Raw genomic sequence first — 461,373 nt, 5'->3', positions numbered from 1 at the left:
ATAATAAAAACCGTCGATGATTGTGGGTCTTCGGCGTCAGAGAATCGACCTATGTTGTCTACGTGTTCCAAATTGCTGTCTAATAACGGAACGATTTTGAGCCCAGACTCAGTGATATATCCATCGCTTTTGTTCGCGATAGCAGGCACTGAAATCAAACCACCAATAATAGCAATGACTCCGTAGCTTAAGCCTCTCATAAATAATCCTTTATCACACAATAATTTTTTATATTTTTGCACTTTTCCTCAGTGCAATATTGAGGTTCATTTTCAAGCATTAATTTCTAGCTCTGAAAATTAAACGGTTTGATAAACAGTTGCAACAAAGAGCGGCTACAAAAGTTTATTAATTACCTAAAGTCTCAAGCATAAGAATTACGTGTAAGTTGCAAGCGCAATTAGATCAACATCACTAAACTTATTTAGCTAGCGTTGAACAACAGCAAAGCGTTAATGCCACCAAAAAATAAATTTCTTAAATCGATCAGACACTACAACTTTAGTTTATTTATAAGTAACACTAAATAAACCTATGATTTGAATCTTTGTGAAAACAATATATCTATAGCTAGCGTCAAGAACGCTTTATTTGGCGTAAATGATGGATACATCAAGGGTGATAATTTGTCTATTCAAGTAACTTCAAGATGCAGTATTCATCCCCCTATAACGTCAACCTTGGCTGGATAAAGTCAATAAAAGCCGATATACGGCGAGCAACATTGGACGTACGGTAGTAAACCGCATTAATTTGCTCTCTACCAGTATTGGTGAGTTTTATTGCTTCCATCAATGACACCAAGCGCCCTGCCTCTATGTCTTCTTTGACCATAAACCCAGAGAGCACCGCAATTCCATTGCCTGTTAATACTAATTGACGCACCGTCTCACCGTTACTTGCACGAATATTCGGTTCGATTGTCGGTAAATCTGGCAGCGGCCATTGGTTGAGTATTTTAGGCGCCGTAAAGCCAATCAACTTATGATGAGAGAGATCTGAGACAAGGTGCGGCACACCATTTGATGATAAGTACTTAGGTGATGCGACGATATAGAGTTGACTCATTCCTAAAGCGCGAGCATGTAATGATGAATCCTCAAGTCTGCCGATTCTTATCGCGACATCAGTACGTTTTTCAATGAGATCCACAAACCCTTCATTGGAAGTCAGTTCAAGTTGAATGTCTGGATACGTCGCATGAAACTCCGCCATTAAAGGGATCAATTGATGAAAGATAAATGGGCTGGCGGCATCGACGCGCAAGTTTCCCTTCGGAGACTCGCCTTGAGCTTGAATATCCATCTCTGCTTTTTCGATAGAGTGCAGCGCTTCACGAATAGACTCAACAAACTTAATCCCTTCATTTGTGAGTTCAATTCTCCTTGTTGTTCTATTAAGAATCGTCACACCAAGGCTCTGTTCTACTCTGTTTACCGCACGAGAGACCTTGGCAACCTGAATACCAAGCGCCTCTGCTGCGGATGAAAACCCACCATTATCAACAACTGCAATCAATAGATTTAAATCTTCAGAACGAGTTTTCATTGCGCCACCTCTGCACCAGCTCAGATTAGTGAATCTGAACAATTAAATACATTTTCTACAAAAGTATTTTGCCATTAACACTATTTTTAGCAATTAATTTGATCGCAATAATAGCGCGGTCTATTCATTCTAAGAGGTAAACTTATGCCTATTGCGTTACTCGCACTCACACTCAGCGCCTTTGCTATCGGTACAACTGAGTTTGTTATCGTGGGGTTAATTCCAACTATGGCGCTAGATCTAGGGGTCTCTATACCATCTGCAGGCCTATTGGTGAGTCTTTATGCCTTAGGGGTCGCGGTAGGGGCACCAGTATTGACCGCTCTAACAGGCAACTGGCCAAGAAAGAAAGTCCTGCTCTCCATTATGTCACTCTTTGTTGTTGGGAACCTACTTGCTTGGCAAGCACCAGGCTACAACACGTTGGTTCTCGCTCGTGTACTAACTGGGTTGGCTCATGGCGTGTTCTTCTCTATCGGATCAACCATTGCAACCGGTCTGGTCAGTAAAGAGAAAGCCGCCAGTGCCATTGCGATTATGTTTACCGGACTTACCGTCGCGTTAGTCACCGGGGTACCAATTGGTACTTACATTGGTCAGCAATATGGCTGGGAAAGCACTTTCTTAACCGTATCCGTTCTAGGCATTCTAGCGTTAATTGGCAGTGCAATTTTGATACCCAGCGACTTAGCACAGCCACCGGCAACAAAGCTAACAACGCAACTAAAAGTATTGAAGCAACCTCGCCTACTGCTGGTTTTTGCTATCACTGCCCTTGGTTATGGAGGCACTTTTACCGCTTTTACCTTCCTAGCCCCAATTCTCCAAGATGTAAGCGGTTTTAGTGCCAATGCGGTGAGCATTATCATGCTAGTTTACGGTGTATCGGTTGCTGTTGGTAACGTTTGGGGAGGTAAGCTCGCAGATAAGATGGGGCCAGTCAACGCCCTTACGGTTATCTTTATTGGCTTAGCGTTGGTGTTATTTGTGTTTGGCTTTACGGCGCACAACCCATACGCCGCAATATTGACGATTCTTGTTTGGGGGGCTTTTGCTTTCGGTAACGTTCCTGGTTTGCAAGTCTATGTCGTCAACCTAGCGGAAAAGTACACACCACAAGCGGTCGATGTGGCCTCAGGGTTAAACATTGCGGCATTTAACGTTGGTATCGCGCTCGGTTCGTGGGGAGGTGGTATGATCGTTGAAAGCTCAGGTGTAACCAGTACACCATGGTATGGAGCAGTGATTGTGTTATTTGCGCTAATTTTGACTCGTCTTAGTGGTGCAATTGAACAAAACTCAGCAAACCGCAACCTGCAACTCAACTAATTTCACGCGAGTTGATTGAATCAGATTTGGGTGTCGTGCTTTTAGCCGGCATCCCATCTATTAACTTAAAATTCCACTGGTTTTTACCATTAGCTTTTGCTTGATACATCAAGTTGTCTGCATGACTCAAAGAGATCTCTTGGTTAGAGCGCAAGTAGTAAGCACAGCCCAAACTGATGGTCACTTTACTGCCATCATCAAATATCACCAACCGACGAATACTATCGCACAGTGTATCTGCTAACCTTTTGGCTTGTTCGACCGTGAAATCAGAACAAACAACGGCAAATTCTTCACCGCCAATTCGTCCGGTAAGATGGTGTTTTTCAACAATGTGTTTAATCTTTGCTCCTACTGCTTGGATAACAGCGTCCCCCACCTGATGGCCATACGTATCATTGATTTGCTTGAAGTCATCAATATCCAACAGCATAACGCAGACGGTATCGGCGCGAGTAACTCGTTGGGTAAATTGGCTATAGAAGTGGTAGCGATTGCCAAGCCCAGTAAGTTGATCGGTTTCCGAAAGATGTTTGAGCTCTCTGTTGGCCAACTCCAGCTCACGAGTCTTAGCGCGCACGGTCATCCGCAGTAATACAAGGTAGCTAAATATGGCAATGATCGCTAACGCAGACAGAGTCGGCACTAAGTAGTTCGGATAGACGGTTTCGATATACATCCAGCGGCTGAAAATTCTGTGTTTCGCCTCAGTGTTAATCTTAGCGATTCCACGCGCCAATTGAAGTAGAAGCGCGTTGTTTCCTTCTGCTACTGCCGGACGTAATACACCCGAATATAGGTGCTGAACACCGGAAAATTGATGAGTACCTTGTGTGGTGCTGAAATAGAAGTTGGCGACTTGCAAATCAGCAACAAACGCATCAATGTCACCGTCAAAGGCAGCACTAATCATCTCTGCATTATTAGAATAAGCCACCGTATTAATTTGTGGATAGTTTCGCTTAACGAACGAGTGCTCGAAACCGCCCTGTACGACACCGAGCAGAAATGGGTGCTTACCAGATAACAACTCGACCATGTCGACATTCAATAAGTCACGACTAACGAACAACTGAGTATCGATCGTCATAATAGGTTGGCTGTAATCCAAGAACTCATCTCGAGAAAGTGACCAAAGCAAGCCTGAGTGAACATCGGCGCGACCATCATTCACTGCTTGTAATGACTCTTCCCAATCTAACAATAGAAATCGAACAGGGGTGCCCGTTACTCGCGAATACTCTCGCCAATAATCGACTAAGATACCATCAGGTTCACCTTTCTGATTTATAAATGAAAAAGGTTTCCATGCTTTGGAGTTTGCAATGACAAGAGTCTCTCGTTTCGACTCGCTCGCTGCAAAGGTTACTGGGAGCCAAACCACAAGCGCCAGTAGAAGGAAACGATACACAACCACCCTCTAAAGTACGGCAAAGTACAACTATGTCTTTCAGTCGAAACAAGTCCGACCATATAAAGTCTGTATAGTTGATATCTGAGTCATTACGGATTGAATGGTCGAAATTTTCGACTGAGATCACAGTAGATCTAGAAAAATGCTTTTTTTATGAGGCGATTGCCAACAAGCAAGAAGAGCATGTGCCTTTTCCTTGGAGTGAAAAGGCACATTAAGGTTTAGATGGTAACTGAATCGATGTATTGGCTCAGCTCTTGATTAGAAACAATCGTCACCAACTCGTCGTCTAAGTAGAAGGAAACGGCATCTGCACCTTTTTCACCGCGCAACACTTTCTGTTCACCATTGGTGTAGGTAATTTCCATTTGCATTGTGTTCTCATCCACTTGAGTCATAATCGCTTTGTCAATATCCGCGTTATTAGTCAGAGGAACTGTCGTTAGCGATGGATCTAACTGATCATTCACTTTGATGTAGTTTTTAGTTGGTGTATCCACTACTGCTGGAGATTTGCCCGATATCGGGTTGGTACCTGTCCAAAACTCAATCGAGTTAAAGATAAACAGATCGACTGCACCAGCTAGACCATAAACCGGAGAAAGCAGTAAGAACATACCCTCACGACCGTAGCGGTTATCAACGATCTCGAGGTTAAACTTAGAAACCAGCCCAGTGGTTGCCATTTGTCCCATACATCCCGTTAACGTCGATGCACCTAAAGCGGCAACTACCGCGATTTTTACTGTTTTAATGTTCATTTTTACCACCTCAGAAAATTTGCGGCATGCTACCTTGTGTGCATTATTAAGGGAATCACCTACAGCCTGTATTGACATAAAACTCACCACTTTCTGACCAAAAAATTTGACTCGCTCAATTTTTAAGCAGAAAAGCAATCAAAAGTCGTTGTTTTGTGTACTGAAATCCGCCTAGAAGGCGTCAAAAATTATCTGGTTGATTTCCTCGCTTTGAGCAAACGTTTAGCAACTGTCGTTTTTTACAAAATCATTTTAAAAAAGAGATTCCAATCACAGTTTATTTGGTTATAATTCGCGCCCATTGCGCTTTATGTCGATAAACGCAAACATATTTTGAATATATCGTGTGTTAAACCATCCTCTAAACTGAGGAAAACTGAGAAATAAAATGAGCAAGATTGATAAAGCTATGCGCATCCTGCTAGCGGGATTCTGTATCAACCTTTGTCTTGGCATCCTGTATGCTTGGAGTGTATTTAACAAAGCTTTGGTGACCGAGGCTGGTTGGAGTGCAGCGGAAGCGTCTGCACCTTACGCGACTGCAACAATCACTTTCTCTATCTGTCTTTTAGTTGCAGGTATCCTTCAAGACCGTATGGGTCCTCGTATGATCCTTATCCTAGGAACAATCCTTACGGGCCTAGGCATGATCGCGTCTGGTTTTGTTAACTCGCCAATGATGCTAAACATCACTTTCGGTGTTATCACAGGCGCTGGTATCGGTTTCGGTTACGCATGTTTAGCACCTTCTGCAATGAAGTGGTTCCACTCATCGAAGAAAGGCATGGTTAACGGTATTATTGCGGCAGGCTTTGGTCTAGCGGCTATCTACCTTGCTCCGGTTACCTCTGCGCTTATTGAAAGCATGGGCATCCAAACTAGCTTTATGGTTCTAGGTGTCGGTATTCTGGCTATCGCAGTGCCACTGGCTGCAACAATCAATAACCCACCTGCAGGCTACACTCCAGTTGAGCCAGTAGTAAAAGCAGGCGCAGCGCCTAAAGCAGCCAGCAAGTCTGAAGACTTGAGCTGGAAAGCTATGCTTAAAACGCCTCAGTTCTACTCATTGTGGATCATGTACGCATTTGCCGCTTCTGTTGGTCTAATGATCATCGGTAACATCACTACAATCGCTAGCGTGCAAGCTAACTTGCCGAACGCGGTTTACCTAGCATCGATTCTAGCTGTATTTAACTCTGGCGGTCGTGTTGCAGCAGGTATGCTTGCTGATAAGATCGGTGGCGTTCGCACACTACTTATCGCATTCGTGCTGCAAGGCATCAACATGGTTCTATTTGCGACGTTTAAGTCAGAAGTAACCTTGATCATCGGTACAGCGATTGCTGCTATTGGTTACGGTACACTGCTCGCAGTATTCCCAACACTTACTGCTGAGTTCTACGGCTTGAAAAACTACGGCACAAACTACGGTGTGCTTTACACTGCATGGGGCATCGGTGGTGCTATCGGCGCTGCAGTCGTTGGTTTCTCGATGACAAATGGCGAAGGTTACAGCCTTGCTTACACAATCTCTGCAGTAATGATGGCAGTATGTATTGTGCTGGCGTTTATCACCAAGCCTCTTTCAGAAGCGAAAGTCGCAGAGTTAAAAAACGCTTAATCGTTTGAATTAGTTGTTAAAAGGCTTACCCTATAGGTAAGCCTTTTTTTATGAACGTAATATGAAACCAGAAATCCAACTTGCAGAGGATTACTATCTCGATAACTTCAGTCGCTTGATGGAACACGCCTTAAAATGGTATCAAGACTTTCTCGCGCAGGTTGAGCTCGATTGGATTGCCCGATTTCGTCAATTAGACAAGCAGAGCCAATGCTTGTTAGTCCGCTTATATAGTCGAAAAGGTCACTATTTTCGCAGCGACAAGTTGAGCTATGCTGAAATTCCATCGATTCCAGCCGCGTTATCGCAATTAGCGGCCAATGACTTTATTACTCTCAACTCCCCGATTACCGAGCAGCAACTTGCACAATCTCTGCTAACCAAAACGGAACTATCTACCCTGTTTCCTGAGATAGCAAAATCTCTCAATAAGCCACAAATGGTCGCATTGCTGAAAGATGTTCCATTTGTTCACTTTGACCAACTGCAGTTTGACGTAATCGATTTGTGCTATGCCGATATCATCGATTTTCTCTTGACGTTGTTCTTTGCCAATACCCATCAAGATTTGACACAATTTGTCCTAAGTGATCTTGGCTTAAATACGTTTGAAGATTATCAACTAAGTAAAGAAAGACGCTTTTTCTCCCATCGCAGTCAAGTTGAGCAGTTAATCGCACTAGGCAAACTTAGCGAGCAATATTGGACTTGTGATAGAAAGCAACTTGAATCGCTTAAGGATCTCTCGGCCGCCCTTCCACAACCAATAGACCATGACTATGTTGAGAGAAAGCGGCAACATCTTATCAACGATATCGCCCGTGATTTCGAACGCCTAGAAGATTACCAAACAGCTCTTAGTTTATACGCGCAAACTTCTTTGCCACCATCTCGGGAACGGCAAGCTCGTATCTTTGACAAGTTAAACGATGATAAACGCTTTAGTGACAGCGTCACATTAATTCTAACCCAACCTTACAACCTCTCTGAGTTAGAAATTGGTCAAAAACTTCAGCAACGTCTACAACGCAAACAAGGTCAAAAGGTTAGTCGATCAACCAAGCCACCGCACAATCAACACCATCTCACACTAGACTTAACTCAGCAGCGGGTAGAATTAGCGGTCAAAGATCATTATGAGACATTAGGATGGCAGGTTTACTTTAGCGAGAATACACTACTCAACGGCCTATTAGGTTTGGCCCTATGGGAAGCGGTATTTGCCCCGGTCGAGGGGGCATTTATTAATGCATATCAATTTAAACCGCTCGACTTGTACCACGCAGAATTCTACGCCAAACGGCACAAACTGATAGAGCTACGACTCAAGGATATCGCTAACGGAAACTGTCAATTTATCATCGATAATCATAAGGTTAAGTTTGGTATTAGTAATCCGTTTGTGAATTGGACGCACTTACCCGAACCACTACTTAAACAGGCGTTAAAATCAATTCCTTCCTGTATGTTGGAAGCCCTACTCCGAGTTCAACTGAGTGATTTGAAGCTTTATCGCAATGGTTTACCTGACCTGATCGCTTTTAAGGATGGAGAGTTTCAGTGGATCGAAGTCAAAGGCCCTGGCGATAAACTGCAAGATAACCAGCTGCGCTGGATCAAGCAGTTTAATCGCCTAGGCGTTCCTTTTTCTGTTTGCTACGTCGAAAGTCTCATCAACCCATCTGATACTTAACGTACACGTTTAGCCCGCATGCTGTGATTGACGGTTTAGCTGCTCAATCACATAGGCAGGTGCAATGGTTTCTAGTTCAGCTAAACACTGTTGGCTCTTGTCGTGGTTATGACGCACATAGATATCACACAAAGCATAGAGCTGTTCAGGGGCACCTGAAATCAAATACGCCTTTTCAAATGAACGAGTCGCATGTGCAACATCCATTGGCTCTTGGAGCACACCGTTTAAATACCAGTAATAGCTGTTGTCTTGCGCAAGTTCTGCTGCCTGTTTCATCTCATCTGCTGCTTGCTCGGATTGTTCCAAGCGAACTAAAGTTAATGCTTTGGAGTAATGCAGCGCAGCATTTTTCTGATGACGCTCAATGGCTCCATTAAGTGTCTCAAGCGCGGCTTTATCATGACCTTGGGCACGGTAGTTATCCGCCAAGCTTAACCACACTTGAACATTATCTGGATGATTCGCCAACAATGCTTGGTAGATAACATCCGCTTGTTGCCATTTGCCAAACCATCGATAGACATCCGCTAACAGCAACCTTGACTGGGTATCCTTCTTATCGTCTAAGTAGTCAATCAACTCTGTTACGCTGGTTGTTAATCTCTTCTGTTGGTCAGTATCAAGCGTTGAATAATCACGCACAAGATTTGCTGCGACGGCCATTCTCACTGACTTTATTTGATCATCAATTAGCGGCGACAATAGACGCCAACGATACTCAATGCTATACGGCTGAGCAGCAATCGCAGCAGCTTCTCTAACTAAATCATCATCGTCTTTTGTAGCCCGCGCCACTGCCACCAATGCATTCTGACTTGGATAACGAGCGAGTTGTTGCAGCGCCTGTACTCTAACTTCACTCTCAAGACTCGTATCCTGAGCTTGGTAAGACAGTTGAGCAATACGTTGCTCCGCAGAATGAACCTCTTGTTCACTGCTCTGAGGCTTCTGCTGGATAAGCGCACTTTGACTGGCAAAACTTGGCTGAGCGCAAATCATAGCCAGAGCCACTAACGACGATTTCAATACGGTAAACTTCATCAAAATTGGCCTCCTAGAATCGCATCTCAAACTTTGCGGACTTTACACTCTTTTGCTGTTGGGCTTGTTGCAGAGCGCTATCACTGTAGCGCCCAAATGCAACAGGATTTCCAGTAGCACGCAGAATATAGGCGATTGAGCGATCAGCATGGGCAAAGAACTTGTGCCAGCCAGCACAGAGGTAGTTCAAACCCGGCTCACCAGCTTGCGTGCGAATAAATCGATTCTTAGGACATTCACCATAGCAGGCAAATTGATAATCACATCCGCGACACTGCTCGGTTAAGTTGCGCGTTTTGCCATAACCGAACGCTTGTTGCGCTGGACTGTATGCCATGCTTTCCAATTGTTGCTGGTGAATATTGCCTGTTTTGTATTCTGGGTATACATAATGGTCACAAGTGTAGACATCACCATTTGGCTCCATTGCCATCCCTTTGCCGCAGATTTCATTCAACGTACAAAGTGGATTTTTCCGCCCCATCCAACGCTCAACACACGCTTCGAAGTACTGTACAAATACCTTACCTATGTCATTGGCAAGCCATTCATCAAAAATAGTAATTAGGAAGTTACCCCACGCTTGGTCAGATACACACCAAGGCTCAACAATTGACTCTTTATTGCCAGGAATCAGACGTTTATCACCTTGTTTAAGTTGCTCTTGAGGCAACCAAGTTTGCGGTGCAGTGGTACGGAAACTTTTTTGCTCAACAATAGGAATAAACTGCATTTGCGGTGACCGAACCTCATCCCTTAAGAAACGGTAGACCTCCAACGCATTGCAACTGGTCAGGTTATTAACGCAAGTCAACGTCGCAAAGTTCACCTGATGTTTATGCAACAATTCAACCGCTTTCATCACTTGTTTAAAAGTGCCTCGCCCTGCCTTATTGGTTCGATAGGCATTGTGCAACATCTCGGGACCATCAATACTCAAACCCACCAAGAAGTTATGTTGTTTTAAAAACTGGCACCATTCATCATTGAGCAACGTCCCATTAGTTTGTAGGTCATTGGCGATCGTCACCCCTTTCGGTTGGTATTTTTTTTGTAGCTCTACTACGCGGCGAAAGTAATCGACACCTAACATGGTTGGCTCTCCACCTTGCCATGAAAAAACAATTTCAGCCGTATTTTGCCCTGCAATATATTGTCGAATATAGGTCTCAAGTGTTTCATCACTCATGACTGGCGAGCAGCCTTTCTTATACTCAAGTAGATCTTGCTTACTGAGGTAATAGCAATAGGTACAGTCGATATTGCATGCCGCACCAATCGGCTTGGCCATAACATGTAATCTTTTAGACGCTTTACCGTTAAACTGTGGACCTTGAGTAATATGCATAAATCACCTAAGAGTTGTGCTGAGCCAAGCGTGAGTTTTTCAATCACGCCTCGATATCAACATCTTAAATCTCCTAGGGTTAAAGCGCTTGTTATACTGCTTATAACCTTTTTTCATGCCGTTTATTGCTAGTCTTAACTCTCCAACAAATGGGGAGCAACGACAGATGAATGCCAAACCACTTAAGCCTCGATCTCTTATTTTGTTATTGCCACTAGGGTTGGCACTGGCCGGGTGCAGCGCGCAAGCCCCACACCCTACCGCAGAGAAAATCAATCACGATATGGTACTGATCGAAGGCGGAAGCTTTACGATGGGTTCAAATCTCACCACTGCTAACAAAGCAGAAAAGCCTACTCGTGAGGTTTCCGTTACAAGTTTCTATCTATCAAAATTTGAGGTGACACAAGCGCTGTTTGATTCGGTAATGGGTTCATCAATGAGCTATTTCCCGGGAGAACACATCCCTGTTAATAATCTCAGTTGGCAACAAGCAAACTACTTTATAGAAAGACTTAACCTGTTGACTGGCGAAAACTATCGTCTTCCTACTGAGGCTGAGTGGGAGTTTGCAGCTCAAGGAGGCAATCAGAGCCTTGGGTACAAATACGCTGGTTCAAACGATATTGCCGAGGTCGCGTGGTATGCAGATAACGCCAACAACCGAGCACATCCTGTTGGCATGAAAAAGCCAAATGAACTCGGGCTATACGATATGACAGGCAATGTGGGTGAGTTCGTGATTGATGCCTATGACGATACTTTCTATCGCTGGGGACCGACAGAAAATCCAAATAATCAACAAGATAGCGATTCTGGATTGGCACACAAGTCAGTGCGAGGCGGAAGTTTTGCTTATGACGCAGAGCAGTCACAAAATTATCGTCGCGACTTTGCCAGTCAATCTATAATTATGTCTGACATGGGATTACGTTTAGCCAAAGATCTTTGATTTTGGCGCCCGAATCCCATGACAACGTCATTCACTCGTCATTGGTATGGGTAAACTTATCCCGCGCAGTACATGATCAAATGTGTTCCAACAATACATTTCTATTGGGTAACAATTATTATGAAAAAAAACATCTGTACTCTAGCAATTCTATCAACACTTTCTTTCGCAACATTCGCTGCTGACTGCGATCCCAACTTACTGCCTTCTTGGAAAGATGGCGCGAGTAAAAACGCTTTGGTTACGTTTGTCGAGCGATCAGTAGACAGCCAAAGTAGCCATTACGTACCAACTCAAGACCGCATTGCTGTGTTTGATAATGACGGTACACTCTGGTCAGAGAAGCCCTACTATTTTCAGCTCGTCTATGCGTTTGACCAAGTAAAAAAAATGGCTGTCGATCACCCAGAGTGGCAAACCCAAGCCCCATTTAAGTTCGTGTTAGATAATGATATAGAGAGCGTCCTCGCGGGTGGTGAAGAAGCATTACTTGAGATTGTCACTGCGACACACAGTGGGATGACAGTGGAAGAGTATCAGCAAAGCGTTGCAAGCTGGCTTGAGACGGCTAAGGATCCACGTTTCCAAAAAGCTTATACCGACCTCACCTACCTGCCCATGAAAGAAATGCTTAACTACCTGCAGCAACACGGTTTCAAAACCTATATTGTTTCTGGTGGTGGTGTCGACTTTATGCGAACTTGGGCTCCAGAGATATACAATATCCCTCAAGAACAAATTATCGGTAGCGCACTTAAATACCAATACAATTACAACGGCGGCGAGCCACAGGTTGTTAAGCTGGGTGAGATTCTTACCATCGACGACAAAGCAGGCAAGGTTGAAAACATCCAACATATCATCGGGAAAAAACCAGTCCTTGCCGTTGGCAACTCTGATGGTGACCACGCGATGATGCAATGGGCAACAAGCCAGCCAAATTCAATGGCGATGATAGTCCATCACACCGATGCAGAGCGAGAGTGGCAGTACGACAGAAAATCGAGTGTTGGTCACCTAGACAAAGCCATGGATGAAGCTAATCAACGTGACAACTGGCACCTAATCGACATGAAAAATGAGTGGTGCACCGTCTACTAATGTAAATTAATAATTACAAGAGGAACTCCCTGATTTATCGGGGAGTTTTATTGTTTTGCAGTGCGACTTCACATTTCTGATGTACAATGAAGTTCAATGAATTTCATTGCTTTAAGTGGATACAAAAAATGAAAAAAACAATCCTAGCCCTTTTAGTCGCTTGCTCATTCGTAAACGCCCCTGCTTTTGCAGCATTCAACGGTCCAGAGACCAACTCTATCAATACGGTCGCATCAGCAAATGAAGCGGCAAATGATAGTTTTGTGATCCTAACTGGTAATATTGTTGAATCTTTGGGTAATGAAACCTATCTATTCAAAGATGACACAGGCTCAATTCAAATTGAAATCGATGATGAAGATTGGATGGGTGTTGATGTGACGCCAACTGACCGCGTCGTTATTCGTGGTGAAGTAGACAGCGAATGGACGACACCATCAATTGATGTCGATTCAGTAAAGAAAATTTAAGCGTGTAACCTTAGTTTTTGCGCAGTTAAGCCACCTGAACACAGGTGGCTTTTTTATTTTTCCATGATACTTGCGGCTAGTTTTAACTGTTTTCTCAACCAAATATGTGCACTTTCATTGCTTCTGCTTGGGTGCCAAATCGAACACAAATCATAGACTTTGTCCTTGAATGGCAATGAAACACCTTTGATTTGGTAAGAGTCTGAAAATGCTCTAATTGTTGATTCAGGCAACATGCCTATTAATTCACTGTCGCGTATTACTGGCAACATCTCTAGAGCGCCTGGCGCCCGATAAACTATCTCGCGACGATTTAAGTCCGCAATGTCCTCTTCGTCCAACAAACTTTGACGACTTTGCCAGCGTGACACTACAACATGCTGTTCTGCTAGGAACTGCTCAACAGTGATGGAGTTCTTAATTCGTGGGTGGTCAACACTGCAAACAACCATCAGTCGCTCGGAGAAAATCGTTTCATGCCTAAGCATTGTACGTCCTCTCGGAGCCATATCGACGATAAGATCATAGCGCTGTAATCTCAGATCACTTTCATGGTCCTCGGTAAACAAAGGGTGAATTTCTAAGCTGATATGAGGCGCTATCTGACGAATTTGCTTAAATAATTGCGGTATCAACTGATAACTGGCAACAGTAACACAAGCAATAGAAAAGGTTTTATTCGCGATGCTAGGGTCAAAGTCTCTCGATGCAGACAGCGTGGAAGTAAAGTTTTTCAGTGCCGCGACCATTGCAGGGTAGATGTCGCTGGCGAAAGCCGTTGGTTCAACCCCATTGGGCGAACGATGAAACAATGGCTCATCGTAAATATCTCTCAGGCGAGCAAGTGCTTTACTCACCGCTGGCTGACTTATATCCAAACGTAGCGCAGCTTTGGAAAGGTTTTGCTCCTCAAAAATAGCCACAAAGATCGGCACTAGGTTGAGATCAGTGTTTTTCATAACGCTCCAATGTTCACCAAAGTTCTAGAGATACCAAAGTGACTTCAAAACGCAAGATTTAGAGTGTTAACGTAGATTTGATCTAGCAACTTATGTGTCCCCCAGCAAAGGGGAACTCGCATTGCTTATAAAACCGATTAGCCTAACTAAACCAAGCACCTTGAGGTAACTTGGACATAGTATAGAAACTTCTTGTACAGGTGAGTTAGTAACGCGTTAAATTTTCAGTAAATTTTGCTAGCTAAACTCGCAATTATCAGCGCTTATTTCTTTGGTGAGAGCGACGAGATTGCTCCAGTTTGTCGAGTTGCGGTAATGCTCTAGGCAACGTTAAGATCCGCTTTTGCCTAGCACGGATACGACGCCACATTGTGCGCATCACTTGACTGTCTTGTTCTCCCGACAGAAAACGTTGGCTGCACTCTTGCCAATTGTCGCTACTCTCAAAGCGACTCACTTCTAATCGGCCTGAAACGCTACGCAGTGACCGATAGACTAATGTACGTACCTTGCCCCACTCTCGCAGTTTTATTAATTGGTGCAATTGCCACCACTCAGGTTTCGGGCGCTGACGGAAGTAGCGAACGATGGCAAACATTGACAGTGCCACCAGCAAAAGCAGTGCGCCAAAAAGGAGCAGTGGTGTCGCATAAGCACGAACGAAAGATTGCAGTGTATGAGATACCTCATATTGTCTGCCAGCAATCACCACGGTTTCTAAGCGGTTTTTCTCGGCGTTCCACCACTGAAACGACAATTGGGGAAAATCGACCTTGCCTCCGTTTTGCAAGACATACACCGCCTTCTCAGTACGACGAGATTGATAATCACCACGTACTTGACTGTCATCGAGTTGGTTGGGCATCGGATACGATTGATACTTTGATTTATCCTCATCCGCGCGAGATTGTGTTTGCAATAAGTCTGGTAGCAATATCGATAAACTATCACGCGCCTCAATCGTCACCACGCGAGTGATTGCATCTCCAGCATGCAGTTGGTCACTGGACGTTTGCCACTCTTGGCTAACATTCACATCGGTTGCCACAAACCAGTTTCCCTCTTGGCTGATAAGCCCTGACGGCAATTGTGCCGAAAAAACGACAGGGTCGGTATAAAGCGTTCCCATTACATTTTCACCGCTCGGGGCAGAGACTTGCACACGCACCGCTACTGGCGGTACGACAAACTCGCCCGAAGTTTGCGGATAAAGCGTGATTTCCCAACGCTGTCTTGACCAAGTTTGGCCAGCTTTACGCTCAGTGTAGTTGGTCGCCAATTGATTACGCTGTTTTACAATGACGTTGGGGATTTCGATGCTGCCAATCCGTGTACCTCCCGTAAACCAGCGCGGTGTTGCGACTTCAATGTTCAAGATAACTTGCTGATTAACACTAAATGGAGTCACGCCTTGGTTATTCGACGGATTACCAACCCACGCCGAAATCTGCACATCATTGTTTGCTTGAAGATCGTAGATCGTTGGACTTTGCATTTCTTGCGCAAGCACAGAGCAACTTTGCAACATCAAGCTGATGAGTACAAACCACCCCAAAACTGCTTTCTGCTTGATTCTCATGGTTGCTCCTCAATGGTCTCATCAACTAAAGGTTGACGGTTTGATGCTTCGCGTAACTGAATTTGAAATTTCGCCCGCAGGAAATACTTGGGATCCGCTTCAACGCGTTTTAGCCACTTGTTGGCTAACTCATCACTGCCAAGAATTTCATCTGCATTCAGCGTCTCTTTGAGCATTAACTCTGCAACGGTTTCTTCGTCGGCACCATCAGCCGTGCGCGGTGTGTCTTGGTCTAATTCAAAAGACTCCTCTGGTCCATCTGTCGTGCCAGCTTGGCTTTCACTCGTGCGGTTGATTTCCTCGACAATGCCACCAATTACAGACAAATTGTGCTCCACATCCACTCTCAACGCAGAGCTAAGCCGTTCATCATTAGCCAGAGCCTGTAGGAGATCTCTCGCGGCTAAATACTCCCGCTGTCGAGCTAACGCGCTTGCGGCATTGTAGAGCGCATAGTCCTTAGTTGTGCTATTTGCGTTTTGGCTCACTTCAAGAAATGCACTATGTGCCAGTTTATACTCTCCAGCGTAATAGTAAGCCTTGCCTTTACGCAGAGGATCGACATAGTGTTTGGCGGCTTTTAAATACGCTTGCTGATTAAACCAACGCTGACCTTGCTGGTCAGGAGTCAGCCACAAATCCCACCACCACTGACTAAGCTTGTCCCAACTAGAGCGAGTTTCAATGACTTCAACCTGTTGCGCTTTGGTTTCCACCACTGTTGCCATCACGGGTGGGGAGAATAGCAATTGTGTCACTAGCAAAGAGCCAATACACCATTGCACCAACCAGCCTTTTCTAAACCAAACGAGCATGAACAAAGCCATAGGAAGCAGTAAGTAATAACCCATATCTTTCCACGGCATAGAAGACTCACCATTGAGTTGCATGTTACGCTCAATCAGCCGATTTAGCCGTACAATGTCGGCATCATCGATGCTGGTTTCAACAACGGTGCCATTGGTCGCAGAAGCTAAGTTCTCAAGTGAGCGCATATCAAGTGGATTATTACTCACGACATCGCGATTTCCCGCCGCCAGAATAAGCAACTGATGGTCACTTTGCGAAAAATAGCGCTGGTAGGCATCAATCGTTGTTGGGTTAACGCCATCAGTAACCAAAAGCACGCTCGCGCCCGCGATATTGTTGAGTTGCTGTTCAACAAGCGGCAGAGCGCTTTGTGCTTGCTTACCCTCGACAGGCATAATTTGGGGCTCGATCGCAGCAAGAAATGGCGCAAAGACTTTGCTATCTTGAGTAACAGGCATTGCTATATGAGCGGAGCCAGCATAAACAATCAGTCCTGTTCGCCCTCCGTTTCTTTCCTGCATCAAATCGCTAATTTTATGCTTCGCACGCTCTAAACGACTCGGAGCAAGATCGGTGCTTAACATTGAGTCGCTGTTGTCTAGCACCACTAAGAGTGTCGCTTGGTCCTCGCCAAAGGGCGAAGCTTCACGCTGCCAACTGGGGCCAGCACAGATAACGATGGCCACCGATACAATCGCCATCAATAATTTAAGCGGCAGCTGTTTGCGCCAACCTCGTTCACCTATCGTCAGTGCATCACGCAAGTGAGCGGGCAACACATCTTGCCAGCTAGGTTTACTTTCTTCGCGCCATCTTAGCCATATCAATAACCCCATCGGCACAAATGCCAGCAACCATAAAGGACGAATAAAGTGAAACTGGCTAAGCCATGAAGTCCAATTAAGAGAATCAAACATCGTTTTCTCCTCGTTGTAACTTGGTTGTGTAAGCTGCCGAGCGGCGTCTTATGGTTGCCAAACTAAACGCCCCCAAATAGATCACAACAACAAAAACGATCAAAACGTGATGAAGACTCTGCTTGGGCCGATAGGTCGTACTCTCATACAATTGAGGTTCAAGCTCCCCAATCGCCTGATAAGCCGCAGCTAGCTCATCTTGGTTGAGCGCCTGAAAAGACTCACCGCCAGATTCTTGTGCAATACGCTCGATAGTTTCGGTGTCTAACGCGACCTCACCAACAGTTTGCGGATCGCCCATTGCAATCACATGGATACGCACATCTTTGGCTTTTGCCACTTTTGCCGCATCAATCGGTTCAACAAAGCTGCCGGTATCATTGCCATCTGTTAAAACAATCGCGACCTGTTGTTTTTTGCCATCGCTCTCATCATAACTTTGCTCAAACACTTTGATCGCTAAACCAATCGCGTCACCAAGATGCGTACTCTGACCGGCCATAGCTACATCGGTTTGCTGGAGTAGTTCTAGCCACACTTTCTGATCGGCGGTGAAAGGTGTTTGCACAAACGCAGCATCTCCAAATAAGATCAGCCCTAGTCGATCCCCTTGACGTGCGGCAACGAAGTCCGATAACACCTCTTTAGCGGCATCTAGGCGTGATACTTTGTGCCCCATTTTCGAGGTGAAATCCTGCTCCGCCATTGAACCAGACAAATCAACGACGACCATTACATCTCGCCCCATGCTTTCTCTAACTTGTGGCTCTCCTAACACCATTGGTTTCGCTAAGGCACTGACCACTAACAACCACGAACTGACTAGTGCAGCTCGTTGCCACCAGCTTGCTTTCAATTGACTCGCACCTTGGGTTGGTGTCTCACCTAGGGCCTCAAGGACCAGGCGGAAAAAAGGCACTTTTATCGCTGTCTGCTTAGTGCGATAAGCGGGTACAGCAAAATAGACGAGAAGCGGCAACGGTAGGATTAGAAACCACATTGGGTGCGCAAATTCAAAACTGCTCCAACTAGACAAAGATGGCAATAAGTTATTCATATCCACCTCGGCTAACTGAAGGTTTATTTTGGTGTCGCTTTAGCCATAGTGTGGCGCAGTTCATCAAAACGGCACGCTCTTCTTGGCAAAGCTCAACTGTTGGATTTATTAAGCTTTCTAACCAATCCTTCGGCATAGATTTAACCACTTTATCGGTACTTGAAGTGTAGTGTTCAAGTGCTCGCAAAAACGCCGCACCATGAAGGGAACGGTGATGAGGATCAAGATGAACTAAAACGATTTTTAACACTGAAAACACCTGATAAGGCATTTGTGGATCGTCAATATCTAATTGAGATAAGCTAATTAGCGCTTCTTGGCGATATCGATTTATCCACCACCGCCGTACCAGTTTTGCTAACAGTACTAACAAGATAACCACGAGTATTACCGCGAGCAATTTCCAGCCTATCGTTTGCGGTAGCCAACTGACACTTTCCGGCACAGTCACGTCATGAAGTTCGCGTAAAATATAGGTACTTGGAGGGGTATGGTTGACTGACATTACCGCCCTCCAATCATAGCTTTAAACTGACTAATGTGCTGGCCAGACGTATTCAGCTCTATATGAGGTAAATTCTTGATCGCCATTAACTTAGCAATAGACTCCTTTTGCTGATAGCTATGCTGCTGCAATTCCTCGCTAGCCAACGCCACCTTACTTTGAGTATCCAGATTAAGTTGATGTTCCCCGTCGCCTACCACCCAATTCGCCTGAGCAAGCTTGTCGGGTAATGCGTGTTCAAAAGCATCATTCACCATAATGGCTAACACATCATTGTGCTGTTGCAACAACTTAAGTTGGTCGAGTTCCTCAGAGCGACAATCGCGCCAGTCACTGATGAAAATCAATGTCGAACGCTTAGGTCTAGAACGCTTTATTCTCTCAACCCAAGAACTAAAACTCACACCAGCTTTATCTCGAGAAGCCACATTAAGTGATTGATTCACGTGAGCAAGCAGCTTAAGTTGAGCCAATAAATGATGTTGAGAACGTTGTGGTTTACTCAAAACCACACGCTCAGGTGTAGCAGTGACAATCCCGACTCGGTCGCCATCTTTAAGTGCGCGCCAAGCCGATAGTGCAGCAATTTCTGCAGCGACGACGGATTTCATCACACTCTCTGATGCAAAAAACATCGCACTGCGTTGATCAACGCAAACGACCACATTACGGTCTTTCTCTTCGGTATAGCTTCTGACATGTGGCTTACCGGTGCGCAACGTGACCTTCCAGTCTAAGTTACGAATATCATCACCAAGTTGGTAATGCCTCAACTCTTCAAAGTTTAAGCCTCGCCCTCGAAACAAAGAGCTATGTCGTCCAGATAACGCACTACCGGCAGAAAGATGCGGCAAGAGACTAAACGACTCTGCTTGGGATTGTAGACGGACTAAACGGGCATAATCACAATAAAGTCTTGCATCAAGTTGTTGTGACTTCGGTGCTAATGTTGGCTTTGCCATAGCGCCTCCAATTAGCCGATTTCGACATGATCAAGTAATTCATTCACGACGCCGTGATGATCTATGCCGTCCGCCAACGCGTCATAAGATAATGAAAAGCGATGCCCTAACACAAATGGCACCATCGCGCGTACATCGTCCGGCGTAACATGGTCACGCCCTTGCAACCACGCATACGCTCGTGCGCATTTATCGAGCGCAATCGATGCTCTAGGACTGGCACCAACCTCTATCCAAGCGCTTAAACTGCTTTCTGGATATCGCTGAGGTTTACGGGTCGCCATAACCAACGCAACGATATAGTTTTCGACCAGTTCGGACACAATGATCTTAGGCAGCTGCTGGCGAGCCTCAATCACTAACTCAGGCTCTAGGTTGAACATTTTAATGGTATCGTTCGCTTTGTTTTCACCCATCTCTTCACTACGAACAAGGCGAATGATGTCTCGCTCTGCATCGTCTTCCGGATACTCAACCGTCACTTTCATAATAAAGCGGTCCATTTGCGCTTCCGGCAATGGGTACGTACCTTCCTGTTCCACTGGGTTCTGTGTCGCAAGCACCATAAATAACTCAGGAAGTTGATGGGTCTTGTCGCCAACGGTAATCGTCCCTTCCGCCATTGCTTCAAGTAACGCGGCTTGAACTTTTGCTGGCGCTCGGTTGACCTCATCAGCAAGAACGATGCTATTAAATATCGGGCCAGGTTGAAAATTCAGTTGCGGTTTGCCACCGACCTCTTGATAGACCTCAGTACCAGTCACATCCGAAGGTAATAAGTCAGGGGTAAACTGAATACGCCCAAAACTGGCGTTGAGTAAGTTGGCTAACGACTTTACCGAGCGGGTCTTCGCCGTACCTGGTAACCCTTCAAGCAGAATATGTCCATTAGTGAGCAGCCCTATCACCAGTGCTTGCACAACGTGGCTTTGTCCAATTACATTCTGCTCTGTTTGCGCAATAAGTTGATTAATGGCTTGTTGTGCAGTGTTCATATTCTGCCCTCAGTCGATTGATTTACATGGAAGTCCCTTGAGTATACTCACCCACCCAATAACTATTGGTTATATACTCTATTCTCAAGTAGTTTGGCGTAGGAGCTGGGTCAATGACTGGCTCCTTGAGGTTACTTTAGCATGTGCCTTTACTTTATTTGGCTTTTTAGCTGCTCAATCACTTGTGCTGGTGCGATACGAGCCAACTCGGCAATGCAGTCTTGAAACTCTGCATCAATGCTATTTGAGTGATAATTTCTTGCCAATACCTCACATTGGGCATAGAGGTGCTGGGGATTTCCCCCAACTTGATAGGCACGATTAAGTGCTTCATTTGCCGCCAGTAAGTTTGTTTTTTCTAGTGCTAAACCATAGACATACCAATACTGTGGGTCATTTCCAGCGGTTTTTGCTGCTTGATGTAAATAGCTCAAAGCCGCTTGAGGTTGGTTAGCGCGCAACAACGCTAACCCTAGACTATAGGGCAAAGCACTTGATCTCGGTTGTGCTTGAATGCCTTGTTTTAATATTGCCAGAGCCGCGTCTTCCTTACCTTGTATGCGATACAAATCAGCAAGGTTGGCATAGCTGTTTTCAAAGTGAGGCTCAATTTCAATTGCTTTAATGTAGAGCAGCTCCGCTTGTCCTAACTCGCCAATATCGCGTTGAACGTTGGCTAAGTTAACCAAACCAAAACCCCGATCAGAGTTATAGTGTTGGATCTCTAAGTAGTCGCTTAACGGCTCATTAAGCAGCTCTTTTTGCCCGTCATCCATCGCATGATAGTGAGCGACCAAAGCGCCAGCCGCTTCAGCACGGACAGATAATACAGGGTCGCTAAGTAGTGGCTCTAGAATCTGCCATCGATCTCCAAATGCGTACCCTGCACTGCCTGCAACTGCCCCGAGACGAATAAGCTCAGATTGATGCTTAACTGCCCTTGCGAGCGCAACGGTGGTGTTTCTACCCGAATTGCCCGCCATTCTCTCTAACGCAGAACCACGAATAATGTCACTGAGGGAAGCATCTTGCGCTAAGTAGGCCAATGCGTCCTCTGCACCACTATGCCCGATAGCTTCGGCGTAAAATGCCACAGCAAAGTGTTGTTGATTGCGATATTTTGACTGCGGGAACCATCGGGCTATTTGCTGATCGGCCCATTGTGGAGTTTCGCCCTCATGGCAAGAAGTACAAACGTTTGGCGTATTAATGTGTTGACTAATATCCGCCCGAGGTACATGCCAACTGTGATCTCGCCTTGGATCAACCTGCATATAAGTGGTTTCCGGCATATGGCACGTCGTGCATTTCGAGGCTTCACTATCGGCTGGGTGAAAGGTGTGCTTTTCCGGTGTGTATTCCGACGCTAAGTGGCACTGATTACACACCACCTGTTCTGGCATTTTCAACTTAGCACTGTGTGGATCATGACAGTTGGTACAAGTCACGCCTTTTTCCGCCATGCTCGATTGCAAAAATGAGCCGTAAACATAGTCCTCATCGTAGATTTGACCGTCATGATGATAGAGTTCTGGCGTAATCAGACTCAAACGATACCTATCAAGAAAGGAACCTTGAACATGATCGTGCGTTTCATTCAATTGCGTTCGACGGCTATGGCATTGTGCGCAAGTCTGAAGTTGGTCTGTAGACGCGATATCTTTGGGCTGCAAGGTGTGGTTATCTGGTTGATAGACCCATTCGCTCACGGCTTGCGAAAGATCCCGAGTCAAACCAAACTGAGAGTGCTTATCTAACGTAAACTCACCACTGCGTGCAAGTTCAACGTGACGGCTTGCTGGGCCATGACATGCTTCACAGCCGACATTTATCTCTGACCACTGTGTGTTGTAGGTATCCGTTGCACTATCATAGTTTTTCTTCAGGTTTGTCGAATGGCAGTCGGCGCACATAAAGTTCCAATTTTGTCCACTGTTTGTCCAGTAAAACTCATCGGTCGGAGTCGTATCTGGGTAGAGATGAAACCAGCGCTGCCCGCCTTGTAGCGCAGGTCTAGAATCCCATGCAAACGGAATCAACTGCACGCGTCCATCCTCAAACTGCACCATGTATTGTTGCAATGGCTGCCAACCAAAAGTATATAGGATTTGATAATCATTGAACTTACCGTCCGGCCCTTGGATATTGACCCAGTACTGGTCGCCACGTTTAAAAAAACGATTAATCTGCTGATTAAACTCAAACTGTACGTTAGAAAAATCACCGAGCACCGACTCCTGATCAGCGTGTTTCATCGCCATATCGTGATGCGAACCCTCCCACGCTTGCGTTTGTTGCAGGTGACAATCGCGACAAACTTGTGAGCCTACGTAACGATCAGGTTCAAGTTGTTGCCCCAGAGATACTGAGGTAAAGCCAAGCAGAAGAAGACAAAGTATTGTCTGAAGAGGCGCCATCCATTGCATAACATTCCTTGTTATTCTTGTATTGATGCGATTGAGTGACGGTCTATTAAACGTGCATTGTTACCTAAAACATCCAGTCCATGGCAATGATTTTAGGCAGCACGAGCGTCAACCCACAATGCAAAAGATAGATACTTTTTTCTGTTTATACAAATAATTAACCTAAAAGGGCTCCGCAGAGCCCTGATTTAGATTGCCCTTATTTATTGGGGCTTTCTTGCAGTTTTTCCATCACTTGTTCAAGCGAGAAACTGGCTGGTTTCTGCCGTGGTGGATACTCTTGGAATGTCTCTAAGAACTTACCGACATACGCCTGCGCTGGCACCAGCATGTAGGCGCGGTCAATCATCCAATCATAATAGGTATTGGAGGTCACATCGGCGACTTCATACGGATCCATACGCAAGTTAAAGATCTTAGGTAAGCGCAGTTCTGTAAAGGGTTCAGCCCAAATACGCAGCGTTCCTTGCGCCCTTTGCTCCATAAAAACGATCTTCCAGTTGTTGTAACGCAGAGCGGTAAGGTCACCATCATCTGAGAAGTAGAAGATTTCTTCACGAGGTGCAGCGTCGTTCTCACCAGTCAAATAAGGCAAGAAGTTGTAGCCATCTAGGTGTAACTTGTATTCCGTGTCTCCTACTTGGAAACCATCAAGTAACTTCTCTTTGACCTCTGCGTCTCCCGCTGCTGCGAGGAAGGTTGGCATCCAATCCATATGATGCATAATTTCATTGGATACAGTGCCCGCCTCAATTTTACCCGGCCAGCGAACCATTGCAGGCACACGATACGCACCTTCCCAGTTGGTATTCTTCTCACCGCGGAAAGGCGTCAAACCAGCATCAGGCCATGTATTCATATGGGGGCCGTTGTCGGTCGAATAGAACACAATCGTGTTGTCTTTAATACCAAGATCATCGACCTTCTTCAGCAACTGACCCACATGATTATCGTGCTCTACCATTGCATCTGCGTAGAAACTGACTCCCGTTTTGCCCAAGTTTTCCTCTTTGACGTGAGTGCGAAAATGCATTCGCGTCGAGTTCCACCAAACAAAGAAGGGTTTATCTGCTTTAACGGCTCTATCCATAAAGTCCAGTGCTGCATCCAAGGTTTCAGCATCGACCGTTTCCATGCGTTTACGAGTAAGCGGTCCTGTATCTTCAATCTTGCCGTCCGCATACGATTTGATCACACCGCGCGGACCAAACTTCTTGCGAAACTCAGGGTCACTCGGATAGTCAACATTTTCCGGTTCTTCCTCAGCATTCAAATGATAAAGGTTGCCAAAAAATTCGTCGAAGCCGTGATTAGTCGGTAAATGTTCGTCTTTGTCACCAAGGTGGTTTTTACCAAACTGCCCAGTCATATAACCTAGCGGTTTGAGTAGTTCAGCAATGGTGACATCTTCCTCTTTTAAGCCTAAGTCTGCACCTGGTAAGCCCACCTTACTCAATCCTGTCCGAAGAACGGTTTGACCAGTAATAAATGTTGAACGACCTGCGGTGCACGATTGCTCGCCGTAATAGTCGGTAAACATCATCCCTTCTTTGGCAATTGAATCAATGTTAGGGGTTTTGTACCCCATTAACCCAAACGTGTAGGCACTGACGTTAGATTGTCCTATGTCATCTCCCCAGATCACTAGGATATTTGGTTTTTCTGCAGCGATACTGCTACCTGCTACACCCATTAAGGCTGTTGCAAGAATCGCTAATCGGCGCTTGACGCCATAATTCGCTTTCATAGAAACCTCTTGTTGTGAGAACTTTTGCATCCTGCAGTCAAACGTTAGTCGACAAATTGCCTATTCGCGAACTGTTAGAAGCAAAATATTTAAGTTGAACCATTCACTATTGCTGAATGCTCAATCGCTTACGTTTTACACAATGTGATACGCATCACCAATCAATCCAGAGCAAAGCTAAACAAAACTGGCTAACTAACCTATTAAATCAACAAGTTAAAACCACTGTATAACCAAGGGTTATAACCACTATAAAGCGACACATTCTCTCTGCTTAGTTAACGTAATAACCAACAAATATGTCCGTTGAACCAAACTGTTAACTGAACTTTGGAGCTTTTATGGCAACACAACTCTCTAAACTTGCAGTTGGTGTTGGTGTCCTTGCGACAACCACTGCCGCTGCCGCCGCAGACAAGCCGAATATTCTCGCCATCTTTGGTGATGATGTCGGTTATTGGAACATCAGTGCTTACAACCAAGGCATGATGGGCTACGAAACCCCAAATATTGACCGCATCGCCAATGAAGGGGCGATTTTTACTGATCACTATGGTCAGCAATCATGTACCGCAGGTCGCGCGTCATTTATTACAGGTCAAGAGCCTTTCCGCACAGGTCTGTTAACCATCGGTATGCCAGGATCAACACATGGTATTCCTGACTGGGCTCCAACAGTTGCGGACCTGCTTAAAGAGCAAGGTTATGTTACCGCTCAGTTTGGCAAAAACCATTTGGGTGACCAAGACCAGCACCTGCCAACCAACCATGGTTTTGATGAGTTTTTTGGCAACCTGTATCACTTAAATGCAGAAGAAGAGCCTGAAACTTACTACTACCCGAAAGATCCAGAGTTTCGTCAGAAATATGGCCCGCGCGGTGTGATCAAGTCTTATGCCGACGGAAAAATCGAAGATACTGGCCCAATGACGCGTAAAAGAATGGAGACTGCGGATGAAGAATTCTTAGAGTCTTCACTCGCGTTTATGGAAAAAGCCGTCAAAGCTGACAAGCCATTCTTCATTTGGCACAACACCACGCGTATGCACGTTTGGACTCGTTTGCAAGAGAAGTATCAAGGTCAATCGGGCATCAGCATTTATGCTGATGGCATGCTAGAGCACGACGACCATATCGGTATTTTGCTCGATAAGCTGGATGATCTGGGCGTAGCTGACAACACCATTGTTATTTACTCAACTGATAACGGCGCTGAGACAGTCTCATGGCCAGATGGCGGTGCCACACCTTTCCACGGTGAGAAAGGCACAACATGGGAAGGCGGTATGCGCGTACCTCAGCTAGTTCGCTGGCCGGGCGTGATTGAACCGGGCACAAAAGTGAATGAAATGATGGCGCATCAAGACTGGCTGCCGACCTTAATGGCAGCGGCAGGCGTGCCTGATGTCAAAGAGAAACTCGCCCAAGGCTATCAAGCCAACGGTAAAGAGTGGCGTGTACATATTGATGGTTACAACTTCAAACCATACTTCGAAGGCAAAGAAGATAAAGGTCCACGCGAGTCACTGCTTTACTTTACCGCGAACGGCGAGTTAAACGCAGTTCGTTGGAACGATTGGAAGTTAAACTTTGCGACACTGGAAGGTAACATTACCGATGCGGTACGTTTTGCACCTAACTGGCCTCAAATCATCCACTTACGTGCTGACCCATTTGAGCGCGCTCCACATGAGTCAGGTATGTATATGCGCTGGATGGCGGATAACATGTGGTTGTTTGTACCAATCCAAGACGTGTTAGGTGATTTCTTCCAGACTCTACCTGAGTACCCAAGTCAACAAGGGCAAACCATGAACCCAGCGTCGATTAACTATCAGTCACTGGGACTACAAGGCAAAATGCAGCAATTAGACAAATTGCAGCAGCAAGTTAAACAGATGCAGTAAACCTGCTCAACTTAACGAAAACCGAGTAAGTTAATACAAAGCCACCTATAATCTAGGTGGCTTTGTCACAAAAATTATCCTTGAATCAGATTGTTACCATTAAGCACTCAGCAAATTTGAAACCATCCATAAATTTATTGATAATGATAACCCTTATCAATAAAACCATGGATGAATTATGTTTGACGCTGGAGAAAACAACCACAGTACTGGTTTAACTGACCTTGCGAGTGGCAACTACCAACGCAGTGCGTCAATTTTGCTCGTCGAAGATGATGACACCTTGAATCATCAACTTACGATACTGCTTGAAAATCAACACTACCACGTCACAAGCCTAGCCTGTGGGGCACAAGCGCTTGAAGCACTAAAAGCATCGACTTTTGATTTGATTGTATTAGACATTAATCTACCCAATGTCGACGGCTTTGGTCTGCTTAACTACATTCGCTCTTATTCCAATACTCCTACGATAATGCTAACCGCCTACGGTGCCGAAGAACATCGAATAAAAGGACTTCGCTACGGTGCCGATGATTACATTAGTAAGCCATGTAACTTCGAAGAAGTAAGCCTGCGAATCGATGCGGTACTACGACGCTCGCAACTACAACCCGCGCCACCCACTACCCGTTATTTTAACTATCAAGAGCTCACACTTGATAAGCAGTTGCACCAAGTTTTGATTAAATCTCGAGAGCAAGAGCAACTTGTTACCTTGACACCTATCCAATTCAAACTGCTTTGGGTACTGACGCAAAACAGCGGCAACGTATTGACGAAACCCTATCTCTATCAAGTGGTTCTTGAGCGAGAGTTCAGTCTTTATGACCGTTCACTGGATATGCACCTTAGCCGAGTACGCAAAGTGCTCATACAGCATGGCATGGATAATCAACGGATTAGAACCGTTCACGGTAAGGGGTACCTAATCAAATGAAAAAAGTACTGTTTTGGCGGTTATTTATCGTCTTAGCCCTCGGTGGAGTGATCTTTTTCTCCTTGCTACATAGTGCCGCAATCCTCTCTAATGAAAAAATGAGTTACCTAAAAAAAGAGCACCAGCAACAAATCCTAGACTGGGGTTCATACGCACAATTTTTATTGAACAACGGTGACACCGATGCGTTGAACTCGTGGTTAAATCAACTCGCCATTGACGAAGAAACGTGGGTAACCGTGGTTAAGTCAAACATTGATGTTGTGGCAGGCAATGAACTCAACCAGCGTTTTTGGTCTGGCTACGGCATTGGTAGAAATGTGGAGTGGAAAATTCACCTCGACTTTCCTGACAACCCCATCATGGAGGTAGCGTTAACACCCAGTCACTACCATTTCCTGATCAAACTGCCTGCGAGAATGCGCCCTGGTACTTATATGTCCCATGCTTTTTGGACTTTTCGTGTGGTGATCCCATTTATCGCGCTTCTCACACTGACCATTTTTATCTATCGCTACGTAATGACACCGATGCGTGTTTTTTCACGCGCTGCAAAGGAGTTTAGTCAAGGTAACTATCAGGCTCGGATTGGCGACCACTTAACCTTGGGCAATGATGAACTGAGCCAAGTGGCTAAAACGTTTGATAATATGGCAGAGAGAACGGCAAGTGTTATTGAACACAACCGTAACCTGATTGCGGAAATGTCTCATGAAATCAGAACTCCGCTCGCTCGCGTCGAAATGGCGATCGATTGTGCCTCGAGTAATCTCGACCCTCAATCTATGCTGGATAGAATCCGTATTGAGGTGCGTAATATGCGTCAAATGGCGGAAGACACGCTAACTCTAGCTTGGTTGGAGAACGAACGCCCAAATTTGCGTCAGGAGTCATTTGACCTCAGTGAGCTACTTGAAGCCATTATAGAAGACGCTAAATTTGAGTTTGCCGATCGTGATATCGTCACTGACATCCCGCATAGCCTCCCCCTCACCCACTCTAATCAACGTGCCCTATCACAAGCACTAGAGAACATTATACGCAACGGATTAAGGTACACACCCAGTGGAGAAACGCTCCTCCTCCAAGTTGCCGCGCAGCACGATAATTGGATTCTGACCGTTTCTGACTCCGGCCCGGGACTTGAACCAAGTTTAACTAAAGCGATATTTCGCCCTTTTTTCAAAGCAGACAACCAAAGCCACTCAAGAAAAGGATTCGGTGTAGGGCTTGCACTAGCCAAAAGACACATTGAAGCGGTCAACGGTTCAGTAACGGCAAGGAACCATCAGCGCAAAGGTTTAGAAATGATTATTTGTCTCCCTCGATAGAGGTAATCAACGTTAATTCAGAAGTTTATCTCTACATTCGTGTCAGCCAAACATGAAATGTAACAGTTGTAAAAAACGTTTACTCAAACTTGGTAGTCTCAGAGAATTCTTTCGATAATAATTCTCATTACCAAAGGAGTTGCGGTAAATGGACACCGTATTTAAGTTAAGCCCAGTCGCACTAGCAGTGATCGCCTTCTCTGCATCTGCTCAAGAAATTGAAACCGTTGAAATAACAGGCCACCAGCTACAGGGGGTCGATGCGGTTGTTACCGCTGATGATCTCGCCAAACGTCAGGCCATTGATCTTGACGATGTATTTCGCAATAACCCTGAAGTTAGCGTTGGTGGTTCAGCCGGTGTTTCGCAAAAGATTTATGTGCGAGGTCTAGAAGATACCATGCTAAATGTCTCGATTGATGGTGCCACGCAGACCAGTAATTTGTTCCATCATCAGGGGCGTTTATCTATTGAACCCGAACTGATCAAGCAAGTTGACGTGAGCGCTGGCGCAGGTCGAGCGACAAACGGTCCCGGCGCGCTAGGAGGCGCAATTCAGTTTAAAACCAAAGACGCTCATGACCTATTGCAAGCCAATGAGAAGTTTGGCGCGCAAGTTAAAGGTGGTTACTACACCAATAACAGTGGCAAAAAATATTCGGCCAGCGCCTACGGAGAATTAACGCAAGGTTTAGGGATCTTAGCGACCTACGGCTACATCGACAATGACAATATCGAAGATGCTGAAGGCGTAGAACAACCTTATACCGCCGCTAAGCAACGAGTTGGTTTAATCAAACTATCCGGTGACATAAGCCCCGCTCACTATGTATCTCTTGCTTATGACTACCGAGAGGACAACGAAACTCGCCTGATTAAGCCGCACTTTCAGCCGTTTTCGAAGAACACACCGTTAAAACAAGAAACCGACCGAAACACAATTACCGCCAACTACGTATTTTCTCATAGCGACTACATTAAGCTTGATGTCTCTGCCTATAACACGCGCAACAGAATTGCTCACTTAGACAACCCAAGGTGGGGAACAAGTGATGGCAATATCGATACGTTTGGCGGCAAGATTTTTAACACCGCTCTAATGGACAATCATACTTTGATCGTTGGCACCGAGTACCGCAATGACGAGTCATCATTTGACACGGATTGGGATGGAAAAAGCCACAGCGAAGAAGGGACCGTCTATGGTCTGTTTATTCAAGATGATTGGCAAGTCACCGAGTCGGTTCTACTATCCGCGGGAGCTCGTTATGATTGGTACGAACTCAACGACAACCTAAATCAAGACTTCGAGTCATCAGGATTTAGTCCAAACGTATCCGTACACTATGAGGTCGCACCCGGCGTTACCTTGTTTACTGGCTATGCTGAAGCTTTCCGAGGACAAGTTGCAAAAGAGCTATTCATTATCGATTACGCCGAAAACGTCGCGGACCGAGGACCAGAACGAGCGAAAAACTTTGAATTTGGGGTGAAAGTAGAACAAGACCGCTTTGATGCAGGTATCACCGTATTTGATACCAAAATTAAAAATGTGGTTGGTAAGAACGAAAATCGTCAGTTTGATAACATCGGCGATCTTACCACTCAAGGCGTCACTGCGCACGTGGGTCAATCATTCGGCAGCTTGTCTACGCGTCTTAGCTACAACAAATCTACTCCGGAACTCAACGGTGAACCACTAAGTGATGGGGATATGACGCTTGGGACCTCAATTGGCGACACATGGGTGCTCAACATCGATTACGCAGCCTCACAAGCGCTTGAATTTGGCTGGACATCAACTTTCGTAGAGCGACTGGACGACGTTGCCGAAGGATACCAACAAAAAGCAGGCTATGGCGTTCATGACCTGTATGCGCAGTGGTTACCCATCAGCAACGAAGCCCTAGTACTAACACTATCGGTGAAAAATGTCTTAAACAAACAGTATGTGGCTCACGGCACTTACCACGGAGAAGTTGGGGACGATATCCTTGGTTATGCCGCGGCTGGTCGCGACTTCCGCTTCAACGTGAGCTACGCATTCTAATTGGGAGCCACAATGAGATTGAATCTAAAAATGTGGCTAGCGACCGTCAGTTTGGCGGTCTCTTTTATCGCCAATAGCCAAACCATTACTGTTAAACACCCGCTTGGCGCTACAACGTTAGAAACTCAGCCAGAGCGCGTTGTTGTTTTAGGAATGGACACGCTGGATGTGCTCGACTATCTGAACATCAAGCCTGTCGGGGTCGTTAAGTCACCAATACCGAATTACTTAACCCAATATCAAGATCCACAATACACCGACGTTGGCACATTACATGAGCCTAACTTTGAGGCGATCTTTTCCTTAAAACCCGATTTGATTGTGGTGAGCAATCGCAGCTCACCGTCGTATCAAGAGCTGCGCAAAATTGCCCCCACGGTGGTTTTTATGCCTGACTCACAACGCTTTTGGCAAACCACCGCTGAAGGATGGAGGATGTTTGGCCAAATTTTCGAGGCTCAAACGAAAGTCGAGCAAATTATTGCTCAAACTAACCAGCAAATTGACACGGTGAAAACCAAAGCGCTAGCTAAGCAGGCAACCGCGCTGATGGTCATGACCAATGGCGGTAATGTCACCACTTTTGGCGCAGGGTCACGTTACCACGCGATATTCTCAGAATTCGGGTTTAAGCAACTGGTCTATAACGACAAAAACCTCGCCCATGGTGAATTGATCAGTTATGAGTTTATTGCTCAAGCTAACCCAGAATATTTGCTCGTCATGGACAGAGATAAAGCCATTGGGCGTGACTCAGGTGATGCGATGCGGGGGTTCAATAATGCGTTAATTGAACAAACTCGCGCAGCAATTAACCATCGGATTACCGTGCTCAATCCCCAAGCGTGGTACATTTCAGCTGGCGGAATGACTGCCACACAAATTATGGTAAGCGATATGAACCGCGCCCTCGATTAGCCCCAATGCCCCGTCCAGCCTACGATTGGCTGGACACTCAGCCCCACGAGTCACGAAATCCAATGGCACCTCGAGGTTACTTGAGTATAGCGATCGAGTATACTTATGCTCAAACTCATAAAAATAAGTAAGCAATGTATTTACGCAGATTCTTTATTGTCGCGTTAGTGACCATTTTCGCTGGTTGTGCTACCTATGCGGGGCTGAACTACGACCAACTATTTGGCGAGCAGCATGTTAGAGACCGTCGCGCAGCATTAGAAAGCACCGATAGTGTCCATTTTCTTGAAGATGTTAAACCCATCATTGATAACCGTTGCGTGGTTTGTCACGCCTGCTATGACGCCCCTTGCCAATTGAAGATGAGTTCAGTTGAAGGTATTGATCGTGGTGCAAGTAAAGAACTGGTTTACCAAGGTACGCGCTTAACTGCCGCCACTCCGACTCGTCTATTCGAAGATGCACAAACAACGCAAGAATGGCGCGCACTAGGCTTTCACCCTGTTCTAAACGAACGTGATCAAACTCCTACCGCCAACATGGAAGCTGGACTCGTCGCTCGATTACTCATGCAAAAAGAGCAACATCCGTTGCCTGATGACGTGCAACTTGAAGGGTTTGATTTTTCCATCGACCGAGAGCAAGTTTGCCCGACCATTGAAGAGCTGGATCAATACCAACAAGATTACCCAACATGGGGAATGCCTTATGGTATGCCTAATCTAAACAATCAGGAATACAACACGCTACTGAGCTGGCTGGAAGATGGGGCGGTCATGAATAAGACCATCCCTCTTACCCTTGAGCAACAAGCTCTGGTCAATCAATATGAAGCGCTATTCAATGGTGATAGCAAACGCCACCAATTGGTCGCGCGTTATGTTTACGAGCACCTGTTCCTTTCTCATCTGTACTTTTCAGACTTGGAAACGCCACGCTTTTTTACCTTGGTGCGCTCTGAGACACCGCCTGGTCAACCCGTAAAACGCATCGCGACACGACGTCCCTATGATGATCCTATGGTCGATCGCGTCTACTACCGCTTAATTCCTGAGCAAGGCACTATTGTCGACAAAACGCATATGCCGTTTGCACTTAACAAGCAACGCATCGATAACTGGAATCAGTGGTTCTTTAAACCAGAGTATTCGGTAACCAAGCTGCCAAGCTATGCGCCTGAAGTAGCTGCAAACCCGATGACGGCATTTATTGATCTACCAGTGAAATCGCGCTTCAAGTTTATGCTTGATAACGCTCAAAACACTATTTCAGCCTTTATCAAAGGCCCCGTATGCCGCGGTCAACTCGCGTTAAACGTCATCAATGACCGCTTCTGGGTCTTTTTCCTTGACCCGGATAAAAGTGACATTCCAGAAGTTAATGAGTTCTATCGCAGTCAAGCAGACAATCTGAAACTGCCCGGAGAACTTGAAAGCAATACACTGCCAGTTACCAACTGGGTGCTCTACTCTCGTCAACAAGCCCGTTACTTGGAGGCTAAGTCGGCCTTTATTAATGAGTGGTTTAAAGATGGTAGACACTTAGATACCAATGTCATTTGGACAGGCAATGGCACAAACCCGAATGCAGCTTTAACCATCTTCCGTCATTTTGATAGTGCATCAGTGGTTCAAGGTATGGTCGGTGAACCGCCAAAAACCGCTTGGATTCTTGATTATGCTTTGCTGGAGCGCATCCACTACTTGCTGGTGGCAGGTTTTGACGTCTATGGTAACTTTGGTCATCAGTTGATTACCCGTATGTTTATGGACTTTCTTCGCTTAGAGGGTGAAAGTAATTTTGTCGCCTTGCTGCCAAGAGATGTTCGTCACGTCGAACAATCAAGTTGGTATCAAGAACAAAGCACCCAACTGAGTGATTTCTTGCAACGCAATGTAAAACCTTTTGATCAACCGACTCAAGTGCAATACCACACAGACAACCCTAAGGCTGAACTGTACGCTAAATTGCAACACAAACTCTCACCGGTGCTCAACGATCGTTATGACATCGTGGATACTGGCTTTAGTGACGACAATGAAGCCTTATTGCGCCAAATCGCACAAATTAAAGGCGAAGGTTTGCGTTCAATCCCGCAAATTATGATGCTGATGATTGATGGCAATAATGGTCAATCACAGCTCTTTACGTTGTTGCATAACAATGCACACACCAATATTTCTAGTTTGTTCGATGAAGAAAGCAATCGTGATTATCAACATGATGACCTCACATTAGTGCGCGGAGTGATCGGCAGTTATCCTGCTGCGTATTTATCCCTCGATGAGAATCAAATTCCCGCACTGGTCAATATGTTGAAAAACATGCGTAACGAGCAGGATTACGTCAAGCTATTGGATGCATTTGCAATTCGTCGCAGCAATCCTGAGTTCTGGTCGTTTAGTGACAAAGTGCACCAATGGTATCGACAAGATCAACCTATCGAATTTGGTTTGCTTGACTACAATAGATTTGAGAATAGGTAGAATTCGTTAATCCTTCTTTCCTATTTCAGGAGGTGTGTATGAACAGCAAAGAGACGATCCGAAACCTTGAGCAACAACTCTACGTGGCTTGTTCTGAAGGCGATTACGACACGGTCAATATGCTAGAGCATCAGTTAGAGATGTTACGCAGTAAAGCAGAACATCCATTTGACGATGACCCTTACGCGCCAGAGGGAAAACTCTTCCCTGATGATGAGTGGTAACTCGTCATAAACGCGAACTACGAAAAAGCCCCGCAAGGGGCTTTTGTTTATTGATTAGCTAACGGGATTTAAAGTCTTCTTTTTCTAATCCGTGTTTTTTCATTCGTAAATACAGTTTTTTGCGTGGAACTTGGAGATAACTGGCGGCTTCACTCACTTTTCCGGCGTGTAAATAGAGCGCATCTTCAATCAGTTGCTTCTCAAAATCTTCAACCGTTTCATCCAATGGTGAACTCATTGCCTCATGACTGTACATTCGCTCTTTGCCCGTCAACTTGACGATGCCAATCGCATAGAGCTCCGCCACGTTGCGTAACTCGCGAATGTTACCTGGCCACGTATGGGCACGAAGTATCGCCAAGTAACTCGAATCCACTTTCGGTAAGTTTTTCCCCAACTTTCGACAACTACGCTTGAGAAAATAGTGAAACAGGAGCGCAATATCGTCGGGGCGCTGCCGCAATGCCGGCACTTTAATACAACCCTGATTGATTAAGTAGTAAAGCTCCGGAATGATCTGCTGGCGCGCAACGTAGGCTTCTGGGTCACTATCAAATAGCGAAATAACAGACACCGCCCGACTTTGCTCTCTCTCTGCCAGTAACAACTGTTGTACCAACTGACGCTGAGCCGAGTCGGAACCATGTTCCAACCCTGAGATAACGAGCGTACCGTTAAAGCCTTGCTCTAAACGCACAACCGCCTGTTCCAGTTCCTCACCCAACTCGACTTGCAGCTCAAACAGCTCAGGTGCAGGGCTTTTCATATCATGAATTAATTGCGCCGCACTGTGTCTACCACTGCCCTGCTCACCCCAAACCACAACATGAGAGTTAAGCATCGCAAACTGAGCAATATGCTGTCGAATCTGTTCTATTTGAGCAGAGTTACCAATCAAGCAATTATTGATTTGCTGGTTAATATTTTGCTTTTGTTCAATGTAGGCACGACGTAAATCTAGATACTGCTTAACTTGAGTTAACAGTGCTGGTGGACTAATTGGCTTTTCAACAAACTCGCACGCCCCCTGCTTAACTGCATCCACTGCCATGGGAATATCTCCATGTCCGGTAATCACAATCACCGGAATACCCGCATCAATTTGTTTGATTTTGCTTAGCAGCTCTAATCCATGCATCTGAGGCATGTACATATCCAGCAACACTACGCCTGCCCAGTCAGTACGCAAATGCGCTAACGCCAACGTCGGATCCTCGATACATTTTGAGGACAAGCCTGAAATCGACATTAAATGTGCGTACGCATCCAGCACATCTCGATCATCATCAACAATCAGTACAGAAAAATTAGACTTGTTCACTCGGTAACTCCATCACGACCATTGCACCTTGATTTAATCCTGAGGCGATATAAATATGCCCACCATTGCCTTCAATTAATGAGCGACAAATGTTCAACCCTAACCCCAGTCCCACTTCTTTGGTGGTTGTAAACGGTTGGAACAGTTTGTCGATGATTGATTGACTAAAACCACTACCTGTATCTGTGATTGCGAAGCGCTGATAGCAACCCACTTGCTCAAGGTAGATCACCTCCACTTGCTTTTGCTCTGTGCCGTTTTCTACCACTGCATCACAACTATTCACCATCAAGTTGACTAACACCTGCTCCAAACTGACATCATTGGTCCACACTGTCACATCGTCCGGAATAGTATTGCTGATTGCGATTTGCTGCCGCTTACACTTAGTCGAAACCAGAATGTTCGCTTGCTCTACCAGTTCATGTAATGAGTACTGGCGCAACTCGCCACCATCACTTTTACGGGCAAAGTGACGTAGGTTTTTGATGATTTTACCCATTCGACCGACCAAACCATCAATATGGGAAATGGACTGTTTGACCGAATCGTACTCTCCGCGGTCAGCAAAAACCTCTGCACTGTAAACGTAGGTCGACATCGCACTTAGCGGTTGATTAAGTTCATGTGCCAAACTGGTCATGGTTTGCCCAACTACCGCCATTTTTGCCGCTTGAATCAACTCACTTTGCGTGTTTTTCAGATTAACTTGTGCTATCTCCCGCTCCGCTATCTCATCGAGCAACTGCTGATTTTTGACCGTGAGATCTCGCGTTTTATCGGCGACAAGCTGCTCTAGTTGTAGCGCATTGTTGGTTTGTTGAGTAACGTCGGTGATGGTCACAATGACTTTGCCAAGGTTCGCATGGGTAAACAAACGAATATCAAAATGGAGGTAGCGTCGCTGTTCTTGGCTGCCTATCGCCAGTGTTAGTGCTTCGTTTTCACTGTGTACCAGTCGGTCACGCATCGCGAACATTTGCCGCAACTTCACTTGATTGACAGAGTCAAAGCTCGCCCATAACTTCTGGCTTTGTGAAATCGTTTCTAAACCTAATAGTCGGCGGGCATTCAAGTTGGCTGACTCTATGTCACCGTTGGTATCACACGTCACCAAACTGGCTGTAGTATTGTTGATTAAGCTAATTGCATTGGTACGCTGTATCTCACGAACTTTATCGCCATACTCAATCAATTTGGCACTTAAGCGCCCAATTTCATCCTTACCATCAACTTGAATCGGATGAGTCAGATCGTCATTAATTATCGCGTCAATACTTGTACTTAAGTTGGTCAATCGCGCCACAATTCGTCGATTGATAAAGTAGTAAGTCAAAAATAGGCTAATCAAAATCGACAAACTAAAAAATACAATCAATACATGGTTGCCGTAAGTCACCATTTGGGTGGTTTCTTGCTTAACCGTTAAAAAATCTTTGTCTGTTTCAATAATTAAGCGCGCCACTCGCTGGTGGATAAACTCGAGTTGTCGGTTAATTTCATAGTTTGTCTGCTGCAGTTGGGTTTGCAACGCAACTTTCTCAAGCAATAGTTGGTGAAAGTCACCCTCCGGCTTTAGCACTTGAGTCAGTTCCGAAATCAGTTGCTGATAAGCAATTGCCGCAGGGTGATCAAAAATTGCTGTACTGACGCTATTTAACTCTTCCAAACGGAAATTGACCATCTTTAAACTGTTGTTAACCAGTTCTTTCTGCGACTCTGACAACAACTCATCAACCATCGCATAAAGCGTACTCTCCATATCCAAAATTTGTTGGATGGCGTTTAAAGTTGTCAGCAGTTGACGGGTACTCTCTACTGAGCTGTTACGCTCAATTTGCCAGTGATATTCCTGCCGCAAAGGGATCAACTCGGTGTCGATATCTTGATGAAGCCAACTCAATTGCTCTTTGTACAAATCAATCGAGCGTTGCTGATCGATTTTTTCAGACACCTGATGAGCCAATCTATCTGCATAAGATTCTAGCTTGTCGTAAACCTGATCAAACTCTTGCAGCTCCGATTGCAGATGAAGATTGTTGCTAAGGGCACTTTTTACTTTGCCTATTTCTTCAATCACCGCTTGTGACTGTATTTCGAGTTCAACTTTGTTGGGAGCACTGGCTAGCAAATCCACACGACGACGAATTTCGCTACTGCGACTTTCAAGAAGATAGCTTAAGTTGTACTTAGGCACGCTAGTGGTTAGCAAACTGTTTACTTGGCTATCCAATTGGTTCCAGGTTGCCCATGCAACGACACAAACAATCGTTAACATTAATGTGCTGCAGGCAAAAGCCGTCACCAGCTTTGCTCCGATGGTGTGGCGTTGTTTCAACCTCATAGGTTCGCCTCAAGTTTCAGCTGTCTCAATTTATCCTCGACTTCGACTAAACTCGCCGCCAGTTCCAACGCTAAGTAGTGATCAAACTCGGCCAACAAGACTTCCATCTGGTTTTTCTCAAGTTCCGATTGGGTGTTCAACATAGTTAGCTTATTGGCTAGGCTCTCAATCTCTTGCTCACTAAAAGGGACACTAAACAATTGCGCTTTAAGTGTCTCCAGTTCTGCCAACTGTTCAGCGTTAGTAAGCTGTTTCTCGACGGTATGAAGTGCCAACCAACTGTCTTTTAACATAGGTAAACGCTTAGTCACCGCCATATCAAAAATTTTATTGGTCAACTGTTCTCGCCCCAACACATCCGCAAACACTAGGTTAGGAATTTGGTCGGTATAAAGTGATTTATCTGCCAATGAATGTTTGGAAAAACTGCTCTGATCTAAGGTGTTTTGCACTTGTTGTGACAACAGTAACTGGATGAACTTAGCCGCGTACTGGTCATATCCTTGCCCAGCGATCTCCGCTATATAGGTCGGCATTAAGGTAAAATCTTGATCATAACTAAAATGCAGATGTTCGAACTCTTGCTGTAATATCAAAGCATAGCTGTCAATGGTTGGTCCTACACCAAACTGCCCTTTAGCCACATAATCACTCACACCAAAGCTGCGTGCCGATATCGTGCCTAAGTTCGCGCCAATGTTAAGAATCATTCGCCAACCATCACGCCAACCGTATTGATGCAATATACTCTCGATCATCATTTGAGTGGTGCCAGAACGTGAAGGCGTACTCATCGTTATATGCTCAAAATAAATCGGGTCGGTCAGTGAAGCGAATGATTTGGGCACAGGCAACGTATTAGCATCTAAGTAATCTTGGCTCCACACAATACCGGCACCAGAGTATCCCAACACTGCAACTTGCTCTTTAGGAGGCAAAATAAACGGTTCAATCCAACTTGGTCGCTCAGCTCGCCACGAGATAGGCTTTAGCCGCGAATGACTCGCCAATTTTTGCATCAAAAATGGTGAGGAACTCAACACTAAGTCTACATCTTGCATATAGCGTCGATTCAATAGTTGTATAGCAGACTGAGTACGGCGATGAATCAAGCGTACCTCAACATCTGGATAAAGCTGATTAAAATGCGCTATTAATGCATTGAGCGGCTCACGCGAAAACGTGGTCAAAATGACCAGTTCACGGCTATCTGTTTGGCTGTAAGCGGGGGAAACCACTGATGCAATCAGCATTATCGCGCTTACCAAGCCTGTCACTACCCTGTTTCTCACGTCACAAAAACCTTGTGTTATGTGCGCCATTTCAAATCTCTGATAATCAAAGGAAAAAAGACAATCCTCTTGATTGAGTCATTAATGACGCACTGTTTCTCTGTTCGCTGGCAATTTTATCAGCAACACGGATTTCGAGCATATCCTCTTTCCCACTTTTGACTCACCAAAAATAGCCGTTTGAGTCAAAAATGCCCCAAAAGCCAGCTTTTGAGCATTTTCGCTTTTCTGCAGAAGATATCGGCGTGGAAACACCTTTGTGAATTTCGTCTCGAACATGGAGAGCAAAAATGTTTAATTTCTTTAAAACCCGTCCGGACTTACCACTGTCCGACAACAACAAACAGGCGATGCAAGCGCGCTATAAGCGCTATCAATGGCAAGTCTTTTTGGGTCTAGTATTTGGTTATGCCGTTTTCTACGTAGTACGTATGAGCTTAGGTGTCGTGAAAAAGCCAATGCTTGATGCTGGTATCGTTACAATTGAAGAACTGGGCTTAATGGGTTCGGCGTTCTTCTTTACTTATGCAATAGGTAAATTCTCCAACGGCTTCCTTTCTGACTATGCCAATATCGGCCGCTTTATGTCGTTCTCGCTAATGCTATCGGGCGTAACAGCCATAGCAATGGGTCTAAACACAGCAGGATTATTCTTTGTCCTATTGTGGGGTCTTAACGGTTGGTTCCAATCTGTAGGTTCTGCACCGTCATGTGTTTCACTGTTCCAATGGTTCTCACCAAAACAACGTGGTACCCGTTACTCTATTTGGGGTGGCTCACGTAACATCGGTGAAGGTATTACATGGATCCTAACCGCGACACTAGTAAGCTACTTAGGTTGGCGCGCAGGCTTTATTGGCGCTGGTATTGCCGCTATCGCAGCCGCTCTGTGTATGTTCTTCGTACTGAAAGATCGCCCACAAACATACGGTCTACCTGATGCAGCAACCGCATTCGACGAAGAGCCAGAAATTAAGAAGTCTAACGACCCTAAAGAAACTCGTCGCGCACAGATGTTCGTTCTTAAGCAACCTGTTGTTTGGCTAATTGCAGCAGCATGTGCGGCAATGTATGTATCACGCTATGCGATGTCATCTTGGGCTGTTCTTTACCTGCAAGAGCAAAAAGGCTACTCACTGATTGATGCTGGTTTTGCAATGTCAACGTACCCAATTGCGGGTCTTGCAGGGGCAATGCTTTCAGGCGTGATTTCAGACAAGCTATTTAATGCAAACCGTCACATCCCTACTCTGCTTTATGGTATCGCAAACATTGCAGGTATGTGTTTGATGTTCTTTGGTCCAGATAACCGTGTAGTTGACGCTGTCGCTCTTGGCCTAATCGGTTTCGCAATTGGTGGTCTAGTTGTATTCCTAGCCGGTCTAACTGCTTGTGACTTGATGCCGAAAAACGCAGTTGGCGCAGTAAAAGGATTTATCGGTCTGTTCTCTTACATTGCAGCATCTGCTCAAGAAGTTGTGTCTGCGTCTCTGATCACGATCACCGAAGTTGACGGTATCAAACACTACGACTTTGGTAACGCACAGTACTTCTGGTTGGCTGCAAGTGTTGTGTCGCTACTCCTAGCCCTAACGGTATGGAATGCGAAGAAAGTGGTAGACATCGAGCCTGAGCAAAATGACACGCTAGAAGTAAAACCTAGCCATTAATCCACAGCGGCTTATAAGGGTGTTAACCCTTATAAGCCCTACTCTAAATAACGATTCACTCTTTCCTTCCTTTTTGTCGTTATAGGTACAACTATGTGTAAAACTAAAATTGTCGCCACACTTGGTCCAGCTTCGTCTTCACCTGAAATGCTCACTGAAATGATTCGAGCTGGTGTCAATGTCGTTCGCTTAAACTTCTCTCATGGCACTGCCAACGAACACGCGGAACGCGCCGCATTGGTACGCTCGATTGCTCGCGACTTGAACAAGAACGTGGCTATTTTAGCTGACCTACAAGGCCCAAAAATCCGTATTGCTTGCTTCAAACATGGCCCTATTCATCTCACAAAAGGTGATGTGTTCTATCTTGATGGTTTGCTGGGCGATCACGATGGTTACCTACAAAGAGTAGGACTTGATTACCCTGAGCTTATCGATGATCTCAAAGTAGACGATGTACTACTACTCGATGACGGTCGCGTGCAATTACGCGTAATTGAGGTAGCAAGAGAGCAACGTTGGGTAAAAACTAAAGCGCTCAACAATGGCAAACTATCTGACCGCAAAGGAATCAACCTTCTAGGCGGCGGTTTATCAGCGCCAGCGCTAACCGAAAAAGACAAAGCGGATATCTTAACTGCTGCAAAAATCCAAGCGGACTTTGTTGCAGTCTCGTTCCCTCGCAATAGCCGCGATATTGCTTATGCAAGACAATTGGTTCAGCAAGCAGGCAGCGACGCACACATCATCGCCAAAGTCGAACGAGCGGAAGTGGTGGCAAGCGAACTAGCCATGGACGAGGTGATTCAAGCCTCTGATGCGATCATGGTGGCGCGAGGCGACTTAGGCGTTGAAATCGGTGATGCTCGCTTGGCATTCGCACAGAAGAAACTGATCGAACGTGCACAATTCCATGGAAAACCCGTGATTACTGCGACCCAAATGATGGAGTCGATGATTGATAACCCTCTACCCACTCGCGCTGAAGTATTAGATGTTGCCAACGCAATCATTGACGGTACCGATGCCGTAATGCTGTCTGCGGAGTCGGCAGCAGGAGCCTACCCACTTGAATCCGTTCAAGCGATGGTGCGTATTGCTCAGGGCGCGGAAGCGGACTTAGAGTGTAAGCATAACTGCTGGGATGAACTGCAACACTTATGTTCTGAGCCGGGCAAAAGCTTTGCGCTCTCTTCTATGATTTCTGCATCCAAAGTACACAAAGACCTTGGCGTGGCCATTTTAACCCAACACGGCGAAACACCAAGACTGATGTCTCGTTGTCAAAGCAAAGCGCAGATTTGGGCGCTAAGCGACCAGCCTCGCTTGCTGGCAAAACTGGCGCTACTGCGAGGTGTTACGCCCGTTTACTTTAGCTCAAGCCAAGTAAACTCGAACGAGCTACCAAATTCGGTTGCCCAATGTTTACAAAACCATACTCATTTGGCGAAAGTCAGCTCGCTGCTGATCACCCAACTTGAGTCGTTAGAAGGCAGTGGTGACGTTAACGTTTGTCGTTTGTTGAAGCTACAAGACAACCAAACACATTTGAAAACTGAGCGAGAAATTGCCGCTTAGTTGCTCATGTTGTTGTTATTCCATTTATACCCAAACAACTTGGAGATGCAGGTAGGCGCCAAAGGAACAAAACCTCAGAGCAGAGATGTACTTTGTGATGAGGTTTGAGAGTGCCAGTCAACACCGCCACAGCTTCTATTGGAACGGGTATTGTTATCGTTTATCCCACAACAAAAAAACTCCCCCTTTTTGTGCTCCACAGGGATTTGGCCTGCCTTCGGGCAGGTCCTTTTTAATTCCACTCCAAAGGCGTTTTTGACTTGTATAAAATGCCATTCGCGAGCATAGTAACCTTCCCTTTTGGACAATGTGCTACAAACTAATCCTTTACAAAGCACTTTTTGACGCTATTATTCTTGCGCAAACGTTTGCTTGTCCATTTTTTTTGCATAATTGAGGGTTTTATGCTGTCGGATATTGATATTTGCCGTACTACATCATTGTCATCAATTCATGACATCGCACTTCGTGCAGGCTTATTGCCTGAAGAGTTTCACAGTCAAGGAAAACACAAAGCTAAGGTTTCACTCAATTGCCTAAAACGTCTAAGTAAAAAAGCGAGTGGAAAATTAGTTGTGGTCACAGCGATTACACCCACGCCACTTGGCGAAGGAAAAACAGTCACCACCGTCGGGCTTGCTCAGGGAATCGCGCAACTTAGCCATTCTGTCATGGCTTGTATCCGCCAACCGTCTATGGGTCCAGTATTCGGCGTAAAAGGTGGAGCCGCTGGTGGAGGCTACTCACAAGTCGCACCAATGGAAGAGCTAAACTTACACCTCACTGGTGATATTCATGCCGTCACCGCAGCACACAATTTGGCAGCAGCAGCAATCGACGCACGCATTTACCACGAGCAACGCAATGGCTACGAAGACTTTACCGCACGCAGCGGCTTAAAAGCACTCAAAATTGATCCAAAGCGCGTAGTGTGGAAACGCGTCATGGACCATAACGACCGAGCATTACGTATGGTTACCGTTGGTCAGAACGACTTAGGCAAAACAATTAACGGTTTTGAACGTCAAGATGGTTTCGACATTTCCGCGGCTTCTGAATTAATGGCGATACTCGCGCTATCATCAGACCTTAAAGACCTGCGCCAACGTATCGGCCGAGTGGTCGTCGCCTACTCAATGGAAGGTGAACCAATCACAGCCGAAGATCTTCAAGTCGCAGGCGCAATGGCGGTTAGCATGCGTGATGCCATCGAACCAACCCTAATGCAAACCCTCGAAGGGGTTCCTACCCTGATCCACGCAGGTCCATTTGCCAATATCGCCCACGGTAACTCTTCAATCATTGCCGATAACATCGCCACTCATCTTGCTGACTACACCGTAACCGAAGGTGGGTTTGGCTCAGATATGGGCTTTGAAAAAGCCTGTAATATCAAAGCGCAAGTGTCTGGAAAAGCGCCAGATTGTGCGGTGATTGTTGCGACACTACGCGGCCTAAAAGCCAATTCAGGCTTGTATGATCTTAAACCGGGCCAAGCGATCCCTGATTCACTTTTCGAAGATGATGAAAAAGCGCTTGAAGCCGGTTTTGCCAACTTAAAATGGCACATAGAAAATGTCGCAAAGTATGGCGTGCCTGCCGTTGTTGCGATTAATCGCTTCCCACAAGATAGTGAAAAAGAGTTAGCCCAACTAAAGGCGATGGTAGAAGCGTTGCCAAATAACGTCGAAGTGGCGCTAAGCGAGGGCTTTTCTAAAGGTGGAGAAGGCACACTAGAACTCGCAAGTAAGGTAATTAAACAGTGTGAGCACGAGAGTCAGTTCACACCGCTTTACACCTTCTCTCAGACCACCGAAGAAAAACTGATGGCGGTTGCAGAAGTAGGCTACGGCGCTTCAAGCGTCACGCTGAGCTATCAAGCAAGAAATCAACTTGAAGAGTACCAAAAACAAGGCTTCGATAACCTTGCCGTTTGCCTCGCGAAAACCCCGCTTTCGATTTCAACCGAGGGAAGCCTCAAAGGTGCACCAAGTCAGTTTAACGTTCCGATTCGTGAGCTTAAGCTGTGTGCTGGTGCCGGCTTTATTTACGCCTTATGCGGCAATGTGATGACCATGCCTGGTTTACCCGAAAAACCAGCGTTTATGAACTTAGATTTAGACGATGATGGAAATATCATCGGTTTAAGTTAACGCCACTTATCTGGGTTTAAGCCAAGTGCATCGCTTGGCTTAGACCTTTCACTCGCTGATTTTCTGGCATTTAATAAAGATAAAGTTTGGATTCTTGGTTAGATGCTCAAAACGCTCTGGATCTATTTGCTCTACCTCTGCTGAAACCTTACCTTCTGAAAGCTCCGTGATAACCATACCATTCTGGGAAATTGCAGCCGTAATTTCACTCAACGAACGGCGATAGAATGTCACTTCTACTGGTTCACCGATCGTATTCCACTCCTCTTGTATTCGTTCTCGCGCAAAATAGTCACCGGACATCGAACATTCAAAGTCCGCAAAAGGATGATGAGTAGAGAATACAAAGTATCCCCCCGGTTTCAGTACTCGCTCTACATCTCTAAATAGCGGGTTGAGGTCTTCTAGATAATGGATCATCAGTGGAGATATCACCAAATCAAAGCAGCTATCTGACTCGGATGGAAGCCCACTGTTAAGATCTTGAACATAAGCATTTACTTGTACTTTGGTTTCCCACTGCTCCAGCTTCGACTGGACTATATTAACCATGTCCAAAGAGTAATCGATACAAGTTGCTTGATTAATCCCTTGCTTAAGCAAGTACTGTAAATAGACGCCAGAGCCGCACCCCAAATCGAGCACATTCAGCCCATCGAGTTTTGGTAGCAACGCTTGTAAACTTGGACGTTCTAGGTAGGCATTATATATGTTGCTTTGAATAACCTTATCGTACTGATTAGCAAAATTTGAATATAATGGCGACTTCATATCGGTGTTAGCTCTATCTAATTTGGGCAAGGTGGGATTATCACTCAGCCTCTTTGTTTATCAAAGTTGAATCTAGCTTGCAGCTTATCGAGACTGGATCTGCCTCAGCCTTTTACTTGATTACTCTCTTCTGTATTCAAACTCGTATCTAAGATTAAATTTGAAACAGTGGGAATTTTTCCTGCCGCCTGCCGTTCTATTTGTAATAGATAGAATGACATGACAGAGGTTAGTATGAAACTGAAACTATCGTTGATACTCCCCCTACTCGCTCTAGTGCTGATCGCAGCTTCATTTTTAGGGCGTGCTGACAGCAAAATGAACAACTCAAAAACCGGCGGTAAAACCGAATTCGCGACGCTGGCTGGAGGGTGTTTTTGGTGTACCGAATCTGATTTAGAGAAACTGCCCGGTGTGATTGACGTGGTTTCAGGCTATTCAGGTGGCACGCTTGAAAACCCGCAATACAAACAAGTTGCCTCAGGAAAAACTCAGCATATTGAAGTTATCCAAGTCACGTTTGACCCAGAACAAGTGAGCTACGAGCAAGTGCTGGACCAGTTCTTCCGCCACATTGACCCAACCGATGATCAGGGTTCTTTTGTGGATCGCGGTCCTCAGTATCGCCCTGCTATCTTCTACCATTCTGACCAACAGCAAGAGATTGCGCAGAATTTTATGCAAGAAATTGATGCACTCGGTGTATTTAAAAAACCGTTAAAAACGGAGCTGCGCCCATTTAAAGAGTTTTGGATTGCCGAGGATTATCATCAAGACTACTACAAACGAAATTCAGTGCGATACAAGTACTACCGTTATTCTTCTGGACGCGACGCCTACCTTGATGAAATTTTTGGCGAGCAACGCAATACAAACCCAGTCACACTGCGCCAAATGATCGATGAGAGTAAAGGAGTCACTCAGAGTAGATCCTACTCTAAACCAAGTGATGCAGAGATTCGTGACCGTTTAACTGAGCTTCAATACTACGTGACGCAAGAGGATGGTACGGAACGCGCATTTAACAATGAGTATTGGGATAACAAAGCAGAAGGCATTTATGTTGATATTGTGTCTGGAGAGCCGCTATTCTCATCGACCGACAAGTACCGTTCAGGCACAGGCTGGCCCAGCTTTACCAAACCAATCAACGATGCGTTTATTGTCACCCAAACAGACTATAAACTACTCTACCCGCGCACGGAAGTTCGTAGCCGATTTGCTGACTCTCACTTAGGGCACGTGTTTAAAGATGGCCCAAAACCAACTGGGTTGCGCTACTGCATGAACTCAGCGGCAATGCGCTTTATCGCTAAGGAAGATCTAAAAAAAGAAGGCTATGAGGAATATCTAGCGCTATTTAATTAACCAAGGGAAGTGCTGTAGAAGCCGTTTTACGCTTCTACAGCGTAGCCATTATTCGCCCTGCTTAGCGTCAACCAATTTCTGCAAGTTGCCGTTAATTTTGAAAATGACGATCATTAACTCACACCAAATTCGTGCGCCGATAGCACCACCGACGAGTTGCAACAAACCAAGGAATATTGCACCTGAACCATAACCAGTAAACATGGTGGCTAAACCACTAACGATCGCAACTAAAAGAAGTAACCAATAAATGAAGGTGACGATCTTAGGGGTTAGCATTGAGTCAAAAAATAAGAGGCTTTTCATTATCTATCCTTAATAGGGTTAAACAGTAGAGCTATTTGATTAATAGACAAAAATCTAATAATCGACGCATGCTAACATACACTCTACTTATGGTTCGGATAGATACAGCGCCTTCTCGGATATACGTCACGAAAATGTTTAGCTTGTACAACCCGCAATTGGTGATTAATTGATTAAGTTACGATAATCCCCAACGGTTCAAGCAGTTGAGTTTGCTGCCAAGCCGCAATTTTTACCCCAGTCAGGTCGACAAGTTTTGGGTTAAGACCTTGCAAATCACAGTCCGTTAAATCACAGTGACGTACAATAAAATCTCCCCATAAATCACTGGAAAACTCACCGTTGCTGAGGTCAGAACCTTGCAACGAAGCTCCCTGCAAGTTGGTTTCAATCCAACGGTTTTCAAACAGCTCACATTTTTCCAAAATCGCTCGTTCAAAGTTGGCGTAGGAGAGATTACACCCGGTGATATACGCTGAACAAAAGTAAACATTGTGGCTAATTTGATTGGCAAAACGAGCCTGAGAGAAGTCGGTACCTTTGAGATCACATTGACGAAACTCGATACCGTAGCAATCTGCGCCGTTAAACTGGCTCATAGCAAGCTGGCAATTTTTAAAACTTGCCTCTCTTAGATTGGCATAGCGAAATGTGCACCCTTCTACCTCTCCTTGCTCGATAAACACACATTGGTCAAAAGAGGTTTCTACCATCTCTGCGCGACTAAAATCGCAATCGTAGAACTTACACTTTGAGAACTTGTGGTAGCTTAAGTCTTGCCCAGCAAAACTGTGGTTATCGAATACTTGTTCTTGATGATTCATCATTGAATCCGTAAAGCTATTAAATACTGGAGATACTCATCTTATTAGTGCGAAAAATCAAACATCTATTGCTAAATCTTTATCATAGTACTCAAACTAACCAAACAGCTTACGCCAAATACTTGGGTTTCTTTTGTCGTGATACTCTTCGCGTAGTGCATCTATCGTTCTAAGTTCTTGCTTTGCCGCCTCTAAGTCACCTTGTTGCAAGTCATGATTGATTGCCTCAATTGATAGCGAAAGCTTTTCAAACCCTTCGAAGTAGAGTGCCTGTTTTTCTTGCGGATAATCGCCCTGCTGCGCTTGATGCACTAACTGAGCAAACTTGTTTACTGCAGTTTGCATCTCCTCAACGCTGGTAGCTTCAGCGGCATGATTAAAGTCGAGCTTCATCTGCTTCATCATTGACTTAAGATCATCACTCGCAAACACGGTTGCAGAACACAGCAGTCCCATCAGCAAAACTGTCTTTTTCATTTTTCACTCCATTGATCGTACAACCGACAGTCTACGCTAGACGAGCCGCATATCGAAGCCACTAGCCTACGATTAATTGTTTCAGAATTGGTCTAGAGATCGGCAAATCCACCTATACTTTAGCCAAGCAGACGTGCGAGGGTTAGATTGCAGGCAAACGTTTAACAGGTTGGAGCTGTTTTAAGACATTGATTATATGGGTGTATTTTTGTTTACACATAATTCATACAAAAAAATCAGCTAGATATTGAGCAATTGAGCAGTAGCTAGTTGATGTAAATCAATTTGTCGTAGACAATACAGCGCCGTATTGAGCTTAATCTCAATGCGATTCGATTTTACCTATCAATCATATAGGTATCATCGATTATCAATTTTGAGGTGTCGTTGATAGGGTTGCTTTCCTAGAAATTTGAATAAGAAAGCCATCTTAGGCACGCAGTTACTACCTCGTTTTAAGGGAAAGATGATGGTAATTCCAGAAAACAGTAGCATCGTAATTTTTGGTGCTTCGGGCGACTTGACATATCGCAAGTTGATCCCAGCCTTATACCACCTCTATGCGAACAAACAGCTTCCTGATAACTTCGCTATTTTGGGCGTGAGCCGCACCGAATACAGCGATGAATCATACCGCGAGAAACTCAAGCACTCGCTGCAGGAAATGGAAAAAACCGAACCTGCTACACTCGATGCATTTATCAATCACCTGCACTATCAAGCGATCAATACCTCAGACTCTGCTGATTACAGCAAACTGAGTACACGACTTGACGAACTTGCTGACCAATATGCGTTCGAGCAACGTAATACGTTATTCTACTTAGCAACGCCACCAAGCCTTTACAGCGTAATTCCAGCTAGCCTTGCAGCACATGGTCTGAACAACGAAGAAGATGGCTGGAAACGCATTATCATTGAAAAGCCATTTGGTTATGATCTTGAATCAGCGCGTCAGTTGGATAAAGACATCCATGAGCACTTCCAAGAACATCAAATCTATCGTATTGACCACTATTTAGGCAAAGAAACTGTACAGAACCTGTTGGTTTTCCGTTTCTCTAATGCGATGTTCGAACCATTATGGAACCGCAATTTTATTGATTACGTTGAAATCACTGGCGCTGAGTTCCTTGGCGTGGAAGAGCGTGGCGGTTACTACGATGGTTCAGGCGCCATGCGCGATATGTTCCAAAACCACCTACTGCAAGTACTTGCTATGGTTGGGATGGAGCCACCAGCACAGATCAACGCAGACTCAATGCGTGACGAAGTCGTTAAAGTATTGCAGTGTCTTAAACCACTCGATGAACACGACCTACGTAATAACTTGGTACTGGGTCAATATACTGCCTCTGATGTTCGTGGTCAGTCACTACTTGGTTACCGTGAAGAACCCGGTGTTGCAGAAGACTCCCGCACCGAGACATATGTTGGCCTAAAAGCGTATATTAATAACTGGCGCTGGAATGGCGTACCATTTTACGTACGCACAGGTAAGCGCTTGCCAACGCGTGTGACTGAAGTGGTTATCCACTTTAAGAGCACTCCGCATCCTGTTTTTGGTCAAGACGCTCCTGAAAACAAACTGATTATCCGTATTCAACCAGATGAGGGTATTCAGATGAGCTTTGGTCTGAAACAGCCAGGCGCAGGTTTCAAAGCCAAAGAAGTAAAAATGAACTTCCACTATGCTGATTTGCAAGAGACACAAATGTTGACCGCTTATGAGCGCTTGTTGTTGGATGCATTAAATGGCGACGCTACACTGTTTGCCCGTAGTGATGCAGTGGAAGCTTGTTGGCAATACGTTCAACCGATTCTTGATTTCAAACAAGATCCTCAATCACTGTTTGGCTACGCATGTGGCACATGGGGACCAAAAGAATCGGACGATTTACTACAAAGAGATGGTCGCGCTTGGCGCTACCCTTGTAAAAACCTTACAGACACGGATTACTGTGAATTATGATCAACCATAAGATCTTTGACACCGCAGAACAGGTTGTTGAAAGCCTAGCAAACGATATGAAAGCTTACAGTGAGCTTAACCGCCCTGTTCATATTTCTCTATCAGGTGGCAGCACGCCTAAAATGCTATTTAAACTATTGGCTAGCCAACCATTCGCAGACTCTATTCAGTGGCAAAACCTACACTTCTGGTGGGGTGATGAACGTTGCGTAGCGCCAGATGACGCTGAAAGCAACTACGGCGAAGCAAACGCCCTGCTGTTTAGCCAAGTCGCAATCCCTGCGGAAAACATTCACCGTATTCGCGGTGAAGAGCAACCTGAAGCGGAAGCTGTACGTTTTGCTCAAGAAATGGCTGACGTGATCCCATGCGAAAATGGCACGCCAGTATTTGATTGGATCTTACTTGGTGTTGGCGCAGATGGTCATACCGCGTCACTGTTCCCGGGTGTCACTAACTACCAAGATGAGAATCTATCAGTGTTAGCTTCTCACCCAGAATCTGGTCAAATTCGCGTCTCAAAAACAGCAAAGGTTTTAGAAGCCGCCAAACGTATCAGCTACCTTGTGCTTGGCGCAGGCAAAGTTGATATCGTAAACGAAATTCATACTACTCCGGCGAGTGAACTGCCTTATCCAGCAGCAAAAATCCAGTCTAAAACTGGCGAAACCGAGTGGTACTTAGATTCAGACGCAGCAGCAAAAATCGCGTAACGCGAGCGTCGTACGACACAATTGGAGAAATACAATGAAAGGTGATATCGGTGTAATTGGCCTAGCAGTAATGGGTCAAAACCTTATCCTAAACATGAATGACCATGGCTTCAAAGTGGTTGCTCATAACCGTACAGCTGCGAAAGTAGACGACTTTTTAGAAGGCCCAGCAAAAGACACAAACATTGTTGGCGCATACTCGCTAGAAGAGCTCGTTGAGAAGCTAGAAACGCCACGTAAAGTGATGTTGATGGTTAGAGCTGGTGACGTGGTTGATACGTTTATCGACGCGCTAACACCACTGCTAGACAAAGGCGACATTATCATCGACGGTGGTAACACTAACTACCCTGATACTAACCGCCGTGTAGCTGCGCTACGTGAGAAAGGCATCCACTTTATCGGTACTGGCGTATCTGGTGGTGAAGAAGGCGCTCGCTTTGGTCCATCTATCATGCCTGGTGGTGCTCCTGAAGCATGGGAAGCGGTAAAACCTATCTTCCAAGCGATCTCTGCAAAAACTGACGCTGGCGAGCCTTGCTGTGACTGGGTTGGTAACGACGGTGCTGGTCACTTCGTTAAAATGGTACACAATGGTATCGAATACGGCGACATGCAGCTAATCACAGAAGCTTACCAGTTCATGAAAGATGGCCTAGGTATGTCGGCGGATGAAATGCAAGCCGTGTTTGCTGATTGGAACCAAACTGAGCTAAACAGCTACCTAGTAGAAATTACCGCTGACATCCTTGGCTACAAAGACGAAGATGGTGAAGCGCTAGTTGAAAAGATCCTTGATACTGCGGGCCAAAAAGGTACCGGTAAATGGACAGGCATCAACGCTCTAGACCTTGGTATTCCGCTAACGCTTATCTCTGAGTCAGTATTTGCTCGTTGCCTATCGGCACTTAAAGATCAACGTGTTGAAGCTGAGCAACTATTCGGCAAAACTATTGCGCCAGTTGAAGGTGATAAGCAAGAGTGGGTTGATGCACTTCGCCAAGCACTACTTGCTTCAAAAATCATCTCTTACGCACAAGGCTTTATGCTAATGCGTGAAGCATCAAACGAAAACGGCTGGGATCTGAACTACGGCAACGTTGCTCTTATGTGGCGTGGTGGCTGTATCATTCGCTCTGCATTCCTAGGTAACATTCGTGATGCTTATGATGCAAACCCAGATCTTGCATTCCTAGGCTCTGATGCTTACTTCAAAGGCATCCTACAAAATAGCCTAAGTGCTTGGCGTAAGGTTGCAGCGAAGTCTCTAGAAGCAGGTATCCCAATGCCATGTACGACTTCTGCGCTAACTTTCCTAGATGGTTACACAACCGCGCGTCTACCAGCTAACTTACTGCAAGCTCAGCGTGACTACTTCGGTGCTCACACTTATGAGCGTACTGACCGTGCACGTGGTGAGTTCTTCCATACAAACTGGACAGGTACAGGCGGCAACACAGCGTCAACGACTTACGATGTGTAATCGCTAACTCAATTGAGCTTAAAAGGTCGATAGTTAATATCGGCCTTTTTTATCTGCGCCTTGTCTGTCATCCCCTCTCCTCCTACCTTCTACGCCGCAAAAAAGTTTCTAACGGATGATGACTTTATCAACAACATTCCGTATTCTCGCCGACTCGATAACTTTGCATACATACGAAACAAGCATACATTGAGGTTGTTTATGAACGTTAACAAGTACTTTGTATTTGTTCCTCAAGCGATTGAGGAAGATTTTGAAACGGACATTCAATTAATCTCAGAAACGGAAGCTGAACGTCAAGCTCTGGTCAAATTAGCCCAACAGCAATTTGACGCTGACTAATCAATAAAACAAAGCCCAACCTAGCGTTGGGCTTTGTCGCATCGATCATTCATTCCGGTGAGTTAACCACGAAAACCCCACACAGCATCAATTAGCTTAACCATGAGTTCTTTTGATACGCCCGTCGAGTCTAACTCTGGTAAATATTCGACAAAATCAGCACCAACAAACTTGGGGCTGGAGGTAATGGTATGAACCAAATGAATAGCTTCACGTGCTGATATTCCACCAACACTTGGCGTAGCACACGAGCGAAAAATGCTGCCATCAAGAACATCATAATCAAACGATAAATATACTCGGTCAAAACGTCTGTCAACTTCATCAAGCAGTTCTGTCAAAACACTCTGCATACCCACGGTATCAAGATGAGACATATCGTAATTGGTGACCCCACCCCTTTGAATAAACTCATATTCGCTTGGCATATAGTCTCGAACACCAATATAAAATATTTGCTCCGATGACAGAGCTAACTCTTCAGGCACCGACCAACCATTGTGGCAATATTCATTGGTCAACATAGCTAAGGGCTTGCCATGCAGATTGCTTTCTAAGCTGCTATTGCAATCAGCATGAGCGTCTACCCAAACAATAGCGACTCTTTCATTACGCTGATTTTGATAAAAATCTAACGTTGCAAGTAACGTTCCGACCGAAATCGAATGGTCACCACCGATAGTGATTGGAAAACGCCCGGATTGGTAAGAGTGCAAAACTTTGGACTTTAATTGATTTGAATACTCAGCTAACGCCTCTTCATTTCGCTTCTGTGCAATGAAATCAATAACCTTGTTGTTTGGTATTACATCCCCAACATCTCTAATTTCACTTCTCCAGCGGCTATTACGCACATGAATCCAGTCAGAAAGTCCCACCCAAGTCCGCTCATCCATTCGTCGCAAACCCTCCACGGTATTTTCTGTGGTATTGAAAAAACCAAGTTGATTGAATGGAGCTCCGATAATGTCGTAACGTCTTGCCATAGCAACTTCCCTAATTTGCTTTTCACATAACCAATAAACCAATTCCCCCCTCTTGAGGAGCGACTAAAATAATACTCAGACTATCCGATACCTATGTTATCTATCAGCCGGGTGATTGACACCATCCATGATTTCAATAGCACCTAAATCATATGGGTTTACGCCCTCTAGACAGCCAATATTATAACCATATTCACTCGGGTCTGAACGTCTCTGATGATGGGTATAGATACCGCAGTTTGAGCAAAAATAATGTTTAGCCGTACCGGTATTAAACTGGTAGAGCTTTAGCACGGATCGACCCTTTAAGATTTTAATGTGAGCCAGAGGAACAGAACCAACTATCGCGCCTTTTCTTCGGCAGATTGAGCAGTCGCAACGCCTTGGCTTTTCGATGCCATTAGGCAAATACAGCTCCAACACAACAGAACCACAATGGCACGAAGCAAGATGCTTTTCTTTAATTTCCGTCTGTCCAACTTGTTTGATCATAATCGACGCATCCTCCTGCTTCTTAACAAATGATATTGGATTCCTTAGCCATCAATTATCTCGCAAAACACTCGCTATGTAGGTAGCTAAGTAGCTCTCTTTATTTGGCTCGTAAACTCATAACCCACCACAATTATTAGTGACATTAACAACCAAACTAACCACTTAAATCCATTCTGAACAACGACGACATGCAAGGGGTTTCCAATTACATAATCCATTAATGGCTGGCGAATAAAGGCTCCATGAATTGCCATTAATAGTATGGAAAAAATGACGACTGCTTTTGTTCGCCCTGCTTTTATCAGCCTATCTCTTGCTAGGGCGTAGATAAAAGTTGCCCCAAGACCGTACTCTATTGATGTTATTAATGCCACATATCGAACACTCCATGATGGCTGAACTGATATGCCCTGTATTTGAGATGCAACCCAGCTTGGTCACCACTCTGCAGATATTACATGTACAATAAAACTGCTTGTTGAGGCAATAATTGCTACCACGAGAAAATAGATAAACCGCATATACTTCCTTGTAAATAATAACTTACTAACGTGTGTAAACACGTAGTATCGCACCGAATATAAACATTATTTTTGGTGACAAATCTAACAATGGATTGATTGTGGCGGCTATAACAGACCACAGGCAAAAGAGAGACCGAAATAGGAGTTATTGATATACGTTATATTGAGACTACGCGACTATCCAACTTTCCACACTTATCGCACACAACCCTACCTTTTTTAATGCTACTTAAGCAATTTTGGCATGCTCGTTCTGGCAACCCAGGATCATAGTATTTCTCAAAACTTTGTATGTCATTGTTCCCCTGCGCTGATTGGCTGTCTGTTTTGCTTTTTGACGCAGCAAAAACGATCAATAAAATCAGGCCAAAACCGGCTAAGAACAAAAAAACCAAGATCGCTAATGGCAAGATTCCCGACATAGCAAGAAACTCTATAATTCCCTGATATTTATCCATATTCCCTCTATTGACTAGAGTTTGATATCCACAAGATATCTCCCTCCTCCACAGAAACTGCCACGCTTAAGTGGTATGCACTTTCACCAAAGCCCGCATATCTGATTGACAACTACCCCCAAGCAAAAAACACTGACAATGCCAAAAGTTAGCTGTCATCCCAAGCAATTGTTAGCTATATACTGATAGCTTGAACGCTAGGCTCTGTTTAATCGAGGGCCATTCAATATTGATGATGGAGAATACTACCGTATCTCGATAGCCACCATTGGGCATTTTCTGGTGATTTCTAAGCACTCCATCTTGCTTTGCCCCTAAACGTGCAATCGCAGATCTTGAAGCATGGTTATGCCAACTGGTTCGAAACTCCACTGCAATGGCATCGAGGCTTTCAAATGCGTGAGTTAAAAGCAGCAACTTACACTCTGTATTACATGATGTGCTTTGATAACTTTTACTATACCAAGTGTAACCAATTTCAACTCTTTGATTTATAAGGTCAGCATTACAAAAACGAGTAGAGCCGATAACCTTTCCGCTTGATTTTTCGATAACAACAAAAGGTAAAGCGACGCCTTTCGCTTTCTGCTCCAATGCTGTCGAGATATAGCTAGAAACATTTTCAGGATTGGGGACAGATGTGAACCATAATTCCCAAAGTTTGCCGTCTGTTGCCGCCTCTGCCAATGCTTGCTTGTGCTCCATTGTTAAAGCCACAAGTTTTACATTTTCAGACTCTAACTCTACGTCTTTAAACCACATTTTACTCTCCATGTAGGTTATTTCTGCGGGATTGCTTAGCTCACAACCACTTTAGTATTGACACTCTTGACCAGCAAGACCAAGTGCTACTTCATAAATTCATCACTCTAACCTGCTGACTAGACTAGCAAATATACCACCTATGCGAATAGGTCTCTAAGCGTGTGGTGGTGCGCATTATTGGGTGTAATTCGAACATCCGCTCCTTGAGTGTTCAGTTTTTACTCTCTGTGTAGCCACACGCGACAACGAGATCAAACTATGCGTTTGTCGTTCGCAATATATGATGAGCAAAATAACAACACAAAATCGGGGACTTCGATATTTAAAGGCGCTGGCTGCGGGCGCAGCCAACAGAACGATATTGCCTATTAACAGGCAGAAGGTTTAAGTGTTTTTACGCCGTTGATTTTTTGACATAAACATCTGAACGCTCGACAATTTTACCTAAGCGAACTAACCTAGACGCAATAGAGCCTTTTGTTCTTTTATGGCATTTTGACAGTTCATCAATACTTAAACCTGAGTCAAACCCTTTAGATAGCATTTCATCTTCGTCTGACTTCCATGGTTTACCAGCATTCTCAGGTAACTCGGATTTGCGCTTATCAGCAGCAATTGATGCTTCAAGATTTTGCTTTGCCACACACAAAGCTCGAATTACTTGTGGTTGGTTGAAACAACTTTCATTCGATAAATCTTCACCAGTTTCAGGATTAACTCCGTCTGATAACGCTGAGATAATGTCTAAAGCTTTCATCATTTCCATAATTTTTCCTTTAGTACGAATGCTATGTAACAACTAACGAATAACATTGATTTAGCTAAAAACACTTCTTTAGTCACCCGCTCTAAGCTACTGACTACAATAACAAATATGCCACCTATGCGAATAGGTCTCGAAGCGTGTGATGGTGCGCATTATTGGGCAAGAACATTACATTAGATCGAATTAACTCGATAAGGCAGATCACATAAGTTATGTCCAAACCCTCTTGCTTTGATTAGCCGCTTCATTGGTGCGTATCCATAACAACGAACAGCAAAGTTGCTTACACCTTGGCTGAGCCTGAAGATAACTGGAAAATAACTCTTTAACCTTTTTTGAATCGCGCCTGTTGATGTTACCAACAAACTCTAAAGGGACGCCTAATCTGATCCTATGACAGCTTGCACAGCTTATTTAACACTGAATACATACTCAGGATACTCATTGTTAAGCGTTTCCACTACTTCCAACCAAGCACTTTTTTCGAGTAATCGAGGGGCAATAGCTTCTGGCATTAAAGACCAACTCTTTAAGTTAAAACCCCAAGACACCCCGCCAACTGGATAGAACACCCCTCCTATTTCAGCTAGTCCAAACAATTTTCCATTCCAAGTTAAAGTGATGTGGGGAGCCGAAGTCCAACCTGGATTATCTCGAAAGACCTCACCCAAACTATAAATTGGATTACTGCTATCACGCTTCTCTTGGCTTCCAACATCTACAAAGACCCAGTGCGGACCAAAGTTACCTAAGGACGCATGTTTGCCAGATAACTGTACATCTCCCGATGTTTCTACAATGTGTAGCCAATGTGTGACTTTTGAAGACGATACCTCTATTGATGGAAATTTTGGCGCAAAACAATGAGCATTACCTGATTCAACAAACCGAATATTAAAAACGTCCTCTTGATTCCACAAGTCAATACTGTATTTCATTACTTTGGAATCATTGAGACACGCACTATAGCTACCATTTTCAATGTTTGTTGAGAAAAAAGAGTTCCTATAAACACCAAACGATAAGTAGGCACTAAAAACAACTATGAGCAAAAACAACGAACCAAAAATATATTTTTTCATACCTTTTAAGTTTGCCTCCTTTGAAAGCACAGAAGGTACAACCTGGATTACCCTTCCTGGGAAACATCGTTATCGCTACGCTTTCCGGATTGGTTGACATGCAAATAGCAAGAAAGACACACCAAATGCTAGCGCTGCTGCACTTAACTCATTAAATTCACATCGATTTACTAAAAACGACATCACTATCGGTGCAGCAAAAAAGGTGCCGTAGTAGCAGATCTTAAACGGTTTCAACTTATTATCGCACTGTGCACAAGTTATTGGTTTATCAGGGAAGAAATTGAGTTTGTCTCTCACGGTCAAGGACGTTCCGCAATGTGGGCACTTAAACATATTTGCTCTCCGCTGACTATGTAAACATGACAAGCTAACCGCAACAGTCTTCCTAGACAAAACTGCAAAGATATAATTCGACAGAGATCATACCGTTACTAAGCTATACGAATGACATAGATTCCTCCTCCCGAGGAACTACCCCTTTCAAGTGGTCCACATTAACTCCGGGGGCACCATGTCTGATTGTTTATATTTCTGCGGGATTGATTTAGCTAAAAAACATTTCATCAGCCACTCAATCTAAACTGCTGACTACAATAACAAATATGCCACCTATGCGAATAGGTGTTGAAGCGTGTGATGGTGTGCATTATTGGACAAGAACATTACGTCAATTCACACATAAACAGCAAATTTCTGACACCTCAGCGGAGCCTAAAGATAACTGGAAAACAACTGTTTAACCTTGTTTGAATAGCGCCTGCTGAGGTTAACCGATATGTGTTAGGGGGGCGCCTAGTCTGACCCTATGACAAATCATAGGCAGCGGCGAGACCGCAATAAGAGATCCTCAATATGTGTTTGTCGTAAGCAATGCTTGATGACCGAAATGACAAAGCGAAGTAGATAACTTTGTTGTTCGAAGAGCATTGGCTGCTCGCGCAGCCAACAGAATGTTATTGCCTATTGACAGGCAGAAGGCTCATATGTGTTAGCAAACTTTATTGAGACAAAATACTTTCAATCTTGTTGCCAAAAACATTAATCAGTCGCATTTTTTGAATCGGTGACTCACTTAGATCGGAAAGAGCTTCTTTTAATGCAGAGCCTTTTTCATCACTCAAAAATTCTACAATTTCGTCTTGTATTCTACGAAATACTTCTATAGGGTTGTTGGATTTTATATATTGCATCCAATCATCTTTACTATATACACTTAAGTCATCTTCAACAAAAGCAAATCTAGAATGCAATGCTTGAAATAAGCACCCTGAAATAAGACTACAAGTTTCATCTAAAGCTATATCATTAGCTTCTACAGGTTCATCTTTTTCTAGTGAATTATGATAATTAATAACAATATCACGCACTTCACCATCATTCAGTATATTAATTAAGTCATTGATGAAAAAATCACTTTTTTTATCTTCGCCTATCCAACTTTCTACAGCGGATTTAGGTATATTCTCACCTAACTTAACAAGCAATACTGACAATAAATGTTAATTGACTTTCATTCAGCGAACTTCCAAGGATAAACTCATGAGATAGTGAAATAATTTTATCCGAGTTATCTTCAAATGTGCTTTCAAAAAGCTTCATGATTTCTTCAAACTTTTCATTATTATCATTAGTGATTTGAAAATTTATAATAGAACTGATTTTTTGTTGGAAGAAGTCATCGTTAAAAATCTGCGAGTCTAGGTATGAATTAATTAAACCATTAAGCAAAAAATGTTTATCATATCTTCTATATTCATCCAGTCGATTATCATCAAAATCCTCACTGGAGTAATACTTAGAAGATAAACATAAACAACTTACCTTTAATCTCTGCAAGTTTTCATTTGTTAACCCCTCTGCCTTATCAACAAAAACATTCATAACATGGCTAGCTTTTATAATAACTCGTAAATTAACCACTTTTAACTGACTAAAAACAGTTGTCGCAAGGTTCTTTATCCTCTTGAAAAATTTTATCAATTATATTATCTAGAGTATCTTTAATTCTTACTTCCCTGTCGGTTATCTTTTCTTTCAATTCCCATATTTTTTTATCTTTAAGTTGCTTATCATTTAGAGCTATAACCATCTTAAATGGCGATGTGTTTTTCAATCGGTCTACATATCCAAAAAACATTTGTAGGTCTAAAGTCATTCTCTCAATATCATCAAAGAAAATAACAAATTTTGTAAATGAATTTTCCATTGAAATTTCATCTAATGAAGGTAACTCTTTCGGTATAAACTTTGATATGAAAGGTACTGATGCAACCGTTTTCCCGAATTTGCTAATAGATGGTGATATATAATTATTAATTAGACTTTCAGATACAGCTCTACTTAAGTCCTCAATATTGTCAAGACCAAATAGGGAGACCTTGATGTATTTATATTTTTCTTTATTTTCTTCTAAACATTGTTCAATATGAAATGTTTTACCAACCCCCATTGCCCTTTCACCAACAGAACGTTTTCAGTTGGTTCATCAAGAAAACCTAGAAAAGAACTTTTAAATTTATCAGTATTCAAACGACACTCCTAATTTGATAAATCTTTGTTTGCTAACGAATGACATGGATTCCCCCTCCCGAGGAACTGCCACACTTAAGTGGTATACATTTGCACTGGAGGCACCATGTCTGATTATTCTTATTTTTGCTGGATTGATTTAGCTAAAAACCACTTCAGCATTCATGCTGTTGACCAGCACGGCAAAGTTTTACTTCATAAATCAGTCACTCGCTCTAAACTACTGACTACAATAGCAAATATGCCACCTATGCGAATAGGTGTCGAAGCGTGTGGTGGTGCACATTATTGGGCGAGAACATTACGAAAACTCGGTCACGATGCTCGTATTATGGCGGTCAAGTACGTCACACCTTATCGAACCAAAGGAAAAAATGACCTCAATGATGCGGTCGCTATATGCGAAGCCGTACAAAGGCCCACTGCTCGCTTTGTTCCTGTCAAATCCCCTGAGCAACAAGCTATCTTATTGGTTCATTGAATGAGAGAGCATTGGGTGCGTGAACGTACCGCATTGATGAATCGTATCCGTGCACTACTTTCTGAATTTGGACTAATCATCCCCGTTGGTCGCGCTTCGTCAATGAGGCTAGTACCTGACATGCTTGAAAACCCTGAGAACGAGCTTCCTAACTTAGCACGTGCAACGCTAGCTGATGCATTCGAGCACCTTAAGTCTCTCAGCCAGAATATCGATAACACAGAAATCACTTTCGATGCGTTCGCTAAAGTCAGCACAAACGTCCAAAGAATAATGAAAGTAAGAGGCATCGGTCCTCAAACCGCCACTGCTATCCTCGCCTCCATCTGCAATGGGGCTCAATTTGATAAAAAGTCATCAGGGTCACGATGTATGCGAATCATCGATAAGCAGACCGAATGTAGAGCGGCAGTCCAAAACCCATCACTTGAAGTTTAGCGGATGTTTGACAACCGGGGAATCCATGTAGCCTTGCTAAGGTGCAGCTAACTGCCACGAACCCAAGCAAAGCCACCGTAGTCACTAAACCCAACCGAACCAAAAATGCCAAATGTTAGCTGTCATTTTTGAGCGTTCTGTTATACAACGACTATTTTGAGAACTCTATTAGAGCGCTACCAGACAGTCGATAGTTAACCCATTCATCTTGAGGTTTTGCACCAATAGACTTATAAAAGTTAATTGCTGGCTCATTCCAATCGAGAACGCACCATTCAAAACGACCACAACCATTTTCAACTGCTAGCTTCGCCAAATATTTGAGAATTACCTTCCCTGCTCCCAAACCACGATATTCCGGGGAAACATACAGATCTTCCAGATACAAACCGTTTTTGCCCAACCATGTAGAATAGTTATAGAAGTAAACTGCAAAACCGACAGGCTCGCCTTTAACCTCACAGATAATTGCATGAGCCGTAGACTGAGGAGAGAATAAGCTGGACTCAATATCTAGGAGAGTAGCTTTTACCTCATGTTCCGCCTTTTCATAGGTAGCTAAATCTGTGATAAATCGAAGTATCGTTTCAGCGTCACTCTTGTCTGCTTTCCTAATTTTAATTTGTTCCATATCCCCTCCTTGGATGTATTAGTTGTATAACGAATGACATGGATTCCCCCTCCCGAGGATCTGCCACACTCTTGTGGTCACTATTAACACCGGAGGCACCATGTCTGATTACTCTTATTTCTGCGGGATTGATTTAGCTAAAAACGACTTCAGTATTCATGCTGTTGACCAGCACGGCAAAGTTTTACTTCATAAATCAGTCACTCGCTCTAAACTACTGGCTACAATAGCAAATATGCCACCTATGCGAATAGGTATTGAAGCGTGTGATGGTGTGCATTATTGGACAAGAACATTACGTAAATTCACACATAAACAGCAAATTTCTGACACCTCAGCGGAGCCTAAAGATAACTGGAAAACGACTGTTTAACCATTTTTTTGAATAGTGCCTGCTGGGGTTAACCGATAGATGTCTAGTGACCCTATGACAAATCATAGGCAGCGGCAAGACCGCAATAAGAGATCCTCAATATGTGTTTGTCGTAAGCAATGCTTAATGACCGAAATGACAAAGCGAAGTAGATAACTTTGTTGTTCGAAGAGCATTGGCTGCTCGCGCAGCCAACAGGATGTTATTGCCTATTGACAGGCAGAAGGCTCATATGTGTTAGACCTACAGCTCATCAATTTGTGTCTGAATTCGATCAATATCGGCTTGAAAAGATTTCTCCAACTCTTCTAAAGATTGATCTATCTTCTTTCTGTTTGTTTGCAATATCCATAACTCTGCTGACTTTATTGCTGAATCAACAGATAATTGAGTTCTATATTTAGGTTGAAAAAAAGGAACACGACCACGAAGTGAAAGTTGCAACTCTTTTAAGTCCTCTCTGTTTTGCGATTGGTAAAATCTCACAAAATCTAACCTAATCACCTCATAAGCACTTTTTCTTTCATTTAATTCATTGGTCAATAGTGTACGCTTTGCATCTATTTTAGCTTTCTTCAGTTCATTAGAATGCGATGACTGTAAAAGGAGATATTGAGAAACTCCTGTAATTACCGCCCCAATAAGAGCCCCAAAGATAAGTTGCTTCCAATTAGCTTCATTTCCCATGTAATATTCGCCCTTTCCTAAGCTCATAGATCAATGTAACTATAGCTTAAGAAATTCAATATACACGAAGGTCTAACGCCTTGCTAACGGGCGATAACGCCATACCACCCAACTCAAGATTTGTGCCCTAAACACTGAGGCTGATTTGAATGAAAGTGGCTAAGCGTTAGGAGTCCCTGTTAAGCAATTTGATACTCATTGAGCCTTCTCCTCCAACTTAGCCTCTCGACTAAGCTGGAAGGCGACGAAACCCAAAATGGAGAAGACTCGATGAGATTCTATAACAACCAGCATAACTATTACTGTGGCATTGATCTGCATGCTCGCTTACTTTACGTCTGTATTCTCGATTCACTTGGCAATAAAGTCCTGCACAAGAAGATTGATGTCGATCCCGATGCTCTACTTGAGTTAATTACGCCTTACCAAGATAACATCGTTATCGGTGTCGAATGTATGCATTGTTGGTATTGGGTTAGCGATCTTTGCCTTGATTATGCGTTTGACTTTGTACTCGGCCATGCGCTGTATATGAAAGCGATCCACGGTGGTAAAACGAAAAACGATCGTATCGATTCTTTCAAAATCGCCTCACTGCTTCGCGGCGGTAATTTCCCTATCGCCTATGTTTACCCTAAAGCGATGCGAGCAACACGAGATTTGCTGCGACGAAGAACCAAAATCATGCGCCATGGCGCTGACCTCAAAGCTCATGTTGCCAACACCTTTAGCCAATACAACCAGCAAAGCCACAATGTTCAACTGCGCTACCCATGTGCTCGTGAACAAGTACGCAATCAGTTCGATGAGCCCTCAATCAATCGAAGTATCAATATGGATTTAAATGTCATCGCCTTTTACACCAAGGAATTGGCGAGCGTCGAACACTTTATTGAAAAGACAGCCAAGCAGCACAGTGCTCAAGATTACAACCTTATCCAGACTGTACCTGGTATTGGCCGTATTCTCGCCCTCACCATCTTGTATGAAATCGGCAATATTGAACGCTTCCCGTCGGTGCAAAACTTCGCTTCTTACTCACGGCTAGTCAAATGCAAAGCCGAATCAGCAGGCAAACAAAAAGGAACCAATGGCAACAAGATTGGTAACGCCTATTTAAAATGGGCGTTCTCGGAAGCGGTAGTTCTCTATTTACGCGGCAATGAACCCGCCAAGAAATACATTCAACGCTTGCAGAAACGCATGAGCAAAGCCAAAGCACTATCAGCGTTGGCTCATAAACTAGGGCGATGTGTCTACTTCATGTTGAGGGACAAAACGGTGTTTGATGAGAAACGATTTTTACCCCAATAAGTCGCACAGTGAAGTGAGCTGAACGTCTAACTGGTGCTGAGTGAGAACACGTCACTGACTCAAATTTACTGGGATTAAAGCCCGAAAAGGTCGGTTGTGTCAGGTAGTCCAAGCCCTCTTGCTTTGATTAGCCGCTTCACTGGTGCGCACCCATAACAACGAACAGCAAAGTTGCTTACACCTTGGCTGAGCCTGAAGATAACTGGAAAACAACTGTTTAACCATTTTTTTGAATAGTGCCTACTGAGGTTAACCGATTGATGTCTAGTGACCCTGTGACAAATCATAGGCAGCGGCGAGACCGCAATAAGAGATCCTCAATATGTGTTTGTCGTAAGCAATGCTTAATGACCGAAATGACAAAGCGAAGTAGATAACTTTGTTGTTCGAAGAGCATTGGCTGCTCACGCAGCCAACAGGATATTATTGCCTATTGACAGGCAGAAGGCTTATATGTGTTATATTTTTATTTCGCTAATACTTCTTTCTTGTGATGATAAATCGGTATAACCTTTTCATATAGAGCATGGATTTTTTCTTCAATACAATCTAAATAAGCCGTTAATTCGCTTTGCTTAGTATTCAAGTACGCTTCAACCATTAAGTTTAACTGTCCCTTAGCTATCAACTCATCCTTGCCGGAAGCTAACGACATATGATTAGCATCTAAAATAAGTGTGAGATTATCTAGTGCCTCTTCACTATAGCGGTCATGATGGATTACTTTATTTCGAATATGTTTGTACTCACCACACACTTTATTCACTGCTTTTATAAGTGAAACAAGACCATATCTCTCGACATGATCATTTGTCGTGATTGAAAGGTGAGAAATGCCTTCATTGTGAATACCGAGATCTAATACTTTGTTCACAAAGATTAAAACGCGATCATAAACTGATTGAACACGGATGATTGAGTTTTCTACCCAAAGCTTGATTAGCTCACTTTTCTCAAGGTCATCTTTAGCAATAGCATTTAGCGTATCTGACTCCAAGAGAGATAGTGAAAGTCTTGCTTTGTTCAAGGCATTATCTAAGTTGGTCAGAGCCTTAGCTGACGAAAACATGTAAAAATCTTGATATTTAGGCAGATCAAACTCGATTCTGCCCTCTTCAGTTGAAAACTTCTTTGTTTGTAAAGGGTTTTCTGGATCGAGTACGATCTCGTTCATTATTTGATGCATAGTTTCTCTCAAAAATATAACAGTGTATTAGACGGAACTCTCACTAAGTTCCTTTCGTCTTTACGCTTTTTTGCGTTACTTTACTAAGAACATGTCATTCTAATCAACTAGTTGCATTATTTAATACTGTCTCTTGTCTCTCTTTCTCTAGAGACAAAGCGAGAACTCGCATTTAGTGAGCCTCTATAAAGAGTCGACTATGTGTGATAAATCACGCTTTATCATAAGCTTATGAACAATGATTGGGGTCAAAAAGAGAAGGCTAGTCTCGTATATGTCCTTTAAATTTGGCAGTTTTTACTTCTGTTGATTATAACTGTACATAAATACAGTTATATGAAATGGAGATTAAAATGGCAAAGTCAGTGTTTATGGAACAAGTTCGAACCGAGATTCGTACTAGACAGTACAGTATACGTACCGAAAAGACCTACATGTACTGGATAAGGTATTTTATTCGCTACAAGGCTGTTTGAGAACGGTACTGATATACGCACAGTTCAAGAACTACTCGGGCATGCCGATCTAAAAACCACGCAAATCTATACTCATGTGATTGGACAACGCAGAGCCGGAACCAAAAGCCCTGTCGACTTTATCGTTTAGTTAGAGGAAATTTGCGCTCCGTCCGTAATTAAAAAGTGATAAACTTGCAGGAATAAATGATCGAGCTTAAAACTGCGGGATTTACCGACAGCTTTTGAGTCGAAATAGGTGTGAACCTCTTGTAGAGGGTTATTGGGTCTATCCCATCCACACTTAAAATATCGAATTGAAGGTAATAAATACAAATGGTTAATAACTCTATCCAATGGTTTCCGGGCCATATGCACAAAGCGCAAAAGGAAATTGCAGAAGCGATTCCTCAAATCGATGTCATTATCGAGGTGCTTGACGCTCGTATTCCATTCAGTAGTGAAAACCCAATGATTTCTGAGCTACGTGGCGAGAAGCCAGTAGTAAAAGTGCTTAACAAGCGCGATCTTGCTGATCCTGAAATGACGCAACTGTGGATTGAGCACTTAGAAAAAGAGAAAAACGTAAAAGCAATGGCGATTACCACTTCTCAACCGCAAGAAGTACAAAAAATCCTTGAGCTTTGTCGTAAGCTTGCTCCTCATCGCGAAGAGATTGGTAAAAACATTCGTACCATGATTATGGGTATTCCGAATGTGGGTAAATCAACCATTATCAACACACTTGCAGGCCGAACTATTGCGGTTACAGGTAACCAACCTGCGGTCACTCGTCGTCAGCAACGTATTAACTTGCAAAACGGAATCGTGCTGTCAGATACCCCAGGGATTTTGTGGCCTAAAGTGGAAAACCCGCACAGTGGTTTTCGTTTAGCCGCCACTGGTGCGGTTAAAGACACGGCGATGGAATATGATGAAGTGGCGTTTTACACCGTAGAGTACTTAGCACAGGCTTACCCTGCGCTTCTCGAAGAACGTTACCAGATTGAAGAACTTCCCGAGTCAGATATCGAAATTATGGAAGAAATTGGCCGTCGCCGTGGTGCACTTCGCGCTGGTGGTCGAGTTGATTTACACAAGGTATCTGAAATTCTGCTGCACGAGTTGCGCGGCGGTACTTTAGGGCAAGTAACTCTTGAACGCCCTGAGATGATCACCGAAGAACTCGTTCAAGTCGAAATTGAAGCAGCGCGTCGCGCAGAAGAAAAAGCGAAGAAAAAAGAAGAACGCCGCAAGCGTTACTTAAAGAACAAGCGCTAAATCAAACACGAACTAAAAACAAAGGGGACCTTGTGTCCCCTTTACTTTTATGACTTAATCCCAGCCAGTTTGAGTAAGATCTCTTCAAGCTGATCCCACGGCATCAATTGCGAGTCAATCACTTCAAGTCGTGATTCAAAGCCCGACAAACTCATTTGGTTAACTGACACCACACCGTTGGCAACGTTAAAGGCATAACAACCTTGGTCTGTGTTAACCACCGCTTTTACGCGTTCAGCAGTTAACGCTGACAACATCGAGAACAGTTGGTCGAAGTTAAACTCATACTCTGCACCAAACAACCAACCGCAACTGAAGTAGCCCTGTCCTTTGTTCTCACGGCGGATAAAAGCTTCGCCTGGTGGCAGCTCAAACTGCGGTTCCATACTCGCATGATGATGGTGATGATGTTCAATATGGCTTGAAGCACTGCCAAACACGCGCTCAATATCCAGCACTTCCAGTGGTAGTTCCCCATTCTTGACCAGTTTATGGAAAACTTTCGGTGGCTCTTGCACCGTGACCCAACTACCAAACACATCGATGTCTGAAGATTGGCAAAGGTCTACCTTGTTACCAATCACTACATCTGCACTATCAAGCTGATCGTTAAAGTTCTGGTTTGTCGTGTACTTGGGATTGGAAAGATTGCGTGGGTCAACCAGCGCAATCGTCGCTTTAAGATCCACATACTTCTCGTACTGTTCCGAAGTTAGGGTGGCAATCACCTGTTTTGGATGGCCTAAGCCCGTCGGTTCGATGATTAGCCGATCTGGCTTTTGACGCAGCAAGGCATTAATGCCTACTGACATCGGCACGCCGGCAGTACAGCACATGCATCCCCCAGGTACTTCTTTGATCATTGCACCTTGGTCCGTCATCATCGCACCATCAATACCAATTTCACCAAACTCATTGACCAGTACAGCCCAGTTTTCATTCTGCGGTTTGTTTTTGAGTAGGTTTAAAATCGTGGTGGTTTTACCCACACCCAAAAAGCCTGTAATAATGTTGGTAGGGACTCTCGCTGTCATGGTACTTCTCCAAACTCTGTGTACCCAAGTGACTTGGGTGAATAGCGGAAGTATATCGTTGAAGGCTAAGTGGCGTCGAGATGCTAAACGACAAAAGGCGCACTATTAAAGCGCGCCTTCTTCCCTCGTGACTCAATCGTGAGTTTGCGAATCAGAATGTCTCTAGATGCATTCCGATATAATACGAGGATTTCGAAATGACTTTTTGTTGAATCCATCCAAATTGTAGGTAAGGCTGCCATTCCTCCATGCGAGTTGATTCAGATTGCCTTACACTTTAAATATGGTCCAAAACAGCAAAAGCGCAAGTAATTTATCTCGGTAAGCAGTGAATAAAACTCGATATTAAGCAACTCGTCACACTTTTATCTTTTGGCATATTTGCAAGATTTGTAGTGAATAAAACCAATTTTGGAATTCAATATTTCATTCTTATCGCTATAGTTATAGCTATAGAGGCGTATAATTTTATTTCCTTTCAAACTACTGGCTAAACAGCCATATCCGCAGAGGTATTTTTCCGAATGACCAAAAGAGAGAAAATTAGACAATCATTACTCGCCAAAGTACCCAAAGACGCGATTAATCAGTTTCTCTCTAAAGACAAAACCCCAGTATCAGTACTCTTAATGTCACTGTTGGTTGGGGTGTTAGCGGGCATAGTCGGAACCTACTTCGAACACGCAGTTCAATTTGTATCGGAAACTCGTACCGAATGGCTCAAGTCCGAAATTGGCAGTGCCGTACCGCTTTGGTTAGCGGCTTTTGTGATTAGTGCTGGCTTAGCATTTATTGGTTACTATCTCGTTCATCGTTTTGCTCCTGAAGCCGCAGGTTCTGGTATCCCAGAGATCGAAGGGGCAATGGATGGGATTCGTCCTGTTCGTTGGTGGCGCGTACTGCCAGTGAAGTTTTTCGGTGGTATGGGCGCACTAGGTTCAGGTATGGTGCTCGGCCGTGAAGGCCCAACTGTGCAAATGGGCGGGGCAATTGGTCGCATGGTGACAGATATTTTCCGCGTTACAAACAGCGACACCAAACATTCCCTACTCGCATCTGGCGCTGCAGGGGGATTAGCCGCTGCATTTAACGCACCACTAGCGGGTATTATGTTTGTGGTTGAGGAGATGCGTCCTCAGTTTCGCTATTCGCTTATCTCAATAAAAGCGGTCATCATCTCTGCGGTTGCAGCAAATATTGTTTTCCGACTTATTAATGGTCAAGCCGCGGTTATTACGATGCCGCAGTATCAAGCACCTGAATTGTCGGCATTGTGGCTATTTTTAGTATTAGGCGCACTATTTGGCATGTTTGGCGTGGTATTCAACCGCTTGGTCACTATCGCTCAAGATTTGTTTGTTCGCCTGCATCGAAACACTCGCAAACGTTATTTAATCACTGGTTCTATGATTGGCGGCTGTTTCGGTATCATGCTGCTTTATATTCCTGAATTAACTGGCGGCGGTATCTGGCTAATTCCTAATATCACAACCGGTGATTACGGCGCAGCCTTTTTGCTGATGCTGTTTGTTGGGCGTATTTTTACCACCCTACTCTGTTTTGCCTCTGGCGCACCTGGCGGTATCTTCGCTCCTATGCTTGCGCTAGGTACTCTGTTTGGTTACGCGTTTGGTCTGATAGCTCAGCAGTTATTTCCTGAACTGCCTATTACTCCGGGCATGTTCGCCATAGCTGGCATGGGAGCGTTATTTGCAGGCACCGTTCGTGCACCGATCACCGGTATCTTGTTGGTGATTGAAATGACCAACAACTACTATCTGATTTTACCGCTGATCATCACCAGTTTGGGCGCCGTTATTTTTGCTCAGTTGCTTGGCGGTCAGCCAATTTATAGCCAGTTGTTACACCGAACCTTAAAGAATGAGAAATTAAGGCAAGAAGACCTGCCCAATGATACCAATTGACAATTGCCAGCACTGAGTAGGAGTTGATACTATTTGCGCCACCGAAAGAGGCACGGAATGCCTCATGTCACTCAACTCTATTTTGGTTAGGAGCTCAGCTTGAACTGGAGAAGGCTGATACAATTTCAAGGCGTACCACCATCACAGGCCGCATTAGCGCTGGGGGTCATTGGTCTTGGTCATGCATGGGCACTGTATGTCCCCGCTATTGGTGAAGTCATTCGCCCCTATATGGCTGGCCTTGGCGCGCTTTTGCTCGCGCCAGTTTTGATAAAATACCTGACCAACATTAACGTTTTTATTGCCGATTTACGTCATCCGCTTAGTGGTAGCTTAATGGCGCCAATGAGTATGGCGTTATTGATCTTGTGCGATTATCTTGCGGTTATTTCCCCAATCATCGCCTATCCAATTTGGTTTGCGGCAGTGTGTTTGCATATCACCATGATGGTACTGTTTTTTACCTTCCAACTGACTAACTTTAAGATGTCGAACATTGTGCCAAGTTGGTTTCTCTATCCGGTTGGATTAATCAGTAGCTCATTGGCAGGCACACAATTTGGTCACACGGTATTTTCCGAAACCTTGGTCAATACCTGTATTACCATCTACTTCTTTATGTTGCCATTGGTGTTATATCGCTTGGTGTTTGAGGGCATGCTGCCAAGGCGAGCGCGTCCAACCTTGGCCATTATGGCGGCACCAATCAACCTAACGTTGGCCACCTACTTAGTTAACTTTAAACACCCAGACCCAATCTTAACGGGTGCTCTTGCGGGAATCGCTATCACGATGACGGTGATGATCTACTTATGTTACTTCCGCCTATTGCGACTAAAGTTTCAACCATCAATTGCTGCGGTTACCTTCCCGTCAGTGATCAGTGCCGTAGCCATGCATCGCTTAACCACGTTTTTTGAGCAGTACCATCCACGCTGGCACTGGCTGCATGACTTCGGTTTCCTTGACCTTATGATTGCTACCATTTTGGTGGTTTGGGTGTCGTTTGGTTACGTAAAGATGTATTTCCCAGAAAGCTTTAATCGCTCAGCAAGCCAAAACCAAAGTTAGCAAAGAAAACTTAAAGCCACTGGACAACTTTCCTCATCAAGTCCTCACTGTTAGCGGGTTTGATGAGGTAATCATTAATCCCTGCACGATAAATCAAATCCGCCATTTCTAGCGAAGAGTCACCGGTATAGCCAATGATTGGCAGTGAAATAAACGCAGAGTCCTCTTCGCGCATCATTTTTGCGGCGGTCAAACCATCCATCGTCGGCATCTCAATATCCATCACCACCAAATCTATTGGTGACTGATTCAATATATCCAGCACCTCTTGACCATTTTGCGCCTCTACCACCGAGAAGCCGTATTTTTTCATCAGAATTGCCGTATAGGCGCGAATAGAGTGATTATCATCAGCGATAAGTAACGTTTTGCCTTGATAATACCCATGCCCCACTTCTAACTTGCGACAACTTGCTGGCGACTCAAAGCACAGCATATCAATCACATCAGAGCACTGGCTGATAAATCTCACCTTATCAATCGGAAAAAACTCTACGCTGCGCTCTAGGTCGTAGCTGTAAATTGACTCTTTATCATATAGATAGACAATACGACCTTGAGTGAAACTGAGCTTTTGTTCGAGCCTGTCGAACAGTGACTGATTAGCAATGCGGTGATCCAAATCAACGATGATCAAGTCGCACTCAAATTCAAACTCCTCTCTTTTTAACGCTTGGTTAAGGCTGATATGCGTTAGGTTAAAGCCGAGGTAAAATTCGCTATCATCAAGCGCTCTAAAGCGAGAATTTAACTCACCAATATAGAGCACCGTTTTGTTTTTCAGCATATCGAGTTTGATTTTGTTGACCGCTGAAGATTGGTACGTAGGAAACGTCAACGTAAACTCAGTAAACTGATTCAACTCTGAACGACAACGGATCTCACCGCCCATCGCTTGCATAACTCTCATGCAAAATGGCAAACCTAAGCCGTGACCACTCGCTTTACCCTGAGTATAGAAGTCGTCAAATATCTGTTTGCTCACCTCAGAGCTCATGCCCACGCCATTATCACGCACAATAAGTTGGTTAAAGCCGTTGTAACTTACTAACTCGATGGAAATAGCAAAGTTGTCTCGCTTACCATGGAAATAGGCATTTTTCAGTAGGTTATATAAGGTGTACTTAACCAAGGTATCACTACCAAAAAAGAAGAAGTCTTGCTCTAGATTCGCGTGCACAAACGCGTTGTCGCCCCGACTTGGATAGGAAAAGCTTGTGAGTGCCTCTTCGACTACTTGCTGCATAGAATGCTTACGGTAGCGAGCATTAGTGATACGGTTTTGATCGATTGAGGTTAGCAGAAGATCAATTGTTTCCGTGCCACTGCGAATCGCTTCATTGGCCTGAAGGATGACTTCGTTTGCCATATCGAGCGCTTGGGAATCAATAGCATGCAGCTCATTCTGATTTGCTGAGTTAGTTTTGTTCGGTAATAACGATTCAAGCACATCGAGTGATGCTTTAAGTGCGCTCAAAGGGTTACGCATTTCATGGGCAATTGCGGCACCAAATGACTTCGCCAGCGAAACTCGAACCTCATGCTCACTTTGGCTACGCAGATAAAACAAGTTACCAAACAGATAAGTAAAAATAAAAATCGCCACATAGGGCCATATAACGTGTTGATTGATAACCTCAAAATTAGGGCCGTAGACAATCAATAGTGAAGCAGACACCGCGACAAACGTCTGCAACAGGAGTAACCCCGTTCGATAGACAACCAACACATGAATAAGTATCGACGCCAGAAAAGACATCACCCATACTTCTGACCAGCCATTTTTAAACATCATATAAGAAAAGAAAAACGGCAGACCGATAGGAATGCAAAAAGCAAAATAGAGCGGTAAGAAACGCTGAAAATGCGCAGGGATAAATTGTCTAAGTGCAATAACCCCAAAAATCAACGCGCAAAATATGCGTAAAGGTAGTGATTCATAAGGCTGCGGAAAGAGATGATTCCAGATGTAATAATAGCCCGGGTAACCAAGAAACCCCATCCAACCTATCACGGTCAAATTTGGCTCAGCGTACTGATATACCTTACGAACCGATTCCATTTAGTGTCTCAATTATAATTAAGTGTGCGAGTGCAACATCTAGCCATGAACCTAGTTTAATTGATAAACATCACAAAATGAAATGCAAGCAAAGCAAAATAAGATTTAAATCACTCACTCAAAGTCTCACCTGAGAGCGAGTGATCATTTCAACGCAATGACGTCTAAATCGAACAGCCTTGCAGTTGAATGTGACTACCGGTGCGATCCGCATGAACGTCAATACGAAGCGGCATTTGCTCTTTGAGTTCACTCACGTGGGAGATCAAACCTATGGTTCGTCCTCCTTGTTGTAAGTCAATCAAGGTCTGAATCGCTAAATCTAATGATTCAGGATCCAAACTGCCAAAACCTTCATCAATAAACAGCGTGTCCAAACGAATGCCACCACTGTAGGACTGAACTACATCTGACAAACCTAATGCTAACGCCAGTGCTGCCATAAATGACTCACCACCAGACAACGTCGCCACATCGCGCAGCTTGCCTGAATAGCCATCTTCCACCATTAAGTCCAAACCTGAGCCAGCGATACCTTTTGCGCGCTCCTCTTTACGGCGCAGTTCGTAACGCCCCTTACTCATAACGCGCAAACGCTGTGATGCTTGAATCAAGACATCATCAAGCAATACGCCAAGCACAAATCGGTGGAGACTGACTCTCGCTCCAGTGCGCCCATTGGCGATATCACTAAGCGTGCCAATCACTTGGTACTCAGCTTCAAGCGCTTGGTTTTGCTGATACAGTTGCTTCAAAATGGTCGCAACTTTATTGAGATTGTCCAATTGTGACTGCAGTTTGGTTACAGCATCTAACTGAACTTGGTGAGCGGTTTGCGCATCATCAAGAGACTGTTGCAACACGCCGATATCTGGCAACGCTTGTTCTGCTAACTCTTGCTCTAGTGTTTCAAGCGCACCATTTAGTGTTGATGTACGCTCTGCAAACTGTGCCAATTGCTGTTCAATCTCTTCAATTTGCTTCGGCTCTAAGCGCGCGTCTAAATACGCTTGCTGGTGATCAAACTGACTCTCTTGAAGTTGTTGCTGCCATTGTGTTTCAGACGACTCCAGAATACTTAACGCCTCATTAAGCTGCTTTTCATTTTCTTGCTGCTGCGTTTTCACCGCGACCATCTGAGTATGCAAAGCATCGCTCTTTAGCTTGGTTTGCAGCTCTGCTTGTTGCAGTTTTTTTATTTGGTCATCAAGCTGGGCAATCATCTGTTGAACATGTGCACCGTCTTGCTCTTGTTGCGAAAGGTCTTGTAGCAAGTTGGCTAAGCTTCCTTCTAGCTTAGCCACCAACTGTTTGGCATCAAGCCACTGTTGATTGGCTGTTTCATCTTGCAACTTTAGGTTATGCAATGATTGCTCTGTAGCTTGCAACTGCTGAGACACCTGCTCAACAGCATTAAGATTCAGCTCGGCAATCTCTTTTTCTAGCTGGATGACTTGTTGCTGCACCCAATCCTGAGGCTGCGGATTTTCACCCAACTGTGCCAGCCAACCTTTAACGGCTTGCTCGACTCTATCGACATCTCTTTGCGCGGTTTGAAGTGCCAATGACGCTGATTCTTGCTGATTAAAGCATTGCTGCTGCTTGGCACGCGCATCATCGACTTGCGCTTTGCTGACCTCTTGCTCAGTAAACTGAGCGGGCTGAGGATGCTCATGACTTCCGCACACTGGACACGGCTGCCCCTGCTGAAGCGTTTTTGCCAACTGGGCGGCTTGCGAAGTGTGCCAATAGAATTCTTGTTGATCAGCAAAGCGTTTTGCTTGCTCAAACTGCGCTTTAACTTGCTCAAAGTCTGTCAGTTTAGCTTGATAAATAGTATGAAACTGCTGCGCTGCCGATTGGGTATTAGCGAGCTCTTGGTAGTTTTTCAACTGCCCTTGTAATTGCTTAAGCTCCGCTTGCTTGGCAGGTAATGTTGCTAAGCTGTCTTTTGCCGCTTGCAGTTGCAGCTGCTGGTTTTTGTACGCCTCTTCAAGCAAAGCCAACTGTTTGGCGTTTTGCTGACGAACTTGCTCAAACTGCTGCTGAGTGCTGAGCGCTTGGGTTAATTTAGCTTGCTCTTGATCGCGCTGGCTTAGGCGCTTCGCAATCTCATTGAAATTGAACAGCTGTTGAGTCAACGCAGGCACAGCTTGAGCATCTAAACCGGCTTGATCCGCAGCGGCTTTCGCTTGATTAAACTCTGCCGACACTTGGTCCAACTGACGCACGCCCTGCTCAAAAGCGGCACTTGCGCTCACTTGCTTTTGCTTAGCTTGTGTCCATTGATTGAAAGGCAAATGCAACGCTTGTGCCTGCTGCGCAAGTTTTCGTTTTGCCGCCAACGCGTCCATTGCTGGTCGCTGCGCGAGATGGTCATTGCGACTTGCCACCAGCTGGTCGCGCTTAGTGATTTTAGCTTGTAGATCGTTAGCCGCTTTATATTGCGCTTGTGCCGTCTCCAATGCATTGCGAACGATAGACAGCTGCTGATTTGCCGCAGCGATTTGAGGGTGCACCTCTTCGATCTGCTGATTGAGCTCATCTTCCGTCGAGACTCCTGCAACATCCAATGCGCCTTTGATCTGATTGTCAAACTCATCTTTTGCGCGGCGTATATGAGCAGCTTTATCCAACAACGCTTTTTCAATGGCGACATAGACATGTGTTTGAAACAACTGACCAAAAATCTGTTCACGCTCTTTTGAGTTAGCGATGAGTAGCTCACGGAACTTGCCTTGTGGCAGTACCATCACTTGACGGAACTGCTTTACATCTAAGCCAATTAATTCACTGATGGCTTTGGCGACGGGGCTTGGCTTGTTTGCCAGCAATGCCTCTTGCTCGTCAATGCGATATAACACCGCCGTATGCTCTTTTTTGGTTAAACCATCACCACGTTTTTTGGGTAACATTTGCGTTGGCGAGCGTTCAATACGGTATTGCTTGCTGCCCAGCGAAAACTCGAACACTACCTCTGTTGGCATATCAAGCGGGGCATGATCACAGCGCATTTGCTCGCCCGTGCGCTCGCTGCCTGTAGTCTCTCCATAGAGAGCAAAGCAAATTGCATCAAGAATCGAACTTTTTCCTGACCCCGTCGGGCCATTAATTAGAAACAGTGGGGATTGACCTAGCTCGGTAAAATCGATCACCTGTCGACCAGCAAACGGCCCAAAAGCTTGAATAGTGAGTTTTAACGGCGTCATCGACTAGACCTCTTGCTGGCGAGTTAATTGTGAAATAATGTCACTGACTGCCGACTCTTGATCAGCAGTGAGAGGTTCCTGTTTGGCTTCAAGAAAGAAGTCTCTAAACATATCTAACTCGCCACGCGCCAAACGCGCTTTGCCCATCTGTTGATCCACACCAATCAGCATGCCTGGCTTTTCAAGATGTAAAATGTTGGGGTATACCTTTCTGAGCTTTTCCATCGGGTCAAGAATCGCGTGCTTATCCGTTAAACGAGCCAAGATATAATCATGGTTATTCGCATCGGTTTTACCTTGTTCGATTAACTCTTCTAACTGCCCTTCGATAATACGCATTTGATGCGGCGCTGTTAGAGGAACATGAGTGGCGGATTTAAAGCCGTGTTCGTCCAACTCGACCAGTGTCATACCTTTGGCTTGGTGCTGTTCAGAAAAACTGTACTTCATCAATGACCCGCTGTAGCGGATATACTCCTCGCCTTTTTTCTGTGGTTGATGAAGGTGCCCTAAAGCCACATAGTCAAATGGTCGAAAATGCTCATGACTCACACGGTCAGAGCCGCCAATCGAAAGTGGGCGTTCTGAGTCAGACTCAATCGCGCCATCAACAAAACAATGACTTAGCAATACATTTTTCTGCTCTGGTTTGAACTGTTCAACGATAAGCTGTGACAACAGTTGATGCGCTTGATCGTGGTCTTTAGCGGGCTGTTTGGTATGGTGGCGAACCAACTCAGGGTCGTTATAAGGCATCCCATAAAACGCAACCTCACCAATAGAACTATCGATAACCACTGGCTTAAGCATATCGTCAAAATTAGCAATAATATGCAGCCCTGAAGCTTTCATTTGGCTTGATGCAAAACCAAGCCGCTGCGCACCATCATGGTTGCCCGGAATCATAATCACCGGTAAAGAAAGCTCTCCACACACGGTTTCGATAAATTGGCTCATCACCTCAATAGCAGCGGTAGGCGGCACACTGCGGTCATAAATGTCCCCAGCAATGACCAGCGCATCCACAGGATGGGCTTGGATATAGGTAATAATCTGTGCCAGTACGGCTTGCTGATCTTCTAATAGAGATATGTTGTGAAACTGTCGGCCTAAATGCCAATCTGAGGTGTGAAGGAACTTCATTTGCGCCCTAGCTTTGCTGACTGAGTAATGGTCTTCTAATCACGCAATTTTACCACTCCTCGCAAAGAGTCACTATAGCTATACTCGCGCTCGCTTCAAACTTAGTCACAGAGATGCGGATATATCGACAACTCCATGACCAAGTATTATGCGCTTAAGTTAAACGGGTTTGTTTTTACACTGTTCAATCGCGTAAGACAGCAGTTCAAGCGCACTGCTGTGACACTCGCTTAACTGCGCGTCACTATGATTAATCGGTGTAACACGCTCACCCCACTTAATGTGGCCAGCCCCCCAAGTTAAGCCTGCGCCAAACGCTGCCAAAAGTAAGTTGTCACCGGGTTGAACTTTGCCCTGCTCAAGTGCTTCGCACAACGCGATCGGAACGGTCGCTGCGGATGTATTGCCGTAATTTTGAATATTAACAAACGCTTTCTCTTGGCTAATTCCTGCCATGTCACACAAGGTTTGAATAATACGGATATTGGCTTGATGAGGGATGACAACATCCACTTGCTCTGTCGACAAACCACTGCGAGCCAACACCTTGTGAGCCGCCGCGCCCATGCCTTTCACTGCGCGTTTGAAAATTTCTTTACCAACAAAGTTAAATTCCCAGTAACCATTGTCAGCGGCAAATCGCTCCATTGAAGTACCAAATTTAGGCACGGCAAGGATATCACGTCCTTGAGAGTCGCAGCCCAACTGCGCGTGTTGCAAGCCAACAACCTGTTCGGTTTTGCTCAGCACCACTGCACCAGCACCATCACCAAACAACACGGCAGTGTCTCGCTGCGTCCAATCGATATAAAACGAAAGACGCTCTGCACCAATCACCAACGCGTGATTGTAGTTACCCGCTTGGATAAGACGCGTTGCAGTCTCAAGCCCGTAAACGAAACCCGTACATGCTGCGTTTAAGTCAAATGCCGCAGCACCTTTGATACCTAGGTTTTGCGATACTTTTGACGCAATATTTGGAATTAGTGAGTCAGGTGAACACGTCGCGACAATGATTACATCAATTTCTTGGGCGGTAATCCCCGCACACGCTAAAGCGTGCTGCGCGGCAACGGTTGCCATTTCAGAGGTGTCAGCATGGCTAATACGACGTTTTTCAATACCCGTTCGAGTTCGAATCCATTCATCAGAAGTTTCGAGGAAGGTACTTAAGTCGTCATTTGAAAGTTGGGCCGGAGGTAGGCACTTACCCCAACCGCTTATTTCTGCGTAATAGTTGGTCATTATCTGCCTTTATGTTTTTATTTTAACCTAGTTAGTATACCCAAGTCGCTTCAAGAAGCGAGTTCCAACCTATGTCATTCACCATATACTTGTGTGAAAAACAAAACCGCCACACCCAGTTCAAACGTCTTCATCTTACTGTGATTTAGGTATATAACTATACTCAAGCACCTTGAGGTTATTTGAGGATGTTCACTCAAGTCACCCAATGTGATTCGGCAAGTTAAAACAAAATCAAAAGAGAAAGCGTCATGTCTACATTCAACACTCGTTGCCCTTCTTGTCAGGGCGTTAATCGCGTTCCAAGTGAACGTATCGGTGAAAGCCCAAAATGCGGTAAGTGCCAACAGCCACTACTTGATGGTAAACCTGTGGAAGGAACTGAACTCAATTTCACCGCGCTGCTTAACAGTGACCAACCCGTTGTCGTTGATTTTTGGGCGCCATGGTGCAATCCATGTGTTGGCTTTGCCCCTGTGTTTGAGCAAGTCGCGCAGGAGTTAGCCGGTCAAGTTCGCTTCGTAAAAATCGATACCGAAGCCCAGCAAAACCTTGCGGCTCAGTACCAGATTAGAAGTATTCCAACCGTTATGGTGTTCAAAAACGGTCAGCGAGTTGATGTTATCAACGGAGCCCTACCAAAAAGCCAGTTTTCACAATGGTTAAGTGCAGCGGTACTTAAATAAGCCCTTGCCACAGTCAATATTGAACAAAAAGCATAAATTTATCTAATCCGAACCACTTAACAACATTAACGACTCAGCTCAGCGAAATTCGTTGAGCTGATTTTTGTCTACTACGCTTATCTCGATAGAAAGCGAACTCTAAAATCGCGATCGTGTGGAATGGAAAATCTGTCAAGTCACCTAAAGAGTTCCCACGGCTAATTCGGTAAATCAATCAGCTAAACGTCACTCACCAAACAAGATAAAACACCTACTAGCCCCTTCACTGGCAAGATAACCACTATTTCCTAGGATTAATTTTACGAAAAAACCTCGAACTCCTTTTATCACAAAGGATAAATCTATCTATCGACAATTCATTTTATGCAATAAAAGAAGAAAATTTGCATGTATTTTCGGCTTTTTGCATATAATTATCTACCTAGGATAACGATAGATTTATTTTGTCGTAAAGGACAAAACATTTCATTTTACGCCTGTTCAAAAAATCCCCATAGTCCCGCCCATAAACCACCGATTTTCCACCCAAATTTTTAGAGGACACTACATTGGAAAACACTCTTGCCACTGCTCCTAAAGCTCGCATTTCAGTCCCTGTGATTGCGCTGGCTCTGTATGCGGTTGCGTCTGGCTATTTAATGAGCCTAATTCCGCTAATGCTTCCACACTATGGTTTGGATAGCTCGTTAGCGAGTTGGTTAGCCAGTGTGTTTTATGCCGGTCTTCTTGTTGGTGCGATGGTGTTTGAGCCAATCGTGAATAAGGTTGGTCACCGAAAAGCATTTATCGGCTGTTTGATCGCGTTTATCGCTACCATTATTGTATTGCCTACTGCGATCTACACCTCTGCATGGCTTACCTCTCGTTTTGTTGCAGGCGTCGCCGTAGCTGGTGTGTTCGTGATTGTTGAGTCTTGGCTGCTTCACGGCGACGAAAGTGCGCGTGCAAAACGCCTTGGTCTATACATGGGTTCGCTATATGGCGGTAGCTCATTAGGTCAACTGGGTATCGGCTTCTTGGGTATTACTGGAAGCATTCCCTTTATCGCGATCCTAGCGTTGTTGACTCTGGCTATTTTGGTCTTGATGTTTGGTCGTAGCGATCAACCAGAAGAAGGCCAAAGCAGTGCACTATCGCTTAAGCAAATTAGTAAATTAAACCATGCTGCGATCATCGGGTGTATTGTTTCAGGTCTAACATTAGGCGCTATTTATGGCCTAATGCCAGTTGAACTACATAACCGTGGTATCGCCAACGAAAACCTTGGTGGCCTAATGGCGCTTGTTATCCTTGGCGGTATGGCGGTGCAACCTCTTGTTCCTTGGTTCTCAAAGTTCTTGGGTCGTACTTTGCTAATGGCGATGTTCTGCTTGTTGGGCGTGGCATCTATCAGCATGGTTGCGATGAACGAGACTATTCACGTACTTGGCGTGAGCTTGTTTATCCTTGGTATGGCGGTATTTGCGCTTTACCCTGTGGCAATCAATTTGGGCTGTGACAAACTTGACCCTGCATACATTGTGTCGGTCACTCAAGTGATGCTATTTAGCTACAGTGTCGGCTCAGTTGCAGGTCCTGTACTGGCTGATAGCTTTATGATGGGTGAACAAGGTCTATTGGGTTACCTATTTGCAGCGCTGCTAGCAACGTGCATCTACATGCTACTTGCGAGTATCAAAACTAAGCGCCAAGCAATGGCAGGCGAATAAACGCCACAAAACATGAATCTTTTGATAAGGGAGCAACACGCTCCCTTATTTTTTGCCTCGCTGATGACGGTTTGATTGATTTGCAGCAGGCTTCGTCGTGGGTACTGGTCGCCGTTCATGCAGCAGATGACGAATCGCTAAAATGGGATGAGGCAGCAGCATTCTCGGCCCAGAAAAACGCATAACCGCTTTCATATCTGCTTTTGGCTCTGGTTTGTAACAATGAATTGGGCAACGATTGCAGGTTGGTTTGTTTTGACCGTAGGGGCATCGGTCTAGGCGCACTTCTGCGTAATCAAGCAGTTGCTGGCAGTCCGTACACAACTCCTCCCCCTGCTCGCGCTGATGATGGCTCTGACAATAGATCCTCATCATGTACGCCACCGTTTGATACTCTTTGAGTAACTCACCGATTAGGATGTCTGATTGGGGCTTGGCCATTGTTCTTTACGCTTACTATCAATCTCTTCTTTTATCTATTTTATCACTAAGCTGACGGCGAGTGTCAGTTTTGTCCTCCCCCTAGGCGCAATGACCACTGCTACATTGCACTATACTGTTCGTATACAAGGAGAATGAATACCAGTAGTGATGTAGGAACTTTATATGATCCGCCTAATCATTTTTCTCGCGTCTATCGTCTCTGCAACTGCCTTTGCCTATCCGTACTATGGGCAACATTGGCCTCATCGCAGCGTCATTTATTTTGCTCCCTCGCAAGATGAGCATGTTGCGCAGTTTGAACTTGAGACACTGCTCAATGACTGCGCCTTATCCAGCCGTGACATTGTCACTCTTGTTATTACGCAAGATGGTTATACGCAACCAGAATGGGTAGAGCAGCAGTTTGATTTAGGCGCACTATTTAACCTTTATCGAGTTAACCCCGATGAGCATACCGCGATTTTAATCGGCAAAGATGGCACTGAAAAACTACGTTGGGGAAAATCCACCGATTGGCCGATGGTAAAACAAACGGTCGACGCCATGCCAATGAGACAGCAAGAGATGCAAAACAAACAAGACCCATGTTCAATTTAACGGAAGTGACGCGATAGCCAATAGCAAAGAAGAGCCATTTGGGCTCTTCTTTTATTACTGGTAGACATGTTAAATCTGCTTGCTCACGTCAGAAACCGTCAAACTTAGCGCTTGGCTTAGCGCCGTCACTAACGCGGCATAGCCATCCTGATCTAAAGCCACCGTGTGGTTAAACCCTTCACCTTTGATAATCTCGCCTGACTGGCTCAGTAATAGCCATTCGCCAGAAACTTCGGCATTTCCCGCGACACTACCGTTAAACTTATCAAGCTTAATTAAAAGCTTAGGCTGATCGGCTAGCTTTAATGAAGGATTAGGGTCAACCGGCCAATATTGGCTTTGCATCGTTCGTAGCATCGCGATCACTTGGCGCTGAACCATATCACCGGCATCCATCGCCCATGTGTTTTGCTTCGCTTCGACAACTTCGGTGCTCGATGTTCGATAAACGATGCCATTCACATCTAAGTAGGGCGCAAGTTCGACCTCCACCACGAGCAACGGTGCGCTGCTCGTGACCAGATTGGTCTGGTTTACATCAGGCAATAAATAGCTTTGATGGCTCATTGCCGATTGACCAGCACACCCTGCCAGCAAAAACACACACCCTAATAATACTCTTTTCATTTTGTGCTTCCTTTTTGTGGCAGAGGATCTGCATTGTTATCTTCACCAAAGATCAACACGTCCGGTTTTTGATCAATTTTTTTCAATACTGGCTGCAGAGCCTTCATGGTTTTTTCTAGCTCGATTAGGCTATCATCAAGGTTTTGATAAACGCTCGAATTTGAGTTGAAGCTATCGAGTGTGCGCTGCAACTCTTGTAAACTCTGCTTCACTTCTTGTGGTAAAGATTGCGTCTCATCGCTCTCAACCATAGTCCGAATGCTATTCATGGTTTTCTCAGCAGCGATTAAGGTTTTTTCCAGCTCAGACAAGGAGCGGTTTAACGAAGACACACTCTCACCCAATGGCAGCTCGCTCAAGTTATTGAGGATTTCCATCATCTTGGTTTGCACCTCGGCCAGTTCACTTTGCATCGAAGGGAACACGGTATAACCATCGATTTCTTGAGTGACAAAATTGGCTTCAGGCTCAACGTAATCCAAATCAACATAGAGCGCGCCAGTTAACAAGCTTCCGGTATGCAATTTCGCTCTTAGCCCATTGGCAAACTCTTGTTTAAACAACGCTAACAGTTGAGCTTTCTCCAACGAGTTATCGTGCTCAAAAATCCGTCTCGGTTCGATTTTGATTTTGACGCCAATCTTACTGACATCCAAACCTTCATCTAATTGAGCTCGCTTCCAAGGCACTTTGGTCACTGTACCGATTTTCAAACCTCGAAACTCAACTGGTGCGCCGACTTTTAAACCGCGCAGCGAATCAGAGAACATCACAACAAACGACAGTGACTGGCGGTAAATGCCTTCTTCAGCATCCCCCTTATCATCATACAAAGGATATTCTTGGTAATCTTTTTCAACCACAACACCTGGGTTGTCTTTTTCAAGTGTTCCGAAACTCACCCCACCACCAAGCAGAGATTCAATCGAATCAATTCGCACCTTGAAACCTTCCGCGTTCAGTTGCAGATCGACCCCTGAATTTAGCCAAAACTGACTCGCCGTGCGCACAAGCGCATCAAACGGTTCAAAGATAAACAGTTGATAGTTCGCAATGCGTTTCTCGGCATCTATGGTCACTTTCTCTACTCGTCCGGCGGTAAAACCTTGATAGATGACTGGGTCACCAACGTTAAGTTGCCCTGCTAACTCATGGTTAAGAATAACGCGGATACCTTGTGCATTCGGTGGTGCAACGGGCGGAACATCCAACACCTCGAAACGTGTTTTGCGTTGCTGTGACTTACCCGGTTGCAGCTGGATATAAGCACCAGACAACAAGGTTTCCAATCCAGAGATGCCTTCTTTGCCTACTCTTGGCTCAACAATCCAGAACTGGCTATCTTCACGCAGCATGCGTTCTGCGTCTTTATCCATCTGCGCTTTCACTACGATGTTTTCATAGTTCGCCCCCAACTTAACATCGGTGACAACCCCTACTTTAACGTTGAGTGACTTGATTTGCGTCTTACCTACTTCAATACCCGACGCATCTGACATGATCAGAGTGACTTCGGGTCCAGTACTGTTGACGTATTCAAATAGCATCCAAATACCGATACCCAGCGCGACCAAAGGCACGAGCCACACAGCAGAAAGATTGGTTCTCGAACTGACATTCGCTTGAACATCATTTTGATCACTCATTGGTTTGACACTCCTTAACAGTGCTGGTGTTGATCCAAAGGCTTCTTGAATCAAACGAAATAGCAGAAAGCATGGTTAATATGACAACCGCTGCAAACGAGAGCGAGGCAGGTCCAGGGGTGATTGCCATTAAGTTATGAAGTTGAACTAAGGCGACAAGAATCGCCACAACAAATATGTCTATCATCGACCAGCGACCGATAAACTCAGTAATTCGATAAAGTTTTTGCCGTTTAATCGCGCGAGCGTAAAGGAAAGCCTTTGGCCGTTTCGCATTCCAATAGATCCATGCCAAGGCGATCATTTTTGCCATTGGTATAAACACGCTGGCGATAAAGATCACCATCGCGATAGGATAAGAGCCGAGTTGCCACAATAAGACTACGCCCCCCATGATAGTAGATGGCGTCTCACTACCTAAACTTGTGGTGTACATAATTGGGTAAAGGTTAGCGGGAACATAGAAAATAATCGCCGCAACTAAATAGGCCCAAGACTTTTGCAAACTGCCACTAAGATCATATCGATGAAGTTTGCTTCCGCAACGTACACATTGGCTCAAATGGCTTGGATTGATTTGATGACATTGGTGGCAATCCAAATGTTTCCCACTTAAATGGTCTTGCCCTGCAGTGACGCCCTCCACCGCAACCGTCGGCTGTAACTTATTCCACAACCAAAACCTGTCAACTAATGAGATGGCTTTAACAACCAGCACGGTATAAGCGCAAAACGCCCAAAAAGAGTACCCCATACCAATATCTGCCATCGCAGCAATTTTAATCAGGCTCACCAAAACGCCAATAAGAAATACATCTGCCATCAGCCAAGGTTCAAAACGGAAAATCCATTTACACATCAAAATCGTTTTGGCACTGATCTTGATCGATTTACCTTGTGACTCTTGTTGCCAGATACGTAAGTAGAGATAAGTCACCGTGACTAGATACACCGCAGGCAGCGCAATCACAGTGAGTAAAAGAAGCAGTGCGAGCGCACTCTGTTCAAATGCATCCAGCATTGCGACGGTATTGATCAAGAAAATTTCTTGCGTAATCCCTTTAACACTAAATGACATAAACGGGAACGACAGGCTGATCAACAGCATGACTAAACTTGCTGAAGCGTAAGCAATCAATGTTTGGCAAGGTTGGAGGCTAATACTGGATAGCGTGTGCATGCATCGGGGACATTTTGCAACCTGCCCTTCCCTAAGTTGAGGCAATTGGGAGACCAATCCACACTCTTCACATGCGATAAGTTGCTGCTGTTGTCTGATTTTAAGCACTCTGTGCATTCTCACTCGTTAGCGTCCATCGAAGGTAATTTTAGTTCGATAGTCCGCTTTTAACCTGCAAAACGTCATTGGTTATGACTTTATACTCAAGTAACGGAAAAATAACGTCATAATTTAGCAAAGATTGCAGACGATTTTACTGTAACCAGATAAAGGAATTGATACAGGAAATACAGAGCGAAGAGAATGTAAAAAAGAATGGAGGCGCCTCCCGGAGTCGAACCGAGGTCCACGGATTTGCAATCCGCTGCATAGCCACTCTGCCAAGGCGCCTTAAATTGTGTTTGATGCTTAAAGAAAATGATTTAACTTATGCATCTGAGTTTGATGATGGTGCCCCGGGCCGGAATTGATGGTCCGACATTTCGGCCGGCCGACACGAAGGAGAAATTTTAATCTCACACATCTTCAATTTTATGATGGTGCCCCGGGCCGGACTTGAACCGGCACAGCGCGAACGCCGAGGGATTTTAAATCCCTTGTGTCTACCAATTCCACCACCAGGGCAACGCAGTTAAGCGATGGAGACACCATCTATTCTGACGACCTTTGCCGTGAGAACGAGGCGTACTTTACCGGAATAATTTTGCGCGTCAACACTATTTTCTTAAATATCAATCGCATGGTCACTTTACGCCCATAACGATCGCGTTTTGACCTTTACCGCCTATTTCCTCAGCAACACGACGCCCAATTATTTACTCACAATGAGCCTTAGCTAGGTGAAAAATAAAGGCTCCCCGATATCTACTACCTAAAGTCTAATTAAATTAGCTCGAAAATATTAGAATAAAAAACCGATTGTTCATAATACGTTCATCATATTGATTTACATCATATACTTGTTTTCTAAACCTTTCTTATGATTGCGTGTGAAAAACTACAAGAACAGATAAAACCGCTTGTTGTCCAACTTATGGAATGAATATGAAAAAGAACAACGCCAATGATGCGCCGCAAGATGCGCATTTAAATAAGGAATACAGTCACACCGTCAACCTGATTTCAACCACTGATCCCTCGAGCTACGTGACCTACGCGAACCACGATTTCTGTGAAATTGCGGGATACAGCGAAGCTGAGTTGCTCGGTAAACCCCATAATGTCGTTCGTCACCAAGATATGCCTAAAGCAGCCTTCAAACAGATGTGGAGCTACTTAAAGTCAGGCAAAAGTTGGATGGGACTGGTAAAAAACCAATGTACTGACGAACAACATTATTGGGTTTCAGCATTTGTTACGCCAATTAAAGATGCTGAGGGCAATATTATTGAGTTTCAATCGGTTCGCTCTAAGCCGGATAGTAGTCAAATAAGTCGCGCTGCCGCGCTTTACAAAAAACTACGCGAAGGGAAAAAAACCAACTTAGTTCGCTTTAATTATCACAAATTATCGCTTGGACTCGCTGCCCTTTTGCTCCTCAGCGCTTTCGCTTTGTCGGTGCTCACACAACACTGGGCTGCATTCGGCGGGCTTGGAATCGCTTTACTATTGCTAATCATTCAGGGGATCCAATACAAGCGTTTTACTTCACTTGAAACGATCGCAAAGCAAGCCTACGACAATCCTTTGATGGAAAAAGTCTACACCAACAAGTTTGATAGCTACTCTCAAGTTGAACTGGCGCTAATGATGCGCAAAGCAGAGCTGAGAGCCATTACAGGACGTGCGACAGAAACGTCTGGTCATATCCTTATCTCTGCTGAAGATGAGTTTGGGACGATTCAATCAATGGGTCAAAGCCTCAACCAACAATGCGCTGAAACCGAACAAGTCGCGACCGCTGTTGAAGAGCTAACTCAATCAATTGCCGAGGTGTCCAACGCTGCCTCAGCCGCTTCAATGATGGCAGAAGAAGCGAATGAACATTCGAGCAATGGCTTAGCTTCCATCGACTCAACGATCTCAGAAGTGAACATGCTGGTGGAAGAGTTAACGAACTCACAGAGCATTATCAATCAGTTAGCGCAAGATACTCAGAAAATCGATGGTATCTTAGAGGTGATCAGCGCTATCTCGGAGCAAACTAACCTCCTAGCATTAAACGCAGCAATTGAAGCGGCTCGCGCAGGTGAAGCTGGCCGTGGCTTCGCCGTAGTTGCAGATGAAGTACGTAACCTTGCCTCGAAAACTGGTTCGTCAGCAAACGAAATTCACACTATGATTCGTCAGCTCCAAGAAACGGCCTCAACTGCGGTCAGTGCCATGGACAAAGGACTAGAGCTTTCTGAGCGCTGTAAAGTTCGCGCCGACGAAACGGGTGGCATGCTGCGAAACATTTCAAACCAACTTGATAATGTGAACGACAGTAGCCATCAAATTGCTGCCGCGGTCGAAGAGCAAGCCTCTGTCACGCAAGAAATTAACCGTAACATCGTCAACATTAAGCAACTGGCAGACGAAACCTCAATGACTTCCCACAGCTCTATTGAGCGCACTCGTCAGCTTGTGGACAGTATCGAAGCATTACAGCGACTGATGGAACAATTCCAAGTCAAAGAGGCTGCCCACTAAATTTCCTTAACTAGGTAGGTTCGCAGAGAACCTACCTCCTCTTCTTTTTTTTGCAACTTTCCTCCATAAAGACACTTTACATACAAAATAAAAAGTTATAAGTTAACTTCATTAACGAGATATTTACGCAGGAGGTAGTTCAAATGACAGAAAATAAAACTAGTCTATTGACGCTTGTTGCCGCTCGTGTAAACCAAATTATTGTAGCTGTCATTATGGTGATTATTCGCTAGGCTGACGGCTATTCTCCGTCAGCCGAAGCTGGCGGAGAGGCATCCTCTATTTTCTTCTCTTGCAAGCTTCACTGACGGTCTTTTAAGCAACACAACAAAAGACAGGAAAAGACAGTGAAAAAATACGACTTATTAGCCACAGGGATGATGACCTTCGCGCTCTTTTTGGGTGCAGGTAATATCATTTTCCCACCCTTGTTGGGACTTCAAGCTGGAACCGCTCTACCTTTTGCAATGCTTGGTTTTCTATTAACAGCGGTTGGCTTACCTGCGCTCACCCTAATCGTGCTGGGTCGACTCAACAGCAGTGCTGCACTGACCAGCAAACTACCACTTTGGATTGGGACAGCATTTTGGGTTCTGCTACTCACAGCAGTAGGCCCAGCATTTGGGATGCCACGTGCCGTTACCGTGGCTTATGAGATGGGGATAGCCCCTTTCTTTACAACCGATATGCTATTGCCATTTACCGTCGTATTCTGCATCCTAACCTATCTTCTCGCCTACAAGCCCGGCAAACTCGTCGATTATATTGGCAAGATCATTACCCCAGTTTTAATCCTTATGCTGGCCGCCCTCGCCCTTTCAGCCATCATCAACCCACTTGATGCAATCCAACTCCCGAGTGGCGATTATCAAAGCAAACCATTGGTGAGTGGTCTTATCCAAGGCTATATGACGATGGATGCCATCGCCGCAGTCGGCTTTGGTTGGGTCGTGATCCAAACGATTTCCAGTCGTGGTGCCTCCACACCAAAACAAATCGCTCACGCAGCAACGCGCGTTGCAATCATCTATGCGGTATTAATGTCTGTTTGCTATATCGCGATGGGGTATATGGGCGCAACCTCTACCTCTGTTGCAGCCAATGCGACTCACGGTGGTGTTATTCTTGCCAACTATGTTGCTGTTACATTCGGAGCTTATGGTCAATGGCTACTGGCTGGCATCATTATACTCGCGTGTCTGACCACAACTGTCGGTCTTACCAACGCGTGCGCCGAGTATTGCCAACAAACATTTAAAGCACCAGTGCCATTCACCGCTGCAATTGTTGTCACTTTAACGGGTGTCATTGCTAACTTTGGTTTGGAGCAAATCATCGCAGCAAGTTTGCCTGCTATTTTAGTGCTTTGCCCGGTAGCCTTGTCATTAGTCATTGCATCACAGCAAAAAAGTGGCCAAACAACTTTAATGGTGATGTTAACCACTCTGATTTTTGGCATCGTCGATGCGCTCAATATCCTAGGTAAGATGCCAGAGGGCTGGAATACTGTTTTTCAAGATAGCTTGCCGCTGTATAACGCACATGCCAGCTGGCTACTACCTTGTGCATTGGTAATGGTAACGGCAGTAGCGAAACGTCGCTTGACCCCTGCCGCAGCGTACTAACTGCTAATATTCATGGGCAAAACATGAATAAAATTACCAATACGTTTTGCCCATGAAACTTTCTGATCAGAAATCAGGGAAAAATCACGATTACGTCTAGACGCTCATGCTGCTCTGTCGTAAGGTATTGAAACTCATCATTTCAAGAACATAGGAAGTTCAATGAAGCTGCAAATTCCAGCGGATTATCAACCGCTCCTTGATCTACGCGATACTGAAGTCGCAATCAAAAAACTTAAAGACTATTTCGAAACTGCGCTCGCTTATGAGCTCTACCTTACGCGGGTTTCCGCCCCACTATTTGTCAAACCAGAAACTGGGCTTAACGACAACTTAAACGGTACAGAACGTCCGGTGAGCTTTGATCTGCTCGATGACAATGGCGCCAATGTTGAAGTCGTCCATTCATTAGCAAAATGGAAACGCATGGCGTTAGGTCGATATGGTTTTCTCGAAGATGAAGGGCTCTACACCGATATGAACGCGATTCGTCGCGACGAAGAACTCGATAATATTCATTCGATTTATGTTGACCAATGGGACTGGGAGAAGGTCCTTAATAAATCAATGCGTAACGAGGAGTATCTGCAAGCCACTGTTGAAAAAATCTATAACGCGTTTCTAAAGACCGAGAACTACATCTATCAGGAGTACCCTGTTCTTAAGAAGCGTTTGCCGGCAAAAGTGACTTTTGTGACATCGCAAGAGCTACTCGACAAATATCCAGATTTAGACGCAAAAGGGCGAGAAAACGCGATATGTAAAGAGTATGGTGCAGTGTTTATCCAAAACATTGGACACGCGCTTTCAAATGGCGAAAAACATGATGGTCGCGCACCAGATTACGATGATTGGCAATTGAATGGCGACCTGCTGTTTTGGAACCCTGTTCTCGACAGTGCATTAGAACTCTCTTCGATGGGGATTCGTGTCAGTGAAGAGAGCTTGAAGCAGCAGTTAGCACTGGCTGGCTGTGAAGATAGAGCAACACTGCCATTCCACAGTATGGTTCTTGACGGCTCACTACCCTACACCATTGGCGGTGGTATCGGTCAATCTCGTATTTGTATGTTCTTTTTGCAAAAAGCGCACATTGGGGAAGTTCAATCTTCAATCTGGCCTGATACGATGATAGAAGAGTGTGAAGCGAACAAAATTACGCTGCTTTAGTCGCTAAATAAGTACTAAGATCGTGGTTTAAGCTCTGGCCTATGGCTGGGGCTTTTTTATATCAGAACGTCGAAATGCTGTAATGAAGGGATAAGTAAATGGAGGCGCCTCCCGGAGTCGAACCGAGGTCCACGGATTTGCAATCCGCTGCATAGCCACTCTGCCAAGGCGCCTTAAATTGTGCTTGATGCTTAGAGAAAATGATTTCACTTAGGCATCTAAGTTTGATGATGGTGCCCCGGGCCGGAATTGATGGTCCGACATTTCGGCCGGCCGACACGAAGGAGAGATTTAAATCTCACACATCTTAATATTCTAGATGGTGCCCCGGGCCGGACTTGAACCGGCACAGCGCGAACGCCGAGGGATTTTAAATCCCTTGTGTCTACCAATTCCACCACCAGGGCACACAAATCTAAACTTGTGAGGCCTTTACTGAAGTAAGTAAAACACCATCTGATTATCGATTTTAATAAATCGCTAATTTTAATTTGGAGTGACTCGGCTGGATTCAGTCACGAGGTTCCTCGTGCAAGCCAATCATTCCAATAAAATCTGGAGCGACACACGAGGTTCGAACTCGTGACCTCAACCTTGGCAAGGTTGCGCTCTACCAACTGAGCTAGTGTCGCAAAATGGAGGCGCCTCCCGGAGTCGAACCGAGGTCCACGGATTTGCAATCCGCTGCATAGCCACTCTGCCAAGGCGCCATTTTGAAACGCTTAAGTTACCCACCGCTGCGTTCGCTGCACACTTTACGGATTCTCCCACTGGAGTCAAACAAATTTATCGAAACTGAGTTTGTTTGCTGATATTTAGCGCAGATGGGCGAGTCTTTGATCTAATTGCTCAATTTTTCTCAATCCGCCACTACTCAAAACCCAATGCCACACGTTCGAGTTTTTTTAATCCCTTCACTACTAAAGCATACGACTGAGTGCAAAGGTCCTCGATAAGAGTGTCTTCCACATCACCTGGATAGTAAACCGTGATCCAATGTCGCTTGTTAGTGTGATAACCAGGGGTAATATCAGTAAACTGAGATGTTAGCACTTCACCGTCTTCGGGTTTTACTTTGAGAGTGACATAGTCTCTACCCTCACGACGCGCCAATATGGCGAACATTTTGCCTCTCACTTTATACACTAAGGCATCAGGTCCGAACGGATAATCAGCTTGCGCTTCGCGAAACTTATCAAGATATGCGGTCAGTTCTTTGTTAGTCATCTCTACCCCTTATTCAAATTGCCCCATCCACTCAGCGAGCATCTGTTCAACGTTTTTCCTCATCTTTGGCTCTATATTGGCGATCAAGGATTCTTGCAGCTCGCTATGCTGCGGAAGAATATCATTGATAAGACGCTTTCCCTGCGGCGTCAACTTAACCTTAACACTTCTTCGATCTGTCTCGTTATGCGTTCGTTGTATTAAGTGCTTAGCTTCTAGTTTATCAAGTCGGTTGGTCATCGCTCCGGACGTCAATATCATTGCATTGATAAGTTCACTGGGAGTGAGACCTTGGGGGGCATCACTGCGATAGAGAGAAACTAGCACATCAAACTCGCCAGGTTTCAAACCAAAAGATTTATGCAAGCTCGCCATCTCATTCTCAAGATGCTTAGCGATGCGCAACACTCTGCCAATAATCGCCAGAGGTTGTGTATTGAGTGAGGGTTGAACATTTTGCCATTGTCCAAGTGCTCGATCGATAGTGTCCATAGCTTGGGCATCCAATATATCTTTATATAAAGATACTTTACATAAAGCTAATCAGCTTGTAAATTTGTGACGAGTTATCTTTACGTGAAGATATTTTTATGTCGATTTTCTATGCCATGATCCCCGCCTTTTTCTGGGGAACCACTTATGCTGTGACTCAGTTTACCCTCGAAGGCTGGCCCGCACTCCTTCTTGGCGCGTTGAGAGCCCTTCCTGCAGGATTACTGCTACTTCTGCTCAGACCAATGTGGCCAAAAGGGAAGCAGTGGCGACAACTGGCAGTTCTCGGTTTAATCAATATCGGTATCTTCTTCTCACTTATCTTTGTGGTTGCGCTCAGTTTGCCGTCAGCGATATCGGGCGTTGGAATGATCTCAGTCCCGGTCTTTGCGATGATATATCATGGTGTTGTGTATCGCCGTATGCCAAGCAAAGTCCAGATGTTAAGTGGCGCGATGTTGATTGTTTTGGCGTGGATGCTGTTTGACCCGAATCAACTTGTCTTAAGCCCAATTGGCTTAGGGGCACTGTTGACGGCAATCTTTTGTATCATTATCGGTAGTGATATTACCAAACGACTGGGCGTCACTATGCATTGGTGGCAAGTGCTGACATGGCAGCTAATTTTAGGTGGTGTGTTCCTAGCGATTATCTCTTGTATTCACGCCTTAGTTGACCCTAGTAAGTACCTTTACGCGATTGAACATGTCAGTGCGTTCAATGTTGCTGGTATCGCATGGCTATCACTGCTTAACACCGCACTAGGCTACGGCTTATATGTTTTCCTACTTCAGCGTATGAGCGTAGTAGAGTTCACTTTCGGAGGCATTGCAAATCCAATTGCAGGTATTGTATTTGGTGTGGTGCTGGTTGGAGAGAGTTATACCTTGGGGCAATATGGGTTAATGGCCGGTATGATTTTGATGTCTCTGATGCCTCAACTTACCCAATCAATCAAGTCTGCCCGAAGCCATCAGGCCGACTAATAGACTCAAGTCACCTCAAGATGCAGAATTCAGACTCGCTGAGCCAAGCACCTTGAGGTTGCCTGAGTAGCATGTGAAAAGCGGCTTACCATTTACGCATCAAACGTCCAACGAGGTTCGGATGGTAAGCCCAACTGTGGTCAAACATTCCTAACAAGTCTGGATTACCATACTTAGAAAGCGAGAGTGCATGAAAACGGTTGGAGCATTTTTTGAGATCGCGTACTTTCTGTTGGATCTCTTCAACAGGTAACGGTGCGATAAAGTCCGAAATCACGACCGTATCGGCATTTTTATATCGCTCACCCATCATGATCTCAACGGTTTGTGCCAACACTGGGCCAAGATCAGTCCCCCCATGAAAGCTATAGCTTAGAAAGTCACTTGCCTCTCGAAGCCCATCTTGCTTTGTCAGTTCATAGGTGATGACCTGAGTAGAAAACAGCATCACATAGCAATCTCTATCTTCTGCTAGTGCCATCTGCATTAATGCATAAGCCATTGCTTTGGCACACTGTTCAGGAAAGCCGTTCATCGACCCTGAAGCATCAATACAGACAACAAATGGGCCTTTTTCGACTTCTGCTTTGCTGTGGTCAGCCTTTTGCGCCCTGACTTTTCGAAGTGTGCGAGATTTACCCTGAGTTTTATAGTTCATCAAACGCTTATCAACTAAGTGCTTGTAAAACACAACTTCAAGTTCAGGGTACGCCAAAAACATCGTTTCATTAGGCAGCAGTTTATTTAAATCATCGCCTTCATGAACACCGACAATATCGTCGGTAGCCTCATCAGAGGTTTCTTCAACCACTTGAAGCTCTTCATTAGGCGTGCGATTTAAATCGGGATCGTCCACCTCGTTAGCCATACGTCCCAGTTGCTCAGCAATATCCTGTAAGGTTTTGTTCTTTTTAAGGAACTCCGCATGACGCTTCATCACAGAGAGATCGGTCTTGGTTAACTTAGCGGAGGCCATATCCCATAAGCGACCTACACTATTTTCATCCCCTTCCTGCGTCACTTTTTCCATGTTTTTCATGGTTTCCATACGCTGGTAAAGATCTTTCAATACTTTTTCTTTGTTCGCTTTAAGCTCGGTTAACTGCGCTTGGCGAATTGCATCCGATAGACTCTTATACCATTGGTCACAAAAATAGTGCGGGAACATTGGGTTATGCACCCCTTTGTTCTTTTCAATCAGACGGCGTGCTTCAATGTAGAATGCGCTATGCCATTCGAGCTGTTTTACCACCGCAGGAATTTTTTCAACAAACTCAGTTTCATCCCAATGAATCACTTCTTGATATAACGCGAGTTCTTGTTGAAAACGTTCAGTTTCACATACTTTGGTAATGCGCTTTTTTACGCTACCACGCCACTTAAGCAGGTGATTTTTTACCGAGGTTTTCATGCCTCGGTTCTCCGCCATCACCATTACTTGAGTACGAGCCATCAAATCATTGACCGCGCTGTCAATCATTCCCGAATCTGCAATCATAAGTGCAAGGTTAAGACCATCTGCTCCTAACATTGTCACCTCCTATGAAAAGAATTGATCAAGGTTTTTGAAGCGAAAGACGGTCCGTTCACACTCGCTTTTGGTCGTTTCTAGTTGTTGTTGTAGTGACTGCAAACTCGATTCCATCACTCGAGGGATTTCTGGATTAATAAACCCATGAGGCAGTGCACCATGAAAGTTTGATTTCACTTTACGTAAATGGTGTTCAGCTTCTTCAAGTTGACGTAGTGCATTCTCAGCTTTCTCTAACCATTGTTGATACACATCGCTATCAAGCCCTTGTGTCGTGACGACTGAAACCAGCACAGCTCGATTAGCAATGTCTTTTATTACAAGATTATTTGCAGCGTCCATCTCAAAGCGTAAGCGACACAAATTCGTGTTTTGGTTAACATAACCATACACATCGCCGCAGCCTTCTTTGATTACCCGTTCCAACTCATTCTTTGGCACGTATACCCAACGGCTATCCCCTTTTTCTGACTCTGAGACCGACATGTTACTTTGCAGTAGCACCAGTTTGACCAAGTCGCTCGCCGCCCCGACTCGGTAGGATTTGATGCCCGAGAGGTTGTAGTGGTGAACACTCTTCTTGATCAGTCCGGTGGTCGATTCCATCGAAAGCGACATAGCAAACTTCGTTTCGAGTTCATCTTGCACGTCGGCTAATTCTTCACGGCAAAACGTGATTTGTTGTTCAACGTCTTGCTGATCAAAGGCGTACTTCAGCGCAAACTCTTTGATCACTTGCCATACAATTTCTCGAGATTCAGCACTGTTCCATAAACAGTCTTGCAAAAGGATTAAATCGAGAGGGTTGATTGAATCTCGTCCATTGAAATAGGCACTTGCTTTGAGCAGTTTTACTGATTTTTTCCAACGTCGGTCAGAGACATACATATCCGATTGGGCAAACTCTACGCCTGCTTGCTCGGCTTTTTGCTCTAGGAGTGATTTTAGTTGGTAGAGCTTTTCGAACACATCATCGGTGAGAGGGAGTTTATCGAGCTCTTGTTGCCACAGGTGGTACTCTTGATCGGTAATGGCCAGTCCAGCAGGAATTTTCGCTTCTTGTTCTGTGCCTACCGTCAGCATGGATTTAAAATTCTGTTTGTCTTGAATTCTATTGACGAAAACACGCACAAGCATACGGTCATACAGTGCATCTAAGCCGCTATCTTCATCAGGTAATTCGTTCGAAGCCGAAACAAGAAGACGCATTGGCACTTTCTCAATGTCACTGCCATTTTTAAACGTTTTTTCGTTCACAACGGTGAGCAAGGTGTTCAAAATTGCTGGGCCGGCTTTCCATATTTCGTCTAAAAACACAACTTGAGCTGTAGGTAGATAACCTTCGGTCAAACGGACATAACGGCCGTTGTCCTTGAGCTCTTGGATACTTAAGGGACCAAACACCTCTTCAGGTGTTGAAAATCGCGTCATTAAATATTCAAAGTAAGATGAGTTGTCGAAAGCTTGGATAAGGCGTTTAGCGATGAGGCTTTTTGCAATGCCGGGAGGGCCTAATAAAAATACGCTTTCGCCTGCGAGAGCAGCAAGAAGGCACATTCTTATTGTATCCTCCCGTTCATAGACGCCGTCTGACAGTGCTTTAGCTAGTTTATTGATACGCTCTGATAACAAAGCTTTATTTGAATAATTCACTTGGGAAAGTAACGTCAACGGTTTGCTCCTCTGGAAAATTCATAATTTTACACATGAGTTAATACATTGTTACTATTTTGTTATATGCGAAATTATACGTTAGAGCAACCCTTTATAGCAGATAGAAATTTTCAGACGCACTTAAAAACTATGTTTTCATATTTGTGATATGCATCAATGTTCAATAAATCATTTTATGTGCACTTGGTTTTATAGTGCTTTTATTTCAACCCATAAGTGGTTAAGGTAGCTAGCATTTCCCGCCCCTAAGCATGGTAGTTAACTTTTGTGATAGAGAAAAAAGTGATACATCAGTGGAAGCGTATTTCACTGGTAGAAGAGCGCGTTGAGTTACCCAATGGTAAGCAAATTACCCACACCACAATTGCGCACCCTGGCGCCGCTGTGATCTTACCCATCGACGACAATGGCAATATTGTTTTCGTCAATCAGTACCGCCCTTCTTTGCGTAAATGGCTACTTGAGCTACCCGCAGGGACGTTGGAAAGTGACGAGCCAATTGAAGTTTGTGCCGCAAGAGAGCTCGAAGAAGAGACTGGCTACAGTGCAAACGAAATAATTCCACTCGGTCAAGTCACACCTCTGGCTGGATTTTGCGACGAGATTCAGTACCTGTTTGTCGCAAAAGGCTTAAGCAAAACATCACGCTATACTTGTGATGATGACGAAGTGATAGAAGTGCTACACATATCTCTTGCCGAAATTGAGCAAATGATCATTAATGGCAGCATAAGCGATGCCAAGAGCATGGCTTGTCTAAGCAAAGCTAAGTTGTGTGGTTATATCTGACTTGCTCAATATAATCTCGGCGATGGACTACAGTAGGATTAATGATGGATTTTCGTTCTGATACGGTTACAAAACCGACCGATGCCATGCGTAAGGCGATGGCAGAAGCAGTAGTGGGTGACGATGTTTACGGGGATGACCCAACAGTCAACGATTTGGAACAATGGGCTGCGGAGCGACACGGTTTCGAGGCTGCAATGTTCACCACTTCAGGTACTCAAGCCAACTTACTCGGATTAATGGCACACTGCGAACGCGGTGACGAATATCTGTGTGGTCAGCAAGCTCATAACTACCGTTATGAAGCAGGCGGTGCCGCTGTATTAGGTTCAATTCAACCTCAACCGATTGAAAATAATCCTGACGGAACGCTCCCATTTGATAAGCTTCAGGCAGCGATTAAACCTAATGATATCCACTTCGCTCGTACTCGTTTATTGAGCTTAGAAAACACCATCAACGGTAAAGTGCTGCCACTAGAATATCTGGCTCAAGCGCGTGAGTTCGTCAACCAAAATGGACTTGCTATGCACCTTGATGGCGCTCGCGTATACAACGCGGCGGTTGCATTGGACATCGACGTAAAAGAGATTGCTCAATATTTTGACTCAATGACAGTGTGTCTATCTAAGGGGCTTGGTGCGCCAGTAGGCTCACTCCTACTTGGCTCTAAAGAGTACATCGCCAAAGCGCGCCGCCTAAGAAAAATGGTCGGCGGTGGCATGCGACAAGCTGGTATTCTTGCGGCGGCGGGTAAACTCGCCCTCACAGAGCAAGTCGTTCAACTTAAGCAAGATCATATTAACGCTAAGCGACTAGCCGAAGGTCTAAGTCAGATCCCTGGTTTTTCCGTCAACCCTGAGTTTATTCATACCAATATCGTGTTCACTAAGATCGATGAATCGATTGATGTCTCGGGTCTGGTCGGCAAATTAGCGCAAGATGGCATCATCGCGACCGCGGGAAATCCGATGAGATTTGTTACGCACAAAGACATCTCGGCACAAGACATCGAGACGGTCTTGCAAAAAATCGCTGATTACGTCTAAAAATACAGCGATTGACTCCTTGCACTATTGAGCTTCCCCTTGCGGGAAGCTTTATTATTCCCGCCTTATTAAATTCAAATATATCTGTTATTTTTATGCGTAAATTGCTCATTCTTGGTCTGTTGTCTTTAGCACCTTTGGTTCAAGCTAAACCTTTTGGCGATGCCGAGCTTGGTAAGGTAAAATCGCCAAGTTGTGTATTTTGTCATGGTCAAACTGGCAAAGCGACCAACCCTCGTTACCCAAGCCTCAATGGACAAAATGCCGCGTATCTCTATCAAGCGATGCTAGATTACCAGCAAGGCAAACGTACCTCACCTATGGCACAAATGATGGCGGCTCAACTGCGCCAACTTAACGATCAGGATTTAAAAGACATCGCAGCGTTTTACGCAATGCAAGATTAGGTTTGTATTGCTTAGTCAAAGGAGGCTCAACTCGCGCAGCCTCCCAACCATCTCTGAAGACTAAAATCAGCTCTTGATCTAGTTTTCATGTCTTCATTAATCAGTCGTCTTTATCATTTTTGCAGACAAAGATGCAATTTTTGTATAAATCTTTGACAGACCCTCGCAAAAATTCATTAGTAATCAATAACATTAATTTTAGTGTGAATTAGATCAATATTTTAGTTTGTGATAGTAACAACTTCGATATAGACTGCGCGCCCTTTTAAACGAATTGTAAACAAATGAAACCTATCGCTCCGGTCTTTAAATGGCAATATCTCCTCCCGAACTATTGGGGGACACTGCTCCTTATTGCGCTGATGTATTCGCTGAGCTTGCTGCCGTTAAAACTTCAAATTGGACTTGGAAAGCGTATTGGTCGCTTGGTGTTAGGGCGAATGAAAAAACGCTCAAACACAATTCGACGTAATCTTGAGCTCTGTTTCCCTGAAATGGAAGCCTCACAGATGTCGTTGCTGACTGAGCAAAATATTGAAAATACAGGTATCGCTCTTTTTGAAACCGCTATGGCATGGTTTTGGCCAGACAAACGGGTAAACAAACACGTCACCATCATTGGTATGGAACGCTTAGAAGCCTTCGAAAAACAAGGTAAGGGCGTGCTAATGCTTGCCGTTCACTCGATGAACTTGGAGCTTGGCGCGCGCGCATTTGGTATTAAGAAATCGGGAATGGGCGTTTATCGTCCCAACTCCAACCCTTGCTTTGATTACTTTCAGTATCATGGTCGCTCTCGTTCAAACCGTACTCTAATCGATCGCCGTGACGTGAAAGGCATGATCCACGCACTGAAAACGGGCAAACGAGTTTGGTACGCGCCGGATCATGACTATGGTCGTCGTCGCTCTACTTTTGCGCCACTGTTCGCAGTTGAAAACGCCTGCACAACCACAGGTACGAGCCTGCTGGTCAACGCGACAGATTGTGTCATCGTGCCCTTTACTATGGTTCGAGGCAGGGATAATCACTACACCCTAACGATTCTTCCTAGCTTGGATGAATACCCGCGAGAGTGTGAAACACTTGCTGCCGCCTATACCAACAAGGCGATTGAAACATCAATCATGGCAGAACCGAGTCAGTACATGTGGTTACACCGCCGCTTTAAAACTCGCCCTGACGGTGAAGCCTGCTTATACGCAGTTTAGAATCACGCGGTGTTCAGATGCAAAAAAGGTCAAGCAAATGCTTGACCTTTTTCATATCAATCAGATATTTATCTTATATACGATGCAAGGCTTCAACTCCAAATTGAAAAGCCGATTGCAACAGTTACCTATAACTTCCTTATATTACAAATCAAACTTATAGTCGTGTTGACAAGTAAATTTATCTTGCGTGTCGTTTCAATTATGGCTTTAATCCGCCCCCAATTTTTTGACTATAAATACTGAGAATAACAATGAAAAAATTCGCTTTAGCTGCTGCTATCACTCTTGCAGCTACTTCTTCTTTTGCTGCAGATACAAATACAAATACAAATACAAAAGAGTGGTATGAGGGCCTAGGCTTAACGCTTGGCTATGCTGCTGTTGACGTTGATGGTTTTGATAGTCCAGATACTGAAAGCAACTTTACATTGGGCGCTAACTACACTTTCGAAAACGGCTTGTTGGTCGGTTTCGACTACGCGCCAGGTCTTTTTGAAGATAGTGCAAGTGCTTTCGCGCCAGGAGCTTCCGCTAGTATTTCTCTAGAAGCTGATGCGCTCACTACATATGTAGGTTATCAAGCAGTTAACGGTGTTAGAGGCGGCTTAGGTTTAACGTTCGTGACTGTTGAAGCGAATGCTAGTTTAACAAATGCTTTTGGTTCTGCTAGTGCTTCTGATGAGACTGACGGAACACTTATCACTCCGTTTGTTGGATACAAGTTTGCTAACAATATGACTGTAGACGGCAAGATTGCTTTCGGTGATGTAGACGGGACAGATATGGTCATAACTTCTATCGCTGTAGGTTACGTGTTCTAATCATTCATAAGAGGGCAAAACGCTCTAATACCGTTCACTTTTTACTTATGTATTAGGTGATAATGACCAAGTACTAGCGGTTTACACCAAGCAAGGCTTCGAGATTATTGGTATAGCAAAGGAGCAAGCCATAAAGAACTATAGATACATTAATGGAATACTAATTGAAAATATATTGTAGAAAATAGTCTACTTTCCTGTAGTGGATCATAGTTGAAAGCAAAAAAGGTCAAGCAAATGCTTGACCTTTTTCATATCAATCAGATATTTATCTTATGTGCGGTACAAAACTTTAACCACATGCCAACCAAATTTAGTCTTCACCAGGTGAGGAACGAGTGTCTCGCCAGAAAAACACACTTTGTCAAACTGCGGTACCATTTGACCACGACGAAACTCGCCTAGATCTCCGCCACGTTTACCTGAAGGACAGTTAGAATATTTCTTTGCCAAGGTTTGAAACTTCGCACCTTTTTTCAGTTGCTTGATAATGTCTTCAGCTTGTTCTTTGTGTTTTACCAAAATGTGTAAAGCTGCTGCTGTATTTGCCATAGTTACTCTAATTGACCCCGTCTTTAACTGCGCATGATTGTACCTAAGATTAATGAGATCTTCATCAAACCTTTTTACTACTAATCATCTAGATTAATAATGTTTATCTAATCTCTGATCTGTTTCAACGAAATATCGTTTATTTCTAATAACATAGTTTAGTGTTTAGCCCATAATGACCTCAGACTTTAGTCATAAAATCGAGGTTGGGTTTAGTTCTTTTAAAACAGTAGGTATAAAAATGGCGGTACAGAGTAAAGCAAACCAATCACAAGGCATGTTGATGTTTAGCTTAACGGCAACCCAGCAATTGTTTGCAATCGGCACTTTAAAAGTGCGTGAAATCGTACCTTACTTGCCAACGACACAGATCCCCTACTCACACCATCATGTTATTGGCACCGTGACCATACGTGACCTTAACGTGCCAGTGATCGATATGCCTGCAGCGATTGGCTTTCGCCCTATTCAGCCGGAAGAGTACTCCTCGTGTTTTCTGATCGTCACCGACTGTTTGCGCACTGTGGTGGCTTTTATGGTGCGAGGCATCGAAAAAATCATTGACTGTGATTGGCGTAACATTGAGCCATCACCACCAACCGCAGGAAGCAATGTCTTTGTCACCGGTATCACGCGTTACGAAAATGAAATCGTGCAAATGCTGGATGTGGAGCTATTGCTATCCAAGATTTACCCGCTATCAGAAGCAGCCAGAATTCCGATTCTGACCGACGTGCAGCGTGAGAAACTTAAAGCACTGAACATTCTGTTGGTGGATGACTCAACCATTGCAAGGCGTCAGCTTGCCACGGCACTAGACAGTATTAATATTCCTTACAACATTTGCACCAATGGCGTGGAAGCACTGTCGTTCATGCAAGATGCGGTGGCACAAGGACGCGCAGTTGATTTGCTAGTGAGCGATATTGAAATGCCGGGGCTAGATGGATACGAGCTAGCCTTTGAAACACAGAGTTCACCTGAGTTGCGCCATGCCTACATTATTCTCCACACCTCGCTTTCAAGCGAGATTTGTGTTGACCGCGCGAATCAAGTTGGTGCACACGAAGCATTAGAAAAGTTTAATGCCGGAGATTTGATTAAAGCTATGTTGCGCGGGGCGGATCAGGTGACCAAAGATAAACAACAGTTAATGACTAACTCTTAGCGATAAGTTAATGTAATAGAAAATTATTTCACAGTTTACGCTTTGAAGAACAAGTGAAACTGTACCAAGGATGTTGGATTGGTTATCGCTTAGCCAGTCCAGCATCGAATTAAAAACAAGCGTGCTAGCAAAGCACCCTTAAATTGTCTGATGCAACGATTTCGTAAGCTGCACCTTATTTGATTGACATAGTAAAATGACAGAAGACGTTTTTAAAAAGTCGACCGCAAACTTAAAAAAAGCGGTTCCCTTGATGATGAAGAATCATGTCGCGGCAACCCCAGCGAACTACGCGCTGTGGTACACCTACGTAGACAACTCGATGCCCAAGCTTAACCTTGAGCTAGAAAGCGTGATTGAAAACTATGGTATTTGCCCACCAGGGGCTGGAGAGCGGCTTTACAATAAGCACGTTGCCACTCAATCCGAGACTAAGCTGAGCGATTTACGCGCCAACATCGAGATATTAGTCAATGAAGTGGCTAGCTCGATGAACGATACCCTCAATGATACCTCGCAATTCTCAGCGATGATTGACAAAAGCTTCAAAAATTTGGAGCGCGTGGAAGATGAGAGTATGTCGCTAGATGACGTGATGGCAGTTGTTCGCCAACTCGTCGATGAATCTCGAGATATTCGCCACTCGACTAGCTTCCTGTCTAACCAACTCAACACCGCAAGCAAAGAAATCAGCCGTTTAAAAAACCAACTGGCTGAAGTACAACGCGATGCATTATTCGATAGCTTGTCCGGGTTGTACAACCGCCGCTCATTTGACAATGACGTACACACTCTTTGTCAAAGCGGGCAGAATTTCTGCCTGATCTTAGCCGACATTGATCACTTCAAACACTATAACGACAGCTACGGTCATCTGTTTGGTGACTCAGTCATCCGTGGACTGGCAAGACGATTGCAATCCAGTTGTCGCGATGGGATCACCGCCTATCGTTTTGGTGGGGAAGAGTTCGCAATTATCGTTCCCAATCGCAGCCTTCGTGTCGCAAGACAATTTGCAGAAAGCCTGCGTCGTGCTGTGGAGAAGCTCTCGATCAAAGACCGTCGAAGCGGGAAACAAGTGGGTAATATCACTGCATCATTTGGGGTCACTGAGCGTCATGAAGATGAATGTGCAGAGCCATTAATCGAGCGCACCGACCAACTTCTCTATGAGGCAAAACAACTCGGTCGAAATAGAGTCATGCCGGTGTAGGCAAGTTGCCAAAAACTCGTCTATTCTTTAGCCGTATACCTTGGCTGGAGATAAATAATGGAAAAGAAACGAGTTTTAAAGACATTTTCACTTTTTATAACCGCAGCTTCTTTAGGAGCTATCGTCGGATGTGCGGGGGACAACTCGCCTTATAAAAAGACTGAATACCAAACGGTCTCAAATCCAGCCGCCGTATATTGTGTTCAACGCGGCGGTGAGCTTGAGACCGTTTCAGAAAACTCGCAAAGAGTCACTTATTGCCTACTGAGTGACGGAAGTCGCATAGAGCAATGGGAGTACTACCGACAAAATCACCAATAAACCGAACAAAGCAACTAAACGTGTTGTGACTCTGGATCAACTTGGCGGTTTAGCCATCGCAAAATTTGATTAAGCTCCTCCAGCAGCGGCACAACATCCCTCACGGGTGTCGTTGCTGGCGTCAACTCGATAATCGTCCGTATTCTTTTCAGTTCATGCTGATACTGCACCCCAATATCCAATACCATTAAATCCTGCAAAGCTTGAATTGCTCGCTGATATGGTTCTCGTCTCACTTCAGCAAGTGGGCGCTCAAACACCTGCCCTTTCACTCCCTCAAGGTAGACACGATAAGTGGTTAATTGGTCGATAAGCAAAAAAGCCTTTCCTCGTTCACATAGATGCGGATACGTCGCGGCGATATGCTGCTCGGGCTCTAACGACATGTCGATAGCCAACCCAACCTTGCTGGCGCGGCGTTTAAACTGCCCAATTAGCCCTTGCTCTGGCATTAACGCTTCTATCTCAAGAATGCGTTCAATGTGGTAGTCGCAAGAAGCCAATCGAACCCTAACACGTTCACCTTTTTGACATAGTTGGCTCACGATCAGCTTATCCGCAGCGTTAAGCAAATTCTCCACACTGGTTGTCGACTGGTCTTCTATTAGTAACTGCTCTGTTTTTGCCCACCTTAATGAATCTGGATAGTGACTGTCCAAATACTGAAACATCGCCGCAGCTTCTGAGATATGTTGCTCCGCCAACTTCCCACCACAAAACATAATCGCCATCTTGTTGTGTTGCAACTTTGGCAACTGAGCAGCGAGTTCATCAAGGCGCGATACCCCTTCTGCTGTTAACTGACTACTGACAAGCCGTTTACCCAACACGATAACGACGTCGGTCACACTACCTAATGTTAAATCGCTCAATATTGCGCTTGCCACTGCTTTCTATTCCCTTACTGACTATAGTTATAACAGAGTGAACTCCGCTCTGAGTGCATTTGTCCTAACAGACACTGAGATAGCGAAACAACCAAGCAATGAGGTTTATGAGTGTTACTCAACACCTCTGCCACTGCAAGCGACAAAGCAGCCTGTGTCGCATACACGAGGATACCGTTATGTTGTCGATATTCGATATTTTCAAAATAGGCGTCGGCCCATCAAGTTCGCATACCAATGGTCCAATGTTGGCTGGTTTTGATTTTTCAAAACAGCTACATGAAAACCGTCTAATAGACAAAACTGAACGAATTGAAGTCAACCTTTATGGTTCACTCTCGTTAACAGGTATTGGTCATCATACCGACCGCGCAACGATCCTCGGGCTACTTGGCAATAAGCCTGATACCATCAAAATTACGGGTGTAAAACAGACCCTGCAGAACACAATAGAAAATCAGCAATTGCTCCTATCTGCCAGCCGTACCATCCCTTTCGACTACTCGGCTGATATCGTTTTTCACCAAACGAGTTTACCACTTCATGAAAATGGCATGTCTATCATCGCTTTTGACTCCGAGGCAAAGCCCATTTTGCAACAAACTTACTATTCTATCGGTGGTGGTTTTATCGCGACTGAAAAAGAGATGCGCGAAGGGAAAGCTGAGCAGGCAGTAGAAGTGCCATTCCCTTTTACGAGTGCAGAACAACTACTGAAAGACGCAGAGGCACATGGCTTAAGTCTTTCAGCATTGGTATTGCGTAATGAGGTCTGCTTTCAATCAATGGCGAAGATAGAACAACGAGCGGATCAAATTTGGCACGTAATGCAATCTTGTATGCAGCGCGGATTTGACACTGAGGGGATCTTAGAAGGCGGCTTAAATGTTACCCGACGCGCTCCTAACCTGCAGAAAAAGCTTCAGTCTAATCATGAACTTGAAACGGATCCTATGGCGGTAATGGATTGGGTCAACCTGTTTGCTTTCGCCGTCAGTGAAGAGAATGCCGCCGGTGGACAAGTCGTGACCTCACCCACTAACGGGGCGGCTGGGGTGATTCCAGCGGTTCTGATGTATTACCACAAGTTTATTCGTCCGCTCGACACCAAACAACTGTTGGATTTCATTGCTGTCGCCGGCGCAATTGGGATGTTATACAAAATGAATGCGTCGATATCCGGCGCAGAGGTGGGCTGCCAAGGAGAAATTGGCGTCTCATCTTCCATGGCCGCGGCTGGGCTTACATCATTACGAGGTGGCAGCAATGAGCAGATTTGCATTGCCGCAGAAATCGCGATGGAGCACTCTCTGGGCATGACATGCGATCCGATTGGCGGCTTAGTGCAAGTCCCCTGTATCGAACGCAACGCGATGGGTGCAATTAAAGCGATTAATGCGTCAAGAATGGCACTAAAGCGAACCAGCAAAACGCTTATATCGCTCGACAAAGTGATCGAAACCATGTACCTCACAGGAAAGGATATGAATAGGAAATACCGCGAAACCTCACTTGGGGGATTAGCACTAATAAACTTGTGCCAATAAGTGCGTCTTGAGGTTACCCCATCTTACGAATACATTGCTAAAGTAGCCAAGTGGATACTAGCACGGTGGTGAGCACGGGTATTCTAACCAAAAAGAACACGATCTAACCGCCAAACAAAGCAAACCTCATCAAATTCTCCTGCTCGATGATGAGGTTTGTTCTAACCAAACACCCTATCAATATCCCCCTCGCATCCCGACTTTATAGACACGTAAAATTGCCAAAAACGGTTGTTACACGCGTCCTATGTATCTGACGGTTTCATTGGATTCTCGACACGTTGTCTCCCTCTCTACACCCAGCAGATAAACCGAGCACCACTTCTAGTGCGACGCACGTGTGTTGAGGTTCAGTAAGAATGCGAGTCGTTATTAATTTCTAAACAGTATCATTAACATTTACGACCAATCAGCAAACGTTTGCCAGTCAATTCAGTATAAAAAACCACCAAAAAGCAGGGAAAATTAGTGCATTTAATCGTTTTTCTGACATAATCGTCCGCCTTTTATATATTTAAACGAGTTCACAAGAGAAATTTATGTGGAATAGGCTTAATAAGTCGATGATGTTCTGCCAAATGATGTTTGGCTTGTCATTCTACGGTGTCATGGTAATCCTGAGCCGCTTCTTCCTCGAAGATCTAGGTTACAGTGAAGCCGACACTATGATGGTTGTAGGTGCATTCTCTTCAATCGGCCCACTTTTCGCAATTGCTGGTGGTTTTATTGCGGATAAGTTCTTAGGTGCGTATCGCTCACTCACCATTTCATACTTCACCTTTGCAACAGGTTATTTGCTACTGATCATTGGCTCTTCAGCCACTAACGTACCGATGAGCTTGGTTGGTATCGCCCTTGCTAGTTACGGCCGCGGCTTGATGTCACCTTCCTACCCAAGCTTGTACAAACGTACATTTGCGACCCAAGAAGACTTTGAAAATGGTTACCCAGTTAACTATTCAGTGAACAATATTGGCGCACTACTTGGCCAATATCTTTTCCCAATGATTGTACTGGTGATCGGTTTCCACGGTAGCTTTATGTTGACTGCTGTGCTTGCCTTGCTCGCCCTTGTGACACTCGTGATTTTCAGAAAACCACTGGTTAGCGTTGCAGCAGAAATCGATAAAAAACCTGTTGGTGCGGCAAACTGGATTGCGTTTATCGCTCTTTCAGCTGCAATGATTGGCTTAGTATTCTTTATGTTCTCTAACATGGATGTCGGTCAAAACATTGTTTATGCCATCAGTGGTGCGGCTATCTTGTACTTTATCTCATTGATGTTTAAGTCAAGTAAAGCCGTAGCGCTAAAGATGGGTACGATCTTGATTATGACCGTGCTGACCACTTGCTTCTTTGTCTACTACGGTCAGATGATGACCTCTATGACCATGGTAACCATTAATACCATGCGTGGTGATTTGTTTGGCTTCATTCCAATCGCACCAGAAGCTTCAATGGCGATGAACTCTTTGTGGTGTATCCTTGCCGGACCAGTGATCTCACTGACATTTTCTCGTCTTGAAAAATTTGGGCTTACCCTCTCTACCGCGAGCAAAATTGGTATTGCATTTATCTTTACCGCGGTGGCGTTTGGTATCTTGACCATGGCAGTGAAGAGCGTTGGTGCTGATGTTATTATTCGCCCAGAGACATTCTTAATTATTCACATGTTCCAAGCCTTTGCGGAAGTGATTGTGGGTAGCTTAGTGGTTGCCTTTATCCTGTCAGTTGCACCTAAGCACATTGAAAACTTCTCAGTTTCTCTGTTTTATATTGCCATGGCACTCAGTGGCATTATTGGTGCCGTATTCTCTACCTCAATCGCACTTGAGAAAGGACAACAACTAACACAAGAAGTGGTACAAACCGTCTATGGTGACTACTTCTACATGCTGACTATTCTGGCTTTAGTTATGGTGGTGATTGCATTTATTTCGTCGTTCATCGTACGTAAAATGCTTGAAAGTGCTGAGCGCCAAGAGCAAGAGCAGCAACAAGAGTTTGTTGAAGCGGATACCCCAGCTTAACGCCTCAAAACACCCAACAGAAAGCCCCAGCCATCGCTGGGGCTTTTTTCAAGGCGCTGTAACATCACAGCGAAGATCCTTGTTTGCAACGTTAAATCTATTCGGTGCTAGCGAAAACAGATTTAATCGCGGTCTCTCGCACGGTATTCATAGCTTACGCTAATTACTGGTTGATAAGCGATTGCCCCCTCACTGGTCACAATCTCTTCAATTTGCACTTGAGAGTTCAACAGCTCAAATGAATTTAAATCTACTTGGTCGTTAGTACTCCAGAACACATTACGGCTGAGTTCTAGAGAGTCCATGCGGTTAACATCAACTATCATCATTCGACCAGACTCTAACGCAGCGGCCTTCGAGTCGTATGCGTTACCTGCCATGGTGCTGCTTTTGATTAATTTTGAGTATGGACCACTACCACCCGCCATCGCGACAGAAGTGAACAAAACCACGCTTACTAAACCGGCTAACTTAATCATAATTATCTCCTTTACTTACCAAAGCTCGGACTCCTTCTTAGCTGCCCGAGTACCTAAATAGTACGTTAGAGATGACCCATCGGGTTTTAAATAAATTGCACGTGTTGCTCAATTTTTTTGACCTAGTAACCAACTCACCTATTGACGAAATCGAGCGAGTAATCTGGTCTAGATCCTGCTTTTAGACCGAAACTAATGATTTTTAACTGTTAGTTTTATTCGCGAAGCAAACCATGTCTTGTTGTTGAAGGAGGGGCTTTAGAGCTAATGGTTATAATGGAGTGATAAAGTCTTCTAAAACGAAGAGCCTTGATGACCGAATAACCCACCTCTTGAAGTTCATGCAATTCGCAAATTTTCCTGCTATGATTCGCGCCCAGCAACAATAAGGGTGCTCGCATGAACCGTAAAAAGCGTATTAATCAAATTTTGAAAGCTAAGCAAAAGAAAGCGAATGCTAAGCTACATAACAGCAACAAGCCCCGCTATATTTCGAAAGCGGAACGAGCCAAGATGGAAGCTGAGCAGCAAAATCAAACTGAGCTTGAAAACCAAGCGACAGAACAGTTTGAGTCTAGCAGCACTCAAGACGCGTAGAATAGCAGCCTCATACTCCTAGCATGAGGCTAATTCTCGATAACTTAACGCTGAATCAGTAGTTCATCGTCAATCGCGACGTAGCGGTCACAAACGTCAATCAAGTTTTGTGCAGTTAAATCCGCTACCGAGTAAACATCAACCTTAGTATTAAAACGTTGTTGTACTCGCTCCACCAGCATTTCAAAATCACCGTCGCCGGAAAGCAAAATCACACGATCAACACCACTTGCGGCCTCATAAACGTCCAAAGCAATCCCAACGTCCCAATCACCTTTTGCACTGCCATCCATACGTTGAATCAACGGCTTGAGGCAAACCTTAAAACCGATACCGCGCAATATATGATGAAATTGACGTTGCTTAGGGTCTTGAGTAGCGATGGCATATGCATGAGCGGAAGCAATATCAAACTGATAATTCACTTTGGCCCAAAACTTGTTGTAATCGAAGTTCGCTTGAAAACGTTGTTTGGTGGTGTAGTAGATGTTTTGCACATCAACAAATATCGCCACTTTTTCCATAAGTACTGCTCTGTAGAAAATTTACTGGCTATCTTACCAGCCTGAAGATATCCGTGCACTGCAACAATATCGAGTAGAGCAAAAACAAAGGCAGCCAAATGGCTGCCTCAAGAGTCGTTGAGTTGGTTTACTCTTCATAACCCCAGTGCTCTGGCTCCGGATACTTATGGATCACTTGCTTGAGATACTCTTGCTTATAACGCAGAGCATCAACACATAGTGCATCGAGCTTCCCTTGCTGCACCATCTTTTCAAGTTCTAACAAAGCTTCGGTTACGGAGCAGGCTTGTTTATATGTCTTATGCGTTGTCATCGAGTCAAAGATGTTCGCAACTGTCACAATACGTGCGGCGAGAGGCACCTCTTCTTGACGGAAACCGTATGGATACCCACTGCCATCAAGGTATTCATATTGAAAACGCATAATCTGGTTGAGTAAGGTGATGCTAGGATGACTCGGATTCCCGACTGAGGAGACGATCTCATCCATAATCTTAATGCCATTATCAATATGAGAACGTGCGGACATCAGCTCTTGCGAACCAAAAGGCTTAGTGTCGTACATTAAACTCTCTGGCAACTGAGTTTTGCCAATATCATGAATTTGGGCAAAAGCGGCGATGGCTTCGACTTGCTCATCATCTAGGTTGCGATGTTCAGCAACATATTCTGCTATCACCTTGGTATAGGCTCGCATTCGTCGACCATGGTAATAGGAATCACGGCAATAAACCGTGCTACCGGTGCGTAAACGGTCAGCAAACTCAACTATCGTTTTCACCACCTGACTATGGGATTCCACCGCAAACTGCAGCATTTCAATATAGGGGGCGAGAGAAAGTAGAGACTTGCTATCAAACACATTGGGTTCGTAAGCGTTCAAAAAGACAAAACCGCTAAAGCGATGATTTTGGAAGCAAGGAATTGCCGCCGAAGAACGGTAACCTTTATGGCGCAGAAACGCTAAGCGGTCGCAATGCGTTAAGTACGCCAGATCATCAATAATACGCGGGACACCCATCGCCGCGGAGCGTTTTAGCTGATCAAGCTTGCTCAATCGCTTCTCATGATGGAGCTCACTCCATAGCTGGAACTCGCTATCTGCATAGGTAACCAGTGTGTCTCTATCGCGATTGTACTTTGCGTACGATACACGAGCGATCTTTGGCGCATGTGCGTGCATTCTGTGCATCAACTGCTGCAGTTGCTGGTTGAGCGGTTTCGCTGTTTGAAAATAGTGATTGTTCATCTTATCCTCCAGCACCTCATCCAAGAGGTACAGTGGGCAAAGAAATCACACTCGCACAGCGCTACCTTAATTTAAGGTTCTCATTTGCCTGACGAATGTGAGTCAACTTCTCTATCAAACATACAAAACAACTGCTGGTTTCAGCCAGTACAAACGGTGAAAATTCATTCATCTCGTGATCATAATCAAATAGCGCACCTTACGGTTAATGATTGATATTGAACCACTCTAACTTTTCATGCAGTGATGTCACACTACCGACAACGATCAATGCAGGACTTTGTGCTTGTTGTGCCATTGATGGCAACTGAGCAAGGCTACCACGTAACACACGCTGTTCACGGCGCGTTCCATTTTCAATAATCGCGCAAGGCATATCGTCGGACAAACCATGGGTAATGAGCTTATCGGCAATATAGCCACTCTGCTTTAAGCCCATGTAAAAGACCAGTGTTGAATTGGACTGTGCCGCCGCGTGCCAATCAATCTCTTTGCCATCTTTTTGAACGTGACCAGTAATAAACTGTACCGCTTGGGCATGGTCACGATGAGTCAGTGGAATACCAGCATAAGCAGTGGCGCCTGCCGCCGCAGTAATACCAGGAACAACTTCAAAGCGAACCCCTTCTTCCGCTAGCTTCTCAAGCTCTTCACCGCCACGACCAAAAATAAACGAGTCCCCCCCTTTAAGGCGCACAACACGCTTACCTTCACGGGCTTTATCCACCAAAATTTGGTTTATCTGCTCTTGTGGTACGCAATGGTAGTCCAGCTTTTTACCTACATAGATCATTTGCGCCTTTTCATTGGCAATGGCTAAGATTTCTGGCGCGACTAAGCGGTCATAAACCACGACTTCAGCCTGTTGAATAGCTCGATACCCCTTGACGGTTAACAGATCGGGGTCACCCGGGCCAGCCCCGACCAAAGAAACAAAACCTTGGTCTAAACCTGAGTTGAAAGAGGTCAATGTCGTCATCATTATGCCTATCAAAAATTTGGATATAAAAAGTGATTCTGAAGGCAAAATCACTTGTTATTGCCAAACTACCCCGCCGTAGCAGCGGGGTAATGCTAACAAAGGTTTATTTGCTTAGAGCAGGTTGCCCATGCATTTCTGCATCAGTATCGGTCGTTAGACCTTTCGCTGTTTTGGCATGCGTTAGGTATAGCGGAACACAGGTAAACAGCAGACCACCGACAATGTTGCCCAAAATGGTTGGAATCAAGTTGTAGTTCAACCACGTAGCGATACCAAAATCTGCACCAAGCATCATTCCAAGTGGGAACAAAAACATGTTAACGACAGCATGCTCAAAGACCAAAGCAAAGAAGATGAAAATCGGCAACCACATTGCAGCAATCTTACCGGCGACAGAGCGTGCGGTCATATTGCCAATTACACCCAAGCATACCATTAGGTTACAAAGAATACCGCGTACAAAACAGGTAATCCAACCGTCGAAACCAAGATTCTCAAACCCTACTGTGCGCGCCGTCGAAACCTTAATAAAAGTTTGACCGACAGCATTCGGCTCAACGCTGAAGTTCATCGTTAAAGAAAGAGCAATCAGGAACGCCACTAACAGTGAGCCAATTAAGTTGCCTAGCCCAACCAAACCCCAGCAACGCATAACACGTGCCCATGTAATTCCAGGGCGATTGTCAAACTGAGCTAAAGGAGCCAGTCCAAAGACGCCAGTGACTAAGTCGTAACCCATTAAACTTAAAATACAGAAACCGACTGGGAACACTAGCGCACCAACAATACCAATTCCGGTCTGCGTTATCGTGGTAATCGCCACCACGACAGCAAGCGATAGAATGATCCCCGCCATAACACCGCGTAAAATCAAATCTCGCGTAGAAGTGCGGACTTTTGCTTCGCCGGTCGCGATCATGGTTTGGACAAATTCGGCTGGTTTTAAATAAGACATCATGTCTCTCCAAAAAGTGAAATTAAAAATCAAATAGTGAAAGGCTCCCTACCCCGCTTTATGCCCCCGCAGAGGGGCAGGAAGCCTTTAATCTATTTAATCTCTCTACTAAGCGGCGATCTCCACATCGCCATTAGTCACGCGAGTTTGATAAGCACGAACGTTAAATCGCTCATCTTCCATGCATTGACCTGTCGTTAGGTTAAAGCGCTGTTTCTTGAGCGGGCTTGCAACCCAAAGTTCACCTTGGTGTTCACAAATTAAACCGCGTGAAAGTACGTTGGATTGAAAGAACGGGTCGGTATTGCTGATGGCGAAAACTTGTTCGCCATCGGTTGGACGAAATACCGCAACTTGCTGACCATTCACCAATGCACAAACACCCGTGCCCGGCACGATATCGTTGATGTGACAGATTTTTTCAAATGACATAATCGACCTACCTTAATCCGCAATCGCTACATGAAGAATGTCGCCTTTTGCTTCCGGGTGCTTTTCCGTAAAGGTCGCTGGGCGATGTTGCTCACGCTCTGGAACAAACACGACATTTTCGTCACGCTTGTCTGAGTTAATAAAGTGAGAGAAACGAGTCAATTGGGACTCATCGTTAATGGTCGCGGTCCATTCACACTGATATTCGTCAACCAGTTTGGCAACATCCGCTTCTAGTTGCGCATTAATACCAAGCTTGTCATTCAGGATCACTTCACGCAGGTAATCAACGCCACCTTCCATGTTTTCCATCCAAACCGATGTGCGCTGAAGCGGCGCTGCTGTGCGGATATAAAACATCATAAAGCGGTCGATATACTTCAGTAGAGTTTCTGTATCTAAATCACTCGCCAATAGATCTGCATGGCGTGGCTTCATGCCACCATTACCACAGACATACATGTTCCAACCTGCATCTGTGGCGATAATACCTAGGTCTTTACCTTGCGCTTCGGCACACTCACGGGTACAACCCGAAACACCAAACTTCATTTTGTGCGGGGTACGAATGCCTTTGTAACGGTTTTCAATCAATGAACCTAAGCCGACAGAATCTTGCACCCCGTAACGACACCATGTCGAACCAACACACGTTTTCGCCATACGCAGTGCTTTGGCATAAGCTTGCCCTGTTTCAAAGCCCGCTTCGATCAGCTTGCGCCAAATCTCTGGTAAGTCGTCTTTTTGCGCACCGAACAATCCAATACGTTGCGCACCAGTCACCTTAGTGTAAAGGCGATATTCTTCAGCGACTTTTGCCAACACGCCTAGCGCTTGCGGTGTCACTTCACCACCCGCCATACGTGGGATTACTGAATAGGTTCCGTCTTTTTGGATGTTGCCTAAGAAGTTGTCGTTGGTATCATGCAGCTTCACCAATTGCGGCTTAAGAATGTGTTCACCCCAGCAAGAAGCAAGGATAGAGCCCACAAGTGGCTTACATACCTCACAGCCATAACCTTTGCCATACTTCTCAAGTAACTCTTCGAAAGTCTTAATTTCTTCGATACGAATAAGATGGAAAAGTTCTTGGCGCGAATAAGCGAAGTGCTCACACACATCGTTCTTCACTTCAATGCCTGATTTCGCCAGCTCTGCATTCAGCACGGAAGTCACTAGCGGAATACAACCGCCACACCCCGTTCCTGCGCCGGTCACCGCTTTGATGTCTGCTAGTGTGTGGTGACCATCCGTGACGGCTTGAGCAATTTTGCCTTTGGTCACATCAAAGCATGAGCAAATCACGGCACTCTCTGGCAATGCATCGGCACCTAATGCTGGTTTTTCAGCGCCCGCGTGGGCTGGCAGAATAAGCGCGTCAGGATGCTCTGGCAGATCAATCTCATTTAGCATCAGTTGCAAAAGATCGCCATAATCAGCGGTATCGCCAACCATCACCGCGCCGAGCAGTTTCTTGTTGTCTTCAGAGACAATCAGACGTTTATAAACTTCTTGCTCTTCGTTTTGATAAACATAGCTTTTGCAACCCGGAGTACGGCCATTGGCATCACCAATAGAACCCACTTTGACGCCCAGTAGTTTTAACTTAGCCGACATGTCGGCCCCTTCAAACTTACTCTCGACCTTACCTAGCAAGTGATCAACGGCAACCGTCGCCATCTTGTAACCCGGCGCGACCAAACCATAGAACATGCCATTCCAAGAAGCACATTCACCAATCGCGTAGATATCTTGATCCGAGGTTTGGCAGTGGTCATTAATGGCAACACCGCCACGGGTAGCAATATCGAGATCCATTTGTCGAGCGAGCTTGTCTTGTGGACGAATCCCAGCAGAGAAGACGATAAAGTCTGTCTCTAACTCCGTGCCGTCAGCAAAACGCATCACATTGCGCGCATCTTTGCCTTCAGCCGCAATCTCAAGGGTATTCTTTCCGGTATGGACGTTAACCCCCATTCGTTCGATTTTCTGACGAAGTTGGTGACCACCCGCAAGATCAAGTTGCTCTGCCATCAGTTTCGGCGCAAACTCGACCACATGAGTTTCCATACCCAATGCTTTTAGTGCACCAGCCGCTTCAAGACCAAGTAGGCCGCCACCAATGACGACGCCTGATTTGCTCTTTTTCGCCGTCGCTTCAATCGCTTTTAGATCTTCAATAGTACGGTAAACAAAACAGTCTTTGCTTTCATTGCCTTTAATCGGCGGCACAAAAGGGTACGAGCCAGTGGCGAGGATCAGTTTGTCGTACTGAATCTCACGACCTGAAGAAGAGTAAACAATGTGGTTTTGGCGATTGATGTTAATTGCACGCTCGCCGAGTAGAACTTGAATACCGTGTTTCTCATAGAACCCTTCTTTGACTAAAGAAAGCTCTTGAGCGGTGTGATGAGAAAAGTAAGAAGAAAGGTGAACTCGGTCATAGGCGACGCGCGGTTCCTCACAGAAAACCGTCACTTCAAAATTCGATATATCGGTTTTCTCAACGAGATCTTCGATATAGCGATGTCCCACCATCCCATTACCGATGATCACTAGCTTGAGCTTGCTCATAATCAATTCCAGTGTTTATTTCGTATCTGGGTGGGATTTTTATTTATGAAGAAAAATTAATACATGATGTAAATCAATTACCAATTTAAACTACCCTAAAGGGGTAGACTGACTACTTTAGGGTTAGATATTGCCAATACCTCGTCTATTTTGGTTATTTTATTTCACAAATAGTCGCAAAATTACGAATATCAGTGTGATAATGTTAAAAAAATAGGCGCATGTTGCGCCCATTTCTACCCTTATTATTTCATCGCTATGCTGTTGCGAGCAAAATTGCTTTTAGCTCAGATAAGCATTTAACGGTATAACTTGGCGTAATGTCCTGACAATGAGGTTGTTCTGCCGCATTTAGCCAACAGGTATCGATGCCGAAGTTTACCCCACCAAGCACATCAGAATGCAGATTGTCCCCAACCATTAGCACTTTGCTCTTGTCTGGCAATCCCATTTTTTCCATTGCATGGCTAAAAATACCCACATCCGGTTTCGCCACACCAACTTCTTCAGAGATGATAACGTGCTCAAACATATCGCTCAGCCCCATTTTGGCTAACCGTACATCTTGTAACTCGGTAAAACCGTTAGTGATAATCCCTAACTTCGCTTTGCCTTGTAACGCCTCCAACAGCTCGCGTGCTTGAGGGATCATGCTACAAATATCTGCCATGGCATCTAAGAAAGCACTGTTAAGCTCGGCGGTAGTAGTATTGAACTGTTGAGCGTAACCTTTAAAGCGCGTGTGTTTGATGTCTTCCGCGCTAATAGTGCCGTTTTGGTAGTCGACCCATAATGGCTTATTGACCTTTTGATACTGCTCAAAGTCTTCACGCGTGTATTCAACACCCATGCGTTGAAACATTAACTGCATACCTTTAAAGGCATCAAACTTAAACAGCGTTTCATCCGCGTCAAACAGAATCCAGTCGTACTTCATGGCTCTACCTACAGAAAAGAGAAGAAAAACAGCCTTTTGGCTTCAACGGGGACGCATTATAGCGCCAAAGACCAACAAAAAGCAAAAAAGGGGCATTACAATTTACATTGTAAACCCCTTTATATTCATCAGGTTAACCACTGTTATTTATAGAAGATCTTTCCTGTTTGAACATTTAGGTAGATCTTGTTCGCTTGCTTTATGCCACCACAGTAAACAAAGTACACGTCTTGGCTATATTTTATCGACTTTACCCAGCCTTTGAGCTCTTCAAAATCTGGGGGGAGGCAAATGCCCTCTTTGAGTAAGTCATCCGTCGTTTTGATAAGGATATCGAAATGTTGTTTAAAGTCATCAGACCCTTCGATATAGCTACTGATGGTTTTTATCCGTTCCGCTTGCGTAATGGTTGGTGGAACTTCAAGTAATGCACTCATCGGCACCCACTCTGCGACCTCCGGCTCCCCTTCTTGATAGACATAGTAAGGAGAGATACGCCCCCAACCATCTCGCTTTTCAAGCACATGAACCTTGTCACCACGATACAGAACAGAATCAATAAACGCGCTTTTATCAGGGTGCTCTCGCACGCCTAACTTCTCTGGGCTGACATAGTAATCGGTTTTCTCTACCACAGGTATTGGCACTGGCTTCGGTGTTTCTTCTTTAACGACTGGCTCAGGTTTGTCCACTTCTTGCTGCGCAAGCTTGGCAGCGGCATCTTGCTCGGGCTTGAGATAGAACATGTAATAGCCCCCACCCGCAAGCGCAATGCCAACCAGCAGTAAAACAACCATCAGTATTTTTTTCATGCGCTATTCCAAGATCATGCGTTGAGCCTTAATCCATTTTATCGGCAATAACGCGATTTCTTTAGCAAAAAATACGCACTTCCCAATCACCTAATTTAAGGTTCGATTAAGTCACATTTTGCTGCGCAGATAAAATCGTTCTTATGTAACCCCTTAATCGAGTGGCTCCACCAAGTCACCGTCACTTTTCCCCACTCAAGCAAAATAGCGGGATGATGAAACTCTTCTTCAGCAAGTTCCGCTACTTTATTCGCAAATGCCCAAGCAGATAAAAAGTTGTTAAACTTAAACTGCTTTTCCAACTGTGGAATGCCATCTCGCTCAATCACCTGCCAGTCTTGAACGCTCTCCAACATGGCTTGTTGTTCATCGTAGCTCATTGGGGTCGCATCTGGGGTACATGCTTCGCATCTTAACTCATTCAACATGGTTTGCTTCCTTTGCTGCAAATAGAGGTGGAAAGAGCCCAAGCTCTGTAGCTTGGTCTATATGTGAAATTAGATCGAGTTGGCTTAATTGGTAAAGTTGCGCAATCTCATCAAGAATAAAATAGATGGGCTGCATAATATCGATCCGATAAGGCGTTCGAAGCACTCGAGCGATATCGAACTGCGCTCGCAGTGCCTGCGGAGAGTCCAAAGCATATAATGTCTCCCCCGGAGAAGAGAGGATGCCACCACCGTAGATCTTCAACTGATCGTTTTCCTTCACCAAACCAAACTCAACACTAAACCAATAAAGGCGAGCTAGGTAACTGCGGCGTTGTGGGGATGCGGCGTAGCCTAACTGTCCATAGACGTGAGTGAAATGGGCAAACTCAGGGTTGGTCAGCATCGCGCAATGACCAAAGATCTCGTGAAAGAAATCTGGCTCTTGTAGGTAGTCAAACTCCTCCCGTGTTCTTAGGAAGGTCGCAACCGGAAAACATTTGTTGGCTAATAATTCAAAGAAGCGGTCAAAACTTATCAAAGCTGGAACGGGAACGACCTGCCAACCAGTCTCGCGCATCAGGATTTGGTTAATATCTAGCAGTTGGGGAACGCGATCTTGGGGTAAGTTGAGCAATTCTAATCCGCGTAGATACTCTTTACATGCCCGAGATTGAACAAGCTTTAGCTGTCGCTCGACAAGATCGTGCCATATTGCGTTCTCTTCATCACTCCACGCTACGAGACCATCCTTATCAACAGGGTTTGATACGTACTGCGTCATCACGCCCTCCTTACATGTTTTACTCAGCGATGTTTATCATTTAAGCGTATTGAACTCTGAGTAAACAGACAAAGAAAGCACGACGATTTGCGCTGATAGTTATGTAACAATTAATTTACATAATGGCAAATGGAGCCCGTAAATCCATGCCAAATCTCGCGCTCGATTACAAAGCAAAAAGGGAGCTAACGCTCCCTCGAATTAATGGATTACAGGCCTAATCACTATTTAACGGCAACCGCCATCATGACTTTAAACACACCTTGCTTGGTGGTAATTTCAAATGGTACCGTCGTCTCTACTTGCTTAAAACCGATCCCCAGTAGAACACGCTCTACGTAATCTGGGTCCATGGCCATCTCTTCTTCGGGTTCCACTGCTAGCCAATCCCAGTGAATAAAATGACCACCCTCTTCAAGCAGTGAATAAACGATATCGCAGGTATCAACGTAGTTAGTTAGAAAACCACAGACAGAAGAAGCAACAACCAAATCAAACTGGTTGCGAAATGCTGGATGAATTGCAACTAAGCCACGAGTCAAAGTATCAACCACAGCCTCAACGTTAGGCAGTGCTTTATTGTCGAGTTGCTCAATCATTGCTTCAGAATAATCTAATGCAACAATGTCTTTGGCTTCAGGTGACATCTTTTGGCTCAACAACCCGGTGCCACAACCAAAGTCGAGCACGTGCTTGCCTTTGATGTTAAAAGTTTTAATTAGCGAAGAATATGCTTCCTCTGCAAAGATAGATGTCGCTTCATCTGTATCCCAGTGTTCAGCATGTTCATCCCAATTGATAGCCATTGTGCTCTCCCTAAAACTGCTTAAAAAAGCATAAAATCTGAAATCTATACCGAAGTAGCCTCAAGGCGTACGCCTAACCGTTAAGCAAAAAGTTACTTGGGTATAGCCCTGCCATTATATGTCACCCATAGCTATGTGAAAACAGACATTTAAGATAAATTACATTAGTATATTACTGGCTAACATTAAACACGTGCCGTGTAACGGATAAACACTACTTCGGTGCTAACCACAGAAAAACCTTATGAACTTGTCGCAAATTGAAGCATTCTGCACTATCGCTGACACTGGCTCGGTTTCCGAGGCAGCTCGCCAACTTGATTGCAACCGTACCAAACTTAGCATGTCGATTAAAGCGCTCGAAAAAGAACTGTCGGTTGAACTTTTTAATCGTTCTGGAAACCAACTCACGCTATCTGAAGCGGGAAAAGCGATTTATCGGGATAGTCAAAACCTGCTTTTTACCGAAGCTCGCATTCGACAAACGTGTGCCCAGGTCTCGGGAGAATTTAGTGCTGAAGTATGGATAGCGCGCGATGACTCCTTGCCCGATGACTTGTGGCAAGATCTCTCACATCGTCTAAACAGCGACTTTCCCGCCACCTCATTTAATATTGTGCTCGCCTCATCCGGCGACCTTGCCAACCTGGTTGTCACAGGCCAAGTCGACTTTGCTTTTGGCGTCGATTATGAACGAACGGATGACCCACACGTCACCTATCAGCCATTAGGCAAAATCCGCATGATGTCGGTATGTGGAGCAGACAATCCATTAAGTAAAATGCGACGAGTCGCAGATAGTGATCTGCGCAATGCAATGCAAGCCGCGATGGTTTATCTCAACGAGAAAGACAACCCTGAGTTAAAGCCCCTTTCTCTGCGACATATTGGGTTTTCAAGTTTTGACTATATGCTGAATTCGATTCTGACTGAAAACGCGTGGGGAGTGCTTCCCGAGCCCTTAATTCGTCATCACTTACGCCAACAAGAGCTAGCGGTTATCAAACACACTTATGGTTTAACCCAAGAAGATTACTGCATGTTTACCCCTGCGGGCATGCAAGAGCACCCCGCGATGACATGGCTAGCGGAACAACTCAACGAGTATTTATTCGACTTTTAACAATTAGAGAGTACAACAATCAGTCAGCGTCATTTATATTGACAGCACTAAATATCTCTAACCAATTGTTTTTGGTGCATTATTTCTATTTTCACATTTTCCACTCAGGCACAAGCAAAGATCTCATTTGAAAAAACCGTTAGAACTCATAAAAATAGAGGCAGTTCTAAGGAGATTTTTAATCATGTGTGCCCAAACTAGTTTAAACGAAAAACGGATTCTTTCCTTCTCAGCCCTTTTAGCATCTGGGTTTGCTGTAGGTGGGCTCGTCGTTGGTGTTTGGATGGGCTCACTGGTTATTGTGTTTGACGGCGTCTACTCTCTTGTCAGCTTGCTGTTAACTTTATTGTCACTTGCAGCTTCACGTTACATCAGCCGCCCATCAAACGGTCAATTTCAATTTGGTAAAGCGGTGATTGAGCCTGTCGTTATCGCGATTAAAGGCAGTGTCATTTTAAGCATCGTACTTTACTCTTTGTACTCGGCAATCACTTCAATGTTTACTGGTGGCCGAGAAGTGGATACCTCAATCGCATCGCTGTTTGGGCTGGTGAATGTCATCGGCTGTGGTTATGGTTGGTGGTACATCCATGCCAAGTCAAAACGCTTTAGCTCAGGTCTTATTCAAGCAGAGAGCAAGCAGTGGCAAATGGATACCCTGCTTAGTGTCGCGGTCACTTTAGGTTTTGTTGCGGCATACGGTTTGACGTTAACACCCTACGCCCACTACAGCATTTATGCAGACCCAATGATGATGATTTTAATGTCGTTTTACTTTATTAAAGTACCCGCTGGCATGATTATTCAAGCCGCTCGCGAGTTACTAATGATGAAACCTGACCGACGAATCCATGACCGAGTTGATCACGAGGTCGCTCAGGTCAGTCAACAATTCGCACAGGATATCGAACTCAACGGTGTCGCAAAGGTAGGACAAGAACTTTGGGTCAATATCGATATTCACAGTGACTCGCAGCAACTCGATCTTGCTGAAGTTGAGAAAGCGCGACATTTGCTTAAGACAAAACTCGCGTCTCTCAAGCTCGATCTGCAGCTCACCATGAACGTTGCTATCTAGTTTGATAATGCTATAGAGTGAGGCCCGCAACTGCGGGCCTCAACTTTATGGTACTGATCGAAATGGCTTATATGAACGTAGTGGACTAATATGTAATATAACTGTCTCAAATTGCTACGCTTATATTGTCGAGGGCTCACTTGCGAAAAATCAACACGAGTTTCCTAACATCACTAAAAGTACTTATTGTCGATGACTCAAGTACTGCTCTGCTATTGATTAAGCAGCAGCTCGTTAGCTTAGGAGTGTTACATGAACATGTGGTTAGCGTTGAACGTTATCAAGATGCCATTAAAGCAATGGAAACACACCAGTTTGATGTGTTGATTTTAGACTACCATCTTGAACAGCATCTAACAGGGTTTGAACTAGCGATGCTTTTACATCGCAACCGACTCATTGGAGATTCGACAGGCGTACTGATTATTTCGGGCGATGCGCGCCAAGAAACGGTACTCACTGCCCTGTCTGGAAAAGTGCGTCACTTTATTACCAAACCCCTCAGCAATACGTCGTTGCTTGATAAACTGCATACCATTCATCGCGAAACACAGAAATTGGCGCAAATAACAGAAGCGCTCCAACGTCAGCAACCGCTTTCTGCGGCAACCATGTTTGAGCTTATTAATCGGTCTGGTTTTAGTATTAGTCTTGAAGCCTACCTACTCGAACATTTGATGACAGGCAACCAATGGTCGTTTCTTGATGCCTACATCACCATCTCGTCAACACCTTGCCATGCCTCTAAAGTTTGCGCGATTGCAAGAATACTTCATCGCGAAAACAATTCTCGTCAAGCGCTTGAAGAACTGCATAGCTTTATGAGTGAGAACCCTCTCTCTATCCGTGTCATGGATACCATTGCCGATATTTACGCCGACTGTGGGTTCATGGAAAAGGCCGCGGTGTGGGCAACAAAAGCGTTTGAACTGACACCAAGCATTGGTGAGAGAGCAACAAAAGCCAGTACTCTCAATACGCAAGCAAATAAAAAGGGCCAACTATTAAAAGTTGGTGCTACGTATGCCCAACACATGTCCCTTGCTGATACGAACTGGCTGAAAACAGTGATCGCGCACTTCCATTGTTTATACTCTATCTACACCCTTGCTGAGAGTACAAAAGCAAAGACCGAGCTTATGCGCCATGCGAATAAGTTTGTGCGGTTTGCCAGTCGCAAACTAACACCCAAACGGCTGCAACAACTACAAGCGGTGCTGTTACTTGCGCAGTGCCAAGTACTCATTTATGAAAATAATGACAAACTGGCTCACCAAAAGCTTCTGCAGTCTCTATCATACTTCTACGATGAGCTACATGAGACGCCACTTGTTCTTTTATCGGAGTTTCTGCCCGCACTGGAACTCTTTGGCGAGCATCAAATACATACCGCGATTACCGGCTTAATTGAAGATCGAGCAGGGGTGAAGCCTTCCAAAGCCGTGTCGATGTCGTTTCATCCAATTGATCAAGCGAGTGCAATTCCAGCGTCGCTTGCAACCGCTCGGCAGTTTGTTGAACGCTACCCTTGTTCTTCAGAAGCCAAGATTTACTTTTTGTATCACGCAGCCCAGCAGCCAAAGGAGACTTTAACAGCAGATATGGGCAAGTTGGTGGCAGAACTGTCTGTACTAACGTTACCACCAAACTGGCATAACTGGATTGTAACTGGTCGACAGCATGGTTTTTCAGTTGCACCACCAGTGGCATTTTCATTCATAACATCAAGGAAAAACAGTGTGTAGTGTTCGAACATTAACGTTAGTTATTGAAGGATGGTGAAAAACGCCATAGAAACAGACAACGATTTCTTTGCAATCGACTTCGGGGGAGGCGACCATGAGAAACCAACAGTTAGACGTAATTTACCAAATGATAGACTCGCTTTCGAATGAAGATAAGCAACAAGTGATTGGCTATCTCGGCGAGAGTGTTCAGCGAGAAGGCTTGCGAGAAGTGATCACTCAAGAAGAGCTTGATTTAATCTATTCAACACTTAAGCAAGACTATTCAACGTTTACGCAAGACCGAGCAAAGTAGTCTAAACGCCTGTATCGCCAGAGAAACCGCTAGCTCTGGCGGTACTGTTGTCATCGGCTATACCTGTTGAGCATGCATCGCTTTTGTGCTCATAATCCAGTTACGCATTGCTTTTGGTGACATCGTTTTCGGATTACCCAATTCTTTATCGGACGCGCTAGCCAGCTCAGGTGGTAGCTTATTAATCAGTAGTTCTAAGTCTTTGTGCGATTTAATTTCAGTGGAAAACACGTCCGCCATTTCCTCACTGTACGTCACTTCTCTCGCTTTGGCGGCCTTCACTAAGCCATCAAGTAAAACGTACCATGTTGTCATGGGCCCTTGTACAATTGAGGCCGACTCTGCTGCCGAGTCAATAAACGCAAATGGCGTTGTGGCAATCGGTTGGTTCAACTCCATCGCGGCAAAGATCCAGTCGGTATCGAATGAAAAGTCATAAACGGTCGGTTTCAATAAGATTTGCTCTAGTACTGCCCGTCCATACAACTTAAATGCCGCTTGCGTATCTTTAATCCCTCGTTCGAAAATCTGCGCACCAATCATACGCTGCATATGGCGTAAGGTTTTGATCCCCACACCCCAGCGCTCCTCTTGCTTAACCAAAATAGAGTCAGGATGCTTTCTATTGCCTAGTACGACTTGCTTGTTTTGCGTGACAAATGGCTCGAGCAAAAGACCAATCTGACCAAGATGCACAGAATTATCGGCATCGGTATAAATAACTGCATCTGCATTCGCCGCAAGCGCCCGTTCACAACCAAGTATGATTGCACCACCTTTACGCGAGTCATCAACATGGTCAAGGTATCTCAATGCCCCAACACTGGTTGGAATGGCTGTAGACAGCTGCAACACATGTACTTTATCGTTGATGTAACGAGGTTGCTGATGAGCAATACGTTTGGCGATATGCGCACTTTCGTGAGGGCAGCCATCGTCGACACAATAAAGTTGCCAACTCACATTGGAATCCGCAGTAATCCATTCCAGCTGCGCTATTTTGGTTCGCAACGAATCTTCCCCATTAGGATTCGATGAAGATTTCTCTTGTAAACGATTGTGTTCACCCCACATCGCAAATACAACGCCTACCTTGACGGGTTGCGCAATCGCAATCACTTTTCGGCGCGATTCAACGAGCTTTAACGCAAGCCTAAACTCCAATGGCGCGTCCTGTTGAATAGCCATCTGTTTAAGCTGCTCATCTGATATCGTGTCCAATGCCAAAATCTGCTCTGCGAGACGTAATAAACGAGACTGGTGTGCTTGATTGGTCAAATCGAAGCTGGTGCTAGAATGATTCAGCAAGTATGCCAGGCGCGAGGTCGGTGATTGCATGTTGATACCCTAGATTGACGTTGTTTTCTTCTCTTTTCTTTATCTAAGCGTAGTATGCAATTTGTTTTATACAAACAGCCTTTATTGAAAGATCATCCGTCGATTAATTTTCTCTTTGGAGTTCAGAGACATCGTGATTCTGGAGTAAATGAAAAATTTCTATATCGAGCACTGTAACGATTAGGGTTATCGATGTTAAAGCGCCCCGCCCAGTTTGCCACGCCATGATCCACCGCCCAAACATTTGCCATAACACGAAGTTTAGAGTGTTCCGCATTAGGTATTGGATCAAAACGATTATTGCGAACCTTCAAAACCGATTTGCCATCGACAAACCACTCTAGGAAATCTTTACCCCAATAAATACCGTAGCGGTGAAACTGCTGCGAAGCATCAAAATCCAAGAAAATCAGCGTTTCATGGGTATTGGCGTACTCATCGTCATCGGTCCAAAAGTTCAGTTGAACCATATTGGTATTTGAGCCTAAGAATTCAATATCGATTTCATTATGCTTGCCACTACCTCCAACGGGTTTGTCGTAAGGACCCGCAAACAAGAAAAACGACGTCACTACGCCAGGTGCTTTGATTGGTTTCATTTCAACTTCATAACAGCCGTAGGAGTAATAGTCGTGACTACGCAACTCTCCTGAGAAATACGTTCGTTGCCCTGCCTCATTTAACTTGCCATCGGGGGCTAACTCAATGGTCATGCCTTTAGAACCAAAACTGATGGCGTCAGACTCCCAACGGCTATAAAACGGATAGCCATTTTGCCAACCATCAGCCACCTGCCAACGGGCAGGGTCAAGATTGACCAACTGGTCTTTGAACGCCGTAGCATTCGAATCTAACGAGACAAACATAAACGTAATACAAGCCGTACAAACCGCGCGCAGCGGCGTATTGTTGAGCATAGGTCTATCGGTATTTTCGAGTGATACTTTAAGCCTAACGTAAAATCCTTACTTTGCACGTTTAGAACCATCGTCTCACAAGAAACGTCGAATACCCCATGCGTTTCGCTTTAACTTCAAGAGCAAAGCAATTATTTATGGAGTCGGCTCGTGGCTATGCCAGTTTTGTCTATCGCAATTTGTGTTTTATCTGGACAGAGATTGGCAACCGTGGCGAAGAGACAATCGACTAAAGCGATCTTAACCAACCTTGCCGTGCCATTTTTCCCCAAAATCGGTTCTGGTGATGCTGGCGCAAAAATAGCGCAATCAGCTAGAGAAGTAAGTTTGGAATTGTAGTTGTTGGTGATGGCTACAACCGCTGCCCCAGATTTTTTAGCTTCATTTACCGCATCAATAAGATCGATAGTTTGCCCCGAGTGCGAAATAACCAAGATCACATCATCCGATGACATCAGGCTAGCAGTCATGATCATCATATGATAATCCTTAGGTACATAAGTATGTATACCTATTCGTAGCAATTTGTGGTGAAAGTCTTCAGCGATTACGGATGTCCCCCCCACGGCAAACAGAGACATTTTTCTCGCATTGATCACCATACGAGCAGCCTTTTCTATTTTAGGCACATTTGAAAAAGACAAAACTTCTTGCAATGAATTCAATGAGTTATTCAACACCTTTTGAACAATCTGCGCGCAGTCATCATCCCTATTTAGTTTTTGATCTGGCAAATATTGCTTTTCATTTTCAACCATTAGCAGTTCAGCTTTGAGCTCTTTAAATCCGTCATAACCGAGCTTTTTAGCAAGCTTAACGATCAGAGATGTCGATACACCAAGTCGATCTGCAACGGCATTGATGGTGACTTCCTTACGCATTGTCCTTGGCGTCAGGAAAAATTCCGCAATGCGCTTTTCCGTGTTGGTCAGAGAAGGCATTGTCATTCTGATGCGAGGATAAACTTGATTGGTACTAAAATTCATGAGGTTCTCGATAACAATGGCCCCTTACGGAGCCATAAGTCTAACTGCGATTTAGTGCCTGCAATGCTGCGCCCGTTGCCCCGTTAAAAGAAGATGATGTCGCTTTCATCAGGGTGAGTTCTTCGCTAGGAAGCGGTTTACGTACATGCTCAAAGATGAGTTGTCTTAATTTGCCAAATGGAAAACCTTCCATATCCATCACTCCGCCACCAAGTAACACAATATCTGGGTCAAAAAGGTTTACCGAAGTCGCAATAGCCTTCGCAGTATGTTCGACAAATAAACCTGTGAAAGTAGCGTTACACTGTTGGCTAAAAAAGTCTTTAATTTCGTAGTCTGCATTTTGACTATCGTACTCTGCTTTTAGCACTACGCCAGAAACTAAACTTTCAAGACATCCACTGTTGCCACAACCACATCTCACGCCGTTACGACCATAAGGAATGTGCCCCAGTTCACCCGCAACACCATGCGCCCCAGTGTATACATCACCGTGAAACCAAATTGAAAACCCGAAGCCGGAGCCCAAGTAACAACCAAGAACAATTTTATCTTCGACGTGCAAATGATGGGTATCGTAGGCAATTTGCAAATTAACATCCCTTTCAAGCTCGACTTTACAATCAAACTCATGTTTTAGGGTTGGCACCAGACGATTAAAATCCGACTGTTCGACACAAAGGTTCGGAGTAGAAAGTACGCTCGTGCGGTCTTTGGAAATCGTTGCTGGTAATCCGATCAGCAGCCTCGCAACCTTCAGATTGTGTTCCTCAAGTTCATGCTTTACTACACTAATCAATCCATTAACCACATCATCAGCAACAATAGCGTCTGTCTTATATTTTTTGAGAACCTTTATATTCTTCTCTTTGTCAATTGCACAAAGACGAGTATGTGTCGCACCCATATCGATACCGATAAAAACTGAGGTTTGATTCATTATGCCACCTCTAGCGCTGCTACTTTGATGTCATCCATCATCATGCCCCACGCAACTGAAAGCTCAGGGTGGTTATTGAACAGACCAGACGTACCCACAATAAGTACATCTGCACCTGCTGCGAGCAAAGTAGAAAATGTTTTCTTATTACACGAACCATCGATTTCGATTTGAAACTCAAGTTGATGTTGCTCGCGGAACTCTCGAAATTGACGAATTTTATCAACAACCTCAGGAACAAAAGATTGACCAGCAAACCCCGGGTCAACGGTCATTAGCGTTACTTTATCTATATGCTTCAAGTAAATTTCAACGTCCTGTAATCGCGTTTCTGGATTGAGTACCACTCCCACTTGCATGCCTTTTTTACGGACATCTTCTATTAAACGAAATGCTTTTCCGTTGACGGTTTCCGCATGGAAACTAAACATAGCAGCTCCTGCTTCTGCAAGCATATCAACGTACTGTTCTGGATTAGTGACCATTAAATGGCAATCCATCGGTGCGGTACTAATTTTCTTTAACTGACTAACAAAGAAAGGCGAGAGCGTTAAGTTTGGTACGAAATGACCATCCATAATATCTACGTGGTAATACCCCACTTTGTCGTCAAAAAACTCAATTTGCTCAGCTAACTTAGTTAAGTCCATGCACATTAGCGAAGGGGCGATCAAAGGCATCTTATTCATTATTTTTTATCCTTACGAGCGAAGAATTGATCGAGTGCTACCGCGGTGATAATAAGACCGCCCATAACAACGAGTTGATAGTAAGTTTGAACTTGTAGGATGTTCAGACCATTATTGATGGTACCGATGATCAACCCACCTATAACGACACTGGTGATACGACCTTTCCCTCCAAAGAACGAGGTTCCACCAATAATTGCAGCGGCAATTGCGAAGGTTTCAAAGCCAGTACCTGCTAGTGGTTCAGCTGAACCAATACGAGCCGTTGTAACAATACCCGCGATACCGGCACAAATACCCGAAATGATGAACACAATCATGGTGTGCTTTTTCACATCAATACCTGAATAGTGTGCAGAATCAGCATTACCACCCAGCGCGTAGATGTTTCTTCCAAGGCGTGTTTTAGTTGTCAAAAACCACAAGATAGCCGCTACAGTAAGAGCGATAATGACTGGTGTCGGGATGCCGAATAATGTACCTGCGAAGATTTCGACAAAATCATAAGAGAAGCCATACACGGAATTAGCATCAGAGATGATGAGCGTCGCACCACGGAAAATCGTGTTAGTACCTAAAGTAATAATAAATGGGTGTAAACCTGTGTAATTGACCAATGCCCCGTTGATGGCCCCCAATGCTCCGCCGACGAACACACCACCAATAATTGCCGCGAGTACTGGGTCTAGCCCAGCTATCATTAGTTTGGCTGTCACCATCCCAGAAAACGCGAGAATCGAACCCACCGACAGGTCAATACCTGCAATCAAAATGGCAAAGAACACCCCCATACCAATCAATACGTTTACAGAAGATTGGGTAAAAATCTGTGTAATGTTGTTACCCGTTAAAAAGTACTCCGGAGAACTCAGACCGAAAATAATGATCATTAAAACTAAAATCGCAAACGTGCCATAGTTTTCCCACAACTTACCAAAGTTGACTTCTTTCTTCGGAAGATTTTGTTTCTCTAGTTTGGTAGCGCCCATTGCATTATTTCCTCTTCAGTAAGATTGTTATTATTGAGAACTTTTGAAATACGTCCCTCTTTTACTACTGCCACTGAATCAGACACAGATAATATTTCTGGGAGTTCGGATGAAACCATAATGACCACTTTGCCTTCGTCACATAATTTGCGCATAATCTTGTAGATCTCTGACTTCGCTCCAACATCAATTCCACGTGTGGGTTCATCAAAGATGATGATCTCAGGCTGAGATGCCATCCATTTGGAAATAATGACCTTCTGCTGATTACCTCCAGACAATTCAGTGATCTTTTGATGAATGGAATCGCATTTAATCGAAAGCAATAACTTAAAATCTTCAGCCATTAGGTTTTCAGCATCAACATCAATGACACCGGCCATTCCGCAATACCCACCATCTTTTAGCGAACGCGCAATAGCGATGTTTTGGCCGATGCTAAAATTATCGAAGAAGCCATTTTGTCTACGAGCCTCTGTGACATAAGCCATACCATTGTTAATTGCTTCTAATGGTGATTTGGGCGTAATGTCTTTGCCATTAAATATAATTTGACCTGACGCTGTAGCATCAACACCAAACAAGCAGTTCATAATTTCTGTTCGTCCCGCGCCAACCAAACCCGCGAAGCCCATAATCTGTCCTTTACGCACATCGAATGAAACGTCTTTTACCGTTTTTCTATCCCGAGAAGTCAGACTTTTTACTGAAAAGACAATATCGTTATTTTCCGTCGAAACGCTCTCGTCTCGGCTGCGACTATCGATTTCTCTTCCAACCATGAGACGGATAATTTCATCATTTGTCGTACCTTGTACTTTTCCGCTGCCCATAGAGCTACCGTCACGTATAACAGTGTAGCGGTCACAAATTTGATGAATCTCTTTAAGTTTGTGAGAGATATAGACCACTGCTGTGTTTTTCTCTCTTAACCGATTAACAACAGAAAACAGTTTTTCTACTTCTATCTCTGTCAATGATGACGTCGGTTCATCCATAATTAGGACACGAGCTTTTGTTGACAGCGCTTTCGCGATTTCGACCATTTGCTTATATGAAATGGAGAGGTCTTCAACTTTCGAATCTAGGTCGATTTTCATCCCGAGTTCACCCATTATCATTTCAGCTTCATCACGCATCGCCTGCCAATCAACTACCTCAATACCGAGTAGTTTTTTGGTTTTTAAGCGACCAATAAAGATATTTTCTAGAACAGATAACTCTTCAATCAAGCTCAGTTCTTGGTAAATGATACTGATACCCAAGGTGGCAGATTCTTGATGTGTGAAGTGGTGATAATCTTGGCCATCGATGGAAATCACACCTTTCGTAGGCTGATGAATACCTGAAAGCACTTTCATTAGTGTGGATTTTCCTGCACCGTTTTCTCCTAAAAGAGCGTGCACTTCCCCCTCATAAATACTCAGGTCTACATTATTCAACGCTTTGACTTTACCAAAGTGTTTGGCAATGCTTCGCATCTCAACAATTGGTTTTTCCATAGTAAATCCCTTGAAGGTTTAGCGGCAGCTTTGCTACCGCCACTTAGTCAGTATTCAGTCAATCAATACAGCGGGTACCATCGCGGTTTTAGGAGGAGTATCAATAGTAATTAAATCACCACCATCTACCGATTGAATTAATATTTTCATACCTTCAACGCCAATTTGAGCCGGGTCTTGGGCAACGGTCGCAGACATTTGGCCATCTTGAACCATTTTGCGTGCTTCCGGCGCACCGTCAGTACCAACCACTAAAATTGAGTCTGTCTTGCCTGCATTTCTAACAGCCTGAGCAACACCCATTGCCATGGTATCGTTAGCACAATAGAAAGCTTTTAGATCGGGGTTGCGTTGTAGAATGTTGGTTGCTACATCAAGTGCTTTCATACGATCCCAATCAGCAGGTTGTGAAGCAACTAGCTTGATATTCTTGGTCGCATCAAACGTTTTTTGGGCGCCAGAGCGACGAGCCTCACCGGAAGCGTTTCCTGCTTTACCTTCAACGATAGCAACTTTGCCACCCTCGGCACCAAGTTGCTCGATGATATAGGTCGCACCGGTTGCCCCCACAGCAACGTTGTCAGTGGTGACAAAACCTGCTACTTGAGCTCCTGATTTGTTCATCCCTTCAATGTCGACACGTTCATCTAAGTTAACTAGATGAATACCTTTTTTGTATGCCTTTACGGCGGGGAAAACGAGGTTGTTTGCACTAAGTGGAGCAAATGCAATACCTTTGTAATCACGATTTGTAACGTCTTCAAACAAACGCATCTGGCTCTGCATATCGCCTTCTGATGCAGCAGCATAAATATCAACGTCGATATTATTTTCTTGAGCGTACTTCTCGATCCCCTCTTTCATTTCCACCCAAAATGGATTATTTAGCGTTTTTAGTATCACTGCATAATCAGTTGCCAAAGCTGAGTTAGCAAATATACCCAACGCCAAAGCCAGAGAGCTGCTTTTAAGTATTTTTTTCATTTTTTCACTCCAAGATAAAGTTCACTTCCCATTAGTATTTCACTTTGTTTCACGAACTAATCCTAGATCTTAAGATTAACTAAAAACGATACAAATATCACAAATAAACACAGTCAAGTAAAATCAAGATCAACCAAAACTACATTAACTCTATATATTTCAATTAATTATGGCTATTTTTCATTTTAATAAATTGTTCAATAAGCGATCATAGTTCACAGTTAATGCGTTTTTTGTAAACATTAGACCTGTAAGATGGTATAACAGAAATTAGAGAAATATTTTTTCGCAGGAAGTTTTATGATTAGAGGGAATAAATCAAATAGCAGCGCAACATTGAAGCTAATAGCGCAAACCTATATTTAAAAACGATGTTTATATTGGCTAATGAAAATGACAAAAAACATGAGGCATTTATTTACAAAAAGGGTAAAGCCACATGATTTGAAATTCTATGGACGGTAAGTCAATTGAAATGGTGTAATTATTCAGGTGTAAAAGTTCGCCGTTGGGTTGCACTGACTCCTTGAGTACTACCGGCGTCTAAATTGGCGCGAAATTGACTGCTCTCCTCAACCTCTTCGGATGACGGTGAGCTTGCTTGCTGAGCGTCTCCTGTCTGCTCTCCAGCGTGGTCCTGCTCAACAATCGCTCTTGGCGGACTAAGCGGCGAAGTAATGACGACGGGTGACGACTCGATAACTACTGGCTGTGATGAGATATTTGCTGGGTTAGGAGAGACCGAGCGAGCACGAGGCAATTCCGTAGAGGCTTTAGGTTCAAAAGTCTGTCTATTGGTAAACCCAGAATCTAAGTTGAGTTGATTATTTGGCACGTACTGACGTAACTGCGCTCCCCTTTCTGGCAAAGGTTGGCTCTCTTGACCAGTCAACGCCTGCTGCGACTGCGTAACTTGAGTGGCTAAATCGGCTGATGGTTGGCGATAGTAAAAATAGTCTAAACGCTCTTGCCATACCTCAACTATGGAGAACAGCTCTAACCATGCATTATCAACGGCAACACCGCTATCACCAGGTGACATGCTGACCTGCAAACGACTATTCGATTGCTCATACTCCTGATGAAGCTGGGTTTGCAACGCTTGCCAACTGCTCCCTGACATCAAAAAGTAACGCACGCTATTAGCCCAGTACTCATAAGCCATTGGGTCTTGGTTTTTCTCTGCTGCTATCGCTGCTAACCCTTCGGCTAAACCAGCTACCTGCCACATCAACTTGGTGCCAAGTTTCCTTTCTAGCGTCAAAACTTGGGTGCTTTGAGCATGAAAGCTATCCGCTGCTTGAGCGTATCGCCCTTGACCGAGAATTAGCGTAGGCGCGACTAAGGCATCAATAGCTGGCTTTGGCAACACCGTTTGTGCGGCGCACGCTGCGACATAACCGATTAATCCCAGAATGATCAGTAGCACTCTTCTCATCGGAAAGTCTCCACTAAGCAGTGACCAGGGTGGCTAAAACGCGAGTTAAACTGTACGTCACGGTACTCTTTACTGTCGCCATTTTTGTATAGCTTACCCTGCTGTTTGTATAACAGCGCTTCCAGCACCCCAGCATTTGTCTTTAAGCTTAAGCTTTTTTCATAAGCACTGGTCATCTCGTAACGCCCTTCGTACCAACCTCGTTGCGGATCATAGAGCTCTTTGACCAATATCATCAAACGGTCGGTATAGTCCGTTTTCCATAGCGCCCACATTTGAAATGCAACACGAGTTGAAACTAACGCTAGATGGTCATGCGACGAACCATCTTCTGCCAGCGTTATCCATGGGGTACCCAGCCCATAAATCGCATCGTAAACAAAATAAGGCTCGCCAGAGACAACATGCTCACCACGAGCGGTGTAAATACGCTCGTTTTCCCAGCGCAGTTCCTGAACTTGATATATCGCATCAGCCATCGCAGACAAGGTATCATTGCTATGGCTGGCGTCACTTGAGCCTGTGTCACCAATATCATCCCAGTTAAACTCGAGCCCTAACCAGAGATAAGGCGTGGTATAAACCGGTCTTAGCACATTGAAAATACGCGGGTCTCGCCCATCAAAAATAAGATCAACCCCATAAATAGTCGCGACATCATAAGGTTCGATATTAAAGGCTTTTTCCGGCACGATATGCCAGTCGAGATAGCCGTAAGATGTATATTCTTCAATGCCAAGGCGCCCTTCTTTGTAACGATGCACTTGCCCATCATGTACCACCGCGCCATATAGTTCACCATCTTCACTAACCAACTCACAAAAGTTCCAACGCAACACCGCTTTATCAATGTATTCCGTAAACTCAGGTGAGTGACGCTTAACGATAGCCAAGACAATCAAAAGCCGTCCCATATCTAGAGAAGACCAACCAATGTCTTGAGGTTGATTGCCATAGTTAACCATCTGGCCATGTTGAGTACTGTATACCTTATTTGGAACTTGGCCCTGACTCAGCGGCATCTTGTTCAGAAAGCTCAACACTAAAGAGAGTCGCTCGTCATACTCTTTATTGGTTATAAACTCGAACTCTTTCGCTGCCAGTAACGCAACCAGATAATCGGCAATACCAGACATATTGGTGGTCGGATAGTTATCTAAGCTATTGACTAAGCCTGTAGATAGTTGAGTGTTGTTGCTAACGTATTTCCATGCCGTCGCAGCCCAAGCTAGCTCTTGCTCGGTCAACTCACCATGCCGCCCTTGACGTAACATTTGCGATTGGTTTATCGCCTCAATGCCATGATTTACGCCTTGATATACCACCCCACAGGCGGTCAACAGGTAGATGCTTGCTAAAACAACCCAATTCTTTAGCATTGGCAATCTCACTATTCTACGGGTTCGATTTTTTTACGTGGTAAGCACTGCCCTTCATAACCAAATGGCGATTCAAGCGCCTTTTCCCATACACTTGGAGCGGGGTTATCTTGATATGTCAGTAATTTACCTTGTTTTTTGTACAGAAGAATCTCCAGTGTGATGCCGTTATTATTGGAGGTAAAAGTATTGATTAGACCCGTTCCGTTCTCAAAAATGCCTTCATAGAACCCTTTGTCTCTATCGTAGGCGGTAGAGACATGGTCAAACAGCAAATCGGTATATTCAGTGTCCCACAAAACCCACATCCCCATAGCACCTTTGATCGCTACTGCCGAATATTGAGGTAAGAAGTCCCCTACTTCAGAGATGGTGTTCCACGCAAATCCGTCGGTATAAATCGTGTCGTAAACAAAGTAAGGGGCACCAGCGAGTTGGTGCTCAGTACGTGCGGTAATAATGCCTGTCTGTTTGTATCTTTCTTCTTGAACACGATAGATCTGCAAGGCGAACTCAGCCATCCAGTCATGGGAATAGTGATCGTCATGAGCAGAACGGTCTGACACCACATCCCACCCAAGTTCAATCCCATCGAGTACATAACTTTCCGTTACAACGTAACTATGCGCTTTTAATTTGCGTGGGTCGCGGGTGTCATATGGCACATCATAACCGAACAGGTTAATGGTTGAATAAGGCTCAGGCATAATCGCTTGGGTGACGTTAAAACCCCACAGCTCAAACCCCTTCGCTGCGTACTCTTCATAACCTAGCCGACCTTCCTGCAAATACTGAACTTCTTTGCCCGGCTCAAGCAATGCGCCAAACATGGTGCCGTTCTCATCAATCAGATTACAGAAATTCCAGCGCAATACCGCAGAATCAATGCTCGGTCCAAACTCAGGGAAGCGGTTTTTGACTATGTGTAGCCAAATCATCAAACGCCCTAAGTCAAGAGCTGAGTAGCCAATCTCACCAGGTTGGTTACCATAGTCCACCTTCGCCGCCGTTTGGGTATTGTAGGCTTTATTGGGTAACTCACCACGGAATAGATCGAGCTTGTTTAACGTGGCAAGAAAACGGGTTAGACGTGAGTCCAGTTCCTCTTTTTCGATAATGCCAAGCTCATACGCACTCACCATACCCGCTAGGTAAGAAGCGGCATCCCACCACGTCACTGATGGATAATTGTTTACCGCGTTCACCAACCCAGTCGATTCTTGGTAGTTATTCTCAAAATACTTCCACGCAATTCGAGCCATATCCATTTCTTGCTCAGTCAGTTCCCCTGAGCGAGGTTTGGGTGTGTTCCAATGAGATTTTCTATCAACAATATCGTCTGAAAACTGATTGTACTTGTTACCACAACCAAACAGAGCAAGCGTAATTAAACCTAAACAAATGCCGCGCATACAACTATCCTTAGTTATTATTATTTCTCACCGATTGTCAGTAATGGACCATTTTCAATATAAGCTAATGACTCCAGCACAATGCCATTGGTATTGGCCGTGATGGCTTTATTCGTTCGACCATCGAGTTCGTAGCGTCCCGAATACCAGCCTTTCTTATTTGAGTACAGCTCACCTGCCTCTTGAATTAACAAGTCGGTATACTCCTCTTCGTACAATGCGTACCAGCCAAATGCAGCCTTGGTCGAAAGGGTTTTCAAATGAGCTTGATCTTTACCGTCATCTGAAATCGCGTTCCACGTTTTACCGTTGGAAAACACCGTGTTGTAGACAAAGTAAGGTGACTCATCAACGTTATCTTCACTCACCGCAGTCAAAATGCCAGTTTCGTTATAACGACGCTGTTGAGCTTGATAAACGCGGTGGGCGAAAATTTTCGATACACTATCGGCACCAAATTCAATACCATCCAGAATATAGGACTCACTCACCACGTAGTTGTGGGCATGAAACTCCGCAGGATCCCGTTTATCGGTAGGGATTTGTATTCCATAAACATCAACCATTTCTAGGAAATCAATGTATTTCATTGAGTTAAATACATCTCGCCCCATCAGAGCCAATGACTTAGAGGCATACTCTTCATAACCAATACGCCCTTCTTGAACCAGTTCCATCTGATTATTATTAGCACTTGGTCTGGCACCAAACATATAGCCATCAATCAGCATTTCACTGACTCGCCAATGCACAAGTACGTTGTTTACTTGCTGATTAAATTGCGGATACTGCCAAATCAATACGTTCATTGGCACCAAGATACGACCAATATCGATCGCCGACCAACCGATACCATTTTCTTTGGGGTTGTTCTCATAATCCACCATTTGCAGCGTTTGGGTATTGTAAGCTTTGTTTGGCAACTTACCGTTGACCAAAGGTAGACGTGCCAAGGTCGTTAGCGCCTTTTCCATGCGCATATTGAATACGTCACTTGATATCACATTCAGTTTTTCAGCAGCAATCAAGCCCATTAGATAGGAAGCGGTATCCCACATAGTGGTTGAAGGATATCCATCAACCGAGTTCACCAAGCCAGTGTTTTCTTGGTAGTTGTTTTCAAAGTATTGCCACGCAATGTTCGCCCACTCATACTCTTGCGCCGTCAGAACGCGACTTTGCTTGAAAGGGATTTCTTCTGGGGCTTCAAAGCTGATATTGCCAAGCACTTGTCCACTTTCACGGGTTTCAATAGCGAAGGCAATCACCAGCGCGGTCGCTAAGCCTAAAATAAACACGATGTGGTGACGCGCATTAACTAATGCTTGCTTAAACTCCATATTTTAACTCCTCTGCATCCGTTGCCGCTTGTGCATCTTCATCGGTCGAAGGTGGCGTCCAGAAAGCCGCAGCCATCATGCCCCACATCGCCATCATGTTATTGATAATCCAAAATGTGTTAAGAACCAGTCCGCCAAATGAATAGTTACCCCAAGAACCAAAACTGTACCCTACCCATGCGAAAATAAGCGCAAATAGGCTAATAAAAAAGACCATTGCCTGCGGGATAACCAGTTTGAAAAAGTTACCGGTTTGACGTTCTTTTGGGGTAGTTGGGAAGCTGATCTTGCGCCCGCGCAACACCGTCCATAATGCTCGTAAGTTGACCGGGAAAAATGACAAGAAATTCGTTTTGCCCTTATAACCCGCAACGCCCCAAGTTCCTATCATCATCGCCAGCTCGGCGGTGAGCACATAAGGTAAAAAGTGCATGTAAAAAGTGACGTCATAAGCACTGACCGGCGCGATAGAGGTGAGAAAGTAGACAATCGGACAAGCAAGGAAAATGATGTTCCAGATCGCCGATAAGTTAGACCAAAAACTCGCGCCATACATCAGCTTCTGCTTTAAATTAAGCCCTTTACGAAAGATGGGATTGTCGTTCATAAAGATATCTATCGACCCACCGGAATACTTAAAGCGCTGTACGGTCCATGTTTGCAGATCTTGTGGAGAAAGCATTTTACTCTCAACTCGAGGATGCAACACCGAACGCCAGCCTCGCTCTTGGTCAGCATGCAGCACAATCGATGTATAAAGGTCTTCAGAAACGTGAAACTTATAAGGCGTGAACTCGGTATCAAACAAGATTTCATTGCGTAAGTTGTCTGAGACATCTTTATCAACTTGCTTTTCTTTGGTTAAACGACGGATTTGTCGCTCAACTTCATCTTGTTCTTTGGTAATTTGCTCAGCATAAGCACGCAACGCGGCCTCCATCACCGCTTCTCGGCGGTGAATTGAACCCGCTCCGCAACAAAACGACGCATTAGCCCAGTTGCGGCGACGTTGAATCACGTCATAAAACATCTGCGGGTCATTTACAAAAGGGTCTTGCCCTAGTGTGACTGGGCCGTAAAACTTTTCAAATCCTGCTCCAAGCGATGCAGCCCAAGCACCAACTTTACGTTGTAAAAAGGCTGGTAAACGCTCCCCTTCAGGCAAATCGAAAAACCACTGTGGCGTCTGCACCCAAGCTACTTTTGGATCTCGGAAATAACCTAACGTGTTCTCTAGGATAGTAGGAAATGGGCGGGTATCGGCGTCACAAATAACCACGAAATCACCCGATGTTCTTTCCATCGCATTGCGCAAGTTTCCAGCTTTGAAGCCAATATTGCCGTCTCTAGTAATATAACCAACGTTCATTTCTTCGGCCATCACCTTCATTTCAGGGCGATTGCCATCATCAAGAATGTAGATTTTTATCTCAATATCATGTGGGTAACGAATTCGTTGTGCATCGAGTATGCTGAGTTTCACTAACTCAGGCTCTTCGTCATAGCTTGGGAAAAACACATCGACACTGATTGGTCTGTCTTCATCTGTGTCGCTCACGCACTCAGCAATTTTAAATGGTGCTTCACGCCGCGGTTCATCCTTCACTTTCCATAGGTTGTAGGTAAACAGCATTGAACCAATAAAAGCACATGACTCCGCAAACGCGAGCGGAAGAGAGAACCACAATGCGTCGTAGTTAAGTGCATAAGACCAACGCCACCATAAATACCAAATGCCAAGCGTCAAATTACAGGTAGCAAGATACTGATACAGTAACTCTCGCGGAATACTATGTGGTACTGGCTCTGGCGGAACACGATGCTCGAAAGCCTTAAAATAGTGATCCATCCTTGTTCTCCCTATTCTTATTGTCTTTATCTAGCCAATCTGTTTCATGCTTGAACTAATCGATTTCCGAAAGCTCTTTCTTCATTACAAAGGTGTTTTTGTCACCTTCCGTTTTGAGTTCCACTGAGTCCATCAAGCTCGACACAATGATGAAGCCACGTCCGGATGTCGTCCAAGTTGTGTCGTCATCAGGATCTGGCTCGATAAACTGATTGTTCAACTTACTGTCTAGCTCTTGCTGCGACATCGCTGAGCCGCAGTCAGACACTGACAGAGTTAAATAAGGCGTTGAATCGGTAAACAACTCGCATACTAGCTCTATTGGTAAGCCTTCTTGTTGTTGGTATGCGTGCAAGAAGGCATTATTCATCATCTCAACAATACAAAGTTCAACTTGCGCAGAAACCGCCTCTTCTATTCCGGTAAGTTGCCAAAACTTGTTGAGCTCAGCACATGCATCACGCGATGCATCTAATGAGCTAGGATAAGTACTGCCAAAACGCCGAGTTGGGCTATTGGTCATCCTTATTTCCTTTTTATATCGACTTGAGGGCGTCAGACACTCGCTCTTTGGGACTGGAACGCAAATGTTGCCAACGCTGATCCTCGCAAGGTTTGCCATCGTGCCCAATACAGTAGTTGCCAAATATTGTCTGCTGCTCAACCACGGCATCAGACTCAACGTGAATATTGTCGAAAATAAGCGACTCTTGCACACGACAGTTGGCATCTAGCTCGCAATTCGCGCCAATCAACGCGGGACCAATCACGGATGCCGTATCGTCAATTTTGCAACCACTCCCAATCACGACTGGAGGTTGGATATTGCACTTATCCAAATCAACCACGGTATTAATGCCTAACCAAATTCCCGCTCTGATTTGCGTACCGGGAATACGATAACCTGGTACCTTGCCATCTAGAATATCTCGCGTCACACCCCAAATATCATGGATATTACCCACATCTAGCCATTGAAACTTCAAATCAACCGCGTAGAAAGGAAGACGTTTTTCTACCAATAGAGGAAAAAGCTCACTACCGATGTCGAACTCTTGATCTTTGGGAATGTAGTCAAATATCGCAGGCTCAAAAATGTAAATCCCGGTGTTGATTTTGGTCGACAACGCTTCTTCTTTGCTCGGTTTTTCTTGGAAACTGGTGACCTGACCACGGGAATCAGTCACAACTACACCATATTTTTCTACGTCATCAGGCAATACGTCTTTGGTGATAATCGTGGCAATCCCACCGAGCTTTTTATGGCGACGAATCGCTTCCGTTAGATCCAGGTCGATCCACGCGTCACCACAAACTACGACGAAAGTTTCGTCAAAAAATCCCGAAAACTCTTGGATTTTTTTCATCCCACCAGCCGAGCCTAAAGCCTTGCTGACGTATTCGCCATCAACCAACTCGCCTTCGTAGGAATACGACAACTGGACATCAAAATGATGACCATCACCAAAATACCCTTCGATCACCTCTGCAAGATGACTGGTGTTGACCATAATTTTACGAACATTGTGTTGCGCAAACAGCTCAATCATCGACTCCATGACCGGTTTTCCCAAAATAGGAATCATTGGCTTGGGAATAGACTGAGTTATCGGTCTAACGCGAGTTCCTTTGCCAGCAGCGAGAATCATTCCTTTCATTGCTAGCTCCTCACACTTGTGCCGTTGTCGCCGATTCAACACTGTCGTATGTTTTAATCAAACGATCCATTCGCGTCAGTTTAAACAAATCTTGCACTGGCTTTTGTGGGCAAGCCACACTGATTTTTTTATCACGCAGCAGCTTATAAACACCCATAACGGCGCCCAGACCACTGCTATCCATAAACTTCACCGCACCAATATCCAGCACCAAATGAGGAGAAAGCTCACTCATTACGCTTTCGATCTGCGCACGAAACTCCGGAGCTAGTTTTGCATCAAAACGTTCTTCGTCTATTCGAAAAACGGTGCAGTCGCCGTCTTGGTTAACTTCATATCGCATACGTTTTCTCCCTTATTTGAACCTTTCCATTCCGCGACCAAAATACTAACATCATCGTCGAAGCTATCAGTTTGTCGCCAATCTTGAACCGACTTGACCAACACTGATGTCTGCTGTTGCGTCGGGTATTGATTGAGGTTTGAAATTAAATCTCTCAGACCATCTTCTGAGAACTGCCCTGTACCGTTATCAGCCTCTGTAATGCCATCGGAATAGAACCAAATTCTATCCCCTGCTTGCAACTGAATAGACTCAGACTGATACTCAATATCTTCAAAAGCGCCCACTACAAAATTATCATGGCCAATAAGCTCTGCTGTCGTGTCACTGTCGCGATACCACACTAGTGGAGGATGACCAGCACAGCAGTAAGAAAGCACCCCAGTTTGGGTATTGAGGACTGCGTAAATCATGGTGAAATAGAGCATATTGCTCGATGCACTGGCATATATTTGATTAAGTTTTTCGACCACTTTTTCCGGTGGCACAATTTGCTTACCCTGTTCCGTTTCACGGAGCAAAATTGACGCATCTGTACTGACATTGGATAAGCTTTGCTGTACTGAAAACGACATCAAGGCCGAGGAAACGCCGTGTCCCGCAACATCAATTAAATAAAAAGCGACATTTGACTCATCTAGCTGCATATAACCCAGCATATCCCCACCAATTTGTGCACTTGGAATGGAGATATAACTTAACTCAAGGGCTGGGAAATGCTTCTGCTTGGGTAGGATTTGCTTTATGAGGTCACCAGCCGAATCCAAGTCACGCTTAATGGTCTCATAAGCCGTATCTAACTCCTGATTCTTTAGTACCACTTCATTGTGTAGTGCTAAAGTTCTAAATCCAGCTCGTACACGAGCTTCGAGTTCTTCAACTGAGGTTTTCTTGTCGATAAAGTCATCGGCGCCAGCATCAATACCTGTCACAATCGATTCTTGGTCGTTTTTGGAAGAGAGGAGAACAAAGAAGATATAGCGTCCAAACTCGCGATTTTTCAGGGTTTGACAGAGTTCAATACCACTCATGCCTGGCATCAACCAATCAGATAGGACAAACTGAATAGAGTCCTGCTCAGCAAGCACCCTTAAGGCCTCCTCACCACTTGTTGCGGTAAAGACCTTAAATCCTTTCGACTTCAAGACCGAACCCATATAAATCAGGATGGTTCGGCTATCATCCACCAGCAGAATTTCCTTCATCCCTAGCCTTTTGATTACTTTTAGTTTTTATTCTTCGCTCAATGTTTTTCAGTTAAGAAAGTTTAACTGGATCACTGATCGACGCTTTATTTAGCAAGCTCTATAACTTTAGGTTAGACTCAATCAGTGGCAATGCAAATAATTTGGTATATTTTTCTTTGCCTTAGGTCTTATTCTTGACCTTGCTAACACACCTTCACAATCAACGTTATGGAAGATGTAAAATTGGTGAAATGGCTAGCACGTTTGGTACTGATTTCTCCCTTGGCCTATCCAGGGATATTCGCTTACGCGGATACCTACCACGCCAATACAAGTCCCCATGCAGTCAAACCTTCACCACATGTACTGACTCAAACAACGCCCTCCATACAACCAGAGGTAGAAGACACCACGTTTGATGATATTTGGAAAGGCGTCAGCAGTTCATTCGATTTTCCTTATCAAGAGTGGGAGAATCGCACTTTTCTCGATGGTTTAAGTGGCAACATCGGCTATCACCACCCGCTTGCAGAGACAGAATCCGCCAATCTTCCACCGGGAGCGACTAGCGGGCCAAGCAACAACAATACGACGTCCACCCTGTCGCTTAAGTACTCAATCGCTGGGGCTTGGTTTATTTCAGGCACGGCTTACTACTATTGGGATAGCGATCAACAGCAAGCGTGGAACCCAGACTTTACCTATGTATTTGGTTACAGTGACTGGCGACCTTATACATTGAGTTTGGTCTATTCAAATTATGGTGGGAATCGGTTCAATCCTTCAGAGGGCGAAAAAGTCACCAACTTCAAACAAGGGACTTGGTCTCTTGGCTGGAAGTTTCCGATTACTAACCCGGTCAAAGACTGGTTAACCTTTACCCCGGATGGCGCAATTGGTTGCCAAGTCGATTACAACTACACACCGGAGTTTTTTGACCTCGACTCGACCTCATATCAAACAGGCTTGCAAACCATCAGTCTTGGTTGCAAGTATTCGATTTTTGGTAACTGGTATATCAACGGCACCGCGTTTTATTATTTTGACAAATCACAACAGCAACCATGGAACCCCGATTTTACCTACGGTTTTGGCTATTTTGATTGGCGACCAGGTACCATCACTTTGCAATATAATAATTATTCTGGGAATCGCTGGCGCTCCTCCGAACGCGGTGAAGACACTGGACGGTTCAAAGACGGCACGATTACCCTCGCCTATAGCTTCGCATTTTAGCCTCTTTGTCATTGTTTTCTCTGCATAAGTAAACTTTCGTAGCAAATTCCTCACCAAAGTCTAATCTTAAAAAATAACCATAAATTATGAATCTGGTATCACACTTGCTTTAGTCAGATTCTACACTCAGGCTAGGAGAAGACTCATGGAAGGAACAAAACACGACGATCTGATTGTTGGTACAGAACAAGATGACGCAGTAAACAGCCAATCTGGTAATGATGAGATTTCCACGCTTGGCGGAGATGATTTTGTCACGGCTGGCGAAGGCAGTGATAACATCAAGTCTGGCGATGGCGCTGATACTGTTCTGGGTGACGTTGAATACGGTACCAACGAGGAAGAATCCCAACCGACAAGCAGTGATGATTCATGGGGAACTGCCGCCACAGTCTACGAGTACTCTCCTGAGCAAGGCGAGCAAATTAGTCACTCTCTTAGAGTCGACAAGTATATCGTCAATCAAGCTGTGCAAACTTCTACTTCGGCGTCGGGCTTTGAGCAAGGCGAAGAGATAACCATCGAAATTAGTGATGAGAAAGGCGCGGTAATTGCGACGCAAGCTGCAACCGTGGACGAGAACGGTGAAATAAAGGTAGACATTGATATCCCACAAGCCAAGCTCCCCGACGACGGTAGCGTGGTGATTACGTTTATCGATGAGGAGAATCAGCCTATCTCGCAGCTCGACGACATGAGCGTACAGGTTCGTAATATCTATAACGATACCATCGACGGTGGTGCGGGTGACGATATTCTAAAAGGACAACAAGGCGATGACACCATTTACGGTGGGGAAGGAAACGATTTTCTCGATGGCGACATCAACGATGACACACTGTATGGCGGCACTGGCGATGATGTCCTAGTCGGAGGTTCGGGCGATGACACCCTGTATGGTGGCGCCGACAACGATACCCTTCTCGGCTCAGATGGTGATGACTCCCTTTATGGTGGAGACGGTGACGACCTTTTGATGGGTGAGTTAGGCGATGACTACCTTGAAGGTGGCGACGGCAATGACACATTAATCGGTGATGACGGTCAAGACACACTGCTTGGCGGCGAAGGTGACGACAAACTATTTGGTGGTAAAGGCGCTGACCAACTTGAAGGCAATGCGGGGGCAGATGAAATTCATGGTGAGGAAGGCGACGATACTATAGCTGCTGGTGCAGGCAATGACTTTGTACTCGGCGGTCAAGGGCAAGACACGATTTCCGGTGGAACTGGCGCAGATTTACTTCTTGGTGGCGACGGTGATGACATCGTTAGTGGTGACGAAGGCCATGACACATTAGTCGGCGAGTTAGGCGACGACCAACTCATTGGTGGTGAAGGCAACGATACCCTTTACGGTGACGCAGGAGACGACACCCTACTCGGTGGTCAAGGTGATGACCAACTATTCGGTGGCGAGGGTAATGACACCATTGATGGCGGTGATGGTGACGATATTGTGCATGCCAATGAAGGCATTGATAACATCACCACCGGTTTAGGTGATGACCAAGTCTATGCAGGCAGCGGCGACGATATCATCGACACTGGTGCGGGCAACGATACCGTATTTGGCGAGACGGGTAACAACACCATCGATTCCGGCAGTGGTGACGACACCATTTACACGGATTCTGGGCACGACGCGATCACCACTGGTGAAGGTCACGACACCATCTACGCGGGCGATGGTGACAACACACTCGTGACAGGCTCAGGTGATGACTTAATGTACGCAGGCAGCGGTGCTGACACCATTACCACCGACTCTGGTCACGATACGATTTTTGCTGGCGACGGTGACAATATCGTAGATTCAGGCACCGAGCATGACACCGTCTACACGGGTAGCGGGAGCGATACTATCACGCTTGGCAGCGGTCACGACAAAGCATTTGCTGGTGAGGGAGCCGACACAATTTACTCCGGAGAAGGCAACGACCAAGTCTTTGCTGGCGGTGGCGATGACCAACTATTCGGTCAACAAGGCAACAACCAATTGTTTGGCGAAGCCGGAGACGACCAACTCACTGCTGGGCTTAATGCCAGTGAACTCTATGGAGGCTCAGGACAAGATACTCTAATCGGCTCAGAGGAAAGTGACAAACTGTATGGCGGTGCCGATGATGACACCATCACAGCAAATGGTGGCGATGACATTATCGAAGGTAACGACGGTGATGATTCGATTTCTGCAGGTGATGGACATGATACGGTATTTGGCGGTCAAGGCGCCGACCATATTTTGGGTGAGAAAGGTAACGACACCCTAATCGGCGATGGTGGTGACGACACCCTGCTTGGTGGTGAAGGTGACGATATTCTCGTCGGTGGTCAAGGCGCTGATATGCTTGATGGCGGCTCAGGTCGCAGTGAAATTTACGGTGAAGATGGTGATGACACACTGATCAGTGCCGACCAAGCAGACTTGCTTTCTGGCGGTGCGGGTAATGACACCATCACCTCTGGTCTTGGTGATGACACCGTGTTTGCGGGTAGCGGCGATGACCAAGTGGATACTGGAGCAGGCAACGATACTGTTTATGGTGAGTCCGGCAGCAATACGATCCAAACAGGACTGGGTGATGACACTGTCTATGGTGGTACCGATGCCGATACTATCAACAGTGGTGAAGGTAGTGACCAAGTGTTCGCTGGAGATGGCGCTGACACCATTGACGCAGGTGAAGGCGACGACCATATCGACGCAGGCGATGGCAATGACCTTGTGATGGGCGGTAAAGGCAATGACGCTCTATTTGGCGGGGCTGGCGACGATGAAATTATTGGTGGCGAAGGTTTCGACTTTATTGCTGGCGGAGCGGGCAACGATACCATTCGTGATGACGGCCAAGACACCATACTAGGTGAACAAGGGAACGACACGCTCTACGCAGCACAGACAGGCAGCCACAATATCTTTGGTGGCGAAGGCGACGACACGTTAATCGGTAGTGATGTGGCTGACACGCTTTATGGCGGAGCTGACGATGACACCATTACTGGTGGTGATGGCGATGATGTGCTGTTTGCTGGAGAAGGCACCGATACTATCGATGCGGGTTTAGGCGATGACGAGGTATACGGTGAAGCTGGACGTAACACAGTGAGCCTTGGCGAGGGACAAGACACTCTCTATGGCGGTGCTGGTAGCGATATTGCTCGTGGCGGATTAGGCAATGATACATTGTATGGAGCCGCTGGAAACGACAACCTAAGTGGCGAGCAAGGAGAGGATTTGATCGATGCGGGAGAAGGTAATGATACCGTCTCTGGTGGTGAAGAGAACGACCTCATCTTTGGCGGTGCTGGTAACGATACTTTGTCCGGTGATTCGGGTGACGATGAACTCTACTCAGGCACAGGTAATGATCAACTGTTTGGTGGTGAAGGTCAGGACAAGCTGGTTGCTGAAGGAGGAACCAACACCCTGTCAGGCGGTGCAGACGATGACACATTGCTTGGTGGTAGTGGCGCAGACACTCTTCTTGGCGGTGAGGGGGATGATTACATCGAAGATGAGTCAGATAACAATATCGTTGATGGCGGTGACGGCAAAGATACTATCAAGCTATCGGGCGCAAACAATACTGTATCCGGTGGATTAGGCGACGATACCATCGAATCAAGCGGAGCGGGTTCTAGCACCATTGACGGTGGTGACGGCGCGGATCTTATCAAAGTCTCTGGCGATAACAACCAACTGTCTGGTGGAGAAGGCAACGACACCATTCAAGTTTCAGGCAGTGGTTTCAACCAAGTTGATGGTGGCGCTGGTAACGATTTGATTACCGCACAAGGCGGCGCCAATCTTATCTCTGCTGGCACAGGTGATGATGTGGTGACCGTATCAGGCGGAACCAACACAATCGAAGGTGGCGAAGGTCGTGACCAAATCACTACAGGCAGCGGCGTTGATGTTCTTCGCGGCGATGCAGGTCAAGATACCTTGAGCGCAGGTGACGGAGCCGACACTCTCTACGGTGGTGACGACAATGACAAATTGTATGGTGGTTCCGGTGACGACACGCTCAGCGGTGATGATGGTGATGACTCTATTTGGGGGCAAAACGATCACGACACATTGGCTGGCGGTCTTGGCAACGATTACCTCTCTGGTGGCTCTGGCAACGATACACTTAGCGGTAACCAAGGCAACGACACGCTACGTGGTGATTCTGGCGATGATGAGCTTTGGGGCGGCGAAGGAAATGACAATCTAGGCGGCGGTGGCGGCGCTGACAAACTTTACGGCGAGGAAGGCGATGATACCCTTTCCGGTAATGGAGGCAATGATATGCTGTACGGAGCACAAGGCGATGACAAACTTTCTGGTGGCTCAGGAGAGGACTACGTTTCTGGTGGCGAAGGTAACGACACCTTAAGCGGCAATGACAACGCCGACACGCTTGATGGCGGTCTGGGTAATGATACGCTTTCTGGCGATGCTGGTGACGATACGCTCTTTGGTCAAACGGGTGATGATCTTCTTGATGGTGGTAGTGGCGTCGACCAACTATTCGGTGGCGCAGGTAATGACACATTAGTGTTTGATGCCGACGAGATTTCCGCAGGCGAAGGTAATATGGTTCATTTCAGTGGCGGAGCGGATTTCGATGTTCTGCTGGTTGAGAATGACAACCAAAGCAACATGATTGATATGAGCCACAACGCTTTTCAAGAACTGGAAGGGGTTAACATCAATTCAACTGATACCGAACTGGCACTCGCATTAGACAAGATTGCCGCGAACAATACCGCTGGCGAAACCGCGGGTCAGTTTGTTTGTACCGGCGCAAGCAGCATTGAGTTGAGCGGTTGGGGTTGGCAGTTAACCGAAAGCAATATTGAAATGAGTGACTCACTGCAAAGCATCTATCAAGCGAGCAATATCGACACTGGTTCTCTGTATGGTTACCGTTTCGAAAACGAATCCGGGCAAGAGGTGGTTCTTTGGAGCGACCTCGATAGCAATGAAATCAACTTCCCAGAAACTAACGATGTGTAGATAATCAAAGCTGTTGATAGCCAAAGCTAAAGCGGCGCTATGCGCCGCTTTACTGTTTCCCCCAACCCTGATAGCCGCTTCTCTTATCCAACCAGAACTATGCTTACCTCACCGTTACTGCAAAAGTGGTCGCCACCACTCTTTGACTATTGTTACACCAACTGCTTATAACATTTTTGCTCACAGTTCGGGCAATAGTATGCGTGCCGATCAACCTTAGCGGCACAGTGAGGACAGTAGCCGTGCCGTCTATCTCGGCTACACAGCATTAAAACCAGACCTATCGGGCCCAGCACATAACCGAGTAGAACGCCTGCAACGGTATTCTTTTTGTGGTAGCCGACCAACGCGGATAGCAGCATAAAAAAGCCGTAAAAGCACAACCAAAACAGCATTTCATCCGTCATTACACTTCCCTCATGGCTTTAGCTGCGCCAACGATAATTGGGCTAACCAAGTAGTCCCACAACGTGCGCTCTTCACCTAAGATCAACACCTCGGTAAGCATTCCAGGATAAAGCTCCACTCCGTGATGCTGTGTTAAGTTCTCGATGGCTTGAGCATCAAAACGAATTTTAACTAAGTAACCTTGGGTTGCTTGTTCATCGCCCCCTTGTACTACCCTATCGGCAGAAACATGCAACACATGCCCTTCCACAGGCGGTGTATTGCGAGCACTGTACGCAGTTAACCTTACTCTGGCGGCGAGCCCCGTGCGCACCACATCAATATCTTTCGGTGACACCACTGCTTCTACGATTAACTCGTCACTATCAGGTACGATTTCCATCAGCACTTGTCCGGGTTTTATCACCCCACCAATACTCGCGATATTCATACCCACAACTTTTCCGGCAAACTCGCTGCGGATCACTATCCGCTCACGAACATCGAGTGCTGTTTTAATCAATTGCTGTACGTCTCTTAACTCATCATTCACCGCTTTAAGTTGGCTTGAGTACTCACGCTTTAACTCAAGTTTTTGTCTTTGATGGCTCTGATGTAACGATTCTAACTCCCTTTGAGAGACATCAATTGTCAAACCAATTTCTGCCAGTTCAGCGTCGATGCGCGCCTTATGTCGAAGCAGTTCAAGCATACGCGTCTTAGAAACATAACCCTTATCAACCAGCCCTTTAGTCATCGCTATTTCTTGTTGAACTAAGTCTCTTTGGGTACTGATCGCACGCTTTTGAAACTGATTACCTTTGATCTTTTCTTCAAACAACAATTGCTGCTGCTGATATTGGGAATCAAGCAGTTGCTGACGTAGCTTCGCTTGTTCAAACTGAACCCCTTCACTACGTAACAAGGCTTCTATCACCAACGCTTCCTCACCTTGTAACAACAAGGCCGGCCAATCAATCGTGTCACGTTCATCATCTAAAGCAATTAGGCGAGATTGCTGGGCGAGCAATGAGTAGCTGCGGTAAAGAAAGCGGCGGTAGTCGGCGTCTGCCTTAGTATCTGATAACTCGATCAACGGTTGGCCTATCGCAACTTGCTGTCCTTCCGTGACAAAAACTTGCTTTACCCAACCGCCTTGCAAGTGTTGAATTTGCTTACGTTTACTTTCTACCACTAGGCTACCTTGGGCCACAGATGCTGAGCTTAGAGTCATCGACATCGACCATACGAGAAAACCTCCCACTGTCATCAGGGTCATCAGAGTTCCAATAACGATAAGACGTTTGGTGCTAAACATTTCCATATTAACGCCTCCCTAAGCTGTCTTCGCGGTAGATTTGGTATTCGACTCACTTTCAACCTGCAAGCCAAGGAACTGCTCACAAGTGCCCGCTTTCTCGACTTTGCCGTCGTTGAGTTTGATCACCCAATCCATTTGACGTAAAAACCCTGGACGATGGCTGATCATAATCACGGTAATTTGGTTTTCTTTGCAGTACTGCAACACGATAGCCAGTGCCGTTTCCCCTTCTGGGTCAAGGTTTGAGTTAGGTTCATCGAGAACAAGGACCTTAGGGTTGGAATAAATAGCACGAGCCAAACCAATGCGCTGCTTCTGCCCACCCGACAACAAGACGCCCCCTTCCCCTATGTAAGTTTCATATCCCTCTGGCAGCGCCATAATTAACTCATGAATGCATGCCAGCTTGGCCGCTCTGACCACGGCATCGTCATCCCCAGCGGTAAAGCGACAAATATTCTGCTTTACCGTTCCGGCAAGCAGCCCAACATGCTGAGGAAGGTAACCGATATACTGACCAAATTGATTTAAGTCCCACTTTTCAATGCTGGCACCATCAATCATAATCTCACCCATCGTCGGCTGATATACTCCCATCAATAATCCTGCCAGCGTTGACTTGCCCGATCCGGAATTACCCATAACCGCCAGCGCATTCCCCGCCCCTAGTTTAAAATTGATTCCCTGTACGGTAGGTTTGCGTGCGTTAGGAAACTTAAGGCTAACGTTGGTAAACTGAATTTCGCCCTTCGGCTCCGGCAAAAGTGTTTTATTAACTTGAGGAGCTTGTAGCACCGCATTGTTTAGGTTCTGCCAAGCTTTTAGTGCGCTATACCAGGTTTTCCACCCGCTAACGGCACTTTCAAACGGATTGAGTACACGCCCAATCAGTATCGAGCTAGCAATAACCGCTCCGATACCAATCTGTTGACCTAACGCCAGATAAACACCACAAGTCAATACAGCGACTTGGAGCAAGGTGCGAAAATAGCGACTGATCGCCAATAGTAAGCTTGCACGTGAGTTAACCAACCATTGCAAATTGAGCACTTTCGCATTGGTCGCTTGCCAAGATTTACCCACATTTTCACTCATCCCCATCGCTTTCAGTGTGGGCGCATTACGCAAGTAATCATTCAACTCCATGCTCACTTTGGCAGTCGTCTCTTGCGCTTCAGCGCTCAACTTTCTGCCCCCCAGCATCATCAGCACCGCCAATAAGGCAAAAATTGCCACGCCCACTAACGCAACCATTCCAATATAAGGGTGAAACACAAACAGCAGCAGTAGGAAAAATGGCGTAAATGGCAAGTCAAGCAGAGAGCTGGTTGAAGGGGAGACAAAAAAGTTACGTAAGGTGGTTAAGTTTTGCAGCGCGAGTTTTTCAATCCGATTTGCTTTAGAGGAAGCCGCGATGCTTTTCGCCAATAGATCGCCACTTAGTGTCGCATCGAGCTTTAACGCCGAACGTTGCATCAGCATGGTGCGTATATGTTCAAGTAGAGCCTGCGAGGTAACGAGAAACAGCGTAATCAGCAGTAATGCAACCAATGTCTCAATGCTGGCGCTGCTCATCACCCGATCAAACAGTTGTAAACTGTAAATCGGCACGGCAAGTACCAGCACGTTGATAGCCAAACTAAAACTCAAAGCGGCCCACACTTCCTTTCGCACCGCATCGAAAGGGTTCTTATTCCCTAGATCCATTCTCTAACCAACTTAATTGCATATAATTATACAGTTAAGTATAGACGGTGAGCACTTGCTTGCTAGTTAAGCCAATTGATATTTTTGACTGACTTGCACGCCACTAAATAGTTCCCGATGGCTTTCTTTAATTACCCAATTAATCGGGTTTCGCACCCAAGGCTGCGGGTCATCAAATGGAAAATGATTCACGCCTCTCAGGGCGACGACATCCAAACCTAGTGATTGGCAGGTCTCGATACATCGTTTGGCATGCCACGCCTGCGCAACAACCACAACACGTTGCCCTAACCCCAGCAATTTCGCTTTTTGCGCGACATCAAAGGTTGTTTGGTAATCTTGGCAACTGATTTCAGTTGCATTAGATAGATTGGTATGTTTTGCCACTTCTTGCTGCAAACACACATCTAATTTTGGATTGCTGTGACAAACCAAATCAACCACATTGGCGAGTTTTTGGTTGGTTGAGTCACTATCACCAAACGAGAATGCCAACACAAAGTCTCCCTGATCTATGTGACCAAAATCATCGAGATAGAGGGTGTGGTGTGTCATATAGTCACGTAGTCGCCCCTTAGACTCCTCATCAAGCGCATAGGTTTTGGTTACATGATGAAAGTCTGGCAACAGCGCTGAGCTGAAGTGCAAACTTGGAGGAAGCGTAAACCCGATTGAGTGTACAAAATCACGGAAATGTCGCATACGTCGTTACCTAACTAAATATAAGTCCATTTAGCCAGTACTGTCCGTCGTTGTTAAAAAGATTAATTATCGTGTTGAAACGTGGTTAGCATAGCAATTAAAACGGTCGTTTTTCAAACAATTCTCACTAATTTTCTCCCTCGTTGCAGACCTTTTCTGCAAGACGCGCTAGTTTTGTCACTTACATCGCTTATTGCTGTTAAACGCAACATTCATAAGCAGATATTAAAACTTGTATTATCATTATCTTAGGACACAACAGATATGGAACAACGCCAATAGTGCCGCGTACTCTTTTATTTTCTCTGATTTTGAGCGCTTCCTTACTCTTGCCATTCGCCGCAAGCGCAAGTGACCAGACGCCCGCCGAAGCCGTGAGTTTTTACGGTCAGCGCAGTGTCGCCGCACCAATCACGGAATCAGCAACTCCCCCCGAGTTCTACCGCCGTGTTATTGCTCCCCCGATTGTTCAAACAAATGACCTTGAAGTAGAGGCAAGTAAGAATGAGCAACCCACTGAAACACCTCGCGTGCCATTAACGCGTAATGAGCTGCTATTAGCGAAAAAAGCACAGCATTACATCAAAACCAATCTTCGCAAAAACACCGGTCTTTGGGACTCGGTACAAGGCTATTCCCACACAACTATGTGGGATGTTGGCAGTGGAATTGCCGCCACACTAGCGCTTGAAGCATTGAACTTAAAGAGTGATGAAGAGGTTAAGTTGGAGTTAAGTAAGACACTGCATACGCTCAAAACCTTACCCTTATATAATGGGATTCTTCCTAATCGAGAGTACAACACGAAAACAGGTCTTCCATCAGGAAGACTTAGCAACACACCGACTAACGGCAACGGATGGTCGGCACTCGATATCGGACGGCTATTGATCTGGCTGAAAATTTTGACCCAGCAACATCCAGAGTTCGCCGATCCCGTAGAAGACTTGCTGAATCAATGGCAACTCGATCGAGCAATCCACAAAGGGACGCTTTACGGAACCAAACTCTATCGCGGCAAGGAGTATTACCGCCAAGAAGGACGGCATGGTTACCTACAGTACGCCGCCTCTGGCTTCAAGATGTTTGGTTACCCTCTGCCACTCCCCGATTTAGACACCTATCTCACTGATGTTGAGATTGATAACGAAACACTGAAAATTGATGCTCGCAATGTGCCTTTTTTTACCAGTGACCCGTATGTCCTAGCGAGTTTGGAGTTCAGCTCTGGTGCAGACTGGAATCAAATTGATACCCTTTATGCACTCCACAAAAACAAATCCGCTAAGCAAGGTAAGCTTTACAGTTACGCCGAGGATGCTATGAGCAAAAACCCTTGGTTCGCATACAACAATCTCTATTACTACGGAAAACCTTGGACGAGCGTCAGTCCTGCTGGAAAAGTAATTGAGAATCCACAAATTCTAAGCCACAAAGTCGCTTTTGGTTTTAGTGTGCTCTATGACGATGAGTACGGCGAAAAGCTCTTCCAAGCCGTGCTTAACAACAGTTTACACGCGCGAAGCATTCCCACTGGCGAATATGAAAACGGCGGACTCAATACCGCATTTAATATCAATACCAACTCTCTGATTTTGGTCGCGCTCTGGTACAAACAAAATGGTCGCCAACCCATATATGTTGCGCCACTGGCGCAATAACATACTTTCGCTTTTGTAAGTGATGTAAGGGTGCGCTCACAAATTCCATCTATCCCGTAACGAGCAAGAGAAAATCGTCTAGGCTTTAGATATCAATAACTAAAAAGTACTACGTCATGGCAACCATTAAGCAATCTATTCGGCTCCAAATGCTGTTGGCGAGCGCGCTAATCGTCGGATTAGTCGCTACATTTGCAGCCTTTAATCACTATTACAAACAGCTTGAAGCTGAACTGCGAGAGCTGCAAGTCTCCCTTTCCCAATCAGAATCTTTGATGTTAGAGGTTCGACGCAGAGAAAAAGACTTCCTTAGCCGAGTGGATGAAAAATATATCCAAGAGACATTGCAGCAGGCTAATGCTCTCAAAGAAAGCATCAGCCAAATAGAGAGCGGTTTTGCCAAACATCAGTTTGATGCCCAGTTTTCCACCCAAGCATTACTCAGATCCATTGACAACTATACCGAAACCTTTAATCGCTTAGCCCAACAAAAGCTCGCCATTGAAGGGAATGACAACACAGGGCTGATTGGAGAGCTAAAAGATGCGTGGTTTAAACTAGAGATGACCATGCTCAGCAGCAATGATGAGCGCTATCACCAAACCATCATCGATTTACAAGAGAGCACCTATTACTTCTTTCGCACATTTAATCCAGAGCAGTTACTCAACGCGCAAAACCTACTGTTCAAGCTCTCTTTTCTTTCCTCGCAAGATAACCAGACCGTGCGCGATGCGATACTCAGCTATCAACAAAAATTTAGCCAGTTGCAACAAGCCTACCAGACGCTTGGCTATAATCATGAGTCTGGTTTACATGGCGCATTGCGTCAGGAAATCCACAACGTAGAGTCACAACTGGAAGTGATGCATCAGCAAATTCCAAAGCAAATCCAGCAAAGACTAGAGGGTATCGATCAAAACACTCACTTGGTAATGTTGATACTCACATTGTGCCTTCTGGCGATTCTTACATATGCAACCTGGTCAATTGCTAGACTGGAACATCGCTTAGTGGCATCTGAAGCCAACGCCAAAACATCAAACAAGGCAAAGAGCACCTTTTTGGCCAACATGTCTCATGAGATTCGTACCCCGCTTAATGGCATTATCGGCATGTCACAAATTATTGCCGATACCACACTAACACCCAATCAACGCGATTATTTGCATGCCATTGATACTTCATCCCAAACCTTATTAATGCTAATCAACGATATACTGGATCTTTCTAAAATTGAGTCCGGTCATATCGAGATCACGGCCTATCCATCCGATGTACGTGACGCGATTTATGACACCGCAGCAATGATTGCCATCAAAGCAACGGAGAAAGACGTCGCGATTGAACTCAATATTGACCGTGAAACGCCATACAGTGTTAAGGTCGATGAGCATCGGCTACGTCAAATACTGATGAATCTAGTCTCCAATGCCGTCAAGTTCACCCAACAAGGCTCGGTGACTATCGGTGTTGAAGCCACGATGGTCAGCGGTACTTGCCAAATGACCTTCTCAGTTAGTGATACTGGCATTGGTATCGATGCGGCTAAACTTGATGATATTTTCTCCCCATTTAAGCAAGAAGACAGCTCTATCACTCGCAACTTTGGTGGAACTGGGCTAGGACTGAGTATTAGTAGCCAATTGGCAAAACTGATGGGTGGAGAACTAAAGGTGGACTCCATCAAAGGAGAAGGTAGCCGTTTCTATTTCACTATTCCAGTCGAAGTGCTGGAGCGAACGCCTCACAAAACAACCAGTGTCGCTGAACATGCATGTATTCTGTGTGAAGAAGATAAAGTTGCACTCGATCTTGAGCATTCTCTCCAGTTCTACGGCATTAAAAAAGTCACGCGAATAAGCAATGTTTCCCATAGCGTCGATTCGGATATTTTCTTTTTGTACCATGGAGAGAGCCAGAAGGTACTGGACAACATTGAAGCCTTGCAGACCCTTTCCCCCACTACCCCTATCATCATGGTACAAACCATGCATTCTGAAGAAGTCGATTATGAAGATAGAGTCGATGGAATTATCAAGTATCCTATTTTAGGATCACGCTTAATCAGTACGATTGCTCAGTCTAAAGAAGCGCTACGAGAGCGCATGTTGCATCACAGTGCCAAAATACAGCAGCCCACCCCAACACCCCAAAACTGCACTAGGGTGCTGATTGTTGAAGATAATCGAGTTAACCAGCAAGTGGTGTCGCTATTTTTGAAAAAAGCACAATATGACTATGACATCGCCAACAATGGACTGGAAGCACTCAACAAAATCAAACAAGGCGAGCGATACCAAATTTTATTGATGGACTGCATGATGCCTGAAATGGATGGTTTCACGGCGACTCAAGAAATTCGCAGCCATGAGAAGCTAAACAACCTACCTTCAACGCCAATTGTCGCTCTCACTGCCAGCGTACTAGACCAAGATATTAAGCGTTGTTTGGATGTGGGAATGGATGATTATTTATCTAAACCATTGAAAAAAGATAAATTGTATTCCGTTCTGGACAAATACACGCAGTAACAAAAACCAGCACAAAGCTCTATCTTTACCGAAGCTACTACCAAAGTAGTAGCTTCTTTCTCTATTTTAAACTCAAGTACCAGCATATCAACAATGTAACTCGATACATTGTAATTTACGATTTTGTGCGAGTCACATTGCTAATTGTTTTTTTCCACCAGCAAAATAAAACGAAATTGGTTAAGAGGTTTTACACCGCCAAAGAAGAGTAGTATTTTTAAATGAAACCAATAACTAATACCTTCGCTTGCCGACTGGAATTCCGAGTAATTTTGCTGAAGCTCGGAGTAAAAAAAGAGCCGCTTTTAGCGGCTCTTTCTATCTCAAAGCTATCGACACTAAACTGTCGCTTTCTGTGATTTTTTCGACTTTGGTCTTGGCTCGTCCATCAAACCTTTGATTAACGAGACTGTGGCTACCAATAGCACGATAGTAAATGGTAGACCTGTAGTGACAGCCATCGCTTGCGCTGCGGCTAAGCCACCACCTAGCAATAGTGCAATCGCAACTAAGCCTTCAAACGTACACCAAAATACACGTTGAGGTGTTGGCGCATCCACTTTACCACCAGCGGCAATAGTATCGATAACCAATGAGCCTGAGTCTGCAGAAGTGATAAAGAACACCACGACAAGCACGATGCCGACAATAGACGTAATTTCTTTCAATGGCATAACGTCTAGCATCGCAAACAGTTTCAGCGGCAATTCAGCATTAAATACCGCTTGGTAACCATCATTCACGTATTGACTGATCGCCGTACCACCGAATGCCGTCATCCAAAGTACACAAACAGTCGAAGGGATAAGGATCACACAAACGATAAACTCACGAACTGAACGACCACGAGAAACACGAGCGATAAACATGCCCACAAATGGTGACCATGAAATCCACCATGCCCAGTAGAATGCCGTCCAGCCTTGTGAGTAGTTAACGTCTTCACGGCCAAATGGCATTGAGAGCGCAGGGATGTTCGCAAGGTATGCGCCGATGTTTTCGAAGAAACCAGTGAAAATTGCCAGCGTAGGACCAACAACAATCACAAACAACAATAGTAACGCCGCCAAACCCATGTTGATCTCAGACAAGCGCTTAACACCGCTATCTAAGCCAGCCACAACAGAAACAAGCGCGAGCGCTGTGATTATTACGATCAATACGATTTGCGTCGTATCCGTCATTGGCACGCCGAACAGGAAGTTTAGACCTGTTGCCGCTTGCGATGCGCCGTATCCAAGTGAGGTCGCCAAACCAAATACCGTCGCAACTACCGCCAAGATATCAATCACGTGACCAACCCAACCCCATACTCGCTCACCGAACAGTGGGTAGAAGATTGAACGCATGGTTAAAGGTAGCCCTTTGTTAAACGAGAAGATCGCTAAACCAAGTGCCAACAATGCGTAAATAGACCATGGGTGTAATGCCCAGTGATAGATTGTCGCCGCCATACCTAGCGCTGAAGCCGCTTCGGTATCACCGATAGCCCCACCAAGAGGTGACCAGTCAGTACGCACACCGTTCTCCATGGTGACGCCATTTAGCGCCGCGCTAAAGTGCGACATAGGCTCTGAAACACCAAAGAAAACCAGACCGATACCCATACCTGCGGCAAACAGCATTGCCAACCAACCAGCATAAGTGTAGTCCGGTGTTGCTTCTGTACCACCGATTCTAACGCGACCAAGTGGTGTAACAATTAGAATCAAACAGACTAGTACGAAAATGTTACCCGCAGAAAGGAAGAACCAATCTAGGTTTGAAGTTAGCCAACCGCGTAAACCAGCGAAAAACGGTTCAACATGTTGTCTAAATGCTAACGTAAGTACCACGAAAAGTACGATTGCCATCCCAGAGATAGCAAAAACGCGGTTGTGAATGTCTAGACCAAATGGGCCTACTTTTAAAGCAACGTTATCTTGACCAATTTGATAATCAGTATCGATAGCGTTTACTTTACCGTCGGGACGTTGAATCCCGCCATTATTGTCAGTGCTCACGAATTATCTCCTTAAAAACGTGACCATGGAGCAGTTCTATTATTCTTGTTATTAAAGTAAGTGGCTCTTTTCTGACCCAATCACTCAGAATGAATGAAACTATTTGTATATATGTCAATTATAAGACGCCAAGATAATAAGCGGATGCGCCTAACATTGCACTCTATTTTTCCCTACATACGACGTAACTTACTGCAAAATAGCCGATAATTTTGCATTTTCATCCAAATGATACTGAATCTGTGCCTGAAGCAATTCCGCGGTCGCTAAGGCATCGGTTAACGCGTGATGAGGTTGGTAGGCAGGTAGCCCATATCGCTCTCGAGACTGACCCAATCGAACTGACGCTGGTTTTTTGCGTTTGACCCAGTTGAGCCAGCCTTTGCACAACTCACGTTGAATTGCCCACTCAATGTCGAGCGTATCCACCACTGGAAACTCAATGCCTTCACCAATACAGTTCAGCAACGCTTGATTAAAGAATTGACGTTCGATGTTTTTGTAGTGCACAACCACGACCTTACCTGCCAATGCATTCAGCACCGGCTGTAAGATCTCTTCGAGTTGCGGAGCATTTCTAACATCAGAATCGGTTATACCATGTATCACCACCGACTCTTCGTTCAATTCTCGATTCGGGTTAACGACCCAATGTGCCGAGCCATTGCAATAGATCCGATTGAGGGTAAACGGCACCAAACCAATCGTGAGAATCGCGTCTTCTTCCGAGTTTAACCCGGTGGTCTCAAAATCTAAGGCAACGAATGGTACGTCAGTGAGCGGCGTATCAGCACTGACCGCTCCCTGCTGATAGTATGCTTTTAACCGCTCATCTTTTGCCTGCTTGGCTAAGTGCTCAAAACGTGTTGTCCAATTAGGTGTTTTGGTTGTATCAATATGCATGTCAGTTCCTTGCTGAAGAGACTAAGCGAACCACTACTTGGTGCTACGTTGATAACGGAACTTAATAAAGCTCTGCGCATTGCTCAAAATTTGGAAGGCCGCCTTTAAGTTGCGACGTTCAAAATCCGACATATGCTCAGGCTCAATGTTGTTATCGGGCTCATCACCATTCTCAATATCTAATGCCTGATGGCGAATACGAACCATATAAATCAGCTCCATCGCATCACGCAAGTCCATCCCCCGCCCTTTCGGCAAGATACCCGCATCGTTAATATCATCTAAGCGTTCAAACGAGTTTTGTGCTCGAGAACCTATCGCCAAAGCATGAACACGAATCAAATCTGCCATAGGGGCAGTACCGCGACGCTTCAAATTGATCGAGTTACGATGGCGACCATCTTTCTCCATTACAAAATCTTTAAAGAAGCCCAGTGGCGGCGTTCGACGAATCGCGTTATATGCCATCGCCGCTAGGAAACGATTGTTGCGCTTCGCTCGGCGAACAATAAAGCTACTCAACTGCTCCGCCCATTTAACACGGCCATAAACCCCCAACAAATCGAAGAATATTGAGCTGTTGAGCAGGCGCTCTGGGTTCGGGTTATCAATCCAGTTGGCAAAACACTCTTCCCATTCTGAGCGTGTTTTACGCCACTGCGGGTTAGTCGCCATAATGTCGCCAGTACAGTAGGTGTAGCCACATGCCGCCAAGCCATCACACACAAACTTGGCAAACTGAGCAAAGTACTCACCATGGATTTTTTCATCATAGCTATTGTCGAGGATCAGCGCGTTATCTTGGTCTGTCACAATCAGTTGCTCATCTCGCGCCATCGAGCCCATCGCAACCAAACAATAAGGAATAGGCGCTGGACCAAACTCTAGCTCCGCAAGCTCAGCCAAACGCTGCTTAAAGCTACTGCCGATAACAGACATCGCACGTCCCACCATGTGGGCATTAGCATCTTCACTCACCATGCGCACAAAGCAGTCTTTCACTTGCTTCGCCACAAGCGCCAAATCATCGACCGTGGTTTGCTGGAAAATAGAACTCACCAACAGCAGGCTGTTTTGTGATTCATAACGAACAATGTCCGTCATACCTATCACGCCCACTGGCTTTTTGTCTTTCAAGATTGGCAAATGATGGATGTTGTAACGCAGCATCGTAAGCATCGCCTCAAACACGTAGGCGTTGTAATCCAGCGAAACAACGTCGGTACTCATCACCTCACCGACGGTAATATTGGTCTCAATGCCTTGAGCAATCACACGAATACAGAGGTCGCGGTCAGTCAAGATACCCAATAATTGGTCGTCATCTTCTTCAGTGATATCTTCTGCCGGGCGAACGATAAGAAGCGCTGTGACATTCTCATCAGCCATTAAATTGGCGGCTTCTTGGATCGTGGCGCTCGCTTCAAGTGTCACGGGTTCACGGCTCAGAATTTTGCGTGCTTTCGCGGTGGTAAAATCATTCTCATCATTCGAGTTGGAAACAGCCGTGCGCAAACGAGCGCTATCTTCGAGTTCCATATAGTCGGCGAAATGTTCCGACTCTTCGCACAACTCGTTAAATAACCTTTCAGGTATACAGTAGACCAAGGTATCAGCGATGGCTTTAACAGGCATACGAACGCGGTTGTTCATCAACAATCCCATTTGCCCAAATAGCCCACCGGCGTCAATTCGGTTGTATAGCTCCCCTTTCCGGCGAAAAACTTCCACAACCCCGCTGCGCACCATATACAAATCTCGGATGTCATCGCCAAACTTGAGTACGTCAGTACCTTCTCGGTAGTACGCGACTTCAACGTTGACTGCGATGTCTCTCAAACGCTCTTCTGGTAGCTCATCAAACGGTGGGTGTTGGCTGATGAAATTGAGTACTTCTAATTGCTCAGCTTCCATTCTCTAAAGTCCATAAATTGCCGATATTGCAGAGATAAATAGCATCATGTTTCTGGCTAGGCAACCATATTTTCACCCAGTTTGCTTGATATCCGCAGTCTTTGATCAACATTTACACAACCAGCTTTTGATATGCAGCATTGCACTTAGTCAACAAAACATCTACGTTTTAATACAGCAATAAAAAAAGTGAGTGGATTCAGCGATGTTAGATTTTAATACTATCAAAGCGATGGTGGATAACGACCAAGATGTCATCATGGTTTTACTGGCAACCTATTTGGAAGATTATGGTGATTGTGTAGACAAAATCAGCACCTTGGTTGAGTCTCACGATTGGCATGAACTGTTTCTGTTTAGTCACAGCCTAAAAGGTACATTGAAAATAATTGGCGAAGATAGCGTGACTCAGCGACTGGAAAATATAGAACATGCCGCGCGTCAAAACCAAGCCCCTTTAAATGAAGATCTGGATCATGCAAAGAGTGAACTGGCAGCGATTCAATCACAGATCCAACACTACTTAGCCAATGAAAACGCCTATGAATAAGGGAGCGAGCGGATAAATTGATTATTAGACTGGATGGAAATGCTTACCCAAGCGTGCATGATTTCGACCATTCGATTTCACCGCATATAAGGCATCATCTGCACGTTTCATCGCCTGCATAATGCTATCTTTCGGCTCAGAAACCAAGGCAATACCAATGCTCACTGTCACCTTTGGCTGCTGTGAAATAGTGGTGATTTCATGGCATATACGATTCGCGATTCGCAAGCTGACGGTTTCATTTGCTCCAGGGAGCAGCAAGGCAAACTCCTCTCCTCCAATTCGGCCTAACAAATCACTTTTACGCAGTTTGTCTTTGGTCACCGATGCAAATTTTTGCAGTATTTCGTCGCCTTTACTGTGACCATACTGGTCATTGATCTGCTTAAATTTATCTAAGTCCACCACCAAAAGGCAAAAGGGTTGGTTGTTGACTCTTAAATTGAGCATATGCTGCTCCGCCAAATGCAAAAAGTAGTGCCGCGCATAAACCCCGGTAAGCCCATCGTAATACGCTAGACTCTCCAATTCACTCTCACGGTGTTTGTGCATCGAGATATCGGCGATACTCCAAATAATCGTATCATTCGATGCCTCTTCACTATTCACTTTGGTCGCAGAAAGCTCGCACCACCCCTCGAGGTTTTGGTTTTTAAAACGGCAATCGAGTGATATCTGCTTACCCGACTTGATGTAACGAGAGAAAGTTTCCATATGCAGTTTTGAGACTTCATCAAAAAGCACGCCTAACGAAACTCCGGTCAAACTTCTCACTCGTAAGATGCGATGTGCCGCGGCGTTAGCATCTTGAATGATTAACTGATGGTTAGTAATGACAATGCCAGTTGGGCAAAGGTCAAACACCTCTTTAAAACCTGAACTTTCCATAGCTATCACCCATTAGATCACTTCAGGTAATGAATCGCGTTTGGGGAGCACTCCAGCAACACTCTGAGTAGATGTTTGATTAACCAGTGCAACGGCTTCTTTTCGACAACGAACACCCATCTTTTTATACAGCTTGTAGATATGAGCTTTGATCGTACTCTCGGCAACAAAAAGCTCATCGGCAATTTGCTGATTTGAGTAGCCTTCTACAATCCGTTTGAAGATTTGCTGCTCTCGCCGAGTCAGCATTGAATAAACCTCATGATACGCTGATACACTAATAAGATGGTGTTGCAACATACTTGACATAAATTGCCGAGGCAGCCACATCTCTCCTCGGCACACATGCTCAATACACTTAATCAAATGGTCGGGCGGAGAATGGCAAAACAGCATGCCTCTGATGTTGATGACATTGATGAGTCGGTCTGCGTGGGTCTCGTCAGGTATATTAAACACAACAATCCCAACATTTGGTGAAATATTAATAACTTGCGGTAGATATTTAAACTCAACAATCAACAATTCATTATTTGACAGTCGACGCACACAACCCTTATTAATATTATTAGCATTTTCCAGTTTAATATCGAGACATTTAATCTCTCTAAGCAGTTCTATTATCATTCGATTCTGCATGCTTAAACTAGCAAGTAACTTAGCGTTCCTTTTTTTCATAAAAACCACACCAATCATCCACTGACTAAATAATAGTAGGGTCAGTTACTACATATTCAATAATGCACTTACAAAAAACAATGAAACTCATCACGGAAAACTTTTTAAGTTCCGTAATAACAATATGTTACATTAACACAATACTCATAAGCAAGAATGCGCATAATAAAAAATCACGCCGATTAGCCTAAGTTATTAATTTTATTATTAATGAGACAAAAATACACTCAACCCCTATTGAGTTAACTAATCATACCTACAAAAAAGGCATTATATGGCATCTGATAGCCAGTCAATTTCAGTTACTACTTTAGAATTAGTTACTCATCTTTATAAAACACTTATTTAGAACTTTTCAGCGTTATTTCTTCTTTATTATTTCGAAGTCTTTCTTTTGTAAAGGCATCTTCGATTCAGAAAGGGACATAATTATGAAGAAAGTAGCAATCACAATCGCGATCCTTGCGGCAACTGGCAGTGTGGCAGCAAATGCAAACGTAACGGGAGCATCAACAACACTGACCAAGAATATCACTCAAGAATGTAATATCGGCCTATGGGCGGTAGGTGATGACGGTTCAGTAGGAACGCCAGTGTCTGAAGTTGGCAACGAGTACTTCCACAGTGAACTGAACGACTTTGAACAAAACGGTCAGCAAATCACAGGACGTGCGAAGTGCAACTCTTCCGGCGGTTACGAAGTTCATGTTACCGCAACCAATGGAAGTTTAAACAACAACGATTCCAGTATCGCTCGTGAAGTCGAATACACACTTCAGAAAATTAATACATCGCCAAACTTTAGCGCTCATGCCGACTTCAACAGCCCTGTTGATATGCCTCAAGGCACCGCGAAGTTATTAGGCTCAGGAACTGACACCGAACTGGCTGAATTTAAACTAAAAATGAAGTTGGCTCCGGGCGCGAAGTTCACGTATGCCGGACAGTACACAGAAACTCTCACTTTTGATCTCACTCCTCTGTAAACACACTCATTAGGGGGAGAAAATCTCTCCCCCTAATTTTTCATAGAGCGAGATTCAAGGAGGATATCATGCGCCTAGTTATTATTTTGCTAACCAGTTGGTTTTCATGCCTAGCCTATGCCAACTTTAATATATCTCCACTATCGCAAGGTATCGAGTCGACACAAAAATCCGCGAGCTACACCTTAGAGAACATGACGACGAAAAAAGCCGCTTATGAGATAGAAGTGTTTAGTCGTTCAGTTGAACGTAATGGCAAAGAAGTACGGGCGACAACAAAAGAGTTGCGCGTGTTCCCTTCCAAAATCATTCTCGAGCCCAAGCAGAAAAAACGCATCAAAGTCATTTATCTTGGTAAAAAAAATATTACCCAAGAAAAGGCCTATCGCGTCGTCTTTAAGCAATCTGATCGCAATGTTTCAGAAAGCGACCAAGGTGCGCTGAATGCGAAGTTTAATTTCCATACCGCGTTTTATGTGACGCCTAAAGGGGCGGAAGCCGACGTGATCACTGTGCTCTCCAGCAGCACAAATGGCAAGCAGTTGTCACTTTCCAATCAGGGCAATAAACACATTATCTTGCAAGACTGGCAGCTCAAACTGCACCGAGACAATCAAGAAACCATTTATGGGCACCCATTGCCAGATATCAACTTGTTGGCTAACAGCGAAATTGTCATCCCGCTATCAAACCAAGCCAATGCGTACCAAACCGCTGAAATTCTGACTAAATAAAGTGCCGTTATGTCTCGCTTCAATGCTTGCGCTTGCTTCGTATTCTATGGGCTAGCATTTCCGCTTCATGCGGCGGAGATGCAGATCCCTATTGATGTCAGCATTGTCGGACAACAAGTTGAAATCACGGGATACTTAGATGATGAAAAAGAGCAATATTGGGCATTGGACGGTAATGAACTGATCCCGATTCTCAGTCAAGCCGTTGCCGCAACGCGCTTAGAGGAGCTCAGAGCAGCCCTGCAGAATAAAAAAGTGTCTCACCTCGACTTTAAAGCTCTAGGCTGGGAAAGCCATTACAGCCCCGATCAGTTATTGGTTGAACTTGGTGTTCCGGTAAAAGAGCGTAAGTTAGTTGATATCGCTCTTGAGCCAAGTAGCTTCGGCAAAGCACCGACCTCCCTACCTCACGTTAAACCTGCGCTGTTTAGCGGGGCATTAAACACCTATTGGGCACACACTCATAACTTGAACGACACCGAATTTTCAGTATCTCAAGTCGCCTTGAGAGCAACCGCCGCAATAGGAGCTATCACCGTTGAAGATGGCCACACTTACTCCTATAACCACTTTACGCATCAAGGACATTGGTTAAGAGATCGTACGCGACTGATGGCGAACTTACCGAACAATGGCGGCTTTTTGCAATTTGGTGACTATGAGATCGACGCCCAAATAACGCCCTTACCCAGTGGTGACTTATTTGGGCTGTCTTACTCTTATCATCCTGACTACATCAAGAGAAGCGATAAACCCAACTTGGTTCCTCTCAGTTTAGAGACCTCTGCCTTGGTCTCGATACGCATCAATGGAGAGGACTATCGCACGCTGCGTTTAGCATCAGGACAATATAACTTGCGCGACTTACCTCTAGAACAAGGCGTCAACGAAGTTGAAGTGAGTTATGTTGATCAAAGTGGTATTGAGCAAAAACGATTCTTTAATCTCGTCGATCATCCTCAATTACTGCTCAAAGGCGATATAGAAACGCAACTGGTATATGGTGCTGAACAAATTTACCAAGACGATGGCGATAAAGAAATCAACCGCGATAACCTTAAAGGACAAGGCGTCGTCTCTTACGGACTCACGGATTGGTGGACAGCATCAGCAGCAATGGAGTTGGCTGACACCGCACAGCAATATTCACTTGAGCAGAACTTTGCCATCGGCGATTTCTTTTTCAGCCTCGATGGCAGGCTAAACGAATACTCTGACTCACGGAGCTACAACCTGAGTAGTCAACTCTATGCCAGCGAACTGCTTGACGCACGGCTCTCTAACTTTTCGCTACGATACGGTGTTAACCGAAGTTCAGAAAAAGACCCGTTGGTGCATACTGTGGGGATAAGCTCAGGGATAAAAACCCCTTTGGACATCGGCTACCTAACTGTCAGTTTAGAGCAGCAATTTGATGCGCAACAAACACTGCGGCAAACGGCTTCAATCAATACCAGCTATCGAATCAACCAATACGTTACAACCACTCTAAATATGCGCTGGCAAAAATACAACGACACCATCGATCGAAGCCTTTATTTCACCCTCTCTTTCCCACTACGTTGGAACAATGTCAGTGTCGCGACTCGTACCTCATACGACAGCAATAAGAACCAGTATGAGAGCCAAGTTTCCGCTTCGCAGTATGCCAATGATTACTATTGGCGAGCATCAACTAAATTTGTCGATCAACGTTATGACGGGTTTGACGGCTATGGGAAAATCTACGGGCAACGCGTGACATGGAATGGTCGCTACTCTTCGAGAAACCTTTCGCAAAACCTTTCGCAGTCCACCAGCAATCGCACCTTAACTCTAGGGGCCGATACGGGCTTTGCATGGGCAGGAAATCGCCTACTTTGGAGTGCGCCAATCACAGGGAGTTTCAATATTGTCTCTCTGCCAGACGCGTTTGATGATGCCTACGCATTGCAATATGATCAGTATCGACGTATTGCTGTGGTACCTAAAGAGCAAGGGGGACAACAGAGCCTACTGGTCCCCGTCAAAAATGATGGTTATCGCGTAGTCAAAGTCTCAGGGGATAATCTCGCCTTCAACCAAGAGCTCAAACAGAGTGAGTTTGTGGCTTTTGGGGGGCTCTATAGTGGTTCTTATCATCAACTGGAAATTGCTCAAGGCTTCTTTGTCAGTGGTTTTTTCTACAACCAGAATCAGCAGCCATTGGCCGATGTGGTCGGAGAGTTCCGCCATCTTCAATCAAAGCAGAGCTATCCTTTCTTTACCGATCAACTCGGTAATTTTGAACTGGACGTGTTACCCGCCGGAAACTATCAAGTGTATTTCTACGATAATGTCGCTCATTCGATTGAAGTCCAAGTAAGTCAAAAGCAAGTGGTCGATGATGTCTTTATTGACTTGGGCACGATATCAGTAACCAAGATCTGAGCCACTCACCCGTCGTGAGGATTTGTATTTTTGAGTAATCCATCAATGAAATGCAAGGTAAAACTGTTTAGGCTCAAGGTACTCATATAACCACTGCATTTTATAGATTTGCTTGCGATAAAATTGACGTGTCGACGTTCAACCGCGCTCCTCCAATTAGTGCATAACGAAACTCAAGGGAAATAATAATAACAATGCCTCACTCCTCGGTAAGTACGTTGTCTGCCGAAGACACTAAACAGAAATGGGATTTCTTCCAAAAACATCATTGGGTTTCTCCTGAGTTTTCCCTTACACCAGTTCTGCAATCATGGGAGCGCTGTATCAAGCAATGCAGCCCTTATCAATGGTCCAAACCACATATCGCTTCTGGGCACACCCTATCATCGTTGATGAAACGTAATCAAAACGTCGTCGGTTGCGCCACCACAGTGATTGAAGATACGTATGACCTGTTGCAAGGTGACCAGCTTGCATTATTTGTCACCGACGATAACGGCTGTATGTTGCATAGCGTGGGTTGCGAAACCATTCTCGAAGAAATGCGTGAGCTTGGTTTTAAAAACGGTTGTTTCTTTTCAGAAGGTAAATTTGGTACGAATGCCATCAGCTTGTGCCTTGCAACACATGAACCGAGCGAAGTGTTTGCAGCGCAACATTTCAATCGCCACCTTCACCCGTATGCGGCCGCCGCTGCACCAATTTTTGACCCGTTCGGCAAGTTGCGCGCGACGGTCTGTTTATTGAAGAAGTCTCAGCACTACAGCAAAGAAAGTCTGGTTATCATTGCCTCTTGTGCCAAAGAGATCAGTTTACAGATCCAACTTCAATACGAACAAGATTCCATGAATCGCCTGCACAGTGAGCACAGTGCGACCTTAGAGTGTATGGACGATGGCATATTGGCGTGGAATAGCGAAGATTTAATTACCATGACTAATCATCAAGCCGAGCAGTTACTTAACATTGATGGTAGTCAGGTCATTGATAAAAACATCTTATCTGTGATTCGCTTTGCACCCAATATCATGGCAAGTGTCGACTCGCGTGATGTGATTCGACGCAAGCAGACAACCGTTGAGGTCAATGGCGAGTTTATTGATGCTATCATCACCTTACGCCCTCTTGTTGACGGTTCAACATTATTGTTTGTTCATCCTATCGATAAGATTCGCGAACTCGCCCAACAACAACTTGGTGGCAGCGCTCGTTACACATTTGACACGTTGCCAGCCGAATCTCGCAAGATGAAACACGTGATTTCTGTCGCCAAACGCGCAACGAAATCAAAGTCGCCGATTTTAATTACTGGTGAAGAAGGTGTCGGCAAAACAGACTTAGCCATGGCGATTCATAATGAAAGCGAGAATAAATCTGGCCCATTTATCATTTTAAATTGCCGAGCGATTAATACCGAGCAACTGATCCAGCAAACTCTGGGCTACGATGAAGGACGAGGGCTCCCTTCCAAGTTTGAGTTGGCACATAACGGCACGCTCTATCTCGAAAAAATTGAGTACCTTTGCCCTGAACTGCAAGCCGTACTGCTTAAAGTGCTCAAAACCGGTCTGATCAATCGTAGCGACAGCCAGCGATTAATTCCGGTCAAGTTTCAGCTCATTACCAGCACATCAGCGGATATGAATGAGTACGTAACACAGCAAGTTTTTGGAAGACAACTCTTCTATGAAATCTCAGCCAACGAGCTTCATATCCCACCACTAAGGCGACGACCTGAAGATGTAGAGTTGATGATTAAAGCGCTGCTGGTAAGCTATGAAAAGCGCCACAATATTTCTCTCACACTAGAGAAAAAAGCACTGGAAACCTTGGTCAACTTTGCTTGGCTAGGCAACAATTCGGAGCTACGCAACAAAATTGAAAAGCTATTGCTAAACCGCAACGGCAACCTCATTCGCCTCGACGATATCCCTAGCGATATTATCAACGGACAAAACCGTCTTTCTGCCGATCAACAAGGCCAGTTGTTAAATCTCGAAGAAGTGGAGAAACGAGCAATTCTGCAAGCATGGGAAGTTTATGATGGCAAAATGCAAGATATGGCCAAAGCCCTCAACATTGGTCGCACCACCTTATGGCGCAAAATCCAGAAATTTGGTTTAGACCAACCAGAGTAAACATCTGAACATGCTTGCTGCCCCCTGATTGGTATTCGTAAAGCAACGTCGTTTAGCCGAAAAAAACAAAGCCCCTAACCGAGCGGTTAAGGGCTTTTTACATCTCGATGGTTATTTCCGCTTACGCTTCAATAGCTAAGTTCAGCTTACGTACTTGCTCCTTAAGCGCAGGCAGTAAGCTCGCACTGGCGCTAAACTTTCTCAGCCCCAACTTAAGCAGCAGCTCGGTAGCCTTGATATCGCCTGCCATTTCGCCACACATACTAACTGGGATCCCAGCTTTGTTAGCTGCAATGCAGGTCAGTTCGATGGCGTTAATAACCGCAGGCTCAAAGTAGTTAACCAACTCGGCAACCGCAGTATTCCCCCGATCCGCAGCCATCACATACTGGGTCAAATCATTGGTGCCGATTGAGAAGAAATCCACTTCCTGAGCCAATGCATCGGCATTTAACACTGCAGCAGGCACCTCAATCATAATGCCGACAGGCAAAGTTAAAGCGTCAATGCCTAGCGCTTTCGCTTCACGAGCAATCAGCGCTTTGACTTTACGCACTTCTTCAACCGTCGCGATCATTGGAATCATAAGCAAAATATTGCTTTGCTCTTGATGAGCCCTAAGCACTGCACGGATCTGAGTGGTAAATAATGCCTCATGCGTCAAGCATAAGCGCACGCCTCGCAAGCCAAGAAACGGGTTTTCTTCAGATGGCATCGGATAAGCCGCTAGCGGTTTATCCCCACCGACATCTAAACTACGAATCGTAAGTGGCTTGTCACCAAATGACTGGGCGATGTCACGGTAGACTTCAAACTGTTCATCTTCTGTTGGTAGTTGATCACTGGTTTGGAACAAGAACTCGGTTCGAAATAGCCCCACACCTTCAGCGCCATTTTCTAAAGCGTAAGCCACATCTTCCGTTCCACCAATATTTGCGATCACTTGCACCTCAGTGCCATCGATCGTTACCGCTTTTTCTTGGGCACTATGTAAAGCAGCTTGCTGTTCTGCCAACCAATCATCACGCCTTTGGCTCAGCTCTGCCTGCATCTCTTCAGAGGGTTCCAACCACAAAATACCGCTAAAGCCGTCAACCGTAATAGCTTGCCCCGCTTTGACGCTATCAAGGCAACCTTGCGCTTTAACGACCGCCGGAATCCCCATTGCTCGCGCTAAGATTGCGCTATGCGATGTTTTGCCACCTTCACTTAAGCAGATCGCCAGTACTTTTGCTTTATCCAAACCCGCAACATCTGAAGGCATAAGATCACGAGCAAGCAAAATACTTGGCTGCTCAAGCACCATTGCGCTTGGTTTAACACCTGTCGCGGCGCTCATGACTTGGCGGGCAATGTCGTAAACATCCGCTTCTCGCTCACGCATGTACTCACTTTCAGCAGCTCGATAAGCAGACGCGAGATCTTCTATCGCCGTCATCCAAGCTTGCTCGCCAATTTGATTATCATTGATATGCTCTAACACGGATTGCCAAAGCTCTGGGTCAGACAGCATCATCAAATGAGCGCCAAATATCTCGCCATGCGGTTGCTTGGCTTGCAAAGCCAGTTGCTGCTTAACCACTTCAATAGCTGATTGGATATGCCCAACTTCAAAATCAATCGCCACAAACTCGCGCGAAGGAATAGCGGGGATTTCGTGGCTAAATAAAACCGCAGGTGCCGTCACTATGCCGCCATTTACACTTAACCCCACAATCGCGCCATCGATCTGTTGTTGAGTGCTTGCTGCCACTTGTGGCTCTTGGTCGATTACACCATTCTTAACAATTTCTGCTTCACCAAAGTGCTGATTTGCCAACTCGGCAAAAGCATCAACGGCAACTTGTGCATCTTCACCGTGAGCAAGGAAGGTGATCTCATCCCCTAAGCGAACCCCAAGTTTGGCGATGCTATTTAAGCTCTTCGCGCTGACGCGTTGGTTATCTTTTTCTAACCAGACATCACAAGTAAATTCAGCCAGTTTACCCACAATCGCGGCGGCGGGACGAGCATGAATACCATGTGGATTTTGCACCAACCAACGGAAGGCTAGTGCGGAATCATTCACATCATCAGCCTGGTCCTCACTTATGGATGGTGTGATTTCTTCCCCCAAATGTTCACGCTTAACGTCCAAAGCACTACTCGCTTCGGCCACAACCGTTTGAATATCCAAACCCGCTGCTGCGGCAACCGAAGCTGCCATCGTCCCTTCAACAATTGGGGCGGCAACCAGACGGACTTTTTCACGAATTTCATCATCAAGCAGCTCAAGGGCCATTTCTGTACTCAATAACGCACTTCCTAAGTCCATGAGAACGATAACACCCTGAGCGTCACAGACTTGCTCAATCGCGCCCATCACCGCAATTGCGTCAGTGCCAATCGGGTTTTCTGGATCATCGACACCAGCCGCAATCGCAAGGTTTACCTTACCTTGCGTCATCTGGGTGGCAAGCTCTGCCACCCCTTCAGCAAGGCGTCGGCTATGAGAAACAACTACAATACCGACCATGTACTTAGTTTCCTGCTATGGCTTGACGCAGCGCTTTGATCATCAACAGAGATGATGTTGCACCAGGGTCTTGATGACCGACACTACGCTCACCTAGATAACTTGCGCGGCCTTTCTTCGCTTGCATTTCAATTGTCGATACTGCGCCTTTCTCCGCTAAATCCACCATTTCATCCAGCAAATGATCCGCGCTTGTGCCGCTTTCTAATAATGACTTAACCGACGTAAGCATTGGCAACCAAACGTCACACATGGTTTTATCACCCTGCTCTGCTTTTCCGCGAGAAACCACCCCATCAACGCCACTTTTCAACGAGTCAATCAACTCTTCGAAGCTAAGTTGCTCGCGCGTGCCAACCGCAGCGGCAGTGCGAATAAACAGCGTGCCATAGAGGGGACCACTGGCACCACCAACACTGGATAGCAACGTCATGCCAGTATTTTTAAAGATGGTCGAGATGTTTTGTTTTTCAACCGTAGGCAAGGTTTCTGCTACCTTTTTGAACCCGCGATTCATGTTTAGACCGTGGTCTGCATCACCAATATCTCGGTCAAGATCAGTGAGAAAATCTTGGTTCTCTTCGTAAGTCTTCGCGCAAAGTTCAAGCCAGTTGATGATCTGTTGTTTTTCGATTTGCATGTGAATTCTCCTCGCCTTACCACTTAATTGCTGCTGTATCGACTGGAGCATCGAATAGATCGATCATCTCTTGGTCGGCTTTTAGTAACGTAATTGAGACCCCTTCCATATTAAGGGAAGTACAGTAGTTACCCACCATGTTACGCACTAGACGGAAACCCGCTTGCTGACAATTTTGTGCAAGGCGGCGATACACACCATAAAGTTCAGATTCAGGTGTCGCTCCCAAACCGTTAACGATAGCGATATAGTCTTGGTTTGCTTCGAATGCTTCGATCGCCGTTTCTACTTCATCCCAATCACTATCTTCACGGTTCCAAATACGTAAAGTGCGTGAGTAAGCGATGTTCTCTTTCACCTCAAGGAACATCTTGTCGACAAGCTCATCTGCTGTTGTATATTTAATTCGTTCAATACCCGGCTCGCCATGGATACCAACACCAAATTCCACTTCATCGTCAGCAAGAACAAAAGAAGGCTTACCCGCCGCAGGAACTACACATGCGTTCAGTGCGACACCAAAAGAGCGGCAGTTATTATTGACGCGACGCGCTAACTCTTCACATTGCTCTAGTGAATAACCTTTATCAGCTGCCGCACCTACAATTTTCTCGACCAACACGGTTCCCGCCACACCACGGCGACCTGCAGTGTAAAGGCTATCTTTTACTGCGACGTCATCGTCAATTAGCACCGAGCCCACTTTTACGCCATCAGCATGAAGCAGCTCAACCGCCGTTTCAAAGTTTAATACGTCACCCGTGTAGTTTTTGATAAAGAACAGTACGCCCTCACCACTATTTACCTTGTTGCCGCACTCATACATTTGATCTGGAGTTGGCGATGTAAACACTTCACCCGGGCAGGCACCTGTCAACATACCTTTGCCAATAAAACCCGCATGCAGAGGTTCATGACCGCAACCACCACCAGAAACCAATGCCACTTGCCCTTTTGACTCTTCGTGCCACATATAACGAGGCTCGTAGTTCACTTTTAGTTCTGCGCGAGATAAGGCCAAACCTTCCATCTGCTGTTTCACAACATCTTCAACACTGTTAATTAGCTTTTTCATCATCCGTTTCTCTTGTAATTCGAAATTTTTCGTAGGGGTTAATCGCATATTAAGTGGGCAAGCGTTGTTCTCAATGAAAAAATATTCGTTTCAAGTTGAAACGTTTCAAGCAATAAAAACGTTCCAAATTGGAACGCAAAAGCTGCAAAGATTAACTAACAGTGACCGCGCCCAAAGTTTGTTCCACAATGGGATTTTGAAAATCGAACCTTTGTCACCGCCTTCATAGTTCTGCTCATAAAGCGAGCATTTTACTTCATCAACCTGACGTAAAATCCTAGGATGATTGCAACGTTGAAACACTTCAGTCTCTACTTATAAAAGGTCTAACAATCATGGATAAAATCATTATCAGCCCAAGTAAATACGTACAAGGTGAGAACGTTCTGGGCTCTATTGCTGCTTATGTAAAAACGCTTGGCACTAACCCACTTGCTATCGCTGACGAGTTTGTTACGGGTCTAGTTGGTGACACTGTAAAAGAGAGTTTTGCAAAAGAAGAACTGCCGCTTGCAATGGACATCTTCAACGGCGAATGCTCTCGCGTTGAGATTGAGCGCCTAACCGATATTTGTGCGACACAGAAAAGTGATGTGATCATCGGCATTGGTGGTGGTAAAACACTTGATACAGCTAAATCTGTTGCCTTCTATACTAAGATTCCTGTCGTGGTTGTACCGACTATCGCATCGACTGACGCTCCTACATCAGCACTCGCCGTGATTTACACGCCTGAAGGCGAGTTTGCTGAGTACCTATTGTTCCCGAAAAACCCTGATATGGTGATCATGGATACGGCGGTTATCGCCAAAGCACCAGTGCGTCTGCTGGTTGCGGGTATGGGTGATGCGCTGTCTACTTACTTTGAAGCGCGTGCAAACATGACTTCAGGTAAAGCGACAATGGCTGGCGGCGCCCCTACGCGTTCAGCACAAGCGCTTGCAAAACTTTGTTATGAAACACTGCTAGAAGATGGCCTTAAAGCAAAAATAGCGGTTGAAAATGGCGTCAGCTCAAAAGCGGTAGAAAATATTATTGAAGCCAACACCTACTTAAGTGGCATTGGTTTTGAAAGTAGTGGTCTAGCGGGTGCACATGCCATTCACAATGGTCTAACCAAATTAGAAGAGTGTCATCACCTTTACCATGGTGAGAAAGTCGCATTCGGCACATTGGTTCAACTCGTGCTTGAGAACGCTTCAATGGAAGAGATCAATACGGTAATGGGCTTCTGCCGTTCTGTTGGCTTGCCAACAAACTTGTTTGAAATGGGCGTGAAAGAGTTAAATCATGCCAAATTGTTTGAAGTAGCTGAAGGCGCAACCGCTGAAGGCGAAACGATTCACAACATGCCATTCCCAGTAACTGCAGACAATGTTTACGCAGCAATTTTAACCGCTCACCAGCTTGGGTTAAAATAATCTAACCACCTCCTCTTAAGTTTAAGCAGCCACCATTGGCTGCTTTTCTACTTAACAGCGGATTACCATTTTACAATACCGAGTGTCACTTTAACGCCCCCCACAAGAGTCGAGCCGCCATAGTCTTTCGCTAAGCGAAGCAAAGTGTCATGAAAGCCAAGGTTAGGGAAAGCTTGCTCGACTTGCTGAATATGCTCTTTGCTCATTCCCTTGCGCACCGCACCTTTTGTTGCATCAATCCAATCGGCTTTTCGACAGGCTTCTATCACTTTCGCATGTGGGCCTTTGTATGGCGAGATTTTATGGTGCCAATGAATGGCGCCGCGCAACGCATCAGGGTCTAAGCCCCATTGATGCTGAGCATTATCTGATAGTGCGAGTATCTCGGAAGGCTCTAAGTAGGCCAGTTCGCGATCTGTCCATAAGCCAATGTCATGATAAACAAACGCCGTTTCGACTAGCTGTTCATATTGCTCGTCGTTATCAAGAAAATGCATTGCATAGGTGATGGTGCGATAAACATGGTTGCGATAACCAAGATAGTCATCACCAATCACCTCTTGATACTTAGCAAACAATAACTCTACACGAGGTCTTTCTAGTTTTATCTCTATCTGCGACATTCCGTTTTCCTTATTGTCACTTCGATATGTACGACAACTCAATTTTACTTGCAGTCTTAGATAAAGATAGCAGCACATCTGGCGATTTTTGAATCATTGAAGATTACCGCCAAAGCGCCTGATTACTCACTCAACATATAGATATATGCTTCAACAACACCACCTTCATCTAAATGAACTGTCGTAGCAACGCGTTCGTATTCGCTGCCCTCAAACTCATCCAGCTTATGCCAGTTTTTCGCTAGGTTTTCTGAGGTAAAAACAAAACCTCTCACCTGCTCACCAGCGTCATTTAGCTCAATACCTGGGTAACCCATCTCAGAGCCCCAGCCTTGGTTTTTCAAAAAACCAAGCACATAACCTTCACGCCACTCGCCGCCTATTGCGGTCATCACATGCTCATTTGGGCGTCCCGGACCAAGAGTGCCATAGACAAATAACTTATCTAACATCGTACTTCCTTTCGGTTCCATTAATGTTTAAGACAGCATAATATAAAAAATAGCCGCAAAATGCGGCTATTTTCCTCGAACTAAACTAAGTTTTGGATTGGTTATGCAACGGCGTTTTCCAGAATTTGGCGCGCTTCAACTGGCGTGACCGTTTGGTTTTCCGTCAATGCGATCATGCCGTGCCCTTCTAAGCGCTCTATCACTAGGTCAATCGCTTGCTGCTTACTGACGTTATGCTCCGTAAGTTTGGTTGCGACACCCAGTTGGTTATAAAAACCTTCAATCGCATCAATAGTGCGCTCGGCAAGATCACTGCTTTCTTGTAGAGCAAAAACATTGCGCCCCATCTGCTCAAGTTTCGCACGCTTATGTTCAATCTGATTGCGCAATAGTGCAGGTTGGACTATCGCCAGAGAACGCGCATGATCCACATGCCACAGCGCAGTTAGCTCATGACCAATCATATGAGTCGCCCAATCTTGTTCAACACCAGCAGCGATAAGACCATTGAGTGCTTGGTTGGCTGTCCACATTAAGTTAGCTCGCCATAAGTCATTGTCACGCTGGGCATAGGTGTCGCCCAAGGTTTTTAGAGCGCGCAACAACGCCTCTGAGTAGCCGTCTTGAACGAGAGCGCCGGATGCTTTAGTTATATACTGCTCACAGACATGCACCCAAGCATCCACAATCCCATTCACCAGTTGCTTCTCTGGTAGGGTTTTCATTACATCCGGATCCATCACGGCAAACAGAGGTTGTACACATGCCGCTGCAAAAGGCAGCTTCTGTTGAGTTTCCGCTTTAGTAATCACGGAGTTGATGTTGGACTCCGAGCCTGTCGCCGGAATCGTCAAGATCACGCCAATCGGTGTCGCCACTTCAGGCTTGTAATTCCCAGTTAAAATGTCCCATCCATCACCATCATAGTGGGCGGCTGCAGCGGCATACTTAGCGCCATCAATAACCGAGCCACCTCCAACTGCAAGTATAAAATCAACGGATTGCTGCTTAATAATCGCAACAGCCTTATCCATGGTTTCCTTGGTCGGATTCGCCTCGACACCAGAGAATTCAAGCCAGTTATGATTTTCTAACGCCTTCTCCACTTGCTGGTACACGCCATTCTTTTTCACTGAGCCACCACCATAGATGACCAGAACTTTCTTCGACGTATCGATGGCTTGAGTGATGCTACTGATTTGACCTTGGCCAAATAGGATTTGTGTTGAATTTTGATAAGAGAATTTCATGTTGCCCTCTGTGCTGATTCTTTTTAAAAGTGTATTTCGCCCGGGATGTATGCATAATAGTATTGGAAATTACGATTATGAAGGTCAATTAATCCAAATAACATGACTATTCCTACAAAACACTCAGAGGTAAACATGTCACTTAAATCTCTCATGCAGCGCTTTGTTGATCTAAACAACCTGCATAATTTCGAAGGAAACATGGCAACTAAGCTCGACAATGTGCATTTTTACCGTAGTCAGAATGGTCATCCTCGCCAGTCAATGATGTATCAATCAGGTATTGTAGTATTGGGACAGGGACATAAAGCTCTCTATGCCGGAGGGCAAAGGCACACTTATGGCGAAGGAGATTGCTTAGTTATGGGGGTTCCAATGCCACTCGAATGTGAGGCTTTCCCTAATCACAATTCGCCATTACTTGGGCTAGGTATTGAAATATCGATGCCTTTACTGCAAAAGCTCGTTGGAAAAATTAAGCTTCATCACCCAGAGCTCACTCACCCTACTTCACACTCTGAGATGAGTATTCGACACGAGCCTATTGATGCCAACTTGCTCACCGCCTGTGAGCGTTTAATGCAAGCACTGTGTGACGATTTACAAGCCGATGTTCTAGGCCAAGCCTTGGTTGAAGAGGTCCTCTTCTTTGTGCTGTTGAGCAAAAGTGGGGATACTTTGTTCAACCTTGCAGACCAAGAAGGCCGCTATGGTCGAATTGCTGCGGTGCTACAAGAAATCCACACAAATTACTCCAGTACATTGAATGTTGCTGATCTGGCTAATGCGGCAAACATGAGCGTATCATCTTTTCATACCGCATTTCGCAATGTTACCTTGGAATCCCCAATCCAATACATTAAGAAAGTGAGACTCAATAAAGGACGTGAGCTTATCTGCTTCCAAGGAAAGCGCGTCAATGAGGCCGCAGATATGGTGGGTTACTCTAGTGCCGCTCAGTTTAGCCGTGAGTTCAAACGCCAGTTTAATCTCGCCCCTAAAGATGCCGCACACCAAGCAGCCTAGCACCACAGCTCTGTGCAGTGCGGATATTTCTGCACAGAGTTACGGTGAGCGGTAGTGAGGCTTTAGCGCTTTAGTAACCCCTTATCATGCAAATAACCGAGAATATGTGGGCGCGACTCTCCAGCCAATTTAGTCGTCACTTCGGTCGACCATGCGCTCTGTTTTTGATTACTTGAACGGCTAGCATAGTACTCTTGCATCACTTGATCGTATTGGGCAATTTTATCGAGATCCAGCGGCTGATATTGGTTTTGATGTACCACGACATCAATGGGCAAACGTGGCTTCACTTCTGGATTTTGGTCAGGGTGACCTAAGCACAAACCAAATAGAACGGCGCAGTGGGCAGGTAAACCCAGTAGCTCATCAACTTGTTTGGCATTGTTGCGCAAACCACCGATATAAACCCCACCCAGCCCCAAAGATTCTGCAGCAAGAAAACAGTTTTGCGCCATAATACCTGCATCAATCGCACCAATTAAGGCTAACTCCGCAAAGTCACTTTGCACCTTAGGGTTGATAGTCTTATGACGTTGATAATCGATACAAAAGACCAGAAACTCAGCAGCATTACTCACATGAGCTTGATTGCCCGCCATTTTTGCCAACTCATCTCTTTTATCCTGCTCTGTCACTCGAACAACCGACACTACTTGCAATAAGCTCGAAGATGATGCGGCTAGCCCCGAGCGTAAAATAAAGTCCAGTGCTTCAGCATCAATCGGCTGATTGGTAAATTGGCGAATTGAGCGATGGGCTAAGATAGTATCGATAGTGGAGTTCATTGGTCACCTTCCTTGCTTATTGAGTCTTTCTATCTGAGCATATTTTGCTAGGAAAGATAAGCGCTATTGCGCTTATTTGTAGCAAGCAACTCATAGACAAAAGAGCCGCATCATGCGGCTCTTTCTTGCTTCTAGCAAATTATGTACTAATCGATAGCTCTAGCGATTAAATGCAAGTTTTTTGTTTGCCTGCTTAGGCTTTAACAAATATCCAATAAACAAGACACTCAAACCACATAAAGCAAACAGTACTCTGCCCCACAAGGGATTTGGAATTAGACACATTAAAAACAATGCGCCTCCCATCATAAGAGTAATATTGCCCAGCTTAGTGCTTTGCAACTTATCAAACTCTTTCTGCTTGTCATCGCTAACGAACTCCGTTTCTAAGTCAACAAAGAATTTTTCCACTTGCTGTTTCTCTTGTGCAGAGAATGACTCTGGACGATAGAAAAACTTTGTTGCATAGAAAAAACCACAAGTGAGCAATAAATGAGCAGCAATGGTAATAATGGTTCTTAACTCACTCATTTCACGCTTTGTAAACGCGATGTCTAGCAGTTCACCTAACGCTTGTGGTGTGAAGTAACTAATACACATCCAAGAGACAAACATACCAAATACGACTGTAGCCCACGCAGCCCATTTCGGTGTGTTTTTGACAATCACCCCCATAAATAGAGGTACCAGCAGTGGTACTTGTGCCAAAGTTGAGACCGTCATCATTAGTTCAAACAAACTCATCTCTTTTAAACTGCTAAATAGCAGCGCAATCAAAATAACCAATAAACCGTTCACGATACAAACGAGTTGACCAACACGAAGACGTGATTGCTCAGAAGTCTCACGACCTTTGCAAATAATAGGTGTCCAAAAGCTATTAACAAAAATACCCGAGTTACGGTTTAAAGCTGAGTCCATTGTCGACATCGTCGCTGCAAAAAGCCCTGCGAGCAATAAGCCTATCGTTCCAGCAGGCATCGCTCGCTCAGCAAAGACTAGATAAACCGCATCCGACGCTTTGCTACCTAGATTCGAAAACTGCTGAGCAGCATCTGGATAAAGGATCGCTGATGCCCATGGTGGAATAAACCAAATAAGTGTACCCACAGCCATCAAACACATTGCCATTAGCGCTGCTTGCTTAGCATTTTTCGAATCTTTCGCGTTAAGGAATCGATAGGAGTCCTGCATGTTATTGATTGTTTGGATCTGCTTGGCAATAAAGAACACTATAGAACCAAGGATTATCACACCATAGTTCATATCCGGCCCCATAATAAAGCCCGACGGGAACTCGGTGATAATTCGTCCAGGGCCCCCAACTTCAACCAAAGCGACAACGGCACATGCTACTGAGATGACGGCGACGATCAAGGTCTGGACAAAATCTGATGCTACTACCCCCCACGCCCCACTTAGCAATGAAATAACCAATACAATCAGTCCTGTAGTCCAGATTGTAATCGTCATATCCAAGTTAAATACCGCACTGACAAATATCGACAGCGCATTGATCATGACGCCCGCATTTAAAATGCTCAGCGGAATAATTGCCCAAGTGAAAAACTGTTCGTTCTGGTTGCCAAAACGATTTCGAATCGCTTCTGTCGGCGTATCAACGCGAGTTTGTCTAAAACGTTCCGCAAACCACCAATATGCAACCCCGTAGCCAATAGTGTTAGCGATAAAAACAGCTGCGACCATAAACCCATCGTTAAATGCTTTACCAGCGGCTCCGGTAAAGGTCCATGCACTAAACTGAGTCATAAACGCCGTTGCGCCAACCATCCACCAAACCATGCGACCACCGCCACGAAAGTAATCACTGGTTGATGAACTGGCCATTTTTTTAAACGCAAAACTTATGACGATCATCAGGATAAAATATCCTGCGATCACGAGAATATCGATGTTCATTATGTCATTCCTTTTGTTCTTAGATCAGTAAACTCCTGACTGGCAAGGGATATTAGAAGAATATTCACCAGTCAGGATAACGAGTTACCAGTTCCAGAGCGTGCCATCTTCTAGGCGGCTAACAGGGAGGTAAGAGCGCTTGTATTCGTACTTCTTCATCGCTTCTTCGTCTATGTCGACGCCCAGTCCCGGAGCTTCACTTGGTAAAAGCATGCCGTTTTTAATATTCAATTCGTATTTGAACACTTCATTGATTTCATCGGTGCCAAATCCAACGAACTCTTGAATACCGAAGTTTGGCGCCCATGTATTGATATGGAGATGTGCCATGGTTGCGATTGGAGAGAGATCCGGAGCGCCGTGTGGAGCCATACGTACGTGATGCATTGCAGCGAAATCACTCAACTTACGCATTGGCGTAATACCACCACCGTGAGATACCGCTGTTCGGATATAATCAATAGACTGAGTTTCAATCAGCTCTTTGGCATCCCACACAGTGTTGAAGATTTCGCCGACTGCTAAAGGCGTAGTGGTATGTTGACGAATCTGTGCATACCCTTGCTGGTTGTCAGCTGTCACACTGTCTTCAAGGAACATCAGGTCATATGGTTCAAGCATCTTGCCAAGCTTTGCCGCTTCGATCGGTGTTAGACGACTATGCACATCGTGCAGAAGTTCAATGTCGTAACCAAATTGCTCACGTGCTTGTTTAAATAGCTCTGGGATAAAGTTCATGTACTTACGCGTACACCATTCATTCTCTGGTGGTAGCGGACGGTTACCTTGCAGTTCGTAGTAGTTTTTCTTTCCTTCAAGCGTGCCGTATGTGCCTTTTTGGTTTGGAATCGTACATTGCAAACGCACCGCCTTGTAACCTTGGTCAATAAACTGACCTAAGTTAGTCAACACTTCCTCGATTGACTCGCCATTTGCATGAGCGTAAACCGTAACGCCATGACGACTCTTGCCTCCAAGCAATTGGTAAACTGGCATATTGGTGACTTTGCCAAAAATATCCCAAAGCGCCATATCAACAGCGCCAATCGCTGTCATGGTTACAGGGCCTTTACGCCAATACGCACCTTTAAAAAGGTACTGCCAGACATCTTCAATTTGCAGCGGATCTTTGCCAATCAAACACGGAGCAATATGCTCTTCTAAGTACGCAGCTACTGCCATTTCGCGACCATTAAGCGTGGCATCACCAATACCGTAGACACCTTCATCAGTTTCGATCTTTACGGTGACAAAGTTACGTCCAGGACGACAAACCAAAACTTTAACGTTAGTAATTTTCATTATGGGATCTCTGTATAAGTAAATCGGTTTTGTAAAACGATTTAGTAAATCGGTTTACTAGAACGGTTTACTTGCGAATATAACTCCAACAGGTAAAATGTCAACGATCGAAAATCGATGAAGTTAACAAAAATAAAGGTCTCTATGGGCAAGGTAAGGATTATTGATGTTGCCAACCACGCTGGTGTATCAAAAAGTACCATCTCGCAGTACTTAAACGGGCGTTACAAACACATGGCAGAATCGACTCGGGAAAGGATCAAACTCGCAATCAGTGAGCTAGATTACGTCCCTAACCCAATTGCACGAAGTTTAAAAACGGACAAAACCAAAACGATTGGCGTCGTGGTTAGAGATGTGGCGGGATTTCACTCAAGCCAAGTCATTCGCGGAGTAGACGACTACTGTAAAAAACATGGCTACAATGTGGTTATCTACAATACAGACTTTGCCCCTGAATCAGAGGCTCAATCACTCAAGTCACTCAAAGAGATGTGTGTTGATGGCATTATTATCGCGTCATCGGGCAAAAATCCGGATCTTCTAGATCAATACCGACAACAAGGCTTCCCGCTGGTTGAGTTCCAAATCGAATATCAACCTAGCGACAAGTACGTCGTTGTCTCTGACTACGAAAAAGCAGCGTTTGATGCTACTGAGTATTTGATCGAGCTTGGACATAAAAACATATGCCTCATTACTCAAACGTTTGAAGGCATTCAATCGCGTCAAGAGCGTATCCAAGGGTTTCAGCGTGCACTAGATAAACACGCAATCAAGCATGATCAATCAAACATTCTTTTCTGGTCAAGAAAAGATGGATTTGAATCATCACCGTCCGCTTTGCTTCGCAGTGCGCAAGCTCCGAGTGCCTTTTTCACTCAACACCTTGCCATTACGACTGAACTGCTTAAGGATCTTGAAAGCAACAAGGTGACCGTCCCAAATGATGTCTCTCTACTCGGGTTTGATGAACTGCCAATGGCTGAGTTTCTTAAGGTCCCCGTCACCGTTATCAAGCAAGACCCTCACCGCATCGGTGTCGAGTCAGCAAAAACATTGATGGCACTGATTAACAACAAAAAGCCACGCACCAAAAAGATTATCGTGCCCTGTAAACTGATTGCTCGTCAGTCTTGCCAAACCAGATAAAGCGCATTTTCATACTCGCGTTATATGAAGCAAAAAAATCACCCATTATGGGTGATTTTTCAGTTTAAAGCGGCCTAACCGTTGTTGGTGTCAGCTAACACCTTGGGGCGTGTATTGCCTTTGGCAGCATTGACCAACAGCACACCGACAGATAGGACGATAGAGCCACACAAGATAAACAGCAGTCGACCAGTTGGTTCATTCGGAATCAGTGCCATTGCCAAGATACCAAAGCCGGCAACACTGATCAGTTTACCCAACATACCACGTTGTTTTGTATCTAGGTTTTGCTGTTCTTCACTGTCTGCAACCAAAGGTGTGTTCCAGTTTTCAAACAACTGATCCACTTCCTTTTCACGCTCTGGCGTCAAGCCTTTGTAGAAACGCGTTGTTAGTAAGAAGAAACCACCGGTGAAAATCACATGCGCAGCTAAGCTCAAGCCTACTTTCAAATCAGCCCATTCACGTGCAGTAAATGCCTGCTCAAGACCAAATAGACGCTCGACATCCTCCGCTTGCAACGAAATACCGAAAATATAAGAGACAAAGCCACCGACGATTAGCGTAGCCCACCCTGCCCAATCAGGTGTGCGGCGAATCCACATACCCAGTAGAACAGGAATCAACATTGGGAAGCCAATAAGTGCACCAACGTTAAGAACAATGTCGAACAAGCTTAGGTGACGTAGTGAGTTAATAAACAAACCGATACCAATGATGATGAAACCCATCATAATCGTGGTTAACTTACTCACCACTACCAACTCTTTTTGTGACGCTTGCGGGCGCACAATAGGGCTGTAGAAGTTCATCACAAAAATACCAGCGTTACGGTTTAGGCCTGAATCCATTGATGACATCGTGGCAGCAAACATCGCCGACATAAGCAGACCAACCATACCTGCTGGCATCACATTCTGTACAAAGGCTAGGTACGCAGCGTCTCCCCCTACCGAACCATACTGGTCGATAAAATCAGGCATAAAGGCTGCAACATACCAAGGTGGCAAGAACCAGATAATCGGACCGACAATCATAAGCACACATGCTAAGCCGGCTGCTTTACGAGCATTTTCACTGTCTTTTGCACATAGATAGCGGTAAGCATTGATGCTGTTGTTCATAACGCCAAACTGTTTGACAAAGATAAACACCACCCACAACACAAAGATGCTGACGTAGTTGAGGTTGTTACCCAACATAAAGTCACCTTTGAAGTTCGCGACAATGTTACCAATACCACCACCTTGGAAATAAGCGGCAACCGCACAGGTAATCGTAACAGCCATGATAACCAGCATCTGCATAAAATCTGAAGCAACAACTGCCCATGAGCCACCTGTTACTGCCATTAACATCAGTACCAAACCAGTGACAACAATGGTCGCTTCCATCGGGATGTTGAATACCGCCGCAACAAAAATAGCGAGACCGTTGAGCCAAATGCCTGCAGAAATCAAGCTGTCTGGCATACCTGCCCAAGTAAAGAACTGCTCAGAAGTTTTGCCAAAGCGCTGGCGAATCGCTTCAATCGCCGTCACTACTCGTAGTTGACGGAACTTTGGCGCAAAATAGAGATAGTTTAAGAAGTAGCCAAATGCATTGGCTAAGAAGAGGATGACAACAACGAATCCATCGCTGAATGCGCGTCCTGCGGCACCTGTAAACGTCCATGCTGAAAACTGTGTCATAAACGCGGTGGCACCCACCATCCACCACAACATCTTACCACCTCCACGGAAATAATCGCTGGTAGAGGTGGTGAACTTACGGAACATCCAACCAATCGCAATTAAGAACAGGAAGTAGGCGAGAACAACAAGAGTATCAATAGTCATTTTTTCAGCCTTTTAAGTTTGATCATTTTATGGGTCTTAGCTTACTCCGGTTATCTTTTTATTTGTACTACAATAATCTTTTATTGTGATCTCAAACATAAGTTATCGTCAAACTCAAAGACCAGTCAAATCCTTACTGTACATAAACTGAGACAATGGATGCCAATAATATCCACATCTAAAACTAGGATATATTGTAATACAAATACACAAATACTCTTTATTCAATTATGGTGTATGTTAAGACTATCTGCCCATATGCGGCTATAAAAAAAGCGAGCCAAAGCTCGCTTGATAGTAACCAAATATAATTTGTTTTTACTGTCAGTCAGTTACGCGACGTGATTAACAGCATCACGCACGAGTTGACCCAGCTCGTCCCACTTTCCTTGATCAATCAGATCTGTAGGCACCATCCATGTCCCACCACAAGCCAATACTGAAGGCACCGATAGATATTGGTCAACATTTGATAGACTGACACCGCCTGTTGGCATAAATTTCACTGGATAAACTGCCGTCAATGCTTTAAGCATTGCGACACCACCTGATGGCTCAGCTGGGAAAAATTTAAGCGTGCGCAGCCCCATTTCCATCGCCTGTTCCACTAGACTTGGGTTGTTGACTCCCGGAACAATCGCCACGTTTTTATCTAAGCAGTACTGTACCGTACGAGGGTTAAAGCCCGGACTGACAATAAAGTCCACGCCCGCGTCAATCGCTTGGTCGACTTGCTCGTTGGTGAGAACAGTACCAGCACCGATCAGCATTTCTGGAAACTCCGATCGCATTGCACGAATCGCTTCAACGGCACATTCAGTGCGGAAAGTAATCTCAGCGCAAGGCATACCATTTTCAACCAATGCACGTCCCAAAGGAATTGCATCTTCAACCTTATTGATAGCAATAACAGGGATCACTTTTAACTGTTCGAGTTGTTGGTTTAAAGTCGTCATAATTTTCTCACAAAAAAGAAAGTCCGTTCCCACAAAGGTGAGTTCGGACTCATTAGAATCAAAGTTGAATGTTAGGCATTACGTCTAAAGGAATGATGGCGCCCTTATGCTGGATAACAGAGCCTGCCATACAGTGTCCTGTATATGCAGACTCACTCGCATGACCACCGAGCAGTCTTTTGGCTAAGAAACCGGCACTGAATGAATCACCTGCAGCAGTTGTATCGATAACATTATCAACACGATTAGGGGCAACATATTGCTGCTCATCAGCGGTCACTACTAAGCACGCTTCGCTACCACGCTTGATGACCACTTCATTCACACCCAATGAGCGCGTTCTCTCGACACATTGCTCGATATGCTCATCGCCAAACAGCAGTTGGTCATCTTCAAAAGTGAGCAACGCGATATCAGTGAGTTTGAGGATCTTTAAGTACCAAGATTGTGCTTCTTCGCGATGCTTCCAGAGTTTAGGGCGGTAATTATTATCAAAGATTACCTGACCACCCTGTGCTTTGTAGCGCTCTAAGAAACCGAAAAGCTGTGTTTTCCCTTCGTCAGTCAAGATCGCTAGAGTGATACCACTCAAGTAGACCGCCTGATAATCATAGAGCTTATCTACCAGTTCCGGAGATTCATTCTGCTCAAATAAAAACTTAGCCGCAGAATCACTACGCCAGTAATGGAAGTAACGTTCGCCTGATCCATCGGTTTCGATGTAGTAAATACCCGGTTGCTTCTGATCAACCGTTAACACTAAGTCAGTATCAATACCTTCTGCCTGCCATGCTTCAAGCATTTCTTTACTAAAAGGGTCATTACCCACTGCGGTAACATAGCTTGTTTTAACCTTGTGTGCCTTTGTGAGACGAGACAAGTAAACCGCAGTATTTAATGTGTCACCACCAAACGTTTGACGGAGCTGACCATCCTTTTTCTGTAGCTCAACCATACATTCGCCAATGATTGCAATATTGATATTTTTCATATAGTCACCTTAGCAATATGGGTTGACGAGCAAGTTACTTAAGGAAGTCTTCACGAGCTGGATTAAAAATATCGAGTAACACACTGTCTTGTTCTAAAGCGACAGCTCCGTGAAGTAGGTGCTTACGTGCAATAAACGCATCCCCTTTTTTAAGGATTTGCTTTTGACCATCAACTTCAGCGGCAAAGCTACCATTCACAACGTAACCAATTTGATCGTGAATCTCATGAGTATGTGCGGTGCCGATTGCACCTTTGTCAAAGCATACGTGAACGGCCATTAAGTCGTCAGTATAAGCAACAATTTTTCGCTTAATACCATCTCCTAGCTCTTCCCATGGTTGTTCATCTGCAATAAAGAATGGATTCATTGTCTTACTCCTAAACTTGATAGTGGCATTGCCCTCTTTGCTCAACTTTTCCAAGGTGCAATGTTTGGCACTCTGCTAATTGAATGAGCAAATCATATAGGAACTCTTTTATTTGTAATACAATATATCTATAAATGTGTGACATAACGCAAAAACCCGTAGTGATACAACCGACGAACAAATGCTATGAAACATTCTTTTACACCCACCACAGCATTAAAATACAACAACTTACAACAACCAGTGTGACATTCATCTCCCTTTGGCTGGATAAACCTTAAAATAAAGCTCTTATTGTATTACTTTATATCGAGATAAGAACATAATCCGACTCATTGAGGGTGGTAATTTTAATGACAACACAACCGATTTTGTTGAACACCGCAGAAATAGCGTTATTACGAAAGGAAATCGGCAAGCCGAGTTTGATGGGTAAGTCTATTGAAGCAAACCGCAAAGAACTAGAAACGTTTATGCGCTTGCCTCTGGATGTACCTGGTCACGGCGAAGCTGGCGGCTACGAGCACAATCGCCACAAGCAAAACTATACCTATATGAACTTAGCGGGTCGCTTGTTCTTGATTACTCAAGAAGAAAAATACGCGCAGTTTGTGAAAGATCTCCTCGCCATATACGCAGAGAAATATCTGACGTTTGATTTCCACGTTCAGAAAAATACCAACCCTACCGGTCGCCTTTTCCACCAAATCTTAAATGAGCATTGTTGGTTAATGTTCACTAGCCTTGCGTACTCTTGCGTGGCTTCAACAATGACTGAGGAAGAGCGCACAGCTGTTGTTGAACGCATCTTCGAACCAATGCTAGACATGTTCACAGTGAAATACGCGCACGATTTCGACCGCATTCACAACCATGGTATTTGGGCAGTTGCAGCAGTTGGTATCTGTGGCCTTGCAATCGGTAAACCTGAATATCTTGAGATGTCGGTTTACGGTCAAGATCGTAACGACACAGGCGGCTTCCTTGCGCAAATTTCTCAGCTATTTGCACCTTCTGGTTACTACATGGAAGGCCCTTACTATCATCGTTATGCTATCCGACCACTATGTGTATTTGCTGAAGTTGTCCATCGTCACATGCCTGAAGTGGATATCTACAACTACAAAGACAAGGTGATTGGCAACACGGTACAAGCAATGCTGGCAACGGCTTACCCGAATGGTCAGTTCCCTGCTCTAAATGATGCGTCTCGCACGATGAGCATCACCGACATGGGCGTACAAGTTGCAGTAAGCGTATACAGTAAACACTATGGCTTAGACGACAACATTTTGGGTATGGCGAAAATCCAAGATGCAGTTTGGATGCACCCATGTGGTCTAGAGCTATCTCAAGCGTTTGATAAAGCGACAGCAGAACGCGAAATCGGCATGCCTTTCTGGCCAAGCGTTGAGCTTAACGAAGGTCCTGACGGCAACAGCGGTGCACAAGGTTTTATCCGTATGCAGGATAAAACTGGCGACGTTTCTCAGCTAGTGATGAACTACGGTCAACACGGTATGGGTCACGGCAACTTCGACACACTAGGTATTACCTTCTTCAACCGCGGTCAAGAAGTTCTGCGCGAATACGGTTTCTGTCGTTGGGTAAACGTAGAACCTAAGTTCGGCGGTCGTTACCTAGACGAAAACAAATCTTACGCACGTCAAACTATTGCGCATAACGCGGTAACGATTGATGAACAGTGTCAGAACGGTTTCGATGTTGAGCGCGCAGATTCAGTGCACGGCCTGCCACACTTCTTTAAAGTCGAAGGTACTGAAATCAACGGTATGAGTGCGTTTGCAAACGACCACTACCCTAATACTGACATGCAGCGCAGCGTATTTATGCTAAGCCTTGATGAGTTAGAAGCGCCGCTACTGCTTGACCTATACCGCATCGAAGGTGAAGGTGAGCACCAGTACGACTACTCACATCAATACGCAGGGCAGATAGTACGCACCAACTTCGATTACCAAAGCGAAAAAGAACTGAATACACTTGGCGACAACTTCGGTTACCAACACATCTGGAAAGTAGCAAGCGGTAAAGTTGAAGATACAGCGTTAGTGAGCTGGCTTCAGAACAACACTTACTACACTTGGCTCGGTACAAGCAACAGCGCGAAGCAAAACGGTGACAACGAAGTTATCTTCACTCGCACTGGCGCTAACGATCCAAGTTTTAACCTACGCAGCGAGCCAGCGTTTATCCTACGCAGCAAAGGCGAATCTACCCTATTTGCTTCTGTACTTGAGACTCACGGTTACTTTAACGAAGAGTTCGAGCAATCAGTTAACGCTCGCGGTAAAGTAAAAGACATCCGTGTTATTGGTTACAACGCAACTGGCAGCGTAGTAGAAATCACAACTGAGAAGTCTCGCATTACTGTAATGATCAGCAACGTATTTGATGCTGACGACCAAACCGCACACAACGTCGAAATTAATGGCAAAACATACAGCTGGAATGGCTTCTACTCACTAGAGATTACTGAAGCGTTCGAGCAGGAGAAATAATAATGAGCTATCAACCACTTTTACTGAACTTTGAAGAAGCGGCAGAATTAAGCAAAGCACTTGGCACGGATAGCCTATTAGGAAAAGCATTAGCACGAGACATCAAACAAACTGACGCGTACATGGCGCAAGTTGGTATTGAAGTCCCAGGCCACGGCGAAGGTGGTGGTTACGAACATAACCGCCACAAACAGAACTACATTCACATCGATCTAGCGGGTCGCCTGTTCCTTATTACTGGTGAACAAAAATACCGCGATTACATTGTGGATATGCTAACAGCCTACGCGAAGGTTTACCCAACGCTAGAAAGCAACACTAGTCGCGACTCTAACCCTCCAGGTAAGATCTTCCACCAAACTCTTAACGAGAACATGTGGATGCTATACGCTTCTTGTGCCTACAGCTGCATCTACCACACGCTGGAAGAAGAGCAAAAAACACTGATCGAAAACGACCTGTTCAAACAGATGATTGAACTGTTCGTAGTCACTTACGGCCACGACTTCGATATCGTTCATAACCATGGTTTGTGGGCAGTCGCGGCAGTGGGTATCTGTGGTTACGCAATCAACGATCAAGAAGCGGTAGACAAAGCACTGTACGGTCTGAAACTAGATAAAGTCAGTGGCGGTTTCCTAGCTCAGCTAGACCAACTGTTCTCGCCAGATGGCTACTACATGGAAGGTCCTTACTACCACCGTTTCTCGCTACGTCCAATCTACCTGTTCGCAGAAGCGATTGAACGTCGCCAACCAGAACTTAAGATCTACGAGTTCAACGACTCAGTCATCAAAACCACATCTTACGCTGTATTTAAGACTGCATTCCCAGACGGTACACTGCCTGCGCTAAACGATTCGTCTAAGACGATTTCAATCAACGATGAAGGCGTAATCATGGCAACATCGGTATGTTTCCACCGTTACGAGCAATCTGAAACACTGCTAGGCATGGCTAACCACCAGCAAGATGTGTGGGTTCATGTTTCAGGTAAAACACTATCTGACGCAGTAAGCGCAGCAGACAATATCAAACCGTTCAACTGGGGTAGTCTGTTCGTAACTGATGGCCCTAAAGGTGAAAAAGGCGGCGTAAGCATCTTACGTCACCGTGACGAGCAAAACGACGACACTATGGCACTGATTTGGTTTGGTCAACACGGCTCAGATCACCAGTACCACTCAGCACTGGATCACGGTCACTACGACGGTCTACACCTAAGCGTGTTCAACCGCGGCCACGAAGTGCTACACGACTACGGTTTCGGTCGCTGGGTAAACGTTGAGCCTAAATTTGGCGGTCGTTACATCCCAGAGAACAAGTCTTACTGTAAGCAGACTGTTGCGCACAACACAGTAACAGTTGATCAAAAGACACAAAATAACTTCGACACTGCTCTAGCAGAAACCAAGTTTGGTTCTAAGCACTTCTTCAAAGCTGATGACGAAAAACTGCAAGGCATGAGTGGTCGTATTTCTGGTTACTACGATGGCGTAGATATGCAGCGCAGCATCATTCTAGCTGAGCTACCAGAATTCGAAAAACCGCTTGTGATTGATGTTTACCGCATCGAAGCAGACCAAGAGCACCAATATGACTTGCCAGTCCACTACTCTGGTCAAATCATTCGTACTGACTTCGACTACAAAGTTGAAAGCACGCTCCGTCCTCTTGGCGCAGACAACGGTTACCAACACCTATGGAATGTAGGTTCAGGCAAAGTTGAAGGCAGTTCTCTAGTGAGTTGGCTACACGACAGCAGCTACTACTCACTAGTGACGAGCGCAACCAAAGACAGCGAAGTTTACTTTGCTCGCACTGGCGCAAACGATCCAGACTTCAACCTCAAGAGTGAGCCTGCGCTGATCTTGCGTCAGTCTGGTCAGAACCATGTATTTGCATCTGTTCTTGAAACACACGGCTACTTCAACGAGTCAATCGAGGCATCTGTTGGTGCTCGCGGTCTAGTTGAGTCTGTATCGGTAGTGGGTAATAACGAAGTAGGTACAGTCGTACGTCTACAAACGACGACAGGCAACACTTACCACTTTGCTATCTGTAACCTAGACGAAGATAAGCAAAACGCGACTCACAGCGTAGAGTTCGACGGTGTGACTTTCACTTGGGAAGGCGCATTCGCACAAATTTAATTGCTGAGTATCATACGCAGCTTTTAATGCACATGGGAAGTAAGTCAAAGCCGGGCGCAAGCTCGGCTTTTTTTGTGCCATTTCGCCCGTTCTTCCATCACACCTTCCCCGCCCGCTACACCCACGAATAATGGATACCAACAACTCACATAGGAATAATATAATAATACATAGATTACATTTATCAGCATTATGAATTATCAAATTTTAAAATAACTGAAACATGATCAACCGCACTAATACAAATCACTACAAGTGATCTACCTTACATTTCGTCAATTGATTAATACCCAGACAATAAATCATACAATATTATTCTTTATACGAATTCAAACTCTTCAAGGACAGCGTATGAGAAGCCATATTGAAATCGCTCAGGATGCCATAGATTTGGTGATGCCCGCCATTAGCAAACTATTTGAACGCACCAATCGTCAAGAGTTGCATATCGTGATCATGGACCCAAGAGTCAAGCCATGGGAGGCTTCTTTCGAAGAGGCTATTTTGTATCAAGCTTCACTCGGTAACCCTAATCAGTGGACAACACCATTTGACGACTTTGCCAGAAACAAAGCACGTCAGGCATGGCGAAGCTCTACCTCCAACATCGTTGCTCAAACCTTGCACACCTCGTCCCTATCTGATGATGACCTGCTCTTCTACGGCTCATTCACTTACGGTGACGTTGTTGTGGCATGCAGCGGTGTACAACAATGGTATGACATGCTCATCAGTGGCTGGATCGCCCTAGCATTTGAGCAAATTTGCATGAATGAGTACCAAACCAGCAAATCTTCAAACCCTACAAAAACATTAAGAACAACCCGTTAAGAAAGGTATCGAACATGAATAAACTTCTAAAGTCCCTACTTATCGCAGCAGGTATCTTAGTATCTGCCACCGCTATCGCTGCTGATTACCCAAGCAAAAACATTCGATTGGTCGTTCCTTTCGGAGCTGGTGGTGGCACAGACGCCGTTGGCCGTGCGCTCGCAAACTCAGCAAAGGATGTACTTGGCCAAAACATTGCCATCATGAACCGTACAGGCGGCGCTGGCGCTGTGGGTATGAGCTTTGGTGCCCAGCAACGTCCTGACGGCTATACATTGACTGTCGTCACTCGTGAAATTGCTTCTCTTCCTCAGATGGGGCTGATGCGAAACGATGCTGATGATTTTCGTATGATCCGCATGGTCAACCTCGACCCCGCCGTCGTTCTGGTCCACAAAGATAGCCCGTTTAACACCATTAATGACCTCATTGCTGAAGCGAAAGATGGTGACGGGAAACTGAAGTTTGCCTCAACAGCGGCACCTAACTTCTACCTAATGGCGCTGGAGAAGAGCCAAGACATCAAACTGAATGCTATCCCGTACAACGGTGCGTCAGAAGCAATTCCTGCGGTATTAGGTCACCATACTGACGTGACAATGGTAACGCCAGGTGAAGCGATTGCACAACTTCGCTCCGGTCAGTTAAAAGCACTGGGTGTGATGTCTGAAGAGCGCATTGCCTTTATCCCTGAAGTACCGACATTGAAAGAACAAGGAATTGATGTGGTAACAGGTACATGGCGAGGAATTGCAGCACCGAAAGACACGCCAGATGCCGTTATCGAAACGCTAGGTAAAGCATTCGACGAAGCGATGGCAAACCCTGAGTTTGTTCAGTTCATGGAAAAAGGTGCGATGACTATTCACAACCTTAATGCTCAAGAGTTCACTCAGTTTGTTCAAGAAGATACCAAAGCACTTGGCTCTCTAATCCAGTAATATCAGCACCAAGTCCTAGGGTGCAGAGCTCTGCACTCTAGGATCAACAGGGAGATAACTATGCTAAACAGACACCTTGTTTTTCCTAGTTTAATGATCGTTATTAGTACCTGTGTACTCTATATCATTCAACATTTCGACCAACCCCACTTCCAAGATGCCAGTGTCAATGCACAATTCTTTCCAACCGTTATTGCGATTGCTCAAATTGCTATTTGTATTGCTCTGATTGCTCAACACAAGCTGAAGAAAACCAATACCTCTCTCGTCACGCCACTGTTCACAAAAATGTCGCTCTTTGGCATTGCGTTTTTAGTGGTCTATGCCGTGGCAATTAATATCTTCGGTTACTTACTCGCCAGCTTAGTGGCATTCATTGCCTACTTGGCGATCTTCAAAGTAAAAAAGCCTCTCTACTATGTCGTTGCCTGTACGTTTGTCGTCAGCGTTTTCTACCTATTTAGTGAAGTATTTTATATCGCATTGCCTCAAGGCATTTTTTATTGAGGAATAAGCTATGTTGGAACATCTAATTAACGGACTGGCCACCGCATTCAGCCCAGATATTTTGCCAATCTTAATCTTCGGCGTTGTTGGCGGTACCGTACTCGGTGCATTACCCGGCCTAACGGCGACGATGGGTGTCGCGATATTATTACCATTCACTTTCGGCATGAACTCAACAGCTGCACTCGTGATGTTAATTGGCGTCTATATCGGCGGCATCTATGGTGGCTCGATTGCCGCTATTCTATTAAAAACACCCGGAACACCAGCGTCAGCCGCAACAGTGCTAGACGGTCATACGCTTGCCGCCAAAGGGCAAGCTGCTCGAGCACTAAGCATCTCGGCGGTCGCTTCTTTTGTTGGTGGTCTACTCAGTACTATTGTTTTAATCGCTATTTCGCCATTACTGGCTAACTTTGCTCTGCGATTTAATGCTCCAGAATATTTCGCCCTCGCACTGTTTGGTCTCACTATTATTGCCAGCGTATCGTCACAAAATATTCTCAAAGGGTTGCTCGCTGGTACCATTGGATTGCTCGTCTCAACCATTGGCCTTGATCCCATTAGCAGCGTCCCTAGATTTACCTTTGGCATCTTAGACTTGTACAGCGGAATCAACGTTATTCCGGTTTTGATCGGTCTATTTGCGTTGTCTGAAGCAATCAACCAAATTGAAAAAGTTCTCAAAGAAAAACAAGCCACTGTTGCCAAGTTTGACCATAAGCTGTTGAGCAAACAGGATCTTAAAACCATTTTACCTACCTCGGTAAAAAGTGGCTTAATTGGTACGGCTATCGGCTCCGTTCCCGGCGCAGGTGCCGATATATCAGCGTTCGTTTGCTATAACGAGGCAAAACGCTCAGCAAAAGATCCCGAAGAGTTTGGTAAAGGCTCACTGCATGGTTTGGCAGCAGCCGAATCTGGGAACAACGGCGTAACGGGTGGCTCTCTTGTCCCACTATTAACCCTAGGCGTACCTGGTGATGCGGTCGCCGCAGTGTTGTTAGGTGCACTCATTGTTCAAGGGCTCACTCCTGGTCCCCTGCTGTTCACTCAGAGCCCGGAAGTCGTTTACGGCGTGTTTAGCTCAATGTTAGTTGCCAATGTCGTCATGCTGTTGGTTGGCTTACTTGGCATTCGTTTTTTCTGTCGGATTATCGAAGTACCAAAGATCCTTATGATTCCAATCATCATCTTTTTGTCTGTGGTAGGAGCTTATGCTATCAACAACTCGATGTTTGATGTCGGTATTGCTATTGGATTTGGTTTCTTAGGATTCGTACTCGGTAAACTTGAGATACCGTCATCACCGATCCTCCTTGCAATCATCTTAGGCCCAATGGCAGAAACTAACTTACGCAAAGCCTTGCTTATGTATGACAACTCATGGTCATTCCTATATGAACGGCCAATTGCGTTAGGCTTTGTATTGCTTGCGATTTTCTCAGTGTACTCAACGCTAAAAATGAAGAAGAAAGCCAAACTGAGCGAAGCACAAAGCGCCACTGATACCCCATAGCTCTACCTAAAAAATGCCACCGTGTTTTGCAAGGTGGCATTTTTGCATCACATTAATTAACGACGAACCTCAACAACTAGTCATACATCAATGTTTCCGCTTTTTTCATATCAAACTCTTTTAGTGATTTTCTTGCGATGTACCTAAATGGCAAGGTTTTTACTAGTTCTTCAATCGGCATTGCAGCAAATGCCCAAAAAATCGGGCCATCAAAGTAAAATATAATCACAGCACAAAGGGGAATAGCCACCAACCATTGGCCTGTAAAGTTCACCTTAAACACCTCTGTGGTTTTTCCTATCGCACGTAAGATATGCCCGTGAACCGTGTTGTAACCACGCACAATAGGTAACGCAATGTAAAGAGGCGCAATTGCAGACAGGGCGAGATACGTTGACGCATCGAGATCTGGGTAAAATGACGGCAACATTAAGCTCAGGACTAAAAAGAACAACGCGGAAACAAAAGAGATCGCAACGGAGACATCAATACTCACATCAACATTCTTACGCAAATCACTTAGGCTTCTTGCGCCAATCGCTTGGCTAATGGTAATCGCGGAGGATAACGCCCAAGCCGTGATAAATTGTGTCCCCGCACGAATCCACGGCATAACAATAGTAATGGCAACATAGGCGTTAATTGAGAGCTGTGAGTACATCAACATATATACTGTCGCCCCTGCTTGTAGCATAGTCATATTGACCGCTACTGGGAATATCTCTTTGAAATGGTTAATGATGTTGCGCTTAAGCGATGAGTCCAAAGTACGTAACGACAAGTTTAGCGCTTGATCATAGTGCATACACAATAGCAGATAGATCATTCTAACAACGATGGCAATTAAGCTGCCTACAGCCGCCCCTTGTACCCCTAGCCCTGAGAACTCTGCTATCCCGTGAATTAAGATATACGAAGCGATTGCATTGACCGGCAGTTCAATCAAGTACCCCTTAAATGGCACTCTGGTTTTCGCTCGGGCATTAAATAGAGCAATCGCTACTTGTGTAATCGCATTAAATACAATGATGTACTTGGCAATCGAGAGATATTTTTGTGTCTCTGCTGACAATACAGAATCACTGGTAAGCCAGGCAATTATTGACTCGCCGAACACGCTCAATAAACACCAAAATAACACTGCAACGGCACCATTGATAAACAGCCCAGCCCAAAAGCCGCGATTAACAGAGGTTGAGTTTCCCGACCCCACTGCACGACTGAGTACCAATTGGGAACCATTGGCAAAAGCCATTTGAATACCGAGTACAAACGAGACGATCGTTGAAGCAATCCCCATCGCAGCAAGAGATACTTCACCTAACGGGGAAACAAGATACACATCTATCATCAGCATCGATTGCATCAAAAGTGCATTGAGCGCCAAAGGCCATGCCAATGAAAAGTTCTTACGAATATAAGGTCGGATAGACATCAGAAGGTTGCCTAATCAAGAATTATGATGGCAGTTTTACCGACACGAAACTCAGCAAAACTACCTAAAAAACCAATCAACCGTTTACAACTTGAGCAAGTCTCTGGTTTTCATCATTCAACAACAGATGAGAGGCTGAGCGAGCTTTTTCACTGTTGCCCGCCATGATGGCATCATAGATTGCTTGGTGTTCCGCTAAGCAGAAACGACCACCTTCAGCGGAATGATCAATAAAAAGTTTGAAAATAGTTGAGAGAATATTGCTAAACGGAATATAAAATTGGTTGCCCGTTGCTAAGAAAATGATTTGATGAAACAGATGGTCATTCTTACTCCATTCGTCATAATCAAACCGATGTGCCGCCCACGTCATTTTTTGGAAAATGACCGACAACTGTTTGCGCTGTTCCACGCTTGCGTTAACTGCCGCTAATGCACATGCTTCAGGCTCTATCGCCTTTCTCATCCCTAAAAACTGTGCCAAAAACGGTTCGGTATCTTCGAGGTCTTGAATCCACTCTAACAGTTGTGGGTCAAGAAAGTGCCAATGATTACGTGGGCGAATTGAGGTCCCTACTTTCGGCTTAGATTCAATCAATCCTTTAGCTGAAAGCAGTTTCGTCGACTCTCTTAGCGCCGTTCGACTTACCCCAAATGCTTCACACAAAGCCATCTCACTGGGTAGCTTCTCTGTTGGTTGTATCTCTCCGGATAGAATTTTACGGGCGATTTGCCTGGCAACCTGAACATGAAGCTTACGATGAGACTCCTCTACGAGTGAAAACTCTGCCATTTGACGTTCCTTTATAGTTATAAAACTAAGTCGCACTGTACTTAGCCAACCTCATATTCGACTCTCGCAGTCCCTTGTCGCGAGTAAACAGAGGCTTAAAGACCAAAAAAGCCAGACGAAGCTGGCTTTTTTGCTGCAGTGTATTCGTCTTAAACGAAACGACTTGCTCTATGGCGCCATTTGACCGCCGTTCACATCTAGCACTTGACCAGTGATGTAACCTGAACATGCATGTGAAGCAAAGAAAGCAAATGTTGGTGCCACTTCTTCGATACGACCAAAACGACCCATTGGGATGCTATTCGCGATTGCCGCTTTTAGCTCGTCTGTTTTGCCATCATGGAACGCAGTATCAATTGTACCCGGAGAAACAATGTTGAAACGGATGTTGTCTTTAGTGAACTCTTTCACCCAGTTGCGATGAATATCGTGCAACCATGCTTTAGATGCCGCGTAGATACCTGCGCCAACACCACCGCCTTCGCGAGCAGCAATTGAACCTGTGCTGATCACACAAGCCGTTTCGCCAGATGCCGCCGCTGAAGCGCGTAGGTGAGGAATAGAGAACTTGGTTGTCATTAGTGCAGAACGAGCATTCAGATCCATAACACGGTTATAAAACTCGTCGTCGATGTTCTCTAAGTTTTCACGACCACCAAGACCACCGGCGTTATTGATTAGTACGTCCATGCCACCGAAGTGTTGTGTAAACTCGTTGACTAGCTTCTCACACTCAGCCGTTTCCATTAGGTTGGCTTGAAAGAACTTCACCTCACCACCAAGTGCTGTAAGCTCAGTGACTGCAGCATCAGCCTCTGGACCAGAGATGTGGCTGTTAATACCAATTTTTGCGCCATATTTAGCAAATACACGCGCGGCTGCAAGACCCATACCTGCTGTAGAGCCAGTAATTAGAACGCGTTTACCTTTAAGATCGTTAAACATTACGGTTTACCTATCGTTAGTCGTTTGTGTAATTTCAATTAATAATACAATAAGATTTTTAATTAACAAGTCAAGACAGCCTAAAATGCACAGAACTCGGCTTTTGGCGTCTCTATTTGTGATTCTGGTCAAACAAACTAGACAGACCTCATTCATTTGTATGAATAATTAACGAGCAATTCAGATGGTCATTGTTATGAAATAGGCGCAAATGTTGCTATTTTGGAGCTAACACAAGGCAAAGAGGGTTGTCTATTATTACGTTAACATCTGCTTGGTGAGAAACCGAGGGAGTGTTATAGTAAGGCTAAAATAATACATATTTAACCAATAAGTGAGTTTATGTCTGGCGAATTTCTTTCAATCTCTGGCTCAAAACGCAGCCTGCATGTTCAGGTAGCCCGAGAAATAGCGCGAGGTATCCTGTCAGGTAAGTTACCGCAAGGCTCGATCCTCCCGGGTGAGATGTCTTTATGTGAGCAGTTTGGTATTAGCCGAACAGCGCTTCGTGAAGCCGTTAAGCTGCTAACCTCTAAAGGTTTGCTCGAATCACGCCCTAAAGTTGGTACACGAGTGATTAACCGTGCTTACTGGAACTTCTTAGATCCGCAATTAATCGAATGGATGGACGGACTGGCTGATACTGACCAATTCTGTCATCAGTTCTTAGGTCTTCGTCGCGCGATTGAGCCTGAGGCTTGTGCACTAGCTGCACAGCATGCAACGGCCGAGCAACGCATTGAATTATCTGAAACCTTCCAACAAATGGTTGAGATATCAGAAGCCGATGAGTTTGATCAAGAAAAATGGATGAAAGTCGACACACGTTTCCATAGTTTAATTTTCAACGCAACAGGCAACGACTTTTATCTCCCTTTTGGCAATATTTTGACGACAATGTTCGTTAACTTTATCGCTCACTCTTCTGAAGAAGGCAGTACGTGTATTAAAGAGCACCGTCAAATCTATGATGCAATCATGGCGGGTAACGCTGATAAAGCGCGCCAAGCATCAGCGAATCACTTATTAGATTCTAAGCACCGCCTCGCATAGTGGTGATTTTTATACCCTACCAAGAAGCACGCTCTCAAGCGTGCTTTTCTTTTTCTTGACCAGTCATACCCGTAAATTTGCAAAGATTGTAGAATACATAACGAAAATTTGGATATATAATAATACAAATATTTCACTACTGTAATTTGCAATGACTGACTCTCTTCTGCCAAACATCCTGCAATTTCTCGGTTCTGTCGATCCTTTTGATAAGATTCCCAAAGTTGCCTTGCGTGAAATCGCCGCTCATGTGCAAATCAGCTACTTGGGTAAAGGGCAAAGCATCGACTTATGCAACCCAAGTAAAGAGAAGTCGCTTTATGTCATTCGTACTGGCTCAATAGAGCAACGCAAGTCTGATGGCGTGCTTAGAGCCAAACTCGGCCCTGAAGATTTATTTGGCTTCACAATGCTGGGAGCAACTGTCGATAGTAACCAAGGCTACCATGCTATCGCGATTGAGAACTCCTTACTCTATGTCATTCCTCAACGAGTGCTCACATCCTTGTTTACCACCTACCCTGAGTGTGCCGAACATTTCGCATCTCAGGCTCAGTTGCGCCTTAAGTCAGGCTTAGACGTGGTGTGGTCAAACAAAGAAAAAGGCTTGTTCATTCGTCGGGTCGATGAGGTCGCGAGTGGTCACGTAGCAGTCGTGACAACCGAGCAGTCTATTCAGGTTGTAGCCAATGAAATGTTGAGTAAGTGCTCACCCTGCGCGGTGATTTACCAGCAAAACCAGATTGTCGGCTTAATCACTGACCGAGATATGACAAAGCGTGTCATTGCGCAAGGTATCAGCACAGAGCGGCCTATCTCTGACGTCATGACACCTAATCCAATTACCGTAAAACCGGATGATCTGGTGTTGCATGCCGCCTCTTTGATGATGCAACACAATATTCGTAACCTGCCTCTGGTCAAAGACAACAAAGTTGTCGGTGTCTTAACCACCTCTCACTTAGTTCAGAACCACCGCATGCAAGCCATCTTTTTGATCGAGAAAATCAAATATGCAGGCAGCGTTAAGTCACTTTCAAGCTTTACGCCGGAACGTCAAGCCATCTTCGAAGCACTAGTTGAAGGACGAGTCTCCCCTGAAATCATTGGTAAAGTGATGACAATGATCATGGACTCATACACGCGTCGTTTGATTCAAATCGCGGTTGACAAACTGGGGCCACCACCTTGTGATTTCTCGTGGATAGTGGCGGGTTCTCATGCGCGAAGCGAAGTGCATATGCTTTCAGATCAAGACAGCGCGATCGTTTTGAGTGACCAAGCAACAGAAAATGATCGCATTTACTTCAAGCATTTAGCCATGATTGTGACCAATGGCTTGGCAAGTTGTGACTACCCTCTGTGCAGTGGGAAGTATATGGCAGCGACACCAAAGTGGTGCCAGCCATTAAAGGTTTGGAAACAGTACTATAAAAAATGGGTCGCCAACCCCGAGTACGAACGCCTGCTCAATATCAGCGTATTTTTAGAGATTCGAACGATCTATGGCAATAGAGCGTTTGAGAACGAACTGCGCGATGAACTCCACAGTAATATTCGCAGCAACCGAGAATTCTTGGCATCACTGGTTAATGATGCTGTGAACACCAACCCTCCACTGGGGATTTTTAATAGCTTGGTGTTAGAGAAATCAGGAGAGAACAAGAAAACGCTTGATGTGAAGAAGTATGCGATCAACCTTATTATTGACTTAGCTCGAATCTACGGATTGGCGGTGGAATGCGATCTAAGCGCCACAGACGAACGATTCAAAGCGGCCAACGAGCAGGGAGTATTGAGTGAGGATGCTTATAAAAATATCCTCAATGCGTATCAGTTTATCCTCTCATTCCGCTTCGCCCATCAACTTGAAGCATTAAAACAAGGAGAAGAACCCAATAACCATATCGACCCTAATACGTTTGGTAGTTTTGAGCGCCAGCACTTAAAGGATGCATTCCGTATTATCGCAGACTTGCAAGAAGCGGCAAAAGTACGCTTTGGGAGTCGCTAGTGAAACGTTTGTTGAATTACTTTCACCCTTGCACCCAAATTCGCCGTGCTCAGGAGCGCTACTTAAACCAAGACACCATCCCCAATGAGATTCGAGATCTCGTGTCTTCAACGCCAGTTGCTGCAACGCAACTCGCCTGCGAAAGTGACTTCATTGTATTGGATCTCGAGACTACTGGTTTAGACTGCGAAGAAGATCTGATCCTTTCTATGGGATGGGTACTGGTGCGTAAAGGAACAATCGACCTTGCCACTAGCCAACATATGTACATCAACAGCGATTCCCAAGTAAAACCTGAGACCGCAGTGATAAATCACATTACCCCGCAGATGTTATCTGAAGGAGTATCGATTCATCACGCCATGCAATCGCTGTTCTCAGCAGCACAGGGAAACGTGTTTGTCGCTCATGGCTGTATGGTTGAAGCTCAATTCATCAACAAATATCTCGAGCGAGTAATGAAAGTATTGCCACCTCCCCTGCTCTGGATTGACACTCTAAAGATTGAGAAGAAGCTGCAAAAGGCTGTGAATGGTCAGCCCGATAGCGACGTAAGACTTTCTACCACTCGAGAGCGCTATCGCCTTCCAGAGTACAATAACCATAATGCTCTGGTAGATGCAGTTTCAACCGCAGAGCTACTGCTCGCACAACAACACCGAATTACCCCCGAAGGCAACACGACTATCGGCACACTTTATCGCCTCAGCGTCTAACCAAAAGATTTACTCTATGACCCAATCAAATGTCACGAAGGCCATCCTACTATTGGTGGTTGCCAATCTCGTCGCGTCTTTATCTGACGTCTGTCTAAAGATGCTCAATGGAGAAGTACCAACTTTTCAATATGTACTTATTCGCCAGATTATCAGTCTATTTTTCCTTCTACCACTTTGGCTAAGGCTCAATAAACCCGTCAGAAGAATGGGATGTGATTGGATAACATTTTGGCGTGCGCAGCTAATTTTAATTGGCAGTGCTTGCGCCATGGTCGCAATCACCCATCTTCCGTTGGCAACGGCCAACGCGATCTTTTATGTTGGGCCATTATTAGTGCTTCCGCTCTCAGTATTGTTTCTAAAAGAAAAACCGACACGAGGAAAAATCATCGCGACCATGATTGGCTTCAGCGGTGTGCTGGTTGTATTGAGACCAGAGCATTTTCATTGGGCTGCGATCATCGCACTTGGTAGTGCGTTAGCGATTGGAGTAGGCAATGTGCTAATTCGTCGTATGCCCCAAGAACAGCCGCTTATTTGCACACTATTTTGGACCACACTTATGACCATTCCGGGAGCGTTATTGTTTGCCTTCCCACAATGGCAGCCAATAAGCTGGACACACGTGATGTGGATTGTGGCGATCAATATTTTCGTTTTAGCCTATCATGCACTGGTTGTTAAGGCGTTTCGTCTCGCTCCAGCTAACCAGATAGCCTTGGCCGAATACTCTGGGCTTGCTTTCGTCACCCTCTTTGGCGTGATGTGGTTTAATGAAGTCCCAGATCTCCTTACTGTGTTAGGCATTGCACTGATCGTGTTACCGATGATGCCCGTTCAATGGCGCAAACTACTGCGAGGTAAAGGCGGTCATAACGCTGACATACTCAATAAAGAGCGCGCAGAGCAAGCTTAGCCTTGCGTGTTGCTCTCCATCTAACCTAGGCAAGCTCGGCAACTTCATCGCTTAGCTTGCTTGTCCCCTTGCAACACATTGACTAAATTAATACTACAATTAATCATATACCAGCGTTATCCAATTATGAACATCAACATAAGCTCTAATCGAACAATTAAAACCATAAAATATAAAACAATGATTAATAAGAAAAAATAAACTTACCATTGATAATCTGCAAGATTAAAGTGTGCTCTGACGCAAAATTTACCAAATCACCCATTCCATTTTATTTGTATTACAATATACTTAATACAAGTCATAAGTAACGTTGTTACTTTCGTTTTCTGACGTAAGCGTGTTTACGTCAACCATTCACTCTTTGATTCACCGTTATGGTGAGTTAAAGAACATACGTCGGTAATCAGCTCAAGAACACTTGGCTTATCGAACGTTGGATTACATTGAGGAACATATTGATGCAAGATTTTGCGTGGAACTTCCAAACCAAGCTGGTTTACGGCCCTGGTAAGTTGGCAGAAGTCGGCCAAGTTGCAAAAGGACTAGGTAAAAAAGCGATGCTTGCTACTTACGAAGCTAACGCTACATTTGCACCGGTTATCGATAAAGTGATCAGCTCTCTTGCCGCAGCCGGTGTTGAAGTCGTGACATTTACTGAAATCGAACCAAACCCTCGTGCCCACACTATCGATAAAGCGATTGAAATCTTCAACGCTGAGAACTGTGATCTTGTGATTGCTCTTGGTGGCGGCTCAGTGATTGACGGCTCTAAATACATTGCAGCGACCTCATACAGTGGTGGTTCATGCTGGGATTACGTTGTATTAGGTGACCGTACACCACGTGAGTATACAGGTGCATTCCCAATTATTTCGATTCCAACTGTTGCCGCATCAGGTTCTGAGTGTAATGCAGGTGGCGTTCTGACTAACTGGGAAACGAAAGAGAAAAGCTTTAGCCGCAGCGAGTACCGTATCCCTAAAGTTGCGATTTTGGATCCGGAGTTGCATACGTCATTGCCAGACTTTATCACTAACGAAAGCTGCATTGATATCTTCTCACACCTAATCGAACATTACCTTTCAAGCGATGCTGACTCAGGTTTCGCAGACCGCTTAACTGAAGGCATGATCTTAAACTTAATGGATAATTTTGAGAAAGTTCAAAAAGATCCAACTAACCTAGACGTTCGTGGACAATTAGCGCTTTGCTCTATCTTCGGCTGGTCAGGTATTCAAGCACTTGGCCGTTTGGGATCCATTCCAATGCACTCTATCGAGATGCCATTGTCAGCTCATTTTGATGTACGCCATGCTCGCGGAATGGCGATGGTTGTACCACCATATCTAGAGTTCTTTGCCGATGTACGTCCGGATCGTTGGGCACAACTTGCTCGTCGTTGTTTCGGTGTGGTTGAACAAGACGATCAAGTCGCAGCAAGAATGCTATCAGTGAAAGTGAAAGAGTGGTTTGAGCGCACCGGTATGTTAATTACGCTATCGGATGACAACATTCCTGAAGACAAATACGAAAAAATGGCTGACGACGTAATCCGTATGTTTGCGATGCCAGGAACCAACACGATAGCAGGCGTGAAGCCAATTACCAAAGAAGAGATCATTGAAGTCTATAAGCTAGCGAAGTGATCTCGTTACACCTAACAATAGGTGAAATCAAATAGCGATATATAACGACATATAGCGGGTTCAATTGTCTTGTCGATTAACTGACAAACGGATGACGACGACACTTTATTTGGCGTGGTTAGAGCCAAATAAAGACCTCGCATCCGTCTCCATGTTGGCGGCTCTACATCTTTTGAACTGCACAGGTAAGTACTGCTCACCCATCAAGTATCTACCTTTTCACCCGAGAGTTACAGGCACTCTCGGGTGTTTTTTTATCTAAGACCTGCCACAAATAAACAAACCACTCCGTTTAGCATAACGCCACACTATTTTAATATACTGCTGACTAGTGGCTGTCGATGCCACATCTTCTCGTCTTCGCTCTGTTGTTGCCACATTCTGCATCGCTTACACACCACTCGGCTGTCGTTTCTGCTCACTCCTCGCAGGTCAATTTGTATGATTTATCATGAAAGCAGGGTAATTATTAACCACTCCAATCCTATTTTGACCTTCAGAAACCCGATAACCGGCAGTTCTTAAGCTCCCTACTCCACCATCACATTCAAGCCATAGTTTTCCAGTTAGTGATAATAATTAATAAGTCTCATCAATTTCGCTGCACATTATTACAAACACACCCCCATTTAGTGATGAATTTCGCCATAAAGATGCAAATAAACCGTGAAAAACAACAAATGAAAAATCATACAAATAAGCAAAATGTATAACAAATATTTCGATTGGTCTCGATAAAATATATTTCTCACCAAAAGTTCAATCTCCACAAATTCAACATAAGTTATTGTTTAAGTTAGTCTTTATGTCTACACTTATATCAATATACTTTTAATCCACTGCTAATGCGTTAAAAGATGGATTTTCAGTATTTATCACCCCATCACACATTTGAGTTATTGTACTACAAATAAAAAATTGAACGGATAATATAAGCCTCAGAAATTAATGACTAAGAGAAGGTCTAAAAATGGAACTCAACACGGTTATTGTCGGCGTCTATTTCCTATTCCTTATTGCGATAGGTTGGATGTTCCGTACATTTACAAGCACAACTAGTGATTACTTCCGCGGGGGCGGTAACATGTTGTGGTGGATGGTAGGTGCAACTGCGTTTATGACTCAGTTTAGTGCTTGGACGTTTACTGGTGCGGCTGGCAAAGCGTACACTGATGGTTTTGCTGTTGCGACAATTTTCCTAGCTAACGCGTTCGGCTACCTGATGAACTACCTCTACTTCGCACCTAAGTTCCGTCAGTTGCGTGTTATTACACCTATTGATGCGATTCGTATGCGTTTTGGTAAGTTTAATGAGCAAGTGTTTACTTGGTCTGGTATGCCAAGTAGCGTTATTTCAGCAGGTATTTGGCTAAACGGCCTTGCGATTATCGCCTCTGGTATCTTTGGCTTCGAAATGAGCACGACTATCTGGATCACCGGCTTGGTTGTGTTGCTAATGTCAGTAACAGGTGGCTCATGGGCAGTTATCGCTTCTGACTTTATGCAAATGGTCATCATCATGGCGGTAACTGTTACGTGTGCGGTGGTTGCGATTGTTAAAGGCGGCGGTATCACTGAGATCGTGACGAACTTCCCTGTACAAGAAAATGGCTCATTCGTTGCGGGCAATAACCTGAACTACTTAAGCATCTTCGGTATTTGGGCTGTATTTATCTTCTTGAAGCAGTTCTCTATCAACAACAATATGCTTAACTGTCACCGTTACCTTGCAGCGAAAGACTCAAAGAACGCGAAAAAAGCTGCACTACTAGCGTGCGTGCTAATGACCATGGGCGTGTTTATCTGGTTTACGCCGTCATGGTTTATTGCAGGTCAAGGTGTCGATCTTGCGGCTCAATACCCTGAAGCGGGTTCTAAAGCTGGTGACTTCGCTTACTTATACTTTGTAGAACAATACATGCCAGCAGGTATGGTAGGCTTACTGATCTCTGCAATGTTCGCTGCAACCATGTCTTCAATGGACTCAGGTTTGAACCGTAACTCAGGCATCTTTGTAATGAACTTCTACCTACCCGTTCTGCGCCCAAATGCGACGGAAAAAGAGCTGATGTTCGTTTCAAAAATTACCTCAACCGTATTTGGCCTTGCCATCATTCTTATCGCACTATTTATTAACTCGCTAAAAGGTCTAAGCCTATTTGACACCATGATGTATGTGGGTGCGCTAATTGGCTTCCCAATGACTATCCCAGCGTTCTGCGGCTTCTTCATCAAGAAAACGCCAGACTGGGCAGGTTGGGGAACACTTGTTGTGGGTGGTTTTGTTTCTTACTACGTCGGTTTCATTGTCACTCCAGACATGATCCAAAGCTGGTTTGATCTACAACCTCTAACCGCACGTGAGTGGTCAGATCTTAAGGTTGCAGTGGGTCTTGTTGGTCACCTAGTGTTTACCGCTGGCTTCTTTGCACTATCGACTCTATTTTACAAACCGCTCGAAGAGAGCCGTCAGAAAGACGTTGACCGCTTCTTTGATAACCTAGCAACTCCACTAGTGTCAGATTCAACTGAACAGAAGAAGCTAGATAACAAACAGCGTCATATGTTGGGTTCTCTAATCGCCGTATCTGGCGTGGGTGTTGCATTGATGGCTCTGTTACCAAATGAGTTCTGGGGAAGAATGATCTTCGTATTCTGTGGTGTAATCGTACTTGGCGTTGGTGTGCTGCTAATGAAAGCGGTGGACGCAAAAGTCGACAAAGGCCCAGTCAACGTCCCAGCGACTGACAATGCTTAACAAATATAAACGACGAGGCGGTTGATGATTCAACCGCTTTTTTTTACCCCATTTTCCTCTATTAAAGTAAGGACAACTTGTGGTTTAATTGTATGACAAATTAATATCACTACCCCAACGGAATGATTCATGGATGTCGTTTTAAACCAACTGCAGTTTTCCCTCTCTATCACAGGTCCAATTTGCTTAATGCTGATTTTGGGCGTGATATTCAAACGAATTGGCTTAATCAACGACAACTTTATTGAGATCGGGTCGAAGTTGGTATTTCAAGTGACACTGCCAGCAATGCTGTTTCTCAGCATCGTTACCGCAGAACATGATTTCTCAGCCGCCAGTCACTTTATTAATTACGGCATACTGTCTGGCATTGCCTTCTTTATCCTCACCTTTATCTCCGTCAAACTGCTGTTTCGTGATTCACCAGATCAAGGGGTGATTATTCAAGGTGGGTTTCGTGCGAATACTGGTATTATTGGTATCGCTTATGTGGCAAATGCTTACGGCGCTTCGGGAGTAGCACTGGGTGCATTGTATGTCGCTGCCACTACTTTCCTCTACAATGTTCAGGCCGTTATTTGCTTATCGCCAAAGGGCTCAGTGTCGGGAACTCAGGCACTCAAAGTGATGGCGAGAACGTTAACCAAAAACCCGTTGATTATCTCAATTGCGCTTGGCATGGTGGTCTATGTACTTTCTATCCCTGTTCCGGAAGTCATTGTCGATGCCGGTAACTATCTATCGAAAATGACTCTGCCTTTGGCTTTGCTTTGTACCGGAGGATCACTTGATTTAGGGACGCTAAGAAAGGAGAAAAGCGCATCTTGGTTTGCTAGTAGTTATAAACTCGTGATGGCCCCTTTGCTGGTGACGATTGGCGCCTATCTTTTGGGTTTTCGCGGTTTAGAGCTCGGTATATTGTTCTTTATGAATGCCTCACCCGTCGCGGCAGCCAGTTATGTGATGGCGCGCTCTATGGGGGGCAACGCGACACTCGCTGCCAATATCATTGCTTTTACCACTGTACTATCGACCGTCACTTGTACTATTGGTGTGATTGTTCTGTTGAGCTTGGGTTTGATGTGAGGTTTGGTAAACCTCTGACTATTGACAAAAAATAACCCCCAATAGCGACCGAACACTCGGCGAAAGCTTATTGGGGGCAGTCATCACTAAAACAGCTTAATAAGACGTTAAACCTTACAGGCTAAGCTTCTTAGAACTGGTAGTTCATACCAACAGACATGATGATTTCGTTTTTGTCGTAGAAATCAATGTTTGAGTCTGTGCTACCAAAACCAGCAAATGAGATGAATGACCAATCTTGCCAATCCATAAAGTTTGCGTACTCGTAAGCAGCAAATAGGCTCATTTCGTCATCTTCACGCGTTTTGTCAAACGCCACGTTAACTGCGTCGTAGTCACGAGTATTGAAACCAGCGGTTAGCGCAAACTGATGACGGTTTAAGAACTTGAAGTAGCTCAACTCAACGCCGTAGCCTTTGAATGAGTTTGCGTCGCCATCGGCATCTGAGCTAATGAAAGTCAGACGAGGTTTAAGCATCGTGGTTTGGTCTACCATGTATTTGTAGTCAGTTCTGAAGTAGAACGCATCTGCATCACGACGTAGACTAGGTTCAATAGCGCCTAGTTGGTCATTCTCAACATCTTTCGTTGCGTATGCCATATCTACAGAGAACTTAGAACCAGCGATGTTTTCCAGTTTAAGACGGTAAGCGTTGCCATCTTCATCCGTTGTTTGACGATCAATCGCTTGATATGGGTTAGCCCACACTTCGCCAGACATAATAGTTGGCAGAATAGATGCGTCGATGATCATGCCTGAAGCAAGTTGGTATTTGTAACCCATTTCGAACGCAAGCGTACCTGTCGCGATATCTTCACGCGAGGTACCCATGTAGAACTGTTGATTCAGACTTTCACCGAACGTGTAAGCTAGGTTACCTAGAGGTAGTAGCAAACCACCAGTAACAGCGTCGTTCGTTTGGTTTGGATTGTTTGGATCTTTTAGGTTTTTGTTGTCATCGTGAGTATTAAGGTTTGACTCGATAGAGTAAAAACCAGTGCTCAATGACACTTCACCAGAAAAACCTGCTGTTTCAGCAAGCTGAGCGCAAGCAGAACCACTCATTAGCGCTAGAGCAACTAGCGAAAGTTTAGTCTTCATAATTTCTCTTTTAATAGATAACCACTGGATAGACGCGGATACTATTTGCGTGCTATCGGCGCTAATTTTATTTAATTTTGCGCTAAAGTAAACTTTTAAGTTTACCCTTGAATAAAGGTTTCTATTATCAACAAATTTGCATTATCCACAGCACAAATTGTTTCATTTAACTGTAAATGCATACGCCGTTACCTGATTGAAAAATCGAGTAAATTGCAAAAAGTTGGGCGATATATTACTGATTCGCAGTGTTCGATCTGCTCCGAACTTACCCAACCACACTGTAACTACTGAACCCAAGTTCGTTTGCACAGACTGCTTTCCCATCTTCGTCCACTAAACTCTGTGCTCATGTGACGCTGCTCACTTGCGTTTCTGATCCAAAATCTAATACACTCTATGCATCATCTTTCAAGGAGATTACGCCAATATGAATAACTAAGCCTGTCATCCATTTCACTCTTATTTTGGATCCACAGGGTTAGTAGGCGTAGCTCACTTTCCGATTTTCCTTCGCAGTAATAACCGCTTGTCTTTTCACGACAATTAGAGTTACGCGATCGACATGTAAAAATGCTACGGCTGTTGTCCCTGTTAAACAGGAGGCAAATTATGCCAATATTAAACGCTTTCAATATCAGCCATCAATTCGATAACGGTGAGTTACTGTTCGAACACCTCTCTATTACGATGAACACTACACGCGTAGGATTGGTCGGAAAAAACGGAGTGGGCAAGTCAATTCTCGCTTCAATGCTCACAGGTAAGATCACCCCGTCTAGCGGCTTGGTCAATCGACCTAACTCCTTTGCCACTTATCATCAGCAACCATCTGAGCTGCTCTCGAATGATCTGAACATAGCTCAGTTTATTGGTAAAGATCGTATCCTAGAAGCGCTTCGTCAAATTGAAGCTGGTAACTGCGACAGTAGATGGTTCGATTTGATCAACGATGAATGGGAGTTAGAAGCTCAGTTAAGCAAAGAACTTTCCAGTATCGGGCTCCCACAAGATCCATACTTCCCTTGTGCGAAACTAAGTGGCGGGCAAATGGCACGCTTGCAGTTATGGCAACTGTTTAATAAACGAGTTGATCTCCTTATTTTGGATGAGCCATCTAACCATCTTGATAGAGAAGCAAAGCAATGGTTAATCGAGTCAATGAACCAGTTTGATGGCTCAATTTTACTCATTAGTCATGATCGTCAACTACTACAAGAAATGGATGAAATATGGGAGCTTAGCCGCCTTGGCTTACAGGTATTCGGCGGTAACTATGACTTCTATGCAACGCAAAAGCAGACTGAAAGACAAGCCGTTGAAAGACAACTCGCCAGTGTGAACAAACAGCAAAAACGTTTGGAGGAACAATACCAGCGAAACCAAGAAAAGGCAGCGCAAAGAGCATCTCAAGGAAACACATTACGAAAAAATGGCAGTCAGTCAAAAATACTCCTCGATGGTAAAAAAGAGAGTGCGGAAGGACGCGCCTCTAACCGAAACAAAAGTGCTCAGTTGCGCCAAGCTCACCTAGAGCGAAAAGAGCTTGCGTTGAAGTCGAGGCAAGAACAGCTATCGCCCCAAAAACTCTATTTGCTTGATACCCATAACCGTTCGCGTAAAGTGGTTTCAATTTATGATGGCATCCTTTCATTTGGCCGCAAACAACCGATCACATTGCAAATCTTCGCCAATGATAAGATGCATCTCTTAGGTAGAAATGGGAGTGGCAAGTCGACACTGCTCAAAACCCTACTAGGCAACTCAACCCTCTCTCAAGGAGAGTTGCAAGTAAGTACGCCACTGTATTATCTCGACCAACACTTTGGAATCATAAAGCACGAGCTATCTTTGTTGGACAACTTACTCGCACTTTGCCATGGAATCAAAATAAGTGATGCTCGTACTTTATTGGCCGGTATTGGCTTTCGGCGTGACAGTGTGCACCGCCTTGGTCAAACACTGAGTGGCGGGGAGAAAATGAAACTGGCGATGCTGATAGCCAGCCATCAAGCAACTCACCCCTTACTGCTGCTTGATGAGCCAGACAACCATCTAGATCTAGACTCGAAAATCATGCTCGCAGAGGCTTTGAACGCGTATCAAGGTGGATATGTTCTTATCAGCCACGACCAAAGCTTTGCCGAAGAGTCAGGAGTTAATCGTCACTTTGATTTAGATTAGAGGCTTGGTAGGGTATCGAGTACAACTGTTAAAAATTGATATGTAGGCATTGTATTATCGTATCTTGGTCGCCTTTTTATGCGAAATATAAATTATATGAATTAAGTAAAGACGGAGTGACATATCGTCACTCCGCTTTGTCTCAAAAAAACAAAAATTCATGAGCAAAACGATTAAATATAGAGGACGCTATAGGAGAGTCATCTAGCACCGTTGCCTGTTTCACCTGAACGGCGCCGAATCTCTCAATTCTCATCATCAATAACGCGTTGAAGAACACCCCACTAAATTCCGGATGGGCCTGTACTGTTAAAACTTGGTTTTTATACCGTGTAATATAGATTGGGCAAAACTCACTGCCTGCTAGTACTTCAAAACCTTTACCGGGTTTGACGACTTGATCTTGGTGAATGGCAATTAAGTTCATTCTCTGACCAGCCTTCAACTCACCAATATCTTGTTTCAATTCCACATCATAGGAGCCAAGCCCCCAGCCTTTCTCTGCTTTTTTCACCTCACCGCCCAACGCATGATTAATCACTTGATGTCCAAAACAGATGCCAAATAGTTTCCGCTTGGCATAAAAGGCCATACGAATATACAGAGTAAGGTGATGCACCCACTCCAAGTCATCATTAACTCCAGAGGGACTTCCACCGATAACATAAGCATCGCACTCATAAACATCTTCGGGTAACTCATGCTCTTGATAAACATTCCAGACCTTAACTTCGCCATACCTGTCTAAGTTCAACTGAGCTTTCAAGCAATCAGCGTAGTTTCCAAACTTTTCTATTAGCTCAGGGGCGACATCGCCACACAGTAATATTCCTATTTTCATTTTTTTGGCTCCCTAAACAACAATGGCCGAAAAGAGAAAACCTCCAGGCCATAAGGTCAAAGTTAAATTACATATTGGAATAACACACCAGCAATGACAGCAGTGATCATAACGATGCTAACAAAAGCAACGACCGCTTTAGGTTTAAGAACGGAAGAAACCAGCGCAATTTCAGGTAAACTGGCGCCTGTACCACCAACAATAAGTGCCATGGCAGGACCTAAGCCCATGCCTTTAGTGATCAGTACGGTAAGGAGGGGAATCGCCATTTCAATACGAAGATATAGGGGTACACCAATGACTGCCGCAATAAAAATCGACAACATATTGTCGCCTCCCACGTACTTCTCAACAAGCTCAGATGGTAAGTAAGCAGCAGACAAACCGCTGATTAATGCACCAAGCAATACGTATGGAATGATCTTCTTAAACAGAGCCAAAGCGAAGCGAAATGCATTTTGTGTTTTGCTTGGTTCAATATCTTCCATTGTCAATGTACCCGTTGAATCACACTCAACATTTACGCTTGAGACCTCTAATTGAGACTCTGCACTGCATGATGCAGTCATTGGTTGAGAAGCGCAGTTAATTGTGACAGGAGCACTACCACATGCAGAAACTTGTGGTGCTGCAGAACTAGTTGGCGCTTTCTTCTCTTCGAGTTCTTCACCACGTTTTATTTCATTTCGCCATGGTGTTTTAGTGATAAGCCATCCACCGATAACTGCAGAGCTAAAAGTCAGTGCTAGATAAGTCACGGCCACTTTAAAACCGAACGTTACGTATACCATCGCGAGCACCACAAAGTTACACAATGGAGCAGAAATCAAGAAGCTTAAGACCGTACCGAGTGATACACCCATGGTAGCCATACCCATGGATACTGGCACGACAGAAGCACTACAGAACGGCGTTAGCATACCAAACAGAGCCCCAAACAGTGACCCCCACCTTTCATGCTTAGTCAGTTTCCTCTGCAATTTGTCTTGAGGAATGTATTCACGCATAAAGCCCGTCAGTATCGAGACAACCGTAATTACAATGATCAACGCACCGCCCACGTGAATAAACTCGTCTAATGCGATTGATAGTTTGTCCATGTTCACAACATCACCTTCTAGTTTATTAGCAAGTACTAAAATTAAGTTAGCTGATGAACGATACGATCAAATGCATAAATGCGCAAGTGTGTATTTATTTGTTTTTTTGTGTATAATCTGGCCATCAAACATAAATTCGAGAACGTGAAAAATGAAAGCCACAATAAATAACTTAGCCAAGTGGTGTGCATACAGCCATATGTTCAAGGTCTTCAGCGCCTTAATAAATGGTGAAGATATCTCAGACCAAACCCGCGCCGGACGTAACATTGCGTTACTCGGATTATTTTGCCCCTTCTTCTGGTATGCATTGTTTACTGGTGCGAGTAAGGCGGAGTTAGCCTTCCATGCAACACACTCCGGCGTAGTATTTTTGATTGGTATGGTGATAATGTTCGTGAGCATGAGAAAAAAGAAAGGATGATAAATGGACGCACAATATCTTGATGCATTAAAGGCGTTGGCTGAGCCTCATCGGCTAAAATTGTTTTGGCTGCTGATCCATGTTGATCAAAAAATCACTGTCGCGGAAGCAATGGACGTGACGGGTGAAACGCAATACAACGTTTCTCGTAATCTTAAGATGTTGTTTAAGGCAGGATTGTTACTTCAAGAAAAGCGCGGGAAGTGGGTTTACTATACGCTCAAAACACACAACGACATGTATTGGATATCACTCGTGAATTCCGTGCGTCACTTGCCGGCAATTGAATTCCGAGATGTTACCCAGCGTTGTAAACTAAGGTTAAAGATGCGCGTTGATGGCGAGTGCGTGGTAGGACCAAGCAGTGAAGAGTGGGCGCGGTTAACCCACAACAATTTTGATTAAGATTAAAAACCATCATGATGTCGTTAGACTATCTAGACAGTTAACAACTTCAAACATGTGAGTTGATATAAGGCCCTTGGACTCTTGTCCAAAGGCCTTAAAAGGGAGAGCGTTTAATTAGGCTTTTGCCTTTTTAGTTCAGCTCAGTCAACAGCTCCTCAATCGCAACCCTTAACTGAGTATCTTTGTTTAAGGCTGCATCTTCAGGTGAGTTGTAAACCAAGACATCGGGTTTCACCTCATTGTTCTCAAACCATTCACCCTGCTCATTTTTAAAACCGAGTTGAGGCACGCCAAAGTCTAACAATGGTTCTTGCTGATTTTCCCAAAGCACGTAGGTTCCAGTTCCAGGAACACGTTCACCCACCAGCTTTCCAATTCCCTCTTTCTGATAGAAATAAGGTACCACTGAACCATCTGAGTAACTCGAGGCATTCGCTAACATAATACTTGGTTTTGCCCAACGACGAAGTGGAAATAAGCCTGCTGAATAGCCGTCTCTCGATACCGCGGAGCTATGTCTTACTCCAGATAATACGTTCATTATTTGATCATGTAAGTTTCCGCCGACATTGTATCGAACGTCAATGACAACCGCTTCTTTGTCTCGGTATCGACCAAACAAATTATTGACAAGCTGACGATATGAATCATTACCCATTTCTGGGATATGAATATAACCTATGCGCCCATTTGATAACTTATTGGTCAGCTCTTCACGCTCCGTTATCCAACGTTTATACGAGAGTTTCGCTTCCTCAGACAACGAGATTGGCTTCACAGTGACGGCTATCGCTTTCTTGTTTCCTGGCGTAAGGACAGATAATCGAGTGACCTTACCTTCAAGGTTATTAAGCAATGGATAAATATCCTGACCGGGTAGAATATCTACCCCGTTGACGGAGTATATAATGCTACCAGCTTTAATCGGATTGCTCGTTAAATCGGCTGGCCCATCGAGTAATACACTGCGGACTCTTACGCCTTTGCCTTGATATTTATCATCATAAATAATGCCAAGGGATGCTGGTGATGCCCAGTTACTAGGATGTCCGCTATACGTAGAGCCTGTATGAGATGCATTGAGTTCTCCGGCAAACTCACTCAACAGTTGTGCAAAGTCGGTATAGTTATGTATGCTGCTCAAGTGTTTGGCATAGGCATCTCTGTACCAATCCCAGTCCACACCATGTAAGTTCTTGTCGTAGAATTTCGTCTTGGTCAATCGCCATACATGGTCAAACATGTACTGCGTTTCTTTCGCAAAATCATATTCAGCATCTAGGCTAAAATGAACGCCATCACTCGCGCCATTTGCCAGATCGATTTTCTCTAGTTGTCCATGACCAACAAGCATTAAGAACGATCTATCAGGTGTGACCATCATGGCTTGAATATCATCTGCAGAGCGCGTGAACATCACTTCGTGCTCACCCGTTAAGAGGTTTAAATGCACAAATTCGATATCATCACCTCGTTGATTGGCTACAACCATTTCAGTGTTATCAGGAGAAAGGTAGCTCTCCAAGACAGACATAGAATATGGCGTTAAACGATGAATTCTGTCTTGAATATCGGCGACATCGACCAAAGTTTTTGAGTCTGGTTTAGAAGCTTGCTTTTCTTGCTCTGCTAACCAAGCTTGGTCTTGAGATAGGCTCAGATTCTCTTCCGTTTGTTTATTTAAAACAACCGCGTATACGTCACCATTAACGATACTGCCATCCAACTCTGTCAATCCGTCTTTGTCTGAAGTCCAATAAACCACCTGACCATCGTCGGAGAACTTTGGTTCAAACTGAATAAATCCGCTGTTGCTCAATATAATCGGCTTTTTCTCGCCATTACTATCAAGCAAAACAATATTATTGGCACTCAACGTACTACCATCACGAGATACAATATACTGCCCATCTGGTGACCACTGATAACGCCAATCAGAATCGTCATATGAGTACATAGATTGACTATTCAGGAGTGTCGTCGTAGCACCATCTTCAAGAGTCATCACTTTCAACGTATTTCTCGACTCTCTAAATGCGATACGTTTGTCGTCACGGGACAACACAGGTTGGCTCTCATCGACAGGTGTATCCGTGAGTTGCTGCTCTGTTAGCTGGCTTGCCGTCAGAAAGCTCTTATCTTGATCACCGATATGACTTGCAAATAAATCCCAGTTCCCCGCACGCTCAGAGCCATAAACCAATGTCATTCCATCACTAGAGAACGAAATGTTCCTTTCTGCTTGCGGGGTATTGGTCAATCGACGTGACTCGCCAGTCAACGTGGAAATTACAAAAATCTCCCCTCGTGCCACTACTGCGACTTCAGGAGCTGTTGGTGATACCGCAAGTTCAGTAATTTGATAGGCAAAATTAACGTTGCTCGTACTTGTATCACTTCGTGCTTTACGAATTTTGATGTCAACTTCGTGCGCGTCCTTATCGCCCTTCTTCTTCAGCCAAATCCCACCGTCAAAACCATAAGCTAAATCACCTTGTTTACTAATCGATAAAAACCTCACGGGCAACTTTTGATGATGAGTCACAGCAACCGCATCATCTTCAAGCCCTGTCAAAGATTGCTTCCAGATGTTGAAACTACCTGAACGTTCAGATAGGAAATATAATGACTGATCATCCTCAGACCAGACAGCGTCGCGATCTTCCCCTCTAAACGTAGTTAGTCGCGTATGTTTATGAGTTTTGACGTTATATTTCCAGATATCCCTTGCTGCATCGGATTGAGCGCCTTTGCGCCATTGTTGTTCAGTATAAGAAGGTAAATCGGTATACAAAGCCTGACGACCATCATGAGAAATCGAATAACTGCTCACGGAGTTCTCTAACACGACTTGCTCTCTTCCGCCTGCTGCTGGAACTTTGTAGAGTCGATATGAACGACCAAAAAAGCCGTTATTTAGTTCGCTATCACCGTTACCAATCCGACGAGATTGGAACAATACTTGGCTTCCATCCGTGCTAAAGGAATATGGGGTGTCCTTACTAGCATGGAAAGTTAAGCGCTGAGATCTTTGAGTGTTCATATTCAAAACAAACACATCACCCGGACCGTACTGATTAGACTCGTATGCCAACGATTGTCCATCAGGAGACCACACTGGATTCGAGCTATATACCGCCTCACTTGTTAGTGGAATCGCATCACCACCTTTTGAACTAGCGGCCCAGATTTGACCACCGTAGGTAAATGCAATTTGGTCACCGTTAGGAGAAATCGCGATATCTCTATACCACGACGAACCATCATAGGGTTGGGCAATAAGCAAAGAAGAGTAACTTGCAGTTAAAAGGACAAGACCCGTTCGGGCTAAGTGTGAAAATTTCATGGATTTCCTTTAATGATACGTTTTTCCATAGTCGCGCGGTTTAAAAGCAGCAAAATTTATCTGGTAATTAAGAAAGATTCATTATTAGTATTAAAATACAGGAGCTGCTTGGTGCCGTTTAAAAATAAGCAGAAAGACATCTTACTAAGCAATATCAATAACTTAATTAGGGTAAGCTTTAGCTAGTTTTGGTATCCAAATTTTCTATGATACACACTAAGTCTCAACCACATAATTCATAAAAACCAAAAATAATATTTCACTGGCATAAACAATGAAAGTGTATCATCTATATATGACGCAACAGACTAAGCCGAAGTAACTTAATTAGAAACCTATAATCCATACACTACACGCCAAAGCCTATTACCATTGAAATATCAGGACATGTACCTTTTGACAAATAGCCCGCCTTGTATACTACGCGTTGTGAGCCACTGTCGTTCTTGTCTTGTCACGATTCACCTTATTCGTCATGGCACTCAGTATGCAAAACTGACGGTGTAGTTGCGTTTTTCTCAAAGTGCTCAATTAAAAAGTCTAAAAACAAACGAAGTCGCTTAGGTTGATATTTGCGGCTAAGGTAAATTGCATTCAAATCAGCGCCTGCTGAAGAAGTCGATGCGTTGAAATTCTTCATGTAGCCATCCAACACCGTCACTAGGCGACGCTGTTTGATGTCTTCTTGCACATCTAGAATTGATTTCAACGCGATACCCGCCCCATCCAACGCCCATTGACGAATCACTTCACCATCATCAGAAAAACGCTTTGGCACGACCGTAATAACATTGTGTTGCTCGTCATCCTGAAAATGCCATGTTTTTAGTTCTTCATTGCTGCGAACCATGGCTAGGCAATCGTGCTGAGCTAAATCCTGTGGCGTGATCGGCGTACCATTCTTCATCAGGTATTGAGGAGACGCACAAAGTACTCGACGACTGGACGCCAGTTTACGAGAAATAAGGTTGCTGTCCGCTAGTTCCCCATATCGGATAACGATATCCAAACCAGATTCTGCCAAGTTTGATAAGTTATCGTTTAAATACAGATAGGGAATTACATCAGGATAAAGCTGGCTAAACTCCGACACAATCGGAGAAATGTATTGCTTACCAATGTCACGAGGAGCGGAAATTTTTAGCGTCCCGCGTACTTCTTTATTTCCAGTTTGGAGCAAGTTTTCCATCTCTTTGACGCTGTCGATAATTTCCAGACACGCTTGATGGTACATGGCGCCAGAATCGGTTAACGAAAGATGCCTTGTACTACGATTGAGCAGTTTCACTCCATAACGCTCTTCCAGTGACTGCAATCTCGCCGTTACCGTTGCGGGTGATAAACCTAGCTCTCTGCCTGCCGCTGCCAACCCTTGATTCTTAACAATACTGGCAAACAGCGTCATATCTGAAAATTTGTCCATGCGATTCCCTCACGCAACATCATTCGGTATATCTAAATAATCAATTCAAATTTTACCCAATTATCAAATTTCTTCTAGTGAATATACTGGCGACCTTGAAACGAAATTTAAGGAACCGATCATGAGCAAACTTTTTGAACCTGCACGCTTAAAAAAACTGGCTCTACAAAACCGCGTTGTAATGGCCCCAATGACCCGAGCTCGCACTAGCCAACCGGGGAATATTCCAAACCAAATGATGGCGACCTACTACAAGCAACGTGCAACTGCGGGCTTGATCATCTCTGAAGCAACACAAATTTCTGATGATTCTCAAGGCTACTCTTTCACGCCAGGTGTATACACTGATGAGCAAGTAGCTGGCTGGAAAGCCGTCACTCAAGCGGCAAAAGAACAAGGTGCAGCCATGTTTTGTCAGTTGTGGCATGTAGGTCGAGTATCGCACCCAACTTTCCAAAAAGGACAACAACCTATCGCACCATCGGCACTAAAACCGGTAGAAACTCAAGTGTGGATTGCCGACGATCAAGGTAACGGCAGCATGGTCGATTGCGTAGAGCCAAGAGCCATGACACAAGCCGATATTGACCGTGTTGTGAGTGATTTTGCCCATGCCGCTAAACGGGCGATTGAAGCTGGCTTCAACGGCGTCGAAATCCATGGCGGTAATGGTTACCTGATTGATCAGTTCTTACGCACCAACTCAAATCACAGAACCGATAACTACGGTGGTAGCCGCGAAAACCGTATCCGTTTTTTATTGGAAGTCGTCAATGCGGTAAGCGATGCTATTGGTGCCGACAAAGTGGGAGTGCGACTTGCGCCTTTCATCACTTTTAAAGACATGAACTGTCCAGATATTGTGCCGACCATCCTCGAAGCATCGAAACAACTTCAAGCTCGTGACATAGCCTACCTGCACCTGTCCGAAGCCGATTGGGACGACGCTCCGATTATTCCAGAGAGCTTCCGAGTCGAACTCCGTAAGCTCTTCACAAATACGATTATTGTCGCAGGCAGTTACACCCAAGCACGTGCCGATGAAGTACTTGAAAAAGGCTATGCAGACTTAGTGGCGTTTGGGCGCCCGTTTGTTTCTAACCCAGATTTGGTTGAGCGCTTAAAGCATCAACAACCGCTGGCCGAACTAGATGGCTCAACGCTGTTTGGTGGCAATGAACACGGTTATACGGACTATCCGGCGCTCGGTTAACACACTTGGGATTTGTGATAATCAATTCTCTACAAACATCGCTTCACAGCAAACGGGTTATAGCTTAATTAATGATATTTCTATTGATTATCACAATGAAAGACAAATAAATGGCTTATATTTCAGCCCTTTAACAATGCAACGTAACGTCGCCGCTAATTTATACTAAATAAGATACTGTTATGAGATTATTTTACGCAATGCTCGCACCTCTCCTTTGGGGTACGTGTTACGCGACTATTTCAGCTTACTTTCGAGATTGGTCACCGTTTGTACTCGCGACTTGGCGAGCCTTACCTGCTGGTATTTTACTGCTGTTGATAAAACCAACATTGCCAAAGATTCATGAGCTACCTGCGATTGCGTTAGTTGCATTCATTAACATTGCGCTCTTCTTTACTCTACTGTTCAAAAGCGCCTTAAAACTGCCAAGTTCACTCGTTGGTGTTGCAATGCTGGCTTTGCCAGTTGTTGGCTTATTTTTTATGCTGACGGTATACAAAGTAAAACCTTCTAGAGTACAACTTGGCTCATCGGCAATCCTTATTACCAGCTGTGCCTACCTATTCCAAAGCAGCGCATCCCCTATCTCAGTCGATTCCGTTATCTACCTTATTTCAGCCATGGTCGTATTGATATTTGGCAGCATAATTTCTAACCGAGTGATGAAGAAAATCAACTGGTGGAAATTGGTGACGTGGCAACTAATTTTAGGTGGGTTATTCCTACTGCCTTTAGCATATTTTAATTTTCAATTGTCAGGAAAAGGATACGCAAATCCATTTGTCTTCGACAGTATTGGGCAGATGCTCGCTCTAGGCTGGCTAATCATCGGGGTGACCTCTATCAGCTATGCTGTGTACTTCTACTCAATTCCTCTCGTCACAACAAGTGAACTGAGCTTTTGCGGAACATTAAACCCTATGTTGGCAATGTTTCTGGGTGTCACGCTAATGGGTGATAACCTAAACTCGCTGCAGTTATTGATTATGCTCATTATGGTGATATCAAACATATCCACCCAGTACTACCAATATCGAAAAGCCAAGACAAACCAAGCAACAGCGTTAGTAACCGCCGAAAGCACGTCTAACCTTTAGTTAATCGCTGCATTATTTGAGCCATATTTCTGGGCTGGTGAAAATATGGAAAAAAGCGATTTAGGATAGACACACTAACACGCCTTTATATAACAAAAATTAGTCACACAACTTGGAGTTGAGGGCGTATGTTCTACTTGAGTGTTTCAAGGATAGCTCTCGATCAGCGGTACATTCGACGTAACTTGATGTTTTTATTCCTTGCCTTAAAGCTGCATCCATATAGTGACCTATTAATGCAAAAAATAACGATCCTAATAGCATTAACCTTAAAGTTAACCTTGGAAGCTGAGCACCAGTAATTACATTAATCAATGCCATTGGTATAGAGGGTAAAAAGAAACCAAACAAGACAAATGAGGACGTATTGTTAAAATATCCTGATATTTTTATAACAGGCTCAGTTCCCACACCTTCTACAACATTGTTAAAATCATATATTCCTAAGGCACACCATAGCACAACAATAACTAGGAATATCAAAGCCGCGATTTTTCTAATAAATTCCAGCATATTAATCAATTAAAGACTCAACTTTTTCTTTCATTGGTTTAGTGAACTCATACTTATCATCTAAGTCAGAGATATATCCTCCGATCTTGAATGCGGAATAAGCAAATAAACCTAGCCCAATAGCTGCGGGTAAAGAAAACCCAAACAACACCCCTACAGCAGCACGAGACGCCAAAAGAACTCCTTGAGCTGCTACACCAGCTACAGCCCCTTTTACAAAATCCGCCGAGAGTTGCCCTAAAACTTCACCCAACGTCTTCTCATCATGCAATATATAGTCAACCGTATTAACCGCACCACTAAACACAATTTCTACATAAATATTTCCACGTAAGAAGCTAATGTTACCTTGGACAGTATTCAATGCATACCCAATCTTAAGCATCTTGGGAGTTGCTTCTTTCCAACGAACACCTAAATCTAGATACCGAGGTTTGTACTTCTCGATTACAATATTCATCGTACCATTTATGTCTACTGCTTTAGCTGTTGCCCCCCATCCACCAAGCTCCTTAGAAACTTCATAAGCTCCTTTAAGCCCCATTCCAACGCCTGTGTAGTCCTTACCTCTAGAAAGCTCTCCGTGTGTGTCTTTGATGAGTAAATCGAGATACTCGTTCGCCTCTGCAACGGTCAGTACTGCAATGCTAACGTTCTCTTGCTGAGACGTATCCCACTGATATTCTCTAGCTTGATTTTGTAAATCATCACTCCATTCTTTTTCTGTTAAATCATAGGCCTGTTGAGATAAACTGCGCTTAATCTGTTCCCATTCTTTATCTCGCTCCTGATATCTTTCTTTTCTTTGCCTCTCTATTTTTTCTTTTGGCGTTTCTTTTCGTACTTCTTCTTTATAGACAGCTCGCTTCGCTGGTATTAAAGAGCCAGTTGGAGCAAAGTTTTTTGCGATTGCACGTTTTAACGCTGCATCTGATTCGGCAAAGCGCCGAGCTTCATGACAACTTGAACATGGACATGTTTCGGGATTTTGATGGCCTATGGGACATTCATGAAGTTTATTTTTGTTAAAGACGTCGTAGAGCATTGATTTTAAGATAATAAAAACTGAATACATAACAGCATATCAGAGAAATCGTCGGGGCAAAAACTTGCTCGGTGCTCCCCATTTCTTGCAAACTCATTTCTAGGCAGAAACAACTTGCGACACAACTTGTTTTATAGTTGTGTCGGGTCCCCCTGCAAATAGGCCATTGAAGTTTGCTCAACTGCCTATTGGATTATTTAGGGCAGCAGACTATTTCCTTAATGTGCAGCAAGCTCTAGCGTGATTGCTAAGATAATTTCAGTCTATCACCTGACCTCAAAGAAAATGTGCTTAAAAACACTTTGTGCAATGTAAAGGTTAACAAAGTACCAATACTAAAAAGTCTATAGTTCCCGCTTCGACTGGATATACGACTAATAATCCGAACATTCAGATACAACCGCTTTCTTAATATCTCCGACATGATAAATTCCCCTCGCATAATAATTTTGTAAACAAGGTGCACAAATCAGATCATTAATATAACCCGCCCTACCTTTGTGACAGAGGATACAAAGCCCATCAGGAGAGCATATTGTTATTCGAGATTCACGAGTTGATTTCGCCGTCTTTCTTGCTTGATTGGAGACTTGACGAATGACGAGGGGCTCTCAGGTGGAGGAAGTTCGTTTGACGCCTCGACTAGCTCTTTTAATTTAGCTTTCAGTTCTTTTTTACGAGATGCGTATCGAATATGTGTCAGCCAATTTCGAGAACCAACCTTGAATACATAGTCCATAACCAGTTCTTTAAATGACTCATGGCTTTTCTGAGTAAAGTTCGCATAAAGCGCTCTAAGCGGCTCAAGATCAATATCGATTAACGATAATTGTTCGTCCTCTTTAGGAATGTAACAAGGGCGACCGTTATAGCTAAAGTGGATACCAACGGGATAACCACCAATATAACAAAGCACATCCAGATCGTTATATGGCGCTGAAGGTTCCACTTCAAATTGTTCGATCAGCAGTGTATGCGACTTGGTCGCATATCCGGTTACTGTTTGCGTTCGACCAAACTGATCATTTTTATGTAGTTCGATTTTCCATTCGGGAAATAGCATCTCAAATGAGGATAACTCTCGAATGCATTGCTTAATGACCAGCCTTGCAACTACACAAAATGAGTAGTCGCATTTTATTTTTTCCTCTTGGTCTTCTTTGGCTTTCTTATCATGAGCAAAGTGGTGAATCTTTTTCTCAGGATCCCCTTTCCTTGCAACAAGCGTTTGTTTGCAACTCGGGCAAATACACCCGCAAGCTCGACCACGCTCCACTTCGCTCACGTCATAGAACTTGCCTTGCTTTAAACCAAAAGGAATCAACATATTCACACCCTGAAGTCAGTTATGTAATACAAAAGGATTGATACAGCGAAATGCGAGCACAAAGCAAGCTGCTCACGATTAATATGAGAAACCATGCATAAAATACTGGTTGAAAAAGCCTAATATATTCAGGCAAAAAAAGAGCCGCTAAAAGCGACTCTCAATTATTCAGTTTTTATGTTGAAACAACCATAAATTGATATTTTTGTGAATCATCCATTTCAACTAAACTTCATCAGTAAGAAAGTTACTTTCAGCAATGAACTACAAAAAACAAACTGGCTTCAATCAAATTAGTTAGCCATACAAAGCCATCAAACTAACAGCCATCATTTGATCATATCTAATCGTTCAGATGTTCGGTCGATGTAGTCCTCAATATCAACTTTATCAATCTGCTCTTCCTTCATGTATTGATGGGCAAAACGCTTATAAATTCCAGAAGTAAGGAAGAGTTCAAACAACTCTTTGTCTAGATGCTGATCTTTTACCATGAAGTGCATGATTTTGAGTGATTCAGATAACGACTTGGCTTTTTTATAAGGGCGATCTGCACTTGTCAGAGCTTCAAACACATCAGCTATCGCCATTACCCTTGCAGTTAGAGGCATCTCATCCCCTCTCAATCCCATCGGATAACCTGTTCCATCAATTTTTTCGTGATGTCCTCCAGCTATTTTCGCTACATTCTGCATATGTTTGGGAAACGGTAAAGACTCTAAAATAACAATAGTTTGTATGATGTGGTCATTAATAATAAAACGTTCTTCGTCTGTTAGAGTTCCTCGACGAATGGACAGATTATAGTACTCACCCATATTGGCTTTATGCTGAGTTGGTTTGAGTGAAAAGCGCGCTTCGTTAGTGGGAGGGAAATCCCATTCAACGATATGTTCGGGCAAATCACTCAGTAACTTCTCTTGTTGCGGTAATTGCTCAGCACCAGTAAAACGCTGCTGCTCGACCCACGAAATACCTATCCGCTTACTAAGCGTGCGAGTCCAAGGTATATCACCAATTTGTTTTAAGCGTTCAAGATCAGAATCACTCACAAACTCGCCACCAATATTAAGTTGAGCAACAAACGCAAAGTCATTGTCCAAAGTCTCTTGTTGTTGTCGTAAAGAAACTTGTGATGTCTCGGGCAATTCACCATAGAGCTGTTTAAACACCGCTATTTCTCGATCTCTTTTGAGTACTTCAAAGCGCATACGTACTTCGTGAATGCGGTCGTAAATCGCCTCTAGCTTGGTCGACTTATCGACGACATACTCTGGTGTTGTGATTTTTCCACAATCATGTAACCAACTCGCCATTTTTAACTCTTGCCACTGTTGCTCTGTCAAACTGAAATCATCGAAAGGCGCGTGTGTTGAGTCCTGCGCAGCTTGAGTCAGCCATTGCGTCAATATCGGAACTCGCTGGCAGTGATTCCCTGTATACGGCGATTTTTTATCCAAAGAGCCCGCAAACACTTGAATAAATGAATCAAGTAATGCTCTTTGCGCCTCCATCATTTCATGGGTCTCTATGGCAACGGACACATAACCAAGGAGGATTTCAAGGTAATCTTTATGCTCTGTATGCACCTCTTCGCCAACGGTGTCTTCATATAACAAGGCGAATGACCCGATAACCTGACCCTCCCTATTTTTCAATGGGATACATATGACTTCACTATCAAGGTTGAGCGACTCTGGCACAATCAACTTTGGCATATCGGCTAACTTGAATATTTGCGCTTGTTTATTGATAAAAACCTGTTGAATGAAATAGGTCGCTTTACTCACTGGGATTGAACTCGCGTTTATTTCACTACCTGAACGCTGCCATACAAAGCGCGGGACAAGCGCTTTCTCCTCAGCGTCCAATAAGTAAAGAAATACGCCATCTGCACTCACTGACTCAGCCGTATTTCGACACACCAATTCAAGCATTTTATCGAGATCTTGCTTTCTGGCGATGCTATCGGTCAGGGAAATGAACCGGCTAATTGTTGCCTGTGTCGACATTTGCGCATGGTTGAGCTCTTGGATCTCTTTAATGTAACTATGAGGTAAAGAAGCATCATCAAAACGAAAGTTCTCTATCTCTTTTGCTTTGTTGGTGGCTCGAATAATTGGCTTAGAGATCAAATTAGAAACGAGATAGATGCAAGGAAGTAGAGTAATCAGGAACAACAAAGAGGCATAAATTGTTTGCTTCTTGATGAGTAGCCCATCATCAAATAGGTCATTCGCTTTAGTCGCAATAAGCAGATGAATATGTTCGCTGTTTAAAGGTTTCAGCGTCACAATATGACCAAACCACCGTTCACTGCCAAATTCGAAAAGACCCAATGTCCCTTGCTGGTCATGATGTTCGATAGCATGAGACACTACCGCCTGATTTAACTCTTCTAAACGATACACTGCTGATTGGCTAGAAGCTTGGGTATCTATTCCCTGGTTAGTTGTACCGTCGCTAAACGCAAATATTGAACCATCATCATTGTACAGAACCCGAATTGATGACGTATTTTCTAGTGTCTCATTCAAAGATAGCCTTAGGTCATCTAAACGCACGTCAGCAAATACCAGTAAACCTTGTTCACTTTCACGATAAATATGGATTCCCAACGCATTTGAATTAGGCAAGGTCGTCGGTTTGGAGATAATATTTTGACCTTTTTCTCCCCCAGCAAACTTCTGATACGCTTCAAACGACAACGCACTTTGATTTTCTAGATTGTCCTCTATCAACTCTAACTTCTCACTCAGAGTAAAGACACGATTTGAACCGTTGTGATGATGCGTTACCAAAAACTGAGCTCGAGGATCTTTGATAGCCACATTGCTTGATAACTCGTTATCCATACGCTTGACAATAATGGCATCACCGTCGGGGAAAACGAACGAATACGCGAGAATATGAGGAAACTCACTGAGTAGATGTACAACCTCCGGAAGAACTCGAATCCGCTCACTTGCTGCGGTGGCATTCAAATTATGACTTTGCGTAAAGCTCCCCAGAGCAGTGAACGCCGTACTGTAGTGGCTATTTAGCTGATGTTTGGTCTCCGTTGCAATGCGTTCAAACAACCTGCTATTAGCTTTGGTGATGACTTCCGACAACGAGTTGTTAGTTAGCCAAATTTGAATACCAGAAGCTAACAAAACTACAATGATGATAATCGTGGTTATGTGGATATGTATCGGGAATGACCTAGCCGTGAATTGCATTTTAGTCCCTTGTTATTTTTGACTCTAATACAAATATAGGCATATCTACTCTTTAAAGATAAATTTACACCGTTTTCAATATGCTCTTCCCTGTTAACTGCAGTTAACTTTAACTCTCTCCTTGTTGTCGACTTCCCACTCACTTCAACAAGATCTAACATCTCAAAAGCTAATAATTTTAATCAGTTACTTAGCAAAGTAATGAATTTTGTACTTAACTGAGAGTAGGTTTATTTGATCTAAATAGGGAACGTCAATGGCTACTAGTGACAAAAAAGAACAACACTCTGTTACGCAGACTAAAAGCAATTTAGCCCAAACAAAAAACAAAGCATCTAAAACAAAGATAAGACTGTTTTCCCAAGTCAATATTAACGTTCCCTTGCCTCGAGAGATCGCGATAATCCTGCCTTCGTTCGCAAAACAACTCGAATCGGATCCCACTATCTTAAAACAAGAAAGTGATACATCTAGTTTACAAGCCGACAATCAAAATGGTGAATCGTTATCAAGCGAGCATAAAACATTTTCGCCTGTCAGTAAGATTGCAAACCAAGAAACCCAGCTCAAAGACGAAAAAGGTGAGATAAGTGACAGTATCGAAACGTCAGTCAGCCTTACACCTCATTCATCTCACCACTTATCAACGCACTATCTATCAACCAAACTGCATCCGATTGTTCATACTATTTCTACTCATTCATCACTCTCTGCGGTTACTTCGACTCCGTCAATACAACCAAACGTTTCTCATACCACACCTAACACAACGGCAGGTCCATCATCACACACGCCTCCCACCTTTGTTGATGAAACGATACAAGGCAAATATGGCACATTGCATGTAGGAGCGAACGGTCAATATACCTTTACCTTAGATCCCAAGTCTCCTGCTTATGTCCTATTACAAAAACAAGAGCTGGGAACGGATACATTTACTCTGCATCTTTCCGACGGAACAAAAGTCGTCGTACAAATTCCCGTTCACGGTACGCAAGACAATCCAACAATATCCGGAGACTTAACCGGCAGTGTGACTGAGGATCACAACGTCGACTCACAAGGATTTATAACCACCGGTGGAAAAATCGATGTTGTCGACCCCGATCATGATGAAAGCTCAGTACATGCAGAAACGCTCAACGGCAAATTTGGCTCTTTGACTATTGATGCAAATGGGCACTGGCAATATCGCGTTAATAACTCACTCACCAACATCCAAGCTTTGACAAGCCAAAAAGCGCTCCATGAATCGTTTACTATTCACACCAAAGATGGGACAGCCCAAGTCCTCAACATGACGATTGGCGGCTCCGATGATCAAGCATCTATCTCTGGTGGTTCAGGGGCAGTCATTGAAGATCAAAAAACCACGCTCAGCGGCGCGCTCTCTATCCATGATCCAGATGCAGGTCAAGACAGTTTCATTGCACATCAATACCAAGGGCAATTCGGACATTTAGACTTTAATAAAGATGGCACATGGCACTACGCTCTCGATAACAACAAATTAGAGGTTCAGCAGCTCGGTGGATCGGAAAGACATCATGACGTCTTTACCATCCAATCCGTCGACGGAACAACTCACTCGATTAACATCGAAGTAAGCGGCACTAACGATACGCCCACGATACACGGCCAATCTCATTCACTAAGTGAAGATGGTGCCATGCTTTCCGGACAGATGCATGGCAACGATATTGACAACCACGCCACTCTCAAATACTCCATACAAAAATCGGTGGCAGGACTTACATTTAACTCCGATGGCAGTTATACCTTTGATCCCTCGCACTCTGCCTACCAACACTTAGCTCAAGGTCAGTCTGAGACAGTGACGATTCCTGTCACTGTGACTGATGAGCATGGTGCCAGCGCTACCCAAAACTTAGAGATAGTGCTCACGGGTACTAATGATTTAGCGAAAATCTCTGGCGTCGACTCCGGTGACGTTCACGAAAATCAGGCGGGGCAAGACATGTCGCCTGACCATGCTCAACCGGGTATGGCAGTGCTGGGACAAAATACACTGACCACCAGCGGTAAATTGAGCATTAACGATCTCGATAACGGTGAGTCCGTATTTGATACGAATGGAGGAACATACTCCTACAGTGGTCAATATGGACATTTGCAACTTCATCGTGATGGCTCGTGGAACTACAGTGTCGCGGCGGGCACACATGATTGGCACCAAGGAAGTACGCCAACCACTGTTGGTTCGACGATCGACAAGCTCGGGGTTGGTGAAACTCTCACCGACACAATCACTGTTAGAACCAAAGATGGCACAACTCACGATATCGTTGTCACTATTCATGGTGATAATGATACACCTTACGTATCAAGTGAAGTGCAACTCAATTCTGGCAAAGAAGACACCATCCAAACCCTTACCGCAGCGGATTTACTTGCCAATGCGATTGATGTCGATCATAACGACCAAGGTCAACTTTCCATCGCAAACCTTATTGCCGATCATGGCTCTATTCGAGACAACCAAGACGGAACATACACCTATACCCCAGAGAGCAATTATCACGGCAAAGTACACTTTAGTTATGACATCAATGACGCCCACGGCGGCTCAACGCCAACAGGTGCCTCACTCGATCTCGCATCGGTAAATGATGCGAGTGTTCTAGCGGCAGGACAAGATTCAGGCTCGGTGACAGAGGACCATTTACGAGCTGGCACCACTGACCAACTCTGGTCTGGCTGGAGCAACTTGGATGTCACCGATGTAGACGGCACTTCCGAAGCAGAGATAGCCTTTATTGAAGTCAATGGTGTTAAGCACGCAGTACCGACAGATTTTGCGATGAATCTAACCGCTAATCATGGCTATTTCTCCACCACACACAGTACCGATGGTCACAACAAATGGAGTTATACCGCCGACAATGCCAATCCTGATATTCAGGGACTTAAGAGTGGACAACAGCTTCAAGACTCGATGGTGCTTATTACAAAAGACGGCACTCGAATACCTGTAACTGCCACCATTCAAGGTCAAGATGATCATGTCATCATTGACACACCAAATGCCCTAACAGCAGCAATCGGAACGGTGGTCGAGGATATCAAGACCACGGTTGCTGGCATGCTTCAAGCGCACGATCTCGATAAAGGTGATCATGTCACTTTTGAATTGGCAGGCTCAAGCTCCTCTCAAGCGGGTAGCTACGGTACCTTCTATGTTGATCGCGACGGACATTGGCATTATGACTTGGATGCTGCAAAAGTTGACTCGCTACTAAGTGGAGATGGCAAAGCTGAAACGTTTAACATTGTCGCGATCTCTAGTGATGGTTCACGCGCGACGCAGAAAGTAGAAGTGCTTGTTAAAGGTACCAATGATGCGGCAACCATTACCGGCGTGGACACCGGAGATGTCTATGAATCGACCTACGCTGATCGTTCTCCTGACTATCAGCGAGGTAATATTTCTCATCTTTGGAATGATCATATCCATACGTCCGGAAAACTCGATGTTGTCGACAGTGATGCTGGAGAAGCGCACTTCGATAACAATGCGCCAGCGTATCAATACTTTGGGCAGTATGGACGTTTGATACTTCAACCAGATGGAAATTGGAGCTATTACGCAGAGGTGGGGGATAGCGCAGTTGGACGTAAGATAGATGCACTCAATAATGGAGAAAATCTAACTGACACCATTACTATCCGCAGTGCCGATGGTACAACCCATGATGTCGTCATCACTATCCATGGCGACAACGACGCCCCTTTCGCATCCGGTGAAGTGCAACTGCAACCCGGCAAAGAAGACCAAACACAAATCTTAACCCAAGCCCAACTATTGTCGAATAGCATGGATGTTGATAGTAGTGATGCAGGCAAATTACACATAGACAATCTTCATGCTGACCACGGTTCGATTAGAGATAACCAAGATGGCACCTATACTTTCACGCCAGAAAAAGACTACAACGGTCAGGTCCATTTTACTTATGATGTCAAAGATGCTCATGGGGGCACGACAACCACCGGGGCGAACTTAGCTCTCGCGGCGACTCCTGATAATGCTCAAATTAGCTACGCCAACAGCGATCAGCATCAACTCGGCGTGACCGAAGATCGCAATTACATAGATACCCATGACAACCTACATTTTGATGGTAAATTGGACATCGTTGATCCTGACCAAGGGGAAGCGAAATTTGATATCAACCTCGGATCGCAAACCTATCAGGGTATTGGTTATGACACCAAACTCGGTGGTCATATCCTACTTATGCGAGATGGACGTTACACCTACACCATTCGGGACCATCAACCATTAGTACAAAATCTGAAGCAAGGTGAAACCATCACTGATGAGTGTGTGGTTAAATCAGAAGATGGCACTCTATTCACCATAAAAGTCAACATACACGGCACGAACGACGCCCCCACTCTAACCGCACAGCACCAATCAGTCACCGAAGACGGCGCAGTACTTTCGGGACAGATGATTGGGCAAGATGTCGACCATGATGCCACTCTTACCTATACGATTAACCACCCTATCGATGGGCTAACGTTTAATAGTGATGGCAGCTACACATTTGATCCGAGCCATTCGAGCTACCAACAGCTTAAAAATGGGCAGACTCAAACAATCACAGTCCCTGTAACGGTAACCGATGAACACGGGGCTAGCACAACACAAAATCTAGAGGTCAAGATAACTGGCACCGAGGATACCGCGCAAATCAGCGGGACCGATACCGGAACCCTTACCGAAGATAGGCATGTTCAAGGCGATGCTCAACACACCATCTTTACCACAGGTGTTCTAAACATAGTGGACGCCGATGCAGGAGAAGACCATTTTAGAGCAACACACAATGCCCATGCTCTCCATGATCCTTACGGTGGGACACTTACGATAGGCAAAGCTGGCGATTGGGCTTACAGTGTACCAAATGGAAACGTTCAGCATTTAGGGCAAGGGGAAACTCAGCAAGTTCAATATGAAGTGCAAAGTTTAGGTGGCGATAAACACATCATTACGCTAACCATCCATGGTACCAATGATGCTCCGGTGGTTTCCGCTGACGTGCAGCTCAGTGCAGGAAAAGAAGATACCACCCAAGTCATCACCTCTTCGGATCTACTGAGCAATGCCACGGATATTGATAACAACGACATCGGTCATCTCTCCGTGACCAATCTCGCCGTCGATCATGGCTCAATACTGGATAACGGTGACGGTACATTCACTCTAATTCCTGAAAAAGACTACAACGGACCGCTACATTTTCAATATCAAGTCAATGATGGACATGGTGGCACTGCACCTGCCTCAGCCTCGATGTCAGTTGCAGCAGTCAATGATCGCCCAATAGTCCAGCCAATTACGCAACAATTAAAAGAAGATTCAACCAATCATCATGTTATCGATCTACTAACAGGGGCTACCGATAAGGAAGGTGACACACTGTCGATTGCTCAAATCAGTTACTCCGTGGATGGTGCAACCAAAACAGGAAGTTTACCGGATGGGTTTACCCTTGGAGCGGATGGACATTCATTAGTCATCGATGCAACTCACTCTACTTTCCAGCACTTGGCAGTCGGTCAAACGCAGCAAGTCGTAGTAAACTATCTTATTGATGACGGGCACGGGGGACAAACTCCTCAAACCGCGACCTTTACCATTGAAGGCACTGATGACAAAGCAGTTCTAACATCCAACGTCATTCAAATGTCGGAATCAGAAGCATTAAGTAGTAAAACATCCATTTATCATGGCAACTTACAACTGACCGACCCAGATACTGGCGATCACACGCAATTTGCATTCAGTGGTCGATACATGGGGCAAGGCTACGCCCCGGGATCTTTGACCATCTGGCCTGATGGCTCCTATCAGTTCCGATTAGAATCGGCTTTCAACCGCCATGCTGACGACTTGGTTGACAGTTTACTCAAAGGCGAGTCGCTAGAGTTTCCCTATCAGGTACGAACAAGTGATGGGCAAAGGCTCAACATCATCGTTAAAGTTGTCGGTGAAGACGACCAAGCTCGAATTGAAGTGGGACAATATTCTACTTTAGACAATCATGCCTATGAGGATAACTTGTCACCAGGAGGCACTCCGAACCAAGTATGGAGTGGTGGTAACTTACATGTCGTAGATCCAGACCATGGGCAAGCAGGTTTCGTCACTCAAAACTTTGATACGCCAGAGGGTGGGCATTTCTCTATTAATGTTCGTGGTGGATGGCAATACACGATAGACAATGCAAAACTCCAACATCTTGGTGCAGGGCAAAGTTATCAAAAAACGTTCAGCGTCGAATCCATCGATGGCAGCGCACACCAAACGATAACCGTCACAGTGCATGGCACCAATGATGCGCCAGTAGTTACCTCATCAGTCGTTCTCACCCAAGGTCGAGAAGACACCCCTGTGATATTAAATGCATCAGAGCTATTAGCGCATGCTAGTGATGTTGATGATAATGCTCAACTGACCGTCAGCCACTTAAGTGTCGATCACGGTCAGGTTACCGATAACCATGACGGCACATACACCTATACCCCTGAGAAAAACTACAATGGTGCGGTACAGTTTAACTATGAGGTCACTGACGAACATGGTGCATCTGTACCAACATCAGCAACCTTAACGCTCGCCGCAGTCAATGACGCCGCAACCTTCACTGGCGACTCAGGTAACATCACTGAAGATAGCAATGTTCGCCATAATTTGCATATCACGGGCTCCCCGATCATACAAGATGCTCTTATGTGTCATGGGCATTTAGTCATCACCGATGTTGATGGGCAAGGTGAAGCGTCACTCGATTTACATGGGCAGCGCAGCTTAGCCCAAGATGGCACTTACGGACACTTTATCGTTACAGCGAGTGGTTCATGGGTTTATGCTGTTGATAACAACAATAGTCACGTTCAAGACTTAGACCGAGGACAAACTCTCACTGACAGCATCGAAGTCACCTCAAAAGATGGCACCAAACATTCAATCACAGTGACGATTAATGGCACAACCGATGCCCCTACCTTGCATAGCCTAAGTGATTCTAGCGTTCAGCATAGTGGAGCAATTGAAGGAAACCTCATTTCTGGTTTAGGCACGCACGAAGGAGTAAGTGGAGCTGCAACAGACACAGATTCCAATGCGCACCTGGTACTACAAGACATTCAAATAAAAGACCCTATTTCGGGCTATGTCACTGTTACCCCTGGTCATCCACATACGATGAACGGCATTGGTACCCTTGCCATAGAGGCGAATGGCCATTACACCTTTACACCCGATCCTGGCTTTACGGGGAGCGTACCAAGTATGATCTACCGTGTTGGTGATGTTGGCGGTCACTCAGTGAGTGATTCAGCTCAAAATCGGCTAACGATTGAAATCACACCACCAGCACAACATACGCCAACCGTCACCCCACAAGCTATTAGTAGCGATGAAGACCAAACTCATACATTTACCGCTGCTGAGTTTGGCTACCAGGATGCTGACCATGATGCGCTAGATCATATAACGATCACCCAATTACCAGCACATGGCGTCTTAGCCCTCAATGGCGCTGCTGTCACGACCAATCAACAAGTGTCCAAAGCTGACCTAGATGCAGGACACTTAACCTTTACACCACTCCAGAATCAAAATGGCGTGCATTATGCCGATTTTGAATTTACTGCAAATGACGGGCATCAAGACTCAGCTAGCGCATCCATGATCATTGACGTTAACGCCGTCAATGACGCGCCAAAAGTTGGCTCTAGCTTTACCAGTTTACTTGAAGACAATCAGCATAGTTTTAGCCAAGCCGACTTTAAATACACAGATGTTGATGGCGATTCACTGCACCATATCACCATTACCAATATCACGCATGGCACATTATCGCTCAATGGACGAGCAATCAATGTTGGTGATGACGTCGCCGCTGCCGATCTCTCCTCTTTGGTTTATACCCCGGCACTCAACTATCACAGTGTTGGAGCCAGTGGGTTAGGCGGCATTCAATATACCGCTAACGATGGACACACTGACTCTAAAGAAGGAATGTATATCATCAACATTGTCGCAGCACCTGATCCAGCGGTCTTTACTGGTGATTCAACAGGTCAAGCACAAGAAGACCTTCACACTCAAGTCACTGGCACTCTAAACGTAGCCGACCCGGATGGCACACAAGGCTTTATCGCCGTTCAGGGTGGCGTAGGCATTGTCGGTAGTAAAGGCTATGGACACGCGCATATTGATGGTTCTGGTCACTGGGTCTATAACCTTTACAACAACCATCCAATCGTCCAACAACTCAAGCAAGGAGAAACTGTCACTGAAACCATTACTGTGCAGGCAAAAGATGGCACAAGCCATGACATCGCCATCACCGTAACCGGCACCAATGACATTCCAACGGCTGCCGAAAAGAGACCCGCTAGCCACACAGTGACAGAAGACAGTCATCAAGTCTCTACTGGGCAGCTAATCACCCAAGATACGGACGGTGACACGCTCAGTTTAAGTGTCGACCCCAATCACGGTGCGAGTTTTGGCTCGATACAATTAGATAGCCACACCAACACTTGGACTTATCAACTCGATAACGCAAATCCTCAGGTAGACGCGCTTAATGACGGCGATGTTCTGCATGATACCTTTACGCTGCTCATTGATGACGGGCATGGAGGACAAACAAGCCAACAAATCACGATGACAATAAATGGGCATACAGATCCTGTTCCTTATACGCCACCAACCATCAGTGTATCGGTTGATACGCGCCATGCCCATCATGTTACGCCAACCATAACGGCACAAACTGTGAGGGATTTTGCCCAAAGTATCGGACAGACCGCGCACACGATGAGGGGTAACCATGAGATTAGTGGACATGATCATGCTGACATTATTATTGTTCAAGGTAGGTTAACCGAAGAAGCTGAGCTCAAAGATGGTAATGATATTCTCTTCATTGGTGGTCGACTTTCAGATGAAGAAATTGAAGGAGGACATGGTTCTGACACATTAATTTTAGGCGCCTATACCAAGCAAAATGCGCCACGTTTGCATGATCATGGTGAGAAACTTGGCAACATGGAGCTCGAAAGCATCGAGAACATCATTTTAGGTGATGGAACTGTGCTTAAAGGGCATCTACCTGCCAATTTCCCCGTAGCTAACCAAGATCATTACGAGTACTCTGTCGCCATTCACTCTCAACTTTCGTCATCAGACGAGACCGTTGCAGAAATTCGACTCACACATCTAGAAAACGGACTGAGCTTAAGCGACAACGGACAAGAAATCCACGCGAATCCAGATGGCAGCTATACGGTCCCCTCTGATGGACACTTTACTTTGGTATCAAACCAGCCTTTAACTGGAGCACATCCACATTTTGCAACTGAAGTGACGACTCACAATTCAGTCACTGGCGTAACAGCGGTAACCAGTGAAGATCTCCAAGGTCAGCTACATAGCCATATAACGCCACCGCCTCCTCCTCCGCCACCAGCATTCAGCCAGTCTGATGAAATACAAGATCCTGATGGTATTCAAGATGATATTGCGCTACTGGCAGATGACACCAATCCAGAGCAACATTTACCAGCGGAGCACCTCTCTGCCGAACAAAACCCAGCAACGCAAGATGACTCACAACACGGCGTGGCGGCTTACCTATCCGCACTAGGTCTTGAATCCTCTCAAGCAAATAATGATCAATTCGCTCGTAGCGAACTACCGGATGATATTGATATCGTTCTATCTGATGAGGCAACGACGTTTGATCCTTTACAGCCAGATGCTGATGGTCACGCAGACGTCGCCATGGACAGTGATAGTCTTGATGAAAAACATGATGACTTGATTGCCCCTGACGAGCATCATGATCATGGAGACCCGAATAACTTAAGCGACCCGTATTAGTCGAGCATGCTAATCGCATATAGAAAAAGCGGGCAGCCTATTCGCTGCCCGCTCTCTTTTAAACCAATTAGGGAATTGAGCTACCGTTCCCCAAAAGCAACACTGATATTTGAGTAAATTGGCTTCCATAAATATTGGAACACTGACTTTTCACCAGTTGTGATGTCAGCCTCGCCAGTCATACCGGGTAAGATTGCAAACCTCTCTGGGTCGTCATGGAAATAGGGTTTATCCACTGAAATCACCACCTCATAGAAGATTTCGCCTCGATCATTTTTACTCGTCGATGGCGAGATCTTGATGACTTCGCCCTGCAAAGCACCAAAGCGGCTATAGTCAAACGCATCCACTTTGACCCTTGCAGGCTGCCCTTCACTAACAAAACCAATATCTCGAGGTGAAAGCCTTGCTTTGAAATCCGCATTGCCAGCCAAAGGAACAATTTCGACCACAGTACCACCAGGCTGAATCACCCCACCAACTGGTGTGCTTGGCACGCTTTGTACTAACCCTTTGAGTGGAGAAGTCACAATAGTATTCGATACTTTTGCTTCACTCGATCTCACTCGAGCATTCAGAGCCGCCAAGTCTGAAACGGCTTTCGAGCGTTCATCACTGACTTTTACGCGTGCTTCTGCCAGCAACTGCTCGATTTTTTGCTCATTTGCCGCCCCTTGCTTCTCAAGCACTGACCGTTTACCGGCAGCTTCGGCAATTTGCTGCTCTATACTTGCCAGCTTTTGCCTCATTTCTAACACTCGCAAACGAGATATGTTGCCAGCCTTAAAACCTTTCTCGAGAATATTCAGCTCTTGTTTAGTGGCGAGTAACTGCTTCTCATAAGATGGCAGTGCTTTTTTAACCGCACTTAATTGCTCAGCAATCTGCTCACTCTCTTTTTCCAGAACAACTCGTTGTTGATAGAACAAGGCTTTCTGCGCACTAAGCTGCGCCTTCTGCTCACTGACTAACTCTGGATACTCCACAACATAGAGAGAAAAATCAGGCTCTCTTTGCTCAAGCAGTGCATTCATTCTCTCCACACTGAGTGTCAATGTCACCTGCTGTGATTTAAGTTCGTCTAGTGTGGTTTTCTGGAACGTTGCGTCAAACTCAACCAGTGCTTGCCCCGCTTCAACAACATCGCCTTCATTCACTAAAACACGTTTGAGCTTCCCGCCGATTTCACTTTGTAAGACCTGTCTTTCACCTTCAGGAATTACAGAACCCTTCGCTTTGGCAATCTCATCAACTTGGGTAACCAAAGACCAAACGACAAAAGCGAGTACACAAACAGATACAGCCCAAGTCGCGATGGAGAGTGACTTAGCTACGGCTTTCGACTCTACTAATTCGCCATATTCATAATTAGCCATTGGACACCTCTTTTATTGTATTTTCATCATCCTTTTCCCCGCTCTCTAGCGGTCCTGAATAAGCAATCGCGCCTTCATTTAATATCACGACCTTATCCGCTAACTTAATTAAATCTGGATCGTGAGAAGTAAACACGATGGTCGACTGGCCGCGCTTTTCCTCCACAAATTGGCTAAACACCCGTTTGGCTAGTGGGTTGTAATCAGGTACCGGGTTATCCATCAACATCAATTTGTAGTCGTATACAACCGCTTTAGCATCAATCAGCACTTGAGCGACGGTTCCCGACAAAATGTCAAAGAGACTGTCAGGGATCAGTGAACTAATCACGGTATCTAATCCATTGGGTAGTGAGTCAAACCAAGCTTTCCCTCCTACTAAATTCAGCGCATCAATCATCTGCTGCTCCGTGACTGGATTGCCATCGGCTAACCACTCCCGTACAGAAAGCGATAGCAAATCAGGGTAGGCAGCACGAATAAAGCACCAATGACGGAACAATTGCGAGTCGTACTGTGACAAGTTGACCCCATCAAGCTCAATTGCCCCGTTTTGTGCTAGTTGTAAGCCAGCCAGCATTTCAAGCAACGTCGATTTACCGCTACCTGAAGGACCGGCAATAGCGATAATCTCACCAGGCTCAACAGTAAAACTAACAGCAGAGAGCGCAGGTTTAACCTGCTTTGGGTACCTAAACGTAAGTTGATCAACCTTGATAGAAGGTGCTTGCTTTGGCAAGGGATGGTGCTGATAACTAAAATCGCGTTCTGATGGTTGGCTAAGAAGGCGATTAATCTGAGTTTTAGATTGATTAAAACTAGCAAACCTTGTCGCACTATTTGCTAGCATTTGAGCTGGTCCTGTAATGCGAGAGATCAGCATCATCGAAGCGATCAAGCCACCTGGAGTCAGTACATCTTCGAATATCAGACCAATGCCTAACCCCATAACAGCAATCGTTGAGCATAATGAGATAGCATAATAAATCGACGTATATTTATGCTGTTTTGTTGCCTGCTCAAAGCCAATTTTAGACGCAAGGAAGTTCGCTTTCTCAAAGCGTTTCAACCAATAAACCGCAAAGCCAGAGCTTCGCAGAAAAATCAGTTTATCTGACAGTTCGTTAACTAGGTTTTGTCGGTTGGTTCCTGCAATCGTTGACTGCATCGAACTTTTTCGCGAAGCTTCTATTGCTCGTTGGGCAACAATGGCAAAGATAATAAGAGCAACAACAGGAACAAGTACTAGCCAGCCCGCTAATATACCAATCGCGAGAATGAAAATAAGCACAAACGGGATATCAAACAGCGCGCTTCCCAATGGGCCGGACAATACACCCGATATCCTTTCTGAGAGTAAGACTTGATTTTGTTGGTTTGAAACGGTTGATTGCTGATTTTGCGCATAAGAGTTACTCAGCAACTTTTTGATTAATGCCTGAGAAATCTCGCGACTCACCCTATTCGCTAAACTGACTAAAACCCGACTTCGAAGTGTTTTGAGCAAGCCCATCATAAAGAAAAGCAAACCCGCGCCAATGGCAATCCCCATTAACTCATGAGCAGCATCTCCCCCAATCACGTGATCATAAATCGCCATAGTGATAAACGGAATACTCAGCGCAAACAGATTAATAAACAGGCTAACAAGCATAAGCTTAGGCAGCATCGCCTTAAAGATACTAAGGCGTTCCCCGACCCAATCTGTTGCGTACTTTTCTAAGGGGACACCCAAAACCACAACATAAAAAGCGGGATGAGTACTGGAGTCGTCTAATGGCGAATGACCAAGCACTTCGATCGTCTCATCACTAAAAAATGCCAAAGCATGCTGTGATTCATGCTCGGTAAGCCGCTTAGGCACAACCTCATAAGGGAGATGGATGCGGTCAAGTAAAGAGAGCAACTCATCTGTATTATGGATGCCGTTTTCCTCAATCCACTGCTTGGCAAACAACTGAATATTGGTGCTCACTTCCATGTTTTTTAGCAGCGTGACACTCGCCAACTCGTAACTGTTCATCATAGTGAAGCTCCTTGCCCAGTTTTGCTCACCAACACCGTATTGCTGGCGAGAGCCACCAGCGTTGGGTTATGTGATACAAGCAAAATAATACGACCTTGGTCTTTCTCTTCTTGCAATACTTGAGCAAGTGCAGCTAAACCATCTAGATCTAACGAGGCATCAGGTCTATCCAAAACTACTACGCTTGCAGGAGACGCTAGCTGAGCGGCAATATTCAAAAGCTTGGTATTACCCATGCTCAATGCATTAACAGCGGTGTGACCCACTTTCGTTTCCAAACCATCATTCAATTGAGATAGCTTCCGCCACAGACCTAGTTTCTTAGCATAACCCGTCGCCCTCTCTATACGTCCTGCATCAAAACCACATAAGTTATCGAGCAGTGAGCCACTGACCAATTGCGCTTTAACGCCTACATAAGATGTGTAGAACTGGAATGATTCCAGCGGGATCTCTTGCTGATTAATGAAGACCGTGCCACTTTGACTCTCGTCCACACCCGCTATAACTGCAGCAAAAAAGCTATCAATATGGCGCTCATCACTCGATATAAGTACGGTGCTGCTTTGTTTAACATCAAAAGAGGCATGGTAATCAACTCCAAAGCGCCGAGCTGTCAGCTTATCGACAGAAAGACTACTGATACTTTCCGAACTGACTGACTCTGAGTGCTGTTTTGGCAAAGTCTGTATGTTTTGAATCGCACGATTGGCTGAGTGAATGGTATTCAATTTTACACGCATACCAATAAGAGCACTGAGAGGGGCAACAGCGCGACCAGACAAAATTGAACACGCAGCCAAGCCACCAGTTGTGAGTGCTCCATCTAAAACCCATAGACTCCCGGTGACCACAATCACGACTGATGTCATCAACGACGCTAGCTGAATAAACTCTAATGCAAACGCATTCTGTTGCTCTTCACTCGATTTAGACAAATACCGAGCATCATTTGCACGTTTAAACTGGCTATAAAGCCGTGACTCTACCGCTTGGCGTTTTATGCCTTGTATAGTTTGTCCAAGTAGCAGCATAAAGCCTTTTCGTTCTTGGTCTTTCTCAAGAGCAATATCACTGAGTCGTTTAGATTTAGTCGACACAATAAAAACCACTGCACAAGCCGTCACCCAAACAGCGATAGGCACGAGAACAAGGCTACCACCGATGTAATAAACCAGACCGAGAAACAGCAAAGCAAAAGGCAGATCGATAAAGCCAGAGATTATTCCACCGGAATACCACTCTCTCACTTTAACGATATTTGAAAGCCCATTATCAACCCCTGCTGCGCCAAGATTACGCAGGGCATTGGGTTTCGATTGGGTGATGGCAGTGACAAGCTCAGCAAAAGTTGTATTTTCAGTATTACTCGCAGCAGCCGAAAGCAGCCAACTTCTCACATACCGAATAAGCGCCTCCAGTATGACCGCAGTGCTTGCACCACCAATCAGCATTGTTGCCGTGCCGTAACTTTGATTAGGAAGAATTCGATCGTAAATCTGTAAAACCGTTAATGGCACGGCGAGAGACAAGAGATTGATCAGAATTGAAGGAAGCATCACCTTCCCGATAACATCCTTATTAACCGCTCGTGTTATTTGCATACCTAGCCCCTATTTATCCTTATAGATTAAGGTTGGTACACAGTTTGTAGTTATTCAAGTTAAGGTGCTGAATATTCGGTTAAATTTTCTAATACTGCGATAATCAGTCAGCAGCGTCTCACTCAGGAAAATTAGCTCAAGCTTTTAATGTTTTATTCGACAATGAGAAATACAGACGATTAAGCAGTGCAATATCAATAAGCCTACCTCACTACACTCGTTACTTATTGCTGCCCTAAGCTAAGCACCTATTTTCTTTTTCGAAAACATAATCTATCAATTTGCAGAAATCCTGTTCTATAGCTCTATCATTCAAAGCAGAATCATTAACCAATGAGAGTTCCAAACTATCGACTACAAAACGTTTTATCCAAATCTTGTGCGTATAGAGAAATAGCTCGCTGATACTCTTTAATAGCACTACTATTTGTAGTTGATACCAAAAGTTCAAGCAGCAATGATGTCGCTTCTTTATGGCGTCCCAAATTGTAAAGACACATAGCGTAGAAAGGCTGAACTTCGATGCAATTAGGATACTCATTTAAAGTTTGCTCGAAATAACCTAACGCTTCTGAATACATGCCAAGGCTTCTATAGGTGCTCGCCAACCCAAACAAAGCATCAAACCTTTCTGCCAACGAAAGTAAGCCTGAAAGAGATGATAAATAGTGATTAACTGCTTCTTGCTCCTTTCCCTCATTGTCATACGACCAAGCAATTTGTAAATGAGCTTTAGCATAATAACTCTCATTATCTAAAAGTGCGGTAAGCAAAGCCCTCGACTCTTGATACTTAGCCTCTTTTCGCAACGCTATTGCTTGTTTTATGATAGTTTCCATAGTTTCCCTCGGAGCTGACAAGACCCAGTTAAGTTGTACAGCATGGCTTTACAATTACAACTTTATACTAACTTAACGACTCATTCTTACATATAGTAAATATACCGCACGTGGCCAATCACTCTTTGAAGATTTAATACTGATCATATGCGTCCTACTACAAGAATCGCCGCAGCCACACAGCCATATCATCGGTTACTCCAACCACATGTTCACCAGAGACATAACCCCCATATTGTTCGTTTCTGTGCCATACAAGTTATCTGCTCGAGTTACGGTGAAATGGTTGCGCCAGAGAGGGCAATAATAATAGTTTTGGATAAGCCAATCTTCCGCTCGATAAAGCTTGTGTAGAAACTCCTCACTATTGCTACTTTCCTGCATAAGCATATCAATAAAGAATAGTAGGCTTTGCTTTCCACGTTCAGGTAAACAGAGTCTAAATACATTGCCGCAAAGTAGCCACTCGTAATACTGGAACGTCAGATCGTCACCAAAAACGTAGCAGTCATAGGAAACATCAATAGCAGTATTTTGAGACTGTCCTCGAATACATACCTGCCAAACAACCCCTTTTTGAGACAACTCATCGAGCAAAGGCTTTAACTCACTCATATGGCTATCTATCACTTCAATGACCACCGGACGAGTCGGTAGTTTCATATCGTGATTGAACAAGTGAAATCCCTTATCTTGATGGCAATCCATTAAGCTATTCGCGACTCTTTTTTGGCTACCTAACGAAAAACGCCGACTATGATGAACAATCCAAGCTCTTTCTTGAGCGGATAATGCGCCCACATGATGATGAAACTGCATCACAGCACACCCGCTGCGGTCGATTTTTTGAGGCTGAGCGGGTTGGGATTCGCTGTAAATCAGTTCTGCTACATGCATAGGTGTTTGAGGTTGAGCATCGCCACACCAAAACTCTACTCGTTCAATATGGCCCCCAAAACCAAAATAATGGTTATTGCGAACCAAACTCCAATATTGTTTTTCCAAATTTTCGACTCGGTATGCCCCGCACCCAATGGGACTTGAAGCCTGATAATCAAAAATCGCACTGTGTGAGTCAGCTAACAGATGCAGGAAAATGGGGTCAGATTGACGCATAGAAAAAATAACCCACTGCTTATCTATGTCGATACGCTCTACATGACGAAATAAAATTTGGTATGGATGCGGCGTCGTGAGCCGCATTTCGATATTTTTTTTGACAAATTCCGGTGTCAGCGCCTCTCCATTGTGCATTACTATGTCATTGCGGATGCGGAGACGGATTTGCATGTCACTGTAATGAAACTGGTGAGCGATATGAGGCACAATTTCATTCTGAATAGGATTGTATCGAACTAAAGTATCAAAGACGCTTTCGATGAGTAAAACAGAACGAGCGGACTGTGCCAAATGAGGATGCCATTCAGGAAGAATATAAGGCACCAAATACATTAAAGTGTTCTGCTTTTTCAATTCTTGTTGCGCATCTCCTAACCAAAGAGGTAAGTGATCTTGAAACAGGTGACCTTTGCTAAATTGAGTAGCTAGTCGAAACGCCTGATTCATCCTGCCAGACCGAGCCATTCGCTCTAGTTGAGTCAGTAGTGAAGCTTCAAAACTTTGTAGTAGTGTCAGTTTCGAACAATGTCCTCGCCCCTGCCCCGGAGCCCAATGAAGAAGCCCAAAACTGTCAAAAGAAGCCATTAGCTTACTCACGTACCTTTCTGAACAGTTCAAAATTTCAGCAAGAGTGCCAATATCAACATCATAAGTTTCACCGCGAGAAAAATGTTTCTCGAGCTGTTTTAAACGCTGTAGATGACTCGCAGACAACACCTGAGAACCTAGCATATCGACCTCAAAAATATATTTATTAGATACAACGGCTCACTCTGATACTTGACGACCGAACGTAATATTGTTTTTTCTCTTTTCACGAATCGAGATTAATAGAGATGTACGATCTGACCAACTAAGAATCCCACCAAAAAAACTAAACCTGACAAACGTGGACGGCTTCGGCTTTGAGCTTGTACCACTGTCAGCGTTTTAGGTGGTTCTGGTAAGTACTGCTTCGCATTTAAAGTATAGAAGGTATAGTCTAAAGGGTTCATGGTGTCGCTCACACTGCAATGGGGTATGCCGCTATTATTAGCGAACATACACGAAGTAATAATGTCCTGTTGAAAAAAAACAGTTCACCTTTTTTGTGAGGTCTTTAGACGTTTATTAACAATTGAGACATTACTATAATCTCAACGCCCTCTTTTCGAATGTAAGCATATTCTTCTAGGGTTTGTTCTAACTTTATGACGCGTAAATAACTAAGGGAATTGAATTGCAGCTCATTCGATAACATATAAACACTGTTCGACGATTTGTTCGCTCATTAATGAGAAATGGAGCTATGAAAATATGAGAGAAAACAACATCACCGCTTCCTATGTGAATGAAGATGGCGAAGAGATAAAAATTAGCACTTCAGAGTTGAATATACACTTAGATAATGATCAAATTTTAACCATTGCAAATTCTCGCAGGCAAAGTGGGAATGGTATTTCAATATCTGATCATAGCGCTAACGACGAAAAACGTAGAACATACTCCGTACTACAAGTAACACCTTGTGCATGTAATGTTATAGAGTTAACTTCCATAAAAGAACTTTACAAGCATTCAGAATAAGGGAGTTAGATTGTGCAGTCTGGATATCAAGTTTAGTTTTTTCGGAAACTGATTTCTGTCGGTGATAACGCTGTGCGTCTGAATTACCTACGTGACCGACTTTCAAACTCATTGTGAACAAGTTGACCACAACAACACTAACTTTTGAAAAGAATAAAACCCCGAATAGTCAGGGTTTTATTCTACAAGGAAATAAGAACACTTACGAATTAGCTATGGGCGCCATTCCACACGATATCACGGTAACGTGTTGGGTTGGTGTCACCTTCAGTACTAAAGATCATCACAATCGAGTCAGAACCAAGTCCTAATTGGTCAGCAAACACCTTGCCTTCATCTGTTGTCATTAGTCGGTACAGAATACCCATTGTGATGGCGCCAGATTCGCCACTGATTACTGCTTGGTCACCTTTTAGAGGGTTACCTAAGATACGCATACCTAGTGCTGCAATGCTGTCGTCAGCCGATACGCAAGCATCAGAGCAGTCTCGTAGGATTGGCCAAGTAACTGGGTTTGGCTCACCGCAAGCAAGACCAGCCATGATAGATGTTAAATCGCCTGTTACTGGCGTCATGTCGCCAGCATCAGCTGAACGGAAAATGCAGTCAGCAGCACTTGGTTCACCGATGATCGCTTTGAAATTGTCAGCACCTAATACATCAGCAAAGTAACCGAGAACACCGCCTGCCATCGCGCCCACACCAGCCTGAAGCATAACGTGTGTTGGCGTCATATTTTCAGTTTGCGCTTGTTCAAGTGCCTCATCAGCCATTGTGATGTAGCCTTGTGAAATCCAAGTTGGGATAGTTTCATAACCTTCCCATGCAGTATCTTGTACTAGTGTCCAGCCATTTTCATCTGCTGTTTGGCTTGCTAAACGCACGGTGTCATCGTAATTGACGTCAGTAACAATACACTCAGCGCCTAAGCCACGGATTCGGTCAACGCTTGCTTGGGGTGAACCTTTGGGCATATATACTACCGCTTTTTGTCCCATTTCACGAGCCGCCCATGCGACACCAGTACCATGGTTGCCAGCAGTCGCAGTAGTAAACACAAGAGGTTTGGGTAGTTTTTCTGATACTGTTTTTAAGTCGATTTCGCTGATATCCATATTTAGGTGATCGGCGAGTAGGCGACCTAGTGCGTAAGAGCCACCAAGAACTTTAAACGCGTTGAGACCAAAACGTTTTGATTCGTCTTTAACTAGAATAGCTTTTACACCCAAGTGTTGCGCTAATGCTGGTAGAGAAACGAGTGGTGTCGGTTGGTAACCGTCAATTTGTTGGTGGAATGCGCGTGTTTGCTTAGCGGCTTTATGAGTAAATAAAGAGCTAGTTTCACCGTTATAGTTTGAATTCAGAGATAGTTTCAACATGGCAGGCACTTAAATTAAATTGTGTGGATGAAGGGCGATAGCAATCGCCCCGAGCGTCATTATTTGATATAAGCGATCGCTTCTACTTCGACTAGAGCATCTTTTGGCAGGCGACCTGCTTGAATGCAAGAACGCGCAGGTGCACAGTCTGTACCAAATACTTCAGTATATACTTCGTTGAATACCACGAAATCTTCCATATTAGCTAAAAAGCAGGTTGTTTTTAGAACCGTATCGATACCTGCGCCACTTTGCTCAAGAATCGCTTTTAGGTTCGCTAGTGATTGACGAGCTTGTTCTCTAATTCCACCTTCAGGAAATGCCATAGTCTCAGGATCTAGAGGCAATTGGCCTGAAGTAAATACTAGCTCTTTAAATGCTAGAGCTTGTGAGTATGGGCCAATAGCTGCTGGTGCAGATTCAGTATGAATTTGAGTTTTCATATATTTTTATTCCATTATTCCGATTTGTATTCACGAATGTATTTGTAGATCGCGTGACGTGTGATGCCAAGACGCTCAGAAACAAATGCAGTCGCCTCTTTCAGTTCAAAAATGCCGTTATCAAGTAAAATTTTGGTAATGGCTTTGTTTTTACCTTTCAAGTTAATCGTTGAGTCACTCTCAACATCTTTGATTGCATGTTCGAGAGCGTGCTCTATTACCTCTGTCGGTGAAGAGCCAAAGTTCTCATGCATGCCAACTTTGGCAGTATCTGGCATTAGTGTTCTGATGATTTCCGGAAATGGATGTGAAAGATTCATATTGATACAGAACAAACCAATAGGCTTGTTCTCATCACCTGCTACAACACAAGTTGTTGATTTGAGCAGAGAGCCATCTTTGCTTGTAGTAAAGTAACTTTTAGGGGTGACCTCGCCAGTGCTTTCAAATACTCCAAGCATTTTTAATCCCATATCTGTAATCGGTGACCCGACTTCACGACCAGTATGATGACCATTGACGATTTTCACTACTGACTTCTCAAAGCTATCAAATGAGTGAATAACGACCTCACAATGTGGACCGATGAAATCAGCGATCGTATCAGCTAAGCGAAAGTACGCCTGCAAACGCTCTCTGTCACTTTCTGTAAACTCTACATTAAAAGATTTGTATTTGGTTGCATTCATTGTAAGGACACTACAGTTAACTTTACTTCAATCCATTCTCTGTTTTTTAGTTGGAAAAATCAACTAACGCCGAACTTTAAGATTAACTTTATGTAACTATTAAACCACCACCATTTGAACTTCTCAACGCAAAAGTTAACTATTGTTTACTAAAAGTAGATCCAAAGCACACTTTTACTCGAAAAAAACGGCTCTTGGTGCACGATAGTTAACTCTATGCCTTGGGTCACATTTTTTAACTGAAAACTAGTTAATACTTCGCTCCATAACGTAAACATTATTGAACTATAGAGAACGGAGTTTCTCTCCCTACAAAAATGATAGAGGTCACTATGCAAAACTATTTAAACCGTGGTTTTGAACAATCTGAATTTGAAATGCGTACCCAGCGTGCTCAAAAAGTCATGCACGAGATGAACTTAGATGCGATGTTGTTTACAACAGAACCAAATGTTCGCTACTTCACAGGTTTTCACACACAGTTTTGGCACAGTCCAACTCGTCCTTGGTTCTTAATTGTTCCAGCAGAAGGTAAGCCTATTGCGATTATTCCAGAAATAGGGGCAAGTGGTATGGCCGGAACTTGGCTCGACACCATTATGACTTGGCCATCGCCACGCCCTGAAGATGACGGTATTAGCCTAGTCGCAAGCGCATTAAATAGCCTTCCTTGTCGCCATGGTCGTGTTGGTGCAACTCTAGGTATCGAATCGCATCTGCGCATGCCAACCAACAACTATTTAAAACTTACAACGCTAGTGAAAAAAGACTTCGTTGACTGCTCCCTTGCGATGCATGGCCTTCGTCAAATTAAATCTCAGGCTGAAATCGAGAAGACTCGCGAAATCTGTCGTATTACAAATGTCGGCTTCAAACGTGTACCTGAATATGCACGCGCGGGTATGACAGAACGTGAAATCTGTAAGCAGTTCCGTATTGATATGTTGTTAGAAGGTGCTGATGAATGTCCATACATCATTGCTGGCTCTGGTCCTGATGGTTACGACAGCATCATTATGGGCCCTACCGACCGCGTTGTTGAAGAAGGTGATGTGCTGATCATTGATACTGGTGCAGTGCGTGATGGTTACTTCTCTGATTTTGATCGCAACTGGGCGTTTGGTCACGCGAGCGAACAAACCAAAGCAGCATACCGTGCAACTTATGAGGCCACTACCGCCGGCTTTGAAGCTGCAAAACCGGGAGCTACAACCACAGATATCTACAATGCCATGTGGAAAGTACTCGAAGCAAATGGCGCACTAGGTAATGACGTAGGCCGCCTAGGCCACGGTCTAGGTATGGAGCTAACAGAACGTCCTTCAAACACAGCAACAGACAATACCGTTCTAGTACCAGGTATGGTTATGACGCTTGAACCAGGCATGGTTTACGCTCCAGGTAAATCAATGGTACATGAGGAAAATATTGTGATTACAGAAGATGGTGCAGAGTGGCTCTCAGAGCGTGCTGAACCAGAACTGATCATAATCAACTAATTTATAACTTCATAATATTGACTAAGTTGGCTGCGCTCACCGCAGCCAACCTTTACAAAGGATTAAAACAATGAGTATATCAAGTAAAGATACGTTTTTGGGGTGGGTAGCAGCGATATCTGTAGCAGTTATTTGGGGGGTCACAGGTGTTGTGTCTAAGCCTCTTTCAATGGCTGTTGATCCAATGACTTTAGTGTTTTTCCGCTATGTAACTGCGGTGATCGGTCTTTCTATCATTTTCTTTTTTACTTCTCGTAGTGAAAGCTTAAGTACTGATTTAGGTTCATCGTTAAATATAGATAAAAAAGACATTCTGAAAATAGCCTTGTGCGGTATTGTTGGTCAAGGTGTTTTCTCTCTATTTAACTTCTTATCGTTGTCCCATATTGGTGCGACGGAAAATGGTGTAATTCAAGGTATGCAGCCGTTTGCGACGGTATTCTTTGGTATGATGTTTATGAATTTCCGCATGAACAAAATCCAGTGGGCTGCATTTATTGTATCAGCGGTCTGTATCTACGCAATGAGTGTTGGTCCAACTAACCAGATCGAAGGTGGCACGCCAATGCTGGGTTATATTTATGTAACAGTTTCTATGCTTTCTTTAGCTTGGACTGCACACTTACGCGCAAGTCTTGCTGATAAGTATGGTTCCGTAGTATCAATGCTTTATCAATACATCTCTGTTGCCATTATGGGTTTTGTGGTTGTATTGATGATGGGGTTAGACCTGAGCCAGATCTTTATTATTCTTGAAAGTCCACTACTAATTGCCTTGCTTGTATTCTTAGGTACAGGTATCTCAGGTGGTAGTTACTTAATTCAACTTTACTCTTTCAAGCGTATTGGCGTTGAAAAATCAACAATGGCTTTAAACTTAATGCCATTGGTTGGTTATCTAGTTGCAGTATTGACGCTAGGTGAGCAAATGGCGATGGGTAAAACAATTGTTGTATCTTTGATTGTGGTTGCTCTTTACGTATTTACTAAATACGAAACAAAAGAAGAAACGCAAAAAGAACCTGAACTAGCAACAAAAAATGTATAAGTAAAAAAGATCCGACGTCGACATTATTTTCGACGTCGGATGGAGTCTAATATGTCTATCGAATTTAAAGCCATCGAATGGCGCCATCATATCCATCAACATCCTGAATTTGGTACAGAAGAACATCAGACTGCCGAATTTGTTGCTACTAAGCTTGAAGAGTTTGGTATCGAAGTTCACCGTGGTATTGGTGGAACAGGTGTCGTTGGTATTCTAAAGCGTGGTAAAAGTGACCGTTCGATTGGTCTGCGCGCAGATATGGACGCGCTGCACATTCAAGAGGAAAATACTTTCTGCTATGCATCAGTAAATGAAGGAGCGATGCACGCTTGTGGTCACGACGGTCACACCGCAATGTTGCTCGGTGCAGCCCATGAACTTGCGAACAATGGTAACTTTGACGGTACGGTTTATTTTATTTTCCAACCAGATGAAGAGCGTGGTACTGGCGCAAAAGCAATGATTGCTGACGGTTTATTTACTCGTTGGAACATCGATGCAGTATACGCTATGCACAACTTACCAGGTATTGAAGCAGGTCACTTTGTTACTCGTCCACATTCTATCATGGCGAGTGAGAGTAGCTTTGAAATCGAGGTAATTGCGACAGGTGGTCACGCAGCCATGCCTCATATGGGTACAGACCCAATCGTAGTAGGCGCTCAAATTGTTACCGCGATGCAAACTATTGTATCTCGTAACTTGAGTGCGATTGATGAAACAGCGGTGATCTCCATCACTGAGTTTGCGACCAACGGTACCGTTAACGTAATCCCAACCAAAGTGACGATCAAAGGTGATACACGCAGTTTTACCGATGTTGCATTGCACAAGATAGAAAAAGCGATCGAGCGAATCGTCGCTGGTCAATGCATGTCTGCGGGTGTGGACTACACATACAAGTTCAACAACAGTTTCCTATCTACGATCAATACGCCTGATGAAGCGGCTTATGCTGTAGAAGCTGCGACTAAAGTGGTTGGTGCAGAGCGTGTAAATGGTGCATGCCAACCATTTACCATTAGTGAGGACTTCTCATTTATGCTTCGTGAAGCGAAAGGTTGTTACATCCTTGTGGGTAATGGTGTTGGCGAGAGTGGTGGAACGGCATTGCATAAGCCTCACTATGATTTCAACGATAACATCATTAAAGATGGTATTGGCTTCTGGAAGACATTAGCTGAGCAACAATTGAGCCTCTAATTCTCCTCTGGAAATAATGCCAGTAGGATAAGTATTAACGCTTGTATCGAAACGTGTGTTATGTAGGGATGAAAAGGACTGAACTGGGATACGTTCGGTCCTTTCTTTTGTTAGGCAAAATGAAATTAAGTTATTTTTGCTTTTCCTCATTTGCTTAAGCCTGTGCTCAGTAGAGTTCCATAAGAGCTTAGTACTAAGCAACGTACCTGGGTATCTATCAATCAATATTGACCTTCAAAACCAGTAGCCCGAACAACTACTGACCACAATACTCAGACATAACTGCTTTCTTAATATCTCCGACATGATAAATGCCCCTCGCATAATAATTTTGTAAACAAGGCGCACAAATCAGATCATCAATATAACCCGCCCTACCTTTGTGACAGAGGATACAAAGCCCATCAGGAGAGCATATTGTTATTCGAGATTCACGAGTTGATTTCGCCGTCTTTCTTTTCGCCTTGTATGGCTTGATTGGAGACTTGACGAATGACGAGGGGCTCTCACCGTGGAGGAAGTTCGTTTGACGCCTCGACTAGCTCTTTTAATTTGGCTTTCAGTTCTTTTTTACGAGATGCGTATCGAATATGTGTCAGCCAATTTCGAGAACCAACCTTGAATACATAGTCCATAACCAGTTCTTTAAATGAATCATGGCTTTTCTGAGTAAAGGTCGCATAAAGCGCTCTAAGCGGCTCAAGATCAATATCGATTAACGATAATTGTTCGTCCTCTTTAGGAATGTAACAAGGGCGACCGTTATAGCTAAAGTGGATACCAACGGGATAACCACCAATATAACAAAGCACATCCAGATCGTTATATTGCGCTGAAGGTTCCACTTCAAATTGTTCGATCAGCAGTGTATGCGACTTGGTCGCATATCCGGTTACTGTTTGCGTTCGACCAAACTGATCATTTTTATGTAGTTCGATTTTCCATTCGGGAAATAGCATCTCAAATGAGGATAACTCTCGAATGCATTGCTTAATGACCAGCCTTGCAACTACACAAAATGAGTAGTCGCATTTTATTTTTTCCTCTTGGTCTTCTTTGGCTTTCTTATCATGGGCAAAGTGGTGAATCTTTTTCTCAGGATCCCCTTTCCTTGCAACAAGCGTTTGTTTGCAACTCGGGCAAATACACCCGCAAGCTCGACCACGCTCCACTTCGCTCACGTCATAGAACTTGCCTTGCTTTAAACCAAAAGGAATCAACATATTCACACCCTGAAGTCAGTTATGTAATACAAAAGGATTGATACAGCGAAATGCGAGCACAAAGCAAGCTGCTCACGACTAATATGAGAAACCATGCATAAAATACTGGTTGAAAAAGCCTAATATATTCAGGCAAAAAAAAGAGCCGCTAAAAGCGGCTCTCAATTATTCGATTTTTACGAACAGTGACCAAATCACTCTTTACCGTAAACGTTGTTCTCTTGCTCTTGTACGCGGATGAATGTTGTACGCTTTGTTAGCTCTTTAAGCTTTGCTGCGCCTACGTATGTACACGTTGAACGTACACCGCCAAGGATGTCTGAGATGGTGTCGTGTACTGTACCACGGAATGGCAATAGTACGGTTTTACCTTCAGCTGCACGGTATTTTGCAACGCCGCCAGAGTGCTTAGCCATCGCTGATTGTGAAGACATGCCGTAGAACTTCATGAACTTCTTACCGTCTTGCTCAATCACTTCGCCGCCTGACTCTTCGTGGCCAGCTAGCATACCGCCAAGCATTACGAAGTCTGCACCGCCACCGAACGCTTTCGAAACGTCACCAGCACAAGTACAGCCACCGTCACCGATGATCATGCCGCCTAAGCCGTGCGCTGCGTCGCCACACTCGATGATTGCAGAAAGCTGCGGGTAACCAACACCGGTTTTAACGCGAGTCGTACAAACTGAACCAGGACCGATACCCACTTTAACAATATCAGCACCAGCTAGGATCAGCTCTTCACACATATCACCTGTCACCACGTTACCAGCAGAGATGACTTTGTCTGGGAATGCGGCACGTACTTTTTCTACGTACTCGACAAGGTGCTCTGAGTAACCGTTAGCGATATCCACACAGATAAAAATAAGATCATCAGAAAGCGCCATAATATCTTTGGTCTTCTGGAAATCTGCGTCAGACGTACCGGTTGAGACCATTACATTGTTCAACTCAGTTGAACTGGCACCCTTAACAAACTCTGCCCAATCAGCAACAGTGTAGTGTTTATGAACCGCCGTCATTACACCATGTTCAGCCAGCGCTTTCGCCATGGCAAAACTGCCCACAGAGTCCATGTTTGCAGCGATGACAGGTACACCAGACCATTGACGACCGCTATGCTTGAAGGTAAACTCGCGGGTTAAATTTACTTGAGAACGGCTTTTTAGAGTTGAACGCTTAGGGCGAAACAGTACATCTTTAAAACCCAACTTAAGTTCTTGTTCGATACGCATTGTGTAATTCCTTGATTCATATGGCTATGTGTCACAGCAGAGTGCGTTAGTAGTAACGTTGGCAGACGTTATTACTGTTTCTCGGACACAAAAAAACCGGAGCGTTGGCAGACGCTCCGGTTTTCAGCATTATAGGTCGGGATTTCTTTCTCGCAAGACTGATAATTCTATTTTTTTTGTGATACAGTTAGGCGAAATTTGCATATCCAGCACTATCAAACCACCACCTTCACCACATAAAATCATTACTTTTCATTAAGTTAGTTAAGATAACACGCACACGCTTGCGCAATGGTTTGCGTTAGTAGTGGGACTGATTTTAGTAACAACTTATTCCAATGTGATTTATATCACGCAAAATTTGCCTCAAATCATCTGATTACCCCCCAGAAAATGGAGCGCTTTTAGGTCATTTTCCGAAAAAAACGCTTTCAGTTCGATTAACGCTGCTCAACAAGCACCGGAGAATGAATCGCTGAGCGCAGACTTTCAATCACATCAGAGGCAGTGAGCCCGATTAGCCCATACTTTTCCACGTTTAGATCCGCGGCGTAGCTATGTAACATCACCCCAATCCTCGCCGCCAAACTCAGCTCAATACCTTGCGCCAACAACGAAACCAAAACGCCAGTTAATGCATCCCCCATTCCGCCTGTCGCCATTCCTGAGTTTCCCGCGCCGCAGACAAATGTCGATTTACCATCATTGATCAGTGTCCCAGCACCTTTGAGCACAACGACGCCGCCATAACGCTCTTGTAAACGTTCAACTGCATAGTAACGGTTACTTTCCACTTCCATAATCGAGCACTCGAGCAATCTCGCTGCCTCTCCCGGATGAGGCGTGATAATCCGCTGTGAATCGTAGTTCGGTTGTAGCGACAACAAGTTCAGAGCGTCGGCATCCAACACTTTGGGCTTATTAATGCCCATCACGGTTAAGAGCAATTGCTGAGCATGCTCACTTTGCCCAAGTCCGGGGCCTAATGCCAAAGCATCACACCACGCTAAACGCTGTAGTACCTCGGTTAACTGCCAAGTTGAAAACATAACTTCCGGTGTTGCCACTAAACCCGCTAATGTGTTTTCTGCACTGGTTAGACACGCCGTTAAGCCTGCACCTGATTTTAAACAGGCACGAGCGGCGATCAGTATCGCACCACCAAGTCCCTGCTCCCCACCAATCAGCAGTGCTTTTCCTTGGCTGCCTTTATGCGCACATGCATCTCGGGATTTCAATTGCTCAATCAACAAAGGCGAATCCCAATAGGCACTTGGCTCTTGCTGCGACTCAAACTCCAGTTGAACGCCCAAGCCTGCGTAGTGAAGCGTTCCGCTATAGCGCCGCGCTTGACCTGTAACCAATCCTTGTTTTATACCAATAAAGCTGACCGTGTCAGTCGCTTTGATAGCTTGACCAAGCGCACGCCCTGTATTGCTGCACAAGCCTGAAGGTATATCGATAGCGAGAACTGGCACCTGTGAGGCATTCACTTGCATGATCTGCTCGGCGACCTCTCCTCGCACTTCACCATTCAAACCGGTACCTAGCAGAGCATCCACAACCACATCAAACTGCTCTATCACAACATCTGAATCTATAACACTGCCACCAGCTTGCACAAAATCAAGATAAGCTTGCTTGGCATCTCCCACCAGTGTCGAAGGCTCTTTCAACGCCTTAACAACCACCTCAATTTTTCTCTCCAAAGCAAGCTTAGCAACAACATAGCCGTCACCACCATTGTTGCCACCACCGCACAAAACTAGCACCTTGCTCTGTTTACCATACCGCTGGATCAAGTGTTCAAAGACGCATTGACCCGCTGAGCACATCAGTTGATACATCTCGATTCCCGCATTTTTTGCGGCAACGACTTCCCCTTGTTTGACCTGCTCAGCTCGATAAAGCGGTGTAGCTCGATACATGATAACTCCTTGTTTGATCGAGAGCGGATACAAAAAAGGCTAGCACAAGCTAGCCTTTAATAGTGTGGCAACAAACCCATTTAGCGGGGTTTAGATGCCAATGCTTCAGCGGTGGCATCTTGAACAGATAAGAACAGTGAACGAATTTCACCTGTAGGCGTTCTCATCGGATTCAGTGTGATGTTTTGATACATAAAATCCGCTTGCTGCGTTACTGGACGCACGTTGCGACATTTAAATAGGTATGGTCGCTGCTGCCAAGTGATAAAGCTACGGCAACCCAAATCATAGACAGGCTTCGTTTTGAGCTTAAACCACTCAGATGGGATCTCTGGGAAGAGTTCAAACAGAGACTTACCAATTGCATCATGAGCTTGAATACCACTGTGGTGGGTCATAAACCCATTCCACACCTGCACATTGTGGTCACGATCTAACACCACCAGACCCAAGTCGACGTTTTGCACCATATCGACCATCCAATGGAACTGCTCAAATTCAGCGGGCAAATGTAACATTACGCATCCTCCATGAGATATGACAGTTTCGTATCAAGCAGAGGGAGTGACTCATCAACAAACATAAACAATAAATCGCAGCGAATCGAGGTATCAGCAATCTTGTAGCTGACTTCGAACGTCATAGTTTTCTTAAAGCTACCCTCGGTTGACTTAATCACCGAATCAATCGAGATATGTTGACCTAATAGCACAGGAGAGCTTTGGAAAAAGCGCACTTCGACCTGCTGACCTAAGCCATTTAAGAACGAGCCAACCAAAATGTTCGAAACGTCCATAAGCAGTTCAAGTTCTTCCAACTCTTCGCTATCGGCAGGGATCTTCATCAGTTTCTTCAGATCTGCCACACTAGAATCGCTAAGTAAAACCAGTGCTTCTCCGGCAATACCCTCACCGCTAAACCCTTGGCAAACACCAGAAACCTGGTCATTACTCGAAAGGTCACGCAAAGCCATATGTAACTCGCTTACCTCAAATATATTCACATTTGGCAGCGGTAAGTGAACAAACACATCAAAGTGTCTTGCTAAGGCGTCTGCAGCGCGACCAATCGCCACGTTTGCCACTTCCATATAAATATCACGACGGCGCAGCGCGGGAGCCATCACAGGCGCAACAGGAATATAAGCAGCTTGGCTTCTCTCTTCTGGTTTGACTAATTCACTAAGAACCGTTTTGAGCACTTGCTGATCAATAGGCTTCTGAATAAACGCCTTAGCGCCCAACGCCATAACGCGTTCTTTTGCCTTCGGCTGAATATCACCAGAAACCACAACGACATTGATTTGAATGCCGCGTTTTTGAATTTCTTCTAATGTACCAAAACCATCCAACTCTGGCATGGTAAGGTCAAGAAACATGATTTTAAACGATTGTTTCTCTAACTGTTCTAATGCGTCAAGACCATGAACCGCAAAAGAAATATCTGCGTTTAGTGACGCGGGTAGAGAACGAGCCATCTGCTTACGAGCTAGCGCAGAATCGTCACAGATTAAGATGGGAAAAGACATCGGTGCACCCACTGCTATTGGTTTAGTTATCGTCAAAGTGTAACAGATAGTTTCCGTCTCAGGTACGGTTAAATCACCTAATTCCTAACTGATGAAACTTGTCCGACCTTAGGTCTATTCCTGATTAATGACAGATTATTTTGATACGAAAAAGCCAGCAACTTGGCTGGCTTATGGATTCGATAAAAATGGTTTAAATCGCCATTTTAATTAGAGACTTACCGAACAGCCACTCCAGTTCTTTGGCGCTTTCTGGACCAAACTTAACTTCAACCGCTTTGTACAAGCGTTCGATGCCGTGGGCTGCAAACTCATGTGCATTCTCCGCCGTTACAATGTGGTGGTAGAGCAGGCGCAAAATGGCGAGGAACTCACTGTTATCCAGTGCTTTAACCCAACTCGCTGAAAAGTCGTTTAAACTTCCATCGAAGTCGAGGTGAGACACAAACATTTTAAAAATACGGCCATCTAACGCCGCGGTAAAATCGGTTTTCTTAGGGAAATGGTGGCTAATACCCGTGCGAGAAACTCCAGTCTGTTGACTCAATGTTGTGTAAGACATTTTGTCATAACCAAGACGCAAAAGTTGATCAACAACGGCATCCATGATTTTCTGTATCGTGATTTCGGTATCTTCTTTACTACGCTTCGGCATGTTTTGGCTCTTCTATATTTAAATCCGTTTGACTCAACATGAGTCTTAAAGTCAGGATTCATAACAACTGTCTGACTGACTGTTTGCCACGTCATTTCGCGTGACCGTAATTATTGTTAAAGCAAATAGTACCATGTACGCTACCTATCGCTCGCTCTAAATCAATGAACTAAAGAAGTTTTCTCACTAATGATTCAGTCTTAGTAAGAATGTTAAGCGAAATTGTTCACAATACGGGCGATATTATCTGCGGTATGGATAGTGTTACAAAACTAGAACACTTACAACTAAACGCTCAGCGTTCTGACGTTATAATGACACTTTATTTTTAATCTATTTGAGCTACGTCACACAAAGTTTGTTAAATTAAAAACAAATATGCAATAAATTTTCTACACAACAGTTTGCAAACTAGGTTGTTGTTGATTCTTATAGGGTTGCTATTTATATGGATAATGTTCAAATATACCGATAAAATGCCTGTAATTATTTGAATAGGACATAGCTATGAGTATCGAACAAGAACCTCAAGTATGCGAAGCATGTGGTTGCGCGGGTGAAATGGGCTTCATTATCAAAGAAGGTGATGATGTAGCTGAAGTTACAATTTTCGCTCAAGGCAAAGCACTTCTTGAATCAGAACTCGCACAGTACATTGAGCTTGCTAAACAAGTTTCTGCTGAAGTTCAGTACGAAACTACAGAAGTTGCTGAAGACGCAACTGAACTGACTGCTCGTTTCAAATTTGAAGTCAGTGCTGAGAAGCTAATTTTCGAATTGAAGACTCGCTCTCTAGCTAAGTAAACAACCAAAGCGGGCAATAGCCCGCTTTTTTATCACCTGAAAATACGTAATTAGTTGACCAAGCATATCGCCTTGGGAATACTGAGCTTAACGCCATCTATTACGCCTAGTTTATGCCACGCTTTCCGCTCATCCTATTGCTGTTATGCGCAACCACCGCCTCTGCGCAGGTGCTGGATCACTATCGCATGCTCAACCACCTAGACAACTATGGCAACCTTGATCTACGCAACAAACCCTATTCCGAACTTGTCTCGGGAATAGAGATAAAGGGAAACCTGAACATATCGAAAACGCAAATCAAAAGCTTACCTAAAGATACAAAAATTGAGGGCAGTTTGATTGCGTCCAACAGCAGCTTGAGCAAGCTGGGAAAAGGAACCAGTATTCGCGGCTATGCGAATCTACTCGGTTCACAAATCAAGCGCTGGCCAAACGGTATTAAGGTCGGCGGCTACATCAATCTCACCGATACACCATTGACACAACTCCCTAACCGCATGAAGGTCAACGGTGATCTCAGCGTTATTCGCACGCCACTGCAAAAGCTACCTGAGGGTTTAGTCGTAAAAGGTAATCTCTATATCGGCGGTTCTAAAGTAACCGAGTTTCCAAAAACGATGACGGTCGAAGGCAATATCTTCCTTGGCGGTAATCGCATTCAAAAATGGCCCGAAAACTTAACGCTTGGCGGAGCGGTTGCACCATAGCCTCAATTGCCAGGTAAGAAAAAGGGCAGCTTTATGCTGCCCTAAATATAAACCTGTCTCTAACGATTTTCGCTGAACAAACGCCTTATCAGCGGTTATTAACTGGGTTGGCGTAGCTCGCGATAAGGTATGGATGCGCGCCGTGCGGGAGTTGCTCAAGCTTGCTGTTTAATATCGCTTCAACTTGCTCACCAACACTTTTGTCCCCTGCAGCCAATAAGTTAATCGGGAAGAGTTTGTAATTTTGGTGAATCTGACGGTCAATCTCCGCCGCTAACTCATCTGGTGTGTTAAACGGCTGGTCAATCACTTCACCAAACGCAACGTGCACACGGCCTTTATCACCAATAATACCTTGAATAATGCTCTCGATATCCTCAAACTCGCCTTTCTCATACTTACCGTTTACGGCTTTCTCATACAGTTCACGAGCTTTTGCCACATCGCATGGGTCATTTTCGTAAGAGATTGAGACAGGCACAATCTTCAATGACTGGATGTAAGTTGGAAAATCAATTTTCTGGCGTCGACCTTCAACATGGAACATTTTCAAAATCGCAGGATCGGTAAAGTCGTTGCCGTCTTTCGCACGCCCCTCTTTCTGCGCAATCCAAATTGAGTTCCCTGTATCAAGCGAGTGTTTGATATAGCTCGACAGCGTACCAAGCGCTTTCATCATCTCTCGCGGTGCTTTGGCTGAACGCTTAACAATAAAACTTTTATTTAACCGCATCAGCTCGGTAGCACATGGTTTCTTGAGTAGATTGTCACCAATGGCAATACGCATCGTTTTGTGATTGTTCTGGTGTAAGCCATAGTTCACCAGCGCAGGATCCATCGCGATATCACGGTGATTGGAAACAAATAGGTAAGCCGTTTGCTTATCTAGGTTTTCTAAACCACTGTATGTCACCCCACGAGTTGTACTCGCAAGAGTTTGCTGTAGGTATTTTTTCACTTCCAGCTGAATCGCTTCGGTGGTGCTAAGTTTCGACCACTTATATTTGAGGTAAACTTTGACAAGCGGCGTCATAAGCGCCTTAAACCAAGGAGCGTGATTGGAGAAACGATGTTGTAGAATCGCTCCGATAAATTCATCATCTTGAATCAAGCGATCAATTGCAGCAGGAATTTCATCGTCGTTGTATGGACGGATATCAATATATGGGTCTGTACTTGTAGTCATTTTAATTTAAATCAGAGACAGTTCGCGGCTCATTCTACGCATAGAATCTCTTCTTGGCAGCTAAGATACGCACATAATTACTAAGGTCAGACCAGAGTAATCAAAGAGTATGCGCGCGTCGGTTGGACAAATATGGCTTTTTGCGCTGAGACACGCTACTCTTAGCGCCCCAAAAATATCGAGTTATTCCATGCACTACGCTATCTCACTTAAGACAACAGAATTTGGCTTTTTATCAATCACTCCAAGAAAAAAGCTACTGAAACACTGCCTTTTGCGTGTTGAAGACGGTTTGGCTCTGGTGAGATTAGGCAAGCATGAGTACGCTATTGAACCGGGTCAAGCCATGTGGCTACCGTTTGATTGCCTCACGTCGACGACCTACTTCCCGAATACGACGATCTCTATGGTTGAGGTGTCTAGCCGCGTACAACAAAGCTTGCCAAAGCAAGCTGGCTTTGTCGACTTTAATGAGTTGACGACGGCAGTGATTAACCGTTTGGTGGCCGCCGATGCTCAAGCTCATGAAACAAAACTCGATCTCTATCGTGTACTTCAAGCAGAACTTGCCTCATTACACCCTAAGCTAAGACCTTCAACACTAGGAAATGCGGTGTCACAATGGTCACCAGAAAAAGACTCTGAGTTAAGCAAAGAAATTCAACTTGTTCTGTTAGTTCGAGAAGCTCGCCGCCAAATACTGTCAGGCAGTAAACCTCAAGCCGTAGTTGAGCAACTGTTCGCGGGAGATCAAGCCAGTTTCATGCTGATGGTCGAAAGCATATGCGGCAAGCCAGATTTCAAATATTAAACACTCTATTTCTGCGCTTCCTTTTCGTTCACTGTACCTTTCAAAGCACCAGCTATTCACACTGTAAATTGTTGGTGCTATACCCAACTATCAACCCCGTGCTTGTGAACAAGCTAGCTCGAACGGCAACAATCTTTGCGAAGTTCCGACAGTCACTGAATTTTAAAATATGATTGGTGCTATACTTGGTCGACGCGATTAAGGAGTGATGCCATGAAAACGGTTCGTATTGATGTCGTATCAGATGTTGTTTGCCCATGGTGTGTCATTGGCTTTGGGCGGTTAAAACAAGCGCTATCCAAACTAGAGCAAGAGATCAAAGCCGACATTCATTGGCATCCTTTTGAGCTCAATCCAGCCATGCCATTGCAGGGACAGAACCTCCGAGAACATTTGGCAGAGAAATACGGCACAACACCGCAAGCAAGCGCATCCGCCAGAGCAACCCTCACCCAACTCGGCAGAGAAATCGGTTTTGAGTTTCACTTCACCGACGAAATGCGCATCTATAACACTCGACAAGCCCATCAATTATTACTTTGGGCACAGAGCGAGGGTAAGCAACACGCCTTACAAGCAGCATTATTTCACGCCTATTTTACCGAGAACCGTAATATCGCGGATCAGAGTACACTGTTAGACATCGCGACATCCGTTGGGCTAGATAGCAGCACTGCAGATGTGGTAATAAATGACAACGCGTGGGCGCAATCGGTCGCGAAAACGGAGCAGCAATGGCTTGAAGCAGGCATCTCTGCGGTTCCCGCTATTGTGTTTGAGCAAAAACACTTGATCTCAGGGGCGCAAAGTGTCGAGATATTCGTTCAAATGCTGCAAGATGTCGTCGCGCAGCAGGGTTAATGCACCAAGCAGAAATCCTTTTGCATCAAGACTATTCAGTCGCTATGCTTGCCAAACGATAGGTCAATAAAAATAGTCACCATGAATACAAACGCAAGCTACCCAATTGGTACCTCTGGTCAAAAATGGACCGAGCAAGATCGCCAAGCATGGCGCGAAAGCACTCAAGTTAAACGTCTTTACAGTGAAGAAGTCCTGCCAAAGATTGAAGCGTTAAGCACTCGTTTCATTGTCGAACAATACGGTGCACTCTCTTATGATGCCGAGCGTTTCCCATTGTTTTCGATTAAGAGTAATCAGTGGGATGAACACAAACCAACGGTGCTTATCTCTGGTGGAGTACACGGATATGAGACCAGTGGTGTGCAAGGCGCACTGCTGTTTGCAGATAAGCATCTAGAGACTTACAGCAAGCACTTTAATATTGTTATTGCGCCATGTGTCAGCCCTTGGGGCTATGAGACTATCAACCGTTGGAACCCTTTAGCGATTGATCCTAACCGCTCGTTCTACGCCGACAGCCCTGCAGAAGAGTCAGCAGCACTGCAATCTTTAGTCGCGAGTATTGGTGATGTGCTAATTCACTTCGATCTACATGAAACCACCGATACCGACGAAACTGAGTTTCGTCCTGCGCTTGCAGCGCGAGACGGCGTTGACTACGAAGAGGATATCATCCCAGATGGTTTCTACACGGTAGGCGATACAGAGAACCCACAACTGGCGTTCCAAGCTGCCGTCATCGACTCAGTTGCCAAAGTGACCCATATCGCCCCAGCAGACAGTAAAGGCCAAATCATCGGTTCTGATGTTGTGCAAAACGGCGTAATCCTCTACCCAATGATCAAGTTGGGCTTATGTGGCGGCGTTAGTAATTGCCAGTACCACACTACAACAGAAGTGTATCCTGACAGTCCGAAAGTGACTGACGAGGAATGTAATCGAGCGCAAGTTGCTGCAATACTCGGTGGCCTAGATTACGTGTTAAGCACGCGCTAAGCAAAGCTAACCAATCCCGTTAAAAGAGCACGCTACAGACGTGCTCTTTTCTTTCTACTCGGTCGGCACAAATACACGCACAACCTACTCTAACGTCACTCCCATTTGCGTAGCAAGTCACACTATAAATTCATGAAAATGCTATAATAATCATTAGGTAGCCTCGAGAAGCTTGGTTCAGCAAAATAAGGGTTCTTCCTTTAGTTTGCATTAGACGACTCGAAAACCGACGACGGCGCATCGTCATTACTTACATAAAATCGCGCGATAAATTTGAATCCGGCATCTCGAAGTCACTTGGGTACTTGCTGTTAATTGGCATTGTGAACCACGAGGTGATTTATGCTGAAAGACCGACTAGAGAAGCTCAATGCTCTTAGAAAGCAGGCGATGAAGTCTGATAGATTCCTCCGCTCAGCGCAAGAGCATGAAAAAGCGATAAAAGAAAGCACCCCGCAACCCAAACCCGTCAAACGACGCAAACGCAACAAATCTCAAACTAAACTTTCTCAACAATACCGCGGTGTGGATTTTGCCACCCAACCATACGCAACCTAATCCTCTTTGACACCGTCGAAGAAACACTCCTCTTCGACGGTAGTCCAATATCACTATCGCGTTATAAGCCGCTTATTGCGGAGAGGGAATAGCTAGAACATAGTGGCAATTACTGATGCTGGTTAAAAAAGCGCTCTGCTTTTCAGTTGAATACAAATTGGCCTCAATACTGAACGGAGCATAAGCTTAAAACACCGGCGAAATACCATAATCTTGACCACTAAACAGCAGCAACCCTATTACGGTCAAAATTAATCCACCACACAATTGCAAATAACTCCCTGCTAACAGCAGTCGCCCCGGACGATGGTGGCTACCTGCGGTTAAGTATCGTTTGATAAAGTGTTTACCAGCTAAGGTTAGCATCGCTATCATCGAGGTTGTCAATGCGGTTCCTGCTGCCATTACTACCGCACTCATCACCCCCATCCAATACAATCCAACGACATTAGCAAATAGCAGAACCATAATCGCTCCCGTACATGGGCGAATCCCGATGGTTGCCACTATGCCAATGTACTCTCGCCATGTATCGGCTTTATTTATCGCACTTGCGTCAACAACATGTTGGTGTCCACAACCACACAATGAACTATGTGACTCAGTCTTAGGGGCAACCTGCCCTACCATTAACGAGTGACTAGACTGCCAGCGATGATTAGGCGCTTGCACTGAGGGCAATCTTCCACTCTGAACAAGGGGCGATAAAGCAGCAATTTTAGGCTTCTTCGAGCGCAATGCGTGATACAATTGTCTGACCGCTTTCCAGCATATCACCGCTCCCAGTATGGCGACTAAGCCATAGCTCATTGAGACAAATAGCATCGATTTTTCGTTAACTTCTCGCATCGAAGCACTAAAAAACCACAGTAAAATACTAACCAAAGCGATCGCAACCAACGCCTGAATTAATGCAGACACCACGGTAAGAATAAGACTCGCTCTAACCTTAGTTGGATGTGTTGCTAAATAGGTGGTGACAATCACTTTTCCATGCCCAGGGCCGAGCGAATGAAGCATCCCGTAGATAAAACTGAAACCGACTAAAGAACTGCCGACCACCAACGGATTGCTTTGCGCATCATAAAGTAAGTCGGCAAGCTGGGTGTTCACCTCACGTTGCCACTGAATACTAGTGATCACCAGTGAGGGCCACATTAACCAAAGTTGGTACAGGGAAAATGCCACTAGCAGGGCAAAAGTCGCCGCAAGTATATACCGGTGAGAAACTTGTTTAACTTCAGTCATGGCTGTCAACTCTAGCAGGTAAAGGAAATAACAGGGTTTTATTGATCATCAGCTTGAACTACACCTCTGGCACCACGGCACATTGAATTTCAACACTTTGGGTAAACAGTTGCCCTAACGTATTATCAGGGTCTGCGTCAGGTGGAAGCGACATGGCATAACTCATTTGCTCCGGTGTGGGATTAGGCTCGATAACCTGCAAGTGACACTGCTTAGCCAGATCAGCGGAGAGAACAATATCGCTGTTTGCTTTCCATGCCATGTCCACGTAGTAGCTTTGATCAAATATCAGCAGTCGCAAACTATCACGCGTCACAGGCTTAGGTTTGGCAAGTGGCAGCTCAAACGCTAGCACTAACTTTGAGCGGTCTCGTGTCAGGGTGTCATTGCGGGCAACTTTGTAACGAATAGGCGTCTCACCATCATAGAAATAGGTAAAATAGTGCTCATACAACATGTTCTGCAATACAGATGCCGAAACCTTGCGGAAGGTCTCTTGCTCGTTTTCCGGCGAAAGGTCTTCTCCGTCGAGCATATAAGCCGATGTCATTGGGTCAAACGACCACTCCATTTTGAATCCGGTAATCTTGCCATTTTCTCCTTGAATGTAGGTTTTCATATCAACCCAAGAATGGGGGTGTGCTTGCACCAATGGCGCAAATATCGCTCCTAGAAAACACAGGCAAGAGATGCCCCCTCTCATCGAAAAAGACTTAGCACGCTCTAAATTTTGGCAGAGGACTCTCTTAAACAAACTCAGCAATCGTTGGCTCTGTCGGGTATACAGCTTTGACATGGGTGGTAAATTCTCTCACTTTCTAGATTTAGATTCGTATAGAGGTGCCGAGAGAGTCCCTTCATGACCCAGCAAAACTACAACGAATGTGGTTGATGCAAACAATTTAGTAATTCGGTTTCGAAACGCTGATTGATGCTCTCACCAATTAACTCAATTCGACTCTCGGTACAGTCATCCAACTCGACCTCAGATAACCCATCAGCTGTTAGGTTATAACCAAAGATTCCGCTACTTGTGACAAACACAGCCTTGAGTCGTTCAACATTTTGTTCAACCAACAAAGGAATGAGCTTTTGTCTATCAAAGAGCTTCTCTGGCGAAAATCGCCACCCGACGCTAAGGAAGCCTTCCCCTTTATTAACGGCTTTGACGATACCACTTTCGGGCATCTCGGTATCAGCAGCGAGTGGCTTGCGGTGATAATGATGCTCTGAATGAGCTTCAATTGCTGTTGAGCCTTCAAACTCTCTAGGTGGAATTTCACCATGCTCGGCGAAGATAACTTTAGCTCCAAAGCGACCCACTTGAGCGACATAACGAATCAAGTTTTGCTTATCTTCATCCTGATAAAGGTCGAGCTTATTGCCCACCACAGTATCTGCAATCGCAATTTGTTGGTTAAATGTATCGTGGTCAGTGTAGCGAGGATCAGAAAGTTGGCGTGCATCCACTAAAGTGATGTTCTTTTGCAGTGAAAGAACTTGACGATAATGTTCCGTGGAGAGCACCTGCAGCACTTCTTTGGGATGACCAAGCCCCGTAGGTTCAATCAATAACCTATCCGGTTTTGCCTCTGCTAATAACTGATTAAGCGCAATCTGCATGGGTAAACCCGCGGCACAGCACATACACCCGCCAGGTACTTCTCGAACAAATACTTGTTGAGTCGCGCTTTTTTGCCCCTGAACCAAACTTCCGTCTACGCCAATTTCTCCAAACTCATTGACTAACACCGCCCAACGTTCATTGTTGGGTTTATGTGCCATCAAGTTGAGAATCGCTGAGGTTTTTCCAACGCCGAGAAAGCCCGTAATAATATTGGTTGGCACCCCGAGAATCGTTGGTTGCTTAGTACTCATGGTTCTTTGTCCTCACAATGTTCCTTTCGATAATTGCCCACGTCAGCACTGTATTGGGCATGGCTAGGTGTTCTTTTGATTGTGCTGTGGGTTGAAATAAAGCGGCTACTTCAATGTAGCTGACTGCGAGCAGTGATCGCATAAACAGTTGATCTCTAGCTGCGGTTTATCCACGGTAAATCCCTCCTGCTTGGCATGTAATTGCAAACCTGAAATTATTTCAGGCTCAATGATTTTCTCACTGATTTTGCTGCATTCCGAACAAATGAAAAACTGGTGAATGCCTTCACCAGAAGCAGTAAGAATATGGGCACAAACAATATATTTGTTCGAAGTATGCAGCTTATGCGCAAGATTTTGCTGTTCAAGAAAATCTAAGATGCGATATACCGACATAGCTTGAATATTCTCAGCAAAGTGCTGCTGACAATATTCAATCAGTTCATAGGCTGACAACGCTCTATTCGCATCAACCAATGCACGTAAAACCAGTTTACGTTTCGGAGTGAGCCTCTTCCCTTGGGACTCACAACGTTGCTCTACGTGATCAATAATCGCCTCTAGTTCCATCACATTCATCCCTCACTTTTCATACTCGCTTTCCATAACAGAGCCTTTTTCACGTTGCACTTTATCCATCACTTTCCATAGAACACTCGCGATCACAAACAAAAGCGCTGCGATGCACACCATCGTAGGGCCTGTAGGGGTGTCAAACACATAAGAGGTGCGAAGCCCGACAAGACTGGATGTACTACCCAGCACTGCGGCAAGTAGTACCATCATTTCTGGTGTGCGACTAAATGGGCGCGCAGTAGCGGCAGGAATAATCAGCATGGCGACAATCAACAACACACCGACGACTTTAATCGCAACCGCCACCACAACCGCAAGCGCAATGGTTAAAATCATTTGCTCCCGTCGCGGCGAAAAGCCACTGGCTAGTGCTAACTCCTTGTTTAGCGTCGATAACAACATGCCAGACCAACGCATGCTGATTAGCGCAATCACCACCAAGGCGCCGCCCCAAATAACAAGCAAGTCTGTTTTGCTCACTGCGAGTATGTCACCAAACAGATACGCCATCAGATCAAGTCTGACACCGGACAAAAATGATACCGCAACCAATCCGATTGCGAGGGCTGAGTGCGCCATCACACCAAGTAAAGTGTCCATGGCATAACCTCGTCCACTGAACGAGGAAACTGTAATCGCCATTAACAGAGCAACACACAGTACACCGGGAAAAATCGGCAAGGAAAACGCAAGCGATAGCGCCACCCCCAACATGGAAGCATGCGCAGTTGCATCACCAAAGTAGGCCATACGACGCCAAACGATAAAACAACCAAGTGGCGCTGCAGATAATGCCACGCCTACCCCCGCTAAAGCGGCGCGCCATAGAAAATCATCCAACATTAGCCATACCTCGAAGTGAACGCTTTGCGGTTGGTTGATGCTGATAAACGCCCAACACATCATCGTCATCTAAGCCAAACAGTGCTTTGTACTCAGCCGACTCGCTCACTTTTTCAGGTACCCCTTCACAACATACCTGACCATTAATGCAAATCACCCTATCAGTGCGTCTCATAACGACATTAAGATCGTGGCTCACCATGATCACGGCACATCCTGTTTCATTTCGTATCGCTTCTATTTGCTGATAGAAGTTGGCAGTTCCACGATGGTCAAGGCCTTGAGTCGCTTCATCCAACAGCAATAATGTCGGTTCTTCTAGTAGTGCACGAGCTAAAAGCACACGCTGTAACTGCCCGCCGGACAAGGCGTTTAGTTGCTGCTTCTCCAACCCTTGAACACCCGCACGCAACAACGCTTGCTTGATAGCATTTTGAGACCGACGCAACGGTAGGTTTAAGAAGCGATTCACTGTCATTGGCAAGGTTTCATCTATGTGGAGACGCTGTGGGACATAGCCAATTTTAAGCGCTGGCGAACGCTCTACTTGTCCAGAAAAAGGAGAAACAGCACCAATTAATGTCTTCAATAACGTCGATTTCCCCGAACCATTGGGGCCAACAATCGTCACAATCTCGCCTGGATTCACGGATAGGTTTATACGGTCTAGCACCAAATGATTGCCAAACTTCACGCATAACGCCTGTGATGAAATTAACATCGCTTTCTCTCATTCGTACTGCAAATTGGCAAGTTTCTGAAATAGATAAGTTGCCAGTTACTAAACAATATTGTTATGTTATAACATAACCAAACAACTTGCCACTTTTGATATTTCTACATGAAATCACACATTATTTAGGAGATAAGATGTTCTCAAGGACTCTAGCCAGTGCCATTCTAGGCTTACTCGTCACCACACAGGCATATGCACAAGCACCCAAAGTTGCGGTGGATATTGCACCTTTGCATTCGTTAGTTGCACAAGTAATGGATGGCGTTGGTGAACCTGATCTATTGATTCGCCCAGAAGCTTCACCACATTCATACTCTCTGCGACCATCGGAAGCGAAAGCCCTATCAGATGCTGATCTGGTATTCTGGATTGGCGAAGGCTTAACACCTTGGTTGGAAAAGCCGCTAGAAAATATTGCTGGCTCTGCGACTAAGATTGAAATGATGCAAGTGGACGGCACCACACTTTACGACTTCCGTGAAGGAGCAACATTTGAAGCTCATAGTCATGATCACCACGATGAAGATCATCATGACAAACATGAAGAGCATACCGATCACCACCATGGAGACCATGATGCTCATCACGACCACAGTCATGACGACGCTCATAAGCACCACGAAGAGGGTCATGATCACGCAGAGCATCATCACGACGGCCACGACTGCGATTGTCATCACCACGATGGTCAAGATCCTCATGTATGGCTTGACCCGAAAAATGCGCAAGTATGGCTAGCATCAATCGCCGACGAACTGTCTAAAGTTGATGCACAAAATGCACAGACCTACCAAAGTAATGCCAAAGCAGCAATTGCACGATTGGATCAACTGACTAAAGAGATTGAGCAACAAACAAGTGATCTAAAAGAAATTAAGTTCATCGTATTCCATGATGCCTACCAATATTTCGAGAAACGTTTTGGCTTGCAAGCCGCTGGCGCCATCTCTATCTCTGACGCATCTGACCCGAGCCCAGCTCGAGTGGAAGAGATACATCAAACCGTGCAAAACCTAAAGGTAACTTGTGTCTTTACTGAACCACAATTCAACCCTAATTTGGTAAACACCGTGTTTGAAGGCTCATCAGTGACGGCCATTGGTACGATGGACCCTCTTGGTGCCAATATCGCGACAGGCAAAGAACAGTACACCAATCTGCTGAAAGGCATGCTGAAGAGCGTTCAACAATGCCAACTGTAACGCGTTAGACCTTCCCCCTCCTTTGCCCATTGCCTCACAGCAGAGGAGGGATTTCCTTCCGATTTCCATCGCCAACGTTGGCTAGCGAAAAATAATTGAGCACATCATAGCGTAAATGAGAGCTAAGCCCTTGATAATATAAATTTCATCAATAAACTTGCCGAAAATAGTGCATATCTCAATACAATTGACTGAATCGGCTCCATGAATACTCGTTTACTGCAATGTTGTTCTCCTTTTGTTCGGTCTTTGTACTCGATCATCACGCTCATTTTTGGCGTTGTATGCACCTCATCAACTCTTGCACAAGAACAGAGCTTTAAACCTGTTGTGATTTACCAAAGTGAATTACAACATGACTCTTATCTCGCGTTAATTGATGCGGGCATACGACAGTTTGAGGAAAAAACACAAGTTTCTGTGATGCGCCAGCATGTGGGTGACAAAGGTTACGTGCACTCACTTCGCCAAGCAGCCGAACAAGGCTACACCCCAATTGTTGTGGTTGAGTCAAACTCACAGCAAGATTTTGCCCAAGTTGCCACAAGCTTCCCTTCAGTACATTTTATTTCGCTCGATGTCGCATACCATTTACCCAATGTACTCGGCTTAACATTTAATCATGCTGAGGGCAGTTATGTGCTTGGCTACCTTTCAGGGCTGAAAACCAAAACCAACCGAATTGGATTTATTGGTGGGTTAGATATTCCAATTATCAATCACTTTAAATGTGGTTATGAACTTGGGATCAGAGATGCGAATCCCGAAGCAAGCCTCATGACGCAATATATCAACAAAGGGCTTGCCTCGTGGGATGACTTGAACAGCGCCCAAGCCATTGCCAATACGATGCTTGCACAACAAGTGGATATTATTTTTCCTGCGGCAGGATATGCGAGTGTCGGTGCCATGGAGGCAGTAAAAGTTAACGGGCATGCATTGAGCTTTGGGGTTGACCACAATTACTCAAACCTTTATCCGCTGACCAACCTAGCATCTCTTGAAAAGCGCGTCGATATTGCCGTTTTCGCTTCATTGATGCAGTTAAAAAACGCCATTTGGAATGGTAATCGTAAACATTTTGGCATCAAACAAGGGGTAATCAATGTCGCAATTAACCCACATACGCCAAACCTAACTGACAAAGAGAAGCAACTGATGGCGAAATTGATGCGCGATTTCAAAGGCAACAATACCGCTATTTCTCAAAAAGTTGCTCGGTACTGCCCAACACAAATATGAAAAAACTCTCTTCATACATTATTTCAGTGTTTCTGACGCTGACAACAATCCCGATCGCTCTGTTTGGTGGCACCTACATCATTTACGACCTTCTACACCAACATGAAGCGCAAACGAATCAGTACGAGCAAGTGATTGCCCAGCAGTTGCTCGACTCAAAAATAGCGCTCACGCAGTTCGATCTGCTTCAAGCGGAGTTGGTTGCGACTAAGATATCGCAGCTAGACTATATTGTATCGGTAAAGCTCGATTCTCTTGAATACGGTTTGACCTTAGCTGAGGTGGTGAATAGCAAAGCACAACGGGATAGCATGACCTCTCTCCACTACCCGATTAACGACCAAGAAGGCGACGTCATTGGACAGTTGACCGTAAACAAAGATGAAACTGCCTTTGTTTGGAACATTGTAAAAGCCACGGCACCAAAACTGTTCAACCTCACCTTAATATTGGTTGCCGTATCGTTCGCGTTTACCCACACGATTCTGGCGGCGTTGAACCGCCCGTTTACTGATCTTCAAATCGTCGCGTTTCAGATCGCTAATGGGGACTACCACACCCCGTCAAAAACTGACTCAAAGTTTCTGGAAATCACCACTTTGTTTAACGCGCTAGATACCATGCGTCGACAATTAAAAAGCACCATTTCAAGGCTCAAAGACAGTGAAGAAAAACACGCAAGAACGTACAACCTCACACAAGTGTGCCTGTTTGTTATCAATATCAAACAGCAACGAATAGTTCGTGCAAACTCAACGTTTATTGATGTGTTTAGCCCGCTGGCAACGCCTCAACGAAAGCTTGCTATGGTCGACTTTCTCGAGCGCCTGTCCGCCAAAGAGACCGAAGATAGCTTTAATTACTCTATTGTGATTGGCAATCAGACCCGATATTTCCAAGTGAATCGCAGCCAAGTTATTAACAACGAAATCGAATGTTCTGCACTCGATATTAGTGAGTTAATGCAAGCAAAGTTGGCAACCGAACTGTTGCTAAAAACAGACTCACTGACTCAAATACCCAATCGCCATTGTTTTAACTTAGCGATTCACGACATAGAGAAGCAAACGAACCCTGATATCGGCGTACTCGTCATGGACTTAAATGGCTTCAAAGCCATCAATGATACCTATGGTCATATTGCTGGAGATGTCTTACTTGTCGAGGTTGCCAGACGCCTTAAAGAGGCGTTAATGGATTCTCCTGCCACCTTATATCGCTTGGGGGGTGATGAGTTTGTCATCCTCGTTGAACAAGCATCTCATCCTATCGCGATTAATTCGATAATTGATAAAGTTGTAGGCGTATTTGTTCGCCCTGTGCTTTTTGAGCAGACGCAATTTCAGGTATCAACCAGTATTGGGGTGGCCCATTACCATGGTCAGAACAACAACATCACAAATACAATGAGACTTGCTGACGAAGCGATGTACAAAGCGAAGACCTCAGGCGTGAGCGTAGCCTATGCAGAAAACTATATCGATCAGTGCGCAGTTTAACTTGGCGCTCTATTTGAGCGCCCTAAAAAATATGCACCACATTAGTTTTGTGTATGGGAAAATACCCACTCATTAAAAGCTGAACACCGCACGGACAACTGTTCCTATTTATACGCAGACCAATTGAACATACTAGTGACATTCAAATTTTCGAGGTAATTACTATGAAAGGTGTCACAAAAGTAACATTATGTCTGCTGTGCTTCTCAAGTGCGACATATGCCAATACATTTACAGATTTATTCAGCGGTATCACAATCGGCGCAGGTTATGCCTCTGACATTACACAAAATGCCACACTTGGTGGATACACCATCTATTCCCAAGGCTACATTCTGCCATCAATGAAAGATTACTTGTTTACTGATTTTAGAATGTCATCGACGTCCAACACCGAGTATTACAGTTTCGATAACTCTCTCACTTTCGACAAATTAGACGTAGATTTAAAACGTTACCAAGCCTCCATTGGTATGGGCTACCCTTTTGAAGTCGCCGACTCAATTATTGTAAAACCTTATGTAACGGCAGGCTGGTCATGGGACAAAGGAACCGTAAACAATGACACTTATCACGAGAGTGCAACCTACCATGACGATAGCTTTCTCGCTAGCGTTGGGGTTCGAGGGGAGTTTGGCGAACATGTGGTCGCAGGTGTCGGATACTCTAAAGAATCCAGCGGGCTTGACCTTGGCCAATGGACACTGGATGTTGGTTACCGATTCTAACAGTATCAACAGACTCGACTTATAGGACTCACGCAGTCTTCATCATTTGGGGGAAGGGGCAAACACCCCACCCCAAATAACGACACAGACTTCGCGATACCCTTTGGCATAACTTACCAACTGATTAAGCCGTTACCTCTTATCCAACCAAATGTCTGCCAAATTCATCAAACCATAAGAATGAGGGTGGTTACCCTTGATTGATGGGTGACATTTGTAGCGTGTCGCTTTTCTCCAAAGCGGTAAAATGCGGCAATCGGCAATACAACTGCGCTCTAAGTGATCAAACAGTTGGGATAAACAAGGGTTCATTGCCAGTTTATCCAACCATTGTTGAATCATCATGACGGGTAAAATAAGCTGAGCATAATCACTAAATAGCAACCAATAATATTGACCTAGGAGTACATCTTTACCAAAAGAGTAATCTCCTATCCAGAAATCTGCTTGGTTAAAGGTAGAAACAGGCTCCAGTCTTACCCCTGCATTACGCAAGTAACTCAGCACGGGTTGGATCATCGCTTCGTCGTCAACACAATAACGCAGAGTTGAAAACTCAAGGGTTTTGAGTTGCTCTAGACTCGGTTCGCTTGACTCACTTTCATCAAACTCGGATGCGTTATCATAGCCAATCAATGTCGAACAAAAGTTCCTCGGTTTATTACCGTTATCTCGAAGCTTTGCTTTAAAAATTAGGACTAATAACTCACGTATATCCTGCGACAAACGCTGATGAAAACAGACAGCGTTACATCCATTAATTTGAATGTCATTACTCCCTAGAGCCTCTGATGTGTTGATGCTTTCATACTCGATAATGTATTGCTCACTGTGTATTTGCTTTGCATCTACACGCCAAAAATCAGCCCGCCGAACAATTCCATGAAGCCCAAAATAGCGCTCATTTTTGACTAGTGTCCAACAGGATTCTGAGCGCTGCTCCCAACTGTAACTGCCAGTGCCAATAGGAAAGCCTGACTCTGCGTCATTGTCGAGAAAAATCGCGAAGTGAATATCCGCGAATAGATGCAGCAACATAGGATCATCGCGATTCAATCGCATCTCTACCCATTGCTTATTCACTTCAAAACTATCCACGGCAGATAGTAGCTGCTGGTATAACGGACTGTGATTTCTTAATCGATTTAAATGCTCACAAACCAACTGCGGGGTGAGTAATACACCGTTATGAAAGTGCACATTGGGGCGAATTCTAAATGCGATACCAAACTCTGTTGTTTGAAATTGATGAGCTAAATGGGGCTGAAAAGTTCGGCTTGCTGGGTCAAATTTGACCAGTGTATCAAACAATACTCTCGCATACAGACCAGAGTGGATATCAAATAAATCAAGAGGATGACAACGCTCTAGAGGATACGGAATTAAGAAAATAACATCATCTGAGTTGTCTCGATTTTCAGAAAAGGTTTCTAGCCATTTGGGCAGATTCTGTGTGAACCATTCCTGACAATGAAACACCTCGGCAATCTGATAGGCGTCGTTCAAACTGCCCGTTCTAATTTTTGATTGTATTTTACTAAGCAACAACTCTTCAAAACTGCTGAGAATAGCAAAGTGCGACTTGTTACCTCTCCCCCTTCCAGCTGACCAATGAATCCAATCTAGCGTCTGAAGTTTACTCATTATTTTGGACACATTCCGCGTCGAACAAAATAAAACCTCCGCCAGCTCAGGAATGGTAACTTCAACCTCACCATGACCAAAGCTGTCTTCGAGCTGCTTTAGGCGCTGCAAGTGAATAGTGCTGATAAGCTCAGACATATGCTCCCTTGACGTCAAAGAGTCTTTATCGACTCTTGATACACATCCACTAATCTTAGCAGTAGTAGTAGGTCAATAGGCAAAGATGGGGTTAAGAGATCAACGTTTGCATCACTCATAACTTTAGTTTCCTAAACGTATAATCTTGCTAACACACGCCTAATCGAAGTAAACGTTCAAACATTAACCACGGAAGCAGTTGATCATCGAATTTGATTCCCAATTGGCGTGATATAGTTCTTGTTTTGCTCCACCCGCCTGTTATTATGTCGCGGTAAACCCTTAATCAGTAGAGGCGCGCTGCCTAATAGTAACCGAGCGGAGGATGATCCCGATGATGCCGGAGAAAGGAGTCAGCGCCGAAGTCACTTGAGCCGTCATGCTCAGTGGCTGGGTCTGTGTCGAATAGGCACAGAACTGCCATAGTATTATGTCCTATGGAGCGCTACCTGAAGGGGTAACAAGTCTTTTGTCATTTCTTCAGACGTCTTCGTTACACCTCTTTTCGGTAGATCTCCACCTTATAGTTGTAGGTGTAGAGATTATGAACCTCATTAATTTTTCAGACTCTTTGATGTCTGTGGTACCGCCCCTTCTGGCGGTGATTCTGGCAGTCACTACGCGTCGCGTATTGCTGTCACTTGGCGCTGGTATTGTTGCTGGTGCTTTAATGCTCAATCAGTTTTCGCCGTTAGAGACTGCGCATTACCTGTTCAATAAAGTGATTCATTTAGTATGGGCTGACGGTACGTTGAACAGCGAAAACGCCAACATGATCATCTTTATGTTGCTATTGGGCGCACTCATCAGCTTAATGAGTGTCTCTGGTGCAACACAAGCGTTTGCCGATTGGGCTGCAGTACGTTGTAAAGATCGCCGCAGCGCCAAATCTCTGACCGGTCTGATGGTATTCATCTTCTTTATTGACGACTTCTTCCACAGCCTATCCGTGGGTGCGATTTGTCGCCCAGTGACTGACCGTTTCCAAATCTCGCGAGCCAAGCTAGCTTACCTGCTCGACTCAACGGCGGCACCGGTGTGTGTATTAATGCCAATCTCTTCTTGGGGCGCTTACATCATTGCCCTTATCGGCGGTATCATGGCTGCGCACCACGTCACTGACCAAAGCCCAATTTCTGCATTCGTAGAAATGATTCCGATGAACCTCTACGCAGTGTTTACTTTGGTGATGGTCGTGTTTGTCATCGCATTTCAGCTTGATATTGGTCCAATGCGTAAACATGAAGATTGGGCGCTAGAAGGTAAGTTGTGGGACGAATCTCGCGGACGCCCTGTTGGTTTGGATATCGAAACGCCGGAAAACAGCAACGGCGGTATGATTGATATGGTGTTGCCAATTCTGACTCTGACTCTAGCAACCGTGTACTTTATGATTGACTCAGGTTCAGCAGTTCTTACAGAGAAAGGCTTGCCATTTAGCGTCATTGGTTCATTTGAAAACACAAACGTAGGCTCATCATTAGTTTACGGTGCTATCTGTAGCTTGGTTGTGTCTATCGGTCTAGCACTGCGTTTGAAACTCAGCGCCAAAACATGGAAGGAAGCAGCCCCGCAAGGTATCAGTGCGATGATGCCAGCAATTGTAATTCTGTTCTTTGCATGGACAATTGGTGCAGTGGTACGTGATATGAAAACAGGTATGTACCTAGCCTCGATGGCAAACGGTAACATCCCAGTTGAAATGCTGCCTGCGGTTGTGTTCGTCCTCTCATGTGCAATGGCGTTTGCAACTGGCACGAGTTGGGGCACATTCGGTATTATGCTGCCATTAGCGGGTGATATTGCTGCGGCAAGTGATATTCAGATGCTACTACCGATGCTGTCAGCAGTGTTAGCCGGTGCAGTATTTGGTGACCACAGTTCCCCAATTTCAAGCACCAGCATTTTGTCGGCAACAGGGGCTGGCTGCCATCATATGGATCACGTGCTAACTCAGTTACCATACGCAACGTCAGTGGCATTTGGTGCGCTGCTTGGTTATGTGGCAATTGGTTATACCCATTCGGCATGGATTGGTGTGGCGGTGAGCGGCGCTTGGTTCTTGCTATTCTGTCTGTACGCGATGCGCAAAAATCAAGTCAGTATGGTTTTAGCCAAAGCGTAATAAGCCATATACACAAATAACATAAGAAAAGCGCCTACAGGCGCTTTTCTTATTTGGGTTTCAGCAACTCTATAAAGAGCGCGATAAATTTGACTAGCCCAATTTAAAACTGGAGAGATAGTAGGTTCAAATTCAGTTATTGCTAATACCATAAAGCATCGAATCAATTAACCACGTTTCAATGAGTTAGATGCAAGGTAAATTAAAATATTAAGAATAATTTAAGTACGGATGTTACTATTAATTTGCTATTCCTCAATAATCAAACCAGAAAGATCGTAAAGAATAATGTTCACTTTAACGTCATTTTCATACTCTTCAGTAAAAGTTGGCTTACCATTTTTTCTATAATAGCTAAACGCACCATTTTTAACCCCATGTTCATATTCTTCGGTGTAGCTAACTTGATTGCTGTCTTTGAAGAAATAGTAGTTAATGCCATCTTTTAAACCATTTTCATCGTAGGTTTCCGCTGCGACTTTATGACCCGAATCTAAATAAGCATTCCATGCGCCAACTCTTTTACCTTGGTGATAAGAGCCTCTCCAGGTCATTGAGCGATCTATGCTACGGTATTGCCAATGACCATCTCGCTTTCCATTAAGATATGAGCCTACGCTTAATAGCATGCCTGCTTTAGAATGTGATTCACTATGCCCATGTAACTTACCATTATGATAATGATTCAAACTTAATAATTTATTATCTTTTCGTGCGGTCGATTGACCATGTTTACTACCGTCAGAATTGTAGTTATCAATATAGTGTATCTGATCATAATAATATTCCCAACGACCAGTTTTGTTTCCATTAAAGTATAGCCCCTTAGACTTTACAAACCCATTTTCATCGATTATTGAATATACTCCGTGAAGAACTCCATGAGTATAGTTTTCTTCTCTAACATTATTGAGGATGTCCACATGGACTTGTCGATTGTGTTCCTTACCATTGAGCTTTTCATAACGTGAATATAGTTTTCCCGATTCATCAAAATGTTCGACGATCTTTGAATCACTAATTTCATCAATATGCTTGTTAAAAATAACTACAGAGTCTTTGAATTTCTTTTCATCACTCACCACTTTTTGATCTGTGTAGGTAGCTACGAAATCATGGATAAGTTCGCCATCTATCGTAAATTCCTGAGAAGAAACTATTCTCCCTTTGTCATCATACTTAGTAGTCGCTTTAATCACATCGGCACTATCATGATATTCAAGCTTACTACCTTGTAGTTTACCATCGACATAGTTTACTCTTGATTCCAAAAGACCAGATTCATAATATGTTGTTGATTCACCAGATTTTAAGCCATTTACAAAGTTAGCCTGAGCTTGTAATTGTCCATTTTCGTCAAAATAACTGGTCGTGCCCTCGGTTTGTCCTTTGTCATTAAGATGTATTATCTGGGACAAATTACCATTCCGGTGATAATACTTGAATATTCCGACCCAGATTGAGTTAGAGAGATCAGTTCCTATCTTTGTTCCTTCAAAAGCAACGGTTTTTCCACCCACATAGTAGGCCTTAAACTGCAATAATCCATCTGCCTGTTTTATTTCCTCAGTAATGTAAAACGCTGCTTCTGTTTCAGATGTGACAAGCTCGCCTTTTGTGTTTAGCCACATGGGCTCAGTCTTAGCAAATGGGCTAATTAGGATACAAGCTAATGTGAGCACCAGTTTGGTTGCAATACGCATCTTATCTTTCCTTGAACTTACGTTTAGTGGTAATGCTCTGAACTCTGCATGGGGACGTCACTTATTATCATGTATTTAAAGCAATATTAATAACTCTAAGCAACGTAATGTGTGCGAGATGGTAAACACTATTTTAATGTAAAGTTCTAAGTTACATATAATCCACTCATAATTTATCCACACCCAAGATTATGCGTAAACTGTCAATAGCCACCTATCAACCATTGATATTAGAACTCTTAAATTAAGACTATAGGTGGCTCTATACTCTCTGTCCTAAATGGCGGAATAAAAGCACTCTACAATGTTTAAATCGTGTTGGTTTTAAATTCAAACGTCACTGCGTAGGCCACCCATTTAAGGGAACTTAATGACTTGAAAGAGGATCGGTTAATATTTTATTTAGACAGAGTATGGTTTCATCGATAAGCATATTTCACCCATGAACCCGGTCGCTGCTCAGACGATTCTTATACTGCTCGGGGGTCATGCCGGAGTACTTTTTAAACATCGAGATAAACGGGCTGGCTTGGTTATAGCCCAGCGTAAACGCTACCTCTTTGACAGATTGTCCCTTTTGCAGCAATTCCATTGAATAGAGATATCGAACGCGCAAACGCCACTCGGTAAAGCTCATTCCTAAGTCTGCTTGGCAGTGTCTAGCTAAAGTACGCTCGGTAGTATGCACCCTCTCGGCCCAGTCAGACAAACTGGTTGTATCGGTTGGGTCTTCTTCTACGGCTGCGAGAATAGGTGCCAAATATTTGTTGTCCGTGGATGGCAAAAAGTGATGCTGAGTGTCTCGGGTTGCGAGCTGATCAAGTAAAACTTGTACTAAGCGCTTATCGGCTTCTGTTTCTGCAATATTGATGCGTCTTGCGCGAAAGTCGTCAACAATCGCGGAGGCGATTGGTGTCACTCGGATCAAACTGGTCTTGTCTGGGAAGCTCGCCGTAAGCTCAAGAGCAACGTTAAGTGAGCAGTATGAAAGTGGCTTACGGTTATAGCTTTTGTGCATAACACCTGGCGGAACCCATATCGCGAGATGTGGCGGCGCTAGAAAGCGGGTATCTTCCACTTCCATTTCAAGGATACCGCCACTGATTAACTGAACTTGCCCCCATGGATGGCTGTGAACTCGCGTCTCTGTGTTAGAGAGAAATGCCTCAAAATTCATAAACACATCGGATGGTGCTTTATCAATCGATAATGAAGGGTGAAGGTGTTTTGCAGATTTTCTCAAACTTGTCTTCCTAGAACGCATTATGTCGCTTTAGAGATACATACTATTATATAGACCTGCGACACTAGCCGCCACTTTTTTAAACTGCGATGAAGTTCACATGATTTACCTACTGCCGTTATTTACTGTTTTCATCTGGGGCATGAACGCGATTGCCAGCAAAATGGCAGCATCAATCATCGAGCCGAGTGCAATGAGCTTCTATCGCTGGTTATTCGCAATCGTTATTTTGACGCCTTTTTGCTTAGTCAAAGTGATCCGACTTTGGGGAGAAATCAAACCAAACTTAGCCAAACTGGCATGCCTTGGTTTGTTGGGGATGGTGATCAACCAATCTTGTGGCTATTACGCAGCGGTGACGACGACGGCATCAAACATGGCTCTAATTAGCTCGTTAGTCCCCCTTATGGCGATATTTTTAAGTGTGCCGTTATTAGGCAAGCCCATTTCCCTAAACGGTATCATTGGTGGAGCTATCTCTTTAATTGGTTTGGCATACATGCTTGGCAAAGGCGATATGCTGTTCTTCCTATCGCAAAGCATTACTCAAGGTGATGGGTTAATGGTTATAGCGTCATTAGCCTACGCGCTATACTGTGTTCTGCTAAAACGTTGGAAAATGCATCTACCGAATACTATTTTAATTTACATGCAAGGTTTCTGTGCAATGGTCATGTTGGCGCCAATTTGGCTCACCAGCGATCAACTACTCCCCCCTGTTGATTCAGTGCCAATTATTCTGTTTGCCTCTATCGCAGCGTCAATTGCTGCGCCTTGGATGTGGATCAAATCCATTGATGCTATAGGTGCCGACAACAGTGCCATGTTTATGAACTTACTCCCTGTTGTAGCGGTAACACTTGCCGCCACGACGCTTGGGGAAACCATTCACATCTATCATCTGATTGGCGGCATCATGGTAATTAGCGGGGTTATTTTGGCGCAAATCAAGCGTAATAAGAAAAATGACAATATTGAGCCAACTATTTTAAATAACGACCCGGCGCAATAAGGCAACCTTAGTAGTAATACTTCAGTTGCACTGACTTAAGCATAAAAAACCAGCTTTTTTACAAGCTGGTTTTTTATTACTTAGTAACTGACTTCTATATCTGTTTTAGGCACTGCGCAACACGCTAAAATCTCGCCACCAGCGGCATCAATATGCTCATATGCGGGCACATCAGGGTGATTCACCTCACCATCAACAACCTTAACTCGGCATGCTCCACATAAACCAGCACGGCAACTATTCGGTATGTTGATCCCTACTTCTTCCGCTTGCTCTAGCAAAGAACGCTGATTATCAGCGGTAAAGTGCTGTCCATTGACGCAAACCTTCAGTTCTTTTTGTGCAGAGATGGTGTCAGATGTTGCAGAAAAACTCTCACTAATTCGCTCGACATAACGTTCTTTCTGCTTATATTCAAGCACTGTAATCTCGTCACCGACTCGAATTAAACCTTCATTTTTTGCCACCAAATTTTGACCAAAAAACACACCACCAGCGTCGTTCGATCTAAACTCTGACAGCGTTTTTAAGGGCTCTTTGCTCGGGCGAAACTTGCCACTTTCTACATCAACTGTCGTTAATATGCAGCGTTCACATGGTTTTACTGCCTCAAACTCCACCTCGCCGATGCGTATCCGTTTCCAGCTGTCCTCGATAAATGGCTCAGTACTCGCCGCGACCAAGTTGGTCCGAAACTGATCCATCGAGTGTACTTCTCTACTGCGGCGATTAAGTTCATCAAGCGATCCCTGGCTGATCAACAGCAAAGGATAACCATCTGCAAAACTTACGTTATGACCGAGTTTTTCTCGCACTCGTTGTGATTGCTCTCCGGTAAACAGTAATTCAACGCGTTTCCCGAGTACTTGGCTAAACCAATCATCGGCTTCATCCAGCGTGGTGTATGCTTCAAACGCATCTCCCCATACTTTCGCTGGTGTTGGCTGCATCTTAAAATCAGCATAACGAATTTTTAGCGGCGGTCGATTAGGCGCGCTGAAAATCAATCCATCGGGGGTTAGTACTGACGTCACTTTCACCATGTGTGGGTATTTGCGTGCGGTGACCATTGCCCCATCGGCAAGAGCCAACATAAAACGACGGTCAAACATAAGTCCCTGTTTTTCAACCCAGGCGTTCGAGAGGGAAACGCCACCTACCGACTTCACCGGATAGACGTTAATTTGAGAAAGTGTTGAGGCTGTCATTGCTATTCCTTTTTGTGTTATACCCAAGCCACCTCTTAGTGCTGATTCCCCTAAGATGACTTGGGTATAACGTTTTTAGTATATCGTTTTTCATTGCCAATTGGCATTGGCGGAATCACGCAAACGTTTGGCTAATTGTTCAACAAACGCAACTAACGGGTAAAAAAGTGGGTGAAATCCTCACCGCTTTCCTCTATCATCCTGTCGCCTAAGCCTATGTGTTTTTCTAAAAATCCGTAGTTTAGGCTCCAATCAGACAACTTACTCATGGTGGGAGCAAACATGACAACTATTACGATTACTCGTCCGGATGACTGGCACGTTCACCTTCGCGATGGCGAAGTTCTAAAAGATACCGTACGAGATATTAGCCGCTACAACGGACGCGCGCTGATCATGCCAAACACTATCCCACCGATTACCAACACTGAGCTTGCACTAGCCTATCGCGAACGCATTATGGCAGAGAAGCCAAGCGAGCAGTTTGAGCCGCTAATGGCGCTTTACCTAACAGATAACACGACTGCAGATGAAATTCGTAAAGCGAAAGCATCAGGCAAAGTATTCGCTGCTAAGCTATACCCTGCGGGGGCAACCACAAACTCAGACTCAGGTGTGACATCTGCTAAAAATATCTACCACGTTTTAGAAGCGATGGAAGAAGTTGGTATGTTGCTGCTGGTGCACGGTGAAGTAACCCACCATGATGTCGATATCTTCGACCGTGAAAAAGCGTTCCTTGAAACCGTACTTGCACCTATCGTTAACGATTTTCCAAATCTAAAAATCGTACTTGAGCACATTACCACTGCTGATGCTGCAGAGTTTGTCGCTAAAGCAGGTGACAATGTTGCGGCAACAATCACCGCTCACCACCTAATGTATAACCGTAACCATATGTTAGTGGGTGGCATTAAGCCTCACTTCTACTGTTTACCAATTTTAAAGCGCAATACCCACCAACAGGCATTAGTTGCCGCGGCAACCAGTGGTAGCAAGAAGTTTTTCTTAGGTACCGATTCTGCGCCACACGCTAAGGGCAAGAAAGAAGCAGCCTGTGGTTGCGCAGGTTCATACACAGCTCACGCAGCACTTGAACTCTATGCAGAAGTATTTGAGCAAGAGGGCAAACTGGAACACTTAGAAGCATTTGCTAGCCACAACGGTCCAGATTTTTATGGTCTACCTCGCAACGCAGATACCGTGACACTGAGTAAAGAGTCTTGGGACGTCCCTGCAAGCATGCCATTTGGCGATGATATTGTTGTGCCAATTAAAGCCGGTGAACAAGTTACTTGGACAGTAAAATAAGCCTTTGCTTGCTGCGCAAAACAGCGTAAAGCAAAAGGGCCCGATATCTTTGTCTAGTGCTATCGCTTATTAAAACAGAACCCCGCTAAAAAGCGGGGTTCTGATCTGATATCTCTATCATCTTGTCCACGTTTTTACTTACAAATAAGCATGTGGACCAAACACTTCATAATGAATACGTTCGCGTGCTACGCCAAGTTGCTCAAGCTGCTTAACGATATGCTCCATAAAAGCAACCGGACCACACAAATAGAACTCCGCCTCATTCACCGCTATTTGCGACACTTGAGCGAGATCCATCACGCCATGTTGATCTCGATACCAAACTTGGTGCTGCCAGTTATGTTGCTTGATAAGCTGCTCAGTTTCTTTAGCAAAGGTATGTTGCGGCTCAGATTCACACGCATAGAAGTAGCTCACATTGCTTTTATTCTGCTCTGAAAGTGTTTGAGCCATAGCTTGAATCGGTGTCGCCCCAACCCCTGCGGCAATTAAAACGACTGGTTTTTCCGTTGCTTGATAGAAAAACTCACCGGCAGGTGGATACACCATTAAAGAGTCACCCACTTGTAACTCATTGTGCAAATAGTGGGAAACTAAGCCTTGATACGTCGCTTCGCTTTCTTGCGCCCCTTCTTTCTTGACCGAAATACGGTAGCTTTCACCGTTGGATGCTTGTGACAAGGAGTACTGACGAATTTCGACATGCTCGCTAGCAGAAGGTTTAACTTCAATACCAAGGTACTGCCCCGGGGCAAAATTGGCGACAGGCTTGCCATCAAGGGGTCGTAACTCAAAGCTAGTCACCAACGCTGATTCTGGTGTTTTTCGCTCAATAATGAATTCTCGCGCACCACGCCAACCACCATCGGTATTCTCATTGGCTTGGTAGATTTGCTCTTCACGATCAATAAACACTTGAGCTAAAAATAGATAAGCGGCAGTCCATGCTTCTTCCACCTCAGAGGTAAACGCATCGGGCACAAGCTCACGAAGTGTCTCAATCAAATGATTACCCACGATTTGGTAGTGCGCGGCTTGAATGTTGAAACTGGTGTGCTTATGAGCGATACGCTCAACCGCCTGAGTCAACGCTGCAAGGTTTTCGATGTTTTTTGCATACGCAGCAATGGCTTCGAACAACGCCACACTCTGACGCCCAGTTTTTTGGTGCGTCATATTAAAAATATCTTTCAATTCTGGGTTGTGGCTGAACATGCGCTGATAAAAGTGTTGAGTTAACGCAGGGCCTGCGCTCTCCAACAAAGGAATGGTACTTTTAACAACTGCAATATGGTTTTCGTTGAGCATAAGAGCTTTTCTCCTGATTATTTTATACCCAAGTGACAACTTAACTTGATGGGTATCGCTCGCTATTTTGAGAGCTGGCTGGACAACAGCAGGAATGATGCCAAGTTTGAAAACACCGAAATTACTAGTATTTCAGTCAGTTAACCATCTTACTCATGTCATTTTGACCTCTTTATTTTGAGTCAAATTGACTCTAGAATAGGTAAAGCACTCATTTAAGGTTAGCTCATGCAAGATATTTCGATTTCAACACTGCTGGATATGACAGCCGGCTTAGCAAGTGGTCATAATGATCAAGACCGTTTTAATAAGTTACTCGATGCGATTCGTAAAGCAGTACAATGTGACTGTGTCGCCCTATTGGGTTTACAAGGCGACACCTTAGTACCGCTCGCCATTCAGGGTGTCACCCGAGATACCTTAGGTCGCCGCTTTAAAGTCAATGATCACCCTCGCTTTGCCCAAATCTGTGCCGCAACCAGTGTGATTCGCTTCGATGCTGACTCCCCGCTTCCTGATCCTTTTGACGGGTTACTTTTGGACTACGATGGCGAGTTGCCGATGCACGCCTGTATGGGGCTTCCTTTGATTTATGCTGACCAATTGCTTGGCGTGCTTACCTTTGACAGTTTAACGCCCAACGTGTTTGATGCCATTCCACCACGGAGTTTAGAGGCGCTTTCTGCGATTGTCGCATCGCACCTTAAAGTAGCGTTAACTGTTTCTCAACTTGAGCAGCAAGCGAAGCAGACCCAACAGAAATTGGAAGAGCTCAATCAAGAGGTGTGGGAACGCGATGGCGGTGAAATCATCGGTAATAGCAGCGCAATGCAAGCACTCAAACAAGATATTTCTGTCGTTGCCCCCTCTGATTTTACGATTCTGATCCATGGCGAGACTGGAGTTGGCAAAGAGTTGGTCGCACGAAGCCTGCATCATCAATCAGCACGCAGCAACCAACCACTAATCTATGTCAACTGCGCAGCCATCGCTGAATCGTTGATTGAGAGCGAGCTATTTGGTCACGTTAAAGGCGCCTTTACTGGCGCAGATAAAACACGACTTGGCAAATTTGCCCTCGCCGATGGAGGTACACTGTTTTTAGATGAGATTGGCGAATTAAGCTTAACTGCACAAAGCAAACTGCTTCGAGCGTTGCAAAACAATGAGATTCAACCTGTGGGCCAAGATGCTGTTCAGAGTATCAATGTGCGTGTGCTCGCAGCGACCAATCGAGATTTGAGCAAAGAAGTAGAGCATGGTCGTTTTCGGGCAGACCTTTATCACCGCTTGAGTGTTTACCCTCTCGCGGTTCCTCCGCTACGCGAACGTGAAGAAGATGCGATATTATTAGCAGGTTATTTTTTAGAACAAGCACGGAAAAAACTAGGCATTGTACAGCTCAAGTTCGCGAAAGATGCGTTGATACAACTACCTCGCTACGACTGGCCCGGAAACGTACGCGAACTAGAGCATGTGATTAATCGGGCAGCACTGAAAGCGCGCGCGAACAGCCATCAAGCCAATACGGTTTCTGTGAGTGCTATAGATCTAGCATTAAACAGCAGCGAGAGCCCGAACAGTCAATCAGCGCTTACAAACACCGCCTCACCAGCACAGGTAATTGAAGTTAAAGACCTTCGACAAGCAACTGATGAGTATCAAGCCAAACTGATTATCGCCGCACTTGAGAGTGCCAAGTTCAATTGGGCGCAAGCCGCGAGGCAGCTCAAAGTGGATCGCGCCAACTTAGTTCGATTAGCCAAGCGTCTCGGAATCCAAGTTACAAAACAACACAAGATTGATTACTAATTTTGTTTATACAATGTAGCCTGATTGTTACAATACCAGAATAATTAGTTGAACTAGATAGGAATGTTATGAAAGTCATCCGTTGGATTTTAGGTCGAATTATTCTGGTACTGGATTTTGTCTTTTCGCCACGCGGCGTAAAACGCTCAACAGAAGCTCAACAAGCAATCGATGAAAAGGCTGCACAAATGGCGCTATATCAATTTGAAGCGTGTCCATTTTGCGTCAAGGTACGTCGTGCTTTAAAACGTCAATCGGTTAAAATCGATTTACGTGATGCGAAAAATGACCCTCAACACCGTGCAGACTTGGAAGCGGGAGGTGGCAAAATCAAAGTGCCTTGCTTGCGCATAGAAACCCAACAAGGCGTGCAGTGGATGTATGAGTCTGCTGATATTGTGGCTTATTTAGAAAAAGAATTTGCCTAATTCATACCAAGGCAACTATCTTGAAATCATAGACATAGTGCCCCGCATTAGCTTTTAAAACAGGAAATGGACACTGTTTTGCGGGGCTGACAATAGGAGCACAACGCTAACGTTTTCAACCCAATAAGTGTCAATAATACGCTTAAGTAAGTGACTAGGAGTGTGATTTTATGGATAAACTCACCGTCGTACCGTTTGAACCACAACACATTAAGGCGATCGTGTTTGATCTTGATAACACTCTCGTCAGCTCTGATATGGACTTTTTCTCGTTGCGCGAAGAGATCGGCTGTCCTTTTGATCGAGATTTGCTGACCTTTACCGATGAGATTACCTGCCCAACATTGCGTGCCGATGCTGAGCAAATGATCCTCGACCATGAACTTGAGGACGCCAAAAGCTCCCACCCAATGCCGGGTTGCGTCACCATATTGCGCTATATCGAACGCAAAGCGTTACACACCGCGATCATTACACGCAACTGCTTTGAGGCCGCCTCCGCCAAAGTAAAACACAACAATCTGAATATCGAGCGAATAATTAGCCGAGAGCACTTTGCACCTAAGCCCGCCCCTGATGCCCTCAACTCTCTTGCAAGTGAGTGGCAACTTGCTCCCAAACAAGTTCTGTATGTCGGTGATTACTTGTACGATTTACAGGCCGCGTTCAATGCCAACATGCCATCATGCTTGGTCAATCATGGTATAGAAAAACCGTTTGAACATCAGGCATCCGTCGTTGTACCTCATCTAAATGACTTAACCCAGTTGCTTACCTACGGCAATGCGAGTAAAAATAATAAAGCTATGTAGCTTTTCACCATAAGTTACCTAGGCATAACAAATTCAATAATATGGTAGGAAGCCAACTATGCCGAAAAACAAAGTGCTGGTTTTGTATGCTCATCCTTCTCAGCATCGTTCTGAGGTAAACCAGCCCCTTTTTGATGCTGCACAAAATATTGAAGGTGTCACCACCGTCGATCTCTACTACGAATACCCAAGTTACAACATCAATATTGACCGCGAGCAACAGCGGTTACTCGAACATGATGTGATCATTTTCCAGTTCCCACTTTATTGGTATTCCACCCCTGCAATGCTCAAAGAATGGCAAGATCTCGTCTTGGAGTACGGCTTTGCTTATGGTAGCCAAGGCACGGCCCTCAAAGATAAACGCTTTTTATGTGCCTTATCTGCTGGCGGACGAGCGGATGCTTATCAAACCAAAGGATACAACCACTTCACCATTCGCGAACTTCTTTACCCTATCGAGCAAATGGCCGCATTGACGGGTATGAAATACATGGCACCTTTGGCTCTTTTCGGCGCACGTACAGCAAAAGAAGAAGGCAGAATTACTCAACATGTTCAAAACTGGAGAAATTTGCTCAACGCTCTGGTCAACGATCAGTTCGATTATAAGCGCGCCTATGAGGTAGAAAAACTCAATCCATACCTTAATCAACTGATTCTAGGAGATAAAGAATGACCAGTTACTTTCTGCAAGCCTTTATCTACTTAGTTGCCGCGGTGATTGCTGTGCCCATTGCCAAGCGGTTGGGGCTAGGCTCGGTACTGGGTTACCTGATCGCTGGTGTGGTGATTGGTCCTATTATTGGGTTGGTGGGTGAAGAAACCACAACCATCCAGCACTTTGCCGAGTTCGGTGTGGTGATGATGTTGTTTTTAGTGGGGCTAGAGTTAGAGCCTAAAATGCTGTGGAACATGCGCAACCGCTTACTCGGCTTAGGCGGGTTACAGGTTGGTGCGACCGCAGCGGCTGTTATGGGCATTGCATTATTGTTTGAACTGCCATGGACTATTGCCTTAGCAATAGGTTTGATCTTTGCCCTCTCATCGACCGCTATCGTATTACAGACGTTTAACGAAAAAGGGTTAACGCGGACTGAAGGCGGGCAAAATGCGTTCTCAGTTCTACTCTTCCAAGATATTGCCGTCATCCCAATGTTGGCATTTATTCCACTATTAGCATTACCAGAGTTAGTAGAGAAAGCACAAACCGCAGCCGCTAGCGCGGCGGAGCATCATGAAGAGTTGAGCCTAGTTGCTGGCCTGCCTGGTTGGGGCTACGCGCTAGTGATCATCGTTTCAATTGCTGGGCTTGTCGTGGGTGGTCACTATCTCAGTCGACCACTATTTCGCTTTGTTGCTAGTTCAGGACTGCGCGAAATCTTTACCGCAACCGCGCTAATGTTGGTGGTGGGCATCGCAGCCTTGATGAGTCTGGTTGGCCTCTCTCCCGCTCTCGGGACATTCTTAGCTGGCGTAGTTTTGGCAAACAGTGAGTTTCGTCATGAGTTAGAGTCAAACATCGACCCATTCAAAGGGCTACTGCTTGGTCTGTTCTTTATCACCGTTGGCGCTGGAATTAACTTCGGCATCTTGTTCGATGACTTTTTCCTCATCATCGGTTTAACACTGGGCGTGATGCTGCTTAAAGCCATTATTCTTTACCTGCTTGGCTTCTGTTTTCGAATTCGTAAGAGCAATCGCTGGCTGTTCACCCTCAGCTTGGCACAAGCCGGGGAATTTGGCTTTGTCCTGTTAAGCTTTACCACCCAAAATCATGTTATCCCGCTGGATATCGCCCAAACGTTATCGCTCGTTGTTGCGCTATCAATGTTCCTCACTCCGGGGCTATTTATTCTGTTCGATAAGGTCATTTTACCTCGTTATGAGCAAGCATCGAACGACGGCGAAGCGGATGAAATTGATGAAAAAGGCACCGTAATTATCGCTGGTATTGGGCGTTTTGGTCAGATAATCAATCGCTTGTTGGTCGCCAACGGTATCAAAACCGTGGTGCTGGATCATCAAGCAGCGCAGGTGGATATGGTTCGCCAAATCAATACCAAAGCCTTCTTTGGTGATGCAACCCGCCCAGATTTGCTCCATACCGCCGGTATTGAAGAAGCGGCAATGGTCGTGGTCGCGATTGATAATAACGACGCTTCATTAGAACTGGTTAAATATATTAAACATACGTATCCGAAGGTGAAAATACTGGCACGTGCATTTGACCGAGGCGACAGTTACCTGCTACGTCAGGCGGGTGCCGATATTATTGAATCAGAAACCTATCACTCTGCATTAGAGCTTGGTGCGCACGCTCTACGAGAATTAGGCCATCATCCGTTCCACGTTGAACAGCAAAAAGCCAGCTATAAACGTGTTGAGGATAAAAAGTCAGATATGCTCTATCAAGCATGGCTGGATGATGCCTCTGGTGAGCGTTTTGACAACAACTACCGACAGTTGTTTATTCACCTAGAAGAGCAGATCAAACTGGCGCTCGCCACCGACCGAGCTGATAAACACAACAACGATGAACGTGGTTGGACACCACCACCAAAAGGCTATGCCGAAGATTTTAAAGAAAATGTTTAAAGTGTTTTAACCCATAGCTACTCGATTTAACTCATATATCGAGTAGACTATAGCCATGTAATCTCAACAGGCTTGGTTTACCAACAGCCAATTGAGTATATCTATGATACCAACCGGAATTGGCATGCGCTCTACCTTACTAGTTCCGATTGGAATAATCCTAAGCCGAGGTACGCCTCGGCTTAACTATCTAACGCACCTGTATTTATGACGACCACCCAGACTCCATCACTAGCAAAACAACTTTTCAATATGACTTGGCCAATGCTGTTTGGCGTTTTGTCATTGATGAGCTTTCAACTCGTCGACAGTGCCTTTATCGGGCAACTCGGTATTTTGCCCTTAGCAGCCCAAGGCTTTACCTTACCGATCCAGATGGTCATTATCGGTATTCAAGTCGGGCTTGGTATCGCCACCACAGCGGTAATTGCAAAAGCAATCGGCGCCAATCAAATTCGCTATGCTCAACAGCTTGGCGGCTTAGTAGTGGTAATGGGCTCGGTTGGTGTCGCGCTGTTTGGGCTACTTATCTATCTGATACGTGAGCCTTTACTATCATTACTTAGCGCGCCTGACACAGTATTGCCAATCATCGATAGCTATTGGATCTATTGGCTGATCAGTTCTTGGACTGGGGCACTGCTTTATTTCTTTTATAGTGTTTGCCGAGCAAACGGAAATACGATGTTGCCGGGCACATTAATGATGGTTACGAGCGTTATCAACCTAGCCTTGGACCCACTCTTTATCTTTACTTTCAATCTAGGTATCAATGGCGCGGCTATCGCTACCATTGTTGCTTTTGGGATTGGCATTCTGGTCGTGGCCCCTAAAGTTGCCCGTAAACAGTGGATTTGTTTTGATTGGCACGATCTCGATTTACCAGCCAGTCTCAAATCGATTGGCAACATTATGGGGCCTGCGATGGTGAGCCAACTGTTGCCTCCCTTGTCTTCGATGTTGGCAACCAAACTGCTCGCGGGTTATGGCACGGCAGCGGTTGCCGCATGGGCGCTTGGCTCTCGCTATGAGTTTTTCGCGATTGTGTCTGTATTAGCTTTGACAATGTCGATGCCTCCTATGGTGGGGCGTTTACTCGGGGCAAACAAAATCAACGAGATTCGCCAACTCGTCATCATCGCCTGCAAATACATATTGGCCTCTCAACTGGTGATTGCCTTAATTACTCTAATTAGCAGCGGTTTTCTCGCTCGCCTAATGACGAGTGATATAAAGGTAGAGCAAATTTTAGACTGGCACTTGATGATCGTTCCATTTAGCTTGGGGCCACTTGGTATTTGCATGCTGATGGTTTCCATCAATAACGCACTGGGAAAATCTTATACCGCACTCACCATTTCTGCACTGCGCCTGTTTGCTTTTTTCCTACCATGCTTATGGGTCGGCTCAAGGTTAGCTGGCATTGAGGGCATCTTTTGGGGTGCATTGGTAGGTAATATCGCGGCAGGAACATGTGCATGGCTGATGTATCAAAATGCTGTCCGTCAGGTAGAGCTGCGCATCATTGTGAAATAGGTTGCATCACTTTTAACCATTAGTTAACCTAAACGCTCACTAATAAGGACATTGGCAATGCCGCTTAACTTTACTTACCTATGGCTCCTCCTCTTAATACCTGTAGCCGGTAGGTAGACTAGTGCCTGGCTACGAGTAAGTAGCCAGTTTGCATTAACTCGTAGCCGTTCATTCATCCACAAGGAACGAGTTAATGAATCAATCATTGAAAACTTTGGATTTCTCCGTATCCCAACACCATGTAGGCCTTATTTATGCGTTTATTGGCTGCTTGCTGTTTTCGCTTAAGCCCATTTTAGTCAAACTTGCTTATCTAGCTGGGGGAGATGCAACGTCTATCATGGCATTACGTGCATTGAGCTCGCTCCCACTCTATTTGGTTACTCTGGTCTACTTATGCAGAAAAGCATCCAATCGTAGTAAAGCTCGACAGTCCGGCATCGCGGCAGCGGGAGTTGGTGTTTTGGGGTACTATCTTGCTAGTTATCTCGATATCTCTGCGCTAGCGTTTATTTCAGCGCAACTAGAGCGACTATTGATCTTTCTGTTTCCTTCATTCGTTGTATTGATTAGCTGGGTAGTCTTTAAACAAGCCCCAAGCAAAAACGTAATCTTGGCAACTTTTGTCGGATACATCGGTACTGCTTTGATCTTGGTGCATGACTTTCAAACCCTTGGTCATTCCGTCGCTCTAGGAGCCTTACTTGCTGTCGCTTCAGCATTCGTATTCGCAATTTATTTAGTCGCGAGTAAGCCCTTAATTCACCGACTAGGTAGCTCCATGTTTACCAGTATTGGAATGGGAAGCGCCGGACTGGCAATCATCACTCACTTGCTACTCAGTGGGGTTCAGATAAGTGAATGGTCGTATGAATTAATCACCATCGGCGTCATACTTGGCATCGTTTGTACTGTGTTGCCTTCTTACTTTGTAGCGGCGGGTATGGCTAGACTAACCCCTACTCAATTGAGCCTAACCAATAACGCGGGGCCCGCTATCACCGCGGCATTTGCCGTACTATTACTAGGGGAAATGTTCACAATTTGGCATGCAATCGGCATGATTTTGGTCATATTCTCAGTTGTTATAATAAATCGTTCAAAAAATTAGAGAGTTCAGAGGAATTAAGTCGTATGATCCGCAAACCTTTTTCGAGTTTCAGTTTATATGAGCAATAATCACCACCCAATTCAAGGCGCAAGCTGGATGTTAGCCGCCGGCTTGTCTTTCGCAATCGTGAATAGCTTGGCGCAAGTTGCCAGCATTAACTTTGGTTTGTCATCGACTACCGTTGCTTTGGTGCAGTACGCCATCGCTTTAGTGGTTATCTTGCCCTATTTGAAAACGTTGGGTATTCGCCAATCTTTGCGGACCCAAAAACTTGGTTGGCATATCTTCCGCGTCTTCTTAGCTGTCATTGGCATTCAACTTTGGTTGTGGGCACTCGCTTATCCCGTACCGATTTGGCAAGGTATCGCGCTGTTAATGACTTCACCACTCTTTGCCACCGTTGGTTCCGGTCTGTTTCTGAAAGAGAAAGTGGGCGCGGCTCGATGGGGTGCCACGTTGACGGGCTTCGTTGGCGCGATGATCATTCTCGAACCTTGGGCTGATGATTTTAGCTGGGCAACATTACTACCTGTAGGCGCAGCTTTTTTCTGGGCTTGCTACTCATTGATGGTCAAAAAACTCTCTTCGAATGATTCGCCATCAACCATGGTGGTGTACCTATTAATTCTTATTACACCCTTCAATATTTTGCTCGCTCTACCAGAATGGCAAATGCCTTCTGGCGCTACAGTGTGGGCCATATTAGTGGCGGCTGGTATCGCTACAGCATTGGCACAATGGGCGATTGCAAAAGCGTACTCCGTGGCCGACGCCTCTTTTGTTCAACCGTTTGATCACGCCAAGTTGCCATTGAACGTCTTAGCAGGTTGGATGGTTTTTGGATGGGTGCCTCCGGGTCGCCTTTGGCTTGGTGCCGCTATCATCATTGCTTCCGTGGCGTTTATTACCCAATGGGAATCGCGCAAAGCCCGTGTAAAAAAATAGTTTTTTGAAAGAAAACCTCAAGATAGCCGTTCTAATATTTTAACCATCCACGACGAGATACTGCTAAAGTTGAAAGTAATTAGCAGGTCTCTGGATAAGTCAAAAATTAGCGACGGCTTGGAAACACAACATGATCCCAAGCTGAGTCATCAACGTGAGGGAGCTCGCCATGACAACACCAATAAAAATCACTTTATATCGCTGGGCTGGCAGTTGGGGACCATTCAAAGTCAATATCCCTTGTGGCGAATGCACCCTAACCAAAGATATTCTGCAAGACACCTTTGATAATGAACTCGCAGGTATTCCTATTGAACTAGAGGTTAAAGATTGGTTATCTCATTGGTGGGAACCTTTAAAGCTCGGCGCTTGGCATGCTCCTATCCTCGTTGTTGAGGGCAAAGTGATTAGCCAAGGTGAGGCACTAAATCGTGGTGTGTTGGTTCAGTCTGTGATTCAAAATTGGACATTGCGTGACACACTCAAAGGCAATATTGTCTACGGTAAAGCAACTTGTCCTTTCTGCGTAAAAGCCAAGAAGATGCTTGATGATGCAGGCATTGAGTACCAATACCATGATGTAGTCAAAGAGAGTGCCGCTCTCTATCGAATGATCCCTGAAGTCAAAGCCATCATTGGTATGAAAACTCCCGTTACCGTGCCGCAGATCTGGCTTGATGGTCAGTATGTCGGTGGCGCAGACAACCTTGAGGCATGGATTGAAAAAAAGGGACTAAATAAAGTACCTGATAACGTCGTCAACCTTGAGGCCAATCAGGGCTAGCTCTATCAAAAAGCCCCAGTGACTCACTGGGGCTTTGACTATATGGTCTGCAAATGGGCGACTAACTACGCTTTGGTTGCTGGTAAGTCTTACCGGCAGCTTGATATGTATCCTTGCGTTTTACTTCAAACATCGCGTCGAAGAACCAAGCGACAAATCGGATCACGTCATCGCCTTCATTCATTACGTGCTCGACGAACTCCTGCTCTTCGCCTTGCTCGTTTTCTTGAACAGTCACATGGTAAATGCGCTTTTCACCCTCAACCTCTGCCAATGCAAATTGACCCGTTAGTGATTCCGCCACCTCTGCGACTTCTTGCTCTTCACATGCTTTTAAGATCGCTAATGCTTGAGGCAAATTCTCTTGCTGGCAAGCTTCTTTAACCAAGGTTTCAAACTGTTTGTGTTCCATAATTTCACCTAAATCACACTGTGTGTTTTGCTGGGCGGCATTGTAACCGAAGCGGGTCAATTGCGAAATAAGTGATAGCTTCTCGAAAGCTGTGCCACTCGCCAAAAGAGATCGCTCTTTTAACTCAATAACTTGTGCCCTTAAATAGAGTCTCGATAGCACTCTATCATCGTGGTTTCTGTTACCACAGTACAAAAAATCAATCCCTATCAGCAAAAAGTGCTAATTAAGGCAAAAATGTGGCGTTGGTTTGAAAAAGTATGCACTGTGTACCATATTTAATCCTGAGACAGACAATTCTAAGTGACAGAGATCACAAGTGTCAGGGAGATGTCAGATGGCCAAAAAAAGTAAATCATCCTCATTATCGATAAATGTGGAGACCATCAATCGTATTGTTGCGCTCGAGGGACAAGAGCTTTTACATCAAGTAACCATGCTGCTGCACCGTGAGTTTGGTAGCCAATGCACCTGTATTGTTGAGTTAGACAAACTCAACTTCTTTGCCCAAACCTTATCCTATGCTTGCCAGAGGAAAATCCAGACGCCATTTTGCTACTCAATGGTTGGCACTCCTTGCCATGAAGTGAGTAAATCCACTCAGCTTTTCTGCTTATTCAGTGAGAAGGTCGCGCAGGATTTCCCACAAGACTCTTTTCTGGCGGAGAATGAAATCGAGGCTTATCTTGGCGTGCCTTTGCGCGCTCAAAATGGTGAGAACCTAGGTATCTTAATTTCAACCTTTACTTCCCCCGTTAGCCAGTTAGATGAAGAAAGCAAAAGTCGATTAATTTATTACCACACTTTTCTTGCCAATATTGTCGTACATAGCTTGCGCGCAAAGTGGTTTTCAGCGCGTTCTGATAGCCTCGTTAATCAGTTGAGCCACGAAATCTCTCATGATGCTTTAACCGGACTGCTTAACAGAAGCCGCCTTTCTGGCATGCTCGAACACTATGACGACGTCGTTGATGAGCCGCTCACGCTTGCGTATATCGACATAGATAATTTCAAATCCATTAATAACCTATATGGCAACTATATTGGAGACCAAGTTCTCAAGTTTGTCGCAATGACAATAGAAGAAAGTTTACCAGAGCAAAATCACGCGTTCCGGATCTCCGGCGATGAGTTCGCATTTGTCACCTTCTCAAGTGACCCATTCACCATCTGCCAAAATATCATCGTCAAGCTTCGTCAGGGCTACCGTGATTCATCGCATAAGATTAAGCTCAGTGCCAGCATAGGGTTAGCGTGCAAGTCTGAAAAGAGCCTATCCGCCGATCAACTCATGCTCAATACCTCTTTAGCTCTGAAAGACTGCAAGCAGGTAAGGAACAATCATATCCAGAGCTATGATATCCATCTCAGTAATCAGTATTATCGGCGCACAATGGTTATTGATGCGTTACGCAATGAGTTGGACCGCAACAATACCGAAGAGAGTGAGATTTATGTGGCTCTGCAGCCGATAGTCTCGCTTGATAACCCCACTTGGGACTACTTTGAGACTCTGGCACGCTGGAACAGTAAAACCCTCGGTACTATTTCACCGATGGAGTTTATCGAAGCCGCGGAACAGTCAGGTTTAATTGTGGAACTAGGCGAACGTATTGTCGCCCTCGCCTGCAAAGCGAAAAAGGAGTTAGAGCAAGGGCTAGGCTACAAAGTGCGCTTAAGCCTCAACTGCTCTGCCCATGAACTCGCTGATTCAACACGCTACATGAGGCACCTCAATGCTTGTTTAAACAAATATCAGTTTGCGCCAGATGAATTTACGATCGAGTTAACCGAGACAGTGTTGTTATCACAAACCAATGAAGTTCGTTACATTTTGGACAAGCTCAGAGCACTGGGGTTTACCGTTGCGCTGGATGATTTTGGCACTGGATACTCAAGTTTGAACTACATTCATAGCTATCCGATCGACACCATAAAAATTGATGCCACTTTTGTGCGTAACATCCTCTTTAACGAAACAGCGGAACGTGTTGTAAACCTGATTATCCAATTAGCCAAGCAGCTAAAAGTAAACCTGATTGCCGAAGGGGTGGAAAACGAGGATGAACTGAACAAGTTGTCCACAATGGGTTGTAAGCAAATTCAAGGTTACTACTTTGCACGCCCTGAGATTCCGAGCGTGCTTATCAAGCACTATCTTAAAACGCAAAATAGTGCCGAAGAAAAAGTCGTTAACCGTCTAGGCTAAAGGCTTAAAACGGCAACTCGACTTGCATCATAACGTTGTTTTTTTCATCGTCATGCCACATATAGTCGAGCCTCACTCTAGGCTCGCCATTTTTTTTCTCGCCAAAGCCAACACTAAATTGCAAACCATGATTCAACAGCCATTCTTGAGTGGTCAACTCATCCTCACCATCGAGTTCATCTGGCGACCATACTCCAATACCAAAGTAACTACTGGAATAGTTTTGGCTGAAAAAGGGATTGGCATCAGATTTTAACACCCAGTCAGACCAATACTCTGAATAGTCTTTGTCGTTAGATTGTGAGAGCAAACCATAATCCAATGTTGAGCCTTGTTGATGGCTCAATAATGGCTTATTTGATAAGCAGTCTCGGTATAATGAAAACGTTTGTGGTACATCTACGTGGCTTTTAAACCCGTAATAGTTATTCTCGCAAGCAACAGCATTCGCCGCAAAAAGACCAAAAATAAGCACAGCGCTCATCTTCGTCATAAATACCTCAAGCAAATTAGAAATTGTTATAGTTTTCAGCGTTGAAACTACTTTAAATCTCCATTTAGTAGTAGCGATTCTCCGTCAAGATTTTGCAAACTTTCGCCGTAGTTAAGTGCTCAATAGAGCGATTGTCTGCCAAGGCAGCACGTATATCAGTGCTGCGTATTGCTACCTTTTCAGGACAGGCCATCACGCTCCAACGCTTGACGATCTCATCCGCTTTATAGAACTTGCTAAAGCTAAGCAAGTTGTCTGGCCCTAATACAAAGGTTAGTTCAGCATCGGGAACCTGTCTCTGCAGCTCTGAAAGCACCGCAAATGTGGTCACTGCCCCACCTTGAGATTGTTGGAATAGATCTTTTTCAAGCGTACAACACTCTAAGTTTGAGAGTTGAAGGTCTTCAATAAATGCGTTAACCAGTTGGACTCTGAGAGAGTAGTCCAACATCTCCTTTCCCCACGCATGAGCAATGCTTGGCAGCAACAATACGCGGTCAAAATGACCAAGAGATTCAACGGCACTACGATGCCCCAAACTTGGTGGGTTAAAAGCGCTACCAAATACAGCGATCTTTGTCATTTTTTATCCTTGTAGCGTCCGAAATTCGTGATCTCGGTTTTCTATTTAGCAGTTTTAGGTATGATACTCACTATACCCAAGCAACTTCAAGAACAAGGATGCACTGTCAAGTTGCCAAACTGAATTACAAGGTTGTTTTGGTATAAACCGAATTCAATTATCACTGCTGCAGGAAGAATACTAATGGAACAGTTGATTCGCGATGAAATGCGCGTTCTACCATCGATTGACCCTCACTTTGAAATCACTCGACGTGTTGATTTCATCAAACGCAAACTGACTGAGTCAGGCTGTAAAGCACTCGTGCTCGGTATCAGCGGCGGAGTTGACTCAACAACATGCGGTCGTTTAGCTCAACTCGCCGTTGATCAACTTAACCAAGAAACTGACGGCGATTACCAGTTTATCGCTGTACGTCTACCTTATGGCGAACAAAAAGATGAAGATGAAGCTCAACTCGCGCTTCAATTCATTCAACCGACTCATTCAGTTTCAGTCAACATCAAACAAGGTGTCGATGGCTTGCACGCAGCGTCACACGTTGCTCTAGAGGGCACAGGATTAATTCCTCAAGACAAAGCCAAAGTCGATTTCGTGAAAGGTAATGTCAAAGCGCGTGCACGTATGATTGCTCAATACGAAATTGCAGGATATGTAGGTGGACTCGTGTTAGGTACGGATCATTCTGCAGAAAATATTACCGGTTTCTATACTAAGTTTGGTGATGGCGCATGCGACATGGCACCTCTGTTTGGCTTAAGCAAACGTCAAGTACGTGAAGTTGCGGCCACCTTGGGCGCACCAGCACAACTCGTGCAAAAAGTCCCAACAGCGGATCTTGAAGAACTCGCACCACAAAAAGCTGACGAAGATGCATTGAACCTTACCTACGAGCAAATCGATGACTTCTTGGAAGGTAAACCGGTCTCGGCAGAAGTGTCACAGCGCTTGGTTAAGATTTATCAAATGACCCAACACAAACGCCAACCAATCCCAACGATCTACGATTGAGCTGCCAATAAATTTTAATGATAACTGGGCAGGGTCCGGCTCTGCTCAGTACTCCTAATATCAGCTTAAGATTTTGTCTTGCTACTCTCAGACTAATTGCTACGCACTCTCATATTGCGCGAGTTGAACTTAACTGGCTTAACTCCTCAAGCTTACTTGGCTGTCTCCGATTCCAAATATATACCGGTGTCATGCACGCACAATCATTACAGACAATGTGCAGTTCCTGATGCTTGTCGTTCCATGCGCTGGCTTTCATTTCCACCGACAAATGATAGCTACCACAGAAAGGGCAGGACTCTAATTTCATTCAGTACCTCAGACTAAAAATGTAAATAGGAAAAAATAGCAACAGCAGCAGATAGAAGTTTCGGCTTCAATAAGCTAACTCCCACCAAAAAAGTGTTAAACAACGAATATCGCAGCAGCATTGAGTTAGTCACTGATACATGCGGAGATTTAACCGCTTCAGTGTATTTTGTAGACTGAGTTGAAACGTCGTTCTTTATTGAGCCATTGTTTATCGTCGATTTTAACGGGCTCAAACCTAACTTCTCTACCGCAGCGATGAACTCGTAACCAAATTTCGGTACTGTTTTTATGTAAGTTGGGAAGCGAGTAGAGTCCTTTAAGGCTTTGCGTAATGTTGACACCGACTGAGTTAAACTCGAATCGTCGACAAATATATCTCTATCATTCCAAAGTACCGATATCAGTTCTCGACGTGACACCGCCCGCTCACGATTATCAATTAAGTACTGTAGTAAACGAGTTTCATTAGAGCCCAGCGTACTCACTTCAGCTGTATCACTCTCATCAACCAACAAATTAGCTTTGGGATAAAACAGCAGCTTTTCACCTAGCTTAAACTCTCTATCCATCACTCCCTTTCCTTTTTACCCAACAAGCATTACAAACGTTCAAATTCTGAAATGTATCGATGATCACGTTGATCTTTAAGAACTTTCTATTTCTGCAAAAGCCAAATGTTTGCTCTTATTTTATTAATCTCGAACATCGTTCGAATGATATTCGAATTCTATTCAATATTCATATCATGTCAACAAAGTGAGATTTATTGAACACTCAATGCATCTACGACATTTGGTTTTTTATGTTTAAAAACATAGTGATAAGATAAAGCAATAAAAATAAAATTTATTATTTTGACAACTTAAGGAAACTAGTAACAGTAGTGATAAAAATTGACTCGACTATGTTGATTGACTAGCATAGTCGAGAACAAAGTAAGAGAAATCGTATGCCGGCCCCTAAATACTCATTTGCAGATGAAGAACAATTGATCCTTGATGCGACAGTTAAAAGCATTCTCGATTCTTCATTAATCGACTTCAAAATGTCTGAGATAGCAAAAAATGCCGGAATATCAATGGGTTCAGTTTACAAGCATATTCAATCAAAAGAAGATGTTCTTGTTGCCCTAGCCGTTCAAATGACGCACCAAACACTCACGGTGATTAGTGATATCCTAAAACTTCCTTACTCCTTATCTTCCAAGATTGTCGCATTAAACTTGGCTTCCGAAGAATCGATGTACATCTATCCATTTGGATATCGACTATTCACAATGCTAAATTCTTTAAATCTGCTTAATAAAGCCTCTCAAGGATGGGTAGATAAACTAGCGACGGTGTCACTGCAAATTCACGATTGCTTTGAGAACGAGCTTTCTAACGCCATTGAGCAGGGTGAGCTAATTCTTGGCAGTGATAATAAAGACTCGCTTATTGAAGAGTTCATGTTGACACATTGGACGCTCAGTGTCGGTTTTCCATTAGTCGTTAGTCACTCATGTAATCCAAATCTGGCAAAGGAAACATGCAATTTGAGCAAGCCTATTTCATTAGATCATCCACTTCTCAAAGGCACGATGAGAATTACTAATAGTTACCCATGGAAAAATCCGGCCTCTATCAATGAGTTGATTGAAATTGAGAAGAACTTAATATCACTTGGGTATCGCTAGTATCTACAAACAACAAAGGGGAGCAATATGCTCCCCTTTGTTATTTATTCACACCCAATTAGCACGTCTATACGCGCTCCTCTAAACCAATGTTGTTGTTTGCCCAAAGCAGAGCTTGCAAGCGGTTCTTGGCATTAATCTTCTTAAAGATATTGTGTAGGTGTGTCTTAACTGTATTCTCACTCACAAACAACTCATCAGCAATTTGTAGGTTAGAGGCACCATGACCAAGCAAGCGCATGATCTCTTTTTCGCGTTTGGTTAGATTTGCATAAGCTTGTGATGTGGTCACAGTATTCGCGCAACGGAAGTGCTCGATATAGTCTTGAGCGACCTTACGGGACAACCACATCTCATCTTGCATAATCTTTCGCATGCCTTTCAGCAACAGTGTAATCTCATCATCAACGTAGAACACACCCACTAGGTTACGCCATTTGAATAACTCTGAAGATGAGACCTCTTTAGGACAGTTGATAACAATCTCTTTCGCACCGGCATTAGCAGGCACACGTAGCTGGTTGTATTGCTCAAAATTAACGTCATCAAAATAGTTATAATCGATCAAAACGTAATCGCCCAGAACTGCTTCTGTTTCATCAATTACTCGAGCTAGCTCGTCTATTGATGCTAGGTCAACATCTAGCTCTATCCCTCTTTCAAGTGAGTCTTTAAACAACTTCGACTGCATACTAACATCAGACAGCAGAGTGATTTTGGGTTTGTGTTCAGGGGTCATGTACTTTTCTCCAGCTTTGCTTGGGTGCTAATTTAAAACTATCGTTTAGTCACAAATAGTCAACATACACATAGATCACACTTTTTATAATGATGATATTTTTTGCTTTAAAAATAGCCACTTAACAGTGGATTCTTATTTTTGAGAAGAACATTGATTACTTGCCCTTAGCGAAACCATCTGCTTAGAGATCCCTTGATTGTGTAACGATCTACATACAAAGTCTTACTTATGAGCTACCTGTTTCAAGAGTGAAGCGAGTTATAAATAGATCAATCATTAGTACCATTTCACCAAGCTCACTCGTGTAATCCTATCCCCAAAAGCCGTCCCCTGAATCCTGCACCTTAAAATCACTTGAGTATCACCAACTAAAAAAAAGCCTCTAATCCGATAACCGATTAGAGGCGAAAGTATGCAAAACGGAGTAATGAGTTTTTTCTTAACCGCGATAATAACGTTGCGGAACGAACGGCATTTTTTCAACAGTCATTGCAAGCATTTTGCCGCGAACTTCGGCAAATACCGCCGTGCCGACTGCTGCAAACTCGGTTGCAATATACCCCATTGAAACAGGTTTACCGGCATTAGGGCCTGCCGTACCACTGGTCACAATACCAATCTTGTTACCATCGGCATCAAACAGTTCTGCTCCCTCACGAACAGGCGCTTTTGTCTCTCCAACTAAACCGACTCTTTTACGAGTTACTTGCTTAGTTTCAATTTGCTCTAGAATAATATCGGCCCCAGGAAATCCACCTTGGCGCTCACCACCTAAGCGACGAACCTTTTGAACTCCCCACAACAAGCTGGCTTCTACTGGCGTCGTAGTTTCATCAAGATCGTGACCATAAAGACATAGGCCACACTCCAAACGCAACGAATCTCGCGCTCCTAAACCAATCCATTCCACTTCTTCTTGCGCAACTAAATTCTCAGCGAGTTCCGCAGCCTTTTCATTGGGCACGGAAATCTCGTAACCATCTTCACCGGTATAACCACTGCGAGAAATAATGCACTCAACCCCCAGCAACTCATATTTTTCGACATCCATAAACACCATATCGGCGACTGCTGGTTGCAAACGCTTAAGTACCTCAACCGCTTTGGGGCCTTGCAATGCTAACAATGCGCGATCAGTGATCACCTCAAGTTCAACACCTTCAGGCAAGGTTGCTTGCAGATGGGCGATATCTTGTTTCTTACACGCTGCGTTGACAACAACAAATAGGTGATCCCCTAGGTTTGCAACCATAAGATCATCCATAATCCCGCCTTGAGGATTGGTGAAAAAGGCATAACGCTGATTACCAACTGGCAGGTCAACAATATCGACTGGCACCAATGTTTCTAGGTATTCGGCCGCCCCACTGCCCTTTAATCGCAGTTGCCCCATATGGGAAACATCAAACAAACCCGCTTGCTCACGTGTGTGTAAATGCTCTTTCTTAACGCCAAGTTTGTACTGCACAGGCATATCATAACCAGCAAACGGCACCATCTTTGCCCCGGCTTCAAGGTGTAATGCATGCAATGGCGTGGTCAATAGCGCTTCGTTCATGTGATGTCTCCAATATCCGTTTCGAGTTCTGCTTGAGAAAACATGTTTCCGATAATAAACATGATAGGGCAAATTTTGCACGACTAAACTTTAATCACAACGTCAAAGTGTGACATTTAACATTTTTAGAACATCACTTAGAGGCTGACACTTCTAGTGTTTTGCTTACACAAACAAAAAAGAGCTGGCCAAAACCAACTCTTTAAATAATGCTGCTTACCTGTTTTCCAATTGGAAACAACTGGGCTATTTTGCCGTTACCCATAAAATATGGGCATCTTCTTGGCTAACTGATACCAACATATGTCCCATATTGGCGTCGTAATAAACGCTATCACCCGCTGCCATTTTGACTGGCTCATAAAACTCAGAATAAAACGTGACTTCACCAGACAAAATCAGCAAGAACTCTTCGCCATCATGCCTTACCCAATCACTATACTCATCAAAACTGCGCGCTCGTACACGGCTTTTAAAAGGCATCATTTTCTTATTGAGTAGTTGAGTTGCCAGCAGCTCATGCTCATAAGTTTGGGTGGGATGCGGCTTACCCTGCCCCTCACGCGTTAAATCTCGACGCCCTGTTGCCACCTTTTTCTCCGGGGGTTCAAACAACTGTGGCATATCAATTTGCAAGCCATGCGCCAATTTTTGCATCGCTTGAAACGTTGGGGAAATCTGCTCATTTTCAATTTTACTTAAGGTAGAGCGAGCAAGACCTGTGCGCTGACTCGCCTCTTCCAGAGTAATGCCAAGCCGACTACGAATATCTTTGATTCGCTCCCCTAGCTTCAGCGGCGCAATAGATTGATCTTGGCTCTCTTTTGCCAAAGTCAACGACGGGTATTCATCGTAGATCTCTTCTGACATGCATCCCCCATGCGATTACAACTTCCTGTCTTTATCTCATTGTGCAATAACACATCGTAATAAAAAAGGATAAAAGTTCGCCAATTCGTGTTGCCGTTAACAAAATTTGAAACTAAGTTTCCTATAGGAAATTTTTGGTTGATTGTTTTTACATCAACCGCTATGTTACCAACTTGTTAGTTAGCGAGATGCTATTGCCATCAATTCTAGAGTCAGATAAGCGACCAGTTAAGATGGGTTTACCCACTTTGGGATGAAATTGAACGTGCTGCCAAACTCAACTGAGTAAGTAGAGAAAGTCATTTACAGAAGCAAGTTAACCCTTGCCGACCATTAAGGAAGGTCACTGATTATGAACCACCGTTATCAAAATCATCATCTAGAGAACTTCTTCTCCACTCAACTTTCCGCCACCGATGATGCCGTATTTGCTGGCATTCAAGCGGAGTACACACGCCAAAATGAACAGATAGAGCTGATCGCTTCTGAAAATATCGTTTCTAAAGCGGTTATGCAGGCGCAAGGCACTTGCTTAACCAACAAATACGCAGAAGGTTATCCTGGTCGCCGCTACTACGGCGGCTGTGAACATGTCGATACCGTAGAATCTATTGCGATTGAACGTGCCAAAAAGCTATTCAATTGTGACTTTGTTAATGTCCAACCTCACTCAGGGGCTCAAGCTAACGGCGCGGTCAAACTCGCACTGCTGCAACCGGGTGACACCATCTTGGGGATGTCTCTTGATGCGGGCGGTCATTTAACTCACGGGGCAAAACCGGCACTATCCGGCAAATGGTTTAACGCGGTGCAATATGGCGTTGACCGTAACACACTGGAAATAGACTACGAAGCCGTGCGCCAATTGGCTTTAGATAACCAACCAAAGATGATCATTGCTGGCGGTAGCGCCATCCCTCGCACGATAGATTTTGCCAAGTTTCGCGCAATTGCAGACGAAGTTGGCGCACTTTTGATGGTCGATATGGCTCACATCGCAGGGCTAATCGCAACAGGCGCTCACCCAAGCCCATTACCACATGCACATGTGGTGACAACGACCACACACAAAACCCTACGCGGACCACGCGGCGGGATGATCCTCACTAATGACGAAGCGATCATAAAGAAAATCAACTCAGCCGTATTCCCGGGCCTTCAAGGTGGGCCGCTCATGCATGTTATCGCCGCAAAGGCGGTGGCTTTTGGTGAAGCTTTGGGACCTGAGTTTAAGACTTATATTGATTCGGTGATCGGAAACGCAAAAGTTCTTGCGGAAGTATTGCAAACTCGCGGATGCGATATTGTAACCGGTGGCACCGATACACACCTAATACTGGTTGATTTAAGGCCTAAGGGGCTCAAAGGCAATCAAGCAGAACACGCTTTAGAGCGTGCCGGTATCACATGTAATAAAAATGGCATCCCTTTCGACACAGAGAAGCCTATGATTACATCGGGGATTCGCTTAGGCACCCCTGCAGGTACAAGCCGCGGCTTTGGCGTAGAAGAATTTAAACTGATCGGTAATTGGATTGGAGACGTGCTCGATGGGTTAGTTGAGAACCCAGAAGGCAACGCTGATGTGGAACAACGTGTTCGCAAGCAAGTTAAAGAGCTCTGTGCTCGCTTTCCGCTTTACCAATAAAAAATTAAATTTGGAGATTTAGCAATGGACAAAACCCTGAAGTTTACTGATAGCCACGAGTGGGTACGTGACAATGGTGACGGTACTGTCACTATCGGTATTTCTGAACATGCACAAGAGATGCTAGGCGACGTGGTTTTCGTTGACCTACCAGAAGTGGAAAATACCATTGATGCTGGTGACAGTTTTTCACTCGTTGAGTCGGTAAAAGCGGCCTCAGATATCTATGCACCAGTTTCTGGTGAAATCGTAGAAGTAAATGAAGAGTTAGAAGACAGTCCAGAGCTTATCAACGAAGAACCGTATGACGGTGGTTGGATCGCAAAAGTTAAGCTGTCTGACCCAGCAGAACTCGACGATCTAAAAGACGCCGAGGAATATCTCAGCTCGATTGAAGAAGAGTAATTAAGGAAACAGCAAAAGCTGCCCGTGTTAAGTGGGCAGCTTTTTTTAAAGGTTCGTATTAGTCATCGTGAGGGGTACTCAACGCTTTCGCAGAATACGCACCTTATAAGAAGGTAAAGGACAATGACAACACTACTTCAAAGCCTCAGCACGCAACACGAATTCGTTGCTCGCCACAACGGACCAAACCAAGCAGATCAGCAATCAATGCTGACAGCGATCAATGTTAGCAGTTTGGATGAACTGATCGCCCAAACTGTGCCTGCGCAAATTCGATTGGAGCAACCACTTAAACTTGCACCAGCGCAAAGCGAAGCCGATATGCTTACTGCCATGAAGCAGTTTGCCCAGCAGAACGAAATCAAGCGCACTTTTATTGGCCAAGGTTACTACAACACCTTTACACCAAACGTCATTCTGCGCAACGTGATGGAGAACCCCGGCTGGTACACCGCTTACACGCCGTATCAACCTGAGATATCTCAAGGTCGATTAGAAGCGTTGCTTAACTTCCAGCAAATGGTGATGGATCTCACCGGTATGGAAATCGCCAACGCCTCACTGCTCGATGAAGCAACGGCGGCTGCAGAAGCAATGACGCTGTGTAAACGCGCAGGCAAAAGCAAGAGCAATACGTTCTTTGTCGCGTCAGATGTGCACCCACAAACAATTGAAGTGGTGAAAACGCGAGCCAAGTTTATTGGTTTTGACGTGCTTGTCGATGAGCTTGACTCTCTGCCTAATCACGATGTATTTGGTGCTTTAGTTCAATACCCATCAACCACGGGCGAAGTTCGTGATATCAGTGATCTTATCGCTCAAGCCCAAGCCAACAAAACCGTGGTTACTGTTGCCACCGACCTACTCGCCAGCGCACTACTCAAACCAGCAGGTGAAATGGGTGCTGATGTGGTGATTGGCTCAGCCCAGCGCTTTGGCGTACCAATGGGTTATGGCGGTCCGCATGCCGCATTTATGGCAACCAAAGATAAGCATAAACGCACAATGCCTGGGCGTGTGATTGGCGTGTCGATTGATGCCAATGGTAACCAAGCCCTGCGCATGGCAATGCAAACTCGTGAACAGCATATTCGCCGCGAGAAAGCGACATCAAACATCTGTACTGCGCAAGCACTACTCGCCAATATGGCGGCTTTTTACGCGGTTTATCATGGCGCAGAAGGGTTGCGTACCATTGCCCGTCGCACGCACCATATGACAGCTATCCTCGCAGCAGGCTTGACTAAAGCAGGCTATGAACTGGCTCACAACAGCTTCTTTGATACCATCACCATTAACACCGCAGGTAACACTGACGCACTGTATCAAAAAGCACAATCCGCGGGTATTAACTTACGCCTACTCAAAACGAGCCAGCAGCTTGGGGTAAGCTTTGACGAAACAACAACAATTAGTGATGTTGCCGCATTGTTCGCGATTTTCGATGTGCAAGAGAACGTTGCAAGCCTTTCAGCAGACATCGAGAAAAACGAGTTTGCAGCAATTCCTGAAATTTGCCGCCGCGATTCCGATTACCTAACTCATCCTGTGTTTAACACTCACCACAGTGAAACACAGATGATGCGTTACCTAAAACAGCTTGAAAACAAAGACTTCTCGCTCACTCACGGCATGATCCCACTCGGCAGCTGCACCATGAAGCTCAATGCAGCAGCTGAGATGATCCCCGTTACTTGGCCTGAATTTGGCGCATTACACCCATTTGCGCCAATCGAGCAGGCTGCTGGTTACAGCGCACTAGCAAAAGATCTTAAAGACAAGCTGTGTGAAATTACCGATTATGATGAGTTCTCACTTCAACCTAACTCGGGTGCGTCTGGTGAATACGCCGGTCTTATTGCGATTCAGCGTTACCATGAAAGCCGTGGCGATGCCCATCGCAACGTGTGTTTGATCCCAAGCTCCGCGCACGGCACGAACCCTGCTACCGCCTCAATGGTTTCCATGAAAGTGGTCGTAGTGAAATGTGATAACGAGGGTAACATCGACCTTATTGACCTAGCCGAGAAAATTGAGAAACATCGCGAAAACCTCTCAAGCATAATGATCACCTACCCTTCAACCCATGGCGTATACGAAGAGCAAGTGAAACAAGTGTGCGAGATGGTGCATGAAGCTGGCGGTCAAGTGTATCTAGACGGAGCCAACATGAATGCGCAGGTAGGATTGACCACCCCTGGGTTAATTGGCTCGGACGTGTCTCACCTTAACTTGCACAAAACTTTCTGTATTCCGCACGGCGGTGGCGGCCCAGGTATGGGGCCTATCGGCGTAAAATCACACCTTGCCCCATTCCTACCCGGCCATATTGAAAATGGTGTGGAAGGTGAAGACTTTGCCGTGTCAGCAGCAGACCTTGGCAGCGCCTCAATTCTGCCTATCTCATGGGCATACATCGCAATGATGGGAGAAGTGGGTTTAACAGAAGCCACTAAGGTCGCCATTCTTAACGCCAACTACGTGATGGAACGACTACGCCCACACTACCCTGTTCTTTATCGTGGAACGAATGGCCGTATTGCACATGAGTGCATTATTGATATTCGCCCACTCAAAGAGGAAATTGGCATCAGCGAAGAAGACATCGCTAAACGCTTAATGGACTACGGATTCCATGCGCCAACCATGTCTTTCCCTGTTGCGGGTACACTTATGGTAGAGCCAACGGAATCTGAAGATTTGGAAGAGCTAGACCGCTTCTGTGATGCAATGATCGCCATTCGCCACGAAATGGACAAAGTGAAAAATGGAGAGTGGCCGCTCGACAATAACCCGTTGGTTAAAGCACCACACACTCAAGTTGATCTATCAGCGGATGAATGGACGCGCCCATACTCACGTGAAATTGGTTGTTTCCCTTCTAAAGCGACGAAACAGTGGAAATACTGGCCGACGGTTAACCGCGTAGACAACGTCTACGGCGATCGCAACCTAATCTGCTCATGCCCAAGCATCGATAATTACGAAGATTAGGTTTTGTAGTTGAGGGTAACTAATTAAGTTGGTTAACTTCTAACAATTCAAAAGCGAACCCTTACAGGTTCGCGTTTTCTTTTAGTTCGAATTGAAGATGATAAGCCACGGCGAAACAGAACAAACTCTTATACATCGTAATTGAAACTCATTTTTGGACAAAAATGAGCTAGATGTAGCATTCGCCTTTTCTTTACAAGAATACGAGAGTGCATAATTCGCACCCTCATGGCTTTAAATTTAAAGCACTTTCTCACATTCCGTTTTGATCCACTCTGGCGTGCCTTTCGTGCCACCATCTAGCGCAAGGATTTGTGGGACAACATAGTTCCAAGCTCGATTACATTGCTCATAACTTGGCAATGCTTTAAGTCTTTCAATCCATGCAACAATGTTGGGGTATTGTTGGATAATGTGCTGATAGTTTGAGTCGATTTCTAAGGCAAAAATATCTGATACATACAGTAAATCAGCAGCACTTACCTCATCACCACAAAGATAAGGCTTTCCTTCTAGCATTTTATCTAACGAGCTAAACATTGTATGTATGGCTTCTAGTTTACTTATAATTTCAGCTTCTGATGGTCTGTCGAAACCAAGGTATGCTGGCATTAGTAGCGCTGGTAGGAAGTAGTCCAGTGTTAGCACTTTGCGTAAGTTGGTGTGATACCAAGAAAGGTGCTTATTCATAACTGCTTTGGATTTCACATCACGACCAAACCACTTATCACTACAACCATTAATGTCTGTTAAGTAGTTCATTATCGCTGTTGCTTCTGAAAGGCAAAAATCTCCGTGGCGCATAGCAGGAACTTGATGCAAAGGGTTCACTTCTAGAAACTCTTCCGACATATGATCACCACGTGTTAACCATGTGTATTGCACTTCAATATCAATGCCTGCCTCTAGTGCTAACCAATAAACTGCACGGCTTGGCTCTGAGGTTGGATCGTGAAAAATGATTACTTTATCGCTCATCATGTACTCCTACTTTATCGTTTCAAGGTAGGCCATAGCGACCTGTTTGGCTTCTTCGTTCTTTGTAATGTTCTCTTTCACACGCATTTCTAAATAGATTACAACGCACTGTTCAAGCGCAGCAATAAGAGAGCCCTTCTCTAACACCGCGACTGTTTTAGCGAGTTTTGAGGCAAACTCAGGTAGCCGTTTTTCAAGTGTACGTACACCTGATGGCGTTAACCCCGCCTGTTGTAATGCTAATGGTGAGAGTGCCGTAATGCGTAAGAAAGAGATAAATTCTAGGGTTTCAAAGAGTTCACCACGAGCAATCTTCGTTGCGGCATAATGAACCCAAATCCACATTCTATCCTCAATCCACTGCGCATCTGGTTGTGGGTACTGAGGCTCTTTACTAGCAAAAGCATCATGCAAACAACTTCCTCGCTGCCACAATATTTGAGTATCATCTACACGTTGTGCTGCATCAGGTAGAGCAACGAACTTAAAGTCAACATGAATAGGGTTCGTGCCACCAAACAGAGAAACAACAAGCCTTGGTTCACCAACATGCTCTCCAGTGAAAGCAGCAACTAAATCTTCAAACTGGTTCAGAATCTCAAAACGTTGAGCCATAACTTCTTCATGGTGTTTCGGTTCAACAGCAATAACAAAATCGAGGTCACTGAACTCATCCATTGAGTCAGAAGCATAAGAACCGCTGCAACCGACTCCACAAATACGTGGGTCTTTAGATAACAGAGCGACAATACGCTCTAGTACAGCTTGATGACAAGTAGGAAGGGATTTTGGAAATTTCATTTTTTACCTTAAATCTGGTTGACGAATCGCAACTGCTGGTGCGGTAAAATTTACGCAGCATTATAAAATCTCTAAATTACTTCCAAAAAGCAACAAAAGAATAGATAACTCGTTTTGGGGCAAAACCTCCTTAGCTTTTTACTCTTCGCTATCTTGCTTGGTTAAAACAGGTAACTGGAAAGAGAAAGTGACTCCCTCCGTATCGTCATCATCTATGTGGCGAATCATCTCGACCAAATAGCCATTCACATCTAACTGCAAGCCTTGTTGCTTAACCACATTAAACAGCGCTTCTAAGGCTGTGCTGTAGGCAACATCCGACACCAGATAAACATCGCTACACAAATAGTATCCCTCTGGAATGGTCATATCGTAACGCTCTTTAGCAACTTGCCAGTTGCCAATTTCAACGTCGATATCATCCCACTTGTTTCTCATCTGCTTAATCGGTGTCGCACCCATCAGTTGTGTTGATTTCTGGCCGTACATCTCAAACACTGTATCCCAATCAGGGTCGTCTAGCTTGAGCTTCTGCATACCACGCTCTGGATACCAAACCAATTCTGTTGGCATCGACTTAACCAGTTCTTTTTCAATTGAAGACTGCACACCCGGATGCGCTAATCTCTGGATGAACTCGGCGGTCTCCTTGGGTGTCGCACTGTAGCCCATTTCACGAATGTGCTTTGCCGTCACTCCTAACTCACGCTTAAGCGCCTTGCCTAGCGACTGTGACGATGAGAATCCACAATACTGAGCAATCTCAATGACACTCCATGGCTCGTCATTGATCAATAGGCTGACAGCTATCTGTAAGCGTACTCGGCTTAGGTAGCGCCCGGGGGTTTCATTAAACAATTCAGTAAACTGGCGATGAAAATGGTATGGAGATATTGCGCTCTCAGTCGCTATCTCTTCCCAAGTACGACGCTCACCCCACTCTTCATGCATTAAGCTAAGCGCGTGGCTAAAGCGCTTTTGAAGGTGTTCCGGCAAAGACTCCACCAAGGCAATCTCTGGCACCAATTTAAAACCAGGTACTGAGTGATAGTCAGGCTTGCTCTGTTGCGTCATACGGTCTTTGTTTTCAGGCATAGAATCTTGTGTCTGTCGGCTTGATTGAATTTGCTCGCTTGGTTTCACTATCGTCGTTGTCCTTTATAAAATCAATCACGAGCGTTCCAAAGTGAGCTGTGCTGATAAATGTGGTTCTTGTTCGATCGGTTCTTTTTCAATTAGGTCTTCAACTTGAGGCGGTTTGCGGCAAAACAAACCAAGCAACACGGGTATCAAAATCAGCGTTACCGCTGTGGCAAATAGCTCACCAAACACCAACGACACCGCCGCAGGCTTTAAGTATTGTGCCTGCTCCGCGGTTTCGCTTAGTAACGGTAACAAACCACACACTGTGGTAATCGTGGTTAAGAAGATCGCTCGCAAACGGCTGGTGCCCGCAATCACCAACGCTTTCTGTAATGGCACGCCTTGGCGATATTCAGCGTTAAAACGCGTGATCAGCACCAACGAGTCGTTAATTACGATGCCCGTCATGGCCATCATGCCGAACATTGAAAGAATGCTGATTGGCAAATCCATCATGTAGTGACCAAAAATAGCACCTGCGAATCCAAATGGTATTACTGCCATGATGATCATTGGTTGCCAGTAGGATTTCAAAGGCACGGCCAGCAAGATATAAATCATCAACAACGTCAAAATCATTGCTGATTTAAAGCCATCCGACACTTCCCCTATCTCTTCAAACTCACCACCCGCTTTAATCGTCACACTGGGATATTGTAGATGTAGAGATTCAATCGAATCTTCGAGTTGTTCACGTGTTTTCTCTGGTGATTGCAGATCTCGGTTTTGCTTCCAGTAGAGGTTGATCACTTGTTCTCGGTCACGGCGGTAAACCACTTGCGGCTCTTGCTCATGATGGAAATCAGCGATATCGCCAATCATGACACTACCACCGCTTGGCAACATGATAATGGCTTGTTGCAGCTGAGCTAAGGTTTTGCGCTCATCTCTTGGGTATTGCAGCAGCACCTTGGTCTCTTGTCCGTTTTCTAATAGGCGATGAACTTCCCTTTCCCCAAACGCTTCACCTGCGAGTTGAGCCAGCGTGGCTTGTGTTAGTCCAAGCTGTTGACCATATTGATTCAACACCAAACGAACTTGCGGCAAGCCATCTTGACCATCATCGTAAACATCCGAAACGCCTTTTAACGACGCGAGAGTATCTGCTAGCTGTTTACTGACACGAGACGCCAACTCACGATCGTTAGAAGAGATGGTTAAGAATGTGCCACCAGCTGGCTCCTCTGCCGCGCTGAATTTAACCGAGTAAGCCCCTTCGATTTGCCCTGTGCTTTCGCGCCATCGCTTCAACAGTAAGTTACCGGGCAAAGAGCTTAAAGATTCATTGGTGAGCTCGGCAGTGACTTCAATTTCACCATAACCATCAGACCAAGCGAGTAGGTTTACCACAGGCTTTTGTTGCAGCAGATAATCTTCCATCAAGCCTTTCTCAACCTGAGTCATCGCTTGCTCTACCTGCAACAAAGCTTGGCGCTGAAGTGGCAACGGCGCACCGTCTTCTAACTCAATAACCGCTGTGATGTAGCGCCCCGGAATCTCAGGAAACAGAGCACTTCGAATCGCACCATTTGACCACATGCCATAAGCCAATGAGATAAGTGCTACAAACCCAAGTAAAGACGCCACTTTATAGCTAAGTGCGAACTCCAATACTGGCTTATAGATATTGAGATTGAACCACTGCAAACTGCCTTGCGCGGCATTCTGAACCTTGGCGAAGATACTTGTAGATGACTTTTTCACTGAAAGCTGAGCCAAGTGTGACGGTAGAATAAATTTGCTTTCAATAAGCGAAAAGATCAAAGCGAAGATCACCACCGCTGAAAACCCAGCAAGCACCTTAGCTAACTCATTGTTAATCCAAAGCATTGGCGAAAATGCCGCAATGGTCGTCAGCACACCAAACACGGTTGCCACCGACACGGAATGCACGCCCTGCCAAGCCGCAGTTTTTCCATTTATCGTTGAGGAGCCATTTAGCTTTGGGCCACCGGAATGACTAGGATTGCCAGTCCGTTTTTCGTGAATCGCTTCCCCTACCACAACCGCATCATCAACCAACACGCCAAGAACCAAGATAAAACCAAATAGGGTGATGTCGTTGATGCTGTAGTTAAAAAGCTGCATTGCCGCGAGTGTTCCAGTAAGCGCAATCGGAATCCCCATCGCGACCCAAAACGCGAGTCTAATCTCAAGAAATATCCCGAGTAAGATCAGTACAATTAACAAGCCTTGCCACGCATTTTCGCTCAAACGAAACAGTTGCTCTTCGATATAAGGCGCCATATCTGCCATGGTATTCAGCTCAATATCCGAAGGAAGAATCGCGCGTTGCGCATCCAATGTTTCGCTTATCGCTTCACTGACTTTAAGTAGATTATCGGTTTGGCTAGTACTGACCAATAAAGCAATGGCATTAGAACCATTGTTACGCACGATAGAGCCGCTGTATTGGTAGCCACGGCTAAGCTTGGCGATGTCTCCCAAGTGTATTTTTCCGTTGCTTCCCGAAATCACGACAAGATTATTTAGCTTCTGCAAATCATCGGCATAGCCGTCACCACGAATCACCATTCGGCCTTTGTCACTGATAAGCTCACCACTACGAGACTCTAGCGAACGCTGCTCTACTAAACTTGCGAGATCTTCCAAGTTCAACCCTAATGCTCTCAGTTGGTCAGGATCAGGCTCAATAACCAACTGAGGCTTTCGAGTTCCCCAGTTTGATACCTTTGAGATTTGAGGGTTTTTCTTTAACGCTTGTTCAAGTTGCTTGGCAATTGGTTGTAGCTCATCATCGGTTCTTGGACCGGACACCACCACAAACGCCGCTAAATTGGTAAATTCGTTACGCACCACTTTAGGCCTTTCCGCACGTACTGGGAAACCATTGATGGCGTTGACTTGGTTACGAATGTCATCCAACAGTTTGTCTAAGTCTGTGTTGCTGGTTTTACGCACCACGACTCGTGACAACCCAGCACTTGATTGGCTAGTGATCTGTTTGATGCCTGCAATACCACTGATCGACTCTTCAATTCGTTGAGTCACGCTCTCATCGATCTGTTGTGCGGTACCGCCCGGGTAAGCCACGGTAATGCTGATTGATGACGGTGCAATTTGTGGAAACGACTCGACACGTAACTGCCCAAATGCCAGCACACCGCTGATAGCGATCGCCATCATCAACAAATTGGCAGCGACTGGGTTGTTAATAAACCATTTTGTCATCCAACTCATTGGTTTGATTCCTTAATCTGTGCTGCATTAGATTTTCCAGCGAGCATTGCTTCAACATGGACTTCATTGAATCTAGGCGCGACTTGTTTACCAATTAACATTGAAGAAAGTGGATATTGCACCACTCGGCGTGCCTTATCACTTTGATCATTGAAGCGAATATCTAATTCTTGGCTGCCTTGACCAATAAGCGTTACCGACTCTTTTCGCAAACGGTCGTTGATATCTAACGTCCACACGTATCCATCTCGTGTCATCGCGCTAAGAGGCACACTTACCACGTTTTCCTGCAACCCAAGACTCACTATGGCTTGAACTTGCTGATTAGGGAAAAGCCTTGGTTTGTTTTGGTAAGGATCTTCAACCGATAGCACCACTTGCCTTTGACGAGTAACAGAGTCGACTTCAGGAGACACGTAGCGCACCTTAGCCGGCCATGTATTTCCAGAACGGCTTACCACATTAATACTCGGTTCAACCAATGCGGCTTGCACTTGCTGCCAGTGCATTTCAGAGATCGGAAGCTCAACATCAATTGAGTCGCTGGCAGCTAACTCAAAAGTCACTTGCCCCGCCTCTACCCACTCTCTCGGGCTAATGTGGCGCTTCATGATGACAGCATCAAAAGGTGCAGTGATAACCGACTCTTCCAATAGCTTCTTCGCACTTACATACGCCTGTTTGGCTTGTTGCAGGTTGGCTTTTGCAGCGAGCACTTGGGGCTCTCTACGCGCAAAAGACGAACTTTTGCTTGGGTTGAGCATTTTGAGCGCGACGGTTTGCTCATGCTTAGCTTGTTTCAACTCAAGCTCCGCTTGCTTTAACGCACTCAACGCTTGCGCTAAGTTCGCATCGACAGCGCTGGTATCTAACCTCGCCAACACATCGCCCTTGTTAACTAAATTTCCCGGTTCAATGCTTTCATTCAGCCATTTTAGTTGCGCACTTGTCGACGCTTTCAGTTGAATTGGCCAACGAGCAGCGGTTAAACCTAATACCGTTAACGTCGATTCATGTTGCGAAGGTGTCACCTTCAACACGGAAACCGGTGCCAATACCGCTTGTTTCTTAACAGGCTCTACCGACTCGGGTTCCAGTTCATCGACAACAATCAAGGCAACAAAGATAGCCGCACAACCGACTAATAGAGAAAACGGCTTTTTAAACTTCATAAGGCATCTCCTTGGTAGCCTGTTGGAGTGAGGTATGATTGAGTCGCTGACTGATTTCAGTAAGACGAGAAAGGGTTTGTAGCGTAATTGGTAGCATCACTGCGGTTTCAACAAACTCCAGTGAATAAGTAACGATGGAGAATACTTGCCCAGCAGTCGGCTGAACAAGCTGACTCACCATCCACAAATTACCCACTACCGAGCCAAACAACACAGTAAAAATCAGTCCGTAAACAATGGCTTCAGTATCTGAAAGCTTGATTTCACACTGTTTAAGTCGCTCAAAGTGCCAACGAAGCGCTGACAAGCGAACGCCGCTCAACAGTTGAACCTGCTGCTCAAGTTGGTCGTTAAATTGGCCATTGAGTCGCGTGAAGGTTCGGTGGAACAAACCATAGATCACGAGCATCAACAGCCCTGCAAACAACATGCAAAGCGCCAATAAAAAATGGAATGTAGAGAGAATCACCACCGTCGCAACAAGCTGAACCACAGCCGTCATCAAAGCAGGTAAATCATCTTCTAAGAAATCAACCAGTTCGCGCGACATAGTTAGCCGAGCACCTTTGGTTGAGACAGACAACCCTCGCAGGTTTCGCTCAACGATATTCGCCAGCTTTACACGAATCGCCCCATAAACGCGGGTATCGTAAAATCGACGCACTACACTGAGAATTACCAATACAAAGAAAATCAATGCCAGCATCACTAAAGGCTGGAAGCTTTGGTTTAACACACCGTCAATGGCATAACCAATAAACAGTGGCATCAGAATAATCATCACGTTTTCAGCCAAAACCATTAACCAGGTCGCAGCGACCTTTAATGGGTGAAGCCGAACAACCGTCAGCAGAGAGATGGGATATTTGAATAGCATTATTGAGCCCACAAATGAATATGGCGTAAGTATTACCAATTCCGCATGGGAAAAAGTGTCCCAGATTGCTGCATTGAAAATTACATGCAATCCAAAGGGCACAAACTCAAGAGACGACGAGCTTAATTACAATTGTTCATGAGAAGTTCAGAGTGAAAGAGACTTTGGTGTGATGGACGTATGAATAGCCACCGGGTTAGGACAAGTCTCTTGAAAACTTAAACGCTTGCTAGATGTCTTGGTTAAACCTTATCCGCAAAGTAAGCCATGATTTCTTCTGTAGTCATTTCTTTGGTCTCGTTAGAAAAGCAATAATAGCTCGGGCGCATATCAATAAAATATTGCATGTCCATTTCCAAACCCTCTAAATTTGGAAATAGACCTACTGGCATATTGTATTCACCTGTTGCTTTTAACTTGTAAAACAGATGAGTGCCGCACTCAACACAGAACCCCCGTGAAGCCCAAGATGATGACTTGTACATTTTCACTTTGTTCTCACCCTCGATTTTCACCTGAGTTCCACATTTAACTGCAAAAAATGGTGCTCCACCCCAAGTTCGGCACGACTGGCAATGACAAACAGTGAAGCTAGGGTTGATGTTTTCTGCGGTAATTTTTACCGAACCACACAGACAACGAGTCTCTGAATAAGACATTAGAATTCTCCTAAACTGATAAATAATTTTTAGACCTAAGACGTTCTGAGCCTACATTGTGACTGCTTCAATTTTGTTTCCATCCAGATCTCGAATAAATGCAGCGTAATAGGCTTCACCATACTCCGGTCTAAAACCTGGCTTACCTTCACATGTGCCACCGAGTGCGATGGCAATAGCATAGAATCGCTCAACAGACTCTTTAGAAGGAGCATTGAAAGCGATATGTAAGCCATTACTTGACGTCGCTTTTCCTTCGTATGGGCTACCCACCCAAAACTCAAAGTTTTCACCATAAGCAGCAGCGACATTTTCTATATAGTGAGTACGCTTTATAGCCAATGTAGACAGAAGCGAATCGTAGAAATTAACGGCTTTCACTACATCAGAAGTACCAATTGAGACGTGATTTAAAATCATTCGAAGTCCTTTTTATTGTCAAAAACTCAAGCATCCAAGTGCCGAAGATTTCTATCAAACTCTAACAGCGCCAATAATTACTGTATATAAAAACAGTATTTGTTAATCTTTTAATGGGAGAGAAAGCACATAACCTTCATTGGAGAAAAATTGTCGCCTAATCATGGGAGTACAACTGTATTAACCAAACTGGATAGGTTTTGCAGGGCAAGAGCTCACGAATAGGTCGTGAATAAAAGCTCTTGCAAGCTGAAGTGTCCGCTAACGACAAAGTCTCGCTCTGTGTCGCGCTGAACCGCGTTAATTAAAAATTCTCAGGTTCAACTGGCGCTAACCTCGCGCTTTCAAACTGCATCGAAAACAAATTCAAAAAAGTGTGCATCCTTTTTCGCCCTCAAACGTGTTAGAGGTAAATCGTTTTGAGAGTGCCACTATGTTAGAAGTTTTTACTCATTTTGCCGATTGGCTGACGTATTCCATTTTCAACTTACAAGCCAATACTTCGATGGCAAAAGGCGTTCATTTCTTTATTGAGGACACCAGCAAGATCTTGGTCTTATTGGTTGTGCTGATTTATCTCATCTCCGCAATGAGAGCCAGCTTGAGCGTGGATAAAGTTCGCCAATATCTTCAAGGTAAACACCGTGGCGTCGGTTATTTCCTTGGTTCTCTGTTTGGTGCAATTACGCCATTTTGCTCATGCAGCTCTATTCCGCTATTTATGGGCTTTGTCTCCGCAAGAATTCCTATTGGAGTGACTATCGCCTTTCTGATTACTTCACCGCTGATCAATGAGGTGGTTGTCATCATGCTTGGCAGTGTATTGGGGCTGAAATTCACCATCATGTACGTCGTCATTGGCATGCTACTTGGCATTTTTGCAGGCTTTGTGCTTGATATGTTTCAAGCTCATCGCTGGTTGCAGCCTTTCCTTGCCAAAGCGTATCAAAACGCAAATGAGTTAAATGCGTCGCCAAGCGTCGCGCTAGAGCCAACACAAATGACGGTTAAGCAGCGCCACGAATTTGCTGTGAATGAAACCAGTACTATCTTCAAGCGCATTTGGGCTTGGGTCATTATCGGTGTGGGTATTGGCGCATTTATCCATGGCTTCGTTCCCGCAAACTGGTTCGAACAAAACCTTGCACACGGCCAGTGGTGGACTGTTCCGCTCGCGACATTAAGTGCTATTCCGATTTACACCAACGCAACGGGGATTGTTCCAATCATGGCGTCCTTGATAGACAAAGGCATGCCACTTGGCACCACTCTCGCATTCTGCATGGGAGCTGTCGCGGTGAGCTTACCTGAATTCATGATGCTCAAACAAGTTATGCAATATCGATTACTCGGTGCGATAGCAGGCTACTTGTTGGTCGCAATTTCCATCACAGGTTGGTTATTTAACTTCTTCTATTAATTAAAACCGAGCAAATGCTCACAGGAGTCTATTATGAAAAAAGTCCAAGTTTATGGTTCAGGTTGTAAAAACTGCATAGTCACCGCAGAACGTTTTGCTGAGGTTGCACAAGAATTGGGGCTACAGGTCAACATTGAAAAAGTCACCAGTTTAGAAGCCATTTTTGAAGCGGGGATCATGAGCACCCCAGGTGTCGCCATTGATGGTGAAATAAAACATACCGGCTCGGTGCCATCTGTTGATCTAGTTCGCGATCTACTCAAACAAGATGTTATAGCGTAACGGCAAGGAAAGTACGTCGCGCTCGCTGATCGGCTAAGATTAGCACGCGCGACTATAATCGAGATTGAATAATGAAGTGTCTGATGAACGCATGGAACCATGCTGAACCCAGCCTTTATGGTTGGCTATTGAAACAAACCCAGAACCCGCATGAAGCGGAAGACATTATGCAAGAAGTGTTTCTTAAAGCGATGGGCAATAGCCAGCGTTTTTGCACATTACAAGATGGTAAATCATGGCTATTTAAGGTGACCAAAAACCACTTTATCGACCATCTCAGACGTAAGATTCAATCCGTCGAAGTGGACGAGTTTGTGATGCCAACGGAGGTTTCTCCCCCCATGGTGCAGCTTCAACGTTGCCTTCCCAAAGTGTTGGTAAAACTCACTGACCAAGAGCGTGATGTAATAGAACAATGCGATTTAAACGGTCTTACGCAAAGAGAGTACGCCGACAAACATCAGCTCAGTTTGCCAGCCGTTAAAGCACGTTTACGCCGAGCCCGTATTGAGCTTAAAACCATTTTGGTAGACGAGTGTAAAGTCGCTCAAGATCAAACTGGTGTATGCTGCTTTAAATCGTTCCAAACTGAGTAAATTACAGGGACACACACCATAACCATCAAGAACAAGCAAAGCGAACCCAACGTCTCACCTTTACTTGCTCAAACTGGATTTATCGCTCTTAGCGATTGCCTTATCGCAAGTATTAATGCGCCTTTGAGGCTGCGTGTTGCTCAACCATAAACGCAATTACCTCATCATTTAAGCAAGATTTGCTGACATATTGACGTTGCTTGCCCATATGAAGAATGAAACCTAACTCACTTTGCTCAAGTTGGTCGATTTCACTCCAAGCGAGTTGACGGTCAATTTTACCGCTTTTATAGCGCACACCTTCGGCGTTGATTTGCAGCACAACTTTGTTGCCACGGCTTGAGCTAATGGTTTGTCGCCATAGCCACCATGTGCGTTTGCAGTAGACGCTGAAGGCTTCAACTACGCTCAAGACGATAAAGAACCAACCGACATAACCGTTAGGTAACAACTCAAACTCCAACAAAGCCACACCAAAAATAAGAAAGAGTATTCCTTTCAAATACGCTTGTGGGAACTTAGCAGGCTGGCTAGTTTGGTCAAAACACTCGGCAAAGAAAGGCTTGTCGAGCGTATATTCTGTAGTGAAATCAAAATCGTTAGACATGTACGGTTACTTTTAGGTTTCTGTGAATGAGTATTCAAGATTGCAATCTTGCAACGCACGTATTGTATCCCTTCTCTCTGCTTACCTTTAGCTATTTCGATTCAGTTTTGTAAATCAATAATACCGAAAAAGAAACAACCACTAGCTGAAGCAAGCGCTCCGAACGCACGAGGACGATGAGATTTAAGCGATGCGTCTCAATGTGCAGCGCCTACCCACTTCACATTGAGAAGTAATGCACCGAAACAGTCACTAAAAACAAACAAGGCGAACCCATTGATTCGCCTTGCATCTAATCAGAGTTTTTACTTCAAAGGATCGTTATCTGGCAGCGCATTATGAATCCAAAGTGCCAGTCTGTGTTTAATGTTAGCCCCATCAAGCTTGCTATCAGGTAATGGCGTGATCTGTTTTGCATCGACTAAAAATAGGTAAATCGCTTTCACTTTTACCGGTTGCGGAGATTGAGGAAGTTCAAAGCCTTGCATCTTTGCCATCTTTCCGGCGATTTCAAGTGCCTTTTTTACCAGTTTATCTTCATTATGAAGCTTGGAGCTTTTTGACATAAATAGAATCCTTTTCTTGGCTCAAGCTAAGAATACATGAAGTATCACAAACAGCGTGTTAGTAAGCTCTCATATTGGTAACGCCACTTTAAGATGTGCGTCCCTTTTATTGAGCTAAATTGTAGTGTGTGTCCTTTCAATCAATTGCCCACCTAAAATCCGCGAAACGTCACGAGCCAAACTGATGCCAATTCTTAAGATCTAAGGTACGCAAGTCCAATATGCCCAACTCGGAAACATCTTGTGGTTCCAGCCGGATAACTTTACCATCCGCAATGCAACGCTATGCTGATAACATCAACTAATAAAGTGCCGACGACTTCATGACACTCAAAGACATTCTCCAAGTTCGCAACGTTCGTAACTTCCTAATATTTAGGTGTAGCTACTTTGCCCGCTTTTATTACCCAGTATTTACGCTTCTCTATTTAGACTACGGCTTAACGCTCTCGCAATTTGCCATGCTTAACGTCGTGTGGGCGGCGACTATCGTTCTAGCGGAGGTTCCCTCCGGTGCATTCGCCGATACATTGGGTCGCAAGAAACTAGTGGTGTTATCTTCAATTGTGATGTTTATTGAAATTGCGATGATCGCCTTTGTTCCAACCGGCAACCCTACTTTTGTCTTTGTGGTATTTTTAGTCAATCGCATATTGAGTGGCCTCGCAATGGCGCTTGCAAGTGGCGCTGATGAAGCACTCGCGTATGACACGTTAAAAGATCAAGGTAAAGAAGAGGCTTGGCCGAGAGTTTTGCAAGTTCAACTTCGTCTCTCTTCGAGTGTGGGTATTGTCGTCACACTCCTAGGTGCAGCCATGTACGATGTCAATTTTATGGCAAGCGTCTACCGCTTTATTGGCTTAGAAGCACCGCAAACCACTCAAGATATCATGCGTATTCCGGTGTATGCCACGTTGTTTGTCGCGATAATCGCGATTTATGCAGCACTGGGGATGCGAGAAGAGAAAAAAGTGCTCCCAAGCCATACTACCAAGTTAGCAACGACACTCGCCAGCCTAAAACTGACACTAAATACGGGGAAATGGGTGCTTTCGACACCTTACGTATTGTTTATATTGCTCTACTACAGCCTTTTTGAACACACTTCGCGCATGTTTTTAACCATGAACAGCCAATACTATCGCGCTATTGATATTCCAATTATCTACTTTGGGTTGATTGGTGCTGGGATAAGTGTGCTAAAAATTATTTTAGCAGGGCAAAGCCGCCAACTCGCAGAGAGCATGGAGCCAAAGAAATTCATTGTCATTATGGGGCTGGCAACAATGGCAACCTACTATTGGATTAGCCTTGGTTGGTCAATTTATGGCGTGATCCCAGCGCTGATCTTGATCTTTATTATCATGACAATGAATATCTTTATTAGTTACCATCTCAATCGAAAAACGGAATCTCACAACCGAGCAACTGTGCTTAGCTTCAAAGGGTTAATGTTCAACCTTGGGTACGGTTTGATTGGTATCTTGTATGCCTATTACTACAAACTGGTATCGCAGGGCTATAATGAAGAGCAGATTGCCCAACATATCGACTTTATCGCCTCACTCTCTTCATTCTTCTACTATTTTGCGTTTCTATTTATCGCCATTAGTGCCGCTTTCTATCTGATGAATAAGAAGAAACCGATTTTCTAGGCGAAACACCTAAGCGTAAAACATGACGATGTGTTCCCTATTATGGAAAATTGCTGTGATAGGGATAGCTCTCACTTTTTAACCTCAGATAATGTTTCGAGCGCGATTTACAACCGTCTTCGGCAACGGGTAAGGGTTAATCATGAGAAAACCTAGAACGGTAATGAGTCGGAGTAATTCCCACCACCTTCTTAAAGACTCGAGTAAAGTTGCTGACATCGTTATAGCCCAGTAAAAAAGCAACCTGCTCTACTGTCGACTTATTGATGTTCATTTCTCGCTTGGCGACATCCATTTTGTAGCTCAACCGGTACTGCTGCGGAGTCAGATTGAGTACCTTTTTAAACGCGCGAGTTAAAGTTTTCTCACTAACACAACAAACCTGCGCCATGGCTTTATTACTTTGTTGATCTAACGGTGTCTGCTGACAATATTGCTGAGCTTTTAATACCAACGCATTGCCGTGGCTAAAGTCTGGTAAAAAACGTTCGTAATAGGCTTGTAGCCGTCCAGAGAAATCAAGTAAGCAAATGTCAGCCACTTCCTTGGCAAGTTCAAAACCTGCGTAGCGTGCAATTAAATGCAGCGCCAAATCCTGAAAGGCAAATAGACCGGAGCCAGTAATAATGCTCCCCTCATCCACCACCATTTCATGGCGTTTAACATCAGCCATTGTTGGAAACTCGCTGGCAAGTTGATCACACAGTTTCCAATGGGTGGTTGCCGCTCTGTTTTCCAGCAAACCCGCATGTCCAAGCCAAAATACGCTAGCGCAATTCGCCGCGACTGTACAACCTTGCCGATGCCATTGTTTTAACGTCGCCAGTATTGCTTGGTCGTAGCATGCATCGGCACCAATTTTTCGCGGTGGGATAAACACGACATCTGGCACATCATGAGCCGGTAATGCTGAAGACGCAGCCTGTGTGACCACAAAAAATTGCTCATTTAGCACGTAGTTAGCAACCGTCAGAATATCGCTGATCCCTGCCGCCGCTGACTTCATTACATGCTCTGTTTCTAGGATCACGATCCTAACGCATTGCCTGTCCATATGTGACCTTATATTGTCCATTTAGGACATTATAGTCCGCCAATGCTGAGTGTAAAGTGACCATATCAAACCAAGGAGAACAAATATGACTAAACAAGCACTGATTCTTATCGATATCCAAAACGACTATTTTGAAGGCGGAGCAATGAGCTTAAAGGAGCCAGTAAAAGCGGCTGAAAATGCCAGAAAATTGCTCCACCACTTTCGCCAAAACGGCAAAGCGATAGTGCATGTTCAGCACTTAGCTGCCACGCCGGAACTGGGTTTTATGCTAGAAGGGACTGACGGTCAAAAGATCCACTCAAGCGTCACTCCTCTCGAAGGAGAGCCAGTCATTACCAAGCACTACCCTAACTCATTTGCAGCGACAAACTTAAGTGACGTACTGAATGAACTCGAGGTAACCGAAGTTGTACTCGTTGGAATGATGACCCATATGTGTGTAAGCAGTACTGCGCGTGCGACCATCGAATATGGCTTAAAGACAATCATCGCCCATGATGCATGTGCTACCTGTGATTTGTCTATTTTTGACCAAACAATTGCTGCGCAGGTTGTTCACCAAACCGCGTTAGCTGAAGTCGCTAATATCGCCGACATTCTCAGCGTCGAGGAGGTCATCCGCCGATAAACTATTTATCTCTCTTGCGCTCAAAACACCAAGAGGGACAAACTCTTTAACGCAGGCTATACTCCCCCGCTTTTACTCTATTAGAAGCGTACTCGATGAGAAAATTCTACGTTACAGAGGGCGATACTCGCTCAAAAAAGGACAAGATTGCCTATCCAAAACTGGCTTTGTGTGAAAAGTGCGTATCAAGCTATGTGGTGATCAGTGAAGGTGAGCGCACTTATCAAGAGTGCGCCAAATGCGGCGCGGATGACTAATTAATTTATGGCTTAATAAGTGCCAAAAAGGTTATTTTTGCTTTGGTTCTAAGCGAATGCGATTACACCGCCTTGGTCGGTCAAACCTTGCGTAACAAAAACCTCGCCTCGTTTGGATACCAGAACGGCTTCTATACCCGCTTGTTGATCAATATAGGCGCGCGCTTTAGCGACACTTGATAAGAAACCCGCCGTACTCCAAATTTCACCATCCACTGACTGCTCGGAAATAATGGTCAAACTCGCGATGTCCGTTGCGATTGGCATGCCTGTTTTCGCATCCAATAAATGGTGATAGCGCTGCCCATTTGCATCAAAAAATCGTTCATTAATGCCAGACGTCACCATGGAGAAGCCTTTTAGCGGCACAACACGTATCACATCGCCTCGCGCTGATAACGGGTTCTGAATACCGACATTCCATGCTCGGTTGCTGTTTTTCGGCGAGTCTCCAATAGTCAGCACATTACCCCCTAAACTGATAAAACCATGTTCAACACCTGCGTCAACCAACTGGCATTTAACTTGATCAGCAAAGTAGCCTTTCGCAATCGCACCTAGGTCAATCTCCATCCCAACTTGGCGCAAATAGACCGATTTTGTCGCATCATCCAATAGAATATTGCTTGGGTCGACCAAGCTAAGCTTAGCTTCAAGCTCATCTGGGCTTGGCACTTTGGCGTCTTTAAACCCGATTCGCCACGCTTTAACTAAAGGCCCAATAGCGATATTAAATGGGTTATTCACATCTTCACTGTGTGCTTTTGCCAGTTTAATCAATTGAAACAGATCATCTTCAACGACAACTGGAGCGATGCCCGCATTACGATTCACCGCCATCAGTTCAGAGTGAGGCTGATTGACAGTAAAACGCTGGGCGTAATGTTCAAGTTGCTGGTAGGCTTGTTTAATCAGCTGTTCACCACTTGGGTGGTAAACCACTAGATCGATAATCGTCCCCATCATCTGAAATCTAGCACGGTAATTGGTCATATTACTTTCTACTCAAACACTAACGAAAATAAGAAAAGAGGGAAGCATCGCTCCCCTCTATCATGACAACAGACTCAGAAGTTTAAATTGAATCCGCCGCACTCTCACCGGCAATACGGCCATAAGTAAAGATATCAATGAGCGCGTTACCACCTAAACGGTTACCAGCATGGATACCGCCTGTCACTTCACCCGCAGCATATAAGCCAGGGATTACGTTGCCGTCAGTGCCGATAACACGTGCCTTAGTATCAATCTTCAAGCCTCCCATTGTATGGTGAACTGACGGTTGACGTGGCGTAGCGTAAAACGGAGCATGATCGACCTTTAAGCCAAACGCACTCTTATGGAACTCAGGATCATGCCCTTGCTCTACATAGCGGTTGTACTGAGCAATCGTCGCGGTTAACTGCTCGGCCGGAACACCGATCTTTTCTGCTAACTCCTCAAGCGTCTCTGCTTGGATGATGATGCCTTCTTTGATTTCTCGCTCAATGGTTTCATCTGATGTGTTCGCCGCCGTTTGACGAATCTTCTCATCGGCAATCATGTAAATTAGACCACCATTGTCAAAGAACGCTGACGATAGGACATCACGGCTGCCACATTCATCAACAAAGCGATGACCTTGCTGGTTAACAAAGACAAAGTTTTCTGGTGGCACGATCAAACCCGTTAATAGCGCACCAGATTTAGGGTCACCCACTGGCATCAACTGAACGAAGCCCATACCAACTAGCTCTGCGCCTGCTCGTTCACCGATCTCAATCCCATCCCCAACCAAGGCTGGTGAGTTGGTGGTTTTGATATCGTCGGCAATCTCTTTCCAATAGGTATTGTACTTTTTGATCATTTGGGTGTTCGCACCAAAACCACCAGAAGCCAGCACGATACCATGGTTAACACGCAGTACGAGTTTAGTCCCGTTAGCTTGCTCAGCATGAATACCCACGACCTTGCCATCTTCAACAATCAAATCCGTGGCACGCGTGTCGGTAATGATTCGACCATTTTGTTCTAGAATGCGTTTTTGCAGTTTATCAACAAACTCTACGCCTTTCGGACGTTTTGGTTTATGAGCTCGACGCCATAACGCTCCAACTGGGATCTCTACCACGCTACGATCAAAGTCGATACCTTTGTCGCTCAACCAGTCTACTGACTCCATAGAGCGTGAGGTTAAGGTTTCGACCAGATCATACTGACCAAAGATAGGCTCACCATTTAAGTCGGTACGTTTACCGCCCAAGTAGGTTTGGATGCGGTGCAACTCTGTAGAGTCAAACAGGTACTGCTTACCTCCAGCTAAGTCGGTAAAGTAGTTGTCCAACTGAGCTTTGAGTACTTTAAAGTCATCAAGGTATTGGCCTACAAACTCACTCTCCGGTGTGTTCGCAAGTTGCATCAACGTCTCTTTTTCGCCCGGCAATGCAGGAAAATCATTTTGCCATTCAGGCTCAGTAGCATTCACCCAGCCACCGGTGCGCACCGTATTGCCACCAATTGCTGGGAATTTTTCGAGCAAAATAACCGATTTGCCTTTATCCAGTGCTGTAAGCGTCGCGCTTAAACCAGCGCCGCCACCGCCGACCACCACAATATCAACGGTCTCTTCGATGGTTTTTGATGACCACTCAACCGCCTCTTTTGCTTTGCAGCGTAGAGCCTCTGAATTACCACCAGCTAAATCAACCGCATTTGATACGCCATCAAGCACTGCTTGGCTACTGACCGTTGCCCCTGAAATCACATCGATGTTTAATGTCTGCCCATCAAGGATTTGCTGTGGAATACGCTCAAATGCAGGGTTGGCAATACCGTCAGACTCTTTTGAGGAATCGACAAATATCTCGAGGATCTTATCTTCTGAGAAAGTCACGGTCACTGGCAAATCACCGTTGTGGCCACGTCCGTAAGCAGTATATTGACCAGAATTAAACTTAATTGGCACATTTTGCAGCTCTTTGATGCGTTGGTGTTTTAACGCTTCAGCAGCACTGTCAACAATCATGTAATCCATAATTTCCCATAGTGGCGTTGGGATCTGCAATGCTTCTTGCTGAGCGATATCCGCAAACTCGGCACAAACAGTATTATTAAGAACTTTGCCAGCCCAAGTCGGCTCAACCAAATATCCTTTACCGACACTCACCATGTCATAGCCTTGTGCGAGCGCTTTATCAGCATCGGCACGTTGAGCGATTCCACCCACACCAATCACTGGCACTTGTGCCACGCTTTCTGACTGCATTTGACGATATTTGTCGATCAACGGTTGTGAGTCTTCCGGCGTCACAATCGAGTTACGTAACCAACTCCCCATTGAAAAATGGAAATAGTCGAGACCATGAGTTGCCAGTTTATCCAACAGATACATGGTGTCATCAAAACGAATGCCTGGTTGCTCTATCTCTTCAGGAGAAAAACGGTAGCCAACAATAAAATCGGCTGCACTATGCTGAGCGATTACTTGCTTCGTCTTAGCGAGAATCGCAATTGGGAATGTCGTGCGCTTTTCAATATCACCGCCCCACTTGTCATTGCGACGGTTCGAGTGTGGAGAAAAGAACTGCTGTATTAAGTATGTGTTCGCACCATGAATCTCAACACCATCAAAACCGGCAACAATTGCGCGTCTAACGGCTTCACCAAAACTTTCGATCATCGATTCAATTTGGCTTTCTGTCATCTCCAACGGTGTTTCTGCATTGTCGCGCAGCGCTGCTACTGGACTGGCTGAAATAGGCTGATGCCCACCATTGAACTCCGGATTCGCCATGCGTCCGGCATGATAAATTTGCAAAATAGCTTTCGAGCCTTTTGCTTTTATCGCAGATGCAAGCTTGGCTAAACCCGCAATTTTACTGTCAGTATCAATACCTAGCGCACCGGGAAAAGCGCGGCCATAGTTTTCTACAAATGCGCTTTCAACAATAATCGCACCCGCGTCACCAGAACGAGCAGCATAGTAGTTGATCATCTCTTGCGTCACGCCGCCATCAAAAAATGCCGACTGGATGGTCATTGGAGCCATCACAATACGATTGCTTAGTTTGACCCCTGATTGAAATACTATTTCATCGACTAATTGAGCCATAAACCGTTTCCTTATACAGATTAATTCTCATATGAAACGTACTTGCCGCTCGATAGGTCATGTCGCAAGTAAGTTTGATATGGGAACCAAATAGACGCTTTGATAACCCTAAAAATACTAGTGACTTGAGATTATGAGTAAAATGAATAGTTTGCATTTTCGGCATGCAGACTGCGCATTAATCTAGAGGTTGCTTCATCGTTGATACAAGCGTTAACGGTTGAGCAAACTCTCTGAAACAGTTGAAATAATCGACATCAAACAACAAACCAATTTAAGTGATTGTATTTTAATAATTAATTATTCAGCCACCAGCCAGAAGAGCAAACTCTGCGTAACAAACTGGGTGGCTGTTCACTGATAAATACCGCCAAAATCACAAGGCAAAATACGTGAAGTAACGCACATTTTTATGCCATCCAAAATCACTTGTGAATGAAAAAGGTTGTCTTTGCAGCGAGTTGCCAAATAAAAAACGCAAACACCTTTCCGGTATTTGCGTTCAAATCAGTACCTAGTTAATACACTTAAAAGCGACGATCAATTTCCACTGCGGCTTATTGCCTCTTTACCGTTATAAATCAATCGTGTTGACCATGGAATTGGGTTTCTTAATGCAAAATGCGCCATACAGCCGTTTTCTGCTTCATTCATCAGGTCTTTGATCTTCTCTTCTGGCTCAGGACTTTCAATGATCACATGGGTTTCGACTATATCGCAGCCACCATCGGTCATATAGCCATGGTCACGCATATGCCCAAGGTTAGTGCGAAATACTATACGTTGCTCAAGTTTCAACGAGTCCACTTTAATTTTACGTGCGTTAAGAATATCGGTTAAATGAGTCATTAAGCAAAAACCAATCCCAGCAGAGAAAAATGCCAATGGTGGCGGCGCTGTATCGTTACCCACCGGTGGCTGCTCATCACAGTAAAGTTTTACTGGACTAAAACCCGGAATATTCACAGAAACCACACCGGTTTTCTTTTGCATGTCGCCAGCTTCAGCAGTTAAATTCACCTCGAAACGATAAGGTTCTGGATGACGAGCCTTCGCAAACTTTGATGGTTCATATTGAGTTGGTTGTGGTTGCTCTGCGTTCAATTCACCCACGTGGAAAAACTTTTCTGTTGCCATAGATTATTCCTTGTTTTTATTAGTAAAGCTGAACTGATTTTATGCGAAAAGATGTGAATTTAGTCGTCAAAGTCGCCTACAAATCGATGTAATATGGCGGAATAGTTCATGGTTAGACATTATTTTGAAGGATTACGTCATGCTAACAAAACAAGACAAAAAGATACTTTCTCACTTACAAGAAAACGGTCGAAAGTCGATTGTTGAGTTAGCGAAAGCAACGGATATGTCTGAGTCGACGTGCTTACGACGAACCAAACAATTGGAAGAAAGTGGGATAATAAAAAAGTATGGCGCGTTATTAGATGCCGAAAAAGCAGGGTTTGGCGTGACCGCTTTTATTCAAGTCAGTATTGATCAGCGAAATGAGGCGGCGTTTGATGAATTTAAAACAGCCGCACTTGCTCATCCATTGATTCTCGAATGTTACTCACTCTCAGGTCCCTATGATCACCTGATGAAAGTGGTCGCACGCACCAACAAAGAGCTCTCGCAATTTATATTAAAGGAGCTGAGAGGCTTTCCGGAAGTTAGAGAGGCACAAACGCTATTTGTCCTTGATGAGGTAAAACACACCAGTGCTTTACCCATCAATATGCCCGACTAGCAGTTCTTTCTTATCTGCGTTTCACTGACGGGCGATTAAGCAATTTGTGCCAGATGCGCCCATCAATCGCTGATAAGCCCAGCGCAATTAATCCCATCCCAACGATGTGAATAGGCTCCAATGACTCTCCTAGAAAAACGACGCCAAGTAATATTGCTGAAACAGGCACAAGCAAGGTGACCAACAACACATTGGTCGCCCCTGCTAGTTGAAGAATCTTAAAATAGAGTGTGTAAGCAAATGCAGTTGAGAACACGGCTAAAGAAATCATTGCCAGCCAAGTATGCGTGCTCACATCAGCAAAGATCGCTGGGCTCTCTACCCAGAATGCGATAGGTAACAGCACCACACTTGATGCCGTCACTTGCCCTGCTGCTAACATGATCAAACTGATCTTCATCGCTTTAAAGCGTCGACCATGCACACTCGCAAATGCATAGCTGATACTAGCGCAGACAACCGCCAGCTCAGCTAACAACGGAGTGTCACCGCCTAGGGCCGGTAAACCTATCATGACGACAACACCAATAAAGCCAACCACTACCCCTAAAACCTTAAGCGGTGTCGCCTTCTCGTCAGGCAAAAGAGTACTGGCAACCACAACACCAAATATTGGAGTCGCAGCATTAATGATCGACGCCAACCCTGAAGCAATTTGTGTTTGTCCCCAGACGATAAGCAAAAACGGAATCACATTGTTAAGCAATCCCATACCAAGGAATGCCACCCAAATGCGGTAGTCCTTAGGCGGGCGATGCCCGGTTAACAAAGCGATAATCCATAGTGTGATAGCGGCTAAAGTCACTCGCAACGTCACAATAATCAGAGGCGGTAGTTCGCTTACTGCAATGCCGACAAAAAAGAATGAGCCCCCCCAAAGCATTGAAAGCAGAATAAGTAAGCCCCAAACTTTGGCGCTCATTTCTTGTGATATAGATGAAGGCATTAGCTGTTCCGTTACGAATAAATTCAATTAGTTATACTAACTTGCAGTCGCGGATCTTTCTAAGGCGAACGTCTCAGAAATATAAGCTTATACTAATGTTGCCCCTTTAAATGCACCAATTGGCGCAATATCATCGAGTTGACGTAAGGTCGCTGGGCTCAATTTAACCTCCAGTGCCTTTAAGTTCTCATCAATACGAGCCACTTTACGACTGCCCGGAATCGGGATGATATTCTCCCCTTGAGCGACCAGCCATGCTAAAGCCAGTTGAGCTGGCGTGATTCCATACTCAGCAGCGATCGCCTTGATCGCCTCTAAGCGTTGCAAGTTATCGGTAAAGTTCTCACCCTGCATTTTAGGGTTGTTGTTACGAAAATCATTTTCATCCAACTGTTGAACTTGCCCAGTAAGAAAGCCTGCACCTAGTGGGGACCAGCAAACCAAGGCTGCGCCGATCTGCTTAATTACTGGAATGATGTCGGTTTCAGCCTCGCGACGAAAGAGTGAGTACTCGTATTGAACAGCACTAATAGGATGAATCGCATTGGCACGGAGAATTTCATCTGCTGTCACATTAGAAAGACCGATGGCTTTCACTTTGCCTGCTTTTACAGCCTCAGCCATGGCTTCAATGGTTTCTTCTAGTGGAGTGTTAGGATCAAGATAGTGGGCATAAAGCAAGTCAATCGAGTCAACGCCTAGGCGCTCAAGGCTATTATCAATCGCGCGTGTTACATACTCTTTGGTTCCATTGATCGTCAGCGGAAATCCCCACCCCGTATCCAACTGGCTACCCGTCTGATCTTCTTCAAACACAATACCGAACTTAGTTGCGATAAAGGCAGGTTGGTCTGTGTGCGCTAACGCTTGCTTGATTAGGTCTTCGTTATGCCCAGCGCCATAAGCATCAGCGGTGTCGATCATCATGCCACTTTCAATCGCGTGCACCAAAGTTTGTACAGCCTGAGTGTCATCACTCGCGCCGTAGTAACCTTCAAGCCCCATCGCACCGTAACCAATCTGTTTCACTGCCTGAAATACTGAAGTTGTCATTGTTCGTTCCCCATCATCATCACGATTTGAATAAATCATCGCAGCAAGCTTTGAGTACTGTCTGCTTGCTCACTTAAATCAATCTATCAGTTGATTATAGGAGGCTTATTAAAAAGCGTTAGACTTAGAAAAATTAAAAGATTATTAGTTAAAAACTAACAATCTGCGCGAATAACTGGAGAATACAAAAAGCCTCAGCGTATCTTTGTTCGATACCGCTGAGGCATTAAATACTAGAATACTAGGTTAGTAAGTTGTCGAAAGACAACTTCAATCAGGTTTAGCGACTGTTCATCAAGCCAAATAGATCTTTAGGATTCGCCATTCGTGGCACAATTTCGATCTCTTGCCCGACGTTAAGTTCCGTCGCAAGGTCGAAAATGTAGCGCAATACAGAGAGGTCCTCCAATGCAAAACCTACCGAATCAAAGATAGTAATTTGCTCCGCACTATCACGACCTTGCGTTTTCCCTGCAATCACTTCCCACAGCGGATTAACTTTGTGCTCAGCTGGTAACTGTTGAATATCCCCTTCAACGCGTGTTTGCGGCTCGTGTTCAACAAAGATCTTACCTGCGCGCAATACATCAATATGCAGCTCGGTCTTTCCTGGGCAATCACCACCAACACCATTGATGTGCATCCCTTCTTCCACCATGTCTGGAGTAAGAATGGTCGCATAGGCCTTATCGGCCGTCACGGTCGTGATGATATCCGCCCCTTTTACGCATTCCTGAGCCGATTTCGCGGCGATCACGGTTAACTCTGGATAAGCTTGTAAGTGTGTTGCCAGCTTATCCATGGCTGCGCTATCAATGTCAAAAATACGTAGCTCTTTGATTCCCAATAACTTGTGAAAAGCAATTGATTGAAATTCACTTTGCGCTCCACAACCAATCAGGCCCATAACTTGCGAGTCTTTGCGCGCCAGCGCTTGCGCTGCCATAACCGAAGTCACAGCGGTACGCAGCCCAGTTGAAATCGTCATTTCACACAACAGACGAGGATACCCCGTCGCAACATCGGCAAGTGCACCAAATGCCATGACGGTGGAGAGTCCATACTTCGGGTTCGACGGGTGACCGTTAACAAACTTAAAGCCATAATTTTGCTGGTCTGCCACTGGCATTAGCTCAATCACACCCACTTCACTGTGGGCAGCCGTACGGGCAGATTTGTCAAACTCCTCCCAACGAGAAAAGTCTTGTTTCATATACGCTAGCAGTCCACCCATAAAGTTTTCACAACCTTGAGTTTTCACTAGTTTGGATAATGCATCTACATCTAAAAATAGGGTCATTGTCAGCCTCAAAAGCTTATTGTTTTTTATCGTGTTCAGCACCATTTTAAAGGCAAGTAGAGCCAACAAAAAGACAGACTAATGCACAAAAGTTTAAGTCTAATTAGCAAAAAGACAGATAAAAGTGTCATTATGCACATCATCAAAACCCAAAGAGTACAATCATGACCAATTTAGATGAAATCGACCGCCAACTTTTGGCGCTACTCAGAAAGAACGCTCGTATGTCGGTGGTGAATCTCGCGACTAAGTTGAAGGTCTCTCGTGCGACGGTGCAAAATCGCATCAACAAACTAGAACGAGAAGAGGTTATCCTTGGTTATACCGTCAAGCTCAAGCATGAAGCAGAAGTGGAGGCCAACACGGTAAAAATTATTATGAGTATTTCCGTAGAAGCCAAAGACGAAGCCAATGTACTCAAAGCGTTAGAAGCATTCCATGAAGTCATTTCGGTTTATCATACCAATGGACATTGGGACTTAATTGCCGAGGTGCAAGCAGAAAACTTATCGGTACTGGGGGGATTGTTAGTGCGTATTCGCTCGATTAAAGGGATAGTACAAACCGAAACTAACTTGCTGTTAGACCAGATTTTTTAGCGGTTACCCCCCCTTAATAAAGCAGTATCATGCCTTGGTACCCCCCAATTTCAATTTGATTGACATAGTTGCCAATATTCCCTTGGCCATCAACGGGTCTCATTGGTTGCTCTAAGGTGATCCTAATCGGCTCTGCCGAGTAATAGTCTTGATTGCGACCAAAGAAATCGGTGCGGTATAACACTCGTCCATTGGTGAACTCTCGCGCTAAAACCATCTCTTGCGGCCCACCCTGCACCACTTGTTGCTCAGATTGATAAAGAAAATAAACGTATGTCGGCAATACTTCGACCATCCCATTCGGCAGATCAGCATGAAACACTGCATTCGAAGTTGAGTCGCCAACAATGGTGTAATCTGCCGGAGCGGGAGTTTGTGTCGACAACATCAATGGAATCGGTTGAAAACCATCCGGTATTGCATTTGCGGGTTCGCCCAAGTCAATGGCTTGCAATGCTGTTGGCTGATAAGCGATATTTTTTGCGACATCACTTTGCCAAAAGTTATCGGCAGTTGTTTTTCCACTCCCGTAAATAAAACCGTTGTTCCACTGATTAAAGTAGCTCCGCTGAGGGTGATGATGCAGATAGTAAGCGGCTAATGTAGAGTACTGATCCTGTTGCCAGTTCGCTGCCGTATTCCCTAAATACTGCACGCGACCATAACGCGTGGTCGCTTGAAAAATCACTCGTCTTTCTTGTGCCGCTAAAGCTGAGTTGTCCCAAAATTTAGCAATGCCTGCATAGCCACTAAATCCTGTTGATGGGAAAAGGTAATGCTCCCTTAAATAAAGAGAGCCCGCCTCAATCAGATGAGATTGACCATTACGTCCATATAAATTGGCTGTGCCTATGTTTAGCCCAATGAGTGCTCCACTTTGACGCTCAGCAAGGCCGTTAAGAAAACCTGAAAATTGCTGCTTATAGAGTGCGTCCGCCTCTTCACTATCGACCACTAAGCCAAGTTCGGTGACTAAACCACCGGAATACACGGTAAATTGATTCGCGCCAATGAGCTTATTGGTGTCGTCATTATAAGCACCATTAAGCCCCTGCTCTGCCCAATCAGTATGGTAAGCGCTATGCATTGCATCTAGAAACTGAGGATGCGCAATGTTCGTCACGGCCCAAGAAGAGGCTTGATTCCACATACGCCCAAACGGTATCACTCTTGATTCCCAACGAAAACGCGCCGTCGCATTCTTATGGTTACGGTTTTTGAACTCTGTCCATGACAAATAGTTATCTTGGTTTAAGTCAGCCGTTGCATCAAAACCGCGGATCTTTCGCCAAGCATGAACTTCTCGACCACTCGGCGTATGGGTGGGGGCATCATCCAACTTAACCACTGAAAAGGTGTTTTTCAGTTTTACTTCCTTGAGTCGAGGGCGCGTATCTTCTTCATCACCTTGCCAGCGAATACGCACGACATACAAGCGCCCGCCATCTCGAACAAAAGTCGAACCAAAATATTGCCCACCACCGTAAGTCGCACCGGAGCCGTCATGAGTAGTTGCACGTATCCAGTCACTTGGCATATGCCAAATCACATTTTGATTTTTGGTCATATTGAGGGTTTTGTCTTTCTTAATATCGAATTTAGACCACTCGATGACTTGCCCATGGCTATCAACTGCAGACGGGTACTCAATTGAAAATTCACCGCCTTGAGCAAACTGACTAAACTTCAACAAAAGTCGGTCAAACATTTCAGAGTGGTAGACGTAGAGTGCACCACCGTTGTGATGATTTTCGAACACATCAGCGTCCCAAGGAGGAGACTGATAAAGCCAAAAACCCGCATGGTCACTATTGGCGGTATAGCCAACAATCATCGGTTTTCGATTTAATAGTGTGTTTTCACCATGGCTTGGATCGACTTCAGCGATAATGGTATCTTCGGCGAAATGCAAAAAGAAATCTTCGTAGTCAACATCATGCTCCTCGGCATAGTGGCGAAGTTGATTTTCAATATGCCCGCTGTTTAACTCCAGTTTCTGGTTGTACATATAGCCAACCGCCTGAGTACGCTCGTTATCACTGCGACTCGGGTAGGCGCCAAACACCAGTTCACTGTGTTCTATCTCCCACTCAATAACATCTTGAGCAGAAAGCGTACGCCCTTGCAAATCTAGACTCGGCTCATGAAGCCCCGGAAGCACCAGTGCTGACCCCGCCACCGCAGTCAATGTAGGAAGCATAACGCAAATACCACTGGCTAATAATGCTAACCGCTTGTTTTTCATTATTCTCAACTCAACACCAAACGAACAGTGGTCAAACCGATTCTCAAAATGAGAAGCAAAACCAGACTCAAAACACGAATGTAAGTATTGGTCAAAGAGCTCACCACATCAAGAAATGTGATTTTTATCACACAAAATATTCATGTTATGGCGGTTAACCTTGTGACAAAATCTCATGCAGCTGGATCGCCGGACTGCCCCTTTAACTCAAACCACGATATACTCTGCTGGCACTTATCAGTTAAAGGCTACTTATGAGCGATTCAACTCCTGTCACCGTTCCGCGCGATCCTATGGAACGCTTTAATCTCTTCTTCAAAAATACCGCTGAGTCCAAAAAGATTTGGTTGTTGATTGATGAGCATGGCAGCGTACTACTCAACACTGACGATGAAGAGTGTGTACCTGTTTGGCCAACAGAAGAACATGCCTTGCAATGGGCAACTGAAGAATGGGAAGGCTTTACAGCAGAGCCGATTTCAATTGCAAAATGGAAAAGCCGCTGGACACGTGGCCTTGAAGAAGACGATTTGTCTATCGTTGTCTTTCCTGATGCCGAAGGTGAAGGTGTGGTGCTCTACCCAGATGAATTTGAGTTTGAAGTCGTAAAACGCGAGCGTCGTTAAGTCGCACTTCATCATCCCCCTATTCAGGCGGCGCTTGCGTCGCCTTTTTCGTCTCAATAGCGCTTATCCGGCACATTGCCTTTCGCTTTTGCATTATTGCCAGCTTTGCTAGAATGCTCGCCTTTCGCAGCGAGTTAAGCTGCTTTTACTTGAGATTTACCATGATAAGCAACCTAGCAATAATCGGACTAATCAACCCTAAAAGCCCAGAAAATGTGGGTGCGGTAATGAGAGCGGTAGGTTGTTATCAAGCAAATGAAGTGCTGTATACCGGCACTCGCTATGACCGCGCGGCTAAGTTCTCCACCGACACCAAAAGCGTCAGCCAACACACTCCGCTCAAAGGCGTTAGCTCTATCCTAAACTCGGTTCCTGAAGATGTCAGCATCGTATGTGTTGAACTGGCACTTGGCGCGACACCGTTACCCCAATTTGAACACCCTAAGAGAGCGGTATATATCTTTGGCCCTGAAGATGGGTCGATTCCGCAAGAGATTGCCGACAAAGCGGATCATGTGGTTTATGTGCCAACGGTAGGATGCATGAATCTCGCCGCTTCAGTTAACGTGCTGCTGTATGATCGATTGGCAAAATCAGATGCGATTGTAACGGGCGATGAGCTTATTCGTTCTAGCCGAGATAATCGTAATAAGCTGCGCGTGAAATCCCCAGCGATGGAATAACCTTGTGCCGCTTTAAAATAAAAAAATGGGTACCAACGTTACCGTGAGTACCCATCTTAACCAATTAACCTTAATTCGGTTAAAAGTTAGCCCGTAAAGGCTGGCAACATACCTAACATAGCTAGAATGTGGAAGACTGCCGTTAGCACACCAAACACAATCACAGCAATAATCATGGCATTCCCGCCTGGCGCCATAAAGCCTTCATTGCCGTCCTTGCGTGAGCGTGATTTGTAAGCCAGCAATGCTGGGATGATACATGCCCATACTGTTGCCGCTGCACCTGCGTAACCAATCGCAATAACAAAGCCGAATGGGAACAACAAAGACATGATTAGAGGTGGTAAGAACGTCACCGCCCAAGACTTGGTACGACCTTGCTTAGTATCATCAAACTTAAACAAGTCAGCGATAAAGTCGAATACACCTAAGCCTACACCGATAAATGATGACAGTATCGCAGCTATAGAGAAGCTGTTGATCGCATTAGCCACTTTATCTGATGCAACCACAGAACCCAGTGCCGACAACAATACGTCTACGTTACCGCCTTGCTCAATAACAGGACCAAACTTCTCGCGTGGAAGGTTACCGTAGATTGACAACATCCATAGCAAGTAAAGAGAAAGCGCGATAACAGTTCCGCCTAAGATTGCGTATTTAGCGCGGCGTTCTTCACCATAGTATGCACGCATTGATGACACCGAGTGGTGGTAACCGAACGAGGTAAGCGCTACTGGCAGCATTGCCATCGCATAAGGTGCATAGCTGCTTTGCTTGTTAGCAGTATCGAATAGGATTCCAAGGTCAATATTTACCGCTAGCCCTGAAACACCAAACACGAAGCTTAAAACCATGAAAGCGATAAGAACAACGGAGATGCGGTCTACAGCTCGCGTTGAGTGCCAAACAAATGTAGAGAAAATAAGTACGAACAGAATAGAAGTGATTTTGCTGCTAATTCCCAGCATCCCTTCCAAGATAAGACCTGATGATGTGATGTAAGCGTAAAGTAAGATACCGCCCACAAAGTACACCGCCAAGTTGTTAATGTTATTGATATTTGAACCAAGCATATCCTTGGTTACAGTGTTAAAAGAAACTTTTAGATCATAGTGTTTAAATGCTTCTAGAAGCATCCAACCCGAAATGGTCATTATCGCCATTGTTAGCGTAATCGCAATTACTGACCATGTAGTCCACGCGCCAGCACCTGCACTTGGGAGCCCTAACATGCCCGCGCCTACACACACACTGGCGATAATACATGAGCCACCGAAGAGGGAGGGAGTACCTTTCATAGATATGTCTCTTTGTTATATTTTCACGTTATTGGATAAGACTGTTTCTTAAGCTAAATATGTTGTTGTGTTTGGTGCTTAAGATAAAGCGTGCCCCTTGCGGGGCACGCAAATCACATTAAGCTTCTGCTAGTTCTTTATTAGCAGTTGCCGCTTCTGGCTCAACTTCTTTTAGACGAGCAGTAAAGTGACGAAGTACTGCAGGCTCGTAAGTGAAGTCCAAACCTTTCACCTTATGCGCATTCTCTTTCACTTTTTGGAATGCTTCGATAACGAAGTCCATGTGTGTTTGAGTGTATGTTGCACGAGGAATAGTCAGACGAAGTAGCTCAGCTGGACATGGGTGCTGTTTACCTGTTGCTGGATCGCGACCTAGTAGCATCGAACCGATTTCTACTGCACGGATACCCGCAACTTTGTATAGCTCACAAGCAAGTGCATGTGCTGGGAACTGGTGTGCTGGGATATGAGGTAGAAGTTTACCTGCATCAACGAATGCAGCGTGACCACCAGCTTGTTGACAAACCACACCGATCGCTTCCAAACCATTTACTAAGTATTCGATTTGGTTGATACGGTAAGCAAGCCACTCTTGACGCATACCATCACGTAGACCTACAGCCAAACGCTCCATCGCGCCGCCTTCTAGACCACCGTAAGTTGGGAAGCCTTCTTGAACCACACAAAGAGTACGACACTCAGTGTATACATCCATGAATGATTCATCTTTGAAACAAAGTAGACCACCCATTTGCACCATTGCGTCTTTCTTCGCTGACATTGCTAGGCCATCCGCGTACTTGTATGTTTCGCGAGTGATCTCTTCAATTGACCAGCCTTTGTACGCTTCTTCACGTTGTTGTACGAAGTATGCATTTTCAGCAAAACGAGCCGAGTCCATGATGACTGGGATACCGTGTTTCTGTGCCAACTCGTAAACTGCTTTTAGGTTAGCAATTGAAACTGGCTGACCACCTGCAGAGTTACAAGTAATTGTACTTACGATGTAAGGGACGTTGTTAGGACCCGCTTCTAGGATAGCCGCTTCTAATTTTTCTAAGTCAAAGTTACCTTTAAAGTCAGCAGTTACACCAGTATCGAAAGCTTCATCTGTATAGACGTTTTTCGCTACACAGCAGTTAACTTGTGTGTGACCTTGAGTGGTATCAAAGAAGTAGTTTGATAGTGCAACCATCTTAGTGCGATCAAGACCGCGCTCTTTTTCTGCTTTTTTAATTAGAACTGGGATGTAAATCTGTTCTGCGCCACGACCTTGGTGAGTAGGAATAGTTAGCTCGTAACCAAAGATATCTTTTACTGCTTCAGACAGTGCGTAGTAGCTGCGGCTACCACTGTAAGCTTCATCACCACGTAGCATTGCTGCTTGCATATCTTGAGTGATAGAACCTGTACCACTGTCTGTTAGCAAATCAATAAACACATCTTCACTGTCTAGTAGGAATGGGTTCATACCAGCTTTTAGGATAGCTTCTTCACGGTACTCACGAGTAGTACGTTTTACTGGCTCAACAACGCGAATACGGAATGGTTCTGGTAGGTGTTTAAAGTTTTCCATGATAATACCTTTTATTTCAAATCGTGCTTTAAGGCACTTTATTATTTAAATATGATAACTCTCGGCTTAATATATTTATTTAAGGCGTAGAGGTTTATACCAAATTAATAAAATATAACTTGGCGATAAATTTAATTGGATTAGATATAACAACTAAAACAAAAGCTAATATAAAGCCGAATGCAACCAATTGGAGTAAATTGCACTTAGAATACGATTAGATTGTGATTAGTTGTTGCATCAGGCAAGCTACAGCCTGACGAGGCAAGGGCTGCCTTAGAAGCAATCAGAAGAAGGTAAGATAGATAGAGTGTGGTCGCGTGTGTACCAAGCTAACGATGTTAGCCATATTTCGTATTGCATATTGAGGCACATTTTCATCTTATGTTCCTTCGTTGAAAGCAATTGGTTAGTTGACGATTGCAGTATTATACAACCTGAAAAAATAATATACTCAATTAAACTCCAAATGTGATCTGCATAAAAATTAGCTCTAATTTAGAATTAAAGATGTCGTAAGTATCACAGTTAGACCTATTTTAGTGATATTGCGCACTTTTATTAAATACCACTAGAGAAACTAACGCTAATTCATTTGGTTATTCTCACCAGGATAGAATATTCCTTAAGTTATAACGTCAATTAGCCTCAGTTTGGTAAAAAAGGTGATATTCGTAAAAAGTAGAATCCCATTAGTACAATCATTTGATAGCAATAACTTATTGTGAGCTATCTATCTTTTTGCACTATCTAGAATAAACCTATAATTATTTATTATGTTTTGCGGTGCTGTAAGATTCTCCATTTATAAACCTTGATGCTTACACACGCTCCCCCACCCCATCACTCCGGCACATCTGCTCTACTGATTGGCGACACCGACGATTACCATGACTGGTCGCTGCTTTAACCGATAGTAAACCGAACACATATCTTTGCTATTAATAACTTTGACAGCTATCAAAGTTTTAATTCCCACCAATTTCTTTTTTTAAATCATTTAATTAAAACGTTATGGTTAAGAAAAAAGTATTTTGTTTGTCGTTATTTATCGTAGTCAGTATTTTCTGACATTAACCCTTTAAAAAACCGTCTTCCCTATCAGAAGGGAGAGTCTCATCACGAGAACGGGCTGTGATTTATTACTCAATACGGATGTAGAAACTAATGACTAAATCGATACCCAAATGGGTCACAACACTTTCGCTCAAAACACTTCTTCTGCTCCCTCTTACTATCACTCTTGTGTTATTTGCCAGCGTTCTCGTGTTGATGTACTTCAGCTTAGACCACGTGCAAACCCAATCGAATATCGTCACCGAGCAAGTCAAACGCTCTGAAGCAGCGAATAAACTCGACCATGGCTGGGCAAATGTGCGGATACTGACACGTGACATGTTAAGTGGCGACGTAAACAACATCTCCACACCAATGAAGAACATCGAAGCTGAAATCCAAAACATCAACACCATGATTAATGATGCGTTTCTAAAAAGCCCCTTGACCACTGAGGAAGAACGAATTGCGTTGGGACAGATTTCAGAATCAATGAGTGCTTACTTAGCGTTATTGAAGCAATCTACAACGATTTACCAACAGCTGTATGATCGCTGGTGGCTTGAAAACCCTCAGCTTTGGAAACCTTTGTTTTACATGGTGACTCAAGTCGATGACTACGCAGCAAACAATGCCGATCTTGATGCCTATACGTGGACTGTCGAAGGTCAAAAACTGGTCAATAACTTAGACTATTTCTACTCACGCCTCTCTCAACTCATCTCAATGCGCCAGTTGGTTGAAGTGGATTTAATCAAACTGTTTCACGACAATGTAGAAAATACACTGACGCAGTTTGAGTATGTCCCAGCAGTGGGTGACTTTAAGGCGTTTACCTTTGATGAATTCTCCAAAACAATGGAGCTTGCGACTACAGAGCTGGCAAAAGATGAGATGCTCAAACGCAATCGACAAGAATACGCTACCGCGGTGCGACAAGAGATTGAAAATGTCGTCAATATTAACCTCAAGCAACGTGACCTTGCCACTCAAGCGAGTTATGACGCAATAGAGCAATTGCGCATGATTCAAATCGCCGCTTGGTTCCTTGCTGCGTTGGTTGCGACTTTGATGACCCTCTACCTCGCTCATCATATCTTGAACATTTTCCAACGACTGTCTGGCTCACTGACCGCAATGTCCAACAAAGATTTCTCTCAACCTCTCGAGATTGATGGTCGCAATGAACTTGCTCAACTGGCACAGGATGTGAAGTCGTCGCTCGCGACCATCACGCAGGTTATCCAGAGCGTTCGTGATCAGAGTAATGAAGTCTCTTCATCATCAACCCAATTGGCGGCAGTCATGACAGAAGCGTCAGCAAATGCAGAAGAGCAAAGCGGCCAAGTCGATTTAATCGCCACCGCAGTCACTGAAATGTCCACTTCATCGGGAGTGGTCGCTCGCACCGCAAGACATACTGAAACGAAAGCATCATCAGCATTGGAGGCTTGCGTTGACGGACAGGGCATCGTAGAACAAAACAAGCAAAACGCAGAAATCTTAACCTCAGAATTGGACGAGACAGCAAAAGTAGTCGACGAGTTAAAGCAACGTTGTCATAGCATTGGTGAAATGGTGAGCGTGATTAATAGCATTTCGGAACAAACCAATCTTCTAGCGCTAAACGCAGCCATTGAAGCAGCGCGAGCAGGAGAATATGGGCGTGGATTTGCTGTAGTTGCCGATGAGGTAAGAGCGCTTGCAGGTAAAACTCAACAGTCTACCGGGCGAATTCAAAGTATTGTTGCAGAGCTACAGGCTAATTCAGATTTAGCCCAAGGTCGGGTGGAGAGTTGTTTAACACGTGTTGTCGCCGTTCATCAGTCATCGCAAGGTGCGGTTGATAGACTGTCGTCGATTCAAAAATCCGTTTCTGATATCAATAATAGCGCTGCAGAAATGTCAGTCGCAGCAGAACAACAGGCGCAAGCGGCAGAAGAAATAAGCAGTTCCTTAAATGGTATCAAAGAGGTGATTGAGCAGAACGTCGCTGGGATAGATCAATCTAGCCAAGCCTCAAACTTCTTATCTGAACTCTCAGAAAACCAAAGCAAACTCTTACGCGAGTTCAAACTGAGCAACTGATAACAGTAAAAAGGGTCTGATAGACCCTTTTCTTTTGCTCAATCAACTAAAAGTAATACTGGGTAAACAGTGACAGCGCACTTGCACTGGCAAAACTGTCTGATTGATAGCTATAGTTCAGCCCCACTCCCAACTCAGGCATCAATCGATACTCGATGCCTGCTGCGGCAATAACACCTAAGTCGCTGCTGGTTCGAGACTGACTAAAACGAGCATTTTGCCCCGTAAATTCATATTGGGCGTAGCTAACACCCGCTTTAAACTTGATGTTCCAATCACGATCATTCGTCAAAGAGATTGAGTAAACTGGCGCGAGATAAAACCGATCACTGTCTAAGGTAGCGTGCGTTCGAGTCTTGTCTGTCCCAGTATACTGATTTTGCTGATAACCCAACTCAAGAGCCCAAGTTTTATCAAACTGATAACCCGAGTAAAAGCCGAGAAATAGATCATTTGAATCGGGACTGATCACCGAACCATCACTGACCATTTTCATGTCATGATGAGGGATTGCATACCCCATCTCGATACCAACATAAGGCGCTGCAACCACTGGCAAAGAGCACGCCAGCAAAGGGAATAGACAATTTTTATACATATGATTAAACCAAAAACGGAACGGCAGTATTCTATTTATGGGCTTGAGCTAAGTTAACTATTTTGTCGTGCCGATCCTGTCAGATATTTCTGACGGACGACCTAATCGCATCACTAAGTATTGAGCAATGTTCTAAAGCTAACGGTTCATTTGGTGTTGATTTAATATATGAACCAAATTATATTATGAGCCAATACATCATATGAACCATCAAATCATGTTGAGGTACTATAATGACGCACTATCTCTACACTCGTTTTTCACCCAACAACCAAGCTTATCAGCAGCATCTGACCATGATGCTCGCCGACCTGCCTGAAGCAACGCATGTCGAAGATAAAGTACGAGGATTTGTCCCTCCGTTGGAAAGACCTGCATTTAGTCAACTGTTTGAGCAATTGCAATCGGGTGATACTGTCGTCATTTGGTGGCTCACGGCCTTTGGCAAAGACTTTAGCCAAGTCAATCAAACGGTAAAGCAACTCTTGGACAAAGGCGTCCACTTGCAGCTGATGTGTGAACCCTTACGTTTTTCACCGGATAGCCCACAAACTGACACCTTACTCAGCCTGCTTATCGGTTATGAAAAAGTGCAGACGATGCATCGCTTATTTGCTGCAGAACAAGGTCGTAAGGCACTCAAAGGCAACCCTGATGCTTGGCAGCAAAAGTTTCGCGGACGACCAGCCGATCGCGCAAAGCATAAGCAAATTGCGACGCTACTTCTTGAAGGTTACACCTTACAAAAGGTGGCGGAACAATGTGATGTGAGCCTTTCAACGGTCAAGCGTGTCAAAGCGAAACTAAAACAAATCGATGATGAAGGTGGCTTACGTCGCCGTGGTCGTTGCCACCAGCGTGGCGGTGATGAATCGTGAATAAAGCCTTTGAGTTTAAAACTATTTTACTTGCATGCCTGATCATCAGTGTTGGCCAATTGAGCATGGGGTTAGTCTTTCCCTCACTGCCTTGGATAGCCAAAGATTTCTCGATTTCACTCGACCAAGCACAACTGTTAGTCAGTATTTACTTACTCGGCTTTGGTCCATCGCAGTTCTTATACGGCCCGATTTCTGATGCCTTAGGCCGCAAAGTGGTATTACTGAGCGGGTTACTTATTGCCATGAGCGGACTTGTGATGATCATCTGCTTAAGCGACTCTTTTACAGGTATGATCGCTGGGCGCTTCTTACAAGGCTTAGGGACTGGGTGCTGCGCAGTGTTAGCGCGCGCTTCAACGCGAGACCGCTTTAATGGCCCAGACTTACCACTGGCAATGTCTTACATTGCAATGGCGGCCTCCATTACCCCACTATTTGCCCCAGTTATTGGTGGGTTTATTAACTTCCACTTTGGTTGGAGCATGGTCTTTATCTCATTGCTTTGCTACGTTTCATTGGCATGGACAATTATCGCTTTGCGCTTTAAAGAAACCATTGCTCAGCGCTCCAAAGTCCCTTCGCCTAAAAAAATGCTCGTGCAGTACCGTGAACTGGTTACTTCCCGTTACTTTATGAGTTTTGCCAGCATAGGTTGGCTTAACTTTGCCCTGATGATCACTACCGTCTCTGTGATGCCTTTTATTATGCAAAACCAAATCGGCATGACATCTGATGAATACGCAATGTGGGCAGTGATCCCTGCACTCGGCATGTTGGCGGGTACCAGCATATGTAATCGCATCAGGCCAATTATAGGCAGTAAAAAGATGCTACTCTGGACGCCCGTGCTTCATCTTAGCGCTGCAGTTTGGTTGTTTTTTTGTCCCTTAGAGCCTCTGTATCTGATGCTCGGCCAGTTAATGATGATATTGGGTAACGGTATCGCCATGCCGACTGCTCAAGCGATGGTGATGTTACCTTACAAAAAACACGCCGGTGCCGCCGCAGCGATGTCTGGTGGGGGGCAAATGGTCGTATCCTCGGTGGTCAGTATGCTGTTGATGCAGTTGGGGTTAAGCCAAGCTTGGCACCTTTCAATCGTCATCACGGTTTTCACTGCAATTACTTTCGCCAACATCATTCGAGGGTTCAGTTGCCCAGAACCTCAGGAAGCTTAAATAGAACTAAAGGCAAATCAGTTAGTTAAGTTTTAAAAGTGAATACTAGATCGCAATCACAGACTTCTCTGTTGATTTTGAAACATCCTTACGGATTTGCAATCATCAGTTGTTAACTCTAGGACACCGCTATGATTTCAGTTTCACTTGTTGACGACCATATTATGGTTCGCTCTGGTTTCGCCCAACTTCTCTCTTGTGAGCCCGATATTGAAGTGCACAGCGAGTTTGATAACGCCCGTGACGCCTACAGAGTGCTGTCAGTGTCCAATATTGACGTCGCTGTTATCGATATCTCGATGCCTGATGAAAGTGGATTAGTGCTACTAGAGAAACTCCGCCGTAAGCAACCGGAGTTAAAAGCCATCATGCTCAGTATTTATGATTCCGCCTCATTTGTGAGTAAAGCAATTGAGGTTGGCGCGTATGGCTATCTATCGAAGAAATGTGGCCCTCAAGAACTGGTGACCGCAATTCGCAAAGTCGCATCGGGTGATCGCTACCTTTGCACTGATGCGTTGGTGAATCTGAGCAACGCCTCCTCTTCACCTTCTGCGTTAAAAGAGTTAACCAAACGCGAGCGCGAGGTTTTTGATCATCTTATCCAAGGTCTCGATGTTAAAGAAGTGGGCAACAAACTTTCAATCAGCCATAAAACTATCCACGTACATCGCGCGAATATCTTAAGCAAGCTCAATCTTTCCAATAACGTCGATTTGATTCGTTTTGCCCTGCAACACAAACTGCTCAGTGATGAAACCGTATGAGTGAACTTGCTCGGCGAAAACACCTGCCAAAACTCATTTTAACCCACGGTTTTAGCTACACATTTGCCATAGTGGGTTACGTTATATGTTGGTTTTGCTTATGGAACGTCAGCCTCTATTTAGCTCCTGACGTACTGCTTGCGGGGCTATTGCTACCAACGGGTTTTAAACTCGCACTGTATACGCTCACCACGCGAAAGTTGTGGCCTTGGTTTACCATCGCGGAAATATTACTCGCATGGAGTCTAATTGAGTTAACCAACCAGCCAACCTACTGTTACTTGCTGATGATGTTTGCAGGTTTTAATCACGCTTTTGCGTTGGTATTTCAACAAATTTGGCGACCTCTGCAAATCTACTGGCAGCGTTTACTCGCTTTGTCTGGTCTTGCTATTGCCTACTCTCTTGCTTGTGGCTTTGCTTTACTGCTACTGACAAAGCCGTTTGCTCTTGGCGCGTTATACGCTTTACAAGGTGGCGTTGCGACGTTAACTGGTGGTCTATTACTCACTCCGTTTTTCTATCTGGTGTATGACTATCTGTTAAGACAAGTCTGGCAACCTCTTACGCCGACACTGATTCATCAAGAGGTGACTCTACGTGCCTCAGCGCTTATTTGGTGCTTGCTGTTCTTTGCTATCGGCTTAATCACTGAACTAACTCTGCTCGACCAAATGAAGCCGTTAGCCCTGCTAATCTTTTTGTTGCCCAACATTTTTATGGCGTACCGCTATGGTTGGCAGGGGGGCGTTCTTGCCAGTGTCATGAACAGTATTTTGCTGGCAGCGGCTCGTCAGGTGACCGGCTCTTTTGAAACCGATTTGGAACTACAGACGTTTATCTCAACTCAAGCCTTGATAGGCCTTGGACTCGGCATTGCCATCAGCCGCCAGTACTTCCTTGCGCAAAAGTTACATCAGGCCAATTTAACCTTGGAGAGAGAGTTAGCAAACAAACAGCAACTGGCTCGACAACTGGTCCATGTCGAAGAAGAAGTGCGTAAGTCCTTAGCTCGTGAACTGCACGATGAGATTGGGCAAAATATTACTGCGATTCAAATTCAATCTATGCTGAGCAAACGCTTAGCCAAAGATGAGCAGCAGATCGCGATTGCCAATACCACCAACGAACTGGCATTGCGTATCCATAGCTCGACCAAGCAACTACTTAAGCAACTTCGTCCCCATGCGCTGGACGAATTTGGTTTAGAGAGTGCGATTCGTCAATTAGTGACCGAAATGAAATTTGCAGAACGGGATATTGATTTCAGACTGAACTTCGGTATTTTCGCCGATCGACTCGACGACATCACAGCCGTCACACTCTACCGCGTGGTGCAAGAGCTGTTGAACAATACCTGCAAACACTCGCAAGCAACTCAAGTTCAGCTCTCTTTAGTTCCTGGCGATCGTTTCAGCCTTGAACTGCGGGACAACGGGGTGGGTTTACCCGAAAACTGGCGACACAAAGGCCAAGGGCTACGTGGAATCGAAGAGCGCGTTAGTGCGCTTGGCGGCACCATGAGTATTACCTCTAACTCATTGGGTAGCCGAATATTTGTTAACTTACCCACAAAAAACAAAACATCTCTGACAAACTAGGAAAATTTCCTAGTGATATATAAAACCGTCCAATTCATTGCCCTTATGGGTTGGTTACCATTCTTTCATGCCAAGGAGAAGAGTGAGTGTTAACTGCGAGCTTAACCCCCAAACAGATTGATGAGACATACCGTTACTGGCGACTTCACCTGATGATGGTGATGTATTTAGGCTACGGCGTATTCTACTTTACTCGCAAAAGCCTGAACTTTGCGATGCCAAGTATGATCAGTGATTTAGGTTTAGAAACATCCGATATTGGGATTTTGGGCACGCTGTTTTACATCACGTATGGGATGTCAAAATTTCTCTCTGGCATGGTCAGTGACCAAACCAAGCCTGCTTACTTTATGGGGCTTGGTCTGATCATTACCGGCATTATCAATATTGCTTTTGGTTTGAGTTCGTCCCTATTCGCGTTTGCTTTGCTTTGGACACTAAACGCATTTTTCCAAGGTTGGGGATGGCCACCCTGTGCCAAGTTGCTCACCAGTTGGTATTCACGCTCTGAACGCGGTTTTTGGTGGTCGATTTGGAACACCTGCCACAACTTAAGTGGCGCACTTATACCAATAGGCATCGGTTTTGCCGCGGTCACTTGGGGTTGGCGTTTTGGTTTTATCCTCCCCGGTTGCTTGGCCATTTTGGTGGGCATCGTGCTCTGCTTTCGCTTACGAGACAGACCAACCACGATGGGCTTACCAAGCGTAGGTGACTGGCGCAAAGACCAATTAGAACAAGCACATGAGGCGGAAGGTCTTGGGTTGCCCTTCTGGCAGGTAGTCAAAACTTATGTGTTAGGCAATAAATACATTTGGTTGCTTTGTAGCTCATATTTGTTGGTTTACGTGGTGCGCATTGCCATCAACGATTGGGGCAATCTTTATCTTACCCAACGCCACGAATACCAACTGTTTAGCGCTAATGCCGCTGTTGCCATGTTTGAAGTGGGCGGATTTCTAGGATCGCTGTTTGGCGGCTGGGGATCGGACAAGTTTTTCCACGGCAACCGCGCACCGATGATTTTACTGTTTGCTTTGGGGATTTTCGTTTCAGTGGCCGCACTATGGCTCACCCCATTAGATAATTTCATCATTTTATCAGGCTGTTTTTTCGCGATTGGCTTCTTCGTGTTTGGCCCGCAAATGATGATTGGTATGGCAGCCGCTGAATGTTCGCACAAAGATGCCGCGGGCACCGCGACTGGCTTTGTTGGATTGTTCGCCTATATCGGCGCTGCACTTGCGGGCTACCCACTCGCACTTGTAATAGACCAGTTTAACTGGGAAGGATTTTTCTCGATTATCACGCTCTCAGCAGCATTAATCGGGTTGTTGATTCTTCCTTTTGTTAAAGCTCAACAACGGGCAGGGATAGCAATAACCTAACTTAACAAGTTCCCTCTCGTTGTTTTTATACCGCAAGGACTTACCAACCCTACAGTTGGATACAACAAGAGGAAATAACATGAAAGTTGGAACAAAACGCAGCCTACTCTCTGCTTGCATCCTTGGTGCAGCAATGGCGGCTCCTCAAGCAATGGCAGATGGTCGTTTAGTGGTTTACTGTAGTGCGACTAACGCTATGTGTGAAGCTGCAACCAAAGCTTTCTCAGAAAAATACGATGTAAAAACATCGTTTGTACGTAACGGTTCGGGCAGTACTCTGGCTAAAATTGATGCAGAGAAGAAAAACCCACGTGCAGACGTATGGTACGGCGGTACATTGGATCCACAATCTCAAGGTGGTGAGATGGATCTTTTGGAAGCTTACAAGTCTCCTCAACTTGAATTCATCATGGATGACTTCAAAGACCCAGCCAAACGTAAAGGCAACTACTCATCTGCGGTTTACATGGGTATCTTAGGCTTTGGTGTTAACAAAGACCGTCTAGCAGAAAAAGGGCTTGAAATTCCTCGCTGCTGGAGCGACCTAACCAAACCTGAATACGCTGGTGAAATTCAAATCTCGGATCCTCAAAGCTCAGGTACTGCTTACACAGCACTTGCGACCTTTATTCAGCTTTGGGACGAAGATAAAGCATTTAACTACTTCAAAGCGTTAGATAAAAACGTTTCTCAATACACCAAATCAGGTGTGACTCCTTCACGCAACGCAGCTCGTGGCGAAGTAGCAATCGGTATTGGTTTCTTACATGATTACTCTCTAGAGCAATCAAAAGGTGCCCCACTTGAACTTATCTCACCATGTGAAGGTACTGGTTATGAGATTGGTGGCGTGAGTATCATTAAAGGTGCACGTAACCTAGAAAATGCTCAGAAATTCCTCGACTTTGTGCTTTCAAAAGAAGGTCAGGAAACAGCATGGAAGAAAGGTAAATCTTTCCAAATCCTCACTAACACAACAGCAGAGCAATCACCAAACGCTCTAGATCCTAACACGTTAGAACTTATCGATTACGACATGGAGAAATATGGTTCATCTGACGAACGTAAACGCTTGATCAACAAGTGGGTAAACGTCGTCAAAATGGGTCAATAATCCAACTATTGGGTGATGGCGTTAGTCATCACCCTATTCGCTCATGCATCTAGGTATTTATTATGAACGAACTCACCGCGCACATAAGCCCAGAATCTACTAAGCGCGATCCAGTGTTTTACTGGATAGTGAGCTTAGTAGTCGCTTTCGTCCTTCTTCCTACTTTTGCTCTTGATTATGGCTTGCTTGACTCGACGTCTGACGAGTTTTATGCCGCTATGGGCTGGAGTAGTTTCAATATTTCGTGGTTATGGTTCGCCCTACCTGCAGTGTTGCTGCTGCGTCCATTAAAAGCACAAAACAAATACGCATTGCGTCGCCATCAATTCGATATTGGCTATTCTGCATTTTGTATGTTGTTTGTGGTTGTGTCATCTTGGTACACCGAACAAGGGATGGGCTATGCCACTATCGCGTTGTTCATCGTCCTCGGCGCCGTAATGACCCTCGCCTTCTCTCGCCTTGAGTACCTCGGCGGAGACGTGTTTGTTATCGGCTCACTGATCTCGATCATTTTGCTGATCGTGGTCTTTATCATCTACCCAAGTTTCGCCATCTTCGTTCCGATGTTTGAAGATGAGATGGGTAACTTTGTCGCTTGGCAATTCCTCGATATCCTCACCCGCTCTCATATTATTCAGATCATCATTAACTCTGTTGGTTTGGGGATTTCCGTTGGTATTGGTGCGACATTCTTTGGCTTGATCTTCGCGATCTATACGACTCGTATTGCCGAGCGTAGCGCCTTTATTGCCCGTATTTTCTCGATTCTACCGATTGTCACCCCACCATTTGTGGTCGGTTTGGGTGTCACCCTAATGCTCGGTCGTTCAGGGTATATCACTGAACTGATGGTTGATTGGTTTGGTTTGCAGCAAACGAACTGGCTATATGGCTTTACTGGCATTTGGTTAGCGCAAGTGCTCGCCTTTGCACCCATGTCATTTATGATTCTTGATGGGGCGATGAAATCTCTGCATCCTTCCCTAGAAGAAGCGTCTTACACATTGCGTGCAAACCGCTACCAAACCTTCTTCAAGATCGTTATGCCGCTGCTTAAGCCAGCGTTAGCTAACAGTTTCTTGATCATTTTCGTCCAATCACTCGCAGACTTTAGTAACCCACTGGTACTGGGCGGTAGCTTTGACGTGTTAGCCACGCAAATTTACTTCTATATTGCGGGCGCACAGCTAGATTATGCCTCTGCAAGTACGCTTGGCGCTGTATTGCTATTGTTCTCACTCGCTATTTTTGTGGTGCAGTACTTATGGATTGGTAAACGCTCATACGTCACCATCTCTGGTAAATCTTACCGTGGTGATGTTCAGCCATTACCTGATGCATTGAAACATACCGTTTCTGGCCTACTCTACTTCTGGATGGCGTTTAACATATTGCTATACGGCAGCATCTTCTACGGCAGCTTCACCGTGAACTGGGGGGTTGATTACAGTCTAACATTTGCCAACTACATGAACCTATTTGGTAGTGGTTTAGGTGAAGGGGCATGGCCGTCACTGATCACCACCATGATCTACGCGGCGATTGCTGCGCCACTAACGGCACTGTTTGGTCTGCTTATCGCATACATCGTCGTACGCCAACAGTTCCACGGCAAAAAGGTTATCGAATTTGCCACTATGCTCTGTTTTGCTGTTCCGGGCACAGTAGCGGGTGTGTCTTACATCCTGGCATTTAACGATGCGCCAATTTACCTCACTGGTACAGCCGCAATTGTGGTGATTTCAATGGTAATGCGTAACGTGCCGGTTGGTATTCGTTCGGGTATTGCAGGGCTTGGACAACTGGATAAAGCCTTAGATGAGGCCTCTTTAAGCTTAAGAGCAAACTCGTTTAAAACTATCACGAACATTCTGTTACCACTGCTCCGCCCAGCGATTCTTTCTACGCTTGTGTTTAGTTTCGTGCGCGCGATGACCACGGTAAGTGCGATCATCTTCTTGGTAACACCAGAAACACGCGTCGCCACTTCATACATCCTAAACCGTGTAGAAGATGGTGAATACGGTGTCGCTATCGCATACGGTTCAATTCTGATCGTTGTGATGCTCGCCATTATTTTGATTTTTGATTTTCTTGTCGGTGAAGCGCGCGTTTCGCGTTCCAAAGCCAATAACCAAGAGTAGCAATTGGAGATTTAACTCATGGAAAATGAAAACTTTGTAGTCCTTAAAAATGTCTGCAAGCGCTTTGGGGATAAAACCGTTATCGGCAATTTAGACCTTGAGATTAAAAAGGGTTCACTGGTTACCTTATTAGGTCCTTCTGGTTGCGGTAAAACGACTGTTTTACGCTTGGTTGCGGGGTTAGAAAAACCATCGAGTGGGCAGATTTTTATTGATGGAGAAGATGTCACCAATACGTCTATCCAGCAACGCGACATCTGTATGGTGTTTCAATCCTATGCACTGTTCCCGCATATGTCATTGGCCGACAACGTTGGCTATGGTTTGAAAATGCTTGGGTTAGAAAAAGCAGAGATTAAACAACGCGTCAATGAAGCACTAAAACTGGTTGATCTCGAAGGCTTTGGCGAACGCTATGTAGACCAAATCTCAGGTGGTCAGCAACAACGTGTTGCCTTAGCTCGCGCCCTTGTGTTGAAACCGAAAGTGCTGTTGTTTGATGAGCCTCTGAGTAACCTTGATGCAAACTTACGTCGTAACATGCGTGAGACCATCCGCGAGTTGCAGCAACGCTTCAATATCACGTCACTGTACGTAACGCACGATCAAGCAGAAGCGTTCGCCGTGTCCGATACCGTTATTGTAATGAAAGATGGCGATATTATGCAGCAAGGTACACCGACAGAGCTGTATCAGCATCCTGCTTCCATGTTTATGGCGAACTTTATGGGTGAGGCGAACATGTTCACAGGTCATTTTGACGGTGAGACCATCGATATTCATGGTTATCGTTTAAAAGCCAAGCAAGAGAATGTCGCAAACATTGCAGCAGGCGAGTATGAAATTGGTGTTCGTCCTGAAGCAATCTTACTGGCTGAAGAAGGAGAAGCGTGTCAGCAATGCAAAGTGAGCAGCTTTGCTTATATGGGCTCAATGTATGAAGTGGTTGTGGAGTGGCAAGGGCACGAACTGTTACTGCAACTTAACTCATCGCAGTTTGATGCCAGCTATGCAGACCACGCCTATTTGACCATCAACCCTAACGGGGTGTTCCTATTACCTAACGCTAACCACGCTTAACGTTAAGGCAGACTTTTAACCTTGCCATTGGTATAGCCGCTTACACTTTAACCCTCAGTAAGCGGCTTTTTTTTACCATTTCACGCCTAACTTCCCGCTAAGTAGCCGCCCTTTTGGCAAAAAAAATGTCAATCTTATATTGATCCGAGAAATTGTTTGTTGTCTTTCTCATCAATCAGGATTAAATTTCGATTCTCTTACCACTTTGAACATACACCCGTGTTGCGTTTTCGTCCTCATATCGATTTTCCGTTGCTTGCAGCGATCTGTTTTTTGATCGCGGCGGGGACTATTAGCGTCTGGAGCGCTAGTGGTTTTAGCGAGCCTATTTTGCAACGTCATCTTGCCCGAGCAATGATTGCTATTGGCGCCTTGGTGGTGCTCTCTGCTGTACCGGCGAAAAAACTGTGTGATATCGCCCCGCCGCTGTTTGGCTTAGCCGTTACATTACTGCTCGCGGTTGTGATTGCGGGTGACGCGACCAATGGCTCAAAGCGCTGGTTAGCATTAGGCCCGATCCGTTTTCAGCCTTCTGAACTCGTTAAAGTTGCCGTACCAATGATGACCGCTTGGATGGTCGCGAAAGATCCCGGTTCGCCATCCTTTAGTAAAATATTAAGTTGCTTGGCTCTCACCGCAATTCCAGCGGGCTTAATTGTGGTTCAACCCGACTTAGATGGTGCGATCTTTACCGTTATTTATTCGCTATTTGTCTTGTTCCTTGGCGGCATGAGTTGGAAGATCATCGCGACAGTTGTCGGCACCGTCGCCACCGCCGTACCGATACTTTGGATGTTCTTTATGGAGTCGTACCAAAAAATGCGTGTGACTCAATTTCTTAACCCAGAGTCCGACCCGCTTGGTGCCGGCTATCAGATTATTCAATCCCTTGTTGCGATTGGCTCTGGTGGCATCCGCGGAAAAGGCTATATGAATGCTACCCAAGGGCAACTGGGCTTTATTCCTGAAAGTCACACTGACTTTATCTTCTCTACCTTTGCAGAAGAGTGGGGATACATGGGGAGTGTAGTGTTAATTGCCACCTATTTGTTTATTGCCGCACGAACGCTTTGGCTCGCCAGTCACAGTGACTCCGCCTATGGACGTCTAGTAATAGGGGCGCTTTCACTTAGCTTTATGCTTTACGCCTTTATCAATATGGGCATGGTTAGCGGCATCTTGCCAGTGATGGGAAGTCCTCTCCCATTTATCAGTTATGGTGGTACTGCGATGATCACGCAAGGGGCTTGTTTTGGCATCATCATGGCTCTTGCACCAAGAAGACGTAAAGCGGGAACACCATTCTCTGCGATGGGACATGCCCACTAGTCGCTAAGTGGTTTGATCAACCGAGCAACCCAAACCGTTGCTCGGTTTTCGCTACACTGACTTTAGTAATCTAACGTACCGCGAATTGGATAGTGATTATTAGGGTCTCGAATCCATGCCAAGCCTCGAGTTAATGCTCCAAGCTCAGGGCGCACAAATGGGTTATTCGAAATATCCACCACATGCAAGTCCCCATTCTCATTAACAACAAACAGACCCGGCTCAGAAAAATTGTGGTCAGTCTCTTGCTCTGAACGCGGCACAGAAATATACACGCCCAACAATTGCATCTGAGCTTGTGTTAAGCCAAAGGCGATTGGAAATGAGATATCTAACTTCTCAAGATGCTCGCTAAGCTGCGCTTTTGAATCCGCGCTCACCGCTATAATCCCCACTCCAGCGTCGGCAAACGCTTGTTTATAGCTTTCCAGTTCGTTGAGGTACTTGGTACACAGAGGGCAATGTTTACCCCGATAGACAAACACCGCCTGCCACGTCAGCCCTTCTTGAGGTTTTGCCAATTCTACGGTGGTGTTATCTAACAGCGTTGCGCTGATATTGGGAAATGCATCGCCCGCTTTCAACTTTACTGAATGTGCCATTGGTTCTCTCCTCAGTAGACATTTCAATTAAGCATCAATCAAGTTAAGCACAAAGTGGACTAAAAACAAGCAGTAAACCATTGATGAACTGACCACTGACAGAGCAGTATTATCTTCAGAATACAATAACAAATAATTATAAAAATAATAAATTATGATAATTTTTCATCAACATAAAATCGCCCTATCCTAACCCCAGTGATAAACACCCAATCCAACTTAGCATACTGAGCAACAGCCAATATCGAGGGATAATATGAAGTTTCTACACACCATGATCCGAGTTGCGGATCTCGACAAGTCAATCGAGTTCTACACCAAGATATTAGGCATGAGCGTACTGGATCGCTTTGAAAACCCAGAATACCGCTACACTCTTGTATTCGTTGGTGATCCAGAGCAACCAAACAGCGCTGCCATTGAACTGACCCATAACTGGGATACAGACACTTATGAGCTTGGCAACGCGTTCGGGCATCTGGCATTGGGCAGTGAAGATATTTATGCCGCTTGCGACAAGATAAAAGCGCTCGGTGGCAATGTGACCCGTGAACCTGGACCGATGAAAGGTGGCGATACTCATATCGCGTTTATCAAAGATCCAGACGGTTACCAAATCGAACTAATTCAAACCAGCAAATAGTAGGTGTTGTGATGAAAGATTCTATGTTTCAAACCATTCAACTTGGTGAACTCACTCTAACTAACCGTATTGTGATGCCACCAATGACACGCTCACGCGCTAGCCAACCGGGTAACGTCGCAAACCAGATGATGGCTGACTACTACGCACAACGTGCCAGCGCAGGTTTGATTGTTGCAGAAGGCACCCAGATTTCACCAATGGGTCAAGGTTACGCTTGGACTCCGGGCATTTACAGCCAAGAGCAAATTGCAGGTTGGAAGTTAGTCACTGATGCGGTTCACGCAAAGGGCGGTGCAATCTTCGCGCAACTTTGGCATGTCGGTCGCGTCACTCACCCTGATAATATCGGTGGTATGCAGCCAATCTCTTCTTCGGCGTTAAAAGCTGAGAACGTGAAAGTATTCATCGACAACGGCACCGATGAGCCGGGTTTTGTTGATGTAGTTGAACCGCGAGAGATGACTAAAGAAGACATCAAGCAAGTGGTTGCCGAATATCGTCAAGCAGCACTGAACGCTATTGAAGCGGGATTTGATGGTATCGAGTTACACGCAGCAAACGGCTATCTAATCAACCAATTTATTGATTCTGAAGCCAATAACCGTACTGATGAATACGGTGGTAGCGTTGAAAACCGCTTACGTTTCTTAGGCGAAGTGGTAGAAGCAATGACTGATGCTATCGGTGCAAACCGTGTTGGTGTCCGTCTTGCACCATTTACTTCGCTAAATGGCACAGTCGACAGCAACCCAGTAGAAACTTATACCGCTGCTGCAGCGCTACTTAACAAGCTCAATGTAGTTTACATGCATATTGCTGAAGTAGATTGGGATGATGCGCCTGATACACCAGCAGAATTTAAGCGTGCAGTGCGCGAAGCGTACCAAGGCGTCATTATCTATGCTGGGCGCTATGACACAGAGAAAGCAGCAAAAGCACTTGAAGATGGTTTAGCGGATATGATCGGTTTTGGTCGCCCATTTATTGCCAACCCAGATCTACCGAAGCGTATCCAAAATGGATACCCATTAGCGGCACACGACCCTGCCACACTCTTTGGTGGTAATGAAAAAGGCCTGCTTGATTACCCTGAATATCAAGCAAGCTAACCTGATTGATTTAGCGGTTTAACGCTTATGCTTTAGACTGCTGATTTCAATAACTCAAAAAGCTAGCACTCCCCCCAGTGCTGGCTTTTTGTTTTTACAAATCACTAACAACACGCCAAATATCAACCACTTTTCCCCATTTTTGGTTTGGTTTCCCATCGCAATAAATGCCCCTAATTTATTGATCTTGCTCCCTATTTACACAGAAAATTTCAGCCACTTAAAAACTGTCAAGTGAATTTCAGCCGACATATGGCATCAAGATCTCACATCTTGACACTAATCACACATTTCATGCCAATTTTGTAGGAAACATCTGTCTTGATGGATATCGGGGCTTTCTGTCTAATGCCGTACAAACAGTAGATTATTTGTTAATTAAATTAACAAATACCTATTTAATCATCTATTTAAGAACATTAGATAAAATGAAAAAAAGCACACTAACTCTAATGCCTACCATGCTAGCACTGGCTATCGGTATGGCATTACCAGCCGCCCAAGCTGCGGTAAGCACTGATGCAAACATCGTTGGTTCTGAAAGCCAATGGTGGAACACGTACAAAGTCACTCTTACCAATGACGGTGCTAAGCCAGTAGAACTGCGCGGCGCTAAAGTTGTGTTTAAATCAAACATCTCAATGTCAACACCATCTTGGTCTGCGCAAGGGGTTAGCTACCCAGGCATGCAGTTCAGCAGCAATGCTCAAGGTGACACATTTAACAACACGCTTGCGCTATCATTCGATACCGGTAGTTGGATTAAATCTCAGCTGCAAGCTGGTGACAAAATTGAACTCACACTGGGTGTGAGTGGTGTACTTGATCTAGCGCTACTTCAAAATACAGTTCGTTTAATCGCGGATGACGCCGAAGTGGGTGAACCAGAGCTCTCTATCCAACTGGCTTCTCCAGTCAATGGCGCTGAGTTCACTGAAGGCCAAAACGTGGCAATGCGTGCCAACGTAACCGCAACCAATACAGAAGTAAAAACCGTAAAATTCTTCGTTGATGGCGCACAAGTTTCGAGCCTAACTCAAGCTCCTTTCCAAGCAAACTGGAAAGCGACGGGCGAAGGCACTCACACTATTAAAGCGATTGTTGAAGACAAAACCGGTCTAACTCAAGAGCAAGCGGTCAACATTAGCGTAAAAGCAGATGTCGTTGAGCCACCAGTTGTACCTGAAGTGCACGAACTCACCTTCATGACACCGAGTCAAGGTCAAACTCTGACGGTTGGTGAAGCGACAGCTATCAAAGCGCGTGTCGATGGCGAACTTATCACTAAGCTTGAGTTCTGGGCGAACGACCGCAAGCTAGGTCAGCGTGTAATTAACCCTGAGCAAACTGTTTACACTCAAACTTGGACACCAAGTGAAGTGGGTAACGCGAACCTTAAGATTGTGGTTCTAGATAAAGACAACCAAATCGTTAAGCAAAACACACTTACTGTTGTGGTTGAAGAAGAAGAGAGCTTTGTTGCGCCAGAAGTACGCTTCCTAGCGCCGGCAACTGGCTCAAAGTTTGAAACGGAAGAAACAATCTCTATCTCGGTAAGCGCGACTGATGCAGACCAAGACCTATCTCAAGTGGTAGTAAAAGCGAACAACCAAGAGATCTGTAACTTTGATGCCAACACCACGCAAAACTTCCAGTGTCATTGGCAGCCAACTAACGCTGGCAACGTGACACTCAAAGCAATTGCAACTGACGCTCAAAACCTATCGGCAACCTCTCAAGTTCGCATCACTGTTGAAGAGACAGCTGTTGAGCCGCCACCAGTCACACCACCAGGTGGTCTGTGTGCCGGCTTCAACGTTTACCCAGATTGGACTCGTGGTGACCACGCTGGTGGCGGCGACATCATGGTACATAAGAACATCGCATACTCAGCGATCTACTGGACCAAATCGATTCCAGGTAGCGATGATTCATGGTCACTACACCTAAACTGTGATGGCACGGAGCCTGGCACTGCGCCACTACTGTCACTACCAAACCCAATGGACCCAGTACGTCTAGAAGTGGCAGGTTGGCCAAATACGTTTGTTGTGGCTAGCCCATCAACCGATGCTCCTGCAACTATGACAATTGCAGCAGCAAACAGTGATGCACTGGCTGATACTGACCAACTGACCCGCGCGTTTGTAACCATCATTGAACAAGCAGAACTAGCTGGCACTTCATCTATCATCTTAAGCAGTGATGTTCTCGATGTCGCAACGCTAGATAAAGGAGCCTCTTTTGGCAGTGTAGCCGTTAAGCAAGCACTGACGAATGCTATGGATATCACTGGCAGCCAAATCGATATCGACGCTATCAATGCACTGTCTGACGATCTAAAAGGTTGGGCGCAAGCGCATAACCTAATCATCAGCACTATCGCACCTGAAGCAAGCTTTGGTTGGTCACTAAGCATTGGCGACTTCGCATACGATACGCACTCTGGTCGTCAATCAGTATGGGATGAAGCATCAGTATTTAGCGCAGACCTACTAGCGACACTTGAGCTTTACAAAGCGGATGCAGCAAACAAAGCAGACTTCGTGGTATTCACTAAGTCAGCGTCAACGGATGCACTAACTAGCGATCAATGGCACAACGCGCTTGAGTACGTGAAGCAAGTTTCTGACTACGTGAAAACGCCAGCGATGCTTGCAAATATCCCTACTGACCAAGCATCTGGTTACTTTATGGGTGATTCTGCGGGCAAACCACAACTACGCAAAGCGGCATTCAGCAACGTATTTGCGCTAACGTTTGACCAAGATAGCCAAGCGCTAACGGCAAAAATTGAAGCTTACCAAGGCGCGAAAGTCCCACTTTACTACGTAGGTGAAGAGCTTGAGAAAGGTTCGCTAACTCGTATCGAAGCGCTGAACCAACAGTTAGCTGATGCGGAACATGCGATGGACAACGAAGCGTTCCTATACGAAACGCCGCAGTCACAGTGGATTCCATCAACTGTGTACAAGTGGAACGACTTCCTAGACGGCTTGAATGCCATGCACAACATCGGTGTTGCAGGTAACAAGTTCTGGCTAATGAACGACGAAGCAGACGATGCCACTAACATCACTTACGCTAAAGTCGCGATTGCTGCCTTCCTTGCGCAAAGTATGCAGGAAACTATCCGTTACAACGCATGTGACGAGAACAACTGGTCTGAAACTAAGTACGGTGCACCTGCGGATTACCCAATGACCGCGAGCTGTGGTCAGCTTGGTCAGAAATATGCTGACTACGGTGTTAACCCAGTCTCTGGCTTAGACCATGCTTACTCTTGTCCACGTGACAACAAGATGGAAGTGAGCGCGCTAACTCACGCTAAATGGTACGGTGCACCAGCGCCAGTATTCGCAGCACCAGATGCCGTTCTAGAAGAACGCGGTCTATTGGTTAACGGTGCAGCAGGTCGCTGGACGAACAACGGTCACTGTAACGATGTTCCGGAAAATGTCGATACATCTAAGCAAGTTTGGGAACGTGACAACTGTAAGATTTATGTTGGTCAAAAAGCAGGTAGCTTTATTTGGGATGGCAGCAGTGAAGAGAGCGTTGAAGGCTGTGGCTGGTGGGGTCGTGGTGTAATCCAGACAACAGGTCGTCAAAACTTCGGTACGCTAAACCACTACCTAGGTCGTTCACACGTTGACCCTGAAACTATCGGTAAGACCATTGACGGTGTGACCGTTGAAGCGCCACCAGCGAACCCGCTATACGCTGAACTTGATTTCTGTTCAAACCCAGGTTTGATCTGTAGCTCAGAAGAGAACAAAGAGATCAAGTGGATTGCAGGTCTATTCTACTGGGTAACGTCAGTACAGGCTTACAATGACGAAGGTGGTCAATACGCAGATTGGAACTACTACAACGAACTGAAGAAATACGTTGATAGCGGCCTGCAAGGCTCTCAGTTCATCGATGATGTATCAGGTATCGTCAACCGTGGCTGTCCTGACCTAACCTGTACCACTGGTGATGTTCACAACGTCAAAGAGCGTCGTGAGAACTTCAGACTAGTACTACAGAAACTGGGTCTAGATCCAAAATAATCACACTTAATTCAGTGCTTTCGAGCCCAGCCTAACCGCTGGGCTTTTTTATTTCTCTGGTTGTTCCAACCAACTTTGCCCTTCTTTTCCCTAAGAAATCATACACAAAAGCTCATTTGAAGAAAATTTAATTTGCAATTGAGCATTTTTGCGACTTAGACTTACTAGTCAGTATTTATCATGGTTAGCGTTCAATAACCAAAAGGAAACCATGATGAAACGCACTTTAATTGCTTCGGTTTTGCTGGCAACATCATTTGTTAGTTCAGCCATGACATTGACCAGTCAAGATATCCAAGAAGGCTCTCGCATGACCGATAGCTTTGTGTTTAATGGCTTTGGTTGCAGTGGTGACAACCTATCACCACAACTGAGTTGGAAGGATGTTCCAGCAGGCACCAAAAGCTTTGCGATTACGGCTTACGATCCTGATGCACCTACGGGCAGTGGTTGGTGGCACTGGGTAGCGATAGATATCCCAGCTAGCGTCAACGCGATTGAACGTGGACAAGCGACTCAAGGCTTTAATGGGGTGCAAATGAAAAATGATTATGGCATTGCAAGCTTCGGCGGCGCTTGTCCACCTAAAGGGGACGGAATGCATCGTTATCAATTTACTGTTTGGGCAATGCCGACAGAAAAACTTGCGATCCCTCAAGGCGCATCAAATGCGATCATAGGTTATATGCTTAATGCTAACGCGCTCGATAAAGCGACATTAACAGCGACCTATGTGAATGAATAATTAAGATTGGAAGAGGCGACATGAATAAACCACTAGTCCATACCGCTCACTACCGCGGTAAGCGTGAGCAACCACTCAACAATGTGTTTGTTCATGCGCCAACCATTATTTGGGTCGAACAAGGTTTTAAACAGCTTTGGTGGCATGAAAAAAGCTATGAGTTTAACCGCACTAACTGGCTGCTAGTTCCCGCAGGGCAATACCTGACTTTCGTCAATACTCCAGAGCAAAAGCAATTTCACTCTCGGGCGATGTCATTCAATTTCCAGCCACCAGCCGCATGGACAGAGCAAGCTGACATCGACGTGTCAGCGAGCAAACCTCAACTCTCGACAACACCACAGTTAGAGTATTGCTTTAACTTTATCAGTGAGATGAACACTCAAAACCTTGCTACTGAAACTCAGCAACAACTGCTGCTCGGCTTTTATGCCGAACTAAAACAAGCCAATGCGTTGGTAAAATTATTCCCAAGCCGTCATCAGTTAGTACGAGATAAACTCGCCAATTACTTAAACTCAGCACCTGGTGATGATCACCGTATCGAAACCGCTGCGCAGCACTTAGCAATGAGCCGAGCGACGCTCGCACGGAAGTTAACCGCAGAAGGTGCAAGCTTTCGCGATGTGTTGGCGGAAATCCGTATGAATCATGCCATCACTCTACTGCAAAGAGACTATAGCCAAATAGAGACTGCCCTTGCCTGTGGTTATCAATCAGAATCACGTTTTAGTCAACGATTTAAGCAGCAGTTTGGTATGACACCGCATCAGTACCAGCTCACGCTATAAAATTAAGCTCAACCAAGGCGTAGCGCTGCGGTAATGTTTGTCAGTTAGTTGTTTCTAATTGCTCTTGTCTCGATTAAGCTGAGTAGAGAATTTCGCTTGATTTATGGTAGGCATATATTGATCACCAACACCACCCTCACCTTAGCGACCGCTAATCTCTTCAACTTCATTGAGCCACCCAATGCCTTTTATGATTTTGAAAACATTTATGACACGCAAGCGTGGCATGCCAAATGTGAGTGGACAAAAAAGCAAATTCTTGAGTTAGATGCTGATGTCATTGGGTTGCAAGAAGTGTTCAGTATTGAGGCGGCGGAAAAACTGGTCACAGAGCTGGGTTATTCGCACTTTGCTACCGTCGCCATTCCACATATTGAGAGTGATTACATTCACTCACAGCCCGTGGTTGCAGTTGCCTCTAAGTACCCATTTAAGCATGTCGAGCCCGTAACATCGTCATCATTAATCGCTCAACACTACTCTATTGAGCCACCGTCGTTTAGTCGCCCACCCATTTTTGCTGTGATTGACGTTCCGGATGTGGGTGACATCGCCTTTTATGTTTGCCATCTCAAATCTCAACGCCCAACACAGAGCGATTCCGAGCAATACTCACACCCAATTATTGGACAGTGGCTCTCAACACAACAACGTGGCTGGGAAGCTGTAATGCTGCGCTTATTTATGGAGCTGAAATATCAAACGCACCCGATGCCTACCGTACTAGTGGGAGACATGAATCAGTCGTTAGCCCATCACGTTACCGGTTTACTGACTCACCCTGTAGACCAATCCCTGACAGCGCTTAATTTACAAGATAGTTGGGATATCTTTACACTGAATGAACCATTACGAGCACGCCCCGCAACCCACTACCATTTCGCTCAAGGTAACGTATTAGATTACATCTTAGTTTCGCAGGAGTTTCAGCCTAATTCGCCCCACTCCTTGGCTGACGTCAAACAGTATCAAGTGCGGGATAAGCACCTAATCAATCCAAATTACGAGCAAGATAAACAAGCGAGTGACCATGCATTTGTTGCTGTCACCGTTCAGTTCGTACTGTAAGAATAAAACGTCTACAAATCGTCACAAGAGACATAAGTGAGCTGCGACAGTGCCGCCAGTGACGTTTTGTTTAAAAGCGGATGCGCTTCAATCCCCGTCAGTAAGACAATATCGACGGCGGGCAGCGGTGGCATATTCTCTATAATTTTAAGCTCGTTATTGACGCTCATTCTTCCCATTGCGCCAACCGCCATGCCGGCGCTGACAATTGCTCGCTGAGCAGAAGCGGTATTGCAACAGGCCAGCAACTGATAGGCGATCCCACGCTTAACTAACCCATCAATTGCGGCAGCGTGGTATTTACAATCGCTCTGAAACAGCGCCAAAGGCAATGATGTCACGCCATCAATATCAAACTCAGGATGACAGATCCAAACCCCTTTATCACTTGCGAGCCAGTACCCTTCTTCGCTCTGGGGAGCGCGTGTCACTATCGCTGCATCCAGTTCTCCGTTATCCAGCTTTTCTCGTAAGCTGACACTGGGTTCACTAAAAACGTGAATCGAGCACGTCGGTTCGGCTTGCTGCAAAACTCGAATCACATTAGGTAAGAGGTTGTCATTGTAGTCTTCTGGGCATCCAAGACGCAGCGGACGTTTGTTTTCATAGCGCTTCACATTTTGCACCGCTTGACTATGCAGACCTACAATTTGCTCCGCGTGAGTTCGCAGTGCCAACCCAGCTTCACTCAATACTAGATTGCGCCCCTCTTTCTCAAACAAACTGACACATAACTCCTCTTCTAGCTTGCGCATCTGTGCGCTAAACGCCGATTGAGTGCGGTTTATTTGCTTTGCTGCACGCGTAAAACTGCCTGTGTCTACAAACGCAAGAAAGCTGCGTAACGCATCTATGTCCATTGCCGAAAGTCATCCATCGATTTTATTGAAGTGTGGTATTAAAACTATCCGTTAGTGGCAAAGAAAACAATCCGATATTGTAAGTAACCAGCAAGACCATCATGGACATTTCGTCACAAAACACGGTAAGGAGACATTCATGCACTTATACATTGCCAATCAAAATTACTCTAGTTGGTCGCTACGAGCGTGGCTTATCTTTTCTCACTATCAGTTAGACGTTGAAGTGACCAAGTTGAAGCTCTTTACAACCGACTTCTACCAGTCACTTGAGACGATATCTCCCACAGCTAAAGTCCCCACGCTGGTTGATCAGCAAGTGACTGTATGGGATTCATTCGCCATTTTGGAGTATATCAACGAGCAGTATTTACAGGGACAAGCATGGCCAAGTGATGTTGGAGAGCGCGCCCGAGCGCGAGCGCTTGCCGCTGAAATGCATTCTGGTTTTATGAATCTGCGTAACGAGCTGCCAATGAACATACGGGCACGCCGTAAAGTTGAGCTAAGCGAAGGCGCATTACAAGATATTGCCCGAATTGACGCCATTTGGTCAGAGCAAGCCAATCAATACCCTGATGGCTGGTTATTTGGTGAGTGGTCAATTGCCGACGCAATGTATGCCCCCGTTGCCTTACGCTTTCAAACCTATGGTATTACGTTGTCGCAAGCGGCACAAAAATATCAACAAAGGGTTCTTACCAGTGACTCTTTGCAACCTTGGCTGCACGAAGCAAGTCTTGAAACCGACATCGTGATCGAAGATGAGGCTGGCGTAGAGGTGTAGGCAGAGCTTGACCTATGAGAGGTTGAGACTAGACACAATTTAAACGGGGGTTAAAAACCTCCAGCCCACGCCTGAAACTCATCAATCGCATCAAGTTCTTGTTGAGTTTTCGGTAGTGGGTAAAAGGGTAGAGCCAAAAGCTTTTCAGAAGGGAGTAAGACCCAATCTGGCGTCATTTTTAGACGAGTAAGATTGGTTTCGCCCTCTTTTACCACATACATGTAATAGCCATCGGTGTGTGAGTTTGCATAGCTAGCAATTTTCGCAATCCCCCCCAAAGGCAACTTCACTTTTCTTCCCAACGGGTACAACTGATGCAGAGCAAAACTCACATGTGCGTCTTCTAAGTAGCCTTGCTTAAATCGGTACAGCCCAATTGCGGTAGAAGTGGTGCGCTCCGTCCACCCAGCGAGCGTCAGGCCTCGCAAAGAATCCTGAAACGGTCGACCTTTCGCTAGCCCTTCATTGCTAATAAACTGGACGACCACGACGTCTCCGGTCTGCTCTAATATGTTTAGAAACTGTTCGCCAGTTTTATCCGCTAGTAATTTCATTGCTTAACCGTTCTTCGTCCGCATTCAGCCATATGGTACTCAATACTCTATATCAAAACAAATAATCACCAATGATGATACAAAGTTAACTCATTTAGACCAATTTGCACTCCTCCCTTAATAACTCAGTTGCGGTCAGAATGGTTTATCACCTGAATAAGGTCGTGCTGACTCGGTGATGTACTTGATGGCTGTTGGAGAATAGAAATATTGCTAAAGCGCAGCGCTATACCGGTTGGGTTAGCTAGCTTTGGGTCCGTTTGCATATGATAGTGTAGGTGTGCACCATGCGAGTTCCCACTATTGCCACATTGACCTAACTCTTGCCCTTGGCTCACAACATCACCCTGTTTTACTGTGACACTTCTTTGTTTAAAATGCGCCAAGTAAGAGAACTCGCCGTTACCATGAGCGATCATCACAAAGTTACCAGACATGTTCTCCGCATCGGTCTTTCCCGGTGGATTATCGGCAAGGTCGCTCACCACTTCGATCACCTCCCCTCCCGCAGGCGCGATAATTGGCTCACCAAAACATGGGTATTGCTCAACTGAGCTAATCGCATTTTTAGCCAACCACTCTGTCAGATTAAAATTCTGATATTCGGCAACCTCATCACTGTCAGTAAGATCAACAGGTACCATATCGAGCGCATATCGTTGGTTGTTGCCACCGTGTCCCGTGCCATCAAGCGCGACAAAAGCCGCATGACGAAATGGCAATATCAACTCTGTTTGAGAATAAGGTGGTAGATCTTGTTGGGCAGAAACGAGCGATACGGGTAGAAGAAAACACAGTGTTAAGATACGGCAGAAAAAAGATCCACTTCCACGTAAAGAATCGAGTTGTGTCGTCATAATTGAACGCCCTTAATCGTTTGAGCTCAAAACCGTTATCCTACCTTGCACTTACCCGCTTCTCTGCAACAAGCATCACACTACCAAGCGATAATAATTACGTTATGTATCAATACTGTACTTAACTCAACGCCTCTCTTATAAGGACAGACACCATAGTCTCCTGCAAAATGATATAGCGGGTATACCGACAGCAAATAGCATCATTACATCGAGCCTATAAACGGGTAAACTAACCCAAAGCGACTTAATTTAATGCCATCATGTCACGCCAAGCCTATAACACCATTGATGTACCTTTTCACTTTCGCCATACCTGCTGGTTTTGTGGTGAGCCATCGTCCACACACTTAGACTTTCCGCACAGTTGTAATATTGCATCCAATTTGTCGCACCCGCTATTATCACTGCCCGCGTGTCGAGAGTGTTGCTCGCTGAGCTATCCTCGTCATGTTCGTTCTATTTGGTCATTGCGCGCGCACCTGAAGCAAGCCCTACTCACTAAATACACCAAACACATCGCAATTGGTGAAAACTGGACAGAGCAAGAACTGATCGAAAGCGAGTTCTCTGGTGCAATATTGGGCGGATTTGGCAAAAGCGCTTGGCAAATGTATCAAATCGCTAAACAACGAATTGCCTTTAACGGTTGGGCTCTAAGCATTGACGATCAATCGCTAGAAATTATCGATGACACAGCAAACTTTGAGTTTGATGGCACCCAGTACCTATCAATCACGGCATGCATCGATTTCTATGTCGAAGGGGTCGGAGTCGACAAAGAACTGCTTACTCAGTTAGTGGAGATCTTGACTCCGAATCGGTTTGGCTACGCCTTACAAATCGCAAAGCTGAATAAACGGCTTTCTCATACTAAACGCAGGCAAATCATTGAAGAAATCACGCTTCAAGAAGCGGAAAGCCAACAAATTGAACAAGAGCAACAAAGTCTGCTTAGCGTTCAATCCACCATTACTGATGTTAAAGTGTCTGGGGCCACAGCCCCTGCCTTTGCGATTCAATGGGCGATGCAAAAAAGAGCGCGAACACTCGCAGAGCTTTGCCAATTAGAAGATGATTTCTTTGATGAATTCGCAACTTTAGGCGGTGCGGCGGCATTTCATTCCTACCAAGGGTTACAACTTTACTTGCAAGCAAGAGAAGAGAAAACATGGGCGCAAGAGTGCGACCCAAACTACGCAGTTTGGTTGACCATTTAAAGTGAGGAACCTGCGCTTTTTACCCATCAATATAAGAGTCCTGAGTGTCACGAAACGATTAGCCCAATTTTAGAATCAAATATTTTCATTTAATTCATTTATCAACAAATAACATTTATGTAACATCAAAAGCACTCTACATCTGATGTTACACGATCTCTTATCGCTGCTTCATCAAACGACAACACAATTACAAGGTCTGTTTGCTCGTCAAATCGCAAACATAACAGACAGGAAGTATCGCTATGATTATCTCAGCCTCAACCGATTACCGTGCAGCAGCCAAAGCAAAACTGCCCCCCTTTCTCTTTCACTACATTGATGGTGGTTCGTACAATGAACACACTCTCAAACGCAATACTTCTGACCTATCTGAAATCGAACTGCGCCAACGCGTACTGCGCAATATGGAAGATTTAAGCTTAGAAACCGAACTGTTTGGTGAAAAATTGGCGATGCCAATGGCTCTTGCTCCTGTCGGTCTCACTGGCATGTACGCTCGTCGTGGCGAAGTTCAAGCGGCAAAAGCTGCGGAAAATAAAGGGATTCCATTTACGATGTCAACCGTATCGGTATGCCCAATAGAAGAAGTCGCACCAGCGATTGAACGCCCAATGTGGTTCCAGCTTTATGTGCTTAAAGACCGCGGTTTTATGCGCAATGTTCTTGAACGAGCGAAAGCGGCGGGTGTCACCACCCTCGTCTTTACCGTAGATATGCCTGTTCCCGGGGCTCGCTATCGGGACATGCACTCTGGCATGAGCGGTCCAAATGCGGCGATGCGTCGCGTATTTCAATCGATGCTTCATCCAAGTTGGGCGCTCGATGTAGGCGTGTTAGGAAAACCACACGATCTGGGTAATATCTCTACCTATCGAGGTGAACCAACCAAACTTGAGGACTACATCGGTTGGCTAGGTGCAAACTTCGATCCGTCCATTAGCTGGCAAGACTTAGAATGGATTCGTGATTTTTGGGATGGACCTATGGTGATTAAGGGTATCTTGGACACCGAGGATGCCAAAGATGCCGTGCGTTTTGGTGCTGATGGCATTGTGGTTTCTAACCACGGAGGCAGACAACTCGATGGCGTTCTCTCTACGGCAAGAGCGCTACCAGATATCGCCGAGGCGGTAAAAGGTGATATTAAAATTTTGGTCGATTCCGGTATCCGTACTGGATTGGATGTGGTGCGCATGTTGGCACTAGGAGCGGATTGCACCTTACTTGGCCGTTCATTTGTTTATGCGCTTGCCGCACAAGGCCAAGCGGGAGTGGAAAACCTACTCGACTTGTATGCCAAAGAAATGCGCGTCGCTATGACGTTAACCGGTGCTAAGTCGATTGACGATCTTGGTCGAGATTCCTTGGTTCAATTTGCTTAACTTGCGACAATAACGGGCACAAAAAAGGCGAGTGTAAACTCGCCTTTTCATTGTAGGTTTTATGTTAGCTCGACGCTGGGCTGGTGCTGGTTTTCGCTACTTTCAGCTCTTGCTGATGCAACATGTTATCCAGCTGATCTCGACGTGCTTTAAATGCCGCCATTTCTTTTTTCGGCACCGAGTTTGCCATTGGAATATTCGCTTTCATCGCATTAACAGGACGCCCGCGAACAATCAACTCATAGTGGATATGAGGTCCAGTAACACGACCTGATTTTCCAGATAAACCGATACGTTGGCCTCGCGTCACCTTTTGCCCTTTACGCACTAAGATCTTACTAAGGTGTAAGTAGCGCGTCTTATAAGTACTACCATGTTGAATCACTACGTAGTTTCCGGCGTAAGGGTGTTTACGTGTCATCACCACCACACCATCACCCGTTGAAACAATCGGTGTACCGACTGGTGTCGCCCAGTCCGTCCCGTTGTGCGGCGCAACTCGCCCAGTTACTGGGTGCTTGCGATGCGGATTGAAATTCGAGCTTAAGCGATAGTTACCGTTGACAGGTTTACGCTGGAAAGCACGTTGTAGGCTGTCACCATTTTTATCGTAGTACTGACCATCAGAGTGCAGGTACGCGGTAAATTCGCCACCACGATTAAATATTTTGATCGCTTGAATTTCGCGATTACCAGTCAAAAGATCATCAACGTACTGTCGAGACTGGACGACCTCAAACTTATCACCCGCACGTAAGTCACGAGAAAAATTAATCTTGTCTTTAAGTAATGAGACGATCTGCTCTACTTCGGTGATCCCTAAACCAAGGCGATTCACCGATTGAGAGAAACTGCCGTTGATTTCACCCACCAAAGGAAACTCTTTCCATACGCCAGGAATCTTCACATCGGTAAAGGTATACTCGCCATCGTCGGTTCGGGTATAAACTGCGCGCTCAACCAAACTGAATTCCAGTTCCATTTTACCGAGCGTTTTCGTCTCTTCATCACGCCAAAAGCGCAGGGTATTACCGGGTTTTAATGTATCCAAAGCAAGGTAGTTAAGGTCAGTTTCCATAATTTTCATTAGGTCACTGTATCCAAACCCGAGCTGCTCAAAAATAGAGCTTAGGTTGTCGCCAACACGAATTTGATATTCGTAATCTGGCATATCCGCAGATTCAACACTTTCTTGAAGCAGAGTTTCAACCAGTCCTGATTCAGGAAGGGAAAGATCAATAGTGCGGATAGTTGGTGAGTGAGAGCCAATCGATGTCATAGCGACGACCGCCACGAGTGGCAAACTCAAAAGCATCATTTTTTTCCGTTTCGACAAATCCGAAACGCGTGCTTTTATTGTTCTTACTTGCACAATTTGACCTTATAGATATTCGTATTTTTATTTATCCTGAGAATGAAAACCTTGATTTCCATACTTAAAAAACGGCTATAAGAGTACGTATTTATAAGCGACTTGTCACCCTAGCATCACCACTTTGCGATCAAAAAAGGCGCCGTTAGCGCCCCATTTATACAGCCATCGATAGTCACTAAACAGCAACTATCTGAATTTATTATCAATAAGTATTGACTAAACTATTATCTTCGCCGAACCCATTTGGTTTGTATTGGTCGGCCGCTGGGTCATTAATCCAACGCTCATCATCGACAAGATAACGAAACTCAAACTGTTGGTCCTTAGGCAGACGAGTTTTAAACTTGAATGACTTACTTTTGGCGACTTTTTTCATTGCAGCAGGCTGCCAATCCAAAAAGTCCGCGACAATCGCGACACTTTTGTCTGCGTGGTCTTGAGGTAGCTCAAACGTAACCTCAACTTCATCCTTCGTTTTAAAGAAACGCTTATTTATCATTTATTACTCCATCAACAACAAGAAAAATAACGCTTTTCAATATAGGCAATCTGTATCACACAAACAACCGTTTATTTATTGTGCAACAAAAGTGTCAAATCCGGATTGACCGTAACTAACTGCGTTTTATGCTGATTCGGCTCATCTGCCATCGCCTGATTGTCACCATGAGAACGATAGCTCAAGGTAACTTGCGCAGCATCATAACTTAGGTCATCAACCACAACACGATCGCCAATTAGCACGCTATCAACTAACACCATTCTCTTACGTTGAACGTCATAATTGAACGTCGCAAGATACGTAAACACGCCGCTACCTTGGTTGGAAACTGTCATCACCGATACATATTGATTGGTATCGACAAAGGTGAGCCATTGTGTGCTAACTGACACCTGTCCTCGCTCCACTCCCGAGTCATAGGCACCAAGGACGACTTGTCGTGCCGGATCAACTTGGTCAATGTAGGCAAATGCAGCACTCTCTGGCACTTCAATTGTCCAAGGATTGGGCGTTTGAATATCAAAGATTTGCTTAACAACCACATCATACTGCTGATGTTGGTTAGGGAACTTTGCCAGTATCTCTTCATCATCCATGCTAAAGCGATACAAACCTGCCACCACCACGATAACCAGTAGAACGATGGGAACAAGCAAAATAAGTGGGATGGGTAACAGACGTTTTTTCATATTCAGTCTACTATGTGTATCCTTATAAAGTGATCAACATATCAGTGCCTACGTGTTATCTCAAGGATCGACAATGAAACATAATGTTAAAGTTCGCACCGCAGAGTGCAGTTGTGGTCAAGTGAGTTTGATTTGCAAAGGTGAGCCAATTCGTACTGCCATTTGTCATTGCTTCGCCTGTCAAAAAAGAACGGGGAGCGTATTTGGGGTGCAAGCACGCTTTACCAAATCGCAAGTTACCTACAGTGGTGACGTCGTTGAATACACTCGTTTAGGCGACTCAGGCAATCAAGTCTCATACTCCTTTTGCCCCGCTTGTGGCAGCACTATGATGCTGACACTTTCCGCCCTACCTGATTTTGTGGTCATTCCTATCGGGGTGTTCAATAGCCAAGACTTACCACAGCCGAGCTTTGCCGTTTACGAAGAGCACAAACATTCTTGGCTAAAGTTTGCCTGTCAGGTATAGCCGCCATTCGAGTAACTTTTTGTACCGCGACAAGTTAAGTCACTGCTCTGATTATGCTTGTCTTCCATCAAGCTAGGTTTGGTCGGTGCATTTTCCTAGAGTTTTAACTCAACGCCCCTTTAAGCGAGTAGCGGTCAGCGCTATAATCGCCCCCTTGTTCTTGGGAGTAATATTGTGATTTCTCGACTACCTCGATGGGTGGAATACGGAGCGTTCCTTCTTGCCCTGCTGGCTGGCATTGTCAATGCGATAGGTTTACTTGGTTTTCAGCACCAAGCCGTTTCACACATCTCTGGCACCGTCACACTACTGGGAACCAGTATCGAATCACTCGATGGCATGACCAGCCATCTACTGATGATACTCGTCAGCTTTTTAATTGGTGCTGCACTTGCGGGCGCATTTTTCGAATGTACCGCCTTAAAGTTGGGTCGCCGCTATGGCGTCGCACTCTGTATCGAAGCGGGACTACTTTTTGCCGCTTATCTACTACTCAAAGACAATATCACCTCAGGTCAATACTTCGCCTCTGCCGCTTGTGGCCTACAAAATGCGATGATCACCACCTTCAGTGGCGCTGTTGTGCGAACAACCCACATGACCGGTATCATTACCGACCTCGGTATAATGATAGGTGCACGCCTGCGGGGCGAACGCTTTGATTACCGTAAAGCTAAGCTGTTTTTGTTTATCTTTAGTGGTTTTTTGCTTGGTGGTGTAATGGGGGCAAAACTCTATGGCACATACGCAATCGCGTCTCTGATGGCACCAATAGCCCTAGCTCTCGGCTTAGCCATCGTTTATTGGTTCTATCTCTATACCACTCGCTATACAAACTAACGCTCTTCTTATCTGTGCAAACAAGCCATGATCGGAACCCTTTGCTGGGTTCTGATCGACTCTCATCTTCACCTCAGTTTTGTCTTCGTCGCGACCAATTTACAACTGTCTATAATTTATACACTTAACAGTGCTTTATGATGAATAAATAGCGAATATTAATGAATAGTATTGCACCTATAGGCAAAATCAAGTAGCATGCGCCAAATTGATTAAATAGGGATGTTTAGTGAATAAGTATGCCAACGGATTGGACTATTATTGACTAGTTGTAACATGAGAAACGCAATGACCAATAAAACGCAAACAACCGGACAAAGTAAGCCGAAATCGCACTTCTGGATCTTTTTGATCCCGTCGCTAATCGGTGTGTTCCTGTTTATGGCTCCTATTAGCTACAACGGTGATATCACCATTCCTGTCGCGGTTCTAGCGAAGTCTATCCAAGCGGTGTTTGGTGACTCATTGGTTGCTATTGTCACGGCTATTGTTGCATTTATGGCGGCGGCATCTTTGCTATGTCGAGTTAAAACCCCAAGTGTGATTGCTAACAGCCCATTCTTAAATGGATTATTTAATCCATCACCTCTTTGGTTAGCCGTTCGTGTTATTGGTGGTATTGCGGTCGTCATGACATTTTTCCAACTCGGTCCAAAAGCGATTTGGGAAGAAAACACAGGGGGCTTGGTACTAGAAGGCTTGCTACCTACACTATTCTCAGTGTTTATTTTTGCTGGCTTACTACTTCCTTTACTGCTTAACTTTGGTTTGCTTGAGCTATTCGGTACGTTACTCGCCAAAGTGATGCGTCCTGTGTTTAACCTTCCTGGTCGTAGCGCTATTGACTGTATGGCGTCTTGGTTAGGTGATGGTAGCGTAGGTATCTTGCTAACCAGTAAGCAGTACGAAAACAAGTTCTACACCGAACGCGAAGCTGCGGTCGTCGGCACCACTTTCTCTGCGGTTTCAATTACCTTCAGCCTAGTGGTTATTGCTCAAGTTGACTTAGAGCACATGTTTTTGCCTTTCTACGCAGCCGTCTGTTTGGCTGGTTTTGTCGCAGCGGTAATCATCCCTCGTTTACCACCACTCAGCTACAAGAAAGATACCTTTATTGATGGAACAAAACCTGCTGATGACGCTGATGCTATCCCAATGGGGCACTCTAGCTTCTCATGGGGTATGGAGCTTGCACTAGAAAAAGCGGGCAAAGTGAAATCACTAAAAACCATCGCTCAAGAAGGTATTCACAATGCTGTTGATATGGTATTTGGCGTACTGCCAGTTGTGATGGGCTTAGGTACGGTTGCGCTGGTCATTGCTGAGTACACTTCGGTATTTACCTTCCTTGGACAACCTTTTATTCCATATCTAGAACTACTGGGTGTACCGGAAGCAGCAGAAGCTTCAAAAACGATTGTGATTGGTTTCGCGGATATGTTTATTCCATCAATTCTTGCGGCGTCAATTGACAGTGAAATGACTCGCTTTGTGATTGCTGCGATGTCGGTTACTCAGTTGATCTACATGTCGGAAGTGGGCGCACTGCTACTTGGCAGCCGTATCCCAGTGAATATCTTTGAGCTATTCGCAATTTTCGTTCTACGTACGCTGATCACTCTGCCTGTTATTGCAGGTGTCGCGCACTTAATATTCTAAGTAAACACAAACATCAAATAAGCAAAATGGCTACCTCTTGGGTAGCCATTTTTATATCTGGAAGGTCAACGACAGCGTTACTTACGAGGTTTGATCGAACGGTAAGCCACATCTGTCAAATAGTCATTTAAGCGGTGGGAAGCCGCAACCGCTTCGTCATCATCAGTATGACTCACTGCACGCAGTACCGCCGCATGCAATGATGAAGCCTCAACCAGATCAGACGCTTCGTTTTTGTACGCAAACCAAAAACGACGAGAAAGTCCCTGCAGTGGCGCCATGGCTAACTGGAGGTACTCATTGCTTGCCGCTTTGACTAACACCGTATGAATATCTTTTAGCAAAGAGGCGTAAAGCAGGTCATCTTTGTTTTCGGCACAAACCTCTAATTGCTCAGCCAAGTGCAGCATCTGCTGCTTCTCTGCAACACTGGCACGTGAAGCCGCATACTTAACACATAGCGCTTCTATATCACGGCGAACTTCCAAAATTTTTAATTGGCTTTCAACCGAAATCGTCGGAATTTGAATACCACGGCGAGGATGAATTTCGACCATGCATTCATACGCTAGCCTCTGTAAAGCTTCACGAACGGGTGTTCGTCCTAACTCTAATTCTTCAGCTAACTGTTTCTCACTCACCATACTCCCTGGCTCTAACTCGCGGAAGATGATCATTTTCTCGAGCTTGCTGTATGCAACCTCGGTCTTATTGACTGCGTTAACGCTCATATAGGTTCTATTCCTTTATTCAATCTTTTAGTGAGCAATATCACGTTAAGAACAATCTGATTGTACCAGAAAAGAATTTAGGAATATATTTAAAACATACAACTGATATATCAGATGAACATCAGTTATCTATTAGTGAGGTAAGAATGAAATCTTGGAACATTATCCGTCGTTATGAAAGCACACCGGATCTACCTGTGTTGGCAGAAGTAGAAGTGCTAGTCATCGGTGGTGGTCCTGCGGGCGTGGCTGCAGCGGAAAGCGCCGGTCGCCTTGGTAAAAAAACTTGGCTAATTGAAAAGTACGGCTTTTGTGGCGGTGCAGCGGTAGCGGGCCTATCAGGCACTATCTGCGGCATGTACATGGCAACTGACAACGAAGACGCGCAACCAGAGCAAGTTGTGTACGGTTTTACAGAACGTTTTCGTCAGGCGCTAGAAAACAAAGGTGGCGTCACTGAGCCACAACGTTACGGCAAAACATTTACCGTGACTCACGATCCACTGGTTTGGCGTGAAGTTGCTGACGACTTCCTAGAACAAGCGGGCGTTAAGACCCTATTCCACACGGCAGTAACTGGTGTCATCATGGATGGCGACGCATTTAAAGGTGTTATCGTTGAATCTAATGCGGGTCAAAGCGTGATCCTAAGCAAGATGATCATCGACGCATCCGGTGACGCAGCGGTTGTTGCCCGTGCTGGCATGGATTACTACTTCGGTGATAATGGTCGTATTCAAAACCCAACTATGTTCTTCCGCTTCGGTGGTGTTGACATGGATAAGTACCTTGAGTACTACGGTGAAGATACTATCTGTCCACCAAAAGTAACCGAAAATATCTTGGCAGCAAACGCAAGCGGCGAGTATGAACTACCACGCCACAAGATTTGGATTTTCCCAACCACTCGTGCTAACGAACTCATGGTTAACGCCACACGTCTAGCGGGCCAAGATGGTCGCATGCTAAACGTGATTGATCCGGCTGACTTTACTGAAGCTGAAGTATTTGGCCGTCGCCAAGTACGCGAGTACGCACGCTTCCTAAACAAGTTTGTTCCGGGTTGTGAAGACGCATTTGTGGTTGATACGGGCGTTGAAGTGGGTATCCGCCAAACTCGCTCTATCGTCGGTGTTGAAACACTGACTAACGAAGATGTAGTGAACTGCCGCAAACGTGAAGACGGTGTATGTCGCACGCCTTGGCCAATTGAGCTGCATTCAGGTGACAAGCCAAAACTTCATTGGCTGCTTAATGATTACTACGACATCCCATTCCACACACTGGTTCCTGTTGTTGGTGAGAACATCATCGTCGCAGGCCGCTGTTTAAGTGCTGAACACGAAGCTCTAGCTTCTGCTCGCGTAACGGCTCAGTGTTTTGAATTGGGCCACGCTGCTGGTGTTGCGGCAGTACAAGCAATTGATACAGATTCGGCGATTCGTGACCTAGATGTTGCGAAAATTCGCGCCACCATGATTGAAAACGGCTCACGCCTGTAAGGATTAAGAAGATGAAAGATCTAAAAATTGAACGCGTTGAACTTTATGCGGTTGCAGACCGCGAAGCAGCACCAGTGCCATGGGCAGATAACCAAGAACCTTTGCTATACACCAACAACATCGTTCGTCTAATTTGTAACGACGGCACAGAAGGTGCTGGCGCAACCATCAGCTACACTGAAAACGATTTTGACCGCTGCATCATCGAATCACAACGTACTGTTGTTCCTGGTCTAATTGGTAAAAACCCTCTTGCGACTCAAGAGCTATACAACTGGCTTCAATCTCGCTGCACTTGGGGTGGTCTTCCTGCAAAATCTCCTATTGATATCGCTGCATGGGATATCAAAGCAAAAAAAGCAGGTATGCCACTTTACATGCTACTAGGTGGCGCTCGTAACAAGATGCTTTCTTATGCATCAACGCCAATGTTCGACACGGTAGAAGAGTACTTCCCGTACCTAGACGACTGTGTGGCACACGGCTTTAAAGCAATCAAACTGCACTGCTACTGTGTATATGAAAAAGACGTTGCGCTAGTAGATGCTGTACAAGCTCGCTACGGTAAAACTGGCATTCGTTTTATGCTAGACACCGCAACTTTCTACACACCAGAGCAAGCAATGGCAATGGCTCGTCGTCTAGAAGGTTACAACTGGGAATGGTTAGAAGCGCCAGTTTCTGACTACGACTACAACACTTACAAGCGCCTAGTGAAAAACACTGACCTTGAGATCTCAAGCCACGGTAACTGCCTGCTGACGCTTCAAGAAGTCACTTATGCACTATCAAAAGAAATGTGGTCTGACGTACGCCAAGACGCAACAGTTTGCGGCGGTATTACACCATTGAACAAGTGCTTCCACATTGCTGAGGGCTTCTCTAAGAACCTTGAAATCCAATCAATGGGTTACACACTAACGCAAGCGGCAAACCTACATGTAGCACTTGCACACAACAACTGTAAGTTCTTCGAACAGTTCTACCCATACGATGACTTCGAGCTAGCATCGAAGACTGTCATTCGTACAGACAAAGAAGGCTATGTTCACGCTCCAGAAGGCAACGGCCTTGGTATCGAAATGGATTGGGACAAAGTGAAAGAAATGTCTGTGGCATCTTACGTTTTTGAATAAGCGCATGCCTTTAAAACAAAAATAATTAAATACAGAGACAACAAAAGACTGACACCTCTACCTACAAACCGCTTCCCTTCTTGTCCATGTGAACAAGAAGGGGCAGCACTTGATGTCAGCTCTCCGTCCGAGTATTCGCAACATTAGACAATATTGGAAAGTCACACTATGAAATTGAATACTTCAGAAATAGACTGGAAACTCACCTTTGGCAGTTTTGGATTCGTACTGCTTCTTGGTATTCTGGCAGTGGTATACCCAGAAGCAGTTAAAAGCACCATGGGTAGCATGCTAGATTTCACCGTTATTAACTTCGGTTCTGGTTTCCTTTGGTACACCCTATTTGCCACAGGTGCCCTACTATACATCGCATTCTCAAAGTTCGGCGACATCCGTATGGGTGACACCAAACCAAAATTCACTAAGTTCCAACTATTCGCAATGGCGCTATCTGCGGGTATGGGTGCAAGTACCATGTACTGGGGCTTTATTGAAGCAGTGTACTACTTCATGGACCCACAATTTGGTATCACAGATAAAGCGATGGCAATGGAGTACGCAACTGCGTACAACATGTTCCACTGGGGCGCAGCTGGCTGGTTTATCTACCTAATCGTTGCTATCCCATTTGCCGTTGTGTTCTACCTAAAGAAAAGCCGTCGTATGAGCTTGAGCGGTGTGATTAACTCGCTATTTAACGACAGCCTACCAGTTTGGGCACAAAAGCTAATCGACCTACTGTTTATCATTACCACACTAGCTGCGACAGCACTAACACTGGGCCTTGGTATTCCAATGATCTCGTCTAACCTTGCGAGTCTGACCGGTATTCCAGACAACTTGATGTTAGGTATTGGCGTTATTCTTGGTCTATCGGTTATCTTCTCGCTAAGCTCGTACATTGGCATCGAGAAAGGCATGGCTCGTCTATCAAGCGCAACGATTTACATCTGTGCAGCGTTCGTTGGCATCATTTTCATCATCGGTCCATCAGCACTGATCATGAACAACTTCACCAACGGTATCGGCGTAATGCTTACGGAATACATCCGCATGAGCACCAACACTGACCCATATGGCACAACACTATTCCCTCAATACTGGACTGTATTCTTCCTAGCAAACTGGATTTCATACTCTCCTGGTGTGGGCGTGTTTATCACTAAAATCATTCAAGGTCAGAAGCTACGCGATGTTATTCTAATCCTAGTGATTGGTGGCACAATGGGCTCTGCGGTAATCTTCGGTGTGTGTGGCACGTTCTCTATGGACCTTATCAACAACGGTGTTGTTGATGGCGTGAAACTAATCGCTGACGGTCAACCAACTGAGCTGGTTAAAGAGATCTTTAATTCAACATCAATCCCTATGGTACTAACTGCAATTTACCTAGTGACGATGATTCTGTTTACAGTAACCACACTAGACGGTACGTCTTACTCTCTAGCGGGTATTGCAACAAAACAACTTGATGAAGAAGCGAACGTAAACCCAATGTTCCGTCTGTTCTGGTGTCTATTGCTGACAGCACTGCCAATCATCTTCCTATTGATTAATGCAGACTTGAACATTCTAAAAGCGTTCCCTGTACTGATTATCGTGTTGATTGTACCTGTATTCTTTGTTGCTGCGGTTAAGACTCTTCAATACCTAAACAACAACTACAATACAATCATGGCTCACCAAACTGAGCAAGATAAGCTGCTAGGCCTTAATACTGAAGAAGAAGCAGTATCAGCTGAAACAGCAAAGCAAGAACCAGCTATCCAAGCGTAAGTTTGCCGTAGTTCGGAAATAGAAAATAAGTCATAAGTCAAAGGCACCTTAGGGTGCCTTTTTTCATCTCTGCGCTTTGGTGAGCGTCGCGTATAAAGGTAATAACGTCTGTCCCTTTAAAACCTAAAACATCCAACTTTAAACCGTCTGTCCCTGTAAGAATTGTAAGAGTTAAGGTGTCTGTCCTTATAAGGGAGAAGCCAGTGGTCACTGCGGCTAACCATTAGGCATAAAAAAGACCACCCGAAGGTGGTCTATTCAAAAAATTTGTTTTACTCGTCGTCAGCTTTTGGTGCCACTTTCTTTTTAGGAATAAAGACGCTGTCACCCACGGCCACGTTTTGGTAGAAACCTTTATCACGCTTAACTGGTTTCTTCGCCGTCTTCTTCGCTGTTTGCTTGTTCTTATTGCGGTAATCGACTTTACCGTTACGAGAAACAGGTTTCTTCGGCTTCAAACCTTTAAACTTACCTTCCAAACCTTCTAGAGTCGAGAAAGCTAAGTCTTGCTGCAGGTATGCCTCTACACGTTTAAAGCTGTCCCAGTCTTTAGGACCAACCAATGAGATTGCATCCCCTTTGTTGCCCGCACGGCCAGTACGACCCACGCGGTGTACATATTCTTCAGTATGCTTTGGCATATCGAAGTTAATCACGTGTGTTACGTTGGCTATATCTAGGCCACGAGAAGCCACGTCTGTCGTCACTAGGATCTTAAACACAGCACGCTCAAACTGACTCATAATCGTGTTACGTTGAGTTTGGTTGAGGTTGCCGCTCAATGCGATGGCTTTGAGTTTTTTCTCATTCAGCTTGGCAGTTAGACGCTCAGTGTCATCACGAGTGGCGGTAAAGATAATCACCTGACGGTACTCAGACTCTTCTAGTACACGCTCTAAAATCGCCTCTTTGTGATCCAAGTGGTCACACAGGTAGAACTTCTGGGTAATGTCTTGGTGCTCTTGGTTAGAGATACCTACTGCGATACGTTTTGGCGCATCTTGCATCTCTGCCGCAATATCATTGACTTCAGCATGGTCAAGTGTTGCAGAAAACATTAACGTTTGACGGCGACGGTGTTTGGCTGCGTTATTGATGCGGCGTAGTTCTGGCGCAAAACCAAGATCTAACATACGGTCTGCTTCATCAAGCACTAATGTTTCTAGACCATCAAGAAACAGAGATTTGTGCTCAAGGTGATCAGCCAAGCGCCCTGGTGTCGCAACGATAAACTTAGGGTAGCGACGTAGCGCTTTCACTTGATCGTTAAAGTTTTCACCACCAACAATCAGTGTCGCATCGTAAGTTAAACCACCAAGCATCGCGCGTAGCTCACCATAAACTTGTTTTGCAAGCTCGCGAGTAGGCGCCAAAATCAAACCACGGGGATCTTTTGCCGAAAACGCTTTTGACTTAAGCGATTTGTGAAGCATAGGCAGCACAAACGCTAACGTTTTACCTGAACCGGTTTTTGATGAAGCAAGCAAATCTTTACCAGCAATTGCCACAGGAATTGCTTGTTTTTGGATATCTGTTGGCTTCTTAAACGCATAGTGGTTCAAGTTTTTCAATAAGCGGTTATCTAAGCCTAAATCTTTAAACTGCAAAGTATTCTCCAAAGTCAGTTTCGGCGTGGCGCCGTCAAATATAATTAAACACGCTATGATACCTCGAAAGCAGGTAAAATGGATAGAGATCACAGAAAATAATCCCTCTGTGTTCTTGACGAAATCGTGAACAGTGACTCGGTATGGTGGTACGTTTTTGCAACACTCGGATTAAAACCGCTAAATTCTTGGAATATTTTGACTTTTCTATACTGTGTAAAATGTATAAATAGAGCTACACTATGTTTTGTACTATACATTTATAGGTATAGGACATTAACGATACTTACAAATGCAAGGAGTTCATCCATGAACAAAATGTTTATCGCAGCTGCAGCGACTTCAGTTCTTCTACTAGCTGGTTGTGCATCAGGTCCAGACGAAGCAACAACTGCAAAACTAGACGAACTAAGCAATCAAGTAAGTCAGCTAAGCCAAGATGTTAACGCTCTAAAATCTGACGTACAAAAATCTGGTAGCGCAGCAATGGCGGCACAAGAAGAAGCAGCACGCGCTAACGAACGTATCGACAACATCGCGCAGTCTTACACTAAATAAGACCCCGCCTGTTGTTCAACTACGTTCAGGTTGCGATAGCAACTGGAATGCAGTGAACTCGCTTATGAGCTCATAGATAAATCCGATATCATTGATATCGGATTTTTTTATTTTTGGCGAAGAGCGGCGCCAACGTCACCGCTATTTTTACCAAGTGGTCGAGCTAGTTTTTCAAAGACTTAATTAGCACAGAGGTATCCATACGACCTAGCCCCTGCTTTTGAAGATCGGCGTAGCGTTGATCAACCTCTTTTGTCAAAGGCAATTCAACACCTAGACGCTCTGCTTCTTCTAAACAGAAACCAAGATCTTTACGCATCCAATCAATCGCGAAACCAAAATCAAACTTATCTTGCGCCATCGTGCTCGCGCGATTTTCCATTTGCCAAGAGCCCGCCGCACCAAACTTAAGCGTATCCACCACTTGAGCGATATCTAGGCCAGATTTTTCTGCCAAAATCAAAGCCTCACTCAAACCTTGCAAGACGCCAGCAATACAAATCTGGTTGACCATTTTACAACGTTGGCCTTGACCATTTTCACCTAGTAAGGTGCTTTGCTTAGCATAGACATCCATAATCGGTGCTACTTGCTCAAACACGGCTTGTTCACCACCGCACATAATTGTAAGCACACCATTTTCTGCTCCTGCTTGACCGCCAGAGACCGGAGCATCAATAAATGCGACACCTTGCTTGTTCGCCTCTTGTGCCAGTTCTTCAGCAAGATTTGCTGACGTAGTCGTATGATCCACCAGCACAGCCCCTGCATTTAGCCCTGCAAGCACGCCCTCTTCACCATAAATGACGCTGCGTACATCGTTATCATTCCCAACACATACAAACACAACATCACAACCTTCAGCGGCTTGTTTAGGGGTTTGGCATGCTACACCTTGGTACTCTGTCTGCCATTTTTCCGCTTTGGAAAAAGTACGGTTGTACACGCGTGTTGTGTAACCAGCTTTGCTCAAATAGCCTGCCATCGGGTATCCCATAACGCCAAGTCCGATAAAAGCAACGGTTTTACTTTCCATGTTTTACTCCCAAATTATTATTATCGCGGTTCTAGCTACTTTGCATTTTGTAACCAGATAACTTGCTCACCACAATGACGGAAAATATCCATTTTGGCTATAGTCAAATCACACCAAGATGCTGGATGCTGAGAAATAGCCAAAACGCCCTTCCGAACAGCTAGCTTTACGGTTTACGCCGATTGAGCCATTTTAGCTATTATGTTTTTTTGCAATTATTCTCTCGGTTCGCCACCATTTCTGTGTAAAAATGCGCCTTTGCGTCACTGATTGTATAAGCTCCATGAACTTTAAAGCTGCTATTTTTGATATGGACGGGCTACTACTCGATACTGAACGTCTATGTATGCGTGTTTTCCAACAAGCCTGTGAAACACTGGGATTTCCCTTTCATCAAGAGGCCTACCTAAACATTATTGGGCGTAACTCTACTGGCATTCAAAAGATCCTCTTACAAGCGTACGGTGACGATTTAGCACCGATTCATAACGAGTGGAAGCAAAACTACGATGCCATTACTCATCACCAAGCCATTGACGTGAAAGAAGGAGTTATCGCACTACTTGAATGGCTAAAAGCCAATGATATTCCTACCGTTGTAGCAACCTCAACTCGTCGAGAACTGGCTGAAATTAAGCTAAAACTGGCAGGTTTAGACGGTTATTTTTCGGGGCTAACATGTGGCTGTGAAGTAAGTAATGGTAAGCCCGACCCAGAAATCTATTTACTGGCTGCGCAACGCGTCGGCGTCGCGCCAGAGCAATGTATTGCATTTGAAGATTCATCTAACGGCGTGATCGCAGCCGTTTCCGCTGGCATGCAAACTTACCAGATCCCTGACTTGGTTGTGCCTAATGATGAGATCAAAGCACTCGGTCATAAGATCAAACCTTCTTTATCGATAGTATTGGAAGAACTTAAAGCGAGTTGATATTCGAAAGGAGCCAAAAGGCTCCTTTTTACTCGATTGGCAGGTAATTCTATTCGCAGTACTCAATTTTTGCCGCGATATCTCCCCAATCAAAACGTCCATATTCAACGAAACCAAGACTTTGATAGAAGCTTCTGGCCACTTTGTTCTCATCACAATAGCCGATATGAATTGATTTAGGGTTTTTACTTCGAATTTCCTCTATCACCATACTCATCATCTTGCGCCCGTAGCCTTTACCTTGGTGCTCTTTATCAGTCATAACACGGAAAATGTAATATTCCCTAGGACGGGGGATGACTGCCCATTCGGCATCAACCCACTCACTATACATCACAAACCCAACAACTTTTCCGTCTACAACCGCAGCCCTCGGCTGATAGCTTGTGTTTACGGCTGATTGAGCCATGGAATGAACATTATCAGACACTAAGCCCTTTTGAGAATCATCCAACTGCAAAGCAATAACTTGTTGTAAGTTGTCCCTGTTGACTTCTACTATTTTCATATTGTGCTTTTATCCCTTGCTACCTTCGCCTTCGTACAATACCAACCTTCTTAAAAAGTTAAACACTCTTTTAACTTGTCGAAACAAAATCCCCTATCTGCGCCCCTCATACCGCACTCTCTTTAGAAAGTTCTGGATGTGATACCTTAGGTATGCAGCCGTACTGAAAACCATGCAAACCTTGTTTTGCACATGTTATCTTCATTCCATTTCGTTACATTGTTAGCCTGGTATGACTTTCAACTAACATAATCAAACTAAACTAAAGTTTATAAAATCAGCATCACATACCAAACATCTATAGGCTTCAAATGAATAAATTAAACCATTTCATAGCCACTAAACATGGTAAAGCGCGAGCGGTAAGTTTTTTACTTACCATGATCTTTATGTTTTCTTCGGCCTCTGTTTCACACAGTTCTGAAGTCGATAACCTTGCCTCCGCGACTAACAACATCTCCTATCGAATTACGCCTCTACTTGAGTCTGCAAGTATTAGTATCTTTGACCGCTTAGAGAGTGACACGGCAAGCATACAATACCGCAAAAAAGGGGACGAAAACTGGCAAGACGGATTAGATTTGCATTGGAATAGCCATGACAACGCCCTGTCAGGAAGCATTTTCTACCTAAAAGAACAGACCGAATACGAAGTTAAGGTCACACTAAGGAGTGATGTCCAAGACGATGAAATACAGATCTACTCTTTTAAAACTTGGGACTCTCAACCTCAATTCGATCCGCAAAAAATCTACCATCTAAAAGACATCTACTTCGGTGGACAACTCGACCTCGAAGCACTAAATATTGAGGGGACAAGTGATGGTTGGGCAAAAATTATAGGTGATGACACAACACCAATTGTGGCCGACAGCAACGTGCATGACTCAGCCATTAATATAGGCTCAAACAAATACATTTATTTCGAAAACATCACCGTCTCGGGAGGTCGTAAAAATGCCATCTCAAGTAACTCAAGCCACAGTCTATGGTTCAATGGGTGTGATATTTCTGGCTTCGGGCGCACCCCTAATGTGATCGTTGATGGCTTAGCTTATGAGAATGCAGATGACCGAACAGCAATCAACTATGACTCTGCATTCAATTTACTCAACACTGGTGTCGTTGTCGTTGAAAACTGTCATGTTCATTCACCCGTTCCCAAAGCAAATAACTGGAGTGCCGGACATCCTCATGGCCCAAATGCCTATTTAGCAGCAGCCAATCACCCAGACTGGAATTACTCGGGGCAAGTGATCCTACGTAACAATCGATTCTATGGTACGCACGGCCATAGATTCAATGATGTGATAGAGAGTCGCAGCAACGGCAGTATCTTAGGTGGCTTTGTTCGAGATTCCGCAATCTACAATAATTATCTCGCCTATTCCAATGACGATATTATCGAAATGGATGGGGGGCAAAATAATGTCTCCTTTTACGACAATGAAATTGAGCATGGATATGTCGGAGTCAGTGTTATTCCTAATGTGAAAGGGCCAAGTTATGTTTTTAACAACTATATCCATGACCTAGGTGATGATCGTGGCAAGAAATGGGGAGCGATTAAAGTCGGCGGGCTAGTCACTCGACCTGAAGGAGTAACCAATGTCTTAAATAACTATATTCGCACAGGTGCTAATGGTATCACCGCTTCTGGCTATGCCGGTGACAAGACGTATTGGGTAAATGTCATCAATAATGTGATGATTCATGATATGTATCGACAATACAGGGGGTACAGTATTTATGATCATGAATTTTACGCAAAATCTCAGTTTATTAATAACTACATGTTTAACCTTGTGGTAGAAAAAAGTGTCTATCAAGCAGAAAACGTCGTCCCATTTTATGATTCTTCGTTAGTGAATACTGAATTTGCGACGTCCCTATGGGAAAGCGATAAATCTTATGTCACTTTCGACATGCCTGCTCATCATCACTTAGCCAACATCACTAAATTTGACAATACAGGCAAGACAATCATCGGGCTTTATCTCCTAAGTGCGAATGCAAACCCATTTCAGCCAATAGCAAACCATCGAGAAGATAGCTTCAATGACGCTCAAGTAATAAACAATTTCTTGGACAAGGCTGGAAGCAGAAATTTAACTGACACAGATATAGGGCGCAACAATAAAGGTATCTTTTACTTTGATATCCAAACCTATATATGCAAAGGGTTCTGGTCTTGCTTACTGCCCCCCTATTAGCTTAGTGACCAAGATTTTATTCGCCCTGATATAGGTTGAAAATCTTTCAGGGCAATTTTGATTTGCAAGCATACGCAAACCCCCAAACTTCTTATGGTTGCACTCTTTGAATTAACTGATAATAATTATCATTAACACAAAAGAGGAAATTATGGATCCATTACAGCCGGTATACAACGCATACTTCAAAGCTCAAGATCGTTTTGTTCAGCATCAAGCTCCCGATGGCTTTGAACCCGATATTATTCAAGACTATATTCATTGGTCAATGACACTCGCCTCCTACTACGAAGAAGGTTCGGAGTACGAAAGTATCCTTCTGTGCGAACTCTATCTGCGCCGCTTGTACTTCCACATGCTGGAAGCGATTCAAAACCCAAAACATAGCCGAATCTTTCGTCGAGTCTGTCTTGATTCCATTCATACCCCTCTTTTGTGCCTCAAACGCTATTACTACCAGTGGGAAGATGGCGACGTAAAATTTCTTTCTTTACAACAACAACTAAGGTGTATTCAAGCACCACATGACTAACAAAAGGATCTGACATGACACAGCAATTTCGCATCGAAAAGGACAGCATGGGAGAAGTGAAAGTACCCGCCTTTGCGTTATACCAAGCCCAAACCCAACGTGCCGTCGATAATTTTCACTTTAGCCAACATAAAATGCCTGTCGCGTTTGTTCAAGCACTCGCCCACATTAAGCAAACAGCAGCGATCACCAATGCACAACTTGGCTTACTTGAAGGTGACATTGCCACTGCTATCGCCGACGCCGCGCAAACCATTATTGACGGAAATCATCTAGAACATTTTCCCATTGATGTATTCCAAACAGGTTCTGGAACAAGCTCTAATATGAACGCCAACGAAGTCATCGCCACCTTGGCGAGCGTTCAACTAGGCGCCTCTGTTAGCCCGAACGACCACGTCAATATGGGGCAAAGCAGTAATGATGTGGTTCCCACAGCGATTCAAATTAGCGCCGTACTCTCAATTGAAAATCACCTACTTCCCTCGTTGCAACACCTTATCGACCGTCTTGAAGATAAACGTCAGCAGATCGGCTCTAGTATTAAAACTGGCCGCACCCACCTTATGGATGCAATGCCGATTTCTTTTGATCAAGAGCTAGGCGGTTGGCAATATCAAATTGAACATGCCAAACAAGCTATTGAGCAGCAACTCAAAGAGGTGAGAGCGTTGGCGCAAGGAGGAACGGCTGTCGGTACCGGCATCAACGCTGACCCTCGCTTTGCCAGTGCCTTTGCAGATAACCTCACTCAAACCACTCGAAGTGAGTTTACTGCCAGCCCTAATTTCTTTTTTAGTCTCAGCAGTCAAGATGCCGTTGTGGCACTGTCTGGATCTCTTAAAACTGCCGCTGTAGCGATAATGAAAATCTCTAATGATCTGCGCTGGATGAATTCAGGCCCTCTGGCCGGATTGGGGGAAATTGAACTTCAGGGTTTGCAACCTGGATCTTCGATCATGCCTGGTAAAGTCAACCCAGTGATTCCCGAAGCCGCTGCGATGGCAGCAGCGCAAGTGATTGGCAACGACGCCACAATCACGGTGGCGGGACAATCAGGGAACTTCCAACTTAATGTGATGTTGCCCGTAGTCGCGCACAATGTACTAGAAAGCATTGAATTGCTTGCCAACAGTGCGACGGCATTGGCTGACAAAGCGATTGAAACTTTCACCGTACGTGAGGATAACCTTAAGCAAGCGTTAGACAAGAACCCAATTCTGGTCACTGCGCTCAACCCAGTTATTGGTTACCTCAAAGCAGCTGATATCGCCAAAAAAGCCTACGCGGAAGGCAAAGCCATTATCGACGTAGCCGATAGAGAAACCGATTTAGATAGAGAGACGCTTGAACGCTTGCTTGACCCAACCAAACTCACCCAAGGCGGCTTAGCCGAATAGCTCCATAGAATCAAAAAACGCCTTTCTGGTTACTCTTTGGCAAGGCAAAGAGTAACTGGACCGCTTGCACAAAGCGCACAGAAAAGCACCAAAACTTTTAAGCGGGACATATCGACCTGTCCGACTAAAATGCCCAATCACTAAAACCACTACGAACATAAGCTAAGAGCGAGATTCCCTTCTTCAAGGGAATGACAGTAATAGGATCGGAGGAATAACAACGTTTGACGAAGCGTGAACATCAATACTAGATCGCAAATGTTTTAAACTGAGCCACCTTGTCCAAAAACGACTTAGCTTGAGTGACCAATACTCTAGGCAAAAATTCAGGACGAATTTTTAGGTTTTCGGTGTCGGGAACACCTAAAACCGGCCGAATAGCGTCAAAGAAACAAGAACGCCTTTCTGGTTACTCTTTGGCAAGACAAAGAGTAACTGGACCGCTTGCACAAAGCTCACAGAAAAGCAGCAAACTTTTAAGCGGGACATACCGACCTGTCTGACTAAAATGCCCAATCACTAAAACCACTACGAACATAAACCAAGAGCGAGATTCCCTTCTTCAAGGGAATGACAGTAATAGGATCGGAGAAATGACAACGTTTGACGAAGCGTGAACATAAATACTAGAGCAGCAAGCGTTATAAACTGAGCCACCTTGTCCAAAAACGACTTAGCTTGAGTGACCAATACTCTAGGCAAAAATTCAGGACGAATTTTTAGGTTTTCGGTGTCGGGAACACCTAAAACCGGCCGAATAGCGTCAAAGAAACAAGAACGCCTTTCTGGTTACTCTTTGGCAAGGCAAAGAGTAACTGGACCGCATGCATAAAGCTCACAGAAAAGCACCAAACTTTTAAGCGGGACATATCGACCTGTCTGACTAAAATGCCCAGTCATTGAAACCACTACGAACATAAGCTAAGAGCGAGATTCCCTTCTTCAAGGGAATGACAGTATTAGGATCGGAGGAATGACAGCAATGGGATTGGAGGAGCAACAACGTTTGACAACGAGTGAATAACAATACTAGAGCAGCAAATGTTCTAAATTGACCCACCTCTCCAAAAGCGACTTAGCTTAAGTATATTCATCATTTGATGAATATATGGGGAATTATGTGACTTTTCTTAACGTTACTAAAAGCACTACTCTATACATACGATCACATCACCAGCGATAGTTTTCAACTAAGCTGCACTATATACCCAAGTGACTAAGAGACTAAGTGCATGAAAAAATACCTATTAAGCACCCTACTACTCATCACACTCGCCGCTTGCACTCCAATAGAAAAGGAGAAGGCTCTGGGCACATTGGAACGCGATCGCGTGACCTTCTCTGCAACTGCAAATGAAATTATTCGTGAACTGCCGATCAAAGAAGGCAGTATTGTCGGTAAAGGAGACGTTCTCGTCCGTCTTGACAATAAAAATCAACAAGCGCTGCTCGCGCATGCCATTGCCGAACAAGCCAAGGCCGACGCTTACCTTTTAAAACTGACCAATGGTGAACGCCCTGAGGATATTGCTGCAGCGCAGGCTCGTGTCGTTCGTAGCCAAGCACAACTCACTGAAGCACAAAAAAACTATCAACGCAAAGCAGAACTGGTTGCGAAAAAACTGATCAGCCAGTCAGAGAAAGACTCCGCATTAGCCGCACGTGACTCAGCTCGTGCCGAACTGGATTCTGCTAATGAAGAGTTCAGCAAACTCACCGCCGGCTCTCGCCCTGAAGATATTGAACAAGCTAGAGCGGCACTCGCCGCCGCTCAAGCAGATGTCGCTTTGCAACAGCAAAAGCTGGATGAACTGACAATTGTTGCCACTCGAGATGGTGTGCTAGATAACTTGCCTTACAACTTAGGTGAGCGTGTTCCAGTCAACGGCATTGTTGCTGTGGTGCAAGCGAGTCAAGTGCCTTATGCACGAGTCTATGTGCCTGCGAACTATCGTGTCAGCTTTACTGCGGGTAAACAGGTAAAAGTTTATGTGGATGGCGTTGAACAAGCGTTTGATGGGCATGTTCGCTGGGTTTCAACTGAACCATCATTTACACCTTATTACGCACTGACAGAAGAAGAACGCTCACGTCTTATGTACCTCGCAGAGGTGGATTTAACGGAAGCAGCTGTCGCATTGCCTTCCGGAATCGCGGCACAAGTTGACTTGAGCGGGGAATAGCCATGTCAGAGTTTGCAATTCAAGCCAGCAATGTGGTGAAAAAATTCGGTGACTTTACCGCGATAGAAGGTATTAACCTCAATGTACCTAAAGGCAGTATTTATGGATTTCTTGGTCCTAATGGCTGTGGAAAGTCCACCACAATTCGCGTGCTCACCGGCCTGCTAAGCCCAACCTCAGGTAAAGTGGATGTTCTGGGCCTGCAAATCCCCAAGCAGTCAGAGTTACTGCGACTTAAGATCGGCTATATGACGCAAAAGTTCTCGCTGTATGATGATCTCACCGTTGAAGAGAACCTGCAGTTTATCGGCCAGATCTTTGGTATGCCCAATCAAGCCCTACACGCTCGCATCAATCATCAGCTTGGCGTTTATGGGTTAGATCAGCGCCGCAAGCAGCGGGTTAGCGGTATGAGTGGCGGACAAAAGCAACGCCTATCGCTGGCCGCAGCCACCATGCACAAACCAGAGCTTCTGTTTCTAGATGAACCCACCTCCGCAGTGGATCCTGAAAACCGCCGCGAGTTCTGGGAACAGCTATTTGATCTCAGCGATCAAGGCACCACAATTTTAGTCACCTCCCACTATATGGATGAGGCGGAACGTTGTCATCGTCTAGCGATTATGGAGTCGGGCTTGATCCGTGCTGATGGTGAGCCAGAACGTTTGATGGCAGAAATGGGAGTCAATGTTGTGGAAATTAAAGCGCCAGGATTGCGAACGTTAAAGGAAATGTTGGTGCAAAGACCACAAGTTCGTTCGGCAGCCCAACTCGGTGTTCGCCTGCGAGTATTGATCCACGCCCACATCGATCAGCCAATACAATGGCTGGCTAACGAGTTTCCGCAACTGGCTAACGCTGAGATGAACCTCGCTCGTCCAAGCTTAGAGGATGTGTTTGTCACAGTCACTGGGGAGGGCCGCCAATGATCCTCGGTTTTGTGCGAATGAAAGCGGTAATGTTGAAAGAGATTCGCCAACTTTCACGTGATCGCATCACATTTGGTATGGTGGTAATGATCCCGCTTATCCAACTGCTATTGTTTGGATTCGCGATCAATACTGATGTACGTAATATCCCTATCGCCGTTGTTGACCAAAGCCAAAGTGCCGCTGGCCGCGTGTTAACAGAGTCAGTTCGTGTCACTCAAGTCGTGGAGATCAAACAACGTTTCGCAACGCCACAACAAGCCGAACAAGCCATCCAAGATGGTAGCGTTAGAGCTGCGTTGATCTTACCGCCAGACTTAACTCAACGAATGGTGCAAGGGCGCGAGTTAGGGCAATGGATCGTTGATGGCTCAGATACGATGATCAGTGCTGCTATCCTCGGTTTGCAAAGCATGCCGCTGACTGATTTTGATTTTGAAATCAAACCTCAAGTGCATAAAACCTTCGAAGTTGCGCTGTTTTACAACCCAAGCCAGCGCTCAGCGGTCAATATCGTCCCTGGCCTACTTGGAGTGATATTAACCATGACCATGATCCTATTTACCAGCGCCGCCATTGTACGAGAACGGGAACGAGGCAATCTTGAGTTATTGATTACCACCCCTATCCACTCGATAGAGCTGATGGTGGCGAAAATTGTACCCTACATTTTTGTCGGCTTGATCCAAGTTGGGATCATTCTAGGCTTGGGGCATTTTATATTCGGCGTACCGATAAATGGCGCATTAAGCCAAATTCTACTGGGCACCTTGCTGTTTATTTCTGCCAGTTTAACTCTTGGTCTGGTCATCTCAACCATTGCCAGTACCCAGTTGCAAGCGATGCAAATGACGGTCTTTATTTTGCTACCTTCAATCTTGTTGTCTGGTTTTATGTTTCCTTATGAAGCGATGCCCGTTGCAGCACAATGGATATCGGAAGTGTTGCCAGCCACCCACTTTATGCGCTTAATTCGCGGTATTGTCTTGCGGGGTGCTGATTTAATCGACTTGTGGCGCGATACGGCGTGGCTCGCTGGTTTTACAGTATTTGGCTTAATTGTCGCTTCAAAACGCTTTAAAAAATCCCTCGATTAGTTTCCACTGCGGCGCGGTCGGTTCAAATTCTTTGGCAAGATCGCGCCCCCTCCCTTCACAACACTCCTCTCGACTGAGCGCCGTTGGCTATTTGATCCCCATGATAAACCAGACTCTGCGCTTTCAAACCTTTTGGGTATATAATCCAGTTCAACACCCGATCACAACTAATAGAACTAAGAGATCACCATGACTAATTACTTTGATAGCCCGTTCGCTGGCAAGCCGATTCAAGATCAAATTACCAATCCCAACATTATTGTTGGTAAGCACAGTTACTACTCTGGTTACTACCACCAGCACAGTTTTGATGATTGTGCTCGCTACCTAATGCCTGATCGTGATGATGTGGATAAGCTCATTATTGGCAGCTACTGCTCTATTGGCTCTGGCGCTGCGTTTATCATGGCTGGCAATCAAGGGCACCGTCATGACTGGGCAACAACATTTCCATTTTTTTATCAGGATAACCCGCTCTTTGCAGGCGCAAATGATGCCTTCGAACGGGCTGGGGACACGATTATTGGCAACGATGTCTGGATTGGCTCTGAAGCGATGATTATGCCCGGCGTCAAAATTGGTGATGGAGCCGTAATTGCCTCTCGTGCGCTGGTAACCAAAGATGTCGAGCCATACTCAATCGTTGCGTCGAATCCAGCCAAACACATTCGTTATCGCTTTGAACAGGCAGAAATCACCATGCTACTCGCTATGCAGTGGTGGAACTGGCCCGATGAATTAATTAAGCAAGCGATGCCTTTGCTGTGCAGTAAAGACATTCAAGGCTTACATCAGCTTTGGTTAAACCAGTTGCCTGCTTAATCGACTCTTAACCACTGACGAAAATCTGCTCGTCGGTGGTTTTTAACACCCTTATGCCACCGATCACTTAGCTAGTTTGTTAAGCTTCTCTCAATTTTTTCGAATCTAGATCATTGAGTTTTGGTGGCAAAACTCTTTATATTTCGCACAGGTTAAATTGATTCAGAGCGGTAAGTATGGGAAACAATTTAGATATTCAGAGTATTTTTGTCTTAGTAAAGATGCATGAGTTGCGAAACGTCAAGTTGGTGGCGGACGCCCTAGGAAAAACATCGAGTGCGGTAAGTAAAATTTTATCGAAGCTCAAAGTGCATTTTGAAGATCCTCTTTTTGTTCAAACCCGCAATGGCTTTGAACCCACCACTTTTATTGAGACAAACATTGATCATTTTGAAAATATCCTTTCGACGTTTGACTCAATTCAACATACTGACTTCGACCCGCAAACACTAAAACAAGAAATCATACTGTATGGTCACGCACTGTTTTGGGATAACTTTGGTGACAAGCTCTATTTAGCACTGCGCAAAGAAGCGCCCCACGCCAAGTTTTCAATGCGTCAATGGAACTTAGAAGCCCGAACCCGTTTAATCGAAGGGGAAAACTCGGTACTGTTTGGGATTTATGACGAAACCTTACCTCAAGTGATCCATCAACGCGCACTGTGTCATATCTCGCCGGCATTTTATGTACGCAATGACCATCCGGCACAAAGCTTTGAAGAACTGAAACAGTTCCCTTTTGTGATCACCCGTAACCCTGGCTGGCATGATGTCCGCTACCCACTATTTGAGCGACTCGCAAGTCTAGGTCATCGCATCACTGCAGATGTGGAAGTAGAGAACACCTTGACGATAGAAAATATCGTCACTAACTCGGATCATTTCTCTTTTACAATGTCGCGTGTTATCCCAAAAAACTGTCGAGCGATTGGGCTTCCGCTCACAAATTTGAACCTTCACTGCGTAATGAGCTATCACAGAGCGAAGCAAAATGACCCACAAAAATCATGGTTATACAGTGTAGGCGAACGAGTTCTTAGCGAGCTATCTGATTGATTTTATTTAATTAAAATTATAATGACTCACAATAAGCGCTTTGTACTTTTGTACAAGGCGCTTTTTTTCATCACCGTTTGTATAAAAGTCAACCCGCGCAAATAATCAGCTTATTGATTGTTTTGTGAACTCAAGCACGGTAATTTCCAAAATGGAAAGTCCAGATTTCCTGTAAACGTGAGCAATGTCTCATTAATATTCACTTCATCGAGAGGGGCAAGCCCCAAAACAAAAATAAATATGAAGAGGATCAAATTATGAAAAAAGCACTAGTTATCGCATTGTCTGTTCTATCTGTTTCAGCATTTGCAGCACACGCAGCATTTTCTCACAACGACATGAACGGCCAAGCTCAAAAAACTGAACAAGTTATCAAAGCAATTGGCAATGGCGCTATCAGCTTCGGCATGAACGCAAACCAAATTGAAAACGCAGTTAAATAATAAAAGAAAGTCAGCTCAACAACGTAAACGTAACTTAACCAAAAGGAAAACAACATGAAAAACGCATTCATCATCGCACTATCTATCTTCTCTGTATCAGCATTCGCTGCTCACTCAATGACAGCAAACGTTCCAGCAGAGAAAGCAGTAAAAAGCATCGCATCTGGCGCTATCAGCTTCGGTATGTCTGCTAAGCAAATTGAAAACGTAATCAACAAATAATAATTGCTCAACCTAACATCAAACTAAATATCACCAACTGAAAAGGAAAAGGTACACATAATGAAAAATGTAATTATCATCGCGCTTTCTATCTTCTCTATTTCAACATTCGCAGCTCAAGCGACTACGGCAAACGTAACTGCAGAGCAAGCAATTAAAGGTGTTGCAACAGGCGCGATGAGCATTGGTATGACACCAAAGCAAATTGAAAAAGCGATCAAGTAACCACTGTCCATTAATTATTGCTTCAAGAAATAAAACGAATAAAGGTAAAAATTATGAAAAAGACACTGATTATTGCGTTATCTATTTTCTCGGTTTCTGCTTTCGCTACACAAGCGTCAACTGCAAGTGTATCAGCAGAACGAGTTGCTCAAGGCTTTGCTAGTGGTGCGATAAGCGTTGGCATGTCGCACTCACAAATTCAGCAAGCCATTTAATAAAAAATGTCATTCGTCGACGATGACAACAATATGTTGAAGAGGTTTAACTATGAAAAGGGCCATTGTTATTGCTTTGTCTCTATTTTCATTCTCAGTATCTGGGGCGCATGCCGCTACCAACTCAGAAATGGAAAATGGCAAAAATGACAAGCCGGCTACGGCAGATGTGACAACAGAACAAACGATCAAAGCGTTTGCCACCGGCGCCATCGCCGTTGGCATGTCACCTAAGCAAATAGAACATGCAGCAAAAAGCATGAAATGATCTGCTAGCTCAAGGAGGAGCCGACGTATCCAAACTCCAATTTTTTAATCCAATAACGCCCTACAAAATCACAATAACAACATCAAAACGCGACTTCATCGCAATACTAAACTCTATTCTCCTGCCCTACCCATCACTCATAACACGCACCAGCCTTAATGACACTCCCGCTATTTTTCTTAGCATCCATCAGTCAAAAATGTTACCAGACCGCAATATGACGGGGTCGATTCTTTTAAAATAAGTTAAATATTATTGCAATTGATCATGAAAATGACAGCTTTGTTTCAGCCCAGATAGCCAAAGACAGTTTGTTGCAGATTATGTCAACTTAGCCGTAATTTTATACAATTAAACGTTTTTTATTTATCTATTTAATCAATGATTTATATTGATTTCTTACGCTTTCTCTAAGGATATGGGTGAAAAAAAATAAATTTGCGAAAGCTAGATAGGACAAGGGCTAGAGGCTTGATTTCAATTTTGGAATTTATCTTTTTAAAATTATCAATTAACGATACGTAACAAAAGTGTTAAGTTATGCCCGTTGGTGATACTGAGAAAATCATTCATAACATCGAGAATGTTTTAACAGTTTGAATACGGATGTTTACCAACATCTCCAATTTAACAATTTCAAATTGTTGCCCAAATTTTCGCCCATATGTTTGCTTATCATATGGGCGCTTTTTTTGTCTACTCTAAACTGAACCGAGTGAAAAATACTGGCTTCAGAGCGTTGTCTGATTCATTGTACCAAGCGCTTAAAGGTAGCCATCAATTCGCTTGAGGTTGATATCGACCAGGTTTGTGGTTCATGGCCAAAATCAAATTCGTCACAATCGCACCAATCACCGACAAGACAATTAAGCCCCAGTGCACAATAAACAACGACATCACCACAATACTGCAATCAAGTGCCATCTGAACTTTGCCGGCACGTATACCAAACCGCTCTTGTAGAAATAGCGCTAATATATTGAAACCACCTAAACTCATCTTGTGACGGAAAATAACTAATAATCCCGTGCCAATTAAAGCACCACCAATCAAGGCTGCATACACTTCGTTAATTTGCTTGAGTTCAATTACGTAATGTAAGTAATCAGAAGCCGCTGACACAATCAGCACTGCCACAAACGTATTGAGGGTAAAACGCCATCCCATTCGCGTGAAAGAGAGGTAATAAAACGGAAGATTAAGGGCGAAGAAGACTTGTCCGAAACTAAAATCGGTAACTTTGGTAATGAAAATCGCTAAGCCAGCCGTACCACCGGTTAGCAAGCCAACTTTATTAAAGAAGATGATTCCTAATGAAACCAGTCCGCTGCCAACCATTAGTGCTAATAAGTTTTCATACGGAGAGTGATCGGTGTCCATAGTTTGCGTTCCTTTGCTTACACACCTTGTAAACTGCACAAGGTGGCTTTTCCGTGCCATAAAATGGCGGCAGATTGATAAAAAGTCGACAAATAGATAAAAAAACCGCCACGGGTTAACGTAGCGGCAAGTTTACACTTCGTAAAATAAGGCGGAATGTTGGCTAAAAAATCTCATCCGTATCAAAGCTATGGGGCTCGACAATCTCAACAGGAACGCCATTTTGAGCCAAAATCGCCGCACGGGCTTTGGCATCAGGCTTATCCATCGCTTGCAACCACCACTTAAGCTCTTCAGGGACACCCAATACTTTTTTACTGCCATCACTACGAGTGAGGGGTTCATGGGCTTCTAAATAGACGCTTCTATCTGGCTCTAGCGTCACTTTGACCGGCTCATTAATAACCGTCACCTTCACGCCGAGTTCGACTTGCTGAAATAACCACTCAATATCTTTAGGATCCATTCGAATGCAGCCAGCACTGACTCGCATACCAATCCCAAAATCTTTGTTCGTTCCGTGGATCAAATAATCCCCAGCACCATGAGCTAGACGCAGTGCATACTCTCCCAACGGATTGTCTGGCCCTGCGGGTACAACAGCTGGCAGCTCTATGCCTTTTGCGGCGTACTCTTTGCGAATTGACTTAGGCGGCGTCCAAGTTGGATTGGGACGTTTCTGGCTAATTTTCGTCACCATTTCTGGCGTATCACGCCCAACACGCCCAATACCAACAGGGAAGATATGCACTTGATCCTCCGCAGGGTCAAAATAGTAGAGGCGCAATTCTGCTAGGTTAATCACGATGCCTTCATGCTCGACATGCGGCAAAATCACTTGTGTGGGAATCGTAAGTACATACCCTTCAGAAGGAAGGAAAGGGTCAACACCTTGGTTGGCTGCCATCAGACTCAAAAAACCAACGTCATATTGCTTAGCAATATCCGCCATGCTTTCACCTTTCTCAATCTGGTGAAACTGGATTCTGCCGACAATATTGCTGCCTTCCGGCGGCAATTGGTAACTTGTTGCCCAAACAGAGGCACTAAAACAACTACACAGTATGAGCAGCTTACGCAGCATTACAACGAATCCTTGGCATTTTGAAAGAAGCGTAAGGTTAGCGCTCTTTCGCTTTTGTGATCAACTATTGGTTGTGGATATGACAAGGTATTTACATTGTCCCATAACCACGGTTTATGAATAAACTTATCAGGCACACTCTCAAGCTCTGGAATCCATGTACGGATAAACGCCCCTTGTGCGTCAAATTTCTCTCCCTGCGTAATCGGATTAAAAATACGAAAGTAAGGTTGCCCATCGCACCCTGTCGAGGCACTCCATTGCCAGCCACCATTGTTCGCGGCATAATCGCCATCGATCAGTTGCTGCATAAAGTATTTTTCGCCTTCATGCCAATGGATATGCAGGTCTTTGGTGAGAAAACTTGCCACGATCATTCTTAGTCGGTTGTGCATCCACCCGGTGGCATTAAGCTGTCGCATCGCAGCATCCACAATCGGATAGCCTGTTCTACCTTGCTGCCAGGCACTCAAGTAATCATGGTTCTCCAACCATTCAACTTTCTCTGTCCAGCCAACAAAATTTTTCCCTTTCGAGAGCTTGGGTTCAAAGAAGACGAGATGTTGATAAAAATCACGCCAAATAAGTTCACTAAGCCACGTTTGACGCCCAAGGCTGAGATGATAACCGTGTCCGATCATTAAACGTGCCGTGCATTGTCTTACAGACAGCGCACCAATAGCTAAGTAAGGGGACAAGCGACTTGTGCCTTCTACCGCGGGGAAATCACGCTGCTGCTGATAACCATCAACATCGTCTTGGCAAAAATCACGCAGTCTTTGACGGATAGAACGAGTGTCGACGCAATAGCCTTCACTCGACGCGCGAGGGTAAGAAAACTCAGAGTCAGCAGAAAGCAGATAGGCCGACATCGCGCCAAGCTCTGCTCGCTCCTCAACACGGTGAGATTTGGCAATAGTGGCCGGATATTGCTCCAACTTTGCCAAGTAATGCTTTTTAAACGGGGTAAAGACTTTAAAGTAGTCACCCTGCTTATTAAACACACTCCCTGGGGCAAATAAACACTTGTCGTCATAGCTAGCCACATCACATTTGGCGCGCTCACAAAGGTACTGATCACGTTGCGACTCATTCCATTCATACTCTTTGTTAAACAGAATCCGCGACGCTTGCAGTTCTGAGGCGGCATCACATAGCCAATCAACGCTCTCAGTAAAATCCGCGACTTGATGGTAAAGAAGCGGAATATTTAGCTTAGCGAGATCATGCTGAAGTTCAAATAAGCGGCGATAGATTAAATCAGCTTGGATGGGAGCCAAATGATGCTTTGCCCAAGTCTCTGGCGTCGCGATAAAAACCGCGACGACCGGTTGCCCAGAATCGATAGCTTGGTGAAGTGCGCTGTTATCCTCTACGCGTAAATCTCGTCGCAGCCATACAATCTGCATTTTATGTCCTTATATTTTTGTCAAAGAGTCGAGCAGCGGATTCAGTATTAAGTTTTCAGCGAGTCGCCCTTGCAGTACTTTCACTGACTCAATTTGAACCTGAGAAGGTGCTTGGCTGGCAAACAATGAAACCGCTTGGTACTTTTTGAGTCCGTCATGATCGACTAGGGCTGAAACATCATCGACGCCTTCAATAAAGTTGACGCTAAAACCCTGTTCTGACAGTTTCAATGCCCATAATCGAAGCTCAATAGACCCCAGTTCTTCATAACTCACCAACAAGCATCGCCCTTGAGGAGCCACTTTGTTTTCGGCTTCCAATATGAATGAGAGCTGAGCCATCACTAACGAGTTGAACATCCCTTGTTGCAAGGTTCTCTGACTGCGTTTTACGCTGCTAAGTGCGTCAAAAATTGGCTGAATAAACCGATGCTGCAAGATATCCAGCGGATACTCTTTGCAAACTTGTGACAGTACGGATTCCGCTTTGGAGCGATTGAGCAATGCCAGTGCTGTCAGCATCGCCTCCACCTCTTCCAGTTGCGAATTTGCTAATGACACATCTTCAACGCCAGCCTCGCTTTCAAGCAAAGCTTTCACCTTGCCAATGGCCACCCCTTTTTCCAGCCAGCCTTGAATGGTTTTGATTTGTTCAATGTGGGTGTCTGTGTAAAGTCGGTGACCTTTCTCAGTGCGTTCTGGTTGAATAATATTGTACCGACGTTGCCACGCTCGCAAGGTGACGGGCTTGATGCCCGTTACCTCGGATACTTCTCGAATGGCGTACAGCTTTTCCTTACAGCCCATAACGTAGACGTAACTCCTCTGGGTAAGGGTTTAAAAATTTCTGATGTTGTAGGTATTCGTTGGGAGTGCGTTTCATATGATGCTTAAGCAGCGTCATTGGCGCCAGTAATGGTAATACCCCGATGCGATAGTCATCAATTACTTGGCAAAGCTCTGCTTTTTCTTCCGCGTTAAGATCGCGCTTAAAATAGCCTTGGATATGCATCAATACATTGGTGTTGTTTTTGCGGCTAGCTCGATTTGCCATTGCCTGCATTAACCCCGTTCTGTAACGTTGAAAGAACTCGTCGATACTGTAATCGGCCACTCGCGCCACCAACTTACCTAACTCTTTATAGGAAGCTGGATGATGTGCCATCAAAGTGAGTTTATATCGAGAGTGAAACGCGACGATCTTACCCGCCGTTGGCTCTCCGCCCATTGATTGGTAGAAATCGTGTAAGCAGTAAACACGAGTCACAAAGTTTTCTTTCAACACAGGATCATTAAGCCGACCATCTTCTTCGACTGGCAACCATGGCATGCGTTCCATCAGTTCTTTGGTGTACAGACCAACACCGACCTTGTCTGCGTTGTTCTTACCATAAACCTTAACGCGTTCCATACCACAGGTTGGTGATTTGGCACAGACAATGTAGCCGCAAAGATCTTGTTTGCTTAATTGGTCAATTCGTTTCTCAGAAAAATCGAGCATGCTCTGGGTGTGATCTTTAGACGCATCTTTGGTTTCGACTAGCGCAATGCGCTCTTGGTCAGAAATCAAACGAATGGTGGGGCGTGGTACAGGCATACCGGACTCTACTTCTGGGCAAACTGAGACAAACTCAAATACCTTGCTCAATTCATTGGTTACAAACCGACTCAATTTGTGCCCAGAATCAAACCGCACATTTTCACCTAACACACACGCACTAATACCGATTTTGATGCTCGCTTCCATGATGATCACTCCGCTCTATTATGACGTTGTTGTACATTTTTTATTTATGTACAAGTATAGTCACAACTTTGATTTATTGTACAAGTTTTTTTTTGGTACAACTTTTACGTATAACGCGCCTAAAAATGATCAATAAAATTTGTAAAATCTCTCCCAATCGATTGCCTCTTTGCTTTCAACAGATTTAGTTATCAAGAGTGATTATTTTTGATTAAGTCTAATTTTTTGTGACGAGAATCTCATGGATGCCCAGTTTTACTCGCTAGTATTGCCTTAACGAACATTTTGGCATTCAACAGTTTTAGTTACTAACCATTGAATGCCGTTGAATATTGGAGCAAGACTATGGCAACCCCACACATCAACGCTAAACCAGGTGACTTCGCTGAAACAGTACTTATGCCGGGCGATCCACTGCGTGCAAAATACATTGCTGAAACTTTCTTAGAAGACGTAGAGCAGGTTTGTGATGTCCGCAATATGTTTGGCTTCACTGGCACATATAAAGGCAAACGCGTATCGGTAATGGGGCACGGTATGGGTATCCCTTCATGCTGTATTTACGTGCATGAATTGATTGCTGAGTACGGTGTTAAGAACGTGATTCGTGTTGGAAGCTGTGGCGCAGTACGCGATGATGTTAAACTAATGGACGTTGTGATTGGTATGGGTGCCTCAACGGACTCAAAGGTTAACCGTATCCGCTTCAACAATCATGATTTTGCTGCTATCGCAGACTTTGGTTTGCTGGAAACGGCAGTAGGAAAAGCGCGTGAAAAAAATGTTCCAGTAAAAGTGGGCAACGTTTTCTCTGCCGATCTTTTCTACACACCTGAAGCAGACATCTTTGAGAAGATGGAAAAACTGGGCATCTTGGGTGTCGATATGGAAGCGGCAGGTATTTACGGTGTTGCAGCTGACCTTGGCGCAAAAGCACTGACTATTCTGACGGTATCAGACCACATTATTCGTGGTGAAAAACTCAGCTCAGAGGAACGCCAAAAGTCGTTCAATGACATGATGAAAGTGGCTCTAGAAACAGCCATTAACGTTTAAACAACTGTTGCCAGCTTTAAGCTGGCAACTTCGATTATCCTGAGGGGGCGATTGTGGCGTCTGGCGATTTGCCTGCGGAAGCGAACGGGTTACAGCTCAACTTTTGTAAAACATTGGCGTGTGACAACTTTGGATTGAGTGATGCAGAACGTTATGTTGTGCAGCATACCAACCCTAAACGACCAGCCATGGTTTGTCGTGAGTGTGGTGCTTTCCCCCCCTTACTTAATAATCAAGAAGTGCTCAATGAATTGCAGCGCTTGAGAAGCTATCACTGCGCTGGGCTCCCCGCTTGCCGCAACGAAGAGTGTCAAAACTTTGGCTTATCAGTCCATACCCACAAGCACCTCTATCATGCCTTTGGTTACAGTGGTGACCGTCAACGCTACCGCTGCAAATGTTGCCAACTGACCTTTGTAGATAAGTGGTCTGGCAGTAATCATAAACTCGCTTTTCAAGAAAACCTGCTGGCACAACTTTTTACCGGTTATTCGGTGCGCGAAATTTGTCGTAAGCTCGAGATCAACCCAAAAACTTTTTACGATCACATTGAGCATATTGCCAGCCGCTGCCGACGTAAACTTGCCATGTTCGATGCTCGCTGGGTCAACCACGCTGAGCAATTTGAGTTAGCTTCACACTATGTTCCACTGCAACCCAAAAGTAGCAATGGTGTCTTTTGGCTCACAACTGGCGACGCAAAGTCTGGCTATATTCTTTGCCAAAATGTCAATTACTCACCGGATGAAGAACCAAGTGGTGAGCTCGATCACGACCCGTTCAATACGCCCGCTCGTTACGTACCCTATCAATATACGACTGAAGCCAATCAGCCGCCTTCAATGCTTGCTAGCAGCTTGCGCGAACGAATTGACCAACAGTATCAAGTCATTTTAGCGCGTGGCAACGTTGAAGACCCAATGGGGAACTTAAGCAGTTTCCACTACCCTTCAAAAGGGGCATTGATTCGTCCTCCTTACACTTCTTATGCTCATTTTCTGCATGTGCTTAGCTTGTGTCCCGATGATAGACGCATCACGATTTACTTACCGCAAGATCCTCTCCTTCGCTCTGCGGCACTCAGTGTTAGTCTGCCGAGAATTGAAGCCAAATCCATCGACCTAATGTATGTTGATGGCAAATGGGGCAAAGATTTGCCTATCCCTAAAGTGGATATTGTTCATATGGGCTGGTGGCGTGACCGCTGGGCAATCGCAGAGACCGCTGAACATGCGAAAGGGCTCTGTTATCTAGCAGGCGAACGCAACGATCCGAAATATTGGTTGCAGCATGCATCTCTTGAGCGTACTGCTTTCTACCAAGCTCGCTTTCAACTGCTGTTCGAAAGTTTTATCAATGAGCCTCGTCGCAAACTACGCCCTGCTGGCTTGTTACCCGTATTGGATATTTTCAGAGCATGGCATAATTTGTGCTACCAAAATAAGTACGGTGTTACGGCTGCACAATCACTTGGCTTAACCTCCTCGCCAATGGCGCTGAGAGAATTGCTTTCGTAAATGTCATTAATGTGAAGTCCGCCATCAAACTGTCGCACAGTTAACACTTTTTATGGCACATAAAAGTTTACTTTTTTTATAATGCGAATTCATAGAACGTTGTACGTTAGCGCGTCATTATCTGCGAAGGACGAGATCATTGGACAAGAGCCAGCACCTGCTTACACATGAAATAGATAAGCTGAGATCACGGATTGAATCTGAGCCACTTCAGGTGCTAAAAGCCGCGGAAGCATGCGCGGACAGAGCCTACAAGATGCTCTACCCAGAAGGTGCAATTCAAAGCCTGATCATTATGTCACGTTGTTACTGGTCTTTGATGGACTACCGTAAAGGGTTAAAACGGATACGAGAGGCCTACAACAAGCTCGGCCAGATTGACAATGACGACTCCCTACCAGAAATTCTACACGTTCACGCCCTTCAATACTGGGGACAAGCCAAATACTACTCTGCTCAGCAATACTGGATTCGCTCTTTAGAGCAATCCGCTCTCGTGGATGATGCTGAAATCCAAATAGAATCACTGATTGGGTTGGGAAATATCTGGCGAGTACTTCGCGAATATGCCCCCGCCAAAGAGACCCATGAGCTCGCGGTAAAAGTCGCCAACAATCGACGCATCGAATGGTTAGAAGGCAAAGCGCGCATTTTGCTTGCTTGGGATCACTATTTACTGAGTAACTACATCGACATGCTTTCCATTTTGGATGGTGCAGAGGAAGCGCTCCAGTATCATCATGACTCAACTTGGCACGCAGAAATTTGGGATTTTCGCGGTCTTGCCTTACTCGGACTGGAGCGTATTGAAGATGCCGATGAAGCGGTAACCAAAGCACAGCGACTGGTCGATCAGAACAATCTTGTGTGGATGAAGGCACATTCATACGTCAGTCGCGCACGATTGGAGTTGATGCGCAAGCAGCCAAACAAGTCCTCTGAGTTATTGCGACTGGCAGAGAAAGCCGCAAACAGTTTTGAAGATGGAGAGCTACTCTCTCAGATTTACTATCAGCAATCTAAAGTTGCTGAAGAAGTTGGCGACTACAAAATTGCACTCGAAGCCTTTAAGCAATACCGCAGTCACTCTGTCAATATGATGCGGGAGCAAACCATCCGCGAGGGAAATGACAAAGCTCGAGAGTCGAAGCGTATACTTGAAAAGCGCGCGTTAAAACTCATTAATCGTATTCGAGGCCAATACGAATACGACCCCGACAAACACATGAGTCAGGTTGTTTCTGAAAACTATTGGTGGGAACAACTCGTCCTCTTCAAAACGCAGTTAAAGCAAGCTAACTACACCGTGATTGTCATCCACCATACTGATGGAGAGTGCTTAGACGTTTGCATGGAATTGGCGCATACATTATGCAATCAGAACGATTTACTCTCCCGACTCAGCCCTGAGCGTTTAGGGCTTCTGATCGGTGAAAAAGGAGAGCAAGCAAGCAAAGTGCATGATGTACTCTCCAAAATGGTCGAGATTTACCCTTGGCGACGCAGAGGCTTACCTGCTGAAGCGCCTAACATTGAGCTGCACGATATACTCTCTTTCCCATTTACGCTCGAGCAACTTGAACAACAAGAACTGCTCTGTTTCGACGGCGACACAACTTCTGTCAAGGAAGAACAATAATGGAAGCTTTTTTAAACAAGATCTCTGACGCGGGTCTCGACGCCTCATCGGTTATGGGTGAAGAAGCATTAGTGTTTTGGAACCATGTAAGAGTCCACGTTGCCACCACGCCGCAAGAAAAAGCGCAAGCGTTGATTATTTGCGCTGAGTTTCGCGCATCGCTAAAACAGTACCAGCAAAGTATTGACGATTTACAAGCCGCGCTTGAGCTATTGGCTTTACCACAAGACGCCACATTGATCCTAGAAGTAAGAGGATGTCTTGCCGAACGTTTGGTCGATCTAGGTGAGTTTGCTTTGGCACTCAGTGAATACATCGCGCTATCGTCTATTGCTGTTGAAACCAGCCACATTGATGCCTACGTGAAAGCCGTGATTGGCATGGGTAACCTTTGCGATGTGTATGGGGACCACGGCAAAGCACTGCGTTTCTATCAAAAAATAGACAGTATTGACCATGCTATTAGCAGCCGTTCGCTAAGACTGCGTTACAAGCTGTACAAACTTTCCTGTTTGATCGAGTTGAACCAAATCAAAAATGCCAGAGAGTTGATCGCTGAATGCGAAGAGCTCAGTATTCTGGTCAGCGATAAAGTGCTGTCAGGACAAATTCTACTCTATCAAGCCAAACTGCTGCGCCAATGCGGTCAACTTGATGAAGCGATGAAGTGCTTAGGCCACGTTAAGTACTCTGCAGGCAACATCAACTCCAAATGGCTGTCGAACATGATTCGCATGGAGCTAGGCTGCTGTTTAAATGATGCGAACAAAATCCATTTGGCTGACTGGGTGCTTGAAAGCGCTTATAAACGAATTAAGCAAACTGGCTCCCCTATCCTCAATTTAAAGTTGGCTAACGCACTAGCATCGGTATACGAAAAACATCAAAATTACAGAAAAGCTCTTGAGTATCAACACAGTGCCTATCGCATTGAAAGTGACTTAATGAAAAAAGTGCCGATTTCAGAATTGGGCTCTGGGCAATTGCGCCGTTTGTCGCGCTTTGAGCTTCAGCTCAAATTGATCCTATCTGAGATTGAAAATAAAGAACTTAAAGAAACCACAGAGAATCAAAAACATACAGTAGCCAAGTTGCAACAAGACGTTTTCACCGATCCACTCACTGGGCTGCATAATCGCCGCTGGCTTGATGTGAAGTTGAAAGACCTATTGCTACACGACGTAAAATTTGCCCTCTTGGTTGTCGATATCGATCATTTTAAATCGATTAATGATGAGCTTAGTCATCTAGTTGGTGACAAAGCGATCGTCAATGTCTCTAACGAGTTAACCCAGTATTTCCGCTTCCGAGGAGCATCATGTGTGCGCTTCGGCGGTGAAGAGTTCTTGGTCATTCTTGAGCGAGCGAACGTCGAACAAGCCAAGATGCATGCAGAAAATTACCGTCAACAGATCTTTCAGTTCGATTGGCAACCCGTGCTGGGTGAACGCGGCTTAACGGTCAGTATTGGCGTTACACTGCATCGAGAAGGTGAAAATACCCAACGCACTTTTTATCGCGCTGACAAAGCGTTATATCGAGCTAAAGCAAATGGTCGCAATCAAGTGTGTAGTGAGTGATCACTTTTCCACAAATTTAAGTAACGAATCATCGCAAATAGTTGACTAAAGGCTATTTTTGTAAAATCTTATAGTTGTAAGAGTTTACAAAAACACAAGGATGCCGTTATGTTTCTCGACTACTTTGCGCTTGGTTTACTGGTCTTTGTCGTACTGGTTTTGTTTTATGGCATTATCGCCATTCATGATATCCCTTACGAGATAGCCAAAGGGCGCGAACACCCACATCAAGATGCCATTCATTATGCGGGCTGGGTCAGCTTGTTCACACTTCATGCTTTATGGCCATTTCTGTGGATTTGGGCAACCCTGTGGCGCAAAGAGCGTGGTTGGGGGTTTCATCGCCTAGAGGAAGAGCAGCACGATCTGCACCATCGGTTGGAAAAGCTCATCGACCAAGTCGAAAGCTTACAACATGAGGTCAACTCGCTTAAGCAGCACTCTGCAACAGAGCAACACACTGATAAGCCTGAGGAGAAGTAACATGGATCTATTACTCATCCTAACTTATGCCGCACTCTGTATTGCTGTATTTAAAGTGTTTAACATCCCATTGAATAAATGGACAGTTCCAACTGCTGTATTGGGCGGTGTGGTATTGATCGGCACACTAATCTTGCTAATGAACTTCAACCACCCTTACACACAGATTGGTAATCAAGTCTTTACTACCACGCCAATCGTCTCTGGTGTGCGTGGCAGAGTCATCGAAGTGCCTGTCCAGCCCAATCAACCGCTCAAGGAAGGGGATGTTTTATTTAAAATCGATCCTGTTCCTTATCAAGCAGAAGTCGACAAGCTCAAAGCGCAGGTGAAAGAAGCAAGCCAAGGAGCGCTTGGCTTAGAAGCGAAACTGCAAGAAGCAGAGGCAGCCTTAACTAAGGCCATCGCGGAAAGAGATAAAGCGCAACGCGAGTTTAACCGCTACCAACGTGGTTTTGACAAAGGGGCGTTTACAGAGCAACAACTCGATACACGTCGCCAATCTTTCAAAGCAGCGGAAGCCACCGTCGAAGTCGCCAATACAAATGTTGAACAAGCTCAGATTGCGCTAAATTCTGAGATCGGCGGAGAAAACACTACGGTCGCTCGTTTGCTTGCCGACTTACGCAAAGCGGAGTTCAACCTTGAGCAGACAACCATGTACGCACCTACTGATGGCTTTGCAACTCAACTGGCATTGCGCCCAGGTGTTATGGCAGTACCGTTACCACTCTCTCCAGTGATGACATTTGTTCATACCGAAGATTTGGTTTACACCGCAGCGTTTCGTCAAAACTCATTGCAGCGTCTTAAAGCTGGCTTTGAAGCTGAGTTCTTGTTCCGCGCATTACCCGGCAAAGTATTCAAAGGTGAAGTAATCGAAGTGTTGCCAGCGATTGGTGAAAGCCAGTTTCAGGCTCGAGGTGCTTTATTGGGCACTGACGCTTTGCGTACCAACGGACGTGTGCTGGTTACATTGAAAATTACTGACGATATCGACGCCTATCAGTTACCAATGGGTACCGCGGTCGAAGTGGCGGTCTATTCCGATAGCTTCTCCCACGTATCCATAATGCGTAAGGTTCTAATACGTATGAAAAGTTGGCAAAACTACCTCTATCTCGATCATTAACTCGTAATGCGCTTTGCTTCCTGTCACGAACAGATAAGTCATCGTGGCAGGAGAGCGTACAACCTTTGATCAGAAGAATAACAGCGTGATTTTAAGTTATTGTTTTTAAAGAAATAAAACCCAAGATAAACTTTTCTAACTCAATATAAAAAAGTATCTAGACGTCTAGATAGTTAGCTTTCCATTGGTTGAGTTTCTATGTATAATCGCGCGCTTAAAACGTGACATAAGTCGCAAGCAAATAATCTAAGCTTGGCTTCGGCTGGCTTTCAATTCATCAGGACATTGGTTATCTATGAATCTTTCAGCTAAAACCGTTGTTGTTATCGCGATTGGTGCAGCACTCTACGGCATTGGTGGTCTACCTATGTTTGGCATCCCTGTGTTTGCTAACACCACTTTAAAACCAGCCATGGCCGTATTGGCACTATTCTCTGTTCTATTTGGCCCTCTCGTCGGCTTCTTGGTAGGCTTTATTGGTCACTGGGTAACAGACTTATTTGCGGGTTGGGGCGTATGGCTAACATGGGTGTTAGGCTCAGGTATCGTCGGTCTGACAATTGGTTTCTACTCAGCCATGACCAAAGATAACCTAAAGAAAGGTATTTTCAGTACCAAGGATTTTGTTCTATTTGTTATCCTAGCCTTTGTCGGCAACGTGGTGGGTTACGGCTGCTCAGCATTCCTTGACACCATTCTCTACGCAGAACCGTTCACCAAAGTTTTCACCCAGTTAACGATTATCGCAGCAGGTAACACCGTTCTGATTGCCGTCGTCGGCTTCTTTATTCTGAAAAACGTTGCTAAGCGTAATGCCATGAGCAGCAACCTTTCAGAGGCATAATAAGTAATGACTATCGAATTTTCTAACTTCTCTTTTAGGTATAAGTCGCTGGATAAACCGACACTAAAAAATATCAATCTAAGGATAGAGAAAGGAGAGAAAATCGTCATTATTGGTCCAAGTGGTAGTGGTAAATCTACCCTTGGACAGTGTCTCAATGGCTTAATCCCACATTCCATTTCTGGCGAAGTGACGGGTTCACTTTCTATTGCTGGTAAACTCACGAGCGAACTCGATCTACATGCTTACACCGAGCAGGTCGGGACGGTTCTTCAAGATACTGATAGCCAGTTTGTTGGCTTAAGTATTGGCGAAGATATCGCATTCGCGCTAGAGAATCAGATGCTTTCTAACATTGAAATGTACCCTCTTGTGAAAGCAACAGCCAAAATGGTTGACCTTGAGAATATGCTTGAGCGCTCGCCTCATGATCTTTCAGGCGGTCAAAAGCAACGCGTATCCCTTGCAGGCATCCTTGTCGATGATGTTGATATTTTGTTGTTCGATGAGCCCCTTGCTGCTCTCGACCCGAAGACTGGTCGTAAGACCATTGAAATCATCGATGATCTGCACCAGAACACGAACAAGACGATTATTATCATTGAACACCGTCTGGAAGATGTATTGCATCGTCCCGTTGACCGCATCATTTTGATGGAACAAGGCGAAATTATTGCTGATATGACGCCTGATGAGCTACTCACTTCTCCATTACTAGCTAAACACGGTATTCGTGAACCGTTATATCTTTCTGCATTGAAAGCGGCAAATTGTTCGATAACGAGAGCTGACAAGCCATCTTCGCTTGCTCAACTGGATGTTGAACAATACCAACCCGCCTTTGAAGCGTGGAAAGTGGAAGGTAAGAGCCAAACGCAAACCGACCAAGCGACACCTCTGCTACGTATTACCGATTTAACATACTCTTATGACGGCGAACGTAATGCACTAGAAAACGTCTCCTTTGATGTGATGCCTGGTGAGTTTGTCTCAATCCTTGGTAAAAATGGCTCAGGCAAGTCCACTATCACTAAACTCGTTATGGGTGTAATCGAGCCTGACGCAGGTAAGATTGAGTTTGAGGGACAAGATGTTGCCCAGTTAAGCATCTTTGAGCGTAGCCAGAAAATTGGCGTGGTACTGCAAAACCCAAATCATATGATTTCCCATCATATGATCTTTGACGAAGTCGCTTTTGGACTACGAAATCAAGGACTTACAGAAGAGCAAATCACAGAGAAAGTGGAAGCGGTTTTAGAGCTGTGTGGTTTAGGCAAATACCGTCATTGGCCAATTGAAGCATTGAGCTACGGCCAGAAAAAGCGTGTAACTATTGCTTCTATCTTAGTATTGGAGCCTAAATTGCTAATCCTTGATGAGCCAACTGCTGGTCAGGACTATCGCAACTACACCGCTATGCTGGCATTTGTGCAGCAACTTAACCGCGAACTGGGTATTACCGTGGTCATTATCTCTCATGACATGCATCTCGTGCTTGAGTACACCACACGTTCAGTGGTGATTGCAGATAGCAAACTCATCGCCGATAAGCCGATGACTCAAGTGTTCAGTGAGCCTGAGTTATTAGAACGCGCGAATTTGACCACCACCAGTCTTTATGACTTAGCAGAAAAACTGCATATCGAGGATAAAAATCAGTTTATGCAAGCCTTTATCGCCTTAGAGAAAACTGCCGCATGAACAGTTCAAAAATGAAGTTTGGTATCAGCTATGTTGATACCCATTCACCACTGCATAAGTTAAATGGCATTACTAAGTTTGCTCTTTTTATGGCTTGGGTGACAGTGGTATTGACCACCTTTGATTTGCGTCTGATTGCGGTATTGATTGCGACAGGTTTGCTGCTACTTAAAATGACAAAAGTGCCTGTATCAGTATACAAGCCACTGCTTATTGGTACTGTCAGTGTGTTGATGATGAACGCCCTGTTTATGTTCTTATTAGCACCACAGCAAGGAACAGAATACCTAGGGGCAACGACTGTGTTACTTGAGTTGCCTGGACCATACTCAATTACCCAAGAAACCCTGTTCTATCTAGTCACGGTGACTCTTAAGTACTTTAGTATGTTCCCTATCGCACTGGTGTTTGTGTTTACCACTCATCCGACTGAGTTTGCAGCCAGCTTAAACCGCATTGGCGTACCTTACAAAATCGCTTATGCGGTCAGTTTAACCTTGCGTTACTTACCTGAAGTTAAGAAAGACTTTGTCAACATCATGCATGCGCAGCAAGCAAGAGGGCTGGATCTATCCAAAAATGCCCCTCTGTTTACTCGTATTCAGAACGTCGCCAAGATTCTAGGACCTCTGATCTTCTCAAGTCTAGATCGTGCAGATGAAATTTCTAACGCAATGATTTTACGAGGCTTTGGCCGTAACAAAGGTCGCACTTGGTACAGCATGCGCCCACTCGCGTCTCTCGATAAGTTTGTGCTACTTTTCATTGCACTGATTGTCGTAGCCGCACTGGCAAAACGCTACTACGAAACTCAGCTGTTTTGGTACCCTTTCTAGCACCAATATATGCGATAAAAAAAGAGGCTCTTCGGAGCCTCTTTTGCTATTTACTGCCGGAGCAATATTAATTCCACTTAAGAACTCTAACTTCGTTACCTTCAGCGGGCTTGGCAGGAATATTTAGAGACAACAGCAGAGAGACCGCAGCCATTGCAGCACCAATATAAAATACCGCTGCTGGTGATACCAACCATACCAAACCAAAAGTGACGGGAATGACCACCGCAGCAATATGGTTAATCGTAAACGATACGCCCGCTGTCGATGCCATATCCGCAGGATCAGCAATTTTCTGCAGGTAGGTTTTAATGGCAAGGGCTAAGGCGAAGAATAGATGATCAACAATATACAAAGCTGCCGCCCACTCCGCTGTTTCGACCAGAGCGTAGCCAACAAACACCCCAATTAGACCTACATACTCAAACGTTAATGCCTTACGCTCACCGACAATACCAATAAAGCGGCCGATTTTTTTAGCAAACAAAAAGTTAAAACCGTAGTTAGCTAAAAACAGCAAAGTAATGTCAGCGGCAGAATAACCAAAGCGCTCCACCATCAAAAAACCGGCAAACACGGTAAAAATCTGGCGGCGAGCACCACTCATAAAGGTCAACGCATAGTAGAGCCAATAACGCTTACGCAAAACCAACTTTTTGTTCTGTGTCACGTTGGCTTCAAACTCAGGGAAGCTCACTGCAATCCACATCACCAATAGAAAACCAACACCACCAAACAACAAATAGATCCATTTGAACTCAAGATGGAAGATTTCTAGGCAAACCCAAAGTGCGCCATAAGTGAGCAGTGAAGCTAATGCGCCTACCGAAACAAACTTGCCTAAGGCTTCTGGGGCCTCCTCTTTGCTCAACCACTGTAGAGAAAGTGATTGCTTTAACGTCTCAAAATAGTGAAAACCCGTCGACATTAATAGTGTCGTAAGCAGCAATCCAACCACCGACGGGAAGAAGCCTGTTATTGCCGTACCCAGCGTTAACATCGCCAGTGAGAGCAACATAAAGCGCTGTTCACGAATAAAGAGCAAGACAAAGATAACGGTAAATGCAAGAAAGCCCGGTATTTCACGAACACTTTGCAACAAGCCAATATCGGCACCATCAAAGTTCGCTCGCTCTATAACAAAGTTGTTCAACAGAGCCATCCAACTTGAAAAGGCAATCGGAACAATGATCGATATAGCGAGTAAAAAGTTATGTGGCGTTTTCCACTGAGCAAACTGGTTCATCAAAGATTCCTTATAAAAAGTACTCTCAGATTAATGAGTGATGGAAATGAACTCAAACATATTTACTTTTTATACAGTGCTTTGTTTTTCTTTGTGCTCATGGTATATCAAATATACTCAAGTGACTTTAAGTGTGGATTCAGAGCATTGTCACTGGTTCGAGTATGTCGTTAACGATTTGGGGTTTAGAACCACTAAACCTTCAGTTCGTTGCCTTGTCTACAAATACCAAGTTATTCTCGCTGAGCTAGGCTCCCTATGGTTACTTGTGTATTGACTGCAATTAAGTGGCGGATATATATGGAAATTAAAGTTCGACCAACACAAGTGTCTGACGCCAAAGCTCTGGCTGAGCTCTATGCACAACCTAAAGCGCATCGTGAAACACTTCAACTTCCTCTCCCGAGTGAGTCCATGTGGCGTGCTCGCCTAGAGAAAATCCCAGAAAACATATACAGCTTTGTTGCAGAAGTGGATGGCAAAGTGGTTGGGAATATCGGGTTTGAGCATATGCAGTCACCTCGCCTCAGGCACTGCGGGTCATTTGGCATAGGTGTTCATGATGATTATCATGGCCTTGGCATCGCGAGCAAGCTCATCACCACCGTATTGGATTTAGCTGAGAACTGGTTGCAGATAAAACGCGTCCAAATCGAAGTTAATGCTGACAACCAAGCGGCGATCGCTTGTTATAAAAAATTTGGCTTCGAGATCGAAGGTGAAGCGAAATGTTCAGTATTTCGTGATGGTGAGTATGTAAGTACCTACTATATGGCACGCGTAAAGCCTTGAGGAGAGTCGCGGCAACTCTTTGTCGAGTGCCGCGATAAAACTCGCATAGTACCGAACACTACAGAGTATCGTTAACTCGCTAGCAGATGCTGCCAATGCGGATTTTTTTCAAAATAACGAACAACAAAACTGCATTCAGGAACCACTTTACCTCCAAGACGTTCAATTTCGGGTAACACGGCCTCCATCATAACTTTACCGTAGCCTTTTCCTCGCAATGAGTCTGGTACCTTAGTTGAGGTTATTGTAAAGATATCTTCCTCGTACTGCTGATACTTAACGACTGCATGCAAATCTTGCTCTAAAAGCACACGAAACTCTTGCTGAGCTTGGTCGAATGTCACTTGATGCATCATCTTCACCTTTATTGTTTAGTCGGTTGACATGGTTTCAATCAACACGTTCAAGACTAACAATTGTTGCATGTGTTTGCATCCAAAGGTTAGTTACTTTATAGAATTGATAAGCAACTCAAATATATATCGCATTTCAGGTTTGAACTCTCGTTCAAGCAGAAATAGAATTAAGCAAAACCCCTTTTGCTGGTTAGTACACCTAATCAGTCGACAAAAATACCCAGTACTAAATGGGACAAATGGTGGCTTAATGAATACCCTACAAGGGACTTCTTCTGCAACATCTGCTCAACAGAATGGTGGCACTGCACAAATACAGACCACAATAAAAAGCATTGATGGCTTAGCAATGCTGGATCATGGTCGCGAGCTCAGTGTCAACATCGTGACGCCCGTGGGCACCGGATTTCGCGCTAAGAGTAACCTCATAGGAACTCACTCGAATCATATGATTTTGCTGGAGTTGCCAAAGCTGAATGAGGACAAGCTCCAAGCCTTCTTTCAGGAAGGTTTTTGGGCAACAATTAACGCAATCTCACCACGAGGTGAAGGCGCGGTGTTAACTTTTCGCAGCCAGATTCTCCATGTAATACGGACTCCGATCGCGATGATCGCGATGTCGATACCTCAAACCATGCAAGCTGCACCACTTCGCAACGAACCTCGATATGAAGTCAGCTTAAACGCCAAAGCTCACAGTACGAACCACCGCATTGATTGCGACATAAAAGATCTCTCCAAAAGTGGTTGTCTCTATGTCACTTCGTCACTATCTCGACCCTTTAGTGTCGGAGAAACGGTTGAGTTGCACCTGAGCACTGAAGCGACAAGAGGTCAGCAGTTCCAACCGTTGACCGGACGAATCTGTAACGTCAAACAAGCTTCTCAGAAACGTCGCTATGGCGTTATGTTCAATGATGAAGGGAAAAAAGTCGCTCGAGCTTTGTTAGACAACCTCAAATTTGATGGCAGTAAATTGTCACTGCAATAGCCACATTTCGGACTCTATTCTCGTTTTCTAGGCGGATTGCGGCTCTGTTTTCATACTTTTTTGATATCAAGATCGGTATACTCATGCCATCTCGAACTTTTTAAAACTAGAATGAATTACTTAAGCACTTTTTTTAAAGGTATCGCCATGGGCGCTGCCGATGTGGTTCCGGGTGTATCCGGTGGCACCATTGCATTCATTACCGGCATTTACGACACCTTACTTGAAAGCATCCGTCGCATAAATCCGAGTATCCTCTCTCTCTGGAAACGTGATGGGTTCAAAGCCGCGTTCAATCATATCAATGGCTTCTTCTTGATTGCCTTATTTGGGGGCGTCTTCACCAGTATTGCCACGCTTGCCAAACTGATCTCTTGGCTATTGGTCACGCACCCAATTCCAATTTGGTCTTTCTTCTTTGGTCTGATTTTGGTTTCAGTCGTACATATTCTCAAACAGGTTGAGCAAAAAACCGTTAGCCGTTGGGTATTCCTACTGCTTGGTGTCGCCTTTGCATATTGCATTACCATCTTGAAGCCACTTCATATGGAGCCAACAAGCATCAATGTGTTAATAGCAGGGGCTATCGCAATCTGCGCGATGATATTACCAGGGATCTCTGGCAGCTTTATCTTGCTATTGATCGGTATGTATACACCGGTTCTTGCTGCAGTAAAATCATTTGATATTGCGATTCTGGCGCTGTTCTTAACCGGCTGTGTGCTTGGTTTACTGAGTTTCTCACATGTGCTCTCTTGGCTGTTGAAACGCTTTCGAGACACCACTTTAATGTTTTTAACTGGTTTGATGATTGGTACGCTGCCAAAAATCTGGCCTTGGAAAGAGACCATCTCTTGGCGCACTAACTCAAAAGGTGAGCAAGTTCCTCTGATACAGCACAACTTATCGCCATTTGAGTTTGAGCAGATGTTTAATCAGCCTTCTCAATTGGTGATAGCTATCGTGATGATGCTCGCGGCTGTTGCTCTGGTACTTGGGCTTGAAAAGTACGCAGAACGCTCACGTTAATCGTCATTGATTGAGTAAAAAGGTCAGCTCAGTGCTGACCTTTTTTATAGAAACTTTGAACGAGCGGGTAAGAACACTTCACCTAACATGCATCGTACGCTTCCACCACCAACGGTCTCAATCGTATTCACATCAAATGGCAGTATACGACCATGGCTAGCAAGTTGGTTTCGTTGTGCTTGGGTAAAAGCGTTATAAGCGGTTTGCGACATCGCAATAACCTTCTCGCCATTAATTGACTCAAGTTGCAAAACGTTACCGCACATCGCATTCATCTGTTCCAATGTAATCGAGATGATTTGCTTGTCTTTAGCCAGTGACTTCAACACAAAAGTGCGCTCATATTGCGGGATAACTTCATCGCAAATGACACAGAATCGCTCCCCTATCGCTAACATCACATTAGTATGATAGATAGGCTTCCCTGACGGTAACGCGGTTTGGAATGAAACAACTCGTGAGTAGCCGGCCATTGCAGCAAACTGCTCTAATACATCACGATCACAACGTTGAGATAACGCAGCATAAACCGTTTTATTGATGTGATCGAAGATCATCACACCCGTACTTTCGAGAAACGCTTGTTGCTCTAAGTTATGTTCTAGCGAGTGAACACTTTCGATATGTCTTCCCGCCATCTCAAGCGCTTCACGCAGTTCAGCTAATCTCACTTCACGCCGACGGTTCTCACACGCCATAGGAAAAGTATAGAGCTCGCCTCGATAGTTAGTACTAAACCAGTTGTTAGGGAATACTGCATCAGGTGTTGGCTGTTCACCCACTTGATAATCAAGCACGACCACCTGAATACCAGCACTGCGTAACTGCGCGACCATGTTTTCAAACTCCGCCATAGCCTGCGCCCGCAGTTCTTCGCTATTTAAAGCAGAGCCTTGTTGAAACTCATTGTCTTTGGCTGTTTCTGGATTAAAGCCAAATTCTTTTGGTGGCACCATTACCACACAGTTAGCATTATGTTTATTTCGCGTTGGATTAGTTAAATGTTCTAGGGTTTGCTTTTGCAACATCTTTACAAACTCCATTTTTATAATTTATTAGATGATTGTAAATGCAAAGCTAACAAAAAAATTACTGACTTTTAAGTAAATTAAGTGGTTAAAAAGGGATCTAATTGGCAAATACGCAATAAAACCATAATTTTTATTGTCAATCGTACCCTAAAGATAATTCCGAGCTATATCTCAATCACGCTTCGCTTTATATGGTTACATTTTTGTAGGTAAAACGATAACATACTGATACGCAGTGAAATCGCATTTTCGCTTCTTCCTTTACTGCGCTAGGACGAAATATGTTTAAGAAATTCGAAGGGTTTACCCAGCCTTTTCCCCAAAAGGAGCCCACTCAACCACCGCAAGGCATTTTCGCTTTTTGTCGCTATTACACGCGCGGTTTTGAGATCCCGCTAATCATTATGTCTATCATGGCAACAATCGTCGCCATTGTTGAAGTCACCCTATTTGGCGCGATGGGTAACTTGGTTGATTGGCTATCAAGCAGCAATCCAGAAACTTTTTGGCAGCAAAACCAAGCTGACTTGATGTTCTACGGCGTCTTACTGCTGATCGTCATGCCTGTGATGGTGGTGGGTTACTCGTTGCTGGTTCATCAAGCATTGCTTGGCAACTACCCAATGTCGATTCGTTGGCTCGCTCACCGCTATTTGCTTAAGCAAAGCGTGAACTTTTACCAAGATGACTTCGCAGGGCGTGTCGCAACCAAAGTGATGCAAACGTCGCTGGCTGTGCGTGAAACGGTGATGAAGAGCATGGATGTATTTGTCTATGTCTCTGTTTACTTTACCTCAATGATCGTTTTACTAGCGCAAGCAGACTGGCGCTTGATGATCCCAATGTTAGTTTGGCTTGCCGCTTATATCGGAATCCAAATTTACTTCGTACCACGACTCAAGCAAGTCGCGACGGAGCAAGCGGACGCTCGCTCACTGATGACCGGACGTATTGTTGATAGCTATACCAATATCTCAACCGTGAAACTTTTTTCTCACAGTGACCGCGAAACCGAATACGCAGAAGAAGGGATGCAAGGCTTCCTGCAGACCGTTTATCGTCAAATGCGTTTAGTGACTGGTTTTGATGTGGCGGTAGAAATCACCAATTACTTACTGGTGTTCGCAATTGGCGCGCTATCAATCTATCTGTGGATGGACAGTGCAATCAGCGTTGGTGCGATAGCAATTGCCATCAGCCTTGCGCTACGTATTAACGGCATGTCGATGTGGATAATGTGGGAAGTTGGCGCTCTATTTGAAAACATGGGTACCGTAGTCGATGGTATGAAAACACTGTCAAAACCGATTGATATCCAAGATAAAGCCGATGCTAAACCTCTTACCGTGCATCAAGGTGGTATTGAGTTTGATAACGTCAGTTTCCATTATGGAGATAAAGAAAAAGGCGTTATCAGCAATCTGAATCTGCACATTAAGCCCGGTGAGAAAGTTGGCTTAGTCGGCCGTTCTGGAGCCGGAAAATCAACACTCGTGAACTTATTGCTCCGCTTTCATGATGTTGAAGAAGGACAGATCAAAATTGACGGACAGGTGATCTCTGACGTCACTCAAGAGTCGTTGCGAGGTAGCATTGGTATGGTTACACAAGATACTTCTTTGCTGCACCGTTCTATTCGTGAAAACATCCTTTACGGAAAACCAAACGCGAGTGAAGATGAGCTGCTACGTGCCACTCAACAAGCACACGCACATGAATTCATTCAAACACTCAACGACCCGTTTGGGAATGTTGGTTACGATGCACAAGTGGGTGAGCGAGGGGTTAAACTGTCAGGTGGTCAACGCCAGCGTATTGCGATATCGCGCGTTCTACTTAAAGACGCGCCGTTATTGGTGCTCGATGAAGCTACATCAGCGCTAGACTCAGAAGTAGAAGCCGCCATCCAAGAAAGTCTGTATGAATTGATGGAAGGCAAAACTGTGATAGCGATTGCCCACCGTCTCTCGACTATTGCAGCAATGGATCGCCTGATTGTCCTTGACCAAGGCCAAGTTGTTGAGCAAGGAACCCACCAGCAACTGCTGAAAAATCAGGGAATATATGCTCAACTTTGGGCTCACCAGACGGGTGGATTTCTTGGCGCGGAAGAGGATTCCGAGCAGATAGAATGATGAGTGAACCTTCCAAGCAAATGTAATAAGCAAAGCCCTCTACCAAAGAGGGCTTTTTGCTTGTGTCACTCTTGGTTATACTCCCCGCATTCTAGAACTGACTGTTTTCAAAATGAACAAGAGCTTACTTACCAATATCATTGCGCTTGCCCTATTGGCAGGCGGTCATATCTACAACAACCAATTAGCTTACTACGCGGGTCTTTTTGCCTTTTCAGGCGCGATAACCAACTGGCTTGCGGTTCATATGTTGTTCGAAAAAGTCCCTGGGCTGTATGGTTCAGGTGTGATACCTGCTCGCTTTGAAGAGTTTAAACTCGCGATTAAGAACTTAATGATGGAACAGTTCTTTAACGAGTCTAATATCGACAAGTTCTTAAGCAGTGAAATGGCGACGGGAAAAACACTCAACCTTGAGCCTGTTATTGAGAAGATTGATCTCAACCCTACGTTTGATTCACTGGTTGATGTTATCGAGAAGTCATCTTTTGGAGGCATGCTGGCAATGTTCGGAGGTTCAGAAGCCCTACAACCGCTTAAGCAGCCATTTGTTGAAAAAATGCAGCAGTCGATCATTGATATCAGCCAAAGCAATGCCGTCAAAGAGGCGCTGAAAGAGCAGCTTGAAGCACCAGCTATGATGGATGAAATCAAAACCAACATTGAAAACATCATTGATCAACGCCTTAGTGAACTGACACCAAAATTGGTCAAAGAGATGGTACAAAAGATGATTAAAGAGCATCTTGGTTGGCTAGTCGTTTGGGGCGGAGTGTTTGGCGGTGTCATTGGCGTCATCTCCTCCTACTTTGCGTAAATCAAACATTGACCACAACAAAGGCGAACTCAAGGTTCGCCTTTGCCTTAGTTGGCGCAATACAATGATAGAATTACTTCGGTTGTAGAATGTGAGTATCTTGGGGAACAACGATGAATCAATGGATAGACTGGGTAAAGAGGCTTCAAGCCATTAGTCAAACAGGTAAAGCGTACTCTAAAGATAAGTTTGATCTTGAACGCTTTGACGAAATTGCTTCTATATCTCATCAAATGTTAGCAGAACTGGCCGAAGAGCCCGTAGCCAAAATTGAAAACTTGTTTATTCCAGAGTCTGGTTATCCGACCCCAAAAGTCGATTTGCGTGCAGGCGTTATCAAAGACAATAAAATTCTGCTCGTTCGTGAACGAGATGACAATTGTTGGACATTGCCCGGAGGGTGGGCAGATGTATGTGAAACGCCATCTCAAGGTATTATTCGAGAAGTATACGAAGAGTCTGGCTTTAAGGTATGCAATCCGAAATTGGTGGCGATTAAAGATCGCGATTCACACCCTTATATACCCAGATACGCACAGCATATTTATAAGTTCTTTTTCCTGTGCACCTTCGAATCAGGTGTACCTCTAACCAACATAGAGATCTCGGATATCGATTTTTTCGAACGAGACAAACTACCTGAACTTTCTAAAAGCCGTGTTCTATCCGACGATATTGAATTGATGTTTAAGCACTACCAGCAACCAGCCAGTCCTGTATGGGTCGATTAAACTCACAAGTAATTATTGAGAGTTAGCGCCCATCTCTTGTACGAACAGGGGGAGAGTATCATTATCCCCCTGCACCAAACCTGCATATTACCCACTTTCAATTAAAGCTGCTCAGCACTCAAACCATTGCTGGATTTATGTTCTTGGATGACCACTTCGCTGCGTGACTGAATAACCCCAGGTAGGCTACCGAGCTTCGTAGACATAAAGTACTGGTACTCTTTCATGCTTTTAACCCGAACTTTAATCATGGTGTCGAAATCACCTGAAAGAGAGTAACACTCTTCAATTTCTGGTAGCTCATTAACAGCTTGGGCAAACTTTTCAAACACCGAAAAACAGGTTTGATCGAGCCGTATATGAATAAAGACCTGAACATCAAAGCCTAGTTTTTCAGGGTTAAGTTCTGCATGGTAGCCTAAGATAAAGCCGTCTTTCTCAAGCCTTTTAACTCGATCAGAACAAGGGGATGTGGTGAGGTTAACTCGCTTAGCAAGTTCTACAATCGGCAGCCTTCCGTGCGCATGCAGGATGCGTAGTATTTCACGATCAATTCGATCCAATTCCATGATACACCGCTTAAATCATTGCTAATAATCAAACAAAATCAGCACAATTTAATCACAGTAATCAGAATTTGAAAAACAGGCTTAGGTAAAAATTTGTTAAGCCGTTTTAATATTTGCCATCGCCGTTGGCTGAGGTTCATTTTGGCGATTGCATGCACGACAAAAATACTGTTTTTCCATTTTTACATAGTGATCACCACGCAGCACGGTAGAGAAAAAACACGCCAATGTTCGCAATAATGACTCGTTATCGTTTCCGCAACGTTTCAACACAACCTTGTGCGCCGTCTGTTTATGACAGCAATCGCAATACATTTTTGGCATTTCCCCATTCTCCCTGGTGATTCAGTCGTCTATGGAATGGACATAGTTATAGGCTTCTAGTTCCAAACAATGAAGTAAAAAAAATAAATTTGTGACACAGAATAGATTACTGAGTGGAAAAATAACAAAGCCCTGCTAGCAGGGCTGAAATGTTTCACAATTTATCAACAAATTAGAGGCCTACCCAATAAGGTTAGTTTGGCAAGCCTCTTTGCCACTACGGCAGTTCGCGCAGTTGCTTTTCGAACTGTTGATATTGCGCTTTCACTGTCTCGTCTGGCTCTTCCGTTGCAAGGCTCACCCCGACAATCGCGAGAGTTGAGAATACGATTCCCGGTACGATTTCGTACATATCGAAGATCCCACCAGTCAGTTGCTTCCAAACCACAATCGTCACACCACCAACGATGATACCCGCCAGCGCACCATTGCGATTCATACGTGACCAATACAAACTCAGTACCATTGCAGGACCAAACGCAGCACCAAAACCTGCCCACGCGTAAGAAACAAGACCTAGCACTGAACTATCTGGTGTCATCGCTAAAACCAACGCCACAATTGAAATGGCAATAACGGCAACACGACCAACCATCACTACTTCTTCCGAGCTCGCATCTTTCTTAAACACTTGCTTGTAGAAGTCCTCAGCAAGTGCCGAAGAAGAAACCAAAAGTTGCGAATCTGCTGTACTCATGATTGCCGCCAAAATTGCCGCCAGTAAGATACCTGCAACAACTGGGTGGAACATGGCGTTTACCAACAGCATAAAGATCTTCTCACCATCATCGAGAGAGAGATTGCCTGTGCTATGAACATAAATTAGGCCCACAACACCCACCATCATAGCCCCCAGCATAGACAAACCTGTCCACACTACTGCAATACGGCGAGCGGTGGTCAAATCTTTGTTGCTGCGTGTCGCTTTAAAACGCGCCAAGATATGGGGTTGACCAAAGTAGCCAAGGCCCCACGCAACTAACGAGATAATCGCAACAGCAGAAAGTGGTTGTCCTTTTGAGTCATTCCACAGTGTCAAAAGCTCAGGGTTCATTGCTTCTAGTTGGTTAGCGATATCACTAAAACCACCTTGCATTGCTGCAATCGGTACAATTAACAGCGCCGCAGACATCAGTAAGCCTTGCACCAAGTCAGTCCAAGAAACGGCTAGGAATCCACCGAACAGGGTGTAGGAAACAACACATACTGTGCCAATGATCACCGCCGTTGAGTACTCTAAACCAAAGACAGTCTCAAATAACTTACCGCCCGCAACCAAACCAGAACTGGTGTAGAAAAGGAAGAACAACAAAATGAAGAACGCAGAAATGGTTTGAATCAATTTTGAATTGTCATTGAAGCGACGCGAGAAAAACTCAGGGATTGTTAACGAATCCGTAGTAATACTATAGGTACGCAGACGTTTCGCACTGATCAGCCAGTTAGCCCAAGTACCGACTAGCAGACCACCTGCGAGCCAAAATGCTTCAATACCTGCAGCATACGCGTAACCCGGCAGACCAAGTAGCAACCAGCCACTCATATCTGATGCCCCTGCCGACAGTGCAGCAGGCCAAGGTCCAAGTGAACGTCCACCCAAGAAATAATCCGTCGAGTTTTTCGTTCGTTGATAAGCAATCACGCCAATCGCTAACATTAGAATCAAATAGGCGATAAACGTGGTTGTAATAGCAAAGCTATTTTCCATTAGATTTTCCTCTTTTTTTAGAATATCCGTTCACTGCTATGTCCTCCATGGCATATCAGTAAACGGATTTATGAGCTGGCGAGCCTTTGAACCATCGAGCCTAATCGGAATCGACAGCCCCCAGTAAAGTCGCATTGCCGCCCACTGCTGTTATATTTATTGTTCTGGTTCTCTCAGTGATAAATCTGAGTGATAGGTGGGGATCGTGCGCCACCGTTTGCGTGGCTAAGTCTGTCTCCGACACTAAGGCCACAATCGCACCATCGCGCGCAGCCAATTGGCGGTTAAGACTTCTCTCCCCTTCGGATGAACCAATAAAACCTACTGCACGAACATCAGATTCAAGCACCTGATTCAATGCTTCAAAAGAAGCAAAATGCATCAAGTTTGTTGGCAGAGACGACTGTTGATAAGCCGCCTCGAAATTTTGAGTAAACTCGCTATCATCGCTGCATACAATCACACTGTTGCCAGCAATCAACGCTGCTGTGCACTGCGCCACTATCGCGAGTTGAGCTTGTTCACTCACCACGTCTGCGGCGATAACCGTTACGCCTCGCCCCGCCGTGTATAACTCGTTAGTTTCGCCAGTAGGTCCAACTAACTGATGAGTAAATGAAAGTAATTGCTCCGCTTGCTGTAGGTGAAAGCCCACAACGGCGGCGTGCAACGGATTTTGTAGTGAGGCTTTGAGTGAAAGTAGGCATTCACTTTTGGACTCAAAGTCGGTTAAGTTCCAGTTCTCCCAAGCAGAGAAGGCATTGGTAAAATTAGCAACATGATGCACCATTGGAATCTCCTTCTCTTATTGGCTAACGGCAGTTTGTGTGAATCGGAATAAGTAGTGTGGGCCACCAGCTTTTGGTCCTGTTCCTGATAACCCCTGACCTCCAAAAGGTTGCACACCCACCACAGCACCAACTTGATCGCGATTGATGTAACTGTTGCCTACGCGGGCATGCTTCTCAATCCAGCGGTAAGTGGTTTCATTGCGGCTATGAATACCCAATGTCAGACCAAACCCTGTTTGATTAATATGGGCAATCACTTGCGCTAACTCTTTCGCTTTGTAACGCACAATATGCAAGATTGGGCCAAACTGCTCCTCTCCAAGAGAGCGAATGTCATCAATTTCAAACGCGCAAGGTGCGACAAAGTCACCGTGCTCACAAGCGTCACCTAACGTCAGTTGGGCCACCGTTTTGTATTGGCTTGCCATTGAGTCGATATGCTTTATGAGTTTTTGCTTTGCCCCACTATCAATCACAGGGCCAACGTCAGTCGCATGCAGATAAGGTAATCCAACCGATAGCTCGTTCATTGCGCCATGAATCAATCCAATGATGCGGTCAGCGATATCCTCTTGCACATACAGCACACGTAACGCGCTGCATCGCTGTCCAGCAGAAGCAAATGCAGAACGAATCACATCTCGCACCACTTGCTCAGGCAGTGCTGTGCTATCAACGATCATTGCATTTTGCCCGCCAGTTTCAGCAATCAAAGGCACTGGAGCTGCCTCTCTCTTAGCAAGGGATTGATTGATTCGCTGCGCCGTTAACGTTGAACCGGTAAACGCAACGCCTGCGATGGCAGGATGGGAAGTCAGTGCCGCACCAATTTCAGCGCCCTTACCCACGACGAGTTGAATAACACCAGCAGGGAAACCGGCCTCTAACATCAGCCCAACCGCTCGCGCAGCAATTAAGCTGGTTTGCTCAGCAGGTTTTGCTACAACGGTATTGCCAGCAACTAACGCCGCCGTCACTTGCCCGAGGAAAATTGCCAAAGGGAAGTTCCAAGGACTAATGCAAACGAACACACCACGCCCCTGGCGAGTGACCTGTTTATCAGTGCCGTCAAAGCTCGCGACCGAGATAGGCGCGAGCGCTGATTCTTGCTTGGCATAAAAACGGCAAAAGTCGACAGCTTCACGCACTTCATCAATCGCATCATGGATGGTTTTGCCCGCCTCTTTGTGGCACAGCGCTACCAACTCGGCGAGATTTTGCTCCAATAAATCCGCCAGTTTCTCCAATGGTTTTGCTCTTTCAGCAAACGGTAAAGAGTGCCAAGTGGTAAACGCGAGCTCCGCTCCGGCGATCGCTTCGGAAACATGATCAAGGTTGGAGAAAGTCATGGTTCCAACTTCGATACGACGGTCATAAGGGGCGGTCACCACAACTTGCTCTGCCTTTTCCTTGATCATGCTTTCGTCAACTGACTGTCCATTAATCACAGGACCAAGGTGCCATTGATGCGTCATCCATTGTGCCACTTGCGGTTCCAAAAGCAGCGCTTCGCTTTCGATATCAATATTAATTCCCAACGAGTTTTTTCGATTTGGGAAAATATCACGTGGCAGCGGGATAGAGCGGTTACTTAAACTTTCAAACTGAGTCAGCGCATCGACCGGATGAACCGTCAAACTTTCAACAGGACAACGAGCATCGACCAAACGATGAACAAAAGAGCTATTTGCGCCATTTTCAAGGAGACGGCGAACCAAATAAGGCAGAAGATCTTTATGGCTACCAACAGGAGCATAAATACGCACGGGCTGCTGATATGTGGTCATAACATGGTTATAGAGAGATTCCCCCATACCATGCAGACGCTGAAATTCATAATCTCGATGTGTCGCCATCTGCGCGATTGAAGTGACAGTTTGAGCATTGTGACTCGCAAACTGCGGGTAAATATTGCCGCGTACCCCTTCACTCAATAAGAAGCGAGCGCAGGCAAGATAAGCAACATCCGTTGACTCTTTGCGGGTATACACCGGGTAGTTTTCATAACCCGCCTGTTGAGACCACTTGATCTCACTGTCCCAATACGCCCCTTTCACTAAGCGAAGAGGAATCACATCGCCTTGCTGTTTGGCTAAACGGTTCAACCAAACCAACACTGGCAATGCACGTTTAGAATAGGCTTGAATCACCAAACCAAATTTGCCCCACCCTTGCACAGTCGGGTGTTGGAACAATTTGGCAAATAACTTTAGCGACAGCTCAAGTCGATCAGCTTCTTCAGCGTCAATGGTGATAGCAACATCAAGCTCTCTTGCTCGAGTCAGCAGTTGTAGCAAGATGTCATGTAACTCAGTCATTACACGAGCTTGATTCGCCACTTCGTAGCGGGGATGTAACGCAGATAACTTGATAGAAACTGATGGTGCAGGCGAGGCAGTTGTCGCGGAGATATCTCTGCCCACAGCTTCAATTGCCATCAGATAGTCTTTAAAGTACTTATTTGCATCGGCAGCAGTTAACGCCGCCTCACCAAGCATGTCGTATGAGTAGGTAAAGCCTTTCTCACGCATAGCTAGGCCATTTTTCTGTGCCTCGTGGATACTGCGCCCTAAAACAAACTGATGACCCATTATCTTCATCGCTTGATTCATTGCTTGACGAATCACTGGCTCAGACAACTTGTTAACTAAGCGATTCACTGCTTGGCTTGGACTTGGTTGCTGGTTGGCACCTAAACCAACCACCTTGCCTGTTAGCATCAACCCCCAAGTAGAGGCATTAACAAACACCGAATCTGAATTCTTAAGGTGAGACTTCCAATCTGCCACACTGAGTTTATCGCGGATCAGCGCATCCGCTGTGTCAGCATCTGGAATACGCATCAGCGCTTCAGCCAAACACATCAATAAGATCCCTTCTTGAGTATCTAAGCTGTACTCAAGTAACAAGGCATCAATCATTTGAACGGATTTTTTATCTGCGCGGATGGCTTCGATTAATTGCGTTGTTTGTTGTGCTATCTGCGCATTCTCTGGCTCACTTGGCGTCGCCAAAGGGAGAAGTTGCTCAAGCCATTGTGATTCGTCCACCATATAAAGTGGCGAGATCAACGCCCACAGTTTATCTAGCGGCTGCTCGATAAACTCAGCGTTCAACACATCTGTTGCTGTAAACATACGTATTCCTCAATCTCACACCTGCTTAATTGTTAAGCGGGTTTACTACAATGGCGAGCAGTGTATTGTGAGGGCAGAGAGAATACTTGTCAAAAACTCCGGATTATTTGCTTAAAACTTCGATATTTAACAAAACAAAAACATGATCACACCAACAAAAGCAAAATATTAAGCCCTATTTGTTTTCTAAATTAACCAAATCGTTTCTTATATTGAGAGGGCGACAGTCCTTGAAGACGTGAGAAGGCATGAGCAAATGTACTTTGCCCAGAGAACCCCGTGAGCTCAGCAATTTGTCCAAGTGTTAAGTTGCGCTGCTCAATTAACTGCTTAGCCATATCGATTCGTTTCGACAGCACATATTGATGTGGTGTCACGCCCAACTGCTCTTTGAACAAGCTGTGAAACTGACTCTCCCCCAAGAAAACACTGCCTGCGAGCTGTGCGACTGAGATCTTTTGTGTCAAATGTTGCTCGATATAACGGTCGATGGCGTCCAAATCAAAACGAGACTCTTTGCGGCTAACTTGTAATGTGGATGTGTGGCGCTGCAGCAATGCCATCACAGTATCATTACAGGCACGGCTAAGTAGTAAGTCATCTGGGCTGGCTTGCATTTCTGCCACCAACATCTGTATTAAGCGTTGAATTTGCACATCCAACTGAAAATAAACGTCTTTTTGGTTAAGCTCATTAAGCTTTTTCAGCATCAGAGGCTCGGTCTGACTCGGTAATGGCATGTTTAATACCAAAATGTCGGATTGCTCGAACACGCCACCAAATGCATGACCAGAACCCGAAGTCACCACACACCCCTGCCCTGGACCGACTAAGTTGCCAACCCCATTAACTTCAAATTCCGCTTGCCCTTTAAGTCCAATCACAATCTGCGTGTAGTAATGGTCATGACAATCCATATAGGAAGGCAAAGTCACCAGCTCCGCAGGTTTTGGCACCAGCAAACTCGGTGTTGGGGAGGAAGATTTGTTTTCGTCGCTCATAAATCGCTACAGCAAAGGCCAGTTTTAAACGGATGGTATAATAATTTTATAGCCAAGTAACCTCAGGATAGACAGTAAAAACCACCTCAAGCGAGGTATTGAAGAGCACCTTGCGTTAACTTTGGTGACGAAACTCATTCAAGCCTCACGCTGCGCCCTTTGCCTTTCTGTATAAAAATCATCCAATTGAGTAAAAAAAACGCTCGGAAGAATGATCAAGTGCACATAAATTACGGTCAATGTCACTTCTAGTTCCACTCCAACGGGTGTAACTGTAATCTTTTCTTGCTTATTTCCGTGAAGTGCACAAAATAATGAGTAGCACTTTAGGTTTATTTTTATAAACTTATGGTAGTCTATGAATCCTTAAGTGCCGAAGGATATGCAAGACACTTATGTGCGACAGTATTGATACAAAGGACTGTCAAACCAATGTCTTATATATTAATAATATTCAGTGAATTAAAACTTACTTGTTGTAGAGACTTATGATCACACGTCGCATCCCAGCGCTATTGCTCGCGCTAAGCCCATTTTGGCTATCGACTTCGGTAGCTGCAGAAGAAGCTTCCGCTGATCCTGTTGCTGTCATCGATGAAAAACTAAGCAACAAACAATCAGAACTTAGTACTACCGTAGCTGAGTACGATTCTGAAGCTCAACGATTTCAGCAACTGCAAAATGAAAACGCCAAACTAAAGCGTGATGAGCAGGAACTGAATGCTAAGCGTAATCGAGCAAAATCTGCGCTAGACAAGCAGTACAGCCGACTACTTGACGATCCTGACATCGATTTAATGAGCTTCCAAAAGGAGTATCAAGATGCATGGGCTTCGGTTAAGCAAAATCAGTCTGAGATGCTTGAGAACCAGCAGTTAGCGACAGAAAGCGAAGTTCGCCTTTCTCAAATTAAGCAGAAACAAGCTCGCCTAAAAGCAGAATTTACTTATCTAGAAGAGCAAAAAGTTGAAGCTCGAGTTAAGCGCCTAGCAGCGGAACTGAGTGAAAGCGATGTGATTCAAACCAGTTTTAAAACGACTTGTTCTGCAACGATGACGCTGGGTGAGTGTACTAGCCAAGGTCAACAACTAACAAAACAAAAAGCGGTGAAAGCATTTAAAGCGAAGCTGATGGATAGACTGACAGAAGCAAACCTCGCGAAGCAAAATGCCAATGGTGTTCAGTTGAACGTGCACGTTCAAGAAAGCCAAATCATCCGTGCCGGTTTTGAAGGTAACAACAGTTACTTCACTGAACTTCAAGCGCAACTTCAAGCCAAACCTGAAGCGACCGCAGCATGTAAGATGTTGAACGTTTCTTCACGCTACTGTTTGAAAGACGAGTCAATCGCGCAAAAGAAGCAACAAGATAAAAACTGGGTGAGCGTAACGGTACGTTCAGATCAGTACAACGATAACGTGGTGATCAACGGTGTAAAATACGGCAGCACTCCTGTTGAGCTAATGCTACCGAAAGGTCTACACAAAGTAACGGTTTCCAAACAAGGTTACCAAACCTACAACCGTGAAGTGACCATCACGCACAACGATACGGTATGGGTAAAACTGCGCTCAAATGAACAAAGCTAAGATAACTTGTTCTTTACAATAAAACGAGCCAATTCACAAAGCTGAACTAAAGCGCCATTTTGACTCTAAGTTATCCAGAGGAAACTTAAGACAAAATGGCGTTTTCGTATAAAATACCCCAATAAATTTAACTTTAGATAGATATACGACGATGCGAACACGTTTCTCGACTCTTTTTTTGGCACTTGCCCCCTGTCTTATCAGTGCTTCTGCTGTTGCAGAATCCACAACCGCAGACTCGGTGGTAGCAATTGAAGATCAGCTATTTTCGAAACATGCCGAACTAAAAAATGCCCAGCAGACTCGTAATGAACAACAAACAATCGTTGCTCAGCGCAAGGATGAGTTAGCGGAAATAACGCAACAGGGCGCATCACTCAATAAAAAGTTCTTAGCGGCAAAAACTCAGTTAGAAACTGATTACCAACGAATGATTGATGACCCAAGCGTCGATCTAGCAGCGACACAAGCTGCCTACCAAGATGTTTGGAAGCAACTAAAACAGAACCAAAGCCAACAGCTCAGTGCCGAGCAGAGCCTTGAAGAAGCCCAACAACAATTAATCACGCAGCAAGCACAAGTGCGTGCTATCGAAGAAGAGATCGCACAGTTTGACAGTGCGAAAATCCGTGCGCGTGTTGAACGGCTTAAAAATGAGTTAACCCCTGAGCAAGAAGTCAGCGTTGGCTTTACCAATCGCTGTCAATCCGATATGACGCTTGCACAATGTGATGCGCAAACGCGTGAACTGGCATTGCAAAAAGCAGTAAAAACCTTCCAGACACAGTTAATTGATCAAGTCACTGAAGCTTCGTTGGTACAAGCGAATGCCAATAAAGCCTCGTTCAACATTCATGTACTGCGCCATAAAACGACTAAGGCAGGGTTTTATGATGGTCAGCGCTACCAAACATTGATGGATGTGGCACTAGAGGCCCGCCCTAGTGAGACAACCGCCTGTACTTTACTTGGCGTCGACAAGCAATACTGCTTTGCCCCTGGTTATGTCTCGGGTCAACAGTTCCAAGATGAACAAGAAATTGCTTGGGTGACATTAGCGATACGTTCTAACCAATACAATGACAGCGTATTTGTCGACGGTGTCTCTTACGGCAGTACGCCGGTCGAGATTATGCTGCCAGTGGGTCAACATCATTTGGTGATCAAAAAAGATGGCTACAAGACCTTTAAGCAAGATATCGCGCTGAATGGGGACCGCAACTTTAGAGCCAATCTCAAACAAAATGCCAACGAGTTGAAGGCGGGCGATCAGTTTGCCGACCTAATTGGAAACGGCATGAAAGCACCACAGATGGTCGCGGTCACTCCTGGTGAATATATGCTTGGCGAGAACGCTTCAAATCAATTCTTCCTTGATCATGCTTTCGGAATCGGTGCGACACCTGTCACGGTAGGGGATTTTGATCATTTCGTTCGTCAAACCGACTACCAGACCGATGCTGAGTTAAAAAATACCTGCACTGCGCTAGAAAATGGTGAAGTGACAGCGGTAGCCAAAAGCTATTGGCGTAATCCAGGCTTTAAACAAGCAGCCAACTCGCCAGTGGTCTGTGTCAGCCGTAATGATGCCGAAGCCTATGTTGAATGGCTTTCAAGTCAAACAGGCCATCAATACCGATTACCAAGCGAAGATGAATGGGAAATTGCAGCTCGCGCCGGCAGTCAAGAAGACTACTGGTGGGGGAATCATTTTGTCTCTGGTGATGCAAACACCGGCTGGAGCAGTTCTCCATGGGCTAATATCAGCACGTCTCCTGTTACAGCCTTCCCAGCAAACTCTCTCGGCATCTACGATGCGGTCGGAAATGTGTGGCAATGGACCAATCATCAGCAAGGCGTAGCCAAAGGCGGAGCTTGGAACTTCTCTCCGGCTCAAGCCGTAGCCTATGAACGCCTCTACTTATCACCATCAAGTGCGGCAAATTACGTTGGATTTCGCGTAGTTAGGGCAATTAACTAGCCCGAGATCACATTTATAAATCGAAGGGGGGATTTCCCCCCTTTCTCGATCTAAGCCCACGCGATACATTAGCCCCGTGGTCAGGCGCTAGCGCGTTTGGTCACGGTATCAGTAATCGTATTGTTGATACATCTATTGCTCGGCTGACCCTCGCTGAGTCGTAGAACCTCTTCTACACGTCGACAAGAGTTATTCTTGTATTTGCCAGATATTGTGAGATGTCTGGCTTTTTTTATTTCATCATCAATTAGAATGACGTACCATTTTATCATTCAAAACAATAAAAAATAATTATAGGTGAAATCAGTGGATATGAGTGTTGATTCGCTGGTCAACCAGCTTCCTGGCTACTGGGGGTGCAAAGACTTAAATTCTGTCTTTGTATACGCTAATACAGCCTATGCTCAACTCGTTGGCTTTCAAACTTCAGAGCAACTCATCGGTCTATCAGATCAAGATGTTCCTTGCCAAACCTCCAACTGCGCACAAGATTTTCGTGCCCAAGACCAACTCGTTATCGAACAACAATGTTCGATTAAAGTGTTGGATGTTCACCCCTACCCTGATGGCTCATGGCGTGCGCACATTTTCAGTAAAAAGCCTTGGTATAATGCTCAAGGCGAAGTGCAAGGCACAATTTTCTTTGGTCAAGATCTCACCGATACCGCTATTTTAGAAGTCGGTCACTGGGTATGTCGGGCAACCGGAATTCTCTCCGATCTTAAAGTCACCAAGTGGGAAGTCTCTTCTCCGGGAAGTGAAAAGCTGACACCGAGAGAACAAGAAGTGCTGTTTTTAATGCTGTATGGCAAAAAGCCAACCTACATAGCGGAAGCGATGGGAATTTCAATTAAGACCTTCGAAGGTTACGTCGCACGCCTAAGAGCTAAGTTTAACGCCCACAGCAAGGCGCATCTGGTCGACTTAGCGCTAGAACGCGGTTATGGCTCTTATATTCCACAAACCATGCTAAAAACGCAGCTCTCAGTAGTGATTCACAATGAGTTGGTGACGGAACTCACCGAATAGTCCCCCTATAAACCTTCCTTACCGAACCTGTATAAAAAACGCCGCTCTTAAACGAAGCGGCGTTTTGTATACTTTACGGAGCAAGACGGTCAATTATCCATTGGCTTGACTCTTGCGAATAGAGGAATCTATCGTGAAGACGATGTTCACCGCCTTGCCAAAACTCAATGGTTGTTGGCCTGATTCGGTAGCCACCCCAGAATGATGGTACAGGGATTTCACCCTTAGCAAACTTCTGTTTTAGCTCTAAAAACTTACCTTCTAACACACCACGAGCACTAATACGGCTACTTTGCTTACTCGCCAAAGCGGCCAACTGGCTCTCTTTCGGGCGTGAAGTGAAGTACTTCATATTTTCCACGGTCGTAAGCTTTTCAGCGACACCTATCACATTCACTTGACGCTCAAGGTTATGCCATGGGAAATGCAAACTCACTTTGGCATTATGCTCAATATGCTGCGCTTTTCGACTGCCTAAGTTGGTGTAAAAAACAAACCCATCTTGATCACAGTGTTTTAGTAGGACGATACGTTGGTAAGGTTGACCTGTTTCATCAACAGTTGCCACAGTCATGGCTGTAGGATCCATCATTTTGGCATCAATCGCTTGCTTGAGCCAAAAATTGAATTGGTCGATAGGGTCACTCAATAAATCTTTACGACGCAAGCCACCTTTTGTGTACTCACGTCGAATATCTTCAAGTTCCATATTCTCTCCTGAACATTTTTGCGTGATTGTGCGCCCATATTATTGATAACTCAAGTGCACGAGGGTAATTAGGGCTAGACTTAACTTAGTAAATAAAGGCTGGATCACCCTTTGGTTTATTTTTGTTCTCTTATAGCAGACAAACACAGGTGATATCGTGTTTCAAGTAGACGCTCAGCCAGTGAAATAATCACCCTAAACTGTGTGCATGCAGAGGCTTATGCAAGTCGAATAGCATCACTGCACTTTCACATAGGGCGGGGATAATCTTTTATATCAAGTGCTTAACATTTGATTGATAAGCTAATAAAATTAAAAAATCGTCGATGCTAGGAATTATGTTATGAGTAAAAGCAGCTACAACCGTCTGAACTCAGATGAGTTGGATTATGTGGATGACAAAACGGCTGCGCTACTACTAAACACGCCAAGTAGTGCGAGAATCATGCTTTGGTTAATGCTGCTATTTTTCCTTATTGCCATTGCATGGGCTTCGTGGGCAGAAATCGACAAGGTAACCGTAGGTCAAGGCAAAGTTGTTCCCTCTTCTCAAGTTCAAATTATTCAAAACTTGGAAGGCGGACTCGTCAAAGAGATCCTGGTTCAAGAAGGTGAGTTGGTGCAGAAAGGCCAACAACTGCTATTGATAGACGATACACGTTTTCGCTCAGACTTTCGCGAGCGTGAACAACAGGTTGCTAACCTAACCGCCAGCGTCATTCAACTATCAGCCTCGCTAGCCAGCGTCGCAATTAATGAAGATGTCGACAACAACAACTGGCAAAAAGGCGTTGAACTCTCTTATGACAAACTGTTCTACCCTGAAGAATTTGCAAAGAATCGTCCACGCTTGGTGGCTCGTCAAAAAGCTGAGTATCGTCAAAACCTCAATGAGTTACGTAACCAACTCTCACTCATCGACCAACAGGTCAAGCAAAAGCAGCAAGATCTGATAGAAATTCAAGCCCGAGTTCGCAACCTTCGCGAAAGCTATAGCTTTGCGCGCAAAGAGCTAGAAATCACTCGCCCACTTGCCGAGGAAGGTGTCGTACCGAGAATCGAGCTACTCAAACTGCAACGTCAGGTCAACGATACCCGCCGAGAAATGACATCAAGTGAACTTAAAGTCCCGGTATTGCGTTCCGCTATTCAAGAAGCAATGCTGAGTCGTATCGACGCGGCGCAAAAATTCCGCTCTGAGCATCAAGAAAAGTTAAATGAAGCACAAGACCGTTTATCTGCGATGTCTGAGTCGACGGTTGGGCTGCAAGACAGAGTGAATCGTACCGTTGTAGTCTCGCCGGTGACGGGCACAGTAAAAACACTCAACATCAACACCGTTGGTGGCGTGATTCAGCCCGGGATGGATATCGTCGAGATTGTCCCAAGTGAAGATACCTTGCTGGTCGAGGCAAAGATTGCCCCGCAAGATATCGCATTTCTTCGCCCAGAGTTACACGCCATCGTGAAATTTAGCGCTTATGACTTTACCAAGTATGGCGGGCTAGAAGGAACCTTGGAGCATATCAGTGCCGATACCACCACCGATGAAGAAGGCAACAGCTTTTACTTGGTGAGAGTACGAACCAATGAAACCTCGTTAAATAAAGATGACTCACTGCCGATCATTCCCGGAATGACGGCGTCAGTCGACATTATTACAGGTAAACGCACCGTTATGGATTACTTACTCAAGCCAATCCTCAGTGCAAAAACCAACGCCTTAAAGGAATAGAGGTGGTTAGGTTTGCCGCACATTAAAGGTTTGAGAAAAACACGAGCACTAAAGGCTGTCAGCATTGCGGTGCTCTGCTTGCTTGGCACCACAACATCGCAAGCGCTTAATCGCACCGAGCAACGTTTAGTCGACAGCGTGACACGCGTTTATGGTGAACGTGCCGGATTACGCGTGACTACATGGCGAAATGAAATGAGCGTCTATCGCGGGTTGTCGGAGCGCGAGCAGTTAACCCGAGTCAATCAGTTTTTTAACCAACTCAATTTTGTCAACGACGATAAACTCTGGGGAAAAAACGATTACTGGGCAACGCCGCTGGAGTTCTTAGGGAGTAACGCGGGTGACTGTGAAGATTTTACTATCGCCAAGTACTTCTCATTACTTGAGTTAGGTGTCTCAGATAAAAAACTGCGACTAATATATGTTAAAGCATTGAGTTTAAATCAGTTTCACATGGTTCTTGCTTACTACTCTCATCCAGCAGCTGAGCCATTGATTCTGGACAACATCAACCCAGAAATCATGACGGCAACTAAACGTCGCGATCTACTGCCGATTTACAGTTTTAACGGTAGCAACCTGTGGTTAATGAAGTCGAAAAATGGACAACTGGCGGGTAAATCTTCTCGCTTGAGTTTATGGAATGATCTGCGCGCTCGCGAGCGATCACTCCAATTACGGAAACCCATAATCAATTACGATGAGTAGCAACTATGACCTTACATAAACAACTTGTCGCAGGGATGATAGCAGTCATTATCATGCTGCTGATTTCAGTATCGGTCATCGAGTTCAATACAACTCGAAACTTCCTTGAGCAACAACAACGCTCTGAAGTAAACAACACCATCAATACTGTCGGCCTCGCCCTTGCACCTTATCTCCAAGATAAGGATACCGTGGCGGTGGAATCAGTAATCAATGCGCTGTTTGATGGCAGTAGCTACTCTGTGGTTCGCCTTATCTTCTTAGATACCAATCAAGAAATCGTCCGCTCATACCCGATAAAGCCAAACAACGTACCCAGTTGGTTTGTTGCGTTGGATCTATTTGAGCCAATTCACGACAGCCGTGTGGTGACCAGCGGTTGGATGCAACTGGCTGAAGTAGAGATCATCAGCCACCCGGGGGGCGCTTACCAGCAGCTATGGATCGCGTTTGAAGATCTGGTTATTGCTTTTTGCATTGTATTATTGATTGGCTTATGTGCGATCTCATTCTTGCTCAAGCGCGCGCTTAATCCATTGGATATGATCGTCACCAAAATGAAACTCGTTGCTCAAAACAAGTTTGGTGAACCTTTACCACTGCCAAAAACCACCGATTTAATTAGCGTTGTGGAAGGCATCAACAGTATGTCGGCGCAGTTGGAAGAATCCTTCAAAGCGCAAGCTAAAGAAGCCCAACAACTTCGTGAGCGTGCCTATATTGATCCGGTCTCTTCATTGGGTAATCGCGCTTACTACATGAGCCAGCTTAATGCTTGGTTAAGTGAAGGGGCATACGGCGGCGTCGCATTACTCGAAGCTCGCTTTATCAAAGACCTTTACGATGAAAAAGGTTACGAAGCAGGCGACCAAATGGTGCGCGAGCTCTCTGAACACCTAAAAGTTGCACTCAACACCTACCAAGTATCGCTGGCGCGAATTTCTTCTGATGAGTTTGGTTTTGTAATGCCGAACATGGATGAGGGTGAGTTAAAACTGGTCGCTGAAAGCATTGTCACCTACGTTCAAGACTTAGATGCCGACCCAACCGGCATGGCGAAAGCGAATGCGTCGCTCGGGGTGGTTCATAACTCTAGCAGCAGCTCTGCCTCAGACATTCTAACCCTGTTGGACAATGCTCTAGCGGATGCAACATCAAACCCAGAACTGCCTTACAGTTACATTACCAGTGAAGATTCACGCACCTTGATGGGTAAACAGCAATGGAAATTACTGGTTGAAGAAGCGATCAGTAACGACTGGTTTGCGTTCCGCATACAGCCTGCGAATGCTTCCTCTGGTAAAACTTACCACTACGAAGTATTCAGTGCGATTGAAGCTGGCGGACAACGCTACAGCGCTAACCAATACCTGTTCGCTTTAGAACAACTTAACGCCAGTAATATCTTTGATGAGTACGTAATCGCCGCCACGCTTGAACGACTCAAACAAGAGGCATCAATGTTTGATGCACCAATCGCGATTAACATTGCACAAAACAGTATTTCCCAACCTAGCTTTATTCGATGGGTAACACAGCAACTTAACCGTCATAAAGATTTGGCTAAGTTGATTCACTTTGAAATACCAGAAAACTGTTTCATTAACTCTCCACACCACACAGCACTTTTCTGTAATGCGGTACGTTCTGCGGGGGCAGACTTCGGCGTGGATAACTATGGGCGAAACTTCCAGTCTCTTGACTACATCAATGAGTTCCGTCCTGCGTATGTGAAACTCGACTACTTGTACACACATCATCTTGAAGATGAAAAACAGAAATTTACATTAACCTCTATCTCGAGAACTGCCCATAATTTAGGAATAAGAACGATTGCTTCAAGGGTCGAGACTCAAGCTCAACTCGACTTCTTGTCAGAGCATTTCATTGATGTATTCCAAGGCTTCATTGTCGACAAATAGAACATATAAAGGCAGCGAGTATGCAAGACCCACTATTAAATGCGTTAATCTATGTCAGCCGTTATTACGGATTAGCCAACTCACCGGAAGCATTGATCAACGGCTTGCCTCTTTCTGAGGGGAAACTCACGCCATTCTTGTTTCCCCGCTCGGCTGAGCGAGCTGGGCTGGTTGCTAAAGAGAACCGTGCAGAACTTGCTTCGATATCGCAACTGGTGTTGCCCGTCGTATTGCTATTAAAAGGCGGAGATGCCTGTGTCCTTAACAGCGTCAACCCAGATAGCAACGAAGCAGAAATTGTCACTGGTGAGTCAGGGTTAGCCCCTATTTCCATCCCAATTGACGAGTTGCAGCAACTATACACTGGGCGCTATTTCTTAGTTAAAAAACAGTTTCGCTACGATGAACGTTCTCCAGAAGTACTAAAAACCAAAGAGGGTCATTGGTTTTGGAGTACATTATGGCAATCAAGAAACATTTATCGCGATGTTCTTATCGCTTCAATTCTGATCAACTTGTTTGCTATTGCGGCACCGATGTTTACCCGTCTGGTGTATGACAAGGTCGTCCCAAATCTCGCGTTTGAAACCTTATGGGTACTGGCTAGCGGTATCTTTGTCATCTTCCTATTCGATTTAATATTGAAGTTGATGCGCAGCTACTTTATTGATGTCGCGGGCAAAAAATCAGATATCCTGATTTCTTCCAAACTGTTTAGTAAAGTGCTTGGGATTCGCATGGAAGCTCGCCCGCCTTCTGTGGGCGCGTTCGCTCGCCACTTACAAGAATTTGAATCGATTCGAGAGTTCTTCACATCGGCAACCATTAGCTCATTAATTGACTTGCCATTTGCGATCCTTTTCTTGGTTTTAATCTGGTTAATGGCTGGGCATTTAGTGTTTGTACCCATCGCCGGGGTCGTTATCTTAGTTATCTACTCTTTACTGATTCAAGGCCCGCTGCGCCGCGCTATTGAAGAAGGCTCACGTCTTGCTTCTCAAAAATACGCTAACCTAATCGAAAGTTTGGCGGGGCTGGAAACAGTCAAACTATTTGGCGCGCAAAGCCAGTTCCAATTCCGTTGGGAAGAAGCCGTCGCGCACATGGCCAACTGGAATATCAAGAGCCGCCGAATTACTGACAGCATTCAAAATACCGCAGGTTTTGTTCAACAAGCCTCTAACGTCGGTATGATCATTTTTGGTGTCTATCTCATTGCCGATGGCAACCTAACTATGGGTGGGCTTATCGCTGCGACTATGTTGAGCGGGCGCGCTATTAGCCCAATGGTTCAACTGTCAGTATTGTCTGCTCGATATAATCAAGCGAAGTCCTCAATGACGATTATTGAGCAAGTCATGTCGATGCCCGATGAGCAAGAGGAAGGAAAACGCTATATCCACCGTCCAATCGTGCATGGCAAAATCGAGTTAGACAACGTGACCTTCCACTACCCAGATTCACCCATTGCCTCGATTCGCAACCTCAGTCTCACGGTGAATCCTGGCGAAAAAGTGGCGATTATTGGGCGAATCGGTTCAGGTAAAACCACCTTAGAGCGCCTGATTTTGGGGCTTTATAAGCCCACTGAGGGTCATGTCCGTATTGATGACACCGATATTGATCAACTCCATCACATCGATATTCGCCGCAACATTGGCTGTGTTCCACAAGACTTCCACCTGTTTTACGGCTCCATCCGTGACAATATCACCTTAGGCCGTCCGCTTGCCGATGACCGAGATGTTATGGATGCAGCGAATAGAGCTGGCGTGACCGTATTTACTCAACAAGACCCTGCAGGCTTAGAACGACAAGTCGGCGAAGGGGGGCAATTGCTCTCTGGAGGGCAACGACAAGCGGTATCAATTGCTCGTGCAATTTTGGGACGTCCGCCAGTACTGTTGATGGATGAGCCAACCAGTGCCATGGATAACCGCTCAGAGATGCATATTAAACAGCAACTTGCGCAACTGAAAAAGAACGAGACGCTTATTCTGATCACCCACAAAACCTCCATGCTCGATGTCGTCGATCGCATTATCGTGATGGAAAAAGGGGCGGTAATCGCAGATGGACCCAAAGCGGAAGTTTTGAGCAACTTAATGCAAGGTAAAGTAAGAGCCGCTAGCGCATAAATAGATAAATACCCATTCATAATCCCTATCAATACAAACGACTCTTTTTAGAGTCGTTTTTTTATTTAATTAGAATTTTTGTCAAAAAACTCTGTTATTCTCCGTGACCTCAGCCAACTTTTTAATACAGTTAACCCAACAACTTATCTCAGAGCAACTACAATAAGGCCGTCGCAAGCTTGCGGTACCCTATGACATTTTAATTAAGTTTTTAATTCTGACTGACCACTCTCTTGTATTCAGTTTTTGGAGTAGGCAGTCTAACCAACGGCTAATACATTGCTGCATTTAAGGAATAATAATGAAAACCGTCGCTACACTCATCTCTGGACTCTTTCTCGCTGCTAGCGTTCACGCAGAAGTCAAAATTGACATTCCGGACAATATTCAAGTTTTAGCGGTCAACGCAGAAAAGGCTCATGTAGAAGGGGGACTTTTTAGCGCTTCTAAGACGCTCACGCTGGCTGATGGTGAAAACCAAGTTGTGTTCCGCTATGCACCATACTTTTCCAAAGGCAATGATCGTATCATTGTCGAAAGCGATGCCGTAATTACTAAGTTCACCGCAGAGAATCAGCAGCTAAGTTTCGACTTGCCTCAATACCGCAATGAACGCGAGGCAGAGAAGCAAATTGGTGATTGGCAAGTCAAACTGCTTGACCAGCAAAGCCAACCTATTGCCATTGAGCAAGATGTTCTACAAAAAGATGGTTTGCAGATTGGTCGTGACTATGTACAAGAGTCAAAAGAGTACAATCGAACCAATGGTATCGCATCACTGGCGGCAGCGGGTGCGGTAGTCACAACTTCGGCTCAAGCGGTCACTTTGCCAGCCAACATCAAAGTTGACAGCAATACTGCCGAAGAGATGCTGCACTTTTGGTACCAAAAAGCGGATGTAGAGACCCGCGCAAAATTCAAACAGTTTGTAAACCAGCAATAGTTTGAACTGAGGCAATATGGTACTCGCCAACCTATTTTCGCTCACCATTGATGATGAGTTGCAACTCGCGCTAGTAGATGAGTCATTCGCGCCCATCTACTGCCAATTAGTGAGTACTCAACAAGCGTACTTATCACAATGGTTGGCTTGGCCACCATATTGCCAATCAGAACAAGATTTCCGTCTGTTTATCCAACGTTCCCTGAATGACTACGCCGAGGGAAAATCTCTCACCTGTGCAATTATTTATCAGGGAAATATTGTAGGAAATTGCAGTTTTAATTCCATTGACCACGACTTAAAACGAGTCGCGATTGGTTATTGGCTCTCCCAAGACTTTACCCAACGAGGGATCATGACTCGAGTGGTCAACAAACTGATTGAGATTGCCTTCACCAAGTACCAAATGGAAAAAGTAGAACTATCAGCAGCCGTCGATAACCTACCGAGTCGAGCGGTTGCCGAGCGATGTGGCATGACCTTAGAAGGCGTCATTAGCAATAGCGAGAAAATTGGCGAACGCATTCTTGACCATGCGATTTACGCTATCCATAAACAGACACCTTAGCGCCAAACCACCCCACTTGACCTCCTGACAACGTATCTACTAAGTCCATAATTTCGCTCAGTTCTTGATGCTCAACACATAATTGTTAGCAACAGGCACTCGCTTGTTACAGATGTGATAACATGGTGTTTCGATAAATCGTTGTGCGTCTCTTATGTCTACACCTATAAAAATTGTGTTGGTTGCACTCATGGCACTAGCTGGCTTTTATGCTCAGGACATCTGGTCCTACTTAAATCCAGCGCCTACCGTTTCACTGCAAGAGCATTGTTTGCTCTCCACTCAACCGTGTGAGCGCGATAAGGTTGTTGCTGTGATCAGCCAAGATACTACGCAACCCTTACTGCCGTTTACTATTGACGTATCCTGGCCGCATAGCAATGCGCAAAGCCTGTCGTTAAACTTACAAGGGTATGAAATGGACATGGGACTTGCTCGATTTGCTCTTGCTCAGAATGGCAGCGGACATTATCAATCTGAAATCTTACTGCCCGCTTGCACCATGGAGTCCATGACTTGGGTTGGGCAATTAAGTGATGGACAACATTCGGTGAATGTTGCAATAAGGATGGCACGATGAATAGATACTGGTCATTAGCATTAGTCGTCGCTTTTGCTTTAGGTTATGGCACCAAGCTCTTTGTTGAAAGCGATCAAACCCTCACCACCCGCTCTGAGCAAAAAGCCTCTGCAGCACTGTTTCAAAACCACGACAATCAAACACTCGATTTATTTGATCAAACCGATCCACGTACTCGCATCGTCTACTTTGGTTTCACTCATTGCCCGGATGTCTGCCCAACATCACTCGCCATGCTTTCAGCCGCACTCAAACAGCTCGACACTGAGCAGCTTGCAGGTATTCGGCCAATCTTTATAACGCTTGACCCCGACCGCGACATTACCGCGAAAGCGCATCAATATGCCCAGTACTTCCACCCTAACATCGAAGGGCTAGCTGCTCCAATTGAAACCACGCGGCCATTGGCAGAGAAATACGGCGTCGTCTTTAAACGCACAGAACTTAAAGACTCTCAACTTGAATACACCATCGATCATAACTCCTATTTCTACCTATTAGAGCCGAATGGTGAATTGATTACCAAGGTACCGCACACGCTCAATCCAGCACCAATTATCACAGCAATAGAACAGCTCAACAAATAACAAGGAATGCTCATGAAACTTAAGCCGTTAATCTTGGCGACTTTACTGCTCAGCCCTCTCGCAAATGCATCCGATATCATGCTGCACAACGCCTATGCTCGTGCTACTCCCCCCACAGCAGCCACCAGCGCGGTGTTTGTGGAAATAATGAACCATAGCGATAACGACCGCGCCATTGTCGCCGCAAAGACGCCTGCGGCTGGCCATGTGGAACTGCATGATGTCGTTCATGAAGGCGAAATGATGAAAATGCGCCAAATTGAGAAAATTGCTCTGCCGGCTCAAAGTCATACATCACTGAAGCCGGGAGGCCTACACATCATGCTGTTTGACCTAACAAAACCACTGGTTGAAGGTGAAAAAATCGACGTTGAAATTACTTTCGCCAACGGTGAAACACAGCAATTTGAAGCACCAATCAAAAAAGTGATGAGTAGCATGAAACACCACCATTGATTTATTACCAAATGAGAAAAGAGGAGGGCTAGCGCTCTCCTCTTTTGCTATGCTGCTAAAGCGGAATCATTCAGGAAGAAAGCATGATTGTAGCGATGCCTCATTAAGCCAACCCTACGGAATTTCTCCATTAGCGTTGACCTAAATGAGGACCGATCACCCTAGATCGACAAAACAACAATTCGCAATTTAGTATGCACTTGGGATTTAAAATGAGTTCAAATGCCAATTCCACTCTGACTTTAAACCAGCTCGGATGGAACAACCTTTTTCACCAACAACTGACTCTCGACGACTTAGAACACCATCAATTAGCACGTATATCAGAGCATCATCGCAGTGGTTATACCCTGCTAACAGAATCGGGAAGTGCGAACATCGCGGCCCACAAAGCTCTGCCCGATATGACCGTCGGCGATTGGGTCGTGCTCGACGCGCAATCTCAGTTTATTCGCTTACTCGAACGTCAATCACTGTTTAGCCGCAAAGCTGCTGGTAGCAAAGTCTCAGAGCAACTTATCGCCGCAAACGTCAATACACTCTTTATCGTCTGCTCTCTTAATGATGATTTTAACCTTAGCCGGATTGAACGTTACCTATCGATTGCTCACGATGCCGATGTCGAACCTGTAATCGTGCTGACCAAGGCCGACCTTTGCACTGATATTGATGAAAAACGAGCTCAGGTTCAATCTCTGGATCCTATGCTGTTTGTTGAAGTCGTGAATGCACTCGACCCAGAACAATGCCAACAACTCACCGCATGGTGCAAACAAGGCAAAACCGTGGCATTTATGGGCTCTTCAGGTGTGGGTAAATCTACCCTCGTCAACAGCTTACTTGGCGAGGAAACCCAAGAGACGGGAGGAATACGCGAGCACGACAGCAAAGGACGCCACACTACGACAAGCCGCTCTTTACATCTATTGCCTTCAGGTGGTGTCCTTATCGATACTCCGGGAATGCGTGAGCTGCAAATCCATGATTGCGCCGACGGTGTCGAGCAGACCTTTAGCGACGTGCAAGCGCTTGTTGAGCGTTGCCGTTTTAGTGACTGCCAACACAACAATGAACCGGGATGTGCCGTGACCAAGGCGCTAGATGCTGGAGAGATTGATGAAAGGCGTGTAAACAACTACTTCAAGTTGATGCGCGAGCAAGAATGGAATGGTTCAACGCTTGCCGAGCAACGCTCAAAAAGCAAGCAATTCGCCAAGTATTGCCGCACCGTACAAAGTGAAAGCCGATCACGAAAACAAGGTTACTGACCGATAGTTTGCATATAAAACAAGGGGCATTAGCCCCTTTTTTGTGCATGAAATAAGGCAATTTAACAACATTAGATTTCGATAATGTCATTATTATCAATATTAAGTGCTATTTTTGAATTATTCCTAGACACAATATCTCAGGAGGATAGTATTGATGCCTTCACTTCCGTTCGTTGAAGATACTTTATAAAAAATAAACAGAGCCTATTCACGTTTCGAGATGACTTTGCCGAACCAAGAACACTTTCCAATCTGCAAATTCGACGGTTTTTCGCCCTATAGCGACTGACGAACAAGGCACAAAAAGGTTCTCTGACTCGAAAAGCTACCTCGACATAGCAATAGAATAGACTTAAGCAAAATGCAGGATTTATTATGCTTTACAACTCTTTTCTCGCGCGGCTTGCCCGTGGCAATCTGGTGCTCCAGATCCTAGCCGGTATCATCTTAGGTGTCGCATTTTCTATCATTGCCCCACAACAAGCCGAAAGCGTAGGCATGCTAGGCCAATTGTTTGTTGGCGCATTGAAAGCTGTCGCTCCAATTCTGGTTTTCATTCTGGTTGCGGCCTCAATTGCCAACCAAAAGAAAAACCAACACACCTACATGCGTCCAATCGTTGCTCTCTACCTGTTTGGTACGTTCGCCGCTGCGTTGACCGCAGTCACCATGAGTTTTCTTTTCCCTACCACTTTGACTCTGGTTTCTGGTGCTGAAGGAGCAACCCCACCGCAGGGAATTGGTGAAGTGCTTTATACCTTACTATTCCAATTGGTCGACAACCCAATTAATGCGCTGAAAAATGCCAACTATATCGGTATTTTGGCGTGGGCAATCGCACTTGGCTTGGCATTAAATCATGCCTCAGCGTCAACCAAAGCCCTGTTCGAAGACTTAAGCCATGGTATTTCACAAATCGTACGCTTTATCATTCGTTTAGCGCCATTTGGTATCTTTGGTCTTGTTTCCTCTACACTGGCGACAACAGGTTTCTCAGCGTTAGCTGGTTACGCCCATCTACTTGCGGTTCTTCTTGGCGCAATGGCCATCATCGCCCTTGTCGTAAACCCAATGATCGTGTTCGCGAAAACGCGTGAAAATCCGTATCCATTGGTTTTCCAATGCCTGCGAGAGAGCGGTGTCACAGCCTTCTTTACCCGTTCAAGTGCGGCAAATATTCCGGTCAATATGGCGCTGTGTGAAAAGCTTAAGCTTGATGAAGATACGTACTCTGTCTCTATCCCGCTTGGCGCAACAATCAACATGGGTGGTGCCGCCATTACCATCACAGTATTAACCCTTGCCGCGGTGCACACCGTAGGTATCGAGATTGACCTGCTAACCGCGCTATTACTGAGTATTGTTGCAGCCGTATCGGCATGTGGTGCCTCAGGCGTCGCGGGTGGTTCTCTACTGCTCATCCCTCTTGCATGTGGGTTATTCGGTATTCCAAACGAGATTGCAATGCAGGTCGTAGCGGTTGGCTTTATTATCGGCGTAATTCAAGACTCAGCTGAGACTGCGCTAAACAGCTCAACTGACGTCATCTTTACCGCTGCAGTATGTAAGCAAAAACAACAAGAAAATCGCCCTAGCTAATCCCTATAGGGTTCAGTCAGAGGTGATAGCTTTACACACGATGTAAGCACTTAAATTGCAATCACAGCAAATAAAAAAACGAGTGTATCGCTACACTCGTTTTTTTTGTTCTCATATTAGCGTTGAGGTTGATCCATCGCTGAATGGGAGAAATCCAGTTTGGCAACCTGATTATCCGCCTCATCGGTGACCGTCAATGGCTCACCTGGATTATCTGGTTCATCAAAAAGCTGTAGGGTTGCGGTATCGACATCCTCTGCGCCAGCTTCAGCCTCTAATACATCTTGCATCGCGTCAATCTCAGTCACTGGCGGAGCAATATCATAAGCAAGATAGTCAAGCTCTCGCTTATACAGGCGGTTCAGCGATTTGATCAATGCGTGCTTACCCACTTTGTTTTCACGTATACGTTTAAGCATTGGTTTCGCTAAAGATTGTAGCCCGACCACCGTATCAACACTAATGGTCAATGAGACTTTGTCACGTAACATACGCGCTTCATCATTACCTAACTGCCCAGCTAAGAACAGCCAAATATAGGCAATAAACTTACCTTGACGGCTATGTTCAAGCCAACTCTCACCCGCTTTTAGCATCGCAGGGGTATAACCTTTCTCTCCCGCCCGCTCTAACCAGTAGCACCCCCGCATAAAATCGGCTTCAACACCATTGCCACGGATGTAACTTAGCCCCAATTTCATACGACCTTCGTTACTTTTAAACTTGGTTGCCTGTAAATACCATTGAAATGAGGTTTCTGGCGATGGCTCTGGGTTATTATCTGCAATGAACCAATCGCCCAAAAACAGCATCGCGGGAATGTATTGCAGCTTGGCCGCTTCTTCCATAAAGCGATAGGCTTTATCAGTGTTCTGGTCGACACCACGTCCGTAGAATAGCGCTTCTGCCGTGTCGTACTTCGCTTGCAAATCCCCTTCGATGGCCGCAACCGCCGTGCGCCAATACTTAGCCTGTTGACGTAGTACGATATCTTCTTTCATTTTGTCACTGATGCGGATGATGCCATACATACCAGTGACACTATCGAGATACGCGGCTTTCTGGTACCAAAGCATCGCTTTACGAAGGTTGGTTCTCTCTTCCTCTTTGGCGAGATAGAGAATCATCGAGATATCCCCGGCCTCTGCCTTTCGCACACGCTCTTCTCGCTCCTGCTTACGATTTCGTTCCATCGCTTTGCGATATGAAATCTCTCGCTGTCTTCGCTCGATCTCTTGTCGCCTCTGGCGCATTGAAATCACAAGCATCCAACCAAAAAGCAGCAGCAAAATCAGTCCGGTCGCCCCAATGGCGATTCCCATCATATTCATTAATTAGCTTCACACTTAGCGTTTAACACTGAATTGTATATCCCCGTATCGGCTGAACAACAGAAAAGTAAAGCCGTGATGTTATGTTTCTCTGCCAGTCTCTAGGATATGCTAATGATGACGAATTGGCGATAATGTTACGGATTTTATGCGCTTTTCTTGCTCCATATCATATCGATTTCACTGTTACTATTGATAGTTCGCCGAATAAAAAATCATCTTGGCAAACTGGTATAAATTTACAAAAAATCAACACGCAAACGTATGCTCTTTGACAGCAAGCGGTATTTTTAAAAAGAAACAACAAAATTTGACCGAAAACAATAGCAGTTCAAAATCACTTATTTTATAATGCAAAATAATGATACGACATACCGAATTCTAATTATCAGGGGCAGAAAATGAGACTTATCCCGCTTAAACAAGCAGCACAAGTAGGTAAATGGGCAGCAGCACACATTGTAAAACGTATTAACGATTTCAAACCAACAGCAGAACGCCCATTTGTTCTTGGTTTACCAACAGGTGGTACACCACTAGCAACATACAAAGCATTGATCGAACTTTACCAAGCTGGTGAAGTAAGCTTTAAACACGTTGTGACTTTCAATATGGATGAGTACATTGGTATCCCAGCGGATCACCCAGAATCATACCGTTCATTCATGTACAATAACTTCTTCAATCACATTGATATCCAAGAAGAAAACATCAACCTGCTTGATGGCAACGCAACTGACCACGAAGTTGAATGCAAACGCTACGAAGACAAAATCAAGTCTTTCGGCAAGATCAATCTATTCATGGGTGGCGTAGGTAACGACGGTCACATCGCATTTAACGAGCCAGCATCATCATTGTCTTCTCGTACACGCATCAAAACACTGACTGAAGATACTCGTATTGCGAACTCTCGCTTCTTTGATGGTGACATCAATCAAGTACCAAAATTCGCACTAACTATCGGTGTGGGTACACTGCTAGACGCAGAAGAAGTAATGATTCTTGTAACGGGTCATAACAAAGCACTTGCTCTTGAAGCAGCGGTAGAAGGTAGCGTAAACCACCTATGGACGGTTTCTGCTCTTCAACTACACCCGAAAGCAGTTATCGTATGTGACGAGCCTTCAACTCAAGAGTTGAAAGTTAAAACAGTGAAGTACTTTACTGAACTTGAAGCAGAAAACATCAAAGGTTTCTAATTAAACCTTGATGATCGAAGAAGGAGGCCAAGGCCTCCTTTTTTATTGCATTTGATTTAGGCTGAGTTGCTACGCCAAGTTAAGGAACAACTCATCATCTGTCATATATTTATGTTTGCTACCCAAACTCCGGATATGCATAAACATAAAGTCTGGAAATCCCGGAGCAAGTAAAGAGTTTGGCTCCCAACAGACGCCGCCGATAAAGATGTAGCGACCTTGCTTCTCATCACTATGCAATGGGTTATTAAGCGGAGTGGATAATTCAGCACGCACACCTTCTACCACACAGACAATTTGCCCTTTTGCCACCCCTATCACTCGATTGACCAGGTTGGCTCGAATACCACATTTCCAAGCCTGTCGTGTCGCCATTTCGAAGCCTTGCTTTCGCACGCCTTTGTGTACATTGACGATTAAGTTCATTGTTTGATCACTCCATCTATCTCTTGATACAGAGTAACGCGTAATCATTGACCACCACGAGCAAAACAACACCTGTATTTCTCAACATATGAAAAACCTGTCTCACCCTTAAAATGCGCCATACTTTATTAAGCCGAATAAGTTTGCTCATCTGCGCTGAGGGAGTCCTATACTTAAGTAACACGGAAACTTATGCAGTCAGGCAAAAAAGGGGCGCGCCGCTGAGCCTAAGTAAACGATGTGATATGAGTTGAGGTGAACGGGGGATAGCTCGGCAACTTCAACTAAGACGGGTAGATCTCAATGAGGGTAGAGTATGAATAGTTTTGTTTTGACAGTATTGCTTCTCACCACCTCTCCAGCGTCAACGGGTCCCGATTCGCTGCCTTTAAAATGTGAGCTTCTAGAAACTAAAGACACCTTTCTCTACTACCGTCCGCAGAAAATTTATCAAAGCGAACAGTTCGTACTGTTTCAGAACTTCAAGGGGCGAGTCATTTCACAAGTTGATCTTAAAACAGGCGAAATGATACGCACAACTTATCTAGGCGATAACTACGATCCCAACTACCAAATCCTTAAAGGTCGCTGTAAAGAGGTTAATCATACCCTCGACTTTTGGGCGTTAGACCAAGTCTCATATGACAGATAGAGCACTACCAATAGCGCTCAAATATAATATTTCCCGGTTGCATTGCGCGATGCTTGGTTAAACCGAGCTGGGTTAGTACGCCAACACTGTCTTTGATCATCTCAGGGTTACCACACAGCATCACAAAGCTGTCATCAACGGAAAATTCAGCCTTGCACTGCTCAGTTAACTCCCCTCGTTCAATTAGGCGAGTAATACGCCCATATAACGCCCCATCAACTTTCTGGCGCGACACAACTGGCTGATAGGTAAGTCGCCCCTGATACTCATGGACAAGTTGATCAATTAAGTAACGGTAAACTAAGTCCGATTCTTCACGGACGCCGTGAACTAGAATGATTTTCTCACAAGCAGGTCGGAAACTAATATCATCCAGTAGTGATAAAAATGGACCAATCCCGGTGCCAGTTGAGAGCAACCAAAGCGTTTTGGTTTGTTTTGGGATGGTATCAAAAATTAAGTCGCCATGAGCAGATTGGGCAACATAAATCGTATCACCCTCTTGCAACTGCTGTAACTTAGGGCTGAGTTTGCCTTGCGGCGCTGAAACAATTAAAAACTCCAACATATCTGAGGTCGTGAGTGGTGCATTCACTAGCGAGTATGCACGCGCAGTAACCCCACCACTCTCATCAGGTAATGCAAGCTTAGTAAATTGCCCTGCTTTGAAGCGCAGTGGAGCGCCAGTAACCCGCAAACTGAACACTTGGTCGGTCCAATCCGTACGTTTTTGGATTGTTGCTCGATGGTACCCTGCGATATCAGTCATCTACTCCTCCCCAGCTTCAAATACCTGCTAACTGTAAAATTACACAAATAACAAGTACGTAACAACTTAAAATATAGACTAACTCATTTGTGAATAGCAGTCACTTGCATTGTCCGTTTTTTAATTGCAAATCGGACAAGCTGCATATCAATCTTTCCATCAATCACCTAACATGACTTGGTACAGATATTTCACAGCGGGAAATCGACAACAACCGCGAAAACTAGGAACAAAACATGCAATACGCACATGCATTTATCGATGATGGATTACACTACCTACCTCATTATTTTTCTGTCCCATTAGATCATAGCCAACCGAACAAAGGGCAACTAACTGTATTTGCTCGCGAAGTTCGTTTGGTTGAAGATGAGCAGAGTCAAAAACCATGGTTGGTCTTTTTCCAAGGTGGTCCTGGCTTTCCAGCCCTACGCCCGACAGGTCACAGCGGGTGGATAAAGCGCGCACTCCAAGAGTATCGTGTTTTGCTACTTGACCAGCGCGGTACAGGTAACAGTTCTGTAATCTCTCATCAGACACTAGCGGCGCTGACACCTGAGCAACAAGCTGACTATTTGAGCTATTTTCGTGCTGACAGTATCGTTCGAGATGCAGAGATAATCCGCGAGCAGTTTGGCGTCAAGCAGTGGGCAATCATTGGTCAAAGTTTTGGTGGCTTCTGCTCACTGACCTATTTGTCGCTATTCCCACAAAGCCTGCTGCGCAGCTATATCACCGGAGGCGTTCCCTCTCTATCACGTCATATTGATGACGTTTACCATGCTACCTTTAAGCGCACTTTGGATAAAAACCAAGCCTTCTTTGCTCAGTTCCCAAAAGCTCAAGCGCTTTGCCAAGCGATAGCGGATCACCTGATTGATAACGACGAGTATCTACCGAACGGTCAGCGCTTTACTGTGGAGCAGTTTCAGCAAATCGGCATTAACTTTGGTATGAGTGGCAGTTTTGTAAGTACTTACTACCTATTAGAGAACGCGTTCGTCG

Annotated in this window: 388 protein-coding genes, 6 tRNA genes, 5 pseudogenes and 1 riboswitch (2 of these 400 only partly in view); of the genes and pseudogenes, 195 read left to right on the top strand and 204 right to left on the bottom strand. The window is 44.9% G+C overall.

What is annotated here, in order from left to right:
* A protein-coding gene (locus GZK95_RS17615; protein ID WP_075706566.1) for an outer membrane beta-barrel protein crosses the window boundary here: on the bottom strand, nt 1–200 show its 5' portion. The gene continues 1,033 nt to the left of window position 1, outside the view; only the first 200 of its 1,233 coding nucleotides appear in the window; the start codon lies at nt 198–200; its stop codon lies beyond the left edge, outside the window.
* Between the two features lie 466 nt (nt 201–666).
* Nucleotides 667–1,548: a LysR substrate-binding domain-containing protein gene (locus GZK95_RS17610; protein WP_075714732.1), complete on the bottom strand. Its 882-nt coding sequence runs from the start codon at nt 1,546–1,548 to the stop codon at nt 667–669.
* Nucleotides 1,549–1,692: 144 nt separating this feature from the next.
* Here GZK95_RS17610 and GZK95_RS17605 point away from each other — a divergent pair, with 144 nt between their 5' ends.
* Complete coding sequence (locus GZK95_RS17605; RefSeq protein WP_075714734.1) at nt 1,693–2,877, top strand: MFS transporter; 1,185 nt, start codon at nt 1,693–1,695, stop codon at nt 2,875–2,877.
* Here the strand turns inward: GZK95_RS17605 and GZK95_RS17600 are convergent.
* Together GZK95_RS17600 and GZK95_RS17595 are read right to left on the bottom strand one after the other, a co-directional pair.
* On the bottom strand, nt 2,870–4,288 hold the full coding sequence (locus GZK95_RS17600) for a transporter substrate-binding domain-containing diguanylate cyclase (protein WP_075714736.1): 1,419 nt from the start codon (nt 4,286–4,288) through the stop codon (nt 2,870–2,872). The genes GZK95_RS17605 and GZK95_RS17600 overlap by 8 nt on opposite strands.
* 224 nt (nt 4,289–4,512) lie before the next feature.
* Nucleotides 4,513–5,052, bottom strand: coding sequence for a DUF3332 domain-containing protein (locus GZK95_RS17595; RefSeq protein WP_075714738.1), 540 nt, complete (start codon nt 5,050–5,052; stop codon nt 4,513–4,515).
* Between the two features lie 388 nt (nt 5,053–5,440).
* Here GZK95_RS17595 and GZK95_RS17590 point away from each other — a divergent pair, with 388 nt between their 5' ends.
* Entirely contained in the window at nt 5,441–6,673 is a 1,233-nt protein-coding gene (locus GZK95_RS17590; RefSeq protein ID WP_075714740.1) for an L-lactate MFS transporter, read from the top strand.
* A 61-nt stretch (nt 6,674–6,734) separates the two neighbouring features.
* Nucleotides 6,735–8,366: a VRR-NUC domain-containing protein gene (locus tag GZK95_RS17585; RefSeq protein WP_075714742.1), complete on the top strand. Its 1,632-nt coding sequence runs from the start codon at nt 6,735–6,737 to the stop codon at nt 8,364–8,366.
* A gap of 9 nt (nt 8,367–8,375) precedes the next feature.
* Here GZK95_RS17585 and GZK95_RS17580 read toward each other — a convergent pair whose 3' ends face one another.
* Nucleotides 8,376–9,410, bottom strand: a complete 1,035-nt coding sequence (locus GZK95_RS17580; protein ID WP_075714744.1) for a HEAT repeat domain-containing protein — start codon at nt 9,408–9,410, stop codon at nt 8,376–8,378.
* A 13-nt stretch (nt 9,411–9,423) separates the two neighbouring features.
* The gene (locus GZK95_RS17575; protein ID WP_075714746.1) at nt 9,424–10,758 is read right to left on the bottom strand and encodes an anaerobic sulfatase maturase; all 1,335 of its coding nucleotides are present in this window, start codon (nt 10,756–10,758) and stop codon (nt 9,424–9,426) included.
* Nucleotides 10,759–10,924: 166 nt separating this feature from the next.
* On the opposite strand from GZK95_RS17575, the gene GZK95_RS17570 reads away from it, so the two are divergent.
* The 3 genes from GZK95_RS17570 (at nt 10,925) to GZK95_RS17560 (ending at nt 13,281) form a co-directional block, all read left to right on the top strand.
* A complete protein-coding gene (locus tag GZK95_RS17570; protein ID WP_075714748.1) occupies nt 10,925–11,710 on the top strand; it encodes a formylglycine-generating enzyme family protein in 786 nt (261 codons plus the stop codon).
* 120 nt (nt 11,711–11,830) lie between these two features.
* Nucleotides 11,831–12,811 carry an HAD family hydrolase gene (locus tag GZK95_RS17565; RefSeq protein ID WP_075714750.1) on the top strand — a complete coding sequence of 327 codons (981 nt, stop codon included), beginning with the start codon at nt 11,831–11,833 and terminating at the stop codon, nt 12,809–12,811.
* 128 nt (nt 12,812–12,939) lie between these two features.
* Entirely contained in the window at nt 12,940–13,281 is a 342-nt protein-coding gene (locus tag GZK95_RS17560; RefSeq protein ID WP_075706577.1) for a YgiW/YdeI family stress tolerance OB fold protein, read from the top strand.
* A gap of 53 nt (nt 13,282–13,334) precedes the next feature.
* Here GZK95_RS17560 and GZK95_RS17555 read toward each other — a convergent pair whose 3' ends face one another.
* From GZK95_RS17555 to GZK95_RS17515, 9 genes are all read right to left on the bottom strand, one after another.
* Complete coding sequence (locus GZK95_RS17555; protein ID WP_075714752.1) at nt 13,335–14,240, bottom strand: LysR family transcriptional regulator; 906 nt, start codon at nt 14,238–14,240, stop codon at nt 13,335–13,337.
* A gap of 256 nt (nt 14,241–14,496) precedes the next feature.
* Nucleotides 14,497–15,819, bottom strand: coding sequence for a BatD family protein (locus GZK95_RS17550; RefSeq protein WP_075714754.1), 1,323 nt, complete (start codon nt 15,817–15,819; stop codon nt 14,497–14,499).
* Nucleotides 15,816–17,546: a vWA domain-containing protein gene (locus GZK95_RS17545; RefSeq protein WP_075714756.1), complete on the bottom strand. Its 1,731-nt coding sequence runs from the start codon at nt 17,544–17,546 to the stop codon at nt 15,816–15,818. Before GZK95_RS17545 ends, GZK95_RS17550 begins: the two co-directional genes overlap by 4 nt.
* Nucleotides 17,539–18,603 (bottom strand): vWA domain-containing protein, encoded by a 1,065-nt coding sequence (locus tag GZK95_RS17540; protein ID WP_075714758.1) that lies wholly within the window; start codon nt 18,601–18,603, stop codon nt 17,539–17,541. The genes GZK95_RS17545 and GZK95_RS17540 overlap by 8 nt, the downstream gene beginning before the upstream one ends.
* Nucleotides 18,596–19,108 carry a DUF4381 domain-containing protein gene (locus tag GZK95_RS17535; RefSeq protein WP_075714760.1) on the bottom strand — a complete coding sequence of 171 codons (513 nt, stop codon included), beginning with the start codon at nt 19,106–19,108 and terminating at the stop codon, nt 18,596–18,598. The genes GZK95_RS17540 and GZK95_RS17535 overlap by 8 nt, the downstream gene beginning before the upstream one ends.
* Nucleotides 19,108–20,070: a DUF58 domain-containing protein gene (locus GZK95_RS17530; protein WP_075714762.1), complete on the bottom strand. Its 963-nt coding sequence runs from the start codon at nt 20,068–20,070 to the stop codon at nt 19,108–19,110. The genes GZK95_RS17535 and GZK95_RS17530 overlap by 1 nt, the downstream gene beginning before the upstream one ends.
* A gap of 11 nt (nt 20,071–20,081) precedes the next feature.
* Nucleotides 20,082–21,065, bottom strand: coding sequence for an AAA family ATPase (locus tag GZK95_RS17525; RefSeq protein WP_075714764.1), 984 nt, complete (start codon nt 21,063–21,065; stop codon nt 20,082–20,084).
* 149 nt (nt 21,066–21,214) lie between these two features.
* A complete protein-coding gene (locus GZK95_RS17520; RefSeq protein ID WP_075714766.1) occupies nt 21,215–23,491 on the bottom strand; it encodes a multiheme c-type cytochrome in 2,277 nt (758 codons plus the stop codon).
* Nucleotides 23,492–23,690: 199 nt separating this feature from the next.
* A complete protein-coding gene (locus GZK95_RS17515) occupies nt 23,691–25,238 on the bottom strand; it encodes an arylsulfatase (RefSeq protein ID WP_075706586.1) in 1,548 nt (515 codons plus the stop codon).
* Between the two features lie 341 nt (nt 25,239–25,579).
* Between GZK95_RS17515 and GZK95_RS17510 the strand changes: the two genes are divergently transcribed.
* The 7 genes from GZK95_RS17510 to GZK95_RS17480 all read left to right on the top strand — a co-directional run bounded on the left by GZK95_RS17510 (nt 25,580) and on the right by GZK95_RS17480 (nt 35,094).
* Complete coding sequence (locus tag GZK95_RS17510; protein ID WP_075714768.1) at nt 25,580–27,145, top strand: arylsulfatase; 1,566 nt, start codon at nt 25,580–25,582, stop codon at nt 27,143–27,145.
* 178 nt (nt 27,146–27,323) lie between these two features.
* Nucleotides 27,324–28,085 (top strand): response regulator transcription factor, encoded by a 762-nt coding sequence (locus GZK95_RS17505; protein ID WP_075714770.1) that lies wholly within the window; start codon nt 27,324–27,326, stop codon nt 28,083–28,085.
* Nucleotides 28,082–29,416: a sensor histidine kinase gene (locus tag GZK95_RS17500; protein ID WP_075714772.1), complete on the top strand. Its 1,335-nt coding sequence runs from the start codon at nt 28,082–28,084 to the stop codon at nt 29,414–29,416. Before GZK95_RS17505 ends, GZK95_RS17500 begins: the two co-directional genes overlap by 4 nt.
* A 148-nt stretch (nt 29,417–29,564) precedes the next feature.
* Nucleotides 29,565–31,466 carry a TonB-dependent receptor domain-containing protein gene (locus tag GZK95_RS17495; protein WP_075714774.1) on the top strand — a complete coding sequence of 634 codons (1,902 nt, stop codon included), beginning with the start codon at nt 29,565–29,567 and terminating at the stop codon, nt 31,464–31,466.
* 12 nt (nt 31,467–31,478) lie between these two features.
* Entirely contained in the window at nt 31,479–32,384 is a 906-nt protein-coding gene (locus tag GZK95_RS17490; RefSeq protein ID WP_075714776.1) for a siderophore ABC transporter substrate-binding protein, read from the top strand.
* Between the two features lie 134 nt (nt 32,385–32,518).
* On the top strand, nt 32,519–34,870 hold the full coding sequence (locus tag GZK95_RS17485; RefSeq protein ID WP_075714778.1) for a fatty acid cis/trans isomerase: 2,352 nt from the start codon (nt 32,519–32,521) through the stop codon (nt 34,868–34,870).
* 38 nt (nt 34,871–34,908) lie between these two features.
* Nucleotides 34,909–35,094 (top strand): hypothetical protein, encoded by a 186-nt coding sequence (locus tag GZK95_RS17480; RefSeq protein ID WP_075706593.1) that lies wholly within the window; start codon nt 34,909–34,911, stop codon nt 35,092–35,094.
* Between the two features lie 58 nt (nt 35,095–35,152).
* Here the strand turns inward: GZK95_RS17480 and GZK95_RS17475 are convergent, their stop codons facing one another.
* From GZK95_RS17475 to GZK95_RS17465, 3 genes are read right to left on the bottom strand one after another with little or no spacing between them, the layout of a single operon-like run.
* On the bottom strand, nt 35,153–36,415 hold the full coding sequence (locus GZK95_RS17475) for a sigma-54-dependent transcriptional regulator (RefSeq protein ID WP_075714780.1): 1,263 nt from the start codon (nt 36,413–36,415) through the stop codon (nt 35,153–35,155).
* Entirely contained in the window at nt 36,402–38,759 is a 2,358-nt protein-coding gene (locus tag GZK95_RS17470; RefSeq protein WP_083626199.1) for an ATP-binding protein, read from the bottom strand. Before GZK95_RS17470 ends, GZK95_RS17475 begins: the two co-directional genes overlap by 14 nt.
* Nucleotides 38,756–40,051, bottom strand: coding sequence for an ABC transporter substrate-binding protein (locus GZK95_RS17465; RefSeq protein WP_225623951.1), 1,296 nt, complete (start codon nt 40,049–40,051; stop codon nt 38,756–38,758). The genes GZK95_RS17470 and GZK95_RS17465 overlap by 4 nt, the downstream gene beginning before the upstream one ends.
* A 290-nt stretch (nt 40,052–40,341) precedes the next feature.
* Here GZK95_RS17465 and GZK95_RS17460 point away from each other — a divergent pair, with 290 nt between their 5' ends.
* The 3 genes from GZK95_RS17460 (at nt 40,342) to GZK95_RS17450 (ending at nt 45,452) form a co-directional block, all read left to right on the top strand.
* Nucleotides 40,342–41,721: an MFS transporter gene (locus GZK95_RS17460; protein WP_075714786.1), complete on the top strand. Its 1,380-nt coding sequence runs from the start codon at nt 40,342–40,344 to the stop codon at nt 41,719–41,721.
* A 93-nt stretch (nt 41,722–41,814) separates the two neighbouring features.
* Nucleotides 41,815–43,299, top strand: a complete 1,485-nt coding sequence (gene pyk / locus GZK95_RS17455) for a pyruvate kinase (RefSeq protein ID WP_075714788.1) — start codon at nt 41,815–41,817, stop codon at nt 43,297–43,299.
* Nucleotides 43,300–43,703: 404 nt separating this feature from the next.
* On the top strand, nt 43,704–45,452 hold the full coding sequence (locus GZK95_RS17450) for a formate--tetrahydrofolate ligase (protein WP_075706597.1): 1,749 nt from the start codon (nt 43,704–43,706) through the stop codon (nt 45,450–45,452).
* A 48-nt stretch (nt 45,453–45,500) separates the two neighbouring features.
* On the opposite strand, the gene GZK95_RS17445 is transcribed toward GZK95_RS17450, so the two are convergent.
* Nucleotides 45,501–46,223 carry a class I SAM-dependent methyltransferase gene (locus tag GZK95_RS17445; RefSeq protein ID WP_075714002.1) on the bottom strand — a complete coding sequence of 241 codons (723 nt, stop codon included), beginning with the start codon at nt 46,221–46,223 and terminating at the stop codon, nt 45,501–45,503.
* 234 nt (nt 46,224–46,457) lie between these two features.
* Between GZK95_RS17445 and msrB the strand changes: the two genes are divergently transcribed.
* Nucleotides 46,458–47,591, top strand: a complete 1,134-nt coding sequence (gene msrB / locus GZK95_RS17440) for a peptide-methionine (R)-S-oxide reductase MsrB (RefSeq protein ID WP_075714004.1) — start codon at nt 46,458–46,460, stop codon at nt 47,589–47,591.
* A 48-nt stretch (nt 47,592–47,639) separates the two neighbouring features.
* Here msrB and GZK95_RS17435 read toward each other — a convergent pair whose 3' ends face one another.
* The 3 genes from GZK95_RS17435 to GZK95_RS17425 all read right to left on the bottom strand — a co-directional run bounded on the left by GZK95_RS17435 (nt 47,640) and on the right by GZK95_RS17425 (nt 49,198).
* A complete protein-coding gene (locus tag GZK95_RS17435) occupies nt 47,640–47,897 on the bottom strand; it encodes a DUF4282 domain-containing protein (protein ID WP_075706600.1) in 258 nt (85 codons plus the stop codon).
* Nucleotides 47,898–48,070: 173 nt separating this feature from the next.
* Nucleotides 48,071–48,721, bottom strand: a complete 651-nt coding sequence (locus GZK95_RS17430; protein ID WP_075714006.1) for a Qnr family pentapeptide repeat protein — start codon at nt 48,719–48,721, stop codon at nt 48,071–48,073.
* Between the two features lie 96 nt (nt 48,722–48,817).
* Nucleotides 48,818–49,198 (bottom strand): cytochrome b562, encoded by a 381-nt coding sequence (locus GZK95_RS17425; protein ID WP_075714008.1) that lies wholly within the window; start codon nt 49,196–49,198, stop codon nt 48,818–48,820.
* A gap of 469 nt (nt 49,199–49,667) precedes the next feature.
* Between GZK95_RS17425 and zwf the strand changes: the two genes are divergently transcribed.
* From zwf to GZK95_RS22135, 4 genes are all read left to right on the top strand, one after another.
* A complete protein-coding gene (gene zwf / locus GZK95_RS17420) occupies nt 49,668–51,170 on the top strand; it encodes a glucose-6-phosphate dehydrogenase (RefSeq protein WP_075706602.1) in 1,503 nt (500 codons plus the stop codon).
* A complete protein-coding gene (gene pgl / locus GZK95_RS17415; RefSeq protein WP_075713264.1) occupies nt 51,167–51,883 on the top strand; it encodes a 6-phosphogluconolactonase in 717 nt (238 codons plus the stop codon). Before zwf ends, pgl begins: the two co-directional genes overlap by 4 nt.
* Before the next feature lie 34 nt (nt 51,884–51,917).
* A complete protein-coding gene (gene gnd, locus GZK95_RS17410) occupies nt 51,918–53,366 on the top strand; it encodes a decarboxylating NADP(+)-dependent phosphogluconate dehydrogenase (protein ID WP_075713266.1) in 1,449 nt (482 codons plus the stop codon).
* A gap of 201 nt (nt 53,367–53,567) precedes the next feature.
* Nucleotides 53,568–53,708: a hypothetical protein gene (locus GZK95_RS22135; protein ID WP_167369913.1), complete on the top strand. Its 141-nt coding sequence runs from the start codon at nt 53,568–53,570 to the stop codon at nt 53,706–53,708.
* Between the two features lie 62 nt (nt 53,709–53,770).
* Here GZK95_RS22135 and GZK95_RS17405 read toward each other — a convergent pair whose 3' ends face one another.
* The 9 genes from GZK95_RS17405 to GZK95_RS17360 all read right to left on the bottom strand — a co-directional run bounded on the left by GZK95_RS17405 (nt 53,771) and on the right by GZK95_RS17360 (nt 61,236).
* A complete protein-coding gene (locus GZK95_RS17405) occupies nt 53,771–54,694 on the bottom strand; it encodes an arginase family protein (RefSeq protein ID WP_075713268.1) in 924 nt (307 codons plus the stop codon).
* Between the two features lie 96 nt (nt 54,695–54,790).
* Nucleotides 54,791–55,186: a GFA family protein gene (locus GZK95_RS17400; RefSeq protein ID WP_075713270.1), complete on the bottom strand. Its 396-nt coding sequence runs from the start codon at nt 55,184–55,186 to the stop codon at nt 54,791–54,793.
* 685 nt (nt 55,187–55,871) lie between these two features.
* Complete coding sequence (locus GZK95_RS17395) at nt 55,872–56,171, bottom strand: hypothetical protein (protein ID WP_075713272.1); 300 nt, start codon at nt 56,169–56,171, stop codon at nt 55,872–55,874.
* A gap of 171 nt (nt 56,172–56,342) precedes the next feature.
* A complete protein-coding gene (locus tag GZK95_RS17390) occupies nt 56,343–56,933 on the bottom strand; it encodes a GNAT family N-acetyltransferase (RefSeq protein ID WP_075713274.1) in 591 nt (196 codons plus the stop codon).
* Nucleotides 56,934–57,330: 397 nt separating this feature from the next.
* Nucleotides 57,331–57,702, bottom strand: coding sequence for a hypothetical protein (locus GZK95_RS17385; RefSeq protein WP_075713276.1), 372 nt, complete (start codon nt 57,700–57,702; stop codon nt 57,331–57,333).
* A 410-nt stretch (nt 57,703–58,112) separates the two neighbouring features.
* On the bottom strand, nt 58,113–58,784 hold the full coding sequence (locus tag GZK95_RS17380; protein ID WP_075713278.1) for a hypothetical protein: 672 nt from the start codon (nt 58,782–58,784) through the stop codon (nt 58,113–58,115).
* A 1,001-nt stretch (nt 58,785–59,785) separates the two neighbouring features.
* Nucleotides 59,786–60,280 carry a hypothetical protein gene (locus GZK95_RS17370; RefSeq protein ID WP_161987223.1) on the bottom strand — a complete coding sequence of 165 codons (495 nt, stop codon included), beginning with the start codon at nt 60,278–60,280 and terminating at the stop codon, nt 59,786–59,788.
* Complete coding sequence (locus GZK95_RS17365) at nt 60,261–60,668, bottom strand: hypothetical protein (protein ID WP_161987222.1); 408 nt, start codon at nt 60,666–60,668, stop codon at nt 60,261–60,263. Before GZK95_RS17365 ends, GZK95_RS17370 begins: the two co-directional genes overlap by 20 nt.
* A gap of 49 nt (nt 60,669–60,717) precedes the next feature.
* Complete coding sequence (locus tag GZK95_RS17360; RefSeq protein ID WP_161987221.1) at nt 60,718–61,236, bottom strand: hypothetical protein; 519 nt, start codon at nt 61,234–61,236, stop codon at nt 60,718–60,720.
* A gap of 186 nt (nt 61,237–61,422) precedes the next feature.
* Between GZK95_RS17360 and GZK95_RS17355 the strand changes: the two are divergent.
* Nucleotides 61,423–62,190: pseudogene (locus GZK95_RS17355) on the top strand (IS110 family RNA-guided transposase); the annotation flags it as partial.
* 196 nt (nt 62,191–62,386) lie between these two features.
* On the opposite strand, the gene GZK95_RS17350 reads toward GZK95_RS17355, so the two are convergent.
* Entirely contained in the window at nt 62,387–62,866 is a 480-nt protein-coding gene (locus tag GZK95_RS17350) for a GNAT family N-acetyltransferase (protein ID WP_075714201.1), read from the bottom strand.
* A 100-nt stretch (nt 62,867–62,966) separates the two neighbouring features.
* On the opposite strand from GZK95_RS17350, the pseudogene GZK95_RS17345 reads away from it, so the two are divergent.
* Nucleotides 62,967–63,191, top strand: a pseudogene (locus tag GZK95_RS17345) (IS110 family transposase); the annotation flags it as partial.
* A gap of 291 nt (nt 63,192–63,482) precedes the next feature.
* Here GZK95_RS17345 and GZK95_RS17340 read toward each other — a convergent pair.
* The gene (locus GZK95_RS17340; protein ID WP_075714438.1) at nt 63,483–63,926 is read right to left on the bottom strand and encodes a hypothetical protein; all 444 of its coding nucleotides are present in this window, start codon (nt 63,924–63,926) and stop codon (nt 63,483–63,485) included.
* Between the two features lie 270 nt (nt 63,927–64,196).
* Here GZK95_RS17340 and GZK95_RS17335 point away from each other — a divergent pair, with 270 nt between their 5' ends.
* Nucleotides 64,197–65,240: an IS110 family RNA-guided transposase gene (locus GZK95_RS17335; RefSeq protein ID WP_151148807.1), complete on the top strand. Its 1,044-nt coding sequence runs from the start codon at nt 64,197–64,199 to the stop codon at nt 65,238–65,240.
* Nucleotides 65,241–65,706: 466 nt separating this feature from the next.
* Here GZK95_RS17335 and GZK95_RS17330 read toward each other — a convergent pair whose 3' ends face one another.
* On the bottom strand, nt 65,707–66,414 hold the full coding sequence (locus tag GZK95_RS17330) for a Cthe_2314 family HEPN domain-containing protein (protein WP_225623950.1): 708 nt from the start codon (nt 66,412–66,414) through the stop codon (nt 65,707–65,709).
* A gap of 353 nt (nt 66,415–66,767) precedes the next feature.
* Between GZK95_RS17330 and GZK95_RS22480 the strand changes: the two genes are divergently transcribed.
* The 3 genes and pseudogenes from GZK95_RS22480 to ylqF all read left to right on the top strand — a co-directional run bounded on the left by GZK95_RS22480 (nt 66,768) and on the right by ylqF (nt 68,162).
* A complete protein-coding gene (locus tag GZK95_RS22480; RefSeq protein ID WP_354449952.1) occupies nt 66,768–66,902 on the top strand; it encodes a phage integrase N-terminal SAM-like domain-containing protein in 135 nt (44 codons plus the stop codon).
* Nucleotides 66,883–67,032: pseudogene (locus GZK95_RS17325) on the top strand (tyrosine-type recombinase/integrase); the annotation flags it as partial. The gene GZK95_RS22480 and the pseudogene GZK95_RS17325, both read left to right, overlap by 20 nt.
* A 185-nt stretch (nt 67,033–67,217) precedes the next feature.
* Nucleotides 67,218–68,162, top strand: a complete 945-nt coding sequence (gene ylqF / locus GZK95_RS17320; protein WP_075709071.1) for a ribosome biogenesis GTPase YlqF — start codon at nt 67,218–67,220, stop codon at nt 68,160–68,162.
* A 47-nt stretch (nt 68,163–68,209) separates the two neighbouring features.
* On the opposite strand, the gene GZK95_RS17315 is transcribed toward ylqF, so the two are convergent.
* On the bottom strand, nt 68,210–69,196 hold the full coding sequence (locus GZK95_RS17315; RefSeq protein ID WP_075715930.1) for a CobW family GTP-binding protein: 987 nt from the start codon (nt 69,194–69,196) through the stop codon (nt 68,210–68,212).
* Between the two features lie 524 nt (nt 69,197–69,720).
* Here GZK95_RS17315 and clcA point away from each other — a divergent pair.
* Nucleotides 69,721–71,121, top strand: coding sequence for a H(+)/Cl(-) exchange transporter ClcA (gene clcA, locus GZK95_RS17310; protein WP_075709069.1), 1,401 nt, complete (start codon nt 69,721–69,723; stop codon nt 71,119–71,121).
* A gap of 99 nt (nt 71,122–71,220) precedes the next feature.
* Complete coding sequence (locus GZK95_RS17305; RefSeq protein WP_075715929.1) at nt 71,221–72,192, top strand: TDT family transporter; 972 nt, start codon at nt 71,221–71,223, stop codon at nt 72,190–72,192.
* A gap of 10 nt (nt 72,193–72,202) precedes the next feature.
* Here GZK95_RS17305 and GZK95_RS17300 read toward each other — a convergent pair whose 3' ends face one another.
* The 4 genes from GZK95_RS17300 to GZK95_RS17285 form a co-directional block, all read right to left on the bottom strand.
* Nucleotides 72,203–74,254 (bottom strand): ATP-binding response regulator, encoded by a 2,052-nt coding sequence (locus GZK95_RS17300; RefSeq protein ID WP_075715928.1) that lies wholly within the window; start codon nt 74,252–74,254, stop codon nt 72,203–72,205.
* Nucleotides 74,255–74,418: 164 nt separating this feature from the next.
* The gene (locus GZK95_RS17295) at nt 74,419–77,463 is read right to left on the bottom strand and encodes an AAA family ATPase (RefSeq protein ID WP_075715927.1); all 3,045 of its coding nucleotides are present in this window, start codon (nt 77,461–77,463) and stop codon (nt 74,419–74,421) included.
* Nucleotides 77,464–77,466: 3 nt separating this feature from the next.
* Nucleotides 77,467–78,606 carry an exonuclease SbcCD subunit D gene (locus GZK95_RS17290; RefSeq protein ID WP_075715926.1) on the bottom strand — a complete coding sequence of 380 codons (1,140 nt, stop codon included), beginning with the start codon at nt 78,604–78,606 and terminating at the stop codon, nt 77,467–77,469.
* 159 nt (nt 78,607–78,765) lie between these two features.
* A complete protein-coding gene (locus GZK95_RS17285) occupies nt 78,766–79,851 on the bottom strand; it encodes a ketoacyl-ACP synthase III (protein ID WP_075715925.1) in 1,086 nt (361 codons plus the stop codon).
* 251 nt (nt 79,852–80,102) lie between these two features.
* Between GZK95_RS17285 and trxC the strand changes: the two genes are divergently transcribed.
* Both trxC and GZK95_RS17275 read left to right on the top strand, forming a co-directional pair.
* On the top strand, nt 80,103–80,537 hold the full coding sequence (gene trxC / locus GZK95_RS17280) for a thioredoxin TrxC (RefSeq protein ID WP_075715924.1): 435 nt from the start codon (nt 80,103–80,105) through the stop codon (nt 80,535–80,537).
* 548 nt (nt 80,538–81,085) lie between these two features.
* A complete protein-coding gene (locus GZK95_RS17275) occupies nt 81,086–82,246 on the top strand; it encodes an MFS transporter (protein ID WP_075715923.1) in 1,161 nt (386 codons plus the stop codon).
* Nucleotides 82,247–82,291: 45 nt separating this feature from the next.
* On the opposite strand, the gene GZK95_RS17270 is transcribed toward GZK95_RS17275, so the two are convergent.
* A complete protein-coding gene (locus GZK95_RS17270; protein ID WP_075715922.1) occupies nt 82,292–82,687 on the bottom strand; it encodes a nitrous oxide-stimulated promoter family protein in 396 nt (131 codons plus the stop codon).
* Nucleotides 82,688–82,852: 165 nt separating this feature from the next.
* Between GZK95_RS17270 and GZK95_RS17265 the strand changes: the two genes are divergently transcribed.
* The gene (locus GZK95_RS17265) at nt 82,853–83,287 is read left to right on the top strand and encodes a DUF4174 domain-containing protein (protein ID WP_075709060.1); all 435 of its coding nucleotides are present in this window, start codon (nt 82,853–82,855) and stop codon (nt 83,285–83,287) included.
* A 69-nt stretch (nt 83,288–83,356) separates the two neighbouring features.
* On the opposite strand, the gene GZK95_RS17260 is transcribed toward GZK95_RS17265, so the two are convergent.
* From GZK95_RS17260 to GZK95_RS17240, 5 genes are all read right to left on the bottom strand, one after another.
* On the bottom strand, nt 83,357–83,914 hold the full coding sequence (locus GZK95_RS17260; protein ID WP_075715921.1) for a PqiC family protein: 558 nt from the start codon (nt 83,912–83,914) through the stop codon (nt 83,357–83,359).
* Nucleotides 83,911–85,560, bottom strand: coding sequence for an intermembrane transport protein PqiB (gene pqiB, locus GZK95_RS17255; protein WP_075709714.1), 1,650 nt, complete (start codon nt 85,558–85,560; stop codon nt 83,911–83,913). Before pqiB ends, GZK95_RS17260 begins: the two co-directional genes overlap by 4 nt.
* Nucleotides 85,553–86,857: a paraquat-inducible protein A gene (locus GZK95_RS17250; protein ID WP_075715920.1), complete on the bottom strand. Its 1,305-nt coding sequence runs from the start codon at nt 86,855–86,857 to the stop codon at nt 85,553–85,555. The genes pqiB and GZK95_RS17250 overlap by 8 nt, the downstream gene beginning before the upstream one ends.
* 199 nt (nt 86,858–87,056) lie before the next feature.
* A tRNA-Cys gene (locus GZK95_RS17245) sits at nt 87,057–87,130 on the bottom strand.
* Between the two features lie 147 nt (nt 87,131–87,277).
* Nucleotides 87,278–87,364: transfer RNA gene (locus tag GZK95_RS17240), tRNA-Leu, on the bottom strand.
* A gap of 420 nt (nt 87,365–87,784) precedes the next feature.
* On the opposite strand from GZK95_RS17240, the gene GZK95_RS17235 reads away from it, so the two are divergent.
* From GZK95_RS17235 to asnA, 3 genes are all read left to right on the top strand, one after another.
* Nucleotides 87,785–89,371, top strand: a complete 1,587-nt coding sequence (locus GZK95_RS17235; RefSeq protein WP_075715919.1) for a methyl-accepting chemotaxis protein — start codon at nt 87,785–87,787, stop codon at nt 89,369–89,371.
* Between the two features lie 347 nt (nt 89,372–89,718).
* Entirely contained in the window at nt 89,719–90,996 is a 1,278-nt protein-coding gene (brnQ, locus tag GZK95_RS17230) for a branched-chain amino acid transport system II carrier protein (protein WP_075715918.1), read from the top strand.
* 162 nt (nt 90,997–91,158) lie between these two features.
* On the top strand, nt 91,159–92,166 hold the full coding sequence (asnA, locus tag GZK95_RS17225) for an aspartate--ammonia ligase (protein ID WP_075715917.1): 1,008 nt from the start codon (nt 91,159–91,161) through the stop codon (nt 92,164–92,166).
* 99 nt (nt 92,167–92,265) lie between these two features.
* Here the strand turns inward: asnA and GZK95_RS17220 are convergent.
* The 6 genes from GZK95_RS17220 to GZK95_RS17195 form a co-directional block, all read right to left on the bottom strand.
* Nucleotides 92,266–92,339 (bottom strand) — tRNA-Cys (locus GZK95_RS17220).
* 147 nt (nt 92,340–92,486) lie between these two features.
* Nucleotides 92,487–92,573: transfer RNA gene (locus GZK95_RS17215), tRNA-Leu, on the bottom strand.
* Between the two features lie 149 nt (nt 92,574–92,722).
* A tRNA-Gly gene (locus GZK95_RS17210) sits at nt 92,723–92,798 on the bottom strand.
* Nucleotides 92,799–92,802: 4 nt separating this feature from the next.
* Nucleotides 92,803–92,876 (bottom strand) — tRNA-Cys (locus GZK95_RS17205).
* Nucleotides 92,877–93,036: 160 nt separating this feature from the next.
* A complete protein-coding gene (locus tag GZK95_RS17200) occupies nt 93,037–93,393 on the bottom strand; it encodes an MmcQ/YjbR family DNA-binding protein (RefSeq protein WP_075713294.1) in 357 nt (118 codons plus the stop codon).
* A 9-nt stretch (nt 93,394–93,402) separates the two neighbouring features.
* Nucleotides 93,403–93,885, bottom strand: a complete 483-nt coding sequence (locus GZK95_RS17195; protein ID WP_075706203.1) for a MarR family winged helix-turn-helix transcriptional regulator — start codon at nt 93,883–93,885, stop codon at nt 93,403–93,405.
* 98 nt (nt 93,886–93,983) lie between these two features.
* On the opposite strand from GZK95_RS17195, the gene GZK95_RS17190 reads away from it, so the two are divergent.
* On the top strand, nt 93,984–94,871 hold the full coding sequence (locus GZK95_RS17190) for a DMT family transporter (protein WP_075713292.1): 888 nt from the start codon (nt 93,984–93,986) through the stop codon (nt 94,869–94,871).
* An 85-nt stretch (nt 94,872–94,956) separates the two neighbouring features.
* Here GZK95_RS17190 and viaA read toward each other — a convergent pair whose 3' ends face one another.
* Both viaA and GZK95_RS17180 read right to left on the bottom strand, forming a co-directional pair.
* Nucleotides 94,957–96,402 (bottom strand): ATPase RavA stimulator ViaA, encoded by a 1,446-nt coding sequence (gene viaA, locus GZK95_RS17185; RefSeq protein WP_075713290.1) that lies wholly within the window; start codon nt 96,400–96,402, stop codon nt 94,957–94,959.
* Between the two features lie 9 nt (nt 96,403–96,411).
* A complete protein-coding gene (locus GZK95_RS17180) occupies nt 96,412–98,073 on the bottom strand; it encodes an ATPase RavA domain-containing protein (protein ID WP_075706200.1) in 1,662 nt (553 codons plus the stop codon).
* Nucleotides 98,074–98,358: 285 nt separating this feature from the next.
* On the opposite strand from GZK95_RS17180, the gene GZK95_RS17175 reads away from it, so the two are divergent.
* The 5 genes from GZK95_RS17175 to GZK95_RS17155 all read left to right on the top strand — a co-directional run bounded on the left by GZK95_RS17175 (nt 98,359) and on the right by GZK95_RS17155 (nt 102,356).
* Nucleotides 98,359–98,865: an NUDIX hydrolase gene (locus tag GZK95_RS17175; protein ID WP_225623949.1), complete on the top strand. Its 507-nt coding sequence runs from the start codon at nt 98,359–98,361 to the stop codon at nt 98,863–98,865.
* Nucleotides 98,866–98,909: 44 nt separating this feature from the next.
* Complete coding sequence (gene ltaE / locus GZK95_RS17170; RefSeq protein WP_075713288.1) at nt 98,910–99,914, top strand: low-specificity L-threonine aldolase; 1,005 nt, start codon at nt 98,910–98,912, stop codon at nt 99,912–99,914.
* Nucleotides 99,915–100,009: 95 nt separating this feature from the next.
* A complete protein-coding gene (locus GZK95_RS17165; protein WP_075713286.1) occupies nt 100,010–100,321 on the top strand; it encodes a c-type cytochrome in 312 nt (103 codons plus the stop codon).
* 284 nt (nt 100,322–100,605) lie between these two features.
* Nucleotides 100,606–101,532, top strand: coding sequence for an LpxL/LpxP family Kdo(2)-lipid IV(A) lauroyl/palmitoleoyl acyltransferase (gene lpxL, locus GZK95_RS17160; protein WP_075713284.1), 927 nt, complete (start codon nt 100,606–100,608; stop codon nt 101,530–101,532).
* A gap of 254 nt (nt 101,533–101,786) precedes the next feature.
* Nucleotides 101,787–102,356, top strand: coding sequence for an outer membrane beta-barrel protein (locus tag GZK95_RS17155; RefSeq protein WP_075713282.1), 570 nt, complete (start codon nt 101,787–101,789; stop codon nt 102,354–102,356).
* Between the two features lie 273 nt (nt 102,357–102,629).
* On the opposite strand, the gene ppiC is transcribed toward GZK95_RS17155, so the two are convergent.
* Entirely contained in the window at nt 102,630–102,908 is a 279-nt protein-coding gene (gene ppiC, locus GZK95_RS17150) for a peptidylprolyl isomerase PpiC (RefSeq protein ID WP_151148806.1), read from the bottom strand.
* A gap of 241 nt (nt 102,909–103,149) precedes the next feature.
* Here ppiC and GZK95_RS17145 point away from each other — a divergent pair, with 241 nt between their 5' ends.
* From GZK95_RS17145 to GZK95_RS17135, 3 genes are all read left to right on the top strand, one after another.
* The gene (locus tag GZK95_RS17145; RefSeq protein ID WP_075715813.1) at nt 103,150–104,076 is read left to right on the top strand and encodes a chemotaxis protein; all 927 of its coding nucleotides are present in this window, start codon (nt 103,150–103,152) and stop codon (nt 104,074–104,076) included.
* A gap of 196 nt (nt 104,077–104,272) precedes the next feature.
* The gene (locus tag GZK95_RS17140) at nt 104,273–105,289 is read left to right on the top strand and encodes a GGDEF domain-containing protein (protein WP_075706172.1); all 1,017 of its coding nucleotides are present in this window, start codon (nt 104,273–104,275) and stop codon (nt 105,287–105,289) included.
* Between the two features lie 57 nt (nt 105,290–105,346).
* Nucleotides 105,347–105,610 (top strand): putative hemolysin, encoded by a 264-nt coding sequence (locus GZK95_RS17135; protein WP_075715812.1) that lies wholly within the window; start codon nt 105,347–105,349, stop codon nt 105,608–105,610.
* A gap of 14 nt (nt 105,611–105,624) precedes the next feature.
* On the opposite strand, the gene GZK95_RS17130 is transcribed toward GZK95_RS17135, so the two are convergent.
* Nucleotides 105,625–106,497, bottom strand: a complete 873-nt coding sequence (locus GZK95_RS17130) for a YdcF family protein (protein ID WP_083626308.1) — start codon at nt 106,495–106,497, stop codon at nt 105,625–105,627.
* A 179-nt stretch (nt 106,498–106,676) separates the two neighbouring features.
* On the opposite strand from GZK95_RS17130, the gene GZK95_RS17125 reads away from it, so the two are divergent.
* Nucleotides 106,677–108,044, top strand: a complete 1,368-nt coding sequence (locus tag GZK95_RS17125; RefSeq protein ID WP_075715811.1) for an L-serine ammonia-lyase — start codon at nt 106,677–106,679, stop codon at nt 108,042–108,044.
* Between the two features lie 539 nt (nt 108,045–108,583).
* Entirely contained in the window at nt 108,584–110,074 is a 1,491-nt protein-coding gene (locus GZK95_RS17120) for a peptide MFS transporter (protein WP_075715810.1), read from the top strand.
* Between the two features lie 122 nt (nt 110,075–110,196).
* On the opposite strand, the gene GZK95_RS17115 is transcribed toward GZK95_RS17120, so the two are convergent.
* On the bottom strand, nt 110,197–110,553 hold the full coding sequence (locus GZK95_RS17115) for a DUF3316 domain-containing protein (protein ID WP_075706167.1): 357 nt from the start codon (nt 110,551–110,553) through the stop codon (nt 110,197–110,199).
* Nucleotides 110,554–110,952: 399 nt separating this feature from the next.
* Between GZK95_RS17115 and GZK95_RS17110 the strand changes: the two genes are divergently transcribed.
* Nucleotides 110,953–111,150: a DUF2986 domain-containing protein gene (locus tag GZK95_RS17110; protein WP_075715809.1), complete on the top strand. Its 198-nt coding sequence runs from the start codon at nt 110,953–110,955 to the stop codon at nt 111,148–111,150.
* A 44-nt stretch (nt 111,151–111,194) separates the two neighbouring features.
* Here the strand turns inward: GZK95_RS17110 and GZK95_RS17105 are convergent, their stop codons facing one another.
* The 11 genes from GZK95_RS17105 to GZK95_RS17055 all read right to left on the bottom strand — a co-directional run bounded on the left by GZK95_RS17105 (nt 111,195) and on the right by GZK95_RS17055 (nt 121,633).
* Complete coding sequence (locus GZK95_RS17105; RefSeq protein ID WP_075706165.1) at nt 111,195–111,674, bottom strand: LabA-like NYN domain-containing protein; 480 nt, start codon at nt 111,672–111,674, stop codon at nt 111,195–111,197.
* A gap of 127 nt (nt 111,675–111,801) precedes the next feature.
* On the bottom strand, nt 111,802–112,923 hold the full coding sequence (locus GZK95_RS17100) for an HD-GYP domain-containing protein (protein WP_075706164.1): 1,122 nt from the start codon (nt 112,921–112,923) through the stop codon (nt 111,802–111,804).
* A gap of 205 nt (nt 112,924–113,128) precedes the next feature.
* Nucleotides 113,129–113,902: a uroporphyrinogen-III C-methyltransferase gene (gene cobA / locus GZK95_RS17095; RefSeq protein WP_075715816.1), complete on the bottom strand. Its 774-nt coding sequence runs from the start codon at nt 113,900–113,902 to the stop codon at nt 113,129–113,131.
* Nucleotides 113,903–114,008: 106 nt separating this feature from the next.
* Nucleotides 114,009–114,860, bottom strand: a complete 852-nt coding sequence (locus tag GZK95_RS17090) for a formate/nitrite transporter family protein (protein ID WP_075706163.1) — start codon at nt 114,858–114,860, stop codon at nt 114,009–114,011.
* 108 nt (nt 114,861–114,968) lie between these two features.
* Complete coding sequence (gene nirD, locus GZK95_RS17085; protein WP_075706162.1) at nt 114,969–115,292, bottom strand: nitrite reductase small subunit NirD; 324 nt, start codon at nt 115,290–115,292, stop codon at nt 114,969–114,971.
* Between the two features lie 12 nt (nt 115,293–115,304).
* Nucleotides 115,305–117,866 carry a nitrite reductase large subunit NirB gene (nirB, locus tag GZK95_RS17080; RefSeq protein WP_075715808.1) on the bottom strand — a complete coding sequence of 854 codons (2,562 nt, stop codon included), beginning with the start codon at nt 117,864–117,866 and terminating at the stop codon, nt 115,305–115,307.
* A gap of 256 nt (nt 117,867–118,122) precedes the next feature.
* A complete protein-coding gene (gene yjjG / locus GZK95_RS17075) occupies nt 118,123–118,803 on the bottom strand; it encodes a pyrimidine 5'-nucleotidase (RefSeq protein WP_075715807.1) in 681 nt (226 codons plus the stop codon).
* Nucleotides 118,804–118,946: 143 nt separating this feature from the next.
* The gene (locus GZK95_RS17070) at nt 118,947–119,615 is read right to left on the bottom strand and encodes a flagellar basal body-associated FliL family protein (protein ID WP_225623948.1); all 669 of its coding nucleotides are present in this window, start codon (nt 119,613–119,615) and stop codon (nt 118,947–118,949) included.
* 95 nt (nt 119,616–119,710) lie between these two features.
* Nucleotides 119,711–120,043, bottom strand: a complete 333-nt coding sequence (locus tag GZK95_RS17065) for a 4a-hydroxytetrahydrobiopterin dehydratase (RefSeq protein WP_075715806.1) — start codon at nt 120,041–120,043, stop codon at nt 119,711–119,713.
* Nucleotides 120,033–120,827, bottom strand: coding sequence for a phenylalanine 4-monooxygenase (phhA, locus tag GZK95_RS17060; protein WP_075715805.1), 795 nt, complete (start codon nt 120,825–120,827; stop codon nt 120,033–120,035). Before phhA ends, GZK95_RS17065 begins: the two co-directional genes overlap by 11 nt.
* 224 nt (nt 120,828–121,051) lie before the next feature.
* Entirely contained in the window at nt 121,052–121,633 is a 582-nt protein-coding gene (locus GZK95_RS17055; RefSeq protein WP_075706157.1) for a class I SAM-dependent DNA methyltransferase, read from the bottom strand.
* Between the two features lie 244 nt (nt 121,634–121,877).
* Here GZK95_RS17055 and GZK95_RS17050 point away from each other — a divergent pair, with 244 nt between their 5' ends.
* The 4 genes from GZK95_RS17050 (at nt 121,878) to GZK95_RS17035 (ending at nt 125,874) form a co-directional block, all read left to right on the top strand.
* Nucleotides 121,878–122,756, top strand: coding sequence for a LysR family transcriptional regulator (locus GZK95_RS17050; RefSeq protein WP_075706156.1), 879 nt, complete (start codon nt 121,878–121,880; stop codon nt 122,754–122,756).
* Nucleotides 122,757–122,940: 184 nt separating this feature from the next.
* Complete coding sequence (locus tag GZK95_RS17045; RefSeq protein WP_075715804.1) at nt 122,941–123,834, top strand: cation diffusion facilitator family transporter; 894 nt, start codon at nt 122,941–122,943, stop codon at nt 123,832–123,834.
* A gap of 140 nt (nt 123,835–123,974) precedes the next feature.
* Nucleotides 123,975–125,579: a response regulator gene (locus GZK95_RS17040; protein ID WP_075715803.1), complete on the top strand. Its 1,605-nt coding sequence runs from the start codon at nt 123,975–123,977 to the stop codon at nt 125,577–125,579.
* 94 nt (nt 125,580–125,673) lie between these two features.
* Nucleotides 125,674–125,874 carry a hypothetical protein gene (locus GZK95_RS17035; protein ID WP_075706153.1) on the top strand — a complete coding sequence of 67 codons (201 nt, stop codon included), beginning with the start codon at nt 125,674–125,676 and terminating at the stop codon, nt 125,872–125,874.
* 57 nt (nt 125,875–125,931) lie between these two features.
* Here the strand turns inward: GZK95_RS17035 and GZK95_RS17030 are convergent, their stop codons facing one another.
* The 17 genes from GZK95_RS17030 to GZK95_RS16950 form a co-directional block, all read right to left on the bottom strand.
* Nucleotides 125,932–127,212 carry a glycosyltransferase gene (locus GZK95_RS17030; RefSeq protein ID WP_075715802.1) on the bottom strand — a complete coding sequence of 427 codons (1,281 nt, stop codon included), beginning with the start codon at nt 127,210–127,212 and terminating at the stop codon, nt 125,932–125,934.
* 122 nt (nt 127,213–127,334) lie between these two features.
* Nucleotides 127,335–128,129: a family 16 glycosylhydrolase gene (locus GZK95_RS17025; protein WP_075715801.1), complete on the bottom strand. Its 795-nt coding sequence runs from the start codon at nt 128,127–128,129 to the stop codon at nt 127,335–127,337.
* Nucleotides 128,130–128,260: 131 nt separating this feature from the next.
* Complete coding sequence (locus GZK95_RS17020) at nt 128,261–129,115, bottom strand: SIS domain-containing protein (RefSeq protein WP_075715800.1); 855 nt, start codon at nt 129,113–129,115, stop codon at nt 128,261–128,263.
* A gap of 40 nt (nt 129,116–129,155) precedes the next feature.
* On the bottom strand, nt 129,156–130,055 hold the full coding sequence (gene alsK / locus GZK95_RS17015; protein ID WP_075715799.1) for an allose kinase: 900 nt from the start codon (nt 130,053–130,055) through the stop codon (nt 129,156–129,158).
* Nucleotides 130,055–130,744, bottom strand: coding sequence for a D-allulose 6-phosphate 3-epimerase (alsE, locus tag GZK95_RS17010; RefSeq protein ID WP_075715798.1), 690 nt, complete (start codon nt 130,742–130,744; stop codon nt 130,055–130,057). The genes alsK and alsE overlap by 1 nt, the downstream gene beginning before the upstream one ends.
* Nucleotides 130,744–131,733, bottom strand: a complete 990-nt coding sequence (gene alsC, locus GZK95_RS17005) for a D-allose ABC transporter permease (RefSeq protein ID WP_075715797.1) — start codon at nt 131,731–131,733, stop codon at nt 130,744–130,746. Before alsC ends, alsE begins: the two co-directional genes overlap by 1 nt.
* A complete protein-coding gene (alsA, locus tag GZK95_RS17000; RefSeq protein WP_075715796.1) occupies nt 131,715–133,235 on the bottom strand; it encodes a D-allose ABC transporter ATP-binding protein AlsA in 1,521 nt (506 codons plus the stop codon). Before alsA ends, alsC begins: the two co-directional genes overlap by 19 nt.
* Nucleotides 133,236–133,289: 54 nt before the next feature.
* Nucleotides 133,290–134,219 carry a D-allose transporter substrate-binding protein gene (gene alsB, locus GZK95_RS16995; protein ID WP_075715795.1) on the bottom strand — a complete coding sequence of 310 codons (930 nt, stop codon included), beginning with the start codon at nt 134,217–134,219 and terminating at the stop codon, nt 133,290–133,292.
* Between the two features lie 484 nt (nt 134,220–134,703).
* Complete coding sequence (locus GZK95_RS16990) at nt 134,704–135,657, bottom strand: hypothetical protein (RefSeq protein WP_075716368.1); 954 nt, start codon at nt 135,655–135,657, stop codon at nt 134,704–134,706.
* Nucleotides 135,654–137,036, bottom strand: a complete 1,383-nt coding sequence (locus GZK95_RS16985; protein WP_075706149.1) for a DUF3131 domain-containing protein — start codon at nt 137,034–137,036, stop codon at nt 135,654–135,656. The genes GZK95_RS16990 and GZK95_RS16985 overlap by 4 nt, the downstream gene beginning before the upstream one ends.
* Nucleotides 137,037–137,047: 11 nt before the next feature.
* Entirely contained in the window at nt 137,048–138,448 is a 1,401-nt protein-coding gene (locus GZK95_RS16980) for a DUF3131 domain-containing protein (RefSeq protein ID WP_075716369.1), read from the bottom strand.
* A gap of 20 nt (nt 138,449–138,468) precedes the next feature.
* Nucleotides 138,469–139,788, bottom strand: a complete 1,320-nt coding sequence (locus GZK95_RS16975) for a DUF3131 domain-containing protein (protein WP_075716370.1) — start codon at nt 139,786–139,788, stop codon at nt 138,469–138,471.
* A complete protein-coding gene (locus GZK95_RS16970) occupies nt 139,778–141,637 on the bottom strand; it encodes a glycosyltransferase family 2 protein (RefSeq protein WP_075716371.1) in 1,860 nt (619 codons plus the stop codon). Before GZK95_RS16970 ends, GZK95_RS16975 begins: the two co-directional genes overlap by 11 nt.
* Before the next feature lie 55 nt (nt 141,638–141,692).
* The gene (locus GZK95_RS16965) at nt 141,693–142,160 is read right to left on the bottom strand and encodes an ATP-binding protein (RefSeq protein ID WP_075706145.1); all 468 of its coding nucleotides are present in this window, start codon (nt 142,158–142,160) and stop codon (nt 141,693–141,695) included.
* A gap of 13 nt (nt 142,161–142,173) precedes the next feature.
* On the bottom strand, nt 142,174–143,295 hold the full coding sequence (locus tag GZK95_RS16960) for a sugar phosphate nucleotidyltransferase (protein WP_075706144.1): 1,122 nt from the start codon (nt 143,293–143,295) through the stop codon (nt 142,174–142,176).
* Between the two features lie 10 nt (nt 143,296–143,305).
* Complete coding sequence (locus tag GZK95_RS16955; protein WP_075716372.1) at nt 143,306–143,638, bottom strand: STAS domain-containing protein; 333 nt, start codon at nt 143,636–143,638, stop codon at nt 143,306–143,308.
* Complete coding sequence (locus GZK95_RS16950; RefSeq protein ID WP_075716373.1) at nt 143,590–144,843, bottom strand: SpoIIE family protein phosphatase; 1,254 nt, start codon at nt 144,841–144,843, stop codon at nt 143,590–143,592. The genes GZK95_RS16955 and GZK95_RS16950 overlap by 49 nt, the downstream gene beginning before the upstream one ends.
* Before the next feature lie 210 nt (nt 144,844–145,053).
* Here GZK95_RS16950 and GZK95_RS16945 point away from each other — a divergent pair, with 210 nt between their 5' ends.
* Both GZK95_RS16945 and GZK95_RS16940 read left to right on the top strand, forming a co-directional pair.
* Nucleotides 145,054–146,061 (top strand): hypothetical protein, encoded by a 1,008-nt coding sequence (locus GZK95_RS16945; protein WP_075706141.1) that lies wholly within the window; start codon nt 145,054–145,056, stop codon nt 146,059–146,061.
* 145 nt (nt 146,062–146,206) lie between these two features.
* A complete protein-coding gene (locus GZK95_RS16940) occupies nt 146,207–151,069 on the top strand; it encodes a beta strand repeat-containing protein (RefSeq protein ID WP_075716374.1) in 4,863 nt (1,620 codons plus the stop codon).
* A gap of 152 nt (nt 151,070–151,221) precedes the next feature.
* Here GZK95_RS16940 and GZK95_RS16935 read toward each other — a convergent pair whose 3' ends face one another.
* From GZK95_RS16935 to GZK95_RS16920, 4 genes are all read right to left on the bottom strand, one after another.
* Complete coding sequence (locus GZK95_RS16935; RefSeq protein ID WP_075706139.1) at nt 151,222–151,476, bottom strand: hypothetical protein; 255 nt, start codon at nt 151,474–151,476, stop codon at nt 151,222–151,224.
* Nucleotides 151,476–152,780, bottom strand: a complete 1,305-nt coding sequence (locus GZK95_RS16930; protein WP_075716375.1) for an HlyD family type I secretion periplasmic adaptor subunit — start codon at nt 152,778–152,780, stop codon at nt 151,476–151,478. Before GZK95_RS16930 ends, GZK95_RS16935 begins: the two co-directional genes overlap by 1 nt.
* A 12-nt stretch (nt 152,781–152,792) precedes the next feature.
* Nucleotides 152,793–154,484, bottom strand: coding sequence for a type I secretion system permease/ATPase (locus GZK95_RS16925; RefSeq protein ID WP_151148805.1), 1,692 nt, complete (start codon nt 154,482–154,484; stop codon nt 152,793–152,795).
* A 66-nt stretch (nt 154,485–154,550) separates the two neighbouring features.
* On the bottom strand, nt 154,551–155,186 hold the full coding sequence (locus tag GZK95_RS16920) for a YdcF family protein (protein ID WP_075713013.1): 636 nt from the start codon (nt 155,184–155,186) through the stop codon (nt 154,551–154,553).
* Nucleotides 155,187–155,467: 281 nt separating this feature from the next.
* Between GZK95_RS16920 and GZK95_RS16915 the strand changes: the two genes are divergently transcribed.
* Nucleotides 155,468–156,847: a DUF3131 domain-containing protein gene (locus GZK95_RS16915; protein ID WP_225623947.1), complete on the top strand. Its 1,380-nt coding sequence runs from the start codon at nt 155,468–155,470 to the stop codon at nt 156,845–156,847.
* Nucleotides 156,848–156,963: 116 nt separating this feature from the next.
* Nucleotides 156,964–159,381, top strand: coding sequence for a hybrid sensor histidine kinase/response regulator (locus GZK95_RS16910; protein ID WP_075713009.1), 2,418 nt, complete (start codon nt 156,964–156,966; stop codon nt 159,379–159,381).
* A 338-nt stretch (nt 159,382–159,719) separates the two neighbouring features.
* Here the strand turns inward: GZK95_RS16910 and GZK95_RS16905 are convergent, their stop codons facing one another.
* The 3 genes from GZK95_RS16905 to GZK95_RS16895 form a co-directional block, all read right to left on the bottom strand.
* Nucleotides 159,720–161,384 (bottom strand): BCCT family transporter, encoded by a 1,665-nt coding sequence (locus GZK95_RS16905; protein WP_075706133.1) that lies wholly within the window; start codon nt 161,382–161,384, stop codon nt 159,720–159,722.
* Between the two features lie 189 nt (nt 161,385–161,573).
* Nucleotides 161,574–162,287: a 3'-5' exonuclease gene (locus GZK95_RS16900; RefSeq protein ID WP_075713007.1), complete on the bottom strand. Its 714-nt coding sequence runs from the start codon at nt 162,285–162,287 to the stop codon at nt 161,574–161,576.
* A gap of 33 nt (nt 162,288–162,320) precedes the next feature.
* Nucleotides 162,321–164,201: a DUF294 nucleotidyltransferase-like domain-containing protein gene (locus tag GZK95_RS16895; protein WP_075713005.1), complete on the bottom strand. Its 1,881-nt coding sequence runs from the start codon at nt 164,199–164,201 to the stop codon at nt 162,321–162,323.
* A gap of 205 nt (nt 164,202–164,406) precedes the next feature.
* On the opposite strand from GZK95_RS16895, the gene GZK95_RS16890 reads away from it, so the two are divergent.
* Nucleotides 164,407–164,751, top strand: a complete 345-nt coding sequence (locus tag GZK95_RS16890) for an Hpt domain-containing protein (protein ID WP_075713003.1) — start codon at nt 164,407–164,409, stop codon at nt 164,749–164,751.
* A 24-nt stretch (nt 164,752–164,775) separates the two neighbouring features.
* On the opposite strand, the gene GZK95_RS16885 is transcribed toward GZK95_RS16890, so the two are convergent.
* Together GZK95_RS16885 and GZK95_RS16880 are read right to left on the bottom strand one after the other, a co-directional pair.
* Complete coding sequence (locus GZK95_RS16885) at nt 164,776–165,639, bottom strand: sensor domain-containing diguanylate cyclase (protein ID WP_075713001.1); 864 nt, start codon at nt 165,637–165,639, stop codon at nt 164,776–164,778.
* A 12-nt stretch (nt 165,640–165,651) separates the two neighbouring features.
* A complete protein-coding gene (locus tag GZK95_RS16880; protein ID WP_161987220.1) occupies nt 165,652–166,317 on the bottom strand; it encodes a response regulator transcription factor in 666 nt (221 codons plus the stop codon).
* Between the two features lie 431 nt (nt 166,318–166,748).
* Between GZK95_RS16880 and GZK95_RS16875 the strand changes: the two genes are divergently transcribed.
* From GZK95_RS16875 to dhaR, 4 genes are all read left to right on the top strand, one after another.
* Nucleotides 166,749–167,303 carry a hypothetical protein gene (locus GZK95_RS16875; RefSeq protein ID WP_075713017.1) on the top strand — a complete coding sequence of 185 codons (555 nt, stop codon included), beginning with the start codon at nt 166,749–166,751 and terminating at the stop codon, nt 167,301–167,303.
* A gap of 68 nt (nt 167,304–167,371) precedes the next feature.
* Nucleotides 167,372–168,037 carry a fimbrial biogenesis chaperone gene (locus GZK95_RS16870; RefSeq protein WP_075713019.1) on the top strand — a complete coding sequence of 222 codons (666 nt, stop codon included), beginning with the start codon at nt 167,372–167,374 and terminating at the stop codon, nt 168,035–168,037.
* Between the two features lie 9 nt (nt 168,038–168,046).
* A complete protein-coding gene (locus GZK95_RS16865; RefSeq protein WP_075713021.1) occupies nt 168,047–170,446 on the top strand; it encodes a hypothetical protein in 2,400 nt (799 codons plus the stop codon).
* A gap of 218 nt (nt 170,447–170,664) precedes the next feature.
* Nucleotides 170,665–172,584: a dihydroxyacetone kinase operon transcriptional regulator DhaR gene (gene dhaR / locus GZK95_RS16860; protein ID WP_232061583.1), complete on the top strand. Its 1,920-nt coding sequence runs from the start codon at nt 170,665–170,667 to the stop codon at nt 172,582–172,584.
* A 121-nt stretch (nt 172,585–172,705) separates the two neighbouring features.
* Here the strand turns inward: dhaR and ptsP are convergent, their stop codons facing one another.
* The 3 genes from ptsP to dhaK are packed head-to-tail and all read right to left on the bottom strand — an operon-like array spanning nt 172,706 to nt 176,814.
* Nucleotides 172,706–175,099 carry a phosphoenolpyruvate--protein phosphotransferase gene (gene ptsP, locus GZK95_RS16855; RefSeq protein ID WP_075713025.1) on the bottom strand — a complete coding sequence of 798 codons (2,394 nt, stop codon included), beginning with the start codon at nt 175,097–175,099 and terminating at the stop codon, nt 172,706–172,708.
* A 4-nt stretch (nt 175,100–175,103) separates the two neighbouring features.
* Nucleotides 175,104–175,739: a dihydroxyacetone kinase subunit DhaL gene (gene dhaL / locus GZK95_RS16850; protein ID WP_075713026.1), complete on the bottom strand. Its 636-nt coding sequence runs from the start codon at nt 175,737–175,739 to the stop codon at nt 175,104–175,106.
* A gap of 16 nt (nt 175,740–175,755) precedes the next feature.
* A complete protein-coding gene (gene dhaK, locus GZK95_RS16845; protein WP_075713030.1) occupies nt 175,756–176,814 on the bottom strand; it encodes a dihydroxyacetone kinase subunit DhaK in 1,059 nt (352 codons plus the stop codon).
* Between the two features lie 335 nt (nt 176,815–177,149).
* Between dhaK and GZK95_RS16840 the strand changes: the two genes are divergently transcribed.
* Nucleotides 177,150–178,235, top strand: a complete 1,086-nt coding sequence (locus tag GZK95_RS16840; RefSeq protein WP_075706121.1) for a glycerol dehydrogenase — start codon at nt 177,150–177,152, stop codon at nt 178,233–178,235.
* A gap of 62 nt (nt 178,236–178,297) precedes the next feature.
* On the opposite strand, the gene GZK95_RS16835 is transcribed toward GZK95_RS16840, so the two are convergent.
* The 3 genes from GZK95_RS16835 to GZK95_RS16825 form a co-directional block, all read right to left on the bottom strand.
* Nucleotides 178,298–178,858, bottom strand: coding sequence for a phosphohydrolase (locus GZK95_RS16835; protein WP_075713028.1), 561 nt, complete (start codon nt 178,856–178,858; stop codon nt 178,298–178,300).
* Between the two features lie 122 nt (nt 178,859–178,980).
* Nucleotides 178,981–179,310, bottom strand: a complete 330-nt coding sequence (locus tag GZK95_RS16830) for a gamma-glutamylcyclotransferase family protein (RefSeq protein ID WP_075713032.1) — start codon at nt 179,308–179,310, stop codon at nt 178,981–178,983.
* A gap of 101 nt (nt 179,311–179,411) precedes the next feature.
* Nucleotides 179,412–180,560, bottom strand: coding sequence for an iron-containing alcohol dehydrogenase (locus GZK95_RS16825; protein WP_075713381.1), 1,149 nt, complete (start codon nt 180,558–180,560; stop codon nt 179,412–179,414).
* A gap of 135 nt (nt 180,561–180,695) precedes the next feature.
* Here GZK95_RS16825 and GZK95_RS16820 point away from each other — a divergent pair, with 135 nt between their 5' ends.
* The gene (locus tag GZK95_RS16820) at nt 180,696–181,586 is read left to right on the top strand and encodes an AraC family transcriptional regulator (RefSeq protein ID WP_075713383.1); all 891 of its coding nucleotides are present in this window, start codon (nt 180,696–180,698) and stop codon (nt 181,584–181,586) included.
* Between the two features lie 62 nt (nt 181,587–181,648).
* On the opposite strand, the gene nfsA is transcribed toward GZK95_RS16820, so the two are convergent.
* The 3 genes from nfsA to manD form a co-directional block, all read right to left on the bottom strand.
* Entirely contained in the window at nt 181,649–182,371 is a 723-nt protein-coding gene (gene nfsA / locus GZK95_RS16815) for an oxygen-insensitive NADPH nitroreductase (protein ID WP_075713385.1), read from the bottom strand.
* 159 nt (nt 182,372–182,530) lie between these two features.
* On the bottom strand, nt 182,531–184,291 hold the full coding sequence (locus tag GZK95_RS16810) for a sodium:solute symporter family protein (protein WP_151148802.1): 1,761 nt from the start codon (nt 184,289–184,291) through the stop codon (nt 182,531–182,533).
* Nucleotides 184,292–184,375: 84 nt separating this feature from the next.
* Entirely contained in the window at nt 184,376–185,593 is a 1,218-nt protein-coding gene (gene manD, locus GZK95_RS16805; RefSeq protein WP_075713389.1) for a D-mannonate dehydratase ManD, read from the bottom strand.
* 117 nt (nt 185,594–185,710) lie between these two features.
* Here manD and GZK95_RS16800 point away from each other — a divergent pair, with 117 nt between their 5' ends.
* The gene (locus tag GZK95_RS16800; protein ID WP_225623946.1) at nt 185,711–186,745 is read left to right on the top strand and encodes a LacI family DNA-binding transcriptional regulator; all 1,035 of its coding nucleotides are present in this window, start codon (nt 185,711–185,713) and stop codon (nt 186,743–186,745) included.
* A 74-nt stretch (nt 186,746–186,819) separates the two neighbouring features.
* Here GZK95_RS16800 and GZK95_RS16795 read toward each other — a convergent pair whose 3' ends face one another.
* From GZK95_RS16795 to GZK95_RS16780, 4 genes are all read right to left on the bottom strand, one after another.
* Entirely contained in the window at nt 186,820–188,583 is a 1,764-nt protein-coding gene (locus GZK95_RS16795) for a sodium:solute symporter family transporter (protein ID WP_075713391.1), read from the bottom strand.
* Nucleotides 188,584–188,915: 332 nt separating this feature from the next.
* Complete coding sequence (locus GZK95_RS16790; protein WP_075706112.1) at nt 188,916–189,539, bottom strand: bifunctional 4-hydroxy-2-oxoglutarate aldolase/2-dehydro-3-deoxy-phosphogluconate aldolase; 624 nt, start codon at nt 189,537–189,539, stop codon at nt 188,916–188,918.
* A 58-nt stretch (nt 189,540–189,597) separates the two neighbouring features.
* On the bottom strand, nt 189,598–190,530 hold the full coding sequence (gene kdgK / locus GZK95_RS16785) for a 2-dehydro-3-deoxygluconokinase (RefSeq protein ID WP_075716261.1): 933 nt from the start codon (nt 190,528–190,530) through the stop codon (nt 189,598–189,600).
* Nucleotides 190,531–190,564: 34 nt separating this feature from the next.
* Entirely contained in the window at nt 190,565–190,900 is a 336-nt protein-coding gene (locus GZK95_RS16780; RefSeq protein WP_075706110.1) for a cupin domain-containing protein, read from the bottom strand.
* A gap of 353 nt (nt 190,901–191,253) precedes the next feature.
* Here GZK95_RS16780 and GZK95_RS16775 point away from each other — a divergent pair, with 353 nt between their 5' ends.
* The 6 genes from GZK95_RS16775 (at nt 191,254) to GZK95_RS16750 (ending at nt 199,373) form a co-directional block, all read left to right on the top strand.
* A complete protein-coding gene (locus GZK95_RS16775; protein ID WP_075716260.1) occupies nt 191,254–193,422 on the top strand; it encodes a heparinase II/III domain-containing protein in 2,169 nt (722 codons plus the stop codon).
* A gap of 2 nt (nt 193,423–193,424) precedes the next feature.
* On the top strand, nt 193,425–195,575 hold the full coding sequence (locus GZK95_RS16770; protein WP_075716259.1) for a heparinase II/III domain-containing protein: 2,151 nt from the start codon (nt 193,425–193,427) through the stop codon (nt 195,573–195,575).
* A 351-nt stretch (nt 195,576–195,926) separates the two neighbouring features.
* Nucleotides 195,927–196,406 (top strand): hypothetical protein, encoded by a 480-nt coding sequence (locus GZK95_RS16765; protein ID WP_075706107.1) that lies wholly within the window; start codon nt 195,927–195,929, stop codon nt 196,404–196,406.
* Nucleotides 196,407–196,420: 14 nt separating this feature from the next.
* Nucleotides 196,421–197,347, top strand: coding sequence for a tripartite tricarboxylate transporter substrate binding protein (locus GZK95_RS16760; protein ID WP_075706106.1), 927 nt, complete (start codon nt 196,421–196,423; stop codon nt 197,345–197,347).
* Between the two features lie 60 nt (nt 197,348–197,407).
* Entirely contained in the window at nt 197,408–197,854 is a 447-nt protein-coding gene (locus tag GZK95_RS16755) for a tripartite tricarboxylate transporter TctB family protein (protein WP_075716258.1), read from the top strand.
* A gap of 10 nt (nt 197,855–197,864) precedes the next feature.
* Nucleotides 197,865–199,373, top strand: a complete 1,509-nt coding sequence (locus tag GZK95_RS16750; protein WP_075716257.1) for a tripartite tricarboxylate transporter permease — start codon at nt 197,865–197,867, stop codon at nt 199,371–199,373.
* A gap of 76 nt (nt 199,374–199,449) precedes the next feature.
* Here GZK95_RS16750 and GZK95_RS16745 read toward each other — a convergent pair whose 3' ends face one another.
* The 3 genes from GZK95_RS16745 to GZK95_RS16735 all read right to left on the bottom strand — a co-directional run bounded on the left by GZK95_RS16745 (nt 199,450) and on the right by GZK95_RS16735 (nt 202,546).
* Nucleotides 199,450–200,808 (bottom strand): MATE family efflux transporter, encoded by a 1,359-nt coding sequence (locus tag GZK95_RS16745; RefSeq protein WP_075716256.1) that lies wholly within the window; start codon nt 200,806–200,808, stop codon nt 199,450–199,452.
* A gap of 76 nt (nt 200,809–200,884) precedes the next feature.
* A complete protein-coding gene (locus tag GZK95_RS16740; protein ID WP_075716255.1) occupies nt 200,885–201,601 on the bottom strand; it encodes a FadR/GntR family transcriptional regulator in 717 nt (238 codons plus the stop codon).
* A gap of 168 nt (nt 201,602–201,769) precedes the next feature.
* Nucleotides 201,770–202,546 carry an SDR family NAD(P)-dependent oxidoreductase gene (locus GZK95_RS16735; RefSeq protein WP_075706101.1) on the bottom strand — a complete coding sequence of 259 codons (777 nt, stop codon included), beginning with the start codon at nt 202,544–202,546 and terminating at the stop codon, nt 201,770–201,772.
* A 342-nt stretch (nt 202,547–202,888) separates the two neighbouring features.
* Between GZK95_RS16735 and GZK95_RS16730 the strand changes: the two genes are divergently transcribed.
* The 7 genes from GZK95_RS16730 to GZK95_RS16700 all read left to right on the top strand — a co-directional run bounded on the left by GZK95_RS16730 (nt 202,889) and on the right by GZK95_RS16700 (nt 212,741).
* Complete coding sequence (locus GZK95_RS16730; protein ID WP_075706100.1) at nt 202,889–203,599, top strand: FadR/GntR family transcriptional regulator; 711 nt, start codon at nt 202,889–202,891, stop codon at nt 203,597–203,599.
* A gap of 151 nt (nt 203,600–203,750) precedes the next feature.
* Nucleotides 203,751–205,613: a putative nucleotidyltransferase substrate binding domain-containing protein gene (locus GZK95_RS16725; RefSeq protein ID WP_075706099.1), complete on the top strand. Its 1,863-nt coding sequence runs from the start codon at nt 203,751–203,753 to the stop codon at nt 205,611–205,613.
* Entirely contained in the window at nt 205,613–206,329 is a 717-nt protein-coding gene (locus GZK95_RS16720; RefSeq protein ID WP_075706098.1) for a 3'-5' exonuclease, read from the top strand. Before GZK95_RS16725 ends, GZK95_RS16720 begins: the two co-directional genes overlap by 1 nt.
* A 16-nt stretch (nt 206,330–206,345) precedes the next feature.
* A complete protein-coding gene (locus tag GZK95_RS16715; protein ID WP_075716254.1) occupies nt 206,346–207,248 on the top strand; it encodes a DMT family transporter in 903 nt (300 codons plus the stop codon).
* 461 nt (nt 207,249–207,709) lie between these two features.
* Complete coding sequence (locus tag GZK95_RS16710; protein ID WP_075716253.1) at nt 207,710–208,897, top strand: iron-containing alcohol dehydrogenase; 1,188 nt, start codon at nt 207,710–207,712, stop codon at nt 208,895–208,897.
* A gap of 970 nt (nt 208,898–209,867) precedes the next feature.
* Entirely contained in the window at nt 209,868–211,655 is a 1,788-nt protein-coding gene (locus GZK95_RS16705) for a sodium:solute symporter family transporter (RefSeq protein WP_075713919.1), read from the top strand.
* Nucleotides 211,656–211,784: 129 nt separating this feature from the next.
* Nucleotides 211,785–212,741 (top strand): AEC family transporter, encoded by a 957-nt coding sequence (locus tag GZK95_RS16700; protein ID WP_075706094.1) that lies wholly within the window; start codon nt 211,785–211,787, stop codon nt 212,739–212,741.
* A 130-nt stretch (nt 212,742–212,871) separates the two neighbouring features.
* Here GZK95_RS16700 and GZK95_RS16695 read toward each other — a convergent pair whose 3' ends face one another.
* Nucleotides 212,872–213,843: a DUF2860 domain-containing protein gene (locus GZK95_RS16695; protein ID WP_075713921.1), complete on the bottom strand. Its 972-nt coding sequence runs from the start codon at nt 213,841–213,843 to the stop codon at nt 212,872–212,874.
* Nucleotides 213,844–214,455: 612 nt separating this feature from the next.
* On the opposite strand from GZK95_RS16695, the gene GZK95_RS16690 reads away from it, so the two are divergent.
* Entirely contained in the window at nt 214,456–216,027 is a 1,572-nt protein-coding gene (locus GZK95_RS16690) for an ATP-binding cassette domain-containing protein (RefSeq protein ID WP_075713444.1), read from the top strand.
* 142 nt (nt 216,028–216,169) lie between these two features.
* On the opposite strand, the gene GZK95_RS16685 is transcribed toward GZK95_RS16690, so the two are convergent.
* Together GZK95_RS16685 and GZK95_RS16680 are read right to left on the bottom strand one after the other, a co-directional pair.
* Nucleotides 216,170–216,868 carry a type 1 glutamine amidotransferase gene (locus tag GZK95_RS16685; RefSeq protein ID WP_075713446.1) on the bottom strand — a complete coding sequence of 233 codons (699 nt, stop codon included), beginning with the start codon at nt 216,866–216,868 and terminating at the stop codon, nt 216,170–216,172.
* 62 nt (nt 216,869–216,930) lie between these two features.
* Nucleotides 216,931–217,968 (bottom strand): permease, encoded by a 1,038-nt coding sequence (locus GZK95_RS16680; RefSeq protein WP_075713448.1) that lies wholly within the window; start codon nt 217,966–217,968, stop codon nt 216,931–216,933.
* Between the two features lie 427 nt (nt 217,969–218,395).
* Between GZK95_RS16680 and GZK95_RS16675 the strand changes: the two genes are divergently transcribed.
* The gene (locus GZK95_RS16675) at nt 218,396–218,797 is read left to right on the top strand and encodes an ArsR/SmtB family transcription factor (protein ID WP_075713452.1); all 402 of its coding nucleotides are present in this window, start codon (nt 218,396–218,398) and stop codon (nt 218,795–218,797) included.
* 133 nt (nt 218,798–218,930) lie between these two features.
* Here GZK95_RS16675 and GZK95_RS16670 read toward each other — a convergent pair whose 3' ends face one another.
* Nucleotides 218,931–222,146 (bottom strand): S41 family peptidase, encoded by a 3,216-nt coding sequence (locus tag GZK95_RS16670; RefSeq protein WP_075713454.1) that lies wholly within the window; start codon nt 222,144–222,146, stop codon nt 218,931–218,933.
* Between the two features lie 466 nt (nt 222,147–222,612).
* Nucleotides 222,613–223,569, bottom strand: a complete 957-nt coding sequence (locus GZK95_RS16665) for a LysR family transcriptional regulator (RefSeq protein WP_075713768.1) — start codon at nt 223,567–223,569, stop codon at nt 222,613–222,615.
* A gap of 121 nt (nt 223,570–223,690) precedes the next feature.
* On the opposite strand from GZK95_RS16665, the gene GZK95_RS16660 reads away from it, so the two are divergent.
* Complete coding sequence (locus GZK95_RS16660) at nt 223,691–224,782, top strand: alkene reductase (RefSeq protein WP_075713766.1); 1,092 nt, start codon at nt 223,691–223,693, stop codon at nt 224,780–224,782.
* A gap of 182 nt (nt 224,783–224,964) precedes the next feature.
* Nucleotides 224,965–225,882 (top strand): DMT family transporter, encoded by a 918-nt coding sequence (locus GZK95_RS16655; protein ID WP_075713764.1) that lies wholly within the window; start codon nt 224,965–224,967, stop codon nt 225,880–225,882.
* Between the two features lie 99 nt (nt 225,883–225,981).
* On the opposite strand, the gene GZK95_RS16650 is transcribed toward GZK95_RS16655, so the two are convergent.
* From GZK95_RS16650 to GZK95_RS16635, 4 genes are all read right to left on the bottom strand, one after another.
* The gene (locus GZK95_RS16650) at nt 225,982–226,395 is read right to left on the bottom strand and encodes a hypothetical protein (protein WP_075713762.1); all 414 of its coding nucleotides are present in this window, start codon (nt 226,393–226,395) and stop codon (nt 225,982–225,984) included.
* Nucleotide 226,396: 1 nt separating this feature from the next.
* Complete coding sequence (locus tag GZK95_RS16645) at nt 226,397–227,470, bottom strand: CCDC34 family protein (RefSeq protein ID WP_225623945.1); 1,074 nt, start codon at nt 227,468–227,470, stop codon at nt 226,397–226,399.
* Nucleotides 227,471–227,978: 508 nt separating this feature from the next.
* Entirely contained in the window at nt 227,979–228,767 is a 789-nt protein-coding gene (locus tag GZK95_RS16640) for a competence protein CoiA family protein (RefSeq protein ID WP_161987219.1), read from the bottom strand.
* Nucleotides 228,768–229,096: 329 nt separating this feature from the next.
* A complete protein-coding gene (locus tag GZK95_RS16635) occupies nt 229,097–231,988 on the bottom strand; it encodes an HD domain-containing phosphohydrolase (RefSeq protein WP_075715932.1) in 2,892 nt (963 codons plus the stop codon).
* Between the two features lie 256 nt (nt 231,989–232,244).
* Between GZK95_RS16635 and GZK95_RS16630 the strand changes: the two genes are divergently transcribed.
* Nucleotides 232,245–241,913: a VCBS domain-containing protein gene (locus GZK95_RS16630; RefSeq protein WP_075715933.1), complete on the top strand. Its 9,669-nt coding sequence runs from the start codon at nt 232,245–232,247 to the stop codon at nt 241,911–241,913.
* Between the two features lie 80 nt (nt 241,914–241,993).
* Here the strand turns inward: GZK95_RS16630 and GZK95_RS16625 are convergent, their stop codons facing one another.
* The 6 genes from GZK95_RS16625 to GZK95_RS22130 all read right to left on the bottom strand — a co-directional run bounded on the left by GZK95_RS16625 (nt 241,994) and on the right by GZK95_RS22130 (nt 249,872).
* Nucleotides 241,994–243,289, bottom strand: coding sequence for an HlyD family type I secretion periplasmic adaptor subunit (locus tag GZK95_RS16625; protein WP_075715934.1), 1,296 nt, complete (start codon nt 243,287–243,289; stop codon nt 241,994–241,996).
* Nucleotides 243,282–245,315, bottom strand: a complete 2,034-nt coding sequence (locus GZK95_RS16620; protein WP_075715935.1) for a peptidase domain-containing ABC transporter — start codon at nt 245,313–245,315, stop codon at nt 243,282–243,284. The genes GZK95_RS16625 and GZK95_RS16620 overlap by 8 nt, the downstream gene beginning before the upstream one ends.
* A complete protein-coding gene (locus tag GZK95_RS16615) occupies nt 245,312–246,919 on the bottom strand; it encodes an ABC transporter transmembrane domain-containing protein (protein WP_075715936.1) in 1,608 nt (535 codons plus the stop codon). Before GZK95_RS16615 ends, GZK95_RS16620 begins: the two co-directional genes overlap by 4 nt.
* Before the next feature lie 347 nt (nt 246,920–247,266).
* Nucleotides 247,267–247,758 carry a tetratricopeptide repeat protein gene (locus GZK95_RS16610; RefSeq protein WP_075715937.1) on the bottom strand — a complete coding sequence of 164 codons (492 nt, stop codon included), beginning with the start codon at nt 247,756–247,758 and terminating at the stop codon, nt 247,267–247,269.
* Nucleotides 247,759–247,953: 195 nt separating this feature from the next.
* Nucleotides 247,954–249,609 (bottom strand): SgrR family transcriptional regulator, encoded by a 1,656-nt coding sequence (locus GZK95_RS16605; RefSeq protein WP_075715938.1) that lies wholly within the window; start codon nt 249,607–249,609, stop codon nt 247,954–247,956.
* A gap of 95 nt (nt 249,610–249,704) precedes the next feature.
* On the bottom strand, nt 249,705–249,872 hold the full coding sequence (locus GZK95_RS22130) for a hypothetical protein (RefSeq protein WP_170296240.1): 168 nt from the start codon (nt 249,870–249,872) through the stop codon (nt 249,705–249,707).
* 301 nt (nt 249,873–250,173) lie between these two features.
* Between GZK95_RS22130 and GZK95_RS16600 the strand changes: the two genes are divergently transcribed.
* The gene (locus GZK95_RS16600) at nt 250,174–250,443 is read left to right on the top strand and encodes a hypothetical protein (RefSeq protein WP_075715939.1); all 270 of its coding nucleotides are present in this window, start codon (nt 250,174–250,176) and stop codon (nt 250,441–250,443) included.
* A gap of 209 nt (nt 250,444–250,652) precedes the next feature.
* Here GZK95_RS16600 and dpaL read toward each other — a convergent pair whose 3' ends face one another.
* Genes dpaL through GZK95_RS16585 form a run of 3 tightly spaced genes read right to left on the bottom strand, consistent with a single transcriptional unit; the run spans nt 250,653 to nt 252,954 of the window.
* Nucleotides 250,653–251,822: a diaminopropionate ammonia-lyase gene (gene dpaL, locus GZK95_RS16595; protein ID WP_075715940.1), complete on the bottom strand. Its 1,170-nt coding sequence runs from the start codon at nt 251,820–251,822 to the stop codon at nt 250,653–250,655.
* A 59-nt stretch (nt 251,823–251,881) separates the two neighbouring features.
* A complete protein-coding gene (locus tag GZK95_RS16590; RefSeq protein ID WP_075715941.1) occupies nt 251,882–252,265 on the bottom strand; it encodes a RidA family protein in 384 nt (127 codons plus the stop codon).
* A gap of 14 nt (nt 252,266–252,279) precedes the next feature.
* Entirely contained in the window at nt 252,280–252,954 is a 675-nt protein-coding gene (locus GZK95_RS16585; protein WP_075715942.1) for a helix-turn-helix transcriptional regulator, read from the bottom strand.
* Nucleotides 252,955–253,286: 332 nt separating this feature from the next.
* On the opposite strand from GZK95_RS16585, the gene GZK95_RS16580 reads away from it, so the two are divergent.
* The 3 genes from GZK95_RS16580 (at nt 253,287) to GZK95_RS16570 (ending at nt 256,704) form a co-directional block, all read left to right on the top strand.
* Entirely contained in the window at nt 253,287–254,453 is a 1,167-nt protein-coding gene (locus GZK95_RS16580) for a M24 family metallopeptidase (RefSeq protein ID WP_075715943.1), read from the top strand.
* Nucleotides 254,454–254,523: 70 nt separating this feature from the next.
* Entirely contained in the window at nt 254,524–255,501 is a 978-nt protein-coding gene (locus GZK95_RS16575; protein ID WP_075715944.1) for a DMT family transporter, read from the top strand.
* A gap of 51 nt (nt 255,502–255,552) precedes the next feature.
* Nucleotides 255,553–256,704: a M20 aminoacylase family protein gene (locus GZK95_RS16570; protein WP_075715945.1), complete on the top strand. Its 1,152-nt coding sequence runs from the start codon at nt 255,553–255,555 to the stop codon at nt 256,702–256,704.
* A 58-nt stretch (nt 256,705–256,762) separates the two neighbouring features.
* Here GZK95_RS16570 and GZK95_RS22475 read toward each other — a convergent pair.
* The 7 genes and pseudogenes from GZK95_RS22475 to GZK95_RS16540 all read right to left on the bottom strand — a co-directional run.
* A pseudogene (locus GZK95_RS22475) lies at nt 256,763–256,925 on the bottom strand (IS4 family transposase); the annotation flags it as partial.
* 285 nt (nt 256,926–257,210) lie between these two features.
* Entirely contained in the window at nt 257,211–257,927 is a 717-nt protein-coding gene (locus GZK95_RS16565; protein WP_075715946.1) for a competence protein CoiA family protein, read from the bottom strand.
* A 194-nt stretch (nt 257,928–258,121) separates the two neighbouring features.
* The gene (locus GZK95_RS16560) at nt 258,122–259,165 is read right to left on the bottom strand and encodes a GMP reductase (RefSeq protein WP_075706083.1); all 1,044 of its coding nucleotides are present in this window, start codon (nt 259,163–259,165) and stop codon (nt 258,122–258,124) included.
* Nucleotides 259,166–259,605: 440 nt separating this feature from the next.
* On the bottom strand, nt 259,606–261,093 hold the full coding sequence (locus tag GZK95_RS16555; RefSeq protein ID WP_075715947.1) for an NAD(P)H-hydrate dehydratase: 1,488 nt from the start codon (nt 261,091–261,093) through the stop codon (nt 259,606–259,608).
* Nucleotides 261,094–261,173: 80 nt separating this feature from the next.
* A complete protein-coding gene (locus GZK95_RS16550; RefSeq protein ID WP_075706081.1) occupies nt 261,174–261,611 on the bottom strand; it encodes a PAS domain-containing protein in 438 nt (145 codons plus the stop codon).
* A complete protein-coding gene (locus tag GZK95_RS16545) occupies nt 261,611–262,621 on the bottom strand; it encodes a response regulator (RefSeq protein ID WP_075706080.1) in 1,011 nt (336 codons plus the stop codon). The genes GZK95_RS16550 and GZK95_RS16545 overlap by 1 nt, the downstream gene beginning before the upstream one ends.
* 193 nt (nt 262,622–262,814) lie before the next feature.
* The gene (locus tag GZK95_RS16540) at nt 262,815–263,276 is read right to left on the bottom strand and encodes a TetR/AcrR family transcriptional regulator (RefSeq protein WP_075706079.1); all 462 of its coding nucleotides are present in this window, start codon (nt 263,274–263,276) and stop codon (nt 262,815–262,817) included.
* A 507-nt stretch (nt 263,277–263,783) separates the two neighbouring features.
* Between GZK95_RS16540 and GZK95_RS16535 the strand changes: the two genes are divergently transcribed.
* Nucleotides 263,784–264,080 (top strand): YfcZ/YiiS family protein, encoded by a 297-nt coding sequence (locus GZK95_RS16535; RefSeq protein ID WP_075706078.1) that lies wholly within the window; start codon nt 263,784–263,786, stop codon nt 264,078–264,080.
* Between the two features lie 113 nt (nt 264,081–264,193).
* A complete protein-coding gene (locus GZK95_RS16530) occupies nt 264,194–264,790 on the top strand; it encodes a hypothetical protein (RefSeq protein WP_075715948.1) in 597 nt (198 codons plus the stop codon).
* Nucleotides 264,791–264,878: 88 nt separating this feature from the next.
* On the opposite strand, the gene GZK95_RS16525 is transcribed toward GZK95_RS16530, so the two are convergent.
* Nucleotides 264,879–265,976, bottom strand: coding sequence for a 1-acyl-sn-glycerol-3-phosphate acyltransferase (locus GZK95_RS16525; RefSeq protein WP_075715949.1), 1,098 nt, complete (start codon nt 265,974–265,976; stop codon nt 264,879–264,881).
* A 190-nt stretch (nt 265,977–266,166) separates the two neighbouring features.
* On the opposite strand from GZK95_RS16525, the gene GZK95_RS16520 reads away from it, so the two are divergent.
* The 4 genes from GZK95_RS16520 (at nt 266,167) to GZK95_RS16505 (ending at nt 269,205) form a co-directional block, all read left to right on the top strand.
* Nucleotides 266,167–266,787: an AraC family transcriptional regulator gene (locus GZK95_RS16520; protein WP_075715950.1), complete on the top strand. Its 621-nt coding sequence runs from the start codon at nt 266,167–266,169 to the stop codon at nt 266,785–266,787.
* Between the two features lie 213 nt (nt 266,788–267,000).
* The gene (locus GZK95_RS16515) at nt 267,001–267,648 is read left to right on the top strand and encodes a DsbA family oxidoreductase (protein WP_075715951.1); all 648 of its coding nucleotides are present in this window, start codon (nt 267,001–267,003) and stop codon (nt 267,646–267,648) included.
* 81 nt (nt 267,649–267,729) lie between these two features.
* Nucleotides 267,730–268,647: a M14 family metallopeptidase gene (locus GZK95_RS16510; RefSeq protein WP_075715952.1), complete on the top strand. Its 918-nt coding sequence runs from the start codon at nt 267,730–267,732 to the stop codon at nt 268,645–268,647.
* Between the two features lie 342 nt (nt 268,648–268,989).
* Nucleotides 268,990–269,205 (top strand): hypothetical protein, encoded by a 216-nt coding sequence (locus GZK95_RS16505; RefSeq protein ID WP_075706072.1) that lies wholly within the window; start codon nt 268,990–268,992, stop codon nt 269,203–269,205.
* 186 nt (nt 269,206–269,391) lie between these two features.
* On the opposite strand, the gene GZK95_RS16500 is transcribed toward GZK95_RS16505, so the two are convergent.
* From GZK95_RS16500 to GZK95_RS16475, 6 genes are all read right to left on the bottom strand, one after another.
* Nucleotides 269,392–270,453, bottom strand: coding sequence for a nickel/cobalt transporter (locus tag GZK95_RS16500; RefSeq protein ID WP_075715953.1), 1,062 nt, complete (start codon nt 270,451–270,453; stop codon nt 269,392–269,394).
* A 58-nt stretch (nt 270,454–270,511) separates the two neighbouring features.
* A complete protein-coding gene (locus tag GZK95_RS16495) occupies nt 270,512–271,156 on the bottom strand; it encodes a DUF1007 family protein (RefSeq protein WP_083626337.1) in 645 nt (214 codons plus the stop codon).
* 170 nt (nt 271,157–271,326) lie between these two features.
* Entirely contained in the window at nt 271,327–272,331 is a 1,005-nt protein-coding gene (locus GZK95_RS16490) for a CobW family GTP-binding protein (protein WP_075715954.1), read from the bottom strand.
* Nucleotides 272,332–272,436: 105 nt separating this feature from the next.
* Nucleotides 272,437–272,904 (bottom strand): Fur family transcriptional regulator, encoded by a 468-nt coding sequence (locus tag GZK95_RS16485; RefSeq protein ID WP_075706243.1) that lies wholly within the window; start codon nt 272,902–272,904, stop codon nt 272,437–272,439.
* A gap of 9 nt (nt 272,905–272,913) precedes the next feature.
* A complete protein-coding gene (locus tag GZK95_RS16480) occupies nt 272,914–273,750 on the bottom strand; it encodes a metal ABC transporter permease (RefSeq protein ID WP_075715955.1) in 837 nt (278 codons plus the stop codon).
* Nucleotides 273,740–274,471 carry an ATP-binding cassette domain-containing protein gene (locus GZK95_RS16475; RefSeq protein WP_075715956.1) on the bottom strand — a complete coding sequence of 244 codons (732 nt, stop codon included), beginning with the start codon at nt 274,469–274,471 and terminating at the stop codon, nt 273,740–273,742. The genes GZK95_RS16480 and GZK95_RS16475 overlap by 11 nt, the downstream gene beginning before the upstream one ends.
* A 149-nt stretch (nt 274,472–274,620) precedes the next feature.
* Between GZK95_RS16475 and GZK95_RS16470 the strand changes: the two genes are divergently transcribed.
* From GZK95_RS16470 to GZK95_RS16455, 4 genes are all read left to right on the top strand, one after another.
* Nucleotides 274,621–275,688 (top strand): zinc ABC transporter substrate-binding protein, encoded by a 1,068-nt coding sequence (locus GZK95_RS16470; protein WP_075715957.1) that lies wholly within the window; start codon nt 274,621–274,623, stop codon nt 275,686–275,688.
* 204 nt (nt 275,689–275,892) lie between these two features.
* Nucleotides 275,893–276,930, top strand: a complete 1,038-nt coding sequence (locus GZK95_RS16465; protein ID WP_083626340.1) for a BMP family ABC transporter substrate-binding protein — start codon at nt 275,893–275,895, stop codon at nt 276,928–276,930.
* A complete protein-coding gene (locus GZK95_RS22420; RefSeq protein WP_075715958.1) occupies nt 276,927–278,429 on the top strand; it encodes a GGDEF domain-containing protein in 1,503 nt (500 codons plus the stop codon). Before GZK95_RS16465 ends, GZK95_RS22420 begins: the two co-directional genes overlap by 4 nt.
* 164 nt (nt 278,430–278,593) lie before the next feature.
* Complete coding sequence (locus tag GZK95_RS16455; protein WP_075706064.1) at nt 278,594–279,157, top strand: outer membrane beta-barrel protein; 564 nt, start codon at nt 278,594–278,596, stop codon at nt 279,155–279,157.
* 132 nt (nt 279,158–279,289) lie between these two features.
* Here GZK95_RS16455 and GZK95_RS16450 read toward each other — a convergent pair whose 3' ends face one another.
* Nucleotides 279,290–280,939, bottom strand: a complete 1,650-nt coding sequence (locus GZK95_RS16450; protein WP_075715959.1) for an SgrR family transcriptional regulator — start codon at nt 280,937–280,939, stop codon at nt 279,290–279,292.
* A 282-nt stretch (nt 280,940–281,221) separates the two neighbouring features.
* Nucleotides 281,222–281,395, top strand: a riboswitch (Lysine riboswitch).
* A gap of 88 nt (nt 281,396–281,483) precedes the next feature.
* Between GZK95_RS16450 and GZK95_RS16445 the strand changes: the two genes are divergently transcribed.
* Entirely contained in the window at nt 281,484–283,064 is a 1,581-nt protein-coding gene (locus GZK95_RS16445; RefSeq protein WP_075715960.1) for a Na+/H+ antiporter NhaC family protein, read from the top strand.
* Between the two features lie 248 nt (nt 283,065–283,312).
* On the opposite strand, the gene GZK95_RS16440 is transcribed toward GZK95_RS16445, so the two are convergent.
* Together GZK95_RS16440 and GZK95_RS16435 are read right to left on the bottom strand one after the other, a co-directional pair.
* Complete coding sequence (locus GZK95_RS16440; RefSeq protein WP_075715961.1) at nt 283,313–284,767, bottom strand: toxin-antitoxin system YwqK family antitoxin; 1,455 nt, start codon at nt 284,765–284,767, stop codon at nt 283,313–283,315.
* A gap of 436 nt (nt 284,768–285,203) precedes the next feature.
* Nucleotides 285,204–286,010: an AraC family transcriptional regulator gene (locus tag GZK95_RS16435; protein WP_075715962.1), complete on the bottom strand. Its 807-nt coding sequence runs from the start codon at nt 286,008–286,010 to the stop codon at nt 285,204–285,206.
* Between the two features lie 100 nt (nt 286,011–286,110).
* Here GZK95_RS16435 and GZK95_RS16430 point away from each other — a divergent pair, with 100 nt between their 5' ends.
* Nucleotides 286,111–287,022, top strand: coding sequence for a DMT family transporter (locus GZK95_RS16430; protein ID WP_075715963.1), 912 nt, complete (start codon nt 286,111–286,113; stop codon nt 287,020–287,022).
* 80 nt (nt 287,023–287,102) lie between these two features.
* Here the strand turns inward: GZK95_RS16430 and GZK95_RS22560 are convergent, their stop codons facing one another.
* Nucleotides 287,103–287,354 carry a 2Fe-2S iron-sulfur cluster-binding protein gene (locus GZK95_RS22560; RefSeq protein WP_455570246.1) on the bottom strand — a complete coding sequence of 84 codons (252 nt, stop codon included), beginning with the start codon at nt 287,352–287,354 and terminating at the stop codon, nt 287,103–287,105.
* 27 nt (nt 287,355–287,381) lie between these two features.
* Nucleotides 287,382–288,230 (bottom strand): annotated as a pseudogene (locus tag GZK95_RS16425) (MOSC domain-containing protein); the annotation flags it as partial.
* Nucleotides 288,231–288,512: 282 nt separating this feature from the next.
* Here GZK95_RS16425 and pyrC point away from each other — a divergent pair.
* A complete protein-coding gene (gene pyrC, locus GZK95_RS16420) occupies nt 288,513–289,541 on the top strand; it encodes a dihydroorotase (protein WP_075715965.1) in 1,029 nt (342 codons plus the stop codon).
* 138 nt (nt 289,542–289,679) lie between these two features.
* Here the strand turns inward: pyrC and hmpA are convergent, their stop codons facing one another.
* Complete coding sequence (hmpA, locus tag GZK95_RS16415) at nt 289,680–290,852, bottom strand: NO-inducible flavohemoprotein (protein ID WP_075715966.1); 1,173 nt, start codon at nt 290,850–290,852, stop codon at nt 289,680–289,682.
* A gap of 228 nt (nt 290,853–291,080) precedes the next feature.
* On the opposite strand from hmpA, the gene norR reads away from it, so the two are divergent.
* The 9 genes from norR (at nt 291,081) to GZK95_RS16370 (ending at nt 300,878) form a co-directional block, all read left to right on the top strand.
* The gene (norR, locus tag GZK95_RS16410; RefSeq protein ID WP_075715967.1) at nt 291,081–292,664 is read left to right on the top strand and encodes a nitric oxide reductase transcriptional regulator NorR; all 1,584 of its coding nucleotides are present in this window, start codon (nt 291,081–291,083) and stop codon (nt 292,662–292,664) included.
* A 68-nt stretch (nt 292,665–292,732) separates the two neighbouring features.
* Complete coding sequence (locus GZK95_RS16405; protein ID WP_075706055.1) at nt 292,733–293,092, top strand: glutaredoxin family protein; 360 nt, start codon at nt 292,733–292,735, stop codon at nt 293,090–293,092.
* Nucleotides 293,093–293,262: 170 nt separating this feature from the next.
* Nucleotides 293,263–293,904 (top strand): HAD family hydrolase, encoded by a 642-nt coding sequence (locus tag GZK95_RS16400; RefSeq protein ID WP_075715968.1) that lies wholly within the window; start codon nt 293,263–293,265, stop codon nt 293,902–293,904.
* Nucleotides 293,905–293,962: 58 nt separating this feature from the next.
* Nucleotides 293,963–294,583 (top strand): NAD(P)H-dependent oxidoreductase, encoded by a 621-nt coding sequence (locus tag GZK95_RS16395; RefSeq protein WP_075715969.1) that lies wholly within the window; start codon nt 293,963–293,965, stop codon nt 294,581–294,583.
* On the top strand, nt 294,580–296,502 hold the full coding sequence (locus tag GZK95_RS16390) for a monovalent cation:proton antiporter-2 (CPA2) family protein (protein ID WP_075706052.1): 1,923 nt from the start codon (nt 294,580–294,582) through the stop codon (nt 296,500–296,502). The genes GZK95_RS16395 and GZK95_RS16390 overlap by 4 nt, the downstream gene beginning before the upstream one ends.
* A 207-nt stretch (nt 296,503–296,709) precedes the next feature.
* Entirely contained in the window at nt 296,710–298,038 is a 1,329-nt protein-coding gene (locus GZK95_RS16385) for an MATE family efflux transporter (RefSeq protein WP_075715970.1), read from the top strand.
* A 193-nt stretch (nt 298,039–298,231) separates the two neighbouring features.
* The gene (locus GZK95_RS16380; RefSeq protein ID WP_075715971.1) at nt 298,232–299,149 is read left to right on the top strand and encodes a DMT family transporter; all 918 of its coding nucleotides are present in this window, start codon (nt 298,232–298,234) and stop codon (nt 299,147–299,149) included.
* 57 nt (nt 299,150–299,206) lie between these two features.
* Complete coding sequence (locus GZK95_RS16375; protein ID WP_075706050.1) at nt 299,207–300,094, top strand: DMT family transporter; 888 nt, start codon at nt 299,207–299,209, stop codon at nt 300,092–300,094.
* 169 nt (nt 300,095–300,263) lie between these two features.
* Complete coding sequence (locus GZK95_RS16370; RefSeq protein ID WP_075706049.1) at nt 300,264–300,878, top strand: glutaredoxin domain-containing protein; 615 nt, start codon at nt 300,264–300,266, stop codon at nt 300,876–300,878.
* A 61-nt stretch (nt 300,879–300,939) separates the two neighbouring features.
* Here GZK95_RS16370 and GZK95_RS16365 read toward each other — a convergent pair whose 3' ends face one another.
* A complete protein-coding gene (locus tag GZK95_RS16365) occupies nt 300,940–301,290 on the bottom strand; it encodes a hypothetical protein (RefSeq protein ID WP_075706241.1) in 351 nt (116 codons plus the stop codon).
* A gap of 337 nt (nt 301,291–301,627) precedes the next feature.
* Here GZK95_RS16365 and GZK95_RS16360 point away from each other — a divergent pair, with 337 nt between their 5' ends.
* A complete protein-coding gene (locus GZK95_RS16360) occupies nt 301,628–303,499 on the top strand; it encodes a putative bifunctional diguanylate cyclase/phosphodiesterase (RefSeq protein ID WP_075715972.1) in 1,872 nt (623 codons plus the stop codon).
* Between the two features lie 4 nt (nt 303,500–303,503).
* Here GZK95_RS16360 and GZK95_RS16355 read toward each other — a convergent pair whose 3' ends face one another.
* Together GZK95_RS16355 and GZK95_RS16350 are read right to left on the bottom strand one after the other, a co-directional pair.
* Entirely contained in the window at nt 303,504–303,992 is a 489-nt protein-coding gene (locus GZK95_RS16355) for a hypothetical protein (protein ID WP_075715973.1), read from the bottom strand.
* 64 nt (nt 303,993–304,056) lie between these two features.
* Entirely contained in the window at nt 304,057–304,575 is a 519-nt protein-coding gene (locus GZK95_RS16350; RefSeq protein WP_075715974.1) for a nicotinate-nicotinamide nucleotide adenylyltransferase, read from the bottom strand.
* Nucleotides 304,576–304,758: 183 nt separating this feature from the next.
* Between GZK95_RS16350 and nadE the strand changes: the two genes are divergently transcribed.
* A complete protein-coding gene (gene nadE / locus GZK95_RS16345) occupies nt 304,759–305,586 on the top strand; it encodes an ammonia-dependent NAD(+) synthetase (protein WP_075715975.1) in 828 nt (275 codons plus the stop codon).
* 323 nt (nt 305,587–305,909) lie between these two features.
* Here nadE and GZK95_RS16340 read toward each other — a convergent pair whose 3' ends face one another.
* On the bottom strand, nt 305,910–306,467 hold the full coding sequence (locus GZK95_RS16340) for a transcriptional regulator (protein WP_075715977.1): 558 nt from the start codon (nt 306,465–306,467) through the stop codon (nt 305,910–305,912).
* Nucleotides 306,468–306,847: 380 nt separating this feature from the next.
* Here GZK95_RS16340 and GZK95_RS16335 point away from each other — a divergent pair, with 380 nt between their 5' ends.
* Complete coding sequence (locus GZK95_RS16335; RefSeq protein WP_075715978.1) at nt 306,848–307,573, top strand: TetR/AcrR family transcriptional regulator; 726 nt, start codon at nt 306,848–306,850, stop codon at nt 307,571–307,573.
* A gap of 67 nt (nt 307,574–307,640) precedes the next feature.
* Here GZK95_RS16335 and GZK95_RS16330 read toward each other — a convergent pair whose 3' ends face one another.
* From GZK95_RS16330 to GZK95_RS16320, 3 genes are all read right to left on the bottom strand, one after another.
* Nucleotides 307,641–308,312 carry a LuxR C-terminal-related transcriptional regulator gene (locus GZK95_RS16330; RefSeq protein WP_075706044.1) on the bottom strand — a complete coding sequence of 224 codons (672 nt, stop codon included), beginning with the start codon at nt 308,310–308,312 and terminating at the stop codon, nt 307,641–307,643.
* 442 nt (nt 308,313–308,754) lie between these two features.
* Nucleotides 308,755–309,873: a glycine cleavage system aminomethyltransferase GcvT gene (gcvT, locus tag GZK95_RS16325; RefSeq protein WP_075715979.1), complete on the bottom strand. Its 1,119-nt coding sequence runs from the start codon at nt 309,871–309,873 to the stop codon at nt 308,755–308,757.
* Between the two features lie 246 nt (nt 309,874–310,119).
* Nucleotides 310,120–310,743 carry a helix-turn-helix domain-containing protein gene (locus tag GZK95_RS16320; protein ID WP_075706042.1) on the bottom strand — a complete coding sequence of 208 codons (624 nt, stop codon included), beginning with the start codon at nt 310,741–310,743 and terminating at the stop codon, nt 310,120–310,122.
* A gap of 352 nt (nt 310,744–311,095) precedes the next feature.
* On the opposite strand from GZK95_RS16320, the gene GZK95_RS16315 reads away from it, so the two are divergent.
* The 3 genes from GZK95_RS16315 to gcvP all read left to right on the top strand — a co-directional run bounded on the left by GZK95_RS16315 (nt 311,096) and on the right by gcvP (nt 315,790).
* Entirely contained in the window at nt 311,096–312,391 is a 1,296-nt protein-coding gene (locus GZK95_RS16315) for a serine hydroxymethyltransferase (protein ID WP_075715980.1), read from the top strand.
* A gap of 24 nt (nt 312,392–312,415) precedes the next feature.
* Nucleotides 312,416–312,796 (top strand): glycine cleavage system protein GcvH, encoded by a 381-nt coding sequence (gene gcvH / locus GZK95_RS16310; protein ID WP_075706040.1) that lies wholly within the window; start codon nt 312,416–312,418, stop codon nt 312,794–312,796.
* 123 nt (nt 312,797–312,919) lie between these two features.
* Entirely contained in the window at nt 312,920–315,790 is a 2,871-nt protein-coding gene (gene gcvP, locus GZK95_RS16305) for an aminomethyl-transferring glycine dehydrogenase (protein ID WP_075715981.1), read from the top strand.
* A gap of 240 nt (nt 315,791–316,030) precedes the next feature.
* Here the strand turns inward: gcvP and GZK95_RS16300 are convergent, their stop codons facing one another.
* The 8 genes from GZK95_RS16300 to GZK95_RS16265 form a co-directional block, all read right to left on the bottom strand.
* Nucleotides 316,031–316,771 (bottom strand): glutathione S-transferase family protein, encoded by a 741-nt coding sequence (locus GZK95_RS16300; protein WP_197740186.1) that lies wholly within the window; start codon nt 316,769–316,771, stop codon nt 316,031–316,033.
* Nucleotides 316,772–316,777: 6 nt separating this feature from the next.
* Complete coding sequence (locus GZK95_RS16295; protein WP_075715983.1) at nt 316,778–317,569, bottom strand: nucleotidyltransferase domain-containing protein; 792 nt, start codon at nt 317,567–317,569, stop codon at nt 316,778–316,780.
* Nucleotides 317,570–317,707: 138 nt separating this feature from the next.
* Nucleotides 317,708–318,643 carry a helix-turn-helix transcriptional regulator gene (locus tag GZK95_RS16290; protein WP_075715995.1) on the bottom strand — a complete coding sequence of 312 codons (936 nt, stop codon included), beginning with the start codon at nt 318,641–318,643 and terminating at the stop codon, nt 317,708–317,710.
* 96 nt (nt 318,644–318,739) lie between these two features.
* Nucleotides 318,740–321,913 carry an efflux RND transporter permease subunit gene (locus GZK95_RS16285; RefSeq protein WP_075715984.1) on the bottom strand — a complete coding sequence of 1,058 codons (3,174 nt, stop codon included), beginning with the start codon at nt 321,911–321,913 and terminating at the stop codon, nt 318,740–318,742.
* Nucleotides 321,910–323,085 carry an efflux RND transporter periplasmic adaptor subunit gene (locus GZK95_RS16280; RefSeq protein ID WP_075715985.1) on the bottom strand — a complete coding sequence of 392 codons (1,176 nt, stop codon included), beginning with the start codon at nt 323,083–323,085 and terminating at the stop codon, nt 321,910–321,912. The genes GZK95_RS16285 and GZK95_RS16280 overlap by 4 nt, the downstream gene beginning before the upstream one ends.
* Nucleotides 323,075–323,962, bottom strand: coding sequence for an ABC transporter six-transmembrane domain-containing protein (locus tag GZK95_RS16275; protein WP_075715986.1), 888 nt, complete (start codon nt 323,960–323,962; stop codon nt 323,075–323,077). The genes GZK95_RS16280 and GZK95_RS16275 overlap by 11 nt, the downstream gene beginning before the upstream one ends.
* A 242-nt stretch (nt 323,963–324,204) precedes the next feature.
* A complete protein-coding gene (locus tag GZK95_RS16270; RefSeq protein WP_075715987.1) occupies nt 324,205–324,621 on the bottom strand; it encodes a GFA family protein in 417 nt (138 codons plus the stop codon).
* Nucleotides 324,622–324,672: 51 nt separating this feature from the next.
* Nucleotides 324,673–325,041 (bottom strand): VOC family protein, encoded by a 369-nt coding sequence (locus tag GZK95_RS16265; protein ID WP_075715988.1) that lies wholly within the window; start codon nt 325,039–325,041, stop codon nt 324,673–324,675.
* 433 nt (nt 325,042–325,474) lie between these two features.
* On the opposite strand from GZK95_RS16265, the gene GZK95_RS16260 reads away from it, so the two are divergent.
* The 3 genes from GZK95_RS16260 (at nt 325,475) to GZK95_RS16250 (ending at nt 327,339) form a co-directional block, all read left to right on the top strand.
* On the top strand, nt 325,475–326,461 hold the full coding sequence (locus tag GZK95_RS16260) for a permease (protein ID WP_075715989.1): 987 nt from the start codon (nt 325,475–325,477) through the stop codon (nt 326,459–326,461).
* Between the two features lie 33 nt (nt 326,462–326,494).
* Nucleotides 326,495–326,743: a thioredoxin family protein gene (locus GZK95_RS16255; protein WP_075715990.1), complete on the top strand. Its 249-nt coding sequence runs from the start codon at nt 326,495–326,497 to the stop codon at nt 326,741–326,743.
* Between the two features lie 83 nt (nt 326,744–326,826).
* Nucleotides 326,827–327,339, top strand: coding sequence for a sigma-70 family RNA polymerase sigma factor (locus GZK95_RS16250; protein ID WP_083626343.1), 513 nt, complete (start codon nt 326,827–326,829; stop codon nt 327,337–327,339).
* Nucleotides 327,340–327,451: 112 nt separating this feature from the next.
* Here the strand turns inward: GZK95_RS16250 and GZK95_RS16245 are convergent, their stop codons facing one another.
* Both GZK95_RS16245 and GZK95_RS16240 read right to left on the bottom strand, forming a co-directional pair.
* Entirely contained in the window at nt 327,452–327,946 is a 495-nt protein-coding gene (locus GZK95_RS16245) for a YcxB family protein (RefSeq protein ID WP_075715992.1), read from the bottom strand.
* A gap of 305 nt (nt 327,947–328,251) precedes the next feature.
* Nucleotides 328,252–328,512: a DUF5062 family protein gene (locus tag GZK95_RS16240; RefSeq protein WP_075706016.1), complete on the bottom strand. Its 261-nt coding sequence runs from the start codon at nt 328,510–328,512 to the stop codon at nt 328,252–328,254.
* A gap of 323 nt (nt 328,513–328,835) precedes the next feature.
* Between GZK95_RS16240 and GZK95_RS16235 the strand changes: the two genes are divergently transcribed.
* Nucleotides 328,836–330,167 carry an MFS transporter gene (locus GZK95_RS16235; protein WP_075716338.1) on the top strand — a complete coding sequence of 444 codons (1,332 nt, stop codon included), beginning with the start codon at nt 328,836–328,838 and terminating at the stop codon, nt 330,165–330,167.
* Between the two features lie 136 nt (nt 330,168–330,303).
* Here GZK95_RS16235 and GZK95_RS16230 read toward each other — a convergent pair whose 3' ends face one another.
* A complete protein-coding gene (locus tag GZK95_RS16230) occupies nt 330,304–331,173 on the bottom strand; it encodes a GlxA family transcriptional regulator (protein WP_075716339.1) in 870 nt (289 codons plus the stop codon).
* A gap of 133 nt (nt 331,174–331,306) precedes the next feature.
* Here GZK95_RS16230 and GZK95_RS16225 point away from each other — a divergent pair, with 133 nt between their 5' ends.
* Together GZK95_RS16225 and GZK95_RS22125 are read left to right on the top strand one after the other, a co-directional pair.
* The gene (locus tag GZK95_RS16225) at nt 331,307–331,852 is read left to right on the top strand and encodes a cysteine hydrolase family protein (protein WP_075716340.1); all 546 of its coding nucleotides are present in this window, start codon (nt 331,307–331,309) and stop codon (nt 331,850–331,852) included.
* 95 nt (nt 331,853–331,947) lie between these two features.
* Nucleotides 331,948–332,109: a hypothetical protein gene (locus GZK95_RS22125; protein WP_139312594.1), complete on the top strand. Its 162-nt coding sequence runs from the start codon at nt 331,948–331,950 to the stop codon at nt 332,107–332,109.
* Between the two features lie 48 nt (nt 332,110–332,157).
* On the opposite strand, the gene GZK95_RS16220 is transcribed toward GZK95_RS22125, so the two are convergent.
* The 3 genes from GZK95_RS16220 to GZK95_RS16210 form a co-directional block, all read right to left on the bottom strand.
* Nucleotides 332,158–333,102 (bottom strand): FAD:protein FMN transferase, encoded by a 945-nt coding sequence (locus tag GZK95_RS16220; RefSeq protein WP_075716341.1) that lies wholly within the window; start codon nt 333,100–333,102, stop codon nt 332,158–332,160.
* A gap of 82 nt (nt 333,103–333,184) precedes the next feature.
* On the bottom strand, nt 333,185–336,199 hold the full coding sequence (locus tag GZK95_RS16215) for an NADH-dependent flavin oxidoreductase (protein ID WP_075716342.1): 3,015 nt from the start codon (nt 336,197–336,199) through the stop codon (nt 333,185–333,187).
* Nucleotides 336,200–336,739: 540 nt separating this feature from the next.
* Complete coding sequence (locus GZK95_RS16210) at nt 336,740–337,336, bottom strand: OsmC family protein (protein ID WP_075716343.1); 597 nt, start codon at nt 337,334–337,336, stop codon at nt 336,740–336,742.
* Nucleotides 337,337–337,475: 139 nt separating this feature from the next.
* Between GZK95_RS16210 and GZK95_RS16205 the strand changes: the two genes are divergently transcribed.
* Nucleotides 337,476–337,943 (top strand): Lrp/AsnC family transcriptional regulator, encoded by a 468-nt coding sequence (locus tag GZK95_RS16205; protein WP_075716344.1) that lies wholly within the window; start codon nt 337,476–337,478, stop codon nt 337,941–337,943.
* Nucleotides 337,944–337,953: 10 nt separating this feature from the next.
* Here GZK95_RS16205 and GZK95_RS16200 read toward each other — a convergent pair whose 3' ends face one another.
* From GZK95_RS16200 to GZK95_RS16190, 3 genes are all read right to left on the bottom strand, one after another.
* Nucleotides 337,954–338,889: a DMT family transporter gene (locus GZK95_RS16200; RefSeq protein WP_075716345.1), complete on the bottom strand. Its 936-nt coding sequence runs from the start codon at nt 338,887–338,889 to the stop codon at nt 337,954–337,956.
* A gap of 87 nt (nt 338,890–338,976) precedes the next feature.
* Nucleotides 338,977–339,942: an aldo/keto reductase gene (locus GZK95_RS16195; RefSeq protein WP_075716352.1), complete on the bottom strand. Its 966-nt coding sequence runs from the start codon at nt 339,940–339,942 to the stop codon at nt 338,977–338,979.
* Nucleotides 339,943–340,222: 280 nt separating this feature from the next.
* A complete protein-coding gene (locus tag GZK95_RS16190; RefSeq protein ID WP_151148838.1) occupies nt 340,223–341,242 on the bottom strand; it encodes an ornithine cyclodeaminase in 1,020 nt (339 codons plus the stop codon).
* A 164-nt stretch (nt 341,243–341,406) separates the two neighbouring features.
* Here GZK95_RS16190 and GZK95_RS16185 point away from each other — a divergent pair, with 164 nt between their 5' ends.
* On the top strand, nt 341,407–341,841 hold the full coding sequence (locus GZK95_RS16185) for an Lrp/AsnC family transcriptional regulator (RefSeq protein ID WP_075706006.1): 435 nt from the start codon (nt 341,407–341,409) through the stop codon (nt 341,839–341,841).
* A 13-nt stretch (nt 341,842–341,854) separates the two neighbouring features.
* Here GZK95_RS16185 and GZK95_RS16180 read toward each other — a convergent pair whose 3' ends face one another.
* The gene (locus GZK95_RS16180) at nt 341,855–344,086 is read right to left on the bottom strand and encodes a hypothetical protein (protein ID WP_075716347.1); all 2,232 of its coding nucleotides are present in this window, start codon (nt 344,084–344,086) and stop codon (nt 341,855–341,857) included.
* A 254-nt stretch (nt 344,087–344,340) separates the two neighbouring features.
* Between GZK95_RS16180 and GZK95_RS16175 the strand changes: the two genes are divergently transcribed.
* On the top strand, nt 344,341–344,712 hold the full coding sequence (locus GZK95_RS16175; RefSeq protein ID WP_075716349.1) for a DUF2750 domain-containing protein: 372 nt from the start codon (nt 344,341–344,343) through the stop codon (nt 344,710–344,712).
* A 161-nt stretch (nt 344,713–344,873) separates the two neighbouring features.
* The gene (locus GZK95_RS16170; RefSeq protein WP_075716350.1) at nt 344,874–345,395 is read left to right on the top strand and encodes an RNA methyltransferase; all 522 of its coding nucleotides are present in this window, start codon (nt 344,874–344,876) and stop codon (nt 345,393–345,395) included.
* Nucleotides 345,396–345,481: 86 nt separating this feature from the next.
* Here GZK95_RS16170 and GZK95_RS16165 read toward each other — a convergent pair whose 3' ends face one another.
* Together GZK95_RS16165 and tnaA are read right to left on the bottom strand one after the other, a co-directional pair.
* Nucleotides 345,482–346,696: an aromatic amino acid transporter gene (locus tag GZK95_RS16165; protein WP_075716351.1), complete on the bottom strand. Its 1,215-nt coding sequence runs from the start codon at nt 346,694–346,696 to the stop codon at nt 345,482–345,484.
* Between the two features lie 118 nt (nt 346,697–346,814).
* Nucleotides 346,815–348,272 (bottom strand): tryptophanase, encoded by a 1,458-nt coding sequence (tnaA, locus tag GZK95_RS16160; RefSeq protein WP_075706001.1) that lies wholly within the window; start codon nt 348,270–348,272, stop codon nt 346,815–346,817.
* Nucleotides 348,273–349,439: 1,167 nt separating this feature from the next.
* Between tnaA and GZK95_RS16155 the strand changes: the two genes are divergently transcribed.
* Complete coding sequence (locus GZK95_RS16155; protein ID WP_075716534.1) at nt 349,440–351,416, top strand: methyl-accepting chemotaxis protein; 1,977 nt, start codon at nt 349,440–349,442, stop codon at nt 351,414–351,416.
* Nucleotides 351,417–351,462: 46 nt separating this feature from the next.
* On the opposite strand, the gene GZK95_RS16150 is transcribed toward GZK95_RS16155, so the two are convergent.
* On the bottom strand, nt 351,463–352,014 hold the full coding sequence (locus GZK95_RS16150; RefSeq protein ID WP_075716535.1) for an AcfA family outer membrane beta-barrel protein: 552 nt from the start codon (nt 352,012–352,014) through the stop codon (nt 351,463–351,465).
* Nucleotides 352,015–352,247: 233 nt separating this feature from the next.
* Here GZK95_RS16150 and GZK95_RS16145 point away from each other — a divergent pair, with 233 nt between their 5' ends.
* The 9 genes from GZK95_RS16145 (at nt 352,248) to rodA (ending at nt 363,499) form a co-directional block, all read left to right on the top strand.
* Entirely contained in the window at nt 352,248–352,892 is a 645-nt protein-coding gene (locus GZK95_RS16145; RefSeq protein ID WP_075716536.1) for a recombinase family protein, read from the top strand.
* Nucleotides 352,889–354,073: a multidrug effflux MFS transporter gene (locus tag GZK95_RS16140; protein ID WP_075716537.1), complete on the top strand. Its 1,185-nt coding sequence runs from the start codon at nt 352,889–352,891 to the stop codon at nt 354,071–354,073. Before GZK95_RS16145 ends, GZK95_RS16140 begins: the two co-directional genes overlap by 4 nt.
* A 131-nt stretch (nt 354,074–354,204) precedes the next feature.
* On the top strand, nt 354,205–354,840 hold the full coding sequence (locus GZK95_RS16135; RefSeq protein WP_075705996.1) for a response regulator: 636 nt from the start codon (nt 354,205–354,207) through the stop codon (nt 354,838–354,840).
* Nucleotides 354,837–356,441 (top strand): MASE1 domain-containing sensor histidine kinase, encoded by a 1,605-nt coding sequence (locus GZK95_RS16130; RefSeq protein ID WP_075705995.1) that lies wholly within the window; start codon nt 354,837–354,839, stop codon nt 356,439–356,441. The genes GZK95_RS16135 and GZK95_RS16130 overlap by 4 nt, the downstream gene beginning before the upstream one ends.
* Nucleotides 356,442–356,527: 86 nt before the next feature.
* Complete coding sequence (gene uhpC, locus GZK95_RS16125) at nt 356,528–357,829, top strand: MFS transporter family glucose-6-phosphate receptor UhpC (protein ID WP_075705994.1); 1,302 nt, start codon at nt 356,528–356,530, stop codon at nt 357,827–357,829.
* 79 nt (nt 357,830–357,908) lie between these two features.
* Nucleotides 357,909–358,943 (top strand): ABC transporter substrate-binding protein, encoded by a 1,035-nt coding sequence (locus GZK95_RS16120; protein WP_075705993.1) that lies wholly within the window; start codon nt 357,909–357,911, stop codon nt 358,941–358,943.
* Nucleotides 358,944–359,005: 62 nt separating this feature from the next.
* On the top strand, nt 359,006–361,090 hold the full coding sequence (locus GZK95_RS16115) for an ABC transporter permease (protein WP_075705992.1): 2,085 nt from the start codon (nt 359,006–359,008) through the stop codon (nt 361,088–361,090).
* Between the two features lie 18 nt (nt 361,091–361,108).
* Nucleotides 361,109–362,170 (top strand): ferric ABC transporter ATP-binding protein, encoded by a 1,062-nt coding sequence (fbpC, locus tag GZK95_RS16110; RefSeq protein ID WP_075705991.1) that lies wholly within the window; start codon nt 361,109–361,111, stop codon nt 362,168–362,170.
* Between the two features lie 219 nt (nt 362,171–362,389).
* Nucleotides 362,390–363,499, top strand: a complete 1,110-nt coding sequence (rodA, locus tag GZK95_RS16105; RefSeq protein ID WP_075716538.1) for a rod shape-determining protein RodA — start codon at nt 362,390–362,392, stop codon at nt 363,497–363,499.
* A 62-nt stretch (nt 363,500–363,561) separates the two neighbouring features.
* On the opposite strand, the gene GZK95_RS16100 is transcribed toward rodA, so the two are convergent.
* Nucleotides 363,562–364,101, bottom strand: a complete 540-nt coding sequence (locus GZK95_RS16100) for a peroxiredoxin family protein (protein WP_075705989.1) — start codon at nt 364,099–364,101, stop codon at nt 363,562–363,564.
* Between the two features lie 256 nt (nt 364,102–364,357).
* Between GZK95_RS16100 and gloA the strand changes: the two genes are divergently transcribed.
* The 6 genes from gloA (at nt 364,358) to GZK95_RS16070 (ending at nt 372,515) form a co-directional block, all read left to right on the top strand.
* Nucleotides 364,358–364,744: a lactoylglutathione lyase gene (gene gloA, locus GZK95_RS16095; protein ID WP_075705988.1), complete on the top strand. Its 387-nt coding sequence runs from the start codon at nt 364,358–364,360 to the stop codon at nt 364,742–364,744.
* Between the two features lie 11 nt (nt 364,745–364,755).
* Nucleotides 364,756–365,856, top strand: coding sequence for an alkene reductase (locus GZK95_RS16090; RefSeq protein ID WP_075715691.1), 1,101 nt, complete (start codon nt 364,756–364,758; stop codon nt 365,854–365,856).
* A gap of 428 nt (nt 365,857–366,284) precedes the next feature.
* Nucleotides 366,285–369,911, top strand: coding sequence for an Ig-like domain-containing protein (locus GZK95_RS16085; protein ID WP_075715692.1), 3,627 nt, complete (start codon nt 366,285–366,287; stop codon nt 369,909–369,911).
* 211 nt (nt 369,912–370,122) lie between these two features.
* The gene (locus GZK95_RS16080; protein WP_404817657.1) at nt 370,123–370,656 is read left to right on the top strand and encodes a YbhB/YbcL family Raf kinase inhibitor-like protein; all 534 of its coding nucleotides are present in this window, start codon (nt 370,123–370,125) and stop codon (nt 370,654–370,656) included.
* A gap of 20 nt (nt 370,657–370,676) precedes the next feature.
* On the top strand, nt 370,677–371,447 hold the full coding sequence (locus GZK95_RS16075; RefSeq protein WP_075715694.1) for an AraC family transcriptional regulator: 771 nt from the start codon (nt 370,677–370,679) through the stop codon (nt 371,445–371,447).
* 117 nt (nt 371,448–371,564) lie between these two features.
* The gene (locus tag GZK95_RS16070) at nt 371,565–372,515 is read left to right on the top strand and encodes an endonuclease/exonuclease/phosphatase family protein (RefSeq protein ID WP_075715695.1); all 951 of its coding nucleotides are present in this window, start codon (nt 371,565–371,567) and stop codon (nt 372,513–372,515) included.
* 11 nt (nt 372,516–372,526) lie between these two features.
* On the opposite strand, the gene GZK95_RS16065 is transcribed toward GZK95_RS16070, so the two are convergent.
* Complete coding sequence (locus GZK95_RS16065; protein ID WP_075715696.1) at nt 372,527–373,375, bottom strand: LysR family transcriptional regulator; 849 nt, start codon at nt 373,373–373,375, stop codon at nt 372,527–372,529.
* A 139-nt stretch (nt 373,376–373,514) separates the two neighbouring features.
* Between GZK95_RS16065 and GZK95_RS16060 the strand changes: the two genes are divergently transcribed.
* A complete protein-coding gene (locus GZK95_RS16060; RefSeq protein ID WP_075715697.1) occupies nt 373,515–374,162 on the top strand; it encodes a glutathione S-transferase family protein in 648 nt (215 codons plus the stop codon).
* A gap of 50 nt (nt 374,163–374,212) precedes the next feature.
* Here GZK95_RS16060 and GZK95_RS16055 read toward each other — a convergent pair whose 3' ends face one another.
* Together GZK95_RS16055 and GZK95_RS16050 are read right to left on the bottom strand one after the other, a co-directional pair.
* Nucleotides 374,213–374,716: a hypothetical protein gene (locus tag GZK95_RS16055; protein ID WP_075715698.1), complete on the bottom strand. Its 504-nt coding sequence runs from the start codon at nt 374,714–374,716 to the stop codon at nt 374,213–374,215.
* Nucleotides 374,717–374,841: 125 nt separating this feature from the next.
* Nucleotides 374,842–375,573, bottom strand: a complete 732-nt coding sequence (locus tag GZK95_RS16050; RefSeq protein WP_075715699.1) for a M23 family metallopeptidase — start codon at nt 375,571–375,573, stop codon at nt 374,842–374,844.
* Nucleotides 375,574–375,836: 263 nt separating this feature from the next.
* Between GZK95_RS16050 and GZK95_RS16045 the strand changes: the two genes are divergently transcribed.
* Complete coding sequence (locus GZK95_RS16045) at nt 375,837–376,793, top strand: hypothetical protein (RefSeq protein ID WP_075715700.1); 957 nt, start codon at nt 375,837–375,839, stop codon at nt 376,791–376,793.
* Nucleotides 376,794–377,038: 245 nt separating this feature from the next.
* Nucleotides 377,039–378,178, top strand: a complete 1,140-nt coding sequence (lldD, locus tag GZK95_RS16040; protein ID WP_075715701.1) for an FMN-dependent L-lactate dehydrogenase LldD — start codon at nt 377,039–377,041, stop codon at nt 378,176–378,178.
* Nucleotides 378,179–378,242: 64 nt separating this feature from the next.
* Here the strand turns inward: lldD and GZK95_RS16035 are convergent, their stop codons facing one another.
* The 3 genes from GZK95_RS16035 to GZK95_RS16025 form a co-directional block, all read right to left on the bottom strand.
* A complete protein-coding gene (locus GZK95_RS16035) occupies nt 378,243–379,496 on the bottom strand; it encodes a peptidoglycan DD-metalloendopeptidase family protein (protein WP_075715702.1) in 1,254 nt (417 codons plus the stop codon).
* Between the two features lie 259 nt (nt 379,497–379,755).
* Nucleotides 379,756–380,052 (bottom strand): isoamylase early set domain-containing protein, encoded by a 297-nt coding sequence (locus GZK95_RS16030; protein WP_075705975.1) that lies wholly within the window; start codon nt 380,050–380,052, stop codon nt 379,756–379,758.
* 71 nt (nt 380,053–380,123) lie between these two features.
* Nucleotides 380,124–380,744 carry a hypothetical protein gene (locus GZK95_RS16025; protein ID WP_075715704.1) on the bottom strand — a complete coding sequence of 207 codons (621 nt, stop codon included), beginning with the start codon at nt 380,742–380,744 and terminating at the stop codon, nt 380,124–380,126.
* Between the two features lie 73 nt (nt 380,745–380,817).
* Here GZK95_RS16025 and GZK95_RS16020 point away from each other — a divergent pair, with 73 nt between their 5' ends.
* The 3 genes from GZK95_RS16020 (at nt 380,818) to GZK95_RS16010 (ending at nt 383,712) form a co-directional block, all read left to right on the top strand.
* A complete protein-coding gene (locus GZK95_RS16020; protein WP_075705973.1) occupies nt 380,818–381,213 on the top strand; it encodes a GFA family protein in 396 nt (131 codons plus the stop codon).
* Nucleotides 381,214–381,387: 174 nt separating this feature from the next.
* Nucleotides 381,388–382,053, top strand: a complete 666-nt coding sequence (locus tag GZK95_RS16015) for a YoaK family protein (protein ID WP_075705972.1) — start codon at nt 381,388–381,390, stop codon at nt 382,051–382,053.
* Nucleotides 382,054–382,341: 288 nt separating this feature from the next.
* The gene (locus tag GZK95_RS16010; protein WP_075715705.1) at nt 382,342–383,712 is read left to right on the top strand and encodes a YjiH family protein; all 1,371 of its coding nucleotides are present in this window, start codon (nt 382,342–382,344) and stop codon (nt 383,710–383,712) included.
* Between the two features lie 77 nt (nt 383,713–383,789).
* Here GZK95_RS16010 and GZK95_RS16005 read toward each other — a convergent pair whose 3' ends face one another.
* The gene (locus tag GZK95_RS16005) at nt 383,790–384,443 is read right to left on the bottom strand and encodes a GntR family transcriptional regulator (protein WP_075705970.1); all 654 of its coding nucleotides are present in this window, start codon (nt 384,441–384,443) and stop codon (nt 383,790–383,792) included.
* Nucleotides 384,444–384,589: 146 nt separating this feature from the next.
* Here GZK95_RS16005 and GZK95_RS16000 point away from each other — a divergent pair, with 146 nt between their 5' ends.
* From GZK95_RS16000 to GZK95_RS15990, 3 genes are all read left to right on the top strand, one after another.
* Nucleotides 384,590–385,945: an FAD-dependent oxidoreductase gene (locus GZK95_RS16000; RefSeq protein WP_075715706.1), complete on the top strand. Its 1,356-nt coding sequence runs from the start codon at nt 384,590–384,592 to the stop codon at nt 385,943–385,945.
* An 11-nt stretch (nt 385,946–385,956) separates the two neighbouring features.
* Nucleotides 385,957–387,081 (top strand): mandelate racemase/muconate lactonizing enzyme family protein, encoded by a 1,125-nt coding sequence (locus tag GZK95_RS15995; protein ID WP_075705968.1) that lies wholly within the window; start codon nt 385,957–385,959, stop codon nt 387,079–387,081.
* Between the two features lie 168 nt (nt 387,082–387,249).
* A complete protein-coding gene (locus tag GZK95_RS15990) occupies nt 387,250–388,857 on the top strand; it encodes a BCCT family transporter (protein ID WP_075715707.1) in 1,608 nt (535 codons plus the stop codon).
* A gap of 272 nt (nt 388,858–389,129) precedes the next feature.
* Here the strand turns inward: GZK95_RS15990 and GZK95_RS15985 are convergent, their stop codons facing one another.
* Nucleotides 389,130–390,476 (bottom strand): DEAD/DEAH box helicase, encoded by a 1,347-nt coding sequence (locus tag GZK95_RS15985; RefSeq protein WP_075706238.1) that lies wholly within the window; start codon nt 390,474–390,476, stop codon nt 389,130–389,132.
* A 297-nt stretch (nt 390,477–390,773) separates the two neighbouring features.
* Between GZK95_RS15985 and GZK95_RS15980 the strand changes: the two genes are divergently transcribed.
* Nucleotides 390,774–391,022 (top strand): Lpp/OprI family alanine-zipper lipoprotein, encoded by a 249-nt coding sequence (locus tag GZK95_RS15980; protein WP_075705966.1) that lies wholly within the window; start codon nt 390,774–390,776, stop codon nt 391,020–391,022.
* Nucleotides 391,023–391,185: 163 nt separating this feature from the next.
* Here GZK95_RS15980 and GZK95_RS15975 read toward each other — a convergent pair whose 3' ends face one another.
* Complete coding sequence (locus tag GZK95_RS15975) at nt 391,186–392,058, bottom strand: NAD(P)-dependent oxidoreductase (RefSeq protein WP_075705965.1); 873 nt, start codon at nt 392,056–392,058, stop codon at nt 391,186–391,188.
* 283 nt (nt 392,059–392,341) lie between these two features.
* Here GZK95_RS15975 and GZK95_RS15970 point away from each other — a divergent pair, with 283 nt between their 5' ends.
* Nucleotides 392,342–392,989, top strand: a complete 648-nt coding sequence (locus GZK95_RS15970) for an HAD family hydrolase (RefSeq protein WP_075715708.1) — start codon at nt 392,342–392,344, stop codon at nt 392,987–392,989.
* 49 nt (nt 392,990–393,038) lie between these two features.
* Here GZK95_RS15970 and GZK95_RS15965 read toward each other — a convergent pair whose 3' ends face one another.
* A complete protein-coding gene (locus GZK95_RS15965; protein WP_075715709.1) occupies nt 393,039–393,497 on the bottom strand; it encodes a GNAT family N-acetyltransferase in 459 nt (152 codons plus the stop codon).
* 311 nt (nt 393,498–393,808) lie between these two features.
* On the opposite strand from GZK95_RS15965, the gene GZK95_RS15960 reads away from it, so the two are divergent.
* The 13 genes from GZK95_RS15960 to GZK95_RS15915 all read left to right on the top strand — a co-directional run bounded on the left by GZK95_RS15960 (nt 393,809) and on the right by GZK95_RS15915 (nt 405,104).
* A complete protein-coding gene (locus tag GZK95_RS15960; RefSeq protein ID WP_075715710.1) occupies nt 393,809–395,710 on the top strand; it encodes a hypothetical protein in 1,902 nt (633 codons plus the stop codon).
* Nucleotides 395,711–395,861: 151 nt separating this feature from the next.
* Nucleotides 395,862–396,242 (top strand): hypothetical protein, encoded by a 381-nt coding sequence (locus tag GZK95_RS15955; RefSeq protein ID WP_075705961.1) that lies wholly within the window; start codon nt 395,862–395,864, stop codon nt 396,240–396,242.
* A gap of 14 nt (nt 396,243–396,256) precedes the next feature.
* Nucleotides 396,257–397,642 (top strand): class II fumarate hydratase, encoded by a 1,386-nt coding sequence (locus tag GZK95_RS15950; RefSeq protein WP_075715711.1) that lies wholly within the window; start codon nt 396,257–396,259, stop codon nt 397,640–397,642.
* 1,232 nt (nt 397,643–398,874) lie between these two features.
* A complete protein-coding gene (locus tag GZK95_RS15945; RefSeq protein ID WP_075705959.1) occupies nt 398,875–399,825 on the top strand; it encodes an HlyD family secretion protein in 951 nt (316 codons plus the stop codon).
* Between the two features lie 2 nt (nt 399,826–399,827).
* Nucleotides 399,828–400,754, top strand: coding sequence for an ABC transporter ATP-binding protein (locus GZK95_RS15940; RefSeq protein WP_075713629.1), 927 nt, complete (start codon nt 399,828–399,830; stop codon nt 400,752–400,754).
* A complete protein-coding gene (locus GZK95_RS15935; RefSeq protein WP_075713631.1) occupies nt 400,751–401,851 on the top strand; it encodes an ABC transporter permease in 1,101 nt (366 codons plus the stop codon). Before GZK95_RS15940 ends, GZK95_RS15935 begins: the two co-directional genes overlap by 4 nt.
* A 189-nt stretch (nt 401,852–402,040) precedes the next feature.
* Complete coding sequence (gene catB, locus GZK95_RS15930; RefSeq protein WP_075705956.1) at nt 402,041–402,673, top strand: type B chloramphenicol O-acetyltransferase; 633 nt, start codon at nt 402,041–402,043, stop codon at nt 402,671–402,673.
* A gap of 176 nt (nt 402,674–402,849) precedes the next feature.
* The gene (locus GZK95_RS15925; RefSeq protein ID WP_075713633.1) at nt 402,850–403,731 is read left to right on the top strand and encodes a LysR family transcriptional regulator; all 882 of its coding nucleotides are present in this window, start codon (nt 402,850–402,852) and stop codon (nt 403,729–403,731) included.
* A 257-nt stretch (nt 403,732–403,988) separates the two neighbouring features.
* Nucleotides 403,989–404,174 (top strand): hypothetical protein, encoded by a 186-nt coding sequence (locus GZK95_RS15920; RefSeq protein WP_075705954.1) that lies wholly within the window; start codon nt 403,989–403,991, stop codon nt 404,172–404,174.
* A gap of 54 nt (nt 404,175–404,228) precedes the next feature.
* Complete coding sequence (locus GZK95_RS22120) at nt 404,229–404,396, top strand: hypothetical protein (RefSeq protein WP_167369910.1); 168 nt, start codon at nt 404,229–404,231, stop codon at nt 404,394–404,396.
* A gap of 60 nt (nt 404,397–404,456) precedes the next feature.
* Complete coding sequence (locus tag GZK95_RS22115) at nt 404,457–404,621, top strand: hypothetical protein (protein ID WP_167369909.1); 165 nt, start codon at nt 404,457–404,459, stop codon at nt 404,619–404,621.
* A gap of 53 nt (nt 404,622–404,674) precedes the next feature.
* A complete protein-coding gene (locus tag GZK95_RS22110) occupies nt 404,675–404,836 on the top strand; it encodes a hypothetical protein (RefSeq protein ID WP_167369908.1) in 162 nt (53 codons plus the stop codon).
* Between the two features lie 52 nt (nt 404,837–404,888).
* On the top strand, nt 404,889–405,104 hold the full coding sequence (locus tag GZK95_RS15915) for a hypothetical protein (protein WP_075705953.1): 216 nt from the start codon (nt 404,889–404,891) through the stop codon (nt 405,102–405,104).
* Between the two features lie 777 nt (nt 405,105–405,881).
* Here GZK95_RS15915 and GZK95_RS15910 read toward each other — a convergent pair.
* From GZK95_RS15910 to GZK95_RS15890, 5 genes are all read right to left on the bottom strand, one after another.
* Nucleotides 405,882–406,484, bottom strand: a complete 603-nt coding sequence (locus GZK95_RS15910) for a YitT family protein (protein WP_075705952.1) — start codon at nt 406,482–406,484, stop codon at nt 405,882–405,884.
* A gap of 163 nt (nt 406,485–406,647) precedes the next feature.
* Nucleotides 406,648–407,568 (bottom strand): L,D-transpeptidase family protein, encoded by a 921-nt coding sequence (locus GZK95_RS15905; RefSeq protein WP_075713875.1) that lies wholly within the window; start codon nt 407,566–407,568, stop codon nt 406,648–406,650.
* The gene (phrB, locus tag GZK95_RS15900) at nt 407,568–408,977 is read right to left on the bottom strand and encodes a deoxyribodipyrimidine photo-lyase (protein WP_075713873.1); all 1,410 of its coding nucleotides are present in this window, start codon (nt 408,975–408,977) and stop codon (nt 407,568–407,570) included. Before phrB ends, GZK95_RS15905 begins: the two co-directional genes overlap by 1 nt.
* A 9-nt stretch (nt 408,978–408,986) precedes the next feature.
* Nucleotides 408,987–409,784 carry a MerR family transcriptional regulator gene (locus tag GZK95_RS15895; protein WP_075713871.1) on the bottom strand — a complete coding sequence of 266 codons (798 nt, stop codon included), beginning with the start codon at nt 409,782–409,784 and terminating at the stop codon, nt 408,987–408,989.
* Nucleotides 409,774–410,724, bottom strand: a complete 951-nt coding sequence (locus GZK95_RS15890; RefSeq protein WP_075705948.1) for a YbgA family protein — start codon at nt 410,722–410,724, stop codon at nt 409,774–409,776. Before GZK95_RS15890 ends, GZK95_RS15895 begins: the two co-directional genes overlap by 11 nt.
* A gap of 345 nt (nt 410,725–411,069) precedes the next feature.
* Between GZK95_RS15890 and deoD the strand changes: the two genes are divergently transcribed.
* The 9 genes from deoD (at nt 411,070) to GZK95_RS15845 (ending at nt 421,512) form a co-directional block, all read left to right on the top strand.
* Nucleotides 411,070–411,780: a purine-nucleoside phosphorylase gene (deoD, locus tag GZK95_RS15885; RefSeq protein WP_075713627.1), complete on the top strand. Its 711-nt coding sequence runs from the start codon at nt 411,070–411,072 to the stop codon at nt 411,778–411,780.
* Between the two features lie 53 nt (nt 411,781–411,833).
* Nucleotides 411,834–413,297: a lactate dehydrogenase gene (locus GZK95_RS15880; RefSeq protein WP_075713625.1), complete on the top strand. Its 1,464-nt coding sequence runs from the start codon at nt 411,834–411,836 to the stop codon at nt 413,295–413,297.
* Between the two features lie 139 nt (nt 413,298–413,436).
* Entirely contained in the window at nt 413,437–414,936 is a 1,500-nt protein-coding gene (locus GZK95_RS15875; protein WP_075705945.1) for a tetratricopeptide repeat protein, read from the top strand.
* A complete protein-coding gene (locus tag GZK95_RS15870; protein WP_075713623.1) occupies nt 414,936–416,516 on the top strand; it encodes a GGDEF domain-containing protein in 1,581 nt (526 codons plus the stop codon). Before GZK95_RS15875 ends, GZK95_RS15870 begins: the two co-directional genes overlap by 1 nt.
* Before the next feature lie 108 nt (nt 416,517–416,624).
* Nucleotides 416,625–416,999: a DUF3302 domain-containing protein gene (locus tag GZK95_RS15865; protein ID WP_075705943.1), complete on the top strand. Its 375-nt coding sequence runs from the start codon at nt 416,625–416,627 to the stop codon at nt 416,997–416,999.
* A gap of 1 nt (nt 417,000) precedes the next feature.
* Entirely contained in the window at nt 417,001–418,131 is a 1,131-nt protein-coding gene (locus GZK95_RS15860; protein ID WP_075705942.1) for an HlyD family secretion protein, read from the top strand.
* Nucleotides 418,132–418,426: 295 nt separating this feature from the next.
* Nucleotides 418,427–418,975 carry an ECF-type riboflavin transporter substrate-binding protein gene (locus tag GZK95_RS15855; protein ID WP_075705941.1) on the top strand — a complete coding sequence of 183 codons (549 nt, stop codon included), beginning with the start codon at nt 418,427–418,429 and terminating at the stop codon, nt 418,973–418,975.
* Nucleotides 418,976–418,981: 6 nt separating this feature from the next.
* On the top strand, nt 418,982–420,676 hold the full coding sequence (locus GZK95_RS15850; RefSeq protein WP_075715483.1) for an ABC transporter ATP-binding protein: 1,695 nt from the start codon (nt 418,982–418,984) through the stop codon (nt 420,674–420,676).
* Nucleotides 420,673–421,512 (top strand): energy-coupling factor transporter transmembrane component T family protein, encoded by an 840-nt coding sequence (locus tag GZK95_RS15845; protein WP_075705939.1) that lies wholly within the window; start codon nt 420,673–420,675, stop codon nt 421,510–421,512. Before GZK95_RS15850 ends, GZK95_RS15845 begins: the two co-directional genes overlap by 4 nt.
* Nucleotides 421,513–421,579: 67 nt before the next feature.
* Here the strand turns inward: GZK95_RS15845 and GZK95_RS15840 are convergent, their stop codons facing one another.
* Nucleotides 421,580–422,758: an MFS transporter gene (locus tag GZK95_RS15840; RefSeq protein WP_075715484.1), complete on the bottom strand. Its 1,179-nt coding sequence runs from the start codon at nt 422,756–422,758 to the stop codon at nt 421,580–421,582.
* A gap of 300 nt (nt 422,759–423,058) precedes the next feature.
* Here GZK95_RS15840 and GZK95_RS15835 point away from each other — a divergent pair, with 300 nt between their 5' ends.
* A complete protein-coding gene (locus tag GZK95_RS15835) occupies nt 423,059–423,550 on the top strand; it encodes a GNAT family N-acetyltransferase (protein WP_075705937.1) in 492 nt (163 codons plus the stop codon).
* Between the two features lie 71 nt (nt 423,551–423,621).
* Here GZK95_RS15835 and GZK95_RS15830 read toward each other — a convergent pair whose 3' ends face one another.
* A complete protein-coding gene (locus tag GZK95_RS15830) occupies nt 423,622–423,906 on the bottom strand; it encodes a GNAT family N-acetyltransferase (RefSeq protein WP_075715485.1) in 285 nt (94 codons plus the stop codon).
* A gap of 250 nt (nt 423,907–424,156) precedes the next feature.
* On the opposite strand from GZK95_RS15830, the gene GZK95_RS15825 reads away from it, so the two are divergent.
* Together GZK95_RS15825 and GZK95_RS15820 are read left to right on the top strand one after the other, a co-directional pair.
* The gene (locus GZK95_RS15825) at nt 424,157–424,897 is read left to right on the top strand and encodes a flagellar brake protein (RefSeq protein ID WP_075715486.1); all 741 of its coding nucleotides are present in this window, start codon (nt 424,157–424,159) and stop codon (nt 424,895–424,897) included.
* Between the two features lie 111 nt (nt 424,898–425,008).
* Nucleotides 425,009–425,926 carry a DUF368 domain-containing protein gene (locus GZK95_RS15820; RefSeq protein WP_075705934.1) on the top strand — a complete coding sequence of 306 codons (918 nt, stop codon included), beginning with the start codon at nt 425,009–425,011 and terminating at the stop codon, nt 425,924–425,926.
* A gap of 44 nt (nt 425,927–425,970) precedes the next feature.
* On the opposite strand, the gene GZK95_RS15815 is transcribed toward GZK95_RS15820, so the two are convergent.
* Nucleotides 425,971–426,954 (bottom strand): arginine deiminase-related protein, encoded by a 984-nt coding sequence (locus GZK95_RS15815; RefSeq protein ID WP_075705933.1) that lies wholly within the window; start codon nt 426,952–426,954, stop codon nt 425,971–425,973.
* A gap of 284 nt (nt 426,955–427,238) precedes the next feature.
* Between GZK95_RS15815 and GZK95_RS15810 the strand changes: the two genes are divergently transcribed.
* The 3 genes from GZK95_RS15810 (at nt 427,239) to GZK95_RS15800 (ending at nt 430,640) form a co-directional block, all read left to right on the top strand.
* Complete coding sequence (locus GZK95_RS15810) at nt 427,239–429,092, top strand: ABC transporter ATP-binding protein (RefSeq protein WP_075715487.1); 1,854 nt, start codon at nt 427,239–427,241, stop codon at nt 429,090–429,092.
* Nucleotides 429,093–429,204: 112 nt separating this feature from the next.
* Nucleotides 429,205–429,909 carry a DUF445 domain-containing protein gene (locus GZK95_RS15805; RefSeq protein ID WP_075715488.1) on the top strand — a complete coding sequence of 235 codons (705 nt, stop codon included), beginning with the start codon at nt 429,205–429,207 and terminating at the stop codon, nt 429,907–429,909.
* A 113-nt stretch (nt 429,910–430,022) separates the two neighbouring features.
* The gene (locus GZK95_RS15800) at nt 430,023–430,640 is read left to right on the top strand and encodes an NUDIX hydrolase (protein WP_075715489.1); all 618 of its coding nucleotides are present in this window, start codon (nt 430,023–430,025) and stop codon (nt 430,638–430,640) included.
* A 101-nt stretch (nt 430,641–430,741) separates the two neighbouring features.
* Here the strand turns inward: GZK95_RS15800 and GZK95_RS15795 are convergent, their stop codons facing one another.
* From GZK95_RS15795 to GZK95_RS15770, 6 genes are all read right to left on the bottom strand, one after another.
* The gene (locus GZK95_RS15795) at nt 430,742–431,209 is read right to left on the bottom strand and encodes an Lrp/AsnC family transcriptional regulator (RefSeq protein WP_075705929.1); all 468 of its coding nucleotides are present in this window, start codon (nt 431,207–431,209) and stop codon (nt 430,742–430,744) included.
* A gap of 96 nt (nt 431,210–431,305) precedes the next feature.
* Nucleotides 431,306–431,533 carry a hypothetical protein gene (locus GZK95_RS15790; RefSeq protein WP_075705928.1) on the bottom strand — a complete coding sequence of 76 codons (228 nt, stop codon included), beginning with the start codon at nt 431,531–431,533 and terminating at the stop codon, nt 431,306–431,308.
* A 217-nt stretch (nt 431,534–431,750) separates the two neighbouring features.
* Nucleotides 431,751–433,241, bottom strand: coding sequence for a sodium/proline symporter PutP (putP, locus tag GZK95_RS15785; protein ID WP_075715490.1), 1,491 nt, complete (start codon nt 433,239–433,241; stop codon nt 431,751–431,753).
* 100 nt (nt 433,242–433,341) lie between these two features.
* On the bottom strand, nt 433,342–434,031 hold the full coding sequence (locus GZK95_RS15780; RefSeq protein ID WP_075715491.1) for a 1-pyrroline-5-carboxylate dehydrogenase: 690 nt from the start codon (nt 434,029–434,031) through the stop codon (nt 433,342–433,344).
* 15 nt (nt 434,032–434,046) lie between these two features.
* A complete protein-coding gene (putA, locus tag GZK95_RS15775; RefSeq protein ID WP_075715492.1) occupies nt 434,047–437,169 on the bottom strand; it encodes a bifunctional proline dehydrogenase/L-glutamate gamma-semialdehyde dehydrogenase PutA in 3,123 nt (1,040 codons plus the stop codon).
* Nucleotides 437,170–437,360: 191 nt separating this feature from the next.
* A complete protein-coding gene (locus tag GZK95_RS15770; protein WP_075705924.1) occupies nt 437,361–438,170 on the bottom strand; it encodes an AraC family transcriptional regulator in 810 nt (269 codons plus the stop codon).
* Between the two features lie 488 nt (nt 438,171–438,658).
* Between GZK95_RS15770 and GZK95_RS15765 the strand changes: the two genes are divergently transcribed.
* From GZK95_RS15765 to GZK95_RS15755, 3 genes are all read left to right on the top strand, one after another.
* Complete coding sequence (locus tag GZK95_RS15765) at nt 438,659–439,759, top strand: PEGA domain-containing protein (protein WP_075705923.1); 1,101 nt, start codon at nt 438,659–438,661, stop codon at nt 439,757–439,759.
* 151 nt (nt 439,760–439,910) lie between these two features.
* On the top strand, nt 439,911–441,740 hold the full coding sequence (locus tag GZK95_RS15760; protein WP_075715493.1) for an SUMF1/EgtB/PvdO family nonheme iron enzyme: 1,830 nt from the start codon (nt 439,911–439,913) through the stop codon (nt 441,738–441,740).
* A 312-nt stretch (nt 441,741–442,052) separates the two neighbouring features.
* Nucleotides 442,053–442,769: a helix-turn-helix transcriptional regulator gene (locus GZK95_RS15755; protein ID WP_075706237.1), complete on the top strand. Its 717-nt coding sequence runs from the start codon at nt 442,053–442,055 to the stop codon at nt 442,767–442,769.
* A 73-nt stretch (nt 442,770–442,842) separates the two neighbouring features.
* Here GZK95_RS15755 and pdxH read toward each other — a convergent pair whose 3' ends face one another.
* On the bottom strand, nt 442,843–443,478 hold the full coding sequence (gene pdxH, locus GZK95_RS15750) for a pyridoxamine 5'-phosphate oxidase (protein WP_075705921.1): 636 nt from the start codon (nt 443,476–443,478) through the stop codon (nt 442,843–442,845).
* Between the two features lie 343 nt (nt 443,479–443,821).
* On the opposite strand from pdxH, the gene GZK95_RS15745 reads away from it, so the two are divergent.
* The 11 genes from GZK95_RS15745 to sstT all read left to right on the top strand — a co-directional run bounded on the left by GZK95_RS15745 (nt 443,822) and on the right by sstT (nt 455,988).
* Complete coding sequence (locus GZK95_RS15745) at nt 443,822–445,213, top strand: HlyD family type I secretion periplasmic adaptor subunit (RefSeq protein ID WP_075705920.1); 1,392 nt, start codon at nt 443,822–443,824, stop codon at nt 445,211–445,213.
* Nucleotides 445,214–445,276: 63 nt separating this feature from the next.
* Entirely contained in the window at nt 445,277–445,924 is a 648-nt protein-coding gene (locus tag GZK95_RS15740) for a transglutaminase-like cysteine peptidase (RefSeq protein ID WP_225623977.1), read from the top strand.
* A 5-nt stretch (nt 445,925–445,929) separates the two neighbouring features.
* Nucleotides 445,930–447,846 (top strand): bifunctional diguanylate cyclase/phosphodiesterase, encoded by a 1,917-nt coding sequence (locus GZK95_RS15735; RefSeq protein WP_075715494.1) that lies wholly within the window; start codon nt 445,930–445,932, stop codon nt 447,844–447,846.
* Nucleotides 447,847–447,866: 20 nt separating this feature from the next.
* The gene (locus GZK95_RS15730; RefSeq protein WP_075705918.1) at nt 447,867–449,984 is read left to right on the top strand and encodes a type I secretion system permease/ATPase; all 2,118 of its coding nucleotides are present in this window, start codon (nt 447,867–447,869) and stop codon (nt 449,982–449,984) included.
* 301 nt (nt 449,985–450,285) lie between these two features.
* Entirely contained in the window at nt 450,286–450,927 is a 642-nt protein-coding gene (locus GZK95_RS15725) for a DUF2057 family protein (RefSeq protein ID WP_075715495.1), read from the top strand.
* A gap of 16 nt (nt 450,928–450,943) precedes the next feature.
* Entirely contained in the window at nt 450,944–451,495 is a 552-nt protein-coding gene (locus tag GZK95_RS15720; protein WP_075705916.1) for a GNAT family N-acetyltransferase, read from the top strand.
* 154 nt (nt 451,496–451,649) lie between these two features.
* Nucleotides 451,650–452,075 (top strand): hypothetical protein, encoded by a 426-nt coding sequence (locus tag GZK95_RS15715; RefSeq protein ID WP_075715496.1) that lies wholly within the window; start codon nt 451,650–451,652, stop codon nt 452,073–452,075.
* Nucleotides 452,072–452,662, top strand: a complete 591-nt coding sequence (locus tag GZK95_RS15710; protein WP_075715497.1) for an SCO family protein — start codon at nt 452,072–452,074, stop codon at nt 452,660–452,662. Before GZK95_RS15715 ends, GZK95_RS15710 begins: the two co-directional genes overlap by 4 nt.
* Nucleotides 452,663–452,674: 12 nt before the next feature.
* Nucleotides 452,675–453,118, top strand: a complete 444-nt coding sequence (locus tag GZK95_RS15705) for a copper chaperone PCu(A)C (RefSeq protein ID WP_075715498.1) — start codon at nt 452,675–452,677, stop codon at nt 453,116–453,118.
* Nucleotides 453,119–453,330: 212 nt separating this feature from the next.
* The gene (gene rsgA / locus GZK95_RS15700; RefSeq protein ID WP_075705912.1) at nt 453,331–454,386 is read left to right on the top strand and encodes a ribosome small subunit-dependent GTPase A; all 1,056 of its coding nucleotides are present in this window, start codon (nt 453,331–453,333) and stop codon (nt 454,384–454,386) included.
* Between the two features lie 378 nt (nt 454,387–454,764).
* Nucleotides 454,765–455,988, top strand: a complete 1,224-nt coding sequence (gene sstT, locus GZK95_RS15695) for a serine/threonine transporter SstT (RefSeq protein ID WP_075715500.1) — start codon at nt 454,765–454,767, stop codon at nt 455,986–455,988.
* A 116-nt stretch (nt 455,989–456,104) separates the two neighbouring features.
* On the opposite strand, the gene GZK95_RS15690 is transcribed toward sstT, so the two are convergent.
* Nucleotides 456,105–457,319, bottom strand: a complete 1,215-nt coding sequence (locus tag GZK95_RS15690; protein ID WP_075715501.1) for a tetratricopeptide repeat protein — start codon at nt 457,317–457,319, stop codon at nt 456,105–456,107.
* Nucleotides 457,320–457,720: 401 nt separating this feature from the next.
* Here GZK95_RS15690 and nagB point away from each other — a divergent pair, with 401 nt between their 5' ends.
* Entirely contained in the window at nt 457,721–458,521 is an 801-nt protein-coding gene (gene nagB, locus GZK95_RS15685) for a glucosamine-6-phosphate deaminase (protein WP_075705909.1), read from the top strand.
* A 69-nt stretch (nt 458,522–458,590) separates the two neighbouring features.
* Here the strand turns inward: nagB and GZK95_RS15680 are convergent, their stop codons facing one another.
* Nucleotides 458,591–458,947: an acyl-CoA synthetase gene (locus GZK95_RS15680; protein WP_075705908.1), complete on the bottom strand. Its 357-nt coding sequence runs from the start codon at nt 458,945–458,947 to the stop codon at nt 458,591–458,593.
* A 316-nt stretch (nt 458,948–459,263) separates the two neighbouring features.
* Here GZK95_RS15680 and GZK95_RS15675 point away from each other — a divergent pair, with 316 nt between their 5' ends.
* A complete protein-coding gene (locus tag GZK95_RS15675; protein ID WP_075705907.1) occupies nt 459,264–459,599 on the top strand; it encodes a hypothetical protein in 336 nt (111 codons plus the stop codon).
* 4 nt (nt 459,600–459,603) lie between these two features.
* Here GZK95_RS15675 and GZK95_RS15670 read toward each other — a convergent pair whose 3' ends face one another.
* The gene (locus GZK95_RS15670; protein ID WP_075705906.1) at nt 459,604–460,368 is read right to left on the bottom strand and encodes a ferredoxin--NADP reductase; all 765 of its coding nucleotides are present in this window, start codon (nt 460,366–460,368) and stop codon (nt 459,604–459,606) included.
* Nucleotides 460,369–460,604: 236 nt separating this feature from the next.
* Between GZK95_RS15670 and GZK95_RS15665 the strand changes: the two genes are divergently transcribed.
* Nucleotides 460,605–461,373, top strand: the 5' portion of a protein-coding gene (locus GZK95_RS15665; protein ID WP_075705905.1) for an alpha/beta fold hydrolase. Its footprint extends 530 nt past the window's final position; the window shows 769 of its 1,299 coding nt (coding positions 1–769); it begins with the start codon at nt 460,605–460,607; its stop codon lies off the right edge, out of view.

Source organism: Vibrio panuliri (assembly GCF_009938205.1).
GTDB classification, from domain to species: domain Bacteria; phylum Pseudomonadota; class Gammaproteobacteria; order Enterobacterales; family Vibrionaceae; genus Vibrio; species Vibrio panuliri.
The sequence above is the reverse complement of the archived record's forward strand: the minus strand, read 5'-3'. Positions and strand labels throughout refer to the sequence as shown.

Excerpts from the sequence above, each read along its gene's own strand:
- GZK95_RS17610 (WP_075714732.1), bottom strand. The coding sequence starts at position 1,548 with ATGAAAACTCGTTCTGAAGATTTAAATCTATTGATTGCAGTTGTTGAT.
- GZK95_RS17605 (WP_075714734.1), top strand. The coding sequence starts at position 1,693 with ATGCCTATTGCGTTACTCGCACTCACACTCAGCGCCTTTGCTATCGGT.
- GZK95_RS17595 (WP_075714738.1), bottom strand. The coding sequence starts at position 5,052 with ATGAACATTAAAACAGTAAAAATCGCGGTAGTTGCCGCTTTAGGTGCA.
- GZK95_RS17590 (WP_075714740.1), top strand. The coding sequence starts at position 5,441 with ATGAGCAAGATTGATAAAGCTATGCGCATCCTGCTAGCGGGATTCTGT.
- GZK95_RS17585 (WP_075714742.1), top strand. The coding sequence starts at position 6,735 with ATGAAACCAGAAATCCAACTTGCAGAGGATTACTATCTCGATAACTTC.
- GZK95_RS17580 (WP_075714744.1), bottom strand. The coding sequence starts at position 9,410 with ATGAAGTTTACCGTATTGAAATCGTCGTTAGTGGCTCTGGCTATGATT.
- GZK95_RS17575 (WP_075714746.1), bottom strand. The coding sequence starts at position 10,758 with ATGCATATTACTCAAGGTCCACAGTTTAACGGTAAAGCGTCTAAAAGA.
- GZK95_RS17570 (WP_075714748.1), top strand. The coding sequence starts at position 10,925 with ATGAATGCCAAACCACTTAAGCCTCGATCTCTTATTTTGTTATTGCCA.
- GZK95_RS17565 (WP_075714750.1), top strand. The coding sequence starts at position 11,831 with ATGAAAAAAAACATCTGTACTCTAGCAATTCTATCAACACTTTCTTTC.
- GZK95_RS17560 (WP_075706577.1), top strand. The coding sequence starts at position 12,940 with ATGAAAAAAACAATCCTAGCCCTTTTAGTCGCTTGCTCATTCGTAAAC.
- GZK95_RS17555 (WP_075714752.1), bottom strand. The coding sequence starts at position 14,240 with ATGAAAAACACTGATCTCAACCTAGTGCCGATCTTTGTGGCTATTTTT.
- GZK95_RS17550 (WP_075714754.1), bottom strand. The coding sequence starts at position 15,819 with ATGAGAATCAAGCAGAAAGCAGTTTTGGGGTGGTTTGTACTCATCAGC.
- GZK95_RS17545 (WP_075714756.1), bottom strand. The coding sequence starts at position 17,546 with ATGTTTGATTCTCTTAATTGGACTTCATGGCTTAGCCAGTTTCACTTT.
- GZK95_RS17540 (WP_075714758.1), bottom strand. The coding sequence starts at position 18,603 with ATGAATAACTTATTGCCATCTTTGTCTAGTTGGAGCAGTTTTGAATTT.
- GZK95_RS17535 (WP_075714760.1), bottom strand. The coding sequence starts at position 19,108 with ATGTCAGTCAACCATACCCCTCCAAGTACCTATATTTTACGCGAACTT.
- GZK95_RS17530 (WP_075714762.1), bottom strand. The coding sequence starts at position 20,070 with ATGGCAAAGCCAACATTAGCACCGAAGTCACAACAACTTGATGCAAGA.
- GZK95_RS17525 (WP_075714764.1), bottom strand. The coding sequence starts at position 21,065 with ATGAACACTGCACAACAAGCCATTAATCAACTTATTGCGCAAACAGAG.
- GZK95_RS17520 (WP_075714766.1), bottom strand. The coding sequence starts at position 23,491 with ATGCAATGGATGGCGCCTCTTCAGACAATACTTTGTCTTCTTCTGCTT.
- GZK95_RS17515 (WP_075706586.1), bottom strand. The coding sequence starts at position 25,238 with ATGAAAGCGAATTATGGCGTCAAGCGCCGATTAGCGATTCTTGCAACA.
- GZK95_RS17510 (WP_075714768.1), top strand. The coding sequence starts at position 25,580 with ATGGCAACACAACTCTCTAAACTTGCAGTTGGTGTTGGTGTCCTTGCG.
- GZK95_RS17505 (WP_075714770.1), top strand. The coding sequence starts at position 27,324 with ATGTTTGACGCTGGAGAAAACAACCACAGTACTGGTTTAACTGACCTT.
- GZK95_RS17500 (WP_075714772.1), top strand. The coding sequence starts at position 28,082 with ATGAAAAAAGTACTGTTTTGGCGGTTATTTATCGTCTTAGCCCTCGGT.
- GZK95_RS17495 (WP_075714774.1), top strand. The coding sequence starts at position 29,565 with ATGGACACCGTATTTAAGTTAAGCCCAGTCGCACTAGCAGTGATCGCC.
- GZK95_RS17490 (WP_075714776.1), top strand. The coding sequence starts at position 31,479 with ATGAGATTGAATCTAAAAATGTGGCTAGCGACCGTCAGTTTGGCGGTC.
- GZK95_RS17485 (WP_075714778.1), top strand. The coding sequence starts at position 32,519 with ATGTATTTACGCAGATTCTTTATTGTCGCGTTAGTGACCATTTTCGCT.
- GZK95_RS17480 (WP_075706593.1), top strand. The coding sequence starts at position 34,909 with ATGAACAGCAAAGAGACGATCCGAAACCTTGAGCAACAACTCTACGTG.
- GZK95_RS17470 (WP_083626199.1), bottom strand. The coding sequence starts at position 38,759 with ATGAGGTTGAAACAACGCCACACCATCGGAGCAAAGCTGGTGACGGCT.
- GZK95_RS17460 (WP_075714786.1), top strand. The coding sequence starts at position 40,342 with ATGTTTAATTTCTTTAAAACCCGTCCGGACTTACCACTGTCCGACAAC.
- pyk (WP_075714788.1), top strand. The coding sequence starts at position 41,815 with ATGTGTAAAACTAAAATTGTCGCCACACTTGGTCCAGCTTCGTCTTCA.
- GZK95_RS17450 (WP_075706597.1), top strand. The coding sequence starts at position 43,704 with ATGCTGTCGGATATTGATATTTGCCGTACTACATCATTGTCATCAATT.
- GZK95_RS17445 (WP_075714002.1), bottom strand. The coding sequence starts at position 46,223 with ATGAAGTCGCCATTATATTCAAATTTTGCTAATCAGTACGATAAGGTT.
- msrB (WP_075714004.1), top strand. The coding sequence starts at position 46,458 with ATGAAACTGAAACTATCGTTGATACTCCCCCTACTCGCTCTAGTGCTG.
- GZK95_RS17435 (WP_075706600.1), bottom strand. The coding sequence starts at position 47,897 with ATGAAAAGCCTCTTATTTTTTGACTCAATGCTAACCCCTAAGATCGTC.
- GZK95_RS17430 (WP_075714006.1), bottom strand. The coding sequence starts at position 48,721 with ATGAATCATCAAGAACAAGTATTCGATAACCACAGTTTTGCTGGGCAA.
- GZK95_RS17425 (WP_075714008.1), bottom strand. The coding sequence starts at position 49,198 with ATGAAAAAGACAGTTTTGCTGATGGGACTGCTGTGTTCTGCAACCGTG.
- zwf (WP_075706602.1), top strand. The coding sequence starts at position 49,668 with ATGGTAATTCCAGAAAACAGTAGCATCGTAATTTTTGGTGCTTCGGGC.
- pgl (WP_075713264.1), top strand. The coding sequence starts at position 51,167 with ATGATCAACCATAAGATCTTTGACACCGCAGAACAGGTTGTTGAAAGC.
- gnd (WP_075713266.1), top strand. The coding sequence starts at position 51,918 with ATGAAAGGTGATATCGGTGTAATTGGCCTAGCAGTAATGGGTCAAAAC.
- GZK95_RS22135 (WP_167369913.1), top strand. The coding sequence starts at position 53,568 with ATGAACGTTAACAAGTACTTTGTATTTGTTCCTCAAGCGATTGAGGAA.
- GZK95_RS17405 (WP_075713268.1), bottom strand. The coding sequence starts at position 54,694 with ATGGCAAGACGTTACGACATTATCGGAGCTCCATTCAATCAACTTGGT.
- GZK95_RS17400 (WP_075713270.1), bottom strand. The coding sequence starts at position 55,186 with ATGATCAAACAAGTTGGACAGACGGAAATTAAAGAAAAGCATCTTGCT.
- GZK95_RS17395 (WP_075713272.1), bottom strand. The coding sequence starts at position 56,171 with ATGGATAAATATCAGGGAATTATAGAGTTTCTTGCTATGTCGGGAATC.
- GZK95_RS17390 (WP_075713274.1), bottom strand. The coding sequence starts at position 56,933 with ATGTGGTTTAAAGACGTAGAGTTAGAGTCTGAAAATGTAAAACTTGTG.
- GZK95_RS17385 (WP_075713276.1), bottom strand. The coding sequence starts at position 57,702 with ATGGAAATGATGAAAGCTTTAGACATTATCTCAGCGTTATCAGACGGA.
- GZK95_RS17380 (WP_075713278.1), bottom strand. The coding sequence starts at position 58,784 with ATGAAAAAATATATTTTTGGTTCGTTGTTTTTGCTCATAGTTGTTTTT.
- GZK95_RS17365 (WP_161987222.1), bottom strand. The coding sequence starts at position 60,668 with ATGAATGTTTTTGTTGATAAGGCAGAGGGGTTAACAAATGAAAACTTG.
- GZK95_RS17360 (WP_161987221.1), bottom strand. The coding sequence starts at position 61,236 with ATGGGGGTTGGTAAAACATTTCATATTGAACAATGTTTAGAAGAAAAT.
- GZK95_RS17350 (WP_075714201.1), bottom strand. The coding sequence starts at position 62,866 with ATGGAACAAATTAAAATTAGGAAAGCAGACAAGAGTGACGCTGAAACG.
- GZK95_RS17340 (WP_075714438.1), bottom strand. The coding sequence starts at position 63,926 with ATGGGAAATGAAGCTAATTGGAAGCAACTTATCTTTGGGGCTCTTATT.
- GZK95_RS17335 (WP_151148807.1), top strand. The coding sequence starts at position 64,197 with ATGAGATTCTATAACAACCAGCATAACTATTACTGTGGCATTGATCTG.
- GZK95_RS17330 (WP_225623950.1), bottom strand. The coding sequence starts at position 66,414 with ATGAACGAGATCGTACTCGATCCAGAAAACCCTTTACAAACAAAGAAG.
- GZK95_RS22480 (WP_354449952.1), top strand. The coding sequence starts at position 66,768 with ATGGAGATTAAAATGGCAAAGTCAGTGTTTATGGAACAAGTTCGAACC.
- ylqF (WP_075709071.1), top strand. The coding sequence starts at position 67,218 with ATGGTTAATAACTCTATCCAATGGTTTCCGGGCCATATGCACAAAGCG.
- GZK95_RS17315 (WP_075715930.1), bottom strand. The coding sequence starts at position 69,196 with ATGACAGCGAGAGTCCCTACCAACATTATTACAGGCTTTTTGGGTGTG.
- clcA (WP_075709069.1), top strand. The coding sequence starts at position 69,721 with ATGACCAAAAGAGAGAAAATTAGACAATCATTACTCGCCAAAGTACCC.
- GZK95_RS17300 (WP_075715928.1), bottom strand. The coding sequence starts at position 74,254 with ATGGAATCGGTTCGTAAGGTATATCAGTACGCTGAGCCAAATTTGACC.
- GZK95_RS17295 (WP_075715927.1), bottom strand. The coding sequence starts at position 77,463 with ATGACGCCGTTAAAACTCACTATTCAAGCTTTTGGGCCGTTTGCTGGT.
- GZK95_RS17290 (WP_075715926.1), bottom strand. The coding sequence starts at position 78,606 with ATGAAGTTCCTTCACACCTCAGATTGGCATTTAGGCCGACAGTTTCAC.
- GZK95_RS17285 (WP_075715925.1), bottom strand. The coding sequence starts at position 79,851 with ATGACCAACTATTACGCAGAAATAAGCGGTTGGGGTAAGTGCCTACCT.
- trxC (WP_075715924.1), top strand. The coding sequence starts at position 80,103 with ATGTCTACATTCAACACTCGTTGCCCTTCTTGTCAGGGCGTTAATCGC.
- GZK95_RS17270 (WP_075715922.1), bottom strand. The coding sequence starts at position 82,687 with ATGGCCAAGCCCCAATCAGACATCCTAATCGGTGAGTTACTCAAAGAG.
- GZK95_RS17265 (WP_075709060.1), top strand. The coding sequence starts at position 82,853 with ATGATCCGCCTAATCATTTTTCTCGCGTCTATCGTCTCTGCAACTGCC.
- GZK95_RS17260 (WP_075715921.1), bottom strand. The coding sequence starts at position 83,914 with ATGAAAAGAGTATTATTAGGGTGTGTGTTTTTGCTGGCAGGGTGTGCT.
- pqiB (WP_075709714.1), bottom strand. The coding sequence starts at position 85,560 with ATGAGTGATCAAAATGATGTTCAAGCGAATGTCAGTTCGAGAACCAAT.
- GZK95_RS17250 (WP_075715920.1), bottom strand. The coding sequence starts at position 86,857 with ATGCACAGAGTGCTTAAAATCAGACAACAGCAGCAACTTATCGCATGT.
- GZK95_RS17235 (WP_075715919.1), top strand. The coding sequence starts at position 87,785 with ATGAAAAAGAACAACGCCAATGATGCGCCGCAAGATGCGCATTTAAAT.
- asnA (WP_075715917.1), top strand. The coding sequence starts at position 91,159 with ATGAAGCTGCAAATTCCAGCGGATTATCAACCGCTCCTTGATCTACGC.
- GZK95_RS17200 (WP_075713294.1), bottom strand. The coding sequence starts at position 93,393 with ATGACTAACAAAGAACTGACCGCATATCTTGATAAGTTTCGCGAAGCG.
- GZK95_RS17195 (WP_075706203.1), bottom strand. The coding sequence starts at position 93,885 with ATGGACACTATCGATCGAGCACTTGGACAATGGCAAAATGTTCAACCC.
- GZK95_RS17190 (WP_075713292.1), top strand. The coding sequence starts at position 93,984 with ATGTCGATTTTCTATGCCATGATCCCCGCCTTTTTCTGGGGAACCACT.
- viaA (WP_075713290.1), bottom strand. The coding sequence starts at position 96,402 with ATGTTAGGAGCAGATGGTCTTAACCTTGCACTTATGATTGCAGATTCG.
- ltaE (WP_075713288.1), top strand. The coding sequence starts at position 98,910 with ATGGATTTTCGTTCTGATACGGTTACAAAACCGACCGATGCCATGCGT.
- GZK95_RS17165 (WP_075713286.1), top strand. The coding sequence starts at position 100,010 with ATGCGTAAATTGCTCATTCTTGGTCTGTTGTCTTTAGCACCTTTGGTT.
- lpxL (WP_075713284.1), top strand. The coding sequence starts at position 100,606 with ATGAAACCTATCGCTCCGGTCTTTAAATGGCAATATCTCCTCCCGAAC.
- GZK95_RS17155 (WP_075713282.1), top strand. The coding sequence starts at position 101,787 with ATGAAAAAATTCGCTTTAGCTGCTGCTATCACTCTTGCAGCTACTTCT.
- ppiC (WP_151148806.1), bottom strand. The coding sequence starts at position 102,908 with ATGGCAAATACAGCAGCAGCTTTACACATTTTGGTAAAACACAAAGAA.
- GZK95_RS17145 (WP_075715813.1), top strand. The coding sequence starts at position 103,150 with ATGGCGGTACAGAGTAAAGCAAACCAATCACAAGGCATGTTGATGTTT.
- GZK95_RS17140 (WP_075706172.1), top strand. The coding sequence starts at position 104,273 with ATGACAGAAGACGTTTTTAAAAAGTCGACCGCAAACTTAAAAAAAGCG.
- GZK95_RS17135 (WP_075715812.1), top strand. The coding sequence starts at position 105,347 with ATGGAAAAGAAACGAGTTTTAAAGACATTTTCACTTTTTATAACCGCA.
- GZK95_RS17125 (WP_075715811.1), top strand. The coding sequence starts at position 106,677 with ATGTTGTCGATATTCGATATTTTCAAAATAGGCGTCGGCCCATCAAGT.
- GZK95_RS17120 (WP_075715810.1), top strand. The coding sequence starts at position 108,584 with ATGTGGAATAGGCTTAATAAGTCGATGATGTTCTGCCAAATGATGTTT.
- GZK95_RS17115 (WP_075706167.1), bottom strand. The coding sequence starts at position 110,553 with ATGATTAAGTTAGCCGGTTTAGTAAGCGTGGTTTTGTTCACTTCTGTC.
- GZK95_RS17110 (WP_075715809.1), top strand. The coding sequence starts at position 110,953 with ATGAACCGTAAAAAGCGTATTAATCAAATTTTGAAAGCTAAGCAAAAG.
- GZK95_RS17105 (WP_075706165.1), bottom strand. The coding sequence starts at position 111,674 with ATGGAAAAAGTGGCGATATTTGTTGATGTGCAAAACATCTACTACACC.
- GZK95_RS17100 (WP_075706164.1), bottom strand. The coding sequence starts at position 112,923 with ATGAACAATCACTATTTTCAAACAGCGAAACCGCTCAACCAGCAACTG.
- cobA (WP_075715816.1), bottom strand. The coding sequence starts at position 113,902 with ATGACGACATTGACCTCTTTCAACTCAGGTTTAGACCAAGGTTTTGTT.
- GZK95_RS17090 (WP_075706163.1), bottom strand. The coding sequence starts at position 114,860 with ATGTCTTATTTAAAACCAGCCGAATTTGTCCAAACCATGATCGCGACC.
- nirD (WP_075706162.1), bottom strand. The coding sequence starts at position 115,292 with ATGTCATTTGAAAAAATCTGTCACATCAACGATATCGTGCCGGGCACG.
- nirB (WP_075715808.1), bottom strand. The coding sequence starts at position 117,866 with ATGAGCAAGCTCAAGCTAGTGATCATCGGTAATGGGATGGTGGGACAT.
- yjjG (WP_075715807.1), bottom strand. The coding sequence starts at position 118,803 with ATGAAGTACGACTGGATTCTGTTTGACGCGGATGAAACGCTGTTTAAG.
- GZK95_RS17070 (WP_225623948.1), bottom strand. The coding sequence starts at position 119,615 with ATGAAAAAAATACTGATGGTTGTTTTACTGCTGGTTGGCATTGCGCTT.
- GZK95_RS17065 (WP_075715806.1), bottom strand. The coding sequence starts at position 120,043 with ATGTTGAATGAGTTAAGATGCGAAGCATGTACCCCAGATGCGACCCCA.
- phhA (WP_075715805.1), bottom strand. The coding sequence starts at position 120,827 with ATGACGCAGTACGTATCAAACCCTGTTGATAAGGATGGTCTCGTAGCG.
- GZK95_RS17055 (WP_075706157.1), bottom strand. The coding sequence starts at position 121,633 with ATGGCTATCAATTGGGATGAACATGCTGAACACTGGGATACAGATGAA.
- GZK95_RS17050 (WP_075706156.1), top strand. The coding sequence starts at position 121,878 with ATGAACTTGTCGCAAATTGAAGCATTCTGCACTATCGCTGACACTGGC.
- GZK95_RS17045 (WP_075715804.1), top strand. The coding sequence starts at position 122,941 with ATGTGTGCCCAAACTAGTTTAAACGAAAAACGGATTCTTTCCTTCTCA.
- GZK95_RS17035 (WP_075706153.1), top strand. The coding sequence starts at position 125,674 with ATGAGAAACCAACAGTTAGACGTAATTTACCAAATGATAGACTCGCTT.
- GZK95_RS17030 (WP_075715802.1), bottom strand. The coding sequence starts at position 127,212 with ATGCAATCACCGACCTCGCGCCTGGCATACTTGCTGAATCATTCTAGC.
- GZK95_RS17025 (WP_075715801.1), bottom strand. The coding sequence starts at position 128,129 with ATGCTCAACAATACGCCGCTGCGCGCGGTTTGTACGGCTTGTATTACG.
- GZK95_RS17020 (WP_075715800.1), bottom strand. The coding sequence starts at position 129,115 with ATGAATTTTAGTACCAATCAAGTTTATCCTCGCATCAGAATGACAATG.
- alsK (WP_075715799.1), bottom strand. The coding sequence starts at position 130,055 with ATGAATCAAACCTCAGTTTTTATCGGTATCGATATGGGTGCGACACAT.
- alsE (WP_075715798.1), bottom strand. The coding sequence starts at position 130,744 with ATGAATAAGATGCCTTTGATCGCCCCTTCGCTAATGTGCATGGACTTA.
- alsC (WP_075715797.1), bottom strand. The coding sequence starts at position 131,733 with ATGGGCGCTACCAAACTAGAGAAACAAAATCTTCCGAAGAAAGAAGTC.
- alsA (WP_075715796.1), bottom strand. The coding sequence starts at position 133,235 with ATGGAAAAACCAATTGTTGAGATGCGAAGCATTGCCAAACACTTTGGT.
- alsB (WP_075715795.1), bottom strand. The coding sequence starts at position 134,219 with ATGAAAAAAATACTTAAAAGCAGCTCTCTGGCTTTGGCGTTGGGTATA.
- GZK95_RS16990 (WP_075716368.1), bottom strand. The coding sequence starts at position 135,657 with ATGAGAAGAGTGCTACTGATCATTCTGGGATTAATCGGTTATGTCGCA.
- GZK95_RS16985 (WP_075706149.1), bottom strand. The coding sequence starts at position 137,036 with ATGCTAAAGAATTGGGTTGTTTTAGCAAGCATCTACCTGTTGACCGCC.
- GZK95_RS16980 (WP_075716369.1), bottom strand. The coding sequence starts at position 138,448 with ATGCGCGGCATTTGTTTAGGTTTAATTACGCTTGCTCTGTTTGGTTGT.
- GZK95_RS16975 (WP_075716370.1), bottom strand. The coding sequence starts at position 139,788 with ATGGAGTTTAAGCAAGCATTAGTTAATGCGCGTCACCACATCGTGTTT.
- GZK95_RS16970 (WP_075716371.1), bottom strand. The coding sequence starts at position 141,637 with ATGGATCACTATTTTAAGGCTTTCGAGCATCGTGTTCCGCCAGAGCCA.
- GZK95_RS16965 (WP_075706145.1), bottom strand. The coding sequence starts at position 142,160 with ATGACCAATAGCCCAACTCGGCGTTTTGGCAGTACTTATCCTAGCTCA.
- GZK95_RS16960 (WP_075706144.1), bottom strand. The coding sequence starts at position 143,295 with ATGAAAGGAATGATTCTCGCTGCTGGCAAAGGAACTCGCGTTAGACCG.
- GZK95_RS16955 (WP_075716372.1), bottom strand. The coding sequence starts at position 143,638 with ATGCGATATGAAGTTAACCAAGACGGCGACTGCACCGTTTTTCGAATA.
- GZK95_RS16950 (WP_075716373.1), bottom strand. The coding sequence starts at position 144,843 with ATGAAGGAAATTCTGCTGGTGGATGATAGCCGAACCATCCTGATTTAT.
- GZK95_RS16945 (WP_075706141.1), top strand. The coding sequence starts at position 145,054 with ATGGAAGATGTAAAATTGGTGAAATGGCTAGCACGTTTGGTACTGATT.
- GZK95_RS16940 (WP_075716374.1), top strand. The coding sequence starts at position 146,207 with ATGGAAGGAACAAAACACGACGATCTGATTGTTGGTACAGAACAAGAT.
- GZK95_RS16935 (WP_075706139.1), bottom strand. The coding sequence starts at position 151,476 with ATGACGGATGAAATGCTGTTTTGGTTGTGCTTTTACGGCTTTTTTATG.
- GZK95_RS16930 (WP_075716375.1), bottom strand. The coding sequence starts at position 152,780 with ATGGAAATGTTTAGCACCAAACGTCTTATCGTTATTGGAACTCTGATG.
- GZK95_RS16925 (WP_151148805.1), bottom strand. The coding sequence starts at position 154,484 with ATGGATCTAGGGAATAAGAACCCTTTCGATGCGGTGCGAAAGGAAGTG.
- GZK95_RS16920 (WP_075713013.1), bottom strand. The coding sequence starts at position 155,186 with ATGCGACATTTCCGTGATTTTGTACACTCAATCGGGTTTACGCTTCCT.
- GZK95_RS16910 (WP_075713009.1), top strand. The coding sequence starts at position 156,964 with ATGGCAACCATTAAGCAATCTATTCGGCTCCAAATGCTGTTGGCGAGC.
- GZK95_RS16900 (WP_075713007.1), bottom strand. The coding sequence starts at position 162,287 with ATGCATATTGATACAACCAAAACACCTAATTGGACAACACGTTTTGAG.
- GZK95_RS16895 (WP_075713005.1), bottom strand. The coding sequence starts at position 164,201 with ATGGAAGCTGAGCAATTAGAAGTACTCAATTTCATCAGCCAACACCCA.
- GZK95_RS16890 (WP_075713003.1), top strand. The coding sequence starts at position 164,407 with ATGTTAGATTTTAATACTATCAAAGCGATGGTGGATAACGACCAAGAT.
- GZK95_RS16885 (WP_075713001.1), bottom strand. The coding sequence starts at position 165,639 with ATGGAAAGTTCAGGTTTTAAAGAGGTGTTTGACCTTTGCCCAACTGGC.
- GZK95_RS16880 (WP_161987220.1), bottom strand. The coding sequence starts at position 166,317 with ATGAAAAAAAGGAACGCTAAGTTACTTGCTAGTTTAAGCATGCAGAAT.
- GZK95_RS16875 (WP_075713017.1), top strand. The coding sequence starts at position 166,749 with ATGAAGAAAGTAGCAATCACAATCGCGATCCTTGCGGCAACTGGCAGT.
- GZK95_RS16870 (WP_075713019.1), top strand. The coding sequence starts at position 167,372 with ATGCGCCTAGTTATTATTTTGCTAACCAGTTGGTTTTCATGCCTAGCC.
- GZK95_RS16865 (WP_075713021.1), top strand. The coding sequence starts at position 168,047 with ATGTCTCGCTTCAATGCTTGCGCTTGCTTCGTATTCTATGGGCTAGCA.
- ptsP (WP_075713025.1), bottom strand. The coding sequence starts at position 175,099 with ATGGTCGGTATTGTAGTTGTTTCTCATAGCCGACGCCTTGCTGAAGGG.
- dhaL (WP_075713026.1), bottom strand. The coding sequence starts at position 175,739 with ATGCAAATCGAAAAACAACAGATCATCAACTGGCTTGAACTTTGCGCG.
- dhaK (WP_075713030.1), bottom strand. The coding sequence starts at position 176,814 with ATGAAAAAGCTAATTAACAGTGTTGAAGATGTTGTGAAACAGCAGATG.
- GZK95_RS16840 (WP_075706121.1), top strand. The coding sequence starts at position 177,150 with ATGGATAAAATCATTATCAGCCCAAGTAAATACGTACAAGGTGAGAAC.
- GZK95_RS16835 (WP_075713028.1), bottom strand. The coding sequence starts at position 178,858 with ATGTCGCAGATAGAGATAAAACTAGAAAGACCTCGTGTAGAGTTATTG.
- GZK95_RS16830 (WP_075713032.1), bottom strand. The coding sequence starts at position 179,310 with ATGTTAGATAAGTTATTTGTCTATGGCACTCTTGGTCCGGGACGCCCA.
- GZK95_RS16825 (WP_075713381.1), bottom strand. The coding sequence starts at position 180,560 with ATGAAATTCTCTTATCAAAATTCAACACAAATCCTATTTGGCCAAGGT.
- GZK95_RS16820 (WP_075713383.1), top strand. The coding sequence starts at position 180,696 with ATGTCACTTAAATCTCTCATGCAGCGCTTTGTTGATCTAAACAACCTG.
- nfsA (WP_075713385.1), bottom strand. The coding sequence starts at position 182,371 with ATGAACTCCACTATCGATACTATCTTAGCCCATCGCTCAATTCGCCAA.
- GZK95_RS16810 (WP_151148802.1), bottom strand. The coding sequence starts at position 184,291 with ATGAACATCGATATTCTCGTGATCGCAGGATATTTTATCCTGATGATC.
- manD (WP_075713389.1), bottom strand. The coding sequence starts at position 185,593 with ATGAAAATTACTAACGTTAAAGTTTTGGTTTGTCGTCCTGGACGTAAC.
- GZK95_RS16800 (WP_225623946.1), top strand. The coding sequence starts at position 185,711 with ATGAAGTTAACAAAAATAAAGGTCTCTATGGGCAAGGTAAGGATTATT.
- GZK95_RS16795 (WP_075713391.1), bottom strand. The coding sequence starts at position 188,583 with ATGACTATTGATACTCTTGTTGTTCTCGCCTACTTCCTGTTCTTAATT.
- GZK95_RS16790 (WP_075706112.1), bottom strand. The coding sequence starts at position 189,539 with ATGACGACTTTAAACCAACAACTCGAACAGTTAAAAGTGATCCCTGTT.
- kdgK (WP_075716261.1), bottom strand. The coding sequence starts at position 190,530 with ATGAAAAATATCAATATTGCAATCATTGGCGAATGTATGGTTGAGCTA.
- GZK95_RS16780 (WP_075706110.1), bottom strand. The coding sequence starts at position 190,900 with ATGAATCCATTCTTTATTGCAGATGAACAACCATGGGAAGAGCTAGGA.
- GZK95_RS16775 (WP_075716260.1), top strand. The coding sequence starts at position 191,254 with ATGACAACACAACCGATTTTGTTGAACACCGCAGAAATAGCGTTATTA.
- GZK95_RS16770 (WP_075716259.1), top strand. The coding sequence starts at position 193,425 with ATGAGCTATCAACCACTTTTACTGAACTTTGAAGAAGCGGCAGAATTA.
- GZK95_RS16765 (WP_075706107.1), top strand. The coding sequence starts at position 195,927 with ATGAGAAGCCATATTGAAATCGCTCAGGATGCCATAGATTTGGTGATG.
- GZK95_RS16760 (WP_075706106.1), top strand. The coding sequence starts at position 196,421 with ATGAATAAACTTCTAAAGTCCCTACTTATCGCAGCAGGTATCTTAGTA.
- GZK95_RS16755 (WP_075716258.1), top strand. The coding sequence starts at position 197,408 with ATGCTAAACAGACACCTTGTTTTTCCTAGTTTAATGATCGTTATTAGT.
- GZK95_RS16750 (WP_075716257.1), top strand. The coding sequence starts at position 197,865 with ATGTTGGAACATCTAATTAACGGACTGGCCACCGCATTCAGCCCAGAT.
- GZK95_RS16745 (WP_075716256.1), bottom strand. The coding sequence starts at position 200,808 with ATGTCTATCCGACCTTATATTCGTAAGAACTTTTCATTGGCATGGCCT.
- GZK95_RS16740 (WP_075716255.1), bottom strand. The coding sequence starts at position 201,601 with ATGGCAGAGTTTTCACTCGTAGAGGAGTCTCATCGTAAGCTTCATGTT.
- GZK95_RS16735 (WP_075706101.1), bottom strand. The coding sequence starts at position 202,546 with ATGTTTAACGATCTTAAAGGTAAACGCGTTCTAATTACTGGCTCTACA.
- GZK95_RS16730 (WP_075706100.1), top strand. The coding sequence starts at position 202,889 with ATGTCTGGCGAATTTCTTTCAATCTCTGGCTCAAAACGCAGCCTGCAT.
- GZK95_RS16725 (WP_075706099.1), top strand. The coding sequence starts at position 203,751 with ATGACTGACTCTCTTCTGCCAAACATCCTGCAATTTCTCGGTTCTGTC.
- GZK95_RS16715 (WP_075716254.1), top strand. The coding sequence starts at position 206,346 with ATGACCCAATCAAATGTCACGAAGGCCATCCTACTATTGGTGGTTGCC.
- GZK95_RS16710 (WP_075716253.1), top strand. The coding sequence starts at position 207,710 with ATGCAAGATTTTGCGTGGAACTTCCAAACCAAGCTGGTTTACGGCCCT.
- GZK95_RS16705 (WP_075713919.1), top strand. The coding sequence starts at position 209,868 with ATGGAACTCAACACGGTTATTGTCGGCGTCTATTTCCTATTCCTTATT.
- GZK95_RS16700 (WP_075706094.1), top strand. The coding sequence starts at position 211,785 with ATGGATGTCGTTTTAAACCAACTGCAGTTTTCCCTCTCTATCACAGGT.
- GZK95_RS16695 (WP_075713921.1), bottom strand. The coding sequence starts at position 213,843 with ATGAAGACTAAACTTTCGCTAGTTGCTCTAGCGCTAATGAGTGGTTCT.
- GZK95_RS16690 (WP_075713444.1), top strand. The coding sequence starts at position 214,456 with ATGCCAATATTAAACGCTTTCAATATCAGCCATCAATTCGATAACGGT.
- GZK95_RS16685 (WP_075713446.1), bottom strand. The coding sequence starts at position 216,868 with ATGAAAATAGGAATATTACTGTGTGGCGATGTCGCCCCTGAGCTAATA.
- GZK95_RS16680 (WP_075713448.1), bottom strand. The coding sequence starts at position 217,968 with ATGGACAAACTATCAATCGCATTAGACGAGTTTATTCACGTGGGCGGT.
- GZK95_RS16675 (WP_075713452.1), top strand. The coding sequence starts at position 218,396 with ATGGACGCACAATATCTTGATGCATTAAAGGCGTTGGCTGAGCCTCAT.
- GZK95_RS16670 (WP_075713454.1), bottom strand. The coding sequence starts at position 222,146 with ATGAAATTTTCACACTTAGCCCGAACGGGTCTTGTCCTTTTAACTGCA.
- GZK95_RS16665 (WP_075713768.1), bottom strand. The coding sequence starts at position 223,569 with ATGGACAAATTTTCAGATATGACGCTGTTTGCCAGTATTGTTAAGAAT.
- GZK95_RS16660 (WP_075713766.1), top strand. The coding sequence starts at position 223,691 with ATGAGCAAACTTTTTGAACCTGCACGCTTAAAAAAACTGGCTCTACAA.
- GZK95_RS16655 (WP_075713764.1), top strand. The coding sequence starts at position 224,965 with ATGAGATTATTTTACGCAATGCTCGCACCTCTCCTTTGGGGTACGTGT.
- GZK95_RS16650 (WP_075713762.1), bottom strand. The coding sequence starts at position 226,395 with ATGCTGGAATTTATTAGAAAAATCGCGGCTTTGATATTCCTAGTTATT.
- GZK95_RS16645 (WP_225623945.1), bottom strand. The coding sequence starts at position 227,470 with ATGTATTCAGTTTTTATTATCTTAAAATCAATGCTCTACGACGTCTTT.
- GZK95_RS16640 (WP_161987219.1), bottom strand. The coding sequence starts at position 228,767 with ATGTTGATTCCTTTTGGTTTAAAGCAAGGCAAGTTCTATGACGTGAGC.
- GZK95_RS16635 (WP_075715932.1), bottom strand. The coding sequence starts at position 231,988 with ATGCAATTCACGGCTAGGTCATTCCCGATACATATCCACATAACCACG.
- GZK95_RS16630 (WP_075715933.1), top strand. The coding sequence starts at position 232,245 with ATGGCTACTAGTGACAAAAAAGAACAACACTCTGTTACGCAGACTAAA.
- GZK95_RS16625 (WP_075715934.1), bottom strand. The coding sequence starts at position 243,289 with ATGGCTAATTATGAATATGGCGAATTAGTAGAGTCGAAAGCCGTAGCT.
- GZK95_RS16620 (WP_075715935.1), bottom strand. The coding sequence starts at position 245,315 with ATGATGAACAGTTACGAGTTGGCGAGTGTCACGCTGCTAAAAAACATG.
- GZK95_RS16615 (WP_075715936.1), bottom strand. The coding sequence starts at position 246,919 with ATGCAAATAACACGAGCGGTTAATAAGGATGTTATCGGGAAGGTGATG.
- GZK95_RS16610 (WP_075715937.1), bottom strand. The coding sequence starts at position 247,758 with ATGGAAACTATCATAAAACAAGCAATAGCGTTGCGAAAAGAGGCTAAG.
- GZK95_RS16605 (WP_075715938.1), bottom strand. The coding sequence starts at position 249,609 with ATGCTAGGTTCTCAGGTGTTGTCTGCGAGTCATCTACAGCGTTTAAAA.
- GZK95_RS22130 (WP_170296240.1), bottom strand. The coding sequence starts at position 249,872 with ATGAACCCTTTAGACTATACCTTCTATACTTTAAATGCGAAGCAGTAC.
- GZK95_RS16600 (WP_075715939.1), top strand. The coding sequence starts at position 250,174 with ATGAGAGAAAACAACATCACCGCTTCCTATGTGAATGAAGATGGCGAA.
- dpaL (WP_075715940.1), bottom strand. The coding sequence starts at position 251,822 with ATGTTGAAACTATCTCTGAATTCAAACTATAACGGTGAAACTAGCTCT.
- GZK95_RS16590 (WP_075715941.1), bottom strand. The coding sequence starts at position 252,265 with ATGAAAACTCAAATTCATACTGAATCTGCACCAGCAGCTATTGGCCCA.
- GZK95_RS16585 (WP_075715942.1), bottom strand. The coding sequence starts at position 252,954 with ATGAATGCAACCAAATACAAATCTTTTAATGTAGAGTTTACAGAAAGT.
- GZK95_RS16580 (WP_075715943.1), top strand. The coding sequence starts at position 253,287 with ATGCAAAACTATTTAAACCGTGGTTTTGAACAATCTGAATTTGAAATG.
- GZK95_RS16575 (WP_075715944.1), top strand. The coding sequence starts at position 254,524 with ATGAGTATATCAAGTAAAGATACGTTTTTGGGGTGGGTAGCAGCGATA.
- GZK95_RS16570 (WP_075715945.1), top strand. The coding sequence starts at position 255,553 with ATGTCTATCGAATTTAAAGCCATCGAATGGCGCCATCATATCCATCAA.
- GZK95_RS16565 (WP_075715946.1), bottom strand. The coding sequence starts at position 257,927 with ATGTTGATTCCTTTTGGTTTAAAGCAAGGCAAGTTCTATGACGTGAGC.
- GZK95_RS16560 (WP_075706083.1), bottom strand. The coding sequence starts at position 259,165 with ATGCGTATCGAACAAGAACTTAAGTTGGGTTTTAAAGATGTACTGTTT.
- GZK95_RS16555 (WP_075715947.1), bottom strand. The coding sequence starts at position 261,093 with ATGTATCGAGCTACACCGCTTTATCGAGCTGAGCAGGTCAAACAAGGG.
- GZK95_RS16550 (WP_075706081.1), bottom strand. The coding sequence starts at position 261,611 with ATGTTACATTTGCCCGCTGAATTTGAGCAGTTCCATTGGATGGTCGAT.
- GZK95_RS16545 (WP_075706080.1), bottom strand. The coding sequence starts at position 262,621 with ATGTCTTTTCCCATCTTAATCTGTGACGATTCTGCGCTAGCTCGTAAG.
- GZK95_RS16540 (WP_075706079.1), bottom strand. The coding sequence starts at position 263,276 with ATGCCGAAGCGTAGTAAAGAAGATACCGAAATCACGATACAGAAAATC.
- GZK95_RS16535 (WP_075706078.1), top strand. The coding sequence starts at position 263,784 with ATGAGTATCGAACAAGAACCTCAAGTATGCGAAGCATGTGGTTGCGCG.
- GZK95_RS16530 (WP_075715948.1), top strand. The coding sequence starts at position 264,194 with ATGCCACGCTTTCCGCTCATCCTATTGCTGTTATGCGCAACCACCGCC.
- GZK95_RS16525 (WP_075715949.1), bottom strand. The coding sequence starts at position 265,976 with ATGACTACAAGTACAGACCCATATATTGATATCCGTCCATACAACGAC.
- GZK95_RS16520 (WP_075715950.1), top strand. The coding sequence starts at position 266,167 with ATGCACTACGCTATCTCACTTAAGACAACAGAATTTGGCTTTTTATCA.
- GZK95_RS16515 (WP_075715951.1), top strand. The coding sequence starts at position 267,001 with ATGAAAACGGTTCGTATTGATGTCGTATCAGATGTTGTTTGCCCATGG.
- GZK95_RS16510 (WP_075715952.1), top strand. The coding sequence starts at position 267,730 with ATGAATACAAACGCAAGCTACCCAATTGGTACCTCTGGTCAAAAATGG.
- GZK95_RS16505 (WP_075706072.1), top strand. The coding sequence starts at position 268,990 with ATGCTGAAAGACCGACTAGAGAAGCTCAATGCTCTTAGAAAGCAGGCG.
- GZK95_RS16500 (WP_075715953.1), bottom strand. The coding sequence starts at position 270,453 with ATGACTGAAGTTAAACAAGTTTCTCACCGGTATATACTTGCGGCGACT.
- GZK95_RS16495 (WP_083626337.1), bottom strand. The coding sequence starts at position 271,156 with ATGAGAGGGGGCATCTCTTGCCTGTGTTTTCTAGGAGCGATATTTGCG.
- GZK95_RS16490 (WP_075715954.1), bottom strand. The coding sequence starts at position 272,331 with ATGAGTACTAAGCAACCAACGATTCTCGGGGTGCCAACCAATATTATT.
- GZK95_RS16480 (WP_075715955.1), bottom strand. The coding sequence starts at position 273,750 with ATGTTGGATGATTTTCTATGGCGCGCCGCTTTAGCGGGGGTAGGCGTG.
- GZK95_RS16475 (WP_075715956.1), bottom strand. The coding sequence starts at position 274,471 with ATGTTAATTTCATCACAGGCGTTATGCGTGAAGTTTGGCAATCATTTG.
- GZK95_RS16470 (WP_075715957.1), top strand. The coding sequence starts at position 274,621 with ATGTTCTCAAGGACTCTAGCCAGTGCCATTCTAGGCTTACTCGTCACC.
- GZK95_RS16465 (WP_083626340.1), top strand. The coding sequence starts at position 275,893 with ATGAATACTCGTTTACTGCAATGTTGTTCTCCTTTTGTTCGGTCTTTG.
- GZK95_RS22420 (WP_075715958.1), top strand. The coding sequence starts at position 276,927 with ATGAAAAAACTCTCTTCATACATTATTTCAGTGTTTCTGACGCTGACA.
- GZK95_RS16455 (WP_075706064.1), top strand. The coding sequence starts at position 278,594 with ATGAAAGGTGTCACAAAAGTAACATTATGTCTGCTGTGCTTCTCAAGT.
- GZK95_RS16450 (WP_075715959.1), bottom strand. The coding sequence starts at position 280,939 with ATGTCTGAGCTTATCAGCACTATTCACTTGCAGCGCCTAAAGCAGCTC.
- GZK95_RS16445 (WP_075715960.1), top strand. The coding sequence starts at position 281,484 with ATGAACCTCATTAATTTTTCAGACTCTTTGATGTCTGTGGTACCGCCC.
- GZK95_RS16440 (WP_075715961.1), bottom strand. The coding sequence starts at position 284,767 with ATGCGTATTGCAACCAAACTGGTGCTCACATTAGCTTGTATCCTAATT.
- GZK95_RS16430 (WP_075715963.1), top strand. The coding sequence starts at position 286,111 with ATGATTTACCTACTGCCGTTATTTACTGTTTTCATCTGGGGCATGAAC.
- pyrC (WP_075715965.1), top strand. The coding sequence starts at position 288,513 with ATGACAACTATTACGATTACTCGTCCGGATGACTGGCACGTTCACCTT.
- hmpA (WP_075715966.1), bottom strand. The coding sequence starts at position 290,852 with ATGCTCAACGAAAACCATATTGCAGTTGTTAAAAGTACCATTCCTTTG.
- norR (WP_075715967.1), top strand. The coding sequence starts at position 291,081 with ATGCAAGATATTTCGATTTCAACACTGCTGGATATGACAGCCGGCTTA.
- GZK95_RS16405 (WP_075706055.1), top strand. The coding sequence starts at position 292,733 with ATGAAAGTCATCCGTTGGATTTTAGGTCGAATTATTCTGGTACTGGAT.
- GZK95_RS16400 (WP_075715968.1), top strand. The coding sequence starts at position 293,263 with ATGGATAAACTCACCGTCGTACCGTTTGAACCACAACACATTAAGGCG.
- GZK95_RS16395 (WP_075715969.1), top strand. The coding sequence starts at position 293,963 with ATGCCGAAAAACAAAGTGCTGGTTTTGTATGCTCATCCTTCTCAGCAT.
- GZK95_RS16390 (WP_075706052.1), top strand. The coding sequence starts at position 294,580 with ATGACCAGTTACTTTCTGCAAGCCTTTATCTACTTAGTTGCCGCGGTG.
- GZK95_RS16385 (WP_075715970.1), top strand. The coding sequence starts at position 296,710 with ATGACGACCACCCAGACTCCATCACTAGCAAAACAACTTTTCAATATG.
- GZK95_RS16380 (WP_075715971.1), top strand. The coding sequence starts at position 298,232 with ATGAATCAATCATTGAAAACTTTGGATTTCTCCGTATCCCAACACCAT.
- GZK95_RS16375 (WP_075706050.1), top strand. The coding sequence starts at position 299,207 with ATGAGCAATAATCACCACCCAATTCAAGGCGCAAGCTGGATGTTAGCC.
- GZK95_RS16370 (WP_075706049.1), top strand. The coding sequence starts at position 300,264 with ATGACAACACCAATAAAAATCACTTTATATCGCTGGGCTGGCAGTTGG.
- GZK95_RS16365 (WP_075706241.1), bottom strand. The coding sequence starts at position 301,290 with ATGGAACACAAACAGTTTGAAACCTTGGTTAAAGAAGCTTGCCAGCAA.
- GZK95_RS16360 (WP_075715972.1), top strand. The coding sequence starts at position 301,628 with ATGGCCAAAAAAAGTAAATCATCCTCATTATCGATAAATGTGGAGACC.
- GZK95_RS16355 (WP_075715973.1), bottom strand. The coding sequence starts at position 303,992 with ATGACGAAGATGAGCGCTGTGCTTATTTTTGGTCTTTTTGCGGCGAAT.
- GZK95_RS16350 (WP_075715974.1), bottom strand. The coding sequence starts at position 304,575 with ATGACAAAGATCGCTGTATTTGGTAGCGCTTTTAACCCACCAAGTTTG.
- nadE (WP_075715975.1), top strand. The coding sequence starts at position 304,759 with ATGGAACAGTTGATTCGCGATGAAATGCGCGTTCTACCATCGATTGAC.
- GZK95_RS16340 (WP_075715977.1), bottom strand. The coding sequence starts at position 306,467 with ATGGATAGAGAGTTTAAGCTAGGTGAAAAGCTGCTGTTTTATCCCAAA.
- GZK95_RS16335 (WP_075715978.1), top strand. The coding sequence starts at position 306,848 with ATGCCGGCCCCTAAATACTCATTTGCAGATGAAGAACAATTGATCCTT.
- GZK95_RS16330 (WP_075706044.1), bottom strand. The coding sequence starts at position 308,312 with ATGACCCCTGAACACAAACCCAAAATCACTCTGCTGTCTGATGTTAGT.
- gcvT (WP_075715979.1), bottom strand. The coding sequence starts at position 309,873 with ATGAACGAAGCGCTATTGACCACGCCATTGCATGCATTACACCTTGAA.
- GZK95_RS16320 (WP_075706042.1), bottom strand. The coding sequence starts at position 310,743 with ATGTCAGAAGAGATCTACGATGAATACCCGTCGTTGACTTTGGCAAAA.
- GZK95_RS16315 (WP_075715980.1), top strand. The coding sequence starts at position 311,096 with ATGAACCACCGTTATCAAAATCATCATCTAGAGAACTTCTTCTCCACT.
- gcvH (WP_075706040.1), top strand. The coding sequence starts at position 312,416 with ATGGACAAAACCCTGAAGTTTACTGATAGCCACGAGTGGGTACGTGAC.
- gcvP (WP_075715981.1), top strand. The coding sequence starts at position 312,920 with ATGACAACACTACTTCAAAGCCTCAGCACGCAACACGAATTCGTTGCT.
- GZK95_RS16300 (WP_197740186.1), bottom strand. The coding sequence starts at position 316,771 with ATGATGAGCGATAAAGTAATCATTTTTCACGATCCAACCTCAGAGCCA.
- GZK95_RS16295 (WP_075715983.1), bottom strand. The coding sequence starts at position 317,569 with ATGAAATTTCCAAAATCCCTTCCTACTTGTCATCAAGCTGTACTAGAG.
- GZK95_RS16290 (WP_075715995.1), bottom strand. The coding sequence starts at position 318,643 with ATGACGCAACAGAGCAAGCCTGACTATCACTCAGTACCTGGTTTTAAA.
- GZK95_RS16285 (WP_075715984.1), bottom strand. The coding sequence starts at position 321,913 with ATGAGTTGGATGACAAAATGGTTTATTAACAACCCAGTCGCTGCCAAT.
- GZK95_RS16280 (WP_075715985.1), bottom strand. The coding sequence starts at position 323,085 with ATGAAGTTTAAAAAGCCGTTTTCTCTATTAGTCGGTTGTGCGGCTATC.
- GZK95_RS16275 (WP_075715986.1), bottom strand. The coding sequence starts at position 323,962 with ATGCTATTCAAATATCCCATCTCTCTGCTGACGGTTGTTCGGCTTCAC.
- GZK95_RS16270 (WP_075715987.1), bottom strand. The coding sequence starts at position 324,621 with ATGTCTTATTCAGAGACTCGTTGTCTGTGTGGTTCGGTAAAAATTACC.
- GZK95_RS16265 (WP_075715988.1), bottom strand. The coding sequence starts at position 325,041 with ATGATTTTAAATCACGTCTCAATTGGTACTTCTGATGTAGTGAAAGCC.
- GZK95_RS16260 (WP_075715989.1), top strand. The coding sequence starts at position 325,475 with ATGTTAGAAGTTTTTACTCATTTTGCCGATTGGCTGACGTATTCCATT.
- GZK95_RS16255 (WP_075715990.1), top strand. The coding sequence starts at position 326,495 with ATGAAAAAAGTCCAAGTTTATGGTTCAGGTTGTAAAAACTGCATAGTC.
- GZK95_RS16250 (WP_083626343.1), top strand. The coding sequence starts at position 326,827 with ATGAACGCATGGAACCATGCTGAACCCAGCCTTTATGGTTGGCTATTG.
- GZK95_RS16245 (WP_075715992.1), bottom strand. The coding sequence starts at position 327,946 with ATGTCTAACGATTTTGATTTCACTACAGAATATACGCTCGACAAGCCT.
- GZK95_RS16240 (WP_075706016.1), bottom strand. The coding sequence starts at position 328,512 with ATGTCAAAAAGCTCCAAGCTTCATAATGAAGATAAACTGGTAAAAAAG.
- GZK95_RS16235 (WP_075716338.1), top strand. The coding sequence starts at position 328,836 with ATGACACTCAAAGACATTCTCCAAGTTCGCAACGTTCGTAACTTCCTA.
- GZK95_RS16230 (WP_075716339.1), bottom strand. The coding sequence starts at position 331,173 with ATGAAGTCAGCGGCGGCAGGGATCAGCGATATTCTGACGGTTGCTAAC.
- GZK95_RS16225 (WP_075716340.1), top strand. The coding sequence starts at position 331,307 with ATGACTAAACAAGCACTGATTCTTATCGATATCCAAAACGACTATTTT.
- GZK95_RS22125 (WP_139312594.1), top strand. The coding sequence starts at position 331,948 with ATGAGAAAATTCTACGTTACAGAGGGCGATACTCGCTCAAAAAAGGAC.
- GZK95_RS16220 (WP_075716341.1), bottom strand. The coding sequence starts at position 333,102 with ATGACCAATTACCGTGCTAGATTTCAGATGATGGGGACGATTATCGAT.
- GZK95_RS16215 (WP_075716342.1), bottom strand. The coding sequence starts at position 336,199 with ATGGCTCAATTAGTCGATGAAATAGTATTTCAATCAGGGGTCAAACTA.
- GZK95_RS16210 (WP_075716343.1), bottom strand. The coding sequence starts at position 337,336 with ATGGCAACAGAAAAGTTTTTCCACGTGGGTGAATTGAACGCAGAGCAA.
- GZK95_RS16205 (WP_075716344.1), top strand. The coding sequence starts at position 337,476 with ATGCTAACAAAACAAGACAAAAAGATACTTTCTCACTTACAAGAAAAC.
- GZK95_RS16200 (WP_075716345.1), bottom strand. The coding sequence starts at position 338,889 with ATGCCTTCATCTATATCACAAGAAATGAGCGCCAAAGTTTGGGGCTTA.
- GZK95_RS16195 (WP_075716352.1), bottom strand. The coding sequence starts at position 339,942 with ATGACAACTTCAGTATTTCAGGCAGTGAAACAGATTGGTTACGGTGCG.
- GZK95_RS16190 (WP_151148838.1), bottom strand. The coding sequence starts at position 341,242 with ATGACCCTATTTTTAGATGTAGATGCATTATCCAAACTAGTGAAAACT.
- GZK95_RS16185 (WP_075706006.1), top strand. The coding sequence starts at position 341,407 with ATGACCAATTTAGATGAAATCGACCGCCAACTTTTGGCGCTACTCAGA.
- GZK95_RS16180 (WP_075716347.1), bottom strand. The coding sequence starts at position 344,086 with ATGAAAAACAAGCGGTTAGCATTATTAGCCAGTGGTATTTGCGTTATG.
- GZK95_RS16175 (WP_075716349.1), top strand. The coding sequence starts at position 344,341 with ATGAGCGATTCAACTCCTGTCACCGTTCCGCGCGATCCTATGGAACGC.
- GZK95_RS16170 (WP_075716350.1), top strand. The coding sequence starts at position 344,874 with ATGATAAGCAACCTAGCAATAATCGGACTAATCAACCCTAAAAGCCCA.
- GZK95_RS16165 (WP_075716351.1), bottom strand. The coding sequence starts at position 346,696 with ATGAAAGGTACTCCCTCCCTCTTCGGTGGCTCATGTATTATCGCCAGT.
- tnaA (WP_075706001.1), bottom strand. The coding sequence starts at position 348,272 with ATGGAAAACTTTAAACACCTACCAGAACCATTCCGTATTCGCGTTGTT.
- GZK95_RS16155 (WP_075716534.1), top strand. The coding sequence starts at position 349,440 with ATGACTAAATCGATACCCAAATGGGTCACAACACTTTCGCTCAAAACA.
- GZK95_RS16150 (WP_075716535.1), bottom strand. The coding sequence starts at position 352,014 with ATGTATAAAAATTGTCTATTCCCTTTGCTGGCGTGCTCTTTGCCAGTG.
- GZK95_RS16145 (WP_075716536.1), top strand. The coding sequence starts at position 352,248 with ATGACGCACTATCTCTACACTCGTTTTTCACCCAACAACCAAGCTTAT.
- GZK95_RS16135 (WP_075705996.1), top strand. The coding sequence starts at position 354,205 with ATGATTTCAGTTTCACTTGTTGACGACCATATTATGGTTCGCTCTGGT.
- GZK95_RS16130 (WP_075705995.1), top strand. The coding sequence starts at position 354,837 with ATGAGTGAACTTGCTCGGCGAAAACACCTGCCAAAACTCATTTTAACC.
- GZK95_RS16120 (WP_075705993.1), top strand. The coding sequence starts at position 357,909 with ATGAAAGTTGGAACAAAACGCAGCCTACTCTCTGCTTGCATCCTTGGT.
- GZK95_RS16115 (WP_075705992.1), top strand. The coding sequence starts at position 359,006 with ATGAACGAACTCACCGCGCACATAAGCCCAGAATCTACTAAGCGCGAT.
- fbpC (WP_075705991.1), top strand. The coding sequence starts at position 361,109 with ATGGAAAATGAAAACTTTGTAGTCCTTAAAAATGTCTGCAAGCGCTTT.
- GZK95_RS16100 (WP_075705989.1), bottom strand. The coding sequence starts at position 364,101 with ATGGCACATTCAGTAAAGTTGAAAGCGGGCGATGCATTTCCCAATATC.
- gloA (WP_075705988.1), top strand. The coding sequence starts at position 364,358 with ATGAAGTTTCTACACACCATGATCCGAGTTGCGGATCTCGACAAGTCA.
- GZK95_RS16090 (WP_075715691.1), top strand. The coding sequence starts at position 364,756 with ATGAAAGATTCTATGTTTCAAACCATTCAACTTGGTGAACTCACTCTA.
- GZK95_RS16085 (WP_075715692.1), top strand. The coding sequence starts at position 366,285 with ATGAAAAAAAGCACACTAACTCTAATGCCTACCATGCTAGCACTGGCT.
- GZK95_RS16080 (WP_404817657.1), top strand. The coding sequence starts at position 370,123 with ATGATGAAACGCACTTTAATTGCTTCGGTTTTGCTGGCAACATCATTT.
- GZK95_RS16075 (WP_075715694.1), top strand. The coding sequence starts at position 370,677 with ATGAATAAACCACTAGTCCATACCGCTCACTACCGCGGTAAGCGTGAG.
- GZK95_RS16065 (WP_075715696.1), bottom strand. The coding sequence starts at position 373,375 with ATGGACATAGATGCGTTACGCAGCTTTCTTGCGTTTGTAGACACAGGC.
- GZK95_RS16060 (WP_075715697.1), top strand. The coding sequence starts at position 373,515 with ATGCACTTATACATTGCCAATCAAAATTACTCTAGTTGGTCGCTACGA.
- GZK95_RS16055 (WP_075715698.1), bottom strand. The coding sequence starts at position 374,716 with ATGAAATTACTAGCGGATAAAACTGGCGAACAGTTTCTAAACATATTA.
- GZK95_RS16050 (WP_075715699.1), bottom strand. The coding sequence starts at position 375,573 with ATGACGACACAACTCGATTCTTTACGTGGAAGTGGATCTTTTTTCTGC.
- GZK95_RS16045 (WP_075715700.1), top strand. The coding sequence starts at position 375,837 with ATGTCACGCCAAGCCTATAACACCATTGATGTACCTTTTCACTTTCGC.
- lldD (WP_075715701.1), top strand. The coding sequence starts at position 377,039 with ATGATTATCTCAGCCTCAACCGATTACCGTGCAGCAGCCAAAGCAAAA.
- GZK95_RS16035 (WP_075715702.1), bottom strand. The coding sequence starts at position 379,496 with ATGATGCTTTTGAGTTTGCCACTCGTGGCGGTCGTCGCTATGACATCG.
- GZK95_RS16030 (WP_075705975.1), bottom strand. The coding sequence starts at position 380,052 with ATGATAAATAAGCGTTTCTTTAAAACGAAGGATGAAGTTGAGGTTACG.
- GZK95_RS16025 (WP_075715704.1), bottom strand. The coding sequence starts at position 380,744 with ATGAAAAAACGTCTGTTACCCATCCCACTTATTTTGCTTGTTCCCATC.
- GZK95_RS16020 (WP_075705973.1), top strand. The coding sequence starts at position 380,818 with ATGAAACATAATGTTAAAGTTCGCACCGCAGAGTGCAGTTGTGGTCAA.
- GZK95_RS16010 (WP_075715705.1), top strand. The coding sequence starts at position 382,342 with ATGACCAATAAAACGCAAACAACCGGACAAAGTAAGCCGAAATCGCAC.
- GZK95_RS16005 (WP_075705970.1), bottom strand. The coding sequence starts at position 384,443 with ATGAGCGTTAACGCAGTCAATAAGACCGAGGTTGCATACAGCAAGCTC.
- GZK95_RS16000 (WP_075715706.1), top strand. The coding sequence starts at position 384,590 with ATGAAATCTTGGAACATTATCCGTCGTTATGAAAGCACACCGGATCTA.
- GZK95_RS15995 (WP_075705968.1), top strand. The coding sequence starts at position 385,957 with ATGAAAGATCTAAAAATTGAACGCGTTGAACTTTATGCGGTTGCAGAC.
- GZK95_RS15990 (WP_075715707.1), top strand. The coding sequence starts at position 387,250 with ATGAAATTGAATACTTCAGAAATAGACTGGAAACTCACCTTTGGCAGT.
- GZK95_RS15980 (WP_075705966.1), top strand. The coding sequence starts at position 390,774 with ATGAACAAAATGTTTATCGCAGCTGCAGCGACTTCAGTTCTTCTACTA.
- GZK95_RS15975 (WP_075705965.1), bottom strand. The coding sequence starts at position 392,058 with ATGGAAAGTAAAACCGTTGCTTTTATCGGACTTGGCGTTATGGGATAC.
- GZK95_RS15970 (WP_075715708.1), top strand. The coding sequence starts at position 392,342 with ATGAACTTTAAAGCTGCTATTTTTGATATGGACGGGCTACTACTCGAT.
- GZK95_RS15965 (WP_075715709.1), bottom strand. The coding sequence starts at position 393,497 with ATGAAAATAGTAGAAGTCAACAGGGACAACTTACAACAAGTTATTGCT.
- GZK95_RS15960 (WP_075715710.1), top strand. The coding sequence starts at position 393,809 with ATGAATAAATTAAACCATTTCATAGCCACTAAACATGGTAAAGCGCGA.
- GZK95_RS15955 (WP_075705961.1), top strand. The coding sequence starts at position 395,862 with ATGGATCCATTACAGCCGGTATACAACGCATACTTCAAAGCTCAAGAT.
- GZK95_RS15950 (WP_075715711.1), top strand. The coding sequence starts at position 396,257 with ATGACACAGCAATTTCGCATCGAAAAGGACAGCATGGGAGAAGTGAAA.
- GZK95_RS15945 (WP_075705959.1), top strand. The coding sequence starts at position 398,875 with ATGAAAAAATACCTATTAAGCACCCTACTACTCATCACACTCGCCGCT.
- GZK95_RS15940 (WP_075713629.1), top strand. The coding sequence starts at position 399,828 with ATGTCAGAGTTTGCAATTCAAGCCAGCAATGTGGTGAAAAAATTCGGT.
- GZK95_RS15935 (WP_075713631.1), top strand. The coding sequence starts at position 400,751 with ATGATCCTCGGTTTTGTGCGAATGAAAGCGGTAATGTTGAAAGAGATT.
- catB (WP_075705956.1), top strand. The coding sequence starts at position 402,041 with ATGACTAATTACTTTGATAGCCCGTTCGCTGGCAAGCCGATTCAAGAT.
- GZK95_RS15925 (WP_075713633.1), top strand. The coding sequence starts at position 402,850 with ATGGGAAACAATTTAGATATTCAGAGTATTTTTGTCTTAGTAAAGATG.
- GZK95_RS15920 (WP_075705954.1), top strand. The coding sequence starts at position 403,989 with ATGAAAAAAGCACTAGTTATCGCATTGTCTGTTCTATCTGTTTCAGCA.
- GZK95_RS22120 (WP_167369910.1), top strand. The coding sequence starts at position 404,229 with ATGAAAAACGCATTCATCATCGCACTATCTATCTTCTCTGTATCAGCA.
- GZK95_RS22115 (WP_167369909.1), top strand. The coding sequence starts at position 404,457 with ATGAAAAATGTAATTATCATCGCGCTTTCTATCTTCTCTATTTCAACA.
- GZK95_RS22110 (WP_167369908.1), top strand. The coding sequence starts at position 404,675 with ATGAAAAAGACACTGATTATTGCGTTATCTATTTTCTCGGTTTCTGCT.
- GZK95_RS15915 (WP_075705953.1), top strand. The coding sequence starts at position 404,889 with ATGAAAAGGGCCATTGTTATTGCTTTGTCTCTATTTTCATTCTCAGTA.
- GZK95_RS15910 (WP_075705952.1), bottom strand. The coding sequence starts at position 406,484 with ATGGACACCGATCACTCTCCGTATGAAAACTTATTAGCACTAATGGTT.
- GZK95_RS15905 (WP_075713875.1), bottom strand. The coding sequence starts at position 407,568 with ATGCTGCGTAAGCTGCTCATACTGTGTAGTTGTTTTAGTGCCTCTGTT.
- phrB (WP_075713873.1), bottom strand. The coding sequence starts at position 408,977 with ATGCAGATTGTATGGCTGCGACGAGATTTACGCGTAGAGGATAACAGC.
- GZK95_RS15895 (WP_075713871.1), bottom strand. The coding sequence starts at position 409,784 with ATGGGCTGTAAGGAAAAGCTGTACGCCATTCGAGAAGTATCCGAGGTA.
- GZK95_RS15890 (WP_075705948.1), bottom strand. The coding sequence starts at position 410,724 with ATGGAAGCGAGCATCAAAATCGGTATTAGTGCGTGTGTGTTAGGTGAA.
- deoD (WP_075713627.1), top strand. The coding sequence starts at position 411,070 with ATGGCAACCCCACACATCAACGCTAAACCAGGTGACTTCGCTGAAACA.
- GZK95_RS15870 (WP_075713623.1), top strand. The coding sequence starts at position 414,936 with ATGGAAGCTTTTTTAAACAAGATCTCTGACGCGGGTCTCGACGCCTCA.
- GZK95_RS15865 (WP_075705943.1), top strand. The coding sequence starts at position 416,625 with ATGTTTCTCGACTACTTTGCGCTTGGTTTACTGGTCTTTGTCGTACTG.
- GZK95_RS15860 (WP_075705942.1), top strand. The coding sequence starts at position 417,001 with ATGGATCTATTACTCATCCTAACTTATGCCGCACTCTGTATTGCTGTA.
- GZK95_RS15855 (WP_075705941.1), top strand. The coding sequence starts at position 418,427 with ATGAATCTTTCAGCTAAAACCGTTGTTGTTATCGCGATTGGTGCAGCA.
- GZK95_RS15850 (WP_075715483.1), top strand. The coding sequence starts at position 418,982 with ATGACTATCGAATTTTCTAACTTCTCTTTTAGGTATAAGTCGCTGGAT.
- GZK95_RS15845 (WP_075705939.1), top strand. The coding sequence starts at position 420,673 with ATGAACAGTTCAAAAATGAAGTTTGGTATCAGCTATGTTGATACCCAT.
- GZK95_RS15840 (WP_075715484.1), bottom strand. The coding sequence starts at position 422,758 with ATGAACCAGTTTGCTCAGTGGAAAACGCCACATAACTTTTTACTCGCT.
- GZK95_RS15835 (WP_075705937.1), top strand. The coding sequence starts at position 423,059 with ATGGAAATTAAAGTTCGACCAACACAAGTGTCTGACGCCAAAGCTCTG.
- GZK95_RS15830 (WP_075715485.1), bottom strand. The coding sequence starts at position 423,906 with ATGATGCATCAAGTGACATTCGACCAAGCTCAGCAAGAGTTTCGTGTG.
- GZK95_RS15825 (WP_075715486.1), top strand. The coding sequence starts at position 424,157 with ATGAATACCCTACAAGGGACTTCTTCTGCAACATCTGCTCAACAGAAT.
- GZK95_RS15820 (WP_075705934.1), top strand. The coding sequence starts at position 425,009 with ATGAATTACTTAAGCACTTTTTTTAAAGGTATCGCCATGGGCGCTGCC.
- GZK95_RS15815 (WP_075705933.1), bottom strand. The coding sequence starts at position 426,954 with ATGTTGCAAAAGCAAACCCTAGAACATTTAACTAATCCAACGCGAAAT.
- GZK95_RS15810 (WP_075715487.1), top strand. The coding sequence starts at position 427,239 with ATGTTTAAGAAATTCGAAGGGTTTACCCAGCCTTTTCCCCAAAAGGAG.
- GZK95_RS15805 (WP_075715488.1), top strand. The coding sequence starts at position 429,205 with ATGAACAAGAGCTTACTTACCAATATCATTGCGCTTGCCCTATTGGCA.
- GZK95_RS15800 (WP_075715489.1), top strand. The coding sequence starts at position 430,023 with ATGAATCAATGGATAGACTGGGTAAAGAGGCTTCAAGCCATTAGTCAA.
- GZK95_RS15795 (WP_075705929.1), bottom strand. The coding sequence starts at position 431,209 with ATGGAATTGGATCGAATTGATCGTGAAATACTACGCATCCTGCATGCG.
- GZK95_RS15790 (WP_075705928.1), bottom strand. The coding sequence starts at position 431,533 with ATGCCAAAAATGTATTGCGATTGCTGTCATAAACAGACGGCGCACAAG.
- putP (WP_075715490.1), bottom strand. The coding sequence starts at position 433,241 with ATGGAAAATAGCTTTGCTATTACAACCACGTTTATCGCCTATTTGATT.
- GZK95_RS15780 (WP_075715491.1), bottom strand. The coding sequence starts at position 434,031 with ATGGTGCATCATGTTGCTAATTTTACCAATGCCTTCTCTGCTTGGGAG.
- putA (WP_075715492.1), bottom strand. The coding sequence starts at position 437,169 with ATGTTTACAGCAACAGATGTGTTGAACGCTGAGTTTATCGAGCAGCCG.
- GZK95_RS15770 (WP_075705924.1), bottom strand. The coding sequence starts at position 438,170 with ATGAGCGACGAAAACAAATCTTCCTCCCCAACACCGAGTTTGCTGGTG.
- GZK95_RS15765 (WP_075705923.1), top strand. The coding sequence starts at position 438,659 with ATGATCACACGTCGCATCCCAGCGCTATTGCTCGCGCTAAGCCCATTT.
- GZK95_RS15760 (WP_075715493.1), top strand. The coding sequence starts at position 439,911 with ATGCGAACACGTTTCTCGACTCTTTTTTTGGCACTTGCCCCCTGTCTT.
- GZK95_RS15755 (WP_075706237.1), top strand. The coding sequence starts at position 442,053 with ATGAGTGTTGATTCGCTGGTCAACCAGCTTCCTGGCTACTGGGGGTGC.
- pdxH (WP_075705921.1), bottom strand. The coding sequence starts at position 443,478 with ATGGAACTTGAAGATATTCGACGTGAGTACACAAAAGGTGGCTTGCGT.
- GZK95_RS15745 (WP_075705920.1), top strand. The coding sequence starts at position 443,822 with ATGAGTAAAAGCAGCTACAACCGTCTGAACTCAGATGAGTTGGATTAT.
- GZK95_RS15735 (WP_075715494.1), top strand. The coding sequence starts at position 445,930 with ATGACCTTACATAAACAACTTGTCGCAGGGATGATAGCAGTCATTATC.
- GZK95_RS15730 (WP_075705918.1), top strand. The coding sequence starts at position 447,867 with ATGCAAGACCCACTATTAAATGCGTTAATCTATGTCAGCCGTTATTAC.
- GZK95_RS15725 (WP_075715495.1), top strand. The coding sequence starts at position 450,286 with ATGAAAACCGTCGCTACACTCATCTCTGGACTCTTTCTCGCTGCTAGC.
- GZK95_RS15720 (WP_075705916.1), top strand. The coding sequence starts at position 450,944 with ATGGTACTCGCCAACCTATTTTCGCTCACCATTGATGATGAGTTGCAA.
- GZK95_RS15715 (WP_075715496.1), top strand. The coding sequence starts at position 451,650 with ATGTCTACACCTATAAAAATTGTGTTGGTTGCACTCATGGCACTAGCT.
- GZK95_RS15710 (WP_075715497.1), top strand. The coding sequence starts at position 452,072 with ATGAATAGATACTGGTCATTAGCATTAGTCGTCGCTTTTGCTTTAGGT.
- GZK95_RS15705 (WP_075715498.1), top strand. The coding sequence starts at position 452,675 with ATGAAACTTAAGCCGTTAATCTTGGCGACTTTACTGCTCAGCCCTCTC.
- rsgA (WP_075705912.1), top strand. The coding sequence starts at position 453,331 with ATGAGTTCAAATGCCAATTCCACTCTGACTTTAAACCAGCTCGGATGG.
- sstT (WP_075715500.1), top strand. The coding sequence starts at position 454,765 with ATGCTTTACAACTCTTTTCTCGCGCGGCTTGCCCGTGGCAATCTGGTG.
- GZK95_RS15690 (WP_075715501.1), bottom strand. The coding sequence starts at position 457,319 with ATGAATATGATGGGAATCGCCATTGGGGCGACCGGACTGATTTTGCTG.
- nagB (WP_075705909.1), top strand. The coding sequence starts at position 457,721 with ATGAGACTTATCCCGCTTAAACAAGCAGCACAAGTAGGTAAATGGGCA.
- GZK95_RS15680 (WP_075705908.1), bottom strand. The coding sequence starts at position 458,947 with ATGAACTTAATCGTCAATGTACACAAAGGCGTGCGAAAGCAAGGCTTC.
- GZK95_RS15675 (WP_075705907.1), top strand. The coding sequence starts at position 459,264 with ATGAATAGTTTTGTTTTGACAGTATTGCTTCTCACCACCTCTCCAGCG.
- GZK95_RS15670 (WP_075705906.1), bottom strand. The coding sequence starts at position 460,368 with ATGACTGATATCGCAGGGTACCATCGAGCAACAATCCAAAAACGTACG.